The sequence below is a fragment of the Microbulbifer sp. ALW1 genome (genome assembly GCF_009903625.1).
In the GTDB taxonomy this organism is placed as follows: Bacteria; Pseudomonadota; Gammaproteobacteria; order Pseudomonadales; family Cellvibrionaceae; genus Microbulbifer.
In genome coordinates this window covers 308357-769729 of record NZ_CP047569.1, presented here as the reverse complement: position 1 = coordinate 769729, position 461373 = coordinate 308357, and the positions used below count along the sequence as shown (strand labels likewise).

Here is a 461373-nt window from a genome sequence, read left to right as displayed (position 1 = left end):
AGCAACAACATACAACGCTGAAAGACCGGCCAAAGAGAACAACATCGGCACAACAACAAAATCAGTTCCCGGCTGAATATTCCGGGTAAAGGCAGTCAATGAGCAGCGAAAAAATCAATCGGCGCCAGCAAATCCTGCAGGCCCTGGCCCATATGCTGGAGGCCAGTCCCGGCGCCCGCATCACCACCGCGGCACTTGCCAAAGAGGTGGGCTTTTCCGAAGCGGCGCTCTACCGTCACTTCCCCAGCAAATCCAAGATGTTTGAAGGTCTGATCGAGTTTATCGAAGAGACCATTTTCAGCCGCATCAAACTGATTCTCGACGACGAGCCCTCGGCGCTGAACCGCTGCCAAAAGATACTGCACCTGCTACTGGCCTTCTGCGAGCGCAACCCGGGCATCACCCGTCTCCTCACCGGCGACGCCCTGACCGGTGAAACCGAGCGCCTGCACGGCCGTATCCTGCAACTGTTCGATCGCCTGGAAACCCAGCTCAAGCAGATACTGCGGGAAGCGGAGTTGCGTGAGCAATTGCGTCCGGCCATCCCACTGACCGCGGCAGCCAACCTGCTGCTGGCCAGTGCCGAAGGTCGTATCGTGCAGTATGTGCGCAGTGGCTTTAAACGCCGCCCCACTGAATACTGGGCAGAGCAGTGGCCGGTGTTGGTGGCGGGATTCTTTCGGGAGAGTGCGCTGAGCGCGCACAACTGAGGGAAAAACCGGAAAACGGTGGCCGGGCAGTAACATGCCGGCGTTCAGACTTTGGAATGCCGGCTTACTTGCCGGCGATTTCCTGATAGCGGCTGGAGGCCTGATCAAACTCGCTGTTGATTGCCAGGGCTTCCTTCTCGCGCAGTGACAGGCGCTCACTGACCACACCCACTTCCGTGCGCAGGTTTTCAATCCGCTCCAGCAGTTCGGGGGATACCGTGCCGCCATTGCGCTGGGTGCGCGCAGCGGCAGATTCTTCGCTTTCGATCTGGCGGTTCAGGCTAGTGATATTGGATCTCAGGATGGCAATATCCTGCTGCACAATGGCGAGTTTGCGTTTGCGCGCCGATTCGATGTCCGCAAGGCTGTTATAGCGTTTCAACAATTGCAGGTCGGCCGCCATACGGGCTTCGCGGCGCTGTTTTTCCGCCAGTTGCTTACCCGTCAGTTCCGGTTCCACCACCTGTAAAAGTCGGCCGGTGGGCGTAATCACTTCATAGCCCTTGGCCACAAAGCGAGGCGGCACCTGATCATCCAGCACCTGTACGCCGTGTTCGTCGGTGTAGCGGTACAACACCTTGCCGTCCCACCCCTGGGTTGCAGCTCCGACATCCAGTGTCAGAAGGGCGCCGGCCAGTGCCAGCGCATATGCAGTTTTCACGCTATCTCTTCTTCACGCTTATAGTTGTTCAAATTTCGACCAGAACCGAGGTTCCTTTTGCGCTCCGGTAGATATTTGACGAGTCAGCAGGCGTATCCCTCAGGCTCCATCTGCAAAACTCGGGCCCGGATCAATCGCCGGAACTCACACCATAGCGCTCACGGTAGTCGATGATTCGCTGCAGTAACTCATCACTGGCAGCTTCCGACTTAAGATAGGTAATAATATCGTCCAGTTCCACAATACCGATCACAGGAATGCGGTAATCTCGCTCAACTTGCTGAATTGCAGAGAGATCTGTGTCATCCCCGGCCTTTTCCTGCCGGTTGAGCCCGATCACTACACCCGCCGGCTCTGCACCCTGGGCATTGATGATCTGCATGACTTCACGCACCGCGGTGCCGGCCGTAATCACATCATCGATGATCAAAACCTTGCCTTTAAGCGGCGCACCCACTAAGGTTCCGCCCTCGCCGTGGTCCTTGGCCTCTTTTCGGTTGTAACAGAAGGGTTTATCGACCCCTTTCTGTGCCAGCGCCACTGCGGTCACCGCACCCAGCGGGATGCCTTTATAGGCCGGCCCAAATATGACATCAAACTCCACGCCCGAGGCAATGATCGCTTCCGCATAGGCATTGCCCAGAGCGGCCAGCGCTGCACCGCTGTGGAAACGGCCGGCATTGAAGAAATAGGGGCTCTGGCGCCCGGATTTCAAAGTAAAATCCCCGAAACAGAGCACATCGTGCTCCAGGGCCAGTTGTATAAAGTCGCGCTGGTACTGCTGCATGGCAATTTGATAACTATTGGCTAAGGTGAAGGAAGGTCCCCAAGGAATGGGGAGCGGCAATCGAAAAATGTTCAGACGAATAACGACTGCAATTTTACACAGTCCGCTGGTAAGGGGCTAATAATGCGAATAGTGAGTTTGTCCGTTGATGGTGTGCACCAGGCTGCACAGCGCGGGCTCTACGATTGGCTGTCAGATCAGGACGCAGACATCATCTGTTTGCAGGATCTGCGCTCACTGGAACCGGAGCTGGATCACCCTATCTTCCATCCGGACGGTTACTACAGCTATTTCTTCGATTCTGGCACTCCCCACGAAAACGGCGTCGCCATCTATACCCGTGCTCAGCCGAAAGCGCTGATCTACGGCATGGGCTTTGCCAATGGCGTCGACATGTACGGCCGTTATCTGCAGGCGGACTTCGAGCGTTTAAGTGTCGGCTCCCTGCTGGCGCCGGTGGCTACCGATGAAGCCTCGCTGGAAACCAAGGTACAGTTCTTCGACGATATGCAGGCGCACCTGGCCAAAATCAGCCGCAAGCGCCGCGATTTCATCTTCTGTGGCAACTGGGGCATGGCCCACCGCCGCGCGGATGTGGAGAACTGGCAGGATCATCAGGATACCCCGGGGTTCATGCGCCACGAGCAGCGCTGGCTGGATCAGCTGTTCAACGAAATCGGCTATGTCGACGCCTTCCGTCGCATCGTAAAAGACGCCGATGAATTCACCTGGTGGCCCAGCGGCGAGCCGGGCAAGGGCGATGGCTGGCGTACCGATATGCAGATCGTGTCGCAGACCCTGAAAAACAAGATCGAGTACGGTGCCATCAATAAGAACGTCGCCTTCTCCAGCCACCTGCCGGTGATCATGGATTACGATCTGGAAGTCTGACGACAGACTTTCGCAACCTAAAAAGGCGCACCCGGGTGCGCCTTTGTTGTATCTGCAGCGCTGTTAACAACCGTCAGCGGATGCGCGAGGCCTTCAGTTTCACATCCGCATCCCGCCAAGCCTTGCTGAAGCGGGCCTCGATCAATTCGGCCTCATCTACCTTGTGCTGTTTGCGCAGTGCCTCCGACAGCCCGAACAGCGCCCAACCATTGTCCGGGCGCCGCTTCAGGTCCTCCCAGTAAATGGTCTCCGCCTCCGCGGGCCGATCGGCCTCCAGCAGCACCGCACCGAGCGCCAGCCGCGGTGGGTAGTGCCACTCTGCCGGCTCGGTATACACCAGGCCGTCTTCCAATCTTACCGCGCGGCTCAGGTGATTCACGGCGCTGTCGTAGTCCTTGCGCGCCGCGGCCAGCTCTCCGGCGAGCACTTCCGGCGCAATCGCCATGATCTGTTTTGCGCTGTTCGGTGAGAACATCGAGTAATCAAGCGACGGGCTGCTGCTGAGCTTTTGTACCATCTCCAGCTCTTGCTGTGCCTCGTCCAGCTGCCCCTTGCCGATAAAGGCAAGCCCGCGCACATAGTGCCAGGCGACCTTCAGGTAAGGGTCCTTGGCGGGTTCCGGCAATGCCAGCACCTGATCCCACTTGCCAAATCGCGCCAGCGACCAGTAGGGAAGAACCCGGAAGCCAGCCAACAACGGCATGGCTTCCAAGGTGTCATCAGAGATCTTGGATGCAGTTTTGTTGGCCGCGTCTATGGCCTTGGCACTGTTCCCCATGGCGGTATTCGCAAACCACAAAAAGTGAATATTGTGCGGATAGTAGGCCATCGGGTAGAGCCCCTGGGCGCGGCACTGGGTGATGTAATCTTCATCCGCAAGGATCGCGCGCTCATTGGCTTTTACCGAGTCGGCATAGCGACCCACCCGCTGATAAATATGGGCCGGCATATGCACGATGTGCCCGGCACCCGGCATCAGGTTTTGCAGGGTATCCGCCGCCTTTTCCGCCCGCTGCGGGTTGTTGGTGGGTTCGATCAAATGGATATACAGGTGTAGCGCGCCCGGATGTTGCGGGTTTTTCGCCATCACCCCCTCGAGCAGTGCGACGATATCTTCGGTACCCGCATAGGGTGTGCCGTCGCGCATCCAGTAGTTCCAGGGCCGCAGGTCCATCATCGATTCGGCATATAAGGTCGCAATATCGAGGTCGTCCGGGTACTCCGCCGCCACCTTGGCCATGGCGGCCGCGTATTTCTCGTCGGCCTCGCGGCGATTCGTGGGGTCGCCGGTATAGCGGTTTGTCAGCGCCTCGATCAATGCCCGTTCCCGCTTATTCACGCTAGTCGCCAACGACTGCGCCTTGAGCACCAGCTCCCACGCCTTCGGCTCGGCCTCCTGGTCCATGGGGGCATTGATGTTGGGTCCCAGCACCAACGCCTGGCCCCAATAAGCCATGGCACAGTCCGGATCCAGTCTCGCTGCCTCGCGGAAGGAACGACCGGCTTCCGCGTGATTGAACGCATAAGTCAGGTTGATCGCCTGATCGATGTATTTCTGCCCCTGCTCGGAGGCGCAGGAGACCGGGAAGGTGTGTTTGCCGAGGTTTTGCAGGCGGGGGGCTATGTTGCCAGCGGGGGAGGGTTTATCGCCCCCCGGGGGCTCTTCGTAGTGTTTGTGTTGGGTTTTTGCTGGGGCTTCTTGAACGGAATCCTGTGCAAATACGTGTGCCGAACTGGTCAGCAGCACTGCAAGGATGGAAGCCAGGTAACGGTTGTTCATCGGCTCTCTCACTATCCTTGTTATCAAACCTAGAGAGAAGCCTATGACAAAACCGGCCGCACCCTGCCACTAGCGGTGGCAATAGCTGCCGGTTTTTCAGAACGGATGGTTGCAGGTTAAGACCGCAGGAATAGTGTTGCAGGACTAGCGTTGCAGGAAGCGGCGCGGGGATTATTCCGCCAGCGCCTTTTTCTGCAACTCGATCAGTTCCCTGATCCCGGCCTTGCCCAGGGCCAGCATTTCCGCAAACTGCTGTTCGGTGAACGGCGCACCTTCCGCGGTACCCTGCACCTCGATCATGCCGCCATCCTCGGCCATCACCAGGTTCATATCGGTATCGGCATTACTGTCTTCCGGGTAATCCAGGTCCAGCAACGCCTCTCCCTCATAAATACCCACGGAAATCGCCGCCACCATATTTTTCAGTGGATCGGTGGCGATCATTTTCTCGCGCTGCAAATAACGAATGGCATCTACCAGAGCCACACAGGCGCCGGTGATCGAGGCGGTACGGGTACCGCCGTCGGCCTGGATAACATCGCAATCGAGGGTGATCTGGTGCTCACCGAGGAGTTTGAGATCCACCGCCGCACGCAGGGAGCGGCCGATCAGGCGCTGGATTTCCACGGTGCGGCCACCCTGTTTGCCGCGCGCCGCTTCACGCCCCATGCGCGAGCCGGTGGAGCGGGGCAGCATGCCGTACTCGGCGGTGATCCAGCCACTGCCCTGGCCGCGCAGAAAGCGCGGCACTTCGGCTGCAACCGACGCATTGCAGAGCACTTTTGTATCGCCAAATTCCACCAGCACCGATCCCTCGGCGTGGCGGGTGTAGTGGCGGGTGATGCGCACGTCGCGCAGTTGCTCTGGCTTGCGGCCGCTTGGTCGCTGCATATTGCACCTCAATAGTTGATTCGCTGAGTGATTCACAAGATTCAAGGCCCGGCATTATAGCCATCTAAGACCACAATCACCCTGTGCTATGCTTTGCCGCTCTTTTTCTAGCAAGCAGCCTTTCTGGAGCACGGCAGTATGGCCAACAACAAAGTGCGCAGCATGACCGCCTTCGGACGCGCAGAAGTCAATTACTCCACCGGCACTGCCATCTGGGAGATGCGCTCGGTCAACCACCGCTACCTGGAACCCCACTTCCGCCTGCCGGAAGCCGCCCGCGCGCAGGAGCCCAAGCTGCGCGAACAACTGCGCCAGACGCTAAACCGCGGCAAACTGGAAATGACCCTCACCCTGAAGCCGGTGAGCGGCCAAACCGCTGCCATCGAAGTCAATCAGGCCCTCGCCGAACAGCTGGTCAAGGCTGCCAGCCTGGTGGCACCCGCCAGTGACAGTCTGGCGTTGAATCCGCTGGAGATTTTGAAGTGGCCGGGCGTCATCGCCGAGCCGGAAACCGACGCCGATGAGCAGGCCAACGCCATCCTCGATGGTTTTAAGCAGGCACTGCAGCAGGTAGTGGATAACCGTGAGCGCGAAGGCGCCGAGCTCGCCGGCTTTATCGAGGCCCGCATCAAGGGCATCAGCGAACAGGTCGGTCAGGTGCGCGCGCTATTGCCGCAGATACTGGAAAACCAGCGTGAAAAGCTGCGCACACGACTGGCCGAATTGCTTGAAGAAGTCGACAAGGATCGCATCGAACAGGAAATTGCGGTGCTGGCCCAGAAGGCAGACGTCGACGAAGAGCTCGACCGCCTCGACGCGCACGTCAACGAAGCACGCCGCGTGCTGAAAAATGGCGGCGCCATCGGCCGCCGACTGGATTTCCTGATGCAGGAATTCAATCGTGAGGCAAATACCCTGTCTTCAAAATCGGTAGTGACCGATACCACTCAGGCGGCGGTGGAATTGAAGGTACTGATCGAACAGATGCGCGAACAGGTGCAAAACATCGAGTAACGAAATTCAAGTATCTCGCCCTTTTGCGGCAGCCAGATGTACCAAGTCATGCCTGAAAAAAAAGCGCTACTCATCGCCAAGCAGTGGCCGGAACCCACCTCGACTGCTGCTGGCCGCCGCACCCTCGACCTCCTCGACCTGCTTGCGGAAGCAGGCTATCAGGTTGAAATCGGTTGCCCGGCGCAGCCAACCCCCTTTCAGGCCAAGACCGGTTACGCTGAGCACCAGATTGAGGTCAATGCATCCAGTTTCGACGACTGGGTGCGCGCACTGAACCCCAGCCTGGTGATCTACGATCGCTTTATGATGGAAGAGCAGTTTGGCTGGCGGGTGCGCGAGCAGTGTCCCAACGCAGTGACGGTGCTCGACACCAGTGACTTCCACAGCCTGCGCGAGGCGCGTCACCAGGCACTGAAAAGTAGCCAGCCGCTAAACCTGTTCCACCCGATCGCCGAGCGCGAGATCGCCGCTATCGCCCGCTGCGATCTCACCATCATGATTTCCCAGGTTGAAGTGGACCTGCTGAAACAGCATTTCTGTTTGCCAGACTGGCAACTGCACTACCTGCCATTTCTGGTGCGGGAAATTCCAGACGCCGAATCACTGCCCGATTTCGCCGAGCGACAACACCTGGTGATGATCGGCGGCTTCAAGCACGCGCCCAATCGCGACGCGACCATCTGGCTTGCGGAGGAAGTGTGGCCACGGCTACACCGGATACTCCCCGGCGTAGAGTGCCACGTTTACGGCGCCTATTCAGATCACGCCATGCACCGGCTTAGCAATCCGGCAAGCGGATTCCGGGTTCATGGACGCACCGAAGATGCGCTGGCAACACTGATGCGCTACCGATTAAACCTGGCACCGCTACGCTTCGGCGCAGGGCAGAAAGGCAAGATACTGGAAGGCTGGCTCAGCGGCACACCCACCGTGACCACCACCATCGGCGCAGAGTCCATGGCGCCTGACGACGCCTGGGGCTATTTACTAGACGATACGCCAGAGCAGTTCGCCGCAATCGTCGCGCAGTTGTATCAAAATGAAACGGACTGGCTCGCAGTACGCGATGCCGGCATGTGTGCGCTCGAAACCGGATTTTCTTATCGCGACCACTCCGATGCATTCATTCAGCGAATTGAAGAGGTCGCCGAAAACCTGGATGCACACCGTAATCGAAACATATGGGGCCGCATACTCCGACGTACCGAACATCGTGCCGAGGAGTTTATGAGCCGCTGGATCGAAGCAAAAAACAAACTGCTGGATCCGTAGCGAGCACAATACCCATTGGATCAATCACCGCGCAGGTTTCCCCAGGCCTCTCGCCATAAATAGCCCCGCCAGGGTCACGATTCCGAGGGGCTTTGCCGCTGCTGTGCCTCGAGCAAAGACACAAAGGAACGAAAACGAGCCTCTATTTTCCGAACATAATCCACCGGCTCTTGGCCCCGCGCATAGCCATACTGCGCTTTCTTGTAGTACTGGGGATCCGACAACAAAAGCATCGCGCGCTCCACGTTATCAAACCAGATATTACGATCCCACCCCTTGGTTTCTGCGAGATTCTGCGCATCGTACACATGCCCCAGTCCGGCATTGTAGGAGGCCAGGGTAAACCACATCATGTTGTCAGGCGTTATGCCCTTGTCTTCAAATTTTGCATGGAGCCACTGCATATACTTGGCACCAGCGCGGATACTTGTCTGCGGATCATACAAATCGGTTTCCCCAACCTGCTTCCCCGTATCAGGCATGACCTGCATTAAACCCTGTGCGCCCACCCAGGAGCGCGCTTTGGGATCGAAGTTGCTCTCCTGATACATCTGCGCCACTAAAAGACGCCAGTCAAAATCATGTTTTTTCGCGTAGCGGCGAACATAATCATCAAATGGAGAAATTTTTCCGGCTTCCGCCAGCGCCTCAATTTCCGGACGCGTGCGTTTCGGCGTATTGAAATACCGCTCCCGTAACTGTGGCAACTTTTTTCCCGTTTCAGTTTTGGAAAAAAATTGGTCGATGGCTTCAAGCAACTTTGGATTGCTGTCCACACCATCCAGGCATAGCGACTGTACTCTTGCGCGAGATCGAGCGCGAAGACCACATCGTCGCGCCAGGCCTGCTCCAGGTGTACAGAAATTTCATCGGCGATCGTCAGGTCGCACTCTTTTTTAACGACAAGATCGATCACATGCTGAATATCGAGGCGGTTATCAATCTCCTGTAACTTCAGGTCCGGGATCTCCTTTTGCAGATTCTGCGCAATCCGGTATTGACTGCTCGCCGGCCGCACACACAAGGTGCGACCTGAAAGCGACTTCAGGCTTGCAATCTTTTCGCCTTGTCGTGCGACCACCCCGGTACTGCTCTCGAGGTATGGGGCCGAAAAGTTCATACCCGCCGCCCGGCGCTCATCGGTAATTGCCAGTAGGCTCGCCGAGACATCGGCATCGCCATCAGCAAGTAATCGCACAAATTCATCGTGAGAGTCCGCTACGGTGATTGCCAGACGCACATCCAGACTCGCGGCGAAACTCTCCAGCAAGCTGAACTCAAAGCCCAGTAGCTGCCCTTTCCACATGAAAAAAGTGCCTGGATGGTTGCGGGTGACGGCGCGCAGCACTCCGCGCGCTTTGATTTCATCCAGATCGGCTATCGAGCGCTGTTGTGGTTTGATCAAATGCAACAACCGCACTTGCTCATCAATGGCGTCTTGAAGCTTTGGTGAGTTTTTACGGAAAGCCCATGCCAGACGATAGCTGCCCGGAAAGGTCAAACTGATTTTAAGGTCTTCGCGAAATTGCTGAACCAGCTTCAGCACTTCCATATCGACAATAGTGAAATCGGCTTTTCCGTCGGCCACTTTCACCAACAGGTCCACGTAATTGTCGGGTACAAATTGCAGGTTTAACGCGGGGTGCTGCGCTTGCAACGCGCGCGCTTGCGATTCATACGCGGTCCCTTTCGTGACCAGCAAGGTTTTTCCCTGCAAGTTACTGTCATCGGTGAGCGCCGGCATGCCGGCCCGCGAGACCAGGACGATCTGCGTGTCGGCCGTGGGAGAGGAGAAGGCTACGCTCTCCGCACGGGCTTCGGTCACGATCAGATTGTTTGCAATAAGATCACCTTTTCCCGCATTCAGCGCGGGTATCAGATCTGCAAAGGTGTCTACCTCAAGCACGACCAGGGTCACGCCCAGCGCCCTCGCCATCCGCTGAGCGTGCCCGATTTCCACATCCTGTTGTGTGGCTGCCCGATGTAATGCACTGGCGCGACTGGGATCCACCAGCAAGCGCAATTTGCCTCTTTTTTCGTATAGCATCCAGGTCACCGGTTTCAATGAAATTGTCAAACCGGGCGATGGGCACAACATCAAAGTTATTCACACCGGCGTCGGAACGGTCCTCGGTGGAGGCAGGATCAACTTTCTTTTGTTCGCTTTGCCCGCAGCTGGCGACAAGAAAAAGAGTCACAAGAATTAGAATTTCGGCAAATTTTTGAGTTTGGCGCATTGCTCTCGACCGGCGACAGATAATTCTTTGCTGAAAGCCTAGTCACAAAGACGGAAAATATCGGGATTGTCAGAAAATTCCGCCATCAAATTCCATGAAAGTATTCAATCCCGTCATCATCATTGCCGCGGCCCAACTTCTCGGTACATCGCTGTGGTTCAGCGCAAATAGTGCCGCAGATGATCTTGCGGCAAGTTGGATGGTGTCAGTCACCGATATCGGCTGGCTGACGAACGCTGTACAGGCTGGGTTTATTCTCGGCACTTTGACGCTTGCCTTAGGTGGCATTGCTGATCGCTTTCGTGCGAGTCATATTTTTGTCGCGAGCGCCATTGCCGGTGCGATATTGAATGCTTGCTTTGCCTGGCTCGCCACAGATTTGGCGAGCGCACTGGTTTTCCGGTTTCTTGTAGGTATTTCGCTCGCGGGGATCTATCCCATGGGTATGAAAATGGTGGTCAGCTGGTCCCCAGATAAGGCCGGCGCCGCGCTGGCACAGTTGGTGGCAATGCTGACGCTGGGTACCGCACTGCCACATGGACTGCGAGAAATCGGGGCGGGTTTTCCCTGGCAGATGATCATCACCGCATCTTCCCTCCTCGCGATAATTGCCGCGCTTTTAATCCATCGACTCGGGGACGGCCCGTACTTACCGCATCCTGTCCCCACAGCCCGGCGCAACCGACTCTCCCAACCCGCTGTGCTGCAGGCATTTCGAGTTCCGCAATTTCGCGCAGCGGCCTGGGGTTACTTCGGACATATGTGGGAGCTGTATGCCTTCTGGGCGATAGTGCCACTGCTGGTTTCTGGTACGGCGCTGTCGGTACAGTTTCCCGCACTCGGTGTGCCCGGCCTGTCGTTTGCGATTATCGCCGTTGGCGCCATTGGCTGCCTGCTGGGTGGCCTTCTGTCGCGCCGGGTCGGCAGTGGCCCTGTCGCTCTGGGCGCGCTTGCCACATCGGGTAGCTGCGCGCTGATTTTTGTTTTGTCCTGGAATGATTTACCGGCAATCGGGCTCGCCATTTTGTTGCTGGTCTGGGGCGCGACCGTAATTGCGGATTCGCCGCAGTTTTCTGCGCTTTCTGCCTCTGCCTGTCCGCGAGAACTGGTGGGCGCGGCCCTCGCCATTCAGAACTCCGCAGGCTTCGCGATTACCGTGGTTTCAATTGCGGGCATCAGCGCTCTATTCGAACGGGCCGGTCCCGATGCTGTCTGGTTGCTACTGCCCGGCCCGATACTCGGGTTGTTGGGTTTTGTACTGACGATGCGCCGCGCACACCTGGCTTCGGATGACTCGGTGCACCCTGCACGATGACGCGTGATCGAACGGTGAATTTAATGCCAGCCATGGAGACCTGCATCACAGTTAAACCCAAATGGGTTACGATCGTACCAATTACCGCCTAATTTTGGCGCGAAATCCAAAGAGTTGTCCTTCATTTTAATTGTGGGCGCAATCCTTCTCCTCGTTAAACCATGACCCCCGGAAAGAAATCCGCAGCACAACTGCGGACAGTTCCGGAGGGGCCGCTCAGGAGTTCCGCGGTGTTTTAACGGCAGCTCTACCCGGAGCCGCCGATAAAAATAATTAAGGAGAAATTCGCAACAATGAAATTATCAGCGTTATTGAAACTTGGCTCTGGACTGAAGCAGCGCCCCGGCACCGCTCTCGGTGCGGCAACCCTGCTGCTCAGCGCCACTTTTGGTGCCAGCTTTTCCGCTCAGGCGGTTGAGCCGGAGCTGTCGGCCATGGCCGTGGCGGCGGATGAAGTGGTTACCGACCGCGTTATCGTCAAATACAAAAGTACCATGGCAGGCGCCAATGCCATGGCCATGTCGCAGACCGCCATTGACCGGGTAGCGCAGACCTCCGGTCATCGCTTCAAGCATATGCGTCGCCTCGCTACCGGTGCGCAGTTGATGAAACTGGAAAAGCGCGCAAGCAAATCGGAACTGGATGCCATCATCGCGCGCCTGGAACAGGACCCGCAGGTGGAATATGCGGAACCCGATCGCCTGATGCAGCCGATGGCGGTACCCAACGATGCCAACTACAACCAGCAGTGGCACTACTTTGAAGCAACCGGCGGTCTGAACCTGCCGGCAGCCTGGGATGTGACGCAGGGGGAAGGGGTCGTGGTCGGTGTAATCGACACCGGCTATCGCCCGCACGCCGATCTGAATGCCAACATCCTGCCCGGTTACGACATGATCTCGGACACCACCGTGGCCCAGGACGGCAACGGTCGCGACAGTGATGCCAGCGACCCCGGTGACTGGTCTCCCGCGGGTGCCTGTGGTTCCGGGCAACCGGCACGCAGCAGTAGCTGGCACGGCACCCACGTGGCCGGTACCGTCGCGGCGGTTACCAACAATGGTACCGGTGTTGCCGGTGTCGCCTACAAAGCGAAAGTGGTGCCCATCCGGGTACTCGGACGCTGCGGTGGTTACACCTCAGATATCGCTGACGGCATCATCTGGGGCGCGGGCGGCAATGTCAGCGGCGTGCCCGCCAACGCCAACCCGGCGCAGGTGCTCAACCTGAGCCTCGGCGGCGGCGGCAGCTGTGATACCACCACCCAGAACGCCATCAATACGGCTCGCAGCCTCGGCACCACCGTGGTGGTTGCAGCGGGCAACTCCAACGCCAACGCGGGCAATTACAGCCCGGCCAGTTGCGCCGGCGTCATCTCGGTGGCCTCCACCAACCGCGCCGGTAGCCGCGCCTACTACTCCAACTACGGCAGTGTGGTGGATGTGGCAGCGCCCGGAGGTGAAACGTCCACCAACAGCAATGGCGTTCTCTCCACGCTCAACAGCGGCAGCCAGGGCCCCGGCAGCGACAACTACGCCTTCTACCAGGGCACCAGCATGGCAGCGCCGCATGTGGCCGGTGCTGCGGCACTGCTCTATGCGGTCGATGGCAACATCACGCCGGACCAGGTGGAATCCACACTGAAAAATACCGCGCGCAGCTTCCCCGGCTCCTGCAGCCAGTGCGGTAGCGGTATCGTGGATGCCTCGGCAGCAGTGAACGCGGTCAATGGCGGTGGCAACCCGGATCCAGATCCGGAGCCCGGCAATGGCGAGCTGACCAATGGTGTGGCGGTAACCGGACTCTCGGCCAGCACCGGTGGCGAATTGCAGTACACCCTGCAGGTTCCCGCAGGCGCGTCCAACCTGAGCTTCCAGATTGCCGGCGGTAGCGGCGACGCGGACCTCTATGTCCGCTACGGTTCCGCGGCAACCACCAGCGCCTACGACTGCCGCCCCTACCTGAACGGCAATAGCGAAACCTGCAACATCTCGAATGTTCAGGCGGGAACCTATTACGTGATGGTGCGCGCTTACAGCAGTTTCTCTGGCTTGAGCCTGACCGGCAGCTTCGATGAAGGCGGCAGCGGCGGTGGTGCCACCGGCTGGACCGAGAGCAACCTGTCGGGCGCCTCCGGCAGCTGGCAGCATTTCACCCTGAATGTGAATTCCGGCATGTCTGCCCTGGAAGTGCTGATGAGCGGTGGCAGCGGCGATGGTGACCTCTATGTGCGCTACGGCTCACAGCCTACCACCAGCAGCTACAACTGCCGGCCCTACCGCTACGGCAACAGCGAGAGCTGTAGCTTCAGCAATCCACAAGCGGGCACCTGGTATATCAGCATCCGCGGCTATACCAGCTATTCCGGAGTGACACTGCAGGCCGAAGCGGCACCTTAAGCGCTTCAGCTCTCACGTCACGCTTCGCTTTACCCCACCTTGTTTGGCCGGCAATCGCCGGCCTTTTTTATTGGGCTTTTTTTATTGGGGTTTCAGTCGCGGCTATTCGCCAGCCGTCAGTACGATTCGATACCGCGCCTCACCGCTTTCCAGGCGTGCGAACGCCTCATTCACCTTGCTCATCGGAAACTGCTCCACTTTCGGGGCAATCTTGTGCCGCGCGGCAAACTCGAGCATATCGGCGATGGTGGCCGGGCTGCCAACAGGGGAGCCGGAAACCTGGCGCTGGGCCATCAGCAGGTTAAACACGTTAAGGTCCAGCGGTTCAGTGGTGGCGCCGACGAAGTGCAGGCGGCCGCGGGGCTTGAGGGTGGCGAGGTAGGTGTTCCAGTCCAGTTTTACATTCACCGTGGAGATAATCAGGTCGAACTGGCCGGCGGCGGCTTTCAAGGCCTCGGGGTCGCGGCTGTTGAGAGTGTGGTGGGCGCCGAGCTCCAGAGCCTCCTGGCGCTTGCTATCGCTGGAGGTAAAGGCGGTGACATCACAACCCCAGGCGTTCAGAAACTGCAACGCCAGATGGCCGAGACCGCCGATGCCGATTACCGCGGCGCGGCTGTTGGGTTTGATGTCGAACTGCACCAGCGGGTTGTACACGGTAATGCCGGCACAGAAGAGGGGACCGACAACCTTGGGGTCCAGCCCATCGGGAATCGGCACCACGCTGTCGGCACTGGCGCGCACCTTGTCGGCAAATCCGCCGTGATGACCGATGATGGTAGGCTGGGCACTGGCGCAGAGGTTCTGGTGGCCGTTGTCGCACTCGCCGCAGTGACCGCAGTAGCCAGCGTGCCACCCCAGTCCGACGCGCTGCCCCGCCTGCAGGTGCGTGACACCGGCACCGAGCGCCTCGATTCGGCCAACCACTTCATGGCCCGGTACCACCGGGTAGGCACTCATGCCCCATTCGTTGTTCACCACGCTCAGGTCGCTGTGGCAGAGGCCACAGTATTCCACCAGGATTTCCACCTGCCCGGGCTTCAGGCTGCCGGGATCATAACTGAAAGGCGTTAGTTCGGCGCCGGCGGATTCGGCGGCATAGGCGTTAATCATGGTCGCTCCTAGCGGGTTTAGTTGGCATCAAGGGATAAACACACACGGATTTCGAAATCCGGTCTCCAAGGACATTGTTCACGTCACGGGCTGTGGCAACATTACCCGCAAGGTCAAAAGCCTGACGATGAAACGATAAAGATAACGATATAGACAATTTCCGAGGTGCCTGTGGGACTCGTCACCGCTGCCATTCCATTTTTTCTGCTCGCCGTACTGCTCGAACTGGCGCTGGATCGCTGGCGCGGCTGGGGTCTGTACCGGCTGAATGACGCCATCGGCAGTCTCGGTGCCGGTATTCTGAGCCGCATTCTCGGCCTGGTGCGGATGGGTATTCTGGTACTCATCTATATACCGCTGTACCAGTGGCTGGAGCCGACTTACCAGAGTCTCGGTATCCAGTGGTCGCTAGACAATCCCTGGCACCTGCTGCTGGCGGTTGTCGCCTACGACTTCTGCTATTACTGGAAGCACCGCATCTGCCACGAGATCAATATCTTCTGGGCCGAGCACCTTGTGCACCACCAGAGCGAGGACTACAACCTCACCACCGCCCTGCGCCAGTCCAGCGACCTGGTTCCGCTGGGGTGGATTTTCTATCTGCCGCTGCTGTTGATCGGGCTTCCCTGGGAGCTGCTGGTGACCGCCGGCGCCATCGACCTGATCTACCAGTTCTGGGTCCACACCCAGAAATTCCCCAAGGTACGCTGGATGGAATGGATTCTGGTCACCCCATCCAATCACCGGGTGCACCATGCCCAGAACAAGGTCTATGTGGACCGCAATTACGGCGGTGTGCTGATTGTGTGGGACCGTCTTTTCGGTAGCTATCAGGAGGAACTGGACGAGGAACCCTGCATCTACGGTGTGCGCAAACCCCTGAACACCTTCGATCCACTCGCCGCCAACCTGCAGCACTTCAAACGCATGTGGCTGGACGCGGTGTACACCAAGAGCTGGAAAGAGAAGCTCACCCTCTGGTTTCGCGCCACCGGCTACCGCCCGGCGGATGCCGAGGCGGCCATGCCGGTACCCAGTGGCGACCTGGACAACTTCCAGCGCTTTGACCCGCAGATCAGTGCCGGCCAGCGCGGTTATGTCCTGGCCCAGCACCTGATTTACTCCGGCGCTACCCTCGCCCTGCTGTGGTACGGCAGGGATCTCGGCTACGGCATTCTCGCCACCATGGTTCTGATGCTGGTCATCGGGCTGGTGATCAACGGCCGCATTCTCGACGGTGAAGCGCGCAGCCGGTACTGGGAAATAAGCCGGCTGGTGGCGCTGATGGCAATTGCGCCGCTATGGCCCCAGATCCTGTGGGTGCCACTTGCCGGCTACTGTCTCGTCAGCGCCGCCTTGTGGTACTGGTTGGTTTTTACCGACAAAGACGATACAGTCACTCCCGTTCGCAATTAGGGCCTGTTGTCAGGTCCGCAAAAAGGAATCCGCAGTAGCCAGAGCGCCCATAATGCTCAGGTTGAGTTTCCGCAGGCACTCCCGGCCGGGTTCGGTTACCTGTCTACCCGTTGATAGGCGACTGAAAAAGCCCAACACTTTGCCCCCAGCACCGGCCGGGGGACTGCCTGTTCACCACCCCCGCGACCATTAATTCCAGCCCGGCCCTAAACTTATCCACACAGTTTCGCCCCCGGCCACCGCCTTTCGATATAATCCCCGCCCACTCCTCCCTATGCGCCAGTCCCTGTGCGCCAGGGTAGCCACCCACAATAGTTATCTAACCAAGGTTCGCCGTGTCTACAGGTACTCTCTATACGGTCTCCGCGCCTTCCGGCGCCGGGAAAACCAGCCTCGTCAAAGCACTGATCGAGAACGACAGCCAGGTCACCGTATCCGTGTCCCACACCACGCGCCCCATGCGCCCCGGCGAGATCGACGGCATCAACTATCATTTCGTGGATCGCGATAGTTTTGTTTCCATGCTCGGCGACTGTGCCTTTCTCGAACACGCGCAGGTATTCGAGAACTTTTACGGCACCTCCAAGGCATGGGTGGAAGAAACGCTGGCCAGCGGCCGCGACGTAATCCTGGAAATCGACTGGCAGGGCGCCGCCCAGGTGCGCAAGCAGATGCCGGAAACCGTGGGTATCTTCATCCTGCCGCCGTCCCAGCAGGCGCTGCTGGAGCGGCTCACCGGCCGCGGCCAGGACGACCAGAGCGTGATTGACAAGCGCATGGCGCAGGCGATCAGTGAAATGTCCCACTATGTGGAAACGGACTACCTGATCATCAATGACGACTTCACCACCGCCCTGGCCGAACTCCAGGCCATCATGGTGGCCGAACGCCAGCGGCTGTCGCGCCAGCAGGAACAGCACAGCGGACTGCTGCAGTCGTTGTTGCGGAAGCAGTAACCGAACAAGAGTTCTTAACAGACTCCGTGGCGGTGCCGCTACCGGGTAAAGCTTTGTGAGACACGCCGTAAACCCATCCATGGGGGCTCGGCTGCGGCCGTCCTGGCCGCAGACGGTCTCACAAAGCTTTACCCGGTATCGCCACCTTCGCATATCGCGCACTGGACATCGCCAGACAACAAATCACGCTTGCAGCGACTGTTCGATTTGCGTACACCGCGCGGTCCGGTAGAATAGCTACCCCCAGTCCGCCCCTGCATTGACCTGCCGGGCAGACGCCAGAATTCGCTAATTTCGCCCACACGGGCGAGCCCACACTGGAACAGAAGATTTATGGCCCGTATTACCGTTGAAGATTGCCTCGACCACGTAGACAACCGCTTTGAGCTGGTTATCGTAGGCAGCAAGCGCGCCCGCCAGATCGCCACCGGCGGCCGCGACCCCTTCGTGCCAGAAGAAAACGACAAGCCTACCGTGATCGCCCTGCGTGAAATCGAAGAAGGCTTTGTTGACGCCAGCATCCTCGACGAGCCGGAAGACGAGCCAGTACGCCACGCCGCGCCCGCGCCGGTATTCCTGTCCGAGCAAGATCTGTAAGCCAGATCTGAGAATTTGATACAGGAACTGCTGGAACACTAAGAGGCGATCGCGGCTTTGCACACCATCGACAGTCTGGCCCATCGCCTCTCGTCCTACCTTCCCACCGACCAGATTCAGTTCGTCCGCCGCGCCTATTTTTACGCGGAGCAGGCCCACGAGGGCCAGACCCGGCGCTCCGGCGAACCCTATATCACCCACCCCCTCGCCGTCGCCACTATCTTGGCGGGCATGCACATGGACGCCCAGAGCCTGGCCGCGGCCATGCTGCACGATGTCATCGAAGACACCGGTATCCCCAAGGCGGCACTGGCGGAGCAGTTTGGTGAAGAGATTGCGGATCTGGTGGACGGGGTCTCCAAGCTGACCCAGTTCGAGACCGACAGCCCGGCGGAGAAGCAGGCGGAGAACTTCCAGAAAATGGCCCTGGCCATGGCGCGGGATATCCGCGTGATCCTGGTGAAGCTCGCCGACCGCCTGCATAACATGCGCACCCTCGGCTCACTCAAACCGGAAAAGCGCGCGCGCATTGCCCGCGAGACCCTCGAGATTTACGCGCCCATCGCCAACCGCCTGGGCATGAACGACGTGCGGATCGAGTTCGAAGACCGCGCCTTCTTCGCCATCTATCCCCTGCGCGCCAGTCGCCTGCGCGCCGCTTTGGTCGCCGCCCGCGGAAACCGCAAGGAGCTTCTGGAGAAGATCCAGAACGCCATCGAGCTGCGCCTGGAGCGGGAAAAAATCGACGCGCTGGTAATCGGCCGCGAGAAGCATCTCTACAGCATTTACCAGAAGATGCGTTCGAAGAAGAAGTCGTTCAAGGAAATCATGGACGTCTACGCCTTCCGCATCATCGTCGACAGTGTGGACACCTGCTACCGGACCTTCGGGGTTATCCACAACCTGTACAAGCCGGTGATCAGTGAGTTCAAAGACTATATCGCCATCCCCAAATCCAACGGCTACCAGTCCCTGCACACGGTTTTGCTCGGCATGCACGGGGTGCCTATCGAGGTGCAGATCCGCACCAAGGAAATGGATGAGATGGCCAACAGCGGTATCGCCGCCCACTGGCTGTACAAATCCTCCGGCGACGAAGTACTGAATACCGGCGGCACCAGCCAGGTACGCGCGCGCCGCTGGGTACAGGGCCTGCTGGAGATGCAGCAGCGCGCCGGCGACTCGCTGGAATTTATCGAGAACGTAAAGATCGATCTCTTCCCGGACGAGGTGTACGTGTTTACACCCAAGGGCAAGATCATCGACCTGCCCGCCGGTGCCACCGCGGTGGACTTCGCCTACTCGGTGCACACCGACGTGGGCAACTCCTGCGTTGCAGTGCGCATCAACCAGCGCCTGGCGCCGCTGTCGCAACCACTGGAAAGCGGCCAGAAAGTGGAAATCCTCACCAGCAAAAACGTGCAGCCAAATCCCAACTGGCTCAACTTTGTGGTGACCGCAAAAGCCCGCAGCGCCATTCGCCACTACCTCAAGCACCAGCGCCACCACGACTCCATTGCGCTGGGGCAGCGTCTACTCGAAAAAGCCCTGGCGAAGTTCAAGCTGAAAACATCCGACCTCAGCGACGAACAGAAACTGCACGGCGCCAAGGAAGCCCGATGCGAAACTTTCGACAAGCTGCTGGAAGAAATCGGCCTCGGCAACCGCGCCGCCTTCTCTGCGGCCAAACTGCTGGTACCGCCGGGCACCGTCGAATCCGAAGCAAGCAACATCTCCTCACCGCTGACCATTGATGCCCAGGAGGGCATGATGATCAGCTTCGCCCGCTGCTGCCGCCCGATTCCCGGCGACACCATCATGGGCCACATCAGCTCCGGCAAGGGCGTAGTGGTGCACCGCGACAGCTGCCGCAATGCGGAAGAGCTGCGCGAACACCCGGAAAACATCATGGCGGTCAACTGGTCGCCGGATGTAAAAGGTGAGTTCCTCGGCGATGTGCGGGTCGAAGTGGAGTCCGAACGCGGCATCATTGCGCGACTCGCCACCCGCATTACCGAAGAGGGCGCCAGTATCGAGCAGATCCACGTGGATGAGAAAGATGCCCAGCATAGTGTCATCGCAATGACCCTGGAAGTGGCCAACCGCGTGCACCTGGCCCGAGTGATGAAACGCCTGCGCAACCTGCCTGCAGTGATCAAAATTGCCCGCCCGTAGGTGCCAGTAAGCACCCAACTGCGGCAACCAACTTCTCAATTGTTCAATGCGAAGGTACTGATACCGGTGTTTGCTCGCGGGACCGTCTGCGGCCAGGACGGCCGCAGCCGAGCCCCCAGGGATGGGTGTACGGCGTGTCTCGCGAGCAAACATCGGTAGCAGTGCCGCCACCAACTTACGAACGAAGCATTCAATGGATTGACGCGGATGCGAATTGCGAAAATCCGATGAAACCCGAAAGGGTTTTGTCGTGTTTTTCACGGAATGTGGACAGCTTCGCATATCGCTGCCTGCAGCTGACGACACCTCCCCAAACCCCGGAAACCGCGCTATATTCTCCCGCTTTCTTTTTCAGCAAGCAGGCCTGTTGAGGCCCGGAGAAGTAACCCATGCCCAATCGCGCCGTGATAAAAACTGATAAGGCACCGGCTGCTATCGGCAGCTACTCGCAGGCCGTCAAGGTCGACAACACCATCTACCTATCCGGCCAGATCCCACTGGTGCCGGAAACCATGGAACTGGTGTCCGACGACTTCCGCGAACAGGCGGTACAGGTTTTCCAGAACCTCAAAGCCGTATGTGAAGCCGCCAACGGCTCCCTCGACAGCATCGTCAAGCTGAACCTTTACCTCACCGACCTCAGCAATTTCGCCACCGTCAATGAAGTCATGGAAGAAGTGTTCTCGAAACCCTTCCCGGCCCGTGCCGCGGTAGGCGTGAGCCAGCTGCCCAAGGGCGCACAGTTTGAAGCCGAAGGTGTGATGGTGATCTAAAGGCGCCCGCGTCCAAAGACAATGAGGGAAGACACTGCGCCGCCTATGAACGGCGGCGCGACAGGTATGTTCAGTCGTTTTCCAGCAGGGTGTTATAGCCCGCACGGTAATCGGGATACAGCATCTCGTAGCCGCTCTCCAGCATCCGCTTGTTGCTCATCTTTTTAGAGCGCCGCTCACTGGTGGCCACTTCCTCGCGCAAGTGCGCACTGGTGTAACCCATAGATTTTGCCAGCCAGCTCTGCAACTCATACATGGGCACCGGCGTACAGTCCGCACCGATATACAGCTTCTCGAACTGCTTACCCTGCTTCTGGCCCTCGATCAGGTGCGCCAGAAAACCCACCGCATCGTCCACATGAATCCGGTTGCTGAACTGCGGTGGCGACGGCGGCGCACAGCGACCGGCACGCACCTGTGACAGCAGGCGATCTCGGCCCGGGCCATAGATACCCGCAAACCGCACCACACAACTCTCCGTAGCTACCGACTGGGCAATTTTCTCTGCGGCCAGCAACGCCTCACCCTGAAAACTGCCGGGGAGGGGCTGCGAACGCTCATCCAACCACTGGTCGCCGCTCTGGCCATAAACACGGGTAGAGGAAATCCACAGAAAGAGGCGAGGGGGCTTATCCAGTTTCGCCAATGCATCCCGCAGAACGTTTGCGGTATCTACATAAGCGCGCTGATAGGCCTGAGGGGTACTGGTGCCCGGGGTAAAAGTGGCGATGACAATGTCGGCACCGTTGCCCAGATGCCGCTGGATGTCTTCCGGTTTGGTGGCATCACCGCGACGCCAGTTGACCACGTCGGCGCGGCGCTTGCGCGCCAGTGCCTGCAGCGGATTGCGGCGCACGCCAAAAACGTCATACGCCTTGCGATCCAGCTTCAATGCCAGACGAGTCCCCAGATCACCACAACCGAAGATCCAGACTTTTTCCTTTGCCATAACCGCTTGAATAATCCCCCGGCACCGAAATTCGGTCCCCAAAACAAGGCTACCGGTGAAAACCGGTGCAACCGTAAAAATAATTATGAATTACTGCGAACTCTCGGTCAGAAAACCATTTATATCCTGTTTACTAACCCTGTTCTGTGACCGGGGCCCGCAGCAAGTTGCGAGCCCCGTAGCTATATTAGCTATAAAGTGCCATTGACTGAATAGTCCAGGTCAACTTCGGGATTTCACCATGCGGTAAATGATGAGCAGCACTATGGCGCCGATCACCGCGGTGATGATATCCCCCAGTGCAAAGCCGGTAACCGGTCCACCGATACCAACCAGGGAACCCAGCCAACCGCCAATAAAGGCGCCCACAATACCGATGACCATGGTCACAATCCAACCACCCGGATCCGGGCCCGGCATGATCCATTTAGCTAATGCGCCCGCAATCAGGCCGAGAATAATCCAAGACAAGATACCCATCGCGAATCTCCGCTTTGTGTGTTTTGAACACTTGCCTTTATACGTATAGCAAAAGATGCGCCACCACACCGGCTCAGCGCGCAAGTTAATAGCAAAATTTACTAACCATAAACAAGTCTAATAGCATTTTTTTCTATATTGAGACATTTATACACCGCAACCGCAGTTTTACTGGCCGCCCGGGGGTATTTATGAATAAACTCTATCGCCAAGTTTTATCTGATTGTGTTTGCCATGACACTCAACGAATTGCGTTACATCGTCACCCTGGCCCAGGAGCAGCATTTCGGCCGCGCCGCTGAACGCTGTTTTGTGAGTCAGCCGACCCTGTCCATTGCGGTAAAAAAACTGGAAAAAGAGCTGGGCGTGGCCCTGTTCGAGCGCTCCAAAACCCGCGTCCAGGCCACCCCGCTGGGCGAACGCATCGTTGCCCAGGCGCAACTGGTGCTGGAGCAATCAGCCGCTATCCGGGATATTGCCAGTGCCGGTAAAGACCAGCTGAGCAGCCCGCTGTCCGTGGGCGCCATTTTCACCATCGGGCCCTACCTGTTCCCCCATTTCATTCCCCAGCTGCAGCAGCTGGCGCCGCAGATGCCGCTGTTTGTGGAGGAGGGCTATACCTCCACCCTGCGCGCACGCCTGCGCAAGGGTGAGCTGGACGCCGTGATCCTGGCGCTGCCCTTTACCGAGCCGGACGTGGTTACCCAGCCCCTGTACGACGAGCCCTTCGTGGTGCTGATGCCTTCCGACCACCCGCTGGCCAAATTCGACGCCCTGGCCCCGGAACAACTGTGCGAAGACAACGTGTTACTACTGGGTGAGGGCCACTGCTTCCGCGATCAGGTACTGGAGGCCTGCCCGCAACTGCAGCAGACCATCGAGAAAGACAGCGGCATCGGCCATATCCGCACTGCCGCCGACGGCAGCTCCCTCGAAACCCTGCGCCATATGGTCGCCTCGCGCCTCGGTATTACGGTGTTGCCGCTGTCCGCGGCCGCCGCCTCCCAGTATGCCACCGGCGTCCTGGTCACCCGTCCCTTTGTGGCACCGGCGCCCCAGCGCACCGTGGCACTGGCCTGGCGGGCCAGCTTCCCACGCCACCGCGCCATCGACATGCTGCGCGACGCCATTAACCAGTGCCAACTCAAGAGCCCGTGAAACCCAAGCAGAGCGCGGGCCAAAAAACACTGGCAGAAATTCCGGTCACGGCTCTCAAGGGGGTAGGGGCAAAGCTGGCGGAGACCCTGGCCAAGCTGCACATCAGTTCCCTGCAGGATCTGCTATTCCACCTGCCAGCCCGCTACCAGGATCGCACCCGTGTGGTTCCCCTGGCGGGCCTGCGCCCGGGAATGGACGCAGTAATCGAGGGTGAAGTGCGCGCCGCTGATGTGGTTTTCGGGCGTCGCCGCAGCCTTGCGGTGCGCCTGCAGGATGCCACCGGCAGCATCACCCTGCGTTTTTTCCATTTCACTGCGGCACAGAAAGACCGCCTCACTCCCGGCACCCGGGTGCGCTGCTACGGCGAAGCCCGCCGCGGCAGTGCCGGTGTAGAACTTTATCACCCGGAAACCGAAGTTCTGGGGGAAGATATTTCTCCCACCGCGGAAACCCTCACCCCCATTTATCCCCTGACCGAGGGCCTGGGGCAGGGACGCCTGCGCGCACTGATCGGCCAGGGACTGGACTGGCTGGCGGAGGGCAATGTCACCGAGTTGCTGCCGGCCCCGCTGTTGCCGCGGGCAATGCAGATGCCCCTGGCCGGCGCACTGATGTACCTACACCAGCCACCCGCCAATGCGGACCTGTCACAGCTGGCAGAAGGGCAGCACCCGGCACAGCAGCGGTTGGCACTGGAAGAGCTGCTGGCCCACCACCTGAGCCTGCTGGAGCTGCGCCGCAGTGCGGCCAAGGTGGCTGCCCCGGCATTAGAGAGAAATGCTGCATTGGAGCGGGACTTCCTCGCACGCCTGCCGTTTTCACCAACCAACGCGCAACAGCGGGTTGGCAAGGAGATTGCCGACGATCTCGCCGGTACGGTGCCCATGATGCGGCTGCTGCAGGGGGACGTTGGCGCCGGAAAAACCCTGGTCGCCGCCCGCGCCGCACTGCAGGTCATTGGCGCGGGTCACCAGTGCGCAGTCATGGCACCCACGGAAATTCTTGCCGAGCAGCACCGGATCAATTTCAGCAGTTGGCTGGAGCCCCTGGGCATTACCGTGGCCTGGCTCACCGGCAGTATGAAGGCCGCCGAAAGGCGCGCACAGCTGGCCGCCATCGAGTGTGGCGATGCACAGCTGGTGGTGGGCACTCACGCCCTGTTTCAAGAGGGGGTGGACTTCCACCGACTGGCGCTGGTGATCATCGACGAGCAGCACCGCTTTGGTGTCGCGCAAAGACTTCAGCTGCGCGAAAAGGGATCGGTCGAGGGCACTCCTGGAAACCAACAGCGCACCCAGCCCCACCAGCTGATCATGACCGCTACCCCGATTCCGCGCACCCTGGCCATGTCTGCCTTCGCCGATCTGGACTGCTCGGTAATCGACGAATTACCTCCCGGACGCCAGCCCATCAACACCGTGGCCATCTCCAGTGAGCGCCGCTACGACGTCATGGAGCGGGTACAGAACGCCGTGGGTGAAGGCCGCCAGGCTTACTGGGTCTGCACCCTGATCGAGGAGTCGGAAACCCTGCAGGCCCAAGCCGCCGAATCCACCGCCGAGGAATTGGCAGATACCCTGAACGGCGTGCGCGTCGCCCTGGTACACGGGCGCATGAAGCCGGATGCCAAGGATCAGGTAATGAAGGCCTTCAAGGCCGGCGACGTGGACTTGCTGGTGGCCACCACAGTGATTGAGGTGGGCGTGGATGTGCCCAATGCCAGCCTGATGATCATCGAAAATCCGGAGCGCCTGGGTCTGGCGCAACTGCACCAGCTGAGAGGGCGTGTCGGCAGGGGTAGCATCGCCAGCCACTGCGTACTCATGTACAGCACGCCGCTGTCTGCCAACGGTCGCGCACGGCTGCAGGCACTGCGCAGCCACGCGGACGGCTTCGCCATCGCCGAGGAAGACTTGCGCCTGCGTGGCCCGGGGGAAATCCTCGGCACTCGCCAGACCGGCGAAATACAGCACCGGATCGCCGACCTGCAGCGGGATGCCCACCTGCTACCACAGGTGCAGAAGATCGCCGCCGCACCGGAACTCTCTCCCGAATCACGCAGTGCCCTGGTGCGCCGCTGGTTACACAACAAACCCCGTTTCGCCGAAGCCTGAGCCGCACCTCCTAATCCGCACAATTCCGGTTTTTTGTCGCTTTTGCGAACTACGGCGCCATTTCTTTGCCCACCCGCCCATTGCCAAGACTAATTAGTCACTGGCAGTCACCAATATTTTTGCGATCTTCCGCCCGGGGTGGCAGCCTCCCTATAACAGCGCATTACAACCTCGTTTAGTACAAAGGAGCTAATGCAGACGGGCGCCCCCCGGGGAACAGCTCGCCCCGCAGCCACCCCCTTCCATCGAACGTGACAGCAAAACGTGACGATAAAACACGACAATAAAAAATCAGGAAGCTCCCCAGTGAACAGCCAAACCAAACGCTCAGCAGTACTCTTCAGCCTAATGTGCGCTGCCGTTCTGTTTGCCGCACCCGCCTATACCCAGAATCTTTTTGGTGGCGGCAACAAAAAACCTCTGCCCCATATCACTCTGGCCCATGCCGAAATTGCCGCCGATATTCCGACCCCGCTACAGGGGAACGACTTTGATGCCCTACTGGCCCAGGCCACCGCGGGCAGCAGCGTTTCCGCCGCCAAGGAAACCGCCATTCGCGAGTTCACCGAACAGCTGCGGCGCAAACTGAATACCCGCCTGCGAGAATTTTTTGCCGATGAGGAAGTGCCCCTGATTACCGACAACCATTCACTTACCCTGCACAATTTTGTGGATATCTCGGTAGTGAAACAGTTGAGCGGCCTCAAGAACCGGGGGGACTACGAAGTAGAGCGGGGCAACCTGTCAGCCACTGGCGACTACCATTTCCGCCTGCAGGATCCCAGCGGCAGGGTACTGAAAGAAAAACGTGTGGATATTGCCGAGCTGCGCCTCAAGGGCAAATACGAGATCAAAACCTCACTGAGCGGTGGCGACAACGAAGACAATACCGGCGAAGAGCTGGAGCAGATGCTAAATCAGCTGGTTGAGCGCATTCTCGACCGCATCGAGGGCGACCTTGAAGCAGACAGCCTGCTGGAAATTACCGGCCAGGGCTGACCCCTTTCCCCCGCGGCGGCGGATCACTCCGCCGCACACTTCCTTTCAGCGCCTTCCAAACATCCCTCCAGCCCCGCCCAAACGTCGCCTGCCTACACCAGCCTAACAATTCCCGCCAAGACACAGCGCACAAAAAAGACTACTACTGACGCACAAGTCACCGAAAAATTTTGCTCTCCGTACCAATAAATGGCAGCCTGTTACTGCGACGCTACAACGACAGAGCGAAACTATTCACCACCTATAAGATTCGCCGCCTATAAAAAGCCGCTTATAAAAAGTATCCCGGTATAAAAACAAAACAGGGAAAGATGCATGAGAACATTCAATGTGCGCAAGCTGGCACTGGCCAGCCTGTTCAGTCTTGGTACTATCGCATTCGCCGCGCAGGCGCAGGCGCAAAATGGCTTCTGGGGAGGTGACGAACATATCCCCAGCCTCAATATTACGCCGGCTGCCATCGACATCGATGTGCCTATGCCGGTCTCCAGCGGCAACCTGCAACTGATGCTGGCCCAAGCCACTAATGGTGGCGGTCTCGCCGACCTGAAACAGCAGGCCCTGCGCACCTATACCCAGCACCTGCACAGTGAACTGGCAAGGGAGCTCACCGACTACCTGGACGGTGAAGATGTTCCCCTGGTACAGCAGGACGGGGTGCTTAGCCTGCAGAACAACCTCAAGCTCAAGGTGATCAAACACCTGAGCGCGATCAAACCGCAAAAAAGCTATGATCTGGAGCAGGGCAACATCGCCCTGACCGGCGAATTCAGTTACAAACTGCAAAATCGTAGCGGCGCCGCGCTGCGCGAACAGCGCATCACCATCGACGATCTCGATATCACCCGCAAATACGTGATCCGCACTTACCACGACGGCCGCGAAGGCAGTGACAACACCGAGGAGGCCATAAAAAAGGCCCTGACCGAACTGGTGGAAGAGCTGGTGGAATCCATGGAGAGCAACCTGGAAGCCGACCAGCTGAAAGAGATGGCCGCGCTTTAGGCTTCGCGAGCAGCATTCGCGCTAATTCAGGTAAAAAGACAGGGACAAAAACAGATAAAAAAAGGGGGCGAACCGCGCAAACGGTTCGCCCCCTTTTTTGTTTTATTGAACAGCAATCAGGCCGTGGAAGTGCGCTCTTCGCCGTCGTTCACCACACTGTTGTAGTTGTCGTCATTGAAGGTATCCAGGTCCAGGGCGCCCTCGCTCTTGGCCACAATCGTGCTGACCACCGAATCCCCGGTAATGTTCACCGCAGTGCGCACCATATCCAGCAGGCGATCCACCCCCATCACAATCGCGATGCCTTCCAGCGGCAGGCCTACTTGCTGCAACACCATCGCCAGCATGATCAGACCGACACCGGGCACCCCGGCGGTGCCGATAGAGGCGAGGGTCGCGGTCAGAATTACGGTCAGGTAGCCCATCAGGCCGATTTCAATCCCATACAGCTGGGAAATAAACACCGTCGCCACCCCCTGCATGATCGCCGTACCATCCATATTGATGGTTGCTCCCAGGGGAACGGTGAAGGACGCCACCTTGTTATCCACCCCCAGGCGCTTTTCCACCGTCTGCAGGGTCACCGGGATGGTGGCCGCGGAAGAGGCGGTACTGAAGGCGAACACCATGGCCGGACGCATCTTTTTCATCAACTTCACCGGGTTCAGGCCGGAAAGCAGCTTCAACAGCAGCGAGTAGACGCCGAAAGCGTGCAGCAGCAGCGCCAGCAGCACCACGCCGAAGTACTTGGCCAGCTGCGGAATCGCATCGAAGCCCAGCTGCGCAATCTTGTTCGCCAGCAGTGCAAATACACCGTAGGGGGCAAAGACCATCAGCACCCCCACCATGCGCAGGATCACTTCGTTCAAGTCATTGAAGAAACCGGCAATACGCTGCCCCGGCTTGCCGCTGCGGGAGATGGCGTACCCCATCAGCAGTGCGAACACGATGATCTGCAGCATATTACCTTTGGCCATCGCGTCCACCGGGTTGGTGGGGAAGATGTTGACCAGTACCTCCGACAGCGGCGGCGAAGGTTTCGGTTCAAAACTCGCGTCCCCAGTCAGGTGCTCCATACCCACCCCGGGCTGGATCACCAGTGCTAGCACCAGCGCCAGCGTGATCGCCGCCGCCGTGGTCAGCAGGTACAGCAACACGGTTTTGCCCGCGAGCACACCCACCCGGCTGCCTTCCGACAGTGCACAGGCACCACAGATCAGGGACACCAGTACCAGTGGTACCACCATCAGCTTCAGTGAGGCGATGAAAATACGTCCGACGATATCAAACAGACCGTTGGTCAAATAGTTGTTGATAAAGTCGGTAAACCCCGCCCCCAGTGCCTGGCTGACATTGAGCACATTGCACAGCAGCCCGACCGCGATACCCGCGATCATGGCGATTACGATTTTTTTGGTGAGCCCCATGGTCATTCCTGTTTTTTTATTTCCAACTTCGGCGCCACTATATCGGCAGCGGCTACGGCGGGCAAAGCCAAGCCGTTCCCCCGGCCTGAGTGTCAGGTACAATGTGGCTATTTGAACCTGCGCGGAGTCTGCGTTGTACCACTCCCCCAAAGAGTCCCATTACGAGTCTCCCTACGTGACGGTCGGCGACTGGCATCCACAGCCGCTGGAAAGCCTGCACGGCTACACGCCTCCGGAAAACCTGCTGCCCTGGCTGCTGCATCCCGGCTCCCTCACCGCGGCCCTCAAGCATCTCAGCAACGGCCAGTTTAGCGTACAGATCCTCAGCCAGGGCTGGCAGCAGCCACACCTGGAAGAGCGCCGCACGCTCAATATCAAGGAACGCACCCACGCTCTGGTGCGCGAAGTCCTCCTTTACGGCGCCGACCAGCGACCCTGGGTCTACGCCCGCAGCGTACTCCCGGAGCGCACCCTGGACGGCAAATCCCGCTACTTGCGCAACCTCGACAACCGACCCCTCGGCGAGCTGCTGTTCAGCCAGCCCGATATCCGCCGCGGCCCCATTGTCCTCAATCGGCTCGCCCGCAATCCCCGCTGCCAGCTGGCGGAACTCACCGACGAAGAACCGACCGCCTGGGGCCGCCGCTCCACTTTCTGGCTGCACGACAAACCGCTGCTGGTTGCGGAGACCTTTCTCAACAGTTTCAATCCCCAGACACCGCCTTTGGCCTGAACCGGAAACCCGATGCAAATGATCAGCCAACAAATCAGTGCGCAAATCGGACAACGCTGGCCCGCAGCCCTGCCGTACTGGCAGCTGGCCCGGCTCGATCGCCCCATCGGCTCACTGCTGTTGCTCTGGCCCACCTGGTGGGCGCTGTGGATCGCCGCCAAAGGCTGGCCCGGACTACACCTGTTTGCGGTGTTCACCCTCGGTGTCATCCTGACCCGCGCGGCCGGCTGCGCGATCAACGACTTTGCCGACCGCGGGATCGACGGGCACGTCAAGCGCACCAACCAGCGTCCACTGGCGACCGGTGCCGCCACTCCCAGAGGCGCCCTGATGCTGTTTGCCGGTTTGATGCTGCTGGCCTTCCTGCTGGTGCTGACCACCAACACGCTGACCATTCTCATGTCGCTGCCCGCGCTGGCGCTGGCCTTCTGCTATCCGTTTGCCAAACGCTATACCCACTTGCCGCAGGTGGTGCTGGGCGCGGCCTTCAGTATGGGGATCCCCATGGCTTTTGCGGCGGTCACCGGCGAGATTCCAGCCACTGCCTGGTTGATCTTTACCGCCAACCTGCTGTGGACGGTGGCCTACGATACGTTTTATGCCATGGTGGACCGGGACGATGACCTCAAAATCGGGGTCAAATCCACCGCAATTCTGTTCGGCGATATGGACCGGATAATGACCGCCTGCCTGCAAGGGATGGTGATTGTGGCACTGCTGATGCTGGCGGGCCGCGCCGACCTGGGTGGCCTCTACTACGCGGGGGTTGCGGTAGCGGCGGGGCTGTTTGGATACCAGCAATGGCTGATTCGCGACCGGGAAAGAGATCCCTGTTTTACCGCGTTCCTGAATAACAATTGGGTCGGCGCTGCCATTTTTGCGGGAATTTTATTCCACTATCTTGTCAGCTAGCCACCTGCGCTTGCTCTCCAGCCGGGATTCACGAACGCCTGTCATATATTTGTCATTAAAGTGACGTTAAATGGCCACTCTAAGATATGTCCATTGAGTGACAACAAAATAGTTAGGGTATGGCAGCAAGATGCATAGCAAGACGATTCTCATAGTCGACGACGAGGCCCCGGTCCGGGACATGTTGCGAATAGCCCTGGAGATGGCGGATTACCGCTGCCTGGAGGCGGAAAATGCCCAGGCGGCCCACGCGCTGGTGATCGATGAGAAGCCGGACCTGATTCTGCTGGATTGGATGCTGCCGGATGTGTCCGGGGTTGAGCTGGCCCGCCGCCTGAAGCGGGATGAGCTGACGTCTTCGCTGCCGATCATTATGCTGACGGCCAAGGGTGAGGAGGATCACAAGATCAAGGGGCTGGAGACCGGCGCCGATGATTACATCACCAAGCCATTTTCTCCCCGTGAGCTGGTGGCGCGCCTCAAGGCGGTGTTGCGCCGCGCCGGGCCGAGTACACCGGAGGAGCCGTTGACGGCGGGTGGTCTGGTGCTGGATCCGATCAGTCACCGGGTGACGATCAATGGCAACCCGGTGGATATGGGGCCGACGGAGTTTCGCTTGCTGACCTTTTTCCTGTCGCATCAGGAACGCGCCTATACCCGCACTCAGCTGCTGGACCATGTCTGGGGTGGCAATGTGTATGTGGAGGAGCGCACTGTGGATGTGCATATCCGTCGCCTGCGCAAGGCGCTCACCGTCGATGGCCACGAGCGCTATATCCAGACAGTGCGCGGCACCGGTTACCGCTTTTCTGTACAGACAGTGGAAAGGGTGTAATCCTACCCCTCTAAATTTTTGGCACTCCGTTGTGAGAGCCCGGTGGCGGCTGAGCACCGGGGGCGGATTTTCAGGACCGCTGTGAATACATCCCTGTACGCTTCGTCGGCGACATCCCTGTCGCCGACGATCCTGAAAACCCGCTCCCGGCACTCAGCCTTCGCTTAGAGTCCTGCGCACGGCTCCGGCATTCGCAGGATGCACCCACCCCAAAACAAGATGGCCCAACCATCATGCTCGATCGCAGTATTGGCGAGTTCTCGCGTTTTATCGTCATCGCCCTCGGCACCACCATTTTCGGTTTTTCCACCGGCCACTGGTGGCTGGCACTCTGTTCCGGCCTCACCGTTTACCTCTTCTGGTTGCTCTGGCAACAGAACCAGTTCGATCGCTGGCTCTCCAATGGCCGCCGCGGCCCGGCGCCCACCAGCTTCGGGGTCTGGGGGGATATTTCCGACGATTTCTATCGCATGCAGCGCCGCCACCGCAAAGAAAAGCAAAAGCTCCATTCCATGCTGCGCCGGGTGCAGGACAGTACCAGTGCACTGCGCGAGGGGATTGTTGCGCTGGAAGATGAGGGCAATCTGGCCTGGTGGAATCCGGCAGCGGGACAGATGTTGCGGCTGCAGACGGACGATGCGGGCCAGCCGCTGGTGAATTTTGTGCGCGACCCGCGCTTTGTGGAGCATATCTATCAGCGGATGTCGGGGCGGCGCGGCGGCTCGCAGGAGCCGATTACGCTGCCGGCGCCGGGGGACGATTCGCGCATTTTGCAGATGGAGGTCACCCGTTTCGGCCAGGATGAGGCGCTGGTGATTGTGCGGGATGTGACGCGGCTGCATAACCTGGAACAGATGCGGCGGGATTTTGTGGCGAATGTTTCCCACGAGTTGCGCACGCCCCTGACGGTGATTGCGGGCTATCTGGAGACCCTGCAGCTCAGCGGCCAGGCGCCGCGCAACTGGGAGCGGCCGCTGGGGCAGATGAGCGAGCAGACAGTGCGTATGACCAGCCTGGTGAATGATCTGCTGTTGCTGGCACGGCTGGAAACCTCGGAACGCGACAGCGGCCGGGACAAGGTTTCAGTGCGGGAGCTGATGGAGCGGGTGGCCGGTGAGGCGCGTTCGCTGAGTGGTGAGCGCCACGATATCTCCGTGCATTTTGATGAGGATTGCACCATTACCGGGGATGCCGGTGAGCTGCACAGTGCCTTTGCCAACCTGGCGTTCAACGCGGTGAAGTACAGTCCGGACGGCGGGCCTATCGAGTTGCGCTGGCAGGTGGACGCGGCGGGCGGGCATTTTTCGGTGAAGGATTCCGGTATCGGTATTGATTCCCTACATATCCCGCGCCTTACCGAGCGCTTCTACCGCGTGGATGCGGGCCGTTCGCGGGAAAGTGGCGGTACCGGTCTCGGCCTGGCCATCGTCAAACACGTGCTGATACGCCACAGCGCCAATATGAGTGTGACCAGTGTGCCCGGCCGCGGCAGTACCTTTACCCTCAACTTCCCGTCACAAAAGCTGACGGCGGTGAGTTCAGTATGATGGCAGTCGGCCACCTCACCGGCACCCAGCCGACCAAATAAAAAAGGGGCCCTAAGGCCCCAGGTACCACTGATCAAGAGATTAGCGATCAAGAGATAGGCTTACAGCTCCAGTCCGAACTGCAGGGCGGCGCCCAGCGTGTCATCGGAAGATTTGATGGCGGACAGGTGGAAGTGCACCACATCGAAGGGACTGAAGCCGAAACCGGCGGTGAGAGCGCCGTCGTAGGTGCCTTTCAGGTCATGGCGGTAGCCCAGGCGCAGCTGGGCCCAGTCGAACAGATCCACTTCCGCACCCACACGGGCAATCTGCACTTCACCGGCACCGTCGAACAGCTCCACCGAGTTCAGGTCCAGATCTGCCAGCACGGTGAAAATTTCACCGGTGTAACCGGCACCCGCGGTCAGTTGCGGGTCCAGTTGAATATCCACCCCCCCCTGAACGGTTTCGTACTCCTGGGCCAGGGCGTTGCGCAGGGAGATACCGCCCTGCAGTTCACCCCAGTTGATGGTGGCTCCGAAGTCGATATTGAAGTTGGTGTGCTCCAGGGTGTAATCATCCGCTTCAAAATCATCACTGTCGAAGCCGGCAATGGTTTCGATGTATTCGATGGTTTCCACACGCTGGTGCTTCGGCGTGGCTCCCAGGGAAACCTGGTAGCCACCAAAGGTAAATTGCCGCGCGGCGGCGAAACCGATTTCCTGCATGCGGTAACCGAAGGCGCCCGCCGCGGTTTGCAGGTCGTTTTCGTCAAAAAGCTGTTCGCCGAAGTTTTCCAGCAGTGCCACATCGGAATCCGCCAGCTGGACGTCGGTGGCGATAAAGGCAGACTGGCGCACGAAAAGCACGCCCGAGGCCAGACTGTTGGGCACAGCGATGGTCAGCTGGGCACCGGCATCCAGGGTCAGCCGGGAGTCATCGAGAATTTCCAGCTGCGACAGGATGTAACCGGCATCGCTCTGGTTGGCGGTATAGCCGTCGAGCTCCTCGATAAAATCGGTCAGGTCTTCACTGGTATCGAGGAATTCGTTTTCGTTGTTGGCGATCAGGCCAAAATCGAAGGTCGTGGCAAAATCGTCATTTTCCTTGAAGTTGGTCGCGGTCGCCGGGTTGATCAAGGCACTGTAGGTATAGTCACCACCGGCAACCCCTGCGCCAGCCATGGCGGTACCGCGCCCGGAAAATACCTCTGCCGCTACCGGCGCCGCCCCCAGAATCGCCCCCGCAGCAACCATGCTGGCTAGTTTATTTTTGGTCCACATGTTCATCCGTATCCTGTTTATCTTTAGTCAGAAATTTTTGTATGCAGCGTTATTAGGATTTTTTTGCTGTGCAAAAATACCGGCAAAGATTTGGCGCCTCAATGGCCCTTTTTGGCTATTTTGAGAAGTGAATCAACAGAAACATGTGACAAGTAGCACCACGGCATCGAGCGTTAAGTCTCGGTCAGCTACCGGATTTAATCTCACTCACACAAAAAAGCCCCGCTATGCGGGGCTTTTTACTAACGGCAGCGCTCAAACGAGAAATTATTCCAACTCCTGCAAAAGCTGCTGTTCGCCGCCGGACTGGTAGTGGATCTTTTCATCACCGGCCACAGGGCTGGCAGTTTTCTGCACTGTGACATGCACCAGCTTGCGCCCGCTATCGCGAATCAGCAGGTGTGCATGCCCGTCGTCATCTTCCGGCAGCTTGCGCTCGCCAACTAAACCATCGCGCAGGGCCCGCAACTGGGGCACATCCCGGTATCGATCCAGGTCTTTGGAGAGCTTGTGCTTCATACGCTCCGCTTCATGTAGTGCGGCGGCCGTTTCGCGGTATTTCCCGAAGAAAAACACCGCGGCAATAGCCGCGAAGATCGCGAGGGTGGTTTCAAACCATGGGGGCATAATGCGCACCTCCTATTACTTACTTGAGTTACTTTCCTGAATTTCTTACTTGAGTTACTTACCTGAGTCACTTACCTGTGCCGGGTCTTGGTTCAGGTCAAATGTCTCTCTGTTCAAGGCTGCGGGATCATCCCGCCAGCTGCCACACCAGCAATTGATTGTGCGCCGGCAGGTCGTTGTTTTCCGTGCGCACCAGACCTTCCACCGCAGCCAGTTGATCCAGCCACTCCAGATCGCGAATACCCCGCAGGGAATCCTGCTCCTTCAACCAGCAATCAAAATCCGCATTACTCGGGCCGATGTATTCCCCGGCGATTTTTACCGGACCGTAAACGATCAGCTGACCACCGGGCTGCAATACATTTTTCAGACGCGCGAAAAACACCTCCACCGCAGTGGCCGGCATGATGTGCAGGGTATTCGAGGTGAATACCGTATCCACACGGAGTGATGGCCAATTCCCGGTCACGTCCAGTGCCACGGGTGCCGGCAGATTGTCTGCCGGGCTGTAGTTCAACCAGGCCTGCACCTCGTGCAGATTCTGAAGGCGCTCCGAGGTCTGCCAGGTTACCCGGGGCAAGCGCGGGGCAAAATACACCGCGTGCTGGCCGGTGCCGCTGCCGATTTCCAGCAGATGTCGGCTATTCACCAGCAACCGCTGCAGGTGCTCCAGTATCGGTTGGCGGTTGCGCTCGGTGGAAGGCGCGTCTGGCAGCTGGGATTCCATTGTCATTGTGCTCAGGCCGGCTGTTCGTCGCGCAGGAACACCCAATCGTTGCCTTTGGAGTGCTCTTCACTGAAGTAGTAACCGGCCACGTCGAAGTCTTTCAGTTGCTCCGCCTTTTTCACCCGCTGGTCGATGGCCCAGCGACTCATCATGCCGCGGGCTTTTTTGGCGAAGAAGCTGATCATTTTGTACTGGCCGTTTTTCCAGTCCTTGAAGTGGGGGGTAATGATTTCACCCTGCAGGCTTTTCGGCTGTACGGCTTTGAAATACTCGTTAGAAGCGAGATTCACCAGCTCTTTGCTTTTCACAGCTTTCAGCTGCTCGTTCAGCGCTGCGGTGATCTTGCCACCCCAGAATTCATACAGGTTTTTACCGCCGCTGTTGGCGAACTTGGTGCCCATTTCCAACCGGTAGGGTTGCATCAGGTCCAGCGGGCGCAGCAGACCGTAGAGGCCGGAGAGCATACGCAGGTGTTTCTGCGCAAAGGCGAAATCCCGCTTGTTCATAGTTTCCGCCGCCAGCCCGGTGTACACGTCGCCCTTGAACGCCAGCAAGGCCGGGCGCGCGTTACTGTCACTGAACGGCCGCTTCCAGCTGTGGAAACGGTCGTAATTGAGCAGGCCCAGCTTGTCCGAGATCTTCATCAGGCCGGAAATGTCCTGCGGGCTCAGCGCCTTAAGCTGCTTGATCAGCACCGCGGACTCCTTGAGGAAGTCCGGCTGCGTGGTGTCCAGCTGGGGTATCTCGCTTTCGTAATCCAGGGTTTTTGCAGGGGAAATAACTATCAGCATGAAAATAACGTCTTCATCAGTTCCGAGTAGCGGCAGGGGTAAGTTATTCCGGGCTTATTCCGGTTTCAGGATGTCCTGCCACCAGTTCAGCGGTGTCTGGCCATCTACCGGGTCATAGACATTGCCGTAGTACCAGACGCTGTTGGCGCCGTCGCAGGCACTGTTGAGGATCTGCTCGATTTCAGCGAATCCACAGCTGACGTGGATGCTGTACACCAGCAGGCGCGGGCTCTCCATGTCCAGCTCGCCACCAAGCTTCTCCAGTTGCGGGGTCAGCTGGTCCGACAACTTGGTGCTGTCGCCGCGGCAGAAGATCCGCACCGCCAGATTGCCGGAGCGCTTGATCAGCTCAAAGCCCGGTTTGTCGGGGTCGGTGCGGTCTACCTTGATGGTGTCGCCACTGGCAATGCCCTTGATAAACGCCGGTGAGCGCACCAGCTGCAGGCTGTCGTCTTCGTTGACCCGTACCTGCATCCGCTCCACCACTGGCTCGCCATCCGGATTGGTGCCGGCGAATAATTCGATAATCTGCAGTGCGGTCGTCATAACCTCTCTCCCCGGACTGTGTACAATAATCGGCCTTGAACTGGCTCCACAGATCGCTGTGTCGAGCCGCGCCAAAAGATCGAACATTATACAGGGAGAGGATCATGTTTCCGCGTTCAATCTCAAACCGACTCCTGGCCACCGCCATCGCCGCTGCGGTAACCGCCGGTATTGCTGGCTGTGCGGTCAACCCGGTTACCGGCAAGAAAGAGCTGTCGCTGATGTCCCAGAACCAGGAAGTGGCCCTGGGCGCGCAACAGTATCCCAAGGCCCAGCAGACCCAGGGCGGCCAGTACCTGGTGGACCCGGCGCTGCAGAGCTATGTGAATGGCGTAGGGCAGAAACTGGCCAGGGTCTCCGACCAGCCCACCTTGCCCTATGAATTCGTGGTACTGAACAACTCCACACCCAACGCCTGGGCACTGCCCGGCGGCAAGATCGCGGTCAACCGCGGCCTGCTGGTACTGCTGGAAGACGAAGCGGAGCTCGCCGCGGTACTTGGCCATGAAATCGTTCACGCCGCCGCGCGCCACTCCGCTGCTGCCATGTCCCAGCAGCAGATCCTCGGAGCGGGCATCGCCATTCTCGGCGCCACCACCCAGAACACCGGCTATGGCGACCTGATTTCCGCCGGCAGCCAGTTCGGCGGCTCCGCCTATATCGCCAAGTACGGCCGCGACAACGAACTGGAGTCCGACCAGTACGGCATGCGCTATATGGCCGCTGCCGGCTACGACCCCCAAGGTGCGGTGCGCCTGCAGGAGAAATTTGTGGAGCTGTCCAAGGGCAGCCAGTCCGGTGGGCTGGAAGCGCTGTTCGCCAGCCACCCGCCGTCCCAGTCGCGAGTGGATGCCAATATCAAACACGCCAAGAAACTCGGCGGTGGCACCACCAACCGCACCCAGTATCAGAAGGCCATTGCTCAGTTGCGACGCGATGCCGATGCATACAAGAGCTATGACAATGCGCTGAAAGCGGCCAAGAACAAAGAATACGACCAGGCATTGAGCCTGACCCGCCGCGCACAACAACAGCAGCCCAAGGAAGCTGCCTTTTACGCGCTGGAAGGGGACCTATTGGCACAAAAGGAGCAGTACCAGCCGGCACTGAAGTCCTATGAAACCGCGGTACAGAAAAACCCCACGCTGTTTTCCAACTGGCTGATGCGCGGCATGCTGAATGCCCAGCTGAAAAACTACACCGCCGCCGAGCGCGACCTGAACCGCTCCACCCAGTACCTGGATACGCCCCACGCGCACTATTACCTGGGGCAGGTTTACGAACAGCAGGGCAATACCAAGAATGCGTTGAGCCAGTACCAGATTGCAGCGCAATCGGAAGGTGATATTGCCACCAAGGCGCAGGCGCGGGTGCAGGCATTGGAAAGCAAGGGGTAAGCTTGAAAATTATTTTGCGAGTGTAGAAACGAAAAAAGCGGGCGAAGAAATTCGCCCGCTTTTTTATTTGCTAATTTTCCGTTGTAGGGAAAATTACAGCTGAACGGTTACGCCAATGCGGAACATATCCAGGTCGTCGAAATCGCGGTTGGAACCATAGGCAACTTTAGCTGCGACATTGCGATTGAAGAAATGAGTAGCATTGATTTCGTAGTCTTCTACCAATTCATCGTAAGCCGCGCCCACGGAAGTGTTTTCGTTGAAGTAAAACTCAACTCCACCATTCCAATAGAAGTCAGCGCCATCGGTGTCGGTCAGACCAAGCTCAGTGGTAAAGTACTGGCCGCCGGATAGAGCGGTGAAGTACTTGGAAGAAATACTGCGGTAGTCGAAGCCATCATCAATTTCTGCAGTGAAACCGATGTAGTCGGTGCCGCTCAACTGATGGTTGTATTGGCCACGAACATACAATACGGTGTCTTCATCTTCTACTTTCTGCGCTTCAACTTCGGCAAGCAGGTTCGGAGAGAACAGGAAGCCAGCACCGGCACTGTAAACATTGGTGGAGTAAACATCGTTGAACTCACCAAATAACTTCCACTGGCCGGTGTAGTACTCGCCACCGAATGTCACGATCTCATCGTCAAACTGACCGGCGTCGAGCGAGGATACCCCACCGTAAATATTGGTTACTGGCAGAATGTAGTTGAACTCTTTACGCGGACCCAGAGTATTCAGGGCACCGAAATAATACTGAGACTGAACGCTCAAGGTATCGACATCTGCACCGCGATAATCGCGAGTTTCATAGTCAGCATCGGTGAAAGAATTGTACTGCTCTGCGGAAGCAATGGCAGAAACCAGCATAAGAGGAAGTGCGGCAAACTTGAACTTCATGGAAGTGTTCCCTGTTTAATTTACATCAGTACTTTGGTACCCGTCCGATTTACCCAAACTCGCAAAATTGAGCCCGAGATAAATTCGGCGCGGATTCTAAGCAAAGGAATTTGACTGTGCAATGAAAAGAATTAATTGCGACGAGCGTCTCAAATACGATTTGTATTCGGTAGCTTAACTACAGACGCCCGGTTATTTTGCGCGCTTGGAACTGAACCAATGCTGAATATGTTTGTGCGTCAGTATTTGCTGGGTCAGGGGCTTGTTCGGCCAAACAAAACCGATGAAATAAACCCTTTGGCTTTACCAAAAAAACCTTTCTTTTTGTAATCAATTCTCAATTGGAACTGGTACAAAAATAAAAAAGGCCGCAATTGCGGCCTTTTCTTGGGAAAAATTTCTCGGTTTATTTATTCAGTACCGAGAAATTTTTATCGCAGATTTTTTTCATTTCCGTGACGTATGTCCGCGCCTTTCACCAAATACACCACCTGCTCGCAGATATTCTTGGCGTGGTCGCCAATGCGCTCCAGCGAACGCAGGGTCCATAGCACGTTCATTACCCGGGAAATGCTGCGCGGGTCTTCCATCATGTAGGTGACCATTTCGCGAATCGCGCTGCGGTAATCCATATCCACCTGCTCGTCTTCGGCCAGGGTTTCCATGGCGGACTTGACGTCGAAGCGGGTGTAGGCGTCGAGGGAATCATTCAGCATCTTGCGCACGGCGTTGGCGATGTGGCGGATTTCAGTATAACCGCGGGGTGCGGTGCCCTCGTCCGTCAACGCTATGGCCATCTTGGCGATCTTGCTGGCCTCGTCACCCACGCGCTCGAGGTCGCGGGCGATGCGGATGACCGACATCACCATACGCAGATCCGACGCCGCCGGCTGGCGCTTGGCGATGATCAGGGTCGCGTGCTCGTCCAGTTCCATTTCGCAGCGGTCGATTTCCTCTTCCACCTGTAAAACTTTTTCTGCCAGCTCACTGTCGGCGTTGGCCAGGGCCTCTACGGCGTCGGCCACCTGGCGGGTGACCATGCCACCCATTTCCAGCATTTCCGTTTTGAGGCTTTCGAGGTCCTCGTTGAACTGGCGGGAGATGTGTTGATCGAAATGCATTTCCATAATCTTCTGTGGGCTCCCCCCAACCTTAGCCGAAACGGCCGGTAATGTAGGCTTCGGTGAGTTCGTGCTCGGGATTGGTGAACACCGTCTCGGTATCGTTTACTTCTACCAGCTTGCCCAGGTGGAAGTAGGCGGTGCGCTGGCTGACACGGGCCGCCTGCTGCATCGAATGGGTGACGATGGCGATGGTGTAGTTCTGGCGCAGCTCGTCGATCAGCTCTTCGATACGGGCAGTAGCAATCGGGTCGAGGGCCGAACAGGGCTCGTCCATCAGGATTACTTCCGGGCTCACAGCAATGGCGCGGGCGATACACAGGCGCTGCTGCTGACCGCCGGAGAGGCCGGTGCCGGGCTTGTCCAGGCGGTCTTTCACCTCATTCCACAGACCGGCGCGGCGCAGGCTGTTCTCGACGATCTCATCCAGTTCCGCGCGGCGGCTGGCGATTCCGTGGATTTTGGGCCCATAGGCGACGTTTTCGTAAATCGTCTTGGGGAAGGGGTTCGGCTTCTGGAACACCATGCCCACCCGCGCGCGCAGCGGCACCACATCCACCTTGGGGCCGTAAATGGCTTCACCGTCGAGGCTCAGCTCGCCTTCCACGCGACAGCCCTCAATGGTGTCGTTCATGCGGTTGAGACAGCGCAAGAAGGTGGATTTACCGCAGCCGGACGGGCCGATCATGGCCACCACCTGGTTGCGGCCGATATCCAGGCTCACATCGTGAATCGCCTGGGCTTCACCGTAGAACACATTCACATTGCGCATCCGCAGCTTGGCTTCATCACAGAAGGGGCTGCCAACGGTTTTTGCGATTTCTACATTGGTTTTCACTACATTGGGCTCCGCGGCTGTGGCACCGGTATTGTCGCTGGCCGGTACACTCTGGCCGGCGTTCAGGGTCATGGTGGTCATGGCTCTATATCTCGGTTCGCTATCTTAGCATTCGCCGGCTTTACCAGCGGCGCTCAAGTTTCTTGCGCAGCCAGACTGCGCAGGTGTTCATGGTGATCAGGACTGCCAACAGAACCATGATCGCCGCAGAGGTGCGCTCCACAAAGGCGCGCTCCGGGCTGTCGGCCCACAGGAAAATCTGTACCGGCAGCACCGTGGACGGGTCGGTGACCCCGTGGGGCACGTCGACAATAAATGCCACCATACCGATCATCAGCAGCGGGGCCGTCTCACCCAGGGCCTGGGCCATACCGATAATGGCGCCGGTCAACATGCCCGGCATCGCCAGCGGCAATACGTGGTGCAACACCACCTGCATACGCGAGGCCCCCATGCCCATGGCCGCTTCGCGGATGGAGGGCGGTACGGATTTGAGCGAGGCACGGCTGGAAATGATGATCGTCGGCAGGGTCATCAGGGTCAGCACCAGACCACCCACCAGCGGCGCCGAGCGCGGTAACTCGAAGAAGTTGATGAAAATCGCCAGCCCCAGCAGACCGAACACAATGGACGGTACCGCAGCCAGGTTATTGATGTTCACCTCGATCAGGTCGGTCCAGCGATTTTTCGGCGCAAACTCTTCCAGGTAAATTGCCGCGGCCACACCGATGGGGAAGGACAGCGCCAGGGTCACCAGCAGGGTCAGCAGGGAGCCTACTAGGGCCGCGCGGATGCCTGCCTGCTCCGGCTCGCGGGAATCGCCGTTAGTAAAGAAGGTGGTATTGAAACGCTTCTCCAGTTCACCGCTATCGCGCAGGGACAGAATCCAGCCCGCTTGCTGTTCATCAGTACGTCCGGTAAAGCCTTCTTTGCTCTTGGACAGGCTTTTGACATAGGTGTCGACGTCGTCATCGGCGTTGAACCACAGCGTTTCAGTCTGGCCGAGCAATTCCGGGTGGTTTTCCAGGCGCTCGCGCAGCTCAAAACCGGCACCGTTGGAAACTAGTGCATACAGCGCACGCTTGTCGCGGCGACCACTCACATCGGGGAAGCGCTCACGCAGGGACGCGCGGATGACACCGTCGAAGTTGGCCCAGGCGAGACTTTCATGGTCCACCTTGTCAATGCCCAGTTCCGCCGGATCGTAATGAACCTCCAGCTGGATCTGGGTCTGCACAAAAGCGCTGGAGCCCTTGCTGATGATGTCGGTAAACAGCACCACAACCGCCAGTACACCGAATGCAATACTGGCGATGCCGAACCCGCGGAAGATTTTTTCCTTGCGATGACGGCTGGCGAGGCGCGCGGCAATTTTTTCGCGCACCTGGGCTTGAGTCAGATCAGTCATACTGTTCCCGGTATTTTTTCACAACGTGCAGGGCAATAAAGTTGAGGATCAGGGTGCTGATGAACAGCATCAAACCGAGGGCGAAGGCCGCGAGGGTTTTGGGGCTGTCGAACTCCTGGTCGCCCACCAGCAGGGTAACGATCTGTACCGTGACGGTAGTGACCGACTCCAACGGGTTGGCGGTAAGGTTGGCCGCAAGGCCCGCCGCCATCACCACAATCATGGTCTCGCCGATGGCGCGGGACACCGCCAGCAGTACACCGCCGACAATGCCCGGCAGCGCCGCCGGAATCACCACCTTGCGCACGGTTTCCGATTTGGTGGAGCCGAGACCGAGAGCGCCATCGCGCAGGGATTGCGGCACCGCATTGATCACATCGTCGGACAAGGACGAGACGAAAGGAATAATCATCACCCCCATTACCAGGCCAGCGGCCAGGGCACTTTCACTGGAGGCTTCGAGGCCGACCGACTGCGCCAGATCGCGAATGAAAGGCGCCACGGTGAGGGCGGCGAAGAAGCCGTATACCACAGTGGGCACACCGGCGAGAATTTCGATCAGCGGCTTGGCAAAGGCGCGCACCCGGTTACCGGCATATTCCGCCAGGTAGATCGCCGACATCAGGCCCACGGGTACCGCCACCAGCATGGCGATGGCCGATACCATTAAAGTGCCGGTAAACAGTGGTACCGCACCAAAGGCGCCGCTGGAACCCACCTGGTCGGCACGCATGGCCATCTGCGGGCTCCAGTGCAAACCAAACAGGAATTCGGTTACCGGCACCGCCTGGAAGAAGCGAATGGATTCCAGCAGTACCGACATCAGGATGCCGACGGTGGTAAAGATGGCGGCACAAGCGCACACCAGCAGAATCGCGCGCAGGACCTTTTCCACTTTTTCCCGCGCGCGCATTTCCGGGGAAATACGCAGCAGGGCGAAGGCGCCAAAACCGATGGACAGAATCAGGATCAGCGCGGTCTGCAATAGCTGGCCATTTTCCCGCAGGCTGCTCAGATGCTCAGCCGCGGCTTCCAGTTGCGGCGTGCTCTCGCCAACGAGATTACCCGCCGCCATATTCTGGATCTGCGCGTACAACAGGTTCTGGCCAGAGAGGGTAGCCGGCTTATCCACAATACCACCCATTACCAGGGTGCGGATGATGGAGTCGTCAAAGGCCAGCCAGGTCCCCAGGATTAACAGGGCCGGCAGGCCGCACCAGAGTGCGGTATGCACCCCGTAATAGCTGGGCAGGGAAGCCAGGCTGCGAACACCGCCGCGACTGCGGGCGGCACTCAGCGCACGACTGAAGCCGGTACCGTAGGCCACCAGAATCAGTAGCAACAGCAGGGCGAAGAGAGTGGGAGTCTGCATCGATTTGCTCGGTTAACTCTATTTCAAAGTCAGTTTCAAAAATTGCCGGCCATTATCCGGACTTCCAGCTATTTTGCATGGCGCCAACCCCAAAAGAGTTCAGAAATTACGCCAGCTTCTTATAAGCAAAAGGCCAAGCCCCCGTTATATGGATGGGGGCTTGGCCGGTAATTCCGTCTACCTGTGTTCTCGATACTTATTTGGCAGCGAGATTGGTCAGAGCGTTGAGCTTGCGTACATTGGTCGCAACCTGCTGGCGCTGGGCATTCGGCAGCGGGATCATACCCTTGTCCGCCAGGTAACCTTCTTCACCCCAGGCGCGCTCATTGGTGAACTCCGCCAGGAATTGCTTGATGCCAGGTACCACGTCCACGTGGGCCTTCTTCACGTAGATGAACAGCGGGCGGGAAACGGGGTAGCTCTGATCGGCGATGGAATCGAAGGTCGGCTCCATGCCCTCGATTAGAGAACCCTGTACCTTGTCCGCATTCTGGTCGAGGAAGCTGAAGCCGAAGATACCCAGGGCATTCGGGTTGGCGGCCAGCTTGTTCACGATCAGGTTGTCGTTCTCACCGGCTTCCACATAGGCACCGTCTTCACGGATGTTGTGGCAGATGGCTTTGTACGCATTCTTGTCCGCAGCCTTTTTCGCTGCAATCCAGTCAAACTTTTTACAGCCACCTTCCATTGCCAGTTCGGCAAAGGCGTCGCGGGTACCGGAAGTAGGGGGCGGGCCCAGCACTTCAATTTTGTGCGCGGGCAGCGCCGGGTTGACGTCTTTCCAGGTTTTATAGGGGTTGGCTACCAGCGTTTCGGAACCGTCCGGGTTGGGCACATCCTTGGCCAGCGCCAGGAAGATGTCCTTGCGTGACAGTTCGAAGGGGGTAGCGCTTTTGGCGTTGGCCAGAACGATGCCGTCGAAGCCGATCTGCACTTCCACCACATCGACACCGTTGTCGTTACACATGTCCAGCTCGGACTGCTTGATGCGGCGGGAAGCACCGGTGATATCGGCGGTGTTTTCACCCACGCCCTGGCAGAACAGCTTCATGCCGCCGCCGGTACCGGTGGACTCAACCACCGGGGTCTTGAACTGGGTAGCGCGACTGAAGCGCTCGGCAACCACAGTGGTGAAAGGGTATACGGTGGATGAACCAACAATGCTGATGTGGTCACGCGCGGCTAGGGCGGCGTTTGAGGCAGCGATGGTCAGGGCGGCCAGGGCCGAAGCCAGGACTTTTTTGCTCGCAAGACGCTTGTTCATGGATATCTCCAGGGTGTTCAAAGTTTCTGCACGCGGCGCATGTTATGTCGAACTGGTGACGATTCTATGAATGAAAAGTTACAAAAAGATTACAGGCCCCAGGGCATTTTTGACCGTCGATTTAGCGTTGGTCACACAGCTAATCGACTCTCCAGCCACCGGTGCTGGCGCAATTTCTGACCAACAGGTAGGCTCTCACCCATTGATAACAGAAGAATAAAGATGGTTTGAGAGAACTCCCATGAAGTTTCTGCTAACAACCGCAAATGGACTGGATCGCTTTGCCAGCGCCAGCGGTCGCCTGCTGGGCTGGTTTACCCTCGCCATGGTGCTGATACAGAGCCTGGTGGTGATACTGCGCTACGGCTTTGATGGGGGCTCCCTCGCCCTACAGGACTCGGTCACCTATCTCCACGGCGCCGCTTTTATGCTGGGACTTGCCTATGCCCTGCAGACCGGTGCCCATGTGCGGGTAGATGTGTTTTACCGCACCATGTCCGTCCGCGGCAAAGCCTGGGTAGATGCGGTCGGTTGTCTGATCTTCCTGCTTCCCCTGTGTACGTTTATCGCCGTGGGCAGCTGGCACTTCGCCGCCAGCAGCTGGGCGGTACATGAAACCAGCGCCAGTGCCGACGGCCTCGGCGGCGTCTTCCTGCTGAAAAGCCTGATGCCCCTGGCGGCGATCACCCTGGCACTGCAGGGCATTGCGCAATTTGCCCGCGCCCTGAACACCCTGATGCTGGTGACCCGGGAAGAATTGCGAAAATCCGCGGCGGTCAACGGCACCCCTGAACAATCTGTGGAAGAGGCCGCGCACAATAAGCCCATGGTGCGCCAGGCGCCGGGCGCGGAGGTGAGCGCATGATGGAACTGATCCCCCTGCTGATGTTTCTGGTCGTATGCGGCGCGCTGATGCTCGGCTACCCGGTGGCCTTTACCCTGGGCGGTACCGCGCTGCTGGCCGCCGGCCTCGGCATCGTCGGCGGTGTATTCGATGCGGAACTGCTGCGCGCCTTCCCCGACCGCCTCTACGGCATCATGCAAAACGGCACCCTGATGGCGGTGCCGCTATTTGTGCTGATGGGTGTGATGCTGGAGCGTGCGCGGATTGCCGAAGAATTGCTGGTGAACCTGGCGCGGGTCTTCTCGGGGATTCCCGCGGGCATGGCGGTCTCGGTGGTGGTGGTGGGCGCGCTGCTCGCCGCCAGCACCGGCATCGTCGGTGCTACCGTGGTGACCATGGGCCTGATGTCCCTGCCCACCATGCTGAAACGCGGCTACTCCCCCAAACTCGCCACCGGCACCATCTGCGCCACCGGCACCCTGGGGCAGATCATTCCCCCGTCCATCGCGCTGGTACTGTTGGGAGACACCCTGTCCAACGCCTACCAGCAGGCCCAGCTCAGCCAAGGCATCTTCAACCCGAAGCCGGTGAGTGTGGGCGACCTGTTTATGGGGGCGATCATTCCCGGGCTGTTACTGGTCGCGGCCTACATACTCTATCTGTTGTTTATCGCCCGCCGCGAACCGGCGCAAACCCAGCGGCCTGATGACGACATCGAAACACTGCAGATCCTGAAAAGCCTGTTCCCGCCCATCGCCCTGATGCTGCTGGTACTCGGCTCCATTATCACCGGTGCTGCCACGCCCACCGAAGCCGCGGCCGTCGGTGCCCTGGGTGCGGGAATACTGGCCTGGGGGCGCGGGGCCCTGAACTGGCAGCGTGCCAGCGAAGTGGGGCAAAGCACCCTGCAGGTCACCGCCATGGTGTTTGCGATCCTGATCGGCGCCTCGCTGTTCTCTCTGGTATTCCGCGGATTTGGCGGCGAGGAAGTGGTCACTCACTTTTTCAATAGCCTGCCGGGAGGGGTGATCGGCGCAACCCTGTTGGTGATGCTGGTGATTTTCCTGCTGGGTTTCATCCTCGACTTTATCGAGATCACCTTTGTGGTAGTCCCCATCGTCGGCCCTGTGCTGCTGGCCATGGGGCTGGACCCAATATGGCTGGGCGTGATGATCGCGCTGAATCTGCAGACTTCATTCCTTACACCGCCGTTCGGTTTTGCGCTCTTCTACCTGCGCGGTGTGGCGCCGGTGGAAGTGTCTACCGGGGCCATTTACCGGGGGGTGGTGCCGTTTATTGCGATCCAGTTGCTGATGATGTGTCTGTTGGCAGTGTGGCCATCGCTGGCGACCTGGTTGCCGGGCTTCGTTGCAGGTTAAGTGGTTTTGGCCCTGTAAGCTGGCCCGGTGGCGGCGGCGCACCGGCTGCAGGTTTTCAGGACCGCTGTGAATACATCCCTGTACGCTGCGTCGGCGACGTCCCTGTCGCCGACGCTCCTGAAAACCTGCACCCGGCACGCCACCTTCAACTCAAACAATTCCACTACGTAGCGGCTTTCGATACTTCTTACGAAGTACAGTAATTACGTGCGAAGGCCAAGTGCCGGGGATTCGTTTTTGAAAGCGTCGGAAACAGGGATGTTTCCGACGCAGGCTACAGGGACGTATTCATGCCGGTTTCAAAAACGAATCCCCGGTGCTTGGCCGCCACCAAACCAGCTTAAGAAGTAATCCCGGGGTCGGAGTGCAGTCCTCGCCCCTTCCACAAGCGGTACACCGCTGGCAACACCATCAAAGTCAACAACATGGCACTGACCATGCCCCCAACCATCGGTGCCGCAATGCGCTGCATCACCTCGGAACCAACCCCCGAGCCAATCATCACCGGCACCAGGCCGATAAACACCGTGGCGGTAGTCATCAACACCGGGCGCATGCGCTGACCGGCACCACGGCGAATCGCATCGCGCAGGTCGTCCCGGGTTGGTTTGCGGTCGGCAGCTTCACAATCGGCCTGCGTCTGTTTCCAGGCCTGGTTGAGATACACCAGCATGATCACGCCGATTTCCACCGCCACCCCGGCCAACGCGATAAAGCCAACGCCCACCGCCACCGACAGGTTGAAGTCGAGCCAGTACAGCAGCCACAGGCCGCCAATCAACGCCATCGGCAGGGTGCCCATGATCACCAGCACCTCGCCCCAGTGGCGGAAACTGAAATACAGCAACAACACGATGATACCGAGGGTCACCGGCAACAGCAGGCCGAGGCGCTCGCGGGCGCGCTCCATGTATTCGTATTGCCCGGACCACGCCAGGGAATAGCCCGGCGGCAGTTCCAGTTGGTCCGCAACCAGTTGCTGTGCCTCCGCTACCCAGGAACCCAGGTCGCGGTCAGCGATATCGATGTATATCCAGCCGTTGGGGCGCGCATTCTCGGTCTTGATCATCGGCGGGCCGCTCTGCACTTCGATGGTGGCCACGTCACCCAGACTCAGGTGGGTGCCATTGGGGGCCACCAGCGGCAGGCCGCGCAGACTTTCCGGGGAGTCCCGCCAGGCCTGTGGATAACGCACATTGATCGGGTAGCGCTCCAGGCCCTCGGTGGTTTCGCCCACCTTTTTGCCACCCACCGCGGTGTCGATCACCGTCTGCACGTCCTGAATATTCAGGCCGTAGCGCGCCGCCGCGCTGCGGTCGATATCGATATCGATATAGCGGCCGCCCTCCACGCGCTCGGCGAACACCGACGCGGTGCCCGGCACATCTTTCAGCAGGGATTCCAGCCGGGTGCCGATCTGCTCGATCTGGTGCAGGTCGGCACCGGCAACCTTGATCCCCACCGGGGTCTTGATACCGGTGGCGAGCATGTCGATGCGAGTCTTGATCGGCATCACCCAGGCGTTGGTGACCCCGGGCAGCTGCACCGCCGCGTCCAGTTCTGCGCGCAGCTTCTCCGGGGTCATGCCCTCGCGCCACTGGTCGCGGGGCTTGAAGCGGATGATGGTCTCCACCATGGTCAGCGGCGCCGGGTCGGTGGCGGTTTCCGCGCGGCCCATCTTGCCCCACACCTGCGCAACCTCCGGCACCTGCATGATCATCTTGGCGGTCTGCTGCAGCAGTTCGCGGGCCTTGCCGATGGAGATGCCGGGATGAGTGCTGGGCATATACATCAGGTCGCCCTCGTCCAGCGGTGGCATAAACTCGCTGCCGGTACGCGACAGGGGATACAGGGCGCTGGCGAGCAACACCAGTGCGGTAATGACCACCAGCAGCGGATGGCGGATCGCCAGTTCCAGGGCCGGGCGGTAGGCAGCGGTAAACGCGCGGTTGATGGGGTTGGCCTGCTCCGGCTTCACTTCGCCGCGCACCAGGTAACCCATCAGCACCGGCACCAGGGTAATGGCGAGGCCGGCGGCGACGGCCATGGCGTAGGTCTTGGTGTAGGCGAGCGGTGCGAACAGCCGCCCCTCCTGGCCTTCCAGCGCAAACACCGGCAGGAAGCTGAGGGTGATAATCAACAGGCTGAAGAACAGGGGCGGGCCCACCTCGCTGGCGGCCTCACCGACGACTTTCCACCGGTTCTCATCATTGAGCGGGGTGCGCTCCATATGCTTGTGCAGGTTTTCGATCATCACGATGGCGCCGTCCACCATGGCGCCGATGGCGATGGCAATACCGCCGAGGCTCATGATGTTGGCGTTGATCCCCTGCAGGTGCATCACGATAAAGGCACCGATAATGCCCAGCGGCAGACTGATCGCGATCACCAGCGACGAGCGCAGGTGGAACAGGAACAGCGCACACACCAGCGCCACCACGATGAATTCCTCCAGCAGCTTGTGCCACAGGTTCTCCACAGCGCTATCGATCAGCTCGCTGCGATCGTAGGTGGGGACGATCTCCACTCCCTCCGGCAGGCTGCGCTGCAAATCTTGCAGCCGGTTGCGCACGCCATCGATGACGGCGCGCGCATTCTCGCCGAAGCGCATCACGATCACGCCGCCGACGGCCTCGCCCTTGCCGTCGAGCTCTGACAGGCCACGGCGCATCTGCGGGCCCAGGTGTACATCCGCCACATCCCGCAACAGCAGCGGGGTACCACTTTTGTTCACCAGAAGCGGCAGCTGGCGCAGGTCTTCCACGCTCTGGATATAGCCGCTGGCGCGCACCATGTACTCGGCTTCCGCCATTTCCACCACCGAGGCCCCGGACTCGCGATTGCCGCGCTCGATCGCCGCCTGCACCTGGGCAAGGGTGAGGTCGTAGGCGCGCAGGCGCAGGGGATCCACCTGCACCTGGTACTGCCGCACCATGCCGCCCACGGTGGCCACTTCGGATACGCCGGGCAGGGTCTGCAGCTCGTATTTCAGGAACCAGTCCTGCAGTGAGCGCAGTTGCGCCAGGTCGTGCTGGCCGCTGCGATCCACCAGGGTGTAGCTGTAAATCCAGCCCACGCCGGTGGCGTCCGGCCCCAGCTCCGAGCGCGCCGCTGCGGGCAGGCGCGGGGCCACCTGGCTCAAGTACTCGAGTACGCGGGATCTTGCCCAGTAGAGGTCGACATCGTCGTCGAAAATAACGTAAACGTAGGAGTCACCGAAAAACGAATAGCCGCGCACCGTGTGCGCCCCAGGCACACTCAGCATTGCGGTGGTGAGAGGGTAGGTGACCTGGTCTTCCACCACCTGCGGCGCCTGGCCGGGGTAGCTGGTTTTGACGATCACCTGCACATCGGAGAGATCTGGCAGCGCGTCCACCGGCGTGTTGCGCAGGCTGTAGAGACCGGCAAGAGTCAGCACCACCGCACCGATCAGTACCAGGGCGCGGTTGTGCAGGGACCACTGAATGATACGCGCGATCATTTCTGCGGCTCCTGCGGTCCGGAGTGATCCATGTCACCGTGGTTCATCTCGCCATGCTCCATCTGCGAGTGGTCCATTTCTCCGTGGTTCATCTCGCCGTGATCCATCTGCGAGTGATCCATTTGCTCGTGACCTTCGTGCCCCGGCATCAGGGAATCATCGGCCAAGGCGCGAGCGGCGATCACCTCGTATTTACCGTCGTCGCGCTGGCGCATCTGCACCCGCAGCGGCGCGCCGCTTTCCAGCGCATCGCGTAATGCCTGCTGCGCGGCTTCCGCCACATGGAATCCCATCACCATACCGGGCCAGTCCCACTCCGGCACCGGGCCGTGCTCTAGGCGCGCGTAGTGGTTGTCGTCGGGCATGCTGAGCACCGTGGCCTCGGCCCAGGCGGTATCGGCTTTTGCTGACTTTTTACTGCTGTTCGCGTCACCTTCGCCCTCGATGCGCTGCAGATCGGCGCTAATGCTGGACTCGGAATCCAGCAGGAACTGGGCCGAGGTAACGACCTCGGTACCGGGTTCGAGTCCGGCGAGGATTTCCACTCGCTTGCCCAGTTCGCGGCCCACCCGCACGCGCACCGAGCGATAACGGCCGCCGCCCTCGGCGATCACCAGCCGGTCCATGTCACCGGTGCGGATCAGGGCGCTGCGCGGCACGGTCAAGGTGTCCACCTTCTGGCCACCCAGCTGCAGGCGCACAAACATGCCCGGACGCAAGGCTTTGTCGGCGTTGTCCACCAGCACCCGCACGCGCAGGGTGCGGGTCTTGGGGTCGAGATCCGGGAGTATGTGCACCAGTTTGCCGGTCCAGCTGCGGCCCGGAGCGAACTCTCCCTGCAGGGTGGCGGTATCCCCCACCTGTACCTGGGCGCCCTGTTTCGGGAACAGCTCGCCTTCCACCCACACGGTTTCCAGTGGGCCGATGCTCATCAGGGTGGTGGCGGGGGTGATATACATGCCGTCGCGGGCGGCGAATTCATTCACATAGCCATCGGTGGGCGAGTAGAGAGTGATGGTCTGGCTCACCTGCCGGGATTTATCCAGCGCACGCAGCTGCTCCGCGGGCACCCCGAGGCTTTCCAGACGCTCGCGGGTGGCCTCGATCAGGGTGCGGTTGCCGCTTTGCAGGGCCGCCACCAGTTCACTCTGTGCCTTGACCAGCTCTGGCGAGTAGATCGCCACCAGCGGCAGCCCCTTGCGCACACGATCCCCCACGGCCTTGACCCAGCTCTTGTGCACCCAACCGCTCAGGCGGGTGTGCACGTGGTGCAGCTTGTCTTCATCCAGCTGCACCAGGCCCACGGTGTCGACCTCGATGGTCACCGGGCCTTTCTCCGCTACCGCGGTGCGCACACCCAGGTTGTTTTCCACCTGGGAGGAGATGGATACGGTGCCCGGCTTGGCCTCACCTTCCTCGCCCTCGTAGACGGGCACCAGGTCCATGCCCATGGGCGATTTGCCGGGGCCGTCGCGACGGTAGTTGGGGTCCATGGGCGCGACCCAGTAGAGGATTTTCTTTTCGCCGCTGGCGCCCTGCGCGGTGTCGTCACCGCCGGACAGGCCGCGCCCCACAAGAATGCCCACCACCAGGGCGATGATGGCGAGCACGACTATCAATATTTTGTTCATAACGTTGCAGATCGCTGATTATTTGGAGTTGGCGTCGAGCTCGACGGCGCGGAAATAACGGATACGCGCCACGGCGCGGAAGTAGCCATAAGTGAGGCGCGCGGCGCTGATCTGGGTCTCGATGTCGTCCATGCGCGCGGCAATGGCCGCTTCCAGATCCGCGGTATTGCTGGCGTAGCCCCGCAGTACCGCATCGGCGGTGGCGTCCGCTTGGGGCAACAGGTAGTCGCGGTACTCCGCGCGGCGGCGGTCGAGGGTCTGGGCCATGGCCACGGCGCCGTTCAGCTCGGCGTGCAGCTGCTGCAGTAGGTTCTGGCGCTGCAGGATGCCGGCGCTTTCACGCGCACGGCTGGCGGCAAGGCGGCGATCCTGGCGATCCTGGCGGAACAGGGGCAGGTCGAACGACACCATCACGCTGGCAAAGTCCGAGCCATCACTCATGGGCGTCCGGTCGCGCTGGCCGTAGCTGAAATCGACACCGAACTGCGGCGTATACGCCTCCTGGGCCAGCGCCACATTGGCCCGCTCTGCAGCCACGCGGGCATTGCTGGCAGCCACGGCGGGATGCTGCTCCACCAGCGCCATCGGGACCGGCAGGGACTGCCCCGCCAGCCAATCGCGGGTATCCCGCCAGGCCGGCGGGGTTACATCCAGCGCGCCCCAGGCGGCACCGCCGATCCAGCGGCTGAGGGTGCCGCGGGCGCGATTGATCTCGCCATCCACCGCGGCAATACGATCGTCCAGTCGTGCCAGCGCCAGCTGCGACTGCAGCAGCTGCTGGGACTGGATCTGCGCACTGGCGAGGCGCGCGCGGTTGTAGCCCACCAGCTCCTGCATCCAGCGACGGTTCTCCGCCAGCAGTTCACGCACCCGCAGCTGCTCGGCCACGCTGAGGTAGGCCTGCGCCACATCCCGCGCCAGTGCCAGTTCCATATCCGCAGCACCGGCATAGCCCGCCTCCGCAGTGTGGGCACCGCGCTCGCCGGCGAGTGTCGCGGAATCCCCGCGCGGCAGTTTCTGGCTGATGCCGATGACTTTCTGGGTCATCGGCTGGTCGTCAAAAGCGAAGGTGTCGGTGGGCAGGTTGGCGATACCCAGCTTGAGCATTGGGTCCGCCCACTGGGCGTCCGCCACTGCGGTTTCCGCCGCAGCGTCGGCGGCGGCAATCGCCGCCGCGGTTTGCGGATCCTGTTCCTGCGCCAGCTGGATGGCGCCCTCCAGATTCAGCTGTGCCCGCGCGGGCAGGGCAACCGCACAAATCAGCAGCACCGGGACCAGAGGGCCCAGGGCGCGCAATACATATCCCATGGAGTAATCCTGTGTATCTGATACCTGGTCGACGGCTCGACCGTAGACTTCAGCGCCAAATGAGACGCTGAAGGGGAGGCATCAGGCGCTTATTGGGGGGCGCAACAGGTTGCGCTGCGAAGCAGCGAGTGGGGAGGGGGTAATCGACTGAAGCAGGGCGGAGGCAGACAATGTCGCGGCCTGCCAGTCCTGTGCCGGGGGAACGGCCGCACCACAACCGCCAACGGCACAGGTCAGCTGGCAGAGTTCTGCCGCCGATTTGTCGCCGGCCTCGTCACAGCAGGGCATGCTGTGGTGATCAGAGGCGGACATGTCACTCGCGGCATGTACAGCGGTATCCGCCATCATCATGGCGTGATCGGCATGGGAATCAGCCCCCGGATCGCAGGCAGGCGCAATCGCCAGAGCCAGGCTCTGGGCAGCGAAACACCACAGGATCAAAGTCAGGACAATTCCACGCATGGGCGGAATTCTAGGTGCCACAGTGCAGAGCGGCAAGCCCATGCCCCGCGGCAAGGTTGATAAATCAACCGATTATTCTGTTCAGCGCAAAATTTCAGTTAGTGGGCTCTGGCTAATTAGTACCCAGTTTGTGTTAGAATGCGCCACCCGGTAACGGCGACCCAATACGCCACCCCGGATCAATAAATCTAAGAATTGTGAGCATTTGCGATGTCCGCCATTGATGAAGAACCGCAACCCACGGGTACCCTGACCCTGCAGACCCAGTCCATGCCACGGGACACCAATCCCCAGGGTGACGTTTTTGCCGGTTGGCTGATGTCGCAGATGGACCTGGCCGGTGCCATTCTTGCCCAGAGCATCGCCCGCGGCCGCGTTACCACTGTTGCCGTTGGCAGCATGGTATTCCTGCGCCCGGTGCCTGTCGGCTCCACCGTCAGCTGCTACGCCGAAGCGGTGGAAGTCGGTCGCTCATCCATTCAGACCATGGTGGAAGTGTGGCTGACCCGCGTCGATACCGGTGAACAGGTCAAGGTGACCGAAGGCGAATTCGTCTTCGTGGCCATCGACGATCGCGGCCGCACCCGCCCGCTGCCCTGATATCACCAGCGGCCCGGGATTTATCCTGGGCCCCCGGGTCCACCGACATCACACCGACAAAACCATCTCCGCAACAACGCTCCCCACAAGTCAGACTGGGAAAGATTCCGGTACCGGCACCACTCCATTTCTTCCGGTGCAGCCGCTGAAACGTCCGTTCCATCCAGATACCTACTTTTTAAAAAACTCGATCTGTTTATTTTTTCGAGTTGCACCCCTGGGATAATATCCGACCTTACCTATAAAACCGGATAAGGATTTCCCGAATGATGGTACCCGCACTAACCATTGCATTGATCTTCACTATTGTTTTTTTCGCTGGCCTGGCGATTGCCCGCAGAGCGAGAAAAACGTGGGCCAAGGTAGCCATCCGCATGGGCACGGTACTGGTCACCATAGCTCTGTTTGGCGTGGTGCCGGCGATGTTGGAGGCAAGCCTGGTAACCACCGAGCTGGCCGGGCGTTATTTTTTCTTTCTATTGATCGGTGGGGCACTGGTTTACAAGCTTTGGCTGGTTAAATTTATTCCGCTGCCTGTCGAGCAAGAACAGACCGAACGTTAAAATCCCAACGCGGTGAAAACCTTCGAAGCTGTGGATAAAAATAGAAACGGGGCCAATAGGCCCCGTTTTTTATTGCGCGTCAATTTCTCGCGTTCGGTAATAGGCTTCTTCGCTGATGCGATGGTAGGGAATCACCTGGGATTCGAATTCCTGAAACGCTTTATAGACCCTAGCAAATTGTGGATCTTTTGCCGCCGTTTCTTCCATGATGCCCTGGTTGATCTGTTTCAGGTGGGCAATTACATCGTCCGGTAGCTTGCGCAGCTCTATGCCGTGCTCTTCCAAAAGCTCTTTCAGCGCGCGATTGTTGCGCGCGGTGTATTCGTCGAGCATGTCCTGGTTGGCGTCGCGGGCGGCGGTGCGGACTATGGCCTGCAGGTCCTTCGGCAGTTTCTCGAACGCGGTTTTGTTGACGATGATTTCGAGGATGGAACCCGGTTCGTGCCAGCCGGGATAGTAGTAATACCTGGCGATCTGGTGAAAACCGAAGGCGAGGTCATTGTAGGGGCCGACCCATTCGGTGGCATCGATCACGCCGGTCTGCAGCGCGGTGTAAAGCTCACCACCGGGGATTGTGACCGCGGTGCCGCCGGCGCGGTTCAGTACTTCACCACCGAGACCGGGGATACGCATCTTCAGGCCTTTCAGGTCTTCGACGGAATTGATTTCCTTATTGAACCAGCCCGCCATCTGCACACCGGTGGAACCGCCGGCCATGGGGATCAGATCAAAGGGTGCGTAAAGCTCTTCCCAGAGTTCCAGGCCACCACCGTAGTGCAGCCAGCCATTCATTTCCTGGGCATTCAGCCCGAAAGGCACCGCGGTAAAAAACTGGGCCGCGGGTATCTTGCCTTTCCAGTAATAGGCGGCGCCGTGGCCAACCTGGGCCGCGCCATCGGACACCGCGCCAAATACACCCATGGCGGGCACCAGTTCACCGGCACCGTAGACCTTGATCTTCAGGCGGCCGTTGGACATTTCGTTGATTTTTTTCGCGAAGCGCTCCGGGGCACTGCCGAGGCCGGGGAAATTTTTCGGCCAGGTAGTGACCAGCTTCCATTCGAAAGTTTGTTGGCCGGTGTTTTCGAGAGTGGTGATTTTCTGTTCCTGGTCGGAACGGGAGATCACCAGCGAGCCGAAGGTGAGTACCAGCAGGGAGAGCAGTCCGAGGATAACGGGGGGATACCAGTTTATTTTTTTCATGTCCGTTTGAATTTTTATTGTTGGTTTTGTCTGGGCTGCGCCCTCCAGGGAGCCATTAAATAGCTACCGGGAGGGCACACAAATCAGAGAGGCTGTAATTTGGCCATGGATACTACCAGCCATTTGCTGCCGGCGTCGTCGAAGTTGACCTGCACCCGCGCGCGCGGGCCACTGCCTTCAAACTGCACCACCGTGCCCTCACCGAATTTGGCATGGTCGACACGCCCACCAAGCGCCAGGGGTGGCAGGTCGTCGTCGAACTCCGGCGCCGCATCGGAGTATGGGTTGATGCCGCCGCCATAGTTGCCGAATGACTTGGGCTGGAACAGCGGCTTGGAAATTTCCGTTTTGAGTCGCACCTCGTGGATATACTCCACCGGAATTTCACTCACAAACCGCGATGGCTTGTTATAGGTTTCGCTGCCGAACAGACGCCGGCACTCGGCGTAGGTCATGTACAACTTCTGCATCGCGCGGGTGATACCCACGTAGCAGAGGCGGCGCTCTTCCTCCATGCGCCCGGGTTCCTGGGCCGACATTTTGTGCGGGAAGAGGTTTTCCTCCACCCCGGCCATAAACACCAGCGGGAACTCTAAACCTTTGGCCGAATGGAGGGTCATCAGCTGTACCGCGTCTTCAAACTCGTCCGCCTGGCCCTCGCCGGCATCCAGCGCGGCGCTGTCGAGGAACTGGTTCAGTAACGGAATCTCTTCCTCGTCCACCGCTTCGCCATCGGCGTCCGCCGTGGGCACGCCGTCAAACGCGCGACAGGCGCTGACCAGTTCCTTGAGGTTTTCTACCCGGGTCTGGCCCTTCTCGCCTTTTTCCTTGCTGTGGAAATCGATCAGGCCGGTCTGCTCGATGCCCAGCTCGGCAATGTGATCGAGGGTTTTGTCGGTGCTCTCTTCGTCCAGCGCGTCGATCAGGCTGAGGAAGTTCGCCAGCGCATTGCCGGCGCGCGCGGCGAGGACTTTCTGCTGCAGCATCTTGGCCGCCGCATCCCACATGGAACTGCCGTGCTCGCGGGCAAATTCCCGCACCAGCTCCACGGTGCGCGCGCCGATGCCGCGGGTGGGGGTATTCACCACCCGCTCGAAGGAGGTGTCATCGTGGCGGTTGGTGATCAGGCGCATATATGACAGCGCGTTCTTGATCTCCAGCCGCTCGTAGAAGCGCTGGCCGCCGTAAATACGGTAGGGAATCTGTTCCCGCAGCAATCCTTCTTCCAGCACCCGCGACTGGGCGTTGGAGCGGTACAGGATGGCCACGCTGTCGCGGCGATTGCCATCGCGCACCCAGTCGCGGATACGTTCGACAATAAACCGCGCTTCATCCTGCTCGTTGTAGGCGGAGTAGAGGGAAATAGGCTCGCCTTTTTCCCCTTCGGTCCACAGTTCCTTGCCCAGGCGACCGGCGTTCTGCGCGATCACCGCGTTGGCGGCATTCAGGATGGTGCTGGTGGAGCGGTAGTTCTGCTCCAGGCGCACCGTCTGTACGTCCCTCAGATCCGCTTCGAAGTGCTGGATATTCTCGATTTTGGCACCGCGCCAGCCGTAGATGGACTGGTCGTCGTCACCCACCGCCGTGATGGCACACTGGTCGCCAGCCAGCAGGCGCAGCCAGGCGTACTGAATCGTGTTGGTATCCTGGAACTCGTCCACCAGAATGAACGGGAAGCGGCGGCGGTAATGGGCGAGGATATTGTCGTTATCCCGCAGCAGTTCGTGGGCGCGCAGCAGCAGTTCGCCGAAGTCCACCACACCCGCGCGCTGGCAGGCCTCTTCATAGGCGCTGTAAATCCGCACCATGGTCTGCAGCCAGGGGTCGCCGGTGAGCTGGATGTATTGCGGGCGAATGCCCTCGTCTTTCTGGCCGCCGATCCACCATTGGGACTCCCGCGGCGACCAGCTTTTCTCGTCCAGCCCCAACTCGTTCTGCACCCGCTTGATCAGGCGCAGCTGGTCGTCACTGTCGAGAATCTGGAAATTCTGCGGCAGCTTCGCCTCCTGCCAGTGAGCACGCAGCAGGCGGTGGGCAAGGCCGTGGAAGGTGCCCACCCACATGCCGAAGGTATTCACCCCCAGCAGCTCCTCGATGCGCCCGCGCATCTCCCGCGCCGCTTTGTTGGTGAAGGTCACCGCCATGATGGAGTAGGGCGATGCCCCCTCCACCTGCATCAGCCAGGCGATACGGTGCACCAGCACTCGGGTTTTGCCCGAGCCGGCACCGGCGAGGACCAATTGATTGCCCGGGGGCGCGGCTACTGCCTCGCGCTGGGGATCGTTGAGAGGGTCTAAAAGTTCAGATACGTCCATGGGGCGGATTGTATCAGGGGTTTTGGAGTAACTGGGTATATAAACAGGGTTTTGACCCACTGAAATTCAATGCGAAGGCGCTGATGCCGGGTAGGCCTTTGTGAGACCGTCTGCGGCCAGGACGGCCGCAGCCGAGCCCCCATGGATGGGTTCACGGCGTGTCTCACAAAGGCCTACCCGGCAGCAGGGCCGCCACAATGCCAGAATCGAGCTGAGCCAAAGCTCGCCAGCACCCCGCCATGCCGCTAAACTGCACAGCCTGAACCAGAGTTAAGGTAGTGTCGTGAAGCCAGCGGAAGTCACGCAAAGGATCAGCGAGCAGCTGAGTGCCATGCGTAAATCTGAGCGCAAGGTCGCTGAATATATCCTCGCCAACCCCGGCGAAATCATTCATATGCGGATAGTGGATCTGGCCACCGAGGCGCAGGTGAGTGAACCGACCGTGGTGCGTTTCTGCCGTGCAGTGGGTTGCTCCGGGTTCCAGGAGTTCAAGCTCAACCTGGCGCAACAGCTGGCCTCCAGCCCCAGTTTCGGGCAGATCGCCGTTACCGAAACCGACTCCATCGCCGAATACAAACGCAAGGTGTTCGACTCCACCGTCGACACCCTGCTGAATGTGCGCGACAAAATCGACTCCCGCGCCCTGGAAGCCGCCGTTACCGCCATTGCCGCCGCCAAGCGGGTGGAATTCTTCGGTTTTGGCGCCTCCGGTGCCGTAGCCGCCGACGCCCAGCACAAGTTCTTCCGCTTGCAGATGGCCACCGCCGCTCACTCAGACCACCATATGCAGAGCATGTCCGCCATGAGTATGGCCCCCGGCGATGTGGTGGTCGCCATCTCCCAGAGCGGTCGTACCTCCTCGCTGCTGCGCTCCATGGAAATGGCCAAAGCCCAGGGCGCGACCGTCATCGGCCTCGGCCCCAGCGGCTCCCCCATGACCCGCCAATCCAGTATCCCGCTGGAAGTGGATGTGGAGGAAGACATCGAGCTCTACACGCCGCTGTCGTCCCGTATCGCGCACCTGGTGGTGATCGACGTACTCGCCATCGGCGTGGCCCAGCGCAAGGGGCCGCAGTTGCAGGAGCACCTGTTGAAGCTGAAGAAGGGCCTATACAACCTGCGGGAAGAAAAACACTAAACGCACCGCGAAAAGCCCGGAACAGGACGCGATATGCACGGAAGCAGTGGCGAAACCCCGAATACCCAGACGGAAAACCAGGCCCCGGAAGACGCGCATTCGCTCAGTGTTGCCGAGAAGCGCCTGATCCTGATCGCCGCGCTGGTACAGGGACTGGTGCTCTACTGGCTGAAGTCCTGGTCCGGCAGTGAGGACTGGCTGCCGGTATGGCGCTACCTTTGCTACACCCTCTCGATCGCCATCCCCCCGCTAGTCATTGTCACCACCGCACCGCGTCTGGCCCACAGCTACTGGTGGGTTATTGCCGGTTACGCCCTGCTTCTCGGGCTGGTGGCCAGCTACCGCGGCTATCAGTGCACCCCGACGGATATGGTGCATTGCAACTGGCCACATACCTTTATCGTCACCACCGCCATTGCCTCCTTTGTGGTCGCCTTTCTGCTGCGCGCCTGCGCCACCGGCGTACAGCGACTCAGGCGGCCCGAGTATCCGGCGCTCTTCCACTATTCCTGGGATATAGCACTGACCGTCGGCCTGACCCTGGTGTTCACCGCCATCTTCTGGCTGATCCTGTTCCTGTGGCAGGCGCTGTTCAGTCTGGTGGGCGTGGCGCTGTTCCGCGAGCTGTTCTCGAAAGAGTGGTTTATTTTCCCGGTGACCGGGCTGGTGGTCGGTTGCGGCGCCGTTCTGTTCCGCTCCCAGCAGAGCTTCGTACTGACTCTCAAGCGCCTGCTGCGCACCATGCTGGTGGCGTTGCTGCCCCTGCTGGCGCTGTTGACCATCGTGTTCCTTGCCACCTTGCCGTTTACCGGGCTGCAGCCAATCTGGAATACCGGGCACGGCAGCGCACTGTTGTTGTGGCTGGTGGCGCTGCTGCTGTTTTTCAGCAACGGCGTGATTCAGGACGAGTTTCCTTTCTCCCGCTACCCCAAGTGGGTCAACCGGGTATTGTTGCTGGCACTCGTCGTCGCTCCCTTTTACACCGCCTTTGCGCTCTACGGGCTGATGCTGCGTGTGCAGCAGTACGGCTGGACCCCCGAGCGGCTGTGGGGTTTTGTGGTGGCTTTCACCCTGATGTTGCTGGCCACCAGTTACAGCCTGGCCATCCTGCGCCGCGGTGAGCACTGGGGTGCCTGGCTGCGGCGGATCAATACTGGACTGGCACTGTGGGTACTGGCGGCATGTCTGGTTACCCAGTCGCCGCTGGCGAACTTCTGGCGCATCAGTGCCACCAGCCAGATGGCGCGCCTGCAGCAAGAACAAGTGGAGTTGGCGGAGTTCGATTTCTTTTTTCTGCGGCAGAAACTCGGGCGGCCGGGGCTGGAGGCGCTGCAGCAAATCGCCACTCTTCCGGCCGTCCAGCAGGACCCTCAGATGGCGGCATACCTGGTGGAACTGTTAAAATCGGCGCCGTCCGATTGGAGCCTCCGCCAGAACCCGGTCGCGCAGCGGCAGGCCAACCAGAAAATCCGGGGAATAGAAGTACTCCCTGGCGGCAGCAGCTTGCCGGCGGCGTTTGAAAGCCGCCGCTACCTGATGGACTGTGACCAGGCCGCGGTAAACTGCATCTGGCTGGAAAAGGATCTCAACGGAGATGGCGAAAGCGAGTTTCTGCTGTTTTCCCTCCGCTCCCGGCAGAACAAGGAAAACTTCCTCACCGTGTCCGCCTTCGCCCTGGTGGATACCAGCTGGCAGCAAATTGGTCACAACAACCGGACTACAGAAGAGGAGTTCGACGCCCTGCGACAGCGGCTGCAGTCCGGACAGACAGTAACCCGCGCTTCCAGATGGCCGGCACTGTATCTGGGTGATGAACTGCTGTTCGACGCTACTCAGTAGACCGGCGACCGCAAATTCCCCCACTGTCATGGAAACCGCCGGCGGTGCCGGCTACCATGCGCGCACCCGGTGCCAGCTATCCTTTGGCTGGCGCCACCGGGATTTTCCCGCACCAATCCAACGCTGTACCCAGGCCCTTATTTTACCCATTCAATATGCCGCCAAATTTCTTCAATGCCGAAGGCCAACCGCCGCGCTGGCTCGCTCCCTGTCTCGCCGCACTGGTAGCGCTGACGCCTTTTGCCATCGATACCTATCTGCCGGCCATCCCAGCCATGGCCGCGGCCCTGGGTGTGGAGGTGGCGCAGGTGCAGCACTCGGTGTCCAGTTATCTGCTGGGGTTTGCGGTGGGGCAGCTGTTTGGCGGGCCTCTGTCGGACCGCTGGGGCCGGATTCTGGTGGGCACCATCGGCCTCAGTATTTTTATTGTCAGTACCTGCCTGATTCTGTTTACCAATAATGTCGAGTTGCTGGTGGCACTGCGCTTCTGCCAGGCGGTGGGCGGTGGTTTTGCCACGGTGATCTGTGGTGCCATAGTGCGCGACCTCTACCACGGTCGCGAGGCGGCGCGCATCATGTCGATGATCGCCACCATGATGCTGATTGCGCCCATGGTGGCGCCGGTGATCGGGTCCACCCTGCTGACCTTTGGCGACTGGCACGCGATTTTCATTTTTCTGCTGGTGTACGGGTTGCTGATGATGCTGCTGGTGCGCGGCATTCTGCCGGAAACGGTGTCCCGCTTCCGCCGCGCGCGCCGCCAGCGTCAGCCCCGCCGCAGCATGCTCCAGGGTTATGCACAGATTTTCCGCACCCGGCGCGCCCTCGGGTTCCTGTTTGCCCAGGCGCTGATCAGCGGCTGTATGTTTATCTACATCACCACCGCCCCGTTTGTGTTCATGGAGCACTTCGGTGTCAGCGCGCAGACATTCCCCATGCTGTTTGGCAGTTGTGTGCTGGGACTGGTCCTGATGGTGCAGCTCAACATCCGCCTGCTGAAGGTGTTTGAACCTCGGCAGATTCTGGTGGTGGGCATCTGCCTGCAACTGTTTGCCTGCGCGCTGCTGCTGGCAAGCACCGTCTATTTCGGCAGTGAGCAGCCCCTGCTCGGATGGATGATCCCACTGGTCATGGCCATGGGCGCCATCGGCATCATTACCCCCAATTCCGCCGCCTGTTACCTGGAATTTTTCCCCACCATCAGCGGTACCGCCAACGCGCTCTACGGGGCGTCGCTGTTCATCTTTGGCGGGGTACTCGGGGGGGCGGTGAGTGCGGTGCATACCGGCACCCTGGTGCCGATTGCGGTGGGCATGTTGTGCTGCTCGGCCGCCGCGCTCGGCCTGGTGCTGCTGGTAGCGCGGGCGCGGCAACCGATCGAGATTAAACCGCGCGCTGGGCGGGGCTAGATCAGGCCCTCTGCCTGCATTGCCTTCTGAACGCCTGGGCGCTGGGCCATGCGCTCGGCAAAGGCGGCAAGTTTCGGCCAGCCACTGGTATCCACATTGACCTTGGCGCACCAGCTGTACACCGTGAACAGGTATGCGTCGGCCACACTGAAATCATCCCCCAGCAGGTAGTCACCGCTGAGACTGTCTTCGACAAACTGAAAGCGCTTGCTGACAGCCTCACTGGCCTTGGCCTTCTCGTCATCAGAGCCGTTCCAGAACAGGGGTACAAAGGATTTGTGCACTTCCGTGGAGATGTAGTTCAGCCACTCCAGCATCCGGTAGTGAGGCAGGGTGCCGTACTCCGGAGCCAGCTTTTTATCCGGGCGCTGTTCCGCAAGAAACTGGACAATGGCCGGCCCCTCGGTCAACACCTCGCCACCTTCCAGCTGCAGCGCCGGCACATAGCCCTTGGGGTTTACCTGGGTGTAGTCCCCACCGGATTCGGTTGTTTTGGCTTTGAGATCAACCTTGCACAGTTCGAGGTTGAGCCCGGCCTCGCAGGCGACGATATGCGGCGACAGCGAGCAGGCTCCGGGGGCATAGAAAAGTTTCATGGGGTCTTCCGGCGTTAAAACGATGGTTCGAGTATAGCCGGGGCCAGGCGCCCGTCAGCTGCCGGGACGCCGCCGCACCCGGATCACCGCAGGAAGCGCGAGGAATACAGCGACCGGAACTTGTACAGAAGGCTTTTTTTCTTGCGCGCGTACTTGTTGCCGCTTTTTACCGTGCGCAGCGCCCCCAGGATTTTTTCCCTGTCTCCCTTAAGGCCGGCGGCATCCATGAACTTGAAGAAATCTTCTTCCAGATACTCCATGCGCACTTCCACCCAGTTCTGACGGCGGCTCAAAAAGAAGGTCACATTGTCGGCCACGGTATCCACCATCAACCGGCAGGCTTGCAGGGCCTGCGCCATATTCGGCTTGCGGCGGCACATCAGGGTGCCGTGGTAGAAGTGCCTGGCGATACAGATGGCGCCCTGCCAGCGGTCACGATAGCTGCGTGCAATCTTGTCGTGATCGCGGGTCAGGTGCACGTAGAAGGTATCTTTGTCGTCGTAGATGCGATCCAGGGTGCCGAGAAACCACACCAGGCGGTTATCCGACTCGATGTGATTGTCCGGATACTGCAAACGCCCCTCGATCATGCCGGCGTGGATTTCATGACCCGACGTCATGCCGTCGATGTGGGTGCAGGCTTCTTCGAACGTGGTTGACCCGGAACGCCCGGTTGTTAATACAAAAATCCGCATATCTTTCTCTTACAGCAATGAAGTTCCCAGGCAACCCACACCGGATACCCCGGCCCGATGCGCCAGCATGAAACCGGACAAAAAAGCGGCAAGATAATACGCTGACCGGGGCACAGTTATCCACCAACGAGGCTGTGATAGCATGGTGACTTGCCAGTAACCCGCTTTCCGGAACCTGAAAGATCATGCACCCAGCCCTGGACAAACTGTTCTTCAACCGGGCCACGCTGCCACTGCGACCCTTTTACCGCCGCTACCCCTTCCGCTCGCCGGCCTCCATGCGCAGTGCCAACGACCGCGGCATGGTAGACCTGGAACTCGGGTTTTTCTGCAACCGGGTTCCCAAGGCCGCCAATTCCACCATTGTCACCAACCTCACGCGGCTCAAGCTGAACCGCGACCTGCCATCTGAGCAGGCAAAGAAGATCTCTACCCGCCCCGGCCACCTGAGCCGCGCGGAAATGACGCAGTTCGACAAACTTTTCAAATTCACCGTGGTGCGCAACCCGTACAGCCGGGTGCTATCGGCGTATCTCAATAAGGTGGTGCGCTTCCCCGAGCGCTGTGGTGACATCAGCTTTGCGCAGTTTCTGCAGCGGCTGGCGACAGAGCGGGACTTTCTCTACAGCAACGCCCACTGGGTACCCCAGGCGGACCTGATGCTGATTCCCGCGGAAGAGTTCGATTTTATCGGCAAGGTGGAATCCCTGGACCGCGACCTGGCGGAGATCAAGCAGCGCATCCGCCCGGATATCCAGGACGAAATCACCAGCGCCGGGCCGCCGCCCACCGGGGCATCGAAGAAGTTGCGTGAGTATTACAGCGACGATTCCCTGGTCGCGCTGGTGGCGGACATTTACCGGCAGGATTTCACCACTTTCGGTTACAGCACCGAGTTACCCGCCTAGCTCATTCCCTCGATGCACTACTAGCCGCGCCCGTGGGGCGCGGCGTAGTCCAGTTCCGGCCCTACCGGCACTATCCCGGTGGGATTGATGTTTTTGTGGCTGGCGTAGTAGTGGGTTTTGATATGGTAAAAATCCACCGTCTCCGCGATGCCGGGCCACTGGTACATCTCGCGCACATAGGCCCACAGGTTTTTGTAGTCCGCCAGGCGCTGTTTGTTGCACTTGAAGTGGCCGTGGTACACCGCATCGAAACGGATGAGGGTGGTGAACAACCGCCAGTCCGCTTCGGTAATACGCGGGCCGGTCAGATAGCGGTTTTCCTGCAACCGCCGCTCCAGCTTTTCCAGCACCTCGAACAACCGGTGGTAGGCCGCCTCATAAGCCTCCTTACTGGTAGCAAAGCCCGCGCGATAAACCCCGTTATTGACGTTCTGGTAAACCAGATCATTGGTGGCATCGATATCGCCGCGCAGATCCTCGGGGTAGAAATCCTGGGTATCGCCGGTGAGTTCATCAAACGCCGTGTTGAACATGCGGATGATTTCCGCCGACTCATTGCTGACGATGCACTCGCGCTCCTTGTCCCACAGTATCGGCACCGTCACACGGCCGCTGTAATCCGCGCGGTTGCGGGTATAGACCTGGTGTAAGTATTCACTGCCAAACAGGCGGTCGCCGCTACTCCCTTCCTCTTTATTGAAGGTCCAGCCGTTCTCCAGCATGTAGGGGCTGACCACCGATACATCGATGTAATCCTCCAGCCCCTTGAGCTTGCGGAAAATCAGGGTGCGGTGGGCCCAGGGGCAGGCGAGGGAGACATACAGGTGATAGCGGTCTTTCTCCGCGGTAAAACCACCCTCGCCGCTGGGCCCGGCACTGCCATCGGCGGTGACCCAGTTGCGCAGTTGCGCCGCCTCGCGTTCAAATTCACCGCCGCTTTTATCGGTGTCGTACCACTGGTCTTTCCATGTGCCTTTGACAAGCAATCCCATTGGTCGGTCCCCTTACTTTTCTTTCACTTTCGCCATGGCGTGGTCAAAGCTGAACTTGCCGGCACCGGTGCAGGCGAGGAACAGAAAACCACCGGCAATCGCCAGGTTCTTCATAAACAGGATCTGCTGCATCTGATCACCGGGCACGTTGTGGAACATCCAGGCACTGATCACACAGAAAGCGGCAAACGCCAGCGCCACCCAACGGGTGAAAAAGCCAAACAGAATCGCCAGGCCACCACCCAGCTCCAGCAGGATCACCAGTGGCAACAGAAACCCGGGCACACCGGCCGCCGCCATATATTCCTGGGTACCGGCGTAACCTGCGATCTTGCCGTAGCCAGCGATGATGAAGATGACCGAGATCAGAATGCGCCCGACAACCTTGGTGAAATCGCACAGTACGCTGTTGTTCATAGCGAGGTCCTCAATGATTTACTTCCAGCAGGGAAGTGTATGAAGTGACAACGCTGTTCAGTGTAGTTCGATTATTGGAAACGAAAACCGCATATTTTCGGCGGAAAAGATCGGTTTTTTAGAAATTTGTAACGGGTAGCAGTGCCGGCGAATTGTACCGGCTAATCGCGTGCGGCGGGGCTTATTGCAAGCCCGCCAGTATCTGATCCATCACCCGGGACGCCTTGGCACCCTCGGCACCGGCAACCGGGTGGCGGCTATTACCTCGCAGGTGCTCGACCATATTTTCAATATGGAAGTACTGGATGTTTTCCGGGTGGGCAATCTCCACCGTTTCGGTTGCATCGCCGGCGTCGAGCAGCAGTGGCTCGTCAGCAAATACGGAAAAGCGGATGGTCCCCCGGCTGCCGTAAATCATCACCTCATCGCGGTATTCGCTGGCACCGAAGTTCCAGAAACCCGCACCGGTAGCGCCACTGTCAAACACCCAGCAGGCGGAAACCGCATCCTCGGCGTCGTACAAATTCTGTTGATTGACCGCGATGCCCTTGGCCTCGCGGATATCACCGGCCAGATGCATAAACAGGTCCAGGCCATGACAGGCCAAATCCACGAAGTGGCCACCGCCGGACACCGCGGGATCGGTGCGCCAGTCGTACTCCGGCGACAGGTCGGCCGCGGAAGGGGCGCGGGCATAACTCCAGTTAATGTGGCGAATATCACCGATTTTGCCACCGTCGATCCACGCCTTTACCTGGTTGAAACGGGGCAGGGAACGACGGTAATAGGCGACAAACAGCTGTGCGTCCTTGCCGGCGAAGGCCGCGGCAATTTCCTCACACTCGGCAAAATTGAGCGCCATGGGCTTTTCCAGACAGCAGTGTTTGTTGGCACTCGCTATCTTGAGGGCGTACTCCCGGTGGCTGCCCGGTGGCGTGGCCACGTAGATGGCATCAATCTCCGGGTCGCCAATCAACTCGTCGGCGCTGACATAGGTTTTGGGGACCCGGTGACGCTGGGCGTAATCGAGCAGTTTTTCCCGGTCCCGGCGCATCACCGCCAGCAGCGAGGAGCCGGGAACCTTGTTGAACGCCGGACCACTTTTTAATTCGGTGACATTGCCGCAGCCGATGATGCCCCAGTTGATGTTGTCGCCGTCTCGTTTCATTCCGCCCATCCTGTCGTAAATTTTTTGGTAAAGCCCAAGAAGGTCGCCTACCGGGCTCACTCTATGGGTGGCAAGCCTTCGCGTAGCGCCCGCAGCAGCAGGCAGGCCGCGGGGCCGGCGCGGTCCCGGTCCGCGTAGACCAGGTAGACGGTGACATCCCGCTCCCAGGGCTCTTCGGTTCGCAGCGGCAACAGCCGGTCCGCCGACAGAGAGTCGCGAATCCGGGTCTGCGGCAGCCAGGCAAACCCCAGCCCGCGCTCGATCAGTTCGATGGAGGTGTGTACATTGCTGACGGTGATGCGCTGGTCGGAACCCAGCCAGCCGGCATCCTGGCGATTCTTAAGGGCGGAGTCGCGCATGACTATCTGGCGGCTCGCTTTCAGGTCTTCGCGGTTCACCGGCCGCCCCAGCTGGTGCAGCGGGTGATCGGGGTGGGCGACGGGTACAAACTTGACCCGCGACACCGGCTCACCCACGAACCCCTGGGGTACCCGCGCGGTGAGAATAAAGTCCACCTCCTGCTGCAGCAGCAATTCCTCGCCGCCGGACAGTACGGTTTCGCGCAGCTCCAGGCGGGTGTGGGGATACTCGGCGGCAAAGCGCTCCACCGCGTTTAACAGTGCCTCGTAGTCAAACAGCACATCCACCGCCAGGCGCAACTGCGCTTCGGTGCCCGCAGCCAGGCTTTCGGCCACCGACTCCAGTGCCTCCGCCTCTTCCAACAGGCCGCCGGCGCGGTTCAGCAATACGCGGCCGGCATCGGTCAGCTCCGCCTTGCGCCCGCGCACTTCCAGCAGCGCCACGCCCAGGCTTTCCTGGAGTTTGTGTACCGCGTGATTGATCGACGACTGGCTTTTATGGACGGCCTCTGCCGCCTGGGAAAAGCCACCGTGTTCCACCACCGCCTGAAACATGCGCCACTGTTCCAGCGTTACCTTGGCCATAGACTGTCCTTTGTCTGTTTTCGATATCTGCGTCGAATCGTAAAACGGTTATCGGTTTGATCTGTCGAGCTTGTCGAATATTAGCTGCGATTATTTGCCATTTTCTGGCGATTTTATCGGCCTATACTGCCGGAAATGGAGGAGCAGAACCATGCCTAACTTCACAGACAAAGCCACATCAGAAAACGCGAACAACGCCAGCATCCGCCCCGCGGCGCGGGTAGTGGCGGGGCATCCATCCGCCGACGGCGCCGGGGTGAAAATCCACCGCGTGGCGGGCTTCCAGTCCCGGGAGTTCAGCCCGTTTCTGATGATCGACGAAATCCGCTCGGAAGATCCGGACGACTATATTGCCGGCTTCCCCCCGCACCCCCACCGCGGTATCGAAACTCTCACTTATATGTTGAGCGGGGAATTCGAGCACCAGGATCACCTGGGCAATCGGGGCGCCATTGCCCAGGGCGGCGCCCAGTGGATGCGCGCCGGGCGCGGCATCATCCATTCGGAAATGCCATCCCAGCCCAAAGACGGAAGCGAAGGCGGTATGCACGGCTTCCAGCTGTGGATCAACATGGCGGCCAAGGACAAGATGAGCAAACCCGACTGGCGGGATATTCAGCCGGGCGAAGTACGCGAAGTTCCGCTGGATGACAATGGATCACTGGCGCGCCTGATCGCCGGCGAGTGGCAGCTGCAGGGCGAACCCCAGTGTGGCCCTCTGCTGGATGCCGCGGCGGAGGCGGCGGTCGCCGACCTGCGTATCGCGCCGGGCGCAGAAGTCAGCCTCGGGATACCCGCCGAACACTCGGCGCTGGTGTATATCTACCGCGGTGCCCTGGAAACTGCGCGCGGCACCGTTACCCGCGGCAATCTGGTGTTGTATGGTGCTGGCGAGTCGTTACAATTGCGCGCGCCCGCCGGGGCACCACAAGAGGGCGCTGATTCGCAAGCAGATTCAGGGTCGTTATCTGGCTCAGGGCTGCTGGTATTGCACGGCCGGCCGCTCAACGAACCGGTGGTGCACTACGGGCCTTTCGTGATGAATACCCGCGAGCAGATCGAGCAGACACTGCGCGACTACAATAACGGCACGCTGACGGATTGATCCGGCGCGCGCCGCAGCCAATGCGCGGCGCGCTCTCCGTTTGTACCGAGCACCGCCGCATTTTCCCCCGAGGTATCCCCAGGGCATGGACGTCTATTACACCTTCTGTTTTCTCGCCGCCGTGTCCGTGTTTCTCGGGTTTCTCAATCAGTATGTGCTGCGCACCCAGGCCACCATCGCCATCACTGCCGGTTCACTGGCGCTGTCGCTGCTGGTGATCGGCCTCGGCAAGCTGGAAATTGTCGAGCTGCGGGACTGGGCGGGGCAGCTGCTGCCACTGCTGAACCTGGAAGACCTACTGCTGAAGGGCATGCTCGGCTTCCTGCTGTTTGCCGGCAGTCTGCACATTGACCTGCTGATGCTGCGCAATCAGAAGGTGGAAATCACCCTGCTGGCGATTTTCGGCACCCTGATCTCCACCTTCGCGGTGGGTTACATGCTGTTCTATTTCTTCGGCTGGATCGGCATGCCGGTGGACCTGGTGTACTGCCTGCTGTTTGGTGCGCTGATTTCCCCCACCGACCCCATCGCAGTACTCGCCATTATCAAGAGCCTGAAGGCACCGGAGCAGGTCTCGATTCAGGTGGAAGGGGAGTCGCTGTTCAACGACGGTTTCGGCATGGTGGTGTTCGCGGTGATTTATGCGCTGGCGTTTGAAGGTACCGAGCCCACACTGCCCGCCATCAGCCATCTGTTTATGGTGGAGGCCCTCGGCGGCATCGGCCTGGGTCTCGCCATTGGCGGTCTGTTCCACTGGTTGATCTGTTCCACCAACGACCACAGCCTGGAATTGCTGCTGACCCTGGTCGTTCCTACCGCCGGTTTTGCTACCGCCAATATGCTCGGCGTATCCGGAGCGCTGGCGATGGTGGTGGCCGGTATCATCATCGGCAACTTTACCCGCGAGAAGGGCTTCTCCCGGGTGAGCCAGCACGAACTAGACAATTTCTGGACTATCACCGAGGAGTTCCTCAACGGTATCCTGTTCCTGCTGGTGGGCCTGTTCATGATCACCATCGACTTCCAGCCTATCGACTATGTGCTGATTGCCGCGGCCATTGTCATCGTGCTGCTGGGACGCATCCTGGCGGTGGGGGTACCCTTCCTGTTCCTCAAGCGGCACCGCAAATACCACCCCTACACCGAGCGCATCCTGATCTGGGGCGGACTGCGCGGCGGCCTGGCGCTGGCGCTGGCGATGTCGATTCCCGCCGGCTATGTCATCGGCAACAGCCAGGACGGCAGCAACCACGATCTGCGCCACCTGTGGGTGGTGATGACCTACGGCGTGGTACTCTTCTCCATCGTGGTGCAGGGCTCCACCATTGCGCCACTGATTCATCGCAGCCGCGAAGCCAGTTTCCCCGAGGGTGATCCCGGCACACCACAACCGGACTGATTCCGCTCCGCCGCGGCCCTGCGATCATTTATTCACGACAATCAATAAGCCAGGCCATGCCGCACGACAATTTTCTGCTCCAGACCGTCATCTTTCTCGCCGCCGCCGTGGTATCCGTACCGCTGGCCAAACGCCTGGGATTCGGCTCGGTGCTCGGCTATCTGGTGGCCGGGGTACTGATTGGCCCCCACGCCTTTGGCCTGGTCGGCGACACCAGTGAAGAACTGCACTTTGCCGAGTTCGGCGTGGCATTGATGCTGTTTCTGATCGGGCTGGAACTGCAGCCGAAAAAACTCTGGGCGCTGCGCGGTTCTATCTTTGGCACCGGTGGTGCCCAGGTCATCCTGACCGCGGCCGCGGTGTGTGGCCTGGGCATGGCCCTGTTCGGTTTCGACTGGCGCAGTGCCACCGCCGTGGGCCTGATCCTGGCGCTGTCTTCCACCGCCATCGTGCTGCAGTCACTGTCGGAAAAGAACCTGCTCAAAACCGAGGGCGGCCGCAACGCTTTCAGCGTGTTGTTGTTTCAGGACATCGCGGTCATCCCCATTCTCGCGCTGTTGCCGCTATTGGCGACGGTGGAAGTGGCCGCCGATCCCGACGACCTGCAGGGCTGGGCCTACGCGCTGGCGGTACTGGCGGCAGTCGCCGCGCTGATTCTGGCGGGGCGCTACCTGCTGACACCACTGCTGCGGATTGTAGTGGGCACGCGCACCCGGGAACTGTTTACCGCCTGCTCCCTGCTGATCGTACTGAGCGCCGCCGCGATCATGTCCTGGCTGGAACTGTCCCCGGCCCTGGGTACTTTTATCGCCGGTGTGGTCCTGGCGGAAAGCGAGTTCCGCCACGAGCTGGAAGCGGATATCGAGCCCTTCAAGGGCCTGCTGCTGGGCCTCTTCTTCCTCGCCGTGGGTGCCAACCTGGACCTGGCACTGGTGATGCAGAAACCACTGCTGTTACTGGGACTACTGGCGCTGCTGGTGGTGGTGAAGTTCGTCATCCTGTTCGCGCTGGCGCGGGTGCGCGGTATGGCGAAAGGGGAGGACTGGCTGTTCGCGCTGTCGTTGGCGCAGGCGGGGGAATTCGGTTTTGTATTGCTGGCCTATGCGAGCCAGAACCATGTGCTGCCGGCGGATGTAACCAGCGTGCTGATCGCGCTGATTGCCCTGTCCATGGCCTTCACTCCCCTGCTGCTGCTGGCCTATGAACAGTTGATTCAGCCCCGCTACTTCAGTGGCCCGCGGCAGCCGGATGTTGCCGACAGCGCGCCCCAGGACGACGGCACTCCGGTCATCATCATCGGATACGGTCGCTATGGCCAGATTGCCGGGCGCCTGCTGAACGCCTGCGGCTTCGACACCACCCTGCTGGAGCACAATGCCGAACAGCTGGAGTTGGTGCGCCGCTATGGCATCAAGGCGTATTACGGGGATGCCTCGCGCGAGGACCTGCTGCATGCCGCCGGTGCCGAGAATGCGAAGATTGTCATCCTCACCCTGAGTGATCAGGCGGCCTCACTGGAAATTGTCAGCCGCATCCAGAAGTACTTCCCACACCTGACCATTCTCGCGCGCGCGCGCAACCGCATGCACCAGTACGCACTGATGGAAGCGGGGGTGCACTATATCTATCGCGAGACCGTCGACAGCGCTCTGGAAATCGGCGCCGGCGCCCTGCAACTGCTGGGTCTGTCCAAACACCAGGCCCAGCGCGCCGCACGTAAATTCAAACAGCACGACCAGCGTATGCTGGAATCCCTGTTCCCTTACTGGCGCAACGAATCCCAGCACGTCGCCCAGACCAGGATTTACCGTGAGCAACTACTGCAGGCATTGCGGGAAGACAGGCGCGATGCGGATCTGCATCTGGATCACCATTGGGGTGATAGCGTCGGCAAGCACAAAAAGGGAGTGGACAAAACGTCCAGTAAACCGGGACTCTAAGCACCTGCTACCCCGGACAAGACTCAACTGTCTGGCGGCAGGATCCCCGCGTTTTCCAGAATTGCTCGATAGGGCTGCAACTGTTCGGCGAATAGCTGCCAGCGACCACTTGCGCGTTGGTGAATGGGTTCGCGCACCTGGGTGGCGCTGGCGGTGGCGGCCGTCAGGCCCGCCCGGTGAAATTCCAGGCAAGCGCGTTCAAACGGCAGCTGCAGCCAATCCAGCAAAGACCGCGTCTCCCGTTCAGGCTCCGCCACCAGTAAATCGTAATCGATCGTATAAATGCGGCCCGACAGCAGCGCCTGCCACTGCTGCATCAGCTGGTGATACTGCACATAGTAGTGGCCCAGCTCTTCGAGGTCGTAGGACCAGGGGTAGGCGTCCGCGAACAGTTGCTTGTACGTGGCGAGACCGGCGTCCATGGGGTTGCGCCTCACATGTACGAAGCGGGCGCCGGGCAGGGCACGGGCAATCAGCGGCAGGTAAAGGAAGTTGCCTGGCAATTTGTCCGTGAAACAGCGCCGTTCATTGCGCAGGTGCCGGATACTCTGCAGGTAGATCCGCCCCAGTCCCGCCGGTGACCGTGTGGCAATCGCACGCGCGTCCGCAGGGCTCAACAGCGCCGCTTCGCCACGGCCCAGCTGTTGCTTCACCGCCACCGGCCATTGCACCAGCTCACCCAGAGCCTGCACCTGTGCATGGCTACCCAGTATCTGTTCCACCAGGGTGCTGCCCGCCCGCGGCAGGCCGACAATGAAAATCGGAGTTTCCCCGCCGCTTGTCGGCGGACTGTGGTCTCCGGTCCGGTGGTACCAGCTCTCCCCCAGATGCTCATGCACCGCGTTAAAGGTTTCCCGCTCACTTTCCGTATCGTAGTGCAATCGTTGCCGCTGGGCGTCGGCGCCAGCCTGGTAGTGTTGCCATGCGCAGTCCCAGTCCCTCAGGTCTTCACTCAGTTTACCGGCGGCGTAGTGCAAATAGGGTTGCGCCACCGGTGGAGCGGTACCGGCGAGGGCTTGCAACGCCTCCAGGTGCGCGCGCGTTTCCGTGTGGTTGCCGCGGCGGCTTTTTGCCAGCAGCCAGTGGGCGCGGTAGTGGTCCGGGGCCCGCTCAAGGACCCGCCTTAGTGCGATACCGGCGTCCGCGCTGCGACCGAGAAAGAGTTGTACCGCCGCCGCATTGACGAGAATGCCGATATTGTCCGGCGCCAGTTGCAGAGCCTGCCGGTAGAGCGACAGCGCCTGTTGCTGACGGCCCAGGCGGCTGTAAATCGTCGCCAGCATATCCAGCAGTTCCGGGTTGCCCGCAATCTGCGGCAGACACAGTGCCGCCTCGGACTCAGCCGCGGCAAACTGGCCGTTGGCGGCAAGAATCCGCGCGAGATATACCCTGGCCTCACCAAACTCCGCGTCGGCGCGCAGCGCCGCCTTGAAGGCGCGCACCGCGATCTGCGGCCTGCCTCCTTCGAGCGCGGCGAGGCCCAGCAGGGTATGCGCCTCGGCCCGCTGGGGTTCGGACTTCAACACCCCGATACAGCGGGCAGACACGGCGCGCCAGTCGCCCTCGGTCGCGGCGCGGCGGGCGAGATCGAGCTGTTGGCGGTTGATGTCATCGGACATGGTGATTCACTTGAAATGTTGGTTGGCGTTCGCTCGGTGTAGACATGGTTGTGCCAGAAGCAAAAAAGGCGGGGCAAGCCCCGCCGAAGGTTAGTCCTGTGAGACCGGCGATCAGAACTCGTAAGCGACATTCACCCCGAGGGTGCGCGGCTGCCCCACATAGTAGAACTGGCCGCGCTCGCCGTAGCGTTTGGCACTGCGCACACCGTTGTAATACAGCTCGTTGGTGACGTTATCCGCGAACAGCGAAGCGCGCCACTGGTCCAGGCGATAGTCCGCCGACAGGTTGAACAGGTGGTAGTCCTTCAGGGTTTCGTTGTCGAAGTTGTCATCGAGGCTGTTGAGACGGGTGTCGACGGCATCCTTGTAATACATATTGCCGCGCAGAGTCAGCTCGCCGGTCGGTACCGCAACGTTGTAATCCAGCGCCAGGTTGTATTGCAGATTGGGCACGCCGGGGAAGCTGTCGCCGTCATAACCGCCGATCTCCGGCGCATCGCCATCGAGTGCGTGGTCGTAATAGGTCACCCAGCCGTTCAGCATCAGGTTGTCGCTGAGTGCGGCCTGAGCGGACAGCTCGAGGCCGCTGATCTGGCCCTGGCTGGCGTTTTTGGTGATGTTGATCGCCGCTTCCTGAGACTTGGTCGGTACCTGCAGATCGCTCCAGTCGATCATGAATACCGCACCGTTCAGGATGATGTTGCCGCCGAGGGTGGTGTGCCAGCCCAGCTCGTAGTTCACCGCAGAGTCGGAGCTGAAGGTCTGCTCGCTGTCCAGCAACTGCGGACCGGCGTTGGTGCCGCCGCGGCGGAAGCCTTCGGCCACGGTCGCGTAGAGCATGACGTCATCGGTGAAGTTGTAGGCGGCATTCAGCTTGAATACGGTGTCGTCGATCTCGCCATCGCCATCGCGGCAGTCAGGATCGGTACCGGTGTAGAACGGCAGCATGGTGCAGTCGTAGGCGAATTTCTCTTCCTGCTGGAAGTAGCGCGCGCCCAGGGTGAACTGCAGCTGCTCGTTGGCGTGGAAGGTGGCTTCACCGTACACGGCCTGCTCTTTGAAGGTGCTGTCCGCATAGCGCCAGTATTCCAGGTCGCCCAGGCCAGTGGGAGACCAGTCCCATTCGTTCACCACGAAGTCGCCGAAGCCGGGCGTGTACTCGCGGGCATCCAGCAGAGTGTCGGTTTCCTCGTAGTAGACGCCGGCGATCCAGTCGAGCCACTCGGGGGAGTTCTCGTCGGTGGACAGGAAGCGGGTCTCGTGTACCAGGGACTCGGACTGGTTGTCATCTACGGTGTATGCGGAGAACTGCGGGAAATCGCAATAGCCGCTCCAGATGTCTACACACAGCAGGTCGGTCTGGTCGCGGTTACCGATGCCTTCGTATTCCGCCACGGAGGTGGTGGAGAAGATTTCGATGGCGTCGCTGTTGTATCCCAGCTCCACGTTGAACAGGGTGTCCTTGTTCTCACGCACTTCTTCGTAGCGCAGGGAAGAGGTGAAGTCGTCTCCGGTAAAGCCCGGGTTCACCGCCTGACGGCCACCGGCCTTGGAATCCTGCAGGTAGTAGTTGGCCTGGGCGAAGAAGGTATCGGTCGGCTCCCAGCGCAGGGCGAACCGGGCAGAAGTGGTTTCTTCGGTGTTGGCGTCCTTGATCTTGCGCTCGTCGTTGGAAACGCCCGGCTCAGCCAGCACGTTGTTGTAATCCACAAAGCCGGCATCATCCACGCGGGTACCGGACATACGCAGAGCCAGGGTGTCGGACAGCGGCAGGTTGAGTACGCCACTTACCTCATTGGAGAAACCGTCACTCTCGCTGTTCTTGTACACCTCGGTGCGCAGCGAACCCTCGGTAGCTTCAGTGTTCGGTTTGTTGAGGATATAGCGCAGGGTACCGGCCATGGCACCGCGGCCGTACAGGGTGCCCTGGGGCCCACGCAGGACTTCCACGCGCTCGATGTCCACCAGTTTGAAGTCGATCAGCAGCGGCGTGTCGTTGACGTAGCGGGAAATGATGTCCTTACCGCCCTGGTTCTCGGATGCTTCCAGGCCACCGACGTTCATACCGCGGAGGGTCACCAGACCGGTGCTGCGGGCGCCGGCGTCGATCATCTGCATGCCCGGAATGAACTGGGACATTTTGCTCAAATCGTCAGCGCCGATGTCGTTGATAAACTCGCCGGTTACCGCGGTTATGTTGTAGGGAATGTCCTGGATGCTCTCGGCGCGGCGACTGGCTGTTACCACGACTTCTTCGAGCACCATGTTTTTTTCGGTTTCACTCTGTGCCAGCACCGCTACCGGTGCGCAGTTGACCGCGGCGATCGCCAAAGCCAGTAGTTGCTTGTTGGATGATTTCATCACTTTCCCCTTGGGTGTGTCGTCGTTGTTGTAAGTCTTGGGTCTCGCCGGCACAGCCGAGGCAATACGACGCAAATAGCGCACAGCCAGAGACTGAGCCGAGGTTGGAAGCTGGGAAAAAATCAGGCAGGAAAGGGCTGCCCGTTACCAGATCTGGTAACGGTCAACTAATTGTCGAACCACTCGCTGAGGTGGTAATCGCTGGAGCGCTTGCACTGCGGATCACCGACAGTGCCTTGGATGTGAAACATAAAGCCATTTATCTTAGGTTTATGTGTCGGTTCTACCGGATCAGAAGAGGCGACACAAGGTAAACCGTCGCCGCGGGATATTTTGGTAAAGTTTCTGTCAGAAAGTTATGGAATGGCAGTTTGCGGAGACGCCGCCTGATCGATTTTTACGGAAGCATCACTCGGTGGTGGCGCAGCGAACTGCCGGCGGAGGTATTCCAGTAGCTTGCTCAGATCTTCTTCGCTCAACTCGCTGGCGAAGCCTGGCATCATTTTTTCTTCGCCGTTCACGGTGCGACTTATGCCCTGCAGAATCGCCTGGCGCAGGTTGTGCTCGCTGGCCGCGCCGACGGTGGAATTGCGGATCAGCGAGGGGTAATGGCCATCGTTGCTGCCACCGCCGTCGACACCATGGCAGCTGGCACACAGCCCCAAATACAGGCGCGCGCCATCGGATCGCAGCACCGGGCTGCGGTCGATGGCAAGCAGGTTACCGCGCTTGATAATGACATCGGTGGCCGGTGTACCTCGCGCCTGTCGCGCTACCCGGGTTTTTCCACTGACCGACGGAATACTGCGCAGATAGGTCACCATCGCGCGGATATCGGCGTCCGTCATTTTTGCAAAACTGTTTTCGATCGCCTCGGCCATGGGGCCGCCAGCCTGGGCAAGGCGATTTACGTGACCGGTTTTCAGATACTGCTGCAATTGCGCGGAAGTCCAGTCACCGATGCCACTCACCGGGTCGGGTGTAATGTTGTAGGCTTCCCAGCCATCCAGCACCGGGCCGCCACTGAGATACCCCTTGCTGTTCTCGTCGTAGGCTTTTTCCTGTAACGCGATCCCCCGCGGGGTATGGCATTCGCCGCAATGCGCCAGGCCCTGTACCAGATAGGCGCCGCGGTTCCACTCCGCACCCTGATCCGGGCTTGACTCAAAAGGCCCACTGGGCCTGAACAGGAAATTCCAAATTGCCAGCGGCCAGCGCGCACTGAGCAGTCGGGGAATTTTGTTGGCTGGCGGCGCTTCATGTACCGGCTCTATCCCGAACAGGAAATAGGCGTAGAGTGCCTCAATATCCTCATCAGTAATTTTGGCGTAGGACTCGTAGGGCATGGCGGGGTAGAGGTTGCGCCCGTTTTTGCCAATTCCCCGACGCAGGGCGCGCTCGAACTCCTCCAGTTTCCAACCGCCAATGCCGGTGTTGATATCCGGTGTGATATTGCTGCTGTAGAGGGTGCCCAGCTTGGGGATTTCCAGCCCGCGACCACCGGCAAAAGCGCTGCCACCGGGTTTGGTGTGGCACGCCTGGCAGTCCCCGGCGATGGCCAGGTAGCGGCCTCTTTCGATGAGTGCTGGCCGGTTCAGTTCGGTATTCACTTCAGACACCGCGGCCTGATCCCAGATTTCCTGAGCGCTCAGCCAGGCCAGAGGCAACAGTGCACACACCAGTCCCGTGAGCGCCAAACGCCAGTGCATCCTCACGACTCCTTGATCAGCGTATCCGCCAGGCGCAGGGCCAGCGCGGCGATGGTGAGGGTGACATTGACGGTACCCACGGTGGGCATCACCGAGCTACCGGCAATAAACACATTGGGGTGATCGAAGGTGCGGCAGTCCTTATCCACCACCGAATCCTCCGCCCTGGCGCCCATGATGGTGGTGCCGCTGATATGGTTGTTGGGGGCGAAATCATCGCTATGGGTGATGTCGGTACCGCCCAGTACTTTGGCGATTTCGGCATAAGTTGCACGGGTGTGCGCGGCACTTTTCACCACATAGTCATCGATGTGGTAGGTAATTTCCGGCCGGGGGATGCCACTGGCATCTTTTTCCGAGGTGCTCGGGCGGATGCGATTTTGCGGCAGTGGCAGTATCTCGTGGAAGCTGTTGAACTCCACATGGCGCGCAGCGCGATCCCGGAGCCGCACGGTGAGTTCGGGCACATCGATGGGCTCCCGTTGTTGCAGCGCCGCGCGGGCCGCCTTCTGTACCGCGGAGATATTCGACAGGTGCAGTTTCTTGCCCGCGTACCGGGCGCGGAAATCGCCGTCGCGAAAGCCGACCATCGAGGTCATTTCCTGGGGGCCGCGCCCCGGCCACAGGTGCTCATCGGCGTAAAAACGCACTCCGGTCCCCGGGTGGTCCATCAGATTGCGCCCTACCATATCCGAGCGATTACCCACCCCGGTGGGATTGTGGCGGCCGTAGGACATCAGCATCAATTTTGGGGTTTCGATGCCGTTGGCGGCGAGAATAAAGTTTTTGCCGGTAATCCGATAATTATTGCCCAGCGGATCCTTGTACTCGGCGGCGATGATTCGATCCCCCTCACTCACCAGCCGGTTTACCACCGCGCTGTGGATAAGTTCGGCACCATTTGCCTCGGCCTTTTCCACATGCACTACGCCGTTGTACATGGCGCCAATAGGGCAGATAGGCATGCAGTTGTTATTGCCACAGCAGGTGGGGCGGCCGTCATAGGGGCGGCTGTTGCGCGCCACCGGCTCTGTCACCACTCGCCACGCCGGGTTGTGGCCATTCATGCGCTCTTTTACCCTCGCCTCGTTGTACGACAGCGGCAAAGGTTGCATGGGGTAGGGTGCCGAGCGCGGTGAGCCCAGTTCTTCGTCTGCAGGTCCCCAGACACCCAGCTCCTGCTCGGCGCGCTGGTACCAGGGTTCCAGCTCGGCGTATTCAATCGGCCAGTCGCGTCCCACGCCGTACAGGCTGTTCAATTTGAAATCGCTGGGTAAAAACCGCCAGCAGGAGGCAGCCCAATGCCAGGTGGTGCCACCCACCGCGCGGATATATTGCGAGTTGAATGGGTGGCTGCCTTTGAAGATCAGGTAGTCATTCGCGAATTCACCGTACTGTGGATGAGGCGCCCAGGGGGCGGACTGATACGCTGCCATAAAATCCGATTTGTCGCGCAGGTTGCGAAAGCGCTCCAGCGTCTGCCAGCGGGGAATCCTGGGGCCGGCCTCCAGGATCAGCACCGACTTTCCGGCTCGCGCCAGCTCATTCGCCACCAGCGCCCCGGCCACGCCGGAACCAATCACCACATATTCTGCTTCCTGGCTCGCCAAACTCACGACTCCCCGAAATTTGCATGTGGTGCCGCAGCCCAGTCACCGGGTTTGCCATAGCAATAACTGGGTACCGGGAGCACATCCGCGGTAAGCCGGTACATGAGTGCACGCTCAAAAGTCACCAGTGTTTTGCCCACCGATCCAAGGTACCAGGCGGACACGATCAGCTGTGCCACCGGTGAATGCCGCTCGGCGGGACCGGGGTCATCGGGCATCAAATCCAGCTGCTGGGGAAAGCTCGGAAACTCGCTGTTGAGCGCTGCCAGTAAACGCGCGGCTACGCGTCGATCCAGCTGGGTATTCACCGGCAGTGGTTGCAGCAGTTTCTGTGACACCTCGAAAAACTTGCCCAGGCGACGCCCAGCCTCACGGGTGCTGTCCGGCAGAGTGTCAGACTGCGCGTGAAGCAGGGCGGCGGGTAACAGCGCCAAACCGCCGCCAAGCAGCAACTGTGTGTGCACAAACCTGCGCCGCGCCGGCGATCGAGGAGAGGATCGGCCGCGAACGCCGCCGTCGGCTGTAAAGAAATTGGAAACACCAGTGCCCACACCACCCCTCACTGTGCAACGATTAATCCGTTACAGCCAGTATAGATAAGGCTCCATAAGCGGCGGTCAGGAGAAAAATTACCCCTGACTTTCTTCTCTTGTAAAACAGAAAAGTCAGGGCCGGGTTTAGGGATCAGGCACCGATGCAAGGATTTACTCGGTAGGCAACGGCGACTGCTCCACAAAGATCAGCGCATCGGCGTCAAAGCCCAGTTCCGCAGCGCGCTGCAAAAACCGCTGTTTCAACGAGGCATCGACGGTAGGCGTGCGCGACAGCAACCATAGGTAAGAGCGGTCCGGCCCGGACACCATGGCGTAGCGATAGTCATCGTCCAGTTCGAAAATCACATAGGAACCGTAAAAGGGCCCGAAGAAAGAGACCTTGAGGTGCCCCACATTGGGCGCACCGACAAAATAGGCCTTGCCCTCGGACTGCTGCCACCTGGCGCGCTCGGCATCAAACCCGCGATTCACCACTTTAACGCCGCCGTCATCCCGCAAGCTGTATTCCGCCGTTACCCGACTCAGGCCGCGCTCGAAAGAGTGATCCAGGCGCGCAATTTCGTACCACTTGCCCAGATAGCGATCGAGGGTGAAATCATCGATGGGCGCAACCCCCTCGGGAACACCGGTACAACTCGCGGCAAGCAGGCTACACAGCAACAGCAGTAGCCCAGCAAGGTTTTTCATATCCCACCTCAAAGTCATTGATACGCAGCACAGGACAACCGGATCAGGTCGCTCATCAGGAATGATTAAAGCCCACCGACGACATCTGCTCCGTTGAAATTCATCCAAACGGACGAATCAATTTTTGATGCCCTGCGCATACTGGCCTAATCCGGCTCAATAACCACAACGAGACAAACATAACAAAAGGATGAGAGGGAAGCCGCCATGCCGATGATGAAACATACGCCACCACTACCCCTGCGCACATGGACCCTGGTCACCAGTGCCCTGGCCTCGGCCATTACCGCCGCGATACCGGTGGCTGCAACCGCCCAGGAAAAACTGCAGCTAGAAGAGGTCGTAGTTACCGCCCAGCGTCGCGAACAGAGCATGCAGGATATCCCAGTGGCGGTTACCGCCGTTACCGGCGAGGAACTGGCGGCGGCCCAGGTCGACAGCATCGCCAATATCCAGCAAATTTCCTCCAGCGCCCGCTTTGCGGTGGTGAACAGCGCCGCCAACAGCGCCAATATCGTGATTCGCGGTATCGGCACCGTCGGCAACAGCCGCGCCTTTGAAGGCGCGGTGGGTGTGTTTGTGGACGGCGTCTATCGCACCCGCGCCGGCCAGGCGATGCAAAACTGGCTGGATATGGCGAGCCTGGAAATCCTGCGCGGCCCCCAGGGCACCCTGTTCGGCAAAAACACCTCGGCGGGCGCACTGATCCTCAACAGCAACGCCCCCGATACCGATGCCTTCACCCTGGATTACGAAGTGGGCGTGGGCAACTACGGCAACCAGCTAGTGCGCAGCGCGGCCAATATGCCGCTGAACGATGACTGGGCCATGCGCGTGGCCGCCATCTGGGGCAGTGAGGATGGCTATATTGAAGATCCCAATGGCGGCGACTACAACGGTCGTGAGCCCCGCGGTACCAAGGTCCAGTTCCTGTACGAACCCTCGGAAACCTTTTCCAGCCGCCTGATCCTCGACTGGTTCCAGGAAGACAACAACTGCTGCTACGGCCAGGTGGATGCCATCGACGGACCCACGCAGCCGCTGATCAATGCACTGGTGCAGGCCCAGGGCAAACAACTGCCGTCAGATACCCTGCGCGATTACCAGCAGGTGTTGAGTAACAAGACGGACCAATCCATCGAAGACAAGGGCGCGGTACTGCAGATGGCCTGGCAGCTGGACGGCGGGCGCACCCTCAAGTCCGTATCCAGCCTGCGCGACTGGCGCATCTCCCAACAGGGCATGGACGCGGACTTTGTCGGCGCGAATATTCTGACCATCAACGAGTCACTGCAGACCAAATTGTTTTCTCAGGAGTTCACCCTGAACGGCGACCTTCAGCAAGTCGGCCCCTTCGCCAGTGCCGACTATGTGGTAGGGCTCTACTATGCCGACGAGGACATCGACGCCCACCACGAACTCTGGTGGGGCGACCAGGCGCAGTTTTACTGGGATACCCTGTTCTTCCAGCTCTACGGCTACCCGCCCGGAACCGTGGACGCCACCGAAGGGCAGTGGAGCGATGTGGATATGCCCGCAGACAGCATTTCCTACGCCGCCTTCAGCCACTGGAACCTGGACATCAACGAACAGTGGAGCCTGACCGCCGGCTTGCGCTATTCCCGCGACGAAAAGAACGGTGCCATGTTCCGCAACAGCTTCACCGAGGCGCGCAACGCGGTATTCCGCGTGCTCACCGCGCAGCCTGGCCCGGAGTTTGACGACCACTACGAAGAGGACGCCTTCAGCGGCTCCCTTTCCGCCCAGTACCACTATTCAGACCGGGCGATGGCCTACGCCTCCTACAGCCGCGGCTACAAATCCGGTGGGGTAAACATCGACAACAGCGGCGCCGGCACCAACCTGAATAACCCGGAAGAAGTGCCCGGCGCCATCCCCGAAAATCCCAGCTACCACGCGGAATATATGGACGGCTACGAGCTGGGGCTCAAGACCGAATACTGGAATGGCCGCGCGCGCAGCAACCTGGCGCTCTTCTACAACGACATCACCAACCTGCAGCTGGCCCAGTTCCAGGGCACCAAGTTCACCGTGGACAATGCGCCCGAGGCCACTGTTTACGGCCTGGAACTGGAAAACCAGTTCCTTCTGAACGACACCTTCTCGCTGATGTTCGACCTGACGCACCTGGCGGAAGCACGCTTTGGCGACGACCCGGTGCTCGGTTTCCTCGCCGAACGTCGCTTTGCCATGGCACCGGAGCTGTCCGCCAACCTGGCTCTGGATTTCGAGCGCCCCATCGCCAGCGGCCTCAACCTGTTTGGGCGTGTGGGGATGGTGTACAACTCGGAAATTTTCTCCAATACCTCCAACGACCTGAAGGTGGATGCGCAGAGCGAATACACCGCCAACATCGGCGTGCGCCCGGACGCTGCCAACTGGTCGCTATCCGCCTGGTGCCAGAACTGTGGCGACAACCGCTACGCCAGCGTGCACTTCGACTCTCCGCTGCAGGCCGGGGACTACAATGCCTACGTGTCTTACCCCCGCACCTATGGTTTAACGTTGCGTGGCAACTTTTAGGGCCTGACCCTGCGAGGTAATTTCTGAGATTTATGGATTTCATCGAACAAGCCGTAAACCGGCGGATGGGCGACGAGCGCTTCGACTTCCGCCAACCGCCGGGAGAAGATGCCCTGCTCCCGGCGGACTCGGTTACCTGGCGCATCTTCAAGAATCCGGTCTCCATGTTTGTCGGCGGTATCACCGCCGTCATTCTGGAACTGGCAGAGCCACGGGTGCGCGACGGGGTGTGGAACAACACCAGCTTCCGCACCGACCCCATGGGTCGCCTGCGCCGCACCGGTCTCGCCGCCATGGTCACCGTGTACGGACCGCGCAGTAAAGCGGAAGCCATGATCGCCGGAATCCGCCGTATGCACGGAAAAATCTCCGGCGTAACGGAAGAGGGGTTCACCTACAACGCCAACGACGAGGAACTGCTGAACTGGGTGCAGGGCACCGCCAGTTACGGCTTTCTGGAAGCCTATAGCCAGTTAGTGAAGCCTCTCACCGATGTGGAAAAAGACAGCGTCTACCGGGAAGGCAGCCTTCCGGCAAGCCTCTATGGTGCACTGGGAGCGCCGCGTTCACAGGCAGAACAACAATCGCTGTTTGCAGCCATGCAACCGAAACTGAAACCCACTGGCGTCATCGGGGAATTTCTCGAGCTGATGCTGAGCACTTCGGTATTCCCGAAACTCCTGCGGCCCTACCAGCACCTATTGGTGCGCGCCGCCGTCGCGATACTGCCAGCGGAAACCCGACAGCACCTGGAACTCGACGCCCCGCGCTGGCAGCTGAAATCCTGGCAGCATTCCCTGATCAAACTCAGCGGCCGCCTCGCGGACCGACTTGTGATCAAGGCAAGTCCCGCGGTGCATGCCTGTCAGCGACTCGGCCTGCCCGACGGATTTCTCTACAAATAGTTTTTAAAAGAAAACGCGTGTAATGAAGCGGGGGCAATGTTGAGGAGGAAACGCATTCGCCGGGAAATAGACCGGCTAAACCCATTTGCGGACCACTGTGAAATTGTCCACCTGATCGTATGCGACGGCTTTCTGTGGGATTTCAATCGCGCCCTGGAGCTGGCCCTGTTTCGCACATTCGCCTCGCCGAGCATCAGCGGTCTGCTCGAGCGTACCGGGGAATTCACGCGCAACGGCCAAAAGCGCTACGACGATACCTCGCTACTGATGCTTCAGTTACTGCGCTATGGCTACGACAGTGTGGAGGGAAACGCGGCACTGGCCAGAATGAACCGAACCCACGGGCATTTTGCCATCGCCAACAGAGACTATCTGTTCGTACTTTCTACTTTCATACTGGATCCTATCGACTGGATTCAGCGGTTTGGCTGGCGCCGCCTGACGGACAAAGAACAGGAATCCCTGTTCCTGTTTTGGTACCGGGTTGGCGAAAGAATGGGGATCAGCGATATTCCCGAGTCACTGACAGCACTGCGCGACTTCAGTGAACAGTATGTGCGGGAGCAGTTCCGGTTCAGCAATGCCAACCGCAGCGTATCCGACGGCACATTCGGCGTTGTGGAATCCTGGCTTCCGCGACCGCTGCGACATTTTGTTCGTCCGGTTTCCGCCGTATTGTTGGACGAGGCAACGCGCGCTGCCGTAAAGCTGCCGGCACCAAATCGCTTTTATCGGTCAATCGTGCCGGGCGCACTGAAATTGCGCGCGAAGTGGCTGGCATTCTTTGGCCGATCCGGAGAGCCAGCCTGGCCCGATGGATACCGAAGTTACCCGCAGGGGTATACCATTGAAACACTGGCACCGAAGCGGATTCTGGAAGTGGAGCAACAGGCTTCAAACAGCAGAAAAAACCCGACCGACAGAGAGACGGTGGAGTAGGGATACCAGCACTCTATTTACCTCGCCATTTCGCGCAGGCTTCCCAGTAATTGCTCTGCAGAACAAACCCTGCCGTATTCACCGTCAAGATTGCTCAGAAAAATCCAGTGTACGTCTTCAGCGGCAACGAACTTTCCATCAAGGCGTGGTAGCGGAAAGGCCGCAGTGGCATCCGCGGGAATCAAAACGCCATAGCCCAGACCAGCAGCTACCCGCACCGTTGCATCGATGGAGTTATTCGTCAGTACGCCACAGATAACCAGCTCATTGATTCCTTCCCCGTTGAGCCAGTCTCCAAGTTCCGTACCAATAAACGCGCAGTTTTCCGATTTGGTAAATACCCGCTCATTCCCCAGGGGCACGACGTCGCGCTTGAAATCAAAATACGGAGAGTCCTGGTGATAGGGCGATTCGGGAAATTTCGACGCGTGGCGTACGTGGATAACGGCTAACCCGCATTCGCGCCAATGTTGCAGCAACTGCGCGATCACGCGTTCCGCATCGGGGTTATTGCGATTACCCGTGTCAAAGTGGTCTATCGCCTGCTGCACATCAATGACGAGTAACGCCGGGTTGGCCGTCTGGAACAGTTGTTCGGGCATTGTGAATTTCCGGAATCTGATCGGATTGACGCTGCAGGCTAACGGAAAATGGCCACAGGTTCAGCTGAACTTTGCCATTGCTGAAACCACATAAACAAAAAAGCCGGTGGGGTCGCCACCGGCTTTACTTGCCAATCGGAGTCGCTAGCAGGCCGCTAAACGCCTGCGCCACAGGCCGCCCAGCATCAGCAGGCACAGCAGCCAGAATCCTGCACTACCGCCGCTGGAACCACCGGATTTATTGGTGCCCGGATTCACTGGCGTCTCTCCGCCGGTATCTCCGTCACCCGGAACCTCTGAGGCCTCCAGGGTGAACATGAAGGTAGCTTCTTCAGAAGACAACATCGGATTGCCATCGTCCGTTACCACGACACTAACGCTGTAGTCACCCAATGCCATGGATTGCGGATCAAATGTGAAAGACGCCTGATCGCCCGGTGTTACCGGCAACTCACTGGTGTACCACTGGTAGCTGTGATTATCGCCACCGTTAACGTCGGTCACTACAGCACTCATGGTCACCTCACCGGCATCGCTGATAAATGCGCTGCCGGCCTCGTCCCCTTGGGTGGCAGTGATGCTTACTTCCGGCGCCAGATTGGTATCGGTAATCGTCACACGGTGTCTTTGCTGATCACTGTCAATCGGCATCTCGGAAAGCGTATCACTACCGGCCAAGGCCGCCGCCAGCTCGAGCGTCAGAAACTCGTCCGGCTCCACAAGATCGTCTCCGGCGATGGGCAGCAGCACCGCGGCATCACCCAGCACATCGGCGGACTCAATGGTGAGAATAAGCTCATTCAGGTCGACTCCACTATCACCCTCAACGATGAAGTCCGCCGCGGTCACATCACTTTCGGATTCAACCCAGCGAACCATGACGGAAATGGGATACTCGGGCGAAGGACCTGACAGGCCAACAGCCACCAGCGCCTGACGCTGTTCACCGGTAATAGACTCGGCTTCTGTAAACCGGACTTGCGGGTAGACCTTCACCGTCTGTGCCATCGGCTCGGAGCGGTTACCCGCATCATCTACCGCAAACCACTGCAGCATCAGCGCACCGCTGGGCAGCGATACCTGCTGATCCGGATTGCGCACCAAGAGTTCACCATTCAGTTCCACCTGGTACTCCAGCTCGTTGTCGAAGCTATCGTAAGCCTGGGCTTCCAGCACATTCAGGGTAACCAGAGTAGATTCACCGGTGGCAGCCAAACTGATGGCTTGCGGTACTTTCACCATCTCCGGCGCATCGGCATCCACCGAGCGATCCGGGTCAGTCAGATAGGCATCCTCATTGTTTGCCACCCCGTCGTTGTCGGTATCGTTCAGCGAAGTATCCAGGGTCAGGCCAGAGGCGACCTGACAGGCGCTGTCGCAGGCATCAAGCCAGGCATCCGGCAGGCCATCACCGTCGTCATCCACAGAGGCCGCGGCGTGAATAGGGAACGCATCTTCACTGTTGGCAATGCCGTCGTCGTCATTGTCGTCATCCAGTGTGAGACGCGAGGAAGTCTGGCAGGCACTGTCGCAGTCGTCATGCCAGGCATCGGGCCGGCCGTCTCGGTCGGTATCCACGGATGCCGCAGCATTAAAACGAAATGCATCTTCGCTGTTGGCAGCGCCATCGTTGTCGGTGTCGTTCAGCGAGGTATCCAACGTCAGGCCAGAGGCGGATTGGCAGGCGCTGTCGCAAGCGTCAAGCCAGGCGTCCGGCAGGCCATCACCGTCGTTATCCACAGAGGCCGCAGCGTGAACAGGGAATGCATCTTCGCTGTTGGCAACGCCGTCGTTGTCATTGTCGTCATCCAGTGTAAGACCGGAGCCGGACTGGCAGGTGCCGTAACACCCTAAACGCCAAGCATCCGGCAAGCCATCACCGTCGGTATCCACCGATGCTGCGCTGTTGTTAACAAACGCATCCTCGTCGTTCACTACACCGTCGTTGTCGGTATCATCCAATGAAGCATCCAGGGTGAGACCAGAGGTCGATTGACAAGCACTATCGCAAGTGTTGAGCCAGGCATCCGGCAAGCCATCTCCATCGGTATCCACGGCGGCAGCTGCATTAATCGGGAAGGCATCTTCGGTGTTGACGACGCCGTCATTGTCATTGTCGTCATCCAGTGTCAGGCCAGAATAAGACTGGCAGGCACTGTCGCAGCTTTCATTCCACTGGTCCGGCAAGCCGTCTTCGTCGGTATCAATACTCGCAGCGGCATCCGCCGGGAACAAATCCAGAATCAACCCACTAGCGGCATGGCACTCGGCTTCACAACCATCTTTCCAAATATCGGGGGCGCCATCGCCATCGCTGTCGACACTGGCAGCAAATTGCCAAGGGAAAGCATCAAACTCCGTTGCCACACCGTCGCCATCGGCATCGCGATAAACACGGCCATTCAATCGCAACCCGGGAAGCTCGGTATCACTACCGAAATCCCAATAGGCATTGCCTTCGGCATCTTGATAACTGGACCAATCTTGATAAAGGGTGTCTATGGCACATTCCGTGTCATCCGCAGCAGTGGGACACTTAAGTTCTACTAAGGTAACGCCTGTGGCACCAGAAGAATTGAAAGGGCGTCCCGATACATCTTCCGCCCAATAGCTAACGCTGACGGAGCTTCCATAATCACCGGAACCAATTAATCCACCGCCGGAACGTGCTGACACCTGCGCAGTAGTCATAATGGCTACAACCTGACTATGGTTAGTTTTACCAATCACACCACCAACACCAAAATCCCCAACAACAGTGCCTGTGGTGTAACTTGCAGCGATCTCAGTGTAATTACTGTGACCCACCAACCCCCCCACATAAGCGCCAGTGCCTGTTACAGAACCGCTGATGTAGGCAGCAGTGACTTGGCTGTAACTGGTATAACCTGCCAAACCACCCACGTATTCATTGCCTTCAATGGCCATTAGCGGCCCGATCAAGCCAAGCTCCCTAACAACGGCATTGTCGAGATAGCCGAACAGGCCTTGAAAATTCGTGCCAGGGCGCGCGACCACCAGGTTAATTATGCGATGGCCGTTACCGTGAAGTAGTCCGGAAAATGCATTATCAGAGCTACTGCCAATCGGCTCCCAACCCTCTCCTCCATTCCAATAAGCATCACTGCTATCAAAGACGCCATCGCCATTGCTATCAAAATCCAGGTCTGCCGTTAACTCATAACCTACGCAGCGCTCTTTCAATGTGCCATTAACCACAATCTGTGGGCAGCCGGAGGTATCTAACTCACTATCGGCGCTTGAACGCTGACCCTCGCCGGCGAGGCTAAAGCGTATGGCATCAAGCTCTACAATGGTGCCAACGTCGATCAATCCGTTGGAGTTGGCATCGGCATCTGTGATGCCGTCATTATTGTCATCCTCATCATTTTGGTTGGTGAGGCCATCGTTGTCGGTATCATTCGGAAATGTATCGAGAGTCAAGCCTGAGGTGGACTGACAGACACTGTCACAGTCGGCACTCCACTCATCAGGTAAACCATCCCAATCCGCATCAACCGCTGCCGCAGAAATCGAGGGAAACTGGTCCAATACAAGACCGCTGGCCATGCGGCAGATTGCATCGCACCCTGGCGTCCAGTAGTCAATCGCCCCGTCGCCATCGCTATCAACACTACCCGCAAACTGTGTTGGGAAGGCATCATAAGCTTGCTCGACACCATCCCCGTCGCCATCGCGGTAAACACTGCCTAGCAAACGTAATCCCGGGAGCTCGGACTCAGTGCCAAAATCCCAGTAAGGGAAATCCTCCTCATCTGTATAGTTGGACCAACTTTCAAACAGATTAACTTCCGCACAGGTGTTGTTATCGGCACCAATAGGGCAGAACAGCTCGACCAAGGCGACGCCGACACCACCCGCGCTAGAGCGTTGTTCTGAGGCGTCCACAGCCCAGTGGCTAAAATTGGTGGAACCGCCGGAGCCAGCGCCAATTAATCCACCAATATAAGAAACCCCGGAAACGTTCGCTGTGGACAAGCTGGCCGTTACGTTGCTACTACTGAGATATCCTACAAGACCACCAACTTCGTCGCGCCCGATCACGGCACCGGTAACATAGCTGGCGGTTACCTCACTGTATCTCACGAAACCAGCTATACCGCCAATTTTGTCCTCCGCACCGGTAACAGTGCCAGTGAAAAAAGTGGCAATCATTTGGCTATCATCCAGAAAGCCAGTCAGACCACCGATATAAGCGCGTCCACTTACGGACCCCTTTACATAGCAGGCGATAATTTGGCTTTGGTTAATACTTGCCGCTAAACCGCCAACATCTACATCACCCTCGATGGTCATCAATGGCCCGGTCAAGCCGAGCCCCCTGACAGTGGCATAATCGATATAGCCGAACAGGCCCTGAAGTTCGGCGTTAGGACGCGCGATCATCAGATTTTGTATTTCATGTCCGTTGCCATGAAATACAGCAGTGAAAGGATCACTGTAATCGCCGATCGGCTGCCAGCCCTCACCTTCATTCCAGAAGGTATCACCAACGTCCAGAACACCGTTCGCATTGGTGTCAAAGTCTAAATCCGTGGTCAATTCAAAACCAATACAACCATCCACTGGGCAACCGGCGCTGCTACCATAGAGGGCTGAACCATCCAGGTTGAAGCGGACTTCATTTAAATCGGACCAGTCGTCAATCTCGATCAGGCCGTCGTCATCGAGGTCGTAATCTGCACGGCCGTCGGCTGCCCAGGTACAGGGAGTGATAACAAACAAAAGGAAGAATAAGAAAACAGCGCGTGGCATTGCACTCTCCATGTGGGCAGCTTTTGGGCTTCCAGCCCGATCGGATTTGTATTTTTATTACCGCCCGTTGACGAGCGATAAAAAATAGTCGGCGACCTTAACAGATTACTGCGCCACGCAGAAAGTCGTTTGCTGATGAATATTGCTACTCACCAAAATAATTGGCGTGATTTTAACCCTATTAAAAATTACTCTGATATTTGTCGATAAAATTACATCGAATTACAGGTAATTAGCACCAAGGTACTGATTTTCTTATATATTTTTGAAATTGAAAATTTACAAAAATAAGAAAATTTAAGGTAAAAAATATATGTAAATGGGACACCGGTACTAATCAGTTTTTTGCTTGATAGGAAAAATTGAAAATAAAAACTAGTAAATCAGGAAATTAAAATTAGGAAAAAACACTGCAACGAATATGTAATCGTAGAAAAATGGGCCGCAAAAGCGGCCCGTTTTTAAAAGCTTGATTTTTGAATTTATTCAACCGTAACCGACTTAGCCAGATTTCGCGGCTGATCTACGTCGGTTCCTTTCAATAAGGCCACGTGATAACTCAGCAATTGCAGTGGCACGGTATAAAGAATCGGCTGCAGACTTTCCGGGGCATCCGGGACCTCTACCACTGTCATTCCCGATTCGCTTTTGAACCCGGCTTCCGGGCTGGCAAAAACAAACAGTTCACCACCCCGTGCGCGCACTTCCTGCAAATTCGATTTCAGTTTTTCCAACAGTTCGTCATTGGGCGCAACGACGATAACTGGCATATCCGCATCCACCAGTGCCAGTGGTCCGTGCTTGAGTTCGCCGGCGGGGTAGGCTTCGGCGTGGATGTAGGAGATTTCCTTCAGCTTTAAGGCGCCTTCCAATGCGATCGGGTACTCGACGCCGCGGCCTAAAAAGAGCGCATGATTTTTTTCCGCGAAGGCTTCACTGGTGGCTTTTACCAGGGTGTCCAGGCCGGTGAATTTTTCCATCAATTTCGGCAGCTGGTGCAGGGCGGTGATAAGTTCTGCTTCGCGTTCACCGCTCATGCCATTGGCTTTGGCCAGGGCGATGCAGAATATCTGCAGCGCGACCAGCTGGGTGGTGAAGGCTTTGGTGGAGGCAACGCCGATTTCAGGGCCGGCCTCGGTCATCAGGTGTAGTTCAGACTCGCGTACCAGGGAGCTGTTGGGCACGTTGCAAATGGTCATGGAGGCGAGGTAGCCGAGCTCTTTGGCCTGGCGCAGTGCGGCGAGGGTGTCGGCGGTTTCTCCGGACTGGGAAATGGTGACGAATAAAGTACCCGGGCGCACGGCAGTTTTGCGGTAGCGGATTTCGCTGGCGACTTCGACGGAGCAGGGGACACCGGCCCAATCTTCAATCCAGTAACGCGCGACGAGACCGGCGTGGTAGCTGGTGCCGCAGGCGACGATCTGCACCTGTTTTACTTTGGGCAGGATTTCATTGGCAGCAGTGCCGAGAGCCTGGGAAAGCACCGAGTGCTCGCCGATGCGACCGGCCATGGTGGCTTCAACCACTTTCGGTTGCTCGAAGATTTCTTTCTGCATGTAGTGGCGGTAGCGGCCTTTGTCGGCGGCATCGTGGCCGCCCTGGAGTTTGTTCACCGGGCGGCTGACTTCTTCGCCGTTTTTGTCCCAGATGGCGATGCTGTCCCGGGTGATTTCGGCGAGGTCACCTTCTTCGAGGAAGATAAAGCGGTCAGTGACCTGCTGCAGGGCCATGGGGTCGGAGGCGATAAAGTTTTCCTCAATGCCAACCCCGATCACCAGTGGGCTGCCGAGGCGCGCACAGACGAGGCGCTCGGGTTCGGTGGAGCAGACGACGCCGAGGGCGTAGGCACCGTGGAGTTCTTTGGTGGCGGCGGACACGGCTTGCAGCAGATCGCGGTTGTCTTTGGCGAGGTCGTGGATCAGGTGGACGACCACTTCGGTGTCGGTTTCGGACTGGAATTCGTAGCCTTTGGCGATCAGCTGTTCGCGCAGTTCCAGGTAGTTTTCGATGATGCCGTTGTGCACCAGGGCGAAGTTGCCGGAGGCGTGTGGGTGGGAGTTTTTATCCGAGGGGACGCCGTGGGTGGCCCAGCGGGTGTGGGCGATGCCGAGCTGGCCGGCGGTGGGGCTGTCGTCGAGGGCAGATTCCAGGTCGGCGACTTTGCCCTGGGTTTTGCGCAATTGCAGTTTGCCATCTCCATTGACGAGGCACACACCAGCGGAGTCATAGCCGCGGTATTCCAGTCGGCGCAGGCCTTCCAGCAGGATTCCGGTTACGTTTCTTTGGCCCAGGGCGCCTACGATTCCACACATTCTTTCTTACCTCGGCATTTTGGTGTTGTGCCACTCATTGGATTGGGTGGCGATGCCGCTACCGGGCAAACCTTTGTGAGACACGCCGTGAACCCATCCATGGGGGCTCGGCTGCGGCCGTCCTGGCCGCAGACGGTCTCACAAAGGTTTGCCCGGTATCGACACCTTCTCGTCATGGTTCAGAGTGGTGAATGCACTCTTTGTGTTTCGTTAATTTACTTCTGCACAGATAACTCGCAGCCCTCGGCTTTCCAGCTGCGCACAAACCTTGTCTTCAATTCCGCTGTCGGTCACCAGGGTCCCGAACATTTCCCAACTCAATTCCAGATTCGGGATTCGTCGTCCAACTTTGCTGGACTCGGCCATCACGATCACTTCGCGGGCGACATCGGCCATCACGCGGGATAGCCCGATCTGTTCGTTGAAGGTGCAGGTGCCGCGCTCCAGGTCGATACCGTCGGCGCCGATAAATGCCTGGTCGAAGTCGTAGCCGCGCAGCACCTGTTCTGCGACCTGGCCCTGGAAGGCTTCGAAGTGGGGGTCCCAGGTGCCGCCGGTCATCAGCAGGGTGGGTTCGTTTTCCAGTTCCCGCAGCTGGTTGGCGACATGTAGGGAATTGGTCATTACTACTAGGCCACGCTTGTGGTTGAGCTCGGTAATCAGGCCGGTGGTGGTACGGCCGTAGTCGATGACGATGCGGTTGTGGTCGCGGATCAGTTCGGCGGCGGCGCGGCCGATGGCGCGCTTGGTCTGGGACAGGGGGTCTTCGACCACCAGTTCCCGGGGCAGGGGTATGGCACCGCCATGTCGACGCAGCAGCAGGCCACTGTCTTCCATCGCCGCCAGATCCTTTCGGATCGTAACCTCTGAGGTTTCGAACTGTCGCGCCAGCTCTTCAACACTGGCTTCACCGGCATCGTTGATCTGACTGAGTATCTGGTGGCGGCGCTGTTGAGTATTACGCTTGGACATGAGCGTTTTGACATGATCACCTAAGTTTCGATTCGTAAGTTAAGCATAGCAAACCGAAACTTAAAATCACAAAAACTTTATGCCGCACAGGTCTCAACCTGGTGAGAAACCGGGCCTTATTGTGGGTGCGCCAGAAATTCCTTCACGGATTGGAGGAACCTGGCCAGCTCCCCGCCGGTGACGGCGCGGTGGTCGGCCGTTACCGAGAGTGGCAGCAGGCGGCGGATTCGGGCCTTGCCTTTATGCGGGAGCACCGCTTCAAAACTGCGACCGGCACCGACGATGCACACCAGGGGGGGCACGACCACCGGGGTGGCGAAGCGCCCGCCGAGGCTACCGAAGTTGGACAGGTGGATGGTGGCTCCCTGGAGATCGGCCTGGGGAATGGCGCCATCGCTGGCCTGCTGCTTAAACGTTTGGATTTTTTCCAGCAGTTGCTCGTCGCTGTGGGCCTCTATGTCTTTTAGCACCGGCACGAACAGGCCTTTGGGGGCATCCACCGCGAGGCCGATATTCACCGGTGTCTGGGGGGCCAGACGATCGCAATGAAAATGGGCGTTCAGGTTTGGCTCCGCCATTGCGGCGTGGGCAATAGCCCGCAGCAGCAGCAGCGTCGCATTGGTGGATTTTTTCCAGCGGCTAATATCGGCCTCGTCACACAGGGTCATGGGGCAGACCTGATCCCGGGATTTTTCCATCGCCAGGGCCATGGCGCGGCGCGCGGGGTCGGGTTTCTCGCCCGGCGCTACCGCTTGTTTGGCCGATTCCGGGACTATTTCCGGGGCTACCTCTGCAACCAGCTCCGGCTGCGCATCCCACCTCGGCAGCGGCCGGCCGCTGGCGGCTCTGCGCACTTCTGCCTCGGTAAAGCGCGCACCCGCCGGGTGCAGCCCCGAGAGGTCGACACGCAAGCGGCGAGCCAGGGCGCGCACCGCCGGGGTGGTATTGCGCGGACGGTTGCACAGGGGGCGATTTTCCACCGCGAGGGATTCGCTGCCCTGTTCAATTTTGCCGACGACGGTACCTGAATCTGCAATTTTCTCGCTGCTTTCTTCGCTTGCGGTGGGGTTGACGGACGCAGTCGCAGCCTGCGTGAAACCGACCAACGGCTGACCGGTTTCCAGTGTTTCATCGGCTTCGGCAAACAGCTTTTCCACGGTACCCGCCCAGGGAGCCGGCACCTCTACCAGTGCTTTTGCGGTTTCCACGGTTACCAGCGCCTGGTCGGCGCTCACTGTATCGCCTTCTCGTACATGCCACTCCCGGATCACCGCGTCGGGTAGCCCCTCGCCGAGATCGGGCAATTTGAAAATCTTCAACGCTGACCCTCCCCAACACCATCTCCAATTCTGTCCCGGCCATAATCCAGGGCCGAGCGCGCGCCGGCGACAATGCGCTGCACGCCGGGCAGGTAGGAGTTCTCCAGCTGGTAATAAGGCATTACGGTGTCGTAGCCGGTTACCCGCTGTACCGGTGACTTGAGCAGGTCGAAGGCGTACTCCTGAATCTGGGCGGCAATTTCCGCGCCGAGGCCGGCAAAGCGGGCGGCCTCGTGGACCACCAGGCAGCGTCCGGTTTTTTCCAGGGAATCGACAATGGTGTGGATATCCAGCGGCTTGAGGGTGGCGGGGTCGATGACTTCCGCCTCAATACCCTCTGTGGATAACTGCTCGGCGGCGGCGAGGGTTTCCCTGACGCTGGCGCCCCAGGCGATGAGGGTCAGGTCGCGCCCCTCGCGCAGCACAAAGGCGCGATCCAGCGGCAGGGCCTCGCCGTCGTCCGGCACCGGCTGTTTGGCGGCGCGATAAATACGCTTCGGCTCGAGAAACAGCACCGGATCGGGATCGCGAATCGCAGCCAGCAGCAAGCCGTAAGCCCGCGCCGGGGAGGAGGGCACCACTACCCGCAGGCCCGGGATATGCGCGAATAGCGCCTCGGTGCTTTCGCTGTGGTGTTCCGGCGCATGAATGCCGCCGCCATAGGGTGCCCGGTAGACAATCGGGCAGTGCAACCGGCCACGGGTGCGATTGCGCATGCGCGCGGCGTGGCTGAGGATATGGTCCAGCCCCGGGTAGATAAATCCCATAAACTGAAATTCAGCAACCGGCTTGAGCCCCTGGGTCGCCATACCCACCGCTATGCCGGCAATCATGTTTTCCGCCAGCGGCGTATCCAGCACCCGGTCCCGCCCGAATTGCTGCTGCAAACCATCCGTTGCCCGAAATACGCCGCCGTTCGCACCAATATCCTGTCCGAATAGCACCACATCGGGATCGTTGGCGAGCGCATGGGCCAGTGCCTGGGTCACCGCCTCGACCAGGGTGATCGGGCCTTTGTCCCGGTTGTTTTCCGCCATCTAGCCGTGCACCTCGCCGGGGTTCTGCTGCTCATCGCGCAACTGGTCGTACTGCTCGTAAAGCCCCTCGGGAAGCTGGCTGTAGAGGTGATCGAACATGGCGGTAACCGGCTCCGGGCTGCGCTGCTCGAAGCGGCTCAGGGCAGCTTCCATGATCTGCGCCAGCTCCCGTTGCATATCCTGCTGCTTGGCATCGCTCCAGAGGTCCTCGCTGCGCAAATAGTTTTCCAGGCGCTTGATCGGCTCCCACTGCCAGGCGCTTTCCAGCTCCTCGGCACTGCGGTAACGGCTGGCATCATCGGCGGTGGTGTGGTCGCAGAGACGATAGGTGACCGCCTCGATCAGCGCTGGCCCCTCACCACTGCGCGCGCGATTCACCGCATCGCGCACCGCCCAGGCCACCGCAATCAGATCATTGCCGTCCACTTGCAGTGCGGGGATTCCCGCGGCAATGGCTTTCTGGGCGATGGTCTGAGTCGCCGTCTGCAGCCCCCGGGGCACGGAAATGGCCCATTGATTGTTGTTGACCACAAATACCGCGGGCAATTTCCAGACGCCGGCCAGGTTGATGGCTTCGTAAAAATCGCCCTTGGAAGTGGCGCCCTCGCCAGAGCTGGCGACAGCAACCTGCAACGGGCTGCCGTGTTGCCGGTGGCGGTAGTTCTGTGCGAAAGCGACACCGGCGGCATGCAGTAACTGGGTAGCGATGGGAACGCAGATGGGAAGATCTCGCGGCGCCTGCTGGAAATTCTGCCCGCGCTCATCGCCGCCCCAGACCGCGAGGATTTCCTCGATGGTGACGCCGCGCTCCAGCAGGGCCCCGGTCTCCCGGTAATAGGGGCAATAGACGTCTTCCGCCATCAGCGCATTGCCGCTAGCAACGCCGATGGCCTCCTGACCGAGGGTGGAAGGATAGGTGCCGAGGCGACCGGTGCGCTGCAGCTTGACCGCACGATCATCCACCATGCGCGCAAGCTGCATTTGCCGATAGCAATAGGTGAGCCAGTCCGGGGTGGCGAACTCGGGCAGGGGCTGGGTGGCCCACCCCTGTTTATCCAGAAACTGCAGGTAGGCAATATCGAAGGAAGCCTGGAGTTGCAGGCGCGGCTTGTGCATCGGCGGATTCCTTTCTTTCCGATGCATTCAAGTGTAGTCGGCGGCAGCTGGCAGTTACCGGGGTTCCCCGGTGCCAGTGTCCTCAGGTAGGTCGAACTTCTAGGACTTCTTAACGGGGCGCTGCCAGCCAGCGATATTGCGCTGCTTGCCGCGAGCGACGGCCAGTTCGTCAGCACTCACTTCGCGGGTAATGGTGGACCCGGCACCAACGGTCGCGCCGGCGCCAATGTTCACCGGCGCCACCAGCGCGGAGTTGGAGCCGATAAAAGCGCCATCGCCAATGACCGTTTTGGATTTGTTCACGCCGTCGTAATTGCAGGTAATGGTGCCCGCGCCAATATTGACGCCGTCACCCACTTCCGCGTCACCGATATAAGACAGGTGGTTCACCTTGCTGCCGAGGCCGATCTTCGCCTTTTTGGTTTCGACAAAGTTGCCGACTTTGGCCCCGTTGGCCAGCTCGGTGCCCGGACGCAGACGCGCAAAGGGACCGATGGTGCAGGCTTCGCCGACACTGGCATCTTCAATGATGGAGTTGGCTTCCACCAGGGTGCCCGCGGCCAGCTGACAGTTTTTCAGCAGGCAGTTCGGCCCGATCTTGACGCCATCGCCAAGGGAAACCTCGCCCTCAAAAATACAATTGATATCGATAGACACATCGGCACCGCAGCTCAGGGATCCGCGCACATCGACCCGCGCTGGATCCAGCAGGGTAACGCCGGCCGCCATCAGGGCATTGGCGTTATCTGCCTGCAGCGCACGCTCCAGTTCCGCCTGCTGGGCACGGCTGTTCACACCGGCCACCTCGTTGGGATCGTCGGCGATCACCCCGGTAACCGCGATGTTTTCACCCACAGAGCGTGCGATTACGTCGGTTAGGTAGTACTCACCCTGGGCGTTGTCGTTGGAGAGTTCCGGCAGCCATTGCGCCAGCAGGTTGCCGGGAGCGGCGAGGATACCGGTGTTGATTTCAGTGATCGTCAGGGTCTCCGCATCGGCATCCTTCTGCTCCACAATGGCCTGCACCTGGCCGGTGGCGTCGCGCACGATGCGGCCGTAGCCGGAGGGGTCGTCCATCAAGACTGACAGCAGGGCCGGGCCGCCGGCGGAGGCTTCCAGCAACGCCTGCAGGGTGGCCGTTTTTACCAGGGGAACATCGCCGTAAAGCACCAGTACCGTCGCATCCTCACGGAAATTGGGGATCGCCTGGGCCACAGCGTGGCCGGTACCCAGCTGCTCGGTCTGCTCGACAAAGGTGACGCCGCTGCCCGCGAAGCGCTCGCGGATCAGCTCGGCACCGTGGCCAATCACCACCGTAATCGCCACATCTCCCAGCGCCCTGGCCGACGCGATGACCCGCCCCAACATGGGTACACCACCGATGGGGTGCAGTACCTTGGGTAATTCGGAGCACATGCGGGTGCCTTTGCCGGCAGCGAGGATGACAATATCAATGGCCATAATGATTCCAGGTGGGACAGCGATTTACCGAAGAATGGCCGCGAATTGTGGCTACTTAGCCGCGCCATCACAAGTAGGCCCCGAGAAGCGGCGGCTATTTCCCGCTAGAATTCCCCATTCACTACATCGAAACCCGATACGGAACCTATAGAGGAAGTTTCTACCCATGGAAGCAAGGGGGCTTTGGCTTTCGATCTCGGGCTGTCTGTTTATGGCAGCGCTGGGGTTCGGCTTTGCGCACTGGACCGGGTCGGCGGCGATCTTTCTCGACGGGGTCTTTTCTCTGGTCAGTTTCGTTATGTCACTGATCATGCTGATTGTGTCAAAGCTGATCCGGCGCAGTGCCGACCGGCGCTTTCCATTCGGCTATGCCAGTTTCGAGCCGGCCTTCAATGTGCTGCAAAGCATGGTGATCGTTGGAGTAATGCTGATGGCACTGTCTTCCGCCGTAGCGGCCCTGTATCAGGGCGGACGCACCCTGGATGCAGGGAGGGCAACAATCTATGCCGCCATCGCCAGCACCGGCTGTCTCGCCGTTTATCTGGTGCTGCGCCGGATTGCCAAACAAACAGGTTCGTCCCTGATCGAAGTGGACTCTTTTGCCTGGATGATGGACGGCGTACTCAGTGGCGTGGTGCTGATCGCCTTCACCCTGGTTTGGCAATTCGGCGATGCACTGGGGGATTGGCTGCCGTTTGTGGATTCGTGGATGGTCATCGCCATGGTGATTTTGATGCTGCCGGTACCGATTCGCATTCTGTATCGCAACCTGCTGGAAGTGCTGCTGGCGGCACCCCCGATCGGTGTCCAGCGGACCATCCGGCGCGCCTTTCGCGATGCCATGCACGACATTCCGGGAAGGGACTGGTCTCTCAGCATCACCAAGACCGGTCGCTCGATTTACCTGCACGCGCGTATTTTGATCGATGAAGACCGGTACGCAGCCAGCATCGAACAGGCGGACGTGTGGCGGGAGTTGATCACCGAGCGGATGGCGGAGTTTGTCGCCGAACAGGAGTTTGATGTGGTATTCACCACCGATGCGACTTACATCGGCTGAGGGTTTAGCCCTATTGGCCATTATGTTTAGCGGTAAAGCTGTACTTCATCCGCCCCACAAATATCGAGCCCCCAATGGTGTTGCCCACTGTTGCCACTGCAAGGAACTGAAACACTTCCGCCCATCCCACGGTGGTGTTCTTGGCAAACCAGGCACAGAACATGCCCACGGCGCCGGCAATACAGTGGGGCAAGCCACCGAGACCGATCACGAAGGTGATAATCGCCACCGCAGTAATCCGGCTCATGGTCTCGGTGGATGAGGTCACCATCCACGCCAGCAACCCCATCAGCCAGCCGGCGAAAATCGCCCCCAGGAACTGCCCGCCCACGCCATCGGCGATCATCTTGTGCCCGTAGTAGCCAAATACCGATTCATCGAATCGGTCGGTCATATCCACAAATTGTACGAACAGCACACTGAACAGCGCCGCACCCACCAGGTTTCCGAAGTAAATCAGTCCCCAGACCCGCAGCAGCTGGCGCGGCTCCTTGCGGCCGTCCAACACCGGAAGGATTGCAAGGGTGGTGTGCTCGGTAAACAGATCCGAGCGGCCGATGATTACCAGCATGAACCCCACCGGATAGCTCAACGCCGTCAGCAGGTATAACAGCTGGTGGGAAACACTGGCATGGAAGTGGCTGTAAAACGCGGCAATCAGGAAAATACTGAAACCAATTTCCATCCCCGCTGCCATCGACGAGAGAATCAGCGCCTTGTTGTCGCGCTGGTACTCCCGCAGGCTCTCATCCATCTGCTCCGAGAGAATCTGACGATCACTCTTGGGGCGGGCGTGATCCTTGTGATGGCTCATAGATGGTACGCAGTGGTGGTCCGCTATTGGGAAAGGGCCCGATTGCGGCTCCCTTAACTCCAGTCTAGTCAGTGTCTTCAGCGACGTACCGCCATGTGGCGACAGCCCTCGGCAGGCAAAAATCCGGTTGCGGCCGGATATCCCGAGTTTTCTCCCATTCGGCGCAGTTTGATTGTCTTTTGCCGCAATTGCGGTAATTTGGCGTAACAGTCAAATTTAATACAACGCCGCCTTATCGGGCCGTTGCGCACCTAGAGACAACTCCAGTAACCCAGGAGCCCCAAATGATAAGAACCAAAGTCACCAAGCTCGCACGCCTGATCGGTGGTGCCGGCCTCGCCCTGACTCTGCCACTGGCCGCAGCTGCCGAGGAGGCCAAGAAGGAGTCGGACAAGTGGGACGTCAACAAACCGCCTTACGAGTTCAAGTCCATCCCCCTGGACACCCGCGAGACGACCTGGAGCAACCTGGACATCAGCCCGGATGGTAAAACCATCATTTTCGACATGCTGGGGGATATCTACGAGATGCCAGTGGACGGTGGTGACGCCAAATCCATCACCAACGAAATCGCCTGGAACACCCAGCCGCGCTTCAGCCCCGATGGCAAATCCATTGTGTTTGTGAGCGACCGCGACGGCGCCGACAACGTGTGGATCATGGATCGCAATGGCGAAAACCTGCGCCAGCTCACCACCGAGCGCGAAAACCTGGTGCACGCACCCAGTTTCAGCCCGGACGGCCAGTATCTGGTGGCGCGCAAGGGCTTTATGAGTGGCCGCAGTATTCCCGCCGGTGAAATCTGGATGTACCACTACGGTGGTGGTGAGGGTCGCCAGATCAAGGCGCGCCTGGGCGGCGATATCGCGCAGAAAAACATTTCCGACGCGGTGTTCTCACCGGATGGCCGCTACATTTACTACACCATCGATACCACGCCGGGTACCGTGTGGCACTACAACAAAAACTCCACCCAGCAGATCTTTGCCATCAACCGCTACGACCTGAATGACGGCAAGGACGAGACCTTCGTGTCCGGCCCCGGCGGTTCCATTTCCCCGATGCCATCGCCGGATGGCAAGAAACTGGCATTTATCCGCCGCCAGGATTTCAACACCTCGCTGTTCGTGAAAGACCTGACCACCGGCCTGGAAACCCCGATCTATTCCGAGCTGGAGCGCGACCTGCAGGAGACCTTTGGTTCCCACGGCAACTATGTGCAGTACGACTGGATGCCGGACGGCAAATCCCTGATCGTGTGGAGCAAGGGCAAGTTCCTGCGCATCGCCGCCGATGGCCGCAGCCTGGATAGCGGCGCGCGCGAGATCGTCGCCCACGTCAAAACCGACAAACAGGTAGCGGACGCGGTGCGCTTCCCGGTGGATGTGGCACCGGAGCAGTTCGATGTGAAGATGATCCGCTGGGCGCAGAAGTCCCCGGACGGCAAGCAGATCGCCTTCCAGGCCCTGGGTAAAATCTACGTTCAGGACGTGAACAGTGGCGAACGTCGCCGACTGACCCGCCAGGAGGAGTACTTCGAGTTCTACCCCAGCTGGTCCCGCGACGGCAAGCAGATCACCTATGTCACCTGGGACGATGAAAAGCTCGGCCAGGTGCGTGTGGTATCCGCGCGCAATGGCCGCGGCAAGAACATCACCAAAGAACCGGGCCTGTACGTGGAGCCCAGTTTTTCTCCCGATGGTGAGCAGGTGACTTTCCGTCGCTTTACCGGCGGTTACCTGCTGAGCCCCGAGTACTCCCTCGAGCCGGGCATTTACCTGGCCGACGCCGACGGTGACTGGCAGCGTCGCATCGCCAAGTCCGGTTACGAGCCGCACTTCGGCGCAGACGGTGAACGCATCTACTTCTCTGATTTCGTCTACGAAGACGGTGGCAAGCGGGTGTTCAAGAGCGTCGATGCCAACGGCAAGGACGAGCGCGAACACCTGCACGGTGCAGAAATCACCTCCTTCCGCCTGTCCCCGGACGGCCGCTGGGTCGCCTTTACCCAGGATTTCAAAGCCTACGCCGCGCCCTTTATGCACACCGGCAAATCCGAATCCATCGGCCCCAAGGCCTCCGCGGTGAAGGTAACCCAGGTTTCGGCGCGCGCCGGCGAAAACCTGCACTGGTCCGCCGACAGCAACACCCTGGGCTGGGCCCACGGTCCGAAACTGTATGAACGCGCCTTGAAGGATGCGTTTGATTTTGTCGCCGGCGCACCGGAGCAGCTGCCGGAGCCGGTGAGCGAAGGGATCGACCTCGGCTTCAAGCAAAAATTCGCCCACTCCGACAAACTGGTGGCGCTGACCGGCGGCACCGTGGTGACCATGCGCGATGCCGAACAGGCGCAGGAAGTGATCGAAAACGGCGTGGTACTGTTCCGCGGCAACCGCATTGTTGCGGTGGGCACGGCCAGTGAAGTGGAAATCCCCGTTGGCACCCAGCGTATCGATGTCACCGACAAAACCGTATTGCCCGGCCTGATCGACGCTCACGCCCACGGCGCCCAGGGGCGCGAGGAGATCATCCCGCAGCAGAACTGGAACCTGTATTCCAGCCTGGCGTTCGGAGTAACCACCATTCACGACCCGTCCAACGACAGCAGCGAGATTTTCTCCGCTTCTGAAATGCAGAAGGCGGGCGTGATCAATGGCCCGCGCATCTACTCCACCGGTACCATCCTTTACGGCGCCAAGGGCCCAGGCTACCGGGCCAAGATCAACAGCCTGGAAGACGCGGATTTTCATGTGAGCCGCCTGAAGGAAATGGGCGCTATCTCGGTGAAAAGCTACAACCAGCCAAGACGGGAACAGCGCCAGCAGGTACTGGAAGCGGGCCGCAAGCACGGCATCATGGTGGTGCCGGAAGGTGGCGGTAAATACCAGCACAACATGAACATGATCGTGGACGGTCACACCGGTGTGGAGCACTCGCTGCCGATCGCCAATATATACTCCGACGTGCAGCAGCTTTGGGGCCAGACCAATGTCGGTTACACCCCGACCTTTGTGGTGGCCTACGGTGGTCTCACCGGTGAGTACTACTGGTACGACCACACCGAAGTGTGGAAAAACGAGCGCCTGACCCGTTTCACCCCGGACTTTATCGTGAACCCGCGCTCCATCCGCCGCGAGCGCGCGCCGGATCACCACTACAACCATTTCAATGTGGCCCACCACGCCAAGCAGCTGCGCGACAAGGGCGTTACCGTGCATATCGGTGCCCACGGCCAGCGCGAAGGCCTCGGTGCCCACTGGGAGTTGTGGATGATGGAGCAGGGCGGTTTCACCCCGTGGGAAGCCTTCCGTGCCGGCACCATCGACGGTGCCCGCTACCTGGGTATGGATAAAGACCTGGGCAGCCTGGAACCCGGAAAACTGGCGGACATCATTGTGGTAGACGGCAACCCGCTGGAAAACCTGCGCTTGTCCGAGAACATCCAGTACACGGTGATCAACGGCAAGGTGTTCGACGCCGCGACCATGAATACGGTGGACGGCGATGAGCGCCTGGCGTTCTTCCACGAGCGGTTACCGGTGAGCGCCATGCCGACGCCGACCGCGGAAGCCATTCAGGAGAAGCAGGAGCGACACCACTGGGTGCACTGATGGCCTGGCGTCTCGTTTAATGCATAGAAAAGCCCGCGGTTTTTACCGCGGGCTTTTTTATTCGGTGTGGTGCGGGAGGGTTATTGAAGGGTTACTGGAAGGTTAATAGAGGATTACTAAGGTTACTGCCTGCCCTGAAGAAGCGATTCCGCCCTGGAGCGGAGTTCTGCAGAGTGGCTCCAGGCCACTACCCGCTCCAGATATTCCCTCGCCAGCGCATCTCTGCCCAGATGTGCGAGATAAAAGCCGATCGCTGCATTCATGTTCAGGTGGTTGGGCTCCTGGTGATAGGCACTCTGCATGATCTGCAACGCCTCTTCAGTTTTTCCGTTCAGCTGAAATGCAGTCCACAGGGTGCGGTAACCGGGAAGATAGTCCGGCCCCATCTGCACGGCGATTTTTCCGTACTTCACCGCCATTTCATAAAAGTCGTCATCCCACTCGCGGGTGAGCGATAGCGCCTGCAAACGCAGCAGGTAGTACTCGGCAAGGTTGGCGGCCGTCAGGTGGCTGATCTGCCCGTATTCGCCAATCTCCTTGGCGACCCTCTCACCAAGCTTGTACTTTTTATCCCGCGCGTCGATCACAGCCATGGCGGTGCGATTTTCTTGCCAGCCAATTCCTTGTTGCTCGCTCTGCTTCAAGTAGTCCATCGCCAGTTTTGGCTTATCGAAGTCCATTGCTTCGCTGGCGAGCAGGAACAGGCGCTCGTTTTCGGTCAGGGTGCGCCTCGGTATGGAGTAGGTGTATTCGGGAATATCCAACTTGTAACGGTGAAAATCGTCGCGCATATAGGCAAGCATCTCACGCTGCAGTTCGGTAACCGGTTTGCCGAAATGTTCCTCGAAAACCGCAAAGGGGTTATCGCCGGCAGCCACCGCCTGCAGATAACTTTGTGTGGCAGCCCGATAGTCCGGGTGACCGGCGTTATGTCCCAGCTGCAGATAGTGGGTAAGCAACCAAGCGCTGGCGTAGTAATTGTTCCAGTAGCGACTGTTATCCTCACCCGTACCGGCCGCAAGTGGTGGCGGGGACAACAGCTGTTCAATGGTGAGAGGCTCATCCGCCGCCCAGGCACTCAATCGCCACTCCGGGAGTCCGCCCACCAGCACCGTTTCCTTTCGCAACTCGGCGCTGGCGAGCAATTCCGCGAACCCCTCGGAATACCAGCGGGGATAGGTCAAGCCGCTGCGCTCGCGCATCAGGTGGTGCACATATTCGTGGAAAATCAGTCCAGATCCGGAAATACCGTGGTCGCCATCGCGGGAAAAGATCACAGGTCCCTCCCAGGTTTCCCGGTACAGACCCGCAATCTTGCGGTCGCCGGTAAATTTTTCAAACTCGCGGGAGTTCCGGAAGTGGAACACCCGGAGCTTGTTGTTCTCCGGTGTTTCTTCCTGTCCGGTAAAAGAGAGGGCAGCGCGACGGAAGCGCTCCAGATCTCGCATCAGGCTATTCACCCGGCGCTCTGGTACATCGGAATAGACCGTAAAGTTTTCCGACTGGTACTGGTGCCACTCGCTGGCAGCTGCGCCGGTGGCCCCTGTCGCAGTCGTTACCAGTATTAACACCAGAAACGAAGCTGCGAGGCGAAGCGGTACCACGAGAGCGTCAGGCATGGGCAACCATATCTTCAATCCAGGTGCGCAGGCGACGGGCTTCTTTCTCACCCAGTTCGATCGCTTCCGCAGCCCGCGCATATTCATTACCACCGATATCGCCGACTTTCGGCAGGATCAATACATCCGGCGGTGCGCCCATCATACGAGTGCGTTTGTGGCGACGCTCAAGTATTTCCATGGCGCGACGCATGGTATCGAACATGCCGGGAGGCGCCGCTTTTGCGTCGCGGCGACTGCGCAAATGGTTGAGTTGCTCCCGGCCCTGCTCAACCAGTTTGGAGAAGCCATCGGCAAAGCTGTGCTCTTTACGATCGCCGTCCGTTTCTGCCCGCGCTATCTGTTCACTTTCCACTTCAAGTACGCGCTCGTCGGCACGGGAAGACTTCTCACTGACGACTTTTCTCACCTCACCGTGCTCCCGCTCCAACAGCGGTGCGGTATCTTCGGTCACATCCACCGCAATTACCGTGGTTGCGCCCATGGCCCGACAAACGTCGACCGGAACCGGATTGACCACGGCACCGTCGACCAGCCAGCGTCCGGAAAGGGCCTTGGGTGAGAGCAGCCCCGGTATGGAACAGGAGGCACTGACGGCATCCTGCAGATTGCCCCGCTGCAACCAGATTTCCTGGCCGCTGTGCAGGTCGGTTGCCACGGCGGTGAACGGCAGGGGAAGATCTTCAATATTTTCGAAGTCGAAATCCTCGAAAAATGCACGAAATGGCTTGATACCACCAATCACGCCGCCGCTCAGTGACCAGTTGATATCCAGCAGTGAAAATACCCGCCAGTTGTCGAGCATCCGCACCCACTCTTCCAGCTTGTCGAGTGCACCGGCGGAATAGGCGGCCCCCACGAAAGCGCCCATCGAGGTGCCAGCAATCACATGGGGCTTGATCCCCATTTCATCCAGCACCCGGAGAACACCAATGTGTGCGAAGCCTTTCGCTGCGCCACTCCCCAGCGCCAGGCCGATTCGCACCTCGCCATTTTTCGTCATGTCTGCCTTCATGGTTCCAATTGAGCTCGAGGAAAGATCCGTTCGATCGATAGCGCAATGATGGCCCGGCGAGACCGAAATTAAAATCACAGGTATAAAAAAAGCCCGCCATAGGGCGGGCTTAACAAGAAAGGATTGGGCAGGAATAGTTAGTCGTTCAGGTGGGCACAGCGACCGAATTCGGCGCCGCCCTTAACCTCTGCAATCAGCTGCTTGGGGAAGCTGACTTCGCGATCCTGACCGTCTTTACACACAAACGCGGTGTCCATATCGATGTCGAAGGTGATAGTGGCACCTGCGAGGTTACCCATCATCTCGGAACCATTGGCGCTCAGCGACAGCGGGTTGTCCACCGGGAACTGGGACGCTTCCACCACACCCTGCTTCTTGAAGAAGTCACGGGTGTTGATCCAGCCGATGCCTTTCAGATAGATACCGCCAATAAAGCCGGTAAAGTATGAGCCGGCACGACCTACGATCATCGTGCCATCGTCATTCATGTCGGTCGGCATAACCTGAATGGGACCAAAATAGTTCTGTACGAATTCCGGCCCGTAGCTCGGATTGGAACATAGGTTTCCAAGGAAGAAGTGGTTGTAGTCCATGTCCTCACACCAGGTCAGGCCGCCAATATCTTCCAGTTCGTCGGTCGCGGTGTTCCAAAGCTTGACGCCGGTATCGGTGTCCAGCGCTACGATGCCGCCATCACCGGTCATCGCCGTGGCGTTCTTGGCACCAAACTCGCTGTAGATATCGCGGAATTCACCATTGACCCAGGCAACCTGCTTGTAGGTGCTGGACCCGGTGATCACGCTGCCATCACCGGAAACGCGATCAGCGCGCACCCACTGTACATAGCCTGGCAGGTCGTAAGGAAGCTCCTCAATGCTGCCGTGCTTGTCCCACTTCACCGGCACCATTTCACCGCCGCCATTGCGCTGGCATACGCCATCGCCATCGACATCTTTGTAGCCGAGTCCCACTATGACTTCGCCGCTGTCATCCATGTCCCACACGGCGGCGGATTGGGTGCCGTTACTACCGGATCCACCACAGGTGTTGCCGTTCAGGTCCTGCATAGGCTTCAGCTTGTTGCTGACCAGGTCCCACGTCGCCGGCTCTTTGATGCCATTGCCATCCAGGTCTGCAGTGATCGCCGCCTTGGTGGCGTTTTTGTTCATGCGACCGCCGTTGCTGCGCACATCGGTATTCGGGTGCAGGGCAAAGGATTTTTGTACCGAGTCATACACGAACGGGATACCGTTGCCCACGGTACCTAGGGCTTTCTTACCATTCTTGGCAAGATCGGTCACGAATGCCTGCACCAGTGGGGTGTACTGGATGCCATCCTGATAGCCGTTGAAGTACATATCAGTCTGCTTGGTTTCACCCGCCTGTACGGTGATCGGGGTGAAGTTGCACGCGCGGTCTTCACCAGGGTTGGCACTCTCACCGTCATTCCAGTACTCGGCCTGGGAAACAATGGCGGTCGGGGCAGTGGGGTAACCGCCAGCCTTGATGGTGTCGGTATACAGCACGTAACGTGCACCCGGCTGCAGGCCATTGATGGTGAAGGTACCGTCCGGACCGACCATACCCTGGGTCAGGTTACCGGACTGCTGGGTAATCACGTCGTACATCGGGTTGTCGATGTTCCGCGCCACCATGTTGATGCCGGAGTATTCGCTGACGCCGTCTTTCAGGTACAGCTTGCCAGTGATGGAACCGTACTCGGATTTGTAAGCATCGGTCGGATACAGGTCGGAAATATTGACGATGTCATCGCGTACGCTGATGGTCGACTGCTGACGTCCCGCTTCCCCGCGCACATTGATGAACGGGAACATGGTTTCGATGGTGTCCTCGGAAGGACGCTGCGCACCGTTGAACAAAGTCGCAGTGTCACAGCCCGGAACGCCATCGTAGTAGGGACGGTAGGCCGCCGCCATATAGCTGAAGTGACCGTTGGCCTGGGAGTGGGACATGTTCATCGCATGGCCGAATTCGTGGGTGAATACGCCGGCAACTTTTTCCCCTTCGGTATCACTGATATCCACAAACCAGCCGTTCATCAGCGCGGTGGCTTCGGTAATTTCACCGGTCTCTTCGTCGGCCCACTCGGGGAAAGCAATGCCGAGCACCTGGTCTTTCGGTACACCGAAATACTGCTCGAGAATCTGGCCATCGGTGTCGTAATTGACCCAGAAACCGTAGCCGTTTTCTTTCGCGTAAATTTCACCAACATTGGTTTCATTGACGTCGGCAATGCCGGTCTGTTCTTCGATGGTGCCCTGAATGGTCATACTCAGGGTGGAGGTTTCTACATTGGACCACTCGGCGATCGCTTTCGCGGTAACCGCATTCGCCTGTTCGATAGTCAGGAAAACATTACCGTCATAATTCACGGTAAATGCCTGTACCTGACCACCGTCTGCGGTCGGTGTCATCGGACCACCGTCGGTGTAGACCGGGATGTCACCCTTGGAAGTATCCCATTTGTAGGGCTGCATGGTCGGTTCGTGAATGTACAGCGGGCCACCGGCCTGTGCACCGGCGGAAGCGAGGGCCAACGCCATCGCGATATTGAGCTTTTTCATTTTCATTATTTGCTCTCCTCAACCAACTTGCCAACCAGGCCCACAAAAGTGGCTGCGCTCATGGAGCCAGGATTGGTAATCATGTTCTGTTCTTCGGCGGATAGGGCGGAGGTGTCCATGCCCTCGAACAGGCCGTGGTTGTTGAACCCGTTGGTGGCCTTATCGTTACTCACGATAAATTTGCCCTGCGCCATACCGGTGGTGGTCTGAAAGCCGGTCATTTCGGCTTTTTTGTACATGAAGGCCACAACCTGCTCGCCTTGGTTCCACTTGGCGAAGCCTTCCGGGGTAACGCCGAGATAAACCTTGCCGTTGCCCATGGAGCGCGGCTTGATCAAACCAAACTGGCGGAAGGTGTATTCAGTGTCGTCTTTCACTTTGCCCTTGGCATCGCTACCGACACGAATGGTCACTTCGGTAAACGGGGCACTGTTCTGGAAGCCATCGGTGACACTGACAACCTGGCCGATAAGAATGCTATCGGCTTCGGCAACCAGTTCTTCGAGGTTCTGGTTTTTGAGTTTCATAGCGTGCGCGGAGACGGAAAGCAGCGCGGCTGCCGTCAACGACGCCAATAGGGATATGCGCGAGAATAATTTCCCGAATTGCATTGGGACCTCCTGACTAGATTTATTTTTATTTCAGGTGGCGCCAGCAGGTGCTGCTGCGCCACTGGGTCATTGAATAGAACACAGTTGGTTTTGGCGCTGAGTAACACTTTGTAACAAGAACGAATTAGATGAATTTGGTCATTTACACCGGAAAGCGTCGTTGACCCAATAATGGCGGGAGCTGTGGGGCAGGGGGGGATTTTCAGACATTCCCGGGTGACAAGTTAGGGAGAAAAGTCAGCGTTGTTTTTGCGAGCACTATCGCAAAAAAATTGTGCGTCGCATCGGGTGATTTTTGCGAATTTTGAACCGTCTGAAACAAAAAAAGCAGCCGAAGCTGCTTTTTTCGATTTCCTGCAAAACTGCGGGAATTACTTACCGGCGGCCCTGCGGATCGCCTGCATGGTGCGCAGGCGGGCTTCGGCTTCGGCAAGTTGCGCGGAGATGCGGGCATAGTCGATATCCGCCGGAGCGCTGCGCAGGGCGTGTTCCGCCTCTTCGCGCGCCTTTTTGGCCGCCTCTTCGTCGATTTCGCGCTCGGCGATGTCGGCGAGGATGGTCACCATATTCGGCTGGATTTCGGCATAGCCACCGCTCAGGAACAGCACCTCTTCATCACCATTATCCTTGATGATGCGTACCGGACCCGGCTTGAGGGCGGTGAGCAGCTGCGCGTGACCGTAGGAGATACCGAGTTCCCCTTCGACGCCGCTGACAATCACCATCTTCACCAGACCGGAGAAGAGGGATTCCTCTGCGCTAACGATGTCGCAATGTACTGTCATAGCCATAAGGCTACCTCATTCTCAGCTGTTTGCCTTGTGGCACCCGTATATTTACGGGTGCCACGCGCGTGCCTTACTTCTTGTTGGCTTTCTCGACGGCTTCGTCGATGCCGCCAACCATGTAGAAGGCCTGCTCCGGCAGGTGGTCGTAGTCGCCGTTCAGAATGCCCTGGAAACCACGGATGGTTTCTTTCAGGGAAACGTATTTGCCCGGTGCACCGGTAAATACTTCAGCAACGTGGAACGGCTGAGACAGGAAGCGCTCGATCTTACGCGCACGGGCAACGATCTGCTTGTCTTCTTCAGACAGCTCGTCCATACCCAGAATCGCGATGATGTCTTTCAGCTCTTTGTAGCGCTGAAGTACGGACTGAACGCCACGCGCAGTGTCGTAGTGCTCCTGACCAATCACCAGCGGATCCAGCTGACGAGAGGTGGAGTCCAGCGGGTCAACCGCAGGGTAGATACCCTTGGAGGCGATATCACGGCTCAGTACTACGGTGGAGTCCAAGTGCGCGAAGGTGGTCGCCGGAGACGGGTCAGTCAAGTCATCCGCCGGTACGTATACCGCCTGGATGGAGGTGATGGAACCGGTCTTGGTGGAGGTAATACGCTCCTGCAGAACGCCCATCTCTTCCGCCAGAGTCGGCTGGTAACCTACCGCAGACGGCATACGGCCGAGCAGTGCGGATACTTCGGTACCGGCCAGGGTGTAACGGTAGATGTTGTCCACGAACAACAGTACGTCACGACCTTCGTCACGGAATTTCTCGGCCATGGTCAGGCCGGTCAGGGCTACGCGCAGACGGTTGCCGGGCGGCTCGTTCATCTGGCCGTAGACCATCGCTACCTTGGACTTGGAAAACTCTTCGACGTTAACAACGCCGGCTTCCTGCATCTCGTGGTAGAAGTCGTTACCTTCACGAGTACGCTCACCCACACCCGCGAACACGGACAGACCGCTGTGCTCGGTGGCGATGTTGTTGATGAGCTCCATCATGTTTACGGTTTTACCTACACCGGCACCACCGAACAGACCAACTTTACCACCCTTGGCGAACGGACATACCAGGTCGATTACCTTGATGCCAGTCTCCAGCAGGTCGGTGGAGTTTGCTTGCTCTTCGTAGGTCGGCGCAGCGCGGTGGATAGAGGAACGCTCTTTCTCACCGATAGGGCCACACTCGTCGATAGGGTTACCCAGAACGTCCATGATGCGGCCGAGGGTTTCAGTACCCACCGGTACGGATACCGGGGCGCCGGTGTTGGTTACCGCGAGACCGCGGCGAACACCTTCGGAAGAACCCATGGCGATAGCACGTACGATGCCGTCGCCCAGCTGCTGCTGCACTTCCATGGTGAGGTTCTTTTCCTCACACACGAGTGCATCGTATACATTCGGTACGGCGTCGCGCGGGAATTCCACGTCGATGACCGCGCCGATAACTTGCACAATTTGCCCGTTACTCATTTCCCGATCCTCAAATTTCAAATCTTTACTCGGCTGCCTTAAACCGCCGCAGCGCCGCCAACAATTTCAGACAGCTCTTGCGTAATTGCTGCCTGGCGGGCCTTGTTGTAAACCAGCTGCAGCGCATCGATCAGCTCACCGGCGTTATCGGTGGCGCTCTTCATCGCAATCATGCGCGCTGCCTGTTCACAGGCCTTGTTTTCAACGACTGCCTGGTACACCTGAGATTCGATGTAGCGGGTCAGCAGACCGTCGAGAAGCTCGACCGGCTCTGGCTCGTACAGGTAATCCCATTCGTGCTGCAGTTGCTCGTCTTCGTCTCTTTTCAACGGAAGCAGCTGTTCGACATGCGGCTTCTGGGTCATGGTGTTCACGAATTCGTTGGACACCAGGAAGAGACGGTCGATATCGCCACTGGCGAAACGATCGAGCATGACTTTAACGGAGCCGATCAGCTGCTTGGCCTGAGGCTGGTCGCCCAGGTCACGCACAGCCGCCACTACGTTGCCGCCGATGTTATTGAAAAAGCTGGCCGCCTTGTTGCCGACTGCACAGATGTCCACGCCAACGCCCTGGTCGTCCCAGGATTTCATGTCGCGGATGGCAGCCTTGAACACGTTGATGTTCAGGCCACCGCAGAGACCGCGGTCGGTGGATACCAGGATGTAACCCACACGCTTGGCTTCGCGCTCCTGCATGTAGGTGTGCTGGTATTCCGCCGAGGCGTTGGCAACGTGGCCGATCACCGCGCGGATGCGGCTTGCGTAAGGGCGCCCCAGTGCCATGCGATCTTGAGCTTTACGCATCTTGCTCGCCGCAACCATTTCCATGGCCGAGGTGATCTTCTGCGTGCTCTTGATGCTGGCAATTTTTGTGCGTACTTCTTTTCCGCCTGCCATAGTCAGTTACCTTTTTGCCGGAAGTTAACCTGCAGGAGCAGGTCGCGAGACTTACTCCTGCACACGGGTACTTACCAGCTACCGGTAGCGACGAACTTCTCGATCGCAGCCTTGAAGGCGTTGTCGATTTCGTCGTTGTAGTTACCGGTGCTGTTTACTTGCGCCATCAGCTCTGCGTGTTCGCTATTCATGTAAGCGAGCAGGGCGGATTCGAAGTCCAGCACTTTGTTAACTTCTACGTTGTTCAGGTAACCCTTGTCCGCGGCGTAAACGGAAACAGCCATGTCCGCGATCGACAGCGGAGAGTACTGCTTCTGCTTCATCAGCTCGGTTACGCGCTCACCGTGGTCCAGCTGGGCTTTGGTGGCTTCGTCCAGGTCGGAAGCGAACTGGGAGAAGGCCGCGAGCTCACGGTACTGGGCCAGAGCGGTACGGATACCACCGGACAGCTTCTTGATGATCTTGGTCTGGGCGGAACCACCAACTCGGGATACGGAGATACCCGGGTTGATCGCAGGACGTACACCCGCGTTGAACAGGTCGGTTTCCAGGAAGATCTGACCATCGGTAATGGAGATTACGTTGGTCGGTACGAACGCGGAAACGTCACCCGCCTGGGTTTCGATGATCGGCAGCGCGGTCAGGGAGCCGGTTTTGCCTTTCACTTCACCGTTGGTGAACTTCTCTACGTAGTCGGCGTTTACACGCGCGGCACGCTCCAGCAGACGGGAGTGCAAGTAGAAAACGTCACCCGGGTAGGCTTCACGGCCCGGAGGACGCTTCAGCAGCAGGGAGATCTGACGGTAGGCCCAAGCCTGCTTGGTCAGGTCATCGTAAATGATCAGGGCGTCTTCACCGCGGTCGCGGAAGTACTCACCCATGGTGCAGCCAACGTAGGGCGCCAGGAACTGCATCGCAGCCGGGTCGGCAGCACCAGCGGCAACCACGATGGTGTGGTCCATGGCGCCGTGCTCTTCCAGCTTGCGTACAACGTTGGCAATAGAGGACTGCTTCTGGCCTACGGCAACGTAGATACACTTAATGCCGGTGCCTTTCTGGTTGATGATCGCATCGATCGCAACCGCAGTCTTACCGATCTGACGGTCGCCAATGATCAGCTCACGCTGGCCACGGCCGATCGGGATCATGGTGTCTACCGCTTTCAGACCGGTCTGAACCGGCTGGTCAACGGACTGACGGGCGATTACGCCGGGGGCTACTTTCTCAACCGCGTCGGTCAGCTTGTTGTTCAGCGGACCTTTACCGTCAATCGGGTTACCCAGTGCGTCTACCACGCGGCCCAGCAGTTCCGGACCAACCGGAGCTTCCAGGATGCGGCCGGTGCAACGACACTTCTGGCCTTCAGCCAGAGATTTGTAGTCACCCAGGATTACAGCACCAACGGAATCGCGCTCCAGGTTCAGCGCCATACCGTAGACGCCGCCCTCGAATTCGATCATTTCACCGTACATCACGTCGGCCAGGCCGTGGATGCGGATGATACCGTCGGATACGGAAACAATGGTGCCCTCATTCTGGGCTTCGGTGCTCACATCGAGATTGTCGATGCGGCTCTTGATAATTTCACTGATCTCAGAGGGATTCAGTTGCTGCATGCTCTGTTCCTCGAACTCCCCTCCACCGCGTGCGGTAGAGGGGACGATAATTTAGGAGTTCATCGCCTCGGCGAGTTTAGCCAGTCGGCCGCGCACGGTGCCATCGATGACCGTGTCGCCGGCGCGCACAATGGCGCCGCCCAGCAGACTTTCATCAACCGCGTTGTGCAGGTGCACTTCACGGGAAAACTTCTTGCTGAGTGCCTGAGTGAGACGCTGGGTCTGTTCTGCGCTGAGCGGGCGGGCGGAGAGAACTTCCACTTCGAGAGTGGCTTCCGCTTCGGCCTTCAGGATTTCGAACAGTTCGGAAATTTCCGGCAACAGTGCCAGGCGGTGGTTTTCCGCCAGCAACTTGATGAAGTTCTGTTGTGGCTGTTCAAAGTCGCCACAGACAGACAGGAATTTTTCCGCACGCACTTCACTGGTCAGCTGTGGGTTATCCAGCAGCTCGCCAATTTTTTCGTTCTGGCTGACCGCCGCTGCGGTTGCCAACGCAACACTCCAACCGGAAAGGTTGGAGCTTTGTTGTGCGCTGGCAAATGCCGCTTTCGCGTAGGGCCGGGCCAGAGTGCTTAGTTCCGCCATGGGTTCCTCGCTTACAGCTCGGCTGCCAGTTTCTCGATCATGTCATCGTGCACTTTGGCATCGATGTTGACTGAGAGGATTTTTTCCGCGCCGGCAACAGACAGGGCAGCAACACGCGAGCGAAGTTGTTCTTTCGCACGGTTTACTTCCTGTTCGATTTCCGCCTCAGCGGCAGCTTTCAGGCGATCGCCTTCGCTACGCGCAGCCGTTTTGGCTTCTTCAACGATCTGGTTGGCGCGCTTGTTGGCGCCATCGATGATTTCAGCCGCCTGGGCTTTGGCTTCTTTCAGTTGCTCGACAGCTTTACGCTGTGCCAGCTCAAGATCTTTCTCCGCGCGCTCGGCTTCTTGCAGACCGGTAGCAATTTTCTGCTCACGCTCTTGCATAACACCCAGCAGGGCCGGCCAGACATACTTCCAGCAGAACCATACGAAGGCGAGAAAGGTGATCGACTGGCCGATCAGAGTCAGGTTGATATTCACACCGACACCTCTTGCTCTTTCAAAAATGGGTTAAAGGGCAATTGGAACGATGGATTAACCAGCCAGACCAGGAGCAACCGCGAAAATCAGGTACATAGCGATACCAACACCGATCATCGGAACGGCGTCGAGCAGACCAGCCATCAGGAACATTTTGCCCTGCAGAGCCGGAGCCTGTTCAGGCTGACGTGCAGAACCTTCCAGCAGTTTGCCACCCAGGGTGCCGAAACCGATAGCAGTACCCAGTGCGCCCAGACCGATCAGCAGTGCAGCAGCTACGTATACCAGACCTAATGCTTCCATTGTTTTCTCCAAAGTAAAGTTACGAGTTGTTGAAGTTGAAAGTGAATGAAAAAGTTAAAGTACAAACGAAAACCTGTTTCCCCGGGATATCCCGGGGAGGCACGACCTTACTGGTCGTGCGCGTGTTCATCTTCCCGGTCGTGCGCCATCGCCATGTACACAGTGGTCAACACCATGAACACGAACGCCTGCAGGGTAATTACCAGGATGTGGAAAATGGCCCAGCCCATCTGCAGCAGACCGGCGCCGATAAAGCCCAGAACGCCCACACCGAAGACGATGGCGATCAGGATAAAGATCATCTCACCGGCGTAGAGGTTTCCGAACAGACGCAGGCCGAGAGATACAGGCTTGGCGATCAGGGAAACCGCTTCCAGCAGGAAGTTGAACGGAATCAGGAAAATATCGATATACCACTTGCCGGAGTGGAAGGGGTGCAGGGTCAGCTCTTTCACAAAACCCATCAGGCCCTTTTCCCTCACGCTGAAGAAGATCATCAGCGCGAATACCGCCAGCGCCATGCCCAGGGTGGCATTCAGGTCGGTGGTGGGAACGACTTTAAAGTAAACATGATGTGGATCCGCACCGGTAATGGCGGAAGTACCGTGGGCAAACGCCAGCGGCAGCCAGTCAACCGGGATCAGGTCCATCAGGTTCATCAGGAACACCCACACGAAGATGGTCAGCGCCATCGGGGCAACCATGCTATTGCGGTGCGGGAAGGTGTCTTTAACGGTCTTGTCGATGAAGTCGACAATCACTTCGACAAAGCTCTGGAAACCAGTGGGAACACCAGCAGTTGCCTTTTTCGCGGCGCGCGCGAACAGGAAACAGAAAAGTAGGCCCAGGCCGATAGACCAACCCAGGGTATCCAGGTGGACAGCCCAAAAGCCCATATCGGCAGCTTCCTGGCTGCTGTGGGCGATGGTCCAGGTAGACTCGGACAGTACGGTACCGTCAGCACGGGTGTAACCCGCTGGCAGTTTTCCGTAGGCAAGATTCTGCAGGTGGTGCTGGATATACCCCGTCGCGGTTTGTTCGGCAGCCATAGTTCCTCAACACGTTCTAAGATAAAAAACTTTTTCGGGAACCCCATCTCTGCGCAGGGCGTCAAACCCTCAACCTTTCGGCGCAGTCACTCTTCGGGGGCTCCTGGGCCACTGCTACGTCTTTGTATGCAGTCGGGCCACGAGAATCCATTGCAAAATCATGCACAAGCTATAGCTGATAAACAGCATTGCGGGGTTCAGCGTCTTGACGCTGGCAAACACCGCCGCGAACCCCACCAGGGTCATCGCAAACTTGCCGGTTTCGGCGCGGTAGAAACTTCCCACCGCGCGCTGGCTTGCGCGCGCACCGCGGATCTTGTCGCGGTCGGGCCCAAATAACTCAAAGGCGCGCAGGCCAAAATACAGATTGGGCAGCACACACAGGAGGCTACCAAGTAGGGCGGAGAGGGCAATAATCCGCCCCAGCGTCAATTCGAGCGCCAGCGCAGCCAACACAACAACTGCCAGCTGGATCAGCGAAATCTTTACTACCGGGGGATTGCGCATAGGCGGGAACAGGCCGGCCAGATTTTGATCTCCGCCCAATTTTTGGGCGTGCGAATTATGTAGGAACAGGCGAGGCGATTCAACTGGCAAATCCCTTCAGATCCCCTGTCGTTCGCGGTCTTTTGCCGCTAAACCCACCTAAAGCAAGCGCCCACTACCAGGGGAAGTGGGCGCCATTCGAGCACCATTTTGGCGCAGCTTGGAAGGCTGCATTCTGGTGCAACATAACCGAAACGTTGCAACCGTAACGGTTTGCGGGGCTTCGGCGGCTGCCGGGATCAGTCTTCGCTGTACCCCAGGTGGGCCAGAATGCCGTCCAGCTCATCCAGACTGGTGTACTTGAGCACCAGTTTACCGGCACCCTTGTCGCTGTGATCAATGCTGACAGGCACGCCAATTTTTTCTGCCAGGCGCTCAGTGAGGCGGCGAATATTCGGGTCTACCTCGGGTTTCTTTACCTTCGGCTTACCAGCCTCCTCATGAATGCGGCGAACCAGGGCCTCGGTCTGGCGCACGGTCAGGCCGCGCTCCACCACCTGGCGGGCGGCCTGGCGCTGGTCGTCACCGCCAAGGCCCAGTAGAGCCTTGGCGTGGCCGGTTTCGATATCGCCGCGCTCGAGAAAAGTGCGCACCTCGTCGGTCAGGCTCAGCAGGCGCAACAGATTCGTTACTGCAGTGCGGGACTTGCCCACCGCCTCGGCGACCTGCTGCTGGGTGAGTTCGAACTCGTCCTGCAGACGCTTGAGAGCTATAGCCTCTTCCACCGGGTTGAGGTCTTCCCGCTGGATATTCTCGATCAGCGCCATGGCGATGGCGGCTTCGTCGGAAACGTCGCGGATCAGCGCCGGAACCTTATCCAGCGACGCCAGCTGCGCGGCACGCCAGCGGCGCTCACCAGCGATAATCTCGTATTTGTGCTCACCGATCGGGCGTACCACGATCGGCTGCATGATGCCCTGGACGCGAATGGAGTCCGCCAGCTCTTGCAGAGACTCCTGCGGAAAGTCGCGGCGCGGCTGGTAACGGCCGCGCTGCAGGAATTCGATCGGCAGCTCTTTCAGCTCCCCATCCACACGCTCGACGATATCGCCGTTGCGCTCACCGGTGGCGACGGCGATGGCCTCACTGGCGTTATTGCTGATCAGGTGGGAAAGCCCTTTCCCCAGGCCCTTGCGTTTGGCGGCCATAGCTTCTCTACCTCAGTCCTAAACCGCTTCCGCTACCGGGCGGGGTCCACTGCTATTTTGATTGGCGTTGTTCTGGTTGGCCGCGCTGTGGCGGCGGGTGATTTCGCCGGCGAGGGCGAGGTAGGCGATAGCCCCCTTGGAGTTGCGATCGTAATCCAGCGCCGGCTTGCCGAAGCTTGGGGCCTCGGCAAGACGCACGTTGCGCGGGATGCAGGTGCGGTAGAGGCGGTCGCCAAAGTATTCGGTCAACTGCTCGGATACATCCCCGGTGAGGCTGTTGCGCGGATCGTACATGGTGCGCAGTATGCCCTCGATCTTGAGGTTGGGGTTGGCCGCCCGCTGAATCTGGGTGATGGTGTCGACCAGCGCCGAGAGGCCCTCCAGCGCGTAGTACTCGCACTGCATGGGGATCAGTACACCGCCGGCCGCACACAGCGCGTTGACGGTCAGCATATTCAGGGAGGGCGGGCAGTCGATGATGATGTAATCGTAATCACCGCTGATTTCTGCCAGTGCCTGGCGCAGGCGAGACTCGCGGCCATCCATCTCCAGCAGCTCCACCTCGGCCGCCGACAGGTCGCCGTTGGCGGGCATCAGGTCAAAACCACTGTTGGTGGGGACTATGGCCTTGCGTGGCGGCAGCAGACTGGCGAGCACGTCGTAGCTGGACAGTTGCAATTCGCTTTTATCGACGCCGCTGCCCATGGTGGCATTGCCCTGGGGGTCGAGGTCAATCAGCAGCACCCGGCGCTTGTTTGCCACCAGGGAGGCCGAGAGATTCACACAGGTGGTGGTTTTACCCACGCCCCCTTTCTGATTCGCTACCGCAAAAATCTTGCTCAAGTTTCTGGTCCTGTTGTTCCCGGAATGCGCGCTCCGCACGCCCACCGGGCTCGCCGCTAGGCCGGATTCCCCGGAAAATGCGGCAGCAATTGCGCACGCGCGAACATCAGCCCGGTGCGCAGGTCTCAAAAATAATCGTTACACCAGCCGGTGTATTCTGTGTAAAAACGCCGACCGCTGGCCGGTCACTCCCCGCGACTGAGGACGATCAGGTGGCGGTCTGCATCGCAGCCCGGTACCGACAGGGTGTGCACCTGCTCGACCTTAATGCCTTTTGGCAATGCACTCAACTCATCTTCGGGAAGCTTGCCTTTCATCGCATAGAATCGGCCGTTCGGTGCAAGTAAATGCTCACTCCCAACCACCATATCCTGCAGCGATGCAAACGCCCGCGACACCACACCGGCATAGGGTTTTTCCGGCTGATAGGCCTCAACCCGCTGGTTGACGACGTTGATATTGCCCAGCTTAAGCTGGCTGGCCACCTGAAACTGGAAACGGGATTTTTTGCCGTTGCTGTCCAGCAGGCTGATGGGGCGCTCGGGGTGGATGATGGCCAGGGGAATCCCCGGCAGACCACCGCCAGAACCCACATCGATCAGCGGCGACAGGTCATCGGCAGAATTTCCGCAGAGATTCACCACGCTCAGGCTATCGACAATGTGCCGCTCGAGCATTTCCGCCGGATCGCGCACCGCAGACAGGTTGTACGCGGTATTCCAGCGGGCGAAAAGGTCGAGATAGGCCAGCAGTTTGTCCTGCTGCTCGCCAGTCAGATCAAGGGCGAGTTGCTCGGCGGCCTGCAGCAGGCGAGGGCGAAACATTTCCATCAACTCAAACCGCCTTCTTGCGGTTCAACAGGCCGCGCTTTTTCAACTGGATCAGCAGCAGGGAAACCGCCGCCGGGGTAACCCCGGGAATGCGGCCGGCGCGGGCCAGGGTATCCGGGCGCGCGTCGCTCAATTTCTGGATCACCTCGTTGGAGAGGCCGGACACCCCGGAGTAATCAAAATCCACCGGCAGCGGTGTGTCTTCATAGGCCAACAGACGCTCAATCTCGTCGCGCTGGCGGTCGATATAGCCGGCGTACTTGGCGGAGATCTCCACCTGCTCGGCAACCTGTTCGTCTGCCACGGCTTCACCCTTGAGGCCGGCGATGTCGGCGTAGCCGAGTTCCGGGCGCTTCAGCAGATCTTTCAGGCTGTACTCGCGGGCCAGCGGCTGTGGCAGTTTTTGCTCTACCGCTTTTGCGGCGTCGGTGCCGGGCTGGACCCAGGTATCGTTCAGACGTTGCTGTTCGCGGGCAATGGCTTCGCGCTTCTCGCAGAAGGCCTGCCAGCGGTGATCGTCGACCAGGCCCAGTTCGCGGCCTTTTTCCGTCAGGCGCAGGTCGGCGTTGTCTTCCCGCAGTAACAGGCGGTATTCCGCACGGCTGGTAAACATGCGGTAGGGCTCTTTGGTACCACTGGTGATCAGGTCGTCCACCAGCACGCCCAGGTAGGCCTCGTCGCGGCGCGGGGCCCAGGCCTCTCTTTCCTGGGCTTGCAACGCGGCGTTGGCGCCCGCCAGCAGGCCCTGGGCCGCCGCTTCCTCGTAGCCGGTGGTGCCGTTGATCTGGCCGGCAAAGAAGAGGCCAGCGATAAACTTGGTTTCCAGCGACGGCAGCAGATCGCGCGGGTCGAAAAAGTCGTACTCGATCGCATAGCCCGGGCGCGTGATATGCGCGTTTTCAAAGCCCTTGATCGAGCGCACCAGATTCATCTGCACATCAAACGGCAGGCTGGTGGAGATGCCGTTGGGGTAGAGCTCGTTGGTGGTCAGCCCCTCCGGCTCGATAAAGATCTGGTGGCTGTCCTTGTCCGCGAAACGGTGCACCTTGTCTTCGATGGACGGGCAGTAGCGCGGTCCGATTCCCTCGATCACCCCGGAGTACATGGGTGAGCGGTCGAGGCCGCCGCGGATGATGTCGTGGGTGCCGGTATTGGTGTGGGTGATCCAGCAGCACACCTGGCGCGGGTGTTGGGCGCGGGAGCCGAGATAGGACATCACCGGTAGGGGCTCATCACCCCACTGCTCCTCCAGGCCGGAAAAGTCGACCGAGCGGGCGTCGATGCGGGGCGGGGTACCGGTTTTCAGGCGCTCCACCCGAAACGGTAGTGCGCGCAGTCGCTGCGCCAGGGCGATGGATGGGGGATCGCCCGCACGGCCACCGGCGTGGTTGTCGAGGCCGATATGAATGCGACCACCGAGGAAAGTGCCCGCGGTGATCACTACAGTCTTGCCCAGGAAGCGCAGCCCGGCATTGGTAACCACACCAACCACCCGGTCATTTTCAACAATCAGGTCGTCCGCGGCCTGCTGGAAGATGTCCAGGTTGGGCTGGTTCTCGAGAATGTTGCGGATCGCCGCTTTGTACAGTGCGCGGTCGGCCTGGGCGCGGGTGGCGCGTACCGCCGGGCCCTTGCGTGCATTCAGCACCCGGAACTGTATCCCGCCGAGATCGGTGGCGGTGGCCATGGCGCCGCCGAGGGCGTCGACTTCCTTCACCAGGTGACTTTTGCCGATGCCGCCGATGGCCGGGTTGCAGGACATCTGCCCCAGAGTTTCGATGTTGTGGGTCAACAGCAGGGTGCGACTCCCCATGCGCGCGGCTGCCAGGCACGCCTCAGTGCCGGCATGACCGCCGCCAATGACAATGACGTCGTACTGTGTGGGGTAATCCATAAGGTTGTCGCTCTAGCGAATGTGCTGCAGGGCAGAGACTTAACGGCATTTGCTGGCCAGTGGTTGTTCAGATAACCGCTGGATGTGAAATTTCGGCCGCACATTATAGGCACCTTGGGCTGTGCAAAAAAGCGGCACGAGGAATTTTAATTTCAGGCCAATTAACTTACTGATAAATAAAGTTATACATACCTATGTATATGGTTTTTTTATATTAGTTATAGTTATTAGTGAGCCGGAATTCGGTGGTTAAGTGATAAAAATCGTTATGAATCAATGGTTTACAGTAATGATAACTGGGTCTTAAACCCCTGCGTTCAGGCAGGGGTAAGCCCTGTACGCGGCTGTGGACGAGCGGGATAACTTTTGCCGTTTGTGCCGGGCCTGCCGGTTGTCCCACTTTTCTCCCGGTCTTTCACTTCCGTTTTTCCCTGTTTTGTCCACATCGCCTGTGGGTCAACGCCAATGACCGGCCCTTTTCAGCAGATCTGTGAATAAATCTGTGGGTTTCCGGGATAAGTATCTGTGATTGGAAAGTGGATACGGGGTCCATCTGGATAACCCTGTGGATTGCTGTGAGCAACTCCTGTGTTCTGCATGGGGGTTAGCTGTGTCCGGGGTGTGTTTGGAATCGAGCGGCCGGGAGGAGTTTTTGGCTAAAGGTGGGGAGGGTGGCATTCCCGGACTCTGACCGCCCGGGATTGCGGGGTTATTTTCCGATACAGAAGCTGCCGAATATCTTGCCCAGCAGTTCATCGGCGGTGATTTCGCCGGTAATTTCTCCCAGGGCCTGCTGGGCCTGGCGTAGATCCTCGGCCAACAGCTCTCCGGCGCCGCTGCTGTGCAGCTGAGCGCGGCCCTCTTCGATAAAGGCGCGGGCGCGGGCAAGGGCATCCAGGTGGCGCCGCCGGGCACTGAAGCTGCCCTCGTTACCGGCGTGGTATCCCATGCACTGTTTCAGGTGTTGCTTGAGCTGGTCGATGCCGGCACCCGTAGCGGCGCTGATGGCGGTAATCGGTACGCCATCGCTGTGGGCCAGAAGTCCGGGACTGTATTCGGTGAGGTCGATTTTGTTCACCACCAGGGTGAGCTTTTCCGGGGCTGGCAGCTGGCGGGTAAATTCGGGCCAGGCCTGGTCCGGATCCAGACTGGTCAGCTCGCGGGCGTCCACCACCAGCAGCACCCGATCCGCGTGGCGGATTTCCTCCCAGGCGCGCTCGATGCCAATACGCTCTACCTGATCCGGTGCATCCCTTAGACCCGCGGTATCGGCAATGTGCAGCGGCATGCCGTCGATATGAATGTGTTCCCGCAGTACATCCCGGGTGGTGCCGGCAATATCGGTCACGATGGCGGTGTCTTTTCCCGCCAGGGCATTCAGCAGACTGGACTTGCCCGCGTTGGGTTTTCCGGCAATTGCCACCTGCATACCCTCGCGCATGATCGCCCCTTGGCGCGCCTGGGCCTCAACCGCGTCCAGTTGGGCGAGGAGTGCGTCTATATCGGCGCTTACCTTGCCATCGGCGAGAAAATCGATTTCTTCTTCCGGAAAATCGATCGATGCTTCGACGTAGATGCGTAAATGGGTAAGCTGAACGGATAAGCCTTCGATTTTTTCGGAGAATGCGCCCTGCAAGGAGCGCAAGGCATTCTGCGCTGCCTGGGCGCTACCGGCGTCAATCAGGTCCGCAATCGCTTCTGCTTGGGCCAAATCCAGCTTGTCATTGAGAAAAGCGCGCTCCGAAAACTCTCCGGGCCGCGCCTGCCGCGCGCCCATCTGCAGAAGCGCGGAAAGAAGCGTGTCTAGAATGACCGGCCCACCATGTCCCTGAAGTTCCACCACATCTTCGCCGGTAAAAGAGTTGGGACCGGGGAAGAACAGCGCCAGCCCCTGGTCCAGTAACTGGTCTTTGTGGGTGAAGTCGCAGTAGTGGGCGAAACGTGGCTTGAAGACTTTGCCGCTCAGTTGCTCCCCGATTTGCCGCGCCTGTGGCCCTGACAGTCGGATCACACCGATTCCGCCGCGACCGGGCGGGGTTGCGACGGCGGCGATGGTGTCTTTGGCGAGGCTTTCACCGGGGTTTTGCTGGGACATGTTTAGAGTTTATCCAAAAGTCAGATACAGGAAGGGCCGCTAAGTGCGGCCCTTTGAGTGTCGTAAATATAAAGCGCAGAGCCTGGATGTGAAGGGAGAGTGGCGGGGATCCTTTTTCGAAAGCGTCGGCGACAGGGACGTCGCCGACGCAGCGTACAGGGATGTATTCACAGCGGTTTCGAAAAAGGATACCCGGTACTTTCCCGCCACCGGGGTATCGGGGCCTTGTGTTACTTGCTAGCCCCCGCCGCCTCCACCTGTTTGTTGATAAACCAGGTCTGGGCGATGGAGATCAGGTTGTTCGCAATCCAGTACAGAACCAGGCCCGCCGGGAACCACAGGAAGAAGAAGGTCATCATCACTGGCATCAGCTGCATGATCTTGGCCTGGGTGGGATCCGTGGGCTGCGGTTGCAGCTTCTGCATCAGCCACATGGTCAGGCCCATGATAACCGGCAGAATGAAGTAGGGGTCTTTTACCGACAGATCGTGAATCCAGCCGATCCAGGGCGCGTGGCGCAGCTCGACGGTTTCCATCAGCATCCAGTAGAGACCGATAAACACCGGCATCTGCAGCAGGATCGGCAGACAGCCTCCCACCGGGTTGATCTTCTCCCGGCGGTACAGCTTCATGGTCTCTTCCGCCAGTTTCTGGCGGTTGTCCTTGTACTGCTCCTGCAGCTTTTTCATCTGCGGCGCAAATTTGCGCATGCGCGCCATGGAGCGCAGGCCGGCGGCAGAGAGCGGGAACAGCAGTGCCTTGATGAACACGGTCAGCAGGATGATTGACCAGCCCCAGTTGTCCACGATGTGGTCGTGAATCCAGTTCAGGACCCGGAACATGGGTTTCGCCAGCCACCACAACCAACCGTAATCCACGGTCAGATCCAGGTAGGGCGAAGTTTTCTCCAGAGTGAAAACGTCTTTCGGACCTACATAAAAGAGTGCGTCGACAGTGCCTTGCTGGCCGGGCTCAATACGCTGCTGCGGGCTGGTAAAGCCCATGCTGTAAAGTCCGTTGCCGATCGGTTGCAGGTTGAAGGTATTTCGCTCTTCCTGGTTGGGAATCCAGGCACTCAGGAAATAGTGCTGCACCATGGCTACCCAACCGCCCTGAATGGTTTCGGTGGTCGGCTTTTTGGCGATGTCTTCAAAATCCTGCTTGAAGTAGTTTTCTTCGCTGGTATGCAGGGCCGCACCAAGGAAGGGGGATACGCCGATACCCACGTCCACCGGTGGTTCCAGGCTGTCGCGTACTATCTCGCCACAGATGCCGGCGAGCAGCGGTTTGCTGCGGCCGTTGTCGACCAGGTAGGAGACTTTTACCAGGTAGTCGCCGCGGGTAAAGGTGAAGCGCTTGGTAAAACCGATACCGCCTTGCTGCTGCTTGAGGTCGACGGTCAGGGTGTCCTTGCCTTCCTGCAGGGCGTATTCACTGGCATCGCTGGTGAATACCGGGCGTCCGGCAGAGCAATTGCCCTTGCCGCCCACCAGGCCGCTTTTGGCGACATAGGTGTGGCTGCGGGTTTGGTTGAGCAGGATCAGCGGGCGATCCGGTGTATTCAGCTTCTCGTAAAACTTGCGCAGGGCGACCTTGACGATATCACCGCCGTTGGGGTCGATCAGCAGGGTCAGGGTGTCGGTGTTTACCGTGATCAGCTGCGGTTGGCTGCTGCTGGCGCCAACTTCCGGAATGGCTCCCTCTTCGGGCAGCTCGCTGCTGCCGGCATTGCCTGGTTGTGCCTGGCTGCTGGGCAGGGTTTCGGTGTCACTGGCCTGGTGGTGGACCACGGTTTTCTGATCCAGGGTGGGGGCATGCTCTTCTTTGAAAGCATTCCACTGGTATATCAGTGCCAGGAGGACTGCGGCGATGCCGCCGACCAGCGTGTAGCGTTGCCAATCCATTATGTCGATAGCCTTATTGCGGCGGCGGTCAGTCGGCCGCCGGAGGTTTATTGGTGGGTTGCGGGCCGGGAGGGACGTGATCCAGGCCGCCTGGATGCCAAGGGTGGCATTTTATAAGGCGGCGCACCGTTAAATAACCCCCTTTGCAGAATCCGTGGGTTTTTAATGCTTCTTCAGCATAACGGGAGCAGGTGGGGTAGAAGCGGCACTGATTGCCGACCCAGGGGCTGGCAATCAGGCGGTACAGATGAATCAGCCGGATAGCCAACCAGGTCACTGCTGGTCCCCGCTCGTCGAAGTGTTCGGCGGCTGGGGTTGGGCGCTGGTCCTGGACTTGCCGCCGCGCCTTGGCTTGCGCCCCTGATTCGCCCGGGGTTTGTTGTTCTGGCCGTTATCCGGTTGCGGATTACGGGCCCGTTGATCCAGTTTACGCCAAAGCTTGTTGAACACCTTGGCCAGTGCGGCGCTGTCGAGCTCACCAGCGCCGGCGCGTGCGAGTACCACGGCGTCCAGTGCAAAAAGCTGGTGCTGTTGCAGGCGAAAGGTTTCGCGGGCAATGCGCTTGATCAGATTGCGGTCGCAGGCGTTGCGAACGTGTTTTTTGGCGATGACCAGACCGAGTCTCGGGTGACCGAGATCGTTGGGGCGGGCGAGGATCAGAAATTGAGGTTGTGCCGCGCGGACCGGGGCACTATCAAATACGGCGCGATACTGCGCCGCATTGAGCAGCCGCAGCGGCTTGGCGAATGCGAAGTCGCTGCGTGGGCACTGCATAGTGATTCAGAGCGTTGTAAAAGGTTGCTCGCTAAGCGGCAAACTTATGCGCACAGAACCTTACGGCCTTTGGCACGACGACGGGCAAGTACCTTGCGTCCGCCTTTGGTGGCCATGCGAGCACGGAAACCGTGGGTGCGCTTACGCTTCAAGTTGCTGGGCTGAAATGTACGTTTCATGGTGTTACTACCTGGAGTTATGTCCCGGAGTTATGTCCTGGAAGTTTACGAATCTGGGCCGCTTGCGGCTCTAGCCCGTAAATGCGGCACGCCTCTCCGGAATCCCTGGGGAAAGCCTTGGAGGCACTCCTTCGAAGCGGGCTATGCGCAGCGAAGGCGGCGGATTGTATAGAAACAAACCAATCAAATCAACGGAAATGCCCGATTAAGCACAGAGAAATGCCCGCGCTGTTCCCGCGGACATTGCCCCTTCTATATATAAGGTGTAGCCGGTGGTATCGGGCGTCAATCAGGTGCGAAAGGTGTAAGCCCTTGTATTGCTTCGGGTATTCCTTGCGGTGCACCGGTTTACCCCAAGGTATCCACAATTATCTGTGGATAACTTTTGCAGGGCTGGATCACTGGTCGCACGAAAATTATTCAAGTGTTTGATATTACAGGGCTTTCCCAGCGGGCGTGATCGGTAAAAGTCGTATTATTTGTGGATAACCCGGGGTGCAACCGATATACTGTCGGCCTTCTTTGAGGTGCTGCCCGGCGTTTTGGGATATGCCTGTTTTTTTGGCTTTTTCGCACCTCGATCCGTCTTTTAGGGGGTTCCTTGTCTGATTCCGTTTGGAAGCAGTGTGCTGCCTGTTTGCAGGACGAACTGTCACCGCAGCAGTTCAATACCTGGATTCGGCCACTGCGCGTCAGTGACGACAGTTCCGAGGGGGAGCTGCGCTTGGTGGCGCCAAATCGTTTTATCATCAATTGGGTAAGCGATAAGTTTCTCGATCGTATTCGTGAACTGGCGCAACAGTTTTCTGGTCGCTCCCTGCTGGTCGAAGTGGTAGCGATGGATCGTCGCACCTCGCGTTTTCGCCGTAACCTTTCCGGTATGGGCGCTGGCCCAGAAGGGCATTACGACTCCCGTGTCTCTGCCCGTCAAGGCAACGATTATGGTAGCTCGCCCTCCGCGGGCAGTTTTTCTGCACCGGCACCCTCGCAGAGTGCCCCGGTACCCAGTTATCAATCCAGCTTTCAATATGGGGCTCCGCAAGGGCAGGGTAATGCCGGCGGTTACAGTGATAATGGGGTGGGGCGGTCCGTGTCGAGTGGACGAGGCGGATCTGTATCGCCGCTCTCGTCACCTGTTTCTTCCGAAGTACATAACAATCTCGCGGCGGAAGAAGCCGGTGTCGATTCATTGACCGCGGCCGAGCGGCTGCCGGCGGATCTGCATTCCGGTAGCCAGGTGATTGCCGCGCCGGTGAATAATTCCGGCCAGCGCAAGGTGGAAGTTGAGGGGGCGATCAAGCACGGCAGCTCTTTGAACCGCGGTTTTACCTTTGCTTCGTTTGTGGAAGGTAAGTCGAACCAACTGGGCCTGGCGGCGGCACAGCAGATTGCTGATAACCCCGGTGGTGCCTATAACCCGCTGTTTATTTACGGCGGTGTGGGCCTGGGCAAGACCCACTTGATGCACGCTGTTGGTAATGCGCTGGTCGACCGCAACCCCAATGCCAAAGTGGTTTACCTGCATTCCGAGCGCTTTGTGGCGGATATGGTGAAGGCGCTTCAGCTCAATGCAATCAGCGACTTCAAGCGCTATTACCGTTCGGTGGATGCGCTGCTGATCGATGACATCCAGTTTTTTGCCGGCAAGGAGCGCTCCCAGGAGGAGTTCTTCCACACCTTCAACGCCTTGTTGGAGGGCGGGCAGCAGATCATTCTTACCTGTGATCGCTACCCCAAAGAGATTGATGGCCTGGAAGAGCGCCTCAAGTCCCGCTTCGGCTGGGGTTTGACGGTGGCGGTCGAGCCACCAGAGCTGGAAACCCGTGTAGCTATCCTGATGAAGAAGGCCGAGCAGGTCGGGGTAGACCTGCCTCACGACTCTGCGTTCTTTATTGCCCAGCGTATTCGCTCCAATGTGCGGGAGCTCGAGGGGGCGCTGCGCCGGGTGATCGCCAACGCCCAGTTCACCGGTCGCGCCATTGACGATATTCTGGTGCGCGAGGCGCTGAAAGACCTGTTGGCTCTGCAGGACCGGTTGGTCAGTGTGGACAACATCCAGCGCGTAGTGGCGGAGTATTACAAGATAAAAGTGGCCGACCTGTTATCCAAGCGGCGCAGTCGGTCTGTGGCGCGCCCACGGCAAGTGGCGATGTCTCTTGCAAAAGAGTTGACCAACCACAGCTTGCCGGAGATCGGTGATGCTTTCGGCGGCCGGGATCATACGACCGTGTTGCACGCCTGCCGCAAAATCAAGGAATTGCAGGAGTCCGACGGGGATATTCGTGAAGATGTGCGGCTGTTGACGCGCTCCCTGACAACCTGACGTTTATTGACGGATGAACTTGCCGGTGTAGCCATGGTTTTGAGTGGCTCACCGTTGAAAACAACGACTAGACCAATATCAAGGCAATAATTATGAAATTTAGCGTAAGCCGTGATGCCCTTTTGAAGCCGCTGCAACTGGTCGCTGGTGTGGTGGAAAAGCGCCAGACCCTGCCGGTGCTGGCCAATGTTCTCCTGCAGCTGCAAGGACAGGAGCTTTCGCTCACCGGCACCGACCTGGAGGTGGAGATCGTCGGCCGCCTGCAGCTGGACCAGCCGGCAGAAATGGAAGGCGAGGTCACGGTTCCGGCGCGCAAATTGCTGGATATCTGTCGCTCTTTGCCGGACGGCGCCGAGCTGAAGTTCGAGCGCGATGGTGAGCGCCTGGTTTTGCGCAGTGGTCGCAGCCGTTTCCAGCTTTCCACCCTGCCAGCCAGCGATTTCCCGAACCAGGAAGAGACTACCGCACAAAGCCGTTTCAATATCTCCCAGCGCGAGATCCGTCGCCTGATTGAGGCTACCGGTTTTGCCATGGCACAGCAGGACGTACGCTATTACCTGAATGGTTTGCTGCTGGAATGTCGTCCGCAACAGTTGCGTGCGGTCGCCACTGACGGCCACCGCCTTGCGCTTTGCGATCGCGAAGCGCCCGGGTTGAATGTTGAGTCTCCCATTCAGGCAATCGTGCCGCGCAAAGGGGTTCTGGAGCTGGCGCGCCTGCTGGAAGACAGCGATACCCCTGCAGAAGTGGTGCTGGGTAATAACCATATTCGCGTAAACAGCGGTCCTTTCACCTTCACCTCCAAGCTGGTCGACGGTAAGTTCCCGGATTACGAGCGTGTTCTGCCCCGCGGCACTGGTAATGAGGTATTTGCAGATCGGCTGGCTCTGCGTCAGGCGTTCCAGCGTGCAGCGATCCTTTCCAATGAAAAATACCGCGGTGTGCGTTTGCAGTTGTCCGAAGGGCTGCTGCAGATAGTGGCAAACAACCCGGAGCAGGAAGAGGCTGAAGAGCAGTTGATGGTGGATTACCACGGCGATGCGCTGGAGATCGGCTTTAACGTGGGTTACCTGCTGGATGTCACGGCAGCGATTCACAGCGATCAGATTCGTATCGGTCTTGGTGATGCCAACAGCAGTGCGCTGCTGCAGCAGCCGGAACAGGGCGATGCGGTTTACGTCATCATGCCCATGCGCCTTTGATTTTCCTGTTCGGTTGGTGCTTCTGATTTTGGTCTTTTTCAGTATCCAGCACGACAGCGCAAGTACACGAAAAACCGTCGCCCCCAAGGGGTGGCGGTTTTTTGTTATTGGTTGCGGTACTTTGTGTCGCATTTTCCCGGCGGCTCCGAGGTGTTCTTCATGGCATTGAGTCGTTTGCTGTTGAACAACTTTCGCAATATTGCCTCGGCAGATTTGGATCTGGCGCCTGCGGTCAATCTGTTTTGCGGGGTAAACGGTAGTGGTAAAACGTCGTTGCTGGAAGCGGTGCATATGCTGGGTACCGGCCGGTCTTTCCGGTCGCGCCAGAGTCAGACCGTAATTTCCTACGAGCTCGACAGCCTTTCGGTATTCGGGCGACTGATGGATGGCCTGTCCCTTGGGATTGAAAAGCGCAGGGATGGTCAGGGGCGAATCCGGATCAATCGGGAGCCTGCAGAATCCAGTTCTCAGCTTGCGGCCTGCTTACCCCTTCAGGTCATCAATAGTGACAGTTTCGCCGCGCTTGATGGTGGCCCGGGTGTTCGTCGGCAGTTGTTGGACTGGACAGTGTTCCACGTGGAACATTCATTTTCCGCGCACTGGAAGGCGTATCAAACGGCGTTGAAGCAGCGCAATGCACTGCTTCGTCGTGGTAAAATCGACTCTAATTTACTGGCTCCTTGGGACCAGCAGCTGGTCGCTAGTGGTGAATTGGTCGACGAGCATCGCCGAGAGGTCTTTACGAGACTGCAGCAACTTTTTAGGAAGCGGCTCGAAGATTTACCACCATCGGTATTCGGGTCTCTGGAATTGAAGTACCGCAGTGGCTGGAAAAAGGGGCTTCGTCTTGCGGATTCACTTTCCGAATCTTTGGAAGGTGACCTGAACCAGGGTTTTACCCGGGTGGGGCCGCACAGGGCCGATTTGCGATTCACCATTCACGGGCAACCGGCACACGACGTGCTTTCCCGGGGCCAGCAAAAAATGGCGGTCTGTGCATTGAGAACCGCCATGGCCGCGGTGATCGATGCTGACAGGAACCAGAGACCGGTGTTTTTGGTGGATGACCTGCCGTCGGAACTGGATGACGAGAATCAGCTGTTATTTGCCCGCTGGGTAAGTGATTGTGCCAGTCAGGTGTTGGTTACTGGTATCGATACTGCAGTGACTGCCGAGCCCTGGAGAAAGCTGCCGCTCCCCTGGTCTCACCCCAGAATGTTCCACGTGGAACATGGGAGTGTTTCCCGCTGGCCAGAGCAGCAGGGCGACCAAGAGTAACAAGTTACAGAATTGATCGGTTGGAAGGGCTGGTAGAAGTAAGGTCTGGCCCGCTAGCAGTAAACAAAACAACCGCCGAATATTGAGACGAAGAAGGCCAGGCTAACGCCGGCGTTAATGGAGCAACAGAATGTCGCAAGAGAATAACTACGATTCCAGTAGCATCAAGGTACTCAAGGGCCTGGATGCGGTGCGCAAGCGCCCGGGAATGTATATTGGCGATACCGACGATGGCACCGGCCTGCACCACATGGTGTTCGAAGTAGTGGATAACTCCATTGACGAGGCACTCGCCGGCCACTGCGACGAAATTCGAGTCACTATCCACCCGGATGAATCCGTCAGTGTTTCCGATAATGGCCGTGGTATTCCCACCGAAATGCACCCGGAAGAGGGGGTTTCTGCCGCGGAAGTCATCATGACCGTACTGCACGCTGGCGGTAAGTTTGATGACAACACCTACAAGGTATCCGGTGGTCTCCACGGCGTGGGTGTATCGGTAGTAAACGCCCTGTCGGCAGAGCTGAAACTTACCATTCGTCGCGGTGGCAAAATTCATGAGCAGGTATACCGCCACGGTGTACCTGACGCGCCCCTGGCTGTCATTGGTGACACTGACAGCACCGGTACCGCGGTCCATTTCAAGCCCTCAGCAGACACCTTCTCCAACATCGAATTCCACTTCGAACAGCTGGCGAAGCGCCTGCGTGAGCTGTCCTTCCTGAATTCCGGCGTGCGTATCGTGCTGAAGGACGAGCGCAGCGGTAAAGAGGAAGTCTACGAGTATGAGGGTGGCCTGCGCGCTTTCGTCGAGTTCCTGAACCAGAACAAGACCCCTATTAACAAGGTACTGCACTTCCAGAACCAGCGCGAAGACGGTATTGCCGTAGAGGTGGCGCTGCAGTGGAACGACTCCTTCCAGGAGAATATCTACTGCTACACCAACAATATCCCCCAGCGGGATGGCGGTACCCACCTGGCGGGCTTCCGTGCGGCCCTGACCCGGGGACTCAACAACTACATTGAAAAAGAGGGCGTGGGCAAGAAAGACAAGGTCGCCACTACCGGTGACGATGCCCGTGAAGGCCTGACCGCGATCATTTCGGTCAAGGTTCCGGATCCGAAGTTCTCATCGCAGACCAAAGACAAGCTGGTTTCCTCGGAAGTAAAACCGGCGGTCGAGCAGGAAATGGGGCTGTCATTCAACGACTACTTGCTGGAAAACCCCCAGGAAGCCAAGGCGGTTGTCGGCAAGATGATCGATGCCGCACGCGCCCGGGAAGCGGCGCGCAAGGCGCGCGAAATGACTCGCCGTAAAGGCGCGCTGGATATCGCCGGTCTGCCCGGCAAGCTGGCGGACTGCCAGCAGAAAGATCCCGCGCTCTCCGAACTCTACCTGGTGGAGGGTGACTCCGCCGGCGGCTCTGCCAAGCAGGGGCGGGACAGACGTACCCAGGCGATCCTGCCATTGAAGGGTAAGATCCTGAACGTCGAGAAGGCCCGTTTCGACAAGATGCTGTCCAGTGCTGAAGTGGGTACCCTGATTACCGCCCTCGGCTGTGGCATCGGCAAGAGCGAATTCAACCCGGACAAGCTCCGGTACCACTCCATCATCATCATGACGGATGCGGACGTGGACGGTGCGCACATCCGGACTCTGCTGCTGACCTTCTTCTTCCGTCAGATGCCGGAGCTGATCGAGCGCGGCCACATTTTCATTGCCCAGCCGCCGCTGTACAAAATCGGCAAGGGCAAACAGGAGCAATACCTCAAAGACGAGGCCGCCCTGACCCAGTTCCTCACCAATGCGGCACTGGAAAGCGCCACCCTGTTTGTAAACCCGGAAGCGCCGGGCCTGTCCGGTACCGCACTGGAATCTCTGGTAAAAGAGTATCGCTCGGTCATGGCCACCATTGACCGCCTGTCGCGCCTCTACCCGCAGGAAGTCCTGCAGCGCATGGTTTACCTGCCGACGGTCAAAACCGAAGACCTGCAGTCTCAGGCCGCAATGGAGCAGTGGGCAGAACAGATGCAGGAGCAGCTGGAGCAGGAAGGGGAAGGCGGTGGCCGTCGCCACCAGGTCTCTGCGGTCCTCGACAGTGAGCGCAACCTGTATCTGCCGAAAGTCGATATCGTCGCCCACGGTGTCAGCAGCAGCTATACCGTGAGTCATGAGTTCTTTGACTCCGCCGAGTACCGGGCCATTTGCGGTCTGGGTGAGAAGATGCAGGGGCTGCTGGAAGAGGGCGCCTTTATCCAGCGCGGTGAAAAACAACAGCCGGTCTACAACTTCCCGGAAGCATTGACCTGGCTGATGAATGAGAGTCGTCGCGGCTATAGTATCCAGCGCTATAAGGGGCTGGGTGAGATGAACCCGGAGCAGCTGTGGGATACCACCATGAACCCGGAGAGCCGCCGTATGCTGCAGGTAACCGTGGAGGATGCCATCGCTGCGGACCAAATCTTCACCACCTTGATGGGCGATCAAGTAGAACCCCGTCGCGAGTTTATTGAAAGCAATGCACTGGCGGTGGAGAACCTGGACGTTTAAGTCCGCTGTTTCCCGCCCAGCACCAGATGCTGCAAAGCCCGATCCGCATACGCCGATCGGGCTTTTTTATGCTGCGCCCATTTACTCATAACGCCTTATTCTGGCGTCGTCAGACCTGAGGCAACCCAAACTCAGGCCACCCGACAATTCATGTGGATTTCGTCCTGGTTTGCGGCTTTGTTATACGAACGTCCTGTTTCTGAAAAGCCGTGCTGTTGCAGGAAATAGCGACCGTGCAGGTTCTCTTCGAGTACACGGGCCTCCAGCTGGATGCGGCCGAATTTTGCCTGCGCCATCAACTCACTACCTACACCACGCCGCTGCTCGCCAGGGGAAACAAAGATGGTTTCCACCCGCAGATTGTCGCTGATGGTCACCAGTCCCTCGGCAATGTCACTTCCCGGGCGCGTGTAGACCCAGTGGCTGCTGCCGCCGGTGCATTCCGAACTAGCAGTGCGGCTGCGGCACTTGGAGGAGAGTTCACGCCTGAGTGCCCGGGCCTGTGCCATCCAGAACCTCACCGGCAAACTCGGGTGGTTGCTACAGGCCAGGTGCAGCCAAAGCTGTGACAGGCGTTCGACATCGGATTCCTGAAGCGGTCTCAGCATAGCCCCTCCGTTTTGGTGCAGAGTTAGCGCCAAATTTTAATCTGCCATTTTGCCGCTCCCAATTAGTGACCTTGTCTTCAGAGAGTAATTGGAACGCCAGTCTGTAAAAAAGTGGAAAGCAGACCCTGACAATTATGTTATAAAAAAATATAATCGTTCTCATTAATAAACACGATGATGAGACGCCAGACCAATAACAGCTCTTACGAGTGAGTCTTGCGAATAGATAAGGAGAGCCCGTGCGCCGATTTCCCCTCGCCCCGATCACTGTTGCCATCGCCTTTGCCTCCGGACTTTCTGGCCAAGCCGCCAGTGCCGAAGAATCGGAAGTCCTGGAAACCATTTCAGTGCTCGGTTCTGAACTGGAAGTGAAGAAACTCCCTGGATCCGCACATCTGGTCAGTGCGGAAGACCTGCAAAAATTCGAATATGTGGATATCAACCGCATGATTCGCGCGGTACCCGGTGTGTATGTGCGCGAGGAAGACGGCTACGGCCTGCGCCCGAATATCGGTATTCGGGGCGCAGATGGTGGCCGCTCTGGCAAAATCTCGCTGATGGAAGATGGCGTGCTGGTGGCGCCGGCGCCTTACTCGGGCCCGGAAGCCTACTACTTCCCCACCGCTGGTCGCCTGGACAGCATTGAAGTGCTGAAGGGCCCGGCAACCCTGAAATACGGCCCCTTCACCGTGGGTGGCGCGGTGAACATGATCAGCACCCCAATCCCCACCAGCAGCGCCGGTGCGGTAAAACTGGAAGCGGGGCAGTACGGGGAAAATCGCCTGCATACCTACTACGGCAGCAGCAGCGACACCACCGGCTGGCTGGTGGAAACCCACCAGCAACGAGCCGAAGGTTTCCGCGATATCGACCGTGCCGGTGAGGCGGATATCGCCAAGGAGGACTACCTGCTGAAAGGGCGCCTGAAGTCGTCCGAAGGCGCAGCCAACGCGCAGCAGCTGGATGTCAAATTACAGTATTCCGAAGAAGATTCAGGAATGAGTTATCTTGGGCTCTCCGACGCCGACTTCGCCGCCGACCCCAATCGCCGCTATGGCATCAGCGCCCTGGACGAAATGCAGAACCGCCACAGCACCATACAGCTGAATCACAGCATTGCGCTTAGCGATAGCTTCAGTGTGAACACCCAGGCCTACTACAACAAGTTCAAGCGCGACTGGTTCAAGGTGAGCCTGGGCGGCCTGATCAGTGATGCCAATGGGGGAGACGCCGACGCCCAGGCCATTCTGGACGGCACCATGGACTACGATTTCGGGATAAAGCACAACGATCGCAGCTATATGGCGCGCGGCATGCAAGTAAGCGCTAACTGGCAATTGAAGACTGGCGAAGTGCAGCACGACCTGGAGTTCGGCCTGCGACGACACCAAGACGAAGTCGACCGCTATCAGCCCACCGAAAACTACCGCCAGGAAAATGGTGAGCTGGTGTATCTGGATACCGGCGATGTCAGCGCCAGCAATAACCGGGTGGAAGATGCGGACGCCACTTCCCTGTTTGTTTACGACCAGGTGGTGCTGACTGACCGCCTGTCATTGACTGCGACCCTGCGTTACGAAGACATTAAAACCGGCCAGCAGCGCTACCAGGACAAGGAGCGCACCGAGAAGGGCAGCAGCCTTTCCAATGCGCTGGACGAGTGGCTTCCAGGTCTGGGGATGACTTACACGCTGACCGAAGCCGTGACCCTGCTGGCGGGTGTCCACCGCGGCTTTGCCCCTCCGGGTGGCGATTCCTCCGACGGTGAGGCCGGTGACCTGTCCACCAACTACGAATGGGGCGCACGCTTCGACAACGGCAACCTGGCAGCAGAACTCATTGCCTTCTACAGCGACTATGAGAGCACCGTGCAAAACTGCTCGGTAGCAGTTCCCTGCGTTAATGGCAATGACAGTGGCAGCTATGCCCTGGGTGAATCCATCATTCGGGGCTTCGAAGCCAGCCTGGGCACCCAGTGGTCGCTGACGAACGGCTGGTTGATTCCGCTGCAGACGAGTTATACCTACACCGACGCTGAGATCAGTAAAGACAGCCTGGACTACATTGCCTCCGGCGGCAGCGAAGGACTCGCGAAGGGCGATAATTTTGCCTATCTGCCGGAAAGCGTATTCGCGGTAACCACAGGCATTGATAGTGGCGCCAGCTGGCGACTGAACCTGAGCGCCGCCTACCAGGACGATATGTGTGTCAACAACGGCTGTAACCGGGGGAATACCGATCGATTTGATCATACCGAATCCGTTTGGGTCGTGGATGCTGCCGCGCACTACGATTTCAGTGAAGACTTTGCCGGCTACCTGAAAGTCGACAATCTGATGGATGATCAGGCGATCATCAACCGCGCGCCGGATGGCGCTCGCGCTAATCGCCCGCGCACCGCATCGGTGGGTGTTACCTATCAATTCTAACGATCATCTCAATTCTGACGGTCGTCGTTCAGTCGACACCTAACAGAAATTACCAAAACCCCCGGTACTAGTACCGGGGGTTTTTTTTAACTGAAATAAACGCCAACAACTGGCGTGAAAAAACTCATCGGGTTTCTGCTGGCAGTATCAACCTGGTTAAAATACCTAACCGATTGGTCAATAAAGGTTGGGTGCTTTGGGAACTCAAAACAATAATACGTCGGGCAGCGTCAGTGCATTCAGCGGTCATCAACGTGTTGCGCAGGGTCACATCAGCAGTGTCGCCCTCCAGCTAAAGCGAAGCTTGAGCGGTGCGGAACTGGATTCCGTGCTGATCTTTGATGACGAAAGCAGTGATCCGGTAGAAGTGGATTTCAGCGGTAGTGAGGAGGAGCTGCTGGCACGCTTACCGGCACTGCAGGAAGCACGCGGAAATGGCCACTCCGACGATGTCCCTGAAACAGACAGGGGTGCCGGTAACGAACTGTACCGCCTGTTGAGGCTGAATCAACGTCAGCAGGCGTGGCTTGAATCCAACGCGGCCAACCCGGCTGCCGCAATCAAAAGCCTGATCGACAGCGCCATAACAACAGCCCCGGGTTTTGCGGCCAACACGGCGTCCGACGCTTGGCCGAAAACGGCGGAGAGGGCGGAAACGAGGGGCCCGGGTAACACCACCACAGCGCGTGAAGCGACAAGACGCTCGATCATCGCTTTGGGTAAATCCTTGCCGGGTTATGACAGTGCGCTCGCGGCCCTGCAAAACGGCGATGAAAACACCTTCTTTCGCATTATTGAACAATGGCCACGGGGACTATCCGCACACCTGAAAAAACTCGCCCAAATGGCGTTCAGTAATTAAGGTGCGCCTGACGATTTCACCGGGGAACGGTTATTAGGGAGGTTATAGGCAATCCGGGCCGCTCATGTGAATATGGGGTATCGAAAATACCGGTAAGCTTGAAAAGGGCACACAGAGATGGGTGAATACACACAGCAGCAGGGTTACCTGGAACCCACCGATAAATCGTCCGTCGCCATGTTTAAGCGGCAACTTAAAGGGGAGGTGGTCATGCTGAATCTTTTGCGTTTTCAGGACGTGGCGGATTACCGCAACTTTCCCGCATTGAAACCGCAAGAGCCCATCTCCGGGGCTGCGGCCTACAAGAAATACATGGCCCACGCCGGGCCTATCTTGAACCGGCACGGTGGTGAGCTGGTCTTTGTCGGCGACGGTGGCCACTTCTATATCGGCCCGTCCGATGAACTCTGGGATTTGGCAATGCTGGTGAAATACCCGTCACAGCAGGTGTTCATCGATTTCACCAGCGACCCTGAGTATCTTGCGGGGATAGGGCACAGGTCGGCAGCGCTGGCGGATTCCCGCCTGCTGCCGCTGAGCCCAAAGATGCCCTAGGACCGAGGGGCGTCAGCTGGCTTTCGACTAGACGTTACCGCCCGCCGACAGGTGCACAAAGTGCGCCTTGAGGTAGCGGGTTTCCGGAATGGCCGGGTGGATCGGGTGATCTGCCCCCTGGCCGCCGCTGCCGATAATGTTGATGGATTTATCCAGATGGCGACCGGCGCCGCGCAGGATTTCCAGCAGTCTGTCGGATTCGAGATGCATGGAGCAGGAGGCGCTGACCAGCAGCCCGTTTTTCTCCAGCAGGCGCAGCGCCAGCTCGTTGATGTGACGGTAGGCTGCCTCGCCGGATTTCTGATCCTTGCGGCGTTTGATGAACGCGGGCGGGTCCAACACGATGGCGTCATAGCGCTCGCCGGCGTTGATCAGCTCTTTCATGGCATCGATCGCCTTGCCCTGAATGGTAATCAGGTCATCCTTGCGGTTGTGCAGCGCCGCATTTTCCTCGCACCAGTCCAGCGCCTGCCCGGAAGCATCCACACAGGTCACCTCTTTGGCGCCGTTAGCAAGTGCTTGCACACCCCAGCCGCCGGCGTAGGAAAACAGATCCAGTACCCGCTGTCCTTTCACCCACTGGTTCAGGCGCGCACGGTTTTCACGGTGGTCGTAGAACCAGCCGGTTTTCTGCCCTTCAAACACTGGCGCCAGCAGGGCTACGCCGTTCTCTTCGAAGGGGGCCATCTTTGGCACTTCACCGTGTACCACTTCGCATACTTCTGGAAGTTCCTCGACCTTGCGCCCCTGGTGGTCATTGCGCAGCAGTATGCCCTTGGGGTTCACCAGTGCTACCAGCCCGTCGACGATATCCGGCAGCAGGTTTTCCATACCCCAGCTGCTGATCTGTACCACCAGGTAGTCGCCGAAGCGATCCACCACCAGCCCGGGCAAACCATCGGAGTCGCCGTATACCATGCGGTAACTGGGGTGGGGGAAATAGCGTTGGCGCAGGGCCAGGGCATTTTCCAGGCGGCGGTGCAGTTGTTTGCGGGTAAACGGGCCCTTGCGGGAAACCAGCCGCGCGCAGATCAGTTGATTGGGATTGACCAGCGCGTAACCCAGGCTATTTTCCTTGCTGTCGAGAATTTCACACTGGCTGCCGGGGGCCAGTCCTTTGAGAGGACTGCGCTGGGTGTCGACCTCGTTACTGTAAATCCACAGGTGGCCGAGTTTGAGGCGGCGCTCTGCGCGCGGGTTGAGGATCAGTTGTTGCACGGGGGAAACTCCGGATTTGCGGGGGGCGCCATTGTTGGTATCTGCCGCAATGATTACAAGCATTCTGTGCAGTAACCATAGTGGAAATCGAACTGGAGACGGTGCCAAACCGTCGGGCACAAAAAAGCCCGGGGCCGAATGGCCACCGGGCTTGTTGCAGAAATCTCTAGGGAGATTTTCGCTGAGCTTTACCGGGTGTTGATCATCACCTCAGTAGCCGCGATCACGCCCGAGTCATTCTGGTGCTGGAGCATACCGAGTGCGCGGGTTCCCGCGGGCAGTCCATCCCATTCCAGATAAAGGTTACCAGTGCTACCCACGGAAGCTGAAGCCGGGCCATCCACCCGGGTATTGCCGGCATCACCCTGCAGGTTGAAGTTGAACAGCGTATAGGGGGTGGCGCCAGCCGCCGAGGCATAGTCCACGACAAGTGCTGCATAAATACCTGGGGTTGGGTTGAGCAGGTCGACCTGCTCGGCAGATGTGGGCGAGCCACTGCTGCCGACGAGCGGGAAGCCGGATGCATATGGCCCCAATACCTGCAGGTCCAGGTCGTCGGAGCCATCGCCAGCACCGACATCGGCGTCAAACAGGGCGATACGCGACAGTGAGGTTCCTTCGGGGATTTCGAAGATAACCACCGTATAGTCACCGTCCTCCACATAACCCGGGAAGGGAGCGCCCACCGCGAGACCGTTAACCGCCGCGCTGAAGCTACCGTCGTAGCCAAAGACCACGGGGATATTCAGGCTACCGGCAGTGCCCTCTGCAGATACGGATACTGGTGCGGAAATGGGCACAGGGCGCACGGCGATGGGACTGCGCACCTTCCGCAAACCCTGCGACCAGCTCAGGGATCCGAATACCCACTCACCCATTGCCGCTTCTGCCGTTGCGGTGAAGGTCACCTCAAAGGTCGCGGTCTCACCTTCTTTCAGGCGCAGGATGCGCGGTGAAACCTGCACCTGGACACCTGCGGGTGCATCCACTTCTGCCCAGTACCACTGGGTGCCTTTGGCGACGCTGGTCACCCGGCGAGTGACGGTCTGGCTGCCCACCAGTTCGGCGACGCCGATGGATGGCAGGTTGAGGTCGGAAGAATCGGTGGAGAAACCGTAACCCTCAAGGTACTCGCAGTCCGAGTCCGGCATCATTTTGGGCTGGTTTTCCGCGCCACACAGGAAGGCGTAGTAGTCGTACAAGCCGGCGTCATATACCAGGCCGGGGAAAAAGGCATTGGCGGGTTGCACCATGCCCGCGCCGATATCGAAGGGATCCGCCGCCGTTTCACCGAAGGATTTTTTCATGTTCTGGCGCGCGCTGGTCATCAGCGCCGAGCGCGCCATTGCCGGCGTCCATTCGGGGTGTGCCTGTTTCAGCAATGCCATGACACCGGCAATGTGCGGGCTGGCCATGGACGTGCCGCTCAGTGCACCGAAGGTCTCACCGGAACCCACCGGGGAAATACCCGCAACAATACTCACACCCGGCGCGGCGATATCCGGCTTGATGATATCCGGAGCACCGGCGTTGGCACCGCGAGAAGAGAAGCCGGCAATGCGGTTGTCACGGGACACCTGAATTTCCGCACTCAGGCTACCGCTGACGTCACCGCTGTCCGCCAGAGCCATACCGTCCGGGTGGCGAATCATAATCCCCGGGATACTGGTGCCGTCCGCCGACATGGTAATGGGATCCATACGATCCGGCGCGGCACCGTCATTGAAGACCACGATAGCGCTGGCACCGGCAGCCGCCGCGTTATTGTATTTGTCTGTGAACGCACAGGCGCCGCGGATGATCAGTGCAATATTGCCGGCCATCGCCTCGCTGTTGGTTAGCGGGGTACAGCCATCCAGTGGTTCGGCGCTGACAACGGTGCCGGAAATGGTACCGTTATCGGCTAACCTCGCCGGGCCGGAACCTTCGAGACCCTCGAAAATACCGGCAAGGCTTCCCGGCGCACTGACTTCCAGGCCGGTGCCGAAACTCTGATTGTCTTCGGTTGCACCCACCGAGGTTACCCAGGGAACGCCGGAAGGCGTGCCGATGGTTTCATTTCCCGGGCCGGAGTTGCCGGCAGAGACGGCTACAAACACCCCGGCATCCGCGGCATACAGGAAAGCGATGTCATCCGGGCCGTTAAAGGTGGTGCTGGCGCCACCAACGGAAAAGTTGATCACGTCGACGCCGTCTTTTACCGCCTGGTCGATGGCGGCCATGGAATCGGAAGAGAAGCAGCCGCTGTCGTCCGGGTCGGGCGCATCCCAACACACTTTGTACACCGCAACCCGCGCGCGCGGTGCGACACCACTGAGGGTACCGGTCGCTTCACCCTGCATCATCCCCTCAACCCCGAAATTACCGGCGGCGGTGGTTGCAGTGTGAGTGCCGTGGCCGTCGGCATCGCGCGCCGACAGAAACTCGTAATCGGCGAGGCTATTTACCGACAGGAAGCCTTGGGAAAACGCTTCCGCTTTCACCAGCTTGTTGTTGCAGTCGAACGGCAGGTCGTCGCTGTTGAATTCGGAATTACCAAAATCGCAGCCGGCACCGGAAAATGATTCCGGCACGGCGTCGTAGAGAATCGGCCGGCCGCGGTTTCCGCGCTTGGGTGTGCGGGTGTCTTCCAGGCTCGGGTGCTCCGGGTGGATACCGGAGTCGATCACGCCGATCACGACGTCTTCACCCGTGGCGCCCAGCAGCCAGGGCCCCGGGGTATTGTCCAGGCCCAGGTAGCTGTAGGTGGAATTGGTCTGGGGCTTCATCAAGCGGTCTTCCCAGATGCCCACCACGTCCTTGCGATTGCGCAGCAGCTCCGCCTGGGATGCGGTCATCTGTGCGGCGAAACCATTAAAGGCCACTTCGTAATCGTGTACCTTGCGTGCCCCCGGCACGGCGGCCAGCGCGTCGTTGCGGCGCTCGGCCAGAAAAGCCGCGTAGTGTTTTATCGGGCTGCTGGAGAAATCCAGCTTGCGGTTTTTCTGGGGTTTGGTGGCGGCGAGCCCGGTGATATTACCTTCATAGGCGATCAGCGGTTTATCGGCCAGCTGTACGATGTAGGTTTTGTGTTTTTTTGCTGCTGGCGACGGCAGCGTAGTCGGTTCGTTGGCGAATGCAGCGGTGGATAGCGCACTACACAACAGCGTTGAAAAAATAACGCCAAAAGATTTCCCCCCAAAGGTTCGCTTACGCGACCCGGGTGTGTGCAAAAAACTCATAAAATTGCCCCGTAAAATAAAAAACCTGAACCGGATTTGCTTTTGGCAAACGGCCGCAGGAAGTTCCGTGAGATAGGCGGAAAAGATCGAGACGGAGCGAACGGATAGGTGTCTGCGGTTGGTGGTAACCAACGATGTGAAACCCTTTACAGCCAGGTCGTTCCGTCAACCTCTGATCCTCTCTTTGTCCTTCAAGAAAGGCGTGTGTCGCGCGGTTTTATTCTTCCGTGATAGGCGCGGCACCGGATCCCTCTATTTGGTTTCTACGGTAACCAAATAGGTGAGGCAATATGCTGGCGTTAATTGGATTGTTTAGCGGGAAAAAAGCAGGTTGCTTCACAATACTGTCATCAATTACAACCTGATAGCGGTTAGGAATTTAGTACGGAATTGCCAGTCAGAACTATTTGAATTGGATGGAAAGCGATTTTTATCGGGGTGAGAGGAGGACAAAATCTGCAAATTTCTGCAGATCGTCAAACACCGCAGTGTGCGTCAGAGACGGGTCCGGATTTTGGATGAGCTGCTGTAGGGTCTGTTCACCGCGACCGGTTTTTACCAGCACGGGTTTACAATTTTTTGCCACTGCACACTGAAGATCCTTCAACTGGTCGCCGACAAAAAAACAGTCGTGCAGAGAAGTATCAAATTCTGCCTCTATAGCGTCCAGCAATCCTGTTTTGGGTTTGCGACAGCGGCAATGGTCTTCGTCGCTGTGGGGGCAATAAAAAATACCTGCAACTTCGCCGCCCGCGTCTTCCACCAGTGCGCGCAGTTTTGCGTGCATGGCTTCGAGATCGTCGAGATCAAACAGCCCCAGTGCGAGGCCATTTTGGTTGGTAGCCACCGCCAGCTGAAAGCCGGCCTGACTCAGGCGAGCCATGGCTTCGATACTGCCGGCAATCGGCGTCCAGTCATCGGCACTGGTAACGTGATCGTCCCCTTGCTGATTGATGACACCGTCGCGATCGAGAATGATGATGGCCATGGGTTAGCGCTTTTAAAAAGAAAAACCGGTTTGCGGGAGCCTGTTAACGGGCTCCCGCAAAGAGCGTCAAGAACTTACTTGGCCGGCGCCAGTAGCGAAATATCCGCCGCTTCCAGGAAGAGCCCGCGCAGCTGGGCCAAGAGCGCCAGGCGGTTGTTGCGCAGCTGTTCGTCGTCGGCCATTACCATCACGCCATCGAAGAAATTGTCGACGGTCTCGCGCAAACCGGAGAGACCGGCGAGGCCCTCTTCAAAGCGGGCTTCTGCGTAGAGTGGTGCCACCGCATCGGCCGCATCGCGAATCGCCAGGTAGAGCGCTTTTTCTGCGTCTTCCTGCAACAGCGACTGGTCCACATCGATGGGTGCGGGGCTTTCGAGTTTGGCGAGAATGTTGGATACACGCTTGTTGGCGGCCGCCAGCGCTTCTGCTTCCGGCAGCTTGCTGAAGCTGTGTACCGCTTTAACCCGGTTGTCGATATCCAGTGGACGCGACAGTTTGCGCGCGGAAACGGCGAGGAACACTTCGGCCTTGATGCCGGCGTCTTCGTAGCGGGCGCGGAAGCGCTCGATCATGTAAGCCAGGGTCTGCTCGACCACGGTTTCGTGCTCTGCCAGTGCGGTGCGCGGGTAACCGTCGCGGGCCAGGGTGAGCAGTTCGCGCAGGTCCAGGTCGATATTCTTTTCCACCAGCAGGCGCAGTACACCCAGGCTGGCGCGGCGCAGTGCGAAGGGATCGCGAGAGCCGCTGGGCGGCTGGCCGATTCCGAAAATACCGACGAGCGTGTCGATACGATCAGCGAGGGCGACGATGGTACCGGTCTCGGTTTGCGGCAAATCATCGCCGGCAAACTTTGGCATGTATTGCTCGTACATGGCCTTGGCCACATCCAGCGGCTCACCGTCGTTTTCCGCATAGTAGTAACCGGCAATGCCCTGCATATCCGCAAACTCGAACACCATCTCGGTGACCAGGTCGGATTTACACAGCTGTGCCGCGCGTTGCGCCAGCGCGGCATCGCCCCCGGTTTTCTCGGCGATGGCCGCAGCCAGTTGCGCCAGGCGCTCGGTCTTGTCGTAGACGGTGCCGAGCTTTTGCTGGAAGATGATGGTCTTGAGCTTTTCGCGACGCGCTTCCAGGCTGATTTTCTTGTCGGTGTCGAAGAAGAAAGCAGCATCGGAAAGGCGCGGGCGGATAACCCGCTCGTTGCCTTCAATGACCTGCCGGGCATCGGTGCTTTCGATATTGGACACGGTAATAAAGAAGGGCATCAGCTTGCCGTCTTCATCCACCACGTGAAAATACTTCTGATGCTCCTTCATGGAGGAGATCAGGGCTTCCGCCGGCACATCCAGGAAGCGCTGTTCGAAGCGCCCGGTGAGGGCCACCGGCCACTCCACCAGCGCGGTCACTTCATTTAGCAGATCGTCGTCGATCACGGCATCGCCGTTGACGTTGTTGGCTTCCGCCTGCACCTGCTCGCGAATCATCTCGCGGCGCTCGGCGAAGTCCGCAACCACATAGCCAGGTTCGCGCAGTTGCTGCACATAGTCATTGGCCGAGGCCACGGTGAGTTCGCGGTTGCAGTGGAAACGGTGGCCGCGGGTGGTATTGCCCGACTTCAGGCCCAGCACTTCGGCATTGACGGTCTCGTTGCCGAGCAGCATCAACAGCCAGTGCACCGGGCGTACGAATTCTTCTTTGCGCGCGCCCCAGCGCATGCGCTTTGGAATCGGCAGTTGCGCCAGGGATTTACTGACGATATCGCCCAGCAGATCTTTGGTGGCGGCACCTTTCTGCTCACTGATAAAGGCCAGGCGCTCGCCCTTGTCGGTTTCGACCCGCGCCAGCTGGTCAACGGTGACACCGGCACCGCGGGCGAATCCTTCCGCGGCTTTGGTGGGCTTGCCGTCTTTATCGAACGCGGCGGCCACTGCCGGGCCGTGTTTTTCGACCTGCTTGTCCTGCTGCTGTTCGGCGAGATTGCGTACCACCACCGCCAGGCGGCGGGGGCTGGCGTACGCCTGGACTTCGCCGTGTTCCAGTTCGGCGTCCTGCAGACCCTGTTGAATACCGTCGGCGAAGGCCTGCATCAGTTTGTGCAGGGCTTTTGGGGGCAGCTCTTCGGTACCCAGCTCAACCAGAAAATCCTGAGCCATTACTTCTTCTCCTTCTTCGCTGCGGCTTTTTCTGCCTGGGCCAGCACTTCGCTGCGGATATCGTCCGCGGCGAGGGGGAAGCCCAGGGATTTGCGCGCGTCAAAATAGGCCTGGGCCACGGCGCGGGCGAGGGTGCGCACGCGCAAGATAAAGCGCTGGCGCTCGGTCACGGAAATGGCGTGACGGGCATCCAGCAGGTTGAACGCATGGGAAGCCTTCATCACTTGTTCATAGGCCGGCAGCGGCAGGCCGAGTTCGATCAGGCGCTGGCTCTCGCGCTCGCAGTGATCGAAGGTGGCGAACAGGAATTCCACATCCGCGTGTTCAAAGTTGTAGTGGGACATTTCCACTTCGTTCTGGTGGAACACGTCACCGTAGGTGACCGGAGTGCCGTCGGCGTTGCGGGTCCACACCAGGTCGTAGATGGACTCCACATTCTGCAGGTACATGGCGATCCGCTCGATACCGTAGGTAATCTCGCCGGTTACCGGGTAGCACTCGAGGCCGCCCACTTGCTGGAAGTAGGTGAACTGGGTGACTTCCATCCCGTTCAGCCACACTTCCCAGCCGAGACCCCAGGCGCCCAGCGTGGGGGATTCCCAGTTGTCTTCCACAAAGCGGATATCGTGCACCGTGGGATCAATGCCCAGCGCGCGCAGACTGTCGAGATAGAGCTCCTGAATATTCGCCGGTGACGGCTTCATTACTACCTGGTACTGGTAGTAGTGCTGCAGGCGGTTGGGGTTTTCACCGTAGCGGCCGTCGGTGGGGCGGCGGCAGGGCTGTACATAGGCGGCGTTCCAGGTTTCCGGGCCGATGGCACGCAGGAAGGTGGCGGGGTGAAAGGTGCCGGCGCCCACTTCCATATCCAGAGGCTGTAGAATGACGCACCCTTGGCGCGCCCAGTATTCCTGCAGGGTAAAAATCAGTCCCTGGAAGGTGCTCAGATCCTGCGCCGGGGCAGAATGGCTGGTTTGTTGCTCGGACACCGCTATCTCCGGTTTCAGCTGGGTGAAAAGACAAGGGGCGCAATTATAGCGGCAGCGGGTTGCGCACTAAACAGCGGGTAACAGATTGAAGGGTGATTGGGGTCGATTGACGACCAATTGGGGGAATTAGATGGCGATAAAACGACCATACTCCCAAGGATTTGAAAATATAGAGCGTTTTGGGGCATTTGCCCCGGTAAGAAGGAAGTAGTCAGGTTGGATATCAAAGGGCAATTATCAGCGGGCGCGCTGAAACTGTTGGGCAGGCTGCCACTGCGCTGGTCGCGACGTCTTGCCGGTTTTGTCGGTTTCTGTGCCGTCTGCGCCCGTGGGGAGAGTCTGCGGGTCAGCCGTATCAATTTGCAGCTTTGCTATCCGGAAATGCCGGCAAAAGCGCGGGAAAAATTGGCCCGCGCCAGCGTGATCAACACCGCGATGACTGGGCTTGAGGTCGCCAGCCTGTGGCGCCAGCCCTGGAGTCGCGGCGAAGATAGTATCGTGCGGGTGCGCAACCAGCAGTTGCTGACCGAGGGCGTGGAGGAGGGCCGCGGTGTGCTGGTGCTGGTGCCGCATATTGGTAACTGGGAGATTTTCGGCCAGTACCTGGCAACGGTGGGGCCCACCACCAGCCTCTATGCGCCCCCCAAGATTGAAGCCCTGGATCCGGTGATCCGCGAGGGCCGCGAGAAAACCGGCGCCAAGCTGGTGCCCACCAACATTCGCGGTGTGCGCGCCCTGCTCAAGGCGTTGAAAGACGGCGGCATAGTCGGCGTGCTGCCGGACCAGGCGCCGGATCTGTCTGGCGGCGACTTTGCGCCCTTCTTCGGCCGGCCGACATTGACCATGACCCTGGCGTTCAATCTGATCCAGCGCACCGGCTGCAAGGTGATATTTGGCTTCGGCAAGCGCGTCGAGGGGGGATTCGAGCTGGTGATGTTGCCGGCGGAGCAGGCCATCTTCAGCGATGAGGTCAAGGTTTCACTGGCGGCCCTCAACCGCGGGGTCGAAGCCTGTATCGCCGAGGCGCCGGAGCAGTACCAGTGGGAGTACAAGCGTTTCCGGCGGATTCCCGAGGGCAAGAGCGGGATCTATCGCAAAAGTTGAACCGCACCCGGATCCTCTGGGCACGGTTACCGCGCGCCGAAAACCACCTGCAGTCATCCACCTGCAGTATTTTCCGGGATTTTTGCCCTTGAGCGCTCTATTGCCAATACTTGTATGGCAATAGCCGCTGCCGCGGCAGATATTCGGGAGAATTCATGAGCCAGGCTTCGGCGTCCAGCGGGCACTCCATTTGGCGCCACCTTCCCAATGCCGTGTCTTTGTTGCGGATTCTGCTGATTCTGCCGATCGTCTATTTTTCCCTGCAGGAGCATAACGGCCTGGCGTTATGCCTCTACGTCGTGGCGGCACTCAGTGATTTTGTCGATGGTTGGCTGGCGCGCCGTTATCGCTGGCAGAGCAAGTTCGGCATGCTTGCCGATCCGGTGGCGGATCGTGTGTTTATCCTCAGCATGATTCCGTTGCTGTGGCACCTGGGATCCATCAACCCGGTATATGGCGCGCTGCTGGCGTTCCGTTGCGCGCTGCAACTCAGTGTCGTTCCCGTCATCGTTTTGTGGCTCAAGCGTTCCTTTGGTATCCGTGCCAAATGGTTGCAGCTGAGCGCCACCATCATCACTTTTTCCGTACTGGGAATGGGATTTGCCGAGCAGGCCAGTTACCTGTGGCCGCCGGTATCGACCGGGACAGAAATCATTTTTGAGCGCACCTTTGGCGCCCTGACGGTGATTGGCGTATTGCTGGAAATCCTGGTGTTGATCCGCTTCCTGCCGCGCTACCTGCACGTATTACAGAAAAGAAAAAACACCTTCGAATAGCGGGCGGCGTAGGGCTTCGGGCCAAGTGAAAGTCGGACTCAGTGTCGCCAGAAGGCCGGCGTCAACAGCACCAGCAGGGTGAAAATTTCCAGACGACCCATCAGCATCGCAAGAATCAGAAAGCACTTCGCGATCTCGTTCACTTCACCGTAATGCGCCGCCGCATCCCCCAATGCAGGACCGATATTGCTCAGGCAGGAAGCCACGGTGGAAAAGGAGGTTACAAAATTTTCGCCGGTCGCCATCACCACAATGGTGAGAATGAAAAACGACAGGATATAGACCGCGAAAAATCCCCACACCGCATCGGTCACCCGCGGCGGGACTATCTTGCGATTCACCTTGATGGGCACCACCGCGTTGGGGTGCACCAGGCGGTTCAGTTCGCGCAGACCGGATTTCACAATCAGCATAACCCGCACTGCTTTAATGCCCCCGGACGTGGAGCCAGCGCAGGCACCCATGATGCCGATCATCAGCAGGATGTAGGGCAGGAATGCGGGCCACAGGGCGAAACTTTCCGAGCCGAAGCCGGCGGTGGTGCCGATGGATACCACCTGGAAAACCCCGTGCAAGATACTGCCGCGCATATCGAAAGTGCCTGAGGTATAGAGGTAGCCGACAATGATGCCGCAGGCCCCAAGCGTGACCAGGATGTAAAAGCGGAACTCGGAATCTTTCCAGTAGTGCTTAACGGTCTTGTTGCTGAAGGCGTAAAAATGCAGGCCAAAGTTGATGGCCGCGGTCAGCATGAAGATCACCGCAATGGCCATGATCGCGTGGTTGTTGGCGTAGAAGCCCATGCTTGCGTCGTGGGTGGAGAAACCGCCGTTGGCAACGGTGGAAAAGGCGTGGCCGACCGCATCAAAAACGGTCATGCCCGCCCACCAGTAGCCGATGCCGCAGAGCACGGTCAGCGCAATGTAAATCACAAACAGCGCGCGCGCGGTTTCCGCGATGCGCGGTGTCAGTTTGGTGTCTTTTACCGGCCCCGGCATTTCCGCCTTGTACAGCTGCATACCACCGATACCGAGCATCGGCAGGATCGCCAGTGCGATAACAATTACCCCGATACCGCCAAACCACTGCAGTTGTTGCCGGTAATAGAGAATCGCGGGGGGCAGGGTGTCCAGCCCCACAATGGTGGTGGCACCGGTGGTGGTGAGTCCGGAAATGGATTCAAAAATCGAGTCCACCACGCTCAAATCCGGCTGTGCACTGATGATCAGGGGCAAGGCACCGAAGCTGCCGAGAATCAGCCAGAAGAAGGAGGTCACCACGAAGCCGTCGCGGGTGCGCAGATCCTGCTTGAGATCATGCACCGGCAGCCACATAAACAGGCCGGTGAGCAGGGTGATGCCGAAAGCCACCGCGAAAGCGATGTGGGTGCCATCTTCGTACCATAGGGATACGCCGATGGGCGGCAGCAGCGTCAGGCTGAACACCGTCAGCAAAATGCCGAATACGCGGGCTATGACTGCTAATCGCATTGCGCTTATTCCGCCCTATCGTCCGACATCAGAAAAAGCTGAAGCCGACCTGGAACAGCTGTTCCACGTGGCGGGTGTGGCGACGGTCGACCAGGAACACGATCACATGGTCGTCCGGCTCGACAACGATATTGTCGTGGGCGATGAGCACCTGGCTCTCGCCATCGCGCTCGCGAACAATGGCGCCGATGGAGGCGCCTTCCGGCAGGTCGATATCTTCGATTTTTTTGCCCACCACCTTTGAGGTGCGACTGTCGCCGTGGGCGATAACTTCGATGGCCTCGGCAGCGCCGCGGCGCAACTGGTGCACATTGACCATGTCGCCCTTGCGCACATGGGTGAGTAGGCTACCGATGGTGTTCTGCTGAGGTGATATGGCGATGTCGATTTCGCCCCCCTGCACTAGATCCACATAGGCGCGGTTGTTGATCAGCGCCATTACCTTGCGGGTGCCGAGGCGCTTGGCCAGCAGCGACGACATGATGTTGGCCTCGTCGTCATTGGTAAGTGCGAGGAAAACATCGGTGTCTTCGATGTTTTCTTCCAGCAGCAGATCCTGATCCGAGGCGCTACCGTGCAGCACGATACTGTTGCTGAGTTCTTCCGACAGGAAAATACAGCGGTCGTGATCCTGTTCGATCACCTTTACCGAGTAGCGGTTTTCCAGCTTGTGTGCGAGGCGCAGGCCGATGTTGCCGCCGCCGGCAATGGTGATGCGCTTGTAGCCCTGTTCCAGGCGACGCAGTTCGCTCATCACGGCGCGGATGTCCTGCTTGGCGGCGATGAAGAAGACTTCGTCGCCGGCTTCAATCACGGTGGAACCCTGGGGAATGATGGGGCTGTTGCGGCGATAAATGGCGGCGACGCGGGTGTCGACCTTGGGCATGTGTTCGCGCAGGTAGCGCAGCTGGTGTCCCACTAGTGGTCCGCCCTGAACCGCGCGTACGGCGACCAGCTGTACGCGGCCGTCGGCGAAGTCGAGTACTTGCAGCGCGCCGGGATGTTCAATCAGTCGCGCGATGTATTCGGAGACGATCTGTTCGGGGCTGATGAGGACGTCGATGGGGATGGATTCGGTGGAGAAGAGCTCCGGATACTGCAGGTAGGCGGAGGCGCGCACGCGGGCGATTTTCAGGGTAACCCGGAACAGGGAGTGGGCGATCTGGCAGGCGGCCATGTTGGTTTCGTCGTTATTGGTAACGGCGACCAAGATGTCGGCGTCTTCAATGCCTGCTTCCTGCAGTATGTCCGGGTGGGAGGCGTGGCCGACGACGACGCCGATATCGATGCGGTCGCGCAGCTCGCGCAGGGTTTTCTCGTCGCTGTCTACCAGAACAATGTCGTTGCGTTCAGATGCCAGGCTTTCCGCCAGGGAGCCGCCGACCTGGCCGGCGCCGAGAATAACAATTTTCATAGTTGGTTATTGGCCTTTGCGCCCTGAACCACACGGGTCCTTTTATACTGGCGCGGTGGCGTCGAGGCACCGGGTGAGAGTTTTCAGGACCGCTGTAAACCCATCCCTGGGCGCTGCGGCGCAAACATCCTGTTTGCGACGCTCCTGAAAACTCTCACCCGGCACCTCGACTTCGATTCTTACTCTTTAGCTTCGTAAGCAGAATGTGAAAGTCGATCCGGCGGCATTAGCGGTCTTCGGCTTTATCCAGCTTTGCGTAATAGAACCCGTCACCCCCGTGGATCCCCGGTAGCAATTGCATCCCGGAATCCTGCGGCAGCCCCCAGGGCTTATCGTTGATCAATTGCGGCGTATTGTCCCTCGCATCCGGTGTCTCCGCAATGAAGCGCGCCACTTGTTCGCTGTTTTCCTCAGGGAGTATGGAACAGGTTGCGTAGAGCAGGGTGCCGCCGGGCTTTAGCAGGCGCCACATGGCGCGCAGGATTTTGCCCTGGAGCTGGGCCAGTTCGGCGATATCTTCCGGGCGGCGCAGCAGTTTGATGTCGGGGTTGCGACGGATGACGCCGGTGGCGGAGCAGGGGGCGTCGAGGAGGATGCGGTCGTACTGTTCGCCGTCCCACCAGTGTTCCGGCTCGGCGGCGTCGGCGCAGATCAGCTGGGCGCTTATGCCGAGGCGTTCGAGGTTTTCGATGACGCGGTCGAGGCGCTCTTCTTCGATATCCAGGGCGGTGAGGTCGAGGTCCGGTTGCAGCTCTAGTAAATGACAGGTTTTGCCGCCGGGGGCGGCGCAGGCGTCGAGGATCTTTTCGCCGGGCTGCGGTGACAGTAGCGGCGCGGCAAGCTGGGCGGACTGGTCCTGGATGCTGACGAGGCCATCTTCAAAACCGGGCAGGCGGGTGACGGCGACGGGGTTTTCGAGCACGATGCCGGCGTCGGAATACTCACAGGGCTGGCCGGGGATTTCGGCACTCGCGAGTTGTTTGAGGTAGTCGTCGCGGCTGGTTTTGGCGGTGTTTACCCGCAGGGTCATCGGCGGGTTGCTGTTGTTGGCGGTGAAGATGGTTCTGGCTTCACTGCCCCAGGCGGCCTTGATCGCCTGTTGCAGCCACTCGGGGTGGGCGGAACTGAACTGGGGGTTGCCGGAGAGTTTGCGAGTGAGCGCTTCCTTATTACGCAGAGCATTGCGCAGCACGCCATTGACTACGCCAGAGGCATGGCCGAGCTTGAGTGCGCGGGTGGCTTCCACGGTAGCGCCGATGGCAGCGTGGTCGGGAATGCGGGTGTATTCCAGCTGGTAGAGGCCCACCAGCATCAGCGCGGCGAGTTCTTCATCTTTGAGCGGTTTTTTCGACAGTTTGCCGAGGATCAGCTCCAGTCGCGGCGCGAAGCGCGCGGTGCCGTAGCAGAGCTCGCGCAACAGCGCGCGGTTCTTGCCGCCGGCCTCATCATCGCCCAATTGTTTTTCCGCCCAGGGCAGCAGCCGCTGCAGTGAGCCGCGGTCCTGTTGCAGGCGGGCGATAACCCGGGCTGCGAGTGCGCGAGGATCATTCATGGTGCTGGCCTGTGATTGTTGCCTAGCTGAGTGCCCTTGCTGAACAGATCGCGGTAACCCTTGAGGATCTCCGACACCGGCAGGGCCTTCTTGCCCGGCAATTGTAGTTGAGTCAGGCGCAATGCCTCGCGACCGCAGGCCACCAGAATGCCTTCATCATCGGCACTCAGAATCGTCCCGGGCGCATCGGTGTGGCAGCCCTGTTCCAGCTTTGCGGCGTAAACGCGCAGTCGCTGGGGTTTGCCCTTGGCATCCGCATATTCGGTCCAGCACACCGGAAAGGGGTTAAAGGCACGCACCTTGCGTTCGATCCCGGCAGCCGGCTCATTCCAGTCGATACACACCTCTTCCTTGGTGATCTTGCTGGCGTAATTGGCCAGCGCATCGTCCTGAACCCGCGGCTCGGCGGTACCGCTTTCCAGTTGGTTCAGGGCTTCCAGCAGCGCCGGCCCACCCAGTCCCGCCAATTTGTCGTGCAGGCTGCCACCGGTTTCCCCGGCAGAAATCGGCGTGCGCACCTCAACCAGCACCGGGCCGGTATCCAGCCCCGCCTCCATCTGCATGATCGCCACACCGCTCTCCGCATCACCGGCTTCAACCGCCCGCTGAATCGGCGCTGCACCACGCCAGCGCGGCAGCAGGGAAGCGTGCACATTCACGCAACCGAGACGCGGCGTATCCAGCACCACCTGGGGAAGGATCAGCCCGTAAGCCACTACCACCATCACATCCGCATTCAGCGCGGCAAGTTCCGCCTGCGCCGCCTCATCCCGCAGGGAAAGCGGCTGATAGACCGGAATCTCGTGCTCCTGTGCCAGCTGTTTAACCGGGCTCGCCAGCAACTTCTTGCCGCGCCCAGCGGGGCGATCCGGCTGGCTGTAGACAGCAATGACATTGTGCTCACTGTCGAGCAGGGCTTGCAGGTGTATCGCGGCAAAGTCAGGGGTGCCGGCAAAGATGATATTTAGGCTCATGAAAAATTTTCGGTATCAAAAGAAAAGTGGACTGTTTACGAAGTCCAGAAGGCAGAAGCGAAGGCAAAGTGCTGGGTGCCTGTTTTCAGAAGCGTCGGCAACAGGGATGTTGCCGACGCAGCGTACAGGGACGTATTCACAGCGGTTCTGAAAACAGGCACCCAGTGCTTTGCCGCCACCGGGCCTGCTATAAGACCACCCGAATCAGGCTTTTTGGCGATGGGCCTTTTCGAGCTTGGAGCGAATACGGTTCCGCTTGAGCGGCGAGATGTAATCCACGAACAGCTTGCCATCGAGGTGATCGATCTCGTGCTGGATACACACCGCCAGTAGGCCTTCCGCTTCCAGCGCGTAGGCCTCGCCGTCGCGATCCAGCGCCTTCAGGCGGATCTTGCGCGGGCGCTGTACCGTCTCATAGAAACCAGGCACCGACAGACAACCCTCGTCGTACTTGTGGATCTCCGGATCCAGCACCTCAACCTCCGGGTTGATCAGCACCAGAGGCTCACTCTGATCCTCCGACACATCAATCACCACAATGCGCTCGTGCACATTGATCTGGGTCGCCGCCAGGCCAACGCCCGGAGCCTCATACATGGTTTCGAACATATCCGCGATCAGCGTGCGGTGCTCATCGGTCACCTCAGTCACCGGTTCGGCAACCTTGCGCAGACGGGGATCGGGAAATTCTAGGATTTCGAGTTTGGCCATAACACCTGTGACAAACTTCTAGTCTTAGTGGAACTTGCGCTGATAACATAATGATCGCGCTTGAAATTTGCTGCTTGGGGGGCGGTTTTCGCACATTGGCAAAATTGCCAATAGACGCCATTTGCGCCCCCGCAACCGGTGGCTCAGGCCACTCCGGTTCAGCGTGGTGGGATTATAGCCATATAAAGCACCAGTGATAGCCATATAGAAAGAAAGCCGAAAGCGATAAAAAAGCGAAAGCGAAAAGCATAGGAATGCTTCCATGAAAAAAATAATCCTGGCCGCCGCCGCAACCCTGCTGGCGACCTTCGGCCTGCAGGCGCAAGATTCCCGCCTGAAGGCGGACCATCCGGACACTTATACCGTCCAGAAGGGCGACACCCTGTGGGATATCTCCGGACAATTCCTCTCCCAGCCCTGGTACTGGCCGGAAATCTGGCAAGTGAACCCGCAAGTGGAAAACCCACACCTTATTTACCCCGGCGACCGCCTCAATCTGGTCTACATCGACGGCCAGCCGCGCCTGGAACTGGAGCGCGCTCCCACCGCCTATAAATTGTCCCCGGCCAGCAACAACCGCCTGGGCCCGTCCGTGCGTCGCGAGCCGATTGACAGCGCGATTCCCGCGATTCCGCTGGATGCCATCAACGCCTTCCTGTCCCGTACACGCATTGTGGGCCCCAACGCCTTCCAGGGTGTGCCCTACGTGATCTCCGGGCAGGATCAGCGCATCCTAATGGGCGCCGGTGAAAAAATTTACGCCCGCGGTGATTTCCGTGAGCCATTGTCCTCCTACGGGATCTACCGTCCGGGCCCGGTCTACGCCGATCCCTATACCGGTGAAGAACTGGGCCAGCAAGCCCTGGATATCGGCTCCGTCGACCTGCGCCAGCTGGATGCGGACAACGCCAACAGCGAATTCGCCGTGGCCACCATGGACGTAACCCGCACCGCCCGCGATATCCGCCTGCAGGATCGCCTGCTGCCGGTAGAAGAGCGCTCCATCGCTGCACTCTTCCAGCCCGGCGCCCCTTCGGTACCGGTGGATGGCGTGATTCTCGGTGTGGATGAGGGCGTAACCCAGATTGCCAAGTACGACGTGGTGATCATGAACCGCGGCCTGCGCGAAGGCCTGGAGCCCGGCCATGTACTGGCTATCTACAAGCGCGGCGCCACCGTGCGCGACCAGCTCGCCCGCCAGAGCGTCAAACTGCCCGACGAGCGCGCCGGCCTGCTGATGGTGTTCCGCAGCTTTGAAAAAATGAGCCTGGGTCTGGTGCTGGAAGCGGACAAGCCGCTGGCCGTGATGGATATTGTCCGCAACCCCTAGGAACCCCTGAAAAACTACTGCGCGGGCGCCTGGAGGCGTCCGTTTTGTAGAAAGAACGACAACATATAACGGTATTTCGCATGGATGCGTTGACCGCCACCCTCGCGCTAATGCGCCTCGAGGGCCTTGGCATCGGCAGCTACTGGCAACTGGTAGAGCGTTTTGGCTCCGCCTGCGCCGCACTGCAACAGCCCCCCGAATCTCTCTCCCGTAAGCTTCCCGATCGCGCCCGCACACAGCTGGCGGAATTCCAGCGTATCGAACTCGACGGTGAACTGGGCCAGTGGGCCCTGGCCGAGCGTCAGCGCTGTGCCGAAGAGTGCGTCTATCTGCTGCACTGCGGGGACGACAATTACCCGGCGCTGCTGAAGGAGATTTCGCGGCCGCCGCCGATTCTCTACGTATCCGGCGCCATTGATGCCCTGGCTCTGCCGCAGATAGCGATGGTGGGCGCGCGCCGTGCCACCCGCGCCGGGCTCGACAATGCCGAGGCTTTTGCCGCCGACCTGGCCGCGGCCGGATTCGGGATTACCTCCGGCCTGGCCCTGGGCGTGGATGCCGCGGCACACAGGGGCGCCCTTAAAGGTGGCGGCAAAACCATCGCGGTGCTGGGTACCGGCGTCGACCGGCTCTACCCACTGCGCAATGTGGTGCTGGCAGAGGAAATCCTCGCCGCCGACGGTGCCATCGTCAGTGAAATGCCCCTGGGCACGGCGCCGGAGGCGGGCAACTTTCCCCGTCGCAATCGCATTATCTCCGGGCTCAGCCTCGGTACCTTGCTGGTGGAAGCCGCGGTGCGCTCGGGCTCACTGATCACCGCGCGGCTGGCGCTGGAGCAGAATCGCGAGGTATTCGCCATCCCCGGGTCCATCCACAATCCAATGGCGCGCGGTTGCCACCATATGATCAAGCACGGTGCCAACCTGGTGGAGACCAGTGACGATATCGTGCAGCACCTGCACGGGTTTCTTGAGGGAATGGCGCGGCAGCCCGGGCTGTTTGAAAACACGGATGTTGCGCTAGATCCAAATATTCCGGACGAACAACGGCAGTTGATCCGGGCCCTTGGCAGCGATCCCCGCAGTATCGAACAGTTGGCCCGGGACACCGGCGGCGATGCCGGCGACCTGATGGCCGGGCTGTTGCAGCTGGAGCTGGAGGGACTGGTGGAGCAGCTGCCCGGCGGCTATCAGCTCACCGGTAGCGGCGCAAAAACCCTGACCGCGCTGGCCGAATAACGCAAAAGCCGCTAGGGTCACTCCCTGAATCATTCAGGGAGTCCTCCTCTATGCCATCCTTCTCCTACCCTGCGGCCATGAATAAGCCAACCACACCGCGCTTATCCGTTGGATCTCTGTTAAAACGCCTGTGTAGCGGTAGTGCCATCATCTCGGCGCTGGCCAGTGCTCCGGTTATCGCCGCAGAAAAAGGCGAAATTTTCCTCGACCAGCTCAAGCTGCCGGAAGGTTTCAACATTGAGGTCTACGCCAAAGACGTTCCCAACGCCCGCCATATGACCCGCGGCGACAAGGGCACCCTGTTTGTTGGTTCCATGCGTGAAGGCAAGGTCTACGCGGTACAGGATACCGATGGCGACCAGAAGGCCGATGCGGTGAAGGTGATCGCAGAAGGGCTAAAACTGCCCACTGGCGTCGCCTTCAAGGATGGCGACCTCTATGTGAGTGCGACCACCAGCATCCTGCGCTTCGACGATATCGAGTCCCGCCTCGACAACCCTCCCGCGCCCGTCACCATTACCGAGCAGTTCCCGGACAAGCACCACGGCTGGAAATACATCGCCTTCGGCCCCGACGGCTGGCTCTACGTGCCCATCGGCGCCCCGTGCAACATCTGCGATGAGAAGGACTACGCCAATATCCAGCGCCTGAAAATCGAGGGCGACAAAGTGGTGAAGACCGAAACCTGGGCGGAAGGGGTACGCAATACCGTGGGCTTTACCTGGCATCCGCAGACCAAAGCCCTGTGGTTTACCGACAACGGCCGCGACATGCTGGGCGACGACACGCCGCCCTGTGAGCTGAATACGGCACCGGTGGCAGGCAAGCATTTCGGCTATCCCTATTGCCACGGCGGCGACATCATCGATCCGGAGTTCGGAAAAGAAGAGGGGAGTGAGGGCAAACAGTGCAGCGCCTTTGTTCCGCCGGTACAGAAGCTGGGGCCCCATGTGGCGCCGCTGGGTGTAAAGTTCTACACCGGCAACCAGTTCCCGGCCGACTATAAAAACCAGGTCCTGATCGCCGAACACGGCTCCTGGAACCGCAGCAACAAGATCGGTTACCGGGTAACCATGGTGACCCTGAACGACAAAGGGGAGGCGACTTCCTACAAGCCTTTTATCGATGGCTGGTTGCAGGGCGAGGAAAACTGGGGTCGACCAGTGGACCTGCTGGTGATGCCCGACGGGGCGATTCTGGTCTCCGACGACTACGCAGGAGCCATCTACCGCGTCAGCTACGACGGCTGAACCCGGCCCGCGGTTACCGGAGCTGCGTCAGGGCGCTACCTTGTCTAGGCTTCTGGTATCCGCTAAATTCCCGCGCTCCCAGAACTTTGCCGCCGGTGCGACCGGTTCTGAATGCGTAAGTACCTGCGAAACACCATTGCACAGTGACCTGTGTCGCGCAGGTGCAGACCAAGATGCAAGCGAGACCAGACTGTGTCAGACAATAAATTTTCCGCTGCCCTCAGTACCCCGCTGACGATTGCCACTGCGGTGCGCTTGCTGGAAGCCGGCGGCGTCATCGCCCACCCCACGGAATCCGTATGGGGTCTGGCCTGTGATCCGAACAATCCCGATGCAGTCGCCCGCCTGCTCAGGCTCAAGAACCGGCCGTTGGAAAAAGGGCTGATCCTGGTGTCCGGCGATCAGCACCACTTTGATTCCCTGCTGCACAACCTCAGTGGCGACCAGCGCGCGCGCATCGACGAAACCTGGCCGGGTCCGGTAACCTGGCTGGTGCCACATTTTGATCAGGTACCGCCGTGGGTCTCCGGAATTCACCACAGTGTTGCCCTGCGCCACACCAACCATGGGTTTACCGCCGCATTAACGCGCGCGTTTGGCGGTGCTATCGTGTCTACCTCCGCTAACCCGGCGGGCTGCCAGCCAGCGCGGCACAAGTTCCAGGTGCTGCGCTATTTCGGCAGTGCGCTGGATTTTGTCGGCGGCGGCAATACCGGCGGTCGCACTGCACCCAGTGAAATTCGCGATGCTGCCAGTGGTCGCATCGTCCGTGCGGGCTGAGCAGAGCCCGCGCCCGAACCCTGTCGATTCCGCCCAATAATTTTCGTGAGCATGCCATGAGCGATGTAAATATTCAGGCCGTCAAAGAGTATCTGTTGAATCTGCAGGACCGGATCTGCGCGGCCTTATCCGCGGTAGACGGCACAGAATTTGTGGAGGATGCCTGGGAGCGCGAGGGCGGCGGCGGTGGCCGTACCCGGGTGCTGGAAAATGGCCAGGTGATCGAGAAGGGCGGGGTGAATTTTTCCCATGTGCACGGTGACAAGCTGCCGCCGTCTGCGACCAATGCGCGCCCTGAGCTGGCGGGACGCTCTTTTGAGGCGATGGGTGTGAGCCTGGTGATCCATCCGCGTAATCCATACGCGCCCACCAGTCATGCGAATGTACGACTGTTTGTCGCGCAGAAAGAGGGCTCTGAACCGGTGTGGTGGTTTGGTGGCGGTTACGACCTGACGCCTTACTACGGTTTTGAGGAAGATGTGGTGCACTGGCATCAGACGGCGAAAGATGCCTGTGCGCCTTTTGGCGAAGATATTTATCCCCGTTTCAAGAAGTGGTGCGATGAGTATTTTTATCTGAAGCATCGGGATGAGGCGCGCGGTGTGGGCGGACTCTTTTTCGATGATTTCAATGAGGGCGGCTTTGAGAAGGCGTTCGGGTTTATGCAGGCGGTTGGCGATTCTTATATCGATGCTTACCTACCGATTTTGAAGAAACGCAAAGAGGCGGAATATGGTGAACGCGAGCGTGATTTCCAGCTGTACCGTCGTGGTCGTTATGTGGAATTCAACCTGGTGTTTGACCGCGGGACTTTGTTTGGCTTGCAGAGTGGTGGTCGCACGGAGTCCATCCTGATGTCGCTGCCACCGGAAGTGCGCTGGCGCTATGACTGGCAGCCGGAAGAGGGCAGTGCAGAGTCAAAGCTCTACACAGATTTCCTGCCCCATCGGGAATGGGTGTAGAGGTTCTTTAACACTCAAGTGGCGGTGTCACTAGCAGGTAGTCCTTTGCGGGACACGCCGTAAACCCATCCATGGGGGCTCGGCTGCGGCCGTCCTGGCCGCAGACGGTCCCGCAAAGGACTACCTGCTAGCGACACCTTCTCGAATAGCTCTGTGGACAATACCATTGAGCGAAACGAACGGTCTTAATTAAAGGAAGTCGCCATGCACAAGGCTCGTCTGGAAGACATCAATAAACTTTTTCTGGAATACCGTCGCCTGTTCGAAGCTCGCGATGCCGAACAGATTGCCGACTTCTACCGCTTTCCACTCCATTACTATTTTTCCAATGGAAAAAAATCCGAACTCTCCCGCGAATATTTTATCGGTCGGGTAAAAAAACTTTTACATCTCTATCAAACGCTGGGTGTCTCTCAGATTGTCGGCGCGGTGACGGATGTGATCGAGCTAAATGAAAACACCAGCCTGGCGACATTGAACTGGGTGCTGTTGGATGCGAGCGGCGAAAAACCGAAGCAGATATACAGTGCCATCACGCGCTATATGGTGTGTGAATTTGACGGCGAGCTGAAAATTGATGGTTTGATCGGTGTGAATGAAACCAGTCAGTTAAAGCAGGCGCTGAAAAAATAATTGGGAATACGTTAGAACATGGATAAGTACGCGGTTATTGGCAATCCGATCAAGCAGTCGATGTCTCCGGATATTCACGCGGCCTTTGCTCGCCAGACTGAGCAGAATATCGAGTATGGAAAACTGTTTGCTGAGGTGGGTGCCTTTAAGGATGTGGTGGGTCCATTTTTTGCCAGCGGCGCTAAAGGTTTGAATGTCACTGCGCCGTTCAAGCTCGATGCCTTTGAATATGCGGATGAACTGACCGAGCGAGCGCGCACCGCGGGGGCGGTGAATACGCTGGCGGTGCAGGGGGATGGCAGTCTGCTGGGTGACAATACCGACGGTGCGGGTCTGGTGTCGGATATCAAAAACCATCTGGGGTGGGTGATTAAAGGCAAGAAGGTGCTGATCCTGGGCGCCGGTGGTGCTACCCGCGGCACATTGTTGCCACTTCTCCATGAGAAACCTGCGCAGTTGCATATAGCCAATCGCACCGCGCAGAAGGCACAGCAGCTGGCAGAGGATTTTGCCGGTTACGGTGCCATTACCGCCAGCGGGCTGGACGCGGTGCCCGAGGGGTTTGATCTGGTGATCAATGCCAGCGCGGCGAGCCTGTCCGGTGAGCTGCCACCGCTGTCGCCACGGGCGCTGGCGGATGGCTGTCGTGCCTACGATATGGTGTACGGCGCCCAGCCGACCCCGTTTATGCACTGGGCTAGCGGACTCGGCGCGGAGGTATCCGATGGCCTGGGTATGCTGGTGGGGCAGGCGGCGGAGTCTTTTGCCCTGTGGCGGGGTGTGCGTCCGCAGGTGGAGCCGGTGCTGGCGATGCTGCGCCAGCGATTGCTCGATAAATCCAGGGTCTGAGATCACCATTCTTTCCGGTAATCAGCTGGTTATATTCAGTTGCGACCAGTCACGATCAGTCAAGAAAAGTGCCGTGACCGGTCCGCCACACTATCGTTCCAATCGAGTGCTCTAAAGGGTAAAGCGCCATTGATCCGGTCTCTGCGGCACCCTGGACTACAGAATCCCGCTCAAAACCGCCGCAAGTCCGCGCACTGCGTGCTTTCTCGCTGAGTTTTGGTATCCTCACGCCCCTTAATTTGGGGCTGCCGGTCGCTTTGGCGCGGCTAGTGGCCGATACCAGTGAATCGACGAGCCGTTCCTGGTGATTTCCTTATGCTGCCGGCGGCAAAGGCCGCCCGCCTGGTGCTCGTGTAACTCTGGAGTTAACAGCAAGTGAATCAGCTTCCGTTCGAAAAAGTCACCATCGTGATGGGCTCCCAGTCCGACTGGCCGACCATGGAAATGGCCACCAAGCCTCTCACCGATCTGGGCGTACCCTTTGCTACGGCAGTCGTTTCAGCCCACCGTACGCCCCAGCGCATGGTGGAGTTTGCGACCACTGCCCACGAGCGCGGCACCCAGGTGATCATCGCCGGCGCTGGCGGTTCCGCACACCTGCCGGGCATGATCGCGGCCATGACCCCGCTGCCGGTCATCGGTGTGCCGGTGGCGAGCAAGTTCATGACCGGGATGGATAGCCTGCTGTCTATTGTGCAGATGCCCAAGGGCGTTGCCGTTGCCACCCAGGCGGTGGGCGCTTCCGGCGCCTTCAATGCCGGCCTGATGGCGGCACAAATACTGTCCCTGACAGACCCGGAACTGCAGAAGCGTCTTATCCAGTGGCGCGAACAGCAGAGCGCGGGCGTGCCGTTCGAAGTCGAATAATCAGAAGTTGAATAAGCCGGTTTGAGATTACTGAACGTTTACGAGGTGTAGCGGAAAATGACGGTCAGACGCGTAGGTATTGTTGGTTGCGGCCAGCTGGCACAGATGATGGCCCAAGAGGCTCGCCCACTGGGAATCGAGTTCAGTTTCCTCGCCGAGGGCGGTGAGAACACCACCTGTGTGGAAGGTCTCGGAACCATTGTCCACGCCGATGAAGGTGCCGACATCGAGGCCTTGTACAAAGCCATGGGCAGCCCCGAGGTAATCACCGCCGAACGTGAAGGTGTGGACGCAGGTCTGTTGCGCGCACTGGAAAAGTTCTGCCCGGTGTACCCGCGCCCGGACGCGTTCGAAACAACCCAGCACCGCGTGCGGGAAAAAACGGCAATCACCGATGCCGGTTTGCCGGTGGCGCCTTTCCGTCCCGCCAACAATTACGATGAGATCTGTGCAGCGGTCAAAGAGCTGGGTTATCCATCGTTTATCAAAAGCTGCGAAAACGGCTACGACGGCAAGAACCAGTGGCGCGTCAACAGCGACGCGGACCTCGCTGCCATCGCCGGTGAGGTGCCGGAGTCGGAGTACGTGGTTGAGAAGGGCATCAACTTCTCCCGCGAGGTTTCCCTGATCGGCGCGCGCACCGCGGACGGCAACGTAGTGACTTATCCGCTGGCGGAGAACGATCACTACAACGGCACGCTGCTGGTTTCCACCGCACCGGCGCCGCACGTCAGTGAAGAGCTGCAGCACACTGCAGAGACCTACCTGGCCACCCTGATGAATGCCTGGGACTATGTGGGCGTGCTGGCCATGGAGTGCTTCGTCACCGACGACGGCCTGCTGATTAACGAGCTGGCTCCGCGGGTGCACAACAGTGGTCACTGGACCTTGGCCGGTGCCAAGACCAGCCAGTTTGCCAACCATGTACGCGCGATTCTCGGTATGCCTCTGGGCGAAACCGGCTGCGATCGCGTGGCGGTAATGATCAATATGCTGGGCGTGGATAAAAAGCCGGAGCTGGCCAACGAAGGTGTCTGGTCTTACGGCAAGGAGCTGCGCCCGGGCCGTAAAATGGGCCACGTGATTCTGCTGGACGACACCCAGGACGCGCTGGCCGCCCGCATCGACAGCATGCTGGAAGAACTCTACGGCCCGAGCAAACGCCCCGCCTGATATTCAAACCCGTTAGCGGTCTTTTCTATTCGTTCTGGCATACTTCTCCCAATCCCCCGTCAGGAAAATTCCTGACGGGGCGCAAAAAAAATCGGGGGATGTATATGCGCGAATTTATAAAAAATCTTTCCATCTGTTTTGCCGCCGGCGCTGTCGCCGGGCTGGGTTATGCACTCGGTTTGTGGGCACTGGGCCACTACGGTATTACGCGCGCGCTATCGGTCGATATAGCACCCTACCTTTCCAATGCTTACATCTACCAGCGCGTAGTATGGGGCGGTGTCTGCGGGCTGATTTTCCTGTTGCCGTGGCGCAAGAGCTGGGTTTCCCGCGGTTTTCTGCTGTCACTGATTCCCGCGGGGATTCTGCTGCTGGTGTTGTTGCCCATGCGCGGTCTGGGAATCGGCGCGCTGGCGCTCGGAACCCTGACGCCGCTGGTGATAGTTCTGGCCTGTGCCGCAGGTGGGATTGCCGGGTCCGCATGGCTCAGAGCACAGGGAAAATAAATTGGTAGAAGTGGCAGGGAGCCAGCCGTTTGCGAAATCTCAGTCTCGATCAGCTGCAGTTGTTTGTCCGTGCCTGTGAGCTCGGCTCTTTTTCTGCTGTAGCGCGTGATGTCGGTCGCGCGCAGTCCGCGGTGAGTGCGCAAATCCAGAATCTGGAACTGGATCTCGGTCTCGAGCTGTTTGATCGCAGCGGCAAGTTTCCTAAGCCCACGGGCGTTGCACTGGCATTGCTGCCTCTTGCTCACCAGGCCATTGGCCAACTGCGCCGCCTGCAACAGGCGGCGGATTCCTATGAACGGGGCGAAGAGTCAAAGCTGCGAATTCTGTTTGAAGAGCAGGTGATGCCGGATCGGCTCAACGATATGCTCGCTGCGTTTGCCGAACAGTTTCCCAACACGTTGATCCATGCCGGCAGTGTCGGTGGCGACGATGCCGTTGGCCAGATAGGCCGGGGCGAGGCGGACTTTGCGTTTGTAACCGCCCGCGATACTTATCCGGGAGAAGTGAGCTCCAACAATCTCGGGCAACAGCAGATACTCACCCTTGCCGCGCCGGAGCACCCCCTTGCACAAATGCCCGCTGCCAGTCTGGCCGAGGCCGCTGACCACCGGCAGATTCTGATTGCCGGCAGCAGTGCCTCCGCTATGGCAGATCGCGGCCATATCCGTCCACAGAACCAGGTCGCCGCACAATGCTGGCGTACGGACTCCCTGCTACAGGGGCTGGAGCTGGCCAGTAAAGGGGTCGGTTGGATCAATGCGCCCTTCGAGTTGGCGCGCCCATTTCTGAAAAGTGGCCGCCTGGTGGAGTTGAATCTCACCAGTGCGCTCTCCGCCTGGAGTCTCGGTGTCGATCTGCTCTGGTCCAATCGCACGCCCCAGGGCATCGCCGGGCGCTGGTTCGCGCGCGAGGCGCACCGCCTTTATGGCAACTACTACAGTCCTCCCCAGTAGAACGCCGCTTACCCATCTATAAATCCGATAGATACCAACTTTTCCCAAAGTAATTTCCAGTAGAAACTGCGTTCCAATTTTGAATGGAAGCGGTGAGGTACGCGCATGAGCGAATTCTGGTCCTGGATCGGCTACAGCCTTGTATTGGGGGTCGGTGCAACCTTGGTTTGCGACCTCTGGGGGCAGCTGGTGCGCCTGGTTACGGGCATTCCCCCACTGGATTGGCGTCTTGTAGGCCGCTGGCTGGGGCATATGCCCGGCCAGTTCCGCCACGACGGTATTGGCAGGGCGCGGCCGGTTCGCGGAGAGGCCCTGCTCGGCTGGACCGCCCACTACCTCACCGGGGTGCTGCTGGCCGCGGCGCTGCTGGGCCTATTTGGCATCGACTGGGTGGCGGAGCCCCGCTTTCTAAGCGCGCTCGGATTCGGTCTGGCTACGGTGCTGTTGCCATTTTTAATCATGCAGCCGGCGCTGGGAGCCGGCATTGCCGCGCGCCGCACCCCGCAGCCAATGCGCGCGCGATTGTTGAGTTTGTGTACCCACGGCGCTTTTGGCGTGGGGCTTTGGTGTAGCGCGATACTGCTCAATGCGCTGCATTGATAATTTTGGTCAAAAATCGGAGGTGAATCATGGATAGCAAATTCGCACAGCAACAACTCACCGCATTTGGCGAACACTACCGCTACGACGTGGGTTACCTGCAGGAATTTTTGCAGGTGGCACCGGAGGGGTTTGAAATTTTCCAGGGCTTCCAACCCCTTTCCACCTACCGGGCGAAGCTGCCGCTGGATATTTACTGGGTCAGTCGCCTGGCGGCGATGCAGGTAGCGGACTGCGGGGAATGCCTGCAGCTATCGGTGCGCATGGCGCTGGAGGCCAGCGTGGATAAGGCGCTGGTGAAGTCGTGTATCGAGGGTGGCAGCCGACTGCCGGAGGACCTGAAAGACATTTTCGATTTTGCCACGGCGGTGGCGAGCTATCGCGTGATTGACCCGCAGCTGGATGCGCACATCGATCAGCAGCTGGACAAGGCCCAGCGTATCGAGCTGGGCATTTGTGTGGCGACCGCGTCGGTGTACCCGACCATCAAGCGCGCGCTGGGTATTGCCCAGCGCTGTAGCCTGATGGAAATCGAGTTTGCGGCCTGACCGGCATCTGATCAGAGCCCGCTTCAGGCGGGCTTGCGCGCAAGCGGCTGGCACATGCAGTGCACGCCGCCACCGCCGGCGGTGATCATGGAGATATCCGGGTCGATCACTTCCAGGCCGTGGGCGCGGCATTTTTCTTTCAATTCGGTGTTGTCGGACGGCAGCATGACGCGGTCGTTGCCGAGCGCCACCACGTTTACGCCGAGCTCCATCACCTGCGGGTAGGAGATGTCGATGATTTCGAAGTTGCGGGATTTGAACCACTGCACCAGTTCCGGTTCTACGGCATCCACACATACGGCGACGAGCTTTTCTGCGAGCGCGGCTACCAGTACGTCGATGTGCAGGAAGTAGGGGTCAAACTCGTAACCCTTCACTTCCCAGCCTTCCTTTTCGATCCAGCTTTTCATCTGCTTGAAGCCCTGGGGTGAGGTGCGCTCGCCGCTGTAGCCGCACAGGATGACACCGGGTTCCAGCACCATGAAGTCGCCGCCCTCTAAACTGCCGGCGGTGATGATGTCGTAAATCGGGATGTCGAGTTGCTGGTAGGTCTTTACTACATCGACCCATTCGCCGCGGCGCCAGGGTGAGTACATCTGGGTGACGATGGGTCCCCAGGGGGTCATGACGCTGCTGTCGCGGGCGTAGAGCTGGTAGGGGAGGTTGGCGTCGGCGGGCAGCAGGTGGGTGGTGACGCCGGCGTGTTTGTAGGCGTCGAGCATTTCCTGGTGCTGGCGTTTGGCGACGGCGGCGTCGAACTGGCGGCCGAGGCGCACGGAGCGGCGGGAGGCGGCGTTGCCCATCTGCCAGGTGTAGTTGTCGATGGGACCGACGAGCAGGTCGGTGAGGACGCCGTATTCGGAGTCGATGCCCCAGTTTTTCAGCGGCGCGGTGTTACCGTTGTCGTTGCGGTGTTTGTAGGTAAATTCGGTCATCTTCTTTCTCGAAACTTTTTCTGTAGGACCCTGTTTAAGGTCCGGTGGCGCAACTGCTGCCGGTAACCCTTCACGAGACACGCCGTGAACCCATCCATGGGGGCTCTTCCGCGAGGTCCCTCTCGCGGAAGGTCTCGTGAAGGGTTACCGGCATCAGCCGCTTAGCATTTGAGTTGGTGGCTTCGTCAGCCGGCTTTATTTGCCATCTTCAGCATTGCGTGCAGCAGCACGTTTGCACCGGCTTCCAGATCTTCTGGTTCCGCGTTCTCTGCTTCGTTGTGACTCAGGCCTTTTTCGCAGGGCACGAAGATCATGCTGGTGGGCGCTACGCGGGAGATGTACACGGAGTCGTGGCCGGCGCCGGAGACCATTTCCTTGTTGCTGTAGCCGAGTTCCGCCACAGAGCTGCGCACGGCTTCGACGCATTGCTGATCAAAGGCGACGGCGGGGGAGCGCCATTCGTCGCGGATTTGGTGTTCTAGGCCGATGTCTCCGGCGACGCGGGTGGCGATTTCGCGGAAGCGCTGGTCCATGGTGTCGAGGATTTTCTGGTCCGGGTGGCGCAGGTCGACGGCGAGAACGAGTTTCTCGGGCACGGTGTTGCGGCTGCCGGGTTCGACGCGGATGTCACCGAAGGTGGCGCGGGCCCAGGGGCCGTGTTTCGCGGCGAGTTTGTAGAGTTCGTCGAGGATGCGGTGCAGGCCCATAAACGGGTCGCGACGGGTTTCCATGGGGCTGGGGCCGGCGTGGCAGGGCTGGCCGATGAGGGTGAGGTCGTACCAGTACATGCCCTGCACGCCGCTCAATACGCCGATGGTTTTTTCTTCGGCTTCCAGAATGGGGCCCTGTTCGATGTGTACCTCGAAGGCTGCGGCGAGCGGGCGCGGCTTGGCGGGGGTGTCGCCCTTGTAGCCGATGCGCGCGAGTTCTTCGCCGAAGGTTTTACCCTCTTTGTCCTCACGGGCGTAGGCGTAGTCGAGATCGAACTCTCCCGCCCAGACGCCGGAGCCGATCATGGCGGGGGAGAAGCGGGCGCCTTCCTCGTTGGTCCACACGGCGACTTCCAGCGGCGCTTCGGTTTCGATGCCGGCGTCGTTCAGGCTACGAACCACTTCGAGCCCGGCGAGCACGCCGTAAACACCGTCAAACTTGCCGCCGGTGGGCTGGGTGTCGAGGTGCGAGCCGGTGAGCACCGGTGGCAGATCCGGGTTTTTACCGGGGCGTTGGGCGAAGATATTCCCCACTTCATCGAAAGTGACGCTGCAACCGGCTTCCTGGCACCATTTTACGAAGAGGTCACGGCCCTGTTTGTCGAGGTCGGTGAGGGCCTGGCGGTTGCAGCCGCCCTTGTCGGTGGCGCCGATGGCGGCCATCTCCATCAGGGAGTCCCACAGGCGCTGGCCATTGATGCGCACTTGAGGGGCGCGGGCTTGGCGGGTATCGGTCATGGAATGCATCCGGAGTTTTATTGTGTGAATGGATGTATAGGGTTTAGCACAAGTCTATGGTTTGATTTTGCGAACACAATTAACTATTAATTGCCGTATTGGTGCCAAAAAGGCACCGCAAAGAGATTCAAGCCATGGCCGCCGAGCTCCGAAACCTGTCCCTGACTTCCCTGCGCAGCTTTTATGCGGTGGGGCGTCATTGCCATCTGCGGCGGGCGGCAGAGGAGCTGCATGTGTCGCACCCGGCGCTCAGCCGCCAGATCCGTGAGCTGGAGGAGCGGTTGGGTACGCCGCTGTTTCTGCGCACCGGCAATCGCCTGTCGCTGACCGCGGCGGGCAAGCGCCTGCACCGGGCGGTGTCCGACGCGTTCGGGCGGCTGGAACAGGGGTTGCTGACCCTGGACCCGGGCAATCTGTCCGGCGAGGTGGTGATCGCCACCACCGCCACCATTGCCAGCCGTTGGCTGCTGCGAATTCTGGCGGAGGTACAACAGCGCTACCCCGAGATCCGCCTGCGAGTGACCACCATCGAGCCGCGCGCGCGGCACCTGGGCGACGAAGCGGATATCGCCATCTGCCTGGGTGAGCCGGAGGCGCCGGCGCGGCAGGTGACGCCGCTGTACCAGGAACACTACCTGCCGGTGGCGAGCCCGCAACTGCTGCGCGCGCGGGAAGATCTAAGCCGGTCGCTGCGGCCGCTGGACCTGCTGGCACTGCCGCTGCTGCACGATCGCCAGCAGCAGTGGCGCGGCTGGTTTACCGCCCAGGGGGTGGAGTATGCGCCGTCGGTGAATGGCGTATCCGTGGACTACGCCTATCAGGCCATCGAGGCTGCGCGCCTGGGGATGGGCGTGGCGCTGGCGGATCGGCTGGAGGTGAGTGAAGACCTTAAGAGCGGGCGCCTGGCCACGGTAATCGAGCGCTCCTACACCATCGGCCAGTCCCTGTATCTGGTGAATGATCACAGCGGTGCCATCAACCAGCGCACCCGGCTGGTGCTGGAGCGGGTGTTTCGCTGGCTGGAGAGCCGCGGGGCGTCGCTGGCGCCGGAAGCCAAAACCCTGCAGCAAGAACTCACGGTGGCCGCCGGCGCCGCACCGCAGCAGCCGTAATACTCCGCTCCACGGCATCTCAAAGGATCGTTGCCCAGCCATATCACCTGTTCAGGTGATTGGGCAGCGCTTGACCTTCCCGCATACTGAATAATCATTCGAAAAAGTCTAACTATTGCGCAGATTGTCCGTTTGGTAGACGATGCGTCTCCGGGTCGCCCGTAGGATTTGGCGCCAGTGAGCGTCAGGTCGCGCGGCAAAACTGCAGCAAACAAGTCGAGCAAGATGGAAAACCATAACAAGATCTATATCGATGGCCAGTGGATCGAGTCCACCTCCGGCGACTGGCTGGAAGCCATCAATCCTGCAACTGAATCCCCGATTACCCGAGTGCCTGCGGGCAGCGTGTCCGATGTGGATCGCGCCGTGCAAGCCGCGGCCCGCGCCTTCGACGCCTGGGCCAATACCCCCGCCAGCGAGCGCCGCGCGCTGCTGTTGCGCGCCGCCGACCTGATGGAAGCCCGCCAGGATGAATTGGTGGCAGCGGTATCCGACAGCCTGGGCTGTCCCCGCCATATCACCGGGTGGCTGCATGTAGAGGGCCCCATCGAGGCCATGCGCCTGTTCGCCGAGCACACCGGGATCACCGAAGAGACCGCCGAACACGGCCACTCCCTGGTATGGCGCGAAGCCGCCGGTGTGTGCGGGTTTATCAATCCCTGGAATTACCCCCTGCACCAGTTCGTGGGCAAGGTCGGCGCCGCGCTGGCGGCGGGCTGCACGATGGTGGTCAAACCGTCCGAGCAGACGCCGTTGCAGGATTACCTGATGGCGGAGGTATTCCACGAGGCGGGCCTGCCTGCGGGCGTGTTCAACCTGGTGCCCGGTCGCGGTCCGGTTGTTGGCCAGGCGCTGTGTGAACACCCACTGGTGGACATGCTGTCGTTCACCGGCTCGACCCGCGCCGGTATCGAAATTGCAAAGGCTTGTGCGCCCACCGTAAAACGCGTGACCCAGGAGCTGGGTGGCAAGTCCCCCTACATCATCACCGCCGACAGCGACTTCACCACGGCGGTGCGCTACGGCGTGGACGACGTGATGATCAACAGCGGCCAGACCTGCACCGCGCTCACGCGCATGCTGGTACCCCAGAGCCGCTACGACGAAGCGCTGGAAATCATCCGTGCGCGCGTGGCGGAGATCGAAGTGGGCATGGACGAAAATGCATTTATGGGACCGCTGTCGTCCCTGCGCCAGTGGCAGCAGGTGCAGGACTATATCCAGATCGGTCTCGAAGAGGGGGCAACCCTGCTGTGTGGCGGCGCCGGCAAACCGGAAGGGCTGGAGAAAGGCTTCTATGCGCGGCCCACGGTTTTTGCCCATGTGAAAAACGACATGCGCATCGCCCGCGAGGAAATTTTCGGCCCGGTACTCTGTGTGATCGCCTACGACGATCTGGAGCAGGCGGTGACCATCGCCAACGATACTCCTTACGGTCTGTCGTCCGGTGTTTACGCTAAGGATCACAAGGACGCGCTGGCCATCACACGGCGCATTCGCGCCGGCCTGTGTTTCGTCAACGGCGGTGAATTCAATTACCAGGCGCCGTTTGGTGGTTACAAGCAGAGCGGCAATGGCCGCGAGTTTTCCCACCACGGGGTGGAAGAATTTACCGAAATCAAATCTGCGCAACTGGGTGTGCCCGCGGAGTAATCCGCGGCGCGCCGGCTGAAACTGACAAATAAAATAATCACCGCGGGAGAAGCTCCGTGACAGAAGTAGCCGTCAAAAAGAATCTCGGTAAACGGGACATGATTCTGTTTACCGTCTCCGCCATCCTGCTGGTGGACACCCTCGCCGCCACGGCCGCGATCGGCACCTCGAGTATTTTCTGGTGGCTGTTCCTCGGCCTGTTTTTCTTTGTACCTTTTGCCCTGGTGTCTGCGGAACTCGGCTGCGCCTATCCGGAAAAAGGCGGCATCTACGCCTGGGTGCGCGATGCCTTCGGCGGGCGCTGGGCGTCGCGCATCAGCTGGAGCTACTGGGTCAACGTGGCGATCTGGATGCCGGCGATTTTTATCCTGTTTGCCGGTGTGGCAAAACAGTTGTTCTGGCCGGACATGGGCGTCGCCGCGCAGATTGGGCTCGGCATTGTGCTGACCTGGATCGCGGTGATTGCCAATGTGGTCACCCTCAGCGTTGGCAAGTGGGTGCCCAATATCGGTGCCATCTTCAAGATCATTATCTTCGGCGCGATCATTGCCGGCGCGGTGGTTTACGCGGGTGAAAACGGTCTCGCCAATCCGATCACCTTTGACAGCATCAAGCCGAACCTGGGCGACAGCCTGCAGTACATCCCCGCGATCATCTACGGAATGCTCGGTTTCGAGCTGATCAGCTCGAGCAGTGAGGAAATGCGCAATCCGCAGAGGGATGTGCCCCGTTCCATCCTGGTGTCCGGTGCCATCATTCTCGCCCTGTACACCCTCGGTACCACCGCCATTCTCGCGGCCATCCCGGCCGGAGAAATTGATCTGGTCGAGGGGCTGGTGGATACCCTGCGCCTGTTCTTCGCGCAGCTGCCCTATGGCAATGCGTTGGTCATGGCGCTGGGTATTGCCGCGCTGTATACGTTTTTTTCCAATGGCGTCACCTGGGCGATCGGCGGCAACCGCGCGGCGGCGGAAGCGGCGGAAGAGGGCGAGTTGCCGAAAGCGTTTGCGATCAAAAGCCGCAGCCGCAACACCCCGGTGGGCGCGGCGGTGCTGATGGGTGTGATGAGCACGCTGATTCTGGTGCTGTACGGTTTTCTGGTGAACTCCAACGAAGACCTGTTCTGGTCGCTCTTCGCCTTCAGTGGTGTAATTTTCCTGTTGCCTTATGTGGGCATGTTCCTGGCGTTCCTGAAAATGCGTCGCGTGGATAGCGCGCGTAAACGTCCCTTCCGCGTGCCCGGTGGTGAGTTGTTTGTGCGCGCTCTGACGTACTTTTGTGTGGCGATTCTAGCCGGCAGTATTTTCCTGTTTATCTACACCCCCGGTGAGGGCGTGCAGTGGCCGGTACTGATCGGGTCCATCGTCACCTTATTGTTGGGTGAACTGGCGATCCTGTGGGCAGAAAAGCAAAACGGTAAGGGCGGGAATGAAACCCCCAATGCATTGCCCGTTTAAATAACGAAACGCTCGGCGAAGGTACCGATGCCGGGTATCCCTTTGTGAGACCGTCTGCGGCCAGGACGGCCGCAGCCGAGCCCCCAGGGATGGGTTTACGGCGTGTCTCACAAAGGGATACCCGGTAGCGGTACCGCCTCGATACTTGTAAGTGCCTCCAATCTTTCCTACCCGCTTCCTGCGGGTTTTCGTGTTTGTTTTTAAAACTGAAGAAAAACTCGGTTTCCTCACCCGTTGGGGTGATACCTGAATTTTGATTCGGTTTTTATAGTCTCCCTCACGATAAGACAGATAACAGAGCCTCAGGGAGATCGACATGGAATCAATGGGTAGTGCCAGCCGGCGCTTTAGCAAAAACTCACTCGCGGTTGCCGTCACCGGCGTCTTGCTGTCTGCAGTGGGTGTGTCCCCAATCGCCTTCGCCAACCAGATTGAAGAAGTATCGGTTACCGCGCAGAAGCGCGAACAGTCCGTGAATGACATCGGCGTATCCGCCAATGCCTTCAGCGGCGAAATGATGCAGAACCTGGGTATCGACAGCGCCGTCGACCTGGGTGCACACACCCCCGGTCTGGTCACCGTCAACAGCACCTCCGGCGGCACACCGGTATTCGCCATCCGCGGTATCGGCCTCGACGATTTCAGCCCCAACAACAGCAGCGGCGTCGGCATTTACACCGACGAAGTGTTTGCCAGCAACCCGTCTTTTCTCGGCGGCCAGCTGTTCGATATCGAGCGGGTGGAAGTGCTGAAAGGTCCCCAGGGCACCCTCTACGGCAAGAACACTACCGGCGGTGCGATCAATTTCATCAGCGCCAAGCCCACCAGCGAATTCGAAGCGTTTGTGGATGCGGGTATCGGTAACTTCGGCGCCCGGGAAATGACCGGCGTGGTCAGCGGTGAGATCAGTGGCGAAGTACTGGGTCGCCTGAGCCTGAATATGTCCAAGGCCGACGGCTGGCAGGAAGATCCGCAGACCGGACGCGAGTTCGGCAGTGTCGACCGTTCTGCCGGCCGCGGCCAGGTGTCCTTCCCGTTTGCGGACAACGGCGAGGCGCTGGTCAAGGTTTACTTCAGTTCCGACAACTCCACCCCGGTTTCACCGCAGGTCAGCGGGCTCGGTGACGCCTTTGGCGATCCCTCGTTTGATGTACTCAACAGCAGCGACGATGCGTCCATCGTCAACGTCGGCGACCTGAAGGTGGCTCGGGATGAGTCCGGTCACGGTGCGTCCCTCAACCTGAGTTACGGCTTCGAGACCTTTGATGTCATTTCCATCAGTGCGATCGACGCTTACGACCGCAAGGTAGTGGATAACTACGGCGGTTCCTCTGCGGCGATTCTCGACCTGTATCAGGACAACGAGATCAGCCAGTGGTCACAGGAATTCCGCGTTGTCAGCAACGGCGACGGCGCCACCAACTGGGTGGCCGGAGTGAACATTTCCGAGGACACGGTAAACGTGCGCGATGTGTTCGACGATTCCTTCTTCGTCACCGATTCTGTAGCCAGCACCTTTGTGCTCGACCCCGCGGATGTTTCCGTTCAGGGCTGGGATCTGCTGACCGCGGAATACGAGCAGGTGACCCAATCCTGGGGCGCCTACCTGCACACCGAAACCGCATTGGGTGATGCATTCAACCTGATCGCCGGTATTCGTTACAGCGCGGACGACCGCAGCTTCGACGGTATCTCCACCAACCACGACGATATCTACTCGTTCAACGACACCATCGCCGAGCTGAACGACAGCAGCAGCGAAAACGCGGTGACCGGCAAGCTGGGCCTCGACTGGCAGCTGCACGACGACCTGCTGCTCTACGCCAATGTATCCAACAGCTACAAGGCCGGTGCCTACTACGGCGCGGCGATTCTCGACGACGCCAGCTGGGCCTATGTGGAGCCGGAAAAAGTCCTGTCCTATGAGATGGGCTTCAAGGCCACCCTGTTCGATGCCTCGCTGCAGTTGAACGGTGCCCTGTTCAGCCTCGACTACACCGATCGCCAGTCCTTGGTGACCATCATCGTCGACGACTTCAGTAACTACCTGGAATTCCCGGTGGCGGACACCACCCTGGTCAACGTACCGGAATCCAAAACCAACGGCTTCGAGCTGGACCTGCACTGGCTGCCTACCGACAACCTGACCGTGATGGCCGGTGTCGCCTACCTGGATAGCGAAGTGACCAAAGCGCCGAGCACTGCGGACATGCGCGGCATTGCCGCCGACCCCGCGGTGAACGACAACGCCGACGGCGTGAATCAGCTGTTCGTGGATGCCCTGGCCGCACCGCTGCCCGCCGGCGCCTCCCTGTCGCAGGCACCCGAGTGGAGCTACAACAGCCTGGTGGCCTACGACCTGCCGCTCGCCGAATACAACCTGCGCCTGCAGACCAGCTACACCTACAGCGATGAAATGACCGCGCAGCTGGCGGATGCCAACGCCCTGTCTGGACCGGTGCATTCCTGGGATGCGGAAGCCTCGCTGAGCGATGCCGATGAGCGCTGGGAAATCAGCGGCTGGATCAAAAACATTGAGGACAGCAGCGCGGAGACCTATGCCTTCTCCAGCTTTGCTGGCCGTTCTTACTATCGCCAGGCGCCGACCACCTTCGGGCTATCGGTTCGCTACAACATTTTCTAAATCCGCGCCGGCGATAACGCGATGATGAAGAGGTAATTATGTGTGACCCACAGACCAGGGCTGACGCCCTGGACGCACTACAAAAAACGACCTTCTTTCCCTACTGGCTGGATGCGCCGCAGCGCCCGGGTGACGAGCCCGCGCTGCAGCGCCCGCTGGACTGCGACCTGCTGATTGTCGGCGGTGGCTTTACCGGTCTCTGGGCCGCGGTCCAGGCCAAGGAAGCGAATCCCGAACGCGACGTTGTGCTGATTGAAGCCAACAGCATCGCCATCGGTGCCTCCGGACGCCCGGCAGCGATCCTGTCCACTTCGGTGATGCACGGGCTGGCCAATGCGCAGCGCCTGTTTCCCGAAGATATGGATACCCTGGAGCAATTGGGCAAGGAAAACCTGGACGGCTTCCGCGAAACCATCGAGCGCTACGGTATCGAGTGCGACCTGGAATGGGGCGGTGAGCTGACTGTTGCCGTCGGTGACGAGGGCATCGAAGATATCGAAAAGGAATACGAGCTGTACCGCCACTATGGCCACGACGCACACCTGCTGGATAAGAATGCCGTCCAGCGGGAAGTGAAGTCGCCACTGTTTAACGGCGGCCTCTGGTCGAAAAAACGCAGTGGCACCGTACACCCGGCGAAACTCGCCTGGGGATTGAAAAAGGTCGCGATGGAACTGGGCGTACAGATTTACGAAAACACGCCCATGGTCAGCAACGCGAAAAACAGAAAGGGCGTGCTGGTAAAAACACCGAAAGCCCGTGTGCAGGCGAACAAGGTACTGCTCGCGACCAATGCCTTTGCTTCCGGCAACAAAAAAATTCGCAATCGCGTTGCGGCGATCCGCGATCGTATTGTCGTGACCGAACCGCTGAGCGAAGAGCAGCTGGCAAGCATCGGTTGGAAAAATCGCCAGGGTATTTACGATACCCGCACCCAGCTGAATTACATGCGCCTGACCGCGGACAATCGCATTCTATTCGGTGGTCGCCTGGACTACTTTTTCGGCAACAATACCGACCCGGAAGACGATAAGGCACCGGAACCCTATGTGCGTCTGGTGGATAATTTTTACCGCACTTTCCCGTCACTGCGCGGTATTCAGTTTAGTCATGCCTGGAGCGGACCCATTGCGCTGACCACACGTATGGCGGTGCACTACCAGCACTATCACGGTGGAAAAATGCTGTATGCCGGCGGCTATTCCGGTTTCGGCGTGACCGCGACGCGTTTCGGTGCGCGGGTTGGGCTGGCAATTCTGGACGATAAAAAAGTCCCGGAACGCTCGCTGAATTTTGCCTGCTCGCAGCCGGCGTATATTCCGCCGGAACCTTTCCGCTGGATTGGTGCAAAGATCACCATGTATGCACTGGATACCCTGGACGAAAAACGCGGTTGGCGCATTCCCTGGGTACGTATGGTGGAGAAGATGGGTTTCCCCATTACCCAGAAATAGTTTAGTTCTTGTTGTTTGATTTCCGTGTTGTGGAATCTTGCCCGCGCTGTCACTGCAACGCCTACCTGGTAGGCGTCGTTATTTAGAAGTGACTTTCTAGAAGTGACTTTCTAGAAGTGGCTATGCGCGGGCTTTTTTATTTTTCGAGGCTGGTCAATGGATCGGGATCACTTCCCGAGTGGTGGCGCAGGGCGCTGATAAACAGGTAGAACAACTCGGACTGGGAAGTGACGTCGAGTTTGGAGTAAATATGCTTGCGGTGGGTTTTGATGGTGTCCACGCTGGCATCGAGCTTTTCCGCCATGGACTTGATCGAGTGTCCACGCATGGTCATATGCAGTACTTCACATTCCCGATTGGTCAGTAGCGAGCTCCCGAAATTTTCCAGCGCGCTTTCAAGGCGTTTACCAAAGGATTCACTCTGGCTTTCGCTGCGGCTGTGATTGCGTATCCACTTGCGCAGAATATTTTCCACCAGCGGTAACAGGGAGCGAAGCAGCGCAATTTCGTTCGCAGAAAAGCGACCATTGCCGAGATCGGAAGCGCGACCGATGGACAGGCTGGCAATAATCCCTTCTTTGCCGCGCATCAGATAACAGGCCTCATCACCCAGGTTGGCTTCGCGATAATAGCGGCGGAAGTACTCGGTCTGGCCAAACGCATCCGGCGCCACTTCGCGCAGCAAAAAGAAACCTTCTTTCTTATCATCCATCGCTGCGCGATAGAAAGGGTCGAACAGATAGGCCCCTTCCACATAGCGATCCACCTGAATACTGTGCTGCTCATTGGCTAGCAACCGATGGTGGGTAACCTCCGGAGCAGCATCGGCGGGGTATAGAATTGCCATACTACTGTTGCCGCGCACCAGAGATTCAGCGCCGCGCAACAACTCGTAGATGCGCTGGGAATCTGACTCGCTATCCAGCAAGCTGGCAACACACTGGTGCCAGTGGGTCAGGTCGGGATTGGTGCCTGTGGTTTTCATCGATAATGTGCAGTGTATTTGTGCTCTGAATGCACAGATTTCCAGGAATGATTTCCAGCGGTTTTTCGGGAAAAACGGCTTTGAAAACAGGTTGGAAATTTTAACAAAAAAGCCCGCAGTAAAGGACGTTAAAGCGGGCCATTCGATGAAGTGAATACGCGGTGTTTTGATGCGCCAGTTGAGTATTCGCTGCCTACTGTTGCTCTAGCAGTTTGCCAGGTATTCGTCCTTGAGCTTCACGTAATTACCGGCGGTATAGGTAAAGAATCGCTTCTCTTTTTCCGACAGCGGGCGCGCCTTTTTCGCCGGCGACCCCACGTACAGGAAGCCACTTTCCAGGCGCTTGCCCGGCGGCACCAGGGCGCCGGCGGCGAGTACCACTTCATCCTCGATCACGGCGCCATCCAGTACGATGGCGCCAATACCGATCAATACCCGGCTGCCTACGGTACAACCGTGCAGGCAGGCCTTGTGTCCGATGGTGACGTCTTCACCGATAGTCAGCGGCCAGCCGCCCTCGTTAAAGTCACTGGCGTGGGTGATATGAAGTACCGATCCATCCTGCACACTGGTACGGGCGCCGATACGTACCCGGTGCATATCGCCACGGATGACCGTCATCGGCCACACCGAGCAGTCGTCGCCCAGTTCTACATCGCCGATAACGGTACTTTGCGGGTCGATAAATACCCGCTCACCAAGTTTCGGGCTGTGGCCCCGGTGTTCGCGCAGGGTGTGCTCGGGGTGGGTGTTCTCGGGTTGGCTGTTCTGGGGTAAGTCGGATTTGGACAAGGCTGACCTCCGCTTGGGCAATCCACTAAAATAGATCGCGATAGTTTAACCCGTCTGTGCCAGCGGCGTGGAAATCCCGGCCGCCCAGTGACACCGAACCGTGACAAGGAACTCCGATGTCTGATACCTCCTCCAGCAACCCGCTTCTGAGTGCACCGCTGCTGCCCCCATTCGACACCATCAAGCCGGAGCACGCCGAGCCGGCCATTGATGAATTGGTCGCTAATTGTCGCGAACAGCTGAGAAAGGCACTGGAAGATGCCGGTGATAGTCCGACCTGGGAAACCACCCTGGCGCCCCTGGAAGAGGCTCAGGATCAGTTGAGCAAGGCGTTTTCGCCGGTGTCACACCTGAACAGTGTGTTGAGTGGCGACTGGCGTGCTCCGTACGAGGCCTGTCTGGCCAAGGTTACCGAGTACTGGACCGAGGTCGGCCAGGATCCGGGGTTGTATCGGGTGCTTCGCGCCTTGGCCAAGTCGCCGGACTTCGCCGCTTGGCCTCAGCCGCGCAGGCAGGCTGTGCGTCACGGGTTGCGGGATATGCATCTGGGCGGGGTCAGCCTGGAAGGCGAAAAGCGCGAGCGCTATGCCGCCATCAGCAAGCGCCTGGCAGAGCTGAAAAGCCAGTTCGCCAACCATGTGCTGGACGCCACCAATGCCTGGACCCTGAATATCACTGACGGCGCCGAGCTGGCCGGTGTTCCCGAAACCGCTGTGGCGGCCGCCAAAGCCGCCGCCGAAGCCAAGGGTCTGGAAGGCTGGTTGCTGACCCTGGATGGCCCCTGTTTCCTGGCGGTGATGACTTATGCGGAAAGCCGTACCTTGCGGCATAAAATGCACTTCGCGTTTATCACCCGCGCCTCCGACGTGGGCCCCAATGCGGGCGAGTTCGATAACGCCAATGTGATGGCGGAGATCCTCGCCCTGCGGGCTGAGCAGGCGCATTTACTGGGCATGAAGAATTACGCCGAACGCTCGCTGGCGAGCAAGATGGCGGAAGATCCGGAGCAGGTTGAGAAGTTTCTGCGGGACCTGGCCAAGCGCGCGCGCCCGGCGGCGGTCAAGGAGTTCGCGGAGCTGGAGGCCTTTGCCGCCGACGAACTGGGACTCGACAAGCTGCAGTCCTGGGACGTGGCCTGGGCAGCGGAGAAACTCAAGCAAGCTCGCTACACGGTAAGCCAGGAGGAATTGCGTCCTTATTTCCCTTACCCGAAAGTGCTCGCCGGTTTGTTTGCGGTGGCGGAAAAACTGTTCGGGGTGACGGCAGAGGTGGATACGTCGGTGTCGACTTATCACCCGGATGTCCACTTTTACTGGCTCAAGCGCGGGGGTGAGCCCATTGCCGGTTTCTATCTCGACCCCTATGCGCGCGAGAAAAAGCGCGGTGGCGCCTGGATGGACGACGCCCGGGTGCGCCGCCAGACCATGGCCGGGTTGCAGCTGCCGGTGGCCTATCTGGTGTGTAACTTTTCATCACCATCAAAAGACGCACCGGCGCTGCTGACCCATTACGAGGTCACCACTCTGTTCCATGAATTCGGCCACGGTCTGCATCATATGCTCACCCAGGTGGATGTGGCGGCGGTGTCTGGCATCAACGGCGTTGCCTGGGATGCGGTAGAGCTGCCCAGCCAGTTTCTGGAGAACTGGTGCTGGGAGCCGGAAGCGCTGGCGATGATCGCCGGACACTACCAGACGGGAGAACCTCTGCCGCAGGAGTTGCTCGATAAAATGCTGGCGGCCAAAAATTTCCAGTCCGCCATGTTCACGGTGCGCCAGCTGGAATTTGCCCTGTTTGATTTCCTGCTGCACTCGCGCCCGGAAGGCGCCAATGCCGAAGAAATCCAGCGTCTGGTCAATGATGTGCGCGAAAAGGTATCGGTGGTGCCGGTTTCTCCGGATAATCGCTTCCAGAACAGTTTCAGCCATATTTTTGCCGGCGGCTATGCCGCGGGATATTACAGCTACAAATGGGCGGAAGTGCTGTCGGCCGATGCGTTTTCGCTGTTCGAAGAAACCGGCATTTTCGATCCCGCGACCGGGCAGAAATTTTTACAGACAATCCTCGAGCAGGGTGGCAGTCGTGAGGCCCACGAGTTATTCGCAGAATTTCGCGGGCGCGACCCACAAATAGACGCGCTGTTGCGTCATTCTGGCATCGAATAATCGAGACATGAGCGGGTTTAAAAAGAGGTAACCCATGAGCGAAGAATTTGAAAAACCCGTAAAGCGCCGGTTTATCGCCGGCGCAGTGTGTCCCCGCTGCAGCGAGATGGACAAGATCGTCAATTACACGCTGGGCGATAAAAACTATCGCGAATGTGTGGCCTGTGGCTTCAAGGATGAGATACGGTTGCAGGCCTCTCCGCGGGAACTGGATACCCGCGTTAATCAGACCGCAGACAGGGAAGTGGAAGAAACCGCAGTAAAAATACTGCAGCCGCCATCAGCGCCGGCCGAAAAAAAATAATCCACCTAACGACGGCTTCCCTTGAAAAAATTGTATCCCCTGGTCGCACTGGCGATCGTTCTGGCCATCGCCGGCCTCTATGGCCTGGAGCACTTCCAGAAGTTGCGCGAGCGGCAGCAGGCGCAGACCGCACACCTGATCACCCGCTGTGTGAACCAGGGACTTTTGTCGCTATTTACGCTGCAAAGTACCGACTGGAGCAAGGGGGGTGGGCAGCTGAAGACGGAAGAGGAGCGGTTGAAGCAGCGGGTGGCCGCACTGCCAGAAGCAGTACTTGATGGCAAACCCTTTGCTGACTGGCAGGGGGCTTTGGAGGTGTGCGAGCGCCTGACGGTAAACAGCAACCGCCAGCACAAAACCATTTTCCGTCCGTTGACGGAAATGGCGAATAAAGATATCTGGAATCTCGAGACTGCCAAAAGCGAGCAGTTTCAGGAGCGCCGAAAAAGGGCCATCTATCGCACCAAGATTGCGGCCGAGGCGGCGGACCGCTACCTGGATGATCTGCAGGCGGATGTGGATCGACTGCTTACCGTCAGTGGCCTCTCTGAAGAAGCCCGTGCGCTGACGGCCCAGCAATTACAGGTTTCCATTTTTGACGAATACCACAAGGGACGTTTTTCCAAGCGGCGCGTGTTGCAATACCTCGATCGCCAGGAAGCCTTTTACCAACTGCTGACCGACAATCCTAAAGGCTTCACCCTGCGCGGTGGCAGTCTGTATTTCTACAATAAAGATTTGCACCGGCAGGCGGATGATCTGAATCGCGCACTGCTTCAGGGTGAGGTCGATTTCTTCGCCAACTGGCGACAGCTAGTTCAACAGTAGCGCAGCGATAACGCGTTGCGCGCCGGATCGTTAGTGGGACAGGTCAGCCTGCCGGTTCAGTGCCGGCATGCGCAGTTCTATCTGCATATGGTTGGCAAAATCCGGCCATTCTCCCGGCGCGTCATCGTAGCGCTGCTTGTACAGGATCATGGATACCAGTCGTCCCGGGTCCATTTCCGCGGGCTCAAAACGGCGCATCAGTAAATCGCTGAGATCGTCCAGCTGGCAGGCCAGTGTTTCTCCCAGCAGCTCCCGCACCACCAGATTGGCCACCATCGGGTCCATCGGCAGTAGCGGTGTGCCGCAGATCGGCTGCAGCACGTCGTTGATTTCCTCCATGGTGCGGTGGGCCAGGTAGGCTTCATCGAGAATCGAGCCCAGGCCGTGCTCGTGCGGTTGCCGCTCGGGTATTTCACTGAAGCTGTGCAGTATCAGTTCCCGCACCGGGTGGAAGTCGAGGCCGCCGGCATCGCATAGCTGATCGAGCCGCTGCAACCAAGCGGGGATGACCTGGATATAGCGGATCACAAAACAGGTGATGTGCAGTGGAGCGTCCCGCTGCGGCAGCTGGATACTGCGATGGAGATTGGGCAGGGTGTCGTGCAGGGAGCGTCGGAAGCGGCTGCGCGCTTGCTCCGCGGCAATCGCACGGTCAATGCATTCCTGGATCAGTTGGTAATGGTCAGACATACATCAAAACGAAAACGGCGAAACCGCCTCCCCGTTTCTTTGTCTGCGGACCCCCCGTTTAAACCCGGTAACCGGGCTGGTATCCAGAAGTGCGGACAAGACTACTTAACGTTGGAAGAGGACTCGTTACCGTAGCTCCAATTACAGCCAATATTTGTTCTTAGTGTAGTTGTAAAAGTAGACCATCAATCCGGCAGAGCGTGCGACAAACCACAAAAAAAGGCTGAACCAGATGCCAGTATTGCCATATTGGCGGCTGAACCACCAGCAGGGTAAAAACACCATCACAGTGGCAATGAACATGGTGTCACGCATCTGGCGGCTCTTGCCTGCGCCGATAAATACCCCGTCCAGCTGGTAACTCCAAACCGCCACCAGGGGCAGGGCGCACAGCCAGGGGTAATATTCCCCAATCGTCGCCAACACCGCGGGAATGTTGGTAAATAGCGGCAATATCCAGTTCTTCCCCAGCAGCAGTATTGCGGTAATCAGCAGGGCCGAGCCCAGTGCCCAGACACCCGCGGCGGTAGTGGTGCGGGTGAACTGGGCCATGGAACGGCGCCCGACGGCGCGGCCCACCAGGGACTCGGTGGCGTGGGCAAAGCCGTCCAGGGCGTAGGAAGTCATCATCAGCAACTGCAGCAAAATGGCATTGGCGGCCAGTACGGTATCGCCCTGGGCGGCACCCTGGGCCGTGAAAAATGTCAGGGTAAACAGCAGCAGGCAGGTGCGGATAAACAGGTCGCGGTTAATCCGCAGCAGTTCCATCCAGGGCGCGGCCCGCTGCCATGGCCAGAAGTCTTTTGCATTCAGTACCGCCAGCATCTCGCGTCGGGTTTCCCGGTGTCGCAGCCCCAGCAATTTCCAGCCCAGCACAAAACTGCACAGGTCAGCGGATACCGAGGCCCAGGCGGCACCCCGAGCACCCATACCCAGGCCCAGGATCAAAATCAGGTCGAGCAGGATATTCAGCAGATTGGCAATTACCAGGATCGCCAGGGGGGCGCGGCTGTCCTGGCGGCCGATAAAAAATCCCAGCAGGGCGAAGTTGGCCAGGGCCAGGGGCGCACTCAGTAGGCGAATTTGCAGATAGTCGCGAGCGTGGGGCGCGGACTCGGCGCTGGCATTCATCCACTGCACAATGGCTGGCAGTAGCGGTGACGCCAGCAACAGCAGCAGTAACCCCAGGGCTAGTGCAAGGCCCAGTGCCCGCAACAGCCACTCGGTCCCGGTTCCGGCCGCTCTTGCCACCAGTCCGGTGGTACCCATACGCAGAAAACCAAAGGCCCACAGCAGCATCGAAATGACACTGGCGCCAATGGCCACGCCGGAAAGATATTCCGGTGTGGGTAAATGCCCGAGCACGGCGGTGTCCACTGCGCCGAGCAGCGGCACAGTAATGTTGCTCAAAATCATCGGCCAGGCGAGGTGCCATACCCGTAAATAGGGGGTGGCGAAGCGGCGTGAAACCGCCGCCGAAGCCAAGCCGGAAGGTGCCCGTGAATCTTTCATGTAAGTTGGCGGTTCAATTGACTTTTTGTTGGCAATGTGTTCCTTTTGACCTTGCAGTAGATGCGACAAAAAGACACAGGTTGTTGGTTGTACCTTCCGGACGACGACATTCTGAAGTAAATAAGCTTTTAGCGAAAAATAACAAGTTGCACTGACAGCAGTACGCGCAGTTGTGGCCTCCCTCGGCCTGCGCGCAGTGTATGTAGTCTTGGTTTACTACAGCATGTCCACATTGATGTGTGGATTTTTCTCCGGCCTCCAGGTCGGGGGCTATCTCCAGTTATCCGCAAACAGCCAACCGCTGTTACAGGGTTTTGCTATTTTGTAGGTTGCAGCGCCGCGACCGTGTACAACTTTGTGTGTACACCCTTGGGTATTTACGCAAGGCCGCAGTGTTGTGACCGCAGGAAAGCGGCTCGCGAGAATAACAAACATGGAGATCTGCAGGCGATGTTGATGGGCTTAAAACGGCTGTTCGCCTTACTGACCCTCACGATTCTTGCCCCCGGTGCCCTTGCTCAGGAAGCGGCACAGGCGGTGGAGAAAGTGGAACCGGCAAGTGCGCAGGAAATAGAGCGCTGGGGGGTCAACATGACCCAGGGGGTAACTGAAGTTTCCCGTACCACTTACGATCTGCACATGCTGATTTTCTGGATCTGCGTGGCAATCGGTGTGGTGGTGTTCGGGGTGATGTTCTACAGCATGTGGCGTCACCGCAAGAGCAAGGGTTATCAGGCCTCACAGTTCCACGAAAGTACTCTGGTGGAATTGGCCTGGACCATAGTGCCCACCTTGATCCTCATCGGCATGGCGGTCCCCGCCACCAAAACCCTCTACGATATCTACGACACCAAGGAAGCCGATCTCGACATCATGATCACCGGCTACCAGTGGAAGTGGAAATACGACTACCTGGGTTCCGATGTCTCCTTCTTCTCCAATCTTTCTACCCCGCAATCGCAAATTCAAAACCAGCAACCGAAAAGTGAACACTACCTTCTGGAAGTGGACGAGCCTCTGGTCGTGCCGGTGAATAAAAAAATCCGCTTCCTGATCACAGCCAACGATGTGATCCACGCCTGGTGGGTCCCCGACCTGGCGGTGAAGAAGGATGCGATTCCTGGCTTTGTTAACGAATCCTGGACCCGTATCGACGAGCCCGGCATCTACCGCGGCCAGTGCGCCGAGCTGTGCGGCAAGGATCACGGCTTTATGCCGATTGTGGTCAAGGCCGTGCCGGAAGATGAATATCACTCCTGGCTGAATGGGCGCGCCGCCGATGCCGCTCGCATCAAAGAGCTGACCAATAAAACCTTCACTTTTGACGAGCTCTACGCGCGTGGTGAAAAGGTTTACAACAGTACCTGTGTTGCTTGTCATCAGTCGAAAGGGCAGGGGGTGCCTGGCGCCTTCCCGGCCATTGCCGGATCCAAAATTGCCACGGGCCCAATGGATGGCCACATGAGCATGGTGGTGAATGGCTCGCCGAAAAACCCCGCGATGCAAGCCTTCGGCGCACAGCTGAGCGAGGTGGATATCGCCGCGGTCATCACATATCAGCGCAGTGCCTTCGGCAACAATATGGGTGACACCGTACAGCCCATCGACATTCTCAATTTCAAGAATAAGTAAGCAGGAGCCGAGAGGAGTTTAGATATGGCACACGGTCCGAAACCCGGTTTTACCCGCTGGCTCTACACCACTAACCACAAGGACATCGGCTCGATGTACCTGTGGTTCAGTTTTGCGATGTTCCTGCTTGGCGGTTGTATGGCGCTGGTAATTCGCGCTGAACTTTTCCAGCCCGGTCTGCAGATAGTGCAGCCGGAATTCTTCAACCAGATGACCACCATGCACGGATTGATCATGGTGTTTGGTGCGGTGATGCCCGCGTTTGTTGGGCTTGCTAACTGGATGGTGCCGATGATGATCGGTGCCCCGGATATGGCGCTGCCGCGCATGAACAACTGGAGCTTCTGGATTCTGCCGTTCGCCTTCGCGATGCTGGCATCCACCCTGTTCATGGAAGGTGGAGCGCCTAATTTCGGTTGGACCTTCTATGCTCCGCTGTCCACCGAGTACGCGCCACCGAGCGTAACCTTCTTTATTTTTGCGATCCATATCATGGGTGCGTCATCCATCATGGGGGCGATCAATATTGTCGCCACCATCCTGAACATGCGCGCCCCCGGTATGACCCTGATGAAGATGCCGCTGTTCGTCTGGACGTGGTTGATTACTGCCTACCTGCTGATCGCGGTAATGCCGGTGCTCGCGGGTGTTGTGACCATGATGCTGATGGATATTCATTTCGGTACCAGCTTCTTCAGCGCTGCTGGTGGTGGTGACCCGGTACTGTTCCAGCATGTGTTCTGGTTCTTCGGCCACCCCGAGGTGTACATCATGATCCTGCCGGCGTTCGGTATCGTGTCGGCGATCATTCCCACCTTCGCGCGCAAGCCGCTGTTCGGTTACAGCTCCATGGTGTATGCCACCGCGTCCATTGCCTTCCTCAGCTTTATTGTATGGGCGCACCACATGTTCACTGTGGGCATGCCCATCGCCGGTGAGCTGTTCTTCATGTACGCCACCATGCTGATCGCGGTACCCACCGGGGTGAAGGTGTTCAACTGGGTGACCACCATGTTCCGAGGCTCGATGACGTTTGAGACCCCGATGTTGTTCTCCATCGCCTTCGTGATCCTGTTTACCCTGGGGGGCTTCTCCGGCCTGATGCTGGCCATCGCCCCAGCGGACTTCCAGTATCACGACACTTACTTTGTGGTGGCGCATTTCCACTATGTGCTGGTGCCCGGTGCCATCTTCTCGATCACCGCCGGTGTCTATTATTGGCTGCCCAAGTGGACCGGGAATATGTACAACGAGACCATGGGCAAGGTGCACTTCTGGATGGCGTTTGTCGGCCTGAACGTGACCTTCTTCCCGATGCACTTTGTTGGCCTCGCCGGTATGCCCCGGCGTATTCCAGACTACGCGCTGCAGTTTGCCGACTTCAACCAGATTGCCAGTGTGGGTGCCTTCCTGTTCGGCGCGGCGCAGATCGTGTTCCTGTTTAACGTGATCCGCACGGTTCGGGGCGGCAAAAAAGCCACCGATGAAGTTTGGGAAAATCCGGAAGGGCTGGAGTGGAGCGTGCCTTCTCCCGCGCCTTATCACACCTTCAGCACGCCGCCGGTTGTGCGCTGAATTCTGGGCGGGGCAAAGCGATGTCTCTGAGCGCAAACGCAAAAACCACGGCCAAGCTGCTGACCCTCGCGGTCAGCATGCTCGGCTTTGCGTTGTTCATCATGCCACCGCTATACGATGCCTTCTGTGAGATTACCGGTCTTAACGGAAAAACCGGTGGCCGCTACGAAGCGGTACCCGCCGCGGTGGATACCGAGCGCACGGTGAAAGTACAGTTTGTTGCCAGCAACAACGAAAACATGCCGTGGGAATTCAAGCCCGGCACGGTGGAAATCCGTGTACACCCGGGGGAAGCGGTGGATACCGTTTTCCACGCGCGCAACCCCACCGACCGCGACATGATCGGCCAGGCGATTCCCAGCCTGGTGCCGTTCAAGGCCGCTAACTATTTCCATAAAACCGAGTGCTTCTGCTTCAACCAGCAGGCACTTGCCGCCGGTGAAACGGCTGAACTGGGTCTGCGCTTTATCGTCGACCCGGACCTGCCCATCGGCGTCAACACCATTACGCTTTCCTACACGCTGTTTGATGTCACGGAAAGAATTGCCAAACAAGCGAACAACAAAAATACCGACTCCGAGCGAGAGGGATAGAAAACTATGGCCACTGAAAGCAGCTACTATGTTCCCGAGCAGTCCCGGCTGCCTATCTTCGCCACCATCGGCATATTCCTGACGGCCTTCGGTGCCGCCACCTGGGTCAATGGCGGCAGCTCCTATATTTTCTTTGCCGGCGCCCTCTCCATGGCCACCGTGTTGTGGTTCTGGTTCGCGGAAGTCATCAAGGAAAATATGCAGGGTCTCAATAGCGATCAGCTCAAGCGCTCCTACGTCTGGGGTATGGGCTGGTTTATTTTTTCCGAAGTGATGTTCTTCGCGGCATTCTTTGGCGCGCTGTATTACATTCGCACTTTCGCGCTGCCGTGGCTCGGTGGTGAAGGGGATCGCGGTAGCTCCAATATGCTGTGGAGTGGCTTCGAGAATACCTGGCCGTTGATGGTGACCCCCGAGCAGGCGGTTAGTGGCGAAGCCGCAAAAGTGGTGGGACCGAAAGGGATTATTGACCCCTGGCACTTACCGCTACTCAATACGGTTCTTCTGCTTGCTTCCAGTGTGACGGTGCATATTGCCCATGTGTTCCTGAAAAAAGGCAAGCGACAGGCATTCAATCTGTGGCTGGGCGCAACTGTTGCCCTGGGTGTGGCCTTCCTGTTTTTCCAGGTGGAAGAATATTTTGAAGCCTACCAGCACCTTGGGCTGACGCTCGAATCCGGGATTTATGGGACCACCTTCTTCATGCTCACCGGCTTCCACGGCGCGCACGTGACACTGGGTACCATCATGCTGTTGATCATGCTGCTGCGTTCTGTGATCGCGCATCATTTCAAGCCGGACGATCACTTTGGGTTTGAGGCAGCCAGCTGGTACTGGCACTTTGTGGATGTGGTCTGGGTGGGCCTGTTTATCTTTGTCTACGTACTTGGTGCCTAATAGAAAGCAAAAGCGCACTACGAAAGAGAAAATGGGTGCGATTGCACCCATCTTGAAAAATTCGCGTTTAGTATTTATTGGCCCAGGGCGCGGTATTAGAAAGGATGCCGCTGTGAAATCCATACCAGATAGTCAGCAGTAACAGCGCGGCAAGGGAAATTCGGATACCGAGTGCATAAAGGGTGCGTTTGGATTCCGGTGCGCCCATATCCCGCAACAGAAAAACCAGTGCACTGGTCAGGCTGGCCAGCACGGCGAGAAACAAAACCACAATTATTGCTTTTAGCCACATAATTTATCGCCACTATTTAGCAGTAAACAGAAGTAGAAGTAGTTATTGGCATGACAGTTCCGAAATCGTCGCTCAAATCCAGCGACAAAGAATTGCGCTCCGGGACGGAAAGAGACTCCACGGAACTGGAGGAACAGTCGCAAGCCGCCAGTGTAACACTGATCAGCAGCTGGCCACTCAGCATCCTGTGTTTGTGTTTTTTCCCGCTATTACTGGGCCTTGGGGTTTGGCAGCTTGAACGCGCTGCAGAGAAGGCCAGAATCCTCAACGATATCGACGAGCGGCTCGCATCCCAGCCGCAACCAATCCAGTCACTGCAAAAATTGCAGCAATACACACCGGTTAGGCTGCTTGGCGTTTATACCGATCACTATTTTTATCTGGACAACCGCACGCGCAATGGTCGTGTGGGCTATGAGGTCCTGCAGAGCTTTGTCACCGGACAGGGTGAACAGGAGAAAACACACTGGCTCATCAACCGCGGCTGGTTGCCGGCGGGAAGTGACCGGACTCAGCTACCGGAAGTGCCTTATCCACTGGCGGCGAAAGTGATTACCGGTTTCCTCTACCCGAGTGTCGATAGCAGCACTGATTCCAACTTCAGTTCCAACTCCAACTCCGGTTCAAATGGCACGGTGTCTATGGCACCCAGTCACAGCCGCGTGCAATCCCTGCAGGTAGCGGTCAGCGGAAGTCCCGAGTTGACGCAACCGGCCTGGCATATTCGTATCAGCGCTGATTCGGATACGGCGTTTACCACCGGTTGGCAGCTGGTGAATATCAAGCCACAAAAACATTGGGGTTATGCGGTACAGTGGTTTTCCATGGCGGCGGCGCTGCTGATTCTCTGGGTGCTGGCGGCGACCAATATCCGGATACTGGTTCGCGAAAAGTGGTTTAAAAAAGCCGCAATCAATAGATAATCCTACTTATAAATATAAGAAGTCATACCGAACACGAGTCATAACAATAACGAGCGCGGTACGGGGAGCAGGCCCCAGGTCGGCCCGGAATGGGCTGGCATCACGGCGCGACAGCGAGGTGACAGCAATGGCAGAAAATTTCCAGACCCCGAACGAACAAGCGAGCGGGGGCACGGATACCCGGCTTTCCACCGATAGGCAAACCCGAAAGCGCGGTCTGGGCCGCTGGGCCGGCCTCGGTGTGTTTGTCGCGGTGGCCTTTCCCATCGTTGCGGCCTATATCGTGTTTTACACCGGCGTCGGTATGCCGATGGACACCGTGAACCAGGGCGAGTTGCTGGTGCCCGCACACAATGTTGCGGACATCTCACTGCGCAGCGATGACGGCGCAACGGTTGCCATTGCGTCGGAAGAGCCGAAATGGCGTTACCTGATTATTGGCGGCGAACAGTGTGCTGGGGAGTGTGAAAAGCTGCTCTATACCACGCGCCAGGTACATATTCGCCTGGGTGACAAGGCGCACCGGGTAGAGCGTCTGCTGGTCACCGGCGACGCGCTCACCGCCGAGCGCCACCAAGACCTGGCCAGCCAACACCCCAAGCTGCGCTTCACCACCGCTGACCAGCAACAGATTGACCAGTGGCTGGCAGACAGCGATCACGCCGCGCTCAAGCGCCCGAGTGCGCTGCTGGTGGATCAGAAGGGGTTCGCGATGATGGTCTACGACAACCGCTATACCGGCAACCAGTTACTCAAAGACATCAAACGACTGCTGAAGTACTCCTACGAAAAGTAATCCCAGACGTAACAGGAAAGGGGAGAGAGCGAATGGACGTGGAATCGGATATCACCGAACTGCGCAAAAATTACAAAAAAGACTGGCGCTTCCGCCTGGCGCTGATCGGCACCGGGTTGGCGCTAGTGGTGGTTGTGCTGGGTGCGTTCACTCGCCTGTCGCATGCCGGTCTCGGCTGTCCGGACTGGCCCGGTTGTTACGGTCACCTGCTGTGGCCCAATGAAGGTCACGAAATTGCCGCGGCCAACCAGGCGTTTCCCGATACTCCGGTAGAAACCGACAAGACCTGGCCGGAAATGGTGCATCGCTACTTCGCCGGCATGCTGTTATTGCTGGTGGCGGGGCTGACCTATATGTTCTGGCGCCGCCGCGGTCACCGCGGTTTTTTCCAGAGCCATATTCTGCTGGGACTGATCATTCTGCAGGCTGCTTTCGGTATGTGGACGGTGACCCTGAAGCTCTGGCCGCAAGTGGTTACCTTACACCTGCTGGGTGGTATGGCGACCCTGTCGGTACTGTGGATGCTGGCGGAGCGGCTGCGCTATCGCAAACGCCTGATACCACCCCACGAATTTACCGCGCTGCAAAAAATCCGACCCCTGGCGGTGGCCGCCATCGTTGTGGTCAGTCTGCAAATCGCCCTCGGCGGATGGACCAGCTCCAACTATGCCGCGTTGGCCTGCCCGGACTTTCCCACCTGCCACAACCAGTGGTGGCCCAGTGCCGATTTCTCCCAGGGGTTCAATGTCTCCCAGCAAATCGGGCCCAATTACCTGGGCGGTGCCCTGGAAAGTGACGCGCGCACCGCGATTCACCTGACCCATCGCATTGGCGCCATCATTGTCACTCTGCTGGTCAGCCTGCTCGCCTTCCTTGCCTGGCGTGCCGGTTCACCGCGCTGGGCACAGGGTTTGATGGCGGTCCTTTGCTTGCAAGTGGGGCTGGGAATTGCGAACGTAGTGATGTTCCTGCCACTGCCGATTGCGGTGGCACATAATGCCGGTGCAGCGCTGTTGTTATTGAGCCTGCTGACCTTCTGCTACCGGATTAATACGGTGCAGCCGGCAATAGGGAGAACACCCTAGGATACCGTCGAAATGTATTAAATGGCCGCAGGGAACCTGGCCGCAAATAATAAATAACCGAGGTGGTGACCATGAGTACTCAGGCAATACAGGCGAAGAGTGTCCAGAGAGCCGGCTGGCGCGATTATTACGAGCTCACCAAACCGCGGGTGGTGATGCTGATGATCCTCACCTCGGTGATCGGCATGCTGCTGGCGGTGCCGGGCATGGTGCCGCTGGATATTCTGATTCTCGGTAACCTCGGTATCGCGTTGTGCGCCGGTGGCGCGGCGGCGGTCAATCACTTGGTGGATCGCCATGTGGATATCAAAATGGCGCGTACCACCAATCGCCCGGTGGCTCGCGGCCGGGTCGAACCGCAAAAAGCCCTGCTATTTGCTCTGGCGCTCGGCTGCAGTGGCATGGCGATCCTACTCGCATTCGTCAATGCACTGACCGCCTGGCTCACGCTCTTCTCCCTGCTGGGCTATGCAGTGGTTTACACCATGTTCCTGAAACGGGCAACGCCGCAGAATATTGTGATCGGCGGTCTCGCCGGCGCTGCGCCGCCACTGTTGGGATGGGTTGCGGTAACCGGTGATATCCACGGCCACGGCCTGTTGCTGGCGCTGATCATTTTTGCCTGGACGCCGCCGCACTTTTGGGCGCTCGCGGTGCATCGTCGCGACGACTACGCCAAGGCGGAAATTCCCATGCTGCCGATTACCCACGGGGTGCAATACACCAAAATCCATATTCTGCTGTACACCTTTATCCTGCTCGCGGTCAGTCTATTGCCATTCGCCACTGCCATGCTGGGTTGGCTCTATCTGCTGGGCGCCGTCGTACTGGGGCTCGGATTCCTTTACTGGGCGGTAGAAATGCTGCGGGATAAAAACCCCAAAGCGGGTATGGAAACCTTCAAGTATTCCATCATCTATCTGATGGCACTTTTCTGCATCATGTTGCTGGATCACTACCTGGTGGCATTGCCGCCGGTGGCGGGCTAATCGGGAGCTGCCATGAGCGCGAATGTCCAACATACAACCGCGCAAAAGCGCGGAATTTATCTGAGCATCGCCGTTATGGTGTTGTTCATGATCGCGGTACTCGCGGGCTTTCTGCACAAAATGGGGCAGCCGCGGGTGATTACCGACGCCGAGCTGCAACTGAACGGCGCTATCAAACTGGAGCGGCCGCGCATTCTGGATGAATTTGAATTGCTGGCGGATACCGGTGAGGTGTTCAAAACCAGCGCGCTGGAAGGGCGCTGGACCCTGGTATTTTTTGGTTTCACCCACTGCCCGGACGTCTGCCCGACCACCCTGGCGACCCTGAACAACTTCTACCAGACCTTGGATGAGGCGACCCGAAAAGACACCGATATCCTGCTGGTATCGGTAGACCCACAGCGGGATCAGCCACAGCAGCTGCACGACTATGTGCGCTATTTCAATCCGGAGTTCCACGGGGTGACTGGAGAATTCCTTAGCCTGAAGCGTTTCGCCAACCAGCTGAACGTACCTTTTAACAAGGTGCCGCTGGAAGATGGCAACTACACCGTGGATCACGGTTCGCAAGTAGTGCTCATCAATCCGCGTGGACATTACCACGGGTTTTTCAAGGCACCGCTCGACCCTGCCAAAATGAAACTGACCTATCGCTCCATGCGTACCACTTACAACGGCTAACTCGTTATACGCCTGACCGGTACCCGGTCACTGAAATCTTTTCTGCTTGGCGCTATGATGGCGCCAAGCAACTCCCCCCGCTCGCAAAACGAAAATGGATTTTCTATGTTTTCACTCAACGTACAGCGGGGTGCGCCGGTGATTGCCGCCGATGCGCCCCTCGAAGGCAAAACCCTCTGGCTTCCTGCTGCATTTCTGTGCCTGTTGGCCATTCCCTTTGGTTGGATCGGTGTCTTTGCACCGGCCATCTGGCTGGGATTGGTGGCGATGGAAACCGCGGTTGGCTGGAAGAAAGTTGCCAGCTATGTGATTACTGCACTGTTAATGGTCATCGTCACCAGCGGCGCCATTCCCGGCAACGACCATATTTTATTAATGGAGCCGTACCTGCAGGGCGGCAGCGAAATTTATCCCAGCTTCCGCCCGGCCAAGGCTGTCATTGCCCTGACCCTGGTGCTGTTTATGCTGGTGCGCCCACAGCCCTGTAAGCGCAGTGACTTCCCTCTGATGGCAATCGCCATTGTTACTCCGATAATCGTCGGTGCCTTTTTTCTCGATTTCCAGCCCAAACTCACCGCCGCTATCGCCCTTGCGGCATTGCTGAACCTGGTGGTGGTGTGTATCGCCGAAGAGGGATTTTTCCGCTGGGTATTGCAGCGCGGACTGGGCCAGTGGCTACACCGCTGGCCCTGGATCCCCACCATTCTGGTAACACTGCTGTTTATCCAGATGCACACCGGCTGGGCGGTATCCATCACCATGCTGGCACTGGTTGGATTGGCGGGCCTGGGCTACGCCCTGATCTGGCAACTGCGCGGCAGCTTCTGGGCCTGTGTGTTTACCCACTGGGGGGTAAATCTGTTGCATATGACTCTGCTGAAATATCCCGGTTGATAGCTAGAAGTCATCTATTGAACTTACTGCCTAATTTTTTGCGACGACGATAAATTGTATGGATTTTGCCGCAGTGCTGGATTACTGCTGGCGATAGGAACTATGTAGGAAGATGGACCTTCAATTTAACTTTATTACTGAAAACCTAACTTCTCCGACTGAAATATTACTATTCTGTATTCCAATTTTAATACACGGAATCGTGCATTGGATTCGGCTTACCGATAAAAATCCCCATGAAATAAAAACATTGATTATCTTGCTGCCATCAATGTTTTGTTTTTTCTATTTTATTGCGCAGGGTAAGTGGCAGTTATCTTTCGTAATGCTTGGTACGAACAAAATAGGAAAAATTACTGTCACTCCCTTTCTTGATTTGTTCTGGTCTTATTATCATTTTGGAAATCCATTTAAATGCTTTTTCTTGAGTAAGGAGCGACGGTTGGGGCCTTCGCAAAAGGCGATCAATAACGAAGAAGCTAAAATCTACGGGTTAAACTTAAGGTATGGTGTCCCGGAAAGGAATATACATTCCGAAAGTAGTAGAACTTATTATGGTGAGGTTGATAGGAAGCTGACGCAACGTTTAAAGTTTCCGGTACATATTTCAGAGATTAAACGATGGAAGAAGTATCAATGGTCCACAGAGGCTAAAAGATACTTGGTTGGTTACGATTACACGCGATACCACACCAGATTCAATATTGTTGAAATGACAATTTGTGAGGCGACATTCGACGAAAAAAAGTGTAGCTCGTACGACGCAATATTGGAGGTGATCGTTGGGCATGTGTTCGAATGTGGGTCGCATCATATTTATGAGGACGCTCAGTTTCAGATAGAGAACATCGAAGTCCGACATAGAGCGCTTGGAAATCAGGACGCAGTACTTATCACTGTTAAGTCTGATTTAATCTACGATCATTTCTCACACTTTGTGTTGTTCAAGTCAGGACGCGACAAAATAGTATTTTTCGAGGTTGGTGATGATAACCAGTATTCGGGAAGTATTGCCGAACTGATATTTTCTACACTGCAAGTGCATCCGACAAAAAAAGCAAATGCGCAACTGGAGGAATTGGCACAAAATCATGACCTTATTAGAGATGCGAATTGCCTGCTGGATAGATTTGCGGAAAAACTAATTCAGCAAAGAAAAGAGGAAGAGAGAAAAGAAAAAATCGACCAGGAACAGTACGAAAAATGGTTGAAAGAGTTCGAGAGTTTACATGGCGTCAAGTTGTAGTAAGGATAAATAAAATTCGTGAATGGATTGCTTGTGGTTTGGTTGCTTCTGCTAAGCAACTTGACTTAAGCCCAGCAGCGATCGTCTGGACTCGAAACGGGGCTACCCATTCAAGCCCCGCAATCCAGCCAGTACATCGAACACGGTATCCGCTTTACCGGATTCCCTGACACGAATGATGATGCCGGAGAGGTAGCTTTCTATTTTGGTATTGGTGGTGAATAGCGTGAATACGCACTGGCGACCTGGCAGATTACTAGCGGATCACGCTTCGCTTCTTGACCAGAACTGACCCAAAAGAAAAATCACCCCTGCCGCCAGTACAATCGACGGCCCCGCGGGGCTGTCCCACAATACCGATGCGGCAAGGCCCAGCAGCACCGCAATACAACCGATCAGCGACGCATATGCGGCCATCTGTTCCGGGGTGGTGGAAATGCGCCTGGCGGTGGCGGCGGGAATAATCAGCAGGGCGGTAATCAGCAGGACGCCCACGACTTTCATGGCGATGGCGATCAGCAGTGCCAGCATCAGCATCAGTGCCAGTCGAATCCTTTCAATACGTACGCCCTCTACCGCCGCCAACTCCTCGTGCAGCGTGAAAGCCAACAGTTTTGGCCACAGTAACAGCAGCAGTGCAGCAATCACCACCGCAGCGGCGGTCATCAGCATCAGATCCTCGGTGGACACCGCCAGCAGGTCTCCCAGCAGCAGCGACAGCAGGTCTACATTGATGTCCAGCAGGCTGACGGTAATGATGCCCAGTGCCAGCATCGAGTGAGAAAGAATACCGAGCAGGGTATCTACAGACAGATTCTGGCGGCGCTGGAAATACACCAGTAGCAAAGCCAGCAGGCAGCTGCTGGCGCCCACCGCCAGCGTTGGCTGTATGTGCAGAACGAAACCGAGGGTGACACCAAGCAGTGCCGAGTGGGCGAGGGTGTCGCCAAAGTAGGCCATGCGCCGCCACACCGCGAAACAGCCGAGGGGACCGCTGACGACGGCGACCAGTAGTCCGGCGGCCAGGGCATACCAGAGAAAACTGCTGTACAGCAGCTGGGAAAAATCGTTCACGCTGACTATTGGTCCCCGTTGTGTTTGCTGGCCGGATCGCTGCTGTGGTCATGGTTATGGTCATGCCCGTGATCGTGCTGGTGACCGTGACCACAGCAATCGTCGACCACTTCGCCACTCAGATCGTGATGGTGGTTATGCTGGTGGTTGTAGAGCGCCAGTTTGTCCCCGAACAGTTCGAGGTAGGCCGGGTCGCGGCTGACTTGCTCCGGGTGGCCGTGACAGCAGATATGCTGGTTGACGCAGAGCACCCGGTCGGTGGCGGCCATCACCAGGTGGAGGTCGTGGGATACGAGTAACACGCCACAGTGCAGTTCGTCGCGCAATTGCGCAATCAGTTGATAGACCTCGCCCTGGCCACCGATATCCACCCCCTGGGTGGGCTCGTCCAGTACCAGCAGCTGGGGTTTGCGGGCGGCGGCGCGTGCCAGCAACACCCGCTGCATTTCGCCGCCGGAAAGGTCTGCCAGGCGTGCGCCCGCCAACTGCCCGGCACCGACTCGCGCCAGCGCATCCGCCACCTTGACGTTATCGATACCCAGTTGCAGGAAGCGTCCCACGGTCATCGGCATTGTGGCGTCGATGTGCAGGCGCTGGGGCATATACCCCAAACGCAGGCCGGGACGGCGCTCGACGCTGCCACTGGTGGGCTTCGTCAGTCCCAGCAACAGGCGCAACAGGGTAGTCTTGCCAGCGCCGTTGGGGCCGATGACGGTGACAATTTCCGCCGGCTCCAGCTCCAGGGAGATATCCCGCAGCAGTTGCCGGCCGGCAATTTCCAGGCCGAGGCCCCGGGCACGAATAAGCGGCGCGGATTGAGTCAGGGGAGGCTCCCGTGTAGCAGGTCTTTCATTTAGGTGGGTGAACGGCTGGCGAGTGTAAGCCGGGTGTGATTATATCGCACCCCCTTTTGCGGGGCGCAACGGGTGGTTTGGCGGCCATCTCGACGTTGGCCCCCAATTGAAACGGATCCTGAGGTTGTACTGCTATGTCCATTTTCCGCACTCTGGCAAGGGGGCTGATCGCTGTTGTGGCGGCGCTTGTACTCACCGCCTGTGACCGGGGTGAAAACGCCACTGCGACAAATGATGATGGCGCGCGGGACATTGTTGTCAGCATTGCGCCGCTGGCGATGATCGCCGCAGAAATTGCCGGGACTGATACCCCGGTGCATACCCTGGTGCGAAATGGCGATCCCCACCACTACGCCCCCAAAGTCACCGACCGCGCAACCATGGAAAAGGCACAGCTGGTGATCTGGATGGGACCGGCCATGGAGTCGGTGCTGGCGCGCCAGATGGCGCTGTTACCGGAGCAGAAGCAGCTGGGCCTGCTGGCCGCCGGGGGCTATGAATATGAAGGCGCTGACGCTGGCGACCCGCACCTGTGGCTGCGACCACGCAATGCGGCGGTAATGGCGGCACACATTGCCGGGCGTCTGGCGGAACTGCACCCGCAGCAGGCAGAGCAATACCGCCAGCGGGCGCGAGATTTTTCGCGCGCCATGGCCAACCTGCAAAAGGTGCAGGACCGCGCGCTCTGGGCCTATCGGGATGCGGCGGTGGTCTCAACCCACCAGGCTTACAGCCAGTTCTTCGGCCCTGCCGGGGTGGCGGTGCAGAGCCTGGGCTCTTCGGCCAGCCATCAGCACGGTGCCCGCACCATGCTGGAAACCCGTAAGCCAACCGAAAATGGTGAGCAGCGCGGCTGCCTGTTTGGTGAAGTCCCCGCCAATGATCGCGATCGCCAGACCGCGGCACACCTGAACCTGGGCTACCAGGCGCTGGACCCACTGGGGAGCCTGCTGCCTGCAGGTGCCGGCTACCGCCAGCTCATGGAGCAACTGCTGATGGATACCCGCCAGTGCCTGGGGCGTATTCCCGACCGCAGCCAGTAGATATTTTTAGCAGCGGCCAGCCGGGGCTGTGTCAGCTCGGCTCCTGTTCGGGCTTGTCGGCAGGTTCTTCATCTACCTGTACATCTGCTGCAGGTAATACCCGATCCGCTTCTTCCCCGCTGCTCACCGGCAGTGGCTGATCCAGATTCTCGAGTGACTCAAGGGCTTTGGTTGGCAGCTCCAGCGTATCGGTAGACATCGGTGGTGCCGCTTCTTGCACCACCTGCTGTTGTTCCTGTTCCTGCTGTCCTTCCGCCATGAAGGCCTTCACCTGCTGCTGCTGGCTGGTGTGCACACTGGTCATCAGCGCCCGCCGATTGTGCTCACGCAGCATGTCCTGGCGATACTGCTCGCGGTTCTGCTCTTCGACCAGGCGCTTGTTGGTGTCGGCGTTTTCTTCGGTGACCAGATCCGGGACCGGGTGGGCAACGGCCTCCAGGTGCTCCATGGTCTCTGCGGCATAGGCGGAGCTCGGTTGAACGGTTTCCCCGGTGCTGTCATTGTGGCTCTGGTCCTGCGCAGCCGCCGCGCCGGCGATCCCCAGGGCCAGGGCCAGGGGGACAAATAGGCGGGATTTCATGGTGTTTTGCCTCTCGGTAATTTCCCTATACCAAGCCTAGAAGCTGCTGCCGAGACGGGGGTGACACTGCGATGACTGGCGCGGCGGCGACGATGGATTGAACGGCCGCGGGGCAAATTCCGCCGCCGGTGCACGAGCGAAATTCTTTCAACGCGGGTATCCTGTCGCCCAACAAATCCGTCACAGCAAACCGAATTTCTATTTGTCTATGAGCAACGATAAGTCCTCTTCCGCGCCACTGATTCTGGTGGACGGCTCCTCCTACCTTTATCGCGCCTTTCACGCCCTGCCGCCGCTCGCCACCAGCAATGGCCAGCCCACCGGCGCCGTGCGCGGGGTGATATCCATGTTGCGCAAACACCTGAAGGAGCACCCGGACAGCCCGGTAGTGGTGGTGTTCGATGCCAAGGGCAAAACCTTCCGCGACGAGCTGTTCGAGGAGTACAAATCCCACCGCCCGCCGATGCCGGACGACCTGCGCGCGCAGATACAGCCGATCCACGACATCATTGATGCCATGGGCCTGCCGCGCCTGGTGATTGACGGTGTGGAGGCGGACGACGTCATCGGCACCCTGGCATTGCAGGGGGCGGAGCAGGGCATGGACGTGATCATTTCCACCGGCGACAAGGACATGGCCCAGCTGGTGCGCCCGGGGGTCACCCTGGTCAACACCATGTCCAATACGGTGATGGATGTGGACGGGGTGAAAGATAAATTTGGTGTTGGCCCGGAGCTGATCATCGACTTCCTCGCGCTGATGGGCGACAAGGTGGACAACATCCCCGGCGTGCCCGGCGTCGGCGAAAAAACCGCGCTGGCGCTGCTGCAGGGACTCGGCAGCCTGAAGGACATTTATGCCAACCTGGAGGGGATAGCGCCGCTGGGATTCCGCGGTTCCAAAACCCTGGCGAAGAAAATGGAAGAGCACAAGAACGCGGCGGATATGTCCTATGTGCTCGCCACCATCAAGACCGATGTGGAAATGGACTATAAGCCACAGACGCTGGCTAACAGCGAACCGGATACCGACAGGCTGCGCGAGCTGTTTACCGAAATGGAATTCCGCAGCTGGGTGGAAGAGCTGGCCGGCGAGGGCGATGCCGAGTCCGCCGCCGAGGCCATGGCCGTTGAGCGTAACTACAGCATCCTCCTCGACGAAAAAGAGCTGGATAACTGGCTGCAGAAACTCAAGAGCGCGGAAATTTTCGCCTTTGATACCGAAACCACCAGCCTCAACTATATGCAGGCGAAACTGGTGGGCGTGAGCTTTGCGGTGGAAGCGGGCGAAGCCGCATACCTGCCACTGGCCCACGACTATATGGGCGCCCCAGCACAGATCGATTTCGACAAGGCGCTGGCGAAACTGAAGCCGATTCTCGAAGACGAGAACTGCAAAAAAGTCGGCCAGAACCTCAAGTACGACGGCCACATCCTGGCCAACTATGACATCGAGCTGCGCGGCATCGCCCGCGATACCATGCTCGAGTCCTACGTGCTGAACAGCACCGGCAGCCGCCACGATATGGACACCCTCGCGCTGAAATACCTGGGCGAGACCACCATCAAATTTGAAGACATCGCCGGCAAGGGCGCCAAACAGCTGACTTTCAATCAGATCGAGCTGGACAAGGCCGGTCCTTACGCCGCCGAAGATGCCGATATTACGCTGCGCCTGCACCAGGAACTGAGCGGCCGTCTCGCCAAAGAGCCGAGCCTGGAAAAAGTCCTCGACGAAATCGAAATGCCGCTGGTGCCGGTACTCACCCGCATTGAGCGCAACGGGACCTATATCGACGCGGCCATGCTGAACAGGCAATCCGGCGAGCTGGAGCAGAAAATGCGCGAGCTGGAGCAGCAGGCCTACGACGAGGCGGGGGAGGAGTTTAATCTCGGCTCCACCAAACAGCTGGGCACCATCCTGTTCGAGAAGCTGGAAATTCCGGTCATCAAGAAAACCCCGAAAGGGGCACCGTCCACCGCGGAACCGGTGTTGCAGGAACTGGCGCTGTCACACAAGCTGCCGGCGCTGATCATGCAGTACCGCGGTATGGCCAAGCTGAAGAATACCTACACCGACAAGTTGCCGCTAATGATCGACCCGACCACCGGCCGTGTGCACACCTCCTACCACCAGGCGGTGGCCGCCACCGGGCGCTTGTCTTCTTCCGACCCCAACCTGCAGAACATTCCGATCCGTACCGAAGAGGGCCGTCGCATTCGCCAGGCGTTTGTGGCCGATCCGCGCATCAACGGCGGCAGCGCCATCGTGGCCGCGGACTATTCCCAGATCGAACTGCGCATCATGGCGCACCTGTCCGGGGATAAGGGGTTGCTGGATGCCTTTGCCGAGGGCGCGGACATTCACCGCGCAACCGCCGCTGAAGTGTTCGAGGTGCCGGTGACGGAAGTCACTGACGAGCAGCGCCGTCGCGCCAAGGCGATCAACTTTGGCCTGATTTACGGCATGAGCGCCTTCGGTCTCGCCAAGCAGCTGGATATTCCGCGCGCGGATGCGCAGTCGTATATCGACCGCTACTTCGAGCGCTACCCGGGCGTACTGGCGTATATGGAAAATACCCGCAAACAGGCCGCGGACAAGGGGTATGTCGAGACTTTGTTTGGTCGCCGTCTGTATCTGCCGGAGATCAACTCCCGCAACGGCATGCAGCGCCAGGCCGCCGAGCGCACGGCGATCAACGCACCCATGCAGGGCACCGCGGCAGACATCATCAAACGCGCAATGATCGCGGTGGACGCCTGGCTGCGGGACGAGAAACTCAAGACCCGGCTGATCATGCAGGTGCACGATGAACTGGTGCTGGAAGTGCCGGCGGATGAGCGCTCGCTGGTGGTGCAGCGGATCCCGGAATTGATGCAGGCAGCGGCGGAACTGGACGTGCCCCTGATTGCCGAACTGGGAGAAGGGGCCAACTGGGACGAGGCGCACTAAAAATTTTTAAATTATTTTGAAAATTTTTTGTTTCCGGTGGAACTCCGCCGGAAACAGCCCCTCTAAGAAGCAAGATCGTTGGATTGCAACATCATCCCCCAAAGCTTAGTCAGAAGCCCCTCGCCCCGAAACTACCCCCATCGGGGCTTTTTTTTGCCTGAATTTTGATCTGTCGCCAGCGCGCATCGTCATCGCGTTTCCGCAAAGTTGACTGTTTATTGCCCGCTCAAACGGGAGATTGCTCGGCTGCGGGGAATAAAGTCTCAGAATGGAAATATTTTGCCCGCACAGGTGCGTCTTGTGGGATAGAGTTCTGTGAATCCGAAGGCCGGAAACGGAATACGAAGACAGAAAAAATTGTGGGGAACCTTAGCCCCGCAGCTTAGTCTTTGTAGTGAAGGAAGTGCATCGGATGCAGTGGAATTTGGGTGAGAACCCAAAGGCGTGCCCGTCCCCCTGGGCACGCCTCCCAAGTGCCCATCCCCAAGGGCACTGACCCCTAGCCGGCAGCTGCAATCTGCCGGCTTTTTTTTACCTGTGAGTTTTACCGCTGGTCTTCACCTTTGGCTTTCACTGGCGAGGGCTCAATCTGTCTGCTTGCCGCTGCCGGAAAACACCTCAGGCCACTTCGCCAGGCCCTGTCAGCCAAATCTGTCGCTGGTTGAATTGTGAGCAGCTTAATTTCAGTTTAGTCGAATTCTGGCGGCGCAATTCACTCACATCACTTTCGACAATCTATCTTTCAATTGCAAATGATAATGCTTCGCATTAGCATGGTTTGCAGTGTTTGAGGTGTGCCCCGCAGCGGGCCGAACAAGAGGGCTGACGGTGAACTTACGATTTCTGTGTGCCAATCATCGCCAGTGGCTGATGACGAGTGTCTCCCGTGCGGAGCAGGCGTGGCTGGAATGGATGGAGCGGGGCGCCATGCTTTGCGAGGAGGGGCAGTACCGGCAGGCGATACCGTTTCTCGGCTGCGCCTTTGAACTGGCGGATTACCTGCTGGGAGAGCGGTCTCCCGGTTATTCAGTGGCGGCCATGCGTTTTACCGACAGTGCCCGACTGCTGATGGAGGCCTATCACCAGTGCGGGGAAAGCGGCCACGGCAATTACATACTGGTGGTTGCCAGCTCAAGGCTGGCACAGGAGTTGGTGGTCAAATCTCATTACCAGATGACCGCGGACTGTATCCGGGCGCTGTACACTACCGGTGTCGGCGTGCCGGAGGCCTGGCGCCAGGCGCTGGATAGCGAGGAAGGACTCTCGTCCTCGCGGTCACTGCCGGCCGCCTGGCGGCCGATGTCTACACGCCTGCACTAGCGGGTGCCGCGCCAGGGAGAGCGAGCCAAACCATGTCTTCCGACCGCTATGTGAAAATCCAGATCAGCCAGCGTGCGCTGGTGTCCCTGATCGCCGCTCGCCATCTCACCGCCGAGCAGCTGCGCGGCCTGACACCCACCGCGCGGCGGGCGCTGCGGCGCATACTGCTCGATAGCTTAAAGGAAGATACCCACGGCAGTAGCCATTAGCCGGTTACTGGCCGTCTTCCTGCTCCACGCCAGATTTGCCTTCTTGCGGCAATGCCAGCCACTGGTTCAGGCGCTGCTCCAGCTTGTCCAGCCCCTTGCTCTTAGGTGCGGAAAAGATCTGTACCGTGACGTTGGTGTCCAGTTCGCGTTCCTTCAGCTCTTTTTCCACCGCGAAGCGGATGTTGTTGGCGGGGCCGTTTTTCAGCTTGTCGCACTTGGTCAGCAGAATATGCGCCGGCAGTCCGGAGTTCACCGCCCAGGTGAGCATCTGCAGGTCGAACTCTTTCAGCGGCTGGCGGATGTCCATCAACAGCACCAGGCCCTTGAGGCAGTTGCGCTGCTCCAGGTAAAAGGCCAAGTGGCGCTGCCACTCGTCTTTCATGGAGCGAGCGACCTTGGCGTAGCCGTACCCGGGCAGGTCCACCAGGCGCTGGTGTTCACCAAGCTTGAAGAAGTTGATCAGCTGGGTGCGGCCGGGGGTCTTGGAGGTGCGCGCCAGCTTGCCGTTATCGGTGAGCGCATTGATGGCGCTGGACTTGCCGGCATTCGAGCGTCCCGCGAAGGCCACCTCGGCACCGAAATCCTCCGGACACTCCGCCAGGGTGGGGGCGCTGATCAGAAACTCGGCGCGTCGATAGTTAATTCGTTCTACATTGGATTCAGACATTGGTCTTCCCGGTACACTCAGATGGCGCGCAAGTATATAATGCCGCGGTTTTATCGTCGCTGGTGGCTGCCGGGCCTATGGTAGCTGCTGGTAACGGGGATCGGATGCAAAACTTCAGCGCGCAACAGGACGACGTATGAACAGCATTATAAAAAAGGCCGCTCTGGCTTTGGGGATGGTGGCATTTGCTCAACTGGGCCATGCTGCTGGTGACGCCAGTGCGGGGCAAGCCAAGGCAGCAGCCTGTGCGGCCTGCCACGGAGCCGACGGCAATAGCCCGGCGCCGACCTTCCCGAAAATCGCCGGACTCGGCGAAAAGTATCTGCTGAAGCAGATCCACGACATCAAAAGCGGTGCGCGCGTTGTACCCGAGATGACCGGCCAGCTGGACAACATGAGCGACCAGGACATGGCGGATATCGCCGCCTACTTCGCCGCCCAGAATATCCAGATTTCCGGCTCCGAGGCCTTCTCGGTGATGCTGAATAACGGCGATAACGTCGACGGCCTGGCGCTGGGTCGCAAGATCTTCCGCGCGGGTAACAGCAGCACCGGTGTACCGGCATGCATGGGCTGTCACTCGCCCTCGGGCCAGGGCAATGCGCCGGCTGGCTATCCGCGCCTGTCTGGCCAGTACGCCGAATATGTGGAAAAGCAGCTGAAGGCTTTCCGCTCCGGCGCCCGAGCTAACGATGGCGACAACCGCGTAATGCGCAGTGTGGCCAAGCAGTTGTCCGATGCCGAGATCAAGGCGCTGGCCAACTATGTGGCAGGTGTAACCGAGTAAGCGAGTCAGCGAGAGGCCGGGTACCGGCGCTTGAGAGCACTTCTTGATAGCACCTGGGGCCGGTCACTGACCGGCCTTTTTGTGTCCGGTCTTTTGTTCCGCCAACGTGCGGGTTGCACCGGAACCGGGGAACTTCAATAATTTCCGCGGTCTACAGTTATCCTTAACTGGTTTTTGATGATTTCAGCCCGGCACTGGCTGCCGGCCCAAGAATAAAATTCGGAGTACACACTTATGAGAGCCGTTGTCGCACTCTTCACCATGTTGCTGAGCCTGGCCGCCTGCGCCCAGGAGACCGGGGGCAAATTCAAAGCTGGCGAATACTACGAGGTTCTGCCCCAGGCGGTCGCCCAGGACGACGACAGCAAGATCGAAGTCACCGAACTCTTCTGGTACGGCTGTGGCCACTGCTACCACTTCGAGGTACCGCTGAAAAAATGGCAGAAAACCATGCCGGAGGACGTGGCGCTGAAAAAGATCCCGGCCATTTGGCAGCCGGTGATGGAAGTGCACTCGCGCATCTTCTATGTCGCCGAAGCCATGGGTGTGCTGGATCAGGTCCACGCTCCTATCTTCAACGCCATTGCCCAGCAGCGCAAAATGTTCGCCACTCGCGATGGCCGCGACTGGAAAGCAGATGACGCTGCGATCGCCGCCATCTTCAACGACAACGGTGCCGATGGCGCCAAAGCGGTGAAGCTGCTCAACTCGTTCGCCATCAACAGCAAGATCAAGCAGGGCCAGGCCAAACAGCGCGCCTACAACCTGTCCGGAACCCCGGAAATGGTCGTGGCCGGTAAATACCGCGTCAGCACCTCTCTGCCGGGCTTCAAGGGCAAGTCCAACGGTCAGCAGGTGATGCTGGACGTGGTGGATTTCCTGATCGAGAAAGAGCGCGCCGAAAAAGGCTGATCTTTCCCGTCGTCGAAAAACCCCGCCTGGCGGGGTTTTTTTATGCCTGAGAGGGGAGCTTCGCCTGATGCCCCCGTCTCGACCCCTTGCTTGCCCAGCCTGCTACGCTAAAACGGGGTAGCGTTAATTTTCCGCCAGCCAAACAAAATGCCCAGATTTCGACCATTTCGCGTGTTTCTGTTCCTACTGCTGTATGGGTGGGTATCCCTGCTGTGGGCGCAGAGCGACGCCGCACCAGAACCCCTGACTGCCCAGGAAAAGGATCAGGCGACCGCTGCGCGGGCCATCAACCTTCTTTCCTTTGTCGCCGTCGACTACCCCGAGGCGGTGGTGGACAGCGCAACCCGCGATGCGCGCCTCTACCGCCAACTGCAGGAAAACGTGCAGGTAGCGGCGGCACTGTTGCAGCAACTGCCGGACAAACCCGGACGGGCGCAACTGGCCAATTCCCTGCAGGAGCTGGACGCGATCATTGAACAGATGCGCGAGCCGGAACTGGTGCGCCGCCGCGCCAATGCTGCGGCGGACCGCATTGCGGCGCTTTACCAGGTACCCCGCTCGCCCGCCGAAATGCTGCCACCGCCGGAGGAGGCGGAGGGGCTCTACCGCGAGCGCTGTAGCCGCTGCCACGGTATTGCCGGCCGCGCGCCCCAGCCGGAGCGTCGCCTGGACGACCCGAACCGCATGGGCAATTTCAGCCTTTACGATTTTTACAATGCACTGGAACCCACCCGCGAGGATGCCCACGGCCAGGCCATTGATGGCGACCTCAGCAGCCGGCAACGCTGGGCGCTGGCGGTACTGGTGGCCGGTTTTTCTGCGCCGCAGGTAGCACCCTCGGCAAAGCTCGCGGAACAATTCCCGGCGCTGGTGGGCCCGCCCGGTGCCGCCATAGTGCGGCCGGCGGAAATACCGGAAGAGGCGGGCAATGCCTTGCGCTGGTGGCGCGCGCACCCGCAACAGACCCGCCACCTGCAACATCCACTGGCCCGTGCTGCCGGGCTGTTGTACCTGGCACAGAATGCCTACCGCGGCGGTGACAACGCCAGTGCCTACCACCAGCTGATGCTGGCAATGCGCGAGGGGTTTGCGCCGGCGCGGGCGGAACTGATGGCCCGCAACCCGGCGCTGGTGACCCAGCTGGACCAGCAGTGGCAGGAGTTGCGCCAGAGCATCCTGGACCAGGCTCCGGCCAATGAGGTGATCGAAAAGTTCCAGCGCCTGCAGGCCAATGTGGTGCGCGGCCGCGAGCAATTACAGCCCACATCCGGTGCCGGGATATACGGCTGGGCGGCGCTGTTGTTTCTGGCGGCGTTGGGGGTGGGACTGCTGCTGTGGTACGGATTGCGCCGGCCGAGACGTGGATAACATTAAAAAAAGTGCGTTCTTCAGGGGCCGCACTTTTTTCACCGCCTGTGGCGGTGACGATGCCGGGCACAGCCTTGCGAGACACGGACTAGGCGTCCCCCCTTAACCCATCCCTGGGGGCTCGGCTGCGGCCGTCCTGGCCGCAGACGGTCTCACAAGGCTGTACCCGGCATCGCCACCTTCACGGAAAGTCCTACTGTCCTACTAACTGTCCTACTAGCAATTGAATCGCTCCCTTAGCCTGCCGTGGCGCCCAATCAAAGAAAATTGTCGCTTCTGCTGCCACTGTTGAGATTTACGACTAGGCTTTTAATTAGGTTGTTCAAATAACCGCCAGTCGTTGAACCCAACAGAGAAGAGTGCCGCATGAAGTTTTTGCGTCAGTTGTCCTTCCGTCCCGTTCTACTGTCCCTGCTGCAGGCCTATTGCCTGGTGCTGGTCGTGTTTTTCCTTGTCCCCGTGATGGCCTCCGCTCAGGAGCAGACCCCCGATCAGACGACGGCCCGCCAGTGGGCCGGCAACTGGCTGGTGGTGGGGCAGGGGGATGAGCAGCTGGTGTGGCAGCTCAAGGCCGATGGCACCGGCTTCGCCCACGGCTTCCGCGCCGACGGCCAGCTGACCCACGGTTTTGCCATCTCCTGGCGGATCGAGGGCGACACGGTGCGTATCCGCACCGGCGGTACCCTGCATTGCAACAGTGGCATGGTGTACGCGCAATTTACCGGCTGGAGCCCAGTGACCCTAGACTTCAACGTGATCGACGGTCGTCACTGGCGCCAGCACAACGGCGGTATTCTGTCGTTCCAACGCCGCCTGCCGGATTGGGAAACCCCGAATCACGGTGCCGAGTGCCCCAATCTCTACAACGGTGACCGCAAGGCGCCCGAGCAAACCGCCTCAACCGGCAACTGATCGCCGGTGATGAATATCCCCAGCTCGGGCCTAGCGCCTTACTGCCGGTCGGGCCAGGAGCGCCCCGCCGGCGGTGAGATCCAGCGCCCCCGAACCCAGTGTCGAAAGCTTCAGGGACGAATAAAGCGCAAGCGGAGACCGGCTGTGACCATGAAGCAGCAACGCTTTATTCCTGCAACCATGCCCAGAGTGTTCCTCGCGGCCCTGGCCGCGGTCCTGCTGGGTGTCGGTGCGGCGCCCCGAGCGGATGAAAAAACTGCCGGTGCTGCGGGCCAGATCGGCGGCCTGGAAAGACCGCTAGAGAATCCCGCTGAGCCCGGTGCCAAAGACGAAGCCCAGTATCCGGGGTGGGCCACCGAATCCCGCCTGAAAGCGGATCAGTGGGTGGGCAACTGGCTGATCTCCCGCGACGGCGAGGCCCAGCATGTGTGGAGCCTGAACAAAGACGGCACCGGCCGCTCCTACGCCTTCAGCGAGAGCGGCGGCAAAATGAAATTCTCCTACGGCTACGATATCCGCTGGTACTTCGACCCCTTTACCCAGATGGCCAACATCAAAACCGAGCGCCGGATTGTCTGCCGCGGCGGCCGTCTCTACCCCTATTTCCTCACCCTCAAATCCTACGAAAGTGACTATGCGGTGAAGGGCAAGTACGCCTGGCAGACGACCTGGACCGAAGCCAGCATCGGCCGCAATTACTTGCACAAATCCCTGGTGGTATTCATCGCGCCGCTATCTGGCTGGCACAACCCGGAAAAAGACGCGCCCTGCCCGCAGTTTCCGCGGATGGATATCGAAAAAGACATCGACACCGCGCTGGATCGCTGGGATATGGAAGCCGAAGTCAGCGAGGTGCTGGTCGACACTACCCCGGTAGAGGGCGAGCCCGAGTTCCAGGGGGAAGAGTTCGGACCCGCGCCCAAATCGCCCAAGGGCAAGGTCCCACAAGCGGGCAAAGACTCCGCCAAAGCCCGCATCAAGGACAAGTCCCGCAACAAGGGCACCAAGCCCAAACAGCCCAAGCGCAATTGAACCCCGACACCCAGAGCCAGTGCAGAGCGAACCCGCAAAACGCTAGCCACCAAAGGGAGATACCGCCGATGAATGCCCAGGTAAAAATAGATCAGCTACTGCAGCGTTTGACCCCGATCCTCAACCGGGAACCGCTGGTGATGTGTCTGCTGGACGAGCAGCAGCTACAGCGCCTGCTGCCGCAATGCCTGTGTATTTTTCGCGAGCGGGAGGGGATCTGTGCGCTCCTGTCGAAGCAGGTGGCCGAGTGCGAATCCCTGCTGCAGGAGGGAGGCTACCGCCAGATCACCCTGCATTTTTCATCCTGCCTGCAGGTGCCGGGCCTGACCGGAACCATAGTGCGTGAACTGGCGGAGGCGGGCATTCAGGCCAACGTGGTGTCCGCGCGCTGCCACGAGCATCTCCTGGTCAGTGAGCACGACGCGCCCCAAGCCATGCAGATTCTCTACGGCATCAGCAATCGCCTGCAGTACAGCTGACCCGCGCCATACCGGCGCAGCAGGCACAAAAATTCCAGTTACAAAACACGGTGACGGCAGGGAGTGCCGCAAAAGGAGCTCCCCGCCGACCATGCATATTGCCTACCCAGCTCCGCTGCCCCACGGGCGCATCCGGCAGTTGCTGCCCGACTTCTTTGTGGTACGCGGCACCGCCCGCGTCGCCCCGGGCGTGGTGGTCAATCGCAATATGGGCATAGTGCGCAACGGCGACGACCTGTTGCTGGTAAACCCGGTGCGTCTGCGCAAACTGGAAGAGGAGCGCCTGTGCGAGTTGGGCCGGGTGCGCCAGGCGGTGCGCCTGGGTTACTACCACGGTTGCGACGATCTCTACTACCGGGATCGCTTCAATGTGTTCTTCTGGCGCCAGGAGCAATCGAATCGCTATCCGCTGCCACCGGCGGACCAGTTTCTGTGTGATGGCGGCACCTGCCCGGTCACCGGTGGCCGGGTGTTCGAATTTTCCAACAGCCGGGTGCCGGAAGCGGCGCTGTTGATTCCCCAGGCCGGCGGCCTGCTGCTCACCTGTGATGCGCTGCAGTACTGGGACGGCTGGACCGGCTGTAGCTGGGCGGGTAAGTGGCTGCTGCGATTAAGCGGGGTACATCAGGGGATGCAGGTGGCGCCCGCCTGGCGCAGCCGTGCCACACCCAGTGACGAGAACAGCCAGCGCTGGCTGGCGGCGGACTTCCGGCGCCTGCTCAACCTGCCGTTCTACCACCTGCTGGGCGGCCACGGGGATTTCTGTGCGGACCGCGCCCACGAGCTGGCCGAACGGGCGGTGGGCAGCAGCTTTGTGCGGATTTCCCTGTGAAAATCTTGGTGGGAGTCCTGGTGAGAGCCCTTGAAAGTGAATTTATCGGTGTCCATATGAGAGCCCCCGCACAGCCCTGATGTCCCCCAATCGCCGGTGTTCCCGCGCTGGCTCGTGATAAGCTGCGGTAAAAACACCTGCAGCCGCGCTGCACCCGCAATCTGTATTCGACGAGTTCTGCATGAGAATAAAAAGCCTGACCGGCAGTCTGGTTCTGGCCGGCGCCCTGCTCAGCGCCTGCAGCATTAATATTCCTTTCTTCCCCATTCCCTCCGCCGACAGCGAGCGAATCCGCGCGGATGTGGACTATCTGGCAGCGGACGCCCTGCAGGGCCGCCAGACCGGCAGCGCCGGTTATCAGCAGGCGGCGGATTATGTGGCTGCGCGCTTTGCCGCCCTGGGGCTGAAATCCATCACCGGTGATGACTATTTCCAGCCGGTTCCTTTCCGCGAGGCGCGCTGGCACCAGGGCAGTGAAGGCGACCATCGTGCCAGCCTGATGCTTCACGGCCGCGACGGCGATATTACGTTCGAGCTGGGTTCGGACTTCCTCGCGTCACCAGCCACCATCGCGCAAAACACGGCCACCTCCGCGGCACTGGTGTTTGTGGGTTACGGCATCGAGGCGCCGGAATTCGGTCTCAATGACTACGCCGGGCTGGATGTGCAGGGCAAGATCGTGGTGCTGCTGGATGGCCGCCCGCCGCGCCTGCCCAATGAAGTGGGTGCTCACTACGCATCGGGGCGCACCAAGCGCGACAGCGCCGCCCGCCACGGCGCCGTAGGTTATATCACCCTGAACACCCCGGCGCGGGAGGTCCGGCGTCCCTTCGCGCGCTCGGCGGAACATCTGGACGACCCCAGCTTTGACTGGCTGCGTGCGGACGATGTACCGGGCAACGCCACCCCCGGAATGCACCCGGGAGTGGTGCTGGATATGCCGGCGGCCAAGCAGCTGTTTATGGGGGCACCCCGCAGCCTGGATACCATATTTACCGAGATGAAAAACGGCGTGGTGCCGAAGGGGTTTGTGTTGCCCTACAGTGCCACCCTGACCAGTGCGGCCGAGCATAAAAAGATCATCAGCCCGAATGTGGTAGGCCTGCTGCCCGGCGGTGACCCGAAACTGAAAGACGAGTATGTGGTGTTCTCCGCGCACCTGGATCATATCGGTGTGGATGCCAATGGTGACGGCGACCGGGTAAACAACGGTGCCCAGGACAATGCCGCCGGTATCGCGGTGATGCTGGAGGTGGCGCGGTTGTTTGTGGAATCCGGCAGCGCGCCGCGCCGCTCGATTCTGTTTGTGGCGGTAACCGCGGAAGAGGAGGGGCTGCTGGGTTCCGATTATTTCGCCCAGCACCCGCCGGTACCACCGAATTCGATTGTGGCAAATATCAACCTGGATATGCCGATGCTGTTGTATCCCTTCCGGGATGTGATTGCCTTCGGCGCCGAGCACTCGAGCCTGGGCAAAACCGCGAAGCGCGCGGCGGAGCGCACCGGCCTGAAACTGAGTCCGGACCCCATGCCTGAGCAGGTGATTTTTGTGCGTAGCGATCACTACAGCTTTGTGCGTCAGGGGGTTCCGTCCATTTATCTGATTACCGGGCGCGAGGCGATCGACTCAAATATTGATGGCTCTCAGGCGCAGGTGGCGTTCCTGCAGTCGCGCTACCACCGACCCAGTGATGAGGCCGACGCGCAGGTGAATTACGTGGCCGCGCAGCAGTTTGCGGAAGTGAACTATGTGATTGCGCGGGAAGTGACGGATGAGGATAAAAAGCCGCGCTGGAATCGCGGGGACTTTTTTGGGGATTTGTATTCTACGAAGTAGCTTCCGGCCTCGTTAAAGCAAGCCCGGTGGCGGCCAGGCGCCGGGTAAACCTTTTCGAAACCGCTACAAGTACATCCCTGTAAGCTGCGTCGGAAACGTCCCTGTTTCCGACGCTTTCGAAAAGGTTCACCCGTCACCTGGCCTTCGCATCGATTTCAGTGCTTCGTCAGCTTTGTTTTCTTACTACCACCGCAGTCCTGAGTCGCTCCCTTCCGAACAGTGACATCAGTACGAAATCCTCCCGCGCAATCGGCAGATACTGACTGTCCAGCGGATTTTCCTCATCGTCCACATCCGGGTCGTGTACATAAAAACACTCGTCATCCATTCCCGTCAGGGTCACCCAGTGCGGCACCTTTTTGCCGTCCAGGCGATAGGTGCTGATCAGTAGCAACACCAGTGCACCTTGTTCCAGCCACTGTTGGCACTGCTCCTGGGTAAAGTCCTCGGCGATTACCGGCAGACCTGAAGATTCCGCCTGCTGGCGGTAATCCGCATCCACCTGTTCGATCACCGCTTTCTTGTCCGCGCTGCGCACGCTGTCCAGAAACAGCGGTGTGGTCTGGTTGAGGTAAACCTCACAGTCAAAGCCGCGTTTCTGCATCGCCAGTGCCAACCCGATGGGGTGGCAGCCGCCGGTGCCGGAGGTCATGAAGATGGTGGTGGCTTCGCGCCAGAGGGCCAGTTCGTCGCTGCCGTTGGGCACATACGTGGAGTCCAGCCCGGCCATGGCCATCATGGCGGCGGCGGGGCCGCAGGTGAATTCGGTGCGCTGGCCGTACCAGGGGACTTCGGCGGTGTGCAGGTTTTCCGGGCGGTAGCGGATACGCTTCTGCATGCGCAGGGCGTTGCCGGCGTCTTCGTAGTAGTTGCTGTAACTGCCAAAGGTGCGGTAGCCCAATTGCTGGTACAGGGCGATGGCCGCGGTGTTCTGCTCGGCCACTTCGAGGCGCATATACAGGCGGCCGCTGCGGCTGCTGGCGTCTTCGGCGGCGGTTAACAGCGCCTTGCCAATGCCTTTGCCGCGCCCGGCGGGGCCGACGGCCAGGGAGTAGAGGCGGGCCAGGCGGGTGCCGCGGCGCAGCAGCACCAGGACGTAGCCGAGTAGCGCACTGTCCTGCTCGGCCACCAGGAATACCCGGTTGTCGGTTTTCAGCCAGTGGCGAAAGCGGCGTCGGCTGAGGCGGTCACCGCTGAAACTGGACTCTTCCAGCAGGCACAGTTGGTCGAGATCAGCGGTGCCGGCCGGTCGGATGGAAAACGGCTGAGTTGTGGTGTGGGTCATTGAGTGGGGGTGGTGTGACCGAGAGTGACCGGGAATGGCCGGAAGGTTGTACAGATAGTGGGATTAAAGCGCCGCTTCCGCTCCTGGGCAATATCTGCACAAAAATATTTTTTCGCGGGAAAAAACCCGGAGTGGAGAGGACGGGTAACGAACTCCACTCCGGGAAGCGTTGCGCTGGGCGACCCGTTAAAAAACTGGGGTTAGGCCGCCGCGTTTAAGGCGCTGACGAGAGTTGGTATCAGTCGTGGCTTTGCTCCAGGGCGTAGAAGGTGGCCTGTACGTAGTCGCTGCCGCTGCCGGTATTGTTCTGGTTGTAGACCCCGGCCTTGAAGTACTGGTACTGGTCGGCTGCGTCATAGCCGCTGTTGCTCATGTCCACGACCTGCACCACATCGGCCATGCCGTCCCGGGAGATGGTCACGGTAAGCGTGTTGCCCACCACCTTGATCTCGTAACTGAATTTCTCATTCAGCGCGATGCCGTCGGTGGGGTTGGAGGCGCTGCTGCTGCGACTGCCAATCAGGTCATACCAGCTGTCACTACCACCATTGGGCTCATGGGCCATGTAGATGGAGCCTTTGCTGTTGCCCGGGAGTTTGCGGTAGTAGAGACGCAGCGGCTCGTCGTTGTTGGCGTGAATCTGGCCGACGATCACCCGGCCTACCTGGCCGCTGTCACCGGTGGTGGTGACATGGTTGACCGCTAGAGTTGCGCGCAACACGCCGTCAACACCGCCGGCCGCCGCGCGGGCAGAAGCGGGTGCGGAACCGAATACCCAGTTGTTTTCATTCACGCCCTGGGTACTGATGCTGGTATCACCGCGACGCAGCATTTCGCGCAGTTCGGTGCGGGTGTAGGAGGTGTTGGTCGAGGTTTTGTAACCGTCAACGGGGCAGCGGAACACCATGCCGCCATCGGCCGCCGTATAGAAATAGCTGCTGTTCGCATATCCGCTGTTCAACTCGTTTTCCTTGATGGAGTCGGCGGTCCCGCTGCCATCGTTGTCGGAAGGGACACTCAGGTACCAGGCGCTCAGGTCGAAGTTACTGGACGGGGGCAGGTTGGGATCCAGGTTGCCACCGGAGCTGGAACCGCCAGAACTGGAGCTACTGGAGCCACCGCCAGAGCTGGATGAGCTGCCGCCGTCACCGCAGCCGATCACGTCCACTTCGAGAATGCTGTTCCAGTTGTTCGCGGTATTGCCACTGCCGGTGATACGCACGTAGCGCGCACTGGAGTCACTAAGGTCGTAGTTTTCAAAGTCGCTACTGTTGCCACTGGATTGTCCGCCGGCTAACACCTGATTCCAGTTGCTGTTATCGCTGGAAGTTTCGACACTAAAGAAGCTGGAGCGCTGATCGCCCTTGTACCAGGCGATATCCACTGCTTCCACCATTTGCACGCTGCCCAGGTCGAGAGTAATCCACTTGATGCCCTGGGAAGACCAGCGGGATTCGGTAGCCAGGCTGCCATCAATGGCATTACCGGGACCATGGCCGTCGTTGCTGCCGTCGTCGGAGGCGGAGGCGATGGATAAATTGCTGCCGGAAGTGCAGCTGCTGCCACCGGAACTGCTGCCGCCAGAACCGGAAGAACTACTGCTGCCGGAGCCGAGGTTTTCCAGCGCGAAATTGTCAAAGCGGCCTTCGTTACCGTTGTAGGCGCCGAACACCGTAATACTGCTGGCACTGCCGGAACTGAACTCCACCTGCAGCTGATCCCAGTTACCGTCGCTGGTGCTGGTGTCATAGGTAGTGCCATTGACCACGGCTCCGACAGTGCCGGCACCGTCCACGAAGGCGGTCAATCGGTAATTGGTGTTGGCGCTGACGGAAACCTGCTGTTCCACTTTTCCGCCGCTGCCAGAAATTTTTGCGGATTTAGCGCCGCTGTAGGCAACGCCGGAAATAGCCGATGGATCGGTATCGCTCCAGTTGTCCCAGTCGCTTTCGAAACCGGAATTTTGAATGGATGCGCTGGCGCTGCTCATGCAGGCGGACAGTAATGCCACGCAACTGATCTTCATCGCTAAAGAATTTACGTTCATGAAACCCTCGTTATTTTTTTGTAGGGTGTGAATGGGTTGCAGCGAATGCAGACTGCTGCAGTTTCTTTCAGGTGCGCCGCCCACGACGAAACCGCCGCGGAATCGGATTACCTTCGGGTACTGCTTGGGGAAAGGTTTGCGTTGAATCCTGTGGCCGGTGGCAGAACACCACCGACCACTGCGCCCTTAATCAGAATTTAGCGCGCACTCCCAGCACAAAGCGCCGGTCGTTTTCCATGATCTGGAAAGCCGTACCGTTAGCACCGGTATTGATGGTGGGTTCACCGGTTAAATTGGTGACGTTACCGATGACCGTAATATCTTCGGTCACGTCATAACTGGCGGAGAGGTCCAGTTGCGCCAGGTCTTCGCGGTAATCGTTCCCCAGGGTCGGGTCGTCGGAACCGGCACCCAGCATCAGCTCACCCAGCGGAAGAACACGCTTGGTTTGCGCTTCGTCCAGGAAGCGATCGCGGAAGGTGTAGGCGAGACGAACACCGAAGCCCTCATACTCGTAATACAGCTGGGTATTGAAGGTGTTTTCGGAAATGTCTGGCAGCGGCACACCATTCGGGTCTTCACTGTCGGCGTAGGTGTAGTTGGCACTGATACCCAGGCCAGACCAACGACCCGGCAGGAAGTCGAAGGCCTGCTGATAACCCAACTCGAGTCCCTGAACCTTGCCGTCTTCACCATTGGTGATGAAGTCGGTGAGAATGCCCATTTCTGAGATCGGAGTATTGGCATTGGCATACTGGATGCCGTCGGCTTGCCACAGACAGATCTTGTCGTAGTCAGAGGTATTGCTCAGGGTTCTGACGACTTCCGGCTGGTTTTCACACTCGAAGGTCGGCTCTGTGAAAGAGGCGACATCCTTGAAGAACAGCGTGGCGGAAACCATGTTGCTGCCCCAGTAGTGCTCCGCAGCAATGTCGTACTGGGTTGCACGGTAGGGTTCCAGTTCGGGGCTGCCACGGCTGGCCGCAATATAGGCGTCGCGATAGGCATAGGCCGGGCTCAGTTCATTGAAGTCGGCGCGGCGCATGACCTTGGCGGCCGCAAAGCGCATCAGGGTGTCTTCGGTCACATCCCAGGTAACGTTCAGGCTCGGCAGGAAGTCGTTGTAGCTGGAACCGCCGGTAACTATCTCGCCATCCTGATAGGCGCGGGAAGTGATATCCGTACTGACGTAACGGCCACCCACTACGGCACGGACCTTGCCGAAATCCAGGTTGGCCTGCACGTACATGGCCGAGGTTTCTTCATTGACTTCTGAGTAGCCGCTTTCCTGATATTCCAGGTTGTCGCTGAGACTGCCGTCAATCTGCATGTTGGTGCCGGCCAGCAACTGCTGGACGATATCGAAGGTCGCCTGCTGATTTTGCAGCAGGCCCACATCGTAAGCGGTCACCTTGGCCAGATCGTAAGCGCCGCGCATACCGCTTTGCTCGAAACCGTCGCCGGAAAAATCGTACTCACTGATGGCGTTGGGAAACTGTGCCGCAATATCTTCCATCCAGATGATGTCCGCGTTGCCGTCGGCATCGGTCAGGTTCTTGAAGATATTGGTCACACGGAACTGGTAGCGGTTCTGCTCGTAATCCCGGCTGGTGGTGCGCACGCCGGTTTTTACTGCGGAAACCCATTCCATACCGAAGGGTTCGGCGTATTCCAGGTCAAAACGGAACGCATTTTCCTGGTTGTTGATGTAAGTGCGGGTGTCCTCGTAGCGACGGAACGCCTGGTTTTGCTGGTCGGTAAATACATAGCCGTCGGCAAAGTCGACCACCGGTGCGCTGCTGTTACTGTTCTCAAAAGTTACCGGGATAAGCCACTTGTTTTCATCCGGATGTCCCTGTCCTTCCAGAGAGCGATCGGTGCCGCGAAAGCGAAATTCCGAGAAGGGCGTGTAGCTGTCGGATTCGGCAATGGAGTACTCACCGCTCACGGTTAGCTTGTCGGTAAAGCTCCACTCACCGCCAAAGGCGTGGCTGAATGCATCGGTATTGCGGAAGCTGGAACCGGCGGTTTGCAGCGGTTGGATGGCATCGTAGGTAAAGTTCTGCAGCTGGCCGTTTGCGTCCTCGTAGGTGACCCCAGGGGTGGCAACCGGTGTACCGCCCACGTGCAGCAGGGAAAAGGTTTCCTGGCTGCCGCTGCGCTCGGTGGCATTCAGGTCGAGATAGAACTGACCCTGCTCGGACGCCGGTGCCCACTGCAGCGCAATATTGAACGCGGTGCGCTCGCGCTGCTCGGTGCGCGGGTTGTAGGTGTGTTCGCGGGCAAAAACATATTTGCCGGAGGGGGTGTTCTTTGCATCGTCGGCGCTGTCGATTACACCGTCGTTGTTGAAGTCGACGTTGTCGACCATCAGCTGCACCAGTGACTCGTCGCGGCGTAGCGTGCGGTCCTGGTAAGAAATGGAGGCCATGGCGCCAAAGGTGCCGGCCTCGCCCAGGTCCCAGTTGTCACCGGCGGCAGTACTGATAATCGGCGCCCAGTTATCCGCCTTGTCAGCGTACTCGCCCTGTACGGAAATGGAGGCGAGAGGCGCGCTCAGGTCCAGTGGGCGAGCGGTAACCAGGCTGATGGTACCGCCGAGAGCGCCTTCGATCATTTCCGGTGTTGGCGATTTGATGACTTCAACCTTGGACAGAAAGTCCGCGGGGAAATCCTGGAAGTTGACGCCGTTGCGGCCATCGCCAAGGGTGGAACGACCGTTCACTTCCACGCGGTTTTGCGGGAGGCCGCGAATGGAAACTTCGTTACCAACACCAAAGTCACGGTTGATGGAAACACCGGCTACCCGCTGCAGTGCTTCAGCAATATTGTTGTCGGGCAATTTCCCAATGTCTTCCGCGACGACCGCATCGACAACGCGGGAATCATCGCGCTTGGCGTCTGCGGCGGCTTCCAGACTGTGGCGAATACCGGTGACCGACACTTCTTCCAGCGTAGTGGAATCGCCCGCCTGTGCGAACGTCATGGGGGCGAATGCCATGGCGGATGCGGAGAGCATCAGCAGACTAAGGTCTTTCACCACGCTGTGCTTTTCGAACTTTTTATTCTTATCCATGTAACAGTTTCCTCTCATTGTATGAACGATTTTATTTTTATTGGCTCATTGCAGCAGGAGTTAAACCAATTGCAGAAAACCTGTCAACAATATTGGTTAACACAATTGGTAAGATGGCCCGGGGGTATTTTTAATTAAATTATTGTTTTATAAGAAATTTATGGTTTTTCTCACTAAGAAATATATTTTCATTTATTTTAAATTTTTGACGCTCGTTTTTCTGAAAGAGCAATGGGTAAGACCAATGGTTGTTACAGGTTTTGTCGTTAAGAGGTCGGGACAATAAAAAAGCGGCCCTGGGCCGCTTGCTTGAATCAACATTTTCCGGTGGAAATTAAACTGCCTCGTTAACCTCGGGCATGGCACTTTGCGCGATGATCGCGCCACGGAATTGGATAACCGTACCCGCCAGTTTGTGCCCGCAAAGTGCAGCATCCACGGCGCTACTTCCTGCGAGCCGCCTGGCAAGGTAACCCGCATTGAAGGAATCCCCCGCTGCCGTGGTGTCCACCGGCACTACTTTGTTTGCGGGGACCAATTGCGGCTCCTGATTCTGCTGAACCAACAGGCAGCCATCGGCACCCATTTTCAACACAATTTCCCCGACGCCCCATGCCTGAAGGCGCGTTAATACCGCATCCGTATCTTCGTCGCCGAACAACGCCTGCTCGTCTTCAAAGGTAGGCAGTGCGATATCGGTGTGCCTTAGCATTTGCTCGTAGGCTTTGCGGGTCAGTGTTTCACTGCTCCACAGCCTCGGGCGGTAGTTTCCGTCGAAAATAACCAGGCCGCCATTGCGGCGAAACGCGGCGAAAAAATCGAACAGGCATTCGCGCCCGTAGGGGGAGAGAATGGCGAGGGATATTCCGGACAAGTAAACCGCATCAAACGTCATCAGCTGATCGAACAGCTGCTTTGCCGATTGTGGGTTGTCCAACAGGCGTCTTGCGGGAGCGCGGTCCCTCCAGTAGAGAAAGGTCCGTTCACCACTGCTGTCGGTTTCGATCAGGTAAAGCCCGGGCGTCGCGTTCGCCTCGCGCTTTACCAGATCGCAGCCGATATTTTCCGCTTGCCACTGGTGGATCATCCAGTCGCTCAAGTGGTCATCACCCAGCGCCGTAACATAATCGACACTGGCGCCGAGCCGGGACATATACAGCGCGGTATTCAATGTATCGCCGCCGAAGGAGAGCCCCGCATTCAAGCGGGGTTCACTGTGGTGGCTGCGACAATCGCCGTCCAGGTTCATTTCCAGCATACATTCGCCGATGACAGCGATGCGCTTGTGCATGGGTGATTCCACCTGTTTACCTCGATAAGCTTTCTGGCTGCAATTTCCCGAATCAGGAGAAGAACAGACCACCGTTGATGTCGATATTGGTACCGGTGATGAACGACGCTTCGTCAGATGCCAGATAGGCAACCGCGTCGGCCACTTCCGGAGCCTTGCCTTCGCGCTTCAGCGGAGTGGCGTTGGCGACATGTTCACGCACGGCATCTTTGGTGAAGGTGTCGTGGAAAGTGGTGCTGATCATGCCGGGGCACAGGGAGTTGACGCGAATATTTTTTGGTCCCAGCTCTTTTGCCATGGCGCGGGTGAAGGTCATAACAGCACCCTTGGAAGTGGCGTAAGCGGAGGCACCGGGGCCGCCGCCATCGCGGCCGGCCTGAGAGGCCAGGTTTACGATAGCGCCGCCGTCCATATGCGGCACAACCGCTTTAGTGAGCAGGAAAGTACTGTTTAGGTTCAGCGCAATGACTTTATTGAAGAACTCTTCGTCCATCTCGTCGATAGTTTTACGCTCTACCAGGCCACCCGCTACGTTCACCAGGATATCAATGGTTTTACCGTAGGCTTCCTGTGCCGCGGCAATAACGCTGGCAACGTCTGCCTGTTTGGTCATGTCACCTTTGGCGAGGATAGCTTCACCGCCGGCCGCTTTGATTTCAACCAGGGTTTCTTCCGCCGTTTGTGCATTGCTGAAGTAGTTCACCACTACCTTGGCACCTTCCGCCGCCAGCTTCAGGGAAACCGCTTTACCGATGTCCCTTGCCCCACCGCTGACGATGGCTACTTTACCTTGAAGTTTCATAATGACTCCTAACTGTATTTTTGTATTCCGATACAACTTGAATAACGTTTCTGATCGAACCTAGTTGGTTGCTTCAACGAGTGGCTTTTTTTCCTGCTTGCTGCGCACCGGAGTGATACGCCCCCCGACAAACAGAACCGAGATCAACATCAGCGGTACCAGAGAAGCACCAAGAATGAAGAAGGGAGGGTAGTAGGTCCCATCATTGGTGATGATCGGTACCAACTGAATTGCGGTAATTACGCTGATCACACCAACAGCGCCGCTGATACCGGCGAGACTGGCGACGCTTTTGCCAGAAAAGTAATCGCTGGGCAGCGTCTGGATATTGTTGATGGCCGCCTGGAAGCCGAACAGGATCACAGTGATCAGGGCCAGTGCCGCAGCGGGAGTTGCTGCCACGGTGGTGGCGAGCAGGGCCGGCAGCATGCAGCAACCACCAATAAGAACGGCAAATTTACGGGATTTATTTACGCTCCAGCCATTGCTCATCAGCTTGCCCGACAACCAGCCGCCGAAAAGTGCACCGGCCGCGGCGCCACAGTAAGGAATCCAGGCGGACGCACCGATCGCTTTCACATCAAAGCCGAACTTGTCGTTCAGGTAGAGTGGCAGCCAGGCTACGAACAGCCACCAGATAGGCTCGATAAAGAAGCGCGCGGAAATTACGCTCCAGCTCTGGCGGTGAGACAGCAGTTCGCGCAACGTTGGAACATACTCATCTTCTTCTTTATCCGCGGCAATCTGACCGGACAGAATCAGTTCGCGCTCTTCCGCGGTGATCCAGGGGTGGGCGTCGGGGCCACTCTTGTAGATGATCAACCAGGGCACCAGCCAGATAAACCCGAGCAGCGCGACCACGAGGAAGGTCGCCTGCCACCCCATGAACGCATACAGGAATGCGACCAGCGGTGGGGCAATGATACTGCCTGCAGAGGCGCCGGCGCCGAAGATACCCTGAGCCAGGGCGCGCTCTTTCGCGGGGAACCATTCCGCATTGGCCTTGGTGGCACCGGGCCAGTTGCCCGCCTCACCGAAACCCAGCAGCGTGCGAAAGATACTGAAGGAGGCCACGGACGTTGCCAGTGCGTGCATCGCGATGGAGATGGACCAGACCACGATGGAAAGCATAAAGCCGAGGCGAGTGCCGATGGCGTCAAATACGCGACCAAACACCGCCTGGCCAATAGCATAGGCAATCAGGAATACGCTCATGATATTGGCGTAGTCGTGGCTATCCATGCCGAGGTCATCGGCAATACCTGGCCACATCACGGAAAGAGCGGTGCGATCGATGTAATTGATAATGGTGGCGAGGGCCACCAGGGACACAATGGTCCAGCGTAAGTTTTTCATTATTATTGTCCTGGTTTATTTCTGCAGAAAGTCTTCCCGGTATGGGCTGAATGTATCGAGTAGCACTCCGGCCTTTTTGCACACGGCACCGTGTTCCAGATGTGGCGCTATGTAGAAACTGTCTCCAGCCTTCAGGATTTTTTTACGCCCATCGACCTGTACTTCAAACTCACCGCTTTCCACGTAGCTCACCTGAGTGTGCGGGTGTTTGTGTACATAGCCGATGCTGCCTTCCTCAAACCAGACACGCACAATCATCAGGCTGTTATCGTGACCAAGAATCTGCCGCTTGATACCGCCGCCGAGATCTTCGACTTCAACATCCTGGGCTTGAACAAACGCATCAGTAGCGGGCATAACCGTCTCCGCGGAAAATCAGTTAGTAATTTGGAAGAGTTTTGCGCGGCCAGTGAACTGGTACTTACGGCCGTCATATTCAAAAATGTTTTCGAGTTCTTCTGGCACATTGCTACTGCGGTTGTACGCAAGCAGCTGTGTGGCACCGTTCTTGATGCCGATGGCGATCAGTTCGAGGTCACCGGCCTGCCGATGCTGTAGCGCCTGCACTTGGCTTTCCGCCTCCAGGGTAAATTCCTTGGACGGGTTGTACTCGCCATGGGGCTCCAACACGCTTACAAAGGTATGTGAACGCGCACCATTGCGGCGAGCGATAAAGCCTTTTTCGGAGCGCAGGTTGAAGTTGGGATCGTTGGCGCCCAGCTCGGTGAACAACAGCTCGGTTTTGCCGTCTACCAGGCTGGATTGGGTATAGAAACGGCCGTTGTCGTTCAGCCAGGTGACCTGTGCCAGTCCGGAATCCGGTTTGCCGCGGGCTTTGAGCCAAAGGTGCTGGTAGCCATTGTTGGTACCCAGTGCCTTGAGACTGTCGGTAAAGCCCTGCAACCTGAAATTGGTATCCACCAGCTGGCCGTTGTAGTGCAAAGGAAGGTCCAACTGGTGTTTCTGGCTGGATTCCACACCGAACACATCGATGGCGAAGCTATTGCCGCTCTCCGGGTTGTTAACGAGCGCCAGAGTGCGTTTCAAGCTGACACCGGGATAGGCGGAATCGATTTCTGCCGCACTGATTTTGACCTGGTCATCCGCGTGGAAGAACAGCAACTCAGGATGGTTCCTGTTTGCGATTTTCAGGTTGTTGTCGAAGTGGGAGGTCTCGTCCACCACCACCGTGTTGTGCGCAATGGTCTGCTTGGCCCAGGTTTCGTTTTCTTGCAGATAGCGGCCGCCATTTTTGGCTTCCACATTCAGGAAGCGCGCCGCGCCGTAATCGGTAACGATTTCTTCGCCGCGGTCGTAGAACTGCCAGGTAAGCTTGTCAAAGTGACCGTGGCCCATGCCCTGAGCGGCTGGCTTGAACACTAACGCCTGGTCGCCGTCGGTTTGCTGGCGCAGCACAACCAGTGCGCCTTCGTCGCCGTCCTTTCCATCGCGGAAGGCGAAAGACTTGAACGGGTAAGGCTGTAGTGCGCCGGCGTCGAGTCCCTGCGCAACCTTGAGGCCGTCACCGGACAACAGAATCTGATGCTGTCTGTCGGCGATATCCAGCAGTTGTGGATTGCCGGACTCGCCATAGGCAATGGTGACGCCCAGCACCAGCTCCGAGGTGTCGATGCCTTTACTCTTGATGGCATCGTTGATCGGGAAAAACAGATTGTTGTAGCTGAGCTGGATGGTGGTATCGATGGCCTTCATCACAATGCCATCGCGGTACTTGAAAATGCCCCGTTCCGGCTCGTTGTTTTCGATCGCTTTGGCGAAGGTGACAAATGGCATCAGCGCGTAGCGCTGGTAGTAGGGACCTTCGTTGTAGTAGCCATCCGGTGAGAACAGGGTGTTCAGCTGGCGAAGGAAGCCACCCTTGCCGGACTTGTCCAGGTCGAGGAGCGCCTGCTCAACCCACTCTGGCTCGTCCAATACATAGCCCGCCATACCCACTCCGGCGGTCAACCAGGTGCCGTGGTTATGCACCTTGTTGAAGGTGGCCGGGGATTCTACGGAAAGAAATTTAGCCACCGGGCGCAGCGCACCCTGTTCGATTTTTTCTGCTTCTGCATTGGACAATGAAGGGCGAATCAGATCGTAGGCCTGGATGGTGTACACCAGCCAAACCGCTTCATTCAGGCTCTGCCAGAACAGCTTGCCGGGATTTTCTGCCCCCGGGCGACGCTTGGGATGGAGCGGCAGGGTAGGGTACAGATCGGCATAAGCCAGCAGCATATCCCGCACGCGTTCCGCATATTTGGGATCTTCGGTAATCTGATAAAGCACGCCAGCGTTGTACATCAGCTGATAGTTCTTTTTGTGCTGCTCGTGGGTATAGCCTCCACCCGCGTCGGTGGGCACTGGTACCGCCAGTGGCACTTGCAGCGCATGGTCTACCGCTGATTTGGACGCGAGAAATGCGCTGCGAAAGCGACCGGGTTTTGCTACCGCGCCTTGCATGGCATCCACGTCTGCGGCGTCGATCACCAGGTTGGGATGTTCAACGGCAAGTCCCGACAATGGAGCCATTGCCAGCACCGCGACGGCGGCGGACAGAGCTTTACGCTGGTTAAAGAAAAATTTACCAAACATGAGCGTGCTTCTACTGATCAATTCGTGACTTCGTTATTGGCGAGGACGGCGGTGTGTGGTCCCTCTGCCACGAGTTCGGTCACCTCCGGCAGGGGCGCCTTGAAGAACTGGTTATTGGCAATGCGCGTTACCGGTTCGCCCACAGTGTGTTCCACCACAATACCGGCACTGTTTTGCATGCGGTTATCCTGAATATCCGCTACCTGGGTGCCATGCAGTTTGATCAGCGCCTGCGCTTTGTTGCGCTTTCCATTACCGGAATCAATGACGACGTTTTTGCTGAAGTCGATGTGTGGACCGAAGGTGCTTTCATCGGTACCGCCCCGGTACAGATCGACCAGGGCGCCCTGGACCTGATCAAAGGTATTGCCGGTCACGGCTACATATTCTGCGTTGTAAATTCCCAGGTCGTCCTGCTCTTTATTGAGCTTGAGCAGGTCGCCGGTGATATTTTTAAAGAGGTTGTTGCTCAGGCTGATGCGATCGGCAAAGGCGCGATGCCCGGAGTCAAAGAAGTGATAGGAGTGATTGATATCCAGATTTTCCACGCGGCTGTTGCTCATGGAAAAACGGTAGTTCTTCAGCATGCCCCATACCGCAGTACGGATCAGGGTATTGCCCGCATTGTCCGGGCTGCTGGCACCGGAGATCACCAGGCCATCCAGTGACAGGCTGCCGCCGTCCTGGATTTCGAACATCACCGGACGCTCGCTGGTGATGGTCGCTTTGCCAGGGTTTTTCGCCTTGATGGTCAACGTTTTGGTCACATCCAGACGCTTGCGCGCGTTGTAAGTGCCATTTTCCAGCATCAGTGTATCGCCATCTGCGGCGCCAGCGATGGCATTGAACAGGGCATCTTCGCCGGGGTATACGCGGATTGTTTTACCGCTATCAAAGGGCGTAACCGGCTCGGACTTTGGGTACCAGGAGACACCGGTCATTTCTTTAGTGGTGACGGTCAGGTCTTTACTCGCGCCTTTGCTCGCAGCCGCGCTATCGATCGGATAGAGGAGGCCGTTCTTGGCGCGCTGCAATTTGCCGACGCCTTTGTTGATCCCGCCGTGGATGTTTTCATCCACAAAACCGTTGGAAACATTGTTGGCAAAGGTAATGCCGGAGATATCGTCGAATACCGAAAATGGCGATTTCCCATTGTTGGTATAGAAAATATTGTCGGAAATCGTCGAATCCTTCGGAACCGCGCTGCGTTCCTGGTCACTACCTGCCGCCAGGTAAATATGCTCCACATTAATGAAACTGTTGTGCTCTATCTTGGCGTTCACTACCTGGTGGTAGCGGTTGATGGGAGAGTTGGGAACACCGTTCATCACGGTGAACCCGCTCCCAAACCGATAGCCTGTGAGACCTTCGAGATAGTTGTTGCGAATTACCTGATCCGCATTGATGACACGGATACCGCCGGTGTGGTCCACGCCGTTGCCCAGGAATATGTTGCCTTCTATCAGGTTACCGTTGCCGTGACGCATGGTCAGGGTGCCGCGGGACTCATAAAAGGTGTTGTTGCGCAGAATATTCTTGCCGGATTTGACGGAGATGATTTCCACCTCGCCGTCACAGCGGTCAAAGAAATTGTTTTCGACCAGGGTCATGGAGTCGGTCAGTGAATAGTGGCTGGTGCCGATGCGCAGGGTTTCACCGCCATTGGAACCGAGCACCGGGCGCGGGCCGAAATAGTTGTGGTCGATACGGTGGCGGTTTTCCTGGCTTTGTTCACTGTCCAGTCGCACCGCCATGGTCACGCCTTTGTTGCTTTTACCGGCGAGGTGACTGTGGTCGAAGCGGTTGTTCTTACCGTAAATCCCAACCCAGTAATCGGATTCCATGCGCTCAGGCTTGCTGAAGTCTTCAATGACGACTTCCGTCACTCGGGAATGATTGGCGAGGTGATCCTTATTGCGACGGAAAGAGATGACTTCACTGCTCGGGGTGTGACCGTGTTTAAACACCAGTCCGGAAACCACCAGGTGATCCCCTGCCAGGCGCAGGTTGGACTGACCGCTCAGGATTACTTTGCCTTTCTCTTCCGCAGTTAGCGTAATCGGGTTTCCTTTTTCACCGTTTCCGGTGAACAAAATTTCAAAATCTTTCCAGACGCCATTCGCCAGTCGCACGCTGTCGCCAGCTTCAAGTTTCTTGGCAACCTTCGCGTACTCCTGCTGGTTGTGCACCAGGAATTCCGCGGCGGAAGCCTGGACACAGAACAGGGACGCCTGTCCGCAGGTAAGTAGTGTGGCGGCCAGCAATGGTTTGATTCCTGAAGCTCTCATGATCACCTGCGTTGTTTTTCTGGGGTTCGGTATTGCGAGCGCGACCTTCTCATCTGCACCAACTCGGGGCACTCGGTAGGGTCGTCGCGTTATTATTGGGCCAGACTAAATTGGTCAAAAATAATTGTCAACCAATCGGGTTAACCAGTTGCCTTGGGTTTTTTGTGCCCTATTGGTGCGTTCTGCAAAATATTTCCATAAATCGCATAAAAAGCGAACAGGGGTCAGTCCAAAATGTGAAGTTTTTATGGAAATTGGTTGACTGGCCTGTGGGCGGGTGAGAGTTTGTGTGGGCCAGATCGCGGGCGGCCGGCCAAATCGGTTGTCACTGGTCAAAAGGCTGACAACAAAAAACCGCGAGATGAGCGATGAAGAAGGCGCCAACATGGGGCGCCCTTGTTACTATCAACTAGCGCAGACATCCTTGGGGGTAATCATGCGTGATAATAATAAAGACGCGAGAGATGTAATGGCGAATGAGAAAACGTTTAAGAAGTCGCTTCTGGTAAGCGCAATTGCTGCAGTGACTTATGTTGGTTATGTAGGTGCTGTTCAGGCGCAGGAAGCGGCTACGGCAGTATCCGACCAGGCGCTGGAAGAAGTTGTGGTAACCGGTACCCGCGCCACCATCCAGAGCACCATCGATATCAAGCGCAGCTCCACCACCATTGTCGACGGCATGTCGGCGAATGAAATCGGTGATCTGCCAGCTCTGTCCATCGGTGAAGCCCTGGAGTCCGTTACCGGCGCTTCCTCTCACCGTGAAAACGGTGGTGCTACCGAAATCTCCATCCGTGGTATGGGTCCCTACCTGAGCGCGACAACATTCAACGGCCGCGCGGCGACCAATGGTAGTGGTGACCGTTCGGTTAACTTCTCTCAGTTCCCGTCGGAGCTGATGAATAAAATTGCAATCTACAAGACCCAGGACGCCAGTCTGATCGAAGGTGGTGTAGCGGGCCTGATTGCACTGGAAACCCTGAAGCCGCTGGAGTACGGCGAGCAGCGTATCCAGATTGATACCAAGGCCAATATCAACCCGAACCAGGCGGATATCGAGGATCCGATGGCGGGCGATATTGGTTTCCGCGGAACCGCGAGCTATGTCGACCAGTTCGAATTCGACAACGGCATGGCATTCGGTATGTCCCTCGGCTACGAGAAAAGTGACATTTCCCAGCCCGAATCCGAAATGCGCTCATCCAGTCCGAGCGGCACTTCCCTGTTCGCCTGCCTGAATGATCCCAACAACACGACCGAAGGTTTTTACCGCGGTTCTTCTGGTGACTGTGAAGACCAGATTGGTGGCTCCAGCAACCAGGGCTACAACACCTCCGTTGATCCGGAGACTGGCAAAGCGGTGAGCAACGGTACGCCTTATGCATTTGCCCCCAGCTCCAACGGTTATCGCCAGAACGATACTGCCGACGAGCGCGAGGCGGTATTTGTTGCCTTCCAGTTCCAGCCTAATGATAAAACCGATATCAATTTCGACCTGCAGCAGTCTGAGCGACTGCAGTCCGAGCAGCGCCACGATCTGAACTTTGCCAACATGAAGCGGGTAACCCCGGGGGTTACGGCGGAAAGTCTGGTGGTTTCGGATACCGGTACCATTTTGGAATGGGCGGGCGAGACAGCCATCGAGTCGAATAGCGAAACCTATTCCCGTTTGGAAGACTACCTGGGTTACGGCCTGAACGTGTCCTACGCGTTTACCGATAACCTGACGGTGTCTGCAGATTACTCCTTCTCTGAAACCACGCGGGAAGAAAAGCAGATACTGTTGCGCACCCAGTCTGACAACGACGATATTTACGGCGAAGATTCCTCTTACCGTCCCATGGTCAGCTGGGACATGGATTCAGAAATCCGCCAGTACACCGTGACCGGTTTTGATGTCACCGATCACACGCTCTTCTCCGATGCTTATCGTATTCGTATCGATAACGATGTGGATCGCCGCAATACCAGTGAAGCTTTCCGCACGGATTTCGATCTGAATGTTAATGGCAGCTTTATTACCGGCGTGAAAGGCGGCCTGCGCTTTTCTGAACTGGAATATGTGGACCTGGGTTCTGCGCGTGACGAGTTCAGCGTTAGCCGTGGATCGGAAGAGGGCGCGGCCGCGATTGCGGCAATGAACGAAGCCTGTGCCATCGCCTTCCCGGAAAGCGATTTCATGAATGCCGAGAGCACCGGCAGCCTGGTCACCACGGTAGATGAAAACGGCAATGTAATTGGTCGCACCAATGAGTGGGCAACCTTCGACACGGCTTGTGTTGCGGACATGCTGCTCTCATATATGGGTGAAGGCTTTGCTTATCCGGAACTGGAGCAGAAAAGTGCGAACCTGACCGATGTAACCGAGACCACCACAGCCGCTTATGTGATGGCTGACTTTGACAGTGCATTGGCCGGTACCCCGGTACACGGAAACTTTGGTGTGCGTTTGGTACAGACGGAAGTGGAGTCTGTTGGTTATCGCACGCCTTACACCATCATCACCAACGATGATGGCACCTATGCCATGGAAGAAGTGGAAGGTGCTGATCTGGAACGTGTAACCGCCGGTGGCGATTACACCGAACTACTGCCGAGTTTCAACCTGGTTGCCGAAATTACCGAGGATGTACAGCTTCGCGGTGCGATCTTCCGCGGTCTGTCACGTCCTGACCCATCCGACCTGGGTTACCGACGCACTTTCGACACCAACGGTTCCGACGATATCGTGGATATTGCCGACTTGCTGGACGGTGTGAACGGTGACGGCAACCCGAACATGAAGCCGCTGACGTCCTGGAACTTCGATACTGCGGTTGAATGGTTCCCGAACGACGACACCATGTTGGCCTTCGGTATTTACCACAAGCGCTTCCAGGGCGGTTTTGAAACTGCGCAGATTACGGAATTCTTCGAGGTGGATGGTCAAACTATCCCGGCTGATTTCAACATCACTCGCACCGATGATGACACCAGTGCACTGACCGGTTTCGAAATGACCGCTACCCACCGCTTTTCCTACCTGCCTGGCTACCTGAGCGGTCTGGGTATGAAAGCGAGCTACAACTTTGCCGACTCTGACTTCGAGTTCGAAGACAGCCTTTATGGCGATTCCGTAGTGCTGAATGATGCAGGTGAGGTGGTTTCCGAAAACATCGGTATCGTCGCACCTGGCAACCTGCCGGGTTTCTCTGAGCATGTATTCTCCGGTCAGCTGTACTACCAGATCGGTGACCTCGACACGAGCCTGATCTACAAGTACCGCAGCGAATACTTCCAGCCGTACACTTCTGACGGCACTCGCCTGCGCTATGTGGGTGATACTGGTGTTTGGGAAGCGAAGGCATCCTACCAGCTCACCGATAACGTGAAGCTGAGCCTCGAGGCCATCAACCTGTTTGATGAGCCGAAGAAGCAGTACTTCTTCACCCGCGACAATCTGGGTGAGTTGAATAGCTATGGACCGCGTGTATTCCTCGGCTTGAAAGCCAAGTTCTAAGCGCTATCCAGAGCTCGATACCCGGGGCTTTGTGCCCCGGGCAAGGGCGAGCCTGCAACGCCAATCTTCGGAAGGTGGAGCAGGTTCTTCGGTTTGTTTGATTGATTGTCTCTTCTCCATCCGAACAGGTGCCGCCTGTCGGACACGATTTGCCCACCTTGTGTGGGCTTTTTTATGCGTGAAATTTGCCGTGAACCAATCGGGCAATAAAAAAGGCCATATAACCTTTCCGTCATATGGCCTTTATGTCCAGCTTGTATGTCCTGCTTGGGCAATCAGAAACCGGAAGATTCGCCCAGTCGGTCGATGGAAAAACGTTTGCGGCGTTCGGAAACTTCCCGGCGCACCACTTCCACCGCTTTTGCCTCGGAGGCATCGTGCAGTGCATTCAGCGAGCGGCTGAAATGCATGCGCATGGCTTTGCGTGCAGCGATTGGATCGTGACTTTCGAGCGCCTGCAAAATAGCTTTGTGTTCCGCCAGGCGTTTTTGCCCATCTTTCTTGCACACATTCTTGTGTACCGTCTGGATATCCGGCGAGTGCTCCTGGATATCCCACAGCTTATCGATAGTGCTCATCAGTACCCGGTTGTTGGTGGCCCGGGAAATGACTTCGTGAAACTTGCGGTCAGCGCGTTCCGATGTGAGGTTTCCCTCCTCGTTTTCGCGCACCATGTCCCGGTAGGCCAGGCGCAGATCTTCCAGCTGTTCTTCGGTGATCATGGTCGCCGCCAGCGCCGCCAGCTCTCCCTCGATCAAAACCCGTGCTTCGGTCAGTTCAAACGGACTGAAATCCTTGCTGTCGGCAAAGGAGTTTACCGGTTCGATCACGTAAACCCCGGAGCCGGTGCGCACTGCCACCCGGCCCATCACTTCCAGCGCAATGATTGCTTCGCGAATGCTGGGGCGGCTGACATCAAACATTTCCGACAATTCGCGCTCGGAAGGCAGGCGCACCCCGGGAGGGTATTCGCCACTGTCCAACAGGGTCAGCATCTTCTCGACCACCTGCTGATAAATGCGGCGGCCGTTTCCTACAAATTCGGTCTTCATAAGAGTCTTCTACCGGTATTTCTGGCGGGCCCAGGCAGGCCCGAATACTCGCTTTCGAGTCTAACATAATTGGTCTTACAGGCAATGGTCATTGGTATGATGGCTGATGGTGATAGCTGGGGGTAATGGCTACCCGGAGGGACGTCCCCAGGCGGCTTGGCAGGGGCCTCCAGATGGCGCGGCGTAGCTGAGCGTGACTTGGCTGCAGCCCTTGCGCCGCGGGGCCTACAGAGATTCGGAAATAGGCAAAAATAGTATTAGTCAGCGGGACAGATTTCTTCTATCTTTCGCCTATTCGGCGGGCAAATCCTGACCGCCCATACACCCATAGTTTCAGTCTCATTCTTCCCTTCATTGCCACCCGGCAAACCACCGAGGCGCTTCATCTATACATGTCCCAGGTCCTGATTGTGATCGACGAGCCCGACGACTGGGCTCCCTACTACCCCAGCGAGCGGGTAATTACCTTTGCCGACTACCTGGCCCTGCCGGCGCGCCAGCAGCAGCGGGTGCGGGTGATCAACCTCTGTGCCAGTTACGACTACCGCAGTGAGGGCTATTACTGCTCACTGCTGGCGGAGGCGCGCAGCCACAATGTGTTGCCGAGTGTGCGCACCCTGAATGACCTGGCTCTGCCGCAGCTGTACAAACTGCAGTTGTCCCAGGCGATTCCGGCGCTGGCCAAGCTGCCGTTGCCGGCAGAGGGTTCCGAGCGGGTGGTGAAGTCTTATTTCGGCCGCTGTGCGGATCCTGCGCTGCAGCCGCTGGCGCGCGCGCTGTTCGACCGCTTTGCCTGTCCGGTACTGGAGATCCATCTGCAGGCGAATCCCCAGTGGGAAATCGTCGAGCTGAAGATCTGTTCCCACCGCGACCTGAATGAGGCGGAGGAGACCGAGTTCGCCGAGGCGCTGGATAATTTCAGTAACAAGGTGTGGCGCCAGCACAAGAAGCCCAGCAACACCCGCTACGACCTGGCGATTCTAGTGAATCCGGAGGAAAAGCTGCCGCCGTCCGATGGCGCCGCGATCAAGAAATTCGTCAGTGCCGGGCGCGAACTGGGTCTGTCGGTAGAGCTGATTGGCCCCGGGGACTACATGCGCCTGTCGGAATTCGACGCGCTGTTTATCCGCGAGACCACGGCGATTGACCACCACACCTATCGTTTCGCCAAGAAAGCCGAGGCGGAAGGGCTGGTGGTACTGGACGACCCCACCAGTATTCTGCGCTGTACCAACAAGATCTATCTGGCGGACCTGTTCAGCAACAACAAGGTACCGGCACCGCGCACCTGTATTCTGCGCCGCGGCGATGAAGAGAGTCTCAAGTCCGCACTGGCGGAGCTGGGGCTGCCGATGGTAGTGAAAATCCCCGACGGTTCTTTTTCCCGCGGTGTGGTGAAGGTGCACTCGGAAGAGGAGCTGCATACCAAGCTGGACGAACTGTTTGCGGAATCCAGCCTGCTACTGGCCCAGGAGTTCCTGTACACGGAATTCGACTGGCGCATCGGTGTGCTGGACAACAAACCTTTGTATGCCTGCCGCTATTACATGGCGAAAAACCACTGGCAGATCTATAACCACGGCAGCAAAAAAACCGTGAGTGGCGGCTTCAGCACCCTGCCGACCTTTGAAGTACCCAAGCCGGTACTGCAGGCGGCACTCAAGGCGACCAAGCCCATCGGCCGTGGTTTCTACGGGGTGGATGTGAAGGAATCCGCGGGCAAAGGTTATGTGATCGAGGTGAATGACAACCCGTCCATCGACAGCGGCGTTGAGGATCAGTACCTGGGCAAAGAGCTCTACCGACTGATTCTTCAGGAATTCATCCGCCGCCTGGATGTGCGCAAGGCGGGCCAGGATTAAGGCATCTGCCGGCAGAGTTCCAGCCAGCGTTCGATACCGGCGCTGCGGTACTTCTGCCGGTGCAGGGCGAAGTAAAATTCGCGGCGGAAATCCCGCTGGGGTACCGGTAGCTCCACCAGCGCGCCGCGTTTGAAGGCGTCGGTGAGGGAGACCCGGGACAGGCAGCTGATCCCGAGTCCCGCTTCCACCGCACGTTTGATCGCCTCGGTGTGCTGCAGCTCCAGCCGGATATTCAGTTCCGGCAGCAGCCCCGCCAGTGCGCGATCAAAGGTCTGGCGGGTGCCGGAGCCTGTTTCCCGCAGTATCCAGGTGGCCTCGCGCAGGTCCTCGTCGCTCAGCTGCGGTCGCGTGACCAGTGGGTGATCCGGCGCGCAGAACACCACCAGCTCGTCGTCCCGCCAGGGGATCATCTCCAGGTCCGGGTGATTCAGCTCCCCCTCAATCAACCCCAGATCCAGCTCGAAATTCAATACGCCCTGGGCGATGGCCGCGGTGTTGGCCACTTCCAGCTCTACCCGTGCACCCGGTTGCTGTTCCATATAGTTGGCCATGATGCCGGCGGCGAGGTAGTTACCAATGGTCAGGGTGGCGCCGATCTTCAGGCGTCCCAGGTCGCCGTGGGCCTGCAGGGTGGCTTCCAGTTCCCGCGCCCGTTCCAGCAATTCCTCTGCCCGCGGCCACAACTGCCGCCCCAGTTCATTCAACTGCAGACGCTTGCCGGTGCGCTCGAACAGGCGCAGGTCAAACTGTTGTTCGAACTCCTTGAGTGCGGTGGAGGCGGCGGATTGCGACATGCTCAGGCTCTCGGCCGCACGGCTGACATTCTGGAAGTGGGCGCAGGCGAGAAATACCTCGAGCTGACGCAGGGAGTAGCGCATGGGCAAGACCTTTTAACTGAGCATATCCGGACTTCTCTGGCCTCGAGGCCAGAAATACAGTTATCAATAAAATAGATAACGAATATCGAAATATCCCATTTTGCCAATAGATAAGCCAGCGCTAGAATTCACCCAGCAAAAAGGTCAGGAATAAGTGGTTCTATTGTTATGTCAAATTTGAATAAGGAAACCGTGCTCGAGGTCCATCACTGGAACGACACCCTGTTCAGTTTCAAGACCAGCCGCGATCCCGGATTCCGCTTCGAAAACGGCCATTTCACCATGATCGGCCTGGAGCAGCCCAACGGTCGCCCGCTGTTGCGCGCCTATTCCATTGCCAGTGCCAACTATGAAGACGAGCTGGAGTTTTTCAGCATCAAGGTGCCGGACGGCCCCCTGACCTCCCAGCTGCAGAAGATCAAACCCGGTGACGAGATTTTCGTCAGCCGCAAACCCACCGGTACCCTGGTGGCGGATCACCTGCTCCCGGGCAAGCGCCTGTGGCTGCTCTCTACCGGTACCGGGCTGGCGCCGTTTATGAGCATCATCAAGGATCCGGATGTGTACGAGCGTTTCGATCAGGTGATCCTCACCCACGGCGTGCGCTTCAAATCCGAGCTGGCCTACCAGGATTACATCGAAAAGGAACTGCCGGAACACGAGTACTTTGGCGAGATGGTGCGCGAAGGGCTGCTGTACTACCCCACGGTCACCCGCGAGCCCTACCGCAACAACGGTCGTCTCACCGACCTGATGCTGTCCGGCAAGATGTTCAGCGACCTGGGCCTGCCCAAGCCGAATGTGGAAGAAGACCGCTTTATGCTGTGCGGCTCCCCGGCGATGCTGAAGGACCTGACCAACATCCTCGACGACTGGGGCTTTAAAGAGACCCGCGCTGGCGTTCCCCACGAGTATGTGATCGAGCGGGCGTTTGTAGAGAAATAATCGCCCTTAGCGGTCTCTGGAGACAGTCTCTGGAGACAGGGCAGCGGCGTCGGTACTTTGAAGGAAGTCGTGCGATGGATTTGCGCAAGGAAAGAAAAGGCTTTCTGCCAGTTTAAAGTGTCGACCCCGGTGCCCTGTCACGACAGTGCCGGGACCATCCAGTGAGGCAGGATAACCCTGTATTGATAACCACCTTCGGGTGGTTTTTTTATGCCTGAAATTCCCGCGATTAACCGTTTGTAATGCGGTGTGATTGACCGCCATCCCCACGCTCGGTAATTTGGAGGCATTGCGCTGAAAGCTGCGCAGGGAATACAGGACAAAAACGGATCACACCATTGATCACACAACGATAAAAAACCGCCCACGGAGGGCCGATGGAATTTCTACTGCAAGACGGCAACCAGCTGTTTACCGGCGCCCTGGTGCTGATGCTGATGATCGCGCTGCTCGAAGGCGTGATGCTGCTGATCGGCGCCGGCCTGTCCGACCTGCTGGATAACCTGCTGCCGGATATGAACATCAACACCGACGCACCCACAGCCAGCACCACTGGCGGACTCACCAAGCTGCTGGGCTGGCTGCGCTTCGGCGAGGTGCCGGCGCTGATTCTGCTGGTGGCCTTCCTGGTAACCTTCGGTGTCACTGGCCTGCTGCTGCAAATGCTCAGCGAAGCCCTTCTCGGCAGCCTCCTGCCCACCTGGATGCTGGCACTTCCGGTAGTGCTGCTGGCGCTACCCCAGGTGCGGGTGTTTGGCAGGGTACTGCGCTTTCTGGCTCCCGGAGACGAAACTCAGTCGGTGAGCCGCGATACCTTCGCCGGGCGCACCGCAGTCATCACCGTTGGTCGGGCCGAGGTCGGTTCCCCGGCGGAAGCGCGCTTTAGCGATGAATTCGGTACCAACCACTATGTCATGGTGGAGCCCTATGAAGAGGGAGAAACCTTTTCCCAGGGGCAGCAGGTTGTCCTGGTGGAAGAACAGGGAGCACGTTTTCGGGCAATCAGGCCCGCCGGACAAATCGCTGCCGAATAAAAATACACTCTTAAAAAACGTTAAAACATCTCGGAGAAATAACCAGTGATCCAGAATCTTTCCAGTATCGCGATCATGGCAGGAGCTGTGCTCGTTGGCCTGATTGTGATCGGCACCATTTTCGCGCGACTGTATACCCGTGCATCCAAGGAGCGCTCCTTTGTGCGCACCGGTATGGGCGGGCAGAAGGTCATCATGAACGGCGGTGCCCTGGTGCTGCCCGTACTCCACGAAATCATCCCGGTCAACATGAATACCCTGCGCCTTGCGGTTTCGCGCAAGGAGCACCAGGCGTTGATTACCAAAGACCGCATGCGCGTGGATGTGCTGGCCGAATTTTACCTGCGGGTGAAACCGGATAACGATGCCATCGCCAATGCGGCGCAGACCCTCGGTATCCGCACCCTGGATCCGGAAGCGCTGAAGGACATGATCGAGGGCAAATTTGTCGACGCCCTGCGCTCGGTGGCGGCGGAAATGGAAATGGCGGAACTGCACGAGCAGCGCAGCCAGTTTGTACAGAAGGTACAGCAGGTGGTGTCCGAAGACCTGCTGAAAAACGGTCTGGAACTGGAGTCCGTATCCCTGACCGGCCTCGACCAGACCCATAAAGAATTCTTCAACCAGGACAATGTGTTCGACGCCGAAGGTCTTGCCAGCATGACCCGTTCCATCGAGGCCCGCCGCAAAGAGGTCAACGATGTCGAGCAGGAAACCCGCATCCAGATAGAAACCAAAAACCTGGAAGCCGAGCGCCAGCGTCTCGAAATCGAAAAAGAGAAGCGCTACGCCTTCCTGGAGCAGCAGCGCGAACTGGAAAACCGCGAAGCGGCACAGAAAGCGGATATGGCGCGGGAGACCGCCGCCCAGGAGCGCGCGGCACGCCAGGCAGAGATCGAGGCCCAGCGCGAAGTAGACCAGTCACGCATCGCCGCCGAGCAGGCCACCCGCCTGCTGGAAATTGAAAAGGAAAAGCGCCTGCAGGAGCAGGAAATCGAGCGCGAGCGGATTCTCGACGAGCAGCGGATTTCCAAACTGAAATCCGTGGAAATCGCCGAGCAGGAGCGCGCCATTGCGGTTGCGGAAAAATCCAAGGAACAGTCCGTTGCCGACCAGCAGGCCAACGTGGCCCGGGCCGAGGCGGTGAGAGCGGAAGAACAGGTGCGCACCGCCAAGGACGTGGAAGTGGCCGAGCGTGACAAGCGCATCGAAATCATCGAAGCGCAGAAAGAAGCCGAGCGCCAGGCAACCGGCATCAAGGTCGCCGCCGAAGCGGAAAAAGCCGCCGCGGAAGACAAGGCCGAGGCCCTGCGTCTGCAGGCAAGCGCCGAAGCGGAAGCCGTGCGCATCAAGGTCGAGGCCGACCGCGAGAAATATGCGGTGGACGCGGAAGGTCAGCGCCTGATGAACGAGGCCATGAACAGCCTGAGCGAAGCGCAGATCGCCCTCAAGCGTGTACTCAGCCTGCACGAGCACCTGCCGGGTATCGTGCGCGAGAGCGTGCGGCCGCTGGAAAAAATCGAGGGGATGAAAATCATCTCCGTCGAGGGTCTGAATGGCGTCGGTGGCCGTGCCAGTGGCGGCATTATGGACGCGGACGGCGAGTCCAGAAGCCAGAGCCTGCCGGAAGCGCTGGTGGGCAGTGCCCTCAAGCACCGCGCCATGGCACCGCTGGTGGACTCCCTGCTGAAAGAGGCGGGTGTGGGCGACCTGAGCAAGATCGCCGAGACCGAAGCCTGAGAGGCCGTCAACTGACGACACCGGGGCGCGCAATGCGCCCCGGTACTGCTTGTAACATGCATTTTTGAACTCGCGCCGCCTGTTCAGTCACCTTTCCTGATCCCATTTCCCGTGCTATGCCCTATCACTAAGGGGGCAGGAAGAGTCCCCGAAAGATCCCGCCTCTTGACATTGGTTACATGCGTAACTAAATTCGTTGCGCTTGAAACCATTATTGGTTTCCCCAAGACCGCCGTCGCCACGAGCGACGCCGCCGAGTCATCAATAAAAGAGTCCTATTAACGGAGGATCACATGGCCGATTTGTTTGAGAACCCCATGGGCCTGGACGGCTTCGAGTTCGTTGAATTCACTGCGCCGGAGAAGGGTATTCTGGAGACTGTTTTCGAGGCCATGGGCTTCACCAAGGTTGCCCGCCACCGCACCAAAGACGTGGAACTGTGGCGCCAGGGTGATATCAACTTCATCACCAATTACGAGAAAGGCAGCCACGCTGATTACTACGCCCGCGAGCACGGTCCCTCTGCCTGTGGCCTGGCGTTCCGCGTCAAGGACGCGACCCTGGCCTACAACAGCGCCATCGAGAAGGGCGCGCAGCCGGTAGAAGTGGAAACCGGCCCGATGGAACTGCGCCTGCCGGCGATCAAGGGTATTGGCGGTGCCACCCTGTACCTGATCGACCGCTACAAGGAAGGCGAAACCATTTACGACATCGACTTCCACTGGCTGGAAGGCGTCGACAAGCACCCGGAAGGCTGCGGCTTCCACACCCTGGATCACCTGACCCACAACGTCTACCGCGGCCGCATGGATTACTGGGCCAAGTACTACGAAGATCTGTTCAACTTCCGTGAAATTCGCTACTTCGACATCAAGGGTGAGTACACCGGTCTGCTGTCCAAGGCGATGACCGCGCCGGATGGCAAGATCCGCATCCCGCTGAACGAAGAGGCCGCCGGTGGTGGCGGTCAGATTGAAGAATTCCTGATGAAGTACAACGGTGAAGGTATCCAGCATATCGCCTTCGCCTGTGACGACCTGGTGGCCTGCTGGGATCGCCTGAAAGCGCAGGGCATGCAGTTCATGACCCCGCCGCCGGAAACCTATTACGACATGCTGGAAGAGCGCCTGCCGGGCCACGGTGAGCCGACCGAAGAGCTGAAAGCCCGCGGTCTGCTGCTGGACGGTTCCACCGAGGGTGGCCAGCCGCGCCTGCTGCTGCAGATCTTCTCTGCCAATATGCTGGGCCCGGTATTCTTCGAGTTTATCCAGCGCAAGGAAGACGAAGGCTTCGGCGAAGGTAACTTCAAGGCGCTGTTCGAGTCCATCGAGCGCGATCAGCTGAAGCGCGGCGTGATTGGCGATAAAGCCAAGGGCGAAGACGCGGCCTGATCGGCGGCGAGAAACTCAAGAAAAACTCAAAAGGGGGCCTATCATGGCGATTCAACGCATTCACCACGTGGCCTACCGTTGCCGCGATGCCAAGGAGACCGTGGAGTTCTACCGCGACCTCCTGGGCATGGAATTCCAGCTCGCGATTGCCGAAGACAAGGTGCCCTCCACCGGGGCACCGGATCCGTACATGCACGTGTTCCTCGATGCGGGGCAGGGCAATGTACTGGCATTTTTTGAGCTGCCCAATTCTCCGGACATGGGCCGCGATGAAAATACCCCGCAGTGGGTACAGCACATCGCGATGGAAGTGGAGAGCATGGACGAGTTGCTGGCAATGAAGCAGAAACTCGAAGATGCCGGTGTCGACGTACTCGGTCCCACCGATCACACCATTTTCAAATCCATCTATTTCTTCGACCCGAATGGTCACCGCATCGAACTCGCCGCCAATACCGCCAAGCCCGGTATGCACAAAGAGTTGAAGCGCGTCGCCGAGGATATGCTGGAAGAGTGGTCCCGCACCAAGAAGGCGCCGCGCCACGCGGCCTGGATGCACGGTGACGCAGAGTTCAAGGCACTCGATCCGTAAACCAAATTATTGTTAAGAGGAAGGCACAGTGAAGTTAGCCAGCCTGAAATCCGGCCGCGATGGCCAGCTTGTGGTGGTCAGTGATGACCTCACCCGCATGGTATCCGCCACCGAAATCGCACCGACCCTGCAAAGTGCACTGGACGACTGGGCAGAAAAATCCGCACAGCTCGAAGCACTGCAGCAAAAACTCAGCAGTGGCGAAATCGAAGGCGAAGCCTTCGATCAGGCCAAGTGCCACTCGCCGCTGCCGCGCGCTTACCACTGGGCCGATGGCTCCGCCTACGTGAACCACGTGGAGTTGGTGCGCAAGGCGCGCAACGCGGAAATGCCGGAAAGTTTCTGGACCGATCCGCTGATGTACCAGGGTGGTTCCGATACCTTCCTGGCGCCGCGCGAGCCGGTGAAGATGCCGCAAAGCGAAGGCTTCGGTATCGACTTTGAAGCGGAAATCGCGGTAATTACCGATGACGTTCCCATGGGCGTTTCCCCGGAAGATGCGCTGAAGCACATCAAACTGGTAATGCTGGTTAACGATGTTTCCCTGCGCGGTCTGATCCCGAACGAACTGTCCAAGGGTTTCGGTTTTTACCAGTCCAAACCCTCCAGCGCTTTCTCGCCGGTGTGTGTGACCCCGGCGCAACTGGGTGATCACTGGAAAGCGGGCAAATTGCACCTGCCGCTGGTGTCCGAACTGAACGGTGAAAAATTCGGTGAGCCCAATGCGGGTATCGATATGACCTTCCACTTTGGTCAGTTGATTGCGCACGCCGCCAAAACCCGCCCACTGGGCGCCGGCACCATTATCGGTTCCGGCACCGTGTCGAATAAACTCGACGGCGGCCCCGGCAAGCCGGTGAAGGAGGGCGGTGTCGGCTACAGCTGTATCGCCGAGATACGTATGATCGAAACCATTCAGGAAGGCAAACCGAGTACTTCCTTTATGCAGTTCGGCGACAGGATCGCGATCGAAATGCTGGACGGTAACGGCCAGTCAATATTCGGGCGCATCGAGCAGGTTGTCGAGCAGATAGTCGAGCAGGCATAAGCCGAGCTTCAAAAAGGCCACTCACCGAGTGGCCTTTTTTGTATCTGTTTCCACACTACTATTGTCGATCAGTGTTTGACGGCTGAGTGACTATTGGAGGCATGGAAATGGATCTTGGGCTCGCAGGAAAACTGGTATTTGTCAGCGGCTCCACCAAGGGGATTGGCCGAGCCATAGCCATAGCGCTGTTGCAGGAAGGCGCTCGGGTGATCATTAACGGCCGCTCCGGTAGCGACGCTGTTGCAGAAGATTTAAAGCGTTTCGGCGATGTGCTGGCGATCGATGGTGACCTCGCCGACGTTGAGGATTCCGCCCGTATCTGCAGGGAAATCGATGGCTGCGGCACGCTGTCGGTACTGATCAACAACATGGGGATATTCAATCCCAAACCGTTCGCAGAAATTAGCGACGACGAGTGGCGCCATTTTTTGGACGTCAATGTCATGAGCACCGTGCGCCTCTGCCGCCACTACTTTCCGAAAATGCTGGAGCAGGACTTCGCGCGCATTATTAATATATCCAGCGAGGCGGGAATACGCGGACTGGAGAGCATGGTGCACTATTCGGTCACCAAAGGCGCGCAGCTGGTCCTGGGGCGTGGTCTGGCAAACCTGACCCGAGGCAGCGGCAAAAATATAACGGTGAACTGCGTGCTGCCAGGCCCCACTCTTACCGATGGCGTCAGTACCTGGCTGAAAGAAAGCGCCCAGGTTCAGGGAAAAAGTGAGGACGAATTCGTACGTGACTTTTTCAAGGAAACCGAACCGGATTCACTGCTACAGCGATTTATCAAACCGGAAGAAATTGGCTCGGTGGTTGCCTTTATCGCTTCACCTCTGAGCGCCGCGATCAACGGCGCGAGTATCAAGGCTGAAGGCGGTTTGATTAAAAACATTGCCTGAGCGCTTTATCATTTTATCGCTTGTCAGCTAGGGGCCCGTTACAGCCGCCGCATGGACAGCAGCGGCATATTGCGCCGGACCTTTTCCAGCTTCTCAGCGCTCAGGGTTGCGGTGATTACCGCTTCCCCCTCACCGGCTTCGGCCAGCACATCACCCCAGGGGTCGATAATGACCGAGTGTCCCCAGGTGCGCCTCTTCGCCGAGTGCTGTCCGCCCTGATTTGCCGCAATCACATAGCAGCCGTTTTCAATTGCGCGGGCTTTCAGCAGTGTCAGCCAGTGCGCCTGCCCGGTAGTGTGGGTGAAGGCCGCCGGTACCACTAATATCTCCGCACCGGCCGCGGCCAGCTGTCGGTACAGCTCGGGGAAGCGCAGATCAAAACAGATGCTCAGGCCCAGCTGCCCCCAGGGAGTGGTTGTGACACAGGGCGTCTCGCCGGGCTCGATACTGCGGGACTCGCGATAGCTGCCCGCGGCATCTTCGACTTCTACATCGAACAGGTGCATCTTGTCATACCGCGCTCGCAGGGTGCCGCTGTCATCGTACAGCAGGCACGCGGAGCGGCTGCGCTTGCCCTCTGTGGGGCTGCCATCCGCGCGTTCCAGCAGCGGGATGGCACCAGAAAGAATCCATAGCCCCAATTCCCGCGCCCACTGCTGAAGGGCATATTGAATGGGCGCTACTGTGGCACTGGTATCGCCACTTTGTGCAAAGGGTTCGGCTGCGGAAAAACTCCCGCTATCGGACAGGTGCGCGAAATTTTCTGGCAACAGTATGAGTTGCGCACCGCGCTCGGCGGCCTCCCTCAACAAGGCGTATGCCCGCTCCAGATTCTGCGGCACCGAGTCACCACTGACCATCTGGATAGCGCCAACACAAAGATCTTTCATTCACAGCTCCCCCGAGTTCGAAGTGGCGCCCGCAGGGGCTGGTTCATGCGCGATTTTAGAACGGCCGATTTTGCGACAGAAGCACCAGGTTGCCCGCTAGCTTGCCATAGGATAATACCGCCATCGTGGTAAGGTGTAGGACTCGTGACGCTGAAAATCGGACGTCATCGGATTCAACAACCACCTAGTATCCTCTGTATTTTCTGCACCCCACCCGAAGCTGGAGACCTGCTCAATGGCAATGAGGCCTATCCGTTTTCTGTTATCCATCTTAATCACAAGCTGGCTTATGGTGCCGGCGGTACAGGCTGCCACGGCCGCAGAGCAACTGCAGGCGGTCATCGATGATCACTGGCAATACAGTCTGCGGGAAGACCCGATTACCGCCAGCCGCATGGGGGAGCAGGGCTATGCCGACCGGCTGCCCGGTGTCTCCGAGAAAGACCGCGCGCGCCGCCTGCGGGCGGAGCAGCAATTTGTCGACCGGCTCAATGCGATCGATGGCAAGCAGCTGAATGAATCCCAACGGGTCAACAAAGACCTGCTTACCTGGGTGCTCAAAAATTCCATCGAGGCCAATGAGCAGTACCTGGACCGCATTCCGGTCAATACCTTCTACAGTTTCTGGAGTTCGGCACTGGATGCCAGCAGCGGCCTCAATATGCCCAAGGTGTCCGATTACGAGGATTACATCGAGCGCATCCAGGATTTCGGCCGCTACTTTGACGAGAACCTGGTCAATATGCGCGCGGGGGTAAAAGACGGTTTTGTGCTGCCAAAAATCGTTGTCGAGGGGATCGCACCCACCCTGCGTGCCCAGGTTTATGACGACCCGATAAAAAGCAGTCTCTACGAGCCGTTCAAAAATTTGCCGGATAATTTTTCCGATGCCGACAAGGTCCGTCTGCAACAGGCCGGTGCCGCCGCCATTAAGGAGCAGGCGATTCCCGCATTCGATCGCGTAGCAACCTTCCTTGAAGGCGACTATATGAACGCCGCTAGCGAGTCGCTCGCCGCGGAAGATCTGCCCGGCGGCAAGGAATACTACCGGCACGCGATCAAAACCTATGTCACCATGGATATGGATCCGGCGGAAATTCACCAGATTGGCCTCGCGGAAGTAAAGCGTATTCGCGGTGAAATGGATGCGTTGATTGCGCAGCTGAAAAAAGAAGGAAAATTCGACGGTAATTTCGCGGAGTTCACCGAGTTCCTGCGTACCGACCCCCAGTTTTACGCGCAGACCCCGCGGGAACTGCTGAAAGAAGCCTCTTATATCGCAAAACGCATCGACTACCGGCTGCCGGAATTTTTCGGCAAGTTGCCGCGTCTCCCCTACGGCGTGGTGCCGGTACCGGACGAAATCGCCCCCAATTACACCACCGCCTCATACAACCCGGCGGCCATCGGCGGTACGCGCGGTGGCGCCTACTGGGTAAATACCCACGCCCTCGACCAGCGCCCGCTGTACGAACTGGTGGCACTCACACTGCATGAAGCAGTACCGGGCCATCACCTGCAGGGTGCCCTGTCCCAGGAACTGGAGAACGTACCCGACTTCCGCCGTAACCTGTACCTGAGTGCGTATGGTGAGGGCTGGGCCCTGTACACCGAGCGACTCGGTGTGGAAATGGGGGTGTATGAAAATGCCTACCAGCAGTTCGGTCGCCTGAGTTATGAAATGTGGCGCGCTGCGCGCCTAGTGATCGATACCGGTATCCACTCCCAGGGCTGGACCCGCCAGCAGGCACTGGCTTTCCTCGCCGACAACACCTCACTCTCGCAAGCGAATGTGCGCGCCGAGGTCGACCGCTATATCTCCTGGCCGGGGCAGGCGCTGTCGTACAAGATGGGTGAGATCAAGATTCGCGAACTGCGCGCGAAAGCGGAGAAAGCGCTGGGAGACCAGTTTGATCTGCGCGCCTTTCACGATGCGGTGCTTGCCAACGGCGCCCTGCCGATGGAAATGCTGGAAGTACAGATGAATCGCTTTATCGCCCAATCCAAACAATAATTATCAGCGGCCCCGGCATTAATTGTCGGGGCCGGATAGCCTTGTTTTTATCAACATTCCCCGCTGATTAGCCACCCTTAAATCGAACGATTTATCCAAATTAATTCGATTTTTTCACCTGAACAGCTCTCCTATAGTGGTTTCATCCAATCCACAGTGAGGGCGGCAAGATGCTATACCTACGGCGTGCCGACGAACGCGGCAAAGCAAACTTCGGCTGGCTCGATTCCCGCCACAGCTTTTCCTTTGGCAGTTACTACGACCCGAAGCACATGGGCATTTCCGTCCTGCGGGTCATCAATGACGATACGGTCGCACCGGGTGCGGGGTTCGATACCCACGGCCATCGGGATATGGAAATTATTTCCTATGTGCTCGAGGGCGCGATCGAGCACAAGGACAGCATGGGCAACCGCTTTGTGGTGCCTGCGGGTGAGGTACAGCGTATGACCGCGGGTACCGGTGTCACCCATTCGGAGTTCAACCACTCCCAGAGCGAAGCGCTGAAATTCCTGCAGATCTGGATTATTCCCAACCAGCGGGATCTGGCCCCGGGCTATGAACAGAAGGCGATTGTGCAAAGCGGGTCGCTGACGCCGCTGGTGACCCCGGATGGCAAAGACGGGTCGCTCACCGTGCACCAGAACGCCAGCATCCACCGCCTGCAATTGAAGGCCGGGGAAACCCTGAGCCTGAACCCGGAGAGGGGCGTCGGTTATCTGCACCTGATCGAGGGCGGCGTTGCCGTAAACGATGGCCAGCTCAGCGCGGGTGATGGCCTGGGCGTGATGGAAGAATCACTGGGTCTGACCGCGGCAGAGAGTGGTGTCACCGCGCTCTGGTTCGACCTGCCGCGGGGCGCTGAATAAGTATGGAAGTGATCAGCAGCAGCCCCCTGTTCTGGGGGCTTGCTGTACTGGGCGTGGTCCTCACCGGCATCTCCAAGTCGGGCTTTGCCGGTGGCGCGGGGGTGGTTGCGGTGCCGCTGCTGGCGCTGGTACTGCCGGTGGAAACCGCGGTGGCGCTGATGCTGCCGGTCCTGCTGATTATGGATGTGCGCACCATCGCGTATTACTGGCGGCACCGGGATGCACTGGAGTTGAAAAAACTGCTGCCCGCGGCGGTGCTGGGTATCGCCATCGGCGGCTGGCTGCTGGCCTGGGTATCGCCCTTCGCACTGACCCTGTCGCTGGGGCTGCTGAGCCTGCTGTTCGCCTTCTGGCAAAGGCTGGCACCGCTGGCCGCGCGGCTGCCCGGTAGCGCCTGGCTGTGGGGTACCACCTCTGGCGTGACCAGTACCCTGATTCATGCCGGCGGCCCGCCGCTCAATATGTACCTGATCGGGCGCGGCCTGCCCAAACTGTCGTGGCTGGCCACGGCAGGAGTGGTGTTCGGGGTGATGAACCTGATCAAGCTGGTGCCCTACACCCTGGCGGGTTTGTGGAGCCGGGAATTACTGCTAACCGCGCTGGTGCTGTCACCCGTGGCCTACCTGGGTGTCTACCTCGGCTATCGCCTGCAGCACTATCTGGATGAAAAGACCTTTCTGCTCACCTGTCGCTGGCTGCTGGCTTTTTCCGGTGTGGCCCTGCTGATCAAGGCGCTGGCGTAGTCCGGGGAACCGTTGCCTGCTTATTCTCACCCTGGCTGCGCGTGCAGCGCGCGCCCCAATAACAAGAAATACTCGCGGAAAGCCGCGTTGATCCGAGTCCGGTGTTCGCCACCGGGATAGAGCCCCAGCTTTGCCTCCTCCGTGGCCTTGGTGCCGGCCACCAGAAAATTGTTGGAGATGCTGGAGTCCTGTACAAACGCCTCGAAGGCGCGCGCGCACATTTCCGCGGGGTCGGCGTAGTAGATACAGCCATTGGCCTTGTCCGCGGCTTTGGACGCGCGAAACATGTCGCTGGGGTTATCGCCGCTTTCGTCCAGCATTATTGCGCGGAAGCAGGCAAACAGGCGGTCGTTAATGGGGTGGGGCACCGGGGTGGCATCGCGCAGCCAGGCTTTAGACGCGAACATGTTGCCCGACACATCGCTGAAGGCCTTGTCGGCGAGATAGTGGTCCAGGGCGTGAAACCATTCGTGGGCGATGGCGCCGGGGCCGGCGTTCTTGGCCAGGGCGAAGGTACGCGAGCCCGGCTCGTAATGGGCGGAAATGCCCGGGCGGCCGCCGGTGCCGTACTGGAAGGCGAGGGTGCCGCGCAGGGAGACCAGCAGCTCCGGCCCCTGCAGTATCGCCATCAGGTCGGCCAATGCATCGTAAAACAGGCCCGCCGCGCGCGCTTTTTCTGCTTCGGTCACCCAACGTCCGATCGCAATGGAACGGAAATCGAAGCGCTTGCGCACATCATTGAAGGTGATGTCCTGCTTGGAGCGCTGATGCGGGCTGCGGCGGTAGAATTCGCGATTTAATACCATGGCTGCTGTCGATTATCTGTGCCAGAAGCGGTCGAGGGCGGTGGAGAGGGTGTCGCCATTGTCGCAGGTCTGGGAATGCCAGTGCTGTGGATAAAGCGCGCGATAAAACGGATCGGCAAAGCGGTAGTCTGCCAGAATCACCACGCCCCGGTCTGTCTCGGTGCGGATCACGCGCCCGGCAGTTTGCAGCACCCGGGTCAGGCCCGGGTAGCGGTAGGCAATATCGAAGCCGTTCTCGCCCCGCCTGTCCCAGGCCGCGCGCAGCAGCTCCTGCTCCTCGTTGACCTGTGGCAGACCCACACCCACCACAATGGTGCCCACCAGCTGTTCCCCCACGTAATCCACCCCTTCGCCGAAGATGCCGCCCATAATCGCAAACCCCAGGCTGCGGCGGCCATCCTGAAAGTGCTGCAGAAAAGCACTGCGCTGCTGGTCGCTACTGCCGGACGTCTGCTGCACCAGCGGAATCTCCGGAAACAGCGTGGCAAAGCGCTCGGCCACCTGCTGCAAAAAACGGTAGGAGGGAAAGAACACCAGGTAATTACCCGGCCGGCTGTGGAAAGTCCGCGCGATCATGTCCACCAGTGCGTCGCTGGCCTGATCGCGCGCGCGGTAGCGGGTGTCCACAAATGGGCACAGAAACAGCCCCAGTTGCCCGGCATCAAATGGAGAGGGCAGCGACAGGTAGGGGGAGTCCGCCTGCAGCCCCAGTTGTTGGTAGGTATAACCTGGCGGGCGCAGGGTGGCGGAAAAGGCGATGACCCCGTGGAACTGTTTATAGGCCTGTTGCAGGTAATCGGCGGCATTCAGGCACAGCAGTTCAACTTCCTGTTCCCGCCAGGGGCTTTCGGGATTAGCCGACTTTTGCACGCGGGTGATACAGCGGTGCTGTTCCGCCGCCAGCTGTTCCACCGTCTGGTAGCGAAACACGGCCTTGAGCCAGTCGGCGATGGCCTCCGGTGGTGACTGCGACTGTTCCCATAACTGGCTGACTACCAGCAGTAATTTTTGTATTGCGACACTCACCGCCTGGGGCGCACCGTCGTCGAGGGAAGTTATCCACAGCCCGGATTTTTCCTCTTTGCGCGCTTGCGCGGCTCCCAGTCCAGAATCCTGTCCTGACTCCTGCAGATCAACCACCCATCGGTCCAGCGCGCGTACCAGTGACTGGATGGCGCGCTGCAAAGTGGGATGAGAGCCTTTACAGGCGGCTGCGGCACGGCGGCTGTCACTGCGGGTGAGCTTTGCACTGAACATGCCGCGTGCGCGGTCGCTGAGGTTGTGCGCCTCATCGATCAGCAGTGCGCGCTGCCGGTGCGTGTCCCGCAGGCTTTGCATCTGCACCAGCGGGTCGAAGACGTAGTTGAAGTCACACACCACCAGGTCCGTCCAGGGCAGCATCTGCAGTGACAGCTCGAACGGACAAAGCTGCAGGCGGTCCGCCACTTCGGCAATGACTTCCGGTGTCAGCAGTGGGCGGCCGAGCAGGGACAGGCGCGCTTCCGGCAGGCGGTCGAAGAAGCCGCGGGTGCGCGGGCAGATGCCCTCGTCGTCGCGACTGCAAAGCCCCAGGCTGCAGGCACAGGTTTTGTCGCGGGCCTGTAATTCCAGTATCGAAAGTGTCAGCCCCTGAGTGTGTAAACGGGCGGCAGTTTCCCGCACCACCTGGCGGCCGGAATTCTTCGCGGTGAGATACACCAGCTGGTCGAGGGGTGTTTCTCCCAGCGCCTTGATGGCCGGGAACAGGGTGCTTACGGTTTTACCGATACCGGTGGGGGCCTCGGCCACCAGCTCACCGCCATCGCGCAGGCAACGGTAAGCCGCCACCGCCAGGGTGCGCTGCCCTGTACGGTATTCAGCAAAGGGAAATTTCAGCGTGCGTGCAGAAGTGCGTACAAGCTGGCGATGGTTCTGCCAGCGCCGGTGCCATTGCAGGTACTTGGCGAGTGCACCCCTGGCAAAGCTTTCCAGCTCGCGCCAGCGGAATTCCCGGGACTCGGGGTAGGTCTTTTTTTCCTTGAGGTTATGCCACAGCATTTGCAGCGCAACGCAATCATCACCGTCGAATTGCTGCTGCAGTCCGTAACAGAAGCCGTAGACCTTCAGCTGCGCCCAGTGCAGGTCGCGGGCGGACTCCGCCAGTTTCTGTGGCGGCACGTAGGTGGTTTTTATTTCATCCAGCTGCACCGGGCGGTGCAGGTCCGGCTGGGGGTGCAGGATATCCACCCGGCCATTGAGCACCACCGTCTGGCCATCCTGCACAAGTTCTACCTGCAGACGGTATTCCGCTTCGCTGCCCTTGGGGCGTTTTTTCTGCAGTCGCTGGTGCGCGCGGATACCTTCCAGTGCCGTTGGCCCACCGGAAACCTCTCCCACCAGGTCGCCGCTGCGACAGGCAAAGGCCACCAGCTCACCCACAGAGACTTCCAGCACGGGCTGATCCCCCGCTGTTTCAATCTCGCTCACGGCTGCTTTTACACCGCTTAAGGCTGTTTTTACACCGCTCAAGGCTGCCATTCCACATGCAGCACCCGGTGGGGGATCTGGTGTTGGGCGAAGTAGGCCAGCCAACGCTGCTGGTTCTGCTGTAGGCGGTCACCGGGACCTTTCACCTCTACCAGCTCGTAGCCACCCTCCGCCGGGAACAGAATCAGATCGGGGAGGCCGTTGCGGTGGTGGGTGACATCGCTCAGCAGGCGCCGGAACAGCGCCCGCCAGTGATCCGGCGGGATGCGTTCCAGGGCTTGGGTCAGCAGAGGTTCCGACAGGGCGTCCCAGGCCACCAGCGGGTTGGCGATACCCTGCTTTTCGCGGAAGTGCCGCCATATGTGCTTGTGGAACTGGCCGCTGTCCAGCTCTGCCAGGCGCTGTTCGAAGGCGGCGCGGCGCTGTGGATAAAAATCGGCGGTGCGGAAATCGCTTGGCGCCACCTGAAACGGATTGAAGAAAGCCCCGGCTACCGGTGCAAATACGATGTCCCATACGGCGAGGCCGAGCACGCCGTTAAACAGGGTGTTTTCCACGTAAAAGCACTGGTCGTGAGAACCGGGCGGTGCAAGGTGGTTGGCCGCGAGTATTTCCACCCGCTCCTGGGCAGGTGCGAGCACCGCGGTTTCCGTCACCGCTTGGTGTCGTTTCGGTGCCGGCCAGGTTTCGGCGTCATCGGTCTTCTTCGCCGTGCGATGGCCGAAACTCAGGGCAAACTCGCTTTCAGCTTCATTGTGCGGGTTGGCGAGAATTTCTGAACATAGTGCCAGTGCGCTCGCGGTATCACCGCTGGTCACCGCGATCCGCGCGCGGCGTTCGCGCGCCGGCGGGCGGTTGCAGTGGCGGTACAGCTGGTCCGCGGCAGGCAATGCTTCCAGTCGCTCCAGCTGCCGCGCCAGGGTCAGGCGCAACCGATCCAGGCGCCGGTCCAGTGTGCTGTCGCCTTCGAACCCTGAGGGCAGCCGTGAGGCCAGCGCATGGATGGCGTCTGCATCGGCGGCCAGCGCGAAATCGGCCTCCACTGCGCAGTCGTAGTAGTGCAGGTGCTGTTCGATCTGCGCGCGACTCCGGAATGGCAGCTGTTCTCGCTCCAGCGGGTAGTTTTCATAGCGGAACAGGCCCAGGTCCCGCAGGACATAGTCCGTCAGGTCCTGGTTCAGGTTGCCGAAAAACAGCAATTTGAAGGTTTGGAAGTGCTCCGCCGCCTGTACCGCCAGCCACGGACCCTCGTTTTCGAGCGCGCGTAGCAGTAGTGCGCCATCCTGTTCGAGCAGCGCCTGCTCCAGGGCGGGGCGTTTCAGGGATTTCGGCAGCGGTGCCGGGCTGTGAGCGAGAAGCTCGCTCTTGGTGAACAGCGGCAGAAGCTCTTCTATCGGCAGGGACGGGTTGCGCTGCAACAGGCCGGCCGCAACCAGCGCGTCTGCAGCGGCAGGGAGATCACCGATTTCGGCATAGCCGAGTTTGCCCTGTCGGAACAGGGCGCCGGCAGAAGACGGCACACCCTTGCGTGACAGCAGGCGCACATACAGCCGCTGGCTGTCGGTCGCCAGTGCACAAAACTGGTTGTGGAAGCGCCGCTCGCCGTCCGATAACAGGTTTTCATAGCGCGCTATCACAAAGTCCAGTAGTGACTGGAAGTTGCTGAGGTAGTAATCCGGTGCCAGTTCGACGGGATCGGCCATGGGGAGGTACAAGTGCCTGGGGGTGTAATCCTGTGGGCACGTAGCGTGCGCCCGATGCTGTATGGTTATACAGGAAGGGCTGTGCGCAAACAAACCCGTGCGCGACCGCCGGGCCATGGAAACTGGCAAATACCGATCGGTGCTGTAAAACTCTTATCAGTGTCGAAAACAATAATGTATAGATAACGTATAGAAGGACCTATATGACTCGCTTCCCGATCCTACCTACTTTGCTGTGCGGCGCACTGGCGATGGTGCTGTCCGGCTGCTCCTCCTCCGATCCTGAAGAATCCTCCAGCGACGACAGCGCGACGCAATCGAAGGAATACACCATTCACGAGATTCAGGTCGAACCGGCGACCAGCGCCGATATCCTGCCGATGGAGCTGCTCCAGCGCCCGCAGCCGAGCGCCGAGCTCAAGAAGCGGAGCCCTGAAACCCGCGGGCTGGCGGCGTTTGCCGTGCAGCAACCGCAGCAACTCCAGCAACCGCAGCAAGAAAAATACCAGGAGCTGGAACCCCGCCAGGTAAAACTGGTGCGTGATGACCCGGTCTCCACCTTTGCTCTCGATGTAGACACTGGCGGTTACAGTAATGTGCGTCGTTTCCTCAACAACGGACAGCTGCCGCCGAAGGATGCGGTGCGTCTCGAAGAGCTGATCAATTACTTCAACTACGACTTTGCCGGCAGCGCTACCACTTCTGCGAGTGACGACGATTTTGCCGTGCACTTCGACCTGTCGCGTGCCCCCTGGGATGCGGAGCGCACGCTGTTTTCCATCGGCGTGAAGGCGCGGGAACTACCGATGGACGAGGTACCGCCGGTAAACCTGGTGTTCCTGATTGACACCTCCGGTTCCATGTCGCAGGCGAACAAACTGCCGCTGTTACAACAGGCCTACCGTCTGCTCGCCAAGCAGCTGCGCGCCGAGGATTCCGTGAGCATCGTCACCTATGCCGGCAGTGCCGGGCTGGTGCTGGAGCCCACCGCCGGTGACCAGAAAACCAAGATCCTGCAGGCGATCGACCGGCTTCAGGCCGGTGGCTCCACCAACGGCGCCGGCGGCATAGAGCTGGCTTATGCGGTCGCGCAGCAGGCGTTCAAGAAAGAAGGCGTCAACCGAATCTTGCTGGCCACCGATGGCGATTTCAATGTGGGCATCAGCGATGTGGAAACCCTCAAGCAGCGCATCGAGCGCGGGCGCAAAAGCGGTGTGCAGTTCAGCGCACTGGGTTTCGGTATGGGCAACTACCGCGAGGAAATCGTCGAGCAGCTGACCAATGTGGGCGACGGCAGCTACGCCTATATCGATACCATCTTCGAGGCCAATCGTGTGCTGGTGGAACAGCTCTCAGGAACACTGTTTACCATCGCCAAAGATGCCAAAGTGCAGGTGGAGTTCAATCCCGCGCGCGTCGTGGAATATCGCCTGCTCGGCTATGAGAACCGCCGCCTCAATCGCGAGGACTTTAACAACGATGCCAAAGACTCTGGCGATATCGGTGCGGGCCACTCGGTGGTAGCGCTGTATGAGCTGACCCTGGTTGGTGATACCCCGCGGGTCGATCCGCTGCGTTACGGTGATGACAAAGACGGTGAGAATGTGACGACGGCAAAAAGCAACGAACTGGCGATGGTAAAAGTGCGTTACAAGAAACCGGGAGAAGCAGACAGCACACTCAAACAGTGGCCCCTGTCACCCCGGGTAAAATCGTTTGAAAATACCCAGCAGGACCTGCAGTTCGCCACCGCGGTGGCGGGCTTCGGACTACTGCTGCGCAGCGAACCCCTGAGTGATTTCGATTACGAGGATGTAGTGGCGCTGGCGCAACTCGCGCGCGGCAAAGACGTCAGCGGTGACCGGGCGGAATTCGTGCGCCTGGTAAAAACTGCCGGCGCGTTGGCCAGTGCCCAGGCCACTCCGGTAGCCGTGCAGCCGGATTAATCCGGGCTGGCCCAGCCCGCGGGCTAGCGGTAGGCTGCATCTCTTTATCGCTTCGAGAGAGATGCAGTCGATGCCCGAAACCCGTCACGTCTGGCGCACGCAAAAGGCGGGCGCCATCAGTAACCTGAAGCTGGTGCAAGAACCACTTCCGTCTCTGGCCTCAGATCATATCCGCGTCGCAGTGCAATCTGTCGGCCTGAATTTCGCTGATATCTTCGCGCTCACCGGGCTTTATTCTGCAACACCCGCAGGCAGTTTTATTCCCGGGCTGGAGTTTGCCGGTGTGGTTACCGCGCTGGGTGAAAACGCGCAAACGGATTTGCAGGTGGGAGACCGGATCTACGGCTGTACCCGCTTCGGCGGCTACGCCACGGTGGTGGATGTGCCGCCGCAACACTGCCGTAAAATTCCCGTGCACTGGAGTTTTGCTGAGGGCGCCGCGTTTCCAGCACAGAGTCTCACCGCCTACTACGCCCTCGCCACCCTCGCGGCGGTAAAGCCAGGGCAGGTGGTACTAATCCAGAGCGCCGCCGGTGGTGTGGGGCTGCAGGCCATGCGCATGGCCGCGCAGATGGGTGCTATCCCGATCGGTACAGTGAGTTCTGAAAGCAAGCGCGCCTTTCTCGCCGGGCAGGGTTTTGCCGAGGTCATTGTGCGCGGTGACAACTTCGACGAGCAACTGCATGCGCAACTGAACGGTCGACCGCTACACGCGGTACTCGATGGCATCGGTGGGCAAATCCAGAAGCAGTCTTTCGCCGCCCTCGCGCCCACCGGTCGTCTGGTGGTTTTCGGCGCTGCGGAATTTACCCCGGGTGACAGACCCAACTGGCTGAAAGCAGCCTGGTTGTACCTGAAGCGCCCGCGCTACGATGTGATGGATATGATCAGCAGCAACAAATCGGTGTTGGCATTCAATCTGATCTGGCTGTGGCAGGAGCAGGCGCTGTTCGAGGAGTTATTAAACGGTTGCGCCGGCTTGGCGTTGACGGCACCCCATGTTGGTCATGAGTTTCCATTTGCGCAGGCCCATGACGCGCTGGCGCTGCTGCGCAGCGGACAATCCGTCGGCAAGGTGGTGCTTAATGTTGCGCCCTAATGCTGCGTCTGATGTTGCGAATTGGTCGGTGTCTGCCACCAGGCCAGAAACGCATCGCCAATGGCTGCCTGCGGCAGTGAATGGGCGCTATCCTCAATGCCCTGGTCCTTTTCCATTTCGGTAACCCGGCGGTTCGCGGCCGCAAACCAGGCTGCGGGGTCATCAACACCCACACCCAGCGCCTCGCCATACAGCGCGGCGCTGAACCAGGTACGCTCGGAATCGTTGCTGCAACCAAACGAAGTGCGATCTTTTGCCGCCGAGGTGAATACCGTACGTGCGGGATTTGCCAGCGCCTGCTGCCAGTGTCCCGAATAACAGGCAGAGACAATCACCCACTGGTGTTGTGCCTTGAGTGCGTCGAGCCATTGTTTACCATCCGCCACGGAAAGGTCGTTTAGCGGTAGACCCACATCCGCAAGATACAGGCTGCCATTGGCGTCGCCGTGGCTGACAAAGTGCACCAGCAGAAGATCCTCTTCCGCGTCCATCAACGTATCCAGCGCCTGCAGGCTTTTCCGGACACTGGTGCGGGTAGCGAGCGGCAGGGTGTCGCTGCCATTGCTCAGGCGTATCTGGCGCCGCTCCATATCCAGCGTCGTACCCAGTCTCTCCGCGACCCAGTTGACCTCTCTCTCGAACACGCCCTGGGTGCCGTCGCCGCCCACAATCAGTGTGTACACATCACGCACACCAGGTCGCTGCGGCGCAAGTTGCGAGAGCGCCGACTGCAAGCGTTCGCCTTCGCTGTACAGGCGGGACTCCAGGGCGCTCTGTGATTCCGTCTCGCCTCGCTGCCAGGCGGCTTCGCTCGCGTAGTACTGATCGTTGACGAAGAAACCGGGATCTTCCCGCAGCTCGCCGTCAGCTGTGGTAAAGGAGCGGATGCCTTCACCATTTGCCTGGCCATTTTCGAAGTGGGCACGGATGGTGACGCCTTCGACGTAGGTGAGTGCCCCCTCGCCGTGCGGTTGGTAATCCTGCAACTCCCCCGTGTAGCGACCGAATCCCTCCCAGATGATGGTTCCTCTTGCCAGGTTGCCCTGCTGGAAATCACCTTCCCAGGAAGTTTCGTCACAGGCGTAACGGCCATTGCCATGGAAGTCACCCTTGGCAAATTCACCCTCGTAAACACAGCCATCGGCGTAAGTGAATTTGCCGTGTCCGCCCAGCATGCCGTGTTGAAAACCGCCCAGGTAGTGGCGGCCATCGGGCCAATGCAATTCCCCTTCGCCGTGGAACAGCCCATCCTGAAACTCCCCGCGGTAAACCGAACCATCCGGCAGCGCGGTATCCCCGCCAAATTGGGCGGCCTTGCAGGCGGCCAGCAACAGCGCAAGTGCGGGGAGGGCGATACCAGCAGCAATACTAAGTGGGCGCTTCATTGGAGGGGTCCGGCTTTTGTCGTTGTACCGAGTGTTGTCCCAGCGAGATTATCAAATTATGACTGGTGCGGCCGGGGCTATTTTTTGATGCGGTAGGGCACCACACCCTGGATATTGCCGCCGGGTGCGTAGTTACAGGTGACGATGGTTTTATAGCGGCCTTTGTCACAGCGGTATACACCGCAGCCCACCGCGCGGGATACCTTCTTGCCGTTTTCAATGGTGTCGATGGTATTCCAGATCAACTGGCTGTAATGCCCGGTCTTCATCACCTTGAACGGCTGGTAGCGATAATCCTGCGCTTCCGCGGCCCAGGCAGCCACCGCCTGGTTCAGCGCATCGGTATTGGAGAGCTGGGCGCTGTGGAAAAAAAGGTTTTCCCCAACCCAGGGGTGGGCGGGGTTGCCGCCGTTGGCGAGGAAGTGCGCGCGGCGCTGGCTATTGTGTCCGCGGCGCGCATTGCACTGGGCCGCCGACCAGTTGTAGGCGGTGCGCGCCAGTGCCGGATCGTGAACCAGCATGGCCACCGGCGGATTTGGTGTGGGGCTGTTGGGGAGACGACCGGCGTTCAGGTCTTTGCGCACCTGATTGTGCAGTTCAAGAGCGAGGCAGTCAGCGGCCTGTCCGCAATCCGCGGTGGCGAGAGCCGCGGGACTCGCAAGCGCAATCAACAGCGAAAAAAAAGTAACAGCGGGTTGAGTCACACATTTCCCCGGTGGACAGACGGCGATACAGACAGCTCCATTCTATTGCCGGATATCGGTGATTCCATATCGACGTGACGAAATGTATCCGCGGTACCAAAGCCAACCTGAATATGACGCAATTTCGACCGCTCCGAACCGGCAGGCGGGGTTGCTTGGCTGCGGCAGGATATCCAGTAGATATTCACAGGTCTGTCCCGAGAAGCTGTGGGCAAATAAGGTGTGGATAACTGTTGCCCACAGAAGTTACAGGGACTTCAAATAACCGGTGCCGCCCAGCTGTCGTATTTGACGATTGATTGTCGATGCCCGGCTCTGTACATACGCCGAGGGCCGTCCGGCGGACATGCGCTTGGGGCTCGGTAGAACCGCGGCCAGCAGCCCCGATTGCCAGCGGCTCAAATGCTGCGCCGACGAGCCAAAGTGGTGACGTGCGGCAGCCTCGGCACCGTAAACGCCCTCGCCAAACTCGGCGATATTCAAATAGACCTCCAGAATCCGCTCTTTCGACCAAAGCGTTTCCATCAACAGGGTAAACCAGGCTTCCAACCCCTTGCGCAGATAACTGCGTCCGTTCCACAAAAACAGGTTTTTTGCGGTCTGCTGGGTAATGGTGCTGGCACCGCGTGTGCGTTTGCGGTTTTCTGTGAGGGCTTTTTGCAGGGAGTCAAGATCGAAGCCGTAATGGTGTGGGAACTTCTGGTCTTCCGCAGCGATGACGGCCATCTGCAAGTTTGGCGAGATCTTATTGATTGGCTGCCAGCTATGTCGGGCAATCTGGCCACTGTCCTGTTGCCAGTGCTGCATAACCATGGAAGAGGGAGGATCGATCCAGCGCAGGGCGAGCACCAGCAGCACCGACAGGGTTACCGCTGCCGCCGCGAGCAGTAGCGTGTACCTGGCGATTCGCTTGCAGTGGCGGGCCATCGTGCGTGTGGTGGGGTGAATCATTGGCAATCGAAGGGAATCCGAAAATTTCTTCGCCAAATTCTAATGGTCGGGGCCAATTCCCGTCATACGACCAATTCAACTTTTCTGCTATTCCCGAAAAAAAGGCCGACCTGTAAGTCAGGTCGGCCTCCGGTTTACGCTGTTCGGTCAAACACTAGAGCGTTTTCAGATATTCAATAATGGCTAAACGCTCGTGATCGGTCAGCACACTATTGAACTCGTGACCTTCGTTACCGTGACTGAACAACAGCGTGTTATAGATCTTGCGATCTTCCATCTGCTTCATGGTCAGTGTCGGCGGGAACATGATGTTCCAGGTCAGGATCAGGTTGCCGAAGATATCGTCGAGAATTTCCTGTGCCAGCGGCGTCTGGTGTTTGTCATTCGGATCACAGGTGCGGAAGGGCGAAACCGACGGGTTCCAGAAGGAGCGCCATTCGCAATCGATGGCGTCGTATTTCCAGCCCATTTTGGTTTCGTCGTAGGCGGTATCCAGTTTGGTGTCGTACCCCATCAGCACATTGCCATTGTTGTACCAGGGATTGGACAGTTTCTCGTTGGACACGCGGCGCCACAGTGGCTCACGGTCCTCGGGCTTGAGGATTTCCCACACGTTAGGAATCGAGCCGTTGTGCATATAAGGTGCGCTGGCCCAGACCCCGTAGAGCGGTGGTGCCAGGTAACCCAGCTCGCGATCACCGCGCAAGCGCTCCTGGTTTTGCGGCCCGCAATCCTGGTCCGTGCCCTTGGTGGGAGGATAGCCGAAGAAATTCACCGAGCCGGCGCGCTGCATACCTTCGTTGTTGGTTTCCCAGCGCACTGAGTCGGTACCGATGATTTCCTGTGGCACGATATACGAGGCCATACCCTCTAGCAGCGGGCTGGCTAGGAATTCGGGGTCGTTTACGTAGCGTGGTGCATAAGCGCCATGGCAGCCAGCACAACTGCCATTGCCCTCCGGGCGGCGAACCGGGTTGTTGCGCTCTTCCGCCCACATATCCAGCTCGTGGAACAGCTCCGCGCCTTCCTCCGCAAGTGCGGTATCGATGTCACCGGGATACTTGGGTGCCTTGAGGGTTTCAATCCAGGCATTGATGGGTGGGCCATTGTCGCGCATGTATTTCTGGCCGGCGTCACTCAGTGGGCCGAGTACTTCACCGAACAGACCGAAGAAGGGGGTATAGAAAACCTGGTCGATACGCGGTGCATCGGCGGGGAACATACCATCCACAAATTTCAGTGGGCGGTGCCCCAGGTTCCACCAGGCGGGTGTATCCATACTGGCAGTGGAGCCGGAGGTGATTAGGTCCACCGCATCTCTCGCCGAATAAAGCCCCTGATCCGGAAAAATAAACGCGAGGTTCACATCGCTGGCATTGTTGGTGCCGCGGGTGTGGTTGAGGTTGGCGAGCGTGGCCACGGAAGCCAGGTAGCCCTGGGGCAGTCCATCGCGCAGGAACAGGTCCAGGTCCGCCAGCGAGCTGCCACCACCCAGTGTGGGTTTGCCATCCACCGCACCGCTGTGACAGGCGTGGCAGGTTACGCCGATGCGGCCGGTCCAGGTGCCATCGGGATAGCGCATCTGGGTAAACATCAACGGCAACTGGCCGGAACCGCCATCAGTCAGGTTCGGGTTTTCGCCCTTGAGCGGGTAGGGGTTGCGCTCTTCCGGAAGTACGGAACCGTAGCGCTCTGCCAGCAGCTGATCGAAATTTTTTGGCTTGGAAGTGTAGCCGCCCCAAGATTTCCACAGGTCGTTGTACTGACTCGGCAGCATTGTGGAAATACCCAGTGCCGCCTCGATGGTATAGGGATCGGTACCTGCAAATAGTGCGCCGACGCCAGGCGAACCACCGGTTAACAGTCGTCCACCGTGATCAAAACGCTCGCGCAATTCGCCGCAACTTTTTGCTGCGCCCACTTCGCGCACCGCCTCCGGGTCTACGTGGCAGTCTTTGTAATACGCATTGAAGTGCACTGCGCGCCCGTCGCTGATCCCCTGCTGAACCAGCGCGCGCGGGTCCTGCGGCAATTCGGTTTCATCCGGCTTGCCGTAACAGAAATCCCACACCGCCCAGCCGCCATTGCTGCTGCCGAGCAGTGCATTGGGGTCGTAATCTGCGGGCCGGTTGTACACACCGTGGGGTGTGGATGAGGCACTGGGATCGTAATAGGGGTCTTCGTAACCGGGGTCGGTTTCCGTATAGGCAAAAGCCTCGGTTGTGTTTAAGGAAGAAAGCGTTGCGAATGTGAATGCAGCGGTCGTAAGCAGACTGCTCAATGAATTTTTTCTGCGCATTGTTCGCAGTTGTCTTATTTGTTGTGTGACTTCCAACATGGCATTAGGCGCTCCTTGATCATCGCTAGGAAAGTGGCAGGCCTACTGCGGAATACGGGTTCTGCCGTTTGGGAAACTGCAGGTTGCTTCGCAGTCGTTGCGGAACTTGATGCAGATGTATTTATTTTTTTTAAATAGATCGGCAGGGTAGGGAGAATGCGCGGGATTGGAATCGTCGGAATGGACGAATTGCGCGATTAAGGTGCGCTGGGTCACGCAATTGTGCGTTTGATTTTTGTGCAGTTTCCGGGATTACAGGAATTTCTGGCGCAGAACTGCTCTGCACTTTTCCGGTTTCGCCGCAGGATGGGGTGGGAGGTGTTATAGAAAGGTGGGCTTGAATAAAACTTGGCCTTTCATTGCCAGATTGCGCATATCTCAACACACAGAAGGACTCAAACCATGACGGGAAGCACATCAAATCCTGCCGGCCAGTGCCCGGTTGTACACGGTGGCGCGACAGAATGTGGCACCTCGGTCATGGAGTGGTGGCCCAAGGCCCTGAACCTCGACATCCTGCACCAGCACGACACCAAGACGAATCCACTGGGGGCTGACTTCGATTACCGGGAAGCCGTCAAAAAGCTCGACTTCGATGCTCTCAAGAAAGATCTGCACGCGCTGATGACCGACAGCCAGGAGTGGTGGCCAGCCGACTGGGGGCATTACGGTGGCCTGATGATCCGCATGACCTGGCACGCCGCCGGCTCCTACCGTATCGCCGACGGCCGCGGTGGCGCCGCTACCGGCAACCAGCGTTTCGCCCCCCTGAACTCCTGGCCGGACAACGGCAACCTCGACAAGGCGCGCCGCCTGTTGTGGCCGATCAAGAAAAAATACGGCAACCAACTGAGCTGGGCCGACCTAATCGCATATGCCGGCACCATTGCGTATGAATCCATGGGCTTGAAGACCTTCGGCTTTGGCTTCGGGCGCGAGGATATCTGGGGGCCGGAAATCGATACCTACTGGGGGGCGGAAAAGGAGTGGCTGGCCCCCACCGGCAGTGAGGGCAGCCGCTACTCCGGTGAGCGCGACCTGGAAAACCCGCTGGCCGCAGTGATGATGGGACTGATTTACGTCAACCCCGAGGGCGTGGATGGCAACCCGGACCCCATCAAGACCGCCCACGACGTGCGCGTGACCTTTGCCCGCATGGCCATGGATGACGAGGAAACCGTGGCCCTCACGGCCGGTGGCCACACGGTGGGTAAAACCCACGGAAACGGCGATGCCGCACTGCTCGGCCCCGAACCGGAGGCGGGGGAACTGGAAGACCAGGGCTTCGGCTGGCTGAACAAGAGCAAGCGCGGTGTCGGCCGCGATGCCGTTACCAGCGGCCTGGAAGGCGCCTGGACCACCCATCCAACCCAGTGGGACAGCGGCTATTTCGAGATGTTGCTCAACCACGAGTGGGAGCCAAAGAAGAGCCCGGCCGGTGCCTGGCAATGGGAGCCAATTGATATCAAGGAAGAAGACAAGCCGGTGGATGTGGAGGACCCGTCCATCCGCACCACGCCGATCATGACCGACGCCGACATGGCGATGAAAATGGACCCGGAGTACCGCAAGATTTCCGAGCGTTTCCATAAAGACCCGGCGGCCCTCTCCGACGCCTTCGCCCGCGCCTGGTTCAAACTGACGCACCGGGATATGGGGCCAAGAGCCCGCTACATAGGTCCCGATGTACCCCAAGAGGAATTAATCTGGCAGGACCCGGTACCCGCAGGAAATACCAACTACGACGTCGATTCTGTGAAAGCGAAAATCGCAGCCAGTGACCTCAGTATTGGCGAAATGGTCGCCACCGCCTGGGACAGTGCACGCACCTACCGCGGGTCGGATAAGCGCGGTGGCGCCAATGGCGCGCGCCTCCGCCTGGCGCCGCAGAAAGACTGGGCGGGTAACGAACCGGAGCGCCTCGCCAAGGTGCTGTCTGTACTGGAGCCGATTGCGGCGGAAAGCGGCGCAAGCGTGGCGGACGTCATCGTGCTGGCTGGAAACCTCGGGGTAGAACAGGCGGCAAAGGCGGCAGGATTTGATCTCACTGTGCCTTTCTCCCCCGGCCGCGGTGATGCCACCGATGAAATGACCGACGTCGAAGCGTTTGAGGTACTGGAGCCGCTCCACGACGGCTACCGCAACTGGCTGAAACAGGACTATGTGGTAAAGCCGGAAGAGATGCTGCTCGACCGCACCCAGCTGCTGGGGCTGACCGCCCCGGAAATGACCGTACTGGTGGGCGGCATGCGGGTGCTCGGTACCAATCATGGCGGCAGCAAGCACGGTGTCTTCACCGACCGCGAGGGCGCACTGACCAACGATTTCTTCGTCAATCTCACCGACATGGGCAACAGCTGGAAACCCACCGGCAAAAATTCCTATGAAATATGCGATCGCAAAACCGATCAGGTGAAGTGGACCGCAACCCGGGTGGATCTGGTGTTCGGCTCCAACTCCATCCTGCGCGCCTACGCGGAACTCTATGCACAGGATGACAGCAAGGAAAAATTTGTGCAGGATTTCGTGGCCGCCTGGACCAAGGTGATGAACGCGGATCGATTTGATCTGGTTTGATTCCCCGAGAGCGCGAGGGCGGACATCCGTTCGGGCACACACGCTAGGGTAATCGATGGAAGAATTCTCCAGAGCCTCGTCGCTGGCACTATTTGACGAGTTCTGCCGGGTCTCTGGGCTGGATCCTCAAGTGATGCTCGGCAATGCAGGTCTTCCTGCGGATACGCTGGCGAATCCCGAAAGCCTGATTTCCTACCAGCGCATGGCGCTGTTACTGGAGAACTGCGCGAGCGACACCGGTAATCCGTTGTTCGGTTTGGAGTTCGGTCTGCACCAGGGCACGGCGGTTTTCGGCCAGCTGCTGTACCTGTTGAAAAATGCCAACACGGTGGGCGAGTCGCTGGAAGAGCTGGCTCACTACTACCACCTGCACTCCAACAGTGGTCTGGTGAAAGTAGAGGTGCACAACAAGCTCGCCATCCTCGAATACGACCCCATGTTGCGCAGTGGCATTCCCGCACGGCAGGCGATTGAACTGGCGATTGCGGTAGGGAAACGGTTGCTGAAAATGCTACTGGGCAATCAGTGGCAACCGCACGCGGTCCATTTCCAGACTGCCGCGGGCGCCTCGCCGCAAACCTATGTGCGCCTGCTCGGTGCCACGCCTCACTTCAACAGCGCCAGAAATGCCTGGGTGTTTGACGCCGCATTGCTGGACGCGCCTCTGAGCCATGCCGACCCCGCACTGCACGAGTTGATGCGCGCACATATCGATCAGTTGGATGCGTTGGCACCGAAGGAATTGCCCGCATACGTGTGTCACCTGCTGCGCAACTTCCTGCCCAATGGCAAGGTCACCATCGATTTTGTGGCGGACTACATGATGGTGAGCACGCGCTCGCTGCAGCGCATGCTGATGGAGGAGGGCACCAGTTTCCAGACCTTGCTCAACGAGACACGTCAGGCCGTGGCAACGCGCTACCTCAAAGAATCGAATATGAGCCTGACCCAGCTTTCCGGGCTGCTGGGCTATGCCGATCTGGCCAGCTTTTCCAAGGCGTTTCAGCGCTGGTTTGGGATGAGTCCGCGGCAATGGCGGGATCAATGCGGCAAACCCGCCGCTGCCGAGCGCGTGGCACGGCAGCAGCGGGCGCCGGGATGGCTAAAGCGATAAATCAGTTCGCGCGGTAGTCCGGGTCGATACACATCAGGACACCGGTGTATTCCTCCAGTGCCTGTACCGGAATCGGATTATTGGACATGCACACCAGACCGTCGTTGGTAAACGACATATCCCGGGTATAGGTGCCGCGCAGCGGTGCCGGGTAGGCGATAAAGCGCTCTTCCGCAGGTACGAAACGGTACACGTGATCAGTCATAGTCTCGTTGACCCACACATCGCCGGAATCCGGAGAAATGTTCAACGAGTAAGGACCGGGGCGGGCGCCTTCGGCAAACTCCGGCATATCGTACACTTTCACATCCATCGTTTTGGTATCGATACGCGCAATCTGACCGTGGGCGTAGCCGGTCTGCCACAGGATGCCGTCCGGTGCGAAGCGCAGGCGGCGCGGCCCGAATACCGGCGATTCTATTTCAGTGACCTCCAGGGTTTTGGCGTCGATACGGCCGATCTTGTTGCCCCACAGGCGGCTGTACCAGATGGAGCCGTCGTGGCTGTTGACCGCTACACCGTAGGTCAGCACCGCGGGCGTGATCGCCACCGGAGTTGGCGCCGGCAGGTCGATCAGGGTGACCTCCGAAGATTTCGGGTCCAGGCGCCCGACCTGTTCGGTACCCACCACGCTGAACCACAGAATGCCCTCGGCATCCACACGAATGGTATGGGGGTAAACCGCGATGCCGGGCAGCGGCACGGACTTTTCCCAGGCGCCGCTGGCGGGGTTGAATACCCCGATGGAGCCGGAGAAAGAGTTGGTCACATACAGTTTGCCGTCCAGGCCTTCCGCCAGGGAGTGGGGCCCGTGGCGCACGTTGATTTTATTCATCGCCGGCGGCACACCCATCTTGGTGAACTTGCCTCCGAGCGGCATGCCTTCTTCCGGCTGCGGTATAAAGCGGGTGTCACCGTTTTTCAGGTCCGTCACGTAGAGGCCATCGGTGAACTGGTCCACGGTGTACACCAGTCCATTTTGGGGTCCATTTTTGGAATATACGTGTGCGTCGTGGGGCACACCGGAAGCCGGCAGCTGGTATTCATAAATCTTTGTGTGCGCCAGCGCCTTGTCCACGGGGAACTGGGGGCGCATTGCCGTGGGCTTGCCATCGAAGCCCTCGGCAAAAATTTCCGCGCGGCGACGGTCTTTCTCGGTGACGTCTACCGCGCCCATATAGGCGTGCATCCGGCGCACCGATTGCTCCCAGGATTCTGCCGGGCGCACGATACGGGTGAAGGGATTGCCCAGCTGGTGGCAGGAAAGACATTCGAGCTGGAACTTGTCGCGGGTAAAGGGCGCGTCTTTCTCGGTATCGAACGGCAGGGTATTGAAATGGTAAGAGGCTGCCAGGCTGTCGGAAATGGCCTGGTCACTCTGCAGCTTTTCGAGCTTCACCGAGTGGGTGAGCTGATCCCTGTCGCCGCCGAGCTTCACCATCTGCTGGTCGTCGGCAAAATAGTGGCCGCGCACCCGCAGGCGCAGCTCGCCACTGAGCTGGGTGTCCATCCGATAGTCACCGGCGCCATTGGTGTAAACGGACTCTGAATGCCCCGCCTGGACATCGGTCAGGCGCACAATCGCGCCGGACACCGGTTTGCCATTGCTATCGGTGACCTTGCCGGAAATAGTTGCGGCACCCGCGGGCAACGCCAGTGCGGCAGCCAGGCTCGCAGCCAGACTAATAGTCCCGCTGCGGGAAATCCCAATACGTTTCTTCTCTCTCTTCTCTCTCTTCTCTCTCATCAGTTTTGCTCCGCCTTATTGTTATCGGATGTATGTAAACGCTTGCGGGTGATGTTAAGTCGTTACCTTGCGCAAACTTGTCATAACCCGAAGTTGATTTGTCAAAGTGCGCCACGTGTGACGGGCGGAACCCGCTTACGAAGGGTTGCTGAAGTGCAGCTTTGGCGCCTGCTGACAAATTTCTGTCGTACTTAGGCAAGTTTTGGGGGTGATTTAGGAGGGATACTCGGAAGGCTGAATTTCAATCAACGCCCTGAGCTGGCTATGGCGGGAATTGGCGACCAAAAATAATAATGGAGCAAAAACATGATGCTAGAGAATAAAAAAGCAATTGTTACCGGTGGTGCCTCGGGCATTGGCGAGCAGATAGTGCGCCTGTTTCACGCGCAGGGCGCGGCGGTCGTGATTGCGGATATCAATCAGGAAAGCGGCAGCAAACTTGCGCAGGAACTCGGTGAGCGTGCGCACTGCGTAGCCGTCGATCTGAGCCAGCCGGAAGACATCGAACGCATGATCAGTGAATCCGTGGAGGCCCTGGGTGGCCTGGATATCCTGATCAACAATGCCGGGTTCGGCACTTACGGTCGCACCCACCTGGTGGACCCGGCGGTGTGGAGCAAGATCATCGACGTAAACCTGAATGCGCTGTTCCACACCTGTCGCCACGCCTTGCCACATTTGATGAAGCGCGGTGGCAGCATTATCAATACCGCGTCTATTTCCGGCGCTGTAGCTGACTACGGCTTCCACGCCTATGCCGCGGCGAAAGGCGGGGTCATCAATTACACCCGCAACCTGGCGCTGGACTATGCGCTGGACAATATCCGTGTAAACAGTGTCAGCCCCGGTCTGATCGAAACACCGCTGACCAATGTACTGACCAGGAACCCCGATGTGATCGGGGTGTTTGAACAGAATATTCCCATGAGTCGCCCGGGCAAGCCGGCAGAAGTCGCCAATGTATTTCTGTTCCTGGCGTCCGACATGTCCAGCTACGTAACCGGACAGAACATCGTCGTCGACGGGGGCATCACCGCCTGGAATGGCCAGCCGCGATACACTCAACTGTTCGGCGACGTGACCATTCCCTGATTTCTTATGCAGCAGTAACGCAAAGAGAGAAACGAAAGTGACTACCATGACCTACAAAGCCATCCGGTTGAGCAAACGCCCGTGTGGCGATATCACGCCGGATATTTTCGAAACCGTCGAGCTGGAAACCCCGACGCTGGAACAAGGCCAGTTTCTGGTCAAGCAGACCTACATGTCCCTCGATCCGGCCATGCGCACCTGGCTGAATCCTCGCGAAGACAGCTATTTACCGCCGGTCCAGGTAGGTGAGGTGATGCGCTCCTACGGCGTTGGTGAAGTGGTTGAATCGCGTAACAGTAACTATCCGGTGGGTGCGCATGTTGTTGGTACCACCGGCTGGGCGGAATACGTGCTCGGCAACGAGGAGATGCAGGTAGTAGACCCTTCCCTCGATCCCGAAGCGTTGCTGTCCGTGTTTTTTGTTACGGGCCTGACCGCCTACGTGGGGCTGATCAAGATCGGCCGCCCGCAAGCGGGAGAGACGATTCTCATCAGTGGCGCAGCGGGTTCCGTTGGCTCGCTGGTGGGCCAGATCGCCAAGGCCGAAGGCCTGCGCGTGGTCGGCACCGCCGGCAGTGACGAGAAATGTCGCTGGTTGGAAGATGAACTCGGGTTCGACAAAGCCATCAACTACAAGTCCGACGATCTCGCCGCCCAACTGGACGACGCCTGCCCGAACGGCATCGACCTGTTTTTTGAAAATACCGGCGGCCCCATTCAGCAACTGGCCTACGACCGCATGAATCGTTTCGGACGTATTCTGGTGTGCGGGATGATTTCTGAGTACAACTTCGAAATGCCGGCGCCGGGCCCCAACTGGATGGACATCAACCTGAAGGCCCTGCGGGTAGAGGGTTTCGTGGTGCCGGATCATCTGGACAAAGCACAGGAGGCGACCGAGGTACTGGCCAACTATGTGCAGAAGGGACAGATCCGTTTCCGTACCCATGTGCTTGAGGGGCTGGAGAGTGCGATTGACGGGATTAATCTATTGTTCAATGGCGGAAACCAGGGAAAACTGCTGGTTAAACTCTGAAGCGGAAACGCCCTGAGTCGTTGAATTACAAAGCCCCGCCGATTGGTGGGGCTTTTTTATTGTCTACCAAAAAAGTATTTGTAACCGACGAGCCAAGCGGCCACATAAAATTAAAATCGCCTGCGCCCAGTCTTTGGTAGGTAAATGATGAGTTGCACAAACGGCAATGTTAGCAAGCCTGATATCCAGATAGACACAGAAAGGTAAGAATACGCTAAAAGGATTTAAGCTGATTTCGTGGAAAACTCGAAGCAATACGCCCAGAGTCACAAGCCAAAACCAATCATGTACCATGTATATTTTTGATATTTGCCTATGTGGTGCCAGAATCGCTGGTTGATGGGATAGAGCGGAATCTTAGATTGCGGTTGTTAATTGGCAAAAAATACAAAACATAATGGATGGATTAGGCGCCAAAGGGGGCAGGTAAGCTACCTTTCATCTTTAGGCATAATGGCTAGATGTAGCCATTTAATTCCAGATATAGGCAGAATACCTATATCTGGAACTATTGAATAAACTGTTAAGCCCACAAAAAAGAAAGGCACATTGAATGGACAATTTACCAGGGCCTGTTTCCTTAGAAGCAATTCAGCAAGGAGTAATTTCAGACCCTCACCATCAGAAGAAGGACATAATTGAATATGTTGAAGGTCAGCTCAACAAAGGCGCTGATACTGAGCAGCACGTAACACATTTAGAAAAGATTAAATCTGAAGTGGTGTTTGGTGAAGAACATGTAGCATGGGATGTGCACACTGATGAGCCCGGCAGGTGGTGGGTAATAACAGCCCCAACTAATTTGTACTCTCAAAAAGAGTTTCCGTCACTCGATTACACATTATCGTTTCATGTAGGTGTTACTACCCGTGTAGCTGCACGGCAAGCGAAACAGGCTCCTGATGAACGAAAAGATAGATTGCGTGCCACTTGGCGCCGCTGGGAAAATGCTGCTGAAGCACTAGACGAAGCGAAAGAGCCCGAGGACTTTCAATCTATTGGCATGATGTGCCGCGAAACACTGGTGGAGTTGGTTAAGTCCCTTCAGCATGAAATTCCAGAACCTCCGACTGAATCTAAGCCAAAGTCAGCTGATTTTATTGGTTGGTCCGAATTAGTTGTTGCGCACTTTGCTAGCGGACAACGAAATAAACACATAAGAAGCTATTTAAAAACATCGGCAAAAGAAACTTGGCATCTCGTTAACTGGCTTACACATACGTCTAGCGCTTCTTTATATGAAGCTCATCTAGCTCACGATGCGACAGCAAATTTGCTAAGTGTCTTTAGCCTCGTGGTGGTTAAAGGTGAAGGGGGTGGCCCTGAAACATGTCCAGAGTGTAAGTCGTATAGAATTGTTTCGGTTTTTGAGCCTGATTTAGGGCTTGAGCATCCATACGTAAATCTTTGTGAGTCATGTGGGTGGAATACGTACGATGATCAGGCTTAACAAGTCAAAGCACTCGGACTTGGTAAAGCTGTCACCTTTTTTGTTCCAAAAAAGCCGCCAACTTCACCAAGCCGGTGTTTGAGGCGTTATGCATCAGTCAGAAATTGAGCACAATAAAAATTAGAGTTTGAGATGGATTGGGAAATCGTAAACGGAGTCACTGGATTAGTAAGTGCATCAATGGCAATTTTAGGGATATTTCAGTATAGGAAAATTTCTAGCGAAGTTTCGCAGCCAAAATCTGGTAATAGATCTCAAAAATTTTATGCTTTTTGGATCGCTAGTGCTGGTTGGGCATTGTGTTGCTTAAGCTATCTTTGGTTGATACAGCCATATGGAATGTATCCCTCCGATAGAGAGTACAAGCAATTCTTTGGCATTGTTTTAGGGTTTCCAGCGTTAGTTATCTTCCTCTATGGAGTTAATCTACTGCAGGGCGAGCAAAAAAATGCATAACAAACGCAAGTAGTATGCTACGGTCCTGCGGGCCTCCGCGGACGTTAACTGTACAACTACGTAGATCGTCATAGAGAGAAAAAATTAATGAATGGAGCAGGTTGGAGGCATTTGGGTATAGAGCTGTCGGTATCGATATCACAGACAGCAATTTTCTTTTTCCTGGCGCTTTTTTCTACAAATTTCTTAAGAGATAAAGAAGCTCTTCAGGCATTTATGGAGCGTACTGTAAGCACTGCAACTTTTCCTCAGTTTTGGCTCACGATTCTCTCTATTTTTGTAGTATCGGGATTTTTGTTCGCACTAATTCAAGCTTTCCGGAACAATGCGTATGTTGAGCTGATCGCTCTACAGGTTCTTCTTGAAATACCACGAGTTATTTCAATCTTCGGAAGCTCTGTGTTCGCACTCATGTTGGCGATCTCAATACACTTGTGGTTCTTTCCAGAAGAAAATGAGCCATTCGCTTCAAAATTCATTGTTCTAGGCTTACTTTTCTGGTCCGCGTCTTTCATATATTCATTTGCATTGCGTTTGATTTTCCGTCGGGATCAGAGTCCTGTGGCTCCGGTACATGCAAGCAGTTAACAAGGCTAGGCAGTTTGCTACGGGCCTTCGGCCCTCCGCGGGACAGCTTGCCTTGTGCACATTTTGCGCAGGTCGCTACGCTCCCATTTTTTCGCAAAATACGCACAAGGTAAGCTGCCCTTGCTGGCGGCGTTAGGCTAAAAGGCAAAGGAATAGCATATGAAGGAAGTAAAGGATTTTATTTACTTGGACATGGAAAAGATAAGCTCGCTTTATAGTCAGCTATCTGGTGGGATAGTTCAGTCCTTTGAAGTGTCCTCAACGTCCTCTGAGAATAGTAAGAACCTTAGAAATTACGACTTTAAGATTTTCAAACATGAAGCAGGCGGAACAGGGACGGAATCTGAAGGGCTAAAGGAGATTAGAGTAAGCCACCATGAAATATACAGTGAGTTGGAGCAAGAATTATTTGAACATGGGTATGCTGCCGAAATAGGCGTGGATGTTAAAAAAGAGGATGTGGAATCAGGTAATGCTGTAAATATTTTTGAAAATGCATTGTGTATAAAAGCTGAAGGGAACATCGTCCTTGAGGATTATGAGCGCATAACTCGTATTGCTCATAATTATGAAGATGTTACAAATTTTATTAACCATAGTGTGAGATCAAGCCTCCAGGATGCCCCAGAGCTCAAAGCATTATTCGACAAAATTGATGTTATAAAAAACGACATCAAGGACATGAAGAATGGTCCGCAAAAGACAAAAAAGAAATATGAGATTAAAGAATTTGAAGATGCTCTTGAAAGTCTCGTCGCATCTAAACTGGTTGGTAAAGTTGATGAATGGATTATAGATGGGCTTAAAACTTGGGTTCGTGTGTTTTTGCCTGATGTCTTCAATATACGGCTTTATCCCTTTAATGATCTTGCCAATTTTCACGTTATGTCAAACGTCAAAAGAGAATTTTTTTTAGATAATAATACAGAGTCAGTTCATTATTTATTTGGATCAAAGCCAACAATTAAGGTCACTATGCTTGGTGTAATAACATCTATACCCAAAAAGGAAGTAGATACCTTTGAGCCAATGAAAGAATTTGAATCGGAAGACCTAGATGAAGAGGGGAATGAACATCTATCGGTTGAAAACGGATTTCGGGGCGTTTTCAGAGGCTTTGATGGTCTAGAGGAAATGATAAGAACATGCCGATACCCAAGAATTATGGTGCAACCAATAGCGATCTATAGGGCAATAAAGCCTAACAAAGTATTGCAGCGGACAAGCCGCTGAGTGCGGCGTTATGGAATCATGAAGCAAGCAATCGCACTTCTAACACTTCTGATAGCTGCATCGGGTACGTATGCAGTAGATCTAATTGAAGGGCGCTTTGAGAGCTTTTCCCCTTTAGGAAACGGGCTGTATCCTATTACTACCTTGTCGCTGAGTGACGGTAACTACACACTCCAGATGAAAAATGGTTTTATATGTGAAGGTAAGTGGAAGTCACATAAGTACTGCAAACCACCTTACTCTTATCCTGTTACAGGAAAATATACAGTTTCTGGTAATAAAGTGATTTTTGATTCCACGTATATGGAAGAAAATACCTATTTCTTGGTTGGTATAAGAAAATGGCAAGTATTGTTGTCACAGAGCGAGTATGAAGTTTTCAGAATTGGCCAAAGGGTTCCTAAGAAATTTCTGCGTCGAACCAATCCATAACAAGCGAGGCCGTTGTTCCGGATCTACGGGCATCCCTGCTGCAGTCGTTAGTGCAATATGAAAAAAGTGCTTCTTTCAGTCGTAAGTATTTTCGTTCCGATGCTGAGTCAGGGTTATGAATGCTTCGCAACAAATAACAGTTCTGATGTCCCTATAAATTACGAAGCGGCAAAGCACGTAGTTATGGGGTACGTTGAATCTGGCGAGTATCGCGCCAGTAGTGAAGTTAATGGGAAGTACAGTCCGTCTCAGTCAAAAATTCATTTTAGAGTTACTCACTCGTTTAAAGGAAATCTTTCAGGCGTTGTTAGCTTATCTGCTCCGGTGTTTCCATCTATCGGTACCGGTTGGAGTTTGGGGTCCAGCTACATACTATTTCTCCACGATGAATCGGAAATAGGTATCTGCAGTAAAGTTATCGAGCTATTTTTGGAATTTGAGCCGGGAATAGATCCATTAACCGAATTGGAAGGAATGTTGGAATCGGGGAGGTCCGTTATACCTTATTACACCAGAAAGGAAGTCGGGGAGCTCCTCAGTGAGTACAGCGAAAAGCACTAACAAAGTGTTGCAGCTGGCGTCTTACTTTATGCACATTTTGCGCAGTCGCTCCGCTCCTATTTTTGCGCAAAACACGCACAAGGTAAGCTGCCCCTGCTGGCGGCTTTAGGCGCTATAACTAAGGATTTTTCGTGAGAGTCGATGAAATAGAGCCAGGGAGAGTTCTTAAAATATTCGATAATGCAGAGTCAAGAGCTATTGAGCGAAAATGGATGGGTGCTTTTTGTAAGAATAAGCAAGGATTCAATACGAGGGATTATAAATGGCACATATTCAGTGGCGGAGGATATCCTTCAATTGAGGGAGAAGATGCTCAGAAGGAATATGAACGTCATGTGTCTGCAAAGTACATAGTCATGTCAAATGGTGGTGGCCCTGCTATCTTGACAGACTTGAGGCCAGTGAACCTGAATTATTTTGATGCCTACGTATTCCCAGAAAATATGGCATGGACCATGGCATTCACTCATGAAGAAGGCTGGTTGGGGCCATATTTTGCAAAGCATCCAAATTATTCCATTTTAGAAAAAGAGAATGAGGCACATAGGCAGAAATTGGAGAAAATAGAAATTGCCAAGAAGAAAGGCTGGATGTAAGTGCGAGAACCGCGCCTAACAAAGCCGGGCTTCGGCCCTGGAACCTACTCCGCTTTTGCACACACCTCCATCTAATTGACTTTGAGGTGCTAAATGGCGCTGCCTCGCACCGCGTTCAACGCGCAAAAAATTGCTCGCTATTTATTTGGAAGTTATAACCAATTGAGGCAGATCCAAGAATGAAAGCCTTTGAGTTACTGGCACAATACAATCAATGGATGAATGAGAGGATTTACATTTCTGCTGAAAATCTCAGTACGTCTGAATTAGCTGAAGATAGAGGCGCGTTTTTTGGGTCGATTCTGGGCACGCTTAACCATATTCTCGTCGGCGACATTATTTGGTTAAAGCGCTTTTCAGAACATCCTAGCAACTTTTCATCGCTGGTCCATGTGAGAGAAATAAGTCAACCTGAATCTCTCGCAGAAATTCGTCATTGTGATTTATCTGCTCTGCGTAGTGAAAGAAAACTTATCGATGAAATTTTCGTAAATCTTTCAAAAGAGATAACGCAATCAGACGCTGACTCCTCATTAACCTATCGTAATACGCAAGGTGATGTGTTTAGTAAAAATTTTGGTCACCTTGTTCAGCATATTTTTAATCACCAAACACATCACCGGGGGCAGGTTAGCACTCTCTTTAGCCAGCTTGGGTATGATATAGGGGCTACCGACCTGCTGATGTGTATCCCGAGTGATTCCCGGTTTTAACAAGCGCCCGGCGCTTTGCGTCTGCGAGTCGAATCTGGGAATTGGGGGAAGCTTTGGGGCTTGGGACGATATACGAGTAAAGGCAGCCGAGAGGATTAGCTTCGCCCTTTGGGCTCGCTGGTCTCCGGCGCTTTGCGCCTCCGGCTCGGACCTGGGAGTTGGGCGAAACCCTGGGGCTTGAGAGGTATAAGAGTAAAGTCGCCCGAGAGGATTAGCTTCGCCCTTCGGGCTCGCTGGTCTCCGGCGCTTTGCGCCTCCGGCTCGAACCTGGGAATTGGTCGAAGCCCTAGGGCTTGGGACGGTATAAAAGAAAAGGCCACCCTTTGGGTGGCCTTTTCTTTTATATGGCCCGCCCGAGAGGATTCGAACCTCTGACCTTTGCCTCCGGAGGGCAACGCTCTATCCAGCTGAGCTACGGGCGGTTGACACTGTTGGTCAAATTCGCGCCAAATCAATGGGTTACCGAACCCCGGCGCGGACGCGGATTATACAGAAGCACCCGGACCGGGCAAAGCACGGATTGGGGTTTTGTACGGGTCATTGCCACTGGTACACAAACTTGAGCCACACATAGTCGCCATCGGTGGTGTTCCGGGTGTCTGTCTGCGGTAGCCAGCTGAGCTCCACCAGGATGTTGTCTTTGCCCATGGGGAGCATATAGCCGACCACCGGGCCGATGCCGGAAGAGCGCATTTTGAACTCATCCACAAAGCGACCGGGGTTGCGATCCGGGCTGAATTGCTGGCCCCAGAAGCCGTTGAGCCCCAGGGTGACGAATCCGGATCCGGCCTTGATCATCTGTTGCACGCTGGCGTCCAGGTGAAAGGTGCGGCCGCTGCGGTAGTCGGTGTCTGAGTTTTCGGCATTGAACATCACACCGCTAAACACCGAGGCGTTGAACCCGGCCTCTAGGTTGCTATACGCAATGCCAACTACGGGATCGACGGCCCAGTAATTGAGCCCCTCGTTGGCTAATCGGCCAACCTCGTAGTCACCGGTGGGGGCGTGGATCGCGAACATGAAATTGTATTGCCAGCAGCCCTCCTGCCAGGCCATCAGCGCCGGAATCAGGGTGGTATCACCGAGCCCCGAGACCGAATCCCGCCGGCTGAAATCACCTAAATCGCTTTCGATGGTACCGGTAACGGTAACGTCCACCCAGGAAGGGAAGGCGCCAAGGGTGTATTTGGCGCCGAGTAGGGTTTCCTCGAAGGTGTAAAGCAGACCCGGAGCGAAGGCATCAATGTCCACATCGACACCGGCGACCACCAGCCCAGCGAGTGGCGTATCCGCGGAGGCACTGAAGTCTCCGCTGTAGTGCATGTACTGGGGCTTAACTACCCAACCGGTCTGCACCGGCGCGCGGTCGATCAGGGTGGCCATGGTGCCCGGAACGTAATAGCCGATACCACCCTCTGTGGCGTCGGCACGGGAGGGCAACAGCAGCAGTGCCATGGAAAAATACAGGGTGAGAGTGATCAACTGGCGCGCGCTTTGATCGTGATTCCTTTCGATCATGGGGGTACCTCTGCGGTCGCTGGCAAGTTTGTCCATTGGTACGAAACAGTCTAGCGTTCCCGCTGAAAGCAGGTTCAATTTCCCCGAATTCACGGTGAATCGGGAAATTGGTCACCAGGTGTCGACAGCAATGGGCCTCGGGGGCCTTCGCAGGGGGCGGCGCTATGCTTATAATGCGCGGCTGGTAGAAGTATGTGGCATCTCCGCCGGAATACTACAGGCCATCAGACAAGGCCTTTAGGGGGAATGGATGAAAGTTGTATTGAATTTTGTAGCGGCGCTGGCCGTAGTGGCTGGCGCAGCAGTAGCCGTGGCGCAGTCTGTGGATGAGCAGATCGCTGAGCGTCTGGCCCCGGCCGGCAAAACCTGTATGAAAGGGGATGAGTGTGCGGCAGCGGCGCCTGCGGCAGCAGCTTCCTCCGGCGGTGCCCGCAGTGGTAGCGATGTGTACGGCGCGCATTGCGCGGCCTGTCACGGTACCGGCGCGGCCGGTGCTCCCAAGTTCGGCGATGCCGGCGCCTGGGGTCCTCGCGTTGCCAAGGGTATGGACACGCTCTACACCCACGCGCTGAATGGCTTCAACGCCATGCCGGCGAAAGGTCTGTGTATGACCTGTTCAGACGATGAGGTGAAGGCCGCTGTTGACCATATGGTGGAAAACAGCAAGTAAGTGAGAGCTTACCGATGCATCGAAAAAGCCGCTCAATGAGCGGCTTTTTTGTGTCTGGCGATTGGGGTTTGGTGGACGTCAGTCAAACATACTCAACAGTGAGCCCAGCGTCTCCGCGCCCTTGGCCTGGTTCTGCTCCGGCGTGGCCTTGCCGAAGCCCTCGAACACGCAGTCTTCCTGCGGCAGTTCGTCGAGGAAGCGGCTCGGGGTGGTGTCCTGGTTCTCGCCGAACATCTTGCGCTTGCCCGCCAGGGTCATGGTCAGGGTGCGCTGGGCGCGGGTAATGCCCACGTAGGTCAGTCGCCGTTCTTCCTGGATATTGTCGTCTTCGATGCTGTTGCGGTGGGGCAGCAGGTTTTCTTCCATGCCGATCATGAACACGTGGGGGTACTCCAGACCCTTGGATGCGTGGAGGGTCATCAGGCTGACCTTGTCGGTGGCTTCCTCTTCCTCCTGGCGGTCGAGCATGTCCCGCAGGATCAGCTTGGAGATGGCCTGCTCCAGGCGCACGTCCTGTTCCAGCTCGTCGTCGGTGCCTTCCATGGTTTTCATCAGGCTGTCCAGCAGCCAGTAAACGTTCTCCATGCGCTTTTCGGCGACCTTCTCGCTGCTCGCGTTCTGTGATAGCCAGCCGGCGTAGTCGATGTCGTCGAGCATTTCGCGCAGGGCGGTTTCCGGGTTGTTGTCACGGCAGTTGCGTGCGACCCCTTCCAGCCACTGGGAGAAGCGGTCGAGGCGCTCGTAACCCGCCTCGGTGATGTGCTCCTTGAAGCCGATTTCGGAACAGGCGCGCAGCATCGAAATCTCGCGGCCTTTGGCATAGTTGCCCAGGGCCTCGAGGCTGCTGGTGCCGATCTGGCGGCGCGGGGTGTTGATGATACGCAGGAAGGCGTTGTCGTCGTCCGGGTTCACCAGCAGGCGCAGGTAGGCCATTACGTCCTTGATCTCCGCGCGCGCAAAGAAGCTGGTGCCGCCGGACATCTGGTAGGGAATCTGGTTTTCCTGCAGCTTCATCTCGATTAGCCGCGCCTGGTGGTTACCGCGGTAGAGCACTGCAAAATCCATGAATTTGCAGCCGCGACGAGCCTTCTGCAGGAAGATCTCGTTGGCGACGCGCTCCGCTTCCTCGTTTTCGTTGGCCACCTTGAGCACGCGGATTTCATCGCCCAGGCCCTTGTCGGACCAGAGTGCCTTGTCGAATTCGTGCGGGTTGTGCGCGATCAGGTGGTTGGCCACCTTGAGGATGCGGCTGGTGGAGCGGTAGTTCTGCTCCAGTTTGATCAGGCGCAGGTTGGGGTAGTCCTGCTTCAGCTGGCTCATGTTTTCCGGGCGCGCGCCGCGCCAGGCGTAGATCGACTGGTCGTCGTCGCCCACCACGGTGAGGCCGCCGCGGCTGCCTACCAGCATTTTCACCAGCAGATACTGGGAGCTGTTGGTGTCCTGATACTCGTCCACCAGCAGGTAGCGGATCTTTTTCCGCCAGCGCTGCAGCAGCTCGGGATCGGAATCGAACAGCTGCACCGGGATCATGATCAGGTCGTCAAAATCCACCGAGTTGTAGGCCTTGAGGGCGTCGCAATAGCGCCCGTAAGCCACCGCCATGGCCTGCTCCCCCGGGCTCTGGGCGGTTTCCAGCGCCTTGCGCGGGGACAGCATGTCGTTCTTCCAGTTGGAAATCTGGTTCTGCACCCGGTCCAGCAGGTCGGTGTCCAGGTCGCCGTCGCGCAGCATCAGCTCCTTGATCAGGCTGCGGGCGTCTTCCGAGTCAAAAATTGAAAAGCCGGGTTTGAAGCCGGCGGCGCGGTATTCCTTGCGCAGGATATTCAGGCCGAGGTTGTGGAAGGTGGATACGGTGAGGCCGTGGGAGGCCTTGGATTTCTTGCCGTCGGGGCCGGTGATCAGCTTGCCGACCCGCTCCTTCATCTCCCGTGCGGCCTTGTTGGTAAAGGTCAGGGCGGCGATATTTCGCGCCTGATAGCCGCATTGTTCGATCAGATAGGCGATTTTTCGCGTAATTACACTGGTCTTGCCGGAGCCGGCGCCGGCCAGAACCAGGCAGGGTCCGTCGATGTATTTGACGGCTTCCGCCTGGCGGGGATTGAGCTTGGTCATAGGGAAAACTAGTCGGGGTACAGCTGATCGTGATCGGGAATGGGGGGATTCTACCAGTGGTGTGAGTGCTTGGCTGCGTCTAGCGGTGGCTTCCGGTTGGATTTATATTGAACAGCAAGTCGATGAGAGTCAGATCAAAGATAAGATAAGAATTACAAGGATCAACCCATATGAAGACCACACCGCTGACGCTGGTGGAGCAATCCCGGGGAGAGAGCGCTTTCGGGCGCCTGATGCATTTCTGGCGCAAAACCCTGGGGATGTCCCAGGAGGAATTGTCGGAGCGGCTCGGGGTGTCCACCCGGCATATCAGCTTTTTGGAAACCGGCCGCTCCCAGCCCTCGCGGCTGGTGGCCGCAGCGCTGGCGGACTGTTTTGGCCTGAGCGGTCGCGACCGCGCTTATCTGCTGACTGCCGCCGGATTCTCCGCCGACCAATCGGTATTCGATTCCCCGGAACTGGCGGTGTGGATGAACAAGTCGATGCAGAATGCCATGCGTCGCGCCGAACCGGAGCCGGCCTTCGCGCTGGACAACTTCGGGCGGGTGATTTCGGTCAATCGCGCCTGGCTGGCGTTTTTCCTGCCGCGAATAGACCCGGCGCTACTGGAAGATCCCAATGTTTACGAGCTGGTGATGCATCCCGGCGGGCTGCGGCCGCAACTGCACAATGGTACGGCGCTGACCTGCGGCCTGGCGCTGTATCTGACGATGGAAACCCTGCAGAGTGACGATCCCAAGGGGTGGGCCATGCTCGAGCGGCTGGAGCAGGCGGGCGCACTGCCTGAGAACTGGCAGCAGCTGGGACGCCGCTTGATTCACACCAGCGATTACCCCCTGGCCCTCACCACCGATACCGGCATCGTCAATCTCACCGTCTACAACGACACGCTTTCCTCCACCTCGCAACTGGTACAGCCGCGACTGCTGATCGGCCGTATCTACCGGGATGACAAACAGCGGGTGGTGACCGACGAGGAACTGGCGGCGGTGCCGGCCGATCATCCGCTGCTCTACCGGCCGCTGATGTCCGGGTTGTAACTAACGAATGTATCTTGCGGTCGTAACGACGGGTTTTGATTACCTGTCGAATAATGGCGGCTGGTGAGGGCCGCGCCTAAGCTCAAAGCGATAGAAAACAATAACGAGAGCTTAGCGATGAATACGACGCCCGAGAAAGAACCGGGTGTCAGTGCCGGCACCCGTAATGGGGCCGGTGGCTGGCGCTGGGGACCCTTCAACCTCTGTATACCCTTCCTGCATCTGAAAGTAGTGCCCTCGCAATTGATTCAGGGTCTGGTAGTCGCCAGCGGCACCAGCATGATCATGGCACCGGTACTGATCGGCTACTTCGGTCTCAGCTTCGAAGAAGCGGTAGCGCTGATCATGCTGGCGAATACCGTGTTGTGCACCTCCTTCCTGCTGTTCGGTGAGCCCTTTGCCCCGGGTATGCTGACGCCGACTTTCCCCCTCGCGCTGACGTTCATTGTCAGCAGTTATCCCGAGGGCCCCGAGCGTTTCCAGGCGATGACCGCACTGTCGCTCTGCCTCGCGGCTATCCTGCTGTTCTTCAGCCTGACTGGGCTGTCGCGCCGGGTGATGGCGTCGCTGCCGGCGGCACTCAAGGCGGGAATTATCTTCGGCGCTGCCATCTCGGCGCTGGACCGGGTATTCGTGAAAGACGTGGCGTTGTTCGAGAGCCATCCGATCAGTGCCACTGCTGCTCTGCTGGTAGCATTGCTGTTCACCTTCTCCGGGCCGATTCAGAGGCTGCGGGCCAAAAGCCCATTGGTGGATGCCATCTGCAGCCTCGGCCTGTTGCCAGGTTTTCTCGCGGCGGCCTTTGTGGGCCTGGCAGTGGGGGAAGTGCAATTCACGATTCAATGGGGTTGGCTGCTGCCACCGGTGCCGGAAATGCTCGCCAAGGTGTCGCCGCTGTCGATTGGCTGGCCGCCCGCGGTCATGTATCTCGAGGTTTTGCCTCTGGCGTTTGTGGCCTACGTCATCGTATTTGGCGACTTTATCACCGGCTCAGAGATGATCCGCAGTGCCCAGCCGGCACGCAGCGACGATCCGGTACACCTCGACTTTGAACGCACTCAGGTGGCGGTTGCCGCGCGCAATGGCGTGTCTGCGGTCATAGCGCCGCTGTTTCCCTTCCAGGGCGTGCTATGGACCGGCGTACATGCGGTGATTGTGCAGGCGTGGGGCACTGGCCGCGACAAGGTGCGCAACCTGCGCAGCGGTATCGGTTCCTACTATGTGTTCGGGTTGCCGTTTATCTACCTGTGCTGGCCCTGGATCAGCCTGATTAAGCCGCTGATGAGCATTGCGCTGATGTTGACCCTGGCACTGACGGCATTTGCCTGCATCCTTGTGGCGGTACCGCTGGTGAAGAAACCACTGGAAATGGTGTGCGCGCTGATTACGGGCTATATGCTGGCGATGTTCGACGTGTGGACCGCGCTGGGTGCGGCGATATTCCTGCTGGTGTGCATCAACGGCAGCCTGCCCAAATGGCGTACACAAGCGCAGGGGGGCGAGCAGGAGCGCAATAAAGCGGAGGTAGGCGGCGGTCGCGAAGTAGCGGATTAACTTTTTACCTGGCCGGATAATTTGTCTATAAAGGCACCTCAATTGAGGTGCCTTTTTTATGCTCCAACCCATCACCGGTTATCACCGCGACGAAGATGACCACTGGGTGGCACAGCTGGCCTGTGGTCATAACCAGCATGTGCGGCACGATCCACCGTGGCAAAATCGTCCGTGGGTTACCTCCATCGAAGGCCGCCAGCAAATGCTGGGTTACCGGCTCGATTGCAAAAAATGCGACGAGGGCGCCCCCGTCGACCATCAACCGCGAGATCACCATTAATGCCGAAAATCTGGGTCGATGCCGACGCCTGTCCCACGGTCATCAAGGAAATCCTGTTTCGCGCCGCCGAGCGCACCGAAACGGAAATGACCCTGGTGGCCAACCAGTATGTGCGGGTGCCGCCGTCAAAATTTATCCGCGCGGTCCAGGTCACCTCCGGCTTCGATGTCGCCGACAACGAAATCGTGCAGCGCTGCAGTGAAGGCGATCTGATTATTACCGCAGATATTCCGCTGGCGTCGGAAGTGATCGATAAGGGCGCCACTGCCCTCAACCCCCGCGGTGAAAAATATTCCAAGGCCAATATCCGCGCGCGCCTGAACATGCGCGACTTTATGGAAACCCTGCGCTCCAGCGGGGTACATACCGGTGGGCCGCCGCCGTTGGGGCAGCAGGAGCGCAAGGCCTTTGCCGATCAACTGGATCGCTGGCTGATGCAGGCAAGACGCCACAAAACCTGAGAGAAAACCGGGCAGATTAATGGAAACTCACCGATTGCAGCTGGCGGCCTGTACACAGGAGCACATCCCGGTATTGATGAAGTGGATTCAATCCGAAACCCAGTGCCGAGAGTGGGGCGGACCATTCTTTCGCTACCCCTTTGATACCCAGAGCTTCGCTGAAGACTGCAGTTGGCAGAAGCTGCCGAGTTTTGTATTGCAGGGTGTGGCAGGAAAGCTGCTGGCATTCGGCCAGTTCTACCGTCGCCTGGAACGCTGCCACTTGGGACGATTAATTGTGGCACCGGAGGCGCGTGGCTGCGGAATCGGTAAATCCCTGATTCGGCTTCTGGCAAAGCAGGGGTGCAATGCGCTGGCGACAGACCAATGCTCCCTGTTTGTATTGAAAAACAATCGGCCGGCGCAGGCGCTGTATGAAAAAATCGGCTTTCAGCGGCGCGACTATCCGGAGCCATTTGAAGGTCTAGAGCTGTGCCACTTCATGACCGCATCAGCAAAAGAAATACTGGAAATGGAAATTTAACATGGGAATGAACGCCCTTTTGCGCAGGCTGCTTTTGCTTCCGACACTGCTGGCAAGCAGCATGAGCACTGCAATGGCCGCGGAGCCATTACCGCAATTGAAAGCCTACGAGGTGCCTCAAGCCTGGCGAACCCCGGTCATGCCCCTGCAGATTTCGGATCACAGCTGGCAAATAGGCACTGAGGAACTGACCGCGCTGTTGGTCAAGACAAACGCGGGTGCCCTGTTGATTGATGGCGGCATGCCGCAAGCGGCAGGGCAATTGCTGGCGAATATGCAAAAGCTGGGCGTAAACCCGCAAGACCTCAAGTGGATTCTGCACAGCCACGGTCACGCGGATCACGCCGGGCCGCTGGCCGAGATCAAGCGGGTAACTGGCGCCAAGCTCGCGAGTAATGCCGAGTCCGCGCATCTGCTGGCCAATGGGGGTGCCGGAGATATTCACTTTGGTGATGCGTTGCTGTTTCCTCCAGTCACGGTCGATCGCTACTTGATGGATGGCGAAAGCCTGGTGCTGGGAGAGATGGAATTTCGCGTACATTTTATTCCCGGTCACACACCCGGCAGTATGGCCTGGACCTGGCAAGACCGCCGCAAAGGCAAACAGGTTGATGTGGCCTATGTCGACAGCCTGACCGCACCCGGCTATCAACTTCAGGACAATCCCCGCTATCCGAAATTGCTGCACGACTTCCGTCAGACTTTTGCCAAAGTGCGCGATCTGCCCTGTGACCTGCTGCTGACACCGCACCCGGGAGCCAGCGGCTGGCAGTACGGAGAAGTGGCGCAGCAGGAAAAGCGAATGGACTGTGCCGACTACGCGGTACAGGCAGAGATCGTGCTGGAAAAGCAGCTGGAAAAACAACGGAAGCACTGAGCAATGGTCACCCCGATTCAGCCGAAAACCGAACGGCTGCTACTGCGTCAGTGGCAGGAATCGGATCGCGAGCCGTTTGCTGCAATGAATTCAGATCCGCGGGTAATGGAATTTTTCCCGGCCTTGTTGAGCCGTGCGGAAAGCGATGCGGGTATCAATCGTCAGATCGCGCATATCGAAAAGTACGGCTGGGGATTCTGGGCGCTGGAGCGATTGGAAGATCAGCAGTTTATGGGATTTATCGGTATTAAAAATGTGACCGACGATATGCCATTCGCGCCGGCGGTGGAAATTGGCTGGCGTATCGCAGCGCCATTCTGGGGCAAGGGGTACGCAACCGAGGCCGCCCGCGCGAGCTTACTTGTTGGATTCGAACAACTCGGTCTCGCGGAAATTGTTTCCTTCACCGTCCCGGGAAATAAGCGCTCCCGTGGTGTGATGGAAAAACTTGGCATGCGGCAGGGCGATAATTTTTTCCATCCTGCATTGCCGTCGGGGCATCCGATGCAGGAGCACGTCCTTTACCGCTTGCGCGCGAGCGAATATTTACCTGCTACGCCGGCATGACGCTTTTGCGATCCAGATTGCGATAGGCCAGCGCCTCGGCAATCTGTGCCGTGCCGATGTGTTCCTGTCCACTCAAATCCGCCAGTGTGCGCGCCACTTTCAATACCCGGTGGTAACTGCGCGCAGACAAGCCGAGCTTTTCCACCGAGGCGCGCAGTAGCGCCGCTTCCTGATTACCCAGGCGGCAGAACGCGTCCAGCTCGCTACCCTGCAAGTCGCCGTTGATTTTTCCCTGTCGCTGCAACTGGATTTCCCGCGCGCGAACTACCCGTTCGCGCACCGTGTCGGAGCTTTCCCCCGGCGGTGAATCCTGCAGCTGGCTGGCACTCATGCTGGACACCTCCACCTGCATGTCGATGCGATCCAGCAGCGGCCCGGAGAGCTTGTTGCGGTAGCGATCAATCTGGTCCGGAGTGCAGCGGCAGCGGGTTTCTCCCAGGTAGCCACAGGGACAGGGGTTCATGGCGGCAACCAGTTGAAAGTTAGCCGGGAAGGTGACCTGGGCACGGGCGCGGGAAATGCGCACCTCACCGTTTTCCAGCGGCTCGCGGAGTATCTCCAGCGCCGAGCGCGGGAACTCCGGCATTTCATCCAGAAACAGCACGCCGCGGTGGGCCAGGCTGATTTCCCCGGGACGCGGATTACTGCCGCCGCCGACGAGCGCGGTGGGGGAGGCGGAGTGGTGCGGGGCGCGAAAGGGGCGCTGGCGGATACGCGAGAGACCGGCGCTGGAATAGAGTGCGGCCACTTCCACCAGCTCTTTCTCGGTCAGCGGCGGCAGTATGCCGGGCAGCCGGCTGGCGAGCATGGTTTTGCCGGTACCCGGTGGCCCGTAAAACAAAAGATTGTGGTTTCCACCGGCGGCCACCTCGAGTGCACGGCGGGCCTTCAGCTGCCCGCGCACGTCGGCCAGATCCGCGCACACCACCGTTTCCTGCTCGGTCGATTGCTGGGCATCCGGCAGGGGTTCGCGACCGTGCAGTTGTGCGCACACCTGCAGCAGTGAAGTGGCGGATTTCACCGGGGTATCGATCAGCGCGGCCTCGGCGCTGGATTCAATGGCAGTAACCAGGGTGCGGCCGCTGTCGCGACAGGCGATGGCGGCGGGCAGGGCGCCGGGAATCGGGCGCAGGCTGCCGGATAGCGCCAGCTCACCGATAAACTCGTAGTGCCCCAGGGCATCTCCCGGCACCTGCCCGGAAGCGGCGAGGATGCCGAGGGCGATGGCGAGATCGTAGCGCCCGCCGGCCTTGGGCAGGTCGGCGGGAGCAAGATTCACGGTAATGCGCCGCTGGGGGAACTCGAAGTGGCTGTTGACGATGGCGCTGCGCACCCGGTCGCGACTCTCGCGCACCGCGGCCTCTGGCAAGCCGACAATATTGAATGCGGGCAATCCATTGGCGAGGTGGGTTTCCACGGTCACCAGGGGTGCCTGTATGCCCAGCTGGGCACGGGCGTAGGTAATGGATAGGCTCATTTTCTTCCCTGAAAAACGGTCTTTCCTGACGTTCTGTGTGATGTCGATTTGGGGCCGACTTGCCCTGTCGCGCGAGCGCTTACTGGGCGCTGAGGCGCTCCTCCAGATCCTTGATCTGCTGCTCCAGCTGCGCGAGCTTTTCCTCGGCACGCGCCAGTTTGGCAGCCTGCAGGTCAAATTCCCGCTGGCTGACCAGTGGCAGCTTGCCCATCGCGACTTCCAAAGCGTCGCGCAGGTCACTGCTGATTACTGCCCCCTGTTGTTGCAGCTCACTTAATAACTGTTGCAATTTATCCGCGGCCAAGCGCAATTCTCCACTAAAAAATTCGATTTCTGTAGCGGCAAATAGTACCGCAGCCGGTATTTGCCACCAAGGCGTAAAAGTCATGCTCCGTCTTGGTTCGCAGGCTCCATTCCCAATCATCCGGTGCCCGATTGCGGTGCGGGTTCCATTTTGGTGCGCACTGTTTTTGCGCAGCGATTGTGGGCGCTCGGTCAAAAAGGCCGTGAAAACCCCCGTATTTCGCGCTAACCCTTTGATTTTCCAATCTCTTTCAAAAGTTGGCACTAACTCTGCAAGTAGTGTGATGCGAATCGCCCTGGCAATGACGGCAGGGGATAGGTCTTCAGTGAAGTGCCTGGGCGAACGCGGCGAGTGCCGTGTCCCCGGCGAAGTCGGAGCCGCTTACAAAAATAAATGACGAGCATTTCACACAGAGATCTAGGAGAACCAAAAAGTGGGAATCAAATTGAATAATAAAATTGCCGCCGCTGTATCAGGAAGTTTACTGGCGATGGCGATCTCCAGCGCTGCTACTGCGGCAGATTCTGGTCCCAGCTTCAGTGCCAATGTAGGCGTCGTCAGCGACTACCGCTTCCGCGGTGTTTCCCAGACCGATAGCGGCCCTGCGATTCAGGGCGGTGTGGATCTGGATATGGGTAACGGTGTTTACCTGGGTACCTGGGCTTCCCAGGTTGACTTCAACTACGGTGCCGATGAAACCAAATTCGAGCAGGATTTCTACGGCGGCTATGCGGGTGAAACCGCCGGTGGTGTTGGCTACGACGTTGGCTACATCTACTACGCCTACCACGGCAGCGACCAGGATGAAGATTACCAGGAAGTGTACGGCAGCCTGAGCTTCGGCGATGCGTCTGTTGGCTTCGCATACTCTGACGACTACTGGTACCAGGCCGGTGAATTTTACTACCTGAGTGCTGGTTACTCTTTCGCACTGCCGAACGATATCGCGCTCGACCTGAGCGCCGGCCTGAACCTGTTTGATGAAGAAATCTTCCTGAATGGATCGGATTCCTACATCGACTACTCAGTGTCCGTCGGTAAAGAGTTCGGTGGCCTGGCCCTGAGCGCCTCCCTGGTGGGCACCGATGTCAGTGACGAAGAATGCTTCTTCACCGACTGGTGTGAGCCCACCGTACTCGCCGGCGCTTCTTACAGCTGGTAATAACCGGATAACTAACCGAGCCCGCTCCCAGAGTGGGCTTTATCGTAGGGGGAGACCATGAAACTGGTAACCGCAATCATCAAGCCTTTCAAGCTTGACGCAGTGCGCGACGCGCTGGCCGAAGCCGGTGTTAGTGGCATTACTGTTAGCGAAGTAAAAGGTTTTGGGCGGCAGAAAGGCCATACCGAGCTCTATCGTGGAGCGGAGTATGTAGTGGATTTTCTGCCCAAAACCATGTTGCAGATCGCCGTTGATGACAGCCAGGTAGACGCCGTGCTGGAAGCCATCGGTTCTGCGGCGCAGAGCGGCAAGATCGGCGACGGCAAGATCTTTGTTGCAAACCTTGAGCAGGCAATCCGCATTCGTACCGGTGAAACCGGCGCGGAAGCGATCTAAAAACAGAACAGATTGCTAAAACGATTCTTTGATCAATAAACAGAAAACTGCCGGGGCGACTCGGGAAAGTTTGGGTTAAACGGAGCGAAAAATGGAAAATCAAATTTTTCAGTTGCAGTACGCAATTGATACATTTTATTTCCTCGTGTGCGGTGCACTGGTCATGTGGATGGCAGCTGGCTTTGCCATGCTGGAAGCGGGCCTGGTGCGTTCCAAAAACACCACGGAAATTCTGACTAAAAACGTGGCGCTGTTTGCCATTGCCAGCATCATGTACCTGATCAGCGGTTACGCGATCATGTACGACGGTGGCTGGTTGCTGAACGGTATCGAGGCGTTTGACCTCGAAGGCGTTCTGGCGAGTTCCGCAGAGAACGGTTTCGATGGTGACTCCGTTTACTCCGGCGCTTCCGACTTCTTCTTCCAGGTGGTCTTCGTGGCAACTGCCATGTCCATCGTTTCCGGTGCTGTTGCCGAGCGCATGAAGCTGTGGAGCTTCCTGGTGTTCGCGGTAGTGATGACCGGGGTTATCTACCCGCTGGAAGGTTCCTGGACCTGGGGCGGTGCGGATGTATTCGGCATGTTCAACCTGGGCGACCTGGGCTTCTCCGACTTCGCCGGTTCCGGCATCGTGCACATGGCGGGTGCTGCCGCTGCTCTGGCGGGCGTACTGCTACTGGGCGCGCGTAAAGGCAAATACGGCCCGAATGGCGAAATCTACGCCATCCCCGGTGCCAACCTGCCGCTGGCGACCCTGGGTACCTTCATCCTGTGGATGGGCTGGTTCGGCTTCAACGGCGGTTCCGTTCTGAAACTGGGCGATGCTGCCAATGCACACTCCGTAGCCATGGTGTTCCTGAACACCAACGCCGCTGCCGCTGGTGGTGCCGTTGCTGCACTGATCACCGGTCGCATCCTGTTCGGCAAAGCCGACCTGACCATGCTGCTGAACGGCGCCCTGGCTGGCCTGGTGGCCATCACTGCTGAGCCCTCCACGCCGACTGCCCTGCAGGCAACCCTGTTCGGCGCCCTGGGTGGTGTACTGGTGGTCTTCTCCATCGTTGGCCTGGACAAGCTGAAGATCGATGATCCCGTTGGCGCCATCTCCGTGCACGGTGTAGTTGGTCTGCTGGGTCTGCTGCTGGTACCGGTTACCAACGACGGTTCTTCCTTCAGCGGCCAGCTGATCGGCGCTGCCACCATCTTCGTATGGGTATTCGGTGCCTCCTTCGCAGTCTGGTTTGCCCTCAAGCTGATCACCGGTATTCGCGTCAGCGAAGAAGAAGAGCAGCAAGGTGTTGACTTGGTCGAGTGCGGAATGGAAGCTTATCCGGAATTTATGAGCAAATAAGCGCTCATAATATCGCCGCCGGGTTTTAGGACTTGTCCCTGGAACCGGCGGCAACAAGAATCTTCCGGCGCCGATTCAGTTCTGGGCCGGTGCCCGCAAGAAACATAATCAGGGGATAAGTCAATGAAATTGATTACGGCTGTCGTTAAGCCATTCAAACTGGACGACGTGCGCACTGCGCTGTCCGAAGTCGGCGTGCAGGGCATGACCGTGACCGAAGTCAAAGGCTTCGGCCGTCAGAAAGGTCACACCGAGCTGTACCGTGGCGCCGAATACGTGGTGGACTTTCTGCCCAAGGTGAAACTGGAACTGGCGGTGGACGACAGCATGGTCGATAGCGCCGTCGAAGCCATCACCAAGGCTGCCCAGACCGGTAAAATCGGTGACGGCAAAATCTTTATCACTGCGCTCGAAGAAGTCATCCGTATCCGCACCGGCGAAACCGGCAGCGAAGCGGTCTGATCAAAGAATCCGACACAGTGTTTTCAAAGCCCCGCTTGCGGGGCTTTTTTGTGCCCGTAAAAAATTTGTGCGGAGGTTTTTTGTTCGAATGGCATCGGAATGCTTTGGGCGACGTGATGGCGTTCAAAACCCTGGCGGGAAAAAAAGCATAACCAACAGCAATAAATTGGCCTAAAACCGGCTGAAAAAACTCTACCAAATACGGGAACCTTTTCTGGCAGGCTGCTTGGACACTGCCTATAAATATTTCGCCGCAGGAAAGTTTCTGCCCGGCGGAATTTATTTGCAGATTCTGTGTTGCCATCATGGCAATGAAGGATCGCCCGAATAAATCGGCCGGGACTAAACGGCGTTTTCCGGGAGACGGTAGCGGCAGCAGGGGTATTCCCTCTGTAACAGGGGTATCAAGTTACAGGGTAAATCAACATGAAAGACGATCAGTCCAGCGCTCGAGCAAAAGACTCGGATGAGTTTAGCGAAGAGCGCACTATTACCTCCCGTCAGCGGGCCCGCAGTCAACTGAGTTCCGAGGTCGAGGCCTTCCTCGCCCAGGGCGGTGCCATCAACGAGATAGCACCGGAAGTCACTGCAGACCCACCACGCAAGCCGCAGCCGAAGTACGGCAGTCGGCCCATCTAGTGGACTGGACCAAGAGGTAAAACTGGATGCCGGCAGCCGCCGGCATGACGGCAATTGAAGCGTCCCCCGGTTCCGGCCGGGGTCCAGTTTCAAGCAATTCTGTTCAATTCCATTCCTGCCGACTCCTCCCGCCCCATCTGGCGCATTCCCCGCTCGCCGCTTTAGGCCGCTACCCGGTTACCGTATCAATCGTCGTCCGATGTCTGCGCGCGCGGGTGTGCCTGGTCGTAGACCCGGGACAGGTGCTGGAAATCCAGGTGGGTGTAAATCTGGGTGGTGCTGATGTCCGCGTGGCCCAGCAGCTCCTGCACTGCGCGCAGGTCACTGCTGGATTCCAGCATGTGGCTGGCGAAGGAGTGCCGCAGCATGTGCGGGTGTACCCGCTGGTCTGCGCCGCCGCTTCTGGCCCAGTGGGCCAGGCGCGCCTGAACTGCGCGGTTGCTGAGACGCTTGCCTTTGGCGGTGGTGAACACCGGGGCTGCCCCTTTGCTGTCTGCCTGCGCCGGGGGAGCCTGCAGGTGCCATGCGTGCAGCGCCTCACGCGCGTAGCGGCCTACGGGCAACAGGCGGGTTTTATCGCCTTTACCCGTGACCCGGACCTCGCCACTTTTCAGGTCCAGGTCTTGCCAGTTCAGGCCGGTCAACTCGGAAAGGCGCAGTCCACTGCTATAGAAGAGTTCCAGGATGGCGCTGTCGCGCAGGCTCAGCAGTTCATTGGTATTTTCTGCCCCCGCTTCCCTGGGGCTTTCCACAAATTGCGCGGCGGCATCCACATCCAGCAGCTTGGGCAGCTTCTTTTCCGCCTTGGGCGCACGCAGGCCTTCCGCCACATTTGCCGGCAGCCAGCCTTCACGCATGCAATAGCGCAGCAGGGTGCGCACTGCCGATAGCCAGCGCTGCAGACTTTTGGGAGAGAGGCCACCGCGGTGCAGTTGCGCCAGCCAGCTGCGCAGGCGCATTTGATCCAGTTGGCGCAGGTCGTCGAGTTGCTCCTGGTCCGCCAGCTGTTGCAGCTTTTCCAGATCGCGGCGATAGGCGCTCAAGGTATGGGCAGACAGGTTTTTGTGCTGCAGGTGCAGCAGAAAGGCGTCCGTTGCTGCCGTCAGCTGCACCGGGGATCAGCTCCGCGCCAGCAGATCCGGCAGCAGCCGCTCGAGAATTTCGCCGATATAGGACAGGAACAGGGTGTCCAGGCTGGAGCGGTAGTGATTGGGGTTGCTGGAACCCACTGCCAGAATACCCAGCTGGTTTGCCAGGGGCACAACTGCGGCGGAGGCGACGCGGTCCGCATCCTTGCCGAACAGGTAGGCGGTTTCGGTGGGGCGCAGGGTGCCGCAGACGGTGCGACCGTTGCGCAGTATTGAGCCGATGGAAGTTTCCGCACTGCTGCGGGAGCTGCTGCGCACATCGCCCAGATACTTGCCGGAACCCGGCAGGGGGCCGAACAGGGTGAGTGCGGTGACTTCGACTTTGAACTCCTGCTGGAAGCTGGTCAGCAGTGCCTTACCGGCCTCGGCGACGGTGCGGGATTCCAGCAGTGCCAGTACCAGCCGGCGGCTGCTCAGGAACAGCTGGTCGTTGTCGCGGGCGTTTTGCAGCAGCTGGTCGAGGCGCTGGCGCATTTCGATATTGCGCTCGCGCAGCAGGTTGGTCTGGTGGGTCATCAGCGACACCGTCTTGCCGTTTTCCTTTGGCAGCTGGATGGTTTCCAGCAGCTCCATATTTTCGGCAAAGAAGGTGGGATTCTGGATCAGGTAGCGGGCCACCTGTCGCGCCAGCAGCTTTTTGTTACGCTGGTTTTCACTGTCGGCGGCTACCTGTTTTTCCAGGTTGGCCTCGACGGTGCTGTCGATCAGGGTTGCGTCGCTGTGGTCGGTCATTGTCATTTCCACCGGCTGATCCCGTCGGCTGCTGCGGGCGATGCCCTGTGGTGGTATCGCTGAGCCCGGGAGTTTTTGTCAGAGCACTATCTGTCCGTGATATACCGCGGTTGCGGGTCCGGTCATGGTAACCGGCTCGCCGGGCCCCGGCCAGTGGATCGTCAGGGTGCCGCCGGGCAGGGTGATCTGCAGCTCTTCATCCACCAGGCCGCGCAGACGTGCGGCCACCATGGCACCGCAGGCGCCGGTACCGCAGGCGCGGGTTTCGCCGACGCCGCGCTCAAACACGCGCAGGCGGGCGGTCTTTCTGTCCTGGATCTGCAGAAAGCCCACATTTACTTTTTGCGGGAAGCGCGGGTGGCACTCGATGGCCGCGCCCAGGGACTCCACCGGGGCGGTGTCCACATCTTCCACCAGCAGCACCGCGTGCGGGTTGCCCATGGACACAGCACCGATGGTATAGGTCTCGCCGTCTACCTGCAGGGGGTAAGACTCGGCCTGAATATCAGCGTCGAACGGGACTTTTTGCGGATCCAGTATCGGTGCGCCCATATCCACACTCACCAGATCGCCATCCTGGACCTTCAGTTCGAGAATGCCAGCGGCGGTTTCCACCAGGATGTTCTCCTTGCTGGTCAGGCGCCGCTCGCGTACGAAGCGGGCAAAACAGCGGGCGCCATTGCCGCAGTTTTCCACTTCGCTGCCATCGGAGTTGTAAATGCGGTAGCGGAAATCCACGTCCGGATCCCGCGGCGCCTCCACCAGCAGCAGCTGGTCACAGCCGATGCCGGTATGGCGGTCGGCGATCTGGCGCACCCGCTCCGGCGACAGTTTGACCCGCTGGGTGATGGCGTCGAGCATGACAAAGTCATTGCCGAGCCCGTGCATTTTGGTGAATTTCAGGCGCATTCCGTTTTTTCCACTCAATCCCTGGCCGGTACCGGGGATTCCCCGCGCACCAGATCCGCGAAGGTTTCGCGGGCCCGCACCAGATAGGTTTTGTCGCCGTCCACCAGCACCTCTGCGGCGCGGGTACGGGAGTTGTAGTTGGAACTCATGGTGAAACCGTAGGCGCCGGCAGACAGCATCGCCAACAGTTGTCCTTGCTCCAGCGCCAGCGGGCGGTGCTTGCCGAGAAAGTCGCCGGTTTCACACACCGGGCCGACGATGTCCCAGCTCTCGGTTTCGCCATTGCTCGGGGTCACCGCGACGATATCCTGCCAGGCCTGGTACAGGGCCGGGCGCAGGTTGTCGTTCATGGCCGCGTCGACGATGGCAAAGTTGTGCTCTTCGGTGCGCTTGAGGAATTCCACCCGGGTCAGCAGAGCGCCGCCGTTGGCGGAAATCGAGCGGCCGGGTTCCAGCACCAGTGCCAGGTTGCGCCCGGCGAGCTTTTCTTTAACTGCGCCCAGGTAATCGCTCACTTCCGGCGGCTCTTCGCCGCGGTAGCGCACGCCCAGGCCACCGCCCAGGTCCAGGTGCTTGAGCACAGTGCCGTCTTCGGCGAGCTGGTCGATCAGCAGCAGCAGGCGATCCAGCGCATCCAGGAAAGGGGTGATTTCGGTCAACTGGGAGCCGATATGGCAGTCCACGCCGACGGCGTTCAGGTTCGCCGAGGCCGCCACCTTGCGATACACCTCGGGGGCGCGCTCGATGGCAATGCCGAATTTGTTTTCCTTGAGGCCGGTGGAAATATAGGGGTGGGTCTTGGCATCCACGTCCGGGTTTACCCGCAGGGACACCGGCGCGATCACGCCCAGCTCCGCCGCCACCGCATCCAGTCGATCCAGTTCCGCTTCGGATTCCACATTAAAGCAGTGAACCCCCAGTTGCAGCGCGCGGCGCATTTCATCGGCGGTTTTGCCGACGCCGGAGAACACCACCTTGGCGGGATCGCCGCCGGCCATCAGTACCCGCTCCAATTCGCCGGCGGATACAATGTCAAAACCCGCACCCAGCTGGGCCAGCACCGACAGTATCCCGAGGTTGCTGTTGGCCTTGACCGCATAACAGATGAGCCCGGGGTGCTCGCCAAGGGCGTCGGCATAGCTCTGGTACTGGCGCTCGAAGTGGGCGCGACTGTAGACGTAAGTGGGAGTGCCGAACTGCTCGGCGATCTGCTCGAGGTTTACGCCCTCGGCCCACAGGCTTCCCTGCTGGTAGTGGAATTCACTCATTTGGTTACTGCTTCTGCTTCCGTGTATTGCTGAAGTTGCTGGTCGGTTTTTTGTTCGCTTTCGTCTTGCTCGCGCTGCTCCTGGCCGGCCTGGGTCGGATTCGTCGAGCCCTGCGGCTGCGCAACGGGGGCGCTGGTTGCGGGGCGCGCGGGGTCCTGGGGCAGATAGAGTGGGCCCTTTTGTCCACAGGCGGTGACCAGCCCGGCAAAGGTGAGCAGAAGTGCCACGGAAATCAGTTGTGTGCGCATCGAAAATTCCTGCCGCAACGCGGGACGAGAAGACTGGAAAAGCCTGCTAGTATAGCGACCCCGGCCCTTGAGCAACACAGTAACAGAAGTAATCAGATTATGAGTCAGGCTGCCTATAACGCTGCGATTGAAGAAACCCTGATCGCCATCGAAGACGCACTGGATGAGTGTGAGGTGGATATGGATTACGAGCGCGCGGACGCGGTGCTGACGATTACCCTGGAAGACAACGGTACCCAGGTGATTCTGTCGCGCCAGAGCGCGGTGCAGGAGTTGTGGGTGGCGGCGCGCTCCGGGGGCTACCACCTGAGTTTCGACAATTCCGGTGATAAAGCGGGCTGGAAGTGTTCCACCACTGGCGAAGATCTGCCGACGCTGCTGGATCGGGTGCTGAGCGAGCAGCAGGGCAGTAACGTCAGTCTGGGGCTGTAAAGCCCCTAATTCTTCTAGTCGAACCTGGTCTTTGCGTAAGGCCCGATTACCTCTATCTTTTCCACCCACAGGGCTCCGCGATAGTCCGCTGGCAGAAAATCCAGCTCTTCAGTTTTGTAGATGCCGTGGAATCCGCGTCCGCGCCCGGCGAAATCCAGCTCCATCACCATTGCGCCCGCATCGTCCATGCGCTGCATAAACCGATCCGGCCAGCCCCACAGAGCCCACTGCCAGGTGTTTGGTACCACAACCGCGCCATTGCGGCAGGCTTCTGGTACATACCCGGTCCACCCCAGAAACAGATAGCGGTAGCTGCAGTTTTTGACGCTCTCGCGGCTGAAGCTCCACACATCGGGGCGTAGCTCGCGCATTTTCGCCATCACTTTTTCGTTGCCGTAGACCAGTAGCGGCCCGCTTGTCGGCAACTGGCGCTGGCGCAGGTACCGGTGCAGTTGTACCGCCTCCTTGCGACGGCCGCTTTTGATATTTACCAGAAATTTTTTGTCCGGGAATGTCCTGTACACCTCCTCCAGCGTCGGCATCAGCCCGACACCCTTGCCGCGGAAGGGAAACGTCTTGCCGCCGTCCGGGGTGTAGCCGTAGCCGATATCCAGGGTTTTGAGGTAGCTCATCGGATGGTCGCGAGTGGTGCCTTTGCCCTCGGTGCGGCAGTCGATGGTCCAGTCGTGGAATACGGCGAACTCGCCATCGGTGGTGGGGTGCACGTCAATCTCGACAATATCCGCTCCGGCATCGAAGGCGGCGTGCATGGAGGCGATGGTGTTTTCCAGGTATTCGTGTTCGGGCTGGAACACGCGGGTGGCAGTACAGTCGTCGCGGCCTAGGTTGTCGCGGTTGTAGGTCTGGTAGACGCCGCGGTGTGCAATCAGCGTCGGTTTGCCCGGGCGCTGTTCCGCGAGCCAGGAGGCGTTGGTGAGGTAAACGGCGATGAGGAGCGCGATGACGCCGAGCAGCAGGTATTTGCGCATGGTTGGACTTTCCCTGTGATTGGTTCTTTTTATCGGGAGAAGTCTAGCGGGTCACGGAAGCTGGAAAGTGGCGGCGGTTGGGATGAATTATGGTGAATAGTGGCAGCGGGCCTTGCGGCCCGCTGGTATGGCGTTAGCGCGATGCGATCAGTGCACGCGCGCGACCGCAAGCGGCGCGCACCTGATTCGGCGCGGTGCCGCCGATATGATCGCGGGCAGCGACAGAGCCCTCCAGGGTTAGCACGTCGAAGACGTCATCGCCGATCACATCGGAAAACTTCTGCAATTCCGCCAGGCTCAGGTCGGCCAGGTCGCAATCCTTCTCGATCGCAAACGCCACGGACTGACCGACAATCTCATGGGCATCGCGGAAGGCCACGCCCTTGCGCACCAGATAGTCCGCCAGGTCGGTGGCCGTGGAGAAGCCCTTGCCGGCCGCGGCGAGCATGTTCTCTTTCTTCGGCTTCAGCGCCGGTGCCATATCGGCAAAAGCGCGCAGGCAGTCGAGGGCGGTGTCGGCGGCGTCGAACAGCGGCTCTTTGTCTTCCTGGTTGTCCTTGTTGTAGGCCAGCGGCTGGCTCTTCATCAGGGTCAGCAGGGCGATCAGGTGACCGTTCACACGGCCGGTCTTACCGCGCACCAGCTCCGGCACGTCCGGGTTCTTCTTCTGCGGCATGATCGAGGAGCCGGTGCAGAAGCGATCCGGCAGGTCGATAAAATTGAACTGGCTGGAAGTCCACAGCACCAGTTCTTCACTGGCGCGGCTGAGGTGGGTCAGCAGCAGCGCGCTGAACGCGCAGAATTCGATGGCGAAGTCGCGATCGCTGACAGAATCCAGCGAGTTCTCGGTGGGGGCATCGAAACCCAGCAGCTCGGCGGTGCGCACACGGTTGATCGGGTAGCTGGTACCGGCCAGCGCAGCCGCACCCAGCGGCGAGCGGTTGACGCGTTTGCGGCAGTCCATCAGGCGCTCGTAGTCGCGGGTCAGCATTTCATTCCAGGCCAGCAGGTGATGGCCAAAGGTGACCGGCTGTGCGCTCTGCAGGTGGGTGAAACCGGGCATGATGGTGTCGGCTTCTTTTTCTGCCAGGTCCACCAGGCCGGTTTGCAAGCGGGTCAGCTCGCCGGCAATCAGGTCGATGCGGTTGCGCAGCCACAGGCGAATGTCGGTTGCGACCTGGTCGTTGCGCGAGCGGCCGGTGTGCAGTTTCTTGCCGGTGGCGCCGATGCGGTTGGTCAGGCGCGCCTCGATATTCATGTGCACGTCTTCGAGCTCTACCGACCAGGGGAATTCGCCGGCCTTGATCTCTTCGGCGATGTCTTTCAGGCCGCCCTCGATCTGTTTGAACTCGTCCGCGGTCAAAACCCCCACTTCCGACAGCATCTGCGCGTGGGCCAGGGAGCCCTGGATATCTTCCAGAGCCATGCGCTGGTCGAACATCACCGAGGCGGTAAAGCGCTCCACGAACGCATCGGTGGCTTCGCTGAAGCGGCCGCCCCACAGTTTTGCGGCGGGGTTCTGGGCATTGTTTGTGGCGGAGTTGTCGTTGCTCATGCTGCCTCTGGTGGAATCTGGGTTGGGATATGGAAGTCGATCCGGGATGGCGGTATCTTCTCTCTTCTAGAGCGGATCCAGAATAAAGATAAAGTGGTATGACATCTTCCCGGCCCGCGCAAGCGGCGGGCATTATAGCGCAGCAAATTCGCGAAATTGCCCCCGATGGCAAAGATTCTGCGCGCCCGCAGCCTGGTCTCCCGGGGGCTGATGCGCCGGCACCGTTCCTGCCGGACCTGTGCAATGTGACCGGTGTTGCCGCCCTGGTCTTGATGGGCGAGCTGCTGGCGCTGGTGCTGGTGCTGACCACCGATGGCCTCAATCCCCTCAACTGGCAGCGACTGGGGCTGGTCTCCCTGACCATTCAATGGGCGATCCTGCCCTCTGCGGCCATTCTCTGCCGCTTGCGCCCGTATCTTGCGCGCCTGTCCCACCGCCAATCCCACAAAGTCGCGGCCGCGTTCAGTTACGGCTGCGTGCTGGGGGTACTGGTGACGGTACTGGGGGTGCAGCACTGGTGGTTGGCGGATATGGCGGGCACCGCCATCGATTATTGGGCACTGCTGGCCAATCTGCTGGTCGGCGCCATCTGCGCCGGTGTGGTGCTGCGCTACGCCTATGTGCAGCAGCAACTACACAACCAGCAGCAGGCAGAGCTGGGCGCGCGTATAGAGGCGTTGCAGTCGCGTATTCGCCCACATTTTCTGTTCAACAGTATGAACAGCCTCGCCAGTCTGATTGCAGTGGATGCAGAGCGCGCGGAAAAACTGGTGGAAGATCTCTGCGCTTTATTTCGCGCGTCACTGGCAGACTCAAAATTGGTGCCTGTGGAGCAGGAAATTGCGCTGGCCAGGCGTTATCTCGAAATTGAATCCCTGCGTTTGGGCGGCCGCCTGCAACAACAGTGGCAAATCGAACCGCTGCCCGCGGGCGTCGAGTTGCCCTCCATGCTGCTGCAGCCGCTGCTGGAAAATGCCGTGCTGCACGGCGTTGCGCGCTTGCGTACTGGCGGCACCATTCAAATTGCGCTTCGCACAAATGTCATTGGCAGAGAGCGTGGCGAACTGCTATTGTCGATTGAAAATCCTATTGCAGTATCTGAAGGGAAGGTTGGTAAAGAGAACGTTGAGACCGAAAACGTCACCGGCATAAGTGCCGGCAACGGGATGGCGATGGATAATATTCGCCAGCGTCTCAGCGCGTATTACGGCAACGCTTTCCGCTTTCACGCGGAAGCCCGCGACGGTAGTTATCGCGTGGAACTATCCCTGCCGGTACGCCTGCCAACACCTTCGCCGACAGATAGAGCCGGACAATTGCTGAAGCCAGCACAGGCACCAGAGCAGAAGCGACAAAAGCCCGAGGAGGTCACCGGTGAGTGACTCCAGGCAGAAGCTCGGTGTGCTGATCGTCGATGACGAGCCGCTGGCGCGGGCCAGACTGGCCCGACAGTTGCAGACTATTGATGGTTGCCAACTGCTGGGAGAAGCTGCCGATGGGGAAAGCGCATTACAACAGCTGGATCTACTCGACCCGGACCTGTTGTTATTGGATATCGAAATGCCCGGAGAAAACGGGCTCCAACTCGCCCAACAAATTTCCGCCCGCCCGAACCCACCCGCCATCATTTTCTGCACCGCCCACGACGAGTTTGCGCTCCCTGCCTTCGCGGTTGCTGCATCGGGTTACCTGCTCAAGCCCGTCAATGTGGAGCAGCTGGCACAGGCGGTTGCCCAGGCGCGAAGACTGAGCAAACCGCAACTGAAAAACCAGCCACAGGCTGAAACCAAAACATCGGCTATCGCCGCCGGCCGCCGCCAGATCAGGGCGGTGAGCCGCCGCGGCGTGCAGTTGCTGGATGTGGAGGATATTCGCTGCCTGATTGCCGAAGACAAATACGTAATTGCCCACCACAGTGGCGGTGAAACACTGCTGGATGAATCGCTCAAGGAGCTGGAGGCAGAATTCGGCGAGCGCTTCGTGCGGGTGCATCGCAGCGCGATAGTGGCGCGGGAGTACATCACCGGCTTGCAGAAAGTGGACGATGGCTACCGGATAACGCTCAGCGAGTGTGCGCTGATGCCGCCCGTCTCCCGACGCTTGCTGCCCGGTATCAAATCCCTGTTGTCGGAAATGGCCTGAGCCTGCCGCTAGCGCCTGCCGGCAATCCGGGTTTCCTGTACACGAATCTCTCGCCAGTGTAACGCCGGCGTCGTCAGTGGATTTTTATCCACAATCACCAGATCCGCGAATTTCCCCGCTTCCAGCGAACCTATGTCTTTTTCCATGCCCAGTTGCCAGGCAGCATTGATGGTCATGGCGCGCAGCGCCTGCAATGGCGTAATGGCTTCGTCGGCGCCGATCAGGGTGCCCGCGCGCGATTCGCGACGAATGGCGGTCTGCATCAGGCTGAAAGGCTGCGCCGGAAACATCGGGCTATCGGCGTGCAGTGTGGGGTGCATGCCGAGGTCGAATGCCGTTTTCAGCGGTAGTATGTTTTCGGCGCGCGGGACGCCCAACAGTTCGTCTTTCAATGCATCGCCATAGTAGTAGAGATGATTGATATGGAAGCTGGGCGTAATGCCCAGCGCCGCAAACGCCGGCAGCAGGTCTTTACCCAGTAGCAATCCGTGTTCCAGACGATGGCGACGGGCGATAAAGGCCTGCCGCTCCTCGAGGGGTAAAGTTTCGATATGGTTACGCAGAATCTGCAGGTATTCCCGCGCGGCTCTATCCCCCTGCACATGAATGGCAATCTGCCAGCCGCGCCCGCTCAATTCTGAAATTTTTTGCTGCAATTCCTGCGGGGTTACCACCGGTTCGCCGTGGCTGCCGTGGGCAATTCCCAACTGTTGCGCCAGAGTACTGTCCTGGTATGGCTGCTCCACCACCATGCTGCCACTGTAGGGCGAACCGTCGTACCAGAATTTTGCCCCGAGTATCCGAAAGGCGTCGCCGTCGGTTTGCGGTTGGCCATCGAGCTTGGCGAGGTTTTCCCCGCGGTAGTAAAAAAACTGGCGGATGCGCGGTTTCAGATGATCACTGGCGGTCCACCTTGCCAGCCAGGCTGGGACATTGAAGCCTAATGAGGCGACGCTGGTATAGCCGGCCGCGCGCAGGTCATCGAGTTCCGCTTCATAGGCAGAAACGAGTTTCAGCGGGCTTTTGTGCGGTGCAATAAACGGCTCCAGCGCCTGCTTTTCTACCAACAGCCCATTGAGGCGTCCGCTGTCGTCGCGCCCGTAGTAAGAGCCCTCGCCGGGATCGGGGGATTGCTCGTCAATTTCCATTGCCGCCAGCGCCGCGGAATTGACCCAGGCGGTGTGCATGCTCTGGGAGAGAATAAACACCGGGTTTTCGGGGGCAAGTGTATCCAGCTGTTGTCGTGTCGGTGGTTGCAGGCCGGCGAGCAACACCGGATCAAGCCCTTTGGCGTAAACCCACTCGCCTTTAGGTGTCGCGTCTATGGATTGTTTCAGTGCCTGCCACGCAGCGTCTGCGGAGGCGTGGCGAAAGCCGCTCATGTCAATAAAGTTGCGGAATACGGCACTGATGGCCGGGTGCTCGTGGGCGGCAACAAATCCCGGCAGCAGGGTCTTGCCTTTGAGGTCGATGACTTCGGTGGTCGGGCCCGCCAGTGCGGCAAGATCCTGTCGCTTTCCAACCGCGACAATACGGCCATTTTTTGTGGCCAGGGCTTCTGCAATGTCGTTTGTCGGGTTCAGGGTAACAACGGTGGTGTTGATAAAGATCTGGTCGGGATATTTATCATCGCAGCCGGCCAGTAGCGCTGCCAGGGCAATGCTGCAAATGAAGACAAATTTCATGGCTGCTTTCATGGCGATTTTCACGGCTTTATAGCCCACCGGTGGTATCGATAAAGCTGCCGGTTGTGAAAGAGGCTTCGTCGCTGAGCAACCAGGTAATGGCCCCGGCCACCTCCTGCGGCTGGCCGCCACGGCCCAGCGGAATATTGGATTTGAGCCGATCGATGCGGGCGGGCTCGCCACCGTCGCTGTGCATCTCGGTATCAATCAGTCCGGGGCGCACACCATTTACACGGATGCCATCCTGCGCGACTTCTTTGCTCAGCCCGATCGTGAGGGTGTCGACCGCGCCCTTGCTGGCGGCGTAGTCGATGTATTCATTGGGGGAGCCACTGCGGGCGGCACCGGATGAGACATTGACGATGGCACCGCCATTGCCGCCGAATGTTGTCGACATGCGTTTGATCGCTTCGCGGCAGCAGAGCAGGGTGCCGGTGACATTGGTTTGTAGTATGCGATTGATGCGCTCCGCGGTCATTCGCTCGACGCGGGATTGCTGCAGCAGCATGCCGGCATTATTCACCAGTGCGCTGATCGGGCCCAGTTCGCTATCTACGGTGCCAAACAACCGCTCGACATCGGCTTCGCTGGAAATGTCGGCCTGTACCGCAATGGCGCGAATGTCGAATCTGGAAATTTCCTCCAGTAGCGCATCAGCAGCGGACTTTCGCGCGCGGTAACTGATGCACAGGTTGTAGCCGCGGGCGGCCAGTAATCGGGCAGTGGCGGCGCCGATGCCACGGCTGCCGCCGGTGATCAATGCGATTTTTTCCTGGTCTTTCAATCGGGTATTTCCTGGATAAAAAAGGGCAGGGGCGTTGCCGCACCTGCCCTGTAAATTTTCTGAGCTGGACGCTTAATAAATGCTTGGTGCACCGCCGGAGTCGGTGTCGCTGGCGAGGCTCAGTTCGTCGGCCGCGCTGTTGAGGTACTCGGCGTCGGACTCGGACTTGAGCTTGATCATCAGGCGCAGGTCGTTGGCGGAGTCGGCGTGGGCGAGGGCGTCTTCGTAGGTGATTTCGCCGCGGTCGTAGAGTTCGTACAGGGCCTGGTCGAAGGTCTGCATACCCTGCTCGACGGAGCGCTTCATCAGCTCCTTCATTTTGTGTACTTCGCCCTTGCGGATCAGGTCTGACATCAGCGGGGTGTTGATCATGATCTCGAGACAGGCGCGGCGGCCATCGCCGTCCGGGGTCGGTACCAGCTGCTGGGCGACCATGGCCTGCAGGTTAAGCGACAGGTCCATCCACAGTTGCTGGTGACGGTCAGCGGGGAAGAAGTGGATGATCCGGTCCAGCGCCTGGTTCGCGTTGTTGGCGTGCAGGGTACACAGGCACAGGTGGCCGGTTTCGGCGAAGGCGATGGCGTGGTCCATGGTTTCGCGAGAGCGGACCTCACCAATGAGGATGACGTCGGGGGCCTGTCGCAGAGTATTTTTCAGGGCGGTTTCGAAGGATTCGGTATCCAGGCCCACTTCGCGCTGGGTGACGATGCAGCCGCGGTGCTGGTGGATGAATTCGATGGGGTCTTCGATGGAGATGATGTGGCCCTTGGAGTGCTCATTGCGGTGGCCGATCATGGAGGCGAGCGAGGTGGATTTACCGGTACCGGTGGCGCCCACGAAGATGATCAGGCCGCGTTTGGTCATGGCCAGTTCTTTGAGCTGTTCTGGCAGTCCCAGTCCGTCGATGGTGGGGATTTTGGTTTCAATCCGACGCAGTACCATGCCGACGAGGTTGCGCTGGAAGAAGGCGGATACCCGGAAGCGGCCGACGTTGCGCACGGAGATGGCGAAGTTGAGTTCTTTGCTTTCGGCGAATTCTTTTTTCTGGCGGTCGTTCATGATGCTGACGACCATTTCCCGGGCTTTTTCCGGGGTCAGGGCGGAGGTGCTGACGGGGACAATTTTGCCGTGCAGTTTGATGGACGGCGGTACACCGGCGGTGATGAACAGGTCGGAGGCGCCTTTTTCGGTCACCAGTTGCAGGAGTCGTTCGATTTCCATTTTTTATTTACCGCCTTGGCTGGTCGTGTTCTGGTCCGAGGAGCTTTGAAGCAAGCCCGGTGGCGGCCGGGCACCGGGTGCGGGTTTTCAGGACCGCTGTGAATACATCCCTGTACGCTTCGTCGGCAACATCCCTGTTGCCGACGATCCTGAAAACCCGCACCCGGCACCCGGCCTTCAATTTGAAAATTTGTACTTTGTAAGCGTTCGCTTGTTTCGAGTAGCGACGCTCATTGATTAAAAGTTTTCTGGCATTTTCGCTTTTTCGCGCGCGGTTTCGCGGCTGATGATACGTTTCTCCACCAGTTCCTGCAGGCACTGGTCCATGGTCTGCATACCCACGTTGGCACCGGTCTGGATGGCGGAGTACATCTGCGCGATTTTATCTTCGCGGATGAGGTTCCGGATGGCCGGGGTGCCGCGCATGATTTCGTGGGCGGCGACACGGCCGCCGCCATTGCGCTTGAGCAGGGTCTGGGAAATTACCGCCTGCAGGGATTCCGACAGCATGGAGCGCACCATGGCTTTTTCCTGCGCCGGGAATACGTCGACAACCCGGTCGATGGTTTTGGCGGCGGAGGTGGTGTGCAGGGTGCCGAATACCAGGTGGCCGGTTTCCGCGGCGGTCAGTGCCAGGCGGATGGTTTCGAGGTCTCGCATCTCACCCACGAGGATGATGTCCGGGTCTTCACGCAGTGCGGAGCGCAGGGCTTCGGAGAAGCCGTGGGTGTCGCGGTGCACTTCCCGCTGGTTGACCAGGCACTTTTTGGATTCGTGCACGAATTCGATCGGGTCTTCGACGGTGAGGATATGCTCGTATTTGTTGTCGTTGATGTAGTCGATCATCGCGGCCAGTGAGGTGGACTTACCGGAGCCGGTGGGGCCGGTGACCAGTACCAGGCCGCGGGGAGTGTCGGAGATCTGCTTGAACACCTGGCCCATTCCGAGATCTTCCATGGTCAGTACCTTGGAGGGAATGGTCCGGAATACGGCGCCGGCGCCGCGGTTGTGGTTGAAGGCGTTCACACGGAAGCGGGCGACACCGGGGACTTCGAAGGAGAAGTCGGTCTCGAGGAACTCTTCGTAGTCCTTGCGCTGCTTGTCGTTCATGATCTCGTAGATCAGGCCGTGCACCTGCTTGTGCTCCATGGGCGGCAGGTTGATACGGCGCACGTCGCCATCGACCCGGATCATGGGTGGCAGGCCCGCGGAGAGGTGCAAGTCGGAGGCGTTCTGCTTGGCACTGAAGGCGAGGAGTTCTGTAATGTCCATACTGCTACCCTTTATTCTTCTCTTACGAATGCTTGTCGATATGACGTGCGGGCTGTGAGCGCATAGAATGCCCGCCGAGCAAAATTTGGGTCCCAGTATATGCGCAAAGGGTCTATCCCCGAAAACCTCAATTCCGTTGCTGAGCGGATTGTCACAGCCTGCCGTAGTTGTGACCGGCAGGCCGATTCTGTCACCTTGCTGGCGGTGTCCAAAACCCGCCCGGTGGCGGATCTGCGGGCGGCGTATGACGCCGGCCAGCGCCATTTTGGTGAGAATTACCTGCAGGAGGCGCTGGACAAGCAGGCGGAACTGGCGGACTGCGACATCACCTGGCATTTCATCGGTCCGCTGCAATCCAACAAGACCCGCGATGTGGCGGCGCACTTTCACTGGATGCACACGGTGGAGCGGTTAAAAATTGCGCGCCGCCTGTCTGAGCAGCGGCCGGCGGATATGCCACCGCTGAACGTGTGCTTGCAGGTCAATATCGACGGTGAAGACAGCAAGTCGGGGGTGACCCCGGAAAAACTGCCGGAACTGGCCGCCGCGGTGGCGGCGCTGCCCAATCTGCAGCTGCGCGGCTTGATGGCTATCCCTGCGCCCCGCGGGGCGGCGGATGACCAGCGTACACCGTTTGTACAGCTGGCCGGTTTGCTGGAAGACCTCAAGGCACAGCTGCCGGGTCAACCGCTGGATACGCTGTCGATGGGTATGTCCGGGGATATGGAAGCGGCGATTTTCAGCGGTGCCACCATTGTCCGGATCGGCACCGACATTTTTGGGCGGCGCGGCTGAGATTCAGCACAAGGTAATGATTGGCTGATCCCGGCCGCGCCTTTGGGGCGATATCCGGATTAGGTCACGGATTCAGTTCTGCGGATTGAATGGCATTGTCGGTGGGGGCTTTCCAGCTGGAGACCGGCTCGGCCAACAGGTGCTCGGAGAAGAACAGCGCGGTGGCCTGGGCGAAGATATCGCGGTTCTCTTTCTTGCGGTATCCGTGGCCTTCATTCAGCGCATTCATATACCAAACCGGTTGCTCGGCATCGCGCAGTGCCGCGACTATCTGCACCGCCTCACTGACGGGAACCCGCGGATCGTTCTCTCCCTGTGCAACAAAGATGGGTACGCGGATTTTCTCTACGTTGTTGCTGGGGCTTATCTTCTCCAGGAAGCTGCGCATTTCCGTGTCGCGCTCGTCCCCGTATTCCACCCGGCGCAGGTCGCGGCGATAGTCGCGGGTGTTTTCCAGGAAGGTGACGAAGTTGGAAATACCGACGATATCCACAGCGGCACGCAGTCGATCGCTGTAGTGCATGGCGCTCGCCAGCACCATGTAGCCACCGTAACTGCCGCCGAACACCGCCACGCGATCTGCATCCAGATCCGGTTGTGTCTCGATCCAGTCCAGCAAAGCGCCAATATCCCGCACCGAATCTTCGCGTTTGAAGCCGTTATCCAGGGCTACGTACGTTTTGCCATAGCCTGCTGAGCCGCGCACATTGGGAGCGATGACCGCGACGCCCAGTTTTTCCAGCCACAGCTGATAGGTGCTGCTGAAATAGGGGCGGTACTGGCCCTCTGGGCCGCCGTGAATGGAGATCACCACCGGCACCTTTTCATTGCTCTTGCTCTTGCCCTTGGCATTGCGCGGGCGATAAACGAAGGCGGGAATCTGCCGCGGCTTGCCATCTACCTGATCGAAGGTGGGGTAGTGCACCAGCTGTGGCTCGACGAACTTGTCGGTATCCAGCCCGCCCACCTCGCTTGAGGTCCAGCGCACCAGGTCGCCGGCGCGCAGCGCGCTGCGACGCAGGTCGAGCACAAAGGTGTCCGTGGGCGTTTTCGCGGTGTTGAGTGACAGCGCCAGGCGCTCGCCCTCGGCGTCGAATTCGAGGCCACCGATCACCCCGATGGGCAGCGAATCCACCTTGCGGTACCGCAGGCTGCGCGGGTCAAACAAATACAGTTGGCTGATACCGTCTTCGTTGACGCTGAATGCGCCGCGACGTTTGTCTGCGCTGAGGGCCAGGTTGGTAACATCCCAGGGGATGTCGGCGGTGACGACCTGATCGTCACCGCTGGCGAGATCGCGATAAAACAACTGTGCAAACTCACCGTTGCGGTCGCTTACGTAAAAGACGCCCTTGTTGTCGGCGGCGAAGCCCATCGCATAGTTACGGGATTCGTTACGGGATTCGCTGTCGACGTCACCGGCGATGGACTGCAACTGGCCGCTTTGCAGGTCGAGCAGGTGTACCAGTGAGCTGGTAGAGGAAATGTACTGCTGCACCAGCAGTTTGCGATTGTCCGCACTGAAGGCCGCAGGCCCCCACCAGCTGCCGTCCGGTGATTCCAGCGCCAGAGTGCTGGTGTGGCCGCTGCCGGTGAAGTGGGTGATCCAGAGGTCGTTGGAGCGACCGTTGCGGCGAGTGCTCTGGTACGCCAGGAACTGGCCATCTTCACTCCACACCAGTGCGCCGTTGCGGGACTCGCCGTCTGAAATCATACGGCTTTCGCCGCTGGCGGGGTCGAACAGGAATATCTGAGAGTCCTCACTGCCACCGGCATCCATGGTGAATGCTACATCGGAAAACGCCGGGCGCGGGCTGACTTGCCCTACGGGTTCCTGGAAAAACGTCAACTGGCGCCGCGCGCCACCGGGTTGGTCCACCCGGTGCAACTGGTTTACCTCGCCAAAGCGGGTGGAAACGTAGAGTCCCTCCGCGCCTTCGACCCAGCCGACAAACCCTGCGGAGCGTACGCTCTGATAGCGATTCAGGTCATCGGCGACGCGCGCCGGTATTGCCGGTATGTCTTCGAGAACCAGATTGCCGTTGTTGAGGGTGCGGCTCTCGACTGCGGCGAACGAGAGACTTGTGGCGCCGGCGCTAATACCAATACCGAGTGCGAGCGCCAGCCAGTGGAGGGTGGTGCCTGGGGAACGTAGCTTCATGGGCTTTCCTTGTTATTCTTTGTGGCGCCCCCATGGTATGAGGCGGTGGCGGTACTGCCAAGCAATTGGCGGCCCGTGCCCGTGCATCGGGTTGATTGGCCGCCAAAAATTCGCCATATGCCCGCTGGAGTCTCTCATCCGGTGGAAAACTGGCGGATGAAAACCATGTTTCCCGATGAAATTTCCGAAAAGAGGTACTCGTGACAGCGTCCAAAATGGTCTTTATCGGCGGCGCCGGCAATATGGCCGGAGCAGTAATCGGCGGCATGGTCGCCAGTGGCTATCCGGCAGACAAGATTGTGGCCACCGGTCGCGATGCGCAAAAGCTCAAGGAGTTTTGCAACCGCACCGGCGTGCACGGCAGTACCGATAACCTTGCGGCCATCAAAGATGCGGATGTCATCGTGCTGTCGGTCAAACCGCAGGTGATGAAAGAACTGTGCGAGGCGATTGCCCCCGATGTGAGTGCTCGCAAACCTCTGGTCATCACCCTGGCAGCGGGCATTCCGCTGGCTGCCTACCAGCGTTGGCTGGGGGAGGGGGTACCGGTTATTCGCGCCATGCCCAATACCCCGGCACTGGTGGGCACCGGTGTGACTGGGCTCTACGCGGGCGCCGGCGTCACCGATGAGAATAAGTCCGTCGCTACCCAGATGGCCGATGCGGTGGGTATTGCACTGTGGGTGGAGCAGGAATCCGGAATCGATCAGGTCATCGCGGTCTCCGGCTCCGGCCCGGCCTACTACTTTCAATTTATGGAATCGATGATCGACGCGGCGGAAAAAGCCGGTATGGCGCGCGCGGATGCCGAGCGCCTCACCTTGCAAACCGCTCTGGGCGCGGCGAAACTTGCGGTGGCCGCGGATGTGGATGTGGCGCAATTGAAGCGCAATGTCATGTCCCCCAACGGTACCACCGAGAGGGCGGTCAAGCGCTTTCAGGAGGGCGGGCTGCCACAACTGGTTGAGCAGGCGATGACAGATTGTGCCGCGCGCGCGGCAGAAATGGCGAAAGAACTGGATAAGTAAAAGGACTTTTGATGGTCAACACCTTCAGTAATATCGGCGTATTCATTCTCGCCACAATCGGGGTACTGTTCCTGTTCGCGGTACTGCTGCGCTTTATGCTGCAGTTGGGGCGCGCCGATTTCTACAATCCCATTTCCCAGGGCATTGTCAAAGTCACCAGTCCGCTGCTGCGTCCGCTGCGCAAGATTGTTCCCGGTATGTTCGGTATCGATATGGCGTCCCTGGTGCTCGCGCTGCTGGTAGGCTGGGTGATGATCATGGGGGCCGGTTTTCTCGCCGGTGCCGGCATGCTGAACCCCTTGTCCGCGCTGCTGTGGTCTCTGCTGGGCTGCCTGATGACACTGATCGCCATCCTGTTTGTCGGCATGCTGATTTCTATCGTGGTCAGCTGGGTCGCACCCCAGAGCAGCCACCCCGCACTGATGCTGCTGCGCCAGCTGCTGGAGCCGCTGTACGCGCCGGTGCGCAAGATCATTCCCCCCCTGGGGGTGATTGATATCAGCCCCATCTTTATCTTTATCCTGCTGACAGTGGCCGACAAGCTGCTGCTTGGTTTTGCCCAGAGCGCACAAATGCCGCAGCTGGTGTACAACCTCTTCTGGCATATCCCGTTTTGAGTCTTGGCGGGGGTCGGATTAACCGGCCCCCACGCTGACTTAGCTGTCAGTCGCTCCCGAATCTTCCTTCCCGACCCTACCAAGTTCGCGAAACCCCATTCGCAGGCTTTAACTTGACGCCTGCATGCAGGAAAATGGTCCACAAATTCGTAAGTAGTAACAATAAGAACAGATAACATGGAAGATGCGACCTTGCGCAAGCACATTGCCGATTACGACCACTGGAAAAAGGCGTTGGATCGCCAGTTTGATACCTTCAGCCACTGGCTGGAGGAGCACTTTCCGAATTCTGCCGGCGCCCGCCAGGTAGTCCAGCAGGCTCGCCAGCTACTGGTCGAGGACCAGTTCACCGTCGCTCTGGTTGGGGAGTTTTCCCGCGGCAAGACCGAGCTGATCAACGCACTGCTGTCCCACACCTACGGCAAGCGCCTGCTGCCGTCGCGCCCCGGCCGCACCACCATGTGCCCCACGGAAATCTTCAGCGATGGTACCGAGCAGGCTTCGGTGCGTCTGCTGCCTATCGAGACCCTGGCCACCAATACCAGCCTGGAGAGCTTTCGCCGCATTCCGCAGAAATGGGTGAATTTCGATTTCGATCCCGACGACGCCGATGCCACCCGCGACGCCCTGATGAGAGTGGCCGCCACCAAGGCGGTGACCCCGGAAGAAGCCGCCCGCTACGGCTTTGATCGCCGCCACCTGGATGGCAATGGCAATCTGGTGCAGATCCCCGCCTGGCGTTACGCGTTGATATCCCTGCCGCACCCACTGCTGGCCCAGGGGCTGCGCATCATTGATACCCCGGGGCTGAATGCGCTCGGCAATGAGCCGGAACTGACCCTGTCTACCCTGCCCAGTGCCCAGGCGGTGGCTTTCCTGCTGTCTGCCGACGCCGGTGTCAGTGGTACCGACCTGAATATGTGGGAAACCCACCTGGTGCCCCTGCGCGAACATCGTGGCACTGCGGTAATGGCGCTGCTGAACAAAATTGATGTGCTGTGGGACGACCCGGACGAAGATGCCGGCCAGATGCTGCGGAAGATGCGCGCAGAGGTCAGCAAATTGCTGGATCTGCCGCAGGAAAACGTGGTGGGTGTATCCGCCAAGAAGGCTCTGCTTGCCCGCGCCCAGCGCGACCCGGTGCTTTTGCAGCAGAGCTGCTTCGGCGATTTTGAGCAGCTGCTGGTACAGCGCCTGTTGGATCACCGCAACAAGGTGGCCAACCATCGCTCCCTGCACCAGGCGCTGACGCTGATGGCGGATACCCGCGACCTGCTCAAGCGTCGCCTCAACAGCGGCCGCGCAACCCTGGAGCACCTGAAGCGCCACGGTTCCACCAGCCCCGACCAGCTGGAAGAGCTCAAACAGCTGCACCAGACCGCCAAGGGGCAACACAAATTCTGTCACCAGGAGCTGCTCACCCTCAAATCCAGTCAGCGCATGCTGTCGCGCCAGCGCGCGTCACTGCTGGCACCAGTTTCCAGCCAGCAGCTGCAGCAGTTGATCGATGAGACCCGCCGCGCACTGATCGAGCGCTGGTCGCCGCTGGGCCTGGCCCGCGCCATCGACGGCTTTATGGGCGGCGTTGAGCACCAGTTGATGAATCTCGAGCGGGAAGTGGACCAGGCCAACCGTCTGGTGGATGCCATTTACGATCGTTCGACTCTGAGTAATATCATTTCTGCCGAGCAGCATTTTGATATCCACGCGTTCCGCGCGGCGCTGCGCGGTCTGCACCGCCAGGCGGCGCAGTTGCGTCGCTCGCCGCAGTTGCTGCTGGCGCGCCGCAACCGCCTGACGGAGCGCTTTGTGGCAACGCTGGCGAATGAGGTGGGGCGTATGTACAGCCAGATGATTTCTTCGGTGGATGGCTGGCTGGAGCAGGTACTGGAACCGCTGAAACAGCATGTGCAGTACCAGAAGCATCTGCTGAATCGTCACCTGATCAAACTGACGGAGCTGAAGCAGAAGACCCAGAGCAAGCGTACGGATTTGCGCGCACTGGAAGAAGAGCTGGTGCGCAACCACGGCGCGCTGACGGCACTGGAAGATCTGCTCAAGCAGACCCAGACCGCTCCCCAGCCAATTGCACCGGCACCGGTTGCGAGCAATGTCACGCCATTGAAGGCGGCTGCTATTTCTTGATGTCGTTTCCGGGTGGCGATTTGTTCGCCACCCGGGGCTGTGTACTCCCGCCCCCAGCTTTCGTAAACTTGTCGCCCCTCCAACCAGACACGCACAAGCATTTTGACCACGGACGCGCAATCTTCCTATTCCGGCGCAGCGGCGGAATTTCCAGCCAACTCTGTTGGCCTCGTCGAGCCTAAAAGCCACACTTTCCCCGGGCCTTTCAAACTGGCCTGCGGCCGGGTGCTGGACGAATACACCCTGATGTATGAAACCTACGGCACTCTGAACGCAGACAAGAGCAACGGCGTTCTGATCTGCCATGCGCTTTCCGGGCATCATCACGCGGCCGGTTACCACACGGCCGAGGACAAGCGTCCGGGCTGGTGGGATCACTACATTGGCCCGGGCAAGCCGATCGATACGGACAAATTTTTCGTGGTGGCGCTGAACAATCTCGGTGGTTGTCACGGCTCTACCGGGCCATCGTCCATCAACCCTGCGACCGGTAAACCCTGGGGCCCGGATTTCCCGCCGCTGCGGGCGCGGGACTGGGTGCACTCCCAGGCGCAGCTGGCAGACCTGCTTGGTATTCAGCAGTGGGCCGCGGTAGTGGGGGGTAGTCTTGGCGGTATGCAGGCGATGCGTTGGACCCTGGAATACCCCGAGCGGGTGCGCCACGCGGTGGTGATTGCGTCGGCGATGAAGTTGTCTGCGCAGAATATTGCTTTCAATGAAACCGCACGCCAGGCGATTACCTCGGACCCGGATTTCCGCAACGGCCGTTATCAGGAAGCGGAAACCCTGCCGCGCGATGGGCTGGCGGTAGCGCGCATGATCGGGCATATCACTTATCTGTCGGATGATGGTCTGGGCAAAAAATTTGGTCGCGAGCTGCGCTCGGGCACTTTCGAGCAGGGCGTGGAAGAGCTGGTGGAATTTCAGGTGCAGAGTTACCTGCGCTACCAGGGCGATTCCTTTTCCGGCAGCTTTGATCCCAATACCTACATTCTGATGACCCGCGCCCTGGATTATTTCGACCTGGCGCGGGAGTATGACGACGACGCGGTGAAGGCGTTTTCTCATGCGCGCAGTAAATTCCTGCTGGTATCCTTCACCTCCGACTGGCGCTTTGCGCCGGAGCGCTCGCGGGAAATTGCCGATGCGCTGATGCATGCCAATGTGCCGGTGACTTACGCCGAGGTGGAGTCGCCCATGGGCCACGATGCATTCCTGTTGCCCAACGACCGCTACGAAAAAATCTTCGCGGCCTATATGAACAATGTGGCAGGTGAAGCGAAGGAGGGGGTGCAGCCATGATGCGTAAGGACCTCGATATCATCCACAACTGGATTCCCGCCCGTTCCCGGGTGCTGGATCTCGGCTGTGGTGATGGCGCACTGCTGGAGCGGTTGGCAAAAGAAAAAAAGGTTTCCGGCTACGGCCTGGAAATTGACCCCGATCAGATTCAGAAATGTGTCGAGCGCGGTGTCAGCGTGGTGGAACAGAACCTGGACCAGGGGCTGTCCAATTTCGGTGACCAGAGTTTCGATACGGTGGTAATGACCCAGGCGTTGCAGACGTTGCGTTCTCCCCATCTGGTGGTGGAAGAAATGCTGCGGGTGGGGCGTGAGTGCATCATTACCTTCCCCAACTTCGGACAGTGGAAGGCCCGTTGGCACCTGGCATTTTCCGGGCGCATGCCGGTTTCCGACTTATTGCCATATGAATGGTACGACACGCCGAATATTCACTTTTGTACTTTCAGAGACTTTGAAGTCCTGTGCAAAGAGCACGGCTGGCAGATTCTGCACCGCCAGGTAGTCTCTGAGTCCACGGTTTCCGGGGTGCTGAAGGACCTTTTGCCGAATTTGTTCGGAGAAACGGCGATTTACCATCTGACTCGCTAATATTAAGGTTGAAAGTGGTTTAACGCGCCGTGCTTAGGGCTCAATCCGAGAAGCTGGCCCCGAATATCTGGAACGAGTAGATAGCTGGAATGACTAGAAAGGAGGACGCCGTGAAACGTCTCTACGCAGTATTTATCTCCATGGCCTTGCTGTTCTGGGCGGTCGCGGCTGCGGCGCAGACCGCCAAAACGATCGAGAGTCACGAAGATTTCGGTGATTACCGGGTGACTTACACGGTCTTCAACAGCGACTTTATTGCCCCGGATATTGCGCGCCAATACAATCTGGTGCGCGCGAAAGACCGCGCCTTCGTCAATATTTCTGTGGCCAAAAAAGGCGACCTCCAGGGCATGAGCGTGGGGGTTTCCGGCAATGCAACCAATCTGATTCAGCAATCCCGCGCGCTGAACTTCCAGGAAATCCGCGACCAGAACGCGGTCTATTACCTGGCGCCGCTGCGGTTTGAAGACGAAGAAAACCTCACCTTCAATATCGATCTGGTGCTGCCTGACGGCAGCACACGCGAGCTGATGTTCAGACGCCAGCTGCACAAAAACTGAGAATAGTTTGCATTGATGCACAGCGAGCGATTGGGCTCGCTGTTTTGCTTTCCGGATCTGATTCCTCTCCCGAGTTTCCCCATGGATAAAATCGTTCTTGCCAGCGGCAATGCCGGCAAACTGAAAGAATTTTCCCAGCTGTTTGCCGGTTGGCAGATCGCCGTGTTGCCACAGTCCGACTTTTTGCAGGATGAGGCGGAAGAAACCGGGCTCAGTTTTATCGAAAATGCCCTGATCAAGGCGCGCCACGCGAGCAAGGCCAGCGGCCTGCCGGCGCTGGCGGACGATTCCGGTCTCGCGGTCGATGCCCTGGGTGGTGCCCCGGGGATTTATTCCGCCCGCTACGCCGGCAGCGGGGCCAGCGATGACGACAACAACCGCAAACTGCTAGAAGCCCTGGAGGGGCTGCCCACGGCCCAGCGGGGAGCCAGTTTCCACTGTGCGTTGGCCTTTGTGCGCAGCCCGGAAGATCCGGTGCCGCTGGTGTGCACCGCCCGCTGGCAGGGTGTGATTTTGACCCACCCACTGGGGGACCAGGGCTTTGGCTATGATCCGCTGTTTTTCGTGGAGTCGGAAAAGCTGACTTCGGCGCAGTTGCCACGCGACGTTAAGAACCGCCTCAGTCATCGCGCTCAGGCCGTGAAAAAATTCGAGCAATTGTGGCATGCGGAAATGGTGTTGCCTGCAGGGCAGCACTCCGCGGACTCCGGCAAGACACTGCTCTGAGTTGTCTCCATTGAGTATTCGCTCCCCCCAATCATCGCCTGTGCCGCTGCAACTGCCACCGCTCAGCCTGTATGTGCACATCCCCTGGTGTGTGCGCAAGTGCCCTTACTGCGACTTCAACTCCCATGTGGCCACGCATATCGCCGCCCATGCGGAGCCTTCCGGCGGCCAGCTGCCGGAGGCAGAGTATGTGGCCCAGCTGGAGCGCGACCTGCGCAGCCAGTTGCCCTGGGTGCAGGGGCGCAAACTGGGCTCCATCTTCTTCGGTGGTGGCACTCCCAGCCTGTTTTCGCCAGAGGCTATCGGCCAGATTCTGGCAATGGCGGAGTCCCTGGTGGGCTTTGAGCCCGGAATTGAAATCACCCTGGAGGCCAACCCCGGGACCTTTGAGCAGGCCAAATTTGCCGGCTACCGCAGTGCGGGGGTCAACCGGCTGTCCATCGGTGTTCAGAGCTTTGATCCGCTGCAGCTGCAAAACCTCGGCCGTATCCATACTGGCCCGGAAGCGGAGGTTGCGGCGACCCAGGCGCGGGCCGCGGGTTTCGACAATATCAATATCGACCTGATGCACGGCTTGCCCGGGCAAGGGGAGGTCGATGCGCTGCAGGATCTGCAGCGGGCGGTGGCGCTGGGTGTTGAGCATATCTCCTGGTACCAGCTCACCATCGAACCCAATACCGCCTTCTACTCGGCCCCGCCGGTAACCCCCGGTTCCGAGGAAATCGCGGCGATACAGCGCGCGGGCCGGGCCTATTTAGCCGGCGAGGGCTATGCCCGCTACGAGGTGTCCGCCTACAGCCGTGCGGGTCTCGCGTCCCGCCACAACCTGAACTACTGGTCCTTTGCGGATTACATTGGGATCGGCGCCGGCGCGCACGGTAAATTCACCCTGCCCGACAGCGGCCGCATCATCCGTACCCAGCGCACCCGTACTCCCCGGGACTATTTGGCGCTGGGGCTGGCACTGGGGCTGGAACTGGGTCAGGCGCCGGGCGTGGCTGTGGAGTCCGGGAGTGACGGTTTCCCGCTGCCGAAGGTCAAAGAGGTTCCAGAGGCCGAGCGCCCACTGGAGTTCCTGATGAATTGCCTGCGGTTGGAATCCGGTGTACCAGCCGCGACCTACCCGGCCTATACCGGGCTGTCACTGGATAGTTTGGCGGGTGAGTGGCAGCGCCTGCAGCTGATGGAACTGGTGGAGCCCCTGGAGGCAAAGATTGCCGCCACCCCGTTCGGTTATGACTATGTAGACGAAATACTCCAGCAGTTTTTACCGGCGGATTGAGGTGCTGATTCCCGGCCGGCACCCCCGGCCTTGAAACCTGAATTCGGGGCCCCATTAAGAGGGGGACCAACAGGCGAGAACCAATAGCCTTGCGGGGTCCACTGGCCGTACTTATCATGTCTGCCGGCAAAGCCCCCGGGGCCAATGACTGGCAGCCTCTCAGCGCCCATCTTGTTACCTAGATCCATGGGCCCGCTGCCAACAACAAATGCCAAGAAACAGTAGAACCACAGGAAAGCACTATGAGCGCGAACATCGTCAACGTAACAGATGCAGAATTTGAAGCCGAAGTACTCAAGGCAGAAGGCCCGGTACTGGTCGACTTCTGGGCCCAGTGGTGCGGTCCCTGCAAGATGATCGCTCCGGTGCTGGAAGATCTGTCCGGTCACTACGGTGAAAAGCTGAAAATCGTCAAAGTGGACGTGGATGCCAACAAAGAAGCCGCCGCCAAGTACAATGTGCGCGGTATCCCGACCCTGCTGCTGTTCAAGGGCGGCAATGTGGAAGGCACCAAAGTCGGCGCCCTGTCCCGTGCCCAGCTGACCGAGTTTATCGACAGCCAGATCTGATCCCGCGATCGGGGCGCCGCTGCCTGGCAGGGGCGTCCCGAATCAAAGCCGGGGTGGGGGCGGGTGAATAACCGTCACCAGTGGTGGTAGCGCTTGCCAAAAGGCGGTTACCAAATAGCCCTTGCAGGATGCCGAACTGCCGTTATACTGCCTAGTAATCAAATTAACTGTTCAGTCCAGACCTGAGCCAAGTCGCCAACCCGCTGCCGACGCAGCCTCTCCGGCGCAAACTCCTCAAGTTGAACTATCTCCCCCTGGCGCACATTTCCTATGCGTGGGCCAATGTGAGCGGTAAACCGTTTCGGGTGATCGATTCAAACCATTAAGAGTTGTGTACGGCAAGTAAATCCGTCGGCATTCCGTTACGGGCATATCAAGATCGAACTTTCAAATCCCCCCGCAGAAACTTCCGGTGCGTCCGCGCCAACTGACAGAAGAAACCTTAATAAAGCTATTGGTATGAATCTTTCTGAATTAAAAACCAAACCCATTGAAGAACTGATTGAAATCGCCAAGGGCATGGGGCTAGAAAACCTCGCCCGCTCGCGCAAACAGGACATTATTTTCAATATCCTCAAGCGCCACGCCAAAAGCGGCGAAGACATTTACGGCGAAGGCGTATTGGAAATTCTTCAGGATGGATTCGGTTTTCTTCGGTCCGCCGACTCTTCTTACCTCGCCGGCCCCGATGATATCTACGTTTCTCCCAGTCAGATCCGCCGCTTCAACCTCCGCACCGGCGACTCCATTTCCGGCAAGATCCGTCCCCCCAAAGAAGGTGAACGCTACTTCGCTCTGTTGAAAGTCAGCGATATCAATTTCGACAAGCCGGAAAACGCCCGCAACAAGATTCTGTTCGAAAACCTTACCCCGCTGTTCCCCAACAAACGCCTCACCCTTGAGTGCGGGAACGGTTCCTCTGAAGACCTCATCGGCCGCATCATCGACCTGGTTGCCCCTATCGGCAAAGGTCAGCGCGGGTTGGTTGTGGCGCCGCCCAAGGCCGGTAAAACCATCATGTTGCAGAACATGGCCCAGGCCATTACCCGCAACAACCCCGAGTGCCACCTGATCGTCCTGCTGATCGACGAGCGCCCGGAGGAAGTTACCGAAATGCAGCGTTCCGTGCGCGGCGAAGTGGTTGCCTCCACCTTCGACGAGCCGCCGGCCCGTCACGTACAGGTGGCCGAAATGGTGATCGAAAAAGCCAAGCGCCTGGTAGAGCACAAGAAGGACGTGGTGATCCTGCTGGACTCCATCACCCGTCTGGCCCGCGCCTACAACACCACCGTGCCCAGCTCCGGCAAGGTACTGACCGGTGGTGTGGATGCACACGCTCTGGAGCGCCCGAAGCGCTTCTTTGGTGCAGCGCGTAATATCGAAGAGGGCGGCAGCCTTTCCATCATCGCCACCGCACTGGTCGACACCGGCTCGAAGATGGACGAAGTGATCTTCGAGGAGTTCAAAGGCACCGGTAACATGGAGCTGCAACTGGACCGTAAGATCGCCGAGAAGCGCGTCTACCCGGCCATCAATGTGCGCCGCTCCGGTACCCGCCGCGAAGAGCTGCTGATGCCGGAAGGTGAACTGCAGCGCGTGTGGATCCTGCGCAAGCTGCTGCACGATATGGAAGACCTCGCGGCCACTGAATTCCTGATCGACAAGCTCAAGGACTTCAAGACCAACGATGAATTCTTCCTTTCCATGAAACGGAAATAATTCCAATTCAGAATAAAAGGCTGACCATACGCGTCAGCCTTTTTTGCATTGCTTAGGTGAATTTTGCAATGCGACAAATGAGGCGGGAAATTACGCCGAATACAGTTGAAAAGGCCTGCCGTTAGGCATATAAAGGCCAACATTGTCGCGTTGAACAGTATTTCAGCGTGTAAAGAATTGGTCCCAGGTGGCTGGGAAGTCGCCTGACCCTGGACCAGTCTCAAGTGGATAACTCGGTGGAGCTGGTTACCATTTGTGAATTGCTCGACAGCCCACTGACTCTAGTGAGACTTTTTTGTGAATATCTATATCGGAAATCTGGCCTACGGCGTAACCTCTGACGAACTGCACGAAGCATTTGGTGCGTTCGGTGAAATCTCCCGGGCTACTGTAATCACTGACCGGGAAACTGGCCGTTCTAAAGGTTTTGGTTTCGTAGAAATGCCGAACGACGACGAAGCGCGTAAGGCTATCGAAGAAATGAATGATCAGCCGCTGTCTGGCCGTAACATCCGTGTTAACGAAGCCAAGCCGCGCGAAGACCGTCCGCGTCGTCCTCGCTTCTAAGACAGGCTGTACCGTCTAGAAGTCCGGCAGCCCGCAGCGCCGCTGCGGGTTGTTCAACTTCCTCCCCCACCCCTTACCCGCTTGGTTTTACCCTGGCGCGGCAGTTCTTTTTTCCCGAATTTCCCATTTTTCCCTATTTGGACCTGTCTGTTTTACACTGGCCGCTGAATTTTCTGGTCGACCGGTAAAACATGAAATACAAAGACCTGCGTGACTTCATCCGCCTGCTGGAAAAGCGCGGATTGCTCAAGCGCATCAAGCACCCCGTCAGCCCCGTCCTCGAAATGACAGAAATCGCCGATCGCGTACTACGTGCCGGTGGCCCCGCACTGTTGTTTGAAAACCCCATCGGCTACGACACCCCGGTACTCGCTAACCTGTTTGGTACCCCCGAGCGGGTGGCGCTGGGTATGGGCCGTGAAAGTGTCAGTGAGCTGCGGGAAGTGGGTGAACTACTCGCCTTCCTTAAAGAGCCTCAGCCACCGGAAGGGCTAAGAGACGCCTGGGAGAAGCTCCCGGTGTTCAAGCAGGTCATGAACATGGGCCCGAAGGTAGTGAGCAAAGCCGAATGCCAGCAATTCGAGTTACAGGCGGACGAAGTAGATCTGACCAAGCTACCAATACAGACCTGCTGGCCCGGCGATGCCGCGCCACTGGTGACCTGGCCACTGGTGATCACCCGCGGGCCGGAAAAGAAGCGGCAGAACCTGGGTATCTACCGCATGCAATTGATCGGCAAGAACCGTCTCATCATGCGCTGGCTTTCCCACCGTGGCGGTGCTCTGGACTTTCGTGAGTGGCAGCTGAAATTCCCCGGCGAACCCTTTCCGGTTGCCGTTGCCCTCGGCGCCGACCCCGCCACCATCCTTGGTGCGGTCACCCCGGTACCGGATACCCTCTCCGAATACGCCTTCGCCGGACTGTTGCGAGGTGCAAAAACCGAAGTGGCCGAAGCCAAGCTCAGCAACCTGCAGGTGCCCGCTAGTGCCGAATACGTGCTGGAGGGCTATATCTACCCCGATGATATGGCCGATGAAGGCCCCTACGGCGACCACACCGGTTACTACAACGAAGTGGACAGCTTCCCGGTATTCACGGTGGAGAAAATCACCCACCGCAAAGATCCCATCTACCACAGCACCTACACCGGCCGTCCGCCGGACGAGCCTGCGGTGTTGGGCGAAGCGCTGAATGAAGTCTTCGTGCCCATCTTGCGCAAGCAGTTCCCGGAAATCGTCGACTTTTACCTGCCACCGGAAGGCTGTTCCTACCGCCTCGCCGTCGTCACCATGAAGAAGCAGTACCCTGGCCACGCAAAGCGCGTGATGATGGGCGTCTGGTCCTTCCTGCGGCAGTTTATGTACACCAAGTTTGTCATCGTCACCGATGACGACGTCAATGCGCGCGACTGGAAGGATGTGATCTGGGCCATGACCACCAGAATGGACCCCGCGCGCGATACCGTGATGGTAGAAAACACACCCATCGACTACCTCGACTTCGCATCCCCGGTATCCGGCCTCGGATCCAAAATCGGGTTTGATGCCACCAATAAATGGGAAGGCGAAACCACCCGGGAGTGGGGGCGGCCGATTGTAAAAGACCCTGACGTAACCAAAAAAGTGGATGAAATCTGGAGTGCACTAGGCCTTTAAGTGGCCTACTAGCGACAATTAGCAACGCCAGGGAGGGCGTATGGAAATCATAAAAACAATCAGGCCCGGCCAGGACGGCAGCAAACGTTACCAGGAAAAATACGGTGATCAGCTTTGCGCGGTGCGATACCGGAGATCACCCTGTAAAAGTACCGTTTACACCACAGTGGAAATCATAGTGGCGCAACGGGAAGCCTACCAGCAGAAAGGCCGAGAACAGCGACCCGAGAAGGTCGGCGAAGACTGGGTCGCAATCAAAATCGCATACGAAGAACTCGAACTCCGTAATGAAATTCGCCGGATTGGCGGCCGCTGGAGCAGGATGGCAAAAGCCTGGGTAGCGAAGCGTCACCTGGTTAGCCGGCTGAATATAGATCACCGCATTGTCGAAGGCCTGGTTGATCAATGTCTAGATGTAGGCATATAGACAGCCTGAGGTATATGGCTATATGTGTACACAATTGTTATATGTGGGCATGAGATGCCTAGATATAGGAATTATGTCTATATCTGGAGCTTTTGAATAAACTGTTAACCTCACTAGAGCAAGTAGTATGTTGAAATTCGGAATTTTTAGTATCTTGGTATTTTTCTCTTTAGCTGCATCCGCAGGTAGCAGCGTTGAGAAGGAAATACAGGTACTTTCTGAGCTACTATCAGATCAAAGCGCAGTGCTGGTGAAAAAGTCGGTTTCTCTAAAAGAGGGTGAAGAAAAGGGTTTTATTGTTGCTACGTTCTCACTCGAAGGATTTCGTGGAGGCAATAACTTTCAGCAATATGTTGCCGTCTATAAACCCGAGTTCAGAACTGCTGATCAGCCGCCTTTTCAAAAGATTGGGGAACCAAAGTACAGGTTGGTAGGCCTTCGCCAACTCTGCCCATCTCCAATAGCATCGTTTCGCCAAAGCTCTTTAGAGATAAAGGGTGGCGAAATTACAGGCATATGTGAGGCATATAAAAGCCAAACTGGTGGCGAAACCAAGTTTAGCTTAGTGGTCAGCCCCTACGACATAGTACCAAAAGGTTAACAATCAGCGGCAGAGCGACAGCCAACGCTACGCACCTTTTGTGTTACTCGCTGGCGCTCAAACATTAACACAAAAGGTGCTCCGCGCTGGCTGCGCCTGCGCTGGGCGTTAGCTGTAAGAGAGAGTATGGTGCAAGGATATAAAAGATTAGCTGTAACTATGGCAATGCTTTTGACTGGCATCACAAGCCATGCAGAAAACCTTATCAAAGTTACTCTTGATGGAACCACTATTTGCTATCCAGCAAGGTATTCACCTGATACTTCTTTTACCGACGCTCTTTTAGCTCCAGTAAAAGACCAGCTAGACGAATCTCATGGTGAGCAACTTGTGTATATCCCCGCTAGTGACATGGCTAAGCTAGTTCAAGGCTATGTTGTGAGTCATGCAAATAAATATAATCCAGCAGTGCCTCACGATATTAGAGGCATAGTCTATCCTAAGTCTTCTTTCTCTGATCCTCATGCTCTGGCCAAAAAGGCTTGGAACATTTATAGCGAACTCAAAAAGCCAGCCATAGAACAAGACAAAAAAACGGGCTTATACAAAGTCTATCATTTCGAAAAGGCCATAGGCCCTTGGCACTTTGTCATGAGCCCTCCTGAAAGAGCTCCCAAAAATGGTTTTGAGCCATCGTGGTATGTTGGCCATTGCGGCGAGCTTGTAGGCAGCTACGATTGTCGTATAGATCTTGATTACAAAGGTATTCGTTATCAATATAAAATCAGCGAATACAACATGGCTCTTAGGGCAAAAATCCAAGATGCAGTAAAATCACAAGTCCAGTCATGGGAGTCGAGTTGTGGCCACAGCTAACAAGGCGCTGCTGTCGGACAAATTTTCCGCTGCGCTCCAAATTTGCCGCAGAGCGCGGCGTTAGGGCTACGGCAGAACGAAGATATGGATGAGTTTTCGAAGAAAGTTAAAACACAATTTATCCAAGAATTTCCCAAGTGGGAGGAATTCTGCTCCACCGCAATGGATGAAGATGAGGTTGTGTTTTCAGCTAAGATACCGAATCCGTCGGGAGATGAAGATCACCCCTTGAGTGTGGATACATTTCGGGGTGAGGTTACGGTAGCATTTGACGCATATCACGCTCATTTCTACGACTTCATAGATCCCGAAGATGAAGATGCGGCATCTTTTATCAAAAAACTAATATCTGGCGATCGTGCAGTCGTAAGCTATTGGCGAGATGATCAATGGTGTGGGTCTAATCTTCTGCCCTTTAATGAATTGCCCACATCTAATGAAGATTATCCTTACGCAAATATCATCAGGTTTCGGTCATGGTCAGGGAAGTACAATAATGAAATATCGTGCACACCTAGAGATTAAGGCCCTAACAATTCAAACCAGCAAGTGCCCTTCGGGCAGGGACACGCTAACGCGCGCCCCCGTTTGAGGCGTTAGGCAAGCAGATGGATCTGAAAGTTTTAGCGTCAATACTACCCATAGCGCCAATGATCGTGTTTGGTGCGCCATATGTATACGTGTTGATCACGCAATTGTTTAGAGGTTTTCATAGCTGGACCAACAATCTCACCATCCTTAGCTATACATTCGGTTTACTTGGGGTTCTTGGTCTTGTACTTGCCAGCAAAAAGTCCGCATATTTTAATTCTAATATGGCAAATCGGATTAAAGTTTTACTAATATTTGGTTTTCTCTCAGTATTATTTGGCCTTCTGGCGCTTTTCAAAATGGGTATAAAAAACCCTATAGTGCCAATCGTGATAATTTTTTGCATGTCCTGTCCATTGGTGACAGGGCTCTCATGTTTTTTCCGTTTGCGCAAGGTGGGCAATGCCTAACAAACGCAAGCAGAATGCTGCGGCCCTTCGGGCCTCCGCGGGACGCCCATCGCTATGCACATTTTGTGCGGGTCGCTGCGCTCCCAGTTTTGCACAAAATGTGCATAGCATTGGTCGCCCCTGTTGTGGGCGTTAGGCGGCAATACACCGAGAAAGTAACGTGGTTTTCACTCAAGTACCTGTAACAAAGAACGATGAGATTGAAGGTCCTATACCAACTGTATGGCGTCCTCTATTTTCGAGCGTCGTAGATTGTTTTGTAAAAAAAGACTACCAAATCTCAGGAGGGATCGAAGGTGTATCTTCAATCTCTACTGAAACTGCTAGGCATATTAAAGATTACATCCAAGATTACGGGGAAAGACTCATACCATTGCCGGATGAAACCTGGGAATCATCTGTCTGCATTTACATGGGCAATCACTGGGACGTACTCATCGACCTTTGGACAGTTGGTGAGGGGCGTAGTGATCTTGTGCTCGGGGCACAGGTTTCAGAGATTGATAGGGGCTACGTTGTGGATATCGGCACGGTCTATGTGCCATAACTACATACAACCGCCTAACAAGCAGCGGCAGAGCGACAGCCAACGCTACGCACCTTTTGTGTTACTCGCTGGCGCTCAAACATTAACACAAAAGGAGCTCCGCGCTGGCTGCGCCTACGCTGGGCGTTATGCAATAGGAAAGAAAAGTGGAATATAAAGCCATAGAATGCAGGCACTGCGAAGAAAAGGGAGCTTGCCGAATTGATGATGGACAATCCTGTGGGACTTGTCTTGATAAAGCAAAAATAAAATCTGGATCAAAAATTGTTGTGTGTAGCGTTTGTGAGGGGCAAGCAAAATTTGAACCATTCACATCAAGATTGAATGGCAGGCTACCTTTCATAATTGTTATTGTCGTGCTAATGGTTTTTTATTCATATGCATTTATTAACATCAACAACGATGGAAGGTTCGAACAAATGTTCCCCTTAATAGCCTCGTTGACAACAATGATCGTTACATTTTACTTCTCGAGAAAGTAATGCATGACAATGCGTTGCAGGCCGACGGCCAACTTTGTGCACTTTATGCGCGGTCGCTGCGCTCCCATTATCGCGCATAAAGCGCCCAAAATTGTCCGCGGCTGAGCGCGGCGTTAGGCTAATTTAGAGATGTGGTACAAAAGATACGGATACAGGCAACCTTCGAGTAATAATGGTATCGGGTGTATCGGTGCTGCCTTTTCAGTAATCGCCGCATTCTCTATAGCCTTCGGAGTTGCATTCTTAACAAAGAACGATTGGTTTATTTGGCTTGGCGTTCCAATTACATTTGTTGGTTTCTGGATCGCTGAAAATAGGTTTCAAAATGAGGGCGGCCTCATAAGAAAGCAGCGCTTTGAGTATCACGTTTCAAAAGCCAGTAGATACATTGATTCGGGCAAAGTGGCAAAAGCTAAAGAGTCCATAAGAAGAGCAAAGATCTACGGAGAAATACCTCAAGAGCTAAAGGAGTTTGACCGTACCCACGGTTGCTAAGTCCAGCCTAACAAGGCCGGGCAACTTACTCGGGAACCTAACCCGCTTTTGCACACACCTCCATCTAACTGACGTGGAGGTGTCAAATGGCACGCAGAAAGCACTACAACCGCTACGACGATGATTTCAAAGCGACAGCAGTCTCTCTAACCGAAATTTCTGGTGTTCTAGCCAAGCACGTGGCTGAAGCCCTCGATATCCATGAAGTGATGCTTTATCGTTGGCGCATGAAGATGCGACGGGGGCAGATCATGGCCAAGAAGAAAAATATACAGATAGATCCTGAGGTTAAATCAGAGCTGAAACGTCTCAGGAAGCTTGAGCGGGAGCATAACCTGCTCCAGGAAGAACATGCCCTTTTAAAAAAAGCCATCCAGTTCTCTTTGCAACAAAAAGGGAGATCTTCGAGTTCATAGATCTAAACCGCGAGAAGCACAGTATTGCAATGATGTGCCGGATCTATGACGTGACCCGTGATGGTTACAACTCTTGGCGCCGCCGTGGTGTATGTGAGCGCCGGCAAGAAGATAGTGAGCTGTTTGTACATATAAGATCGATTTTTAACCGACATGATGGCTGCTACGGTAGTCCAAAAATTACCCAAGAGCTGAAAAAGAAGGGTATAAACGTTGGTCAAAAACGTGTGGCTAGAATCATGCGAAATCACGGTCTCAAGGCCGTAAAATCAAGGATCTACACGGCTAGGCCCGGTACTTACAGGCATGTTTATGGAATCCAGTGCAAGATAGAAGGCATCGAGCTGACGCGCCCGAACCAGCTATGGGTGGGTGATGTTACTTATATAAAGCTCAGAGATGGTAGCTGGCAGTATCTGTCGGTAGTCATGGATCGCTACAGTAGGAAGGTTGTCTCCTGGTCCCTGGGTGATAGGAGGGATGCGTCGCTGACACTGTCCAGCATTGATAGGGCGGTGCGAAACCGTGGACATCACCCTGAGCTAATCTTTCACTCTGACCGTGGTAGCGAGTACTTGTCGGGTCAATATCGTGAGCGACTGCGGCGGTATGGGATCAGTCAAAGCATGAATCGAGTAAAGAACATGAATGACAACGCATTCATTGAGTCGTTCTTTCACCAATTTAAAACAGAGCGTATTAAGCGCCAAGTCTTCGATTCTGAAAAACAGCTAAGATCGACGGTGACTGAATATATGCGCTACTACAACAGTCAGAGGTCGCATTCGTCTATTGGGTATGTTTCACCTCAAGAATTCGAGTGTAAAATCAATTGCTAACAACTAGGTGTGTACAAAAGCGGGTTAAGTCCCCTCCGGGCCTGCGGCCCTCCGCGGGACAGCTTGCCTTGTGCACCTTTTGCGCAAGTCGCTACGCTCCCATTTTCGCGCAAAATGCGCAAAAGGTAAGCTGCCCCTGCCGGCGGCGTTAAATTCAGGTGCCACTATGAGAGCGCTTATTGTCGCCGTTACAATTTCTATGTTTATGTCTTGCGCCAATGCTGATGAGTCCATTCTCGGTGAGTACCGTGCAGATACAAAAAGTAATTGGGGCTGGACGTTAGTCTTAGCCCAAGGGAATTTGGGGGAGATTTTCTCCACGCAAATGCCAAATGAATGCGATCCTTGTGAAAATGTAGAAGTAGTTGAGCGTGGCATATGGAGTACAGCCGAGGATAAAATTACGCTAGTGTTATCTAGCGGTAAAAAGTACACGTTCAGGCTGGTAGACGATAGTAATCTGGTTCTAGTTGAGCCGAGTTTCTCTGATATCGAACCCGGGAAGTTCGTACTACGCAAACGAATTTAACAAGGCCGGGCAGAAAACTCCGGGCCTTTGGCCCTCCGTGGGGCAGCTTACCTTGTGCACGTTTGGCGCAGGTCGCTGCGCTCCCAGTTTCGCGCAAAACGCGCACAAGGTAAGCTGCCCCTGCCGGCGGCGTTAAGCGTCCGAGTTACCCACAGAAATAACAAGAAAAAGGAATTTCAGAATTTATGAGTTCGCTGTATCAGTATTACTTTTTGGATTGGGCTGGGATGATCCTCAGCTTGCTTTCAGCCTACATGCTGGGAAATAGACAAAGATCTGGTTTTTTATTGTTTGCCTTTTCTAATCTCATTTTCATATTTCTTGGTCTTACCTGGATGGAAAGTGTTGGAATGGCTGTAGGGAACGTGGCATTTATGATTATTAATATAAGGGGCTATGTCCATTGGGCTAAAAATGTTGAACCTGAAGACGGCGCTACTCCTATTAGATCGTAAACAGTTTACTTCGGACTTCGGGGATCTGCGGGGCGTTAGAATTTAGTGAGTATTGAAACTAAAAACATTTTTCATGATGGTAAACTTTTTCTCTGGGACGAAATTGATTATCGCGAGGCGCTAATTAATGTTGAGCCAGATACGGTTCGCTCACTAAGAGTCGGTGCCAAATGCTACAGTTGCGTCGGCCTGGAAAAGCTGATTTCAGAACTTGCAATTTACAAGAACGTAACTGAAATTGAGGTGGCAGATGATCGTATCCAAGATGAGGATATGGCGCATACAAGAAGTCTGTTTTTAGAAAGTTTTCCTTTGGCCACTTTTAAGTGGAGCTATGACTCGCTGGCAGGGGGTAAGCATGGTCGGTAGTGCGGAGAGATTTACTGGCTCAGGTAATGTGTCGCTAGCCTTCGGTTCTTCACGTAGGTTCTATGACCCAAATTTCGTAGGGAAAAAGGCAGTAAACGAAAAAGCCCCGAGATGAACATCTGGTCGATTACCATGATGAAGTCCTCGGGGCTTTCCGGTTCGGTTGACTGCTAAATGTCCGGCTCAGCTCATGAGAAGTTGAGCATGCGCGATCTTCGTTGCGTCTGGGCCCGAAGGCTTTCCGGTATGTGCCAGGTCATAAACTCCTGGACGGCATTTGAGAGCTGGTCCGGGTTTACATGCACTTCTTCAAAGTAGCGGTTGTACACCTGATTTGGTCGATTTTCGTCGAGGAACAGTTGCGCAAACCGATTGAACTGCTGTTTTATTTCCGGGGTGATGTCGATATTGCCGTAAGCGTTGGAGGTGGTTTGGTTGGGATTTTGCGCGAGCCTGGTGAGCTTTTCGCGCACTTCGCGGTTGGTTTTGTTCGTCCATTCACCGGTGGGACTCATGCTTAGCACATTCAGCATGTCACGCACGGTACAGGTTGCTTTCGCACTTCTCACGGCCTTCAGGCTGCTGGCGATGGTTGCGCCATCCCGGCGGCGCTTTCCCAGTTCCTTCAGGAAGGTTTTGTAGGAGTTGCTAAAATTCTCCGCGCCTCGCGCAATAATGGGCAGGTTGTTGCCCCGGGCAAGTTCGTGAAGTGTCGCGTTGGCCTGAAGTCCTTCACCCGTCTTGTTTTTATGGTGCCAGCTCTGCAGGTGGGGAATGATGCCCGAAAGCCCGGTGGTGTGACCTTCCGCCTTAAGCATCAGGTAGGTTCGGTCATTGGTTTCCTGCCACTGCACCAGTAGTTCCCGGTAGCCTACGAGGAAGTTCCAGCCGCTGTGTGCGGAGCGCCCACTCTTGCTGAGATGGCTACTTTTTCGCGTGGGTAGTTTTTTAAATCCCGCCTTGACGTTATTGGCCTCGCTCTGTGTCATACGAATAAAGTAAGTGCCTTTTTCCATTGGCTTGTAGATCCAGCAGGCGACATAGAGTGCGTGGAAATCTACCGTTTTCCACTGGTCTTTATCGTTACCCTTGGCTTTCCAGGTGGCGTGAATGTCATGCCGCTGCCCAAAGTGCTCATCAAAATAACTGCAAAAGTCACCGTAGCTCTGGAACTTTGGGCCGAATATGCGGGGGCTGATGTTGCTTTCAATTAATGTGTACAGGAATTGGCTGATGTCAGAGGGTGTGTCAGGCATGGGGCATCCTTGCTAAATTTGAACTGCGGTTACCATCGCAACTTCGCGTGAATTAGTTGGTACTGCCGTGCGTGAATCGGGGCGGTCATCTGTGGAGAACACTGTCCTGAAAAATACCGCTGGTGCGTTTTCCTGTCCATGGAATATCGGCTCGACAGCAGCTGAAAGGAAATTTCGACGTCATTAATTGATTCTTTCATTGAATCTTTGGGGTTCGATTTGTGCCAGTGCGAGCAGGCTGTTTTGTGTGTGCGTCAGTTACGGGGTTCTGTCATTTGGGAATGACTAAATTTCCGGATCGGTCCGTGGCGGGAGGGTTGTAACCCTATACTGTCATGTCCTATATCAATGCAATTGTTCAAACAGTGGGTGATTTTTATGGAAGGTGTTTTTGGATTTCTCGTCCTGATCGCGGATATTTACGCCATCATCAAAATTATTCAGAGCTCTGCGAGCGGTCTCAAGAAATTGCTCTGGGTATTGTTGGTCATCGTATTGCCGATTTTGGGGCTGATTCTCTGGTTCTTTATGGGGCCGGGAGGCAAGGGCGGCTAATACATTCATAAGGCCGTGATTGCCCTATGATCGAAAAGATAAATCTTTTCCATGCGCTGCCTGATGCGAAAAATGCGGAAGTACTTGAAGACCTTTTACGGCACGAGAATGTGCGGATTGAGCGTATCACTTCCTCTGGCCAGATAACGCCGGAGGGTGAGTGGTACGACCAGAAGGAGCATGAGTGGGTGCTTTTACTTCAGGGCGCTGCCCGGTTGGAATTCAAAAATCCATTTGAAGAAGTAAAGGGCGCGGGTATGAAAGCGGGGCAGGGTAAAGCCGGTGATAGGCAGGGTGGCACCAGGGAGGTTGCGCTTGTGGCGGGGGACTATGTCAATATCCCCGCGGGTTGCAGGCACCGGGTCAGCTGGACGGATCCCGCCCAGCTGACGGTATGGTTGGCCGTTTTTTATCGCTGAGCCTGTTGGGTTCTGTCGGCTTAGCGATGGTCTCTGTCAGGATGCGCGGGCGCTGAGTACACTGGTACTCTGGTCTGGCAGTGGCAATTGCGGCAGGTCGGATACCGCCTGCAGCAGGCCCTGCTCGTAGAGGCGGGCGGCCTGCTCCTTTTCGCCCAGGGCGTACAGCAGCCGGGCTAATTCCGCAGAGGTAACGGGGTCCGAGCGCAGCAGCAGGCTTTTCTCAAAGTACTGTCGGGCTTTGCCCCAGATTTCATTGCGCAGGCACAGGCGGCCCAGGCAGGTGAGGAGGTCGGCATTTTCGCCGTACTCTTTCTGCCAGCCATCGGCAACTACCAGCTGTTGGTTGGGATCGGCTCCGGTGAGGTGTCCGTAGAGGCGCACGGTATCGCCACGCCATTCGCGATTCAGAATCCAGCGCAGGTGCTTTTCCGCTTCAGTATCGCTGCCCACTTTGTGCAGCATTTCCCCATACAGGTTGCGCAGCTCGATATTGCGTTGCCAGCGGCCGTTCAGGCTCTGCCAGATCTCACGGAGCTTTTCACTGTCGTTGCGGTTGGCGGCCTCGCGTAGCAGGTTCTGGTAGACCTCGAGTTCCAGTTGCTGCAGTTGCGATTCCGGCATGGTTCCGTGCTTTTCCAGCCGCGGCAGTAATTCCCGCAGACCGTTCCATTCACCGATGTGGTAGTAGGCCTGGCGCAGCAGTTGCAGTAGCGCCGGGTGGTTGGGTTCTTCCTGCATGGCGCGCTGCAAACTGGCGATGCATTGTTCGTAGTGTTTATCCAGCAGCTGCATGCGGGCCTGGCTGATGGCGACGGCGAGCTGCGTATCGTCGCCGGTGGCTTCCGCTTTGGCGAGCAGTTCATTGGCTTCGTCCCGGTAACCGAGTTCGAAGGCGCTACGCGCCGCGGCCAGATAGTTGATGATGGGGGCGTCGGACCGGGCGGCGCTTTTTAGCAGCAGGCGACGGGCGCGGGCCCAGTTACCCTCCATATATTCCACCAGGCCGTTGGTCAGGCGTCGCCGCGCCATGCGGCTGCGGCCAAAGCGGATACGGCTGAAGCCGCCCTCAATGGCACGTGCGAGGCTGCGCAGTAGCCAGAAGAACAAAAACAGCGCGAGTATACCGAGGGCGAGGCCACCGACCGCTACCCACAGGTTCATCTCGATGCGTTTGCCGGTATCGCCACCAACCATCAACAGCAGGTATCCGGGGTAGGATCGCATGGCTTCGGCCAGTAGCGCACCGCCGAGCAGCAGTATCAGGGTGAAGAAGAGGAAGCGTTTCACGGGTAGCTGCCTCCGTTATCGTTATCGGGGGTTTGCCCGGAAGAAACCTTGTGCATTTTGTCGATGTAATTGCGCAGGGCACTTTGTGACGCGCTCAGGTCAGGAAATTCTGCCTCCACTTTGTTTTGTGCCAGTTCCTCTAGCTCACGCAGGATGACCTGCCGCTGGGGGTTCTCGACACCGTAATCCATCAGCAGTTGGCGGGCGTGACTAAGGGCGTCTTTGTAGACGGTTTCGTTCGCGCGCAGTACCGCCAATTCCGCCTGCTCCATGTTCAGGCGCAGACTTTGGCGAAAGCGGGTTTCACTCTGGGGTGACAGCAGTACCGGGTCGATCTCCCCATCGCGGATGCGCACCGAGTCTTTGAGGAAGTTGACGAAGTTGCCCCAACTGGAGCGGAAGTGCGCTTCGCCGACCTCGGTGTTGTCTTCCTGCGCCTGTGCCGCTGCGGCGTCCCGTTTGGCAAGGTCAAATTTTGGCTGGATGTTGAGCTTCACCATCTGCTCTTCCAGTGCGCGCAGGCGGAGGTAAAGGCCTTCGCGGTCGACATTGTCTACCAGCTTGAGGGCGGTGATATCCCGCGCTAATTGCTGGCGCACGCCGTAAAGATCCGGCATGTCCACTTCCCGCACGATGGTGTCCACTTCCTGTAACAGGCCGAGGGCAGCGCGGCTGTCCTGCTCGAGCATCAGGCGTTGGTTTGCCAGCCGCAACAGGTAATCCGCTTCCGCCAGCTGCCAGTCTTCGCGACTGGCGTTGCCCAGTTGGCTCAGACGATTCCCCTGGGCGGTGACATTGCGTTGTACACCGGCGAGCTGCTGTTGCAGCTGCTGGATGGTTTCATTTTGTTGCCCCAGTTGCTGGCGCAACTCAGCGATCAATCGAGCGCTGTGATCCGGTGGCGGAACCGGGGAGGTAGCCGAGGGGCGGGAGTCGCCGGGTTGCAGCATGGGTTGCTCTGGCACCGGCTGAGGTGTGCTTTGTTCCACGGATACCTGGGGGCTTGGCTGCGGCGTAGTCTGGGTCGCGGGCGCGCTATCGTTAGTTGAATCTGTGGATGAATCCGTGGACTGGGATTCTGCGGCAACACTGTTAGAGGCGCTGCTTTCGGCCGGCACCTTCACTTGGGCTCCATTTCCCGCGCTGGTGTCGCTTCGGAAATGTTTTCCGACTACCGGCAGACCCTGCAGCTGCTGGTTGACCTGTTGGTGCACACCCGGGAGGAAGTACCAGGCGGCTACGGCAGCGGCAACCAACAGCAGAATGAACAGCCAGAACCAGGTCCAGACACGGCTTCCTGTTGTACTGCGTGTCTTGGGTGGGGTGCTGGTGGTTTTCTTTCCGTCGCTCTTGCCTGGCTTGCCGCCTGCAGCGGCCTTGGCGAAGTTGCTTTTGGGCTCGGCCTTTTGGGTCACCAGCGGCACATCTTGCTGCGGGTCTTTGGGGTTTGAATCTTTCTGATTGCCGGGATTGCTGTCGCCAGTGGAAGAGGCTGGGGCTTTTTTATCGCTCATGGACTCGCGTGCTCAGAATGTATGCCGTAGGAGCCGGTTGCTACCGGGTCCGCAGCGGGGCAGCGGCGGAAGGCGCTGGTGCCGAAAGAAATTTTGTCGCCAAATTATAGCGACTGCAGCCGTTCTTTATACGAAGTCTGGCGTGGAAATGAAATTTTTTACCGATACTGGCGCGAATTCAGGAATGCCCGGCAGCCAGCACTTCCTTCAGCGCGGCGAGCATGGCGTTATCACTGGCGTTGCTTGCGGCGTAGGCCTGGGTAAAGCCAAGGGCTTTGGCGTGGGACGCGACGCGCTGGCTGGGGCAGATCAGCGGGCACGCGCGCAGGGTGTTGCGGCCGCTAGCCTGCAGGGCGTGCTGCAGGTTGTCGAGTGTCTCGCCGCTGTGCACCGTAATGGCCTGCGGAGTATGGGGGTAGCTGCGCAATTGTTCTTCCGCGTCGGCGGGTAGCAGGCGCTGATAGAGCTCGCAGTAGTCGAGGCGCGCACCGCGTTCAACCAGGGTGTCGCCCATCAGTGTGCGGCCGCCCTGGCCGCGGAAGATGATCACCCGCTGGCCCATGGGGCTTCGCAGCCCGGGTAGGGACAGTAGCGCTTCGGAGTCCATGGAGGTGTTGTGATTATCCGTTTCCGGCTCTGCCCCACGGTTCTGGATGGCGCGGGCCGTCGCGGCGCCAATGGCGTAGTAGCGGGGACCCTCGGGAAGTTGCGGCCAGTAATCATCCAGCCAGTCGAAGGCATACTGTACGGCGTTCTGGGAGACAAAAATGGCGTGGTCGAACTGATCAAAATCCATAATCAGGCTTTTGATCGCCTGCGCCGCGTCTCCCTTTTTTATCGGCGCAATATCCAGCAGGGGAATGCAGTCCGCCTCGGCCCCCTGCGCCAGCAACAGGTCGCGCCAGCCGCCACACTGGTGAGCGGGGCGGGTGATCAGTATGCGCTGGTGTTGCAGGGGTGAGCTCATCGGGTGTGGTGTCGTTACCGTTGGCAGGTGCGGCTTAAGGTGTGGCTTAAAGTGCGGCGAGAATTTTATCGGCGCCGGCCTGCAGCAACTGCTCGGCAAGGCGAATGCCGAGGGCATCGGCGTCGGCCTGGTGACCGTGTACTTCTGCAGTGAGCATGGTTTCGCCGTCGGGGCTGCCAACCAGGCCGCGCAGGTAGAGTTGTTCACTGTTGTCCGGGGTAAAGATTGCGTAGCAACCGATGGGGACCTGACAGCTGCCGTTCAGGCGGCGCACCATGGCGCGCTCGGCTACCAGACGGTGGCTGGTTTCTACGTGGTGCAGCGGCGCCAGCAACGCTTCCAGTGCCGGATCGCGGCGGCATTCAATACCCACAGCGCCCTGGCCACCGGCGGGCAGCAATACTTCGGGCTCGATAAAGGCGGCGATACGCTCACGCATTTCCAACCGAAGCAGGCCGGCGGCAGCGAGAATAATGGCGTCGTATTCACCGGCATCCAGTTTCGCCAGGCGGGTATTGACGTTACCGCGCAGGAATTTCACCTGCAGGTCCGGGCGCAGGGCCAGTATCTGGCACTGGCGACGCAGGCTGGAGGTGCCGACTACCGCCCCTTGGGGCAGAGATTCGATGGTGTCGAAGTGATTACTCACAAAGGCGTCGCGCGGGTCCTCGCGCTCACAGATGACCGGCAGGTGCAGCCCCTCCGGGAATTCCATCGGTACATCTTTCATGGAGTGCACGGCGATATCTGCGCGGCCTTCGAGCATGGCTTTTTCCAGCTCTTTCACGAACAGGCCCTTGCCGCCCACCTTGTTCAGGGGGATATCCAGTAGCTGGTCACCGCGACTGGTCAGGGGCAACAGTTCCACGGTGAGCTGCGGGTGGTGCAATTCCAGCTGTTGCTTGACGTAGTTGGCCTGCCACAGGGCGAGAGCGCTTTCACGGGTGGCGATGCGGATGGCTTTGATCGGAGTAGATGGAGAGTCGGACATGCGCGGAATCAGGGCCGGTTGGGAATTTCCGCGCAAGTTTAACAGCTTGTGAGGATTTAGTGGCCGCCGTACTGGCGCAACCAGTCTTCCAGAAAGATGCGCGCGGCGATGGAGTCCACGGGTTGCTTGGCGTAGTTGCCTTTGTGGCCGCGGTCGCGCGCCTCTTCCTTGGCGGCGCGGGTGCTCAGGCGCTCGTCCACAAGCTCGACGGGCAGCCCGAGGCGGCCGTGCAGACGCTGGCTGAATTTGCGTGCGCGGGCACCGAACTCACTTTCGCTGCCGTCCATATTCAGGGGTAGGCCCACCAGCAGCACCTTTGGTTGCCATTCATCCACCACACGTTGCACCCGATCCCAGTCCGGCTTGCCATCTTTGGCTGGCAGCGGGTCCAGCTCGCGGGCACTGCCGGTGAGGCTCTGGCCGTAGGCGACGCCGATGGAGCTGGTTCCGAAATCGAAGGCGAGGGCGGTGATGGTTTTCATTTTGGGAGAGAAACCTAGGCGTGTCCGGACTGGGTGCCAATGCCAGACAAATCAATGCCGTGACGGGCGGCGGCCGTCTGCCAGCGCTTTTCCCAGGGGGTGGCGAACAGGATTTCCGGCGCGGCGGGCAGGGTCAGCCAGGCGTTATCGGCGATCTCTTCTTCCAGTTGCCCCGGTCCCCAGCCGGCGTAACCCAGTGCCAGCAGCACGTCGTCGGGACCACGGCCGGCGGCCAGGGATTCAATGATGTCTTTGGAGGCCGTGAGACTGATATCTTCAGAAACCTCGGCAGTGGAGGCGAATTGCATGCCGCGGCCATGCAGGACAAATCCCTGCTCCTGGGCCACGGGGCCGCCCACCAGCACCGGCTCGTCGCCGCGCAGGCTGGCGTCATCCAGCGATAACTGGGAAAAGACTTCCTTCCACAGCACCTTGCTGGGGGCATTGATCACAATGCCCATGGTGCCTTCGGCGCTGTGCTCGCAGATAAAAGTGACCGACTGCTTGAAGCGCGGATCCTGCATGCCGGGCATGGCGATCAGCAACTGGCCGCGCAGACTGGTGTGGGTGAGGTCGCTGTCGATGGACGGTTTCATGGGCTGCATGGAATTAGTTTAGGTGTTCTCGGCTTTTGTGTCGCCGGCGCTGAATGGCTGACGGATCAGCGTCAGCCGCGCTTCGGGCTGTTGCCGGCGGCGGTGGAGAAGCCAGTCATTTCAAAGCGCCAGGTGCGGATGATTTCCAGGCGATCTGCCTGCTTGCGGATTTCCGGCGGGAAAGGCGCGAAGGGCGCAGCTAGGCGCACGATTTGCTGGGCGGCGTCGTCAAGGATGCGCTCGCCGGAGGAGTCGAGGATGACGACTTCCTCCACCGCGCCGCTGGGCAGCAGCCGTACCATCATACGCAGGTCGCCGGTGATCTGGCGGGCCAGTGCTTCTTCTGGAAAGTTATCGTTGCCTATCGCTTCCACTTTCTGGCGCCAGTCGTGCAGGTAAGCTGCATCTGCAGACGCCTTGGTGGCGACGGAAGTAAGGCGGCGCACGCGCGGGCGCTGGGCGATGGTCTGGCGGATCTTGTCCAGGCGCGCTTGCAGGCTGGCGATCTCCGGATTGCTGGGGGGCAGGTCCGTGGGGGCGTCGCCGCGTTTTTCGTCCGAACGCTTGTCTTCCGCCGGTAGTTCTGGTGCCTGTTGCGGGCTGTCGCCAATGGTGGTGACCAGCTGGCGCAGCTGGTCGGCCGGGCGTGTGGCCTGCTGCTGGGGCAGTGGGTTGACCTGGCGGATGCTGGTATCGGCGATTTCCGCCTGGCGATCGGTGGAGAGTTCTTTCGGGGTTTCCGCAGTTCCGCTGGCCTGCTGGTTGTGTTGTGCCAGATAGTCGGCGTCTTCCGGCGCTTCCAGGGAGCGGTGCTGCGCCAGGGTGACCTCCAGGGTTGGCGGCGCCTCGCGGGCTTCCGGTGCCGTGAAGGTCACACCAAAGATCACCAGCGCGTGTGCCGCGCAGGCCAGAAACAGCGCAAAGGTAAAGCGGTCGCCCTGAGCTGGGGGCGCTGAGGTTTGGGCCGGGTGACGATTGGATTGGCTGGTGGCTGCTGTCATTGTGCTTATTGTTTTACTGCTTGTTGTACTACTTGTTCTACTGCACGTTGTTTGTGTTCGTGCCACCTGCAGCGTCCCATACGGACGCTGCAAAATGCGGTAGCCGCCAGTTTATCCCTTTTTGCCCAATCGGTCTGTGATCGCGCGCATCAATAGTTCGCCGATGTCGGTGCCGTAGGCGGCGTCGATTTCGCGCACGCAGGTGGGGCTGGTCACGTTCACTTCGGTCAGGTAGTCGCCAATCACATCCAGGCCTACAAACAGCAACCCCTTTTCCTTCAGTGTCGGGCCCACTTGGCGCGCGATCCACAGGTCGCGTTCACTCAGCGGGCGCGCTTCGCCGCGGCCGCCGGCGGCCAGGTTGCCGCGGGTTTCTCCCGCCTGCGGAATGCGTGCCAGGCAGTAGGGCACCGGTTCGCCATCCACCATTAGGATACGCTTGTCGCCTTCCTTGATTTCGGGAATGTAGCGCTGGCCCATGATCTGGCGCTGGCCGTTGTCGGTAAGGGTTTCAAGGATGGCGCCGATGTTGCTGCCGTCTGGCTTGACGTGAAAGATGCCGGTGCCGCCCATGCCATCCAGCGGCTTGAAGATGACATCCTTATGTTGCGCGTGGAAGGCGCGCAACTGCTGCATGTCGCGGCTAACGATCAGCGGCGGGCAGCAGTCGGCGAAGTGGGTGGCAAATATTTTTTCATTGCAGTCGCGCAGGGATTGGGGTTTGTTGGCTACCAGGGTGCCGGCGCGCTCGGCCGCTTCCAGGATATAGGTGGAATAAATGTACTCATTGTCGAAAGGCGGGTCGACGCGCATGAGCAAAACATCCAGGTCACCGAGGTGTATCGGATTGCGCTCTCCGAGCTGGAACCAGTTTTCCGCATCGTTGAACACTTCCAGGGGGGAGCCGTTGCCCATGGGCTTGCTGCCGTCCAGATAAAGGTCGGACTGCAGGAAATAGTGAAGTTTGAACCCCGCGCGCTGGGCCGCCAGCAGTAGTGCCAGCGTGGTGTCTTTTTTGAAGGAAATATTGGCAATCGGGTCCATGACCACGCCGAGAGTTTGGCTCATGTGCGAATCCATCAATCTGAAATTGCCGCGGTCCCGGTCGGGGGCGGCACGGTTGCTAGAGAGTTGCTAATGGTGGCTAAGGTAAAAGTAGTGGGCGGTGACTGCAAGGATGTTGCGGGCAGGTGAAAATCTTCACCGGGAGACGCAGAAGTGCGGTCTTGCTCACAAATTGATCATTGCCTGTCGCGAGCCCCGGTCGTCGCTAGATTCACTCTGGTATCTGTGATAAAAGTTTCCTCCTGACCTGTGTGCGCTTGGCGAGACCAATTTCGGTAGCTCTCAGCGACCGTCAGCAACACACGTCGGACCCCGTAATGAGGTTGCACAGAAAGGCGCTGAAACGGTACACGTTACCAGGCGGCGTCTGAAAATAAGTAAAAGGGGATTCAGGAACACTATGGAGCTCAACTGGGAAAGTCTCACCGTGATGGTGATCGACGACAGTAAAACCATTCGTCGCACTGCGGAAACGCTGCTGCAAAAAGCAGGCTGTTCTGTAGTTACCGCTACCGATGGCTTCGACGCTTTGGCAAAAATCGCCGATTCGCGTCCGGATATTATTTTTGTAGACATCATGATGCCGCGTCTCGATGGCTATCAGACCTGCGCGTTAATCAAGAACAACAGCGAATTCCGCAGCACGCCGGTGATCATGTTGTCCAGTAAGGATGGTCTGTTCGACAAGGCCAAGGGGCGTGTGGTTGGGTGCGATCAATATTTGACCAAGCCCTTCAGCAAAAGCGAATTGCTTGGTGCAATTTCTGCTCACGCCAAACCACATCACGCGGCTTGATGAAATTAGTGGGAGTTGTCTCCCACTTGGCGCGTGAAATGTTTGGCAAAAATGACGTAGACTATGCCGGCTCTCTTTTCTAGTAGGAGCCGGAGTGCGACATGAAAGTCCCGGTATTCACGAAAGTCAGCAGTAAATAACAAAGCGTGTGGTCGCACAGTGGAAGCTTGTGCGATCTGTGCCAACAATAGCCGCCCGGCGGAGAGCAATGACCGGAGCGGAAACACTATCTCGGGGGAAAAGATGGCCAGAGTGCTAATCGTCGATGACTCGCCAACCGAAACTCACAAGTTGACCACCATTCTTGAAAAAAATGGCCATGCCGTGCTGACCGCCACCAACGGTGAGAATGGCGTTGATGTTGCTCGTGAGCAGCGTCCCGATGTCATTCTGATGGATATCGTCATGCCGGGCCTGAATGGTTTTCAGGCTACCCGCCAGCTCAGTAAGGGTGGCGAAACCAGTGGTATCCCCATCGTCATCGTGACAACCAAAGACCAGGATACCGACCGCGTATGGGGCATGCGCCAGGGTGCGCGCGCTTACCTGACCAAGCCGGTCGATGAGAGCAAATTGCTCGGCACTATCGAGGAGGTGTTGGCCTAAGGCCGACGTTGAGTCGACGTGCAATCAACTCTTACCCCCTATCTCGCGCTGGTTGATATTGCCAATCGCGCAAAGGCGCAGGCGCAGGGGCTGCCTGCCCGCCAGGAAATCAAACCTTACTGGACGGGCATCGGCTTTTCTCTTCTGGGGCACCGTTTTGTCGCGCCAATGGAAGATGTCGTGGAATTGTTGGAGGTGCCGCAGTACACCTTCATTCCCGGTGTTCAGCCATGGGTGCGCGGCGTGGCCAATGTGCGTGGTCGCCTGCTGCCATTGTTTGATATGGCAGCCTTTTTTGGCGGCCACCTGATCAGTCCGCGGCAGCGCCGGCGAGTGCTGGTGCTGGAGCACGATAAAATTTACGTCGGCCTGATTGTTGACGAGCTTCACGGTATGCAGCACTTGGCGCTGGAGTATGGTCAGTTGCCTCCTGCGGACCTGACGGAGGCGTTCGCGCCTATGGTCAGCGGGCAGTTCGTGCTGCAGCAGGGGCGCTGGCTGGTATTTGACCTTCAGGCCTTGATCAACGATTTCCAGTTTGCGAATGCCGCGGCGCACTGAGCCGCGGCATTCTGTTTTTTGAAGCGCCCGCTACGCGGGCGTGCGGTCCGCTTAGGCGAGGCTGCTGAGGGGAAGCGCACGCTGTGCGTCAAACTTCTTGTAAACGGCGGAGCTTGCTCCGGTGTTTGTGAACCCTGGTGTTAGTGGCGCCAGTGTTTGCGAACCATAGTCGGCCATGGCCGGTTGGGGGTGCCCACTTACTGTGGGTGGTACGGGATGCGAAGCCGCTTGGCTTCGAAAGTGGTGATAACAAGAATTGGCCTGCTGCACAGGTCCGTCAGGAGTAAATTATGAAAACAGGCTCGCAGAGTTCATTTTCCGCGTTGCGCAGTAACCCTGCAGCGCTGTTTATGGGTTTGCTGGTACTCGCCACACTGGCGGGGCTGATTGTCAGCATCTACCTGGTGCAGAGTCACGCGGACCGCGATAAGGAATACCTGCAGGATGTGGCGGAACTGCGCGCACTGTCCTATCAGGTCGTATCCTACGCGCCGGCAGCGACTGCCGGAGACGAGCAGGCGTTTGCGGACCTGGAGCAGACTGTCAACCAGATGTCGGCGACCTGGAACGAGCTGCAGGGCATGGACCCGAGCAGTAAGCGTGCTCTGGAGCAGGAGCTGGCGGTTTACGGCCAGGTATGGCGCCAGCTGCGCGAGCAGGCCGACACCATTATCGGTAACAAAGATTCCATTATCTTCCTGAACGACGTGGCGAGCACCCTGAACGACTCGCTGCCGGAACTTCAGGCAGAGCACAACAACATTGTGGAAATCCTGCTGGCCAACAATGCACCGGCCAACCAGGTGGAGCAGGCCCAGCTGCAGGTGTGGCGCGCCGAGCGTATCGGCCGGAACATCGATAAGATGCTGCAGGGCGGTGACGACGCGGAATCCGCGGCGGACCAGTTCAACACCGATGCCAGCCTTTTCGGTAAGGTGGTTGAAGGCATGAAGGGTGGCGACGTGGTGATGGGTATTTCCCGCGTTACCGACACCGAAGCCCGAGAGTCCCTGGAAGAAATTACCGAGCTGTTCGAATTCGTAAGCTCCTCGGTGCGCGAGATCTTCGAAGCGACCCCGGCCCTGTTTGCCACCCGTCAGGCAGCCGATGGTATCTCCACATCCTCTCCCCAGTTGCTGGAAGCCCTGTCTACCCTGAACGACCGTATCGTGAGCCTGTCTGGTGAGCGTCAGCCCAACAACCAAACCATCGCGATCATTGCCGGTGTCTTCGTACTGTTGATTTTCGGCATGATGATCACCGCCTTCTCCGGTACCCGCCGTACCCTGAAGGAAGAGACCGAAACCAATGAGCGTAACCAGCAGGCGATTATGCAGCTGCTGGACGAGCTGGCCGACCTCGCGGATGGTGACCTGACCACCTCCGCCACGGTAACCGAGGCCTTCACCGGTGCGATCGCGGACTCCATCAACTACACCATTGACCAGCTGCGCGTGCTGGTGTCTCGAATCACCGGTGCAGCCCAGGAAGTATCCTCCCTGTCCCAGGAAACCCAGCAGACCGCGCTGCACCTGGCCGAGGCCTCCGAGCACCAGGCGCAGGAAATTGCCGGCGCATCCGCGGCGGTGAACGAAATGGCCGTGACCATTGACCAGGTATCTGCGAACGCCGCCGAATCGGCGCAGGTAGCGGAACGCTCGGTACAGATCGCGAGCAACGGTGCCAAGGTGGTACAGAACACCATCAAGGGCATGGACACCATCCGCGAACAGATTCAGGACACTTCCAAGCGAATCAAGCGACTGGGTGAATCTTCCCAGGAGATTGGTGACATCGTAAGCCTGATTAACGACATTGCCGACCAGACCAACATTCTGGCACTTAACGCCGCGATTCAGGCCTCTATGGCCGGTGACGCCGGCCGAGGCTTCGCGGTGGTTGCGGACGAGGTACAGCGCCTCGCAGAACGTTCCGCAGCGGCAACCAAGCAGATTGAAGGCCTGGTAAAAGCGATTCAGTCGGATACCAACGAAGCGGTAGTTTCGATGGAATCCACCACTACCGAGGTGGTGCGCGGTGCCCGCCTGGCACAGGACGCCGGTGTTGCCCTGGAAGAGATCGAAACGGTATCCACCAACCTCGCATCCTTGATTCAGAACATCTCCAACGCGGCACGCCAGCAGGCCTCGTCCGCGGGTCACATCTCCAACACGATGAACGTGATTCAGGAAATTACCTCGCAGACCTCTGCCGGTACCCAGGCTACCGCACAGTCGATTGGTAACCTGGCCCAGACCGCTTCCGCACTGCGCGACTCGGTTGCCGGCTTCAAACTGCCGAACGAAGATGAAGTGGAAGGCGAGAGCGATCTGTACGATGGCGACTTGGCCGAGCTGTCTGAAGAATTCCCGATGCTGGATGACGAGACTGTCTCCGCTGAGGAAGACGGTCTGGCCGCACTCTCCCAGGAAGAGCGCGAAGAGCGGGCCCTGGCCTGATTTACCGCAGATACTCATAACGACAAAAAAGCGGACACCCCGGCTGCGCCAGTAGCGGGGGTGTAAAGCAGCCCTCCGGCCGCGGCTTTTCCGGCCGCTGTCGTTTGGCGAGCAAACTGAATTACCGAGGACTTGGCGTGAGTCGCGACAATCCCAATTTTGTAGCCCTGGATTGGCTGATAGGCGAAATCAACGAGACGTTGGCTCAAGCGCGCCAGCAACTGGAAACTTTTGCCTCGGATTCTTCTGTTTCTGATTCCTCAGGCTTGGAAGCTTCCGCTGACTCCGCCGGCCTGCTGAAAAACTGCCTCAACCTGATTCACCAGGTGCACGGCAGCCTGCATATGGCAGAGCTGACCGGTGCCGCCATGCTTGCCGAAGAGATGGAGCAGCTGGTTCATGCCCTGGCCAGTGGCGAAGTGGAAAATAGCGATGAAACCCGCGAATTCCTCATGCGTGCGCTGCTGGAACTGCCCCTCTACCTGGAAAAAATTGCTTTCCAGCGCCGCGACAATGCTGTGCTGCTGTTGCCGCTACTGAATGATCTGCGCGCCGTGCGCCGCGAGCGCCTGATTACCGAGGGTGCGCTGTTTGCCCCGGACTTGTCGCGGTTGGATGTTGCCACCGGTAATCGCCAGCCTTTGTTAGGCAACCCCGCAAAATTGCAGGAGCTGGTGGCCAAGCTACGCAAGATGTATCACGTTGCTGCCGCCTCCCTGATTCGCGATGTGAACAGCGGCGAAAGTCTCGCCTACCTGAATAAAGTCAGCGAAAAAATGGGGCTGCTGTACAGCGGCAGCCAGCGCCAGCACCTGTGGGAAATCTTGCAGGGATTACTGGAAGGCATCGCGGATCACCGCGTGAATGTGCTGCCGGCGCTGCGTCAGCTTCTGCGCCGGATTGATGTGGAATTTCGCCTGTTGCAGGGCCAGGGCGCGCGCGTTCTGGATCTGCGTCCCGATCGCGACCTGACACGCAACCTGTTGTTTTATGTTTACCTGTGTGGTCCCAATGGGCCGCGTACCAGCGCACTGTATCAGCAGTATGCCCTCGACAAGGCAGTGCCCGGCACTCCCCGTCCGGATACCGAAGATGCACTGGCCATGGGGCCGGAGGCCATGGGCACTGCGGTGACCGCCCTGCGCGAAGAGCTTGCCAGCGTTCGCGAAGCGCTGGATCCGAGCGTCACCACTACTGAGCGCCCGCCACTTTCCGATACCTCCATCGTTGCCAAGCGTATTGCCGATACCCTGGGCGTGCTCGGTCTTGAAAATCAGCGCACTCGTGCGCGCAAGATTTACGAGCACCTGCGGGACGCCTCCCGTGCGGCAGATCCCGATGAATTACTGATGCAGGCGGCCTCCGAGCTAGTGCAGCTGGATTCCGGTCTTGCCGCCGCTGCTGAGCGCGACAAGAAAGTCGACAGCGAATCGCCGCTGATGGGGGAAGCTACCGATCAGGTGCTGCGCGAGGCCCGTATCGGGCTGGAAACAGTAAAGGAAGCGGTAGTCGAATATATTGCCAGCCACTGGGATGCCGGCCACCTCTCCCAGGTGCCGAAGCGACTGCAGGAAGTTTGTGGCGGTCTCGATATGGTGGGCTACCAGCGCGCCGGGGAAATTGTCGGCGCCTGCAAAAATTATATTGTTGAGCGGCTGATCGACGCCGGCGATCAACCGGATTGGAAGCTTCTGGATACCCTCGCTGATGCGGTAACCAGTGTCGAGTATTACCTTGAACGCCGCGCGGACGGCATTGAAGATGCGGACATGCTGCTGGCCCTGGCTGAAGACAGCGTGGCCACTCTGGGCTACGCCGTTGCCAATAATGAAGTGCCCGCAGCGGACACCGCGCCTGCCGATACAAATTCCGCCGACATCCTGAGCCCGGCTACGGATGTGGTCGATGCGGTTGAGTCATTTGAGTTGCCTCAGGCAGCCGAGCCTATAGAAACTGAGATCGCGGATGAAAGCCCGCAATCTGAGGTAGAGCAGGCGCTCGACAGTTTCGAGTTTACCCTGGATCCGGAAGTGCTCGCGGACGAGCCACGGGAGGCGGCCGCCGCACCGGTGAGCGAAGACCCTCTGGCCGGCCTGTCTGCATCGCTGGTTGAAGAAGCCGCGCGAGAGGCTGTGGATAACACTGTAGAAGACGCTGCGGAAGACACCGCAGAGTCGATTACCGGCGAGAATACGGACGAACCGTCCCTGCTGGAAGAAAGCTGGTTTGCTGCCGACTCCGGCAGTGACCAAACCCCGGTCGAGCCGGAGGTAGAAGTATCTGCTGAAGCTTCTGTTGATGGTTCTTTTGAAGCTTCTTTTGACGGTCCCGCGAAGGCGCCTGCCGTCAACGCGCCGGTCCTCGAAGAGGACGATGAAGCCAGCATCATCGACGATGAGATCGTTGAAATCTTCCTCGAAGAGGCCGGCGAAGTCCTCGAAACCATCGGACATTATTTCCCGCTGTGGGCCGCCAATTTTAATGATCGCGATGCGCTGGTGGAGTTCCGCCGCGGCTTCCATACCCTGAAAGGCTCGGGCCGTATGGTGGAAGCGCTGGAAGTCGGCGAATTGTCCTGGGCCGTGGAAAACATGCTCAACCGGGTGCTGGATGAAACGGTATCCCCGGGGCGCGCCCATGTGCGCTTGATCGAGCTGGTTGTTGCCAAGTTGCCATCCATGGTTGACGGCTTCCGCACCCGCAGTGGCGATCCGGACCCTGCGCGCACCGCCGAGCTTGAAGGTTGGGCCAAGCAGTTGGCTCAGGGCGAAGTGCCTGAGGCGCTGCTGCAGGTGCAAGTGGCGGCCGCCAGTAATCAGGATAGTGAGACCGCCGCGGCAAATGCCTTTGTGGCAGAGCCCGTAGCGTCTGAAGATTTCGAGGCGGACGACAACGCCCAGCTGTGGGAGATCTTTGCCCAGGAAGCCGAAACACATCTGGCAACCGTGGCAGAGTTCCTCAGCGAAATGGAGCGCGCCGCTCCCGTCTACGGCATTCCCTCCGACCCCCTGCACCGCGCGCTGCATACCCTGAAAGGTTCTGCCCATATGGCGGAGGTAACCCAGGTGGCCGAGCTGATGGCGCCGCTGGAGCGTTTTGCCAAAGAGCTGCGAACCTATCAGGTTGCCATCGACAGCGATATTTTCGATTTGATCGCCGATGCAGCAAGTTATGTCAAAGGCGTACTGAATCAGATTTACGCTGGCGAGCCGTTGTTTGTCGAGCGCAGTGAACAGTTCCTGGCGCGCGTGGCTGAGCTGCAAGAGCGTGCCGTGGGCCACCTGATCCGCGAGCGCGAGGCTAACGAGCCGAAAGCGGTAGACCCCCAGTTGCTGGCGGTCATTATGGCCGACGGCATGCGGGTGCTGCTGGATGCGGATGAAATGCTCAATCAGTGGCGCCAGCACCCGGGTGACAAGACCATATTGCTGCCGGTGGCGGAAGAGCTGGATGTGCTGCAGCAGGCTGCCGGCCAGGCACAGCTGCCCACCTTGCAGGAACTGGCACTGCTGCTATTGGCGGTTTATCGCCAGGTTATCGACGGGCACCTGGAAGAAGAGCCTGCCCTCTGGGCGGCGTTGGAACAGGGCCACAATGAATTGCTCGACCTGGTGGATGCAGTGGCCGCGGCCCAGGATCTTCCGCAGGTCAGCGATGCCGTAGGCGAAGCACTGCGTTATCTGGCACAGGGCGACGATAGCGGCGAAGAAGAAGAGTTTGACCTGTCTGAATACGGTATCGACAGCAGCGAATTTGAATATGCCGATAGCACCGCTGAAACGGCCGCAGATACCCCTGAAGATCTGACTCTGGTCGACGACGCTGCGGCGGAAGAAGACGTAGTACCGGTCGAAAGTGACATTGCCGACCTCAGTTTCGACGATCTACTGGCGGCGGAAGCGGTCGACAATGTGCCCGCTCCCGTGGCTGAGGTGATCGTTGAGGCCGACGCTGAAGAAGATGCGCCCGAGCTCACCGTGGAGTGGCTGGAGGCGGAACTCGCCGGCCCCGACTCTGATAGTGACGATATTGCGAGTGGTGCTTTTGAGGGTGCGGTTGAGAATGCAGCCGAGAGCCTGCCGGAACAGCCCGCGACCAGCGAAGATGAAATCCTCCTGGACGTCGACGTCGCGATGGAAAATCCTGCGGTTGCGAGTCAGCAGCAGGAAGACCTCAGCACTCCTGTGTTCTCTTCCGAACCAGTAGCAGCACAGCCTGTGTCCTCGGACGAGATCAGCGAAGCCCAGCGCGCGTTGCTCGCGGATATCGACCCGGATGTGGTGGAAGTATTCCTCGAGGAAGCCAGCGATCTGGTGGATGAACTGGAAGAGCTGATCCAGAACTGGGAACAGGAGCCAGAAGATAAGGCTTCGCCAGAAGCGCTCAAGCGTGTGCTGCACACCTTTAAGGGTGGTGCGCGTATGGCGGCGCTGATGGGCCTGGGTGAAGTGGCGCACCGTTTTGAAACCGTGATTGAAAATATGCAGAGCGGTAGTTCGCCCTCTGCCGGGTTCTTCGCCGACGCCCATGGCATTTACGACCGACTGGCAGCCGGGGTTGAAACCGTGCGTGCCTGGATGGGTGGTGAAGAGCTGCCCGCCTTCTGTGCGTTACTGGAAACCCGCTGGGCAGATGGTCAGGTGTCCGAAAGTGCCGATCAGGTTGACTATGGCATCGACACTGCGTTGGTGCTGGAGCCCTCTGAGCAGCAGGCGACAGTCGCTATTCCCGAGTCCGGCGCGTCCGATGAGGCGAAAACGGAAAGTGCTGCCTCGACGGACGAACCCGCCCCTGAAATTGAAGTCATTGGGAAGGGCGTTGTCCTCCAGCCTCAGGCGCCGGCCGCGTCCAGCAATGTATTGCCGTTCATTCGCAAGTCGAAGAATGTCGGTGATCGCGATGGCGGTCAGCCCCGCAACCAGCCCCAGGAGATGGTGCGGGTTGCCTCTGAACTGCTGGAAGAGCTGGTAAACCTGGCCGGTGAGACCTCGATTTCTCGTGGACGACTGGAAGAGCAGGTGGGCGAGTTCGGACTGGCACTGGACGAAATGGATTCCACTCTGTCCCGCCTCAACGAACAGCTGCGCCGCCTGGACAAAGAAACCGAAGCTCAGATTCTGTTCCGTCAGGAGCAGTTGGCCGAACAGGACGGTGACTTCGACCCGCTGGAAATGGACCGCTACTCGTCCATCCAGCAGCTGTCCCGCTCTCTGTTGGAGTCCACATCGGATTTGCTGGAATTGCGCCAGACCCTGGGCCACAAGGCACGAGATACCGAAACCCTGTTGCTGCAGCAGTCTCGGGTCAACACAGAGCTGCAGGAAGGCCTGATGCGCAGCCGCATGGTGCCTTTCTCGCGTCTGGTGCCGCGCTTACGCCGCATCGTGCGTCAGGTCAGTGCGGAGCTGAGCAAACAAGTGGATCTGGTGTTCTCCAACGTAGAGGGTGAGCTGGACAGATCCATGCTGGAGCGGATGGTCGCGCCGCTGGAGCATATGCTGCGCAACGCGGTCGACCACGGTATCGAGTCGCCGCAGAAACGTCTTGATGCGGGCAAAGCCGAGCGCGGCCGTATCTCCGTTGCGCTGGCCCGAGAGGGCAGTGAGGTGGTGCTGACCATCAGTGACGATGGCGCCGGTATCAACCTTATGCGGGTGCGGGAAAAGGCGATCGAAAGTGGCCTGATGCGTCCTGATGCGGAGCTATCCAACAACGAAATTATGCAGTTCATTCTGCAGGCGGGCTTCAGTACCGCCGACAAAGTGACCCAAATTTCCGGGCGCGGCGTAGGTATGGACGTGGTGTCTGCCGAGATCAAGCAGATCGGTGGCAATGTCACCATCGCCTCGCAGGCGGGTCAGGGCACTGAATTTGTAGTGCGGCTGCCATTTACCGTGTCGGTCAACCGCGCTCTGATGGTGAAGGTCGGCGAGGATCTGTTCGCGCTGCCACTGAATACGATTGAGGGTATTGTGCGGCTCAGCCCGTTTGAGCTGGAGCACTATTACCGCAGTCCTGAGGCCCGCTTTGAATACGCCGGCGAGCCCTACCAGGTCAATTATTTCGGCAACCTGTTGCAGTCCAGTGCACAGCCGCGGTTGAACGTGGAAGACATGCAGTTACCGGTATTGCTGGTGCGCTCGGAAAATACTGCCATGGCACTGCAGGTCGATGCCATCATGGGCAGCCGCGAGATTGTGGTAAAAAGCCTTGGGCCCCAGTTCGCCACAGTGCAGGGTGTATCCGGCGCTACCGTGACGGGAGACGGTACCGTGGTGGTGATCCTCGACGCCCATGCGTTGCTGCGTAAACAGGCGGCACTGCTGGCGCGACCGGAAGTGCCGTTACTGCAACAGGCACCTGAGATCAGTGCCCGGGAAGAACCGGAAGCCCAGAAGCTGGTAATGGTAGTGGATGACTCGGTAACCGTGCGCAAGGTAACCACGCGCTTCCTGGAGCGGGAAGGTTTCCGTGTAATAACGGCAAAAGACGGCCAGGATGCCATTATCCAGCTGCAGGATGTGATTCCGGATGTGATGTTGCTGGATATCGAAATGCCGCGTATGGATGGCTTTGAGGTGGCGCGTAACATTCGCTCCAGCAGCCGCTTGCGGGATATTCCAATCATCATGATTACCTCCCGTACCGGTAAGAAGCACCGCGACCACGCGCTGTCTCTGGGCGTAAACCACTATCTGGGCAAACCCTATCAGGAAGAGATATTGCTGGGCGCAATCCACGATTTCACCGAGGTGGAGGCGGGCGCCTGATGTCAGTAATCATCTTCCAGTCGGTGCACCACGCCGAACGAAATGACGGCCGCAGAAGCGGCGAAGAGGCAACAGCATGAGCGGAGTCGACGCCCTGCCAACGACCGAACTTCCCCAGGAAGTGAGCAGTCTTCTGTTACCGCTGTCAGATGGGCAGCTACTGGTACCGGTGGACACGCTTTCTGAAATTATTGCGCTGCAGAGCCCGGTGTCTGCGTTCGATGCGCCGGACTGGTATATGGGGGAGCTGCACTGGCGGGAGCTGCGTCTGCCGCTGGTTTCCTTTGAAGTAATGCGCGGCAATCCGATGCCGATCCTGCGTAGTAACTGTCGAATCGCGGTGCTGAGCAGTGGCAATGCCGATGGCGATCTGCCGTTTTTTGCCGTGGTGCTGCAGGGCACGCCACGCCTGGTGCGGGTGACACCGGATGACCTGGCGGGACGCGAGGGTGAATGTGCCATGGGAGAGTTGATGCATGTGGCACTGTCCGGCGAAGCAGCGGTAATCCCAGATCTGGGTGCACTGGAAGAGGCTTGTTTGGCCTATCGCAAGCGTCGCTAGCTTGAGAGGCCGGATGAACCGGCCGGTACAAACCATCTTCCATAAAAAACGCCGCTTCTTCCGGAGCGGCGTTTTTTTTTGTGAGGGCTTTTTAGGAGTGCGGGATTCTAGGTATAGGGTCTACGCATCCGTCAGAGAAACGAAGACCCGCTACTCGCAGTCAGAAGAGCTCTTCCGGCAGTGACTCCTGCGCCTGTTCGTTGCCGGCAGGCGGGGTGTCCGGGCCATCGGAGTAGATCGACGGGTAGTTGCTGTAGGTTTCGCGTCCGGGCACCCGGTCAGCGCGGAAGATTTCAAAAATACCGCCGCTGGACGTGCGCAACCCGGTGCGTGGGTTGATGCGCATGGTCACTATGCCATCCGGTTGTGGCAGGTGACGCTCCGGCAAGCCCGCGAGGGCGTTACTCATGTAATCGATCCAGATTGGCAGTGCCGCCGAGCCACCATATTCATTGCGGCCAATTGGTGTGTTGGCATCAAAACCCACCCAGGCGCTAGTGGCCAGATAGGGGCTGTAGCCGGAGAACCACGCATCGCGGGGACCGTTAGTGGTACCGGTCTTACCGGCAATATCCCCGCGCTTCATGACCAGTGCCTTGCGCCCGGTGCCGCGCTTGATCACGTCTTTCAGCATTGAATCCATGATGTAGGCAGTTTCCGGCGACATGGCACGGGGGGCTCTGGGGCGAGCCTGTTCGTCAGCCTCAAGCGGTGCCACCGGCAGGGTGCGCAGCTCCAGGGGCTCCTGCTCTTGTGCAGCCTGCGCAGTTTGTTGCTGCAGGGACTCGAGATCGATGGGCTCCGCGTCCGGTGTTGGCGTTTCGCCGATTTCCGGGCAGTCGCGGCAGACGGTCAGGGGCAGGGCCTGGTAGACGGTATCGCCGTGTACATCCAGCACCTGGTCCACCAAGTAGGGTTCCACCCGGAAGCCGCCGTTGGCAAATGCGGCATAGCCGCGGACCATCTCCAGCGGGGTGAGCGCGGAGCTACCGAGGGCGATAGACAGGTTGCGCGCCAGCTTGCTGCGCTCAAAACCAAACCCTTCCGCGAAGGTCAGGGCGCGATCGAGCCCAAGGGACTGCAGCAGGCGAATGGAGACCATATTGCGCGACAAATACAGCGCTTTGCGCAGGCGTGTCGGCCCGAGGAAGGTGCCGCCGTCATTTTCCGGGCGCCATACATCTTCCAGGTTGGTCTGTTCAAACACGATCGGCGCATCATTGATGATACTGGCGGCGGTGTAGCCTTTTTCCAGCGCCGCGGAGTAGATGAACGGTTTGAAGCTGGAGCCGGGCTGGCGGGCAGCCTGAGTCACGCGGTTGAAGTGGCTCTGGCGGAAATCGTAGCCTCCCACAAGAGCGCGAATGGCGCCATCTTCCGGTTGCAGCGACACCAGGGCGCCCTGGGCAGCGGGGACCTGGGCCAGGTGCCACTCTTCCCGGGCCTGGGGTAGCTCTGCCGTTTCTGTTTCCTCCAGCCCTTCCGGGGTGGCGAACGGGTCTTCCGTGATCGCGGTATCGGCAAGGGCTTCAGCGACGGATGCCACTGCTGCGGCACCGGCCTGCTTTTGCTTCTCTGCTAGCTCTTTCGCGACCTGTTCGGCGGAGATCACCACATGGCGCAGTCGAATGACGTCTCCTGGTGCGAACATTTCTTCGGCGGAGGTCAGGCGCGGTCCGCGGGCGTTTTCAGAAATATAGGGGCGCAGGCTGCTGAGACCGCGATCCCAGGGGATTTCAATCACGCGGCGATCGCGCAGCTGCACACTGAGGCTCTGCGGCGCCACGGCAGTGACCACGGCGGGTTCCAGGTCGCCGAGCTCCGGAATTTCCTGCAGTAGGTCCACCAGCTGGTCGTTGTCATCCAGTAATTGCGGGTCCAGTCGCTGCTCGGGGCCGCGATAGCCGTGACGGCTGTCGTAAGATTCCAGGCCACCCTGCAGTGCTTTGCGGGCGGCATCCTGCAATTTGCTGTCCACGGTTGTGATGACCTGGTAGCCGTCGGTGTAGGCGGCGTCGCCGAACAGGTCGACCGCCTCTTTTCGGGCCATTTCGGCGACGTAGGGGGCGCTGAGGTCGAGGTCGCGGCCGTGATAACGGGCAGTGACCGGGGCAGTTATCGAGTTTTTGTATTGATCCTGGTCGATGTAACGCAGGTCCAGCATGCGTTTGAGGATCCAGTTGCGACGCACCAGTGCTCGCGACGGGTTGGCAATGGGGTTGTAGGTGGAGGGGGCCTTGGGCAGTCCCGCCATCATCGCCCACTGGGCCAGGTTCAGCTCGTTGATGTCCTTGCCGTAATAGACCTGGGCGGCCGCCTGGAAGCCGTAGGCGCGATTGCCGAGGAAGATTTTGTTGATGTAAAGGGCGAGAATTTCGTCCTTGCTGAGTTCCTGTTCGATTTGCAGCGATAGCAGAATCTCATTGAACTTGCGGATAAAGCGCTGTTCCCGGCTGAGAAAGAAGTTACGTGCCACCTGCATGGTCAGGGTACTGCCGCCGGACTGGATAGAGCCGCTCTGCACCAGTTGCCGGAAAGCGCGCATCAAACCCTTGATGGATACGCCGCTGTGGGAGTAAAAGGTGTCATCTTCCGCCGCCAGAATCGCCTGGATAAACATCTCCGGCGTCTGCTCAATGGTGATGGGGCTGCGGCGTTTTTCGCCAAATTCGCCGATCAGCTGCATATCCCGGGAGTAAATGCGCAGGGGAGTCTGCAGGCGGATATCGCGCAGGCTCTCAACGGAAGGTAGCCCGGGTTTCAGGTACAGGTAGATACTGGAAAATGCCATGGCGCCAGCGGCGGCACCGGCCAGGGCCAGCCACAACAGGGACAGCAGGCGGTTGCGGGCTTTCTCGGTCATTGGAATGCTTCTGTATACGTCTTAATCAATTTTAGCGGCACTGTTCGACAATTATACGAATAATGTGCGCTGATACCTATGCAAAAGGCGGTTGCGGCGGTAATTTAAAGTGCTATACCATCAAACCTCCATAACCCACGGAAAAGATAAGAAAAATGGGGATGCTCCCTTTCTTGAATAAGGGCCCGAAAGCCATGCTTGGGCTCGATATTAGCTCCACCTCGGTAAAGTTGCTTGAACTGAGTCGCAGCGGTGACAAATATCGCGTGGAAAGCTATGCAACCGAGCCTCTGCCACCGAATGCGGTTGTGGATAAGAATATCAATGACGTTGGTGCGATCGCCGAGGCCATCCGCAAGGTGGTGCGCCGCTCTAAAACCCGCCTGCGTCAAGCAGCCGTGGCGGTTTCCGGTTCTGCGGTTATCACCAAGACCCTGGATATGCCGGCAGACCTCTCTGACGACGCCCTGGAAGCGCAGATAGCGCTGGAGGCCGACCAATACATTCCCTACCCGCTGGACGAGGTGAATCTCGACTTCGAGGTGCAGGGACCTTCCGAGAAGGGCGAGGGGCAGGTTGAGGTGTTGCTGGCGGCCTGTCGTAGCGAGAATGTGGAACAGCGCATCTCAGCCCTCACCGAAGCGGATATGCAGCCTGGGGTTGTGGACGTCGAAGCCTACGCCATCGAGCGCGCTTATACCTTGATGGACAACCAGTTTCCCGCGCAGGAGCAGCTGGTAGTGGCGGTCATCGATATCGGCGCCACCATGAGTGCGCTGTCGGTGATGGTGGACGGACGCACCATTTACACCCGTGAGCAGCTGTTTGGTGGGCGCCAGCTTACTGACGAAATCCAGCGTCGCTACGGTCTGTCGGCGGAAGAGGCGACGCTGGCCAAGCGCCAGGGCGGCAGCGGTCTACCAGACGATTATTACCCCGAGGTACTGGAGCCCTTCCGCGATGCGGTGGTGCAGCAGGTGACTCGTTCCCTGCAGTTCTTCTACTCCTCGACTTCCTATAGCGATGTGGATTACATCCTGCTCGGTGGCGGTGTCGCCGCCATGGAAGGGCTTGCCGACCTGGTGGGCCAGAAACTCAACAAACCCACAATGGTGGCTAACCCCTTCCGGGACATGAGCGTGGCATCCCGTGTCAATCGCCAGGCCCTGGTTAACGAGGCGCCGTCGCTGATGATTGCCGCCGGCCTAGCCATGCGCGAGCGGGAGTTCTAAGACATGGCAAAGATCAACTTACTCCCCTGGCGCCAGGAATACCGGGCGCAGAAGCAGAAAGAATTTCAGCAGGTTGCTGCGCTGGTAGTGATTGCTGCTGGCTTTTCGGTATTCATGTGGATGAAGACCGTAGATGCGCAGATCGTCAACCAGAAAGAGCGCAACCAGCTGTTGAACACAGAAATTACCGCGCTCAATAAGCAGGTGGCGGAGATTAAGGAGCTCAAGAAGCGACGCCAGGAACTGATCGACCGCATGCGGGTGATCCAGGAACTGCAGGGCAACCGTCCGCTATCGGTCCGCTATTTCGATGAAATGGTGCGCGCGGCACCGGAAGGGCTGTGGCTTACCAGCCTGAAGCGGACGGGCAAGACCGTAAACATCTCCGGTGTGGCTGAGTCCAACAACCGGGTTTCCTCATTTATGCGCAGCCTGGATCAATCTGAGTGGTTCCAGTCCCCGAACCTCACCGGAGTAACCGCCAAGCCGGAATTTGGCGAGCAGGCCAGTGCGTTTGAAATGACGGTCAGTGTCAGCGGCCGCAAAAAAGAAGAAGATGGCGACGACGCCAACAGTGGAGTCTAACCGTGGCCCTTGAAGATACTCTCAAACAGCTGAACCAGCTGGATATCAACGATATCGACTTTTCCCGGGTTGGTGTCTGGCCATTGGCCGGGCGTGTGGTGCTGTTGATCGTGATTGCCGCGGTGCTGGCTGGTGGCGGTTATTTCTTTATGATCAAAGAGCGCTATCAGCAGCTGGAATTCGCCGCAAAAAAAGAGCGCGAGTTGTTTACCCAATTTGAGCTCAAATCCTTTGAGGCCGCGAACCTGGATGCTTACCGCGAGCAACTGGTGGAAATGGAAGAAACATTTGGTGCGCTGCTGAAGCAGTTACCCAAGGACACCGAAGTGCCGGGGCTGCTGGAAGATATCGATGAATTCGGTCGCGGTAGCGGCCTGACGATCCAGAAGGTGGCCCTTGAGGGGGAGCAGGTGGGCGAATTCTACGTCGAGCTGCCGATTCGCATTGAGGTGCAGGGCGGCTATCACGAGTTTGGCGCCTTTATCAGTGGTATCGCCGGTATGCCGCGAATCGTTACTCTGCACGATTTCGATATTCAGACCAGTAAGGATGGCGCGGCACTGCTTAACATGGTGGTGAACGCGAAAACCTACCGGTACAAGGATCAGGGAGAAGAGGGATGAATAAATACTTCGCTCTGACCGCTGCGCTGCTGGCTCTCGGCGGCTGTAGTCTGGATGGCAACCACAGTGATTTGCGCCAGAAGATGGCGGCGGTCAAGCATAAGCCCAAGGGGCAGATTGACCCGATTCCTACATTCACTCCATACAGTCCCTATGTGTACAGTGCCGCCGCAATGCGCAGTCCGTTTTTGCGCCCGGTACTGGAGGCAGATCAGCGCCTGGTCGGGCGCAAGCTAGATGTAGCACCGGATCTCAATCGACAGAAAGAACTTCTGGAACGGTATCCGTTCGACGCCCTCGGCATGGTGGGAACCCTGTCCCGCGGTGGACAGTTATGGGCTCTGGTTAGCGACAGTGAAGGCGGTATTCACCGCATTACCGTCGGTAACTACATGGGTAAAAATCACGGGCGTGTAGTCAACGCCTCATCGTCACAAATCGATGTACTGGAAATTGTGCCGGATGGCACCGGCGGCTGGATCGAACGGCCGCGGGCTCTGACTTTGGAAGAGAAGGACAACTAAAAAATGATTACCAAGCAACTCGCCAAAGGTTTGGCGCGGGTCGCCAATGTATTGCCGCGCACAAAAGCGATGCTGTTGGGCCTGCTGTTACTGCCGTTGGCTGCCCCATCCCTGGCTAGCCAGTTAAACGATATCCAGTTTTCCGAGCTGCCGGGCAGCCGCCTGCAGCTGCGGCTCACTTTCAGTGATGTGCCGCCGGAACCCACCGGCTACACCATCGAGCAGCCAGCGCGCATCGTGATGGATTTTGCTGGCGTGGAGAGTGTCCTGCCGGAGAAAAAATATAGCCTGGATATAGGCGCTGCGCGCAGCGCAGTGATCGTATCCAGTGAAGATCGCACTCGCCTGATTCTGAACCTGGACCAGCTGCCGGTATATACCAGTGAGCGCGTAGGCAACCAGGTGGTTCTCGAGGTTGGTGCCGATACTGCAACGACCGCTGCGGTTGCGGCCGCGCCTAGCCATAGTGGCACTAATATCGGTGGCAGCGCCCAGTTCAAGCCGGCAGGCAATGTCGGCATCAACAATGTGGACTTCCGCCGCGGTGAAGGTGGCGAGGGTAAGGTAATCGTCAGTCTGACGGACCCCGCAGTAAATATTGATGTCGAGCGCACCAAGGGCAAGATTGTACTGACTTTCCTCGGGGCCGAGTTGCCACCAGCGCTGCGTCAGCGCTTGGACGTTACTGACTTTGCCACGCCGGTCAATTCCATCAGTGTGGATTATGACGGTCGCAATACCGTGATCTCTGTTGATCCCCACGACGGAGATTACGACTACCTGGCCTACCAGGCGGATACCGAATACGTGCTGAGCGTAAAACCGCTGACGGTTGCTCAGGTGCGTGAGAAGCAGAAAGAGTTCCAGTTTACTGGCGAGAAGCTGTCCCTGAACTTCCAGGACATTGAAGTGCGCTCCGTATTGCAGCTGATCGCTGACTTTACGGACCTGAACCTGGTTGCCAGTGACACTGTTCAGGGTCGCATCACCCTGCGCCTCGACGGTGTGCCCTGGGACCAGGCGCTGGAGCTGATTCTGAAGGCCAAAGGCCTGGATAAGCGCCAGGAAGGCAACGTGGTGATGGTAGCACCGGCGGCAGAGATTGCCGAGCGCGAACGCCGTGAGCTGGAAACACGCAAGCAGCTGGAAGAATTGGCGCCCCTGCGCACCGAGTACATTTCCATTCGCTACGCCGATGCCCGCGAGATTTTCACCCTGTTTGTGGGTGACCGCATGGGCGGACAGCAGGGCGGAGGAGCTGGCGGCTTTGGTCAGGGTAACTTTGCCGGTGGTAGAGACGACCAGGAAGGGCGCAGTATTCTGTCACCGCGCGGCAGTGCCATCGTCGATGAGCGCACCAATACCATCATCCTGACCGATACCGATGAGAAAATTGCCCAGTTCCGTGATCTGATCAATGCCATTGATATCCCAATTCGTCAGGTAATGATTGAGGCGCGCCTGGTGACGGCCAACACTGGCTTCCTTCGGGACGTGGGTGTTCGTTGGAACTATATGGAAAGCCACAATATTGATAACGATGCCATCGGTATTGGCGCCGGTAGTCAGTTTGGGCAGATTTCTGATGGCGACGGCAATGGCCCGGACCTGTCCGCCCCGGCGACCTTGCACGATCCCATGTTGGTGGATCTGGGTGTGACCAATGCGGTCGGCAACGTAGCCTATGCCATCCTCAAAGATGACTTCCTGCTGGGCCTGGAGCTATCTGCACTGGAAGATGTAGGTAAAGCCGAGATTGTTTCCCAGCCCAAGGTGGTGACTGGCGACAAACAGGAAGCCAGCATCCGTTCCGGTGTGGAAATTCCCTACCTGGAAGCAACCTCTTCCGGTGCGGCATCCGTTACCTTCAAGGAAGCGGTACTGTTGCTGAACGTCACTCCGCAGATTACGCCGGATGACAATATCATCATGAATCTGAACATCGATCAGAACAGTGTTGGTGAATTGTTTACCAACGTGATCACTGGTGCGCAGATCCCGGCAATCAACGTAAACTCACTGCAGACCAAAGTGCTGGTGGCCAATGGTGAGACCATTGTGCTTGGCGGTATCTTTGAAGCGCAAACTATTGAGGGTGAAACCAAGGTGCCTTTCCTTGGCGATATTCCTTTCCTGGGCCACCTATTCAAGCGTACCAGTCGTGAGGAAGACAAACGCGAACTGCTGATCTTCATCACGCCGCGGATCATGCAAGACGAGTTCATGTCCTTCAGCAAGTGATCACGCAGCCCATCTTTCTAGTCGGCCCCATGGGGGCCGGCAAATCCACCATCGGCAAACTACTGGCAGCCCAACTGGAGCTGCCTTTTGCCGATTCGGACAAGGTTCTTGAAGACCGCACCGGTGCCGATATTCCCTGGATCTTTGATGTGGAAGGGGAGGCGGGCTTTCGCCGTCGAGAAAGCGAGGTGCTGAGAGACCTTTGCGGCGGTACCCCCCAGGTGGTGGCCACCGGTGGCGGTATTGTGCTGTTGCCGGAAAACCGCAAGTTGCTCAAAGCCCATGGCTTTGTGGTGTACCTGCGGGCAGGTCTCGAACAGCTGGTCGAGCGGACCTCCAAAAACAGCAATCGACCACTGCTGCAGGTGGCGGACCCCAGGGCCAAGTTGCGGGAAATCCTGCAGCAGCGAGAGGCCTTTTACAGTGAGGTGGCAGACCTGGTTTGCGATACCGACGACTGTACCCCGAAGCAGGCCTCCCAGTTGGTGGCAGATCGCCTGGCGGCAAACGCTGTGGGTTGAGGGGTCGGTTGAGTGCCGGGTTGAACGATAATTTGACTCGCCGCATCCCCTGGCCGCTAGCTTCTCCTCCACACTGGCCCCCGGCGCAATGTGCTAGAGTGCCGCCTTTCCTCTGTTTCTCATCTCTGACCTGTTTGTGCGCGAAAGGGAGTAGCCATGCACAGTCTTAATGTCGACCTGGGTGAACGCAGCTACCCGATCCTGATCGGTTCCGGGCTGCTGCAGGATCCGCAGTATTTCCAGCAGTATGTTCGCGGCCAGCAGGTGCTGGTAGTGACCAACGAAACCATCGCGCCGCTCTACCTGCAGTCCGTTCTCGAAAGCCTGCAGGGTTTTGCCAAGGTAGACTCGATCCAGTTGCCCGACGGCGAAGCCTTCAAAACGCTGGATACCCTGAATCGCATATTCGATACCCTGCTGGAAAAGCGTCACGATCGCAGCACCACCATCCTCGCCCTCGGTGGTGGGGTCGTGGGGGACATGAGTGGTTTTGCTGCCGCCTGTTACCAGCGCGGTGTGGACTTCGTACAGTTGCCCACCACACTGCTTTCCCAGGTCGACTCCTCGGTGGGCGGCAAGACCGGCGTGAATCACCCCCTGGGCAAAAATATGATCGGTGCGTTTTATCAGCCGCAGCTGGTGCTGATCGATATCGATACCCTCTCGACCCTGCCCGATCGCGAATTGTCTGCAGGCATTGCCGAGGTGATCAAATACGGCATGATCTGCGATGCACCTTTCTTCGAATGGTTGGAGCAGAATATGGATCGCCTGTTGGCGCGAGACCCGGAAGCTCTGGCGTACGCGGTGGAGCGCAGTTGTGCGGATAAGGCAGCGGTGGTAGCTGAGGATGAAAGGGAATCCGGGCGTCGCGCGATATTGAATTTTGGCCATACCTTCGGGCACGCGATCGAGGCGGTGCAGGGTTACGGCAACTGGCTGCACGGTGAGGCTGTGGCCGCTGGAATGGTTATGGCCGCAGAGCTCTCGCAGTTGCGCGGCTGGATTTCGTCGGACGAGGTGGGCCGTTTGCGCGCTCTGCTAACCAAAGCCAATTTGCCGCAACAATCCCCCGCGGATATGGCAGTCGACGATTACCTGCGCGCGATGTCTGTGGATAAAAAGGTGCAGGATGGCAAATTACGCCTGGTGCTGCTGGAGGCGCTGGGGAGTGCGCAAGTTGTCGCCGATACACCGCGAGCGTTGCTGATAGACGCTTTGCACACCTGTGGTGCGCGGTGATGGTTTTGTAGTTTTACTACCGAACTGAGGATTCTTTGACAAAAAGCATCACGAAAAGAAGATAAATCGGTTAAACCTGCTGTCAACAGCGAATAAATCTGGCGAATCTTGCAATTGCAGGGGGGCACGAGTAATATTGCGCGCCCCCTCGGTGAAAGCCGGGGTTAGGAGCCGATAACAACAAGCGCAGGCTCGCGTTCAGCGAGAAACACCCAAGCCCCTCACGCGGGCTTTTTTTGTCATTGGGGTTCCAAAAACTCAGTGAATTCTGCGGCACCTTTGGCTAGAGAGTAGATAAATATACCCCCGGGGCGGCCTTCGGGATGTGAACTGATTGTCAGTGTGGCAGATCAGGGCGTAGAAGGCTCCTTAGCGCGGGTAGCGATAACACTTTGAGGAATTCTATGGGTAGCGGTCTGTATCGATTGGATGAGTTCAAAGATAACTGTGGCTTTGGACTGATTGCCCACCTGAAGGGCCAAACCAGCCACAAGTTGTTGCAGACAGCGATTGAGTCGCTGACCTGTATGACTCACCGCGGCGGAATTGCCGCCGATGGCAAAACCGGTGACGGCTGTGGCCTGTTGCTGCAAAAGCCGGATGGCTTCCTGCGCACCGTAGCCAAAGAACAGTTTGGCCAGGACCTGAGCGACCTGTATGCGGTCGGTTCCATCATGTTGCCGCTGGACGAGGCCGAGGCCGCCAGCGCCCGCGCCATTCTCGAGCGCGCTGTAGAGGAGCAGGGGCTGCAAGTTGCCGGCTGGCGTGTGGTGCCCACCGATGAGGAATGCCTGGGCCCGATTGCCCGTGAATCCCTGCCGCGTTTCGAGCACCTGCTGATCAACAATGCCGCCAGTGCGCTGGAGCAGCAGCAGTTCAATGCGCGTCTATTTGTTGCCCGCCGCAAGGCCGAGCAGCAGCTGACCGACGCCACCTATATTGGCAGCCTGTCCACCTCGGTGCTGTCCTATAAAGGCCTGATGATGCCAGCGGACCTGCCGGCCTTCTTCCCGGACCTGGCAGACCCGCGCCTGGAAACCGCTATCTGTGTGTTTCACCAGCGCTTTTCCACCAACACCATGCCGCGCTGGCCGCTGGCACAGCCATTCCGCATGCTCGCGCACAATGGCGAAATCAACACCATTACCGGTAACCGCAATTGGTCTGTAGCGCGCACCAACAAGTTCATCACCGAACTGGTGCCGGAGTTGTCCGAGCTGAAGCCGCTGGTCAACCGCGTGGGTTCCGACTCCTCCAGCCTCGACAATATGCTGGAGCTGCTTACCGTGGGCGGCATCGACATGCACCGCGCCATCCGCATGCTGGTTCCACCGGCGTGGCAGAACGTGGACACCATGGATTCGGAGCTGCGCGCCTTCTATGAATACAACTCCATGCATATGGAGCCCTGGGACGGTCCCGCAGGTCTGGTACTGACCGACGGTCGTCACGCCGTGTGTACCCTCGACCGCAATGGCCTGCGTCCCTCCCGCTGGGTGATCACCAAGGACGACTTCATTACGGTTGCCTCGGAAGTCGGTACGTATCAGTACGATCCTGCCGATGTGGTTGCCAAGGGCCGCTTGGGCCCGGGTCAGATCCTGTCGGTGGATACCCTGAAGGGCGAGCTGCGCCACACCGCTGAGGTGGATGGTGAACTGAAAAATGCCCACCCGTACAAAAAGTGGCTGAAGGAAAAGGCCCGTCGTATCCGTTCCACCCTGGTGACTGCGCCGGTAGACAACAACTTCTCCTTCGAGCAGTTCAAGGTCTACCAGAAGCTGTTCAGCTCTTCCCTCGAAGAGCGTGATCAGGTCATCCGCCCGCTGGCGGAAGCCGGTCAGGAAGCCGTGGGTTCCATGGGTGACGACACGCCCATGGCGGTATTGTCCGAGGGCAACCGCTGTCTGTACGACTATTTCCGCCAGCAATTTGCGCAGGTTACCAACCCGCCGATTGACCCGCTGCGGGAAACCATCGTCATGTCCCTGGAGACCTGCCTGGGCCGTGAAAAGTCGGTATTTGAAGAAACCGTCGAACACGCCGACCGGGTAATCCTGTCCTCGCCAGTACTTTCCCATATGAAGTACACCGCGCTGCTGGATCTGGGGCGTGAAGAATTTACCGCAAAAATTTTCGACCTCAATTACGATCCCGCGCAGCTGGACCTGAAGAGTGCCATTGAAAAGCTGTGCAGCGATGTGGCGGATTCGGTGCGCAAAGACGGCACCGTGATCGTGGTGTTGTCGGATCGCGAAATCGAAGAGGGCAAGCTGCCCATCGACGCGCTGATGGCCACCGGTGCGGTGCACCACCACCTGGTGCACAACGGCCTGCGCTGCGACTCCAATATCGTTGTGGATACCGCCAGCGCGCGTGATTCGCACCAGCTCGCCTGCCTGATCGGCGTGGGTGCTACCGCGGTACATCCGTATTTCTCCTACAGCATCATCAATCACCTGATCGAAACCGGTGAACTGTTGCTGGATGCGGCCACCGCACAGAAAAATTACCGCACCGGTATTTGCAAGGGGCTGCTGAAGATCCTGTCGAAGATGGGTATCTCCACGATTGCTTCCTATCGCGGTGCACTGCTGTACGAACTGGTGGGCCTGTCTCAGGACGTAATCGACCTGTGCTTCCCCGAGGCACCGGCGCGTGTTCTCGGCGCCGGCTTCCCGGAACTGGAAGACGATATGCGCGAACGCGCGCAGCTGGCGTGGAAGCCGCGCAAGAAAGTTTCCCCCGGTGGTCTGCACAAGTTTGTTTACGGTCAGGAATACCATGCCTTTAACCCGGATGTGGTCAAGGCGCTGCAGGAAGCAGTGCGTACCGGTGATTACGGGGCCTGGCGCGATTACGCGACCCTGGTGAACCAGCGCCCGGTGGCGACGCTGCGTGATCTATTGGGGCTGAAAAAAGATGTTCAGCCGGTTCCGCTGGAGGAAGTGGAGCCAGTGGAAAATATCCTGCGCCGCTTCGACAGCGCCGCCATGTCCCTGGGCGCCCTGTCACCGGAAGCCCACGAGGCATTGGCCCAGGCCATGAACCGACTGGGTGGCCGCTCCAACAGCGGTGAGGGTGGCGAAGACCCGGTGCGTTTCGGCACCGACAAGGTTTCCAAGATCAAACAGATCGCCTCCGGCCGTTTCGGGGTTACCCCGCATTACCTGGTGAATGCCGAGGTGCTGCAGATCAAGGTAGCTCAGGGTGCCAAACCCGGTGAGGGTGGCCAGCTGCCTGGTGGCAAGGTCAACGATCTGATTGCACGCCTGCGCTATTCGGTGCCGGGCGTGACCCTGATCTCGCCGCCGCCGCACCACGACATTTATTCCATCGAGGATCTGGCGCAGCTGATCTACGATCTCAAGCAGGTCAACCCGGATGCGCTGGTGTCGGTGAAACTGGTGTCTCGCCCGGGTGTCGGCACCATTGCCGCCGGTGTGGCCAAGGCCTACGCGGACCTGATCACCATTTCCGGTTACGACGGTGGTACCGCGGCGAGCCCGATTACCTCTATTCGCTACGCTGGCTCTCCGTGGGAGCTGGGCTTGGCAGAAACCCACCAGACCCTGCGGGCAAACGATCTGCGCGGTAACGTGCGGGTGCAGACCGACGGTGGTCTGAAGAGCGGTCTGGATGTGGTCAAGGCAGCGATGCTGGGTGCCGAGAGTTTCGGCTTCGGTACCGCACCCATGGTGGCGCTGGGCTGTAAATACCTGCGCATCTGTCACCTGAACAACTGCGCCACCGGCGTCGCCACCCAGAATAAGGATCTGCGCGACGACCACTACATCGGCACCGTGGAAATGGCGATGAACTTCTTCAAGTTCGTGGCCGAGGAAACCCGCGAGTGGATGGCGAGCCTGGGCGTGCGCACCATGGACGAACTGGTGGGCCGCGTGGACTTGCTGGAGACTCTGGAAGGCCGCACCGCCAAGCAGAAAACACTGGACCTGTCGCCGCTGCTGCACACCGATGCACTGCTCGACAGCAAGCCGCAGACCTGCCAGCGTGCCAAGAACGAGCCCTGGGATAAGGGCTTGCTCGCCGAGCGCATGGTGGAAGAAACCCTGCCGGCAATCGAAAACCTGGCCGGTGGCGAATTCAGCTTCAAGCTGACCAACTGCGACCGCTCCATCGGCGCGCGCCTGTCCGGTGAGATCGCCAAGCGTCACGGCAACCAGGGCATGGTGGATGCGCCGATCAAGTTGCGCCTCACTGGCGTTGCCGGTCAGTCCTTCGGAGTGTGGAACGCTGGCGGCCTGGAAATGTATCTGGAAGGCGATGCTAACGATTACGTCGGCAAAGGTATGGCTGGTGGCAAGCTGGTTATCCGTCCGCCCCAGGGCAGTGAATTCGCGTCCCAGGAAACCAGTATCGTCGGTAACACCTGCCTGTACGGCGCCACCGGCGGCAAGCTGTTCGCCTCCGGCTGTGCCGGCGAACGCTTCGGCGTGCGCAACTCCGGTGCCTTCGCGGTAGTGGAAGGCGCAGGTGATCACTGCTGTGAGTACATGACTGGCGGTATGGTCGCTGTGCTGGGTAAAACCGGGGTCAACTTCGGTGCCGGTATGACTGGCGGCTTCGCCTATGTGCTGGATATGGATCGCGATTTCTTCGACAAGTGCAACCACGAGTTGATCGAACTGCGCCGCATCAGCAGTGAGGCCCTGGAGGAATACCAGAGCCACCTGCGCGAAGTGATCGAAGAGTTCGTTGCCGAGACCGGTAGTGCCTGGGGTGAGGAGTTGCTGGACAACTTCGACGACTACCTCAACAAATTCTGGTTGGTGAAGCCGAAGGCAGCCAGCCTCGCCGGACTGCTGTCCGATGTACGCAAGCGCGGCGAATAAGGGGGAGATTTACTTATGTCACAGCGTCTCAACAACGATTTCCAGTTTGTCGACGTGGGCCGTGTGGACCCCGCCAAAAAGGACATCATCACCCGCACCAACCAGTTTGTGGAAATCTACCAGCCGTTCTCCGAGCGCCAGGTAGCCAGCCAGGCGCACCGTTGCCTGGATTGCGGTAACCCCTACTGTGAGTGGAAGTGCCCGGTGCACAACTACATCCCCAACTGGCTGCGACTGGTCAGTGAGGGCAACATCATGGAAGCGGCGGAGTTGTGTCATCAGACCAACTCGCTGCCGGAAGTCTGCGGTCGCGTGTGCCCGCAGGATCGCCTGTGTGAAGGGGCTTGTACCCTGAACGACGGTTTTGGTGCGGTAACTATCGGTAACGCAGAAAAATATATTACCGATACCGCTTTCGCCCTGGGCTGGCGCCCGGATATGAGCGCGGTGAAGAAGACCGACAAGCGCGTTGCCGTTGTCGGTGCCGGCCCTGCCGGTCTGGCCTGTGCCGATATTCTGGTGCGCAACGGTGTACAGCCGGTGGTGTTCGACAAGTACCCGGAAATTGGTGGCCTGCTGACCTTCGGTATCCCGGAATTCAAACTGGAAAAATCCGTGATGCAGCAGCGTCGCGCGATCTTCACCGACATGGGTGTCGAGTTCTGCCTGGAAACCGAAATCGGTAAGGACATCACCTTCGACCAGTTGCTGGCCGACTACGATGCGGTGTTCCTGGCGATGGGTACCTACAACTACATGAAAGGCGGCTTCCCCGGTGAAGACCTGCCGGGCGTGTACGATGCGCTGCCGTTCCTGGTGGCGAACGTAAATCGCAATCTGGGCTTCGAAAAGAACCCGGAAGATTTCATCTCGGTGGAAGACAAGCGCGTTGTGGTACTGGGTGGTGGCGACACCGCGATGGACTGTAACCGCACCTCCATCCGTCAGGGCGCCAAGCGCGTAACCTGTGCTTACCGCCGTGATGAAGAAAACATGCCGGGTTCCCGCCGCGAGGTGGCGAACGCGAAGGAAGAGGGCGTACGCTTCCTGTTCAACCGCCAGCCGGTGGAAATTGTCGGTGATGGCAAGGTGGAAGGCGTCAAGGTTGTGACTACCAAGCTGGGTGAACCGGACGAAAACGGCCGCCGTCGTCCGGAAGTGGTGCCGGGTTCCGAAGAGATCATTCCGGCGGATATGGTACTGGTAGCCTTCGGCTTCCGTCCGAGCCCCGCTGAGTGGTTCGGCGACCACAATATCGAAGTGGCTGACTGGGGCGGCGTTGTTGCGCCCGAGAAGCAGGAGTACAAGTTCCAGACCAGTAATGAGAAGGTCTTTGCCGGCGGCGATATGGTGCGCGGTTCTGACCTTGTTGTGACAGCGATCTGGGAAGGGCGCCAGGCTGCCGAAGGTATTCTTGATTATCTTGATATCTGATTGAAAGTCGCATTGAAAAAAGGGGCGTTAACGCCCCTTTTTTTCGCCTTTCTATTTTCCATTTCTTGAAGCTTCTTTCCATTTCTTGAAGCTTCCCCGCGTTTCCGCCAGTCGCTTCATCATTCTTCGACGGTAAATGATCAGGCCGGCATCAGGCCAGCATATAGCCCAGCGCGACAAAGCCAGCGCTGGACACTGCCGCTGCGATCAGCGCGTAGGGCAGCTGGGTCAGCGCATGACTCATTGGCGTACAGCCACTGCCCTGGGCCGCGAGCACGGTGGCATCTCCATAAAAACTGGCATGGCTGCCGAAGGCACTGGCGGATAGCAGTGCGCCGATCGCTAGTGGCAGCGGGCAGCCTACCGCTTCGGCCAGGGGAATGACGATCGGAATCGTGATCGCGAATACTCCCCAGGATGACCCGGTCGCAAAAGAAATCAGCGACATCGACAGGAATGCTACCAGCGGCAACCACTGCGCGGTCATCAGGGGCTTCACGGACTCAATGACATACTGGGGCATGCCGAGGCTGTCATTCACTGCCTTGAACATGAACGCAGCCACCACGATCGCCAGCGGTGCAATCATGGTTTTGAACCCTTCCAGTATCGTGTCGAAAATATCGCCCCATTCGATCAGTCGCTGAAAGGCCAGCAGTGGAATGGTGATTGCGAGGGTGGCAATCACGCCCTTCAGTACGTCGATGTCGTAGTACCAGCTGAAGGCTACCAGGCTCACGATGGGAAGGATGAAGTTCAGCGCGTGATACCGGGGCCGTACCGCGGCCGCGCCCAAAGACTGAGGCACCAGCTCTATTTCATCCCGGTCGAGCGGCTGCACGTCTGTGGCCTGTGCTTCCGCTTTTTTCATCGCGCCGAGCAATGGAATGCGGCCGGTTGCCACAAGCGGTACCAGCAGCAGGGCCAGCCAGGAATACAGCATGAATGGAATCGCGCTGATATAGAGGCTCATGCCGGCGCCCTCACCGGCAATGCTGGAGGATTCCAGTATGCCCGAGAAATACACCGCCCAGGTCGATATGGGGATGAGGAAGCAGGCCGGTGCAGCGGTAGAGTCCGCGACATAGGCGAGCATCTGGCGAGAAATGCCGAACCTGTCGGTGAGTTTTTTCATCGAGGCGCTGACGGCCAGCGCGTTCAGGTAGTCATCGATAAAGATGACCAGCCCCAGCAGCCAGGTGCTGAGCAGGGCGCGGGCGCGGGTGTTCGCTCTGGCGGCGAGAATTTCTGCGAAGGCGCTGGCACCGCCGGCGCGTATCAGCAGCGCGATCAGGCTGCCGAACAGGCCGCAGACCAGGATGATCCAGCCGATCGTCTCGTCCATCATCACAGACAGTGCGGTGTCGGCGAGCGGGGTCATGATGTTGCCGGGGTCGAGCATTAAGAGTGCCACGATCACGCCGGTGACCAGTGCCACGATCGGGCGGTGGGTCACGACCGCGGTGGCCACCACCACAGCCGTAGGCAGCAAACTGAGGAGTCCGTAGGTTTCCATTGGAATTCCCGGGTTGCGGGGCTGCGGGATGCAGACCCGCCTTGGTTGATGGGGGCGCGACGGCGGCCCGGCACACAGGGCACCGGATCCGTCGCCGCTTCCGGTCAGAACTGCATGGTGAAATCCATACCCACCGTGCGCGGCTTGCTGGGCCACACCTGGGTGTTCACCAGGCCATAGCCCCACTGGTTATCCACATCGGCATTGGCCCAGCCGCGTTCGAAGTACTGTTCTTCAAGCAGGTTCTCCACCCACAGGGTCAGGTTCCAATCGGCATTGGCCTGGTAGCCCAGGCGCAGGTTGCTCTCCTGCCACGCCTTTTGTGCGACCAGCTCGATGTTGTCGATATCGCTGTACTGCTTGGACTGGGCAATGTGCTCGAAGCTGAACAGCAGTTCGCCGGAATTGAGTGGGTGGCGATAGCTGGCGATAAATGCGGTGCTCAGCTCTGGAGAAAACGGCAGAGACTTGCCTTTACACCCGGATTCATCACAGGCCTTGCCACGGATATCGCTATCGTTGGTAATCTCCGTATCCATGTATGACAGGGTAAAGAAGAAATCCAGTCGGTCGTTGGGCAGGTAGCGCAGGTCGAATTCCGCTCCGCGACCGCCGGCCTCACCCAGGTTTTCCACCAGCTGGCTGCCGTTGTCGAAGTAAACGAACTGAAGGTCTTCGTAGGTGTACTGGTAGATGGCCAGGTTAGCCTGAAGGGAGTTGTTCAGCAGCTTGCTCTTGATACCGGCCTCGAAGCTCTGCACCGTCTCCGGGTCGAATTGCATGGGGGTGGACCCCGCCATGGCGATCCCGTCGTCGTCGATGCCTGTCAGATCCACACCGAAGGTGGCGAAGCCACCGGTCTTGTAGCCGCGGGCGGCGTTGGCATAGAGGCTGATTTCATCATTCAGGGCATAGTTTGCGGCAACGCGGGGCGTGAATGCACTCCATTCGTCATCGGCTGAAATCCAGTCGGGAACCGCGAACTCATAGTTGAAATTGTTGCCCAGCCAACCCCCGGAATCCGGGATCAGCATATCCATATCCTTGCGATCCACCGTGTAGCGCGCGCCGAGCATCAGGTCGAGCTGGCTGGTGGCGGACCAGGTGGCGTCGGCAAACACCGCCCATCCGGACGCGGAAACCAGGTTGAATGTGTCTTCGCGCTTGTTGATGGCAAGCTCTTCGGCCTCCGGGGCGGCGTCGGCTTCCCAGTAATCCATCCAGAAGCCGGGGTCGGCACAACCGCTCACTTCGCCGTCGAAGTCCTCGGCATCGGTGCGACTGATGGCGCGGCACAGGGCGTCCTCGTCATAGAGTGCCGACGCGAGGTTGTCGATGTCCTCCCGGTACAGGCTGGCGCCCGCAAACCAGACGAAGTCACCGCCGTCATCAAAATTGACGCGGACTTCCTGGCTGAGGTAGTCGACCTTGGAGTCCTGCAGGTAGTTGTTTACCCGCTCGGGGCTCGCGTCGTAATCCTCCAGATAATAAAAATTGAAGGTCTTGTACCCGGTAATCGAAGTCAGGGTGTATTCGTCGGATAGATTGATGGTGACATTGGCCGTGGCCGAAAAGATTTCGCCTTCATCAATCGCGTCGCGCCCGCGCAGATCGCTATTGACCTTGTTTTTGGGCAGGCCGGCTTCCGGATCCCAGTAGATTGAGCTGTTCTGCGCGCGATCTTCGTAGTTGAGTGTGAGGGTGGCGTCGGTACTTTCCCCCTCGTAGCGCAGCGCAGCGCGCGCGGCATTGCGTTCGTGGAAGCCATAATCCTCACCGCCCTGCAGGTTTTCCAGCCAGCCGTCGTCGCTGAGGGTGTAGAGGCTGCCGCGGAAATACAGGTTGTCGGTCAGTGGCAGGTTGATGGTGCCGGTCGCTTCGCGCTTGTTGTACTGGGCGACTCCCAGTTGCACCTTGCCCTCGAACTCCTCGGTGGGCTTGTTGGTGAATACGCTAACGGCTCCGGCAATGGCGTTGCGTCCAAACAGGGTGCCCTGGGGACCCTTGACCACTTCGGCACGCTGCACATCAAAGTAACTGGTCTGGACACCGCCGTTACGGCCCTGCCAGACACCGTCCATAAACACGGCAACCGAAGGGTCACCGCCAACACCGAAGTCGTTGGTGCTGATCCCGCGCATGGCCATGGCGTCGGAGAAACTGTCTTCAGTGGCGCCATTGAATCCGGGGGACAGTGCGACCAGTCCGCGAACATCGTCGATATTCGCCTGTTCCATGAAGTTATCGCTGAATGCGGATACGGCGATCGGTACTTCCTGCAGCGTCTGCTCTCTCTGCTGTGCGGTAACCGTCACTTCTTCAATCTGTTGGGCATCGGCGGCAACCGACACAAGGCTGGCCACGGCGGCCGCGAGCGCACACTGGCGCAGGGGTACACTTCTCATAATTGAGTTCCCGGATCTTTATTGTATTTATCACCGCTGGGACGTGCCTTTAGTAATTTTCGTGTTAGGCACTGCAGACATACTATGAAGAGGTAGGGATGCAGGGTATACCCCAACTGGGGTACAAATCAGGAATCCGCAAGCTGCATGTTCATGTAGGTAGCGAGGGGATCCACATTGGGGGTGTGATCCAGGCAATGGAGTGAGCTCAGGAACAGGGAGAAGAGCTCATTCTGGGAGCTGATATCCAGCTTGCGGTAGATGTTTTTGCGGTGGCGGCGCAGGGTTTCTGCAGAAATACCCAGCCTTTCGGCCGCTACCCGACTGCGGTAGCCCTGAAGGATGAGGCCCAGCACATCGCGCTCGCGCCCGGTGAGTAGTGACTGTCCGAACAGGCCAAAGGCCTGTTCCACATTTCTTTCCATCCCAACCTGCGTTGCCTGCTGCGGAGGGAGGAGTTTCAGGTGTTGCTGTAGCAGTGCGCTGACGACAGGTTCAGCAACCCTCAGAAATTCCACTTCCCGGTCCGTGAAGCGTCCTGAGGCTTCGCTGCGCATCAGGCACACTTGCAGGGAGCTGTCCGCATTGATGTCCGCAATAAATACGATTTCATCGGTGGCATTGAGTAGCGCGTAGTAGCTTTTGTAATAGTCGCTGCGCTCAAAACGCTGGGCGGCGATTTCGGTCAGCCGGTAAACGCCCGGCTCACCCCGTTCGAACGCGGTGAGGTAAAAGGGGTCCTGCTTGTAGGAGCCGGCGACATACAGGTCTATCTGATTGCGCTCGTCATCCGGCGGCAGGTCGTAATAGAGGGGCGATGGGCTGTGCTCACGGTGATACAGCCAGACTTGCGGATAGTCGACGGGCACCTGGCTGCGAATGGTGGTCAGCAGTTCCCTGTAAAAAAGATCGCTACCCAGCGCTGTCACCAGATTGCCGAGAGCGCTGTGCCAATCCGCCAGTGTCTGCCATTTGCCAATCACGGCACCGTACCCTCCATGCGTGCCGGTTGCGCGTGGCCTGAAGAGCCAGTCAAATGGCCAGATATCATCATCATAGGTGGTGAGACAATAGTCCCACTTGCCCGGGCGGTCAATTGCCCGTCTGGCGGTAAGCCTTCAGTGTTTTATCGTGAATCCTGTTTTCCCGCGCGGCACCCCGGTACAATGGCTGCCCATTTACCCAGCCGTTGCCCACATGTCTGATACCCAGTTTGCCCCGCTCCAGAACGACCGTTTCCTCCGCGCCCTGCTGCGCCAGCCCGTCGACCGCACTCCTGTATGGATGATGCGCCAAGCCGGTCGTTACCTGCCCGAATACCGCGCCACCCGTGCCAATGCCGGTACCTTCATGGACCTGTGTCGCAACACCGAGCTGGCCTGTGAAGTGACCCTGCAGCCGCTGGAACGCTACCCACTGGATGCCGCCATCCTGTTTTCCGACATTCTCACCATCCCCGATGCCATGGGCCTCGGGCTCTACTTCGAGGAGGGCGAGGGCCCCAAGTTCAAAAAGCCGGTGCGCACCAGCGCCGATATCGCGGCGCTGGAAGTAGTGAATACGGCAAAAGATCTCGCCTACGTTACCGACGCCGTCACTACCATCCGCCGCGAGCTGAACGGCCGGGTACCGCTGATTGGCTTCTCCGGCAGCCCCTGGACTCTGGCAACCTATATGGTCGAAGGCGGTTCCAGCCGCGATTTCGCCCGCTGTAAGGAAATGCTCTACAGCCGACCGCAGGACATGCACCAGCTGCTGGCGGTGCTGGCGGATTCGGTGATTGATTACCTGAATGCCCAGATTCGCGCTGGTGCCCAGGCGGTACAGATTTTTGACACCTGGGGCGGTGCACTGAGCCACACGGCTTATCGGGAGTTTTCCCTGCAGTACATGGCCCGCATCCTGCAAGGCCTGATCAAGGAACACGATGGCCGCCAGGTGCCGGCGATCCTGTTCACCAAAGGCGGGGGCCAGTGGCTGGAAAGCATGGCCGATACCGGTGCCGATGCACTGGGTCTCGATTGGACGACTGATATTGCCCAGGCCCGCGCGCGCGTTGGCGACCGGGTAGCGCTGCAGGGGAACCTGGATCCGGCCATTTTGCTGGCGAGCCCCGAGCGAATTCGCGAAGAGGTGGCGTCCATCCTTTCCGCATACGGCCAGGGCAGTGGTCATATCTTCAATCTGGGGCATGGCATCACCCCGAAAGTCGATCCCGCCCATGCGGGCGCCATGATTGAGGCGGTAGTGGAGTTGTCGGCCCGCTATCACCAGTAACCAGCCTGTCCGCTGATCTCTCCGGTAAGAGGTGGCGGGGGAAATGACAGCGTGAAGGTGATGGGGCGAGGTAATAGGGCGAAAGGGGAATATTGTGCCAATCCGGTGGGATATTCCCGCAATTCGTCGCGGCCAGGTGGTATTCAGTTCACTTATCGTGAGATGCATCACAAAACAAATGTCTACTCGGGAGTAGACTTGTGTGACAATTCGCCCCGCTCTGGTTTTGCGACCTGGCGGGGCGCTGTCTGTAGGCTGTGCGGTCAGGGGAGCCAACTGGGCAATCTTGTGGGTAACACCCGCTAAGCAGCAGACAGCGAGCATCGGGCAATTTGCCGATACAAAGATGCGCTAACAAATACAACAAAATATCAGCAATACGCGGCACACAATCAGTGGCAATCCAACAGGCGAAAGTATTCGTTGAAGACTTGCAGCGAGGCATGTTCGTGTCTCGTTTGGATCGCCCGTGGACCCGCACTCCCTTCGCCCTTCAGGGCTTCTATATCCGTGATCTGGAAGAAATACGCCAGCTGCAGAAGTACTGCCGCTTCGTGTATGTGGATGTCGTAAAAACCGTTGGTGATGTCGGCGTCAAGCTGCGCAAAATCACCAGCGCGGCCAGCCAGGCAGCGGAAGTCGAAAAGACCGCTCCCGGTAAAAACAGCCGTCGCATTCCGGTGGCGATCAATTGCAAGCCGGTTCAGGTAAAGCACAATCACTACACGGCCCCAGAGCCCGCCCGCAAAGAAGCGGTCAAAGCCAAAGAGCTGCACCAGCGTATTCTGCAAGGGATGCATGAGGTGATGGTACAGATGCGCAGCGACCATCCGCTGCCCACTGCACAGATTAACCAGGCCATGTCGCAGATGGTCGACAGTGTACTGCGCAGCCCGGATGCTTTTTCCTGGTTGGCACGGGTGCGGGAAAAAGATGAAGAGACCTACAGCCACTCGGTTCGCGCCAGCGTGTGGGCGGTGGTGTTTGGCCGGCATATTGGTTTGCGTCGCCAGGAGCTTGTACAGCTGGGGGTAGCGACCCTGCTGAAAGATGTGGGCAAGCTGTACCTCTCTGAAGCCGTGCTGAAGGCAGAAAAGCGTGACCCGCGGGCGGAACTGGAATACCGCAAGTTTGTGGATTTCAGTGTGAAGTTACTGTCGGCGGACCCGAATATCGATCCCCAGGTGCTCACCATCGTTCAGTGCCACAAAGAGCAGTATGACGGCAGCGGTTATCCGAATGGCCTGCGTGGCGGACAGATTCCGGTGCTGGCGCGTATGTGTGGCATTGTCACCTTCTACGATGAGGCCACCAATCCTCGCGGCGCGGAATTCCCGGTGCCGCCGTCAAAAGCCGTTGCGCAACTTTACGACCTGCGCAATTCCGCCTTTCAGGAGCAGCTGGTGGTGGAATTCATCCAATCCATCGGCCTTTACCCCACCGGCACCCAGGTAGCGCTTTCCACCGGTGAAATTGCTGTGGTTGTCGAGCAGAGTCATCAGCGGCGACTGAAGCCGAAAGTGATGCTGGTGACCGATCGGGAAAAGAAACTGCTGGAAAAGCCGCAGTTGTTTGATATGGCTGCGGATGACGATCGCAAGCTGGCACTGGTGGATAAGGGCAAGAAATCCCTGGATCAGGTCGGCCTGGTTACCATTACCCAGGACCTGGACCCCAGCCGTTTTCCGCAAATCAATGTTGCCGCGGTTCGCGACCAGTATCTGTACGAGCAGCGAGTGCCAACTTTTCTGGCGCGTTTTCTGCCTCGCCGATAAGCCTCTTTTTTCCTCTTTTCGCCCTTCAGGCTGTCGCCTGCTGCCGTTGCTGCATATTCGTCTTGCCTGCACCTGAGGTCAGCAGGCAGGCAGCAAAAACTATCCCCGCGAGTAGCAAGGCTAGGGTCATAACATCCCAGCCGTGATCCAATAAGAATCCGATCAATAATGGCGACGCCGCAGTGGAAAATACCATGCTGGCCTGAGAGATAGAGCGTATTGCCCCGAGGTGGCTACTGCCATAGCGCTCGGGCCACAGCGCGCTGCCCGCGGTACCCGTGCCTGCCTGGGTGATGCCAATCAGTGCCAGGTAGACATAAGGCACCCAAGCCTGCTCGCAGAATGCCAGCAACAGCAGGGCGCTAATCATGGGTGCAAGCGCCAGGGGCAGGCTGCGTTGGGCGCCGATACGATCCACCAGTGGTCCGGCAAAAAACAGCGCAAGCAAATGCCCCGCGGCATAACCACCAAAGGCTCCCGCCATTGTCTGTAGCGACCAGCCCCGCGCATCGGCGATGGCACCTTGGTGAAACAGTACCGCGGTTACCACAAACGGCGTCATCAGCGCGGCTGGCAGCAGGCAGTAAAAACCCCGGTCGCGCAAAACCTGCGCGCGGGTGTAGTCGCCATTGGTTTCCGCTGCGGCGACTGCACTCACTTCGCTTTTCTCTCCAGCATTTCCTGCAAGCCAGACAAGAGCGGGGAGTACCAACATTACCAGCAGGGCCGCAGAGGCCAGCCAGACGCTGCGCCAGCCAGTTCCCTGAATCATCAGGGAACCGGTGGTGGGCAGTAAGGCTTCGGCGATGGGGAAGCCCAAAGCCGCGAGGGCAATGACCTTGCCACGATTGCTGGTGAAATAGCGCCCGGCGGTGGTCATGCCCATATGGGTCATAAATCCCTGGCCGGCGAAACGCAGCAGGAAAAATCCCGGTAGTAACATCCAAGCGCTATTGGCCAGTGCCAGTGTGATGCAGCCGGCGCTGAGCAATAAGGCCCCCAAAAGGGCAACACGCCTCAGCGGCCAGCGATCGACCAGTGTCCCTGCGCCCAGTAACACGAAAGCGGATAGCAGAGTCGCCGCACTGTAACTGGCGCCGTACCAGCTGTTGCTCAGCTGAAACTCTTCGCGAATGGCCGCGCCAAAAATAGCGATAAAGAAGGTCTGACCGAAGCCGGAGGCGGCGACCGCAAGCAGTGCGAAAAAAGCGAGTTTTGGGTTACTGCGAATAAATTCGGGGGTGGCAGGCATGAAAAATTTACGGGTATCGTGGTCGCTCGAAGGAGTCTTGGGGCGGTGCCGCTACCGGGTACTTGCTTGCGAGACACGCCGTGAACCCATCCCTGGGGGCTCTTCCGCGAGGTCCCTCTCGCGGAATGTCTCGCAAGCAAGTACCCGGTATCGACACCTTCGCGTCGAGTTAAGTGCTCCGAAAAATCTGGAATTATTTTTTGGCGTTAAACCAGATCCCCAAAGTGCTCGCCCATTCTCACAGGCGTTTCCGCAGACAACGCTTCCAGCCACTTCACCTTGTCGGCACCAAACAGCAGTACCACGGTAGAGCCGAGTTTGAAACGGCCCATTTCGTCACCTTTTTTCAGAGCAATGGGTTTCTGTTCATCGTAGCGGGTGGTGCGGATCTGGCGTTTGATCGGCGCTACCTGTCCGGCCCACACGGTTTCAATGGCGGCAACAATCATGGCGCCGACGAGGATCATGGCCATGGGGCCGGCGGCGGTATCGAAGATGCACACCAGGCGTTCATTGCGGGCGAACAGGCGCGGGACATTTTCGGCGGTGGTGGTGTTGACCGAGAAGAGTTCGCCGGGGACGTAGACCATGCGCTGCAGTACGCCGTCCAGCGGCATGTGTACGCGGTGGTAATCTTTCGGCGAAAGGTAAATGGTGGCGAAGTTGCCGCCGGTAAACTGCGCGGCTACTTCGGGGTCGCCGCCGACGAGTTCCAGCAGGCTGTAGTCCTGGCCTTTGGCCTGGAAGATTCTGCCGTTGTGAATTTCACCCAGTTGGCTAATGGCGCCATCGGCGCAGCCGGCGATGGTGTTTTCACCTTCGACGATAGGGCGGGCGCCTTCTTTCAATGCGCGGGTGAAGAAGTCGTTGAAGCAGGTGTAGGCAGTGTAGTCTTCTTCCAGTGCTTCGCTCATGTCGACTTTGTATTTTTCCACGAACCACTTGGTAAATGGATTTTTAATGCCGCCGATACGGGTTTCTGCGAGCCAGCCTGCAGCTCGGGAGAGCAGATGTTGCGGGGTGATGTACTGCAGGAAAATAAACAGTTTCGGGTTCATTGAGTTTTATTGGTCCCGTTGTTTGTGGATGTGTGCCGATCCCTCTTAGGATCTGGTTATGTCGGTTTGGCGGTCAGGTGCCGGGTGCGAGTTTTCAGGACCGGGCTAGGCGCCCCCGTTCAACCCATCCCTGGGCGCTGCGGCGGCGACTTCCTGTCGCCGACGCTCCTGAAAACTCGCACCCGGCACCTGACCTTCGCATCTCGTCTTGAGCTTCGTTAGATATTTTAAAGCTCAGAATCAATTCTCTACCGGAGTGTCCGGCAAATTGCCCCACTCACTCCAGGAACCGGGGTATGCCTTGATCGGGAACCCCAGTGACTTCCCCACCAGCCAGGTAAAGGCCGAGCGGTGGTGGCTCTGGCAGTGGGTGGCGATTTCCTTGTTGCCGTCGATACCCAGTGCGGCGAGGAATTCTTTTGCATCTTCGCGAATGCGCAGGTCGTGCTGTGGGTCCATGAGCTGGGTCCATTCACAGTTGATCGCGCCAGGGATGTGGCCGGCTTTCATTGCCAGTACCCGTTCTCCGCTGTGCTCGGCGGGGGAGCGAGCGTCCCAGATTTGCAGGTCGTTTTGCGTCAGCCGCTGTTGAATCTGATCCGCGTCGAGCATGGGGGCGTCGGCGGCGATGGCAACGTCGATTTCACTGGGGGTGACGCTGACTTCTTCGGTGGAGAGTGGCAGGCCGGCCGCTTTCCAGGCGAGCATGCCGCCGTTGAGGTAGCTGTATTTTTTGTGGCCGATGACTTCCAGTGTCCACAGTAAGCGCCCGGCCCAGCCGCCGCCTTCGTCGTCGCAGGCGACGATGTGGGTGTCGGGGGTGAGGCCGATGGCGCGGAAGACTTGGGTGAGGCGTTCGATGGAGGGCAGTTTGCCCGGGGCCGGTGGGGTGCCAGCCAGCAGAGCCTGGAAGGGCAGGCCAATGGCGCCGGGGATGTGTCCCGCCAGGTAGTTGGCGGGGGCGCTGAGGTCGACGACTTTGATTTCTTCGTGTTCCAGCAGTGGCGCCAGTTGTTCTGGCTCCAGGATCAGGGGTACTTCGCTCACGTGTTTTTCCTAGTGTGGTGTTGCCCTGCTCCGGGCTTATTCAGTTTCCAGGCTGTTGCGCAGGTGCAGGTAGCTGTCCATGCGTCTTTCGCTGATGTCCCCGCGCAGCAGTGCGCTCTGAATGGCGCAACCGGGTTCGCCCTGGTGGCGACAGTCGCGGAAGCGGCAGTGGCCGATAAACGGGCGGAATTCCACAAAGCCTTCCAGCAGTTCCTGCTCGCTCATGTGCCAAAGGCCGAATTCGCGAATGCCCGGGGAGTCTATCAGATCGCCGCCACTGGGCAGGTGAAACAGTTCCGCGGCAGTGGTGGTATGGGTGCCTTTGCCGGTGGCTTCGGAGAGGGCACCGGTGCGGGCATCGGTGCCGGGCAGCAGGCCGTTGATCAGCGAGGATTTGCCGACGCCGGATTGGCCGACGAACACACTGGTGCCCTGGGCCAGCAGTGCGAGTAATTCTTCAAGGCCCTCGCCGGTGCGGGTAGACAGTTTCAGTATGTCGTAGCCGAGCCCGGGGTAGGGCATCAGCAAATCACTGAGGTGATCGCGGTTGCTGTCGTCGATCAGGTCGATTTTGTTCAGTAGCAGCAGTGGCTGAATACCGGTGGTTTCCGCGGCGACCAGGTAGCGGTCGATGGCGTTGGCGAAGGGCTCCGGATAGGGGGCAATGACGATCAGGATGCGGTCGATATTCGCGGCGACGGTTTTCATATCGCCATAGCGGTCCGGGCGCTGCAGTTCCGAGTGGCGCGGCAGGCGTGCGCCGACGACCCCGAGGCCACCGGTGGATTCACCGATGGACGGGCGCCAGGCCACTTTGTCGCCGGTGACCAGGGTGTCGATATTGGAGCGTACATGGCAGCGCTGTCGCAGCTCGCTGTCGTTCTCACTTTCTACCAGTACCTGGGTGCCGTAGTTGGCGATGATGAGGCCGGTTTGCTCCTGCCCGAGGTCACCTTCTTCCCCGGCCTGCTCCAGGCTCTGCTCCTTTTTGCGCGCGCGCGCCTCCCGCTCCTGCTGGATTTTGGCGATGCGCCACTGCTGGCGGCGGTTGAGTTTGCGTTTGCTCATGGAGGCTCGGTTTGGGGAAAGCGCCGGATTATAACTTGCATCGATGGGGGATTGCGGTACCTTGCGCTTTTCCCGCCATTTCACCCGTTATCTGCCCGCCGCCGGGGCTAGTAAGGAGTTTACTGTGGACCAGAATAATCTGATCTGGATCGATCTGGAAATGACAGGCCTGGATCCGGAGAAGGAGCGCATCATTGAGATTGCGACGGTGGTGACGGATTCGCGCCTGAATGTGCTGGCGGAGGGGCCGGTCATGGCAGTGCATCAGAGCGATGCGCTGCTGAATGCGATGGATGACTGGAATACGGAGCAGCACGGTGGCTCCGGGCTGGTGGCGCGGGTGCGTGAGTCTCACATCAGCGAGCGCGAGGCGGAGCGGGAGACCATTGAGTTTCTCGGTCAGTGGGTACCGGAGGGCGCCTCGCCCATGTGCGGTAACTCCATCGGCCAGGATCGCCGGTTCCTGGTGAAATATATGCCGCTGCTGGAGCAGTACTTCCACTATCGCAACCTGGACGTGAGCTCGGTGAAAGAGCTGGCGCGGCGCTGGCGGCCCGATGTGCTGGAGGGAGTGAAGAAGACTTCATCGCATCTGGCGTTGGATGATATTCACGATTCCATTAACGAACTGAAACATTATCGTGAGCACTTTTTTCGCATGAGTTGATACCTGCCGCACTTCATTGGATGGGTGGTTTGGAAGCTGGTGAGGTGGCGGCCACGCACCGGGTAAGGGTTTTCAGGACCGCTGTGAACCCATCCCTGGGCGCTGCGTCGCAAACATCCTGTTTGCGACGCTCCTGAAAACCCTTACCCGGCACCCGGCCTTTGCATTAGCGCAACTAGCTCTGTAAGTGAAGAGGTGGGTAGAGCTGGTCAGTCACAAGCGCTTACGAAGTGCGAAAATAAGAATGAAAGGTGGAGTGACGGGGATCTGTTTCCAAAAGCGTCGGTGACAGGGACGTCGCCGACGCAGCGTACAGGGATGTATTCACAGCGGTTTTGGAAACAGATACCCGGCGCTTCACCGCCACTAATCCAGCTTCCAAGCCACAAATACCACAAGCGCCAATGTTCACTCGTAAACTCGTTTGATTTTCCGTTTCCGCCGCCGTCCACTGCGCAACCGCTCCAATGCCCACTCGATATGCTCTTTTACCATAGGTGTCGCAGAAGTGAGCTTCTTCTCCAGTGCCGCGGTAATTTCTGGGGTGGGATCTGAGTTTCCTAGAGCGACGGCAAGGTTCCGCTGCCAGCGCTCAAACCCGATCCGTCGAATCGCAGAGCCCTCGGTATTTTTCAAAAATTCCGGCTCGCTCCACTGAAACAGATTCACCAGCTCGCCACTGTCCAGCCCATGTCGCGGGTGGAAGTCGTTCTCCGCAGTGGGTTTGGCAAATTTGTTCCAGGGGCAGATGATCTGACAATCGTCGCAGCCAAAGACCCGGTTGCCCATGGGCTCGCGGAATTCCAGGGGGATGGGTCCCTTGTTCTCGATGGTCAGGTAGGAAATGCAGCGGCGCGCGTCGAGGGTGTAGGCATCCACAAACGCATCCGTGGGGCACACCTTCAGGCAGGCAGTGCACTCACCGCACTGATTCGGCTGCTCACTCACGTCCACCGGTAGCGGCAGGTTGGTGTAAATTTCGCCAAGAAAAAACCAGCTGCCTGCCTCGCTATTGATCACCATGCAATTCTTGCCAATCCAGCCGAGCCCGGCTTTTTCCGCCAGGGCGCGCTCCATGACCGGGGCACTGTCGGTGAAGGCGCGACCGCTGGCCGCCAATCCGCGCTCCTCGCAATAGCGGTCAATCTGCTGTGCCAGCTGCGCCAGGCGTTTGCGGATCAGCTTGTGATAGTCGCGGCCGTTGGCATAGCGGGAGACGTAGGCCTTACTTGGGTCTTTCAGCACCTGCACCGGTTGTGTGTCCGGGGGTAGGTAATCCAGGCGCACACTGATGACCCGCAAGGTACCCTCTTCGAGCAGTTCCGGGCGCCAGCGCTTTTCGCCATGGGCACCCATCCACTCCATATCCCCGTTGTAGCCCGCATCCAGCCAGGCCTGCAGGCGCTCGCCATGCTGTTGCAGCTGGCAGTCGGTAATGCCCACCTGCTGAAAGCCGAGCTCCCGCCCCCAGAGTCGAATCTGCGCGGCCAGCTCCTGCATGGCGGCGGTATCGGAAGAGGGCTCGGGAGTGCTGGTCATAGGGGCAGTCGGGGGTGTGAAGCGGTATACTTTGCCGTTATTTTGCCACAGTTTAAAAATTGACCACAGTCGGAAGCAGTACGGATTTATGGATAGCCAAAACCATGTGACCCCGGATGGCGCTCTCGCGCAGAAACTTTACAGTGCGGCCGCCGTGCGCGAACTGGATCAGCAGGTCATCAGCCAGCAGCAGATACCGGCGCTGTCGCTGATGAAGCGTGCCGGTCGCGCGGCCTTTGATCATTTGCGCGGACGCTGGCCGGAGGTGAGCGGGCTGCAGGTATTTTGTGGCGGCGGCAACAACGGTGGCGATGGCTATGTGATCGCCGGTCTCGCGGCCCAGCGCCAGTTGCCGGTGGTGGTCTATACCGCTGTACCGGCCGATAAATTGAAAGGGGAAGCGCTGGAAGCCTATCGCTTTGCCGAGCGTGAGGGTGCGACTCTGGTGTCGGATCTCACTGCAATGCCCGCAATCGAGGCAAATACCGTACTGGTGGACGCGCTGCTGGGTACCGGATTCAGCGGTGCGCTGCGCGCGCCCATGGATGCCACAGTGGCCTATATCAACCAATTGCCCGCGCCGGTGCTGGCGGTGGACATTCCGTCGGGCCTGAATGCAGACAGTGGCGTCGCAAGCGATGCGGTGCAGGCGGATCTCACCGTTACCTTTATCGGCTGCAAGAGCGGGCTGTATCTGGGGCGCGGTCCCGCGCTCAGCGGGGAGGTGCGCTTTGAGGACCTGGGCGCCGCACCAGAAGTCTACGCAACGGTGCCCGCCTCCCTGTTACGCTACGAGGGCGGGAGCCTGGAGCGGTTGGCACCCCGTGCGGCTGACAGCTACAAAAACCAGTTCGGCCACGTGATGGTGGTGGGGGGGGATCACGGCTTTGGTGGTGCGGCACTGATGGCGGCCGAGGCGGCTGCGCGTACCGGTGCGGGCCTGATTTCCATTGCCAGTCGTCCGGAGCATGTGGCGGCGGCATTGACCCGCTGCCCGGCGGTGATGGCACATCCGGTGGTCTCTGGCCAGGAGCTGGAGCCGCTGCTGGAAGCGCCAGGTGTTATCGCTGTGGGCCCCGGCCTTGGCCAATCTCCCTGGAGTGAACAACTGCTGGCGCGTGCCGGCCGTGCACCGGCGGCACTGGTGGTGGACGCGGATGCATTGAATATTCTCGCCGGCGGCCGGGTGCTTGCCGGTGTCCAGCGCGACGACTGGGTGCTGACGCCCCACGTGGGTGAAGCCGCGCGCTTGTTGGGCATGACCACCGCTGAAGTGATGGCGGATCGGGTGGCCGCGGCCAGAGCGATTCAGCAGAAATTCAGCGGCGTGGTGATACTTAAGGGCGCAGGTACCCTGATCGCCCACGAGGATGGGGTGGACCTGGTCAATACCGGTAACCCCGGCATGGCCTCCGGGGGTATGGGTGACCTGCTGACGGGAATTATTGCCGCATTGATCGGTCAGGGTATGGCATTGCCAGCAGCGGCGCGCCTCGGTGTCTGGTTGCATGGCGAGGCGGGTAATCTGGCGGCCGCAGATGGCCAGCGCGGTCTGCTGGCGACGGACCTGCTCCCGCATATTCGCCGTCTGGTCGATTAATTCCACTAAGTAAGGATTTGAGTTGATGGCTATGCAGCCCGCGCAGGTCACACAGTTTCTCGCCGACGAGGCCGCCACTGTGGCCGCCGGTGAGCAACTGGGGAAAGCCTGCAAGGATTCCGGTCTCAGCGAGGGGCTGGTGATTTTTCTCGGCGGCCAGCTGGGCGCGGGTAAAACCACCTTTAGCCGGGGCGTATTGCGGGCTTTTGGCCACTGTGGCGCGGTAAAAAGTCCGACGTATACTCTGGTGGAACCTTACGAGTTCACCGAGCAGCGGGTTTACCATTTCGACCTGTACCGCCTTGGGGATGCAGAGGAACTGGAGTACATGGGGGTGCGTGATTACTTCGGCCCAGGGAGTCTCAGCCTGGTGGAGTGGTCTGAACGCGGCACAGGCGTCTTGCCGGAGCCGGATCTGACGCTGTCCCTGAGCCTGGAAGGCGAGGGCCGCAGGCTGGTGCTTGAGGCGCTGAGTGAGGCGGGCAACCAGGTATTGGCACAATTGCAGTAGCCGTTGCCGGGCACAAAATAAAAACCGATCGACAGGGCAATAAGAATGATCGCAGCAGGATTGCCGCTTGAGACACCGCCTGGAAAGCGGGTGTATCGTAAACATCACACCTCGCGGGCGCATCGCGTCGAAGGCCTTTGGAGTCTGTGCAAAACATGGCTATTGGTTTTCCTGGCCGTTTTGAGTGTGCAGCCGACATTCGCCGCGGACGTGGAAGGTGTGCGCCTGTGGCGCGCCCCGGATCACACCCGCCTGGTGCTGGACCTCGACGGCCCCGCGGAACACAAGCTGTTTACCCTGGAAAACCCGCACCGGGTGGTTATCGATGTGAGCGGCGCTAAACTCAAGGCCTCGGTAGACAACCTGCCCATTCAGGATACTCCCATTGCCGGTATTCGCTACGCGACCAAGGACAAGCGCGACCTGCGCCTGGTACTGGACCTGAAGCAGGCGGTAACCCCGCGCAGCTTCGACTTGCGCCGCCACCAGGCGCTGCCGGATCGCCTGGTCATCGACCTGCACGACCGCGACAAGGTGGAAGAGAAAACCATCGAACAGGTTCAGGTCCGCGGCCAGCGCGATATTGTGGTCGCCATCGATGCCGGTCACGGTGGCGAAGACCCCGGAGCCCTTGGTCCTGGTGGTGTGCGCGAAAAAGATGTAGTGCTGGCCATTTCTCGCCAGCTGCATAAGGCGCTCGATCGCGAGCCCGGCTTCAGCGCCAAACTGGTGCGCACTGGGGATTACTATATTCCGCTGCGCAACCGGGTGAAGAAGGGGCGCGAACTGCGCGCGGACCTGTTCGTTTCCATTCACGCCGATGCCTTCACCCGCAAAGAGGCCCGCGGCGTGGGTGTCTACGCGGTATCCTCCCGCGGCGCCACCAGTGAGACAGCGCGCTACCTGGCCCAGCGCGAAAATGAATCCGACCTGATTGGTGGTGTGGGCAGCCTGAGCCTGAACGACAAGGACGATACCCTGGTGGGCGTATTACTGGACCTGTCCATGACCGCCACCATGAGTGCCAGTCTGGATATCGGCAGCAGTGTGCTGAGCTCCCTGGGCAGCTTTACCCATTTGCACAAAAAGAAGGTCGAACAGGCCAACTTCTCGGTGTTGCGCAACCCGGATGTACCTTCGATCCTGGTGGAGACCGGGTTTATCACCAACCCCGGTGAAGCCCGCCGCCTGCGTGACCCGGCATTCCAGAAGCGCATGGCAGAAAAACTCAGCGAGGGTATAGTGGCCCACTTCAAAGCCAGGCCCCCGGCGGGCAGCTGGCTGGCAGCCAACGGCAATCGCATCGACCGCAAGCACACCATTTCCCGAGGTGATACCCTGTCGGGCATCGCTGCCCGCTACAACATTTCTGTGACCGACCTGAAGAAGGCCAACGGGATGCAGACGTCGATGATTCGGGTGGGACAGACGCTGACGATCCCTTCGGGTTGAGTTTGGTGGTTCCTTGCTGCGGCTACGGGGCCTGTTTCCTGTTGCGGTGGCGGCAGGCTACCGGGTATGGATTTTCAAAACCGCTGTGAACCCATCCCTGGGCGCTGCGGCGCAAACATCCTGTTTGCGACGCTTTTGAAAATCCATCCCCGGCATCCTGCCTTCGCATCGAAGTTCCGTGGCCGAGTCGTCCTGTTGTTTCTGACGAAGTAGAAAAGTTCAAATTGAAGCCGTAGTACCGGGTATAACTTTTTGAAAGCGTCGGCGACAGGGACGTCGCCGACGCAGCGTACAGGGATGTATTCACAGCGGTTTCAAAAAGTTATACCCGGTGCTTCGGCGCCACCGTGATACAAAGAACCCCGATCTTGGGGTGGCACAGACTACGAATAGCACCCAGATCAGAATGCCAGAAAATATCCAGTTACTTTCTCCAAGACTTGCCAACCAGATTGCCGCCGGTGAAGTGGTCGAGCGCCCTGCATCCGTGATCAAAGAGCTGCTGGAAAACAGCCTTGATGCCGGCGCCACCAGACTGGAAGTAGACCTGGATGCCGGTGGGGTAAAACGCATCATGGTGCGGGACAACGGCAAAGGGATCGAAAAAGACGATCTGCACCTGGCGCTGGCCCGCCACGCCACCTCCAAAATTCACGCACTTGAAGACCTTGAAGCCGTTGCCACCCTCGGCTTTCGCGGCGAGGCTCTCGCCAGTATTTCCTCCGTTGCCCGCCTGGCACTGACCAGCAGCCGTGACGACACCGGCAAAGGCTGGGTCGTCTCCGCCGAAGGCCGCGAAATGGAAACCCAGTTGGCGCCCGCGGCACACCCGCGCGGCACCACCGTCGAAGTGCGGGACCTGTTCTTCAACACCCCTGCCCGCCGAAAATTCTTGCGCACGGAAAAAACCGAATTCAACCGCGTCGATGAGACCATCAAGCGTCTCGCATTGTCGCGCTTCGACGTGTCCATCAGCCTGCGCCACAACGGCAAGGGTGTGCACAACCTGCGCGGTGGCACCAGTCGTGCGGAAATGGAGCGCCGGGTCGCGCAGTTGTGCGGCCCCGCTTTTATGCAAAATGCCCTGCACATCGAAATGGAGCGCAATGGGCTGCGTCTGTGGGGGTGGGTGGCAGAGCCTGCCTTTTCTCGCTCCCAGGCAGACCTGCAGTTCTTTTACGTCAACGGCCGCGCCATTCGCGACCGCGTGGTGAGTCACGCGGTGCGCCGCGCCTTTGCCGATGTGCTGTACCACGGCCGCCACCCGGCATTTGTGCTGTATCTGGAACTGGATCCGGCATCGGTGGATGTGAATGTGCACCCGACCAAGCACGAGGTGCGCTTCCGCGATAGTCGGCTGGTGCACGACTTCCTGTTTGGCTCCCTGCACCGGGCGCTGGCGGATGTGCGCCCGGGGCAAAAAGATGAGGTGGAAGAGGCGGCACCGCAGGTGTCCGGTCTCGCTGCCGGTGAATTCGGTGGGCAGGAGCGGATGCCGCTGTCCTCGGCACCGACTCAGGTTGCTCCGCAGGGCGTTGGGTTTGTCGGCCAGAGCTACGGCCAGCAGTCATCACCGCAACGGATTCAGCAGCAAATGCAGGGTTATGGCGAACTGCACCAGCCCTATGAAGGCGGGGTGCAGGAAGCGCCGGTGGCCGCGGCAACCGCCGGGGCTTGGTCGCAGCAGATGCCCGCCGAGTCTGAAAGCGAAACCCCACCCCTGGGCTTCGCCATCGCCCAGCTGCACGGTATCTACATACTTGCGCAGAACGAGCACGGCATGGTGGTCGTGGACATGCACGCGGCCCACGAGCGCATCGTCTATGAAAAGATGAAAAGCGCCCACGCCACCGGTGGTATCCAGGCGCAGCCGCTGCTGGTGCCGGTGAGCCTCGCCGTCAGCGAGCGCGAGGCAGATTGCTTTGAGGAGCGTGAGGAAGTCTTCACCTCACTGGGCTTCGTGTTGCAGCGCGGCGGCCCGGAAACCCTGATGGTGCGGCAGGTGCCCAGCATGCTGCACGGTGCGCCGGTGGAACAGCTGGTGCGCGATGTGTTGAGTGACCTTCTCGCCGAGGGCAGCAGCGATCGGATTGGCAACCAGATCAATGAGATACTCTCTACCATGGCCTGTCACGGCTCGGTGCGCGCCAACCGCAAGCTGACCATTCCGGAGATGAATGCACTACTGCGGGATATGGAGCGCACCGAACGCAGCGGCCAGTGCAACCACGGCCGTCCCACCTGGACCCAGGTCAAATTGTCCGATATGGATAAATGGTTTATGCGTGGCCAATAAATCTACTGCGCGGGCGGCTGACGGCGTCCGGCGGTGCTCGGCTGCTCATGTATTAGCAATACACTCCGCTGCCTGCGCTCCGGCGGACGCCGCCAGCCGCCCGCTCGTTACGGTTTATACGGGTTATTTATGAACGATCCACGTCCTCGCGCTATTTTTCTGATGGGCCCGACAGCGTCGGGCAAGACCGACCTGGCCATGGCCATCAGTGACCATTTGCCGGTAGAGCTGATCAGCGTGGATTCCGCACTGGTATATCGCGGCCTGGATATTGGCTCCGCGAAGCCCACCGCGGAAGAACTCGCCCGCTACCCCCATCGGCTGATTGATATCTGTGACCCGGCCGAAAGCTATTCCGTGGGCCGCTTTCGCGACGACGCCCTGGAAGCCATGGCGGATATTAGTGGGCGCGGAAAAATTCCACTGCTGGTCGGTGGAACCATGCTCTATTTCAAGGCTCTATTGGAAGGCATGGCAGAAATGCCGGAAGCTGATCCGGAGTTCCGCGCCGCAATAGAGGCCCGCGCCGAGCGAGAGGGCTGGCCGGCACTGCATCGCGAACTGGAGCAGGTTGATCCCGAGCTGGCGGCGGAACTGCACCCGAATCACTCGGTGCGGATCGAGCGCGCGCTGGAGGTGTTTTACCTGACAGGCAAGACCATGAGTCAGCTGCGCGCCGAGCAGGTGAGCGAGTCGCCACTGGCGGGTTACCGGGTGCAGCAGCTGGCGATATTGCCGCGTGACAGGGCAATACTGCACCAGCGCATCGCGCTGCGTTTCGAGCGGATGTTGGAGCAGGGTTTTATTGACGAAGTGAAAGCGCTGCGCGCTCGCGGGGACTTGCACCCGGACTTGCCGGCAATCCGCGCGGTGGGTTACCGCCAGGTCTGGCAGTACCTCGACGGCGAGCTGGACTACGCGCAGATGCTGGAGGCGGGTATTGCCGCAACCCGGCAGCTGGCCAAGCGCCAGCTGACCTGGTTGCGCGGTTGGCCCGATGTACATCCGATTTATGCTCAGGAGCCTGGCGGCAAAGTACGCAAAATCGATGAAATGTTGACTGAGGCCTTGAAATTTCTCAGTTGAGCAGCCATAACGTGAGTGGGCCGGTGTATCCGTCCCAATTCAGTCAGTTACTCACAGAGCCTTGGTTACTTTTTGGCTCTTTTTATACGCCGCATCACCATGGCCGTTTCTTAGTCCGCGGGATTCGCGGGCGCGATCGTGCGTCATCTGGCGACTTATCTTTTGGCAAGGAGAAAAAAGATGTCAAAAGGGCACAGCTTACAAGACCCTTACTTAAATGTTCTGCGTAAAGAGCGTATCCCGGTTTCCATCTATCTGGTAAACGGCATCAAATTGCAGGGCCAGATTGAATCATTCGACCAGTTCGTGGTGCTGTTGAAAAACACTGTGAGCCAGATGGTCTACAAACACGCGATTTCTACCGTTGTTCCCTCCCGTGCTGTGCGCGTGCCCCTGATGAACCCGGCTGGCCCGGGCGCTGAAGGCGCTGGCCCTGAGGGTGGCGAACGCGATACTTTCGGCTGAGTCCGAATCGGTTGAACCCCCATGTAGTATTCACCGGCGCCTGCGTAGTTCGGGCGCTGACTGAAATGGGTTTAACCTGAATGCACTACTGGCCCCAGGGGCTCGATTCTCAGTGCGTTCACCCTGTTGTTGTAAACAGCCAGTTGTAAACAACGCCCCGGCTCGCCCGGGGCGTCTGTTGTTCAGCACCAGAGTTCTGGTGCAGTCTTGAGCTCAAGAGAATAATCCTTGTTTTTTGATCGCCCGGAATCCGGTGAATTGGCCGTGCTGGTTCACCTGGAGCTCTCCGCCATCGACAGTCCCGAGGACCCGCGGGAATTCGAAGAATTGGCCCTGTCCGCAGGTGCCGATCCGGTGGCATTCATCTTTGGCCAGCGCGCCACCCCAGACCCGAAAACTTTTGTTGGCCGCGGCAAGCTGGAAGAAATTCAGCAGACGGTACAAAAGCACGGCGCGGAGTTGGTGATTTTTGATCACACCCTGTCGCCGAGCCAGGAGCGGAATATTGAGCGCGAGCTCAAATGCCGGGTACTGGACCGCACCGGCCTGATCCTGGATATCTTTGCCCAGCGCGCCCGTACTCACGAGGGCAAGCTGCAGGTAGAGCTGGCGCAGTTGCGGCACATGTCCACCCGTCTGGTGCGTGGCTGGACCCACCTTGAGCGACAGAAGGGCGGTATTGGCCTGCGTGGTCCGGGTGAAACCCAGCTGGAAACCGACCGCCGCTTGCTGCGGGCGCGTATCGATTCCATTGAAAAGCGCCTGGACAAGGTGCGCCGTCAGCGCGAGCAGGGGCGCCGCGCGCGCAGTCGCGCCGAAGTGGCCACGGTTTCCCTGGTGGGCTACACCAACGCCGGTAAATCGACTCTGTTCAATCGCATCACCGATGCCGACGTCTATGTGCGCGATCAGTTATTCGCCACCCTGGACCCGACGATGCGCAGAGTGGAACTGCCCAATGTGGGCGCGATGATCCTTGCGGACACCGTGGGCTTTGTATCCCATTTGCCTCACCGCCTGGTGGAGGCTTTCCGCGCGACCCTGGAAGAGGCGGCCAGTTCGACGCTGTTGCTGCACGTGGTGGACGCCGCGGCGGAAAATCGCTTGCACCTGATTGAAGAGGTACAGTCGGTACTTGAGGAAATCGGCGCGGCAGATTTGCCACATCTGCTGGTGTACAACAAACTGGATTTGCTGGCAGATGCAGAGCCGCGCATCGATCGCGACGATCAGGGCGTGCCGCGCGCGGTGTGGTTGTCTGCAGTGACCGGTGCCGGCTGCGACTTGTTGGTGGAGGCCATTGCCGAACGTATCGGCGAGCAGATGGTCAGTGGTGCGATTGTCATCCCTCCACAGCACGCGCGTTTGCGCGCACAGCTGTTCGAGGGTAACGCCGTGCAGCGGGAGCATTATTGCGATAATGGTGATATCGAGCTGCAGGTGTTGATGCCACGCTCGGAGTTGCAGCGCCTGATGGCGCCCTTCAAAGAAATTAACAATCCGCCACAGTGGCTTCCGGAAAAGCCGGACGAAGAGCCGAAGCCGGAGGATTGGGAGGTCGAGTGAAGACCTCCGTGGCGTAAGAACACTGTCCTGTATGCGGATTACTCCCGGCAATCAATGCTAGAATTTCGCGACAGCTAACGATTAATAAGTTGAATGAGTTGGAGTTGATAAATGGCCTGGAACGAACCGGGTGGTAATAACAAGGACCCCTGGGGTGGTGGCAATCGTAATAATGACGGCCCCCCCGACCTCGACGAGCTGCTGCGCAAAATGCAGCAAAAATTGAACGGCCTGTTTGGTGGCAAACCCTCTGGCGCGGATGAAGGTCGCCCCGGTGGCGGCAGCTTCCCCTGGTCACTGGTATTGATCGTGCTCGCCGTTGTGTATGGCCTGTGGGGTTTTTATCAGGTAGATGCCAACGAATCCGCTGTGGTGCTGCGCCTGGGTAAATATCACAGCACCGAAGAATCAGGTCTGCACTGGAATCCCCCGCTGATCGATCACGTCACCAAGGTGAACATGACCGAGGTACGTACCGAGCGCACCACCGGTCAGATGCTTACCGAAGACGCCAGCATCGTCGACGTGGTGTTGCAGGTGCAGTGGCATATTGATGATGCCGAGTCCTTTGTGCTGCGCGTGGCCGACCCGCTCAAGAGCCTGCAGGAAGCCACCGACAGTGCCCTGCGCCACGTGGTGGGCTCACAGACCCTGAACGGCGTTATCTCCCAGAACCGTACCCAGGTATCTGCCGATACCCAGGTGCGTCTGCAGGAATATTTGGATCTGTATCAGACCGGCATTCGCGTCGACGTGGTCAACCTCACCGATGCCAAGGCACCGCGGGAAGTACAGGACGCGTTTGACGACGTCGTGCGGGCTCGCGAGGATGAGGTGCGCTTGCAAAATGAGGCCCAGGCCTACTCAAACCAAGTTATCCCAGTAGCCCGTGGTCAGGCCCAGCGCATGATCGAGGAGGCCGAAGCCTACAAGTCCCGAGTCGTGGAAAGTGCGCGAGGTGAAGCGGCGCGCTTCACTGCGCTACTGACTGAGTTCGAGCGTGCGCCGGAAGTGACCCGCGAGCGTATGTACCTGGACGCGGTGCAGGACGTAATGAGCAACACCTCCAAAGTCATGGTGGATATCAAGGGCGGTAACAACATGATGTATCTGCCCCTGGACAAGCTGACCGAAAACAGCGCCAGCAGTAGCAGTTCGCGCCAGCAGGTGTCGCCTCAGGTGATCGATGAGATCTCCCAGCGGGTTATTAACCAGCTTCGCACCGAAGTGAATAACGCCCGTCGCGGCCGCGAAGTACGCTAAGGGGAAGTGCAATGAACAGTAACAAATCACTTTTTGTCATCGCGCTGATACTGATTGGCCTACTGGTTCTGTCCAGCAGTGCCTTCGTGGTGAAAGAAACGGAAAAAGCGGTGCTGGTGCGCTTCGGTGAAGTCGTGCGGACCGATTATGGTCCCGGGCTCTACTTCAAGATGCCGCTTGTACACGAGCTGCGCAAATTCGATGCGCGGATCCAGACCGTGGACTCCCAGCCGGTACGCATGCTGAACAGCGAAAACAAGTTCATGATGGTGGACTCCTATGCGAAGTACCGGATCATGGATGTCGGCCGCTTTTATGTGGCGACGCGCGGTGACGAACGCAATGCGGTACGCCTGCTGGCGGAACAGATCAACAACCGTCTGCGTAACCAGTTTGGTGTGCGTGATTTGCACGAAGTGGTCAGTGGTCAGCGTGATGAGCTGATGGCGGAAATCACCAAAAACCTGAACCAGACTGCGCAAACCGATCTGGGTGTGGAAATTGTCGATGTTCGGGTGAAGCGGATCGACCTGCCGCCAGAGGTGTCCGAGTCGGTATTCCAGCGGATGCGTACTGGCCGTGAACTGGAAGCGCGGGATCACCGCGCCAAGGGTCAGGAAGCCAGTGAGCGCATCCGCGCCAATGCGGATCGCCAGAAGGTGGTTATTGAGTCTGAGGCCTACCGCAAGGCAGAAGAGTTGCGCGGTACGGGTGATGCCGAAGCGGCCAGCATTTATGCGAACGCCTACAGCAAGAACCCCGAGTTCTACCGTTTTTCCCGCAGCCTTACCGCTTACCGGGAGTCGTTCAAAGACAAGAGCGACATGCTGTTGGTGGATCCGGACAGCGAGTTCTTCCGTTACCTGAAGGATTCTCAAGGCAAATAAGCCCTATCCATTGCCGGGACTGGTCACAGCCCCGGCAATTGATGGTAAAATCCTCGAAACCGGGCCGGCGCCCGGTTTTTTTGTGCCGGCCCGATCGCTGAAACTGTCCCGGTGACAGTGCTGGACACTGGTTCACCCCGGTCTTTTTGACCGCCCAGTTAAATCGCAACGCTAATTAGTCGAACGCCCACACCATGACCCAAGCCGAACGCTGGATGCTACCGGATGGCATCGCCGAGATTTTGCCCGCGGACGCCACGCGGGTGGAAACCCTGCGCAGAAACCTGCTGGATCTCTACCACCGCTGGGGTTACGAGCTCATCATCCCGCCCATGGTGGAATTTACCGATTCACTGTTGATCGGTATGGGGCGCGACGTGGACCTGAGCACCTTTCGGGTGACCGATCAGTTGTCTGGCCGCAGCCTGGGCATACGTGCGGATATCACCCCGCAGGCCGCGCGTATTGACTCCCACAGTTTTCCCCGCAGCGGCGCCAACCGCCTCTGTTATGCGGGCCAGGTGCTTTACACCCGCCCGCGCGCGCCCATGGGCCCCCGTGCGCCCATTCAGATCGGCGCTGAGCTCTATGGGGTAGAAAGCCTGCAGGGCGATATCGAAGTCATCAGCCTGATGATCGAAACCCTGCACACTGCCGGTATCCGCGAGATACATCTGGATCTGGGCCATGTGGCCATTTTCCGCAGTCTGGCCGAGGCCGTGGGCCTGAGCAGTCAGCGTCAGGCGGCATTGATCGAGCTGCTCCAGAGCAAGGCGGTAGCGGATATCGAACGCTGGGTCGAGGCGAATGTTGAAGACGCGGAAGCAGCCCAATGGCTGCGCACACTGCCGCGTCTCGCCGGTGGCAGTGAGTGTCTGGCCCGCGCTCGCGAACTGTTTGCCAATGGCCCTGAGCCCCTGCGCCTTGCCCTGGAAGAGCTGCAGCAAGTGGCCGATGCGGTAGCGCGTCGTTACCCCGAGGTTGCCCTGTTCTTCGATCTCAGCGAGATGCGCGGCTACGACTACGAAACCGGCCTGGTGTTCGCGGCTTACTCGCCCGGCCACGGCCAGGCACTGGCCAACGGCGGTCGCTACAACGGTATCGGAGCCGTGTTCGGGCGCGACCGTGCGGCCACCGGATTCAGTACCGACCTGGTGGCGATCAATACCCTGGGAGCCAGCGGTGCGGCCGAACCCCCGGCGATTCTCGCCCCCTGTAGTGATTGCGAACAGTTGTGGCAGAAAGCCGCAGAACTCCGCGCCCAGGGCGAAATAGTGATCAGCGCCATGCTGGACAACAGCAGTGAGGACCGTGAAACCCTGGCCCGCTGCAACCGCGAGCTGGTGCAGGAAGGGGACACCTGGGTGGTGAAACCCCGGGGCTGAACCCTAAGCTTTCCAGTTGACTTGATATTGATTTCAGGCCGCTCGACGGGCGCGGCCGACCTTATTCCTTCCGCCCGTCTAACGTTGAACTGACGACACGAGATTTACGCACATGGGCAAGAATGTAGTGGTGCTGGGCACCCAGTGGGGCGACGAGGGCAAGGGCAAGATTGTCGACTTGCTGACGGAGAAAGTCGCACTGGTAGTCCGCTTCCAGGGCGGTCACAACGCCGGCCACACTCTGGTGATCAACGGTGAGAAAACCGTACTGCACCTGATTCCTTCCGGTGTGCTGCGCCCGGACGTAACCTGCCTGATCGGCAACGGCGTGGTGCTGTCTCCGGAAGCCCTGCTGAAAGAAATGGCCGGACTGGAAGCGGCTGGTGTGCCCGTGCGCAAGCGCCTGCGTCTGTCCCCGGCCTGTCCGCTGATCCTGCCGGTGCACGTGGCTCTGGACCAGGCGCGGGAAAAGGCCCGCGGTGACAAGGCTATCGGCACCACTGGCCGCGGTATCGGTCCTGCCTATGAAGACAAAGTGGCCCGTCGCGGTCTGCGTCTGGGCGATCTGTGCAACTGGGACAACTTCTGTGCGCAGCTGAAAGAATTGCTGGAATACCACAATTTCGCGCTGACCCAATACTACAAGGTCGACCCGGTCAGCTACGAGGACACCCTCAAGCTGGCGGAAACCTGGCGCGAAGAACTGGTACCCATGATCACCGACGTGGCGGATCACCTGCACAAAGCCCGTGAAAACGGCGAGCACATCCTGTTTGAAGGTGCCCAGGGTTCCCTGCTGGATATCGACCACGGTACCTACCCGTTCGTTACCTCGTCCAACACCACCGCCGGCGGTACCGCCACTGGTTCCGGTTTTGGCCCCCTGTACCTGGACTACGTACTGGGTATTACCAAGGCCTACACCACCCGCGTCGGCGGTGGCCCATTCCCCACCGAGCTGGATTGCGATGTGGGTCGTCACCTGGGTGAAAAGGGCCACGAGTTTGGTGCCACCACGGGTCGCCAGCGTCGTACCGGCTGGTTCGATGCGGTTGCTGTTCGCCATGCCATCCGAATCAACAGTATTTCCGGATTGTGCCTGACCAAGCTGGACGTGCTGGATGGTCTGGAAGAAGTGAAAATCTGTGTGGGTTACCGCAACGCCGCCGGCGAAGAGGTACCGGTACCTTTTGATGCCGCAGGCTGGGAAGGCGTAGAGCCGGTATACGAGTCCATGCCGGGCTGGAGCGACACCACCTTCGGCGTGCGCCGCGAAGCGGAGCTGCCCCAGGCCGCGCGCAACTACATCGCCCGCATCGAAGAGCTGGTGGGCGCGCCCATCGATATCATCTCTACCGGTCCGGACCGGGTACAGACCATTGTGCGCGAATCCTCCGCCCTGTGCGAAATGGGTATCCACAACGCCAGCGTCTGATACTCGTCTCGCAAAGCAAGGTACTGGCGTATCCCGCCGGTACCTTGTTTCTGTTCTACCCTGATTCCTCTCGTGTCTCCCCTCTAATCTTCTTCGAATCCCCCGCTTCCCTCTATCAACCGCTTCCCCCTATCAACGGCTTCCCTCTATCACCCGATCGCATTCCAAAACTCATCAGTCCCAAAGTGTGCTTGCCTCTGGCTGTGCAAATGCTGATCATGAAACCGTAATTCAATTCGTGGTCACATAAGTCTGCCATACTGGTGGCCATGTCCAATTCGGGATTCGACTATGTCCAGCAGCCTGCCCGCCAGCAATCGCTACAGTTTTGCGGAAGAGATCGCCAATAGCGTCACCCACGGTGTCGGTGCCCTGCTGGCGATTGCCGGGCTGGGAGTACTGTGTGCGTTCGCCGCGCTGCGAGGGGATGCCTGGCACATTGTCAGCAGCAGTATTTACGCGGCAACCCTGATTCTGTGTTTTTCCGCGTCTACCCTGTACCACAGTGTTACCCATGCCGGTGCCAAGCAGGTACTGCGCACCCTGGATCACTCATCCATTTTTCTGCTGATTGCCGGAACCTATACGCCGTTCACCCTGGTGACTCTGCGCGGCCCCTGGGGCTGGTCCCTGTTCGGGGTTATCTGGGGATTGGCATTGATTGGTCTGGTTATCCAGTTTACGCCGCTGAAAAAATACCGTGCGCTGTCCATCACTCTCAGTGCCCTGATGGGGTGGGTGGTGATTGCTGCCATCAAGCCGTTGATGGACAACCTGGAGCCTGGTGGCCTGTGGCTTTTGGTGTTGGGTGGCCTCTGTTACACCGGGGGTATCGCGTTTTACCTGTGGAAAAGTTTGCGCTTTTCCCACGCCATCTGGCACCTGTTCGTACTGGCGGGCGGTGTGCTGCACTTCTTTGCGGTGCTCTTTTATGTGATACCGCCCGCGGGCTGACGACTCCGGTTGTTCCTGCGCTGCAAGATGAAAAGAGTGTCGGGCCGGTCACAGCCTGAGTGACTGGCGCTTTTCGTCCCTTTCCGTTGGCTGGCTTCCGTTCTACCCTTGTGCGAGCTGTTACTGCCAAGGAGTTGTTATGGGCCATTTTGCCCCCCTGCCCACTAGCCGAAAGTTATCGGGTCCTGCGCCTGCAACCCGGCTTCACCTTTTTTCATTTTTTATTGCCCTGCTGCTCTCTGTGCCATTGATGGCAAATGCGGCCGCGGATGCGGGGTTTGAGAAATGGAAGCAGGAGTTTCGCAAAACCGCGATGAAAGAGGGCATTACCGCCGAAACTTTTGATCGCGCTTTTAAAGGGATCGACTCTCCCGACCAGTGGGTGCTGGACAAGGCCAGCTTTCAGCCCGAATTCAAGGCCCCGGCGTGGCAGTATTTCGACAACCGCATTACCAAATACGCGGTGCAGCGTGGTCGCGCCAAGAAGAAAGAGTTGCAGCCGTGGCTGGATAAAATCGAGAAGCAGTCCGGGGTGAACCCGAATATCCTGCTGGCCATCTGGTCTATGGAGTCGAGCTTCGGCGCGATTCTGGATAACCAGACCGTCATGCGCAGTGTGGTTCGCTCACTGGCGACCCTTGCCTACGCGGATCCCAAGCGCAAGAAGTTCGGTACCAGCCAGCTGTTGGCGGCACTCAAGATTCTGCAAAGTGGCGATATTGATGAGAGTCACCTCACCGGCTCCTGGGCTGGCGCCATGGGCCACACCCAGTTTATTCCCACCAGCTACCAGGCCTATGCGGTGGATATGGACGGGGATGGCAAGCGCGATATCTGGAATTCTGTACCGGATGCCTTGGCTACCGCGGCCAACCTGCTGAAGAAAAATGGTTGGGTTTCCGGGCAGACCTGGGGCTACGAGGTCACCATTCCCGATCGCAAGCTACCCGCAGGAAAGCTGAAAATTTCTGAGTGGGAAAAGCTGGGTGTGAAGCGCGTTGGCGGCAAGGCATTCCCGCGACCGGATGACGTGGCAGAGTTGAAAGTTCCCGCGGGTCGCGGTGGTCCGGCTTTCCTGATGCTGAAGAATTTCTTCGTGATCAAGCGTTACAACAACTCCGATCGCTACGCGGCGGCCGTCGGGATCCTCGGGGATCAGATTGGCGGCGCGGCACCTTTAGCCAAAGACTGGAAGCGCCCCTTCACCCGCCTCGATCACGATGAAGTGGTTGAACTGCAAACCAAGTTGAAAGAAAAAGGCTTTTACGACGGCGAGATTGACGGTAAAGCCGGTGGTGGGACCCGCAAAGCGATTCTGAAATTTGAGGAAAGTGCCGGGGTAGAGCTACAGGGTTTCCCCAGCAAGGAAGTTCTGGAGTTACTGCGCAAGCCGTAAGTTTTTCGCTCCGTAGCCCTGGCTGCCCTGTTTTCGTTGCAGTGGCGGCCAGGCTACTTCACTCCGCAAACGTTTGCGTCAGAAGTTTTCTTCCGGCAGCAGCGTATCTTGCAACAGTTCCAGGTTTTCCAGCACCTCGTTCGGCTCCTGGAAATAGGCCACGTGGTACATCGCCTCTCCCTCCTGCACCAGGGGGATATTCTGCTTGCCAATAATGATGCCGTCGGCGTCGGCCAGAACCTTGTCCAGCTCATTGCCGTAGAGATCGGCGATGGTGGCGAGGGTGTCCCCTTTCTTTACATGATCCCCCAGCTGTCGCTTGTGGTTGACGATGCCGCTGTCACCGGCGCGCAGCCAGCCACTGCGCCTTGCCACAAAGGGTTCTATGCCCTGGCGGCCTTTCTTCGGCGGTAGCATTTGCAGTTGTCGAAGAACATTGAGCACACCGCGTACACCCGCACGGATACACAGCTCATCAAAGCGCAGCGCCTCGCCGGCCTCGTAGAGCAGAATACGCACGCCCAGATCAGCGGCGGCCTGGCGCAGGGAACCATCGCGCAAGGTGGCGTTCAGGAGCACCGGCACGCCGAACGCGGCGGCCATATCCCGGGTTTGCTGGTCATCAAGGTTGGCGCGGATTTGCGGCAGGTTACTGCGGTGCAGAGCGCCGGTATGCAGGTCGATGCCGTAGTCGCACTTGGCGACCACTTCTTCCAGAAAAATATGGGCCATGCGCCCGGCGAGGGAGCCGCGGGCGGAGCCGGGAAAGGAGCGATTGAGGTCCCGTCGATCCGGCAGGTAGCGGGATTGGTGGAGCACACCATAGACATTGACCACCGGCACTGCGATGAGGGTACCGCGCAGGGATTTCAGTGCCTTGCTGTTGATCAGGCGGCTGATGATTTCAACCCCATTGAGCTCATCGCCATGTATCGCGGCGCAGACAAACATGGTGGGCCCGGATTTCTTGCCGCGGTGAACGTATACGGGAATGGCCATTTCCGTATCGGTATACAGGCGCACTATCGGGAGTTCGATTTTGCGGGTTTCGCCGCGGGCAACGGTGACACCGGCGATGGTGAAGGGCTCGTCCATGGAGGTCTCGAATTTGGGTGAGTGAATATTGTAGAGGTGACTCGGACTCTGGGGGAAGTCAGCGTGAACGTTGATTCACAGATGGCCGCCGCGAAGGGCGCGGCTGCAGGTAGCTACTGTTAGAATCGGGAAGAGTCTGGGTGCAAACTGCCCGCGATAAACGACGGAAAGGTATTTGCTTCGTGAAACCTGATTTGATCAAAATGGCCCTGATACTCGGGCTGTTAAGTTGTGTTGGCCCCTTCGCCATCGATATGTACCTGCCGGCAATGCCGGCGATGGCGGAAGACTACGGGGTGCCGACGGCCATGTCGCAGTACACCCTGGTGTCTTTTTTTATTGCCTTTGGTGTCTGCCAGCTGTTCTACGGCCCGGCAGCGGATATGTTCGGGCGCAAACCGCCCCTGTATTTCGGGCTGGGATTATTTTTAGTCGCTTCGATAGGGTGTGCATTGGCACCGACGATCGAATGGCTGATCGGGCTGCGTTTTGTACAGGGGGTAGGGGCTGCAGCAGTAATGTCGATTCCGCGGGCCATCATCCGCGACCGTTACACCGGCAGTGAAGCCACGCGTTTGATGACTACCATCATGCTGGTGGTATCTATTTCGCCGATGCTGGCGCCGCTGGTTGGCAGTTTGCTGATGACCCCCTTCGGCTGGCCTTCGGTATTTTACGCGGTGGCGCTGGCCACGGTCGCCAGTTTGCTGCTGATTTATTTTGCACTGCCGGAAACGCTACCCGTGGTTGATCGGGTTCCCCTGCGCCTGGCCGCCATGGGTGATGCTTTCCGGGTATTGGTGCGGGATTCCTATTTCATGGGGATGACCCTGATCGGGGGTATGGGGATGGCGAGCTTTTTCTCGTTCCTGTCTATCGCAGCCTTTCTTTACACGGATTATTACGGCCTTACACCCACCGAGTTCAGTCTTGCGTTTGCATTGAATGCCCTGGGTTTCTTTGTTGCCAGTCAGTTTGCCGCCAATCTCTGTGATCGTTTCGGCGGTGTCGCGGTGGTCAAATGGGCGGTGTTCGGTTTCGCACTCTGTGCGGGCTTGAACCTGCTGCTAAATCTGGGTGGTGTGGATAATTTTGTGGTATTGGTAGCGCTGCTGTTACTGGGGAATGCATTTCTCGGCCTGGTGGTGCCAACCACCATGGTGTTGTCGCTCGACGAGCACGGCCCTATTGCGGGTACCGCGGCGGCACTCGGTGGCACCATGCAGATGATGTTGGGGGCGGCGGCCATCGGTATCGTCGGTGCGGTTTTTGATGGCACGCCGCAGGTTCTGGTAGTAGCGATTGCCATCTGCGGCGCGGCGGCTTTTCTGCTGTTCATGCTGACATTACGCCAGTCGCCGGAGCCGGCGGTGGGCTGAAGATACATAGACGGTAGATAGACCGTATATTAAGAGCCTCGATCAATAAAAACGCCCGGAAATTCCCGGGCGTTTTTATTGGTGACACTTTTATGAGTGACCCTTTTATAGGTGCTTTAGCCAGCGCTCAATCGCGCTGGCGTATCGTCACAGCGCGATCCAGGCGTCGCCCCAGTTGGTGCCGCTGCCCGGTGCATAGTGATAGGCACTGTTGATATTGCACCACTGGCCCTGAGGGAATGGGCGGCACTGATAGCGGTTGCCATCGCTTCCCTGAACCACGGTTTCCCCGGGTACGTAGTTGCCGAGCCCTTGTGGATAGACGTAGTCGTAGTCACCGCCGCCGGTAGAGGTGGGTTGCTGGCTGACAACCGCCGTCGCGGTACTTGTCAGGTTGCCATCGGAAACGGTGAGTTCAACGGTCACGGTGCGCGCTGTGGCGGGTGCATCCAGTTGCAGGGTGGTTTCCACGGCGGTACTGCTGGCGAGACTGCCGGCACTACTGGCCCAACTGTATGACAGCGGATCGCTGTCAGGGTCGCTGGACTGAGTAGCAGAGAGGCTCACGCTTCCGGCGCCGCTGAGGCTGTCCGGTGTCAGTGTGATCACCGCCTGCGGGGGCAGGTTGCCTTGCGGCGTCTCAATATCCACTTCCACTGCCAAGCTCATTTCCGTCGGCGTGTAGATACGGTTATTGCCACCACTGACGGGCGTGATGTCACCACTGTCGGGGTCCAGAACACCGATGCGTGCGTACTGGGACTGGCTGTTGACCATCTGCGCAAACGCGTAACCCCAATCGGCACCAGTGGCATCTTCGCTCAAGGTATAGCTGAGGGTTTCCAGGTCGTTGCCCGCGCTGTTGAACAGCCGCAGGGTAACCGCACTGTCGGCAACCAGATCATTCTGCGCGTCCAGTGGGCCCTGGTCTGCCCAGGGGCTGCTGCTGCCATCGCCGAGTACGACATCGGTACAGGTATAAAAAGCTTCGGTGCTGTCGTTGCGCTGCCAGGTGGTGTAGATAACGTGCTTACCAGTTACCTGCGGCAACGGGCAGGTGAGGGTATAGCGTTTGTCAGCACCTACGGGTTCGTTGCCCAGGCGGCAGAATTCAAACAGGTCGCTCCACTTTAGCGGTTCGCTGCCGGTATAGCCCTGACGGGTAATGTAAAACACCCATTCTCGTGTGCTATGGGGAGCGGTGGCGTAAAAGCGGAAGTCAAAGGTGCCGTCCGCTTTGGGGGTGATCGGGGTTGCCTGCCAGTCGCTGCGGGCCAGATCCATGCCAGCGTATTTACTACGCCCGGCGGAGCAGAGCTGGCCGTCGGGTACCAGCGCGCGGTGGTTGCCATCGGCACTGGCCTGGTTGATTTCGTTCCAGTCGTAGAATTGCTGGCTGCCGCTGGTGGCCTTGGCTGCGGCACAGGCGGGGTCTGAAGGGTTTTCCGGGTTGTTCAGAAAGCAGTTGTAAATACGGCTCTCGGGGACTTCCATGGTGCCGTGGGCGAAGCTGTTGCTGCTTAAAGAGAGCGTGGTGGCGAGTAGCAACAGCGGCAGTGAGGTTGATGCTGCGACACCGGCGAGGGCGCTGCGGCCGAGGTGTCGGCGCGATTCCCTGACGAGTGGGAATATGGTCTGTCTCATGAAGGTTTCCTTGTTTATTGTTAGGTTTATTGTTGGATGTGTTGGGTATTTGGTGTGTACCCAGGGAATCGCCGTCGTGACCGCAAATGACAGCGCTGTCTTGCGGCAACCATGCTAGCGGAACTTGCGACCGGGAGAAGGGGATAGGGCGTCAAAAATGGATACACAGGTACCAGTTATGGTGCCTGATTGCGATTATGTGACTTTGGCCGATTTCCGGTTCGGCCAAAGTCACCTACGTCAGTGGATCGACGGCGGCGGTCGGCGCGAGTGCACGCAGCTGACTATCGCCAAGCGTGGCGGGTTTCTTTGCAGAAGCCTGAGGCAGACAGATGAGCCTGTCGTGGCCGGCATCCAGCGGCGCGCTGGCATCTGCCGCATGCCAGTAGCTGAAATCCCGGTATATCAACTGGGTTTCACTGTCGTAGAGACCGGCACAGCCGTGGAAGCTCCCGGGACTGTGATTTTCTCCACCGCCCTGGCGCTCCCAGACAAGGTTGCCCTGAGCGCCAAGTAACGCCAGCAGGTGGCCGAAGTCATCGGCGATGTAGTACTCCATCTGCGTCTGCAGCGGGCAGCTCTCCACTGTGGAGGCGCGGGAGGCAGGATTGATTTCCGTCAGCGCTTGGCTTGGCGCAGTCGTAGAGTAGTTTGCAATAGCCTCATCTTTCAATCGCGCCAGGGGGAGCGCGCTTTGCGGGTGTAACAGATAGTGAATGCGGTTGTTACTGCCGTCGAGCTGGGCGTTTTCACTCCAGAGTCCGAGGCCCGACCAGTGGCTGGTTAGCCGCCGCTGTCGTCGTGAGCGACGGTGTGTACTGGTTTTACTGAGGCGTCGCCCGAAAGCGTCGTAGCGGAAATAGGTTTTGAAGTCACCGCACTCGGCGCTGTGCAGCAGACCCCAGCCATCGTATTGATAATGGTATTCAAGACCCTGATGCTTGCCGGTTGCTGTGGAAGTTTCCGGTATTTGCGCGCCTCCATCACCTTGACTGCGGACTTCGCTGATGATGTTGCCGCGTAAATCCAGTTGTTCGCTATTTTTAAATACGCTTGCAGATTGTTCAGTGCCCACTGAGCCGTTAGCACCGCTGGAGCGGAAATAAACAGCGGGGCGAGGGAGTTGCCACCCCTGCGCAATGGGTTGCCATTGGTTAGAGTCGCCCAGTGAAATTTTTGTCTGGTTGCCACACTGATACTCTTTTTTCACACGGTTGTGGCCAAAATTCCAGGTCTGCTGCGCATCCTCGCATTCGATTCGGAGCACCATCTGACCATTACTGTCCAGACCGTACAGCATGCCGCTCGCGCTGAACGTAAACGCGGTATTGAAGTGTTCAGAGCCGGACGACTTCAGCCAGCCGCGGCGGTCGAATTCGTAATTGATACTGAGGCTTTCGCCATCGTTGACATCGTGGTGCTCTGCGAGGAGTCGATTGCGACTGTCGTAACGAAATCGTTGGTTGCTGTGATTGTTCGCTGCCTGTAACAGGCGCCCAAAACTGTCGAAATGGAAACGGCAGAACTGCCCGCTGTTATTGCGTATTTCTTCCAGCTGCCCGGATTCACTGTATTGCAGGTACCAGTGGTTGTCACTGTCATGAAATTCGGTGACGCGCCCACAGAGATCGTATTGCCACTCACGTTGCTGCTCGCCACCGGGTGTGAACCGCTCCAGCTGCCCAAATTGGTCGTATTGCCAGTGAAAAATATGCTCATTGGTACGCATTTCCCGCAGGCGACCCCGGGGGTCGTATTCCAGGTCCCAGGGAGGCGCATTGTAAAAGCGGACGTGTCTTATCTGGTTGCGATCGTCGTATTGCCACTGCAGGAGCGTGTGTTTTTCTTGTGTAATTCCACAGGGGCGCTGCAGTTCATCGCGATTGATGCAAAGTTTTTGTGTGCCGATTTCTGCGCTGCAAAGCGCTCCATCGGCAGAATATTCCCAGCGCTGAAGAGGTTGCTGATTGCTCTCGCGCAGAGTGAGGTTTCCCTGCTGATCATAATTCCAGGAAATGGAGAGCTCACCTCGTTGCAGGGCGCGCAATTGCGACTGCGCATCCCAGTCCAGAATAAGTCGGCCACCTTCTGGATCGGTTAGCTGGCGCAGCTGGCCGCGCTCATCGTAATCGCAGAGCCAGTGATTGCCAGCGGGATCAGAGATACTGACCGGGTTCCGGTGATCTTCATAGCGAAATTGCCAGCGCGCCGTTGCCGATTTTTGTGTGTGTGAATCGCGATTTTTGACCGCGGTTGCAACGATCACCCCTGCGGCTAACAGGCGTCCGAGGTTGTCGTAGATATAGCGATGGTGATTACCATTCAGCGTACTCCTCAATAACCGACCGAATTCGTCGTAGCGAAAAATGCGGCGCTGTCCATCGGCATCAATGATTTGGCACAGGTTTCGGTAGTGATCGTACAGATAGCGTTTACTGCGCGCCTGTTGCTGCTCCAGAACCAGATCGCCACGGGTGTCGAATTGCCACAGAGTGGAGTGGAGATCGTCGCAGGAAAGGGTGCAGCGACGCCTGGCAGATTGCCATTGCAATCGGAATTCCAGTGAGCCCTGGCGAACTCGATGGCAGCGGTCAATTTTATCGTATTCGAAGGTGAGCTGGCCGGTGGGCTGGCCCTGTAAGCCAGTGAGCTGTTCGCCCTGGTACTGGTAATCTTCCCAACTGGTTCCTCTGCTCGCCTTCACCAGGTTGTTATGTTCGTCATACTCGTAACTACAAAGAGCGGGAGCGTCGTTGCCGGCCTGGGCGTTGCTGATGCTTCGCAACTGCCCGCCTTCATAGTTGCACTCAAGGACACGCCCCCAGGAAGTCACGATTTTCTGGGGCACGCCCTCGTGATAATCCACCGAAAGGGTATTGCCGAACGCATCGCGGATCTCGCAAAGGGGTGCGGTATTACCGGTGCCATCTGCCCGAAAAATTCTGTCTGGCTGATTAAAGCTGCTAATGCGGAAGCTGTGCAGGCTCTGGCGCAGGAGGTACAGGCGTTCGCTACGATTGAAACAGCCGTGACCGATCGCCGGTAGATCAAAGGCAATGATACGGCCTTCACTATCGTGCAGTATGACTTTGTGGCTATTTTCACTGCCGGCTTGGGGTAATTGCAGGGATTCACAGAGCGAGTGTCGCCAGCCAATGCCCAGTCCGACATCGGTATCCAAGCTTTGACGGAAATAGCGTTGCCAGCGAAAGGTGAATGGACCAGGTATCTCAAAATCGACCCGGGAAAAGGCCAGCTCACCATTGGCGGCAACAACGTGATCGGCAGCGAGCTGACAGTTGGACAGGCTTGGCAGCAGGTCGCCGCGAGCATTGTGCCCCGGATAATTGCACAGGCGAACCGGTGCGGCAGGTAAAAATAGCAGCGGAATATTCGGCGCCTGCGCGAGCGCATCGTCGCAGGCGGTGACCGCCGGTGGCTGGGGCCAAAGAGGTGACTGAATACCGGTTGGTGCTTGCGTGCTATTTGGGTGCTGGTACTTATTCAACCAATGGCAGATGGCCACTGCATTGCCAGATTCCTGTGGCATTTTGGGTGGATGGATTTCACGGAGAATCGAAGGAATAAAATCGACCAGACGATCCGGTGTCATGCCGCTTACTCGCAAAAATAGACTGTTGATGGGTGGCCATGATGCCTTGAGGCCACTGCTGACTAGCGCTGGAGCTTCCGCACCGTAATATCGTCCTTGTGCTTTGGCTTTAGTGTTATGGGGTCGCCGGAGAATTCCGCCACAGCATCAGAACGACAGCAGTATTCGATAATGCCCGCGCTGATATTGTCACGTCCACCGCACTGGTTTGCATCGTCGATAAAGTGGTAAACACTCTCAAGGGCGGGTCTATAGGTTGCCAGCACTCGCTCGATGGTATGGTCGTTGAGATACTCGGTCAGGCCATCGCTGCAGAGCAATAAAAGCGCGCTCTCCTTGAGCGTCCAGCTGTTGATGGTTGCTTCCACCTGCTCGGAAACACCTAGCGCCCGGGTGATATGATTGCGTACTTGGGACGAGTGTGCCTGTTGTGGCGTCAGTTGGCCGGCATCAATCATTTCCTGAACCACACTGTGATCCCGGGTGAGACGCTGAAGTCCGTAGTTATTCCACAGGTAGGCGCGTGAATCCCCAATATGACCGACGATTAAAAAATCCTGCCATATAACGGCAACCACCAGTGTGGTACCCATGTGTGAAAACTGGGGGCAGGTTTGTTTGGTTTCCAGGATTTTGCGGTTGGCACTACCGATTGCATCCACTAGCGCAGCGCGCAACATCAGTTGTTGCTGGTTCGGTGAACAGGCCAGGAAAGTCGCGTTGAGCAGGCTGTCGAGCTGAAATTTAAGGGTCTCAGCAGCAATTTTGCTGGCGGTAGCGCCACCGCTGTAGCCGCCCATTCCATCGGCAACCACAACGTAGGCAAACGGGTGATCCGGGTCGCTGTAGCAGTGAATGCTGTCTTCGTTTTCTTCGCGCACTTGGCCTATATCGGTACGGCCATTGACTGCCAGCCTGATGGGCTCCATGTCAGTCGCTACTCCATGCTGTGTCGTCTAATACGAGATTCCGTTCTTCTCGCGATCGAAATTCCGGTGATTAAGTTCGGTAATGTTAACTTGCTAACGCCTAACGTTTGAATTTTTTTTGGATCATTTGCAATAATGCCAACCCCTTCCCATGAAACGGATGTGCAGTTGGTACGGCTGTGCAATTTAAAAAGGAATTTTTGGCAAGATGCCCCGTCTTCCGAGACTTAATCTGATTGATATTCCTCAACATATTGTCCAGGTGGGGCATAACAACCTGCCCTGCTTCTTTGATGAGGAAGACTATCGGTTTTACCTGAGCAGCCTGCGCAATGCAGCGGATCAGTATCGGGTGGATGTGCACGCCTATGTGCTTTTGCCAAATATGGTGCAGATTATTGCGACACCCCGGGTGCCCGATGGCATTCCCTCAATGATGCAATCCCTCGGCCGGCGTTACGTTCAGTTTGTAAACCACCGCTACCGGCGCTCGGGAACACTCTGGGCTGGACGCTACAAGTCGAGCCTGATCGATTCCGATGCCTACCTGCTGACCTGTTACCGCTATGTGGAACTGCGCCCGCTGTACCTGGGGCTTGCGGATTCTCTCGGTGCCTACCAATGGTCCAGTTTCAATCATCATGCGAGCACCGAAGACAGCGATGTGATCACCGATCACCGCCTTTACCGCGAGCTGGGAGAAACTCCGCGTGCAAGGGCGGAAGCCTACCGAAAACTGTTCCGCTATCGCTTTGATCGTCGATTGTTGGAATATATTGCCGAGACCATCAAACTCGGGCAGGTGCTCGGGGGGGATGTGTTCAAAGACAAAATCGAGCAGATTGCAAACCAGCGAGTAAGGCCGCTAAAACGCGGGCGCCCGCGCAAAACAGCGAAGTCAGCAAGTAAAGAGGCCGCTAATCAGGCGGCAGCCTCGAAAGACTCTGCGGGGCAGGATGCGTTGAGCCAGCGTGTCATTGAAAAAGAAATGAATACTGTGGGAACCGGCGACAAGATGCCGCCTTCCGGCAGCAAGGATGAAAATAACGTCACCATGGAGAGCGGACTATGAGTCGGGCAAGCGTGCATACCAATGCAGCAATTTTCGGTGACCTAAAGCAAGGTGCCGATACGCGGGAAGCGGGAGATCGCACAAAAGAGTACGCCGGTACCAGTTTGAAGGTGGCAATACTCGGCGACTTCAGTGGCCGTGCCAGTCGGCAGCAGTGCGCACCGGAATCCATTGCTTCGCGGCCGGCTTATCGCTTGCGCAAAGATAATTTTGAGCAGCTTTTTGAGCGTATGCAGGTTGGGCTGCAGCTTCCGCTAATGGATGATCCGTTGTGGTTGATGGAGTTTGACGACCTGCACCCGGATTACCTGTACAACCGGGTGCCCCTGTTTCGTCAATTTATCGAATTGGAAAAGCAGCTGCTTACCCCGAGTGAATTTGATCGCGCAGCCAGTGAAATTCAGCAGTGGCGCCCGGACTTGGGACCTTTGTCAGGTGCTGCGTCAGGCACAAGTGCGCAGTCGTCTTTGCAGTCTTCTTCCCAGTCCATGCTCGATGCGATTCTATCCGGCCAGCATTACCAGGCGCTTCAGCGAGAAAGCGCGGGTGGCCAGATCGACCAGCTGATCAAAGATATCGTCGCACCCTATGTGCAGCAAAAGCCGGATGCCAATCAGGATGTTTACTTGCAGGCCGTTGCTCAGGCAGCGTCCGAGGCCATGCGCAAGATCATGCACCACAGTGATTTTCGTCAGCTGGAGGCCAGCTGGCGCAGCCTGCACCTGCTGTTGCGCCGGCTGGAAGATCACCCCGGCCTGGAGTTACACCTGATCGATATCACCAAGGCTGAAATTCTCGCAGACCTGGCGCAGGCCGAGAGTGATCTTGAAAATTCCCAGTTGTTTAAGTGCCTGGTAACACGGGAAGCAATTGCCGGTAGCCAGCCCTACAACCTGATTGTGGGGGATTTTTATATTGCCGATGAAGAGCGCGATCTCCATATGTTGATCGACCTCGCCACCATGGCAGAAGCCGCGGGCAGCGCGATGGTAATGGGTGGAGACAGTCGCCTGGCTGGCTGCACCAGCCTTGCTGGCTCCATGGATCCCGACGACTGGCATTATCCACTGGCCGAAGATTTCGCAGAAAGCTGGCAGGCAGTGCGGGACTATCCGGCGTGCGAACATCTGGCACTGGCCGCGCCGCGCTTCATGCTGCGTTTACCCTATGGCGCCGAAACGGCGCGCACCGAAGATTTCGCGTTTGAAGAATTGACGCCGGAACTTGGCCACCAGTATTACCTCTGGGGCAATAGTGCCTATTTGCTCGCACTTTCCCTGTGTCGTGAATTTGTCACCAACGGAAAAGCGAGCCCGGTAACCGCGGACCAGTTTGTGGATTTGCCGCTGCACTTGCGGAACTTGCCCCAGGGCCAGTGGATGACACCCTGTGCAGAAGCATTGATGACGGATCGTGGCGCCGCGCGCTTTCAGGCCGCGGGGATCAGTACCCTGAGATCCGTGCAGGGACGTGACGAAATACTGCTGCCGAAGCTGCAGTCGCTTTCCGGCGCGATGCTCAAAGGGCCCTGGTGTTGAGGGCCTTGGTGTTGAGGACCCTGGTGTTGAGATCCGTTTTTCTGCCCGCGGCAGTGCCGCTCCATTTACCCAAATAGCGCGAGTCTGAGTGACATGGATTTAATGCTTTCTGTGGTTGCCGATCCCGAAGGCGCCAACATGCTCAAACATACCAAGCTGTTCAAAGTTGGCGGCGGCAGTCTGGGCCGTGCTGACAGCAATGACTGGGTATTGCCGGACCCTCAGCGGGTGGTCTCGTCGCGCCACGCGGAAATTGTATTTGCCAACAATCAATACCATCTGGTGGATCAGAGTACCAATGGCACTTACTACAACCAGTCCGGCGAGCCTCTGGGCAAGGGCAATCGTATCGCGCTCAATGATGGGGACGTCATCGCGCTGGGTGATTACCAGCTGAAGGTTGCGATTCGGCAACCGGAAGCAGAAAGCGGATTGCCAAAAGGCCTGGGTGGTGCCGATTTTCTGGAAAATGCCGATCGCACCACGTTTAGCCCGGCAGCGGCGGCAAAAATGCAGAGCGCCCAGGAAGCCAGGGAACTGGACAGCTGGCTGGAGCCCGGCGCCGGCGGCAATAACAATCACAGTGGCGAATGGGGATATCTGGCCAATTCACCGTCCGCGGACTCGATGGACGATTTCCTCGGTCAGGAAGCGCCGGTCGATCCGCTGCAGGCCCTGAATGCCAACCCAAGTGCCCGAAACTCAGCGGATCCACTTGCCGGCTTTGTCGGTGGCATGGGCAGCGGCACCGATTTTGGCTCGGGATTGGGCGGCGGATTTGGCAGTGGAGGCGGTATGCCATCCGCCGGTCAGTCCCAGTGGAGCGATGACGAAGCCTGGTGGAAGGATGGGAGTGAGCAGGACCATGCGCCCGCACACAACCACGCAATGCAGTTTTCAGCGGCACCGCGGGTTGAAGCACAGCCACAACCGGTTCTATCGCCAGCGCCGGTTGTTCCCGAATTCCAGTCTTCGGGATTGCAGGACTCTGGATTTCAAAGCTCGGGATTCCAGGACTCGGGGTTTCAGGATTCAGGATTCCAGGGAGGCGCAGTGCAGCCGATGCCGGCACAGCCGCAAGCACAAATATCGGTGCCGCCTGTAGTCGCACCCGCACCCGCTTTGGCCGCGACGCCAGCACCCGCTGAGCCCAACCCTTTTGCGGAATCACTGTCCGCGATGGTCGGCGAGCAGGTGCAGGGTGCGCCGGGCTTTGATGCTCCGGCTGCCGAGAGTTTTGCTGGCGCCTCCAAGGCCTTTTCTCCTCTGCCGGTAGAAGCACAAACTCCGCAACCGCAACCGCAACCGCAACCGCAACCGCAACCGCAACCGCTGCACCAATCAGTGCCCGCGAGTGGCGTGCTGGCGACAAAGCTTGGTTTGAACCTTACAGCGGAACAGCTACCGCAACTGGATCAGCAGGCCGCAGAGATTGTCGAGGAGACAGTGTCGCGATTGATCGACCTGCTGCGTGCACGTACCAGTATCAAAAATGAGTTGCGGGTGCAGCGCACCATGATTCAGACCGAGGCCAACAATCCCCTGAAGTTCAGCGCCACTGCCCGCGACGCGCTGGGTGCGATGTTTGCCGGTAACGGCGCCTTTATGGCACCGGTCGAAGCGGTGAGTGACAGTTTCGATGATTTGTCCGATCACCAGGTGGCGGTGTTGGCGGGAATGCGTGCCGGCTATGACGCCATGCTCAAGTTCTTCAACCCAGACAATATCGAACGGCGCAGTGGATCACAGGGCGGTGTATTCAGTAGTAAAAGTGCACGCAACTGGGAAAATTTCGTCGAGATGTATCGCGGGCTTGTTGCTGACCCGGAGGCTTGCTACCGCCGGTTGTTCGGAGAGGAGTTCGCCACCACCTACGAAAGTCAGCTTTCGGAGCTGAAAAATGCCAGAAGTTTCAGTAATGGCTAACAAACATTTGTGGATTACTGGAAAGTGTAGGTCCCAGAAAAATACGCGACATCGAAAAATTAGAGTCGTATCAAAAACCCGGAGACAATCGTGAAAACAGAAAAATTAGTACATGTCCTGCTGGTAGCAGTACTGGCAGTGGCGCTTTCCGCCTGCCAGACAACGCGTCGTACGCTCAACTTGGATACCAGCGTGGCGCTGGCCGTGGATATCCAAAACAACGTAAACCCGGACAGTGATGGCCGCGCGTCACCGGTAGTACTGCGCGTGTTCATGCTCGCAGACGATCGCCAGTTCTCGCGGGAAGAGTTCCTGAACCTCTACGAAAATGCAGAGTCGCGCCTGGGCAAAGACCTGATTGATACCGTGGTGCTAAAAGAGTTTGCTCCGGGCGAGCAACGACTGGAGCGGCTGCCGCTTACCCCTGAAGTCAAATATATCGGTCTATTGGCGGAATTTGTTCAGTATCAACAGGCCGATGGCCTGATGTTACTGCCGATTACCGATCACAAGGAAAACGAATACGCGATCACCCTCGCCGGAACCCGCATCGCCTCCACCGACGCACTCAATATACGCCGTCGTGCGGCTGCTACCAGTCAAACGGGCAGCAGTAAGCGCGGCAGTAGTGCGCCGAAGGGAAATTCGGGCGAAACCGTCACCATCTCCAGCGAAGAATACGAGCGCCTGAAAGGTTTGCGCGAGTCCGGCAAAGGACTTTAAACGCGATCGCGTAAAAAGATTAACGCGATCGGGCAAGGCGCACTAACAACATCTCGCGAGGCTAAAGCCTGGCGCGACAACAAGGATCATGTATGTCGGCGAATAACAAGGTGATTTGGAGCGAGGGAATGTTCCTTCGCCCGCAGCACTTTCAGCAACAGGACCGTTATCTCGAACAATTGCTGGAAGCCCGGACCGGGGCTTTGGGGCCCTATTCCTGGGGAATGCTGGAGTTGGCCATCGATAGTGAGCCGTTGGCAATGGGGAAAATTTCCCTGTCTCGGGTCAGTGGTATTTTTCCGGATGGCACACCGATGCTGGCGCCGGAAAATGAGCACCTGCCGGATGTGCTCGATGTGCCGGTGAATACCCGCGACGAGGTGGTCTACCTGTGTATCCCGATGAAGCGCCCGGGAAATCAGGAATCCGTAAGAGACCAGGAAGATTTCCCGCAGGCGCGATACCAGGCGAGTAACTTTGACGCGCGCAACAGTGCGTCAACGTCCGGTGAGGCAGCACGTATTCAGGTTGGCAAGTTGCGCACCTGTCTGAAACTGGGCAGTGATGATCTCAGTGGCTACGCTGCCATCGGTATTGCGCGTATTCGCGAGCGCCAGCCGGAGAAACCGGTGGAGCTGGATTCCGACTATATTCCACCGCTACTGAATGCGGAGGCATCCTCGGTCATCAAAGCCTATATCGAAGAGGTAAAAGGACTGCTGGATCACCGGGGTTCTGCCCTGGGGCATCGCCTCAGTGACAGCGGCCGCAGCGGTTCCGCTGAAATTGCCGATTACCTGCTGTTACAGGTAATCAACCGCTTTGAGCCACTACTCAAGCAGATTACCGCGCAACCGAGATTACACCCGCACAACCTGTTCCTGGAGCTGTTACAGCTCGCTGGCGAATTATCCACATTTACTTCTGGCAATAAGCGACCGCCGGAAATACCTCGCTACCAGCATGACAACCTGCAGCAGAGTTACGCCGGCCTGTTCTCTGCGTTGCGCCAATCCCTGTCTACGGTACTGGAGCAGAACGCCATTGCCATGGATCTGGTACAGCGCAAGTTTGGTATCTATGTCGCACCGATTACCGATCCGTCACTGGTCAAAACGGCCAGCTTTATCATGGCCGCAAAAGCCGATATGCCGGGTGATCTCTTGCGCAGTCGCTTCCCGGGGCAGACCAAGGTGGCACCGGTCGAGGCAATTCGTGAATTGATTTCGGCGCAGCTGCCGGGATTGTCGATTCGTGCACTACCGGTGGCGCCGCGTCAGATCCCCTACCATGCGGGGTTTACCTATTTTGAGCTGGAACGTACCGGTGAGCTCTGGCAAGCCATGCAGCGGTCTGGCGGATTTGCTGTTCACCTGGGTGCCGAGTTTCCAGGTTTGACCATGGAACTCTGGGCAATAAGGAATAACTGACAATGAGTAATGATGCCTTCACTCCACCGGCGGCTCCCAGTGCCGGCGACCGTACAGTTATGATCCCTACGCCTGGTGCCGCACGAGGTGGTGCTGGGGGGGGCGCGCAACCTCAGTCACAAAACCAGTCACAACATCAGTCGCAACCCCAGGGATTTGCGGGTGCCGAAGGTGCGCCAGAAATACGCATCAAAAACAGCCTCAACCCGCTGATTTCGGCCGCGTCAAAGCTGCTGGGCGCCATCATCAAGCTGCGCACCACCATGAACCACAGCAATGTGCCGGATCTGCACAAGCGGCTGACCCGTGAGATACAGAATTTCGAACGCGAAGCAAAGCAGTTGTCCCTGTCTCCGGAAACCGTGCTGACCGCGCGCTACCTGTTGTGTTCGGTGGTGGATGAAATCGTGCTGTCTACTCCCTGGGGTACCGCCAGTGGCTGGAGCCAGCACTCGCTGCTGAGCCTGTTTCACAAGGAAACATTTGGAGGTGAAAAATGTTTTCAGATTCTTCAGCGCACGCTGGAAACACCCGGATCCCACATTGAGCTGCTGGAGTTGTTTTACCTGTGCCTGAGCCTCGGTTTTCAGGGGAAGTATCGTCTGGTGCAACGTGGCTACGAACAGCTGGAGCAGATTCGCGAAAACCTCTATCGCACCATCGAAAGTCATCGCCCGCCAATGGATCGAGACCTTTCTCCCCGCTGGCAAGGATGCGTGGAACGAAAAACCCGCTTGATCCAGTACATACCCCTGTGGGTCATTGCCAGCGTGGTACTGGGAGTCCTCGCGGCGACGTTCAGTGGCTATCGCTGGTGGCTGTACCAGAGCGCGACACCGGTAGCGACGGAAATCGATCAGCTGATGATTGAAGTTCCGAAAGAAACCAAAACTATTGCGCAGCCACGCTGAACGCCAGAACTGATTCCCCCGGCCGCAAGGGCGCCGGAACCTGGAGCTTTGCATGAAACGAGTGATCAATTTTTTTACCAACAAATGGGTGTTGGGGCTGATAGGGTTGAGTGCGCTATCGCTATTGATCTGGTTTGCAGCCGACTACATTAAGTTTGGCAGTGATAACGCCACACTGAGTTCCGGTGTGCGGATAACCATAATTGTCTTTATTTTTGCGATCTGGCTTGTCTGGAACCTGAGTCAGTGGCTGGTTGAGCGTCGCCAGAATCAGGCACTTATTGAAGGCATAGAGGCATCCCAGGAAGAAGAGGTAGACCCGGATCAGGAGCGCAGCCGCGAAGAGCTGAGTGCGCTGTCCACCCGTTTTCGCGAAGCAATGGAAGTGTTGCGCAAGGCGCGCTTCAAATCTGCGCACGGTAAAGTTTCCCTCTACCAGCTGCCCTGGTACATCATCATCGGGCCGCCTGGCTCGGGTAAAACCACTGCGCTGGTGAATTCGGGACTGGAATTTCCCCTGGCGCAAAGTCACGGTAAGGAAGCGCTGGGTGGCGTCGGCGGAACGCGTAACTGTGATTGGTGGTTTACCAACGATGCGGTCCTGATTGATACCGCTGGCCGCTATACCACCCAGGACAGCCACCGGGTGTATGACAATAGTGCGTGGAAGGCATTTCTGAGCCTTCTGCAACGCTACCGCCGTCGTCGTCCGATCAATGGGGTTCTGGTTGCCATTAGCCTGCAGGACTTGATGGTGCAGACCACCGAGCAGCGGGTGCATCAGGCGAAAACCATACGCGCGCGCATCAATGACCTGCAGCAGCAACTGGGCATCCGATTCCCCATTTACCTTACCTTCACCAAATGCGACCTGGTGGCAGGTTTTAGTGAGTTTTTTGACAACCTGTCCCAGGCTGAGCGGGAACAGGTGTGGGGTGTCAGTTTCCCGGAAGAGCAAAGTGCTGCAACGGGAGCACCGCTGGATACGTTTGTTGGTGAATTCCGTAGCCTGGTTGAACGCCTGAACCAGCGCGTACTATGGCGGATACACCAGGAGCGCAACGTGGAGCGGCGCGCATTGCTGCAGGGCTTTCCCGCGCGAATGGAAGGGCTGCAGACCGTACTGAGCGACTTTATCAAGCAGACCTTTAGCCCGAATCGCTACGATACAGTACCCATGGTGCGCGGAATCTACTTTACCAGTGGTACCCAGGAGGGAAGTCCGGTCGACCGGATGATGGCCTCCGTCAGTGCGGATTTTGGACTCGAGCGCGATGTGGCGCAGAAGTTCCAGGGGGCGGGCAAGAGCTACTTCCTGCATCGGCTGCTGAAAGATGTCATCTTCCCGGAGGCAGAGCTGGTTGGGGTAAACCGGAAGCTTGAAACGGCAACCCGCTGGTTCCGCGGTGCTGTTTACGCCGGGTCTGCTGCCGTATTTGTCGGTGCACTGTTACTGTGGACCGGTAGTATCACCCAGAACAAAATTTACATGGGTGAAGTGGATGACAAGATTGCCGAGTTCCAGTTCCAAAAGAAAGATAGTACCGGGCAACGTCTGACGCCGGTAGATTCACTCAAATTGTTGGAGCCGCTGCACGCCGCATCCCGTGTTTATCAGAAAGAAGAGCATCCCTGGCTGAATAACCTCGGGCTCTATGACGAGCGCGTCGACCTGGCCGCCGACAAGCTCTATCGTCAACAGTTGAGCACGAGCTTCCTGCCCGCGCTGCAGCGTTCACTCGAGCGTGATCTGGCGCGCTTGGATAGTAGCGATCCAGCCCTGACCCAGACGCTGAAAACCTATCTGATGTTTTTCAATCCGGAGAAGCGCGATATTGAGGTTCTGAAGAGCTACTTCAGTGCTGACTGGTCCCGGCAGCTTTCCGGGGAGGCCGCCAAGCAGGAGCAATTGCTCGGTCACCTGGAGCGACTCTTTGCCGAGCCATTGCCCGAGGGCCTGGAGCCTAATGAGCGCGTGGTTGCAAGTGCGCGACAGCAGCTGCGTCGGATACCCGTGCCGCAACGCCTGTACGCGCAAATGCAACGCAGTGAATTGGGCATGACAGAAATCGATCTTTATGGCGAAGTGGGTGGAGACACTGCCCAGCTCTTCGGAATCGATGCAACCGATACACAATTCAGGATGCCGTACCTGTATACCAAGGCGGGCTACAAGGAACTGGAGTTTGGCGCCGATTCACCGCTTCTGGATCAGCTCGCGGAAGAGCGCTGGATTTACGGCGGTGAACTGAGTGGTGAAGACTTCACGGAAGACGATCGGGAGAAACTCGGCGAAGAAGTGAAGCGGATTTACCTGGGAGAATACCAGCAGCGCTGGCAGAAATTCCTGACCGCCTTTTCCATTCGTGGATTCCAGTCCACCGCCCAAGCGCTGGACGTGTTATCCAAGCTATCCGACCCGGTGTATTCACCGCTTTTGGCCGTATCAGAAATAACGGCGGACAATACACGGCTTACGCCACGACCGGAAATTCCGGTGGATGCCAGTGGTGTTCCACTGCCGGTCTCCAGTACCACGCGAAGAATGGGTGCCGCTGCAGTAAGCGGCGCCGCCGATGCGATCACCGAAAAATTTCAACCGACGATCGTCGATTTGCGGTTTGAAGAGTTACAGCGCATGACGCGTAGCGAAAAAGGTCGACCGGCGCGTATTCAGGAATATCTTTCCAGTATCAATCAGCTGCAGGAATACCTGGCGGAAATCGACAGTGGTGTAGACCCGGACGAGGTTGCGTTTAACAAGGCCAAGGCGCGATTCAATGGCGCGGGCGATGCAATCAAGCAGTTGCGGATCAAGGCAGCGAATGCGCCGGCACCTTTTGATCATTGGCTTGAACAAATTGCTGATAGTACCTGGTCACTGGTGATGGCTAAGGCCAAGCACCACGCCGACAGGGTTTGGCGAGAGCAGGTGTACAGCGTGTTCAATCGCAGCTTGTCCGGCCGCTTTCCCCTGCGCTCGACTGGCGAGCAGGAAGCGCCAGTAATGGAGTTCAACAGTTACTTCAAGCCGGGCGGCGTCGAGCAGCAGTTTATACAGGAGTACCTTAAGCCATTTATTGATACCCGTAGCTGGAAATCAAAATCTCTCGAGGGGCGCAGCCTGGGGGTCTCGAGTTCAACTCTTGCGCAGATGCAGCGAGCGGAGCGCATTCGAAAAACCCTGTTCAGTCAGGGGGAACAGGTCGGGTACAGCTTCCGGGTGGAACCCACAAAACTCGATTCCGGCGTGCGGTTGTTTGCCCTGGAAATGGGCGCTCAGCGAGTGCCCTATTCACACGGGCCGCGCACCAGTACCAAAGTCGACTGGCGGGGCGGAGAAAGTAATCGCGTACGGGTTATTTTCGAAGACTTGAATGAAACGGTTCATCGCCAGCATTTTGAAGGGGACTGGGCCTGGTACCGTCTGCTGATGAATTCTCGCCTGGAGCAGGGTAAGAGTAGTTCGGAGTACCTGGTGACTTTCAGTGAGTCTGGGCGTTCAGCACAGCTGCGTCTTTCCGCCACCGGTGTTTACAACCCATTTGATCAAAACCTGCTTGGCAACTATCGCTGCCCGCAGGTGTTGTGAGCGCTGGCGTACCGCCAATATCAGTAGAGGGAATACGATATGGATGGATCAATGGCGATGAAGCCCGCTGGCAAAGGTATCTTCGGTAAGTTACCTGGCCACGGTGACTTCGTGCAGAGAGACCTGCCCTCAAGTTTTGTTACGCCATGGGACGAATGGCTACAGCGCGCGGTGCACGGTTCCCGGGAACTCGTGGGTGAAAAATGGCTGGATTATTATCTGACCAGTCCGATCTGGCGTTTCGCACTTTCGTCTGGAGTGTTGAGCGAGCGTGCGTGGGCCGGGATTCTGGTTCCCAGTGTCGACAGTGTGGGGCGATATTTTCCGGTAACAATGGCGGTTCCCCTGGCCGCCGGCACCAATCCATTTGATATTCAGGTACGGGCAGAAAGTTGGTACGCAGCGCTTTCTGAACTGGCCATTGAGGCACTGCAGAATGCTCTGCTTGTGGATCACTTGTCGGAGCGCTTCCCGGTGTTGGCAATGTTGGATGCCGGTGCTAGCTCCCCGGAGGGGGCTGCGGAGCAACGGTTGTTGAGTGTTGAGGGATCCATCGATCTGGCATACCCGGGTTTGCTGGAAGCCATGTGCAAGGATCAGTATTCCAGCTTCAGCCTCTGGTGGTGCGCACCATCACCGAGTGTGAATCACAACGTAATGTTGAGTGCAGGGCTGCCGGATCCATCTGTCTATTGCACCATGCTTGGGGCGCCAAAGTATCACTGGTGAGCCTGGACGTATTATGTGAGGAATAAACTGCTGTGCAGCGAGAGAATCAATTTCCTTTTAATTGGTATATTCGTACCAATAAAAACGCGGATTTCCCCGGGTGATCAAGGAAAACGGTGTTTAATCAAAATCCAATTTCGATAAAATAGTAGTTTGGTTTTTCCGTAACGGGTACGTGCGTACCGTTTATTGCCGCTGGCATTTATTCGCATATACAGCCTCTCAGTGGAAAAAGTACCGGAGGCGAGTGCGCGTTGATTTGGAAATGCCTTTGAAGATTTGTGCGGTGGCCGGTATCAGGCCGCGTTCAATCTGTCGATACAACAAGTTATCTCTGGTTCAAGGATTTAGAGCCAGGGCGAAAAATCAGGGATGAATAATGTCTGCAGACTCATGCCAGGTCATTTTTACCGGGGTGTTGCGGGATGGCGTTGAGCGCCGGGAAGGAATTAGACGCCTGGCGCAGAGCTTTAATCTGGATTTTCCCCGTATAAAGCAACTGTTGACCGGGGGGCGGCTGGTAGTGAAAACCTGCGCGAATTCGCGACAGGGCGAACAGTTAATCGATGCTTTCTGGCAGGCGGGCTGGTACGCCGAATTGATTCAGGATGGGCAATTATTGCGTCGTGGTGAGGGTGAAATTCAAACGATAGCGGTTTCGTCAGAAATTTCATCGGAAAGCAACGATGAAAAGTCCGAAAATCCAAGGTTGCCCGTTGACACCGTAATCCGGCGTTATACCGAGGTTTTTGCCGAAGATCGAAGTTGCTCACTCAAGGTGCCGGCTAGCTGGCAGATATTTGAAGACCTGAACAAGGGTTCTGTCATTCAGGCAGGAAATATTCACGAAAATCAGTTTCTTGTAGTGTTGTGTCAGTCGCTCAGGGAGCTTCAGATGGCTCCGTCGATCGCTGAATATTGTGATGCTCAGTTGAAGCAGTGCGCCTCCAAGGTGGCATCGGGACTTGTTGTGATGCCGCCGACACCCCTTGAGCAGGGTTGTTTTCCTGGATATTTTGGTGAAATAACGGCACAGGTGGATTCGGTGCCGGTGCACTATCTGGTGGCCTGTATTCAAAATGGTGGCCAGATTTTTACGCTGTTTCTCTGGTGTGAGGCCGAGGACTACGCCACTAGAAAGGCAGATTTTGAGCAGATAGTCGCAAGTTTTTCTGCTGATACCGGACTGATTCCGGATGCCAGTACGCGAATAAAGTCCTGCGGAGCCGCAGTGCAGTCTGTTGCTGAAATTGCTTAGTAATGGATTATGAAATCTGTTGATTGAATCCGATCATTCAGATTGTCCGGTTTGATCTGTTGTGGTCTAGACGACCTAACTGAAAAGGAATTCTCATGGCATTTGCCAACGTGATTGATCTTGATGCACTTACCCAGGCCATTTCTGGCGATTTGGCACAGGGAGAGGACATTCGCACCGATCGTTCGCCCACCTCCGATTACTACACCATCAAGGACGCCAGAAATAGTGCCCGCGCCGCTGAGCGCTCGGCCATGTTTGATGAGGGCGATACCGACCTGATGGCGCCCTGGCGGGATGTTTCCAAAACCGCTGAAAAAATTCTCAAAGAAAAAAGTAAAGACCTTGAAGTCGCGAGCTGGTATGCCGAGTCCCTGATTCGGCTACACGGCTTTCCCGGCTTGCGTGATGGCATTGACCTGATCGACCGCCTCATCGATGGCTATTGGGATAACTTATATCCAGAGCCGGATGAGGATGGTATCGAGACCAAAGTTGCACCATTGACCGGTCTCAATGGTGACGGTGCCGATGGCACTTTGTTGATGCCTATTCGCAATGCAGATATCACGCCGGAAGGTGATTTCGGTGGCTTCTCTTTCTTCCATTACCAGCAGGCGCGGGACGCGGATCGAATTGCGGATGATGATGCAAAGGCGGCGCGCGTTGAAACTCTGGGTTACAGCCTCGCTGAATTTGAACAATGTGTTCAGAGTGCGGGCGCGCAATGGGCGCAGGATCTGGTAGAAACCCTGGAAGAGGCCCTGGCGCGTTACAAAAGTATCAATGAAAAACTGCGTGAGCACTGCGGTCACGACGCACCGCCACATTCAAATATCAGTGCACTGCTGGATGAGGTGCTGCGCACCACGCGCTTTATCTACAAAGCACAATTGGAATCTCTGGCTGTTGCTGAGCCTGTGGCAGAGGCGACTGCGGCAGAAGTTAGTTCTGCGGCCGCGACCGGAGAAGTTTCCGCCCCCATTTCCCAGTTGATCGCGGTACCAAACGGTGCGGTGGCCTCCCGTGAAGATGCCTTGCTGTTACTGGAAAAGGCCGCGAAATATTTCCGAACTTACGAGCCTCACACACCGCTTGCCCCGGGCCTGGAGCGCCTGATCAGCTGGGGGCGTATGACGGTGGCAGAGCTAATGACCGAATTGCTGCCCGACGATCAATCCAGAGCCCTGTATTCACAGCTTACCGGGGTGAAGTTGGATGGTTCCGATAGCCAGCGTTATGTAGCACCCCCGGCGCCGCGGGAAGCATCTCCCGCTTCCAGTGCCCCGGCGGCAACCAGTGACCCAGACCAGCAAGATAGTGGGTGGGAAACAAAAGAAGAGACCCCTGTAGCCGAAACCAGTTGGTAAATTCGACCTAATCATCACCATCCCCGTATTGAGGAAAGGAGACCCTGATGTCCGAGAGTATTCACAACAAACTGAAGCGTGTGCGCAAGCCGCGTGTTCACATTACTTATGATGTTGAAACCAATGGCGCTGAGCAGAAAAAGGAATTGCCTTTTGTTACCGGTGTCATGGGAGATTACTCCGGTGACAACATGGAGAACCGCAAGGCGCTTAAAGAGCGCAAGTTCGTCCAGATTGACCGTGACAACTTCAATGATGTGATGAGCAAGGTAAATCCAAAATTGAACCTGCAGGTTGAGAACACCCTGGCCGGTGACGGCAGCAAAATGGCGGTGGACCTCGACTTCAATCACATGGATGACTTCTCTCCAGAGCAGATCGTTGAGCAGATCGAGCCGCTCAAACAGCTGCTGGAAGCCCGCAGCAAGCTGCGTGACCTTTTGAGCAAGGCGGACCGCTCAGAAGAGCTGGAAAAGGTTCTGGAAGATATTCTCAAAAGCACCGAAAACGTAGGCGCGATTTCCGAACAGTTGGGTCTCGGTGAAGACAAGGGAGAGGATGCGTAATGAGCACCGAAGTTGAAAATGTAGCGGAACAGGAAACGGAAGAGCAATCGGTCAGTCTGCTGGAGCAGGCTATTTCTGCAACCAAGCAGACTCAGCCGGAAGAAGCCCAGGATCTGATTGCCAACCTGACTCAGCAAGTTTTGAAAGGCACCGTCACCTGGGATCGCAACCTGACTCAAACCATCAATCAGGCGGTGCATGCCATTGATCAGGCAATGTCAAAGCAACTGTCTGCGATCCTGCACGATGAAAAATTCCAAAAACTGGAAGGTTCCTGGCGCGGCTTGAATCATCTGGTGATGAACAGCGAAACTGGCTCCACGCTGAAGATTCGCATGATGAACATCACCAAGCGTGAACTCTTCCGGGACCTGGACAAAGCGGTGGAGTTTGACCAGAGCCAGACCTTCAAAAAGATCTACGAAGAGGAATTCGGCACCGCCGGTGGCGAGCCGTTCGGCAGCATGATTGGTGACTTCGAGTTCACCAGCCACCCGGAAGACGTCGAGCTGCTCAGCAAAATGTCCAACGTAGCTGCTGCAGGTTTCTGCCCATTCATTTCTGCCGCAGGCGCGGGTATGTTTGGGTTCGGCGACTTTACCGAGCTGTCCAAGCCGCGCGATCTCGGCGGTATCTTCGAGTCTGGCGAATACATCAAGTGGCGCAGTTTCCGCGACAGTGACGACTCCCGTTTTGTAACGCTGGTAATGCCGCGCACCCTGGCGCGTACCCCTTACGGCGCCAATACCAAGCCGGTCGAGTCCTTCAACTTTGAGGAGTTTGAGGTCGATGAGTCCGGTGTATCCAAGCCCGCCGAGCACGACCAGTACTGCTGGATGAATGCCGCTTATGTTATGGGAACCACCATGACCAAAGCGTTTGCAGAAAACTCCTGGTGTACCGCGATTCGCGGAGCCGAGGGTGGTGGTAAGGTCGAGGGCCTGCCTACGCATGTGTTCAAAAGCGACGACGGCGACCTGGACCAGAAGTGTCCTACCGAAGTCGGCATTACCGACCGCCGGGAAGCGGAGCTCAGTAATCAGGGCTTCCTGCCTCTGTGTCACTACAAGAATACCGATTACTCGGTGTTCTTCGGCTCCCAGAGCGCGCAGAAGCCCAAGGTGTTTGATAACCCGGATGCCACTGCCAACGCGTCAATCTCTGCTCGTCTGCCCTATTTGATGGCCACTTCGCGTATCGCCCATTATCTGAAAGTAATGGCCCGCGACAAAGTGGGTTCCTTTATGGAAGCCGGTGACTGTGAGCGCTGGTTGAACAAATGGATTTCCCAGTACACCAACTCGAATCCGGACGCGAGCGCGGAAATGAAAGCCAAGTACCCGCTGGCTGAGGCGCGTGTTGAAGTGAAGGAAATCCCAGGACAGCCCGGCTGCTACAGTGCTGTGGCCTACCTCAAGCCCTGGTTGCAAATGGAAGAACTGACGACTTCCATGCGCATGGTCGCGAATATCCCCACCGCGGGATAAATCGCAGGCGGCCGCCCCGAGGGCGGCCGCAACCATTCGGCGCCATGATTTGACATCCGACACCGGTTGTCTGACACCCGTCATCCCTGTATCTCGCTCCGGGAGAGCCCGTCTTGGCTTCCATTCCATCTGCAAAAGACGCCACAGAAACAGATTATCTGTTATCGACTGCTGTTCTGGGCAGTGACCGCGAGCCATTGCAGAAATTCCTGAATGAGCCGGACGAATTATTCGCCTTTGAATACTGGCTGCTCGAATTGTGCAGCTGTGCCAATGCCGAGCGCTACAGTGTTCGCCAGTGGCTGAATCAAATCATTGGTGAGCTGGATGAGCTGATCTGTGATCAGTTGAACAGTATTCTGCACCACCCGCGTTTTCAGCGTCTGGAGGCCAGTTGGCGCGGCCTTTCAATGCTGATTCACCAGACGCCCAGCGCGGAGAATATCAAGACCAAGCTTTTGGATGTCAGCTGGAAAGATTTGTCCCGCGATATCGAAAGGGCACCGGATTTCGACCAGTCTGGCTTTTTCCATCTGATTTACAACGAAGAATTCGGAACTCCTGGCGGAACGCCGTTCGGGCTGTTGATCGGTGATTACTACGTATCCCATCAACCATTTGATGGCCACCCCTACGATGATGTGTTTACCCTGCAGGGGATAGCGCATACGGCGGCAGCCGCATTTGCGCCCTTTATCTGCAGCGCCACACCGCAACTGTTCGGGGTCGACAATTTTGACGACCTTGCCAAACCCATCGATTTCGCGGAAGTGTTTCGCCAGAAACAATATATTCGCTGGAACAGTCTTCGGGATCTAGAAGACAGTCGATTCGTTGGTATTACTCTGCCCCAGGTCCTGATGCGTCAACCCTATAGTGTCGGGTTTTCCGCATACGGTGGTCTGCGCTTCCGCGAAGAGGTTGCCGCGGTACACAGCCGTAACTACCTGTGGGGCAACGCGGTGTTTGCGATGGGGACGGTGCTCATTCGCGAGTTTGACGATGTTGGCTGGTTCTCCCACATCCGTGGCGTCGCGCGCGATCACCTGGGCGGCGGATTGGTAACCCAGTTGCCCACTGTAGCCTACGGGGTGGACAGTAGCCCCCAGACGGTACGTATGTCGACCTCCATCCTCGTGACTGACTTTGCCGAGCGGGAACTGAGTGACCTCGGCTTTACCTGCCTTTGTCACTGCTACGACTCGCCCTATAGCGCCTTCAATAGCGCACCGTCACTGCAGCGACCAAAACAGTACAACTCTAAGTCGGCAACAGCCAATGCCCGCATCAGCAGTATGTTGCAGCAGATACTCTGTGCGTCGCGCTTTGCCCACTACATCAAAGTAATGATCCGGGACAAGGTCGGCGCTTATCTGAATGCCGCCGATTGCGAGCGGCAACTGCAACAGTGGATGGATCGCTACACCACCGGCCGGGATGACCTGTCCTGGGAAATGCTCGCACGCTACCCCTTGCGTGAGGCGCGGGTCCGGGTGGTCGATGAGCCCGGCAAACCAGGCAGTTATCAAAGTGTGATTCACCTGAAGAGCCACTACACCGTGGATCACCTGGTGTCGGAATTGAAGTTGACCACAGCCCTGTCGCAGATCGGTGTGGGGGCAGTGAGCTAATGAGCAGGGAAAAACGTTTACTGGCACCACTACTGGATCGCTTGCTGACATCGTCCGGTGGTATGGACCTCAATCGTCCTCACCAGGTGTTGCGCCAGTTGCGGGAGGGGGTGCGCCGGGATCTTGAGTACCTGTTCAATACCCGCTTCCGCTGCCTGTCCGCGCCAGAAAGCCATGAAAACCTCGAGTGCTCGAATATCAATTTCGGCCTGCCCGACCTGTCGACGATCAATTTGTCGTCCGCAGAGAGTCGCAAGCGCTTCTGCCGTGAAATTGAGCGCACCATCATCAATTTTGAGCCGCGTATACGTTCGGTCAAGGTCACTACCCAGCAGAACGTTGACGTTGAAGATCCGAGTATCCGGTTTCGTGTGGAAGCGGTGCTGCATATCAATCCGGCGTCCGAAGTCATTGTGTTCGACTCGGCACTGAACCCGGTGACACAGCTGGTCGATGTTTCGGAGATTATGTAATGAGTGAAAAACTGATCGACCTGTACGAGCGAGAGCTGGCTTTTGTCCAGCAGACCGCGGGCGAGTTTGCACGTATGCACCCGGCGGCCGCTTCGCGCCTGCAATTGGATACCGATACCGTTGATGACCCCTTGGTAGGCCGCCTGTTATCCGGCTTTGCCTATATGAACGCCCGGGTCCAGCAAAAGCTGAACGACGATTTTCCCGAGCTGACCGATGCAATGCTGGAGACATTGTACCCCCATTACTTACGGCCAATTCCCTCCTGCGCGATCATCCAGTTTGAACCGGAGCAGGACCTGGATGCGATCGTTACTATGGAGGCTGATACGCTGCTGGAGAGTGAGAGTTTTCAGGGGCAGACCTGTCGCTTCACCAGTCGCTATCCCGCTGATATCTGTCCGTTTCAGGTAGAAAGCGCCAGTCTGATGCCGAGGCCCTTTATTGCACCGGGCTGTAATGAGATCCAGGGCGCCAATGCGGTACTCAAGTTATCCTTAAAGACATTTAGTAGTGATATTTCCTTTTCAGAATTGAAGCCGGAAAAGCTGCGCTTTTTTCTGCGTGGGCAACCGAGCCATATTTACGACCTCTACGACCTGTTACTGAGCAAGTGTGTAAAAATCGTCGCCGCCACCGGTGAAGGCGACCCGAAGCCGGTGAAGCTGGAACCGGATAGCATTCGCCAGGTAGGCCTGGAGCCGGACGAGGGATTGCTGCCCTATCCAGACACGGCCTTTATGGGTTACCGGTTACTGACCGAGTATTTTGCGTTTCCGGAGAAATTCCATTTCGTGGATATTGTGTCGTTGGCCGACGCCATCGACGTAAACTATACCGATACGCTGAATCTGTATTTTTACCTGTCGGAGACGCACGATGAGCTGGAAAAACAATTAGCACCCAGCATGTTTGCCCTGGGTTGTGCCCCAGTGGTGAATCTTTTCCGTCACAGTGCCGACCCGATTCCGTTGACACATACCGAATACAGCTATCATGTGGTCCCTGATGTCCGTCGCAGTGAGGGGCTCGAGGTTTACTCCATTGATGATGTCAACGCGACGGACAGTAGTGGTAATACCACAGGTTATCGACCTTTTTATGGTATTCAGCATAGCCAGCACCAGGCCCGCCAATCGGCTTTCTGGTATATGCGCCGGCGAGATGTGGTTGAAGGTGAACACCGCAACGAGCAGGCATCTGAGGTCGAGGTCAGCCTGGTCGACCTGGAGTTTTCCCCTCTCAAGGTCAGCAATCAGACCCTGGATCTCAAACTCACCTGCTGCAATAGAAACCTGCCCAAGAAACTACCTACGGGCAACGCGCAACCTTATCTCTCTGTCGTGGATGGCGATGCGCCGGCCAAGCGCATCAGCTGTGTGGTATCACCCTCAGCCACTCTCAGGCCGCCACGACGGGAGCGCGGTTACTGGCGGCTGGTATCACACCTGAACCTGAATCACCTGTCCCTGAGCGGTGCCGGCGGCTGCGATGTACTCAAAGAAATATTCAGGCTCTATGACTTTCGAAATTCCGGCAGTACCCGGAACATGATCGAGTCGCTGCTGAAGCTGGATACCCGGCCAATCACGGCGCCGATCCAGATCGATCACAGTGTCGTCCTCTGTCGGGGTACTGAAGTGACCCTGGAACTGGACTCCATGATGCTGACGGGTACCAGCCCGCTGCTGTTTGCCAGCGTGATAGAACGGTTCCTTGGTTTGTACTGTTCTATTAATTCCTTCACCAGGTTGATCGCCAAGCAGAGCGGTCGGGACGGAGAACTGAAGCGATGGCCTCCTCGCGCCGGCGACAAAGCCTTAGTGTAATCGACCAGCTCCAGGCTGAACCTTACCGCTTTGAGTTCTTTCAGGCGGTACGTTTGCTTGAACAGGCAGTTTTGCCGGGTGGATTGGAAAACAATAATTTTGCATCGGAACAACTCGCCGGTGCTGCACCGCCTGCACGGGAATTGGTGCGTTTCAAGGCGCAAACGTCCCTGTCATTTGTTGGTGCCGATGTGCTCAAGGTGGCCAGTCGCGACCTCGGCGATAGTATCTCCGGGAGCGAAGAAATTGCCACGCGCGATGATCAGGCCGAAAAGCAATGGCTGATGGAGATTGGCTTTGCCGGGTTGATTGGTAGCCAGGGCGTTACACCTTACTACCTCACCGAAGTCGTACACCGGGAATTACGGGAAAAGAATGCCGCCCTGCGAGATTTTCTGGATGTCTTTCACCACCGGAACATCTCACTTCTCTATCAGGCCTGGCATAAATATCAATTACCGGTGAATTATGAGCGCGGCCGCCTGCGCCAGACCCGGGAACCGGACCCGTTTACGCAGGCACTTGCCGCGGTCGCAGGTCTCGGTACCAGCGAAATGCGATACCGGATGCCAGTGCCAGACGACGCCCTCTACGGTCTTGCGGGGCACCTGGGTCGCCAGCAGTGCTCTGCTGCGGCACTGGCAGGGATGATCCGGCAGTATTTTGGCCTGCAGGTATCGATAGAGCAGTTTCAGGGGCAGTGGGACGAGTTACCGGAAGATGTCCTCACGCGACTCCCTTCCGCGGAGTACCCCCAGGGCGTAAACAACTGCCTCGGCGTAGACACCATTATGGGCACCCACTGTTTTCAGGCGCAGAATAAATTCCGCGTAGTGATAGAACCCATGGCCTACGAGGACCATATGACCATTGCGCCCGGCAGTGACAAGCTGGAAGCGCTGAAGTCGTTTATCCAGTTTAGCGCTGGTATCGAGATGGATTTTGAAATCTCGGTAACACTGGGCACTGGCCAGGTAGCGCCGGTACAGCTGGCCGCAGACAGTGAACACCAGCCACTGCTGGGCTGGAACACGCATATGTCCAGTGACCAGGAGCACGACGAGTGCGTAAATATCAATCTTAGCGCCGATCAGATTTCACCGGATGAGGCACTGCCCGCGGCTTGAAAACCGATGATGTGACTTTTCAAATTTACGCCCGCTATCGGGAATAACAAGGACGGTAAAAAGGGAATAAAGACCATGATCAACATCGATCTAAAACGGCTCGTGGACACCATGACTCCGCATATGCGGGACTCCCTGGAAGGGGCCGCCGGCTTGTGCCTCGCACAGAGTCAATACAATGTAGAGCTGGAACACTGGCTACTGAAGCTGTTGGATCAGGCGGACACCGATTTGTACCACCTGCTGGAAAAGCACGACGTCAATCCATCCAATCTTGCCAAACAGTTGGCTACCAGTATTGCCCGCTTCAAGTCCGGGAGCAGTCGGCCGGCGGCCTTGTCCCCCACCATTGTTGAAGGGGCGAAGAATGGCTGGATGCTGGCCTCTATCGATTACGGCCACCGTGCCGTTAGCTCCGGTCACTTACTTGCCGCGTTACTGCTGGAAGAAACATCCCGTCGCCAGCTGCTGGATTCATGCCCGGAATTGAAAGCGATTGCGCCGGAATCTATCCGGGAAACGGCTCGCGCCATGTACGGGCACAGTGGTGAGTCCAACCACCTGGCCAGTGGCAGCGCTGACGCCGGAGCGGCAGCCGTGTCTGCGGCAGCCAGCAAGGCACCTGCACTGGACAAATACACGGTTAACCTGACCGAGCGCGCCCGCAAAGGCGAGATCGACCCGGTACTGGGACGGGATGAAGAAATTCGCCAATGTATCGATATCCTCACCCGCAGGCGCCAGAACAATCCGATCCTCACCGGTGAGGCCGGGGTTGGTAAAACGGCGGTGGTGGAAGGTTTTGCACTGCGGATCGTCAGTGGCGATGTACCCACCCCACTGCGTGACGTTACTGTGCGTACGCTGGATCTCGGATTGTTGCAGGCCGGCGCCAGTGTAAAAGGGGAGTTTGAAAATCGCCTCAAGTCCGTCATTGAAGAAGTGCGCGCATCGGTAACGCCGATCATCCTGTTCATCGATGAGGCGCACACCATGATCGGCGCTGGCGGAAAGGAAGGCCAGGGCGATGCGGCAAACCTGCTCAAGCCTGCCCTGGCGCGTGGCGAACTGCGCACCATCGCAGCGACTACCTGGGCGGAGTACAAAAAGTATTTCGAGCGCGACCCGGCATTGACCCGGCGTTTCCAGGTGGTAAAGGTAGAGGAGCCCGATGAGCAGAAGGCAATCGACATGATGCGCGGCATAGCCGCCAGTCTGGAAGCACACCACAAGGTTCGCATCCTGGACGAAGCGGTAGTGGCCTCGGTAACCCTTTCCCACCGTTATATTCCAGGCCGCCAGCTGCCGGATAAGTCGGTCAGCCTTTTGGATACGGCTTGTGCCCGTGTCGCCCTGAGCCAGTCTGCGACCCCGGGCGCCATCGAGGACGCTCAGCGAATCATCAATGGCTCCACAAGAACCATTGAAAAGCTGGAGCGCGAAAATGCCGCTACCGGGGTGCATGAAGAGCAATTGCAACAACTGCAGGAGCAGAAGGCGAGTGCAGAGTCCAGACTCGAACAGTTACAAAGTCAGCAGCAGCAGGAGCTGGAGCTGATTACCCAGATCCGCGCCCTGCGCGATCAGATTGACGAGGAGTTCAGCAAGCAGCGCAACGGCGACGAGAGTGCTGACCCTTCATTGATGGGTGACCTCAAGCAGCAATTGCAGTCGCTTTCCGTCCAGCTGCAAGAAATTCAAGGCGATACGCCGTTGATGCAACCGTCCGTTGATGAACAGGCGATTGCTGAAGTCATTGCCAACTGGACGGGTATTCCGGTAGGTAAAATGGTGAGCGATGAGATCGTTGCGGTGCAGAGCCTGGCAGAGCGCCTGAATCAGCGCGTAATTGGTCAGCCCCATGCCCTGGAAGCCGTTGCCCAGGCGATCCGTACGTCCCGTGCCGGACTGACAGATCCACGCAAACCGGTAGGCGTCTTTATGTTCTGTGGTACCAGTGGCGTCGGTAAGACCGAGACAGCCCTGGCACTGGCCGATGAGCTTTTCGGGGTGAGCAGAATATCACCACGATCAACATGTCGGAATTCAAGGAAGAGCACAAGGTATCGATGCTGCTGGGCTCCCCTCCCGGATATGTCGGTTATGGTGAAGGCGGTGTATTAACGGAAGCGGCTCGCAGAAAGCCCTACTCGGTCATCCTGCTGGACGAAATGGAAAAGGCGCACCCGGGGGTGCAGGATATTTTCTATAACCTGTTCGACAAGGGCACCATCAAAGATGGTGAAGGCCGGGACATCGATTTCAAAAACACCGTCATTATCATGACGTCCAACGCCGGCGAAGATGCAATCCGGGCAATCTTCAGTCAGGTGGAAGAAAAGCCGGAACCCGAGGTTTTGCTGGACAATATTCGCCCGCACCTGTTGCAGAAGTTCAAGCCGGCATTTCTCGGTCGCGCCAACGTAATCGCGTATTACCCGTTGGATGACGAGAACCTGATAGAGATCTGTAAGATCAATATGCGTCGAATCGAGAAGCGCGTGAAAGAGCATTACGGTGCCAGCTTCAGCTATGACGACGATGTATTGATCAATATCGTCGCCCGCTGCCAGGAATCTGATACCGGTGCACGCAATATCGAAGTGATATTGAACCGCACCTTGCTGCCTTCATTAGCCAGTGAATGCCTGGACAAGATGGCCAAAGGAGAGGAAGTGACAGCGATCCACGTGGGCGCTGATGAAGAGGGTGACTTCAGCTATCAGGTCAACTGAAGTCGCGAAGAAGACCCCCGGGCAACGCGTGTTGCCGGGGACTTTTAATGGTTTTTTCAGCTAGTAGCTTCGTTCTGCTAGTAGTTATTTTCTGCGGTTAATGATCAAAGATAGAGTGCACGGCAATCTGAACTAGTCGGTCAATCTTATCCTTCAGCTGCTTGAATATATGGCGAATAAAGCTTGTGGTGAAGTTGATGTCTTTTTTGATCTTCATTCCCAGAGCGACCATGATCCGCTTGATCAGCTTGTACACCCAGGTGGACAGCTTCTTGGAGAAATCGATTCCCTTTTTGAGCACGTACGCGAGCATATCCAGCAGCGTTACGCCGGAGGCAATGCCAAGCTGCAGGCTTATTCCGGCGACCTTCAAGATTTTCTGCAATACGTAAGCAATCGCTTTATTGATCATGTTCATGGTGTTCATCGTCAGGCTTAAAGGCCCGTCGGATGAAAGCCACTGCTCGATTGCGCTCTGCGAAACCTCTGGTTCCAGCTCATACATGGTTTCCCAGGATGAGGTTTTGCTCACACTGGCGATATAGTTTTTCATCTTGTGAAATTCGCCAGATGGCATACTGCCAGGACTTTTAAGGCAATATCCGGCCTTGCTTTCCGGAAGGTGGTAAAAAGGCCAAAGGGGGACCATGGGTACCACGTCTGTTTTGTGATAAACGCGGTAGATATCTTTACCCTTATCCATCTCCTCGGTAACCAGCTTTACAAACCGTATACCTCCTACGCGGGGGCTTCCAAAGGTGTACAGTTTTACATCGGTATAGTGGATATGCTTGGATTTGTTCAGCCACTCGGCAGTTAAGGTGGCGAGAGCGCCGCCGAGACTGTGGCCCACGCAGTGGATTGTCCGGACAGTTTTATTGGCAGTCTGAAAACGCTGCTTTATAACATTGAGTTGGTTTTTAAGCTCCGGAAGAATCGTGTGGAAGCAGGCGTTGAAGCCGGTGTGTACGAATCTGCCGGTGGCTGATGGAGAGAATCCAACAGTGGCGTCGGTCGCCCAGTCAAAGTTATTGTCGGTTCCGCGAAGAAGAATCAAAATGTCGCCCGCAAAATCTCCTCGACCTTCGGCAACAACACCGAACCCGGTTTCTTTCTTTATGACCCAAAGGGTACCTGAAAGCCCGTTAACCACGCTGCTTTCATTTGAAAGATCCCAATTACTTTTGAACCTGTCGATCGTCGCGGGCGTAAAGGTATCGCTTTGAATTTCATAAACCGCGCTTGCCAGGCTCGCTGCGTCTGTATGTGAAATTAAAGATGCCATGACTTTCCCTTAGTTATCCCAGGTGCAATTGGTGCCGATGGAGTGCAGCATCATGTGAATGAAGCGGGTTTCATCCGTTAGTTCACAGGTGAAATTCAGCGGTTTCCCTTCCAGCTCGGCGTTTTCTTCTTCACTTCTCTTAACCGTTTCCCAGATCAAAATATCTTTGGCATCGTGCTCGGCAATTAATTTTTGATGGGATACGAATTCTTTTGGCAAGATGGCCCTATCTTTCTTGGTCAGGGCCTCAAATGAAAATAGCCCTTCGTTATCGGTTTGTACCGTGTCTTCGTAATGCTTTCCATCGACCTCCACAAGCCGACGTACTGTGGTATTTGAGGCTGGTTTGTTTTCGTAGGTTAGTTTGCCGGAAACGTTTGAAAACAAATAAACCTCTTTTCCTCCAAAAATGGACATGGCAAATCCCGTAGTAGATAGTGTTAATCCAAAAAATAATGCAATAGCAAAATGGGTTGGTCGCGTTGCTCCAGGCCACATTGGTTTAGCCCCCAATCAAAACGGTAGGGCAGCCGAGTATGATCTTTCCGCCGTGAGCTGTTGTATCACCCATACGCGCAGCAGGTTTTCCCTGGATCATTACGGTGGAGCTGCCCACGGCAATGGAGTCGGGAGGCCCGACACAGACACAGACACTGCCTACGGTGGCTGAGGGCATTTTACCGATTAATACTGTAGGTCCACCGGGAACCGCGATCGGCCCGCCAACATGAGGTACGGGCCCCGTGGACATGGGGCAAACGTGCATATCGGTAATGCGTGAGGCTGGTTTTCCCATATCGGTTATCTCTGTTTTCCGTTGCCACCGCGTGCGAGGCTCAATCCCTGCTGTAAATATCGGGTGAATGGCTCATCGGGAGTCACTGGATCTGAAAGTACCGCTGCGAGGGTAACGCTGCCCGCAACGGCATGCGCATACAGGTGTTCGGGCGGCTCAATGGCCGGCTCATCCGGGCCAGCCAGGCTACCGTGGCACCAGGCGGCCGCCGTTGCTGCCCAGCTTGCGGGTGTTTTGAATTGCGTCATCTCGCCAAGTTGCTTGCACGCCTGACGTCGCTCCTCAGTGGGGCTTTTTACCCAGTTCTCCGCGGCGATCAGTGCGTTGACATTGTTGTCATCCGTTTCCGGGCTTTGGATATCGCGAGCACAGAGGCAGGACCACCAAACCGCTTCGCGCTTTGGCAGGCCTCTGGCGAGTAACTTGATGGCATCGGGGAACAGGCCGGCGTCCATCAGGCGTGTAATACTGATTTCCGGTGCCGTATCCAATACCAGGTGTGGTGCTGCCTCATCACTTAATTCTATATGCTCAAGCAACTCGGCAGCCGTTGTCGCACGAACCTTCACCAGATCAGTCATCTTACTACTCCATTAATTGATCATGGTGAGGCCACCCTTGAGGGTGAGCATTGCACCAGCTTTTACTTCCGCTTTCGCGTCCCCTTTACAGGACACCATGGTTCCTTTGATTTCGACCCCGGAAGGACTGATCTTGATGCTGTTGCAACCAACTTTGAGCTCGATCGATGCCTTGGATTTAATCTTAATGGCTCCCATCGCATCGATGGTTTGAGTGCCTTTGCTGATCTTCAGGGACTGGTTGCCAGACTTGATTGTGGTGCTCTGGTTCCCTTCAATCGTGGTGGTCTGCTTGCCTTTGCTCAGGGTAATGGTTTCGTCACCTTCGGTAATGGTGATGGAACGATTGTTTTTGACCTCGAGGGTTTGATCATTCTCGATTTTCCCGGTTTGGTCATTGTGAATCACAAAATTGTGATCCTTACCGGCTTCCATGTAGATTTCTTCGTTCTCTTTTTTGTCGTCAAAGCGCAATTCATTGAATTTGCTGCCCTCAACCAGAGTCTTCCAGCCGCTCTGTGTCGATGTGTATTTTGGCCCGGGATTATCGCCGTTATACACAGCGCCAGTAACGATCGGGCGGTCGGGGTCACCATTGAGGTATGTGATGACCACCTCCTGGCCCTTCCGTGGGACGAAATTTGCCCCCCAGTCCTTGCCTGAGAATGACTGCATCACACGTACCCAACAGCTGTTTTGTTTGGAGTTCCATGGAAACTTGACCTTCACCTGGGTGAAGGGATCGTTGGAGCTATCTGAGTCAGTGGCCTTTAGCTGCACCACCTGTGCAATCTGAGGTGAGTGTATTTTGTGCGCATTACTGATAGGGTCCGGGCGTGGCATAACTTTTTCTGGGATACAGCTGAAGGTATTGCGGAAGTGCGTCTCTTCGCTGTTGCTGTCGGTCGCAGTTATGCGGACAGATGTCAGAAGGTATTTGCCTTTTTCTGACTTGATGGTGTGCTCTAAATTGAACAGGCCACCGGCGGCAAGTTCCGGAACGTCGCTACTACCATGGCCGATATCATGTCGGCACTCCTGCGATTCAATCGCACGATCTGCCAGTGCTTTGTGGTAGTCATCCTTGAACTTGTGTTTGTGTTCGGCGTCCACTTCGAAATGGTTGAGCCCATACAGGTCCTGTATGTACTTATCAACTTGGTTGATTTTATTTTTGGTTTTTACTTCCTGGAGATTGTCCTTGCCCACCGTGAATTCGTTGTAGTCCTTCAGGGAGAATCCACCACCGTGGTAATTAAAGTCCCGGTGCCAGCTACTGACGGTATTTTTCATCGGGTGACTACCGCCGCCGTCGTACTCTACTTTCTCGGTCACGCAATCGTAAAAATCTTTGTGTTCGTCACAGATGACCATCTCATGATTGCCATCGGTTTGCTTGAAGTAGTAAGCAATACCCTCTTCGGACATCAGGCGGCTGATAAACTGAAAGTCCGTTTCATTGAACTGTACACAGTATTCCCGCGTAATGTAGTTGCCGGTCATCTTGTCAGTGAATTTGATGACACTGCTGTACTCTTTGAGTACTTCGCCAATGATGTCTTTGGCGGATTTCTTTTCAAAAATCCTGTTTTTTCCCGCTAGATTGGTGAACCAAAATCCTGGTTGTATGACCGCAATATACTGCCGCAGGCCTTCCGGGTTGATGTCGTGTAGTGAAAAGTGCGTGACGTAGCCGTTGATATATCGTGGGGCTTTGGCGTGATGAATGCTGGCGGTAAACAACTTGCCAACAATCTGATCCTGAGAGATGTCGTGATTGTCGGAAAGTAACTTGATCTGGTATCGGTAGGGCTTGGAAACGTACTCTTCACCACTGATGGCACTGGCGATAAAAGTATCTTTGCCAATCGGACAGCTTGTCCGGATCATGCGCTTGTCTTGATTTAGTGAAGACATATCAGCCCCAATTCCTTCTAGGTGCCAACAACCCGGGTGTTTAGCCGATCAGGTTGTTTTCATTTTCAAATTATCTGCATGCGAACGTCAAAAGCCGGGCGCTGCAACTTTTGGCTGCGGCGCCCGGCTTTGCGATATATCCGGCCGGATTACAGCGGGGTAGCAGTAGTCAGGTCGTATCCAACACGCATGTTTTTCGGGTTCTTGTTGGTCTTGTCTGCGTGGTTCAGATCGGCTTCGATCTTGGAGAAGCTCAGGGAGATGGACTCGGCTGGCGCGCCGCCAGAAGAAGCGGAGATGCTGTAAGAGGAGATAATCACGTCTTCCAGAGTGTAAACCGCGAACTTCTCAACAGAGTTTGCGCCAGTCTGCACAACGTGAATTTCGACTTTAACACCTTCGTCACCAGTTACGGATGACTTGAACAGGCCGCCAGAAGCTGCATCGATGCGCTTGGTTACGGTAACTTCACTCAGGCTAGGGCGAGTTGCTTCACGGTTGGCAACGGCGCCCGCTTCCATGGTGATGCCACGGCCGACACCAAAATTGAAGCTGTCTACTTCGATCCAGTCTTCGTAGCCTTTTGCGGTTACGTTACCGGCAGGCGCCTTGTTGTTGAAGTTCATGTAAATAGCCATTTTTAATCCCTCAATATGGTATGGGCTTTAGGGTGGTTATTCCTTTGCCACCGCAATTGCAGCAGTTCAGGTATTGCCGATTTGGGCAAGCGGGAAAGATTTAAGCAGACGCCGATTGAAAAAAAAACCTTAAATTACAACTAAATAATCGACTCTGGCACCAATTAAAAGGTAATGGAGAAGGGGCATTACAGGAAATTTACGGATTGCTTGGCGCAAGGTAAATTTTACTCTGGTACGAATTTATTGATGATATTTGGCGTCGGTTTATTTCTATGGTCAGTACTCGGAACTCTGCGTCCACGGTGAGCCTGATTGGCTGGGATTTCGCTCTGGCGGAGATGAATAAGTCAGAGCCTAATTGGTACGCATGTTTGCTTCCGGTCGTTTTTCCGTCATTTGTTGGTACGCATGTTTCACTTGTGCCGGTGCGATTTGAATGTCTGTAAGAGTGTGTAATCAATTTCCTTGAAAATCGTGGGCTACTTCAATTGTTGCAGTAGAAGGCGTTCGATATACTGCGCGACCTCACAAGCAGATTGGCAAGACCTCTATTTCGCAATCTGAAACTACCGTACCAATTCTGCGGTGGTAACGAATCCCCGAGTTTTTCCTGCGACAGTTTTAGCTATGGAAACTTGGGATTCTTTCACGCTGATTTTGCGATTCTGCTGGGCCAATGCCACCGTAGCGATTGGACGCGCTGCAAATTTACGCCAGGGAGATGGTTGTGAATGACAAAACCCGAATAGTCAAAAAAGCCGGCGAATCGTTGTCGGCGTGTGATGACTCGGATGTAACGGTATTTGTTGGCCATGAAAATACCGGGGCCAACGACCACCCGCCAGTTGGGGGGAATCCGGGACTGGTGCCGAGTTCTCAAAACTTCGACACTGACGATCTGCTGAGTTCGGGTAACCCGGACGCCACGGTGATTATTGATAGTAATCATCCGCTACCCAAGCCGCGTGATGCGGTGCATTTTGAACCTTCCACTTCCCGAGAGGGCGCAGTCACCAAGACGGTCATTAAAGGGCGTTTTGAACTGGACAAGCTCCTTGGTGTTGGCGGTATGGGTGCCGTCTACAAGGCGCTCGACCGGCGCAAGCTCGAGGCCAGCGATAGTGATCCCTATGTGGCGATCAAGCTGCTGAACGAGGATTTCCAGAAGCACCCCGACGCCTTTATTTCTCTGCAGCGTGAAGCGCGAAAGTCGCAGACTCTGGCTCACCCGAATATCGTAACGGTGTTCGACTTTGACCGCGAGGGTGAGCGGGTCTTTATGACCATGGAGTTTCTGGAGGGTGCACCTCTGGATAAGCTGCTGCGGGAACATGCGGATATCGGCCTGGAAAAAGAAAAGGCATCGGCGATTCTGCGCGATGTCTCCCAGGCATTGATTTATGCCCACTCCCACAGAATTGTTCATTCGGACTTCAAGCCCGGCAATATTTTCGTTACCGCGAAAAAAGGCGCAAAAGTTATCGATTTCGGTATTGCACGCGCGGTTACCGAGGGTGGGATTGCTAGTAAGGCCGGAGAGCAAACGATTTTCGATGCCGGTACGCTCGGGGCGCTAACCCCGGCCTATGCCAGCCTTGAAATGCTTAAGGGTGAGGAGCCTCAGCCATCGGACGATGTGTTCGCGTTGGGTTGTGTGGCCTATGAACTGTTCAGCGGGCGCCACCCCTACGGAAAGACGCCCGCGGATAAAGCCTTCCAGAAAAAGCTGAAACCCAAGCGCATTCGCAGCCTGACACGCCGCCAGTGGCGGGCGCTGGAAGCCGCACTCGCATTCCATCGTGAAGATCGCACCGCGACCGTCGACAAATTTGTACAACAGTTTTTCGGGAAAACCGGTTGGAAGTGGGCCTTCGGCGCACTCTTCGCTGCAACTCTGGTGGCTGGTGGCGTCGGCTACTCCCATCTTGAGCAGGAAAATGCCGCAGAGCAGCAGCGGGTAAAAATAGAGTTGGAGAAAAAGCTGGAGCTTGAGCTGCTCGAGCGTCGCATCTCCGATAAGCGAGAAGCGATTGATCGCCTGTTGGGCCTCAGTGTACTCACGTCTTCCTGGGAGCGCGACTTGCGTATCGAGCTCGAGGAATACACCAAGCTGAACCCTGAGGATGTCGCCTTCCCGGAGTCGATTCACCGCCAAGTATCTGACCTGTTTATCGCCGCAGCCACTGGCCAGTTAACCCTTGGCAACCTTGAGCCTGCGGAGGAGATGCTTGGCCGGGCCGGAACCTGGAATGAGCAGGTGGAAGGCGCGGACGAAATTCGCGGGCAATTAACGCTGGAGCGGGAGGAGATCCGCCAGCGTCTCGAAGAGGAGCGCATTGCCACCGAGCGCGAGGCTGAGCGTATCCGCCTGCAGGAGCTCAGGGAGCAGCAGCGCCTGGCTGCAGCGGAATTACAGCGCAAAATCGACACAGTAGTCGATGAGATGGAGTCTTCGCTGAAGTGTGGCTTCGGTATGCAGGTTTCCGGAATCGAGGCTGCGCTGACCCGCCTTGCAGAGCTCGACAGTGCCAAGGCCGCGGTTCTGAGGCCGGTGCTGGCCGATGAGCTTACTTCCTGTTTTTCTCGCCTTGCCGTCAAGAGCCCGGAGCGGACAGAAGGGCTACTGAAGGAGGCGCGCATCATGCTGCCTGCGCAGCGCCAACTGGCCAACTTCGATATTGATTATTGTGCCCATCTGCGGCCGGGAAGTGGTGCCAAAGGTGATAGATACACCTGTGCTGACCCTATGGGTGACAGTGGTTTTGGCCCGCAAATGGTGGTAGTGACGGGGACTTCGGGAAGGCCTCTGGCGGTAGGGCGCTATGAGATATCCAATGGCGAGTTTGCTCGCTATTGCAAAGCCAAGGGCGGCTGTGAGGGACTCGCGTTGGAGTCCAGCGGACTTCCCGTGCACAACATTTCACGAGAGCAGGCTGAGCAATACATTCAGTGGCTGAGTGCGGAAACCGGGCGCAGTTATCGTTTGCCTTCCGAGAGTGAGTGGTTTGCTGCCGCTAGCGCCAACGGGCAGCCCGAAGTTGCAGACAGGAACTGTTCTCTGCGCTATGGCGGTATTGAGCGAGGCTTGGAGCTGGTCGCGGCGAACGCAGGCATGGCCAATCCATTTGGTATCGTCAATGCGGTAGGCAATGTGCAGGAGTGGGTTGTCGGCGTCGACAAACAGCTGATCGCCGCAGGCGGCAGCCGCCTGGATGCCATGAGTCGCTGTCTGGCAACGTCAAAAACACTCCACAATGGCGCCGGTGATGAAATTACTGGCTTCCGTATCGTGCGCGATCTTGTGCGCTGAGCACGTTAAAACGTTTGAATCTGGCTGACAGTGATTGATCGTATCGATCGGGAAATACGGCTGTAGTTGGCATCTGGCATATTCCAAGGGGGAAGTGTGGCATTGTTCAAAAAGGGATTTCTTTCAATTTCCATTGCGGGACTGTTGCTGTCGACAACCGTTGCAAGCGCGCAAGACGACGATAGTGGCTTTCGCAGCAGGGTGCGCCAGGCATTTGAACAGGATGTGCCACACATCAACGATGCCGATGTGGCCGAAGAGTTTGAGCGTCGTTCACGGGAAGCCAGAGATCCGAATCTGGATACCGATATTCCCGAAGTGTCCGGGCGGGAAATCGGGCCGAGAATCTCCGTCAAAGAATTTCGCTTTCATCGCCTGGAAGAGTATCCAGAATTCGGTATAGACCGCGAAACGGTTGAGGCGAAAGCGGAGGCGCTGCGTGTCAAGTACATGCAGGAAGACAAGATGGTAGCCGCCGGCTATACGGTAGACAACCTGAAGGAAATTGCGCTGCTGCTCGATGGTATGGGTGCGCGCTTCGCGCCGGAAAGCCTCGGTCCACGGGAACTGCGCAAGCTGATCAATGTGCTGGAGCGACAGAACAACCAGCGCGGCCTCAGTTATGTGGATCTTGAGGATATTGCGGCAGAGCTAACCCGGTTTTACCGGCAGCAAGGCTTGTTTCTCGCCCAAGTACAGATTCCCGCTCAGGAAGTGAAGGACGGTATCGTCACCTTTTCTGTCCAGGAGGGCATTCTCGGCCAGGTTTCGGTACACGATAACCAGAAGTACAGTGAGAAGCAGCTGGCGGCGGCTTTTTCCAGCCAAAAAGGCAAGCTGGTCAATCACGATAGTATCGAGGAATCTCTGTACCTGCTGAATGACCTGCCGGCTTTGAATGTGACCGGCTATTTCAGTCCCGGCGACAATCCTGGCGAAACACGTCTGAACCTGAAGGTAAGGGATGAGAGTGATTGGCGCCTGGTTACCCGTATGGATAACCACGGTTCCACTTTTACTGGCGACAACCGGATTTTTACCGCAGTGGATTGGTTCAACCCCCTTGGGATTGGGGATGAGCTGACGGTGGGTTATCTGAAGTCTTCCGGTATCGATGACTTTGACTCTGGATTTGGCTCCAATCTCGGCCAGCTCAAATACAGCCTGCCATTATTCAGTCCCCGCACCCGCTTACTGGTGTCTGCCGACTACAACAAGTTCAAGATTCACGATGCGGACGATGATGAAAACTTTATTAACCTCCTGGAGCTAGAAGGTGTCAACGAAAACTATGGCGTAACCGTCGAGCAAAAATTCAAGCGTTCGCGGGACTTCAATATCACGGGCTCCTTCGGTTTGACCGATAAAAAATCGGATATTACGTCCATTACTCCAGTGCTCGATAGCTGGGATCACGCACTCGGTGGTGAGATCGGTGCTTATATGGATCGCCTGTCCGGCGGTGCCATTCCGATGTTGAATGTGGTCAATGCAAAATTCCAGTATGGCGAGCTGACCAGCTATTCCGGCGAATCTGAGCTGGAGACAGACTCCGACTTTCAGAAATTTGCCGCAGAAACCAGCTCACTTTTGTTCCTGCCGATGCCATTCACCACAGCGCAATCCCGGCTTATTCTCAAAAGCCGTTGGCAATACAGTGAAAATGCTCTTCCTTCTTTCGAACAGCTGACGTTGGGCGGCGCGAATGGTGTTCGCGCATTTGATGTGCGTGATTTCTCCGCCGACCAGGCTGGTCTGTTTTCCGCGGAATGGTATCCCTCATTTCCCGACACGATAAACCCGAGGATTTTTGGTAGTCGCCTGAACGATATTCTTCAGGTCGCGGTAATCGCCGATGCGGGCTACGGGGTTGTGAATAACTTCGAGCCCGGGCTGGACAATGACTGGGCCGCACTGGCCGGCGCGGGCTTTCTGTTTAAGTTCAGCTGGAGTGAAAACTGGGCGAGCCAGCTCTCTCTGGCCTGGCCTACCACGTCAAAATCGTCCATCGATGGCACTGGAGATAATGCCGACGAACCGACGATATACGCAGATTTCTCCTACTTCCTGCAGTAAACAAACTTCAAATTTAATGATATCGGCAGCGCCCAGGCGCCGCCATGGAGCTAAGTGGCAATCATCATGAACATGAAACGAAATTTGCTCTCTGTTGCGGTGAGTGTGGCGGGAATGGGCTTGGCGGTATCGCAGCCAGTCATGGCTGCGCCGGGTAATGCAAATAGCGTCACGATTGATGGCGGTTCGGTCGATCTTGCAGATATAACCAGCACACCTGCAGTAGGTGAAACCACTTATACCATCGATGGTAGTTTTGCTCACATCGACTGGGATAGTTTTGTCATATTAGGCGATGAAACCGTCAATTTCGACTTCACCGGCGTTGATGGTGGGTTCGACCGCTCTGCGATGGTCATCAACCGAGTGCTCGAGGGGACAACCGATATCCAGGGAAACCTGTGGTCTGACGGTCATGTGGTTTTGATCAACCCTCGCGGCGTAATGTTTGGTTCCGGCTCATCGGTTAATGTTGCGGCTTTAACCGTGGCGGCGATGTCTGGAGATGTTACCAGTAACACAGGTGACTCTGTATTTTCACTGGCAGAAGGAGGTGAGGGTACACCCGGTGTCGTTACGACGAGTGGCGATATAGTGGCCGGTGAGATCACTTTGATTGGTTCCAGCTTGCAGAACAGCACAGATCTTTCTGCATTAGGTTCATTTCCTGACGTGAACGTGGCGAGTGGGCGTGTCAACCTGTTAGCCGGTGGGGAAGTAACCCTGACCCTCGATAATGGTAGTTATTCTGGTTTCGCTATTAGTAATGCCAGTCTCTCTGAAGAATTTTCTGGGTTGATCGAAATTATGAACAGCGGTGATATTGAAGCTGTTCATGTGCTAATGGAAGCCGGAGCTGCTGATGCAATGGTTAGTGCAGCGGTCAATAACACTGGGACGGTACTGGCGGCGGGCATAGATACAACCGGTGGCACGATTACTCTTGGGGCGTCATCGGCTGGTTCCGCCGCGATCAATAATGGCGGAGTAATTAAAGTAAGCAACGGTACTTTAAGTGAACCATTAGACCCTGTTGAGGATGTGCGCGCTGGTGAGATTAGTCTTAGTGCGACAGATATTGTACTGGGTTCTGGCAGTGCGTTAATTGCAGATGCCAGTACCTATACCGAATTCGATGCCGTTAGCGGAGCTGATGTTGAGACCGAAACCTTAGCCAGTGGCGGTGATATAACGATCTCGGCATCGGCGAATTTGAGCCTCGATGGAACGATTAGTGCAATTGGTCGAGGATCGGATAATTCTGGCGGCGCCGTCATCACTTCTGCCGACGTGTCACTTGACGGCGATGTTTCCGTTATCACCGCAAGCGACGACACTACCGGCGGTCACTGGCAGCTTACCACTACGAGTCTTGCAGTAGATGGCGTTGACTGTGTAACAAACTGTATTACATCTGAATCGCTAACCCAGGCACTGGCGAATAATGGTGGCGTCACAATTTCCGCTGAAACTGGCTCTGTCACGGTCAATGGAGATATCCAGGAGTCAAGCGGTAACCTGAATGTCGTCGCAAAAAATGGATTTACCAACTCGGCCGATGTAGACGTCAATGCTTTCTCGTTAACCGTTGGCCAAGTCGGTGCAGATGAAGCCGGTAGCCTTGTTGCCAGTGACCTGGGGGATGTTCGTGCGAACGAAAAACTGAATGTTCAGGATTTAGGTGGCAACCATCGGTTCAACGTCAGCAGTATTTCCCTGGCCGTTTCGGATACGGAATCTGAGGCGATTGCTTCCGTTGAAGTGGATTCGGGAGTGGTTAGCTTACATGGTGATTCAAATGCGATCGCCGATATCCAGGGTGCAAACAGCATTGTGGTCGGCGATGGCGTAACCCTGTACGGAGTTGACAGTAGCGTTGTTGGTGAGGAAGACCTTTTCACCCTCACTGACGATGCGCTGAATTACGCCGCTGTTGATTTCTATGGTATTTCTGCAGTTGATGGACGTGCTGGTGAGGATCACATTGATGCCAGCGCATTAACTGCCGGTATTAATCTTACTGGATTCGCAGGGCAGCTGGTTGCCGACGGCGTAACCATCACCAATACTCCCCAGGTCACGATCGGAACGCTAACCGGTACATCTGCTGCTGAAACATTTACGCTGGAATCCGACGGCGATATTACGGTTGATACTTATGCTGGCTATGTTTTCAGTGGTGTAAGTGAGCTTGTCGCCGGCGGTGTAGTTGGTGGCAATGAAATAGATACACTGGATCTTAGCAACCTAAGTGCTGCTGAATTGAATGTAATTGCATCGAACAATATTGAATTTAGCGATTCAAGCTTTGAGGCTAGCGGGCTTGAGGCGCTGATTGGTGGTTCTTCAGATCATAAGGTTAATTCCACAGGTAACTGGATTGTGGATAAAGGCGGTGTGACTAACCAGGGTATACATTTTAGTGGTGGATGGCTGGTCACCTCCAATGGCGCTGATCTAACGGCAGAAAAAAATGAGGATAACGAATTCATTGTCGACACATCAGGTGCGGTAGGCATTTACGGTATCTTGTTTTCCGATTTGAATAAGGTCCTCAATGCTAGTCAAGGCGGTGGCACTATCACACTTGACGCCTCAAGTTATGTGTACGGTGTGAGGCTGCAGGAAGACTCAGATAGCGTCCGCGTGATTAAGGAAGATGGCTCCGATGGAATATTGATTTCAGAGCTTACCGAAGTAGACACCTACCTGCTTGCAGCGAGAGATGCGGAGAGTGTCACTACCACATTTTCACGTAGCGAACACAGTACCTATGGATATGTGTATGCGGCAACCGGAAGCAATATCGAGTTTCGGAATCTAGAGGTTGTTCAGGGTACTGCGAATGGTATTGAAGTTATCGGATGGGACGATAACTGGACGTTTAATGGAGGTACTAAGTTTACGAATGGGGACGGTGATCCTGACAATAACGTTAATGTTAACGTCGTCGATATGGACACTATCAATACTTCCGATGGCGTGCTGAGCTATAACGAAGGTGCGCTATTTCAGCTGGATAGCGATGCAGATGTAATTGTTGGTCAAACTGAAATTACAGGCCTTGCTCAATTGACTAAAGGGACTGACTTTAAAGTTAGCACACTCGCTGACCTTTCCCTGAATGCACAAGGTTACGCAGGTGGTATTGCACTGTCTGGTACTGCTGAGCAATTGAATGCCGGTTCTCTGGTCATCAAGGGCGTGAGCCAGATCACCACTGGCAAGCTGACCGGCACCACCGGTAGTGAGATTTTCACTCTTAGCTCCGAAGGCACTCTCACCGTCGATACCTTTGCAGGCTACAACTTCTACGACGTTTCTGATCTGGACGGCGCTAGCGGTAGTGCCGATACCCTGAACAGTGCTGCAGATCGGGACTGGGGTCTGACTCAAAACTTGTCGAGCATTACCCACGGCAGCCTCAGCGCCAGTAATATCACCACCTTTGACGGCGGCTCGGGTCGCGTTGTCGGCGATGTCAGCGGCCACGATTTTGTGGTCACTGGCGACAACGCGGTTCAGGTCAACGGTAGCCACCAGTTTACAGGCATCGCCAAGGTGGATGCCGGCACCGGCACCGACGATGTCGAAGCCATAGCGGATGTCACTCTGGCCGGTAGTAACGGTGCCTTCAACAGCAGCCTGATCGATTTTACCGGTATTGATTCCGCCAGCGCGTCCACCCTGCAGGGTAGTGTTTCTAGCGAGACTTTTCTCATGACCGGCGCTGGAGAGCTCACAGTTGCCAACATCGAATTCAGTGACCTGGTTACCGTCAAAGGCGGAACTGGAACTGGCACCGAGGCCGATGTGGTCACCTCCCGCAGTGGCCAGGGGTATATCCTGAACGGAACCGGGACGGTGGATCACGACGGTATCACCTTCAGTGAAATCGAAACCTACAATGGCGCAGGTAGCGCGAACCTCAATGCCAGCGCCTATACCAATGGCCTTGCTCTGACCGGCAATAATCGCGAAGTAAGTGCGGCAAGCGCCACCTTCACCGGGCTGGTCTCGGCGCAAGCCGGATCCTTGAACGGCAGCGACCAGGACGATGTGTTTGCCCTGAGTGGCAGCGGCATCACCGCCCGCAATATCCTGTTCACCGGCATGACCAGCGTGACTTCCGGTGGCGCCAGCAACAGCGTTTCCAGCGCCAGCGGCCTCGACTGGGCACTGACCGATGCCGACACCGCGAGCAGTAACGGCATCGATTTTAATGACTTTGTCACCATCAAAACCTCTGCGGCCACCCTCACCGGCACCAGTGGCAACGACGAGTTTGCGCTCACCGACAGCGCCGATGGCCTGACCGTTGGCTACGAAGCCATGAACTTTACTGGCCTGAGTGAAGTGCTCGGCGGCGGCGCCGCGGACACCGATGTTGGCGACCAGCTGGATGCCAGCGGCTACGGTGAATCCCTCACCCTGACGGGCATCGACGGGGAGCTGCAGGCCGACAACACCCTGACCTTCAAGGCCCTCAATTCCGCCATTCTCGCCAACCTGACGGCAACGGACAGTTACGAAGAGTTTGCTGTTACTGGCGATCAGGCACTGACAGTTGCCGCCCTTAACCTTTCCGGGCTTTCTGAAGTGCACGGCCAATCTGGCAGTGACAAGCTGGTCGCGGTAGACACGCCGTCAATGGAAACTGGCTATGTGGCCAGCAGCGGTATCAATTTCTACGACCTGGGCGCGATCAGTGCGGGCGCACTGGATGCGACCACCGGTGATGACGTTATTACCTATGACGCCGACAATTTACTCGTCAATGGCATCCAGGTTGAAGGGGTTACCACCATCGATACCCGAGGTGGTGATAACGACAGCGTAACCGGTAAGTCCGGGCAGGACTGGGAGCTTCTGAGCCAGACCAGCGCCAGAAATAACGGCATCACCTTTAACAATGCCGAGACCCTCACTGCCGTGAGCGCCGACCTTCTGGGCACAACCGGTATCGATGCTTTTGCGCTGACTAGTGGCGGTAGCGTGTCCCTGCTCAACGATGCTGATGAAATCAGCATGACCATCTCCGGTATGTCGTCTCTCAAAGGCAATGGCGGTAACGATACGCTTGATGCCAGCGCCTTTACCCCGGGAATTACCCTGACTGCGACCACCGGCCAGGTGGATGCTGGTGACCTGGCCATTACGGCGGTGACCGAAATCACCACTGACAAGCTGACCGGCACCACCGGTAGTGAGATTTTCACTCTTAGCTCCGGTGGCACTCTCACCGTCGATACCTTTGCGGGCTACAACTTCTACGATGTTTCTGATCTGGACGGCGCTAGCGGTAGTGTCGATACCCTGAACAGTGCCGCAGATCGGGACTGGGGTCTGACTCAAAACCTGTCGAGCATTACCCACGGCAGTCTTACCACCAGCAACATTACAAACTTTAGCGGCGGAACGGGACGCATTGTCGGCGATGATAGCGACCACAATTTTTTGCTCACTGGCAGTAATGGCGTCGAGATCGATACGACCCATCAGTTTAATGGCATAACCAAAGTCGATGCCGGCACCGCAACGGATGATGTTGAGGCTGTTGCCCAGGTCACACTGGCCGGTAGCGATGGTGTCTTTAACACCAGCTCAATTGATTTTACCGGTATTGATTCCGCCAGCGCGTCCATCCTGCAGGGCAGTGTCTCTAACGAGACTTTTCTCATGACCGGCGCTGGAGAGCTCACAGTTGCCAACATCGAATTCAGTGACCTGGTTACCGTCAAAGGCGGAACTGGAACTGGCACCGAGGCCGATGTGGTCACCTCCCGCAGTGGCCAGGGGTATATCCTGAACGGAACCGGGACGGTGGATCACGACGGTATCACCTTCAGTGAAATCGAAACCTACAATGGCGCAGGTAGCGCGAACCTCAATGCCAGCGCCTATACCAATGGCCTTGCTCTGACCGGCAATAATCGCGAAGTAAGTGCGGCAAGCGCCACCTTCACCGGGCTGGTCTCGGCGCAAGCCGGATCCTTGAACGGCAGCGACCAGGACGATGTGTTTGCCCTGAGTGGCAGCGGCATCACCGCCCGCAATATCCTGTTCACCGGCATGACCAGCGTGACTTCCGGTGGCGCCAGCAACAGCGTTTCCAGCGCCAGCGGCCTCGACTGGGCACTGACCGATGCCGACACCGCGAGCAGTAACGGCATCGATTTTAATGACTTTGTCACCATCAAAACCTCTGCGGCCACCCTCACCGGCACCAGTGGCAACGACGAGTTTGCGCTCACCGACAGCGCCGATGGCCTGACCGTTGGCTACGAAGCCATGAACTTTACTGGCCTGAGTGAAGTGCTCGGCGGCGGCGCCGCGGACACCGATGTTGGCGACCAGCTGGATGCCAGCGGCTACGGTGAATCCCTCACCCTGACGGGCATCGACGGGGAGCTGCAGGCCGACAACACCCTGACCTTCAAGGCCCTCAATTCCGCCATTCTCGCCAACCTGACGGCAACGGACAGTTACGAAGAGTTTGCTGTTACTGGCGATCAGGCACTGACAGTTGCCGCCCTTAACCTTTCCGGGCTTTCTGAAGTGCACGGCCAATCTGGCAGTGACAAGCTGGTCGCGGTAGACACGCCGTCAATGGAAACTGGCTATGTGGCCAGCAGCGGTATCAATTTCTACGACCTGGGCGCGATCAGTGCGGGCGCACTGGATGCGACCACCGGTGATGACGTTATTACCTATGACGCCGACAATTTACTCGTCAATGGCATCCAGGTTGAAGGGGTTACCACCATCGATACCCGAGGTGGTGATAACGACAGCGTAACCGGTAAGTCCGGGCAGGACTGGGAGCTTCTGAGCCAGACCAGCGCCAGAAATAACGGCATCACCTTTAACAATGCCGAGACCCTCACTGCCGTGAGCGCCGACCTTCTGGGCACAACCGGTATCGATGCTTTTGCGCTGACTAGTGGCGGTAGCGTGTCCCTGCTCAACGATGCTGATGAAATCAGCATGACCATCTCCGGTATGTCGTCTCTCAAAGGCAATGGCGGTAACGATACGCTTGATGCCAGCGCCTTTACCCCGGGAATTACCCTGACTGCGACCACCGGCCAGGTGGATGCTGGTGACCTGGCCATTACGGCGGTGACCGAAATCACCACTGACAAGCTGACCGGCACCACCGGTAGTGAGATTTTCACTCTTAGCTCCGGTGGCACTCTCACCGTCGATACCTTTGCGGGCTACAACTTCTACGATGTTTCTGATCTGGACGGCGCTAGCGGTAGTGTCGATACCCTGAACAGTGCCGCAGATCGGGACTGGGGTCTGACTCAAAACCTGTCGAGCATTACCCACGGCAGTCTTACCACCAGCAACATTACAAACTTTAGCGGCGGAACGGGACGCATTGTCGGCGATGATAGCGACCACAATTTTTTGCTCACTGGCAGTAATGGCGTCGAGATCGATACGACCCATCAGTTTAATGGCATAACCAAAGTCGATGCCGGCACCGCAACGGATGATGTTGAGGCTGTTGCCCAGGTCACACTGGCCGGTAGCGATGGTGTCTTTAACACCAGCTCAATTGATTTTACCGGTATTGATTCCGCCAGCGCGTCCATCCTGCAGGGCAGTGTCTCTAACGAGACTTTTCTCATGACCGGCGCTGGAGAGCTCACAGTTGCCAACATCGAATTCAGTGACCTGGTTACCGTCAAAGGCGGAACTGGAACTGGCACCGAGGCCGATGTGGTCACCTCTCGTAGTGGCCAGGGGTATATCCTGAACAATACCGGGACGGTGGATCACGACGGTATCACCTTCAGTGAAATCGAAACTTACAATGGATCGGGCAGCGCGAACCTCAATGCCAGCGCCTATACCAATGGCCTGACCCTGACCGGCAATAATCGCGAAGTAAGTGCGGCAAGCGCCACCTTCACCGGGCTGGTCTCGGCGCAAGCCGGATCCCTGAACGGCAGCGACCAAGATGATGTGTTTGCCCTGAGTGGCAGCAGCATCACCGCCCGCAATATCCTGTTCACTGGCATGACCAGCGTGACTTCCGGTGGCGCCAGCAACAGCGTTTCCAGCGCCAGCGGCCTCGACTGGGCACTGATCGATGCCGACACCGCGAGCAGTAACGGCATCGATTTTAATGACTTCATCACCATCAAAACCTCTGCCGCCACGCTCACAGGCACCAGTGGCAATGACGAGTTTGCGCTCACCGACAGCGCCGATGGTCTGACCGTTGGCTACGAAGCCATGAACTTTACTGGCCTGAGTGAAGTGCTCGGCGGCGGTGCCACGGACACCGACGTTGGCGACCAGCTGGATGCCAGCGGCTACGGTGAATCCCTCACCCTGACGGGCACCGACGGGGAGCTGAAGGCGGAAGATACCCTGACCTTCAAGGCCTTCAATTCTGCTCAAGTATCGGAGCTGGACGGTAGCGCCGGCGATGAGACGTTCCGGGTTACTGGTACCGGTGCAATTTCTGTCGCGGGCCTGGCGATCTCCGGGTTGAGCCAGGTGAACGGCAATGAAGGTAGCAACAGCATCAGTTCCAGCGGCTCCGCCAATTTGAGTGAAGACAAAACCTTTGTTACTGCGGAGGGCATTGCGTTTTACGATATTGGCAAGGTGCTGGTAGGGTTTCTGGAAGCCACTGACGGCGATGATGAAATTGCCTTTAGTGAAGATGGCAATGTCACCATCAATGGCTTTGAGATTTCTTCTTCCACCCAGGTGGACGGAAAAGGCGGCACCGATACGGTAACGGGATTCAGTGGTTCGGACTGGACAGTAACCGGCGACAGCAGTGCAGAAAATAACAGTATTGCCTTCCTCAACGTAGAAATCCTCAATGCGCTGAATGCCGGTCTTTACGGCACCGGCAACCAGGATGACTTCGTTCTGAATAGCGACGGCAGTGTTTCTGTCGGCGCGCTTACCGTCAACGATATGTCTTTTGTGGACGGGCTGTCGGGCAACGACACCCTGAATGCCAGCGCATTTGATGCCGGGTTGACCTTGTCGGATACCGCGGGTGACTTGCTTGCAGGTGCTCTGACATTGACGGGAATAGCGCAGGCAAAAACAGGAACCCTGATCGGCAGCAGTGGCGCCGATCAGTTTGAATACGGCAGCGATGGTGTAATCACCGTTGGCAGCCAGGCGTTTAATGGCGTCGGTGTACTTGGCGGCGGTGCCGGTGCCGATACCTTTGTCAGTGCCGCAAGTGCGGACTGGCTGCTTGCGCAGAATGCGGCCAGCCTGACCCATGATGGTGTCAGTGTTTCTGCGGTAGAGACCTTTTCTGGCGGTGCCGGGCGTATCGTCGGAGATGATAGCGGGCACAATTTTGTGGTTACCGCTGACAATGCGTTGCAGGCGGACGGAGTCAGCTTTACGGGAGTGAATACGGTCGAGGGCGGTATCGGTAGCGATGATGTCAGCGCACTCGCTGCCGTAAACCTCGCGGAAACGGATGGCGCCTTCACCAGTAGTGCGATGGCATTCAGTGGCATAGACACGGTGAGCACCACTGCGCTGCTTGGCTCCACTGCTGCGGAACAGTTTGAGATGCTGGCAAGCGGCGCCCTGTCGGTGAACGGATTGACATTCCGCAATCTGGAAACCGTGTCCGGTGGAAATGGCGAAGAGGATGAAGTCACTTCCCGCACGGGGCAGGGCTACGCACTGGCGGCGGACGACTCGGTTACCCATGAAAACATCCAGTTTACCGGGGTGGAGCTTTTCCAGGGGCAGGGCGCAAGTCTCGCGATTAGCGGGCAGGAGCAGGCGCAGGTTACCGGCAGCGGTACACTGGCTGCCGGAGCTTCCAGCTTCAGCGGCCTGCAGAGCGTGACTCTGGAAGGCGGAAATATCGATCTTGCGGCCTGGAATGGCGTAACCCTGAATGGCGCAGGGGCAGTGACCAGTGGCCAGATCAGTGTGACCGGTGTGACCACGGTGTCGTCCTCCGGTGCTGTGACCGGAAGTGCAGGGGATGACCAGTTTACGGTGACAGGCGATGGCGCCCTATCCAGTGCCGGCATTGCATTCAGTGATGTATCCGCGGTGGCGGGGGCCGGTGGTTCCGATTCCATTGTCGGTCACGAAAGCAGTGACTGGCAGCTGGGTTCTGAAGCGGGTGCCCTCAATCACGCCGCAATGGCGTTCAGTAATGTGGAACAGGCCAGCGGTGGCAGTGGCATCGTCAATGGTAGCGATGCAGATACCCTGTTCACTCTCGATGCCGCGGGCAGCTTGGTTGCGGGCGGTATCGCATTTGAGGATGTGGTCGCGGTAAATGCCGGGGTTGGCGCCGACCGCGTAGAGACCGCGAGCGGAGAGCGTTGGGCGCTGGGTGCCGGTGCCGGCAGTGCCAGTGCCGCCGGGGTTAGCTTCTTGGGAATCGAGCAGATCTCCACGGAGTCGGCGATCATTGATGGCACCCAAAACAGCGTGTCTGAAAGCTTCGCGTTGAGTTCAGAAACGAGCGAAATTTCCGTGCTCGGAATGCTGTTTGACAGTGTTGCCGAAGTATTTGCCGGTAGTGAGGGCAATAACGAGGTAGTCAGCGATGCGGACAACTGGCAGCTTGTCAGCGGTGCGCGAGTGGCCGCGAACGGCGTCACCTTTAACGGCATCGACCGCGTTGTAACGGCAAATGCCCGCCTGACAGGTACATCTGCTGCAGAGCAGTTTGTCCTTGGCGGTGTATTGGGTTCCCTGAATGTTGAAGGTATCGATTTCAGTGGTATCGGTCAGCTCGTGGGTAATGGCGGCGCCGATTCACTTCTGGGGACGGCGTCAGCGGATACATTTGACCTGGCAAGTGATGGCGGTATTACTGCAGCGGGTATCGATTTTGATGGTATCGCCCGTGTCGATGCTGGCGGCGGTGCCGACTCTGTCAGCGGTGGCGCCGGTAGCTGGGCTTCCGTCAGCGAAGACGGGGCGCTGGTTGCCGGTGGCGCGGTGGCAACAGTCGAATCCATCAGCGTGCTGTTTGAGAACCTTGAGCAAGTCGAAAATACCGGAGTCTATTCCGGACCGTCTTTCGGGACCGATTATTTGATGACGGGCCCGGCTAACCTGGAAATGGCCGGGGTAACCTTTGCCGCGGTAGATACCATCAACGCAAGTGCCGGCAGCGATACACTCTACGGTTTGAATGCGGATATGAGTTGGGTTATCGGGGGCGCCGGGGGCAGTGTGTCCGGAGGGGGAGAATCCGTTGCCTTCAGTGGTTTCGAGCAGATCGTCGCCGGTAGTGGTGCGGATAGCTTCAGCCTGGAGGGCGGCACCCTGACGTCACTGGATACCGGTGATGGCAACGACACCGTGGTGATGAAGGGTACATTGCTCGATAGCTTACTGCTGGGGTCTGGAGACGATGTGTTGCAGATTCTCGGCGGCAGCCAGCCTGCGCAGTTGTCTGCCGGTGAGGGGAGTGACCAGCTGGAAACGCAGCTGGCCGACCAGCAGTGGCAGATTACCGGTGGCGTCGATGCCCAGAACAGCGTCGGAGAATTCGCGTTTACCGGTTTTGAGACACTCGTGGATGGTGCGGGCGGCCTTAACCTGCTCACGAATCAGCAACTGGATTTCACCGCGTCTGGTGATGGCGCTGGTGTCGATTTCTCCAGTGGCGGTATGACCCTGGCCTATGACGGCAGCGGCGACCTGGTGCTGGTGAGTAATAGTCGTGCCGCTATTGGCGGCTCGCTGAAGGCACGCAGTGCGGATCTGACCCTGGCGGGGGATATGGATATCGAGTCCGAGCTCGAGTCCCTGACGCTCCGTTCGAGCGTTGGCAATATCGATGTGGCGATTGTCGAGAAAGACGATCTGGTGATCGGCCAGATCAACGTCGGCCGCGGTAACTTGTCGCTGGCCAGTTCCGGTTTCGGACTGTTGACGGCGGAAAGCTTCCGCGATACCCACGTCACCGCGGGCACAGCCCGCCTGGGTAACGATCCGCAACTGTGGAGCAATATCGGCACCGTGATCAATCCGCTGCGTCTGAATGTCACCGAGTCTGTGGATATCGTTTCGCTCTTCTATTACGAGCCGGCCTTTGAAGGGCAACTGCCCGCGTTTACCGCCGTGGGTAACAAAGGTGTCTCTATTGCCAGTAGCCAGACGTCGCAGGGGCTGAAGTCGGCAGTGCAGAACCCGGTAGACGATATTGCGCAACTGGATCCGGGTATCTTCAGTGAGGTGGCGCCCTACAGCCTGGGTATTGATGTGCTGAACCTGCCGGAAGTACGCCTGCATGGCGGTGAGTTGCTGCCAATGGATGAGCAGGAAGAGGAGGAGCGCCGTCGCGCGGTGCCGGTTGCTGCCGGAGGCAATTAACCGCGGGGCAAGTACGCAGTGCTGGAGTCTGCCGGGCGATTCGGTCCGGCGGGCTTCCTGCATGTGGTGCATATGCCGGGAGTTTTCGGGGAGAGTCTTCAGGGGGCTCCTCAGGAGGATTCCGCGCACAACAAAAAAGGCCGACTCTTGCGAGTCGGCCTTTTTTGTAAAGATGGTGCCCAGGAGAAGACTTGAACTTCCACGACCGTAAGGCCACTAGCACCTGAAGCTAGCGCGTCTACCAATTCCGCCACCTGGGCAAACAGCGTTATGCGCTGTTGAGGCTGCGCACTATAGCCATTTTATCGGGGGTGTCAATTGTCAGGTGTGACCCATGAGGTCTGTGTGGGTGTCTTTTTTGTAGTTTTTTTACAAAAAGTGCCCCGGAGGCATCTCACTTCCGCGGGAAATATGTAGAATAGGGCAAATTTTTGTTCCGGTAAGGGGGGATTTGACCATGGATCAAGACCAGAATGCGCCGCTCAGAGAGGACGTTCGTCTGCTGGGCGAAGAGCTGGGCGCCGTACTGCGCGGGCAGGCCGGTGAGGAATTGTTTGATACCGTGGAGACCATTCGCCAGGTCGCGGTGGAGAGTCGCGGTCAGGGCGAAATGCCTGTAGGGAAACTACGGGAGTTACTGGATCCGCTGGACGATGAGACTCTGCTGGAGGTGGCGCGAGCCTTCAGTCAGTTCCTGAACCTGGCCAATATTGCCGAGCAGCGCCACCGTGAGCGCCTGCGTCGCCAGCACGAACGTTTCCCCGGTGACCCGGATACCGACCGCGGTCTGCGCCAGGTATTGGAAGAGCTCAAAAAGGCCGACGTGAATCCCGAGCAGATTCGCCAGGTGCTCGCCGACCTTTCCGTTGAACTGGTGCTTACCGCTCACCCCACCGAAGTTACCCGACGCACTCTGATTCGCAAATACGACCAGATGGCGGACCTGCTGACTGGCCTGGATCGCCCTGACTGTACTCCGGAAGAGGCGGAGCGGCTGCGTCGCCTGTTGCGCGAGCAGATATTGTCCGCCTGGTGCACCGACGAAATCCGTCGCGAGCGCCCGACCCCGGTGGATGAGGCCAAGTGGGGCTTCGCGACCATCGAGCAGTCCCTGTGGCAGGCGGTGCCCCAGGGGATGCGTGAAATCGAAGACGAGCTGGCCCTGGCTGGCCTCGATCCTCTGCCTTCCGACTGGGTGCCCATCCGTTTCGCTTCCTGGATGGGTGGCGACCGCGACGGCAACCCCAATGTGACGGCCAAGGTGACCCGGCAGGTACTGACCCTGGCTCGCTGGATGGCGGCCGACCTCTATTTGCGGGATGTTGAGAGCCTGCTGGCAGACCTGTCTATGCACCGCGCCAGCGATGAGCTGCTGGCCCGCACTGGCCCCAGCCAGGAACCTTACCGCCTGCTGTTGCGGGAAGTGCGCGACCGCCTGCGCAATACCCGCGCGCTGATGGAAGCGCGTGTTAACGGCAGCGTCGAGCCTGAAGGTGAAATTTACGCGAGCGGCAGTGAGCTGCATCTGGAGCTGAGTCTGATCGACCGCTCCCTGCGTGCGGTGGGTCTCGCGGCCATCGCCGACGGTCAGCTGAAAGACACCCTGCGCCGACTCAACTGTTTTGGTATCACCCTGCTGCGTCTGGATATCCGTCAGGAATCCACCCGTCATGCGGCGGCGATCGATGCCATTACCCGCTTCCTCGACCTCGGGAGCTATATGGAGTGGGGCGAGTCGGTAAAACAGAAATTCCTGTTGGCGGAATTGGAAAACCGCCGCCCGCTGATCAATGGCGCTTTCTATCGTAGCGAATTCTGTACCGATGAAGTGCGGGAAATTCTCGACACCTGCCAGGTAATTGCCGAGCAGGGCCCAGAGGGGCTGGGTGCTTATGTAATCTCCATGGCCCGGACCTCCTCCGACGTGCTCGCGGTGATGTTGCTGCAGAAAATTGCCGGTGTGCGCGAGCCCATGCGGGTGGTGCCGCTATTTGAGACTCTGGACGATCTCAACAATGCATTCGACACCATGAATGCACTGCTGGAAATTCCCTTCTACCGCGAGCGTGTTGCCGCCGGCCAGGAGGTGATGATCGGCTATTCCGACTCCGCCAAGGACGCGGGTTTCCTTGGTGCTGCCTGGGCCCAGTTCCGCGCTCAGGAAAAGCTGACAGGTATCTGCCGCGAATACGGTATCCCGCTGACCCTGTTCCACGGCCGCGGCGGTTCCATCTCCCGCGGCGGTTCGCCCACGCGCATGGCGCTGCTGTCGCAACCGCCGGGGTCCGTGGCGGGTCGTATCCGGGTTACCGAGCAGGGCGAGATGATCCGCTTCAAGTACGGTCGTCCCTCCGTTGCTGCATACAACCTGGAGCAGTATGTGGCTGCAACCCTTGAGGCTACCCTGTTGCCACCGGCGGAGCCCCGCCCCGAGTGGCGCGCGGAAATGGATCGCCTGACCCAGGCCTCGGTGCGCGCCTATCGCGAGGTGGTGCAGGATGATCCGGCACTAGTGTCCTACCTGCGCACCGTTACCCCGGAAACCGAACTGAGCCGCCTGGCCCTCGGCAGCCGCCCGGCGCGACGCAAGCCCGGCGGTGGTGTGGAAACCCTGCGCGCCATTCCCTGGGTCTTCGCCTGGACCCAGATGCGCCTGATGTTGCCCGCCTGGCTGGGCACCGGGGCGGCACTGGAGACCGGACTGGAAAATGCCCCGGATACCCTGCGCGAAATGAGCGAACAGTGGCCTTTCTTCCACACCGTGGTGGACATGCTGGAGATGGTGCTGGCCAAGTCAGATCCCCGCGTGGCTCTGTGGTATGAAGAGCGCCTGACCAGTGACCCGGAGCTGCAACGCCTCGGTGTCGAGCTGCGCAGCCGCCTGGCGCGCACCGTCAATGCGCTCAGTCGCCTCACCGGGCGCGAGAGTCTGCTGGATAACAACCCGGTGATGCGCTGGTCCATCCGCGTGCGCGACCCCTACACCGATCCGCTGCACCTGTTGCAGGCGGAGCTGATGGAGCGTTTGCGCAATCGCGAGGAAGATCCGGTACTGGAGAGCGCCCTGATGGTGACAATTGCGGGTATTGCGGCGGGAATGCGCAATACCGGCTGATGTCTGGGTGCGGTGCCCGGCTTGCCAGAATGCGATTGCAGGATGGGAGTCGGGCGCTGGCAGAGGGCGGTTGCCGGAGGGCAGAAACGAAAAAGGCCGACTCTTGCGAGTCGGCCTTTTTGCGAATTATGGTGCCCAGGAGAAGACTTGAACTTCCACGACCGTAAGGCCACTAGCACCTGAAGCTAGCGCGTCTACCAATTCCGCCACCTGGGCTTTCAGCGGTGTGCTCCGCTGAGGACGCGCACTATAGGGATTTGCCCCGGGGGTGTCAACGATTTTCGTGAAATTTGCTGCCGCCCAATTGACGGCCAGGTCACTAATTCGCTCGCCGCGGGTAAAACGGATCGGGAATTGGTGGCCAAATCGCTTATACTGCCCGCAATGTGCAAGACTCAGGGCCGCCAGGCGGTCCCATCGAACAATCAGGCATTCGCCACTCTCAACCTTTGTCCATCACCACATCGACATGGACCAAGCGCTTGCACCCACTCATACCCCCTGTGCCCGGTGTACCCCGGGGCCGCGCAGACTGCGTGGCCAACCGCAGAACAATGGAAGCTGTTTTGAATCAAGACAAACCTAACTCTCCCTCCGCACCTGCTCCTGAGGCGGTCTCCAAAGAAGACCCTCATGCGAAGCGCGAGGCAGAAAAGTACGAAAAGCCCGTTCCCAGCCGCGAATTCCTGCTGGACCTGCTGGAACAGCAGTCGGAGCCTCTGGCCTGGGAGGCCGTGGCAGACCTGCTGAGCCTCGACGACGAAGATCGCCGCGAGGGCGTGCGTCGACGCCTGATCGCCATGTCCCGGGACGGCCAGATTGCCAGTAATCGCGCCGGCGACTTTGGCGTGCTCGACAAGATGAGCCTGGTGCGAGGCCGTGTGATCGGCCATCGCGATGGCTTTGGCTTTGTGTCGCCTGGCGACGGCAGCGATGACCTGTTCCTGTCCCACCGCCAGATGCGCAAGGTATTTGACGGCGATGAGGTGCTGGTACGGGAAACTCCCGGAGGATTTCGCGGCAAGCGCGAAGGCGCCGTGGTGCGGGTCATCAAGCACAATACCCAGCAACTGGCCGGCCGCCTGTACCGTGAAGACGGCATCTGTTTCGTGCGCCCGGACAACCCCCGCCTGACCCTGGATGTGCTGATTGCCGAAGGCAAGTGCGCCGACGCCGTCAGTGGCCAGTATGTGGTGGTGGACATCACCACCCAGCCCGGTCGCGACAACCTGCCCCAGGGTGAGGTGAGCGAAGTGCTCGGGGACCATCTGGCGCCGGGGATGGAAATTGATGTTGCCATCCGCAATTACGGCATCCCGCACACCTGGCCGGCGGCGGTCAATGCCCAAGTGGACACTATTGCCGACGAGGTGCTGGAGGCGGACAAAAAGGCCCGCATCGACCTGCGCCAGCTGCCACTGGTCACTATTGATGGCGAAGATGCGCGGGATTTTGACGACGCGGTGTTCTGCGAGTTGTTGCCGGACGGCAACTGGAAGCTGCTGGTGGCGATCGCCGATGTATCCCACTACGTGCAGGTAGGCAGCGCACTGGATGTGGAAGCGCATCAGCGCGGTAACTCGGTGTACTTCCCGGATTTCGTGGTGCCCATGCTGCCGGAGAAACTCTCCAATGGCCTCTGTTCCCTGAACCCGGAAGTGGATCGCCTGTGCATGGTGTGCGAAATGCGCATCGACGAGAGCGGCAGCATTCTCGGCTACCAGTTTTTTGAAGGCCTGATGCGCAGCCATGCACGCTTTACTTATACCCAGGTGGGTGAGCTGGTAGACGAGCGGGATAACCGCGACAGTGGCCTGCGCAAGCAGTTTGCCGCGCTCACACCACATATCGATAACCTGCACGATCTGTACAAAGCCCTGCGCAGTGCACGGGACAGACGTGGTGCCATCGATTTTGAAACCACCGAGACCCGCATCATTTTTGATGCCACGCGCAAGATCGAGCGCATAGTCCCGGTGCAGCGCAACGACGCGCACAAGATGATCGAAGAGTGCATGCTCGCTGCCAACGTCTGCGCCGCCGAGCTGATGGAGCTGTCGGAACTGCCCGCGCTCTATCGGGTGCACGATATTCCCAAACAGGAGCGACTGGAAAACCTGCGCGCCTATCTCGGTGAGCTGGGCCTGCGCCTCGAGGGGGGCAGTGAGCCCCAGCCCAGTGACTATCAAGCGTTGCTGGCGCAGGTAGAGGGACGGCCGGATTTCCATATCATCCAGACCATGCTGCTGCGCTCGATGAACCAAGCGGTGTACCAGCCGGAGAATCGCGGCCATTTTGGCCTGGATTATCGCGCTTACGCGCATTTTACGTCGCCAATCCGTCGCTACCCGGATCTGCTGTTGCACCGCGGCCTGCGCTGGCTGGTCCGCAATGGCAGCGCCAACCCCAAGCCGATTGCAGATCGGGTGCGCCAGGCCCCCGGTGCCCACGCGCTGGCGCGCGAGACGATCCTGCCCTATGACATGCCGGCCATGGTGGAGCTGGGAGAGCACTGCTCGATGACCGAGCGCCGCGCCGACGATGCCACCCGCGATGTGGTCAGCTGGCTCAAATGCGAATACCTGCAGGATCATGTGGGCGAGGTGTACCGCGGTGTGATCAGTGCCGTCACCGGCTTCGGCCTGTTTGTGGAGCTCGACGACCTCTATGTGGAGGGTTTGATTCACGTTACGGCGCTGCCCAAGGATTACTACAACTTCGAGCAGGCGCACCAGCGTTTGATCGGCGAGCGCAGCGGGGCGCGCTATCACCTGGGTGATGGTGTCACCGTGCAGGTGGCGCGGGTGGACCTGGAGGAGCGCAAGGTGGATTTCACCTTTGTCGAATTGCATCCGCGCCCTTCGTACCAGAACCCCAAATACCGCAAGCCCAAAGTTGGTAAGCGCGACAAATCGCTGGAGGACGTAGCCGAAACGGATACGCCGGCAAAGGCGGCGAAAAAGCCGAAGAAAAGTAACAAAGACGCAACAGAAGTAAGTGGTCGAGCAATGGAAATGGCGGTGGAGTTCCAGCAGGAGCGCAAGCGCAAAGGTAAATCCGATTTCAGCGCGGAGGCGGAAAAAGCCAGCCCCTGGGGCGGAGGTTTGAAAAAGAAAGAAGGCGCGGACGATAGCGATGCACCGCGTCCGATTCGCCGGCGCAAGGTAGGCAGTGACGACGTCGAGGTTGTTCGCCCCTCAAAGGCGCTGCCGAGCGATTCACCGGATACCGAAGATTCGGAGCCCGGCCTGGACGGCGAACTGCCGAGGAAGAAGCGCGGACCGAGAAAATCGCCGACGCGCAAGGGTGGCAAACGACCGGCAGTGGCCGCGCGCAAGGCCGCGCACAAGGCGGCCAAGGCCGAAATTGCCAAGAAAGCCGGCAAGAAAAAGCTCAAGAAAAAATCCAGCAAGAACAGTCCAGGTAGGAAGAAGTAAGCCGTGGCCCAGCAATTGGTATACGGCCTGCACGCGGTGCAGGCCCTGTTGAAAAGCTCCCCCCAGCAGGTACAGGAACTGCTGTTGCTGCGCGGGCGCAAAGATCAGAAACTGCAGAAAATTATCCGCCAGGCAGAACAGAATGAGATCACCATCCGCTTTGTGGATCGCAAGGCCCTAGATGAAAAGGTCGCCGACGAAGGCAATCACCAGGGCGCGGTGGCGATTTGTGCCGGTGAAACCCGGGTGTACGACGAGCAGTACCTCAAGTCATTGCTGCAGCAACTGGAAGGCAAAAGCGAAGCGCCATTTCTGCTGATTCTCGACGGGGTTACCGACCCCCATAACCTTGGCGCCTGCCTGCGCTCGGCCGAGGCCGCCGGGGTGCACGCGGTCATCGCACCCAAGGATAACGCTGCGGGGCTGACACCCACGGCAAGAAAAGTCGCCTGTGGCGCCGCCGAAGTGCTGCCGTTTATTACCGTCACCAATCTGGCGCGAACCCTGAAAATGCTGCAGCAGGCCGGGGTGTGGATTTTCGGCGCCGCCGGCGAGGCGGAGCAGGATGTCTATCAGTCATCACTGACTGGCCCCATTGCCCTGGTGATGGGTGCCGAAGGGCCAGGGTTGCGCCGACTGACCCGGGAAAACTGCGATCACCTGATTAAAATCCCCATGGCGGGGGAGGTCAGCAGCCTGAACGTCTCCGTCGCCACGGGTGTGTGCCTG

370 protein-coding genes and 3 tRNA genes (1 of these 373 running past the window's edge) are annotated in these 461373 nt (G+C 58.0%); 214 read left to right on the top strand and 159 right to left on the bottom strand.

The genetic code is table 11. The features are described from left to right. The first annotated feature begins 98 nt into the window (after positions 1-98). Positions 99-710 carry a nucleoid occlusion factor SlmA gene (slmA, locus tag GRX76_RS03095; protein WP_160151970.1) on the top strand — a complete coding sequence of 204 codons (612 nt, stop codon included), beginning with the start codon at positions 99-101 and terminating at the stop codon, positions 708-710. A gap of 64 nt (positions 711-774) precedes the next feature. On the opposite strand, the gene GRX76_RS03090 is transcribed toward slmA, so the two are convergent. Beyond that, a complete protein-coding gene (locus GRX76_RS03090) occupies positions 775-1371 on the bottom strand; it encodes a hypothetical protein (RefSeq protein WP_160151969.1) in 597 nt (198 codons plus the stop codon). A gap of 130 nt (positions 1372-1501) precedes the next feature. Further along, on the bottom strand, positions 1502-2158 hold the full coding sequence (gene pyrE / locus GRX76_RS03085) for an orotate phosphoribosyltransferase (RefSeq protein WP_160151968.1): 657 nt from the start codon (positions 2156-2158) through the stop codon (positions 1502-1504). Positions 2159-2281: 123 nt separating this feature from the next. Here pyrE and GRX76_RS03080 point away from each other — a divergent pair, with 123 nt between their 5' ends. After that, entirely contained in the window at positions 2282-3049 is a 768-nt protein-coding gene (locus tag GRX76_RS03080) for an exodeoxyribonuclease III (RefSeq protein ID WP_160151967.1), read from the top strand. A 73-nt stretch (positions 3050-3122) separates the two neighbouring features. Here GRX76_RS03080 and GRX76_RS03075 read toward each other — a convergent pair whose 3' ends face one another. Then, a complete protein-coding gene (locus tag GRX76_RS03075; protein WP_160151966.1) occupies positions 3123-4829 on the bottom strand; it encodes a lipopolysaccharide assembly protein LapB in 1707 nt (568 codons plus the stop codon). Between the two features lie 171 nt (positions 4830-5000). Continuing rightward, complete coding sequence (rph, locus tag GRX76_RS03070; RefSeq protein WP_160151965.1) at positions 5001-5720, bottom strand: ribonuclease PH; 720 nt, start codon at positions 5718-5720, stop codon at positions 5001-5003. A 138-nt stretch (positions 5721-5858) separates the two neighbouring features. Between rph and GRX76_RS03065 the strand changes: the two genes are divergently transcribed. Continuing rightward, positions 5859-6734: a YicC/YloC family endoribonuclease gene (locus GRX76_RS03065; RefSeq protein WP_160151964.1), complete on the top strand. Its 876-nt coding sequence runs from the start codon at positions 5859-5861 to the stop codon at positions 6732-6734. A gap of 48 nt (positions 6735-6782) precedes the next feature. After that, positions 6783-8006 carry a glycosyltransferase family 4 protein gene (locus GRX76_RS03060; RefSeq protein WP_236250524.1) on the top strand — a complete coding sequence of 408 codons (1224 nt, stop codon included), beginning with the start codon at positions 6783-6785 and terminating at the stop codon, positions 8004-8006. A gap of 74 nt (positions 8007-8080) precedes the next feature. Here GRX76_RS03060 and GRX76_RS03055 read toward each other — a convergent pair whose 3' ends face one another. Next, entirely contained in the window at positions 8081-8557 is a 477-nt protein-coding gene (locus GRX76_RS03055; RefSeq protein WP_236250630.1) for a transglycosylase SLT domain-containing protein, read from the bottom strand. An 8-nt stretch (positions 8558-8565) separates the two neighbouring features. After that, positions 8566-10053, bottom strand: coding sequence for a transporter substrate-binding domain-containing protein (locus tag GRX76_RS03050; RefSeq protein WP_160151961.1), 1488 nt, complete (start codon positions 10051-10053; stop codon positions 8566-8568). A gap of 284 nt (positions 10054-10337) precedes the next feature. Here GRX76_RS03050 and GRX76_RS03045 point away from each other — a divergent pair, with 284 nt between their 5' ends. Both GRX76_RS03045 and GRX76_RS03040 read left to right on the top strand, forming a co-directional pair. Continuing rightward, positions 10338-11558: an MFS transporter gene (locus GRX76_RS03045; RefSeq protein WP_160151960.1), complete on the top strand. Its 1221-nt coding sequence runs from the start codon at positions 10338-10340 to the stop codon at positions 11556-11558. Positions 11559-11851: 293 nt separating this feature from the next. Next, on the top strand, positions 11852-13957 hold the full coding sequence (locus GRX76_RS03040; RefSeq protein ID WP_160151959.1) for a S8 family peptidase: 2106 nt from the start codon (positions 11852-11854) through the stop codon (positions 13955-13957). Between the two features lie 102 nt (positions 13958-14059). On the opposite strand, the gene GRX76_RS03035 is transcribed toward GRX76_RS03040, so the two are convergent. Beyond that, positions 14060-15067 (bottom strand): NAD(P)-dependent alcohol dehydrogenase, encoded by a 1008-nt coding sequence (locus GRX76_RS03035; RefSeq protein WP_160151958.1) that lies wholly within the window; start codon positions 15065-15067, stop codon positions 14060-14062. Positions 15068-15238: 171 nt separating this feature from the next. Here GRX76_RS03035 and GRX76_RS03030 point away from each other — a divergent pair, with 171 nt between their 5' ends. From GRX76_RS03030 to GRX76_RS03010, 5 genes are all read left to right on the top strand, one after another. After that, a complete protein-coding gene (locus GRX76_RS03030; RefSeq protein WP_160151957.1) occupies positions 15239-16483 on the top strand; it encodes a sterol desaturase family protein in 1245 nt (414 codons plus the stop codon). 335 nt (positions 16484-16818) lie between these two features. Further along, positions 16819-17439, top strand: coding sequence for a guanylate kinase (gene gmk / locus GRX76_RS03025; RefSeq protein ID WP_160151956.1), 621 nt, complete (start codon positions 16819-16821; stop codon positions 17437-17439). A 333-nt stretch (positions 17440-17772) separates the two neighbouring features. After that, positions 17773-18036 carry a DNA-directed RNA polymerase subunit omega gene (gene rpoZ / locus GRX76_RS03020; protein ID WP_160151955.1) on the top strand — a complete coding sequence of 88 codons (264 nt, stop codon included), beginning with the start codon at positions 17773-17775 and terminating at the stop codon, positions 18034-18036. Positions 18037-18093: 57 nt separating this feature from the next. Continuing rightward, complete coding sequence (locus tag GRX76_RS03015; RefSeq protein WP_160151954.1) at positions 18094-20211, top strand: bifunctional (p)ppGpp synthetase/guanosine-3',5'-bis(diphosphate) 3'-pyrophosphohydrolase; 2118 nt, start codon at positions 18094-18096, stop codon at positions 20209-20211. Between the two features lie 389 nt (positions 20212-20600). Continuing rightward, positions 20601-20984, top strand: a complete 384-nt coding sequence (locus GRX76_RS03010) for a RidA family protein (RefSeq protein WP_160151953.1) — start codon at positions 20601-20603, stop codon at positions 20982-20984. Positions 20985-21054: 70 nt separating this feature from the next. Here the strand turns inward: GRX76_RS03010 and GRX76_RS03005 are convergent, their stop codons facing one another. Both GRX76_RS03005 and GRX76_RS03000 read right to left on the bottom strand, forming a co-directional pair. After that, positions 21055-21933 carry an NAD-dependent epimerase/dehydratase family protein gene (locus GRX76_RS03005; RefSeq protein WP_160151952.1) on the bottom strand — a complete coding sequence of 293 codons (879 nt, stop codon included), beginning with the start codon at positions 21931-21933 and terminating at the stop codon, positions 21055-21057. Positions 21934-22155: 222 nt separating this feature from the next. After that, positions 22156-22413 carry a GlsB/YeaQ/YmgE family stress response membrane protein gene (locus GRX76_RS03000; RefSeq protein ID WP_160151951.1) on the bottom strand — a complete coding sequence of 86 codons (258 nt, stop codon included), beginning with the start codon at positions 22411-22413 and terminating at the stop codon, positions 22156-22158. A gap of 234 nt (positions 22414-22647) precedes the next feature. On the opposite strand from GRX76_RS03000, the gene GRX76_RS02995 reads away from it, so the two are divergent. The 4 genes from GRX76_RS02995 (at position 22648) to GRX76_RS02980 (ending at position 27689) form a co-directional block, all read left to right on the top strand. Continuing rightward, positions 22648-23571: a hydrogen peroxide-inducible genes activator gene (locus GRX76_RS02995; protein WP_160151950.1), complete on the top strand. Its 924-nt coding sequence runs from the start codon at positions 22648-22650 to the stop codon at positions 23569-23571. Continuing rightward, entirely contained in the window at positions 23568-25685 is a 2118-nt protein-coding gene (recG, locus tag GRX76_RS02990; protein WP_160151949.1) for an ATP-dependent DNA helicase RecG, read from the top strand. Before GRX76_RS02995 ends, recG begins: the two co-directional genes overlap by 4 nt. A gap of 306 nt (positions 25686-25991) precedes the next feature. Next, complete coding sequence (locus GRX76_RS02985; RefSeq protein ID WP_160151948.1) at positions 25992-26684, top strand: hypothetical protein; 693 nt, start codon at positions 25992-25994, stop codon at positions 26682-26684. A gap of 315 nt (positions 26685-26999) precedes the next feature. Continuing rightward, entirely contained in the window at positions 27000-27689 is a 690-nt protein-coding gene (locus GRX76_RS02980) for a hypothetical protein (protein WP_160151947.1), read from the top strand. Positions 27690-27805: 116 nt separating this feature from the next. Here the strand turns inward: GRX76_RS02980 and GRX76_RS02975 are convergent, their stop codons facing one another. Further along, positions 27806-29116, bottom strand: coding sequence for a dicarboxylate/amino acid:cation symporter (locus tag GRX76_RS02975; RefSeq protein ID WP_160151946.1), 1311 nt, complete (start codon positions 29114-29116; stop codon positions 27806-27808). A gap of 133 nt (positions 29117-29249) precedes the next feature. Here GRX76_RS02975 and GRX76_RS02970 point away from each other — a divergent pair, with 133 nt between their 5' ends. From GRX76_RS02970 to phoR, 4 genes are all read left to right on the top strand, one after another. Next, entirely contained in the window at positions 29250-29849 is a 600-nt protein-coding gene (locus GRX76_RS02970) for a chorismate lyase (protein WP_160151945.1), read from the top strand. A gap of 18 nt (positions 29850-29867) precedes the next feature. Then, positions 29868-30761: a 4-hydroxybenzoate octaprenyltransferase gene (gene ubiA, locus GRX76_RS02965; protein WP_236250523.1), complete on the top strand. Its 894-nt coding sequence runs from the start codon at positions 29868-29870 to the stop codon at positions 30759-30761. 130 nt (positions 30762-30891) lie between these two features. Further along, positions 30892-31596, top strand: coding sequence for a phosphate regulon transcriptional regulator PhoB (gene phoB / locus GRX76_RS02960; RefSeq protein ID WP_160151943.1), 705 nt, complete (start codon positions 30892-30894; stop codon positions 31594-31596). A gap of 233 nt (positions 31597-31829) precedes the next feature. Continuing rightward, entirely contained in the window at positions 31830-33143 is a 1314-nt protein-coding gene (gene phoR, locus GRX76_RS02955) for a phosphate regulon sensor histidine kinase PhoR (RefSeq protein ID WP_160151942.1), read from the top strand. Positions 33144-33244: 101 nt separating this feature from the next. Here phoR and traF read toward each other — a convergent pair whose 3' ends face one another. The 5 genes from traF to GRX76_RS02930 all read right to left on the bottom strand — a co-directional run bounded on the left by traF (position 33245) and on the right by GRX76_RS02930 (position 37096). Next, a complete protein-coding gene (traF, locus tag GRX76_RS02950; protein ID WP_160151941.1) occupies positions 33245-34405 on the bottom strand; it encodes a conjugal transfer protein TraF in 1161 nt (386 codons plus the stop codon). Positions 34406-34672: 267 nt separating this feature from the next. After that, on the bottom strand, positions 34673-35032 hold the full coding sequence (locus tag GRX76_RS02945; protein ID WP_160151940.1) for a hypothetical protein: 360 nt from the start codon (positions 35030-35032) through the stop codon (positions 34673-34675). 127 nt (positions 35033-35159) lie between these two features. Next, on the bottom strand, positions 35160-35765 hold the full coding sequence (locus GRX76_RS02940; protein ID WP_236250522.1) for a DUF938 domain-containing protein: 606 nt from the start codon (positions 35763-35765) through the stop codon (positions 35160-35162). Positions 35766-35770: 5 nt separating this feature from the next. Then, positions 35771-36550: a peroxide stress protein YaaA gene (gene yaaA / locus GRX76_RS02935; protein ID WP_160151939.1), complete on the bottom strand. Its 780-nt coding sequence runs from the start codon at positions 36548-36550 to the stop codon at positions 35771-35773. Between the two features lie 54 nt (positions 36551-36604). Continuing rightward, positions 36605-37096 carry a DUF4265 domain-containing protein gene (locus GRX76_RS02930; RefSeq protein WP_160151938.1) on the bottom strand — a complete coding sequence of 164 codons (492 nt, stop codon included), beginning with the start codon at positions 37094-37096 and terminating at the stop codon, positions 36605-36607. A 104-nt stretch (positions 37097-37200) separates the two neighbouring features. Here GRX76_RS02930 and GRX76_RS02925 point away from each other — a divergent pair, with 104 nt between their 5' ends. Further along, on the top strand, positions 37201-38493 hold the full coding sequence (locus GRX76_RS02925) for a M48 family metalloprotease (protein ID WP_160151937.1): 1293 nt from the start codon (positions 37201-37203) through the stop codon (positions 38491-38493). A gap of 93 nt (positions 38494-38586) precedes the next feature. Here the strand turns inward: GRX76_RS02925 and GRX76_RS02920 are convergent, their stop codons facing one another. The 6 genes from GRX76_RS02920 to GRX76_RS02895 all read right to left on the bottom strand — a co-directional run bounded on the left by GRX76_RS02920 (position 38587) and on the right by GRX76_RS02895 (position 45393). Beyond that, positions 38587-39390, bottom strand: a complete 804-nt coding sequence (locus GRX76_RS02920) for a putative porin (protein ID WP_160151936.1) — start codon at positions 39388-39390, stop codon at positions 38587-38589. A 431-nt stretch (positions 39391-39821) separates the two neighbouring features. Further along, positions 39822-40517: a phosphate signaling complex protein PhoU gene (phoU, locus tag GRX76_RS02915; RefSeq protein WP_201276893.1), complete on the bottom strand. Its 696-nt coding sequence runs from the start codon at positions 40515-40517 to the stop codon at positions 39822-39824. Positions 40518-40542: 25 nt separating this feature from the next. Beyond that, positions 40543-41283, bottom strand: coding sequence for a phosphate ABC transporter ATP-binding protein PstB (gene pstB, locus GRX76_RS02910; RefSeq protein ID WP_236250629.1), 741 nt, complete (start codon positions 41281-41283; stop codon positions 40543-40545). A 187-nt stretch (positions 41284-41470) separates the two neighbouring features. Further along, entirely contained in the window at positions 41471-42757 is a 1287-nt protein-coding gene (pstA, locus tag GRX76_RS02905) for a phosphate ABC transporter permease PstA (RefSeq protein ID WP_160151934.1), read from the bottom strand. After that, positions 42750-44129 carry a phosphate ABC transporter permease subunit PstC gene (pstC, locus tag GRX76_RS02900; protein WP_160151933.1) on the bottom strand — a complete coding sequence of 460 codons (1380 nt, stop codon included), beginning with the start codon at positions 44127-44129 and terminating at the stop codon, positions 42750-42752. The genes pstA and pstC overlap by 8 nt, the downstream gene beginning before the upstream one ends. Positions 44130-44325: 196 nt before the next feature. After that, positions 44326-45393, bottom strand: coding sequence for a PstS family phosphate ABC transporter substrate-binding protein (locus tag GRX76_RS02895; protein ID WP_236250521.1), 1068 nt, complete (start codon positions 45391-45393; stop codon positions 44326-44328). A 241-nt stretch (positions 45394-45634) separates the two neighbouring features. On the opposite strand from GRX76_RS02895, the gene GRX76_RS02890 reads away from it, so the two are divergent. Beyond that, positions 45635-46258 carry a TRAP transporter small permease subunit gene (locus tag GRX76_RS02890; RefSeq protein WP_160151932.1) on the top strand — a complete coding sequence of 208 codons (624 nt, stop codon included), beginning with the start codon at positions 45635-45637 and terminating at the stop codon, positions 46256-46258. Beyond that, complete coding sequence (locus GRX76_RS02885) at positions 46255-47616, top strand: TRAP transporter large permease subunit (protein WP_160151931.1); 1362 nt, start codon at positions 46255-46257, stop codon at positions 47614-47616. The genes GRX76_RS02890 and GRX76_RS02885 overlap by 4 nt, the downstream gene beginning before the upstream one ends. Before the next feature lie 340 nt (positions 47617-47956). Here the strand turns inward: GRX76_RS02885 and GRX76_RS02880 are convergent, their stop codons facing one another. The 4 genes from GRX76_RS02880 to GRX76_RS02865 all read right to left on the bottom strand — a co-directional run bounded on the left by GRX76_RS02880 (position 47957) and on the right by GRX76_RS02865 (position 54498). Then, the gene (locus GRX76_RS02880) at positions 47957-51097 is read right to left on the bottom strand and encodes an efflux RND transporter permease subunit (protein WP_160151930.1); all 3141 of its coding nucleotides are present in this window, start codon (positions 51095-51097) and stop codon (positions 47957-47959) included. Beyond that, positions 51094-52728 (bottom strand): efflux RND transporter periplasmic adaptor subunit, encoded by a 1635-nt coding sequence (locus GRX76_RS02875; RefSeq protein WP_160151929.1) that lies wholly within the window; start codon positions 52726-52728, stop codon positions 51094-51096. Before GRX76_RS02875 ends, GRX76_RS02880 begins: the two co-directional genes overlap by 4 nt. An 18-nt stretch (positions 52729-52746) precedes the next feature. Beyond that, complete coding sequence (locus tag GRX76_RS02870; protein WP_160151928.1) at positions 52747-54036, bottom strand: TolC family protein; 1290 nt, start codon at positions 54034-54036, stop codon at positions 52747-52749. 81 nt (positions 54037-54117) lie between these two features. Further along, positions 54118-54498, bottom strand: a complete 381-nt coding sequence (locus tag GRX76_RS02865; RefSeq protein ID WP_160151927.1) for a hypothetical protein — start codon at positions 54496-54498, stop codon at positions 54118-54120. A gap of 210 nt (positions 54499-54708) precedes the next feature. Between GRX76_RS02865 and GRX76_RS02860 the strand changes: the two genes are divergently transcribed. Both GRX76_RS02860 and GRX76_RS02855 read left to right on the top strand, forming a co-directional pair. Next, positions 54709-55098 carry an acyl-CoA thioesterase gene (locus tag GRX76_RS02860; RefSeq protein ID WP_160151926.1) on the top strand — a complete coding sequence of 130 codons (390 nt, stop codon included), beginning with the start codon at positions 54709-54711 and terminating at the stop codon, positions 55096-55098. A gap of 266 nt (positions 55099-55364) precedes the next feature. Then, positions 55365-55661 (top strand): hypothetical protein, encoded by a 297-nt coding sequence (locus tag GRX76_RS02855; RefSeq protein ID WP_160151925.1) that lies wholly within the window; start codon positions 55365-55367, stop codon positions 55659-55661. A 69-nt stretch (positions 55662-55730) separates the two neighbouring features. On the opposite strand, the gene GRX76_RS02850 is transcribed toward GRX76_RS02855, so the two are convergent. Next, positions 55731-56864, bottom strand: coding sequence for a TRAP transporter substrate-binding protein (locus GRX76_RS02850; RefSeq protein ID WP_160151924.1), 1134 nt, complete (start codon positions 56862-56864; stop codon positions 55731-55733). Positions 56865-56947: 83 nt separating this feature from the next. Next, positions 56948-59179: a DNA helicase II gene (gene uvrD, locus GRX76_RS02845; protein WP_160151923.1), complete on the bottom strand. Its 2232-nt coding sequence runs from the start codon at positions 59177-59179 to the stop codon at positions 56948-56950. A 283-nt stretch (positions 59180-59462) separates the two neighbouring features. Here uvrD and hexR point away from each other — a divergent pair, with 283 nt between their 5' ends. The 3 genes from hexR (at position 59463) to GRX76_RS02830 (ending at position 63565) form a co-directional block, all read left to right on the top strand. After that, positions 59463-60317, top strand: a complete 855-nt coding sequence (hexR, locus tag GRX76_RS02840) for a transcriptional regulator HexR (protein ID WP_160151922.1) — start codon at positions 59463-59465, stop codon at positions 60315-60317. 33 nt (positions 60318-60350) lie between these two features. Continuing rightward, on the top strand, positions 60351-62156 hold the full coding sequence (locus GRX76_RS02835; protein ID WP_160151921.1) for a DUF4153 domain-containing protein: 1806 nt from the start codon (positions 60351-60353) through the stop codon (positions 62154-62156). 155 nt (positions 62157-62311) lie between these two features. Continuing rightward, positions 62312-63565 carry a multidrug effflux MFS transporter gene (locus GRX76_RS02830; protein WP_160151920.1) on the top strand — a complete coding sequence of 418 codons (1254 nt, stop codon included), beginning with the start codon at positions 62312-62314 and terminating at the stop codon, positions 63563-63565. On the opposite strand, the gene gstA is transcribed toward GRX76_RS02830, so the two are convergent. After that, positions 63562-64161, bottom strand: a complete 600-nt coding sequence (gstA, locus tag GRX76_RS02825; RefSeq protein WP_160151919.1) for a glutathione transferase GstA — start codon at positions 64159-64161, stop codon at positions 63562-63564. The genes GRX76_RS02830 and gstA overlap by 4 nt on opposite strands. An 83-nt stretch (positions 64162-64244) precedes the next feature. After that, positions 64245-64856, bottom strand: coding sequence for a hypothetical protein (locus GRX76_RS02820; protein ID WP_160151918.1), 612 nt, complete (start codon positions 64854-64856; stop codon positions 64245-64247). 185 nt (positions 64857-65041) lie between these two features. Between GRX76_RS02820 and GRX76_RS02815 the strand changes: the two genes are divergently transcribed. Beyond that, a complete protein-coding gene (locus tag GRX76_RS02815) occupies positions 65042-65764 on the top strand; it encodes a sulfotransferase family protein (protein ID WP_160151917.1) in 723 nt (240 codons plus the stop codon). 20 nt (positions 65765-65784) lie between these two features. On the opposite strand, the gene GRX76_RS02810 is transcribed toward GRX76_RS02815, so the two are convergent. The 4 genes from GRX76_RS02810 to GRX76_RS02795 all read right to left on the bottom strand — a co-directional run bounded on the left by GRX76_RS02810 (position 65785) and on the right by GRX76_RS02795 (position 69285). After that, positions 65785-66756 (bottom strand): glutathione S-transferase family protein, encoded by a 972-nt coding sequence (locus tag GRX76_RS02810; protein WP_160151916.1) that lies wholly within the window; start codon positions 66754-66756, stop codon positions 65785-65787. Between the two features lie 12 nt (positions 66757-66768). Beyond that, on the bottom strand, positions 66769-67173 hold the full coding sequence (locus tag GRX76_RS02805) for a DoxX family protein (protein WP_160151915.1): 405 nt from the start codon (positions 67171-67173) through the stop codon (positions 66769-66771). Positions 67174-67354: 181 nt separating this feature from the next. After that, positions 67355-68341, bottom strand: a complete 987-nt coding sequence (locus GRX76_RS02800; protein WP_160151914.1) for a Gfo/Idh/MocA family protein — start codon at positions 68339-68341, stop codon at positions 67355-67357. Between the two features lie 56 nt (positions 68342-68397). Continuing rightward, positions 68398-69285, bottom strand: coding sequence for a LysR family transcriptional regulator (locus GRX76_RS02795; RefSeq protein WP_160151913.1), 888 nt, complete (start codon positions 69283-69285; stop codon positions 68398-68400). A 151-nt stretch (positions 69286-69436) separates the two neighbouring features. Between GRX76_RS02795 and GRX76_RS02790 the strand changes: the two genes are divergently transcribed. The 3 genes from GRX76_RS02790 (at position 69437) to GRX76_RS02780 (ending at position 73729) form a co-directional block, all read left to right on the top strand. Then, positions 69437-70390: a pirin family protein gene (locus tag GRX76_RS02790; protein ID WP_160151912.1), complete on the top strand. Its 954-nt coding sequence runs from the start codon at positions 69437-69439 to the stop codon at positions 70388-70390. An 85-nt stretch (positions 70391-70475) separates the two neighbouring features. After that, positions 70476-71789 carry a sodium:proton antiporter gene (locus tag GRX76_RS02785; RefSeq protein ID WP_160151911.1) on the top strand — a complete coding sequence of 438 codons (1314 nt, stop codon included), beginning with the start codon at positions 70476-70478 and terminating at the stop codon, positions 71787-71789. Between the two features lie 56 nt (positions 71790-71845). Continuing rightward, on the top strand, positions 71846-73729 hold the full coding sequence (locus GRX76_RS02780) for a monovalent cation:proton antiporter-2 (CPA2) family protein (RefSeq protein WP_160151910.1): 1884 nt from the start codon (positions 71846-71848) through the stop codon (positions 73727-73729). A 23-nt stretch (positions 73730-73752) separates the two neighbouring features. Here GRX76_RS02780 and GRX76_RS02775 read toward each other — a convergent pair whose 3' ends face one another. From GRX76_RS02775 to GRX76_RS02750, 6 genes are all read right to left on the bottom strand, one after another. Then, the gene (locus tag GRX76_RS02775; protein WP_160151909.1) at positions 73753-75348 is read right to left on the bottom strand and encodes a sulfotransferase; all 1596 of its coding nucleotides are present in this window, start codon (positions 75346-75348) and stop codon (positions 73753-73755) included. Positions 75349-75459: 111 nt separating this feature from the next. Then, positions 75460-77709 (bottom strand): TonB-dependent receptor, encoded by a 2250-nt coding sequence (locus GRX76_RS02770; RefSeq protein ID WP_160151908.1) that lies wholly within the window; start codon positions 77707-77709, stop codon positions 75460-75462. A 356-nt stretch (positions 77710-78065) separates the two neighbouring features. After that, the gene (locus GRX76_RS02765; RefSeq protein ID WP_160151907.1) at positions 78066-79418 is read right to left on the bottom strand and encodes a cytochrome c; all 1353 of its coding nucleotides are present in this window, start codon (positions 79416-79418) and stop codon (positions 78066-78068) included. 2 nt (positions 79419-79420) lie between these two features. Next, entirely contained in the window at positions 79421-81028 is a 1608-nt protein-coding gene (locus GRX76_RS02760) for a GMC family oxidoreductase (protein WP_236250520.1), read from the bottom strand. Positions 81029-81030: 2 nt separating this feature from the next. Next, positions 81031-81492 carry a sugar dehydrogenase complex small subunit gene (locus GRX76_RS02755; protein ID WP_160151905.1) on the bottom strand — a complete coding sequence of 154 codons (462 nt, stop codon included), beginning with the start codon at positions 81490-81492 and terminating at the stop codon, positions 81031-81033. Positions 81493-81732: 240 nt separating this feature from the next. Beyond that, positions 81733-82269 (bottom strand): lipocalin family protein, encoded by a 537-nt coding sequence (locus GRX76_RS02750; RefSeq protein ID WP_160151904.1) that lies wholly within the window; start codon positions 82267-82269, stop codon positions 81733-81735. Between the two features lie 207 nt (positions 82270-82476). On the opposite strand from GRX76_RS02750, the gene GRX76_RS02745 reads away from it, so the two are divergent. Genes GRX76_RS02745 through GRX76_RS02735 form a run of 3 tightly spaced genes read left to right on the top strand, consistent with a single transcriptional unit; the run spans position 82477 to position 86657 of the window. Next, positions 82477-84813 (top strand): TonB-dependent receptor, encoded by a 2337-nt coding sequence (locus tag GRX76_RS02745; protein ID WP_160151903.1) that lies wholly within the window; start codon positions 82477-82479, stop codon positions 84811-84813. 32 nt (positions 84814-84845) lie between these two features. Beyond that, positions 84846-85718: an oxygenase MpaB family protein gene (locus tag GRX76_RS02740; protein WP_160151902.1), complete on the top strand. Its 873-nt coding sequence runs from the start codon at positions 84846-84848 to the stop codon at positions 85716-85718. Between the two features lie 36 nt (positions 85719-85754). Further along, positions 85755-86657, top strand: a complete 903-nt coding sequence (locus tag GRX76_RS02735; protein ID WP_160151901.1) for an oxygenase MpaB family protein — start codon at positions 85755-85757, stop codon at positions 86655-86657. Between the two features lie 17 nt (positions 86658-86674). Here the strand turns inward: GRX76_RS02735 and GRX76_RS02730 are convergent, their stop codons facing one another. From GRX76_RS02730 to glmU, 8 genes are all read right to left on the bottom strand, one after another. Beyond that, complete coding sequence (locus GRX76_RS02730; protein WP_160151900.1) at positions 86675-87259, bottom strand: cysteine hydrolase family protein; 585 nt, start codon at positions 87257-87259, stop codon at positions 86675-86677. A 144-nt stretch (positions 87260-87403) separates the two neighbouring features. Beyond that, positions 87404-92035, bottom strand: a complete 4632-nt coding sequence (locus GRX76_RS02725; RefSeq protein ID WP_160151899.1) for a hypothetical protein — start codon at positions 92033-92035, stop codon at positions 87404-87406. 482 nt (positions 92036-92517) lie between these two features. Continuing rightward, complete coding sequence (glmS, locus tag GRX76_RS02720; RefSeq protein WP_160151898.1) at positions 92518-94347, bottom strand: glutamine--fructose-6-phosphate transaminase (isomerizing); 1830 nt, start codon at positions 94345-94347, stop codon at positions 92518-92520. 210 nt (positions 94348-94557) lie between these two features. Further along, positions 94558-95319, bottom strand: coding sequence for a DeoR/GlpR family DNA-binding transcription regulator (locus GRX76_RS02715; protein WP_160151897.1), 762 nt, complete (start codon positions 95317-95319; stop codon positions 94558-94560). A gap of 116 nt (positions 95320-95435) precedes the next feature. Then, positions 95436-96638, bottom strand: coding sequence for a dihydrolipoamide acetyltransferase family protein (locus GRX76_RS02710; protein ID WP_160151896.1), 1203 nt, complete (start codon positions 96636-96638; stop codon positions 95436-95438). After that, complete coding sequence (locus GRX76_RS02705) at positions 96635-97675, bottom strand: alpha-ketoacid dehydrogenase subunit beta (RefSeq protein ID WP_160151895.1); 1041 nt, start codon at positions 97673-97675, stop codon at positions 96635-96637. Before GRX76_RS02705 ends, GRX76_RS02710 begins: the two co-directional genes overlap by 4 nt. Further along, complete coding sequence (gene pdhA / locus GRX76_RS02700) at positions 97676-98791, bottom strand: pyruvate dehydrogenase (acetyl-transferring) E1 component subunit alpha (protein WP_160151894.1); 1116 nt, start codon at positions 98789-98791, stop codon at positions 97676-97678. A 99-nt stretch (positions 98792-98890) separates the two neighbouring features. After that, on the bottom strand, positions 98891-100252 hold the full coding sequence (glmU, locus tag GRX76_RS02695; protein WP_160151893.1) for a bifunctional UDP-N-acetylglucosamine diphosphorylase/glucosamine-1-phosphate N-acetyltransferase GlmU: 1362 nt from the start codon (positions 100250-100252) through the stop codon (positions 98891-98893). 166 nt (positions 100253-100418) lie between these two features. Here glmU and GRX76_RS02690 point away from each other — a divergent pair, with 166 nt between their 5' ends. Beyond that, positions 100419-101312 carry a cation diffusion facilitator family transporter gene (locus tag GRX76_RS02690; protein ID WP_160151892.1) on the top strand — a complete coding sequence of 298 codons (894 nt, stop codon included), beginning with the start codon at positions 100419-100421 and terminating at the stop codon, positions 101310-101312. Positions 101313-101322: 10 nt separating this feature from the next. Here the strand turns inward: GRX76_RS02690 and GRX76_RS02685 are convergent, their stop codons facing one another. After that, positions 101323-102126 (bottom strand): formate/nitrite transporter family protein, encoded by an 804-nt coding sequence (locus tag GRX76_RS02685; RefSeq protein ID WP_160151891.1) that lies wholly within the window; start codon positions 102124-102126, stop codon positions 101323-101325. Positions 102127-102410: 284 nt separating this feature from the next. Between GRX76_RS02685 and GRX76_RS02680 the strand changes: the two genes are divergently transcribed. Further along, positions 102411-105737, top strand: a complete 3327-nt coding sequence (locus GRX76_RS02680; protein WP_160151890.1) for an amidohydrolase family protein — start codon at positions 102411-102413, stop codon at positions 105735-105737. Positions 105738-105859: 122 nt separating this feature from the next. Here GRX76_RS02680 and GRX76_RS02675 read toward each other — a convergent pair whose 3' ends face one another. From GRX76_RS02675 to rpmH, 22 genes are all read right to left on the bottom strand, one after another. Continuing rightward, positions 105860-107356 (bottom strand): lipopolysaccharide assembly protein LapB, encoded by a 1497-nt coding sequence (locus GRX76_RS02675; protein ID WP_160151889.1) that lies wholly within the window; start codon positions 107354-107356, stop codon positions 105860-105862. After that, positions 107349-108359, bottom strand: a complete 1011-nt coding sequence (locus GRX76_RS02670) for a patatin-like phospholipase family protein (protein ID WP_160151888.1) — start codon at positions 108357-108359, stop codon at positions 107349-107351. Before GRX76_RS02670 ends, GRX76_RS02675 begins: the two co-directional genes overlap by 8 nt. Before the next feature lie 149 nt (positions 108360-108508). Continuing rightward, a complete protein-coding gene (locus GRX76_RS02665) occupies positions 108509-110962 on the bottom strand; it encodes a hypothetical protein (protein WP_160151887.1) in 2454 nt (817 codons plus the stop codon). Then, on the bottom strand, positions 110962-111483 hold the full coding sequence (locus GRX76_RS02660) for a hypothetical protein (RefSeq protein ID WP_201276891.1): 522 nt from the start codon (positions 111481-111483) through the stop codon (positions 110962-110964). The genes GRX76_RS02665 and GRX76_RS02660 overlap by 1 nt, the downstream gene beginning before the upstream one ends. Before the next feature lie 455 nt (positions 111484-111938). Continuing rightward, entirely contained in the window at positions 111939-112358 is a 420-nt protein-coding gene (locus GRX76_RS02655; protein ID WP_160151885.1) for a F0F1 ATP synthase subunit epsilon, read from the bottom strand. Positions 112359-112425: 67 nt separating this feature from the next. Beyond that, entirely contained in the window at positions 112426-113823 is a 1398-nt protein-coding gene (gene atpD / locus GRX76_RS02650) for a F0F1 ATP synthase subunit beta (protein WP_160151884.1), read from the bottom strand. Between the two features lie 38 nt (positions 113824-113861). Continuing rightward, positions 113862-114722 carry a F0F1 ATP synthase subunit gamma gene (gene atpG, locus GRX76_RS02645; RefSeq protein ID WP_160151883.1) on the bottom strand — a complete coding sequence of 287 codons (861 nt, stop codon included), beginning with the start codon at positions 114720-114722 and terminating at the stop codon, positions 113862-113864. Positions 114723-114793: 71 nt separating this feature from the next. Continuing rightward, a complete protein-coding gene (gene atpA / locus GRX76_RS02640; protein ID WP_160151882.1) occupies positions 114794-116338 on the bottom strand; it encodes a F0F1 ATP synthase subunit alpha in 1545 nt (514 codons plus the stop codon). 51 nt (positions 116339-116389) lie between these two features. After that, positions 116390-116923 carry a F0F1 ATP synthase subunit delta gene (locus GRX76_RS02635; protein ID WP_160151881.1) on the bottom strand — a complete coding sequence of 178 codons (534 nt, stop codon included), beginning with the start codon at positions 116921-116923 and terminating at the stop codon, positions 116390-116392. An 11-nt stretch (positions 116924-116934) separates the two neighbouring features. After that, positions 116935-117405 carry a F0F1 ATP synthase subunit B gene (locus GRX76_RS02630; protein ID WP_160151880.1) on the bottom strand — a complete coding sequence of 157 codons (471 nt, stop codon included), beginning with the start codon at positions 117403-117405 and terminating at the stop codon, positions 116935-116937. A 54-nt stretch (positions 117406-117459) separates the two neighbouring features. Continuing rightward, on the bottom strand, positions 117460-117708 hold the full coding sequence (atpE, locus tag GRX76_RS02625) for a F0F1 ATP synthase subunit C (RefSeq protein ID WP_010131056.1): 249 nt from the start codon (positions 117706-117708) through the stop codon (positions 117460-117462). Between the two features lie 107 nt (positions 117709-117815). Next, on the bottom strand, positions 117816-118757 hold the full coding sequence (atpB, locus tag GRX76_RS02620; protein WP_160151879.1) for a F0F1 ATP synthase subunit A: 942 nt from the start codon (positions 118755-118757) through the stop codon (positions 117816-117818). Positions 118758-118871: 114 nt separating this feature from the next. Then, a complete protein-coding gene (locus tag GRX76_RS02615; protein WP_236250518.1) occupies positions 118872-119354 on the bottom strand; it encodes an ATP synthase subunit I in 483 nt (160 codons plus the stop codon). Positions 119355-119542: 188 nt separating this feature from the next. Beyond that, positions 119543-120451, bottom strand: coding sequence for a ParB/RepB/Spo0J family partition protein (locus GRX76_RS02610; RefSeq protein ID WP_160151878.1), 909 nt, complete (start codon positions 120449-120451; stop codon positions 119543-119545). Positions 120452-120469: 18 nt separating this feature from the next. Next, complete coding sequence (locus GRX76_RS02605; protein ID WP_160151877.1) at positions 120470-121294, bottom strand: ParA family protein; 825 nt, start codon at positions 121292-121294, stop codon at positions 120470-120472. Between the two features lie 185 nt (positions 121295-121479). After that, positions 121480-122124 carry a 16S rRNA (guanine(527)-N(7))-methyltransferase RsmG gene (gene rsmG / locus GRX76_RS02600; RefSeq protein ID WP_160151876.1) on the bottom strand — a complete coding sequence of 215 codons (645 nt, stop codon included), beginning with the start codon at positions 122122-122124 and terminating at the stop codon, positions 121480-121482. A gap of 4 nt (positions 122125-122128) precedes the next feature. Next, the gene (gene mnmG, locus GRX76_RS02595; RefSeq protein ID WP_160151875.1) at positions 122129-124018 is read right to left on the bottom strand and encodes a tRNA uridine-5-carboxymethylaminomethyl(34) synthesis enzyme MnmG; all 1890 of its coding nucleotides are present in this window, start codon (positions 124016-124018) and stop codon (positions 122129-122131) included. A 709-nt stretch (positions 124019-124727) separates the two neighbouring features. Then, positions 124728-126113, bottom strand: a complete 1386-nt coding sequence (mnmE, locus tag GRX76_RS02590; protein ID WP_160151874.1) for a tRNA uridine-5-carboxymethylaminomethyl(34) synthesis GTPase MnmE — start codon at positions 126111-126113, stop codon at positions 124728-124730. A gap of 230 nt (positions 126114-126343) precedes the next feature. Beyond that, positions 126344-128017, bottom strand: a complete 1674-nt coding sequence (gene yidC / locus GRX76_RS02585) for a membrane protein insertase YidC (RefSeq protein WP_160151873.1) — start codon at positions 128015-128017, stop codon at positions 126344-126346. 28 nt (positions 128018-128045) lie between these two features. Continuing rightward, a complete protein-coding gene (gene yidD, locus GRX76_RS02580; RefSeq protein WP_160151872.1) occupies positions 128046-128294 on the bottom strand; it encodes a membrane protein insertion efficiency factor YidD in 249 nt (82 codons plus the stop codon). After that, complete coding sequence (gene rnpA / locus GRX76_RS02575; protein WP_160151871.1) at positions 128291-128791, bottom strand: ribonuclease P protein component; 501 nt, start codon at positions 128789-128791, stop codon at positions 128291-128293. The genes yidD and rnpA overlap by 4 nt, the downstream gene beginning before the upstream one ends. A 44-nt stretch (positions 128792-128835) precedes the next feature. Beyond that, a complete protein-coding gene (rpmH, locus tag GRX76_RS02570) occupies positions 128836-128970 on the bottom strand; it encodes a 50S ribosomal protein L34 (RefSeq protein ID WP_160151870.1) in 135 nt (44 codons plus the stop codon). A 601-nt stretch (positions 128971-129571) separates the two neighbouring features. Between rpmH and dnaA the strand changes: the two genes are divergently transcribed. From dnaA to gyrB, 4 genes are all read left to right on the top strand, one after another. Then, on the top strand, positions 129572-131293 hold the full coding sequence (gene dnaA / locus GRX76_RS02565; RefSeq protein ID WP_160151869.1) for a chromosomal replication initiator protein DnaA: 1722 nt from the start codon (positions 129572-129574) through the stop codon (positions 131291-131293). A gap of 92 nt (positions 131294-131385) precedes the next feature. Then, entirely contained in the window at positions 131386-132495 is a 1110-nt protein-coding gene (dnaN, locus tag GRX76_RS02560; RefSeq protein ID WP_160151868.1) for a DNA polymerase III subunit beta, read from the top strand. A 159-nt stretch (positions 132496-132654) separates the two neighbouring features. After that, positions 132655-133773: a DNA replication/repair protein RecF gene (gene recF, locus GRX76_RS02555; RefSeq protein WP_160151867.1), complete on the top strand. Its 1119-nt coding sequence runs from the start codon at positions 132655-132657 to the stop codon at positions 133771-133773. A gap of 130 nt (positions 133774-133903) precedes the next feature. Continuing rightward, a complete protein-coding gene (gene gyrB, locus GRX76_RS02550) occupies positions 133904-136324 on the top strand; it encodes a DNA topoisomerase (ATP-hydrolyzing) subunit B (protein WP_160151866.1) in 2421 nt (806 codons plus the stop codon). Between the two features lie 131 nt (positions 136325-136455). Here gyrB and GRX76_RS02545 read toward each other — a convergent pair whose 3' ends face one another. Beyond that, positions 136456-136932, bottom strand: coding sequence for a GNAT family N-acetyltransferase (locus GRX76_RS02545; protein WP_160151865.1), 477 nt, complete (start codon positions 136930-136932; stop codon positions 136456-136458). A gap of 239 nt (positions 136933-137171) precedes the next feature. Here GRX76_RS02545 and GRX76_RS02540 point away from each other — a divergent pair, with 239 nt between their 5' ends. The 3 genes from GRX76_RS02540 (at position 137172) to GRX76_RS02530 (ending at position 140778) form a co-directional block, all read left to right on the top strand. Next, the gene (locus tag GRX76_RS02540) at positions 137172-139361 is read left to right on the top strand and encodes a TonB-dependent receptor domain-containing protein (RefSeq protein ID WP_160151864.1); all 2190 of its coding nucleotides are present in this window, start codon (positions 137172-137174) and stop codon (positions 139359-139361) included. Positions 139362-139557: 196 nt separating this feature from the next. Then, a complete protein-coding gene (locus GRX76_RS02535) occupies positions 139558-140223 on the top strand; it encodes a DUF2239 family protein (RefSeq protein WP_160151863.1) in 666 nt (221 codons plus the stop codon). A 117-nt stretch (positions 140224-140340) separates the two neighbouring features. After that, a complete protein-coding gene (locus tag GRX76_RS02530) occupies positions 140341-140778 on the top strand; it encodes a DUF1330 domain-containing protein (RefSeq protein ID WP_160151862.1) in 438 nt (145 codons plus the stop codon). 27 nt (positions 140779-140805) lie between these two features. On the opposite strand, the gene GRX76_RS02525 is transcribed toward GRX76_RS02530, so the two are convergent. The 5 genes from GRX76_RS02525 to glyQ all read right to left on the bottom strand — a co-directional run bounded on the left by GRX76_RS02525 (position 140806) and on the right by glyQ (position 149350). After that, positions 140806-142059 (bottom strand): class I SAM-dependent rRNA methyltransferase, encoded by a 1254-nt coding sequence (locus GRX76_RS02525; protein WP_160151861.1) that lies wholly within the window; start codon positions 142057-142059, stop codon positions 140806-140808. Positions 142060-142184: 125 nt separating this feature from the next. Further along, positions 142185-145217 (bottom strand): S8 family serine peptidase, encoded by a 3033-nt coding sequence (locus GRX76_RS02520; RefSeq protein ID WP_160151860.1) that lies wholly within the window; start codon positions 145215-145217, stop codon positions 142185-142187. A gap of 430 nt (positions 145218-145647) precedes the next feature. Further along, positions 145648-146205 (bottom strand): D-glycero-beta-D-manno-heptose 1,7-bisphosphate 7-phosphatase, encoded by a 558-nt coding sequence (gene gmhB, locus GRX76_RS02515; protein WP_160151859.1) that lies wholly within the window; start codon positions 146203-146205, stop codon positions 145648-145650. Positions 146206-146279: 74 nt separating this feature from the next. Continuing rightward, positions 146280-148361 (bottom strand): glycine--tRNA ligase subunit beta, encoded by a 2082-nt coding sequence (gene glyS, locus GRX76_RS02510; protein WP_160151858.1) that lies wholly within the window; start codon positions 148359-148361, stop codon positions 146280-146282. After that, on the bottom strand, positions 148361-149350 hold the full coding sequence (glyQ, locus tag GRX76_RS02505) for a glycine--tRNA ligase subunit alpha (protein WP_160151857.1): 990 nt from the start codon (positions 149348-149350) through the stop codon (positions 148361-148363). The genes glyS and glyQ overlap by 1 nt, the downstream gene beginning before the upstream one ends. Before the next feature lie 216 nt (positions 149351-149566). Between glyQ and GRX76_RS02500 the strand changes: the two genes are divergently transcribed. Then, the gene (locus GRX76_RS02500; RefSeq protein WP_160151856.1) at positions 149567-150454 is read left to right on the top strand and encodes a lysophospholipid acyltransferase family protein; all 888 of its coding nucleotides are present in this window, start codon (positions 149567-149569) and stop codon (positions 150452-150454) included. 155 nt (positions 150455-150609) lie between these two features. Next, positions 150610-151230, top strand: coding sequence for a CDP-alcohol phosphatidyltransferase family protein (locus GRX76_RS02495; RefSeq protein ID WP_160151855.1), 621 nt, complete (start codon positions 150610-150612; stop codon positions 151228-151230). Positions 151231-151268: 38 nt separating this feature from the next. Here the strand turns inward: GRX76_RS02495 and GRX76_RS02490 are convergent, their stop codons facing one another. The 5 genes from GRX76_RS02490 to def all read right to left on the bottom strand — a co-directional run bounded on the left by GRX76_RS02490 (position 151269) and on the right by def (position 157371). After that, complete coding sequence (locus GRX76_RS02490) at positions 151269-152720, bottom strand: TrkH family potassium uptake protein (RefSeq protein ID WP_160151854.1); 1452 nt, start codon at positions 152718-152720, stop codon at positions 151269-151271. 28 nt (positions 152721-152748) lie between these two features. Then, positions 152749-154134 carry a Trk system potassium transporter TrkA gene (gene trkA / locus GRX76_RS02485; RefSeq protein ID WP_160151853.1) on the bottom strand — a complete coding sequence of 462 codons (1386 nt, stop codon included), beginning with the start codon at positions 154132-154134 and terminating at the stop codon, positions 152749-152751. Positions 154135-154360: 226 nt separating this feature from the next. Next, positions 154361-155686, bottom strand: coding sequence for a 16S rRNA (cytosine(967)-C(5))-methyltransferase RsmB (gene rsmB / locus GRX76_RS02480; RefSeq protein ID WP_160151852.1), 1326 nt, complete (start codon positions 155684-155686; stop codon positions 154361-154363). Continuing rightward, positions 155683-156660, bottom strand: coding sequence for a methionyl-tRNA formyltransferase (gene fmt / locus GRX76_RS02475; RefSeq protein ID WP_160151851.1), 978 nt, complete (start codon positions 156658-156660; stop codon positions 155683-155685). The genes rsmB and fmt overlap by 4 nt, the downstream gene beginning before the upstream one ends. 204 nt (positions 156661-156864) lie before the next feature. Beyond that, on the bottom strand, positions 156865-157371 hold the full coding sequence (def, locus tag GRX76_RS02470; RefSeq protein ID WP_160151850.1) for a peptide deformylase: 507 nt from the start codon (positions 157369-157371) through the stop codon (positions 156865-156867). A gap of 262 nt (positions 157372-157633) precedes the next feature. Between def and GRX76_RS02465 the strand changes: the two genes are divergently transcribed. From GRX76_RS02465 to GRX76_RS02405, 13 genes are all read left to right on the top strand, one after another. Further along, entirely contained in the window at positions 157634-158701 is a 1068-nt protein-coding gene (locus tag GRX76_RS02465) for a LysM peptidoglycan-binding domain-containing protein (RefSeq protein ID WP_160151849.1), read from the top strand. Between the two features lie 80 nt (positions 158702-158781). Further along, positions 158782-159939 carry a DNA-processing protein DprA gene (dprA, locus tag GRX76_RS02460; RefSeq protein WP_160151848.1) on the top strand — a complete coding sequence of 386 codons (1158 nt, stop codon included), beginning with the start codon at positions 158782-158784 and terminating at the stop codon, positions 159937-159939. A gap of 50 nt (positions 159940-159989) precedes the next feature. Then, positions 159990-161189, top strand: coding sequence for a sorbosone dehydrogenase family protein (locus GRX76_RS02455; RefSeq protein WP_236250517.1), 1200 nt, complete (start codon positions 159990-159992; stop codon positions 161187-161189). Positions 161190-161381: 192 nt separating this feature from the next. Then, the gene (locus GRX76_RS02450; RefSeq protein WP_160151847.1) at positions 161382-161969 is read left to right on the top strand and encodes an L-threonylcarbamoyladenylate synthase; all 588 of its coding nucleotides are present in this window, start codon (positions 161382-161384) and stop codon (positions 161967-161969) included. Between the two features lie 56 nt (positions 161970-162025). Next, a complete protein-coding gene (gene hemF, locus GRX76_RS02445; RefSeq protein ID WP_160151846.1) occupies positions 162026-162931 on the top strand; it encodes an oxygen-dependent coproporphyrinogen oxidase in 906 nt (301 codons plus the stop codon). A 204-nt stretch (positions 162932-163135) separates the two neighbouring features. Then, positions 163136-163564 (top strand): hypothetical protein, encoded by a 429-nt coding sequence (locus GRX76_RS02440; protein ID WP_160151845.1) that lies wholly within the window; start codon positions 163136-163138, stop codon positions 163562-163564. An 18-nt stretch (positions 163565-163582) separates the two neighbouring features. After that, positions 163583-164413 (top strand): shikimate dehydrogenase, encoded by an 831-nt coding sequence (aroE, locus tag GRX76_RS02435; RefSeq protein ID WP_160151844.1) that lies wholly within the window; start codon positions 163583-163585, stop codon positions 164411-164413. 375 nt (positions 164414-164788) lie between these two features. Then, on the top strand, positions 164789-165280 hold the full coding sequence (gene purE, locus GRX76_RS02430) for a 5-(carboxyamino)imidazole ribonucleotide mutase (protein ID WP_160151843.1): 492 nt from the start codon (positions 164789-164791) through the stop codon (positions 165278-165280). Positions 165281-165337: 57 nt separating this feature from the next. After that, positions 165338-166453 (top strand): 5-(carboxyamino)imidazole ribonucleotide synthase, encoded by a 1116-nt coding sequence (locus GRX76_RS02425; RefSeq protein WP_160151842.1) that lies wholly within the window; start codon positions 165338-165340, stop codon positions 166451-166453. Positions 166454-166557: 104 nt separating this feature from the next. Further along, complete coding sequence (locus tag GRX76_RS02420) at positions 166558-166959, top strand: hypothetical protein (RefSeq protein WP_160151841.1); 402 nt, start codon at positions 166558-166560, stop codon at positions 166957-166959. Positions 166960-166988: 29 nt separating this feature from the next. After that, positions 166989-167912, top strand: a complete 924-nt coding sequence (locus GRX76_RS02415) for a LysR family transcriptional regulator (RefSeq protein WP_160151840.1) — start codon at positions 166989-166991, stop codon at positions 167910-167912. 105 nt (positions 167913-168017) lie between these two features. After that, positions 168018-168512, top strand: coding sequence for a DUF2938 domain-containing protein (locus GRX76_RS02410; RefSeq protein ID WP_160151839.1), 495 nt, complete (start codon positions 168018-168020; stop codon positions 168510-168512). A 29-nt stretch (positions 168513-168541) separates the two neighbouring features. Next, complete coding sequence (locus GRX76_RS02405; protein WP_160151838.1) at positions 168542-169060, top strand: hypothetical protein; 519 nt, start codon at positions 168542-168544, stop codon at positions 169058-169060. A gap of 23 nt (positions 169061-169083) precedes the next feature. Here the strand turns inward: GRX76_RS02405 and GRX76_RS02400 are convergent, their stop codons facing one another. Continuing rightward, entirely contained in the window at positions 169084-169995 is a 912-nt protein-coding gene (locus tag GRX76_RS02400) for a dimethylarginine dimethylaminohydrolase family protein (protein ID WP_160151837.1), read from the bottom strand. 185 nt (positions 169996-170180) lie between these two features. After that, entirely contained in the window at positions 170181-171443 is a 1263-nt protein-coding gene (locus GRX76_RS02395) for a Zn-dependent hydrolase (RefSeq protein WP_160151836.1), read from the bottom strand. A gap of 134 nt (positions 171444-171577) precedes the next feature. Between GRX76_RS02395 and GRX76_RS02390 the strand changes: the two genes are divergently transcribed. The 5 genes from GRX76_RS02390 to GRX76_RS02370 all read left to right on the top strand — a co-directional run bounded on the left by GRX76_RS02390 (position 171578) and on the right by GRX76_RS02370 (position 179763). Further along, on the top strand, positions 171578-172555 hold the full coding sequence (locus GRX76_RS02390) for a LysR substrate-binding domain-containing protein (RefSeq protein WP_160151835.1): 978 nt from the start codon (positions 171578-171580) through the stop codon (positions 172553-172555). Between the two features lie 225 nt (positions 172556-172780). Next, a complete protein-coding gene (locus tag GRX76_RS02385) occupies positions 172781-174208 on the top strand; it encodes an aldehyde dehydrogenase family protein (RefSeq protein WP_160151834.1) in 1428 nt (475 codons plus the stop codon). A gap of 56 nt (positions 174209-174264) precedes the next feature. Next, entirely contained in the window at positions 174265-175665 is a 1401-nt protein-coding gene (locus GRX76_RS02380) for an APC family permease (RefSeq protein ID WP_236250516.1), read from the top strand. A gap of 316 nt (positions 175666-175981) precedes the next feature. Beyond that, entirely contained in the window at positions 175982-178309 is a 2328-nt protein-coding gene (locus GRX76_RS02375) for a TonB-dependent receptor (protein WP_160151833.1), read from the top strand. A gap of 38 nt (positions 178310-178347) precedes the next feature. Beyond that, entirely contained in the window at positions 178348-179763 is a 1416-nt protein-coding gene (locus tag GRX76_RS02370) for an FAD-binding oxidoreductase (protein WP_160151832.1), read from the top strand. Between the two features lie 136 nt (positions 179764-179899). Here GRX76_RS02370 and GRX76_RS02365 read toward each other — a convergent pair whose 3' ends face one another. After that, positions 179900-180748 (bottom strand): helix-turn-helix transcriptional regulator, encoded by an 849-nt coding sequence (locus GRX76_RS02365; RefSeq protein ID WP_160151831.1) that lies wholly within the window; start codon positions 180746-180748, stop codon positions 179900-179902. Between the two features lie 204 nt (positions 180749-180952). Further along, a complete protein-coding gene (locus tag GRX76_RS02360; protein WP_160151830.1) occupies positions 180953-181540 on the bottom strand; it encodes a gamma carbonic anhydrase family protein in 588 nt (195 codons plus the stop codon). Positions 181541-181656: 116 nt separating this feature from the next. Between GRX76_RS02360 and GRX76_RS02355 the strand changes: the two genes are divergently transcribed. The 3 genes from GRX76_RS02355 to GRX76_RS02345 are packed head-to-tail and all read left to right on the top strand — an operon-like array spanning position 181657 to position 184837. Further along, positions 181657-183705, top strand: coding sequence for a M3 family metallopeptidase (locus GRX76_RS02355; protein WP_160151829.1), 2049 nt, complete (start codon positions 181657-181659; stop codon positions 183703-183705). Between the two features lie 34 nt (positions 183706-183739). Next, positions 183740-184009 (top strand): YheV family putative zinc ribbon protein, encoded by a 270-nt coding sequence (locus GRX76_RS02350; RefSeq protein WP_160151828.1) that lies wholly within the window; start codon positions 183740-183742, stop codon positions 184007-184009. A gap of 21 nt (positions 184010-184030) precedes the next feature. Next, positions 184031-184837, top strand: a complete 807-nt coding sequence (locus GRX76_RS02345) for a hypothetical protein (protein ID WP_160151827.1) — start codon at positions 184031-184033, stop codon at positions 184835-184837. Positions 184838-184867: 30 nt separating this feature from the next. Here GRX76_RS02345 and GRX76_RS02340 read toward each other — a convergent pair whose 3' ends face one another. Next, positions 184868-185527 carry a hypothetical protein gene (locus GRX76_RS02340; protein WP_160151826.1) on the bottom strand — a complete coding sequence of 220 codons (660 nt, stop codon included), beginning with the start codon at positions 185525-185527 and terminating at the stop codon, positions 184868-184870. Positions 185528-185668: 141 nt separating this feature from the next. Next, positions 185669-187039 (bottom strand): MATE family efflux transporter, encoded by a 1371-nt coding sequence (locus GRX76_RS02335; RefSeq protein WP_236250515.1) that lies wholly within the window; start codon positions 187037-187039, stop codon positions 185669-185671. Positions 187040-187489: 450 nt separating this feature from the next. Here GRX76_RS02335 and coxB point away from each other — a divergent pair, with 450 nt between their 5' ends. From coxB to GRX76_RS02315, 4 genes are read left to right on the top strand one after another with little or no spacing between them, the layout of a single operon-like run. Next, positions 187490-188671, top strand: a complete 1182-nt coding sequence (gene coxB / locus GRX76_RS02330) for a cytochrome c oxidase subunit II (RefSeq protein WP_201276890.1) — start codon at positions 187490-187492, stop codon at positions 188669-188671. Between the two features lie 24 nt (positions 188672-188695). Then, entirely contained in the window at positions 188696-190246 is a 1551-nt protein-coding gene (gene ctaD, locus GRX76_RS02325) for a cytochrome c oxidase subunit I (RefSeq protein ID WP_160151825.1), read from the top strand. Positions 190247-190266: 20 nt separating this feature from the next. Continuing rightward, complete coding sequence (locus GRX76_RS02320) at positions 190267-190839, top strand: cytochrome c oxidase assembly protein (RefSeq protein WP_160151824.1); 573 nt, start codon at positions 190267-190269, stop codon at positions 190837-190839. 6 nt (positions 190840-190845) lie between these two features. Next, complete coding sequence (locus tag GRX76_RS02315; protein WP_160151823.1) at positions 190846-191736, top strand: cytochrome c oxidase subunit 3; 891 nt, start codon at positions 190846-190848, stop codon at positions 191734-191736. Between the two features lie 67 nt (positions 191737-191803). On the opposite strand, the gene GRX76_RS02310 is transcribed toward GRX76_RS02315, so the two are convergent. After that, positions 191804-192028 (bottom strand): DUF2909 domain-containing protein, encoded by a 225-nt coding sequence (locus tag GRX76_RS02310; protein ID WP_160151822.1) that lies wholly within the window; start codon positions 192026-192028, stop codon positions 191804-191806. Between the two features lie 50 nt (positions 192029-192078). Between GRX76_RS02310 and GRX76_RS02305 the strand changes: the two genes are divergently transcribed. From GRX76_RS02305 to GRX76_RS02275, 7 genes are all read left to right on the top strand, one after another. Next, positions 192079-192951: an SURF1 family protein gene (locus GRX76_RS02305; protein ID WP_160151821.1), complete on the top strand. Its 873-nt coding sequence runs from the start codon at positions 192079-192081 to the stop codon at positions 192949-192951. A gap of 127 nt (positions 192952-193078) precedes the next feature. Next, entirely contained in the window at positions 193079-193747 is a 669-nt protein-coding gene (locus tag GRX76_RS02300) for a hypothetical protein (protein ID WP_201276889.1), read from the top strand. 32 nt (positions 193748-193779) lie between these two features. Then, the gene (locus GRX76_RS02295) at positions 193780-194832 is read left to right on the top strand and encodes a heme A synthase (protein WP_160151820.1); all 1053 of its coding nucleotides are present in this window, start codon (positions 193780-193782) and stop codon (positions 194830-194832) included. A gap of 71 nt (positions 194833-194903) precedes the next feature. Then, positions 194904-195821 (top strand): heme o synthase, encoded by a 918-nt coding sequence (gene cyoE, locus GRX76_RS02290; protein WP_160151819.1) that lies wholly within the window; start codon positions 194904-194906, stop codon positions 195819-195821. 12 nt (positions 195822-195833) lie between these two features. Next, a complete protein-coding gene (locus tag GRX76_RS02285) occupies positions 195834-196502 on the top strand; it encodes an SCO family protein (RefSeq protein WP_160151818.1) in 669 nt (222 codons plus the stop codon). Between the two features lie 105 nt (positions 196503-196607). Next, positions 196608-197396: a CPBP family intramembrane glutamic endopeptidase gene (locus GRX76_RS02280; RefSeq protein WP_160151817.1), complete on the top strand. Its 789-nt coding sequence runs from the start codon at positions 196608-196610 to the stop codon at positions 197394-197396. Positions 197397-197508: 112 nt separating this feature from the next. Beyond that, the gene (locus GRX76_RS02275) at positions 197509-198642 is read left to right on the top strand and encodes a hypothetical protein (RefSeq protein ID WP_160151816.1); all 1134 of its coding nucleotides are present in this window, start codon (positions 197509-197511) and stop codon (positions 198640-198642) included. 264 nt (positions 198643-198906) lie between these two features. Here GRX76_RS02275 and GRX76_RS02270 read toward each other — a convergent pair whose 3' ends face one another. Both GRX76_RS02270 and znuC read right to left on the bottom strand, forming a co-directional pair. Next, on the bottom strand, positions 198907-199716 hold the full coding sequence (locus tag GRX76_RS02270; RefSeq protein ID WP_160151815.1) for an iron chelate uptake ABC transporter family permease subunit: 810 nt from the start codon (positions 199714-199716) through the stop codon (positions 198907-198909). Positions 199717-199721: 5 nt separating this feature from the next. Further along, positions 199722-200540, bottom strand: coding sequence for a zinc ABC transporter ATP-binding protein ZnuC (znuC, locus tag GRX76_RS02265; RefSeq protein ID WP_160154769.1), 819 nt, complete (start codon positions 200538-200540; stop codon positions 199722-199724). Between the two features lie 164 nt (positions 200541-200704). On the opposite strand from znuC, the gene GRX76_RS02260 reads away from it, so the two are divergent. Then, on the top strand, positions 200705-201613 hold the full coding sequence (locus GRX76_RS02260; RefSeq protein WP_160151814.1) for a metal ABC transporter solute-binding protein, Zn/Mn family: 909 nt from the start codon (positions 200705-200707) through the stop codon (positions 201611-201613). A gap of 31 nt (positions 201614-201644) precedes the next feature. On the opposite strand, the gene GRX76_RS02255 is transcribed toward GRX76_RS02260, so the two are convergent. Continuing rightward, the gene (locus GRX76_RS02255; protein WP_160151813.1) at positions 201645-202193 is read right to left on the bottom strand and encodes a hypothetical protein; all 549 of its coding nucleotides are present in this window, start codon (positions 202191-202193) and stop codon (positions 201645-201647) included. Between the two features lie 208 nt (positions 202194-202401). Between GRX76_RS02255 and polA the strand changes: the two genes are divergently transcribed. From polA to GRX76_RS02240, 3 genes are all read left to right on the top strand, one after another. Beyond that, positions 202402-205146 (top strand): DNA polymerase I, encoded by a 2745-nt coding sequence (gene polA / locus GRX76_RS02250; RefSeq protein ID WP_160151812.1) that lies wholly within the window; start codon positions 202402-202404, stop codon positions 205144-205146. A gap of 828 nt (positions 205147-205974) precedes the next feature. After that, positions 205975-206466, top strand: a complete 492-nt coding sequence (locus GRX76_RS02245) for a hypothetical protein (protein ID WP_160151811.1) — start codon at positions 205975-205977, stop codon at positions 206464-206466. Positions 206467-206498: 32 nt separating this feature from the next. Continuing rightward, positions 206499-206675: a hypothetical protein gene (locus GRX76_RS02240; protein WP_160151810.1), complete on the top strand. Its 177-nt coding sequence runs from the start codon at positions 206499-206501 to the stop codon at positions 206673-206675. 4 nt (positions 206676-206679) lie between these two features. On the opposite strand, the gene yihA is transcribed toward GRX76_RS02240, so the two are convergent. Then, entirely contained in the window at positions 206680-207342 is a 663-nt protein-coding gene (gene yihA, locus GRX76_RS02235; protein ID WP_160151809.1) for a ribosome biogenesis GTP-binding protein YihA/YsxC, read from the bottom strand. A 136-nt stretch (positions 207343-207478) separates the two neighbouring features. Here yihA and GRX76_RS02230 point away from each other — a divergent pair, with 136 nt between their 5' ends. The 8 genes from GRX76_RS02230 to GRX76_RS02195 all read left to right on the top strand — a co-directional run bounded on the left by GRX76_RS02230 (position 207479) and on the right by GRX76_RS02195 (position 215501). Beyond that, entirely contained in the window at positions 207479-208129 is a 651-nt protein-coding gene (locus GRX76_RS02230) for a c-type cytochrome (protein WP_160151808.1), read from the top strand. A gap of 234 nt (positions 208130-208363) precedes the next feature. Then, positions 208364-209041, top strand: a complete 678-nt coding sequence (locus GRX76_RS02225; protein ID WP_160151807.1) for a thiol:disulfide interchange protein DsbA/DsbL — start codon at positions 208364-208366, stop codon at positions 209039-209041. 147 nt (positions 209042-209188) lie between these two features. Further along, positions 209189-210409: a hypothetical protein gene (locus tag GRX76_RS02220; RefSeq protein WP_160151806.1), complete on the top strand. Its 1221-nt coding sequence runs from the start codon at positions 209189-209191 to the stop codon at positions 210407-210409. Positions 210410-210775: 366 nt separating this feature from the next. Then, a complete protein-coding gene (locus GRX76_RS02215; protein WP_160151805.1) occupies positions 210776-211321 on the top strand; it encodes a hypothetical protein in 546 nt (181 codons plus the stop codon). A gap of 150 nt (positions 211322-211471) precedes the next feature. Then, positions 211472-212353, top strand: coding sequence for a hypothetical protein (locus tag GRX76_RS02210; protein ID WP_160151804.1), 882 nt, complete (start codon positions 211472-211474; stop codon positions 212351-212353). A 68-nt stretch (positions 212354-212421) separates the two neighbouring features. Continuing rightward, complete coding sequence (locus tag GRX76_RS02205; RefSeq protein WP_160151803.1) at positions 212422-212832, top strand: ACT domain-containing protein; 411 nt, start codon at positions 212422-212424, stop codon at positions 212830-212832. A gap of 91 nt (positions 212833-212923) precedes the next feature. Then, a complete protein-coding gene (locus GRX76_RS02200) occupies positions 212924-213664 on the top strand; it encodes a hypothetical protein (RefSeq protein WP_160151802.1) in 741 nt (246 codons plus the stop codon). Positions 213665-213845: 181 nt separating this feature from the next. Then, on the top strand, positions 213846-215501 hold the full coding sequence (locus GRX76_RS02195) for a M28 family metallopeptidase (protein WP_160151801.1): 1656 nt from the start codon (positions 213846-213848) through the stop codon (positions 215499-215501). 166 nt (positions 215502-215667) lie between these two features. Here the strand turns inward: GRX76_RS02195 and GRX76_RS02190 are convergent, their stop codons facing one another. The 9 genes from GRX76_RS02190 to GRX76_RS02150 all read right to left on the bottom strand — a co-directional run bounded on the left by GRX76_RS02190 (position 215668) and on the right by GRX76_RS02150 (position 230241). After that, positions 215668-216786, bottom strand: coding sequence for a GNAT family N-acetyltransferase/peptidase C39 family protein (locus tag GRX76_RS02190; protein ID WP_160151800.1), 1119 nt, complete (start codon positions 216784-216786; stop codon positions 215668-215670). A 238-nt stretch (positions 216787-217024) separates the two neighbouring features. After that, entirely contained in the window at positions 217025-218833 is a 1809-nt protein-coding gene (locus GRX76_RS02185; RefSeq protein WP_236250514.1) for a polysaccharide lyase family 7 protein, read from the bottom strand. Between the two features lie 190 nt (positions 218834-219023). Next, positions 219024-221909: a TonB-dependent receptor gene (locus GRX76_RS02180; protein WP_160151799.1), complete on the bottom strand. Its 2886-nt coding sequence runs from the start codon at positions 221907-221909 to the stop codon at positions 219024-219026. 334 nt (positions 221910-222243) lie between these two features. After that, positions 222244-223200, bottom strand: a complete 957-nt coding sequence (locus tag GRX76_RS02175; RefSeq protein WP_160151798.1) for a sugar kinase — start codon at positions 223198-223200, stop codon at positions 222244-222246. A 52-nt stretch (positions 223201-223252) separates the two neighbouring features. Further along, complete coding sequence (locus tag GRX76_RS02170; RefSeq protein ID WP_160151797.1) at positions 223253-224002, bottom strand: SDR family NAD(P)-dependent oxidoreductase; 750 nt, start codon at positions 224000-224002, stop codon at positions 223253-223255. 60 nt (positions 224003-224062) lie between these two features. Beyond that, positions 224063-225358, bottom strand: a complete 1296-nt coding sequence (locus GRX76_RS02165; protein ID WP_160151796.1) for an MFS transporter — start codon at positions 225356-225358, stop codon at positions 224063-224065. A 15-nt stretch (positions 225359-225373) separates the two neighbouring features. Next, positions 225374-225715 (bottom strand): cupin domain-containing protein, encoded by a 342-nt coding sequence (locus GRX76_RS02160; RefSeq protein ID WP_160151795.1) that lies wholly within the window; start codon positions 225713-225715, stop codon positions 225374-225376. A gap of 18 nt (positions 225716-225733) precedes the next feature. Next, positions 225734-227953, bottom strand: a complete 2220-nt coding sequence (locus GRX76_RS02155; protein ID WP_160151794.1) for a heparinase II/III family protein — start codon at positions 227951-227953, stop codon at positions 225734-225736. A 17-nt stretch (positions 227954-227970) separates the two neighbouring features. Beyond that, positions 227971-230241, bottom strand: a complete 2271-nt coding sequence (locus GRX76_RS02150) for a chondroitinase-B domain-containing protein (protein ID WP_160151793.1) — start codon at positions 230239-230241, stop codon at positions 227971-227973. 436 nt (positions 230242-230677) lie between these two features. Between GRX76_RS02150 and GRX76_RS02145 the strand changes: the two genes are divergently transcribed. Continuing rightward, complete coding sequence (locus tag GRX76_RS02145; protein WP_201276888.1) at positions 230678-233740, top strand: TonB-dependent receptor; 3063 nt, start codon at positions 230678-230680, stop codon at positions 233738-233740. 275 nt (positions 233741-234015) lie between these two features. Here the strand turns inward: GRX76_RS02145 and GRX76_RS02140 are convergent, their stop codons facing one another. Then, positions 234016-234792, bottom strand: a complete 777-nt coding sequence (locus GRX76_RS02140; RefSeq protein ID WP_160151792.1) for a FadR/GntR family transcriptional regulator — start codon at positions 234790-234792, stop codon at positions 234016-234018. Positions 234793-235184: 392 nt separating this feature from the next. Here GRX76_RS02140 and GRX76_RS02135 point away from each other — a divergent pair, with 392 nt between their 5' ends. Then, positions 235185-236654, top strand: a complete 1470-nt coding sequence (locus GRX76_RS02135) for a RimK family protein (protein ID WP_160151791.1) — start codon at positions 235185-235187, stop codon at positions 236652-236654. Here the strand turns inward: GRX76_RS02135 and GRX76_RS02130 are convergent. Further along, a complete protein-coding gene (locus GRX76_RS02130) occupies positions 236651-237532 on the bottom strand; it encodes a LysR family transcriptional regulator (RefSeq protein WP_160151790.1) in 882 nt (293 codons plus the stop codon). The two genes, GRX76_RS02135 and GRX76_RS02130, sit on opposite strands and share 4 nt — an antisense overlap. Positions 237533-237700: 168 nt before the next feature. On the opposite strand from GRX76_RS02130, the gene GRX76_RS02125 reads away from it, so the two are divergent. The 7 genes from GRX76_RS02125 to GRX76_RS02095 all read left to right on the top strand — a co-directional run bounded on the left by GRX76_RS02125 (position 237701) and on the right by GRX76_RS02095 (position 245184). Continuing rightward, on the top strand, positions 237701-238477 hold the full coding sequence (locus tag GRX76_RS02125; protein ID WP_160151789.1) for a ferredoxin--NADP reductase: 777 nt from the start codon (positions 237701-237703) through the stop codon (positions 238475-238477). Between the two features lie 377 nt (positions 238478-238854). Then, complete coding sequence (locus tag GRX76_RS02120; RefSeq protein ID WP_160151788.1) at positions 238855-239511, top strand: YqiJ family protein; 657 nt, start codon at positions 238855-238857, stop codon at positions 239509-239511. Positions 239512-239556: 45 nt separating this feature from the next. Further along, positions 239557-241251: a flotillin family protein gene (locus GRX76_RS02115; protein WP_201276887.1), complete on the top strand. Its 1695-nt coding sequence runs from the start codon at positions 239557-239559 to the stop codon at positions 241249-241251. A gap of 293 nt (positions 241252-241544) precedes the next feature. Next, entirely contained in the window at positions 241545-242642 is a 1098-nt protein-coding gene (gene hppD / locus GRX76_RS02110) for a 4-hydroxyphenylpyruvate dioxygenase (protein WP_160151787.1), read from the top strand. A gap of 43 nt (positions 242643-242685) precedes the next feature. Further along, complete coding sequence (locus tag GRX76_RS02105; protein WP_160151786.1) at positions 242686-243234, top strand: VOC family protein; 549 nt, start codon at positions 242686-242688, stop codon at positions 243232-243234. 28 nt (positions 243235-243262) lie between these two features. Further along, positions 243263-244282, top strand: coding sequence for a fumarylacetoacetate hydrolase family protein (locus GRX76_RS02100; RefSeq protein WP_160151785.1), 1020 nt, complete (start codon positions 243263-243265; stop codon positions 244280-244282). Positions 244283-244389: 107 nt separating this feature from the next. After that, complete coding sequence (locus tag GRX76_RS02095) at positions 244390-245184, top strand: SDR family NAD(P)-dependent oxidoreductase (RefSeq protein WP_160151784.1); 795 nt, start codon at positions 244390-244392, stop codon at positions 245182-245184. Positions 245185-245222: 38 nt separating this feature from the next. Here the strand turns inward: GRX76_RS02095 and GRX76_RS02090 are convergent, their stop codons facing one another. Then, positions 245223-246074, bottom strand: a complete 852-nt coding sequence (locus GRX76_RS02090; RefSeq protein WP_160151783.1) for a carbon-nitrogen hydrolase family protein — start codon at positions 246072-246074, stop codon at positions 245223-245225. A 235-nt stretch (positions 246075-246309) separates the two neighbouring features. On the opposite strand from GRX76_RS02090, the gene GRX76_RS02085 reads away from it, so the two are divergent. The 3 genes from GRX76_RS02085 (at position 246310) to GRX76_RS02075 (ending at position 249700) form a co-directional block, all read left to right on the top strand. Then, a complete protein-coding gene (locus GRX76_RS02085; protein WP_160151782.1) occupies positions 246310-248088 on the top strand; it encodes a DUF885 family protein in 1779 nt (592 codons plus the stop codon). A gap of 170 nt (positions 248089-248258) precedes the next feature. Further along, positions 248259-248957, top strand: coding sequence for a pirin family protein (locus GRX76_RS02080; RefSeq protein ID WP_160151781.1), 699 nt, complete (start codon positions 248259-248261; stop codon positions 248955-248957). Between the two features lie 2 nt (positions 248958-248959). Further along, positions 248960-249700 (top strand): sulfite exporter TauE/SafE family protein, encoded by a 741-nt coding sequence (locus GRX76_RS02075; protein ID WP_160151780.1) that lies wholly within the window; start codon positions 248960-248962, stop codon positions 249698-249700. A gap of 26 nt (positions 249701-249726) precedes the next feature. Here the strand turns inward: GRX76_RS02075 and GRX76_RS02070 are convergent, their stop codons facing one another. Genes GRX76_RS02070 through GRX76_RS02060 form a run of 3 tightly spaced genes read right to left on the bottom strand, consistent with a single transcriptional unit; the run spans position 249727 to position 254675 of the window. Beyond that, the gene (locus GRX76_RS02070) at positions 249727-250506 is read right to left on the bottom strand and encodes a CLCA_X family protein (RefSeq protein WP_160151779.1); all 780 of its coding nucleotides are present in this window, start codon (positions 250504-250506) and stop codon (positions 249727-249729) included. 12 nt (positions 250507-250518) lie between these two features. After that, positions 250519-252972, bottom strand: coding sequence for an ATP-dependent DNA helicase (locus tag GRX76_RS02065; protein WP_236250513.1), 2454 nt, complete (start codon positions 252970-252972; stop codon positions 250519-250521). Positions 252973-253010: 38 nt separating this feature from the next. Next, complete coding sequence (locus GRX76_RS02060) at positions 253011-254675, bottom strand: VRR-NUC domain-containing protein (RefSeq protein ID WP_201276886.1); 1665 nt, start codon at positions 254673-254675, stop codon at positions 253011-253013. 203 nt (positions 254676-254878) lie between these two features. Here GRX76_RS02060 and GRX76_RS02055 point away from each other — a divergent pair, with 203 nt between their 5' ends. Further along, positions 254879-256621 carry a VWA domain-containing protein gene (locus GRX76_RS02055; protein WP_160151776.1) on the top strand — a complete coding sequence of 581 codons (1743 nt, stop codon included), beginning with the start codon at positions 254879-254881 and terminating at the stop codon, positions 256619-256621. A gap of 70 nt (positions 256622-256691) precedes the next feature. Beyond that, the gene (locus GRX76_RS02050) at positions 256692-257720 is read left to right on the top strand and encodes a zinc-binding dehydrogenase (protein ID WP_160151775.1); all 1029 of its coding nucleotides are present in this window, start codon (positions 256692-256694) and stop codon (positions 257718-257720) included. Here GRX76_RS02050 and GRX76_RS02045 read toward each other — a convergent pair. From GRX76_RS02045 to GRX76_RS02030, 4 genes are all read right to left on the bottom strand, one after another. Next, entirely contained in the window at positions 257717-259105 is a 1389-nt protein-coding gene (locus GRX76_RS02045; protein ID WP_160151774.1) for a C13 family peptidase, read from the bottom strand. The genes GRX76_RS02050 and GRX76_RS02045 overlap by 4 nt on opposite strands. A 77-nt stretch (positions 259106-259182) precedes the next feature. Beyond that, a complete protein-coding gene (locus GRX76_RS02040) occupies positions 259183-259809 on the bottom strand; it encodes a CAP domain-containing protein (protein WP_160151773.1) in 627 nt (208 codons plus the stop codon). A 246-nt stretch (positions 259810-260055) separates the two neighbouring features. Then, on the bottom strand, positions 260056-260760 hold the full coding sequence (mtgA, locus tag GRX76_RS02035; RefSeq protein WP_201276885.1) for a monofunctional biosynthetic peptidoglycan transglycosylase: 705 nt from the start codon (positions 260758-260760) through the stop codon (positions 260056-260058). Positions 260761-260914: 154 nt separating this feature from the next. Then, entirely contained in the window at positions 260915-263041 is a 2127-nt protein-coding gene (locus tag GRX76_RS02030) for a hypothetical protein (protein WP_160151772.1), read from the bottom strand. Between the two features lie 459 nt (positions 263042-263500). Between GRX76_RS02030 and katG the strand changes: the two genes are divergently transcribed. Next, on the top strand, positions 263501-265675 hold the full coding sequence (katG, locus tag GRX76_RS02025; RefSeq protein ID WP_160151771.1) for a catalase/peroxidase HPI: 2175 nt from the start codon (positions 263501-263503) through the stop codon (positions 265673-265675). Between the two features lie 55 nt (positions 265676-265730). Then, positions 265731-266789, top strand: coding sequence for an AraC family transcriptional regulator (locus GRX76_RS02020; protein WP_160151770.1), 1059 nt, complete (start codon positions 265731-265733; stop codon positions 266787-266789). A gap of 1 nt (position 266790) precedes the next feature. Here the strand turns inward: GRX76_RS02020 and GRX76_RS02015 are convergent, their stop codons facing one another. Beyond that, positions 266791-268536, bottom strand: a complete 1746-nt coding sequence (locus GRX76_RS02015) for a carboxypeptidase regulatory-like domain-containing protein (protein WP_160151769.1) — start codon at positions 268534-268536, stop codon at positions 266791-266793. Positions 268537-268842: 306 nt separating this feature from the next. Between GRX76_RS02015 and GRX76_RS02010 the strand changes: the two genes are divergently transcribed. The 10 genes from GRX76_RS02010 (at position 268843) to GRX76_RS01965 (ending at position 276693) form a co-directional block, all read left to right on the top strand. Next, positions 268843-269628: an SDR family NAD(P)-dependent oxidoreductase gene (locus GRX76_RS02010; protein WP_160151768.1), complete on the top strand. Its 786-nt coding sequence runs from the start codon at positions 268843-268845 to the stop codon at positions 269626-269628. A 46-nt stretch (positions 269629-269674) separates the two neighbouring features. Further along, positions 269675-270664, top strand: coding sequence for an NADP-dependent oxidoreductase (locus GRX76_RS02005; protein WP_160151767.1), 990 nt, complete (start codon positions 269675-269677; stop codon positions 270662-270664). 553 nt (positions 270665-271217) lie between these two features. Next, positions 271218-272114: a hypothetical protein gene (locus tag GRX76_RS02000; RefSeq protein WP_160151766.1), complete on the top strand. Its 897-nt coding sequence runs from the start codon at positions 271218-271220 to the stop codon at positions 272112-272114. Positions 272115-272246: 132 nt separating this feature from the next. Continuing rightward, on the top strand, positions 272247-272570 hold the full coding sequence (locus GRX76_RS01995) for a hypothetical protein (RefSeq protein WP_160151765.1): 324 nt from the start codon (positions 272247-272249) through the stop codon (positions 272568-272570). 87 nt (positions 272571-272657) lie between these two features. Continuing rightward, positions 272658-273158 carry a hypothetical protein gene (locus tag GRX76_RS01990; RefSeq protein ID WP_160151764.1) on the top strand — a complete coding sequence of 167 codons (501 nt, stop codon included), beginning with the start codon at positions 272658-272660 and terminating at the stop codon, positions 273156-273158. A 159-nt stretch (positions 273159-273317) separates the two neighbouring features. After that, positions 273318-274391, top strand: a complete 1074-nt coding sequence (locus GRX76_RS01985; RefSeq protein WP_160151763.1) for a hypothetical protein — start codon at positions 273318-273320, stop codon at positions 274389-274391. An 18-nt stretch (positions 274392-274409) separates the two neighbouring features. Then, positions 274410-274823, top strand: a complete 414-nt coding sequence (locus GRX76_RS01980) for a hypothetical protein (protein ID WP_160151762.1) — start codon at positions 274410-274412, stop codon at positions 274821-274823. A 57-nt stretch (positions 274824-274880) separates the two neighbouring features. Further along, entirely contained in the window at positions 274881-275384 is a 504-nt protein-coding gene (locus GRX76_RS01975; protein WP_160151761.1) for a hypothetical protein, read from the top strand. Positions 275385-275515: 131 nt separating this feature from the next. Further along, positions 275516-275980 carry a DUF4275 family protein gene (locus GRX76_RS01970; protein ID WP_236250512.1) on the top strand — a complete coding sequence of 155 codons (465 nt, stop codon included), beginning with the start codon at positions 275516-275518 and terminating at the stop codon, positions 275978-275980. 179 nt (positions 275981-276159) lie between these two features. Further along, the gene (locus GRX76_RS01965; RefSeq protein WP_160151760.1) at positions 276160-276693 is read left to right on the top strand and encodes a DinB family protein; all 534 of its coding nucleotides are present in this window, start codon (positions 276160-276162) and stop codon (positions 276691-276693) included. 345 nt (positions 276694-277038) lie between these two features. Here GRX76_RS01965 and GRX76_RS01960 read toward each other — a convergent pair. Beyond that, a tRNA-Arg gene (locus GRX76_RS01960) sits at positions 277039-277115 on the bottom strand. A gap of 115 nt (positions 277116-277230) precedes the next feature. Then, positions 277231-278211, bottom strand: a complete 981-nt coding sequence (locus tag GRX76_RS01955; RefSeq protein ID WP_160151759.1) for a transporter — start codon at positions 278209-278211, stop codon at positions 277231-277233. A 250-nt stretch (positions 278212-278461) separates the two neighbouring features. Here GRX76_RS01955 and GRX76_RS01950 point away from each other — a divergent pair, with 250 nt between their 5' ends. Then, complete coding sequence (locus tag GRX76_RS01950) at positions 278462-278881, top strand: cytochrome c5 family protein (RefSeq protein ID WP_160151758.1); 420 nt, start codon at positions 278462-278464, stop codon at positions 278879-278881. A gap of 78 nt (positions 278882-278959) precedes the next feature. Here the strand turns inward: GRX76_RS01950 and rep are convergent, their stop codons facing one another. Next, positions 278960-280993 (bottom strand): DNA helicase Rep, encoded by a 2034-nt coding sequence (gene rep, locus GRX76_RS01945; RefSeq protein WP_160151757.1) that lies wholly within the window; start codon positions 280991-280993, stop codon positions 278960-278962. A 170-nt stretch (positions 280994-281163) separates the two neighbouring features. On the opposite strand from rep, the gene GRX76_RS01940 reads away from it, so the two are divergent. From GRX76_RS01940 to GRX76_RS01910, 7 genes are all read left to right on the top strand, one after another. Further along, a complete protein-coding gene (locus GRX76_RS01940; protein ID WP_160151756.1) occupies positions 281164-282033 on the top strand; it encodes a helix-turn-helix domain-containing protein in 870 nt (289 codons plus the stop codon). 117 nt (positions 282034-282150) lie between these two features. Next, positions 282151-283587: a hypothetical protein gene (locus GRX76_RS01935; RefSeq protein ID WP_160151755.1), complete on the top strand. Its 1437-nt coding sequence runs from the start codon at positions 282151-282153 to the stop codon at positions 283585-283587. Positions 283588-283645: 58 nt separating this feature from the next. Continuing rightward, positions 283646-283867 carry a DUF3565 domain-containing protein gene (locus GRX76_RS01930; protein WP_160151754.1) on the top strand — a complete coding sequence of 74 codons (222 nt, stop codon included), beginning with the start codon at positions 283646-283648 and terminating at the stop codon, positions 283865-283867. Then, the gene (locus tag GRX76_RS01925; RefSeq protein WP_160151753.1) at positions 283867-284328 is read left to right on the top strand and encodes a YaiI/YqxD family protein; all 462 of its coding nucleotides are present in this window, start codon (positions 283867-283869) and stop codon (positions 284326-284328) included. Before GRX76_RS01930 ends, GRX76_RS01925 begins: the two co-directional genes overlap by 1 nt. A gap of 19 nt (positions 284329-284347) precedes the next feature. After that, complete coding sequence (locus tag GRX76_RS01920) at positions 284348-284851, top strand: N-acetyltransferase (RefSeq protein ID WP_160151752.1); 504 nt, start codon at positions 284348-284350, stop codon at positions 284849-284851. A 7-nt stretch (positions 284852-284858) separates the two neighbouring features. Continuing rightward, positions 284859-285728, top strand: a complete 870-nt coding sequence (gene bla / locus GRX76_RS01915) for a subclass B3 metallo-beta-lactamase (protein ID WP_201276955.1) — start codon at positions 284859-284861, stop codon at positions 285726-285728. A gap of 3 nt (positions 285729-285731) precedes the next feature. Continuing rightward, positions 285732-286295 carry a GNAT family N-acetyltransferase gene (locus tag GRX76_RS01910; RefSeq protein ID WP_160151750.1) on the top strand — a complete coding sequence of 188 codons (564 nt, stop codon included), beginning with the start codon at positions 285732-285734 and terminating at the stop codon, positions 286293-286295. On the opposite strand, the gene GRX76_RS01905 is transcribed toward GRX76_RS01910, so the two are convergent. Beyond that, positions 286282-287772, bottom strand: a complete 1491-nt coding sequence (locus GRX76_RS01905) for a YifB family Mg chelatase-like AAA ATPase (protein ID WP_160151749.1) — start codon at positions 287770-287772, stop codon at positions 286282-286284. The two genes, GRX76_RS01910 and GRX76_RS01905, sit on opposite strands and share 14 nt — an antisense overlap. A gap of 79 nt (positions 287773-287851) precedes the next feature. Further along, positions 287852-288160, bottom strand: a complete 309-nt coding sequence (locus GRX76_RS01900) for an accessory factor UbiK family protein (RefSeq protein ID WP_236250511.1) — start codon at positions 288158-288160, stop codon at positions 287852-287854. Between the two features lie 349 nt (positions 288161-288509). On the opposite strand from GRX76_RS01900, the gene GRX76_RS01895 reads away from it, so the two are divergent. The 5 genes from GRX76_RS01895 to GRX76_RS01875 all read left to right on the top strand — a co-directional run bounded on the left by GRX76_RS01895 (position 288510) and on the right by GRX76_RS01875 (position 292086). Beyond that, entirely contained in the window at positions 288510-289238 is a 729-nt protein-coding gene (locus GRX76_RS01895) for a TorF family putative porin (RefSeq protein WP_255461847.1), read from the top strand. A gap of 57 nt (positions 289239-289295) precedes the next feature. Further along, entirely contained in the window at positions 289296-289634 is a 339-nt protein-coding gene (locus GRX76_RS01890; RefSeq protein ID WP_160151747.1) for a P-II family nitrogen regulator, read from the top strand. A 91-nt stretch (positions 289635-289725) separates the two neighbouring features. Further along, on the top strand, positions 289726-290985 hold the full coding sequence (locus GRX76_RS01885; protein ID WP_160151746.1) for an ammonium transporter: 1260 nt from the start codon (positions 289726-289728) through the stop codon (positions 290983-290985). 123 nt (positions 290986-291108) lie between these two features. Next, positions 291109-291447: a P-II family nitrogen regulator gene (locus GRX76_RS01880; protein WP_043319767.1), complete on the top strand. Its 339-nt coding sequence runs from the start codon at positions 291109-291111 to the stop codon at positions 291445-291447. A gap of 426 nt (positions 291448-291873) precedes the next feature. Beyond that, on the top strand, positions 291874-292086 hold the full coding sequence (locus tag GRX76_RS01875; RefSeq protein ID WP_160151745.1) for a hypothetical protein: 213 nt from the start codon (positions 291874-291876) through the stop codon (positions 292084-292086). A 185-nt stretch (positions 292087-292271) separates the two neighbouring features. Here the strand turns inward: GRX76_RS01875 and xerC are convergent, their stop codons facing one another. The 5 genes from xerC to GRX76_RS01850 form a co-directional block, all read right to left on the bottom strand. After that, entirely contained in the window at positions 292272-293192 is a 921-nt protein-coding gene (gene xerC / locus GRX76_RS01870) for a tyrosine recombinase XerC (RefSeq protein WP_305075902.1), read from the bottom strand. 12 nt (positions 293193-293204) lie between these two features. Beyond that, complete coding sequence (locus tag GRX76_RS01865) at positions 293205-293966, bottom strand: DUF484 family protein (RefSeq protein WP_160151743.1); 762 nt, start codon at positions 293964-293966, stop codon at positions 293205-293207. A 78-nt stretch (positions 293967-294044) separates the two neighbouring features. Then, positions 294045-294875, bottom strand: a complete 831-nt coding sequence (gene dapF / locus GRX76_RS01860; protein WP_160151742.1) for a diaminopimelate epimerase — start codon at positions 294873-294875, stop codon at positions 294045-294047. A 14-nt stretch (positions 294876-294889) separates the two neighbouring features. Next, entirely contained in the window at positions 294890-296143 is a 1254-nt protein-coding gene (gene lysA / locus GRX76_RS01855) for a diaminopimelate decarboxylase (protein ID WP_160151741.1), read from the bottom strand. Next, positions 296140-296391 (bottom strand): lipoprotein, encoded by a 252-nt coding sequence (locus GRX76_RS01850; protein WP_160151740.1) that lies wholly within the window; start codon positions 296389-296391, stop codon positions 296140-296142. The genes lysA and GRX76_RS01850 overlap by 4 nt, the downstream gene beginning before the upstream one ends. Positions 296392-296490: 99 nt before the next feature. On the opposite strand from GRX76_RS01850, the gene cyaY reads away from it, so the two are divergent. Then, positions 296491-296823, top strand: a complete 333-nt coding sequence (gene cyaY, locus GRX76_RS01845; protein WP_160151739.1) for an iron donor protein CyaY — start codon at positions 296491-296493, stop codon at positions 296821-296823. A 14-nt stretch (positions 296824-296837) separates the two neighbouring features. Here cyaY and GRX76_RS01840 read toward each other — a convergent pair whose 3' ends face one another. Further along, a complete protein-coding gene (locus GRX76_RS01840; RefSeq protein WP_160151738.1) occupies positions 296838-297812 on the bottom strand; it encodes a glycerophosphodiester phosphodiesterase family protein in 975 nt (324 codons plus the stop codon). Between the two features lie 133 nt (positions 297813-297945). Further along, complete coding sequence (argH, locus tag GRX76_RS01835; RefSeq protein WP_160151737.1) at positions 297946-299367, bottom strand: argininosuccinate lyase; 1422 nt, start codon at positions 299365-299367, stop codon at positions 297946-297948. A gap of 98 nt (positions 299368-299465) precedes the next feature. Between argH and GRX76_RS01830 the strand changes: the two genes are divergently transcribed. Then, positions 299466-300749 carry a sensor histidine kinase gene (locus tag GRX76_RS01830; RefSeq protein WP_160151736.1) on the top strand — a complete coding sequence of 428 codons (1284 nt, stop codon included), beginning with the start codon at positions 299466-299468 and terminating at the stop codon, positions 300747-300749. Further along, entirely contained in the window at positions 300742-301509 is a 768-nt protein-coding gene (locus GRX76_RS01825) for a LytTR family DNA-binding domain-containing protein (protein ID WP_160151735.1), read from the top strand. Before GRX76_RS01830 ends, GRX76_RS01825 begins: the two co-directional genes overlap by 8 nt. An 8-nt stretch (positions 301510-301517) precedes the next feature. On the opposite strand, the gene GRX76_RS01820 is transcribed toward GRX76_RS01825, so the two are convergent. From GRX76_RS01820 to GRX76_RS01805, 4 genes are all read right to left on the bottom strand, one after another. Then, positions 301518-303194 (bottom strand): amidohydrolase, encoded by a 1677-nt coding sequence (locus GRX76_RS01820; protein ID WP_160151734.1) that lies wholly within the window; start codon positions 303192-303194, stop codon positions 301518-301520. A gap of 28 nt (positions 303195-303222) precedes the next feature. Next, a complete protein-coding gene (locus GRX76_RS01815) occupies positions 303223-303978 on the bottom strand; it encodes an SDR family oxidoreductase (protein ID WP_160151733.1) in 756 nt (251 codons plus the stop codon). 72 nt (positions 303979-304050) lie between these two features. Then, on the bottom strand, positions 304051-305199 hold the full coding sequence (locus tag GRX76_RS01810; RefSeq protein ID WP_160151732.1) for a PilT/PilU family type 4a pilus ATPase: 1149 nt from the start codon (positions 305197-305199) through the stop codon (positions 304051-304053). A 237-nt stretch (positions 305200-305436) separates the two neighbouring features. Further along, complete coding sequence (locus GRX76_RS01805) at positions 305437-306471, bottom strand: type IV pilus twitching motility protein PilT (protein WP_160151731.1); 1035 nt, start codon at positions 306469-306471, stop codon at positions 305437-305439. Positions 306472-306570: 99 nt separating this feature from the next. Here GRX76_RS01805 and GRX76_RS01800 point away from each other — a divergent pair, with 99 nt between their 5' ends. Further along, a complete protein-coding gene (locus GRX76_RS01800; protein ID WP_160151730.1) occupies positions 306571-307266 on the top strand; it encodes a YggS family pyridoxal phosphate-dependent enzyme in 696 nt (231 codons plus the stop codon). 64 nt (positions 307267-307330) lie between these two features. Here the strand turns inward: GRX76_RS01800 and GRX76_RS01795 are convergent, their stop codons facing one another. Then, positions 307331-309427, bottom strand: a complete 2097-nt coding sequence (locus tag GRX76_RS01795; protein WP_160151729.1) for an alpha/beta fold hydrolase — start codon at positions 309425-309427, stop codon at positions 307331-307333. 200 nt (positions 309428-309627) lie between these two features. Between GRX76_RS01795 and proC the strand changes: the two genes are divergently transcribed. The 24 genes from proC to GRX76_RS01675 all read left to right on the top strand — a co-directional run bounded on the left by proC (position 309628) and on the right by GRX76_RS01675 (position 329164). Beyond that, positions 309628-310455: a pyrroline-5-carboxylate reductase gene (gene proC, locus GRX76_RS01790; RefSeq protein WP_236250509.1), complete on the top strand. Its 828-nt coding sequence runs from the start codon at positions 309628-309630 to the stop codon at positions 310453-310455. Positions 310456-310466: 11 nt separating this feature from the next. After that, positions 310467-311072, top strand: coding sequence for a YggT family protein (locus GRX76_RS01785; protein ID WP_160151728.1), 606 nt, complete (start codon positions 310467-310469; stop codon positions 311070-311072). A 177-nt stretch (positions 311073-311249) separates the two neighbouring features. After that, a complete protein-coding gene (locus GRX76_RS01780) occupies positions 311250-313217 on the top strand; it encodes a dynamin family protein (protein ID WP_160151727.1) in 1968 nt (655 codons plus the stop codon). Between the two features lie 102 nt (positions 313218-313319). Continuing rightward, positions 313320-314519, top strand: a complete 1200-nt coding sequence (locus GRX76_RS01775) for a homoserine O-acetyltransferase (RefSeq protein WP_160151726.1) — start codon at positions 313320-313322, stop codon at positions 314517-314519. Beyond that, positions 314519-315109: a methionine biosynthesis protein MetW gene (gene metW / locus GRX76_RS01770; protein WP_160154761.1), complete on the top strand. Its 591-nt coding sequence runs from the start codon at positions 314519-314521 to the stop codon at positions 315107-315109. Before GRX76_RS01775 ends, metW begins: the two co-directional genes overlap by 1 nt. Before the next feature lie 110 nt (positions 315110-315219). Then, on the top strand, positions 315220-315669 hold the full coding sequence (locus GRX76_RS01765) for a DUF4426 domain-containing protein (protein WP_160151725.1): 450 nt from the start codon (positions 315220-315222) through the stop codon (positions 315667-315669). Between the two features lie 81 nt (positions 315670-315750). After that, positions 315751-316395 carry an RdgB/HAM1 family non-canonical purine NTP pyrophosphatase gene (gene rdgB / locus GRX76_RS01760; RefSeq protein ID WP_160151724.1) on the top strand — a complete coding sequence of 215 codons (645 nt, stop codon included), beginning with the start codon at positions 315751-315753 and terminating at the stop codon, positions 316393-316395. Between the two features lie 10 nt (positions 316396-316405). Further along, positions 316406-317677, top strand: a complete 1272-nt coding sequence (hemW, locus tag GRX76_RS01755) for a radical SAM family heme chaperone HemW (protein ID WP_236250508.1) — start codon at positions 316406-316408, stop codon at positions 317675-317677. Between the two features lie 242 nt (positions 317678-317919). Continuing rightward, positions 317920-318246, top strand: coding sequence for a thioredoxin TrxA (gene trxA, locus GRX76_RS01750; protein ID WP_077399614.1), 327 nt, complete (start codon positions 317920-317922; stop codon positions 318244-318246). Between the two features lie 459 nt (positions 318247-318705). Continuing rightward, entirely contained in the window at positions 318706-319965 is a 1260-nt protein-coding gene (rho, locus tag GRX76_RS01745) for a transcription termination factor Rho (protein WP_160151722.1), read from the top strand. A 297-nt stretch (positions 319966-320262) separates the two neighbouring features. Next, complete coding sequence (locus GRX76_RS01740; RefSeq protein WP_010133764.1) at positions 320263-320532, top strand: RNA-binding protein; 270 nt, start codon at positions 320263-320265, stop codon at positions 320530-320532. Between the two features lie 191 nt (positions 320533-320723). Continuing rightward, complete coding sequence (ubiD, locus tag GRX76_RS01735; RefSeq protein ID WP_160151721.1) at positions 320724-322187, top strand: 4-hydroxy-3-polyprenylbenzoate decarboxylase; 1464 nt, start codon at positions 320724-320726, stop codon at positions 322185-322187. A 40-nt stretch (positions 322188-322227) separates the two neighbouring features. Continuing rightward, positions 322228-322614: a hypothetical protein gene (locus tag GRX76_RS01730; RefSeq protein ID WP_160151720.1), complete on the top strand. Its 387-nt coding sequence runs from the start codon at positions 322228-322230 to the stop codon at positions 322612-322614. A gap of 127 nt (positions 322615-322741) precedes the next feature. Continuing rightward, complete coding sequence (locus tag GRX76_RS01725; protein WP_160151719.1) at positions 322742-323215, top strand: hypothetical protein; 474 nt, start codon at positions 322742-322744, stop codon at positions 323213-323215. A gap of 126 nt (positions 323216-323341) precedes the next feature. After that, on the top strand, positions 323342-324031 hold the full coding sequence (locus GRX76_RS01720) for a hypothetical protein (RefSeq protein ID WP_160151718.1): 690 nt from the start codon (positions 323342-323344) through the stop codon (positions 324029-324031). An 84-nt stretch (positions 324032-324115) separates the two neighbouring features. After that, positions 324116-324556 (top strand): hypothetical protein, encoded by a 441-nt coding sequence (locus GRX76_RS01715; RefSeq protein WP_160151717.1) that lies wholly within the window; start codon positions 324116-324118, stop codon positions 324554-324556. 83 nt (positions 324557-324639) lie between these two features. Further along, a complete protein-coding gene (locus GRX76_RS01710; RefSeq protein ID WP_160151716.1) occupies positions 324640-325032 on the top strand; it encodes a hypothetical protein in 393 nt (130 codons plus the stop codon). Between the two features lie 160 nt (positions 325033-325192). Continuing rightward, positions 325193-325579 carry a hypothetical protein gene (locus tag GRX76_RS01705; RefSeq protein WP_160151715.1) on the top strand — a complete coding sequence of 129 codons (387 nt, stop codon included), beginning with the start codon at positions 325193-325195 and terminating at the stop codon, positions 325577-325579. Positions 325580-326190: 611 nt separating this feature from the next. Then, on the top strand, positions 326191-326556 hold the full coding sequence (locus tag GRX76_RS01700; protein ID WP_160151714.1) for a hypothetical protein: 366 nt from the start codon (positions 326191-326193) through the stop codon (positions 326554-326556). Between the two features lie 86 nt (positions 326557-326642). Further along, a complete protein-coding gene (locus GRX76_RS01695) occupies positions 326643-326972 on the top strand; it encodes a transposase (protein WP_236250507.1) in 330 nt (109 codons plus the stop codon). Continuing rightward, the gene (locus GRX76_RS19455; RefSeq protein ID WP_160154760.1) at positions 326957-327811 is read left to right on the top strand and encodes an IS3 family transposase; all 855 of its coding nucleotides are present in this window, start codon (positions 326957-326959) and stop codon (positions 327809-327811) included. Before GRX76_RS01695 ends, GRX76_RS19455 begins: the two co-directional genes overlap by 16 nt. 166 nt (positions 327812-327977) lie before the next feature. After that, positions 327978-328340 carry a hypothetical protein gene (locus tag GRX76_RS01685; protein WP_160151713.1) on the top strand — a complete coding sequence of 121 codons (363 nt, stop codon included), beginning with the start codon at positions 327978-327980 and terminating at the stop codon, positions 328338-328340. A 185-nt stretch (positions 328341-328525) separates the two neighbouring features. Beyond that, positions 328526-328795 carry a nicotinamide mononucleotide transporter gene (locus tag GRX76_RS01680; RefSeq protein ID WP_160151712.1) on the top strand — a complete coding sequence of 90 codons (270 nt, stop codon included), beginning with the start codon at positions 328526-328528 and terminating at the stop codon, positions 328793-328795. Positions 328796-328840: 45 nt separating this feature from the next. Next, positions 328841-329164, top strand: coding sequence for a hypothetical protein (locus GRX76_RS01675; protein WP_160151711.1), 324 nt, complete (start codon positions 328841-328843; stop codon positions 329162-329164). A gap of 188 nt (positions 329165-329352) precedes the next feature. Here GRX76_RS01675 and GRX76_RS01670 read toward each other — a convergent pair whose 3' ends face one another. Beyond that, a complete protein-coding gene (locus GRX76_RS01670; protein WP_160151710.1) occupies positions 329353-330420 on the bottom strand; it encodes a hypothetical protein in 1068 nt (355 codons plus the stop codon). A 378-nt stretch (positions 330421-330798) separates the two neighbouring features. On the opposite strand from GRX76_RS01670, the gene GRX76_RS01665 reads away from it, so the two are divergent. Then, positions 330799-330975: a PLDc N-terminal domain-containing protein gene (locus tag GRX76_RS01665; RefSeq protein ID WP_160151709.1), complete on the top strand. Its 177-nt coding sequence runs from the start codon at positions 330799-330801 to the stop codon at positions 330973-330975. A gap of 26 nt (positions 330976-331001) precedes the next feature. Continuing rightward, positions 331002-331394 (top strand): cupin, encoded by a 393-nt coding sequence (locus tag GRX76_RS01660; RefSeq protein ID WP_201276884.1) that lies wholly within the window; start codon positions 331002-331004, stop codon positions 331392-331394. Between the two features lie 36 nt (positions 331395-331430). Here the strand turns inward: GRX76_RS01660 and GRX76_RS01655 are convergent, their stop codons facing one another. The 8 genes from GRX76_RS01655 to gshB all read right to left on the bottom strand — a co-directional run bounded on the left by GRX76_RS01655 (position 331431) and on the right by gshB (position 339303). Next, entirely contained in the window at positions 331431-332684 is a 1254-nt protein-coding gene (locus GRX76_RS01655) for a heme biosynthesis HemY N-terminal domain-containing protein (RefSeq protein WP_160151708.1), read from the bottom strand. Further along, positions 332681-334198: a uroporphyrinogen-III C-methyltransferase gene (locus tag GRX76_RS01650; RefSeq protein WP_160151707.1), complete on the bottom strand. Its 1518-nt coding sequence runs from the start codon at positions 334196-334198 to the stop codon at positions 332681-332683. The genes GRX76_RS01655 and GRX76_RS01650 overlap by 4 nt, the downstream gene beginning before the upstream one ends. A gap of 178 nt (positions 334199-334376) precedes the next feature. Then, complete coding sequence (locus GRX76_RS01645) at positions 334377-335165, bottom strand: uroporphyrinogen-III synthase (RefSeq protein ID WP_160151706.1); 789 nt, start codon at positions 335163-335165, stop codon at positions 334377-334379. 46 nt (positions 335166-335211) lie between these two features. Next, complete coding sequence (gene hemC / locus GRX76_RS01640) at positions 335212-336156, bottom strand: hydroxymethylbilane synthase (protein WP_160151705.1); 945 nt, start codon at positions 336154-336156, stop codon at positions 335212-335214. A gap of 56 nt (positions 336157-336212) precedes the next feature. Continuing rightward, a complete protein-coding gene (gene ruvX, locus GRX76_RS01635; protein ID WP_160151704.1) occupies positions 336213-336638 on the bottom strand; it encodes a Holliday junction resolvase RuvX in 426 nt (141 codons plus the stop codon). Between the two features lie 14 nt (positions 336639-336652). Beyond that, on the bottom strand, positions 336653-337243 hold the full coding sequence (locus GRX76_RS01630; RefSeq protein WP_236250506.1) for a YqgE/AlgH family protein: 591 nt from the start codon (positions 337241-337243) through the stop codon (positions 336653-336655). A gap of 62 nt (positions 337244-337305) precedes the next feature. After that, positions 337306-338235, bottom strand: a complete 930-nt coding sequence (locus tag GRX76_RS01625) for an energy transducer TonB (RefSeq protein ID WP_160151703.1) — start codon at positions 338233-338235, stop codon at positions 337306-337308. Positions 338236-338346: 111 nt separating this feature from the next. Next, positions 338347-339303 (bottom strand): glutathione synthase, encoded by a 957-nt coding sequence (gene gshB / locus GRX76_RS01620; RefSeq protein ID WP_160151702.1) that lies wholly within the window; start codon positions 339301-339303, stop codon positions 338347-338349. A 397-nt stretch (positions 339304-339700) separates the two neighbouring features. On the opposite strand from gshB, the gene pilG reads away from it, so the two are divergent. The 6 genes from pilG to GRX76_RS01590 all read left to right on the top strand — a co-directional run bounded on the left by pilG (position 339701) and on the right by GRX76_RS01590 (position 351054). Beyond that, positions 339701-340096 carry a twitching motility response regulator PilG gene (gene pilG / locus GRX76_RS01615; RefSeq protein WP_160151701.1) on the top strand — a complete coding sequence of 132 codons (396 nt, stop codon included), beginning with the start codon at positions 339701-339703 and terminating at the stop codon, positions 340094-340096. Between the two features lie 243 nt (positions 340097-340339). Further along, positions 340340-340702, top strand: a complete 363-nt coding sequence (gene pilH, locus GRX76_RS01610; RefSeq protein WP_160151700.1) for a twitching motility response regulator PilH — start codon at positions 340340-340342, stop codon at positions 340700-340702. Positions 340703-340720: 18 nt separating this feature from the next. After that, positions 340721-341263, top strand: a complete 543-nt coding sequence (locus GRX76_RS01605; protein WP_160151699.1) for a chemotaxis protein CheW — start codon at positions 340721-340723, stop codon at positions 341261-341263. 290 nt (positions 341264-341553) lie between these two features. Next, positions 341554-343722: a methyl-accepting chemotaxis protein gene (locus GRX76_RS01600; protein WP_160151698.1), complete on the top strand. Its 2169-nt coding sequence runs from the start codon at positions 341554-341556 to the stop codon at positions 343720-343722. A gap of 137 nt (positions 343723-343859) precedes the next feature. Beyond that, positions 343860-350492 (top strand): Hpt domain-containing protein, encoded by a 6633-nt coding sequence (locus tag GRX76_RS01595; protein ID WP_160151697.1) that lies wholly within the window; start codon positions 343860-343862, stop codon positions 350490-350492. Positions 350493-350568: 76 nt separating this feature from the next. After that, positions 350569-351054, top strand: coding sequence for a chemotaxis protein CheW (locus tag GRX76_RS01590; protein WP_160151696.1), 486 nt, complete (start codon positions 350569-350571; stop codon positions 351052-351054). 160 nt (positions 351055-351214) lie between these two features. Here GRX76_RS01590 and GRX76_RS01585 read toward each other — a convergent pair whose 3' ends face one another. After that, on the bottom strand, positions 351215-353917 hold the full coding sequence (locus GRX76_RS01585) for a penicillin-binding protein 1A (protein WP_160151695.1): 2703 nt from the start codon (positions 353915-353917) through the stop codon (positions 351215-351217). Positions 353918-354072: 155 nt separating this feature from the next. Here GRX76_RS01585 and GRX76_RS01580 point away from each other — a divergent pair, with 155 nt between their 5' ends. The 9 genes from GRX76_RS01580 (at position 354073) to GRX76_RS01540 (ending at position 367175) form a co-directional block, all read left to right on the top strand. After that, entirely contained in the window at positions 354073-355149 is a 1077-nt protein-coding gene (locus GRX76_RS01580; RefSeq protein WP_160151694.1) for a pilus assembly protein PilM, read from the top strand. A gap of 3 nt (positions 355150-355152) precedes the next feature. Next, positions 355153-355734: a PilN domain-containing protein gene (locus GRX76_RS01575; RefSeq protein ID WP_160151693.1), complete on the top strand. Its 582-nt coding sequence runs from the start codon at positions 355153-355155 to the stop codon at positions 355732-355734. A 2-nt stretch (positions 355735-355736) separates the two neighbouring features. Then, entirely contained in the window at positions 355737-356357 is a 621-nt protein-coding gene (locus GRX76_RS01570; RefSeq protein ID WP_160151692.1) for a type 4a pilus biogenesis protein PilO, read from the top strand. Further along, the gene (locus GRX76_RS01565; protein WP_160151691.1) at positions 356354-356881 is read left to right on the top strand and encodes a pilus assembly protein PilP; all 528 of its coding nucleotides are present in this window, start codon (positions 356354-356356) and stop codon (positions 356879-356881) included. Before GRX76_RS01570 ends, GRX76_RS01565 begins: the two co-directional genes overlap by 4 nt. 3 nt (positions 356882-356884) lie before the next feature. Then, positions 356885-359122, top strand: a complete 2238-nt coding sequence (gene pilQ, locus GRX76_RS01560; RefSeq protein WP_160151690.1) for a type IV pilus secretin PilQ family protein — start codon at positions 356885-356887, stop codon at positions 359120-359122. Further along, positions 359122-359643 carry a shikimate kinase AroK gene (gene aroK / locus GRX76_RS01555; RefSeq protein ID WP_201276954.1) on the top strand — a complete coding sequence of 174 codons (522 nt, stop codon included), beginning with the start codon at positions 359122-359124 and terminating at the stop codon, positions 359641-359643. The genes pilQ and aroK overlap by 1 nt, the downstream gene beginning before the upstream one ends. 156 nt (positions 359644-359799) lie before the next feature. Next, entirely contained in the window at positions 359800-360885 is a 1086-nt protein-coding gene (gene aroB / locus GRX76_RS01550) for a 3-dehydroquinate synthase (protein WP_160151688.1), read from the top strand. A gap of 404 nt (positions 360886-361289) precedes the next feature. After that, the gene (gene gltB / locus GRX76_RS01545; RefSeq protein WP_160151687.1) at positions 361290-365741 is read left to right on the top strand and encodes a glutamate synthase large subunit; all 4452 of its coding nucleotides are present in this window, start codon (positions 361290-361292) and stop codon (positions 365739-365741) included. A 15-nt stretch (positions 365742-365756) separates the two neighbouring features. Further along, positions 365757-367175, top strand: a complete 1419-nt coding sequence (locus GRX76_RS01540) for an FAD-dependent oxidoreductase (protein ID WP_160151686.1) — start codon at positions 365757-365759, stop codon at positions 367173-367175. Positions 367176-367326: 151 nt separating this feature from the next. On the opposite strand, the gene GRX76_RS01535 is transcribed toward GRX76_RS01540, so the two are convergent. The 3 genes from GRX76_RS01535 to GRX76_RS01525 form a co-directional block, all read right to left on the bottom strand. Further along, positions 367327-368691: a Na+/H+ antiporter NhaC family protein gene (locus tag GRX76_RS01535; protein WP_160151685.1), complete on the bottom strand. Its 1365-nt coding sequence runs from the start codon at positions 368689-368691 to the stop codon at positions 367327-367329. A gap of 104 nt (positions 368692-368795) precedes the next feature. After that, complete coding sequence (locus GRX76_RS01530) at positions 368796-371096, bottom strand: TonB-dependent receptor (RefSeq protein ID WP_160151684.1); 2301 nt, start codon at positions 371094-371096, stop codon at positions 368796-368798. Between the two features lie 128 nt (positions 371097-371224). Further along, positions 371225-372079 carry a helix-turn-helix transcriptional regulator gene (locus GRX76_RS01525; protein WP_160151683.1) on the bottom strand — a complete coding sequence of 285 codons (855 nt, stop codon included), beginning with the start codon at positions 372077-372079 and terminating at the stop codon, positions 371225-371227. Positions 372080-372293: 214 nt separating this feature from the next. Here GRX76_RS01525 and hemE point away from each other — a divergent pair, with 214 nt between their 5' ends. Both hemE and GRX76_RS01515 read left to right on the top strand, forming a co-directional pair. Beyond that, positions 372294-373373 carry a uroporphyrinogen decarboxylase gene (gene hemE / locus GRX76_RS01520; RefSeq protein WP_160151682.1) on the top strand — a complete coding sequence of 360 codons (1080 nt, stop codon included), beginning with the start codon at positions 372294-372296 and terminating at the stop codon, positions 373371-373373. 395 nt (positions 373374-373768) lie between these two features. Further along, entirely contained in the window at positions 373769-375148 is a 1380-nt protein-coding gene (locus GRX76_RS01515; RefSeq protein WP_160151681.1) for an HD-GYP domain-containing protein, read from the top strand. Between the two features lie 25 nt (positions 375149-375173). On the opposite strand, the gene GRX76_RS01510 is transcribed toward GRX76_RS01515, so the two are convergent. From GRX76_RS01510 to rsgA, 4 genes are all read right to left on the bottom strand, one after another. Further along, positions 375174-376400 carry an MFS transporter gene (locus GRX76_RS01510; RefSeq protein WP_160151680.1) on the bottom strand — a complete coding sequence of 409 codons (1227 nt, stop codon included), beginning with the start codon at positions 376398-376400 and terminating at the stop codon, positions 375174-375176. A gap of 206 nt (positions 376401-376606) precedes the next feature. Continuing rightward, complete coding sequence (gene asd, locus GRX76_RS01505; RefSeq protein WP_160151679.1) at positions 376607-377458, bottom strand: archaetidylserine decarboxylase; 852 nt, start codon at positions 377456-377458, stop codon at positions 376607-376609. Positions 377459-377698: 240 nt separating this feature from the next. Beyond that, positions 377699-378505, bottom strand: a complete 807-nt coding sequence (locus GRX76_RS01500; RefSeq protein WP_160151678.1) for a sulfurtransferase — start codon at positions 378503-378505, stop codon at positions 377699-377701. Positions 378506-378541: 36 nt separating this feature from the next. After that, complete coding sequence (gene rsgA / locus GRX76_RS01495; RefSeq protein WP_160151677.1) at positions 378542-379573, bottom strand: small ribosomal subunit biogenesis GTPase RsgA; 1032 nt, start codon at positions 379571-379573, stop codon at positions 378542-378544. 124 nt (positions 379574-379697) lie between these two features. On the opposite strand from rsgA, the gene orn reads away from it, so the two are divergent. Beyond that, positions 379698-380240 carry an oligoribonuclease gene (orn, locus tag GRX76_RS01490; protein WP_160151676.1) on the top strand — a complete coding sequence of 181 codons (543 nt, stop codon included), beginning with the start codon at positions 379698-379700 and terminating at the stop codon, positions 380238-380240. A 408-nt stretch (positions 380241-380648) separates the two neighbouring features. Here the strand turns inward: orn and queG are convergent, their stop codons facing one another. Next, a complete protein-coding gene (gene queG / locus GRX76_RS01485) occupies positions 380649-381779 on the bottom strand; it encodes a tRNA epoxyqueuosine(34) reductase QueG (protein ID WP_160151675.1) in 1131 nt (376 codons plus the stop codon). An 88-nt stretch (positions 381780-381867) separates the two neighbouring features. On the opposite strand from queG, the gene GRX76_RS01480 reads away from it, so the two are divergent. The 13 genes from GRX76_RS01480 to GRX76_RS01420 all read left to right on the top strand — a co-directional run bounded on the left by GRX76_RS01480 (position 381868) and on the right by GRX76_RS01420 (position 398075). Beyond that, positions 381868-383379 (top strand): NAD(P)H-hydrate dehydratase, encoded by a 1512-nt coding sequence (locus tag GRX76_RS01480; protein ID WP_160151674.1) that lies wholly within the window; start codon positions 381868-381870, stop codon positions 383377-383379. 31 nt (positions 383380-383410) lie between these two features. Continuing rightward, positions 383411-383890, top strand: coding sequence for a tRNA (adenosine(37)-N6)-threonylcarbamoyltransferase complex ATPase subunit type 1 TsaE (tsaE, locus tag GRX76_RS01475; protein ID WP_160154757.1), 480 nt, complete (start codon positions 383411-383413; stop codon positions 383888-383890). A gap of 186 nt (positions 383891-384076) precedes the next feature. Beyond that, complete coding sequence (locus tag GRX76_RS01470) at positions 384077-385342, top strand: N-acetylmuramoyl-L-alanine amidase (protein ID WP_236250503.1); 1266 nt, start codon at positions 384077-384079, stop codon at positions 385340-385342. A gap of 406 nt (positions 385343-385748) precedes the next feature. Then, on the top strand, positions 385749-387638 hold the full coding sequence (gene mutL, locus GRX76_RS01465) for a DNA mismatch repair endonuclease MutL (RefSeq protein WP_160151672.1): 1890 nt from the start codon (positions 385749-385751) through the stop codon (positions 387636-387638). Positions 387639-387767: 129 nt separating this feature from the next. Further along, the gene (gene miaA / locus GRX76_RS01460) at positions 387768-388724 is read left to right on the top strand and encodes a tRNA (adenosine(37)-N6)-dimethylallyltransferase MiaA (RefSeq protein WP_160151671.1); all 957 of its coding nucleotides are present in this window, start codon (positions 387768-387770) and stop codon (positions 388722-388724) included. A gap of 180 nt (positions 388725-388904) precedes the next feature. After that, entirely contained in the window at positions 388905-389189 is a 285-nt protein-coding gene (gene hfq, locus GRX76_RS01455) for an RNA chaperone Hfq (protein WP_160151670.1), read from the top strand. A gap of 228 nt (positions 389190-389417) precedes the next feature. Then, entirely contained in the window at positions 389418-390755 is a 1338-nt protein-coding gene (gene hflX / locus GRX76_RS01450) for a ribosome rescue GTPase HflX (RefSeq protein WP_160151669.1), read from the top strand. A gap of 111 nt (positions 390756-390866) precedes the next feature. Next, entirely contained in the window at positions 390867-392018 is a 1152-nt protein-coding gene (gene hflK, locus GRX76_RS01445; protein WP_160151668.1) for an FtsH protease activity modulator HflK, read from the top strand. Positions 392019-392029: 11 nt separating this feature from the next. Then, complete coding sequence (hflC, locus tag GRX76_RS01440; RefSeq protein ID WP_160151667.1) at positions 392030-392905, top strand: protease modulator HflC; 876 nt, start codon at positions 392030-392032, stop codon at positions 392903-392905. A 194-nt stretch (positions 392906-393099) separates the two neighbouring features. Then, entirely contained in the window at positions 393100-394290 is a 1191-nt protein-coding gene (locus GRX76_RS01435; RefSeq protein ID WP_160151666.1) for an ATP phosphoribosyltransferase regulatory subunit, read from the top strand. Positions 394291-394402: 112 nt separating this feature from the next. Further along, positions 394403-395725, top strand: coding sequence for an adenylosuccinate synthase (locus GRX76_RS01430; protein WP_160151665.1), 1323 nt, complete (start codon positions 394403-394405; stop codon positions 395723-395725). Between the two features lie 291 nt (positions 395726-396016). Then, positions 396017-396679 carry a hemolysin III family protein gene (locus GRX76_RS01425; protein WP_160151664.1) on the top strand — a complete coding sequence of 221 codons (663 nt, stop codon included), beginning with the start codon at positions 396017-396019 and terminating at the stop codon, positions 396677-396679. 250 nt (positions 396680-396929) lie between these two features. Next, positions 396930-398075, top strand: a complete 1146-nt coding sequence (locus GRX76_RS01420) for a lytic murein transglycosylase (protein ID WP_236250623.1) — start codon at positions 396930-396932, stop codon at positions 398073-398075. 78 nt (positions 398076-398153) lie between these two features. On the opposite strand, the gene GRX76_RS01415 is transcribed toward GRX76_RS01420, so the two are convergent. Next, positions 398154-399170: a succinylglutamate desuccinylase/aspartoacylase family protein gene (locus GRX76_RS01415; protein ID WP_160151662.1), complete on the bottom strand. Its 1017-nt coding sequence runs from the start codon at positions 399168-399170 to the stop codon at positions 398154-398156. 182 nt (positions 399171-399352) lie between these two features. Between GRX76_RS01415 and GRX76_RS01410 the strand changes: the two genes are divergently transcribed. Further along, complete coding sequence (locus tag GRX76_RS01410) at positions 399353-400549, top strand: multidrug effflux MFS transporter (protein WP_201276883.1); 1197 nt, start codon at positions 399353-399355, stop codon at positions 400547-400549. 147 nt (positions 400550-400696) lie between these two features. On the opposite strand, the gene GRX76_RS01405 is transcribed toward GRX76_RS01410, so the two are convergent. The 3 genes from GRX76_RS01405 to GRX76_RS01395 all read right to left on the bottom strand — a co-directional run bounded on the left by GRX76_RS01405 (position 400697) and on the right by GRX76_RS01395 (position 406735). Then, positions 400697-402193 carry a lytic polysaccharide monooxygenase gene (locus tag GRX76_RS01405; RefSeq protein WP_160151661.1) on the bottom strand — a complete coding sequence of 499 codons (1497 nt, stop codon included), beginning with the start codon at positions 402191-402193 and terminating at the stop codon, positions 400697-400699. A gap of 235 nt (positions 402194-402428) precedes the next feature. After that, a complete protein-coding gene (locus GRX76_RS01400; protein WP_160151660.1) occupies positions 402429-405806 on the bottom strand; it encodes a DUF6531 domain-containing protein in 3378 nt (1125 codons plus the stop codon). 62 nt (positions 405807-405868) lie between these two features. Continuing rightward, positions 405869-406735 carry a Stp1/IreP family PP2C-type Ser/Thr phosphatase gene (locus GRX76_RS01395; protein WP_160151659.1) on the bottom strand — a complete coding sequence of 289 codons (867 nt, stop codon included), beginning with the start codon at positions 406733-406735 and terminating at the stop codon, positions 405869-405871. A gap of 208 nt (positions 406736-406943) precedes the next feature. On the opposite strand from GRX76_RS01395, the gene GRX76_RS01390 reads away from it, so the two are divergent. The 18 genes from GRX76_RS01390 (at position 406944) to GRX76_RS19250 (ending at position 431132) form a co-directional block, all read left to right on the top strand. Next, positions 406944-407807 (top strand): transposase, encoded by an 864-nt coding sequence (locus GRX76_RS01390; protein WP_236250502.1) that lies wholly within the window; start codon positions 406944-406946, stop codon positions 407805-407807. After that, positions 407804-409345 carry a type VI secretion system contractile sheath domain-containing protein gene (locus tag GRX76_RS01385; protein ID WP_160151658.1) on the top strand — a complete coding sequence of 514 codons (1542 nt, stop codon included), beginning with the start codon at positions 407804-407806 and terminating at the stop codon, positions 409343-409345. The genes GRX76_RS01390 and GRX76_RS01385 overlap by 4 nt, the downstream gene beginning before the upstream one ends. A 93-nt stretch (positions 409346-409438) precedes the next feature. After that, a complete protein-coding gene (gene tagH / locus GRX76_RS01380; RefSeq protein WP_160151657.1) occupies positions 409439-411271 on the top strand; it encodes a type VI secretion system-associated FHA domain protein TagH in 1833 nt (610 codons plus the stop codon). 90 nt (positions 411272-411361) lie between these two features. Beyond that, positions 411362-411994, top strand: a complete 633-nt coding sequence (gene tssJ, locus GRX76_RS01375; RefSeq protein WP_236250501.1) for a type VI secretion system lipoprotein TssJ — start codon at positions 411362-411364, stop codon at positions 411992-411994. 92 nt (positions 411995-412086) lie between these two features. Continuing rightward, positions 412087-413424, top strand: a complete 1338-nt coding sequence (gene tssK / locus GRX76_RS01370) for a type VI secretion system baseplate subunit TssK (RefSeq protein WP_160151656.1) — start codon at positions 412087-412089, stop codon at positions 413422-413424. A gap of 2 nt (positions 413425-413426) precedes the next feature. Continuing rightward, positions 413427-414335: a type IVB secretion system protein IcmH/DotU gene (gene icmH / locus GRX76_RS01365; RefSeq protein WP_160151655.1), complete on the top strand. Its 909-nt coding sequence runs from the start codon at positions 413427-413429 to the stop codon at positions 414333-414335. Positions 414336-414387: 52 nt separating this feature from the next. Next, positions 414388-417927, top strand: a complete 3540-nt coding sequence (tssM, locus tag GRX76_RS01360; protein WP_160151654.1) for a type VI secretion system membrane subunit TssM — start codon at positions 414388-414390, stop codon at positions 417925-417927. A gap of 39 nt (positions 417928-417966) precedes the next feature. Further along, positions 417967-418656: a type VI secretion system-associated protein TagF gene (gene tagF, locus GRX76_RS01355; protein ID WP_201276882.1), complete on the top strand. Its 690-nt coding sequence runs from the start codon at positions 417967-417969 to the stop codon at positions 418654-418656. A 415-nt stretch (positions 418657-419071) separates the two neighbouring features. Further along, positions 419072-419914 (top strand): hypothetical protein, encoded by an 843-nt coding sequence (locus GRX76_RS01350; RefSeq protein WP_160151653.1) that lies wholly within the window; start codon positions 419072-419074, stop codon positions 419912-419914. A 95-nt stretch (positions 419915-420009) separates the two neighbouring features. Beyond that, positions 420010-421284: a type VI secretion system protein TssA gene (gene tssA, locus GRX76_RS01345; RefSeq protein ID WP_160151652.1), complete on the top strand. Its 1275-nt coding sequence runs from the start codon at positions 420010-420012 to the stop codon at positions 421282-421284. 47 nt (positions 421285-421331) lie between these two features. Further along, positions 421332-421850, top strand: a complete 519-nt coding sequence (tssB, locus tag GRX76_RS01340; RefSeq protein ID WP_160151651.1) for a type VI secretion system contractile sheath small subunit — start codon at positions 421332-421334, stop codon at positions 421848-421850. Continuing rightward, positions 421850-423337, top strand: coding sequence for a type VI secretion system contractile sheath large subunit (gene tssC, locus GRX76_RS01335; protein ID WP_160151650.1), 1488 nt, complete (start codon positions 421850-421852; stop codon positions 423335-423337). The genes tssB and tssC (GRX76_RS01335) overlap by 1 nt, the downstream gene beginning before the upstream one ends. Before the next feature lie 113 nt (positions 423338-423450). Continuing rightward, positions 423451-424968, top strand: coding sequence for a type VI secretion system contractile sheath large subunit (tssC, locus tag GRX76_RS01330; RefSeq protein WP_236250500.1), 1518 nt, complete (start codon positions 423451-423453; stop codon positions 424966-424968). Further along, positions 424968-425441, top strand: coding sequence for a type VI secretion system baseplate subunit TssE (gene tssE, locus GRX76_RS01325; protein ID WP_160151649.1), 474 nt, complete (start codon positions 424968-424970; stop codon positions 425439-425441). The genes tssC (GRX76_RS01330) and tssE overlap by 1 nt, the downstream gene beginning before the upstream one ends. Continuing rightward, positions 425441-427270 carry a type VI secretion system baseplate subunit TssF gene (gene tssF, locus GRX76_RS01320; protein WP_160151648.1) on the top strand — a complete coding sequence of 610 codons (1830 nt, stop codon included), beginning with the start codon at positions 425441-425443 and terminating at the stop codon, positions 427268-427270. Before tssE ends, tssF begins: the two co-directional genes overlap by 1 nt. Beyond that, positions 427234-428397, top strand: a complete 1164-nt coding sequence (gene tssG, locus GRX76_RS01315; RefSeq protein WP_255461842.1) for a type VI secretion system baseplate subunit TssG — start codon at positions 427234-427236, stop codon at positions 428395-428397. The genes tssF and tssG overlap by 37 nt, the downstream gene beginning before the upstream one ends. A 75-nt stretch (positions 428398-428472) precedes the next feature. Further along, complete coding sequence (locus GRX76_RS01310) at positions 428473-430521, top strand: AAA family ATPase (RefSeq protein WP_236250499.1); 2049 nt, start codon at positions 428473-428475, stop codon at positions 430519-430521. Further along, positions 430434-431132, top strand: coding sequence for an AAA family ATPase (locus GRX76_RS19250; protein ID WP_236250498.1), 699 nt, complete (start codon positions 430434-430436; stop codon positions 431130-431132). Before GRX76_RS01310 ends, GRX76_RS19250 begins: the two co-directional genes overlap by 88 nt. 97 nt (positions 431133-431229) lie before the next feature. On the opposite strand, the gene GRX76_RS01305 is transcribed toward GRX76_RS19250, so the two are convergent. From GRX76_RS01305 to GRX76_RS01280, 6 genes are all read right to left on the bottom strand, one after another. Further along, positions 431230-432417 (bottom strand): lipase family protein, encoded by a 1188-nt coding sequence (locus GRX76_RS01305; RefSeq protein WP_160151646.1) that lies wholly within the window; start codon positions 432415-432417, stop codon positions 431230-431232. Between the two features lie 9 nt (positions 432418-432426). Then, complete coding sequence (locus GRX76_RS01300; protein ID WP_160151645.1) at positions 432427-432834, bottom strand: DUF6795 domain-containing protein; 408 nt, start codon at positions 432832-432834, stop codon at positions 432427-432429. An 85-nt stretch (positions 432835-432919) separates the two neighbouring features. Then, positions 432920-433168 (bottom strand): PAAR domain-containing protein, encoded by a 249-nt coding sequence (locus tag GRX76_RS01295; protein WP_236250622.1) that lies wholly within the window; start codon positions 433166-433168, stop codon positions 432920-432922. Positions 433169-433218: 50 nt separating this feature from the next. After that, positions 433219-433794, bottom strand: coding sequence for a hypothetical protein (locus tag GRX76_RS01290; RefSeq protein ID WP_160151643.1), 576 nt, complete (start codon positions 433792-433794; stop codon positions 433219-433221). A 12-nt stretch (positions 433795-433806) separates the two neighbouring features. Next, positions 433807-435711: a type VI secretion system Vgr family protein gene (locus tag GRX76_RS01285; protein WP_160151642.1), complete on the bottom strand. Its 1905-nt coding sequence runs from the start codon at positions 435709-435711 to the stop codon at positions 433807-433809. 149 nt (positions 435712-435860) lie between these two features. Then, complete coding sequence (locus GRX76_RS01280; protein ID WP_160151641.1) at positions 435861-436349, bottom strand: type VI secretion system tube protein Hcp; 489 nt, start codon at positions 436347-436349, stop codon at positions 435861-435863. Between the two features lie 730 nt (positions 436350-437079). Here GRX76_RS01280 and GRX76_RS01275 point away from each other — a divergent pair. From GRX76_RS01275 to GRX76_RS01265, 3 genes are all read left to right on the top strand, one after another. Next, positions 437080-439662 (top strand): bifunctional serine/threonine-protein kinase/formylglycine-generating enzyme family protein, encoded by a 2583-nt coding sequence (locus GRX76_RS01275; RefSeq protein ID WP_160151640.1) that lies wholly within the window; start codon positions 437080-437082, stop codon positions 439660-439662. Positions 439663-439758: 96 nt separating this feature from the next. Next, positions 439759-441738 carry a ShlB/FhaC/HecB family hemolysin secretion/activation protein gene (locus GRX76_RS01270; protein WP_160151639.1) on the top strand — a complete coding sequence of 660 codons (1980 nt, stop codon included), beginning with the start codon at positions 439759-439761 and terminating at the stop codon, positions 441736-441738. A 66-nt stretch (positions 441739-441804) separates the two neighbouring features. Further along, the gene (locus GRX76_RS01265; protein WP_160151638.1) at positions 441805-454092 is read left to right on the top strand and encodes a filamentous hemagglutinin N-terminal domain-containing protein; all 12288 of its coding nucleotides are present in this window, start codon (positions 441805-441807) and stop codon (positions 454090-454092) included. Positions 454093-454265: 173 nt separating this feature from the next. On the opposite strand, the gene GRX76_RS01260 is transcribed toward GRX76_RS01265, so the two are convergent. Beyond that, a tRNA-Leu gene (locus GRX76_RS01260) sits at positions 454266-454352 on the bottom strand. A gap of 197 nt (positions 454353-454549) precedes the next feature. Here GRX76_RS01260 and ppc point away from each other — a divergent pair. Next, positions 454550-457207, top strand: coding sequence for a phosphoenolpyruvate carboxylase (ppc, locus tag GRX76_RS01255; protein ID WP_160151637.1), 2658 nt, complete (start codon positions 454550-454552; stop codon positions 457205-457207). Positions 457208-457336: 129 nt separating this feature from the next. On the opposite strand, the gene GRX76_RS01250 is transcribed toward ppc, so the two are convergent. Continuing rightward, a tRNA-Leu gene (locus GRX76_RS01250) sits at positions 457337-457423 on the bottom strand. A 350-nt stretch (positions 457424-457773) separates the two neighbouring features. On the opposite strand from GRX76_RS01250, the gene rnr reads away from it, so the two are divergent. Then, entirely contained in the window at positions 457774-460644 is a 2871-nt protein-coding gene (gene rnr / locus GRX76_RS01245) for a ribonuclease R (RefSeq protein WP_370463939.1), read from the top strand. 3 nt (positions 460645-460647) lie between these two features. Beyond that, on the top strand, positions 460648-461373 hold the 5' portion of the coding sequence (gene rlmB / locus GRX76_RS01240; RefSeq protein WP_160151635.1) for a 23S rRNA (guanosine(2251)-2'-O)-methyltransferase RlmB. Its footprint extends 30 nt past the window's final position; the window shows 726 of its 756 coding nt (coding positions 1-726); the start codon lies at positions 460648-460650; the stop codon falls past the right edge of the window.

Excerpts from the sequence above, each read along its gene's own strand:
- slmA (WP_160151970.1), top strand. The coding sequence starts at position 99 with ATGAGCAGCGAAAAAATCAATCGGCGCCAGCAAATCCTGCAGGCCCTG.
- pyrE (WP_160151968.1), bottom strand. The coding sequence starts at position 2,158 with ATGCAGCAGTACCAGCGCGACTTTATACAACTGGCCCTGGAGCACGAT.
- GRX76_RS03080 (WP_160151967.1), top strand. The coding sequence starts at position 2,282 with ATGCGAATAGTGAGTTTGTCCGTTGATGGTGTGCACCAGGCTGCACAG.
- GRX76_RS03075 (WP_160151966.1), bottom strand. The coding sequence starts at position 4,829 with ATGAACAACCGTTACCTGGCTTCCATCCTTGCAGTGCTGCTGACCAGT.
- rph (WP_160151965.1), bottom strand. The coding sequence starts at position 5,720 with ATGCAGCGACCAAGCGGCCGCAAGCCAGAGCAACTGCGCGACGTGCGC.
- GRX76_RS03065 (WP_160151964.1), top strand. The coding sequence starts at position 5,859 with ATGGCCAACAACAAAGTGCGCAGCATGACCGCCTTCGGACGCGCAGAA.
- GRX76_RS03060 (WP_236250524.1), top strand. The coding sequence starts at position 6,783 with ATGCCTGAAAAAAAAGCGCTACTCATCGCCAAGCAGTGGCCGGAACCC.
- GRX76_RS03055 (WP_236250630.1), bottom strand. The coding sequence starts at position 8,557 with ATGTATCAGGAGAGCAACTTCGATCCCAAAGCGCGCTCCTGGGTGGGC.
- GRX76_RS03050 (WP_160151961.1), bottom strand. The coding sequence starts at position 10,053 with ATGCTATACGAAAAAAGAGGCAAATTGCGCTTGCTGGTGGATCCCAGT.
- GRX76_RS03045 (WP_160151960.1), top strand. The coding sequence starts at position 10,338 with ATGAAAGTATTCAATCCCGTCATCATCATTGCCGCGGCCCAACTTCTC.
- GRX76_RS03040 (WP_160151959.1), top strand. The coding sequence starts at position 11,852 with ATGAAATTATCAGCGTTATTGAAACTTGGCTCTGGACTGAAGCAGCGC.
- GRX76_RS03035 (WP_160151958.1), bottom strand. The coding sequence starts at position 15,067 with ATGATTAACGCCTATGCCGCCGAATCCGCCGGCGCCGAACTAACGCCT.
- rpoZ (WP_160151955.1), top strand. The coding sequence starts at position 17,773 with ATGGCCCGTATTACCGTTGAAGATTGCCTCGACCACGTAGACAACCGC.
- GRX76_RS03010 (WP_160151953.1), top strand. The coding sequence starts at position 20,601 with ATGCCCAATCGCGCCGTGATAAAAACTGATAAGGCACCGGCTGCTATC.
- GRX76_RS03005 (WP_160151952.1), bottom strand. The coding sequence starts at position 21,933 with ATGGCAAAGGAAAAAGTCTGGATCTTCGGTTGTGGTGATCTGGGGACT.
- GRX76_RS03000 (WP_160151951.1), bottom strand. The coding sequence starts at position 22,413 with ATGGGTATCTTGTCTTGGATTATTCTCGGCCTGATTGCGGGCGCATTA.
- GRX76_RS02995 (WP_160151950.1), top strand. The coding sequence starts at position 22,648 with ATGACACTCAACGAATTGCGTTACATCGTCACCCTGGCCCAGGAGCAG.
- GRX76_RS02980 (WP_160151947.1), top strand. The coding sequence starts at position 27,000 with ATGAGAACATTCAATGTGCGCAAGCTGGCACTGGCCAGCCTGTTCAGT.
- GRX76_RS02975 (WP_160151946.1), bottom strand. The coding sequence starts at position 29,116 with ATGGGGCTCACCAAAAAAATCGTAATCGCCATGATCGCGGGTATCGCG.
- ubiA (WP_236250523.1), top strand. The coding sequence starts at position 29,868 with ATGATCAGCCAACAAATCAGTGCGCAAATCGGACAACGCTGGCCCGCA.
- phoB (WP_160151943.1), top strand. The coding sequence starts at position 30,892 with ATGCATAGCAAGACGATTCTCATAGTCGACGACGAGGCCCCGGTCCGG.
- phoR (WP_160151942.1), top strand. The coding sequence starts at position 31,830 with ATGCTCGATCGCAGTATTGGCGAGTTCTCGCGTTTTATCGTCATCGCC.
- traF (WP_160151941.1), bottom strand. The coding sequence starts at position 34,405 with ATGTGGACCAAAAATAAACTAGCCAGCATGGTTGCTGCGGGGGCGATT.
- GRX76_RS02945 (WP_160151940.1), bottom strand. The coding sequence starts at position 35,032 with ATGCCCCCATGGTTTGAAACCACCCTCGCGATCTTCGCGGCTATTGCC.
- GRX76_RS02940 (WP_236250522.1), bottom strand. The coding sequence starts at position 35,765 with ATGACAATGGAATCCCAGCTGCCAGACGCGCCTTCCACCGAGCGCAAC.
- yaaA (WP_160151939.1), bottom strand. The coding sequence starts at position 36,550 with ATGCTGATAGTTATTTCCCCTGCAAAAACCCTGGATTACGAAAGCGAG.
- GRX76_RS02930 (WP_160151938.1), bottom strand. The coding sequence starts at position 37,096 with ATGACGACCGCACTGCAGATTATCGAATTATTCGCCGGCACCAATCCG.
- GRX76_RS02925 (WP_160151937.1), top strand. The coding sequence starts at position 37,201 with ATGTTTCCGCGTTCAATCTCAAACCGACTCCTGGCCACCGCCATCGCC.
- GRX76_RS02920 (WP_160151936.1), bottom strand. The coding sequence starts at position 39,390 with ATGAAGTTCAAGTTTGCCGCACTTCCTCTTATGCTGGTTTCTGCCATT.
- phoU (WP_201276893.1), bottom strand. The coding sequence starts at position 40,517 with ATGGAAATGCATTTCGATCAACACATCTCCCGCCAGTTCAACGAGGAC.
- pstB (WP_236250629.1), bottom strand. The coding sequence starts at position 41,283 with ATGCGCAATGTGAATGTGTTCTACGGTGAAGCCCAGGCGATTCACGAT.
- pstA (WP_160151934.1), bottom strand. The coding sequence starts at position 42,757 with ATGACTGATCTGACTCAAGCCCAGGTGCGCGAAAAAATTGCCGCGCGC.
- pstC (WP_160151933.1), bottom strand. The coding sequence starts at position 44,129 with ATGCAGACTCCCACTCTCTTCGCCCTGCTGTTGCTACTGATTCTGGTG.
- GRX76_RS02895 (WP_236250521.1), bottom strand. The coding sequence starts at position 45,393 with ATGAACAAGCGTCTTGCGAGCAAAAAAGTCCTGGCTTCGGCCCTGGCC.
- GRX76_RS02890 (WP_160151932.1), top strand. The coding sequence starts at position 45,635 with ATGAAGTTTCTGCTAACAACCGCAAATGGACTGGATCGCTTTGCCAGC.
- GRX76_RS02885 (WP_160151931.1), top strand. The coding sequence starts at position 46,255 with ATGATGGAACTGATCCCCCTGCTGATGTTTCTGGTCGTATGCGGCGCG.
- GRX76_RS02880 (WP_160151930.1), bottom strand. The coding sequence starts at position 51,097 with ATGATCGCGCGTATCATTCAGTGGTCCCTGCACAACCGCGCCCTGGTA.
- GRX76_RS02875 (WP_160151929.1), bottom strand. The coding sequence starts at position 52,728 with ATGAACAAAATATTGATAGTCGTGCTCGCCATCATCGCCCTGGTGGTG.
- GRX76_RS02870 (WP_160151928.1), bottom strand. The coding sequence starts at position 54,036 with ATGGGATATGTATTGCGCGCCCTGGGCCCTCTGGTCCCGGTGCTGCTG.
- GRX76_RS02865 (WP_160151927.1), bottom strand. The coding sequence starts at position 54,498 with ATGCGTGGAATTGTCCTGACTTTGATCCTGTGGTGTTTCGCTGCCCAG.
- GRX76_RS02860 (WP_160151926.1), top strand. The coding sequence starts at position 54,709 with ATGTCCGCCATTGATGAAGAACCGCAACCCACGGGTACCCTGACCCTG.
- GRX76_RS02855 (WP_160151925.1), top strand. The coding sequence starts at position 55,365 with ATGATGGTACCCGCACTAACCATTGCATTGATCTTCACTATTGTTTTT.
- GRX76_RS02850 (WP_160151924.1), bottom strand. The coding sequence starts at position 56,864 with ATGAAAAAAATAAACTGGTATCCCCCCGTTATCCTCGGACTGCTCTCC.
- uvrD (WP_160151923.1), bottom strand. The coding sequence starts at position 59,179 with ATGGACGTATCTGAACTTTTAGACCCTCTCAACGATCCCCAGCGCGAG.
- GRX76_RS02835 (WP_160151921.1), top strand. The coding sequence starts at position 60,351 with ATGCACGGAAGCAGTGGCGAAACCCCGAATACCCAGACGGAAAACCAG.
- GRX76_RS02830 (WP_160151920.1), top strand. The coding sequence starts at position 62,312 with ATGCCGCCAAATTTCTTCAATGCCGAAGGCCAACCGCCGCGCTGGCTC.
- gstA (WP_160151919.1), bottom strand. The coding sequence starts at position 64,161 with ATGAAACTTTTCTATGCCCCCGGAGCCTGCTCGCTGTCGCCGCATATC.
- GRX76_RS02820 (WP_160151918.1), bottom strand. The coding sequence starts at position 64,856 with ATGCGGATTTTTGTATTAACAACCGGGCGTTCCGGGTCAACCACGTTC.
- GRX76_RS02815 (WP_160151917.1), top strand. The coding sequence starts at position 65,042 with ATGCACCCAGCCCTGGACAAACTGTTCTTCAACCGGGCCACGCTGCCA.
- GRX76_RS02810 (WP_160151916.1), bottom strand. The coding sequence starts at position 66,756 with ATGGGATTGCTTGTCAAAGGCACATGGAAAGACCAGTGGTACGACACC.
- GRX76_RS02805 (WP_160151915.1), bottom strand. The coding sequence starts at position 67,173 with ATGAACAACAGCGTACTGTGCGATTTCACCAAGGTTGTCGGGCGCATT.
- GRX76_RS02800 (WP_160151914.1), bottom strand. The coding sequence starts at position 68,341 with ATGAAACGAGACGGCGACAACATCAACTGGGGCATCATCGGCTGCGGC.
- GRX76_RS02795 (WP_160151913.1), bottom strand. The coding sequence starts at position 69,285 with ATGGCCAAGGTAACGCTGGAACAGTGGCGCATGTTTCAGGCGGTGGTG.
- GRX76_RS02790 (WP_160151912.1), top strand. The coding sequence starts at position 69,437 with ATGCCTAACTTCACAGACAAAGCCACATCAGAAAACGCGAACAACGCC.
- GRX76_RS02785 (WP_160151911.1), top strand. The coding sequence starts at position 70,476 with ATGGACGTCTATTACACCTTCTGTTTTCTCGCCGCCGTGTCCGTGTTT.
- GRX76_RS02780 (WP_160151910.1), top strand. The coding sequence starts at position 71,846 with ATGCCGCACGACAATTTTCTGCTCCAGACCGTCATCTTTCTCGCCGCC.
- GRX76_RS02775 (WP_160151909.1), bottom strand. The coding sequence starts at position 75,348 with ATGTCCGATGACATCAACCGCCAACAGCTCGATCTCGCCCGCCGCGCC.
- GRX76_RS02770 (WP_160151908.1), bottom strand. The coding sequence starts at position 77,709 with ATGAAATCATCCAACAAGCAACTACTGGCTTTGGCGATCGCCGCGGTC.
- GRX76_RS02765 (WP_160151907.1), bottom strand. The coding sequence starts at position 79,418 with ATGCACTGGCGTTTGGCGCTCACGGGACTGGTGTGTGCACTGTTGCCT.
- GRX76_RS02750 (WP_160151904.1), bottom strand. The coding sequence starts at position 82,269 with ATGAAAAACCTTGCTGGGCTACTGCTGTTGCTGTGTAGCCTGCTTGCC.
- GRX76_RS02745 (WP_160151903.1), top strand. The coding sequence starts at position 82,477 with ATGCCGATGATGAAACATACGCCACCACTACCCCTGCGCACATGGACC.
- GRX76_RS02740 (WP_160151902.1), top strand. The coding sequence starts at position 84,846 with ATGGATTTCATCGAACAAGCCGTAAACCGGCGGATGGGCGACGAGCGC.
- GRX76_RS02735 (WP_160151901.1), top strand. The coding sequence starts at position 85,755 with ATGTTGAGGAGGAAACGCATTCGCCGGGAAATAGACCGGCTAAACCCA.
- GRX76_RS02730 (WP_160151900.1), bottom strand. The coding sequence starts at position 87,259 with ATGCCCGAACAACTGTTCCAGACGGCCAACCCGGCGTTACTCGTCATT.
- GRX76_RS02725 (WP_160151899.1), bottom strand. The coding sequence starts at position 92,035 with ATGCCACGCGCTGTTTTCTTATTCTTCCTTTTGTTTGTTATCACTCCC.
- glmS (WP_160151898.1), bottom strand. The coding sequence starts at position 94,347 with ATGTGTGGAATCGTAGGCGCCCTGGGCCAAAGAAACGTAACCGGAATC.
- GRX76_RS02715 (WP_160151897.1), bottom strand. The coding sequence starts at position 95,319 with ATGTCCAAGCGTAATACTCAACAGCGCCGCCACCAGATACTCAGTCAG.
- GRX76_RS02705 (WP_160151895.1), bottom strand. The coding sequence starts at position 97,675 with ATGGCGGAAAACAACCGGGACAAAGGCCCGATCACCCTGGTCGAGGCG.
- pdhA (WP_160151894.1), bottom strand. The coding sequence starts at position 98,791 with ATGCACAAGCCGCGCCTGCAACTCCAGGCTTCCTTCGATATTGCCTAC.
- glmU (WP_160151893.1), bottom strand. The coding sequence starts at position 100,252 with ATGGCCATTGATATTGTCATCCTCGCTGCCGGCAAAGGCACCCGCATG.
- GRX76_RS02690 (WP_160151892.1), top strand. The coding sequence starts at position 100,419 with ATGGAAGCAAGGGGGCTTTGGCTTTCGATCTCGGGCTGTCTGTTTATG.
- GRX76_RS02685 (WP_160151891.1), bottom strand. The coding sequence starts at position 102,126 with ATGAGCCATCACAAGGATCACGCCCGCCCCAAGAGTGATCGTCAGATT.
- GRX76_RS02680 (WP_160151890.1), top strand. The coding sequence starts at position 102,411 with ATGATAAGAACCAAAGTCACCAAGCTCGCACGCCTGATCGGTGGTGCC.
- GRX76_RS02675 (WP_160151889.1), bottom strand. The coding sequence starts at position 107,356 with ATGCCTGACGCTCTCGTGGTACCGCTTCGCCTCGCAGCTTCGTTTCTG.
- GRX76_RS02670 (WP_160151888.1), bottom strand. The coding sequence starts at position 108,359 with ATGACGAAAAATGGCGAGGTGCGAATCGGCCTGGCGCTGGGGAGTGGC.
- GRX76_RS02665 (WP_160151887.1), bottom strand. The coding sequence starts at position 110,962 with ATGAAAATGAAAAAGCTCAATATCGCGATGGCGTTGGCCCTCGCTTCC.
- GRX76_RS02660 (WP_201276891.1), bottom strand. The coding sequence starts at position 111,483 with ATGAAACTCAAAAACCAGAACCTCGAAGAACTGGTTGCCGAAGCCGAT.
- GRX76_RS02655 (WP_160151885.1), bottom strand. The coding sequence starts at position 112,358 with ATGGCTATGACAGTACATTGCGACATCGTTAGCGCAGAGGAATCCCTC.
- atpD (WP_160151884.1), bottom strand. The coding sequence starts at position 113,823 with ATGAGTAACGGGCAAATTGTGCAAGTTATCGGCGCGGTCATCGACGTG.
- atpG (WP_160151883.1), bottom strand. The coding sequence starts at position 114,722 with ATGGCAGGCGGAAAAGAAGTACGCACAAAAATTGCCAGCATCAAGAGC.
- atpA (WP_160151882.1), bottom strand. The coding sequence starts at position 116,338 with ATGCAGCAACTGAATCCCTCTGAGATCAGTGAAATTATCAAGAGCCGC.
- GRX76_RS02635 (WP_160151881.1), bottom strand. The coding sequence starts at position 116,923 with ATGGCGGAACTAAGCACTCTGGCCCGGCCCTACGCGAAAGCGGCATTT.
- atpE (WP_010131056.1), bottom strand. The coding sequence starts at position 117,708 with ATGGAAGCATTAGGTCTGGTATACGTAGCTGCTGCACTGCTGATCGGT.
- atpB (WP_160151879.1), bottom strand. The coding sequence starts at position 118,757 with ATGGCTGCCGAACAAACCGCGACGGGGTATATCCAGCACCACCTGCAG.
- GRX76_RS02610 (WP_160151878.1), bottom strand. The coding sequence starts at position 120,451 with ATGGCCGCCAAACGCAAGGGCCTGGGGAAAGGGCTTTCCCACCTGATC.
- rsmG (WP_160151876.1), bottom strand. The coding sequence starts at position 122,124 with ATGGAAATGTTTCGCCCTCGCCTGCTGCAGGCCGCCGAGCAACTCGCC.
- mnmG (WP_160151875.1), bottom strand. The coding sequence starts at position 124,018 with ATGGATTACCCCACACAGTACGACGTCATTGTCATTGGCGGCGGTCAT.
- mnmE (WP_160151874.1), bottom strand. The coding sequence starts at position 126,113 with ATGTCCCAGCAAAACCCCGGTGAAAGCCTCGCCAAAGACACCATCGCC.
- yidC (WP_160151873.1), bottom strand. The coding sequence starts at position 128,017 with ATGGATTGGCAACGCTACACGCTGGTCGGCGGCATCGCCGCAGTCCTC.
- rnpA (WP_160151871.1), bottom strand. The coding sequence starts at position 128,791 with ATGCAGTGCCCACGCAGCGACTTCGCATTCGCCAAGCCGCTGCGGCTG.
- rpmH (WP_160151870.1), bottom strand. The coding sequence starts at position 128,970 with ATGAAACGTACATTTCAGCCCAGCAACTTGAAGCGTAAGCGCACCCAC.
- dnaN (WP_160151868.1), top strand. The coding sequence starts at position 131,386 with ATGAAATTTAGCGTAAGCCGTGATGCCCTTTTGAAGCCGCTGCAACTG.
- recF (WP_160151867.1), top strand. The coding sequence starts at position 132,655 with ATGGCATTGAGTCGTTTGCTGTTGAACAACTTTCGCAATATTGCCTCG.
- gyrB (WP_160151866.1), top strand. The coding sequence starts at position 133,904 with ATGTCGCAAGAGAATAACTACGATTCCAGTAGCATCAAGGTACTCAAG.
- GRX76_RS02545 (WP_160151865.1), bottom strand. The coding sequence starts at position 136,932 with ATGCTGAGACCGCTTCAGGAATCCGATGTCGAACGCCTGTCACAGCTT.
- GRX76_RS02530 (WP_160151862.1), top strand. The coding sequence starts at position 140,341 with ATGGGTGAATACACACAGCAGCAGGGTTACCTGGAACCCACCGATAAA.
- GRX76_RS02525 (WP_160151861.1), bottom strand. The coding sequence starts at position 142,059 with ATGCTTGTAATCATTGCGGCAGATACCAACAATGGCGCCCCCCGCAAA.
- GRX76_RS02520 (WP_160151860.1), bottom strand. The coding sequence starts at position 145,217 with ATGAGTTTTTTGCACACACCCGGGTCGCGTAAGCGAACCTTTGGGGGG.
- gmhB (WP_160151859.1), bottom strand. The coding sequence starts at position 146,205 with ATGGCCATCATCATTCTCGATCGCGACGGTGTCATCAATCAGCAAGGG.
- glyS (WP_160151858.1), bottom strand. The coding sequence starts at position 148,361 with ATGGCTCAGGATTTTCTGGTTGAGCTGGGTACCGAAGAGCTGCCCCCA.
- GRX76_RS02495 (WP_160151855.1), top strand. The coding sequence starts at position 150,610 with ATGAGCCAGGCTTCGGCGTCCAGCGGGCACTCCATTTGGCGCCACCTT.
- GRX76_RS02490 (WP_160151854.1), bottom strand. The coding sequence starts at position 152,720 with ATGCGATTAGCAGTCATAGCCCGCGTATTCGGCATTTTGCTGACGGTG.
- trkA (WP_160151853.1), bottom strand. The coding sequence starts at position 154,134 with ATGAAAATTGTTATTCTCGGCGCCGGCCAGGTCGGCGGCTCCCTGGCG.
- rsmB (WP_160151852.1), bottom strand. The coding sequence starts at position 155,686 with ATGAATGATCCTCGCGCACTCGCAGCCCGGGTTATCGCCCGCCTGCAA.
- fmt (WP_160151851.1), bottom strand. The coding sequence starts at position 156,660 with ATGAGCCTAAATATCATCTTTGCCGGCACCCCTGACTTTGCCGCGATA.
- def (WP_160151850.1), bottom strand. The coding sequence starts at position 157,371 with ATGGCCAAACTCGAAATCCTAGAATTTCCCGATCCCCGTCTGCGCAAG.
- GRX76_RS02465 (WP_160151849.1), top strand. The coding sequence starts at position 157,634 with ATGAAAAAAATAATCCTGGCCGCCGCCGCAACCCTGCTGGCGACCTTC.
- dprA (WP_160151848.1), top strand. The coding sequence starts at position 158,782 with ATGGATGCGTTGACCGCCACCCTCGCGCTAATGCGCCTCGAGGGCCTT.
- GRX76_RS02455 (WP_236250517.1), top strand. The coding sequence starts at position 159,990 with ATGCCATCCTTCTCCTACCCTGCGGCCATGAATAAGCCAACCACACCG.
- hemF (WP_160151846.1), top strand. The coding sequence starts at position 162,026 with ATGAGCGATGTAAATATTCAGGCCGTCAAAGAGTATCTGTTGAATCTG.
- GRX76_RS02440 (WP_160151845.1), top strand. The coding sequence starts at position 163,136 with ATGCACAAGGCTCGTCTGGAAGACATCAATAAACTTTTTCTGGAATAC.
- aroE (WP_160151844.1), top strand. The coding sequence starts at position 163,583 with ATGGATAAGTACGCGGTTATTGGCAATCCGATCAAGCAGTCGATGTCT.
- GRX76_RS02425 (WP_160151842.1), top strand. The coding sequence starts at position 165,338 with ATGACGGTCAGACGCGTAGGTATTGTTGGTTGCGGCCAGCTGGCACAG.
- GRX76_RS02420 (WP_160151841.1), top strand. The coding sequence starts at position 166,558 with ATGCGCGAATTTATAAAAAATCTTTCCATCTGTTTTGCCGCCGGCGCT.
- GRX76_RS02410 (WP_160151839.1), top strand. The coding sequence starts at position 168,018 with ATGAGCGAATTCTGGTCCTGGATCGGCTACAGCCTTGTATTGGGGGTC.
- GRX76_RS02405 (WP_160151838.1), top strand. The coding sequence starts at position 168,542 with ATGGATAGCAAATTCGCACAGCAACAACTCACCGCATTTGGCGAACAC.
- GRX76_RS02400 (WP_160151837.1), bottom strand. The coding sequence starts at position 169,995 with ATGACCGAATTTACCTACAAACACCGCAACGACAACGGTAACACCGCG.
- GRX76_RS02395 (WP_160151836.1), bottom strand. The coding sequence starts at position 171,443 with ATGACCGATACCCGCCAAGCCCGCGCCCCTCAAGTGCGCATCAATGGC.
- GRX76_RS02390 (WP_160151835.1), top strand. The coding sequence starts at position 171,578 with ATGGCCGCCGAGCTCCGAAACCTGTCCCTGACTTCCCTGCGCAGCTTT.
- GRX76_RS02385 (WP_160151834.1), top strand. The coding sequence starts at position 172,781 with ATGGAAAACCATAACAAGATCTATATCGATGGCCAGTGGATCGAGTCC.
- GRX76_RS02375 (WP_160151833.1), top strand. The coding sequence starts at position 175,982 with ATGGAATCAATGGGTAGTGCCAGCCGGCGCTTTAGCAAAAACTCACTC.
- GRX76_RS02370 (WP_160151832.1), top strand. The coding sequence starts at position 178,348 with ATGTGTGACCCACAGACCAGGGCTGACGCCCTGGACGCACTACAAAAA.
- GRX76_RS02365 (WP_160151831.1), bottom strand. The coding sequence starts at position 180,748 with ATGAAAACCACAGGCACCAATCCCGACCTGACCCACTGGCACCAGTGT.
- GRX76_RS02355 (WP_160151829.1), top strand. The coding sequence starts at position 181,657 with ATGTCTGATACCTCCTCCAGCAACCCGCTTCTGAGTGCACCGCTGCTG.
- GRX76_RS02350 (WP_160151828.1), top strand. The coding sequence starts at position 183,740 with ATGAGCGAAGAATTTGAAAAACCCGTAAAGCGCCGGTTTATCGCCGGC.
- GRX76_RS02340 (WP_160151826.1), bottom strand. The coding sequence starts at position 185,527 with ATGTCTGACCATTACCAACTGATCCAGGAATGCATTGACCGTGCGATT.
- GRX76_RS02335 (WP_236250515.1), bottom strand. The coding sequence starts at position 187,039 with ATGAAAGATTCACGGGCACCTTCCGGCTTGGCTTCGGCGGCGGTTTCA.
- coxB (WP_201276890.1), top strand. The coding sequence starts at position 187,490 with ATGTTGATGGGCTTAAAACGGCTGTTCGCCTTACTGACCCTCACGATT.
- ctaD (WP_160151825.1), top strand. The coding sequence starts at position 188,696 with ATGGCACACGGTCCGAAACCCGGTTTTACCCGCTGGCTCTACACCACT.
- GRX76_RS02320 (WP_160151824.1), top strand. The coding sequence starts at position 190,267 with ATGTCTCTGAGCGCAAACGCAAAAACCACGGCCAAGCTGCTGACCCTC.
- GRX76_RS02315 (WP_160151823.1), top strand. The coding sequence starts at position 190,846 with ATGGCCACTGAAAGCAGCTACTATGTTCCCGAGCAGTCCCGGCTGCCT.
- GRX76_RS02310 (WP_160151822.1), bottom strand. The coding sequence starts at position 192,028 with ATGTGGCTAAAAGCAATAATTGTGGTTTTGTTTCTCGCCGTGCTGGCC.
- GRX76_RS02305 (WP_160151821.1), top strand. The coding sequence starts at position 192,079 with ATGACAGTTCCGAAATCGTCGCTCAAATCCAGCGACAAAGAATTGCGC.
- GRX76_RS02300 (WP_201276889.1), top strand. The coding sequence starts at position 193,079 with ATGGCAGAAAATTTCCAGACCCCGAACGAACAAGCGAGCGGGGGCACG.
- GRX76_RS02295 (WP_160151820.1), top strand. The coding sequence starts at position 193,780 with ATGGACGTGGAATCGGATATCACCGAACTGCGCAAAAATTACAAAAAA.
- cyoE (WP_160151819.1), top strand. The coding sequence starts at position 194,904 with ATGAGTACTCAGGCAATACAGGCGAAGAGTGTCCAGAGAGCCGGCTGG.
- GRX76_RS02285 (WP_160151818.1), top strand. The coding sequence starts at position 195,834 with ATGAGCGCGAATGTCCAACATACAACCGCGCAAAAGCGCGGAATTTAT.
- GRX76_RS02280 (WP_160151817.1), top strand. The coding sequence starts at position 196,608 with ATGTTTTCACTCAACGTACAGCGGGGTGCGCCGGTGATTGCCGCCGAT.
- GRX76_RS02275 (WP_160151816.1), top strand. The coding sequence starts at position 197,509 with ATGGACCTTCAATTTAACTTTATTACTGAAAACCTAACTTCTCCGACT.
- GRX76_RS02260 (WP_160151814.1), top strand. The coding sequence starts at position 200,705 with ATGTCCATTTTCCGCACTCTGGCAAGGGGGCTGATCGCTGTTGTGGCG.
- GRX76_RS02255 (WP_160151813.1), bottom strand. The coding sequence starts at position 202,193 with ATGAAATCCCGCCTATTTGTCCCCCTGGCCCTGGCCCTGGGGATCGCC.
- polA (WP_160151812.1), top strand. The coding sequence starts at position 202,402 with ATGAGCAACGATAAGTCCTCTTCCGCGCCACTGATTCTGGTGGACGGC.
- GRX76_RS02240 (WP_160151810.1), top strand. The coding sequence starts at position 206,499 with ATGTCTTCCGACCGCTATGTGAAAATCCAGATCAGCCAGCGTGCGCTG.
- yihA (WP_160151809.1), bottom strand. The coding sequence starts at position 207,342 with ATGTCTGAATCCAATGTAGAACGAATTAACTATCGACGCGCCGAGTTT.
- GRX76_RS02230 (WP_160151808.1), top strand. The coding sequence starts at position 207,479 with ATGAACAGCATTATAAAAAAGGCCGCTCTGGCTTTGGGGATGGTGGCA.
- GRX76_RS02225 (WP_160151807.1), top strand. The coding sequence starts at position 208,364 with ATGAGAGCCGTTGTCGCACTCTTCACCATGTTGCTGAGCCTGGCCGCC.
- GRX76_RS02220 (WP_160151806.1), top strand. The coding sequence starts at position 209,189 with ATGCCCAGATTTCGACCATTTCGCGTGTTTCTGTTCCTACTGCTGTAT.
- GRX76_RS02215 (WP_160151805.1), top strand. The coding sequence starts at position 210,776 with ATGAAGTTTTTGCGTCAGTTGTCCTTCCGTCCCGTTCTACTGTCCCTG.
- GRX76_RS02210 (WP_160151804.1), top strand. The coding sequence starts at position 211,472 with ATGAAGCAGCAACGCTTTATTCCTGCAACCATGCCCAGAGTGTTCCTC.
- GRX76_RS02205 (WP_160151803.1), top strand. The coding sequence starts at position 212,422 with ATGAATGCCCAGGTAAAAATAGATCAGCTACTGCAGCGTTTGACCCCG.
- GRX76_RS02200 (WP_160151802.1), top strand. The coding sequence starts at position 212,924 with ATGCATATTGCCTACCCAGCTCCGCTGCCCCACGGGCGCATCCGGCAG.
- GRX76_RS02195 (WP_160151801.1), top strand. The coding sequence starts at position 213,846 with ATGAGAATAAAAAGCCTGACCGGCAGTCTGGTTCTGGCCGGCGCCCTG.
- GRX76_RS02190 (WP_160151800.1), bottom strand. The coding sequence starts at position 216,786 with ATGACCCACACCACAACTCAGCCGTTTTCCATCCGACCGGCCGGCACC.
- GRX76_RS02185 (WP_236250514.1), bottom strand. The coding sequence starts at position 218,833 with ATGAACGTAAATTCTTTAGCGATGAAGATCAGTTGCGTGGCATTACTG.
- GRX76_RS02180 (WP_160151799.1), bottom strand. The coding sequence starts at position 221,909 with ATGGATAAGAATAAAAAGTTCGAAAAGCACAGCGTGGTGAAAGACCTT.
- GRX76_RS02175 (WP_160151798.1), bottom strand. The coding sequence starts at position 223,200 with ATGCACAAGCGCATCGCTGTCATCGGCGAATGTATGCTGGAAATGAAC.
- GRX76_RS02170 (WP_160151797.1), bottom strand. The coding sequence starts at position 224,002 with ATGAAACTTCAAGGTAAAGTAGCCATCGTCAGCGGTGGGGCAAGGGAC.
- GRX76_RS02165 (WP_160151796.1), bottom strand. The coding sequence starts at position 225,358 with ATGAAAAACTTACGCTGGACCATTGTGTCCCTGGTGGCCCTCGCCACC.
- GRX76_RS02160 (WP_160151795.1), bottom strand. The coding sequence starts at position 225,715 with ATGCCCGCTACTGATGCGTTTGTTCAAGCCCAGGATGTTGAAGTCGAA.
- GRX76_RS02155 (WP_160151794.1), bottom strand. The coding sequence starts at position 227,953 with ATGTTTGGTAAATTTTTCTTTAACCAGCGTAAAGCTCTGTCCGCCGCC.
- GRX76_RS02150 (WP_160151793.1), bottom strand. The coding sequence starts at position 230,241 with ATGAGAGCTTCAGGAATCAAACCATTGCTGGCCGCCACACTACTTACC.
- GRX76_RS02145 (WP_201276888.1), top strand. The coding sequence starts at position 230,678 with ATGCGTGATAATAATAAAGACGCGAGAGATGTAATGGCGAATGAGAAA.
- GRX76_RS02140 (WP_160151792.1), bottom strand. The coding sequence starts at position 234,792 with ATGAAGACCGAATTTGTAGGAAACGGCCGCCGCATTTATCAGCAGGTG.
- GRX76_RS02135 (WP_160151791.1), top strand. The coding sequence starts at position 235,185 with ATGTCCCAGGTCCTGATTGTGATCGACGAGCCCGACGACTGGGCTCCC.
- GRX76_RS02130 (WP_160151790.1), bottom strand. The coding sequence starts at position 237,532 with ATGCGCTACTCCCTGCGTCAGCTCGAGGTATTTCTCGCCTGCGCCCAC.
- GRX76_RS02125 (WP_160151789.1), top strand. The coding sequence starts at position 237,701 with ATGTCAAATTTGAATAAGGAAACCGTGCTCGAGGTCCATCACTGGAAC.
- GRX76_RS02120 (WP_160151788.1), top strand. The coding sequence starts at position 238,855 with ATGGAATTTCTACTGCAAGACGGCAACCAGCTGTTTACCGGCGCCCTG.
- hppD (WP_160151787.1), top strand. The coding sequence starts at position 241,545 with ATGGCCGATTTGTTTGAGAACCCCATGGGCCTGGACGGCTTCGAGTTC.
- GRX76_RS02105 (WP_160151786.1), top strand. The coding sequence starts at position 242,686 with ATGGCGATTCAACGCATTCACCACGTGGCCTACCGTTGCCGCGATGCC.
- GRX76_RS02095 (WP_160151784.1), top strand. The coding sequence starts at position 244,390 with ATGGATCTTGGGCTCGCAGGAAAACTGGTATTTGTCAGCGGCTCCACC.
- GRX76_RS02090 (WP_160151783.1), bottom strand. The coding sequence starts at position 246,074 with ATGAAAGATCTTTGTGTTGGCGCTATCCAGATGGTCAGTGGTGACTCG.
- GRX76_RS02085 (WP_160151782.1), top strand. The coding sequence starts at position 246,310 with ATGGCAATGAGGCCTATCCGTTTTCTGTTATCCATCTTAATCACAAGC.
- GRX76_RS02080 (WP_160151781.1), top strand. The coding sequence starts at position 248,259 with ATGCTATACCTACGGCGTGCCGACGAACGCGGCAAAGCAAACTTCGGC.
- GRX76_RS02075 (WP_160151780.1), top strand. The coding sequence starts at position 248,960 with ATGGAAGTGATCAGCAGCAGCCCCCTGTTCTGGGGGCTTGCTGTACTG.
- GRX76_RS02070 (WP_160151779.1), bottom strand. The coding sequence starts at position 250,506 with ATGGTATTAAATCGCGAATTCTACCGCCGCAGCCCGCATCAGCGCTCC.
- GRX76_RS02060 (WP_201276886.1), bottom strand. The coding sequence starts at position 254,675 with ATGGCCGATCCCGTCGAACTGGCACCGGATTACTACCTCAGCAACTTC.
- GRX76_RS02055 (WP_160151776.1), top strand. The coding sequence starts at position 254,879 with ATGACTCGCTTCCCGATCCTACCTACTTTGCTGTGCGGCGCACTGGCG.
- GRX76_RS02050 (WP_160151775.1), top strand. The coding sequence starts at position 256,692 with ATGCCCGAAACCCGTCACGTCTGGCGCACGCAAAAGGCGGGCGCCATC.
- GRX76_RS02045 (WP_160151774.1), bottom strand. The coding sequence starts at position 259,105 with ATGAAGCGCCCACTTAGTATTGCTGCTGGTATCGCCCTCCCCGCACTT.
- mtgA (WP_201276885.1), bottom strand. The coding sequence starts at position 260,760 with ATGATTCACCCCACCACACGCACGATGGCCCGCCACTGCAAGCGAATC.
- katG (WP_160151771.1), top strand. The coding sequence starts at position 263,501 with ATGACGGGAAGCACATCAAATCCTGCCGGCCAGTGCCCGGTTGTACAC.
- GRX76_RS02020 (WP_160151770.1), top strand. The coding sequence starts at position 265,731 with ATGGAAGAATTCTCCAGAGCCTCGTCGCTGGCACTATTTGACGAGTTC.
- GRX76_RS02015 (WP_160151769.1), bottom strand. The coding sequence starts at position 268,536 with ATGAGAGAGAAGAGAGAGAAGAGAGAGAAGAAACGTATTGGGATTTCC.
- GRX76_RS02010 (WP_160151768.1), top strand. The coding sequence starts at position 268,843 with ATGATGCTAGAGAATAAAAAAGCAATTGTTACCGGTGGTGCCTCGGGC.
- GRX76_RS02005 (WP_160151767.1), top strand. The coding sequence starts at position 269,675 with ATGACCTACAAAGCCATCCGGTTGAGCAAACGCCCGTGTGGCGATATC.
- GRX76_RS02000 (WP_160151766.1), top strand. The coding sequence starts at position 271,218 with ATGGACAATTTACCAGGGCCTGTTTCCTTAGAAGCAATTCAGCAAGGA.
- GRX76_RS01995 (WP_160151765.1), top strand. The coding sequence starts at position 272,247 with ATGGATTGGGAAATCGTAAACGGAGTCACTGGATTAGTAAGTGCATCA.
- GRX76_RS01990 (WP_160151764.1), top strand. The coding sequence starts at position 272,658 with ATGAATGGAGCAGGTTGGAGGCATTTGGGTATAGAGCTGTCGGTATCG.
- GRX76_RS01985 (WP_160151763.1), top strand. The coding sequence starts at position 273,318 with ATGAAGGAAGTAAAGGATTTTATTTACTTGGACATGGAAAAGATAAGC.
- GRX76_RS01980 (WP_160151762.1), top strand. The coding sequence starts at position 274,410 with ATGAAGCAAGCAATCGCACTTCTAACACTTCTGATAGCTGCATCGGGT.
- GRX76_RS01975 (WP_160151761.1), top strand. The coding sequence starts at position 274,881 with ATGAAAAAAGTGCTTCTTTCAGTCGTAAGTATTTTCGTTCCGATGCTG.
- GRX76_RS01965 (WP_160151760.1), top strand. The coding sequence starts at position 276,160 with ATGAAAGCCTTTGAGTTACTGGCACAATACAATCAATGGATGAATGAG.
- GRX76_RS01955 (WP_160151759.1), bottom strand. The coding sequence starts at position 278,211 with ATGATCGAAAGGAATCACGATCAAAGCGCGCGCCAGTTGATCACTCTC.
- GRX76_RS01950 (WP_160151758.1), top strand. The coding sequence starts at position 278,462 with ATGAAAGTTGTATTGAATTTTGTAGCGGCGCTGGCCGTAGTGGCTGGC.
- rep (WP_160151757.1), bottom strand. The coding sequence starts at position 280,993 with ATGACCAAGCTCAATCCCCGCCAGGCGGAAGCCGTCAAATACATCGAC.
- GRX76_RS01940 (WP_160151756.1), top strand. The coding sequence starts at position 281,164 with ATGAAGACCACACCGCTGACGCTGGTGGAGCAATCCCGGGGAGAGAGC.
- GRX76_RS01935 (WP_160151755.1), top strand. The coding sequence starts at position 282,151 with ATGAATACGACGCCCGAGAAAGAACCGGGTGTCAGTGCCGGCACCCGT.
- GRX76_RS01930 (WP_160151754.1), top strand. The coding sequence starts at position 283,646 with ATGCTCCAACCCATCACCGGTTATCACCGCGACGAAGATGACCACTGG.
- GRX76_RS01925 (WP_160151753.1), top strand. The coding sequence starts at position 283,867 with ATGCCGAAAATCTGGGTCGATGCCGACGCCTGTCCCACGGTCATCAAG.
- GRX76_RS01920 (WP_160151752.1), top strand. The coding sequence starts at position 284,348 with ATGGAAACTCACCGATTGCAGCTGGCGGCCTGTACACAGGAGCACATC.
- bla (WP_201276955.1), top strand. The coding sequence starts at position 284,859 with ATGAACGCCCTTTTGCGCAGGCTGCTTTTGCTTCCGACACTGCTGGCA.
- GRX76_RS01910 (WP_160151750.1), top strand. The coding sequence starts at position 285,732 with ATGGTCACCCCGATTCAGCCGAAAACCGAACGGCTGCTACTGCGTCAG.
- GRX76_RS01905 (WP_160151749.1), bottom strand. The coding sequence starts at position 287,772 with ATGAGCCTATCCATTACCTACGCCCGTGCCCAGCTGGGCATACAGGCA.
- GRX76_RS01900 (WP_236250511.1), bottom strand. The coding sequence starts at position 288,160 with ATGACTTTTACGCCTTGGTGGCAAATACCGGCTGCGGTACTATTTGCC.
- GRX76_RS01890 (WP_160151747.1), top strand. The coding sequence starts at position 289,296 with ATGAAACTGGTAACCGCAATCATCAAGCCTTTCAAGCTTGACGCAGTG.
- GRX76_RS01885 (WP_160151746.1), top strand. The coding sequence starts at position 289,726 with ATGGAAAATCAAATTTTTCAGTTGCAGTACGCAATTGATACATTTTAT.
- GRX76_RS01880 (WP_043319767.1), top strand. The coding sequence starts at position 291,109 with ATGAAATTGATTACGGCTGTCGTTAAGCCATTCAAACTGGACGACGTG.
- GRX76_RS01875 (WP_160151745.1), top strand. The coding sequence starts at position 291,874 with ATGAAAGACGATCAGTCCAGCGCTCGAGCAAAAGACTCGGATGAGTTT.
- GRX76_RS01865 (WP_160151743.1), bottom strand. The coding sequence starts at position 293,966 with ATGACCGACCACAGCGACGCAACCCTGATCGACAGCACCGTCGAGGCC.
- dapF (WP_160151742.1), bottom strand. The coding sequence starts at position 294,875 with ATGCGCCTGAAATTCACCAAAATGCACGGGCTCGGCAATGACTTTGTC.
- lysA (WP_160151741.1), bottom strand. The coding sequence starts at position 296,143 with ATGAGTGAATTCCACTACCAGCAGGGAAGCCTGTGGGCCGAGGGCGTA.
- GRX76_RS01850 (WP_160151740.1), bottom strand. The coding sequence starts at position 296,391 with ATGCGCACACAACTGATTTCCGTGGCACTTCTGCTCACCTTTGCCGGG.
- cyaY (WP_160151739.1), top strand. The coding sequence starts at position 296,491 with ATGAGTCAGGCTGCCTATAACGCTGCGATTGAAGAAACCCTGATCGCC.
- GRX76_RS01840 (WP_160151738.1), bottom strand. The coding sequence starts at position 297,812 with ATGCGCAAATACCTGCTGCTCGGCGTCATCGCGCTCCTCATCGCCGTT.
- argH (WP_160151737.1), bottom strand. The coding sequence starts at position 299,367 with ATGAGCAACGACAACTCCGCCACAAACAATGCCCAGAACCCCGCCGCA.
- GRX76_RS01830 (WP_160151736.1), top strand. The coding sequence starts at position 299,466 with ATGACATCTTCCCGGCCCGCGCAAGCGGCGGGCATTATAGCGCAGCAA.
- GRX76_RS01820 (WP_160151734.1), bottom strand. The coding sequence starts at position 303,194 with ATGAAATTTGTCTTCATTTGCAGCATTGCCCTGGCAGCGCTACTGGCC.
- GRX76_RS01810 (WP_160151732.1), bottom strand. The coding sequence starts at position 305,199 with ATGGAAATCGAACGACTCCTGCAACTGGTGACCGAAAAAGGCGCCTCC.
- GRX76_RS01805 (WP_160151731.1), bottom strand. The coding sequence starts at position 306,471 with ATGGACATTACAGAACTCCTCGCCTTCAGTGCCAAGCAGAACGCCTCC.
- GRX76_RS01800 (WP_160151730.1), top strand. The coding sequence starts at position 306,571 with ATGCGCAAAGGGTCTATCCCCGAAAACCTCAATTCCGTTGCTGAGCGG.
- GRX76_RS01795 (WP_160151729.1), bottom strand. The coding sequence starts at position 309,427 with ATGAAGCTACGTTCCCCAGGCACCACCCTCCACTGGCTGGCGCTCGCA.
- GRX76_RS01785 (WP_160151728.1), top strand. The coding sequence starts at position 310,467 with ATGGTCAACACCTTCAGTAATATCGGCGTATTCATTCTCGCCACAATC.
- GRX76_RS01780 (WP_160151727.1), top strand. The coding sequence starts at position 311,250 with ATGGAAGATGCGACCTTGCGCAAGCACATTGCCGATTACGACCACTGG.
- metW (WP_160154761.1), top strand. The coding sequence starts at position 314,519 with ATGCGTAAGGACCTCGATATCATCCACAACTGGATTCCCGCCCGTTCC.
- rdgB (WP_160151724.1), top strand. The coding sequence starts at position 315,751 with ATGGATAAAATCGTTCTTGCCAGCGGCAATGCCGGCAAACTGAAAGAA.
- trxA (WP_077399614.1), top strand. The coding sequence starts at position 317,920 with ATGAGCGCGAACATCGTCAACGTAACAGATGCAGAATTTGAAGCCGAA.
- rho (WP_160151722.1), top strand. The coding sequence starts at position 318,706 with ATGAATCTTTCTGAATTAAAAACCAAACCCATTGAAGAACTGATTGAA.
- ubiD (WP_160151721.1), top strand. The coding sequence starts at position 320,724 with ATGAAATACAAAGACCTGCGTGACTTCATCCGCCTGCTGGAAAAGCGC.
- GRX76_RS01730 (WP_160151720.1), top strand. The coding sequence starts at position 322,228 with ATGGAAATCATAAAAACAATCAGGCCCGGCCAGGACGGCAGCAAACGT.
- GRX76_RS01725 (WP_160151719.1), top strand. The coding sequence starts at position 322,742 with ATGTTGAAATTCGGAATTTTTAGTATCTTGGTATTTTTCTCTTTAGCT.
- GRX76_RS01720 (WP_160151718.1), top strand. The coding sequence starts at position 323,342 with ATGGTGCAAGGATATAAAAGATTAGCTGTAACTATGGCAATGCTTTTG.
- GRX76_RS01715 (WP_160151717.1), top strand. The coding sequence starts at position 324,116 with ATGGATGAGTTTTCGAAGAAAGTTAAAACACAATTTATCCAAGAATTT.
- GRX76_RS01710 (WP_160151716.1), top strand. The coding sequence starts at position 324,640 with ATGGATCTGAAAGTTTTAGCGTCAATACTACCCATAGCGCCAATGATC.
- GRX76_RS01700 (WP_160151714.1), top strand. The coding sequence starts at position 326,191 with ATGTGGTACAAAAGATACGGATACAGGCAACCTTCGAGTAATAATGGT.
- GRX76_RS01695 (WP_236250507.1), top strand. The coding sequence starts at position 326,643 with ATGGCACGCAGAAAGCACTACAACCGCTACGACGATGATTTCAAAGCG.
- GRX76_RS01685 (WP_160151713.1), top strand. The coding sequence starts at position 327,978 with ATGAGAGCGCTTATTGTCGCCGTTACAATTTCTATGTTTATGTCTTGC.
- GRX76_RS01680 (WP_160151712.1), top strand. The coding sequence starts at position 328,526 with ATGAGTTCGCTGTATCAGTATTACTTTTTGGATTGGGCTGGGATGATC.
- GRX76_RS01670 (WP_160151710.1), bottom strand. The coding sequence starts at position 330,420 with ATGCCTGACACACCCTCTGACATCAGCCAATTCCTGTACACATTAATT.
- GRX76_RS01665 (WP_160151709.1), top strand. The coding sequence starts at position 330,799 with ATGGAAGGTGTTTTTGGATTTCTCGTCCTGATCGCGGATATTTACGCC.
- GRX76_RS01660 (WP_201276884.1), top strand. The coding sequence starts at position 331,002 with ATGATCGAAAAGATAAATCTTTTCCATGCGCTGCCTGATGCGAAAAAT.
- GRX76_RS01650 (WP_160151707.1), bottom strand. The coding sequence starts at position 334,198 with ATGAGCGATAAAAAAGCCCCAGCCTCTTCCACTGGCGACAGCAATCCC.
- GRX76_RS01645 (WP_160151706.1), bottom strand. The coding sequence starts at position 335,165 with ATGAGCTCACCCCTGCAACACCAGCGCATACTGATCACCCGCCCCGCT.
- hemC (WP_160151705.1), bottom strand. The coding sequence starts at position 336,156 with ATGTCCGACTCTCCATCTACTCCGATCAAAGCCATCCGCATCGCCACC.
- ruvX (WP_160151704.1), bottom strand. The coding sequence starts at position 336,638 with ATGAAAACCATCACCGCCCTCGCCTTCGATTTCGGAACCAGCTCCATC.
- GRX76_RS01630 (WP_236250506.1), bottom strand. The coding sequence starts at position 337,243 with ATGCAGCCCATGAAACCGTCCATCGACAGCGACCTCACCCACACCAGT.
- GRX76_RS01625 (WP_160151703.1), bottom strand. The coding sequence starts at position 338,235 with ATGACAGCAGCCACCAGCCAATCCAATCGTCACCCGGCCCAAACCTCA.
- gshB (WP_160151702.1), bottom strand. The coding sequence starts at position 339,303 with ATGAGCCAAACTCTCGGCGTGGTCATGGACCCGATTGCCAATATTTCC.
- pilG (WP_160151701.1), top strand. The coding sequence starts at position 339,701 with ATGGAGCTCAACTGGGAAAGTCTCACCGTGATGGTGATCGACGACAGT.
- pilH (WP_160151700.1), top strand. The coding sequence starts at position 340,340 with ATGGCCAGAGTGCTAATCGTCGATGACTCGCCAACCGAAACTCACAAG.
- GRX76_RS01600 (WP_160151698.1), top strand. The coding sequence starts at position 341,554 with ATGAAAACAGGCTCGCAGAGTTCATTTTCCGCGTTGCGCAGTAACCCT.
- GRX76_RS01590 (WP_160151696.1), top strand. The coding sequence starts at position 350,569 with ATGAGCGGAGTCGACGCCCTGCCAACGACCGAACTTCCCCAGGAAGTG.
- GRX76_RS01585 (WP_160151695.1), bottom strand. The coding sequence starts at position 353,917 with ATGACCGAGAAAGCCCGCAACCGCCTGCTGTCCCTGTTGTGGCTGGCC.
- GRX76_RS01580 (WP_160151694.1), top strand. The coding sequence starts at position 354,073 with ATGGGGATGCTCCCTTTCTTGAATAAGGGCCCGAAAGCCATGCTTGGG.
- GRX76_RS01575 (WP_160151693.1), top strand. The coding sequence starts at position 355,153 with ATGGCAAAGATCAACTTACTCCCCTGGCGCCAGGAATACCGGGCGCAG.
- GRX76_RS01565 (WP_160151691.1), top strand. The coding sequence starts at position 356,354 with ATGAATAAATACTTCGCTCTGACCGCTGCGCTGCTGGCTCTCGGCGGC.
- pilQ (WP_160151690.1), top strand. The coding sequence starts at position 356,885 with ATGATTACCAAGCAACTCGCCAAAGGTTTGGCGCGGGTCGCCAATGTA.
- aroB (WP_160151688.1), top strand. The coding sequence starts at position 359,800 with ATGCACAGTCTTAATGTCGACCTGGGTGAACGCAGCTACCCGATCCTG.
- gltB (WP_160151687.1), top strand. The coding sequence starts at position 361,290 with ATGGGTAGCGGTCTGTATCGATTGGATGAGTTCAAAGATAACTGTGGC.
- GRX76_RS01540 (WP_160151686.1), top strand. The coding sequence starts at position 365,757 with ATGTCACAGCGTCTCAACAACGATTTCCAGTTTGTCGACGTGGGCCGT.
- GRX76_RS01535 (WP_160151685.1), bottom strand. The coding sequence starts at position 368,691 with ATGGAAACCTACGGACTCCTCAGTTTGCTGCCTACGGCTGTGGTGGTG.
- GRX76_RS01530 (WP_160151684.1), bottom strand. The coding sequence starts at position 371,096 with ATGAGAAGTGTACCCCTGCGCCAGTGTGCGCTCGCGGCCGCCGTGGCC.
- hemE (WP_160151682.1), top strand. The coding sequence starts at position 372,294 with ATGTCTGATACCCAGTTTGCCCCGCTCCAGAACGACCGTTTCCTCCGC.
- GRX76_RS01510 (WP_160151680.1), bottom strand. The coding sequence starts at position 376,400 with ATGCCTGCCACCCCCGAATTTATTCGCAGTAACCCAAAACTCGCTTTT.
- asd (WP_160151679.1), bottom strand. The coding sequence starts at position 377,458 with ATGAACCCGAAACTGTTTATTTTCCTGCAGTACATCACCCCGCAACAT.
- rsgA (WP_160151677.1), bottom strand. The coding sequence starts at position 379,573 with ATGAGCAAACGCAAACTCAACCGCCGCCAGCAGTGGCGCATCGCCAAA.
- queG (WP_160151675.1), bottom strand. The coding sequence starts at position 381,779 with ATGACCAGCACTCCCGAGCCCTCTTCCGATACCGCCGCCATGCAGGAG.
- GRX76_RS01480 (WP_160151674.1), top strand. The coding sequence starts at position 381,868 with ATGGATAGCCAAAACCATGTGACCCCGGATGGCGCTCTCGCGCAGAAA.
- tsaE (WP_160154757.1), top strand. The coding sequence starts at position 383,411 with ATGCAGCCCGCGCAGGTCACACAGTTTCTCGCCGACGAGGCCGCCACT.
- mutL (WP_160151672.1), top strand. The coding sequence starts at position 385,749 with ATGCCAGAAAATATCCAGTTACTTTCTCCAAGACTTGCCAACCAGATT.
- miaA (WP_160151671.1), top strand. The coding sequence starts at position 387,768 with ATGAACGATCCACGTCCTCGCGCTATTTTTCTGATGGGCCCGACAGCG.
- hfq (WP_160151670.1), top strand. The coding sequence starts at position 388,905 with ATGTCAAAAGGGCACAGCTTACAAGACCCTTACTTAAATGTTCTGCGT.
- hflK (WP_160151668.1), top strand. The coding sequence starts at position 390,867 with ATGGCCTGGAACGAACCGGGTGGTAATAACAAGGACCCCTGGGGTGGT.
- hflC (WP_160151667.1), top strand. The coding sequence starts at position 392,030 with ATGAACAGTAACAAATCACTTTTTGTCATCGCGCTGATACTGATTGGC.
- GRX76_RS01435 (WP_160151666.1), top strand. The coding sequence starts at position 393,100 with ATGACCCAAGCCGAACGCTGGATGCTACCGGATGGCATCGCCGAGATT.
- GRX76_RS01430 (WP_160151665.1), top strand. The coding sequence starts at position 394,403 with ATGGGCAAGAATGTAGTGGTGCTGGGCACCCAGTGGGGCGACGAGGGC.
- GRX76_RS01425 (WP_160151664.1), top strand. The coding sequence starts at position 396,017 with ATGTCCAGCAGCCTGCCCGCCAGCAATCGCTACAGTTTTGCGGAAGAG.
- GRX76_RS01420 (WP_236250623.1), top strand. The coding sequence starts at position 396,930 with ATGGCAAATGCGGCCGCGGATGCGGGGTTTGAGAAATGGAAGCAGGAG.
- GRX76_RS01415 (WP_160151662.1), bottom strand. The coding sequence starts at position 399,170 with ATGGACGAGCCCTTCACCATCGCCGGTGTCACCGTTGCCCGCGGCGAA.
- GRX76_RS01405 (WP_160151661.1), bottom strand. The coding sequence starts at position 402,193 with ATGAGACAGACCATATTCCCACTCGTCAGGGAATCGCGCCGACACCTC.
- GRX76_RS01400 (WP_160151660.1), bottom strand. The coding sequence starts at position 405,806 with ATGACACCGGATCGTCTGGTCGATTTTATTCCTTCGATTCTCCGTGAA.
- GRX76_RS01395 (WP_160151659.1), bottom strand. The coding sequence starts at position 406,735 with ATGGAGCCCATCAGGCTGGCAGTCAATGGCCGTACCGATATAGGCCAA.
- GRX76_RS01390 (WP_236250502.1), top strand. The coding sequence starts at position 406,944 with ATGCCCCGTCTTCCGAGACTTAATCTGATTGATATTCCTCAACATATT.
- GRX76_RS01385 (WP_160151658.1), top strand. The coding sequence starts at position 407,804 with ATGAGTCGGGCAAGCGTGCATACCAATGCAGCAATTTTCGGTGACCTA.
- tagH (WP_160151657.1), top strand. The coding sequence starts at position 409,439 with ATGGATTTAATGCTTTCTGTGGTTGCCGATCCCGAAGGCGCCAACATG.
- tssK (WP_160151656.1), top strand. The coding sequence starts at position 412,087 with ATGTCGGCGAATAACAAGGTGATTTGGAGCGAGGGAATGTTCCTTCGC.
- icmH (WP_160151655.1), top strand. The coding sequence starts at position 413,427 with ATGAGTAATGATGCCTTCACTCCACCGGCGGCTCCCAGTGCCGGCGAC.
- tssM (WP_160151654.1), top strand. The coding sequence starts at position 414,388 with ATGAAACGAGTGATCAATTTTTTTACCAACAAATGGGTGTTGGGGCTG.
- tagF (WP_201276882.1), top strand. The coding sequence starts at position 417,967 with ATGGATGGATCAATGGCGATGAAGCCCGCTGGCAAAGGTATCTTCGGT.
- tssA (WP_160151652.1), top strand. The coding sequence starts at position 420,010 with ATGGCATTTGCCAACGTGATTGATCTTGATGCACTTACCCAGGCCATT.
- tssB (WP_160151651.1), top strand. The coding sequence starts at position 421,332 with ATGTCCGAGAGTATTCACAACAAACTGAAGCGTGTGCGCAAGCCGCGT.
- tssC (WP_160151650.1), top strand. The coding sequence starts at position 421,850 with ATGAGCACCGAAGTTGAAAATGTAGCGGAACAGGAAACGGAAGAGCAA.
- tssE (WP_160151649.1), top strand. The coding sequence starts at position 424,968 with ATGAGCAGGGAAAAACGTTTACTGGCACCACTACTGGATCGCTTGCTG.
- tssF (WP_160151648.1), top strand. The coding sequence starts at position 425,441 with ATGAGTGAAAAACTGATCGACCTGTACGAGCGAGAGCTGGCTTTTGTC.
- tssG (WP_255461842.1), top strand. The coding sequence starts at position 427,234 with ATGGCCTCCTCGCGCCGGCGACAAAGCCTTAGTGTAATCGACCAGCTC.
- GRX76_RS01310 (WP_236250499.1), top strand. The coding sequence starts at position 428,473 with ATGATCAACATCGATCTAAAACGGCTCGTGGACACCATGACTCCGCAT.
- GRX76_RS19250 (WP_236250498.1), top strand. The coding sequence starts at position 430,434 with ATGTCGGAATTCAAGGAAGAGCACAAGGTATCGATGCTGCTGGGCTCC.
- GRX76_RS01305 (WP_160151646.1), bottom strand. The coding sequence starts at position 432,417 with ATGGCATCTTTAATTTCACATACAGACGCAGCGAGCCTGGCAAGCGCG.
- GRX76_RS01300 (WP_160151645.1), bottom strand. The coding sequence starts at position 432,834 with ATGTCCATTTTTGGAGGAAAAGAGGTTTATTTGTTTTCAAACGTTTCC.
- GRX76_RS01295 (WP_236250622.1), bottom strand. The coding sequence starts at position 433,168 with ATGTCCACGGGGCCCGTACCTCATGTTGGCGGGCCGATCGCGGTTCCC.
- GRX76_RS01290 (WP_160151643.1), bottom strand. The coding sequence starts at position 433,794 with ATGACTGATCTGGTGAAGGTTCGTGCGACAACGGCTGCCGAGTTGCTT.
- GRX76_RS01285 (WP_160151642.1), bottom strand. The coding sequence starts at position 435,711 with ATGTCTTCACTAAATCAAGACAAGCGCATGATCCGGACAAGCTGTCCG.
- GRX76_RS01280 (WP_160151641.1), bottom strand. The coding sequence starts at position 436,349 with ATGGCTATTTACATGAACTTCAACAACAAGGCGCCTGCCGGTAACGTA.
- GRX76_RS01265 (WP_160151638.1), top strand. The coding sequence starts at position 441,805 with ATGAACATGAAACGAAATTTGCTCTCTGTTGCGGTGAGTGTGGCGGGA.
- ppc (WP_160151637.1), top strand. The coding sequence starts at position 454,550 with ATGGATCAAGACCAGAATGCGCCGCTCAGAGAGGACGTTCGTCTGCTG.